This is a genomic window from Mycobacterium sp. BMJ-28 (assembly GCF_054404835.1).
This window is the reverse complement of record NZ_CM136783.1, coordinates 904,964-1,357,277: the sequence shown is the minus strand read 5'-3', so window position 1 is coordinate 1,357,277 and position 452,314 is coordinate 904,964. Positions and strand designations below refer to the sequence as shown.

Here is a 452,314-nt window from a genome sequence, read left to right as displayed (position 1 = left end):
CCGGCGTTCGGTCTTCACCGCGACCAGGTCCGCGATCAGCAGCACCCCGGCCATCGTGGCCTGCCGCAAGGCACTGGCATCAGTGGTGCCCGAGCACCTCGACGTGACCTGAGAGCATCAGCTCAACCGCTGCACCGCAGCGGCGATACGCTCATCGGTGGCAGTCAATGCGATCCGCACATGCTGCGCCCCGGCCGGGCCGTAGAACTCGCCGGGTGCAGCCAGGATGCCGCGCTCGGCGAGCCAGGCCACGGTGTCACGGCACGGTTCCCCGCGGGTGGCCCACAGGTACAGCCCCGCCTCGGAATGATCGATGGTGAAACCGGCCTTGCGGACGGCGGCGGCGAGCGCCTGGCGGCGGCGTGCATAGCGGTCCCGCTGGGCGGCCTCGTGCGCGTCGTCGTCCAGCGCCGCGACCATCGCGGCCTGCACCGGGGTCGGGACGATCATCCCGGCGTGCTTGCGGACCTCGAGCAATTCGGCGACGAGTGCGGGATCGCCGGCGACGAATCCCGCGCGGTAACCCGCCAGCGAGGACGTCTTGGACAGTGAATGCACCGCGAGCAAGCCGGTGTGGTCGCCGCCGGACACCGACGGGTGCAGCACGCTGAGCGGTTCGGCGTCCCAGGCCAGGCCCAGGTAACACTCGTCGGAGGCGACGATCGCGCCGCGTTCCCGCGCCCAGCTCACCACCTTGCGCAGGTGGTCGACGCCGAGCACCCGTCCGGTGGGATTGCTCGGCGAGTTCAGGTACACCAGGGCGGGGTTGAGCGGTCCCAGCTGGGTCAGCGAGTCGGCGGCCAGCACCTGCGCGCCGGCCAGCCGGGCACCGACGTCGTAGGTGGGATAGGCGAGCTCGGGAATGACCACCGTGTCGCCGGCGCCGAGCCCGAGCAGCGTCGGCAACCAGGCGATCAATTCCTTGGTGCCGATCACCGGCAGCACCGCGGACTCGGCCAGATCCGTGATCCCGTACCGGCGCAGCAGCGCCTCGCGTGCGCTGGCGCGCAGTGCGGCGGTACCGGCGGTGGCCGGGTAGCCCGGCGACGCACTGGCCGCCGCGAGCGCATCACGAATTACCGGTGCCACCTCATCCACGGGCGTGCCGACCGACAGGTCGACGATGCCGTCAGGATGCGCGCGGGCCGTCGCCGCGGCGTCCGCCAGGGTGTCCCAGGGGAACACCGGCAGCGCCGCGGACTTCGGTGAGCGAACCGTGCTCACTCGCCTTTGGGTTCGAGATCCTTGACCGACTGCGGGTCGTTGTCGGTCTGGCCGACCTTCGACGCGCCGCCGGGCGACCCGAGTTCAGTGAAGAAGTCCGCGTTGCTCTGCGTGTACCCGCTCCACTGATCGGGCACGTCGTCCTCGTAGTAGATCGCCTCGACCGGGCAGACCGGTTCACAGGCGCCACAGTCGACGCACTCGTCGGGATGGATGTACAGCATGCGTGCACCCTCGTAGATGCAGTCGACAGGGCATTCCTCGATACATGCCTTGTCTTTGAGGTCGACGCAGGGTTCGGCAATGACGTACGTCACTGATGTCTCTCCTGTCCAGTGGGCTGCTGGTCGGGTGTGTCTGTTGGGACTCAATGAGTCTGCGGCAAGTATGCGTTGCCAAGACCTGCACGTGCGTCTCAGTGTGTCCTAACTTTGCGCGCGACCCCTGAGGGGTCGCGCGTGGTTACTGATACTAGACGTTGCACATACACATCGACTAGACACCTGAAGCCGTGTCTGTCACGTCATGCAACTTGTTGCATAGGACCACCGGTACCGCATACGCTGCCGGCATGGCCCTGCAGCACGCGATCCTGGTGGCGCTGTGCGAGCAGGCCGGTTCCGGGTACGAACTGGCCCGCCGCTTCGACCGCTCCATCGGCTACTTCTGGGCGGCCACCCACCAGCAGATCTACCGAACCCTGCGCACCATGGAAGGCGACGGCTGGGTCGCCGTGCGCGTTGTCGAGCAGCACAGCCGGCCGGACAAGAAGGTCTATTCGGTATCGGCCGACGGCCGTGCCGAACTCACCCGCTGGATCGCCGAGCCACTGGCCGGTGGTGGCAGCACCGTGGCCGACAACCGCACCCGCGACCTGGCCATCAAAATTCGCGCCGCCGCCCACGGCGACAGCCGGGCGATCCGGGACCAGGCCCGGGCGTTGCGGGCCGAGCGCGCCGCGTTGCTGGACACCTACCGCGGCTTCCAGAAGCACCAGTTCCCCGACCCGGCCGCCCTGACCGGGACGGCCCTGCATCAATACCTGGTGCTGCGCGGCGGGATGCGCGCCGAAGAAGGCGCGATCGAATGGCTTTCCGAAGTTCTAGAGGCCCTGTAGGCGTTGGAGGCATTGTGAACTTTCCGAACCTGTTGTCGCCGTTGGACCTCGGCTTCGCCACACTGCGAAACCGGGTGGTGATGGGCTCGATGCACACCGGCCTGGAGGACCGGGCCCGCGACACCGACAAGCTGGCAGCGTATTTCGCCGAACGGGCCCGCGGCGGCGTCGGGCTCATCATCACCGGCGGCTACGCGCCCAACCGCACCGGCTGGCTGCTGCCGTTCGCCGCGGAGATGCTGTCCGGCGCAGACGCCCGCCGGCACCGCACCATCACCGGTGCGGTACACGACGAGGGCGGCAAGATCGCCCTTCAGCTTCTGCACGCCGGACGCTATGCGTACCATCCGCTTTCGGTCAGTGCATCGTCGATCAAGGCTCCCATCAACCCGTTCCGGCCGCGCGCGCTGCGTGACGTGAAGGGCACCATCGACGACTTCGTCCGGGCTGCGCTGCTGGCGCGCGACGCCGGATACGACGGCGTGGAGATCATGGGCAGCGAAGGCTATCTGCTCAACCAGTTCCTGGCACCGCGCACCAACAAACGTCGAGATGGCTGGGGCGGCACCCCCGAGAAACGGCGACGCTTCCCGGTCGAGATCGTGCGGCGGGTGCGCGAAGCGGTGGGCACAGACTTCATCATCGTCTACCGGATCTCGCTGGCCGACTACGTCGAGGACGGTCAGACCTGGGACGAGATCGTGGCCCTGGCAACCGAAATCGAGGCAGCGGGGGCCACGATCCTGAACACCGGCATCGGCTGGCACGAGGCCAGGGTTCCCACCATCGTCACGTCGGTTCCCAGCGGTGCCTTCGTCGGGACCAGTAGTGCGCTGGCCGAGCATGTCGACATCCCGGTGGTCGCATCCAACCGGATCAACATGCCGCAGGCCGCCGAGCAGATACTCGCCGACACCCACGTGCAACTGATCTCGATGGCCCGTCCCCTGCTGTCCGACCCGGATTGGGTGCGCAAGGCCGCCGAGAACGCCGCCGACCAGATCAACACCTGCATCGCCTGCAACCAGGCCTGCCTGGACCACGCGTTCGTGCACAAGACGGTGTCCTGCCTGCTCAATCCGCGGGCCGGGCACGAGACCGTGCTCATCCTCGGCCCCACCCGCAGCACCCGATCGGTGGCCGTCGTCGGCGCCGGTCCGGCCGGTTTGTCCACCGCGGTGAATGCCGCCCAGCGCGGGCACCGGGTGACGTTGTTCGAGGCGGCTTCGTCGGTTGGCGGCCAATTCGACTTGGCCCGAAGGGTTCCCGGTAAAGAAGAGTTCAACGAGACCCTGCGGTACTACACCCGGATGTTGGACGTGCATGGCGTGGACGTCCGGCTCGGCGTCCGCGCGTCGGTGGATGACCTGGTCGCGTTCGACGACGTGGTGCTGGCCACCGGAGTCACACCGCGGCTGCCGGACATCCCCGGTATCGATCACCCGATGGTGTTGTCCTACGCCGAAGCCCTCTCGGGTGCACCGATCGGCAAGTCGGTGGCCGTGATCGGGGCCGGCGGAATCGGTTTCGACGTCAGTGAATTCCTGGTGACCGACCAGTCGCCGACCCTGAACGTCAAGGAATGGAAGGCCGAGTGGGGCGCACTCGATCCGCAGGATGCGCCTATGGTCCGCGGTTCGTTGACCGCCCCCATTGTTCTGCCGGCCGCCCGCGAGGTGTACCTGCTCCAGCGCACCGAAGGTGCACAGGGCAAGCGGCTGGGCAAGACGTCGGGCTGGGTGCACCGGGCATCACTGAAAGCCAAAGGCGTGCAGCAGCTTTCCGGTGTGAACTACGAAGGCATCGATGACGGCGGGCTGCACATCAGCTTCGGCCGGGAGCGAACCGGTGCGCGAGTACTGGCCGTGGACAATGTGGTGGTGTGCGCGGGCCAGGACTCCGTGCGCGACCTCGAAGATGGGCTGCGGGCCCGCGGCGTCGAACCGCATGTGATCGGCGGCGCGGCCGTGGCGGCCGAACTCGACGCCAAGCGGGCGATCCGCCAGGGCACCGAGCTGGCCGCCCGGCTTTAGCGGTCCCTCCCGTGAGCGTGCGCGCCTGCACACCGACACGCCGGTGTGCTTGTCATTTCGCGCACGCTCACGGGCGGCGAACGTCTCAGGCCTGCTTGAGCGCCTCGATCTCGAGCGTGATCGTCACCTTGTCGCCGACCACGGCGCCGCCGGTTTCCAGCGGCATGTCGATTTCGATGCCGAAGTCCTTGCGGTTCAATACCACCGACGCCTCGAAGCCGGCGACGGCGCCGTGCCCCATGCCCGGGTTCACGCCATTGAATTCCAGTTTCAGCGACACCGGCTTGGTGACACCTTTGAGGGTGAAGTCGCCGTCGAGCACATAGTCGTCGCCATCGGCCCGCACGGACGTGGAGACGAAGGTGGCCGTCGGGAAGTTCTCGACATCGAAGAAGTCTGCGGCCTTAAGGTGGGCATCGCGCTGCTCGTTGCGGGTGTTGATCGAGTTGACGTCGATCGTCGCAGTCACCGAGGGCGTGCCGTCCTCGCCGACGACGATGGCACCGGTGAAGGCGTCGAAGGTACCGCGCACCTTGCTCACCACGAGGTGGCGTACCGAGAAGTTGACCGAGGAATGCACGGGATCCAGCGCCCAGGTGCCTGCGGTCAGGTCGGTGGCTACTGCTGTGGTCATGGTTTCTCCTAGTTCGATGGGGCCGGCCCTCCCGGCACCCTCACAAGCTAGAAACGGACCATGGTCCGAATTCATTCCGGATCCCGGAGAATCAACCTCCGCCCCACACCGCCCGCGCCCCCGAATCGCCCACCTGGATCACCGCGGCGATGGCCGCCAGCCCGACTACCACGGTCAGGATCGCCACCACCGTAGCCACAGCACGGCCGTGGTCCGACCGCCAGTTCAGGACCGCCAACAACACTGCGACCACGAGCAGCGCCACCGCGATGTAGGGCATCCAATCGCCGCGCTCGGCATGCTCCTGCAGCACCGGAGACGGTTGTGGGAATCCGCCGTACAGCGTCTCCCCGGCCTCGACGGTCAGCGGCGTCAGCATGGTCATCACCGCCGCCAGCGCCACGACCAGCCACACCAGCCGTTCGCGGGCGCCGCGCCAGAGGGCGCACAGGATCTCCAGCACCGCGACAAGCGGAACCAACACGACGATCGCGTGCACCAAAAGCGGGTGCGCGGGCAGGCCTGCGACGGTGTCCATCGCCAGAGGATCCCACGCGAGCGTGCGCAAAATGCCACGAATTGCGGCGAGTCATTGTGCAGACCCGCACGCTCGCGGAACTAGGCGGCCAGCGGGGCGTAGGTAGTGGTGCGCTGCCGGGCCGGCCGGCCGATACCCTCGGCGATGGCGGCCAGTTCCTCGACGGACTTGGACGAGCCGTTCTCCGAGCCGGCCATCCGCGAGATGGTCTCCTCCATCAACGTGCCGCCCAGATCGTTGGCACCTCCGTTGAGCATCACCTGGGTACGTTCCACACCGAGTTTGACCCAGCTGGTCTGGATGTGAGAGATCCTGCCGTGCAACATGATCCGCGCCAGTGCATGCACCGCCCGGTTGTCTCGATGCGTCGGTCCGGGACGCGCCCCACCGGCCAGGTACAGGGGTGAGGACTGGTGCACGAACGGCAGCGGAACGAATTCGGTGAAGCCGCCGGTGCGGTCCTGGATATCGCGCAGCACGTTGAGGTGTCCCACCCAGTGCTTCGGGGTGTCGACGTGCCCGTACATCATCGTCGAGCTGGACCGCAGCCCCACCTCATGCGCGGTGGTGATCACGTCGATCCACTCCGAGGTGGGCAGCTTGCCCTTGGTGAGCACCCAGCGCACCTCGTCGTCGAGGATCTCGGCGGCGGTGCCGGGAATGGATCCCAGTCCGGCTTCGCGCAGACTGGTGAGCCACTCCCGCAGCGAGAGTCCGCTACGGGTGACGCCGTTCGAGATCTCCATCGGGGAGAACGCGTGTACGTGCATCGAGGGCACCCGCGCCTTGACCGCGCGCACCAGGTCGGCGTATCCGGTGACCGGCAGCTCCGGGTCGATCCCGCCCTGCATGCAGACCTCGGTGGCGCCGGCGACGTGTGCCTCCCACGCCCGGTCGGCCACCTCGGTGGTGGACAGCGAGTACGCGTCCGCATCGCCCTTGCGTTGGGCGAAGGCGCAGAACCGGCAGCCGGTGTAGCAGATGTTGGTGAAGTTGATGTTGCGGTTCACCACGAACGTGACGTCATCGCCGACGACGTCGCGTCGCAGCGAATCAGCAAGCGCGGCAACGGCATCCATCGCCGGTCCGTCGGCAGTGGCCAGCGCCAGGTACTCGTCGTCGCTGCATCCGCCGGGGTTGCTTTCGGCCGCGCGCAGCGCCGCCAGCACATCGGTGTCGATGCGTTCGGGGGCCCGCGCGGCGAGCTCGGAAACCTTCGCCCGGATGGACTCCCAGTCCCCGAACGCGCTGCCCAGGTCGCTGCGGGTCTCGGTCAGCCGGCCCTCGGTGTCGATGGCCGAGTGCAGATCTGTACGCCCCAACGATTCTGAGGCCTCATCGGGCTCCTGCCAGGGCCGGCCCACCGGATTCACGTCCAGCGCCCACCCGGTGACGGGATCTGCCAGCGCATCCACATGCCCACGGACCCGCGGATCGATCCACGCCGCCCCAGCCTGCACATAAGTCGGCTGCGCGGTAAGGCGTTGCACCAGCTCATAACCCGCCGCGGCCGTCACCTCCGCCAGGTCATCGAGGGCGGGCCACGGCCGCTCCGGGTTGACGTGATCGGGCGTCAGTGGCGATACGCCGCCCCAGTCGTCCACGCCGGCACCGACCAACGCCAGGCATTCGTCCCGCGACACCAGATTCGGCGGCGCCTGGATGCGCATCTTGGGGCCCAGCACCAGCCGGGTCACGGCGACGGTGGCCAGGAAGTCGTCGATTCCGGCGTCGGGTACCGCTGCCATCGCGGTGTGATCCTTGGCGCGGAAGTTCTGCACGATCACTTCCTGGACGTGACCGAACTCTTTGTGCGAGCGCCGGATCGCATGCATGGTCTCGGCCCGCTCGACCAACGTCTCGCCGATGCCGACCAGCAGACCGGTGGTGAACGGAATGGACAACCGGCCCGCGTCGTCCAGGGTGCGCAGCCGCACCACCGGATCCTTGTCCGGGCTGCCGTAGTGCGCCAGCCCCTTGGTCTCGTACAGCCGCCGCGACGTGGTCTCCAGCATCATGCCCATCGACGGCGCCACCGGCTTGAGCCGCGACAGCTCAGTCCAGCTCATCACGCCCGGGTTCAGGTGCGGCAGCAATCCGGTCTCTTCCAGGACCCGGATCGCCATGGCGCGCACATAGTCCAGCGTGGAGTCATACCCACGTTCATCCAGCCACTGCTTGGCCTCGTCCCAGCGGGCTTCCGGACGATCTCCGAGGGTGAAAAGCGCTTCCTTGCAACCCAACTCCGCACCACGACGGGCCACGTCGAGAATCTCGTCGGGTTCCATGAACATGCCCTTGCCCTGGGCGCGCAGCCGGCCGGGCACGGTGACGAAGGTGCAGTAGTGGCAGGTGTCCCGGCACAGGTGGGTGACGGGTATGAAGACCTTGCGGGAGTAGCTGACCGGCAATCCCCCGCCGGGGCCGCGGCGGCCGGCGGACTCCAGGCCCGCGTCGCGCACCCGGGAGGCACTGGCACACAGGTCCGCCAAATCGTCGCCGCGGGCGGTCATCGCGATCGCGGCTTCCTCCACGTTCAGGGCCACCCCGTCGCGAGCGCGGCGCAGCACACGACGCAACGCGGACGTACTGGGCTTCGGCGGGATCACCGGGCTGGGCAGATCGGAGCCGTGCTGCGGGTTCAGAGCCACTCCTCTGTAACCCGGTCGTCGTCGCGAATCATCCGTGCGTCTCACTATCTGAAACCACTGCCCCTGGCATAGGGGCCACCATAGTCCCAGCCGTCCGGTGCGACGCGTCGCCCCGATGCAACAAACCTGCGTTGACTCTGGCGTAAGTTCACCTGCACAGGCGACCGCAACAACCAGGAGCCACGATGGGTGTGTCCGTCCGTTCGTATCTGGTGGCGGGTGTGAGCGCCCTCGCCGCCGCCGCCATCGCACTGCCGCCGTCGATCGCGCCGCCGGTCGCGGCCCCGGGCCCGGTACATGCCAAGGTGCGACTGACCGCCCAGTCCCTGGCACCCACGCCCAAGCCGGTGATCGCCCTGGTCCCCAAGCCCCGCACGAACGCCACTGGCACCGCCAAGACAGCTGCGGTCGCCCCGCCGGTGACGCCGAAAGCCGCCGTGACCGCGACGGCGGCGCCTCCGACGGCCGCCGCGCTGGCATTGCCCGGATTGAGCAACGCCATCATCGACGGCTACGAATGGGTCATCGGCTGGGTCGACTACGGCGTCGACCTGGCTCAATACGCCGTCGGCTGGATCCCGATCGCCAACATCTTCGCTCCGCAGATCGGCATCTTCTATTACAACCTGATCCGCCCGATCATCACCAGCGCGGTGTACAACACCGCCTATGTGATCGGCGGCAACATCAACCTGATCCAGGGCATCAGCAACGTCATCAACGACAGCATCCAGGCAGGCAGGGGCTTCGTCCAGGCCGAGATCAACTGGGCGCTGAGCTGGCTGCCCCCGTTGCCGCCCCTGCCGTTCGCCGCACCGGCGGCCAAAACCACCGCCGTTACCGCGAAGCCAAACCTGACGGCCGCGGCGGCCGATACCACCAAGGGCGAGACCCCGGCGACGGCCGAGGACGAGACGGCGACCGACGAGCACGTCAAAGACCAGACCAAGCCCGACGAAACCAAGCCGGACACCAAGCCCGAGGCGACCACCAAGGACGGCGACCCTGCCGCCGCGGCTCCGCAGACACCCGCCACCGCGGACCAGCCGGCCGGTGCCACCCCCGCAACGGAACCGGACACCAAGCCGGACACCAAGAAGCCCGACACCACGGAAACCGGCGGCACGACCAAGCCCGACACCAAGCCCGACACTAAGCCCGACACCAAGCCCGACACCAAGCCCGAGGCGCCCAAGGCCGACCACGACAAAGCCGACTCCCCGAAGGCCGACACCGACAAGCCCGCCCCGAAGAACACGGAGCCGAAAAAGAAGAAGCGCGACCACCGCTCGTCGACCCCGAAGGCCGACGCCGACGCGAGCTAACCCGGCCGCGCGTGCCGCCGCAGCACCAGCACCGGCGGCAACACCCCGAGCACGACCAGCAGTAGCAGCAACAGCGCACCGGACGTCGTCATGCCGAATACGATGTCGCTACCCGGGCCGCCGAGGGTCAGCGCGCCGACGGTGGCCAGCCAGCACCACAGCGGCAGAGCGGCCACCCGCGGTGACAGGGTCCACTGCAGCGCCGCCCACACCAGGGCGGCGTTCACCAGACCACTGATCAACACACTCACCGGGGCGGGCGCACCACCGACGCGCCAGGGAAGCAGAAAAGCCGCGAGCACCGCGGACAGCATGCCGTCGAGCGACAGCAACGAAAGCATGACGGGCGGCACCCAGGCCGGCCCGTCGGGTCCGTCGGATGTCAGGTCGGGATGCTGTCGAGCAACGCGACGAGAGAACCGACCACCCACTGAAAGTTGTCGGCGCGGTCTTGCTGGTGCTGCAAATTGGGATCCAAGTCCGGGTCCATGAGGGCAGCCTACCCCGCGGACAATCCGGCCCAGCCGCTATCGGAGATTCAGTCCGGCCAGCAGATCTGTTTCCACCCCGCGCTCATCGCGTTCCCCGGCCGACCCGCCGGCCAGCACGTAATGCTCGGTGCCCCAGAGCGGTAACGCGACCAGGTTCGACAACGCCAGCGAACGTCCGTCCGCAGCCACGGTGACCTGGGTGGCGTGCGCCCGCAGCGCCGCGGCCTTGGCCGGCAGCTGGGCGCCGGCCTCGATGACGGCGTCGACCTTTTCGTCGGGATAGCCGAAGGAGATGTCCCCGGGTTTGATCTGGATCCAATCCGCGGGCGGGTCACCGATATCGGCCAGGCCCTCGGCGATCGCCGACTCGGCCATCACCGACCAGTAGAACTTCGGCACGTCCCACGGCTCACCGGGATGACCGTCACGGCCGGCCGCGTCGACAGCGGCCGTGGTGACCTCGTGCGCACGAATGTGATCGGGATGCCCGTAGCCGCCGTTGGGGTCGTAGGTCACGACGACGTGCGGGCGCAGCTCCCGGATGATCGCCACCAGGGCGGCGACGGGTTCGTCGATATCGGCATCGACGAACCGCTGCCGATGCCGGGCCGGGGTGCCCGGCATGCCGGAGTCCCGCCAGCGCCCCGCCCCGCCGAGGAAGATCGGCTCCCCGGCGCCGAGCGCGGCAAGGGCGGTCGTCAACTCGGCGATCCGGTAGCCACCGAGCTGATCGGCCGCGTCGACGGCGAGCTGTCGCCACTGGTCACCGACCACCTCACCTTCCTCCCCGAGGGTGCAGGTGACCACGCGCACCGTGGCGCCCTGAGCGGCATAGTGCGCGATGGTGGCGCCAGTGCCGAGTGATTCGTCATCGGGGTGGGCATGCACGAAGAGCAGCCGAGGTGTTTGCACTCCCCTAGATTTACCGTGTGGCGGCCGACGATGCGAGAAGCACCGGTGAGCGGCGTCTTCTCGAGTTCGGTTGCGGCGTCCTCGCGGTCGGTCTGCTCGCGGGTGCCGCGGGTGCCGCCACCACCCTGCTGCTGCACTACGTCGAACACCTCACCTACCACTACCACCTCGGCACCCTGCTGACCGGAGTCGGCGCCGCCGGACATGTCCGCAGGGCCACCGGGCCGATGATCGGTGGCGCCCTCGCCGGTCTCGGCTGGTGGCTGCTGCGTCGGCGCACCCGGGTGCCCTCGCTCACCGGCTCCATCACCGAGCACCGTCCGCTGGCGCGGATACCCCTGGCCGTCGACGCCGTGTTGCAGGTGCTGGTGGTCGGATCCGGGGCCTCGCTGGGACGCGAGGGCGCACCGCGTCAGCTGGCGGCGGTCTTCGGCGACACCGCCACCCGCCGGTGGTCGCTGACCGAACGCGACCGCGAGATCTTGTTGGCATCCGCGGCCGGGGCCGGGCTCGGGGCGGTGTACAGCGTGCCGCTGGGTGGCGCCCTGTTCACCATCACCATCCTGCTGCGCAGTTGGCACCCCCGGGTGGTTGGCACGGCGCTGATCACCTCCAGCCTGGCGGTGGCCGTCGCGGCGCCGGTCACCCATCTCGAACATCCGCTGAGCTGGCCGTCGGCCGCGGTGTCCTATCAGTTCGTGCTGCTGGCGTTGGCCATCGCACCATTGGCCGTGGCGGTCGGAATCGCGTTCAATCGGATGATGGCCACCGCCCGCCCGAAGGTGGCGCCGGCCTCCTGGATGCTGATTCCGGGTATCGCGGTGGCCGGGCTGCTGACCGGGATCTGCTCGATCTGGTACCCGGAACTACCCGGCAACGGCCGCAGCATCCTCACCGTCGCCGTCGACAGTTCATTGACGTTGTCGGCGGCCGCGGTGATCCTGCTGCTCAAACCGGCCCTGACGGCGCTGTTCCTGCGCGCCGGCGCGGTGGGCGGGCTGATCACACCCGCGCTTGCCACCGGCGCGGCCGCGGGATCCCTTGTCGCCCTTGCCCTCAACGAGTTCGCCGGCACCAGCCTGAACGTCGCGGCCGTCGCGCTGACCTGTGCTGCCGGCGTCCTGGCGATCACGCAGCAGGCGCCGCTGTTCGCCGCGTTGTTCGCGTGGGAGCTGGCCCGGCCGCCGGAATGGCTGCTGATCGTGTTCGCGATATCCGCATTCACCGCGCACGCGCTCTGGAAGCGCATTCATCCCGAGCGTTAAGGCTGTTTGACCCATTTCCCGGCGTCACCGACGATTCCGACCGGCACGGCCCCCGACAGGCTGACCCCGCGCACCCGCGGCCCGGCCGCGACGATCGTGGTGTCCTGCAGGATCGGTAGCACCGTCGACAGGTTCCACAGCCGCGGTTCCACGGCATCGATCACCTTGGCGATCTCCTCGGTGCCGGCCAGCGCCGCGTCGATGCGCGGCTGGATGCTCCGATCACACACGCCGGTCAGGTTGCTGGGCACCGTCACGAGTTCACCGGTGCCGGTGGGGGGCGGAGCGGTGGCGGTGGGCGTGGGGGTCGCGGTCGGGGTGGGTATGGCGGTCGGTGACGTCGTGGAGTGAGACGGAGCCGTGGTGGCGGTGACGCTCGGCGACGGCGTCGCGGTGGACACCGCTGTCGCCTGCAGCGCGGGGCAGCCGTAACGCGAGGCGAGTGCGGTGGCGAGATCGCCCCCGGCCTGGTGCCACCCGACGATCGCGTCGACGGTGCCGTTGGCCATGGCGTCCCCGTACAGGACGACCGGGTCGAGCGCCGACACCGACGCCGCGATGCCCACGCTGCGCAACTGGTCGGCCGCGGTGTTGGCGACCGCCACCGAGGTGGGGTCGTTGGCGGCCACCCCGACCACGAAGGTCAGCGGCTGACCGTCCTTGGTGATCTGGCCGCGTGAGTCGTCCGGCGGCGGCGTGCCCGGCGTCGATGGCGGGGTGGAGGTCACCGGCTCCACCTGATAGCCGGCGTCGGCCAACAGTTGCAGGGCGGCCTCGCGGGACATCGCCGGCGGCGCGGTGGGTACGTAGCCGGGGTCCGACGGTGAACGCACCTGAGCCTGGGCGAGGGTGACGGTGTTGTCCGATCCGGCGCCCACGGCCGCCAGCAGGTCGACATCGAGCAGACCGAACAGTGCCTTGCGCACATGCGGATCGATGAGCGCCGGTTGCTGCGCCCGCAGCGTCAGTTGCATCACCCGGGGCGTCACGATGCGCGCGGTCCGCACGTCCGGAATCGCCGAGAGCTGCGCGAAAGCCGCCTGACCGCCGTGCACCTGGGCCACCTGGGTGTCGCCGTTGCGAATCGAATCAGCAAGTGCCGCAGCCGCTCCCCCGCGCCGGAAGAGAATCTGGTCGGGGGCAGCGGGCGGACCCCAGTACCGGTCGTTGCGGGCCAGCAGGATCTCGTCGCGCTGCGGATCGATGCTCTCCACCCGGAACTGGCCGCCGGTGACGGGCATGGTGCGCACCAACCCGGCGTCGAATCCACCGGGAACGTCCTTGACGATATGGGCGGGCAGGATGTCGTTGAACAGCTCTCGCCAGGCCGGGTACGGCTGGGAGAAGGTGACGACCGCCGTCTTGCCGCCCTCCACCGATTGCACACCGGTGATCAGGTCGTAGCCCGCCGGGTCGACCACGCCGGGCCGGCTGACCATCTGGCGCCACAGGTACCAGTAGTCGTCCGCGGCAATGGGGGCGTTGTCGGTCCAGGACGCCTCGGGCTTGATCTTGTACGTGACGGTGAAGGGCGCCTCGCTGGTCACCTGCGCCGACACCAGCAGACTGCCGTCGAGCTCCCAGCGCGAGCCGGTCGGCGACGAGGGATCCGGCACCGGCCGAAACGAACTGGGCAGCACCAGTGCGGAGATGGCCGCGTTCACCGGCGATTGATCCGAGAGCAGGTGCGGATTGAAACCGGCGCCGATCGAATCGATGGCCATGATGATCTGCATCGACTTGGGCGGCGGCGGAGGCGTCGACTGACTTGTCTCGGTGCTTTGCGGCGCCGGCGGCGGACTCACCGTGCAACCGGCCAGCACCAACGACACTCCGATCAGGGCGCCGGCGACAGCGCGGAAACGTCGGGGGTTCGTCGGCACGCCCAACAGGGTAACGACAACCGCTACACCCACCTTCCACATGTGCCGAGGGCGGGCGAATCGGCATCATTTCACTAGAGGTCATAGTTTCGGCCGAATGACAACCGCCGAGCCGCTGAATTAGCTGCTCGCGCGTCGAAATCGATTGACAGCAATCGTTCGGCAGCACGTCGATAGCGGCTTCCAACTGGGATTATATGGGAATATTGACGGCACGGAAAAGGCGGCACTGCAAGCGTAAATGCTCGCTGGAATTCACCCCGAATACCTGCCGGCAAACAAGTAGCAGGCACCGACAAATTAAAACTGGAACGTGTTTTACCAAATCGGCGTGCCCTCTCATCGCCAGGACTACGGTCAGCCCCGTCGGAGTGACCGACATCACAGTTGCGTCGAAGGAGATAACGTGCGACTTGCATTGCGCCCCTATGTGACCACCGGCGTCGCGCTGGTGGGTGCCGGCGTCATCGCGGTAACCCCGGTAACTGCGCCGCCACCGGAAATCCACCTGCCCGCAGTGACACTCGCGGCCAATCCGGTGGTCGACGCCTACGCGCAACTACTCCAGCAGACCTGGACCAACGTGCAGACCGTCGGTTCGCAGGCCTGGAACGACGGTCTGCCGATCCTGGACCAGTTCCTGCGCAACACCCGGGCCAACCTCAACATCCTGGCCCAGGTCCCGCCGAATCTCTTCAACAACATCAAGAGCGCGGTGCAGGAGATCCGCCCGACCCTGAACACCGCGGGTACCCAATTGCGCGCCGGCCAGATCAACGACGCGATCAACACGCTGTGGAGCGGCCTGGTGATCAATCCCCTGGTCAGTCTCGCCTTCCCGCTGCTGAACACCCTTGAGATCCCGGTCAACATGGTCAAGACGTTCGCCCGGGTGGTCGAGGCGCTTCCCGCGGCATTCCTGATCGGCGTCGGACTCCCGGTGCTCAGCACGGTGACAGCCGTGGTGAACTCGATAGGGGCAGTGGCACAAGGGCTTTACGACGGCGTCACGACCGGTGACCTGGGTGCCGTGCTGACCACCGTGCTCACCGCACCGGCCACCGTCATCGGCGGCGCGCTCAACGGCGACCCGAACACCGGGACCGTCGGCCTGATCAACGGCATCATTGCCGGCGTCCTCGGTGCGCGTAAGACGATCGCCGACGCGATGGCACCACCGGTCACGCTCGCCGCCGGCACCGGGGCCACGGCATCGACGTCCACCGCGGTCAACCAGGTGCCGGCCGTCACCGCCGACACGGTGACTCTCGACATCAAGACGGCACCGGCCGGCGACACCACGGCGGCGGCCAAGGACACCGACGTGGCGACGGATACCCCTGTCGCAGCGAAGATTCCCGACACCACCAAGACCGAGACCGCCACGGTGGACACCACCAAAGTGGACGACACCAAGGTCGGGGCAGCCAACGGTGCCACCGACCTCAGCGACGGCAACAAGGCGACCCCGGGTCAGAAGGTCAGCGAAAAAGCATCGGACACAAAGGCATCCGAGAAGACGACGGAAAGCGAGCAGAAGGAGACCACGACTGCGGCCACGCCCCCGGCCGCCTCGACGACACCGGACACGACCGCGTCATCATCCGCTGACGACGGCGGCAGCCACGCGAAAGCCGGTGCCGCAGCGTCGGCCGGCAGCCAGTAGCGCCCGTCAGCTCTGCTGCTGTTTGGCGCGTGACTTCGCCCGGGCCCGCAGGCTGGCGGTGAGTTCGAGCTTGCGCACCCGCACGATCTCCGGGGTGACCTCGACACACTCGTCCTCGGCGCAGAACTCCATGGCCTGCTCCAGGCCGAGTTCCAAAGGCCGCGCCAGCGTCTCGAAGACGTCCGCGGTCGAGGACCGCATGTTGGTCAGCTTCTTCTCACGGGTGACGTTGACGTCGAGGTCCTCGGCGCGGGGGTTGATGCCCACCACCTGGCCCTCGTAGGTGTCCTCGCCGGGCTCGACGAAGAACTGGCCGCGATCGGACAGCTGGGTCATGGCGAACGGCGTGATCTTGCCGGTCCGGTCCGACACCAACGAGCCGGTGTGACGGGCACGGATCTCGCCCGCCCAGGGCCGGTAGCCCTCGAAGACCGCGTTGGCGATACCGGTGCCGCGGGTCAGTGTCAGGAAGTCGGTCCGGAAACCGATCAGGCCACGGCTGGGCACGATGAAGTCCATCCGCACCCACCCGGCGGCGTGGTTGGCCATCTCTTCCATGCGGCCCTTGCGGGCGGCCATCAGCTGGGTGACGGCGCCGACGAACTCTTCCGGACAGTCGATGGTCATCGCCTCGAACGGCTCGTGCACTTTGCCGTCCACGATCCGGGTGACCACCTGCGGCTTACCGACGGTCAGCTCGAAACCTTCACGGCGCATCTGCTCGACAAGGATGGCCAGCGCCAGCTCACCACGGCCCTGCACCTCCCACGCGTCGGGCCGGTCGATGTCGACGACCTTGATCGACACATTGCCGACGAGTTCGCTGTCCAGCCGGCTCTTGACCATTCGTGCGGTCAGCTTGTGCCCGGACACCTTGCCCGCCAGCGGCGAGGTGTTGGTGCCGATGGTGACCGAGATGGCCGGCTCGTCCACGGTGATACGCGGCAGCGCGTGCGCATGCTCGATGTCGGCGAGGGTGTCGCCGATCATGATCTCGGGCATGCCGGCGACGGCGACGATGTCACCGGCCACGGCTTCGTCGGTGCTGGTGCGTTCGACACCTTCGGTGGCCAGCAGTTCGGTGATCTTGGCGTTGGTGATGACCGGGTGGCCGTCGACCTCGCGCATCCAGGCGACCTGCTGGCCCTTGCGCATGCGGCCCTTGTAGATGCGCACCAGCGCCAGCCGGCCCAGGAACGCCGATGCGTCGAGGTTGGTGACCAGCGCCTGCAACGGCGCCTCCGGGTCACCCTGCGGCGGCGGGATGTGCTCGAGCAGGACGTCGAAGAGGACGTCGAGGTTTTCCCCGTCCGGGTTCTCGCCGTTGGCGGGTTCGGTGGTGCTGGCGATGCCGGCCCGGCCGGAGGCGTAAAGCGTCGGCAGACCGAGGGCGTCCTCGGCAGCCTTCTGCGCCGCCTCATCCAGGTCGGAGGCCACATCGAGCAGCAGGTCATGGCTCTCGGAGACCACTTCGGCGATGCGGGCGTCCGGGCGGTCGGTCTTGTTGACACACAGGATCACCGGCAGGTGCGCGGACAGCGCCTTGCGCAGCACGAAGCGGGTCTGCGGCAGCGGCCCTTCGGACGCATCGACCAGCAACAGCACGCCGTCGACCATGGACAGGCCGCGCTCCACCTCGCCGCCGAAGTCCGCGTGGCCCGGCGTGTCGATCACGTTGATGACCGTCATGGTGCCGTCGGGGTGATGCCGGTGCACCGCCGTGTTCTTGGCCAGGATGGTGATGCCCTTTTCCTTCTCCAGGTCACCGGAGTCCATCAGGCGTTCGATGGCATCATCGCCACGGTGCGTCAACGCACCGGACTGTCGCAGCATGGCATCGACCAGGGTGGTTTTACCGTGGTCGACGTGCGCGACGATGGCTACGTTGCGAAAGTTTGGGCGAGAATCCACGACGGTGATTGTCGCAGTGTGAGTGCCCGATCACGAAAACGGCCGGCTCCAGGGTGGTAATCGGAAGGCGAGCGTGAAGAAACTGCTGTCGGCGAAGGCGAAGAAGAAGTGCTGCCGGAGCAAGCCGCGTTGTAAGCGGTGTCCGCTGGTGCTGCACAAGGTGCAGAAGGCCGCACACGCCGGCGTCTCTGGCAAGGACCTGGAGAAAGTCTTCAAACATGCCAGAAAGTCGTAATGACCTGCATTTTCGGGGCGGCGCGAGCGTACCTTTGAAGTGTCCGTCACGAAATGGTTGGAGGTGTCGATCATGACGGTTTACGAGGCACTGACCGTGGCGCTGATCGTGGTGCTGGCGCTGGCCACCACCGGGGCGATCTACCTCGGTTTGCTCAACTGGATCGGCGGCGCGTTCGTCGTCCGGTGTGCGGCATGTCACCATCTGACGTTCTCCTCGGCCAACGCGCCGCAGGGGTCGTGCACGCATTGCCGGCATCAGGCGCTGCTGCATCCGATCTACGCCGCGCAGCACCCCGGCGGTGAGGTGCGGGTGGTCGGCGACCACCTCAGGTACTAGCGACGCCGAGCGTCATCGCGATGCCGCGGCCACCCCGTTCGGCGGGTCCGGCCGTTCCCACCTGGGTGGAATGAGGCGGTTCACAGCCGGCGCCGCAGCGTTGCCGCCCGGTCGCGCGTTCACCACGACGGCGGGCGTGTCGACGCCAACGATCGGCCGCAAACCCTGCTGCGGCATAGGCATATTCGGGTGGCGGAGTGCCGTCGCAATCCGAGCCTCTCTCGGTCCACCGCCGATCTGGTTGATTGACAACGCGATTCACTCGCGTCAGACACCGCGGAGCGCGTCCGCCAGGTCTGGCAACCAGGCCCGGTCGGCCGGCACCCACGGCAGGTCATCGAGTTCGGCGGCAGACACCCAGCGCAACGCGCGATGGTCATGGGGTTGCGGGCTGCCGCCGAGGAGTCCGACCCGGTAGGCCCGCAACGTCATGCCGTTGGCCAGCGCCACGTCGGCGCCGATCCGCGCCGCCACGCTCACCCGGATACCGAGTTCCTCGTGCAGTTCCCGGGCCAGGGCCGCGGCGTCGGACTCGCCCGCGCCGACCTTGCCGCCGGGCAGTTCCCACAGCCCGGCCAGCTCAGTCGGCCGGTCACGTTGCGCAACCAGCAGGCCATCATCCGAAATGAGTGCCCCCGCAACGACAATCTGCTCATGCATCGCCGCTGACGGTATACCGTCGTAGACATGGCTGTGTTGACGAACGAGCAAGTGGATGCCGCGCTCGCCGATCTGCCCGGCTGGGACCGGGCCGCGGGCGCGCTGCACCGGTCGGTGAAGTTCCCGGCGTTCCTGGACGGGATCGAGGCGGTGCGGCGGGTGGCCGAATTCGCCGAGCAGGAAGACCATCACCCCGATATCGACATCCGTTGGCGGACGGTCACTTTCGCATTGGTAACCCATTCCGCGGGTGGCATCACGGACAAGGATCTGGCGATGGCGGCCGAGATCGATCGGATCCTCGGCCAGTAGCGGCCATCCACCCCAGGGTGGCCAGCGTGGCCACCGGGTAGATCAACCCGGCCCAGGCCAGGTACCACGGCCTGCCGATCACCCAGATCGTCGGCTGCGCGAAACTCAGCAGCCACGGCAACCCGATCAGCGTGAGCACCAGCCAGCCCCACCCGAGGACTTTGGCGCCGCGCCGCGCGCGCAGCGGTCCGTGCAGCAGCCAGATCATCAGCGGGATCAGCCACACCCAGTGGTGGGTCCACGAGATCGGCGACAGCAGCAGGCCGAACAGTTGCACGATCACGATTCCCGCCAGCCGGTCATCGCCGGCGTCGACCGCCCGCCAGGCCAGCACCGCCAGCACCGCGGCGACCAGCAGGATGGCGACGACGGCCGGTCCATAACCGGCATCGTGCCCCAGGATGCGGGAGATCGCGCCCCGCACCGACTGGTTGAACGAGGTACCGATCGGCCCCACTCGACGCGCGTCGCCGAGCAGGTCGGTGAAGTAGTACCGCCCCTGCCCGCCCACCACGAGAATCGACACGCCGACCGTCGCGGCGAACACCAGCGCCGAGAACGCGACGGCGCCCCAGCGGCGCACGCCGAGGAAGTACAGGCCCGACACCGCCGGGGTCAGCTTCACGCCGGCGGCCAGCCCGACCAATAGGCCCGACACCCACCACCGCGAGCTGTACACCGCGTACAGCCCCGCCAGTACCAGCACGACGTTGATCTGCCCGTAGTCGAAGGTGCTGCGCAGCGGCTCGGTCCAGATCCCGACGGCCGTCCACACCATGGCCATCCGCGCGTCGGCCCGGCCCAGCAGCCGCAGACTCAGCGCCACCACGCCGTACAACGCCGCGACGATGCCGATCTGCCAGCAGAACGCCAACACGCCGAACGGCAGCAGGTGCAGCGGATAGAAGACCACCGCGGCGAACGGCGGGTAGGTGAACGGCAACGGGAAGTCCGGCGTCTGGTCGGCGTAGACGTAGTCGTACAGCGTGCCGGGGTGGTCCAGCGCGCCGGCGCCGCCCACATAGACATGCAGGTCGACGAAGTTCGCCCCGTTGGGCACCAGGTACGTCCAGGCCAGCCGCGCCGCGATGCTGAGTGCGAACACGACGGGCGCAAGCCGGGTCAGCTGCGCGCTGCGGGCGCGCGAAGAGGTGGTGTTTACCGGCTCGACTGTAGCCAGCCCCGGTCCGGATGGGCATTGCGGTCTCTATCGGCACACACCTCCGTAACGGTTGAATAAACGCCACACGTGTCACTTGAGTAACACCAGTAACGGGCTACTTTCGGATTCAGACCCACCGCCAACGAATTGGGGAGAACCATGCCAGCTACCAGAAAACTGTTTGTTACCAGCATGATTGCTGGCGCGGGTGCGGTGACCGCGCTCGCGCTCAGCCCGGTTGCCGGTGCCGACCCGGTGCCGCCGGCCCCGGTCGCACCGGGCGCACCGGCCGCTCCGGCCTTGCCGTTCGCCAATCAGCTCGCCATGGCCCCGCAGCTGATCCAAGGGCTGGCCTCGGCGTTGTCCGGTGGCGGTGCGGCGTCCGCCGTACCTGCCGCGGTCGCGCCGGCAGCCGCTCCTGCGGCCGCACCGGCAGCGAGCGCCAACCTCACCCTGCCGCAGTTGCCTGCCGTCAGTCCGGCCTCGGCGGCCACCGCCGCCGCGCCCCTCGCCGCGGCCACGCCAGCGCCCACCGGCAACGTGCTGTTGCCCCAGGCCGATGTGAATCTGCCGCAGGTGGGCGGGCTTGAACTGCCCAAGCAGTTGGCCTTCCCGGGTGATCTCGCCTCGCTGATGCCCGCCGGCTCGCCGCTGGCCGGCCTGCTGCCCAAGGCTGCGACGGCCGCGACCGCCGCACCGGCCGCACTCGGAGCACCGGCCGCCGCAGCCGCACCCGCGGCCGCGGCCGCATCCGCACTACCCGGCGCTGCCGGACTGGTGCCGATGCTGCTGCCGACCAACGCGCTGTCCGCGTTGCCGTGATCATTCGCTGATCAACCGTCATCACCACGCAACCAGGGGGAGTCATGTCATCGATCCGGACACTGCTGAGCAGTACCGCCGCCACGGCGCTGGTGGTGCTGGGCAGCGGGGTCGCCACAGCGGATCCCGCGGTGCCGGCACCGTTGCCGATCAACAATCTGCAGGCGCCCGGGCTGCCTGCGATGGAGACGCTCGGACCGGCGATCCAGCAAGCTGCCGCCGACCCGCAGGGTGCCGCATCGATGCTCATGGCCGCCGCCGCCGCGTTCGCAGGAAACGCGGCGGCACCTGACGATTCGAAGAATATGGCCACGGCCGTGAACCAGTTCGCCGCCGACCCGGCCGCACATATGCCCGCGGCGGGCGCCGGGCCCGAAGCCCACCTGCCCGCAGGGGTGGATCCGGCGCACGCCGTCGGCCCGCTGCCCGAGGCCGCACCGGCCGCGGTCGCCGCTCCGGCCCCCGATGCCGCACCGCTGGCCGCTCCGGCTCCCGCGCCCGACGCGGTGCCCGCCCCGGCTCCGGCGCCCGCACCGGGCCCCGCGCCGATCCCGGCTCCCGGCGGTGTGCTCAGCCCGGACGCGGCCACCAAGCAGGACTTCATGTATCCGTCGATCAGCAACGGCTGCCTCGGCGACGGCGGCAATGTGCTCGCCACCGCGATCTCGGTGGCCGGTCCGGCGGCGATTCCCACGCCAGGCCCCGGCCCGGGCCAGACCGCCTACGTGTTCACCGCGGTCGGCACCCCCGGCCCCGCCGCCGAGCAGAAGCTGCCGCTGAACGTCACCTGGGTGAACCTGTCCACCGGAAAATCCGGCACCGCGACCCTCAAGCCGCGGGCGGACATGAACCCCGAAGGCCCGACCACGCTGACCGTCATCGCCGACACCGGTTCGGGCAGCATCATGTCGACGATCTTCGGTCAGGTCACCACGACCGAGAAGCAGTGCCAGTTCATGCCCACCATCGGTTCGACGGTGGTGCCGTAACCCGGGCACCGCTCACGACCGCGACGGTGCACACAGATCGCAAATCCGGCCCGATAAGCGATCTGGGTGCACCGTCGTTCGGTTAAGCGGCCCGCTCAGTACGCCATGAACAGGATCATGTCCCGGTCGTACTCGCGCCCGGGATGTGCCTGCGCCAGGTGCTCCTGCGCCTTCTCCACGAGATCGTTCTCGTCGGTACCGGTGATCGCTTCGCCGCAAGGGCAATTCAGATGCGTCTTAGCCATGTGATCACCATCTCATACCGCCGAAACTCAGGCCTGCTTCGCAGCCTTCAACGCCAGATGGCTCAGGCCTGCTTCGCAGCCTTCAACGCCAAACGGCTCAGGCCTGCTTCGCAGCCTTCAACGCCAAACGGCTCAGGCCTGCTTCGCAGCCTTCAACGCCAAACGGCTCAGGCCTGCTTCGCAGCCTTCAACGCCAAACGGCTCAGGCCTGCTTCGCAGCCTTCGCGGCCGCCTTCATCTTCTTCTTGTAGCTGCGGACCTCCTGCAGCGAACCGGCATCCACCACATCCGCCACCGACATGTGCGTGCCCGCCTTGCCGTAGTCCCCCGCCGCCGCGCGCCAGCCCGCCGGCGTCACGCCGTACTGCTTACCCAGCAGCGCCAGGAAGATCTTGGCCTTCTGCTCACCGAAGCCGGGTAGCCGCTTGAGCCGGCGCAGCACCTCGGCACCGTCGGGGTCACCGGCGGTCCACACCGCCGTCACGTCGCCGTCGTAATCGTCGACGATCGCCTGAGCCAGCGCCTGCACCCGCTTGGACATGGATCCCGGAAAGCGATGGATCGCCGGGGTTTGCGAGCACAGCGCCACGAACTCGTCCGGGTTGTATTCGGCGATCTGTCGCGCATCGACGCCCCCGATCCGGTCCGCGATCTTCTTCGGCCCGGCGAACGCCGTCTCCATCGGGATCTGCTGATCGAGCAGCATCCCGACCAGCAGCGCGAACGGGTTGGACTCGAGCAGAGCATCTGCCTCAGGATCTTGGACCAGCTGCAAGGTGGGCATCGGGTCAGTTTAAGGCGAGCGCGGCGGGCATTTCCGAAGTCTGTGTCGGCCCTGTGTGCGAACGTGTACACGACAAACCGGTGGTACACCCGTGGGAGACGAACATGAAACGTGTGGTTGCACCTCTTCTTGCCGCACTGGGCGCAGCGATCGCACTGTCCGCGCCCGCCAACGCCATCCCAGACCAGGGCACGCCGGCGTTCGATGAATACATGCAAGGCCTACAACGCAATGGCTACAACCTGAACCCCGACACCGCGTGGCGCGTCGCGCACCAGGCGTGCATGGGCGGCCTTCCGGGATACATCGGTCTGGAGATGGCTGCCCAGGGGGTCATCGGCCCCGGGGCGCAGGAGCGGGTGATGGACGTGGCCAGGAAGTACGCCTGCCCGGTCCAGTGAGTCCGGTCCTGCCCTAGCAAGATCGAAGGATGTCTGGCCACGTCGCACTCGCGCTGGCCGCCGCATTGCTGCTGGCTGCGGTGGCCGCCGTGCTGATCGTGCGCACCCGCCGCGTGGTGGCCACCCCCACCGAACGGGCCGTGCACACCGCGCTGCACACCGCGTCACTGGCGGCGCATGCGTTGCGCCGCGGCCTGGATACCGAATCGGCCCGGACGGCCGCGCCCTTCCTCCGGGACCTGACCGGGACCGACGGGGTGGCGTTGTTCGACGGCGACGGTGAGCTGCTGGCCCGCGACCCCGCCGACGCCGCGATCTGGCAGCCCGACATCGTCGATGCCTGCACGTCCACCGCCCATGACTCGGTCACCGCCGCGCGCCGCGTACTCGCGGGTGCGGCCACGGCGTCCGTGGTGGCCCAACCATTACTCGCCGAAGGTGGTGACGTGCTCGGCGCACTCGTGGTGGTGGCCAACGGGAATCCCGGGCCGGGCATGCTGGGCGCCATCGGCGAGGTGGCCCGCTACGCGGCCAGCCAACTGGAGCTGGCCGAACTCGACGCGTCCCGGGCCCGCCTCGACCGGGCCGAGGTGCTGGCACTGCGCGCACAGATCAGCCCGCATTTCATCTACAACGCCCTCAACACCATCGCGTCGTTCGTGCGCACCGATCCCGGCCGGGCCCGCGAATTGATCCTGGAATTCGCCGATTTCACCCGCTATTCGTTCCGCGCCGCCGGGCAGTACACCACCCTCACCGAGGAGTTGCGCAACATCGACCGCTACCTGACGCTGGAGCGCGCCCGTTTCGGTGCGAACCTGACGGTCCGGCTGCAGGTCGCGCCCGAGGTGCTCAACGTGGTGGTGCCGTTCCTGGCGCTGCAGCCGTTGGTGGAGAACGCGGTCCGGCACGGGCTGGCCGGGCAGGGCGGCGGCTCCGTGGAGATCATCGCCCGCGATACCGGGACCGACTGCGTCATCACCGTCGAGGACGACGGCGCCGGGATGGATCCGGACACCCTGCGCGCCGGCCAGGGCGACGCCCTGGCCGATGGCACCGACCAGTCCGCGCATGTCGGCCTGACCAATGTGGACCATCGGCTGCGCGCGGCCTTCGGCAACGATTACGGTCTGGTGGTCGAAACGGCGCTCGGGGCGGGCACCAAAGTCATCATGCGGGTCCCGAAGTTCCGGTCCGGTGTGCGGGCCGGCGGAGGTGCTTACACATGAGCGGCAAACTGACGGTGCTCGCCGTCGACGACGAGGCGCCCGCGCTCGACGAACTCGCCTACCTGCTGGGCCGGCATCCCTGCGTCGCAGAGGTTTTCACCGCCGGCGACGCCACGTCGGCGCTGCGGGAACTGAACCGGCACACCATCGACGCGGTATTCCTGGATATCAACATGCCCGGGCTGTCCGGTATCGAACTGGCCGCCGTCCTCACCAATTTCGCGCACCGGCCGGCCGTCGTCTTCGTCACCGCCCACGATGACAAGGCGGTGGCGGCGTTCGACGTCGGCGCCACCGACTATCTGCTCAAGCCAATCCGGGAGGACCGTCTGGACGAGGCCGTCCGCCGCGCGGCCACCGTGCAGGCCAGTTCCGCAGCCGGGGAACAGGACTCCGATGTGGTGCCCGCCGAGCTGGGTGGGGTGACCCAGCTGGTGCCCCGGGACAGCATCGGCTGGGTGGAGGCCGAGGGTGACTACGCCCGGCTGCATGCGGCCACCGGCGCGCATCTGGTCCGGATTCCGCTGTCGGTGCTGGAAACCCGCTGGGCCGACCACGGTTTCCAGCGCATCCACCGGTCCTATCTGGTGTCGCTGCGTCTGGTGACGGGCCTGCGCACCCAGGACGGCGCGGTGCTGGTGCGGCTGCGCACCAACGGCGCCTCCCCCGCCGTCGAACTGCCGGTGAGTCGCCGGCAGGCCCGCGAGCTGCGCGACCGGCTGGTCCGCGATCCGTTGCGCAATCTGAAGCCCGCCGATGAGTGAACGGCCGCAGGGGTCCAATTCGCGGCCCGCCGCGGGGCGGCAACGCGTCGTGCTCGCCCACCGGCGCGGCGCCCGGATGGTGCGCACCCGGGTGGAGGTGCAGGAACAGACCCAGGTCGGCGACGCCCTGGTGCGTGGCCTGGTACGGGCCCAACTCGGGCTGGCGCTGCGACTCGGCGTGGTCGTCATCGCCGCGGTGGGCGCCACGGTCATGCTGGTGCCCCACGTGGGGATGCTGACCGTTTTCGGTATGCGGCTCAACTGGCTGATCCTGGCGGTGCTGTGCTATCCGCTGCTCTACGGTGTGGGCCGGTTGTACGTGCGGCTCGCCGAACAGGCCGAGCGGGATTTCGTCCGAGTCGTCGACGGCGAACCATGACCGGTTCTCCGCTCACCGCGGCCGCACTACTGGTGGCGGCGGTGGCCACGGTGGCGATCGGCGCCTACGGGGTCCGGTTGTCGCGCACCACGTCTGACTTCCTGGTGGCATCGCGCAGCGTCGGGCCGCGCTGGAACGCCGCGGCGATCTCCGGTGAATACCTCTCGGCCGCATCGTTTCTCGGTGTCGCGGGGCTGATCGCCAAGTACGGCGCCGACGCGCTGTGGTATCCGGTCGGGTTCACCGCGGGCTATCTTGGTCTGCTGCTGTTCGTCGCGGCCCCACTGCGCCGCTCAGGTGCCTACACCGTGCCCGACTTCGCCGAATTCCGGTTGGGCTCGGCTCGGCTGCGCAAGGTCGCGATGATCGTCGTGGTGGTGATCTGCGTGTTCTACCTGGCGCCGCAGTATCAGGGCGCCGGCCTGACGCTGAAAACCCTTCTGGGGATGCCGGTATGGATCGGCCCGTTGCTGGTCGGCGCGATCGTGATCAGCAATGTGGTCGGCGGGGGGATGCGTTCGATCACCTTCGTGCAGGCCTTCCAGTACTGGCTGAAGCTGACCGCCATCGCCATCCCCGCACTGGCGTTGCTCGGGTTGTTCTTGCACGACCGTGACGAATTGGGCGGTCCGCTCCCGCCCAGCGTGCAGCATGACACCACCGTCGCCATCGACACCGATGTGGTGGTGCGGGTGGTCGCCCCTGCGGGCATCACCATCACCGGCACCCTGGACGGCCGCCGCGTCGATGCCGCCACCATCGGGGTGGCCGGCGATCACACCCTCGGCGCGGACAGCACGCTCACCCTGGCCGCCGGTGCCGCCACCCCGGTGATCGCGGGCACTCCGAGCACGGGCACCGAGTGGATCTCCTCCGGTGGCGGGCTGGGCGGCGGGCATCCGCTGTATCAGGTGCTGTCCATCATCGTGGCGACCTTCCTGGGCACCATGGGGTTGCCGCATGTGCTGGTGCGCTTCTACACCAATCCCGACGGCCGCGCCGCCCGGCGTACCGCGCTGGCCGTCATCGCGATGCTGTCGGTGTTCTACCTTTTCCCCGTGCTGCTCGGGGTGTTCTCCCGGCTGTATGTGCCGCAATTGCTGATCACCGGAACCGCCGACGCCGCAGTGCTTCTGGCGCCCGGGTCCACCATCGGCGGGGTGGCCGGACAGCTGCTCGCGGCTCTCGTCGCGGCCGGCGCCATCGCGGCGTTCCTGGCGACGTCGTCGGGCCTGCTGGTCAGTATCGCCGGTGCCCTGGCCACCGATGTGTTGCGCGGGCGGGTCCGGGATTTCCGGGTGGCGGCGGTGATCGGCGGGTTGATCCCGATTCCGCTGTCGCTCGTGGTGTCCGGTCTTGAGCTGTCGCGCAGCGTCGGGCTGGCGTTCGCGGTGGCCGCGTCGACGCTGTGTCCGCTTCTGGTACTGGGTATCTGGTGGCGCGGGCTGACCGCGGCCGGGGCGGCCTGCGGACTGATCATCGGCGGAGGCGTGTGTGGCAGCGCCGTCGTGGTGGCCATAGCCGGCTGTGTCGACGACGCTGTGCTGGGCGGCTGGCCCGCAGTGATGGTCGGCTATCCGGCCGCGGTCAGCGTGCCGCTGGCGTTCGCCACCATGATCGTGGTGAGCCGGTTCACCCGCGCCACCACCGATATCGGGCAGATCTTCGCACGCATGCACGTCCCGGAGCGGCTCGGCATGGGCGTCGAGCGCGTCCCGCGGGGTTAGACCTTGGTCCAGTCCTGGTTCAGCGCCTCGACACGATCGATGTTGTCCTCGACCCACGTGCGCAGCTGACCCAGCGGTGCGGAGACACTGATTCCCAGCTCGGTCAAGGTGTACTCGACCCGCGGCGGCACTTGCGCATACACGGTCCGGTGCACCAGCGACGCCGCCTCCAGCCGGCGCAACGTCTGGGTGAGCATCTTGGCTCCCACTCCCGGCAACTGCGCTTGCAGCTCGGAGAACCGCACCGCGCCCCGCTCGTCGAGCAACCCGATGATCAGCGCCGACCACTTGTTCGACAACAGGTCCAGCAGTGCCCGGCAGGGGCAGCTGTCCGAATACACGTCGTGCTTGTCGTGATGCCCCGTCGGGCACGGCCTCGCCATCGAACCCTCCTGAGCTGTATCGGTGTCATATCGAAAGTAACACTGCGCCCTCAAACCCGTTGAACTGCATTGCTTCCCCCCGGGGAAGTAACTGCCCTTGCACGACACCGGGGTGCGCGGTCTAGCGTCGTGCCCATGAGCACCATGCCCGCCATCGGATCCTTCACCGGACTACCCATCGACCACCCCGACGCCTTGCAGGATGTCCAGATCGCGATTCCGGAGTTGCGGCTGCACGACGTGTTGGTCGGCGTGCACGCCGTGTCGGTGAACCCCGTAGACATCAAACGCCGCGGCAGCCTGAGCCCGTCGTCGACACCGGTCGTCCTGGGTTTCGACGCGGCGGGTGTCGTCGAGGCCGTCGGCCCTGCGGTGAGCACACTCGCGGTGGGCGACGAGGTCTGGTACGCCGGTGATATCAGTCGACCCGGCACCAACGCGCAGTTCCACGCCGTCGACGAACGCATCGTGGCGCGCAAGCCGAAAACCCTGTCGTTCAAGGATTCCGCCGCCTTGCCCCTTACCACCATCACCGCGTGGGAAGCCCTGTTCGAGCGGTTCGGCCTCACCGCCGAATCCCGCGGCGACCTGCTGGTGCTGGGTGCGGCCGGCGGGGTCGGATCGGCGATGATCCAGCTCGCGAAGCAACTCACCGGTGTCCGGGTGATCGCCACCGCCAGCCGCGACGACTCCCGGCAGTGGGCTCTGGACCTGGGCGCCGACGCAGTGATCGACCACCACGACCTGGAACGGCAGGCCCGTGAGGCGGCCCCCGATGGCATCGATTACGTGTTCTCGCCGCACTCGGCCGGCAATATCGAGACGTACGCGGCGATCACCCGCCCCTTCGGCCACATCACCGCCATCGATGAACCCGAGGGTCTGGATCTGTTGCCGCTGAAGGCCAAGAGCATCGCCTGGCACTGGGAGCTGATGTTCACCCGGCCGATGTTCGGCTACGACATGATCGCTCAGCAGCGACTGCTCACCGCGGCCGCCGATCTGGTGGACCGGGGTGCACTGCGGACTACCATCACCACGTCGATCGATGATTTCAGCGCGGCCGGACTGCGCGCCGCGCACCGGCTGGTGGAGTCGGGGCGAATGATCGGGAAGGTGGTGGTGCACCGGTGAATGAACGGCAGGTGGATCTGGCGGTCATCGGATTCGGGAAGGGCGGCAAGACCTTGGCCGCCGCGCTGGGCCGGAAGGGCTGGCGTGTCGTCATGATCGAACAGTCCGCCCAGATGTACGGCGGCACCTGTATCAACATCGGCTGCGTCCCCACCAAATCGATGGTGTTCCGGTCCGAGCACCTGGGTAGCGGGGCGCATCCCGAGGACTACCGGCGCTCGGTCAGCGCGACCGGCGAGCTGACGGCCGGGTTGCGCGCGGGCAACTACGCCATGCTGGACACCATCGACACGGTCGAGGTGCTCACCGGACGGGCCCGCTTTGTCGACGCGCACACATTGTCGGTCACCACCGACAGTGGCGAGGTGACGGTGTCCGCGCGCTGGATCGTGATCGGGACCGGCTCGCGCCCAACCCTTCCCGATATTCCCGGGTTGGCCACCTCCCCACGGGTGTACACCAGCACCGATCTGCTGACCGAACAGAACCTGCCGGCCCGGCTCGTCGTGCTCGGCGGCGGATACGTCGGCCTGGAGTTCGCGGCGATGTATGCCGCGTACGGCTCGCAGGTCACCGTGCTCGAACGGCACGCCCAGGTGCTGGCCCGCGAGGACGACGATATCGCCGAGGCTGCGCGGAACATCTTGGCGGACAAGGGTGTCCGCATCGTCACCGAAGCACAGGTCACCGCGGTGGACGACGGCACGGTCAGCTACCTGGCCGGTGGCACGTCGCATTCGGTGCACGCGGACGCCGTGCTGGTGGCGCTGGGCCGCGAACCGGTGACCGCCGAGCTGGATCTGGCCGCCGCGGACGTGCACACCGCACCCTCGGGTGCGGTACTGGTCGATGAACACCTGCGCACCAACCAGTCGCACATCTTTGCCATGGGCGACGTGAACGGTGGACCGCAGTTCACCTACGTCTCCCTCGATGACTACCGGATCGTGCTCGACCAGCTCGTCGGCGACGGCGCCCGCAGCACCGCGGACCGAAAGGCCGTGCCCTACAACCTGTTCATCACGCCGCCACTGGGCCGGGTGGGCCTCACCGAACGTGAGGCCGTGGCGGCCGGACTGGGCATCAAGGTCGCCGCCATGCGGGTCGCCGACATGGCCACCGTGCCCCGGGCCCGAATCGTCGGGGAGCCGCAGGGCCGGATGAAGGTGGTGGTGGACGCCGAGACCGATCTGATCCTCGGGGCGGCGCTGCTGTGCTACGACGCTCACGAGGTGATCAACACCGTGGCACTGGCGATGCGGCACGACATCACCGCCACCGCCCTGCGGGACTCGATCTACACCCACCCTTCCATGACGGAGGCCTTCAACCAGCTGCTCGGAAGCCTGTAGCGCGCCGCTTATCGCCATCGATCGACCGCTGAGCGCAACGCCGCCCGGCTTCGGCGTCAACTCCGCCCGTGTGACCCGCATCTCACCTAGGTTCGACTATCAGCCGGTTCACAGTCGACGTCAAGGAGTCACCCGTGCCCACCACCGACCGCCCGCCTGCGCCCACCGGCGCCGAGTTCCTACAAGCCCAGGACAGCCCCGAGTTCCAGGAGCTGCGCGGCAAGTTGCGCCGGTTCGTCTTCCCGATGACGGCGTTCTTCCTGCTCTGGTACGGCCTGTACGTCGTGCTGGGCGCCTTCGCGCACGATTTCATGGCCACCAAGGTGTTCGGCAACGTCAACGTCGGGTTGCTGCTCGGCCTGGGGCAATTCGTCACCACCTTCCTGATCACCGGCATCTACGTCCGGTTCGCCAACCGCGAACTGGATCCCCGCGCCGCGGCCATCCGCACCGAACTGGAAGGTGCGGCCCAGTGAATATCCTTGCCGCGGCATCGGATTCGGTGGGTAATCCGGTAGCCAACATCGCCATCTTCGGGGTCTTCGTCGCCGTCACCATGTACGTGGTGATCCGTGCCAGCGGTAACAACAAGTCCGCCGACGAGTTCTTCACCGGCGGTCGCGCCTTCTCCGGACCGCAGAACGGCATCGCCATCGCCGGCGACTACCTGTCGGCAGCCAGCTTCCTCGGCATCGCCGGGGCCATCGCCGTGTACGGCTACGACGGCTTCCTGTACTCCATCGGCTTCCTGGTCGCCTGGCTGGTGGCCTTGCTGCTGGTGGCCGAATTGCTGCGCAACACAGGGCGTTTCACCATGGCCGACGTGCTCAGCTTCCGGCTCAAGCAACGCCCGGTACGGCTGGCCGCCGCCACCACAACGTTGACGGTGTCGCTGTTCTACCTGCTGGCGCAGATGGCGGGCGCCGGCGGCCTGGTGGCCTTGCTGCTCAATGTGCACAGCAAGACCGGCCAGTCCCTGGTGATCGCCGTGGTCGGCATCCTGATGATCGTCTACGTCCTGGTCGGCGGTATGAAGGGCACCACCTGGGTGCAGATCATCAAGGCGGTCCTGCTGATCACCGGCGCCGCGCTGATGACGGTGATGGTGCTGGCCAAGTTCGGGCTGAACTTCTCCGAGATCCTCGGCGCGGCACAGTCCGCCGTCTCCGACGCCACCACCAAGGGCGTGGCCAGCCGCGACGTGCTGGCCCCTGGCGCCCAGTACGGCGGGTCGACCACGTCGAAGATCAACTTCCTGTCACTCGGTTTGGCGCTGGTGCTCGGCACCGCGGGCCTGCCGCACGTGTTGATGCGCTTCTACACCGTGCCCACCGCCAAGGAAGCGCGCCGATCGGTGGTGTGGGCCATCGGACTGATCGGTGCCTTCTACCTGTTCACCCTCGTCCTCGGCTACGGCGCCGCCGCCATCGTCGGGCCCGACCGCATCCTGTCGGCGGCCGGTGGGCAGAACTCGGCGGCTCCGCTGCTGGCCCTGGAACTGGGCGGCGTGGTGCTGCTGGGCATCATCTCCGCGGTGGCGTTCGCCACCATCCTGGCCGTGGTGGCCGGCCTGACCATCACCGCGTCGGCGTCCTTCGCCCACGATGTGTACGCCTCGGTGTGGCGAAGTGGCCACGGAAAGAACCCGGTGACCGAAGCCGAACAGGTGCGGGTTTCCCGGATCACCGCGGTGGTCCTGGGCCTGGTCGCCATCGGGCTGGGCATCCTGGCCAACGGTCAGAACATCGCGTTCCTGGTCGCGCTGGCATTCGCGGTGGCGGCGGCGGCCAACCTGCCCACCATCGTCTACTCGCTGTACTGGCGCCGGTTCAACACCCGCGGCGCACTGTGGAGCATGTACGGCGGGCTGATCTCCACGATCGTGCTCATCGTGTTGTCCCCGGCCGTCTCCGGCTCCAAGACCGCGATGATGCCGGGCGTCGACTTCGCCTATTTCCCGCTGGCCAACCCGGGCATCGTGTCCATCCCGCTGGCCTTCCTGCTCGGCATCATCGGTACCCTGACCTCCTCCGATACCGGCGATCGGGTGCTCAACGCCGAGATGGAGGTGCGATCGCTGACCGGCGTGGGTGCCGAGAAGGCGATCGTGCACTGAAAATCGGGCACTGAAATCGGGTATGGATTACCCATGGCGGCGGCGGCGTTGTTCACCCGAGTGAGCACCCGCCGCCGTCTGGCTTTTCCGCTGCTGGCCTTCGCCTTCGCCGCCGTCATGATCGGCACCACTCTGCCGACGCCGATGTATGCGTTGTATGCGGCTCAGATGCATTTCGCGGTGCTCACCACCACCATCGTTGTTCGCGTCCTACGCCGTCGGGGTGTTGGGCGCTCTGCTGCTGTTCGGCGGCTGGTCGGATGCCGTCGGGCGGCGGCCGGTGTTGCTGGGAGGTCTGGCGTTCGCGCTCGCGAGCGCGGTGGTCTTCCTCTACGCCGACAGCGTGGCGGTGCTGCTGGTGGGCCGGCTGCTCTCCGGCCTGTCGGCGGGCATCTTCACCGGAACCGCCACCGCGGCCGTGGTGGAAGCCCTGCCCGCCGCCGCCCGTGAACGCGCCTCGATGGTGGCCACCATCGCCAATATCGGCGGCCTGGGCTTGGGTCCGGTGCTGGCCGGGCTGCTCGTGCAGTACGCGCCGCATCCCCTGGTGGTGCCTTTCGCCGTGCACATCGTGCTGATGCTGCTGGCGGTGGCGGCCGTGTTGATCGCGCCCGAAACCTCCGATCGCACCGGGCGGATCGGGTTTCAGCGGCTGGCGGTGCCTGCCGAGGCGCGTGCGGTGTTCCTGACGGCGGCCACCGCGGCGTTCGCCGGTTTCGCGGTGACGGGCTTGTTCACCTCGGTGGCGCCGGCCTTCGTCGCGAACGTGGTGGGTATCGACAACCACGCCGTGGGCGGGGCGGTGTCGGCATCGATCTTCCTGGCCTCGGCGGTGGCTCAGCTGGTGGGGCGGCGAATCCCGCCGGCCCGCGCGGTGGCCGCGGGCAGCGCCGTCTTGGTGGTCGGGATGGTGATTCTGGTTGCGGCGCTGCATTTCTCGTCGCTGATCGGCATTCTGGTCGCCGCGGTGGTGGCCGGTACCGGGCAGGGCATCAGTTTCAGCCGGGGGCTGGCCGCGATCGTCGAGCAGGTCCCGACGCAGCAGCGCGCGGAGGTCAGTTCGACCTATTTCGTGGTCGCCTATGTGGCCATCTCGCTGCCGGTGGTGGGTGCCGGACTGGCCGCGCAGGCGTGGGGTCTGCGTACCGCCGGTGAGGTGTTCGCGACCGCGGTCGGGGTGTTGGCGCTGGCCTGTCTGGCCGCGATCCTGGTTCAGGAACGCCGCCGCACACCCGTCACACGGTGATTTGAGTGGTTCTACTCAGGTGCCCGGTGCGCCGCTGACTTAGCGTCGAGCCATGGCCGTCACCGCGTTCCCCACCGTCGCCGACGTGGCGCTTGCCACCCCGCCCGATCGGGACCGCGCGATCGACGTCATCCGGATCGTGTCTCTGCTCGGTGTGATCGCGGGCCACACGCTGATGGCCACCAGCGTCATCACCGACGAGGTGTTCCACTGGGACAACCTGCTCACCACCTCGGTCGTCTTCCAGGCCCTGACCTGGGTGTTCCAGATCATGCCGCTGTTCTTCTTCGCCGGTGTCGCCGCCTCGGTCGAAAGCTACCGGGGGGATTGGGGCGGCTGGCTGCTCAGGCGCTGCACCCGGCTGTACCGGCCGGTCTTCTACTACCTGGCGTTCTGGGCCGTCGCATTGATGGTGCTGCACCGCGTGGCGCCGGTACACGTCTATCAGCCGGTCGCCGGGATCTCCACTCAGCTGCTGTGGTTCCTCGGTGCGTATGTGCTTGTGCTGGGCGCCGTTCCGCTGCTCGCCCGGATCACCACCACTGCCCGGCTGGCAGGTGCGGTGGCCCTGGGATACGGGCTCGTCGCGGTGATCGACGCGGTGCGAATCAACGATCCCGCGCTGGGCTGGCTGGGGTACGCGAACCTGTCGGTCTGGCTGCTGCCGGGCATGTTCGGGGTGGCCTACCGCCGCGGTCTGCTGCACCCGTCGGCGGCCGCCGCGCTGGGGATGGCGATGCTGGCCGTCAACGTGGCACTGCTGCGCTTCGGCCCTTACGAGCTCAGCCTGGTCGGCATCGACGGACAACACTTGAAGAACATGACACCGCCGTCGCTGCTGCTGGCTGGGCACGCAATCATGATGTGCGCCTTGGCCATTGCCGCGGCGCCGGCCATCGCGCGCTGGGCCCGCCGGCCACGGGTGTGGTGGCTGACGGTGATCGGCAACAGCGGGGCGATGACGCTGTACCTGTGGCACATGCCGGCCCTGTTGGGCATGCACCTGGCATTCGACCACCTGGGCCTGCCGCGCCATCCCGGGCAGCCGCATCTGCTGGCACTGAGCATCGTGCAGATGGTGGTGATGGCCGTGCTGGTCGCCGTCCTGTTCGTGGCGCTGCGGCCGTTGGAGAACAATCCGCTGCCCTACTGGGACGGCGGCACCGTCAGTGCCACCCGCGGTGCGGCGGTCGGGACACTGCTGTGCATCGCGGGTGCGGCCACCTTGGCCTCGGTGGGCTGGGGCCTGAAGGGTCCGGGCCTGCTGTGTGTCGCGGCGCTGCTCGCCGCGCTGGCGGCCGCCCGAACGCTGGCGCGCTAGCCGCTCTTGCGGCGGAACTCCCGGCGGTTCTCCACCACACCGTGTGCCTTGGATTTCTTGGCCCCGCGGTCGGTGTGGGCCGCCCCGCCGGACGATGTCGCCTTCTTACGTTCCAGCGCCTCCCGGAACTTACGCTTGTTGTCGTCGTCTTCCGGTTTATCGGCCATGCGGCCAGCCTAAACGACTCAGCGCCGGCCGGGTGGCATCCCGTACAGATGTGAGATCGGGATGGTCAGTAGCACCCGGCGATCGTCGACCATCGCGCGGCGGTAGTCGTCCCAGTCGGGGTGCTCACCGGCAATGTTGCGGTACAAGGCAATCAGTGCCTCGACGGTGTCGTCGTGCGGATCGGCTGCCGGCGGCGTGAGCAGGGCGTCCCCCTCGGCCACCGCGTAGGCCCAGCCGTCGTCGGAACTGACGTGCAGCGAGGCCCGAGGGTCCCGGCGCAGGTTGCGGGTTTTGGCGCGTGGTTCGGTGATCGACACCTGGATCACCACCTCGCGCGGGTCGAAGTAGTAGGACACGTTGGACAGCTGCGGGCGCCCGTCCGATTTGATGGTGGCCAGCACCCCCAGCGAGTTGCCGTTGATCAGTGCAAGCAACTTGTCATCGAAAACCAAACGCCCCATGGGACGAGAGTACGTCGATAGGATCGACACGATGACCGCTCTGCCCAGGATTGGCGGCACCACTTTGCAGGGCGTGCCCTGATGACCCGGTATGCCGCCTTTCTGCGCGGCGTCAACGTCGGCGGGGTGAATCTGAAGATGGCCGAGGTCGCCAAGGTCTTCACCGATGCCGGCTTCGACAATGTCAAGACGATCCTGGCGAGCGGAAACGTGCTGCTGGACAGCAACTTCGGGGTGGCGAAGGTGCGGTCCGGCGCGGAGGCGGCGTTACGGCAGGCGTTCGGCTACGACGCCTGGGTGCTGGCCTACGACCTCGCAACCCTGCGCAAGATCGTCCAGGCGTACCCGTTCGAACGCGAGGTACCCGAGCACCACTCCTACGTGACCTTCGTCAGCGACGACGCCATGCTCGACGAAGTGGCGGCGCTGGCCACCGAGGCCGGGGAGACCGCCGCCCGCGGGAACGGCGTCCTGTACTGGCAGGTGGCCCGCTCGGCGACGCTGGATTCCACGATCGGCAAGACGATGGGCAAGAAGCGCTACAAATCGTGTACCACCACCCGTAATCTGCGCACCCTGGACAAAGTGCTGCGCTGACGCGTGCGGGTACATTCGGCACGGTGAGCTCCCCGAAGATCGACGGTTCGGCGCTGACCGGTGTCTCCGAGACCGCCCTGCTCACATTGCAGGTCCGGGCCAACGAGGCCCGCCGGCCCGACGCGATCCTCGACGATCCGGTCGCGGTCGGCCTCGCCGACTCCATCGACTTCGACTTCGCCAAGTTCGGGTCCGCGCGGCGTCAGGACATGGCTCTGCGGTCGCTGACCTTCGATGCGGCCACCCGGGAGTACTTACGCGACCATCCCGGCGCCACCGTGGTCGCCCTGGCCGAAGGGCTGCAGACCAGCTTCTACCGGATCGATGCCGCCGAGGCGCACGAATTCCGGTGGCTCACCGTCGATTTACCACCCATCGTGGCGCTGCGGGAGAAGCTGTTGCCGCCCTCGGACCGGATCGACAGTTGTGCGCAGTCCGCGCTGGACTACAGCTGGATGGACGGCGTGGACGATTCCCGTGGTGTCTTCATCACGGCCGAGGGTCTGCTGATGTATCTGCAACCGGACGAGGCGCTGGGCCTGATCGCCGCCTGCGCGCAACGGTTCCCCGGCGGACAGATGATGTTCGACCTGCCGCCGCACTGGTTCGCGTGGTGGGCCCGCAACGGACTGCTGCGCCCCTCGTTGCGCTACCGGGTGCCGGCCATGCCGTTCAGCATCTCGGTGGCCGGTGCGGCGAACCTGGCCAATACGGTGCCCGGGGTGCGCGCGGTGCACGACGTCCCGCTCGCCCGGGGCCGCGGCCGGGTGCTCAACACCGTGATCTGGGCCGCCCACCGGATCCCGCTGCTGGATCCGCTGCGCGGGGTCACAACCCGACTGGAATTCGGTTAGCCACCGCCACACCGAATCGCAGGTTCGGGTCGGCGACCGGACCGTTCCGCAGCAGTTTCGCGTCGTAGTTGTAGTTCATCGTCATCTGCCACGGTCCGTCGGCGCCCTGCCGGGGCAGCTCGCCAGCGGCGCGCTGCACATAGCCGGCCGCGAAATCCAGCAGCGGCAGGGTGGGCATCGCCGGGTCGCTGAATTCCGGTCGGACGCTGTCGAATCCGTTGGTATCCAGATACGTCAGCAGGCGGCAGAAATGCTCGCACAGCAGCCCGACCTTCAACGTCCATGACGAATTGGTGTAGCCGAAGGCGAACGCGAAGTTCGGCACGCCGGAGAGCATGATGCCCTTGTAGGCGACGGTGTCGGCGAAGTTCACCGGCTCGCCGTCCACGGTGAGGCCGATCCCGCCGAACAGGGCGATGTTCAATCCCGTTGCGGTGACGATGATGTCGGCTTCCAGCTCGCGACCGGACTCCAACAGGATGCCGTTCTCGGTGAAGGTCGCGATCCGGTCGGTGACCACCGAGGCGCTGCCGTTGCCGATCGCCTCGAACAGGTCGGCGTCGGGCACCGCGCACAGCCGCTGGTCCCACGGGTTGTAGGCCGGGCTGAAGTGTTCGTCGACCGGGTAACCCGCGGGCAGCTTGCTGGCGTTGATCCGGCGGATCAGGCTACGTGCGGCGGCGGGGTACTTCTGGCAGAACGTGTACACGGCACGCTGTTTGGCGATGTTCTTGCGCCGCGTCAGGGCATACCCACGACGGTCGCCGAGCACCCGCTTGGCGATGTTGGCGAAGGCGTCCTTGGACGGCACCGGCATGATGTAGGTCGGCGAGCGCTGCAGCATCGTCACGTGTCCGGCGGTCGTCGCCATCGACGGCACCAGCGTGACCGCGGTGGCCCCGCTGCCGATGATCACCACCTTCTTGCCGGCGTAGTCCAGATCCTCGGGCCAGTGCTGCGGATGCACGACCTGCCCGGTGAACCGCTCCCGGCCGTCGAACTGCGGGGTGAAGCCCTGGTCGTAGCGGTAGTACCCGCCCGCGCAGAACAACCAGTTGGCACTTATCTGCAGAAGCTGACCGGTGTCGGTGTTCTCGATGTCGACCAGCCAGCGGGCCGCCGCGCTGTTCCAGGCGGCGCCGAGCACCCGGTGATGGAACCGGATCTGCTTGTCGATGCCGTTCTCGGCGACCGTCTCACGCAGGTAGGCCAGGATCTTGTCGGCGGTGGCGATGGCGTGCTCGTCCCGCCACGGCTTGAACTCGTAGCCGAAGGTGTGCAGGTCGGAGTCCGACCGGATGCCCGGATACCGGAACAGGTCCCAGGTGCCGCCCGTCGCCCCGCGGGCCTCAAGGATCGCGTAGCTGCGCCCCGGGTGCTCCTGCTGCAGGTAATACGCGGCGCCGATACCCGAGATGCCTGCTCCGACGATCAGCACGTCGACCTGTTCGGGGGTGCTCTCCAGATTGGTCACGGCGGCGACTCCTGTCGGTGGCGGATGCGTTGGGTCGATCCTGACGTGCACAGGCCTCGGCCGCTATGGTCAGAATGACCCATATCTGCGATAGATCAGTGCAGAGTGCACCACCGCGTTATGCTGGACCGGTGCCGTGGCAGCCACCATCACCCGAGGTCAAAGCGCTGATCCGGCAGTGCGCACAGATCGTCGTGAACGCCCGGCCGGAATGGCTCGAGGAGCTCGACGATGCCGTGTTGAACGCCAACCCGGCGATCGGCTCGGATCCCGAACTGGCGGCCGCGGTGAGCCGCAGCAATCGGGCCAACCTGTTCTTCTGGGGCACCGCCAACGTTCGCGACCCGGGCGCCCCGGTCCCGCCCAACACCGGCCCCGAGCCGCTGGCCATCGCGCGCGAACTGGTGCGCCGCGGCGTGGACGCGTTCCCGTTGGACGCCTACCGGGTCGGCGAGGGCGTGGCGTGGCGGCGCCTCATGGAGATCGCGTTCGCGCTGACCTCCGATCCGGCCGAACTGCACGAGATGTTGCAGGTGTGTTCACGATCGATCAGTACCTTCATCGACGCCACCCTGACCGGCATCGCCGCCCAGATCGAACTCGAACGCGATGAACTCACCCGGGGCACCCACGCCGAGCGCCGCGAAACCGTCGCGCTCATCCTCGACGGCGCGCCCATCCCGCGCCAGCGCGCCGAGGATCGGCTCGGCTACGCACTGACCGGCACGCACACCGCGGCGGTGATCTGGAGCGAGCGAGTCGGAGGGGACCTGTCCCAGCTGGACCGCGTCGCCGAGGCGTTCGGCCACGCCTGCGGCAGCCCGCGGGTGCTGAGCGTGCCGGCCAGCACCGCGACGCGGTGGGTATGGGCTCCGGGGTCGAGGGCCATCGACTCCGCCGCGCTGCTGTCGTACATCCGGACCGCACCCGATATCCGGGTGGCAGTCGGCTCGACGGCCGACGGGATCGACGGCTTCCGGCGCAGCCATTTCGACGCGATCACCACCCAGCAGATGATGGCCCGGCTGCGTTCGCCGGAACCACTGGCGCTGTTCGCCGATATCGAACTGGTGGCGCTGATCACCGCCGATGCCGACCGGGCGGCGCAATTCGTGCACCGCACGCTCGGCGACTTCGCGGCGGCCAGCCCCGAATTGCAGGCCACCGTGCGGACATTCGTCGACCAGCAGTGCAACGCCTCGCGCGCGGCGGCCCGGCTGTACACCCACCGCAACACCCTGCTGCGCAGGCTGGCCCGCGCCGACGAGCTACTGCCCCGGCCGCTGTCGGAGTGCGGTGTGCACGTCGCCGTGGCGCTTGACGTGCTGCGCTGGAGCGGTCAGTCCAGAACCGTGTCCAGATAACGCAGCGCGTCGGCCTTCGCCACGCCGAGTTTGCGCGCCGTCTCGGCGAACGCGTGCGCCGCGACGGCCATCGCGGCATCGGCTGGGTCCACCCGCGAGACGAATGTGCCGAATCTGCCCCGGGTTTCGAGAATCCCGGCGGCTTCCAGTTCCCGGTACGCACGGGCCACGGTGTTGACCGCCAACCCCACCTGCGCTGCCAGGTCGCGCACCGTCGGCAACCGGGTGCCCGGCTCCAGCCGACCGTCGCGCACACCATCGATGATCTGGGTGCGCAACTGGTCGAACAACGGGCTTGCCGCCTGCGCGTCCAGATGGACCCAATCCCCCAACCCGGCCATGTGCCCAGTATTGCCCACACCGGTTACCTTGGTGGGGTGCAGGTGACGTTGCTCAGTGGAGCGGGCATGTCCGCAGAGAGCGGCGTACCGACGTTTCGCGACGTGGAGACCGGTTTGTGGGCGCACGTCGACCCCTACGAGATTTCCAGCAGTGACGGCTGGCGGCGCCACCCGGAGAAGGTGTGGGCCTGGTACCTGTGGCGGCACTACATGATGGACGCGGTGGCGCCCAACAACGGCCACCGCGCCGTCGCGGCGTGGGAGGACTACGCCGACGTGCACATCGCCACCCAGAACGTGGACAACCTGCACGAACGGGCCGGCAGCAGCCGGGTCCATCACCTGCACGGCAGCCTGTTCGAATTCCGTTGTGATCGCTGCCAATTGCCGTTCACCGGGGCGCTTCCGGCGATGCCCGAACCGGTCGAGGTGGTCCAGCCACCGCGATGCGCGTGCGGCGGCCTGATCCGGCCGAATGTGGTGTGGTTCGGCGAAGGCCTGCCCGACGACGCCTGGAACAGCGCCGTGCAGGCGGTCGCCGGCGCCGACGTGGTGATCGTGGTGGGCACCTCGTCGATCGTCTACCCCGCCGCGGGTTTGCCGGAGGCCGCACTGGCCCACGGGATTCCCGTCATCGAGGTGAATCCGCAGGAGACGCCGTTCTCCGCGGCCGCGACGGCCGTGGTGCGCGAGACCGCGGCGACGGCGCTGCCGGGCCTGCTGCAGCGCCTGCCCGCCCTGCTCGGCCGGTGAGCCCGGCAGGGCTCAAGGCCGCACCGCCTGCCCGATCGCGAACTCGGTGACGGGCAGCGGCACCCACCCGGGCAACGCCATCTCCCGCCGTGCCCTGGATACGGCGAATCCGGCACCGGCGATCGAGGCCTCGGTGTCACGGTGGGTGTGACAGTTCCCGAGCAGGCGCGGCCATACCGTCGCGTCGGCCACCCGCTGCAGCCGGGCCCGCGGTCCGGCGCTGGCGACGTGTTCCAGGTAGCGCAACTGACCGCCGGGTTTGAGCATCGAGAAGATCTGTCGCAGAACATCGTCGGGCTCGCCGACCGAGCAGAGCACCAGTGCGCAGACCACGGCGTCGAACGGTTGCGCCGCGGCGTAGTCCTCGACGGTATCGGTACTGACGGTGACCGGCACCGGAGCCGACCTCGCGACCCGCGCCGCGATGTCGGCCAGCCGCGGTTCCGGCTCGATGGCGACCACCTCGGTGACTCCGGCGGGATAGTGGGCGAAATTGGTGCCGGTACCGGCACCGACCTCGAGCACCCGGCCGGTCAAACCGGCGAGGTTCTCGACCCGCAACCGACGCAGCGACTCGGGCTCGTGGCCGGACATCACGGTCCACAACCGGGCGAAGAACGGGTTCTGCACCGTACTCATCGCAACTCCTGCAACTTCGCGATCGTCTCCTCCGGCGTGGCGTCCGGCCCGACGATGCCGTAGACGATTCGACCGCAGCACACCGCGCTGAGCACCCGGTCGGCGAACTGCTCGGCATCGCCCCACGGCAGGTACGGTTTGGCGATCAGCATGGCCGCGACACCGTGCACCGCAGTCCACAACTCCAGCGCGGCGGCCGTCGAATCCCCTTGCGGATAGACACCTTCGGCCATCAACGCCTCGACCGAGGCGCGCATGTGCACGAACGCCGAGCTGGCCAGGGTGATATCGACGTCACTGGCCGATTCGCGCTCGCCCATGGTGGCGATGCGGTACAGCTCCGGGGTTTGGCGGGCGAACCGCACGTAAGCCAGTCCCTGGGCGCGCAACACCTCGATGGTGGAGGTCTTGCCCACCGCCACCCGCTGCATCTGTTCGTCGAGCTTTTCGAAGTACCGGGCGCACACCGCATCCAGCAGCGCGTCCTTGTCGGCGAAGTGCAGGTAGATCGACGGCGAGGTGACCCCGACACGCTGGGCCACCGCCCTGATCGACACCGCCTTCGCGTGCCCGGTTTCCAGCAGCAGGTCGGTGGTGGCGTCGAGGATCTCCTCGCGCAGCTGGTCACCCGAACCGCGGGCGGCGCGCCGCCGTTTCAGTACGTCAACCACGCTGACCAGTGTCCGCTACTGCGGCGGTCACGGACTCACGCCCGTCCGGCGCGTCACGCTCGCCCCCGGATTCGCTGATGCCGATCCGCTGGTGCAGCCACACCAGGGGTTTGGGCGCCCACCAGTTCCAGCCACCGAGCATGTGCATGAAGGCCGGCACCAGCACCATCCGTACCAGGGTGGCGTCGACGACGACGGCCAGCGTCAACCCGACACCGAACATCCGCATGAACGACACCTGCGCGGCGATCAGGGCGGCGAAGGTGATGGACATGACCAGCGCGGCGGCGGTGATCACCCGGCCGGTGCGGGCCAGGCCCAGAGCCACAGCCTCGTCGTTCAGCGCGCGGGGGGTCGAATCGGAGCCGGTGTTCAGCGACAGCCAGTACTCGCGGATACGCGCTGCAAGGAACACCTCGTAGTCCATCGACAAACCGAACGCGATGCAGAACAGCAGCACCGGCATGTTGGCCACCAGCGTGCCAGTCGGGGTGGTGCCGAGCGCGGACAGGTGCCCGTCCTGGAAGATCCACACCAGCGCACCGAATGCGGCGGTCAGCGAAAGGATGTTGAGCACAAGCGCTTTCAGCGGCAGCACCACACTGCCGGTGAGCAGGAACAGCAGCCCGAAGGTGATCACCGCGATCACCCCCAGCACCCAGGGCAGCCGGGTGGTGATGGCGGTGACGCTGTCGCGGTTGATCTGGGCGATGCCGGCGAAGTCCACGACGCGTCCGCCCGGCCCGGCCACCGCGTGCATGGCATCGAGCTGACGATCGGAGGCGTCCGAGAAAAGCGGAGCGGTGCTGGCGATGGTGAGGAACGCGCTGCCCTCGGCGGCACCGGACTGACCGGCCGGCCCGACCTTGCGGCCTGCCGCGAACGTGCCGGTCGGGCTCGAGACGGAGGTCACCGCGGCGACTTTCGAGAGTTCGGCCGCGTACCGGTCGAAGTCGGCCGGGGTCAAGCCGTCGGCTTGCGGGACCACGGCGGTCACCGCGGTGGCCGAGTTGTCGGTGAAATCGTTGCGCAGTTGGTCACCGACCTCGTGCGCCGAGGCCGAGGCGGGCAGCACCCGGTCGTCGGGGAAGCCCCACTTGACGCCGAGGAACGGGGCGCCCAGCAGCACCAGCAGAGCGGTGACGGCCAGCCCGACCGGGAGGGCGCGGCGCATCACCGCGCCGGTCCAGCGATACCAGAACAGCTGCTCCACCGGTTTGGCGGCAGGAGCCGGCCCACGCCGGAACAACCGGCGCACGTTGAGGGCGTCGAGCCGGTCGCCGAGCAGCCAGATGGCCGCGGGCGCGACCACCACCGCGGCCAGCGCCGCAAAGCCCACGGTCGCCACCCCGGCATAGGCGAAGGATTTGAGGAAGTACATCGGGAACAACAGCATCGCCGCCATGGACAGACCGACCGTCGTCGCCGAGAACAGCACGGTGCGTCCCGCTGTGGCCATCGTCCGCTGCAGGGCACGGTCGCGGGGATGTCCCTCCGCGAGTTCGTCGCGGTAGCGGCTGATGATCAGCAGCGTGTAGTCGATGGCCAGGGCCAGTCCCATCGCGGTGGACAGGTTGAGCGCGAAGATCGACACATCGGTGGAGAACGTGACCAGTCGCAGCACCGACATCGTGCCCACGATGGCCATCCCGCCGACGACCATCGGCAGCGCGGCGGCGACCAACCCGCCGAACACCCAGACCAGCACCAGGAAGCTCAACGGGATGGCGATGGACTCCATGACCAGCAGGTCACGTTCGGTCTGCGCGTTGATCTGGGCATACACCATGGACACGCCACCGGATTTCACCGTGACGCCGTCGCGGTCGTGCACCAGTTGGTCGGACAGTTCCTTGGCGTACTTCTGCGCGTCGTTCTCCCCGCCCGTGATTCCGGCGACGACCAGACCCGCGGTCTTGTCCTTGCTCACCAGTTCGGCGGCGGCCGCCGGCGGCACGGTCCAGGCCGAGGTGACTTGAGCGACGTGCGGCGACTGGCCCAGCGCGGCGGCGATCTGCTTGCCGACGGCGGTGGCGGCCGGGCTGTCGACGCCGTCGGCCGACGCGACCGTGATGATCAGCTGCATATCGCCCTGGTGGAACTTGTCGGTGAGCAACTGGGTCGCGCGGGCCGATTCCGATGTCGGGTCCTGGAATCCGCCTGCGGACAGGCTCTTGGCGACCGGGATGCCGAAGATCGCGGCCGCGACCATGACCAGTGCCGACAACGCGAGTACGCGCCGGGGCGCGGCGATCGCAAGCAGTGCGATTCGGTTCAGCATGCACATTCCTCTTCTGCCCAGCAGCACAATATCAAGGTTAAGTTAACAACGATAAGTAAGGGCGGTCAATCCCTTCGCATTGATCACGGCGGGGCGGCCCGCTCGGTTCAGGGCGATGTTGACGAGAGTGGCAATTTGGGTCGGACCGCCGCGCCCAGGCGTCGCACGATCGTCTTTGACCCCAGTGGCCCCAGAAATCACTTTTGTCACAAACTCTCCTACTGCCGAGTAGAACTCGGAAGTAACGTTTGCTGCACTCGCTTGGCCGGCCGATCGCGGCAGCACACACCGCGGCCCACCGAGAAAACCCAGCGCATCACCCTTATCCGCAGGTCAGAGCCATACTGACTTTTGAGTAACAAGATCAGGCGCGCCGCTCGCGAACTTCCCGAACCTACCCGGCGGTAAGAATTGCCACGATTTTCAGAATCGTGACTCAAAGATTCCTTAAACGAGACCCATACGCTCAGTCACATGTGGATCGACGACACCAGTGCCGATGTCATCAAAGTCGACTTTGACGCCCTGTACCACGGGGATGTCCTCGTCGAGGGTGACACCTCCGAGCAGTTCCCCGACCTCGCTGCCGCGGTCTGACCGCAGCAGTTCCCTCCTAGCGCCACAAACGCCGCTGAGCCTTGCCTCGGCGGCGTTTTGGCGTCCGGGTCCGCTCAGCTCATGAAAAAACCGCGCGACCGGACGTCGTTGTCCGGTCGCGCGGTCCCTGTTCGGCTCTCAGGCCGAAGCCTTTTCTTCCTCGTCGAGGGTGACCATGTCGGCCAGCCGACCGGTGATGATGTCCTCGGCCTCCTCGACGATCCGGGTGATCAGTTCCTCGACGGTCGGGATGTCGTGAATCAGGCCCATCACGGTTCCCGCCGTCCAGATGCCGGCGTCGATATCGCCGTCGTCGAACACCTTGCGGCCGCGCACACCGGCCACCAGATCCTTGACGTCCTCGAACTGGCCGCCACCCTTGAGGATCTCGACGACCTCACGCGAGACCGTGTTGCTCGCGACCCGGGCGGTGTTGTGCAGGCTGCGGAAGATCAGTTCGGTACCACGCTCGTCGGTGGCCACGATGGCCTCCTTGACGTTCTGGTGAATACAGGACTCCACGGTGCACATGAACCGGGTGCCCATGTTGACCCCGTCGGCACCGAGTGCCAGGGCCGCGACCAGACCGCGTGCGTCGCCGAAGCCGCCGGACGCGATCATCGGGATCTCGATCTGTCTGGCCGCCGCCGGGATCAGCACCAGGCCCGGCACATCATCCTCACCGGGATGGCCGGCACATTCGAAACCGTCGATGCTGATGCCGTCCACCCCGAGGCTCTGGGCTTTGACCGCATGCCGCACCGAGGTGCACTTGTGCAACACCTTGATGCCGTTGTCATGGAACATCGGCAGGTGCGGGGCCGGGTTGGAGCCCGCGGTCTCGACGATCTTGATGCCGGCATCGACGATCACCCTGCGGTACTCGTCATAGGGCGGCGGGTTGATCGCCGGCAGGATCGTCAGGTTCACCCCGAACGGCTTGTCGGTCAGATCGCGGGTCTTGGCGATCTCGTTGGCCAGATCGGCCGGGGTCGGCTGCGTCAGCGCGGTGATGAAACCCAGGCCCCCCGCATTGGCCACGGCCGCAACGAGTTCCGCGCGTCCGACCCACTGCATGCCGCCCTGGGCGATCGGGTGCTCGACACCGAAGACCTCAGTGAACTTCGTCGTGATCGTCATCTGTGCTGTCTCCTCTTCGCGCAAGCGCTCATCGGTGCTGTCTCCTCTTCGCGCAAGCGCTCATCGGTGCTGTCTCCTCTTCGCGCAAGCGCTCATCGGTGCTGTCTCCTCTTCGCGCAAGCGCTCATCGGGGTGCCATCCGGATCGCGCCGTCCAGCCGGATGACCTCGCCGTTGAGCATCGGGTTCTCGACGATGTGCACGGCCAGCGCGCCGTACTCGTCGGGGTCGCCCAGCCGGGCCGGGTGCGGCACCTGCTGGCCCAACGACTTCTGTGCCTCTTCGGGCAGCGACCCCAGCAGCGGGGTCTTGAACAGTCCGGGCGCGATCGTGACGACGCGGATCAGGCTGCGCGACAGGTCACGCGCGATCGGCAGCGTCATACCGACGACGCCGCCCTTGGACGCCGAGTAGGCGGCCTGCCCGATCTGGCCGTCGAACGCGGCGACCGAGGCGGTATTGATGATGACGCCGCGCTCCTCACCGACCGGATCGGTCTTCGCGATCCGCTCGGCGGCCAGCCGCAGCACGTTGAAGGTGCCGATCAGGTTGACCTCGACCACCTTTCGGAAACCGTCCAGCGGGAACGGGCCTTCCTTGCCGAGGGTCTTGATCGCGTTGCCGATGCCGGCGCAGTTCACGTTGATGCGCACCGGCCCCAGCGACTCGGCCACATCCAGGGCCTTGCCCACGGCATCCTCGTCGGTGACGTTGGCCGCGACGAACGTGGCGCGCTCGCCCAGCTCGGCGACGGCTTCCTCGCCCTTGAGGTCGATGACCACCACCGAGGCACCGGCATCCAACAGCCGCTTGGTGGTCGCCAGGCCCAGGCCAGAGGCCCCGCCCGTGACGACGGCTACGGCGTCCTTGATCTCCACTTGTGAAATTCCTTCCTCTTGGGGGCGCTACCGGCCCCTACTTCCAGTCGTCGAGAATGGTGTCGTTGTCGGCGCCGACCACCGGGGGCGGTGTCGGCTGCCCCGTCCGGCTGCGGGAGAAGCGCGGGGCCGGCATCGGCTGCAGGCCGCTGCCGGTCTCATAGAAGGTGTCGCGTGCGGCGATATGCGGTTCGGTGAGCACCTCCCCGAAGGCCAGCACCGGGGTGGCACAGGCGTCCGAACCCGAGAAGATCTGCGCCCACTCGTCGCGCGTCTTGGTCTTGAACACCTCGGTGAACGCCGACCGCAGTTCCTCCCAGCGCGCCATGTCGTTCTGGCCGGGCAGCGATGCCGGATCCAAGCCGAGTTTGGCCAGCAACTCGGCGTAGAACTGTGGCTCGATCGCCCCGATCGCGAAGTGCTTTCCGTCGGCGGTCTCATAGGTGTCGTAATAGGGGGCGCCGGTGTCGAGCATGTTGGCGCCGCGCTCATCGGTCCACAAGCCCTGCGCCCGGAACGACCACATCATCTGGATCAGCACGCTGGAGCCGTCGATCATCGCAGCGTCGACCACCTGGCCCTTGCCCGAGCTCTGGCGTTCCCACAGCGCCGACAAGATGCCCAGCAACAGGAACATCGACCCGCCACCGAAATCGCCGGCCAGGTTCAGCGGCGGCACCGGCTTCTCGCCCTTGCGTCCCACCGCGTGCAGCACCCCGTTGAGCGAGATGTAGTTGATGTCATGACCGGCCTGTAGTGCGCGCGGACCGTCCTGGCCCCACCCGGTCATCCGGGCGTACACCAGCTTCTCGTTCACCTTGGCGCAGTCCTCGGGACCGAGGCCCAGACGTTCGGTGACACCGGGCCGGAAACCCTCGATCAGCACATCGGCCTTGGCCACCAGGTCGAGCACGAACTGTTTTCCCTCAGCGGATTTCAGATCGGCGGTGACGCTGCGCCGGTTGCGCAGCATGGCGTCCTTGGCCGGGCTGTTCGAGGCCGTCGGGCGGTCCACCCGCACGACGTCGGCACCCAGATCTCCCAAAATCATCGCCGCGTGCGGGCCGGGGCCGATACCGGCCAATTCGACAACCCGCAGTCCGTGCAGTGGTCCCGTCATACCGACCGCCCTTCGTCATTGAATATCTCGTCGAGTACCGAGTAGTTGACCGCCGACATAGCTTACTTGTATAACCAAGTCGACCGGCCTCGGGCCACCTACCCCCACCGTGAGGGCGCATCCCATGACTTATCCCAGCCTCGATTCCCTGCTCGTGCAGCTCACCGATGGGGTGCTGTCGGTGACCCTGAACAGGCCCGACAGCCTCAATGCGCTGTCGGAGGCCATGCTGACCGGGATCGCCGACACCCTGGAGGCGGCCGCCGCAGATCCTGCGGTGCGTGTCGTCAAGTTGGCCGGCGCCGGACGCGGCTTCAGTTCCGGCGCCGGCATCAGCGCCGAGGACGTCTCGGCCAAATCGGTCAACGGGCCCGAAGTGGTGCTCGACGCCGCCAACCGCGCGGTGCGCGCAATCGTCGCGCTGCCCAAGCCGGTCGTCGCCGTCGTGCACGGACCCGCAGCCGGCGTCGGCGTCTCGCTGGCGTTGTCCGCCGATATCGTATTGGCTTCGGAGAAGGCCTTTTTCATGCTCGCCTTCACCAAGATCGGGCTGATGCCCGACGGTGGCGCGTCGGCGCTCATCGCGGCGGCGATCGGCCGGATCCGGGCCCAGCGGATGGCCCTGCTGGCCGAGCGGATCACCGCGGCCGAGGCCTACGACTGGGGCCTGGTGACGTCCGTACATGCCGCCGACGCCCTCGAGGACGAGGTCGTCAAGGTGATCACCACGTTGTCGGGCGGCCCCGCGGTGGCGCTGCGCAAGACCAAGCAGGCCATCAACGAGGCGACCCTGACCGAACTGGAGGCCGCACTCGAACGCGAGCGCGAGGGCCAACTGATCCTGCTCACCTCCGACGATTTCCGTGAGGGCACCAAGGCGTTCCAGGAACGCAGGCAGGCCAGCTTCACCGACAGCTAGCCAAAAACCAGTGGCTTGCCACGCCGTTGATCGGTCACTATCGGTCGTGTGAGTACACATCTCGAACAACCGGGCTGGCGGGTACTCGCGCCGTTCAAACACCGCGAATACCGCCTGCTGATCGCGGCTGTCACGCTGTCCATTTTCGCCACCGGCATGTGGACGGTGGTGATGGCGCTGCAGGTGATCGCGCTGGACAACGACCCCACCGCACTGTCCCTGGTCGCGACCTGCCTGAGCGCCGGCCTGATCGCCTTCGTCCTGGTCGGCGGCATCGCCGCGGACCGGTTACCGCAGCGCGCCATCATCATCGCCGTCGAATCCGTCAACACCGTGGCGGTGACGGTCGTCGCGGCGCTCGGGCTCACCGGGCAGTTGCGGCTGTGGCACATGGCGGTTGCCGCCACCGCCCTAGGGGTGGGGGCCGCGTTCTTCTTCCCGGCCTACAGCGCCTACCTCCCGCGCCTGCTGCCGGCCGAGCAGCTGTTGGCCGCCAACGGAATCGAAGGCGTGGTACGGCCGACCATGCAACAGGCCGTCGGCCCCGCGGTGGCCGGCGTGCTGATCGGCGCCACCTTTCCGGCCCTGGGCGCCGTGGCGGTCGCCGCCCTGTACGGCACCGGCCTGATCCTGCTCATCGCGACAAGACCGGTGGCCCAACCGGATTCATCCTCCCGCCCGCCGTCGCACCCGCTGACCGACCTGCGTGACGGGTTCCGGTTCATGGTCCGCACGCCGTGGCTGCTGGCGACCCTGTTGTTCGCAAGCGGTTTCGTCTTGCTGGTCATCGGTCCACTGGAGGTGCTGCTGCCCTTCATCACCAATGCCCGGTTCGCACACGGTGAGCGGATCTTCGGCTTCGTGCTGGCCGCTTTCGGCCTCGGTGGAGCCGTCGGCGCCATCGCGGTGTCATCGATCCGGCTGCCCCGCCGCTATCTCACGGTGATGATGGCGTGCTGGGGACTGGGCAACCTGCCGCTGGTGGCGATCGGCTACACGTCGTCGTTCATCGTGATGGCGGTGGCGGCCTTCGTGGTCGGGATGACCAGCAGCGCAGCCACCGTCATCTGGGGCACGCTGCTGCAGCGCAGGGTTCCTCCGGCGATGCTGGGCCGGGTATCCAGCCTGGACTTCTTCGTATCGCTGGTCTTCATGCCGGTGTCCATGGCGCTGGCCGGACCGCTTTCCAAGGTGCTCGAGGTGCACCTCATCTACCTCGCGGCGGGCACGGTCCCGACGGTGCTCGGCCTGGTCGCCTGGCTGGCAGCCCGGATGCCGCACGACGAATCGGCGCACCCACTGACCGATTAGAGGCCGAAGATCGGCGGCAGCGCCAGCACCATCACCAGGCCCCAGAAGAAGTGGGTCAGCATCGGCGCCAGCACCCCGCCGGTCATCCGGCGTTGCAGCGCACACACCGCGCCCAGCAGGATGGCGGCGAAGCCGAGCATCGGGTTGCCCGCCGCCATCACCGCGACGAAGTAGATCGCCGTGGACACCAGCACCGGCCGGTGACCGCCGAGCGCCGAGTACAGCGCGCCGCGGAAGAACAGCTCCTCGGCCATGCCGCTGATCACGGTGATGCACACCACCAGCGGCAACGCGCCGTGGTCGGCGAATTCGAGTACCGCAGTGACGTATTCACGCACCGGCGGGATCAGCCGCGCGATCAGACCACCGATGACGAACACCGCGCCGAGCCCGAGACCCACGCCGATGCCGAGCAGCACCGGGCGGCGCCCGCTGGCTGGGAACCGTCCCAGATGCAGCGGCCCGGACAGCACGGCACCCACCGTCCACACCGCGGCCATCGCCGACGTCAGGTAGTAGAAGGAGTTGTCCCCGGGATGCCTGCTCAGCGAGTAGGCCTGCAACGAGGCACCCACCACCAAAACCGCGACGACGGTGATCCGGCGGCGGCGCACCACGCTGTCCGCTTCGTCGACCGTGCCGGCCACGGCACGCCAGGGCGGCGGAATCATGAGCGGTGCGCCTGTGGGATGAGGTCGGCCAGAAAGTCGAACCCGGTACGCAAGGCGGCCGCGGCCGGCCCCGGCAGCAACGGCAGCAGCACCAGGGCCGGCCGCGCGATCCACGGGGTGAGCGCCCTGATGCGTGCCACATCGCCACCGGCCCAGTCCGGGTCGGTGTCGGCCAGGTGGTGCGGGTCGGCGAGCCGGTCGACCGGCCGGCGGCCCGGCGTCGCCACCGACCGACCGATCGCGTCGTCCACGGTCAGCAGCCCGCCGGGCGGATCCGGCACCAAGCCGCGCAACCCGAGCCCCGCGGCTGTCATCGGATGATCAAGGGAGGCAGTCAAATCCGCGGCCAACCCACCGGGAACGGGCAGTGCCGCCGCCGATACCCGCGATGCCAGCGCGGTCGGTACGCTCGGCGCAGGCAACGCCCAGTGCCAGATCCCGGCCAACCGGGCGTAGGCCGACAACAGACCCCGGTAACTGGTGGTCTGCGGCCCGCTGATGTCATATGCCCCGGCCGGCACCCGCTGCCGATCCGCGGCGGCGACGAGGTAGTACAGCACATCCCGGATCGAGATCGGATCGATCGGATTGGCCAGCCACGGCGGCAGCGGCAACACCGGGAACCGGTCCCCCACATAGCGCATCATCTCGAACGAGGTCGATCCCGCCCCGATGATGACCGCCGCACCCAGCCACACCACCTCGGGGCCCCCGGGCACGGTCAGCGCATGCGCCACCTCGGCCCGGCCGGCCAGATGCTCGGACAGATTGCCCTCTTCGGGCACGAAACCGCCCAGATACACGATGCGGTGCACCCCTGCCCGCGCCGCTGCTTCGGAGACGCGGCGCGCCGCATCGTTGTCCGCGGCCCGGAAGCCGGGCTCCCCGATGCCGTGAATCAGGTAGTAGATCACGTCGATCGGCCCGCAGCGTTCGAAAAGCGTTGCGACGGAATCTGCTTCGCGGGTGTCCAACATCGTCGTGGCGACGTCGCCGTACCACCCGAAACCGGCGAGCCGGTCGGGGTTGCGGCTGCTGACCACCACGTCACGGCCGGCGGCCAGAAGTTCGGGGACCAGACGTGATCCGATATAGCCGGTGGCGCCGGTGACCAGGATGCGCTCGGTCATCCGCGGCCCGCGTATGGGTCCGACGTCCTCATCGCCACCTCAGCCTCCCTGACCACCGGCACCCTACGACCCGGCGGCCGCAGGTGTCCCCGGTTCGACGCGGTGGCCCATACCCGGATCGGCGGGGCACCACACCTCATCGCGTTGCGCGTCACACCGGGCGACGCGGGTGGTGTGGGAAGGCGGACCTGCGCTCAGCGGGTCGAGTGCCGACCGTCCACGTGCGCGGGATCGGTGTCCCGGGCCGTGCGGGGGTGGTCGACCACGACGCGGTCGGGTTGTTCTGCGCCGTCGGTGCCCTTGACCCGCGGGTCGAGCTTGTCGGCGTGCTCACGGCGGGCGTCCAACCGCTCGCGGGTCGCGTCGACCTCGTCGCGGTGGCCGGCCGCCCGGTCCTGCAGGCGTGCCGCTTCGGCGGCTTTGGCTTCCGCCTCGGCCTGGGCGGCGCGGGCCTTGGCCTCGGTCTCCGCGGCCACCGTCTCGCGGGTGTTCAGTCGCCGGCTCTCCTCCTGCACCTCTTCGCGGATGCGTTCGGCCTGCACGGTGCGCCGGCGCCGGGTGGCGTTGCGCACCAGGACCGCGATGAGGGCCAGCACCACGACGGCGACGACCGCGACGATGATCCAGCTGGTGGTGGTCATGAGGACTCCTCTGATCAACGGTGCGCACCAAGAAATTGACGCGCCTGCTTGTTTGCGGATGCCCGCGCGGGCCGTCCTTCAAACTCCGCAGCGCCGGCCACCGTTACGCGATGAACGCGCAGCAGGAACCCGGCTCGACCGAACAGGTTGTCGCCGTTGACCTTCTGCTCAGTCGTTCCGGCGATGGAGCTCGATCAAGCCGCGGTAGGCCTCGGCGTTGAAGCGGTTCCCGGCGATCTCCTCGTCGCTGAGTTCGCGACGCACCTTCCCGGGCACGCCGGCCACCAGGGACCGCGGCGGGATCACCGCGCCCTGGGGCACCACGGCGCCGGCCGCCACCAGGGACCCGGCGCCCAGCACGGCGCCGTTGAGCACGATCGCGCCCATCCCGACCAGGACGTCGTCCTCGATGGTGCAGCCGTGCAGGACCGCGTTGTGGCCCACGGTGACATTGGCGCCGATGCGCGCCGGGAATCCGGGGTCGACGTGCACGGTGACGCCGTCCTGGATGTTGCTGCCCTCGCCGACCTCGATGGGCTCGAACTCGGCGCGCAAGGTGGCGTTGTACCAAACGCTCACCCGTGCGGCCAGCGTGACCGGCCCGATCACGGTGGCGTTGGGCGCCACCCAGGACTCGGCGTGCAACTGCGGGGCGCGGCCCTGGATGGGGATGATCAACGGCTCAGGCATGGCCGTCATCGTAGAGGCGTGCGCCGAGGGTTCCGCACGCCCGCCTCAGGCGCCCTGGTACACCTTGCGGTAGCTCGACGGGGACATCCCGACCCCGCGGCGCAGATGGTGGCGAAGGTTGCCGCCGGTGCCCAGCCCGGACAGCCGCGCCACCTCGTCGACCGGGATATCCCTGGACTCCAGCAACTCCCGGGCGCGGTCAACGCGGCGCTGCCTGATCCAATTGCCCGGGGCCGCCCCGGTCTCCTCCCGGAAGCGCCGGTTGAAGGTGCGCAGACTCATGTGCGCGTGTCCGGCCAGCCGCGCCACGGTGAGTTCCTGATCCAGATGTGCCAAGGCCCACGCCCGGGTGGCCGCCGTCGAGGCCTGATCGCGCACCGGCACCTGCCGGTCGATGAACTGGGCCTGACCACCTTCGCGCCACGGCGGCACGACGCAGTACCGGGCCACGGCATTGGCCACCTGGACGCCGTGGTCGCATCGAATGATGTGCAGGCACAGATCGATTCCGGCGGCCAGACCGGCCGACGTGAGCACGTCCCCGTCGTCGACGAAGAGCACGTTCTCGTCCACCCGCACTGCCGGATACAGCGCGCGCAGCGCATCGGCGAACTTCCAGTGCGTCGTCACGGTCCTACCGTCGAGGCGGCCCGCCGCAGCGAGCACGAAGGCGCCGGTGCAGATCGACAGCAGCCGGGTACCCGGACGGATCCGGGCGAGCGCGGCCGTCACCTCCTCGTCGAGGGTGCCGCCGTCACGGGCAGGCGGGTATCTGGTGCCGGGGATGACGACGGTGTGCGCACGCTCCAGCGCTTCGGGTCCGGCGGTCGGCACCATCGCGAAACCGTTGGTGGAGACCACCGGGCCGGGTTCGACGGCGCACATCGTCACCTCGTACAGCGGTGCGCCGTCGGCCCCGACGGCGGCGCCGAACAGGGTGGGCGCGATGGTGGCGTCGAAACCCACCACCGGCGGCAGCAAAAGGACGGCGACCTGGTGGACATCCGGGTGGTGCACACCGCCAGTCTGGCACGTATTTGATGAATCGTGTCATTTGTGCCACTAGGCGGCCGCGGCGGTTTCCGCGACAGTGGCCCGGTGACACTTCTCGGTACGCGCTCCCGGCTGCACTGGGCATGGGTGGTCGCCGCGGTCAGCTTCGTCGCCATCCTCGGGGCCGCGGCCTTCCGGTCGGTGCCCGGCGTGCTGATGAATCCGCTGCACCACGAATTCGGCTGGAGCCACGGCACCATCGGCGCGGCGATGGCCGTCAACATGACGCTGTACGGCTTGACCGCCCCCTTCGCCGCAGCCCTGATGGACCGGTTCGGGGTACGCCCGGTACTGACCGGCGCACTCGCCCTGATCGCCGCCGGCTCGGCGTGCAGCGCGCTGATGACGGCCAGCTGGCAGCTGGTGTTGCTGTGGGGTGTACTCGTCGGGCTGGGCACCGGCGCGATCTCGATGGGTTTCGTCGCGACCATCGCGACCCGCTGGTTCGAGGCCAGGCGCGGCCTGGTCACCGGTGTGCTGACAGCCGCCAGCGCCACCGGGCAGCTGATCTTCCTGCCCGTGGTCGCCGCGGTGACCACGCATCACGGCTGGCGGTGGGCTTCGGTGATCGTCGCCGCGGCCGCACTCGCGGTGGTCCCTCTGGTGGCGTTGTTCTTGCGCAACTACCCCCAGGACCTCGGGCTGACGGCCTATGGCGGCACCACCACCGAGACCGCGACGTTGCCCACCGGCACGTTCGCCGCCGCCCTCGACGGGCTGCGGATCGGCCTGCGGTCCCGGGCGTTCTGGCTGTTGGCCGGCAGCTTCGCCATCTGCGGGATGACCACCAACGGCCTGATCGGCACCCACTTCATCCCCGCGGCCAACGACCACGGCATGCCGAGCACGCTGGCGGCCGGGCTGCTGGCGACCATCGGGATCTTCGACGTGGCGGGCACGGTGTTCTCCGGCTGGCTCACCGACCGGATCGACCCGCGGATCCTGTTGGTGGTCTATTACCTCGGCCGCGGACTGTCCCTGCTGTTGCTGCCCTCGCTGCTTTCCCCGCACGCCGAACCGAGCACCTGGGTGTTCATCATCTTCTACGGCCTGGACTGGGTGGCCACCGTGCCGCCGACGATCGTGCTGTGCCGGGACTATTTCGGCGCCCGCACCCCCGTGGTGTTCGGCTGGGTGTTCGCCTCCCACCAGCTGGGCGCGGCGATCGCCGCGGCCGGCGCGGGCTGGATCCGTGACCTCCAGGGCAGCTACGACCTGGCCTTTTACCTCGCCGCCGGGTTGTGCGTCATCGCGGCCGGCCTCTGCGGAGCGGTCCGGCGCCCGCGAGGCTGAGCGGCGCGCATTTTGTTCGCCCAGCCGCGGCGAATACCATGCAAACGGCGCCGCGGGGACGCCGAGGCTCGGATACACCGGTCAACCGATGGTGCTCCACCACGTTCCCGCCACATCCGCGCCGCCCAGCTGAGGTAACTGGACTTTGGCACGAGATGGAGGAATTCACGTGCACGCTCGCACCGGCAAGCTCATCGGTGGTGTCGTCGCAACCGCGGCGATCGCCCTTTCAGGAGCGGTGACGGCGCACGCCGACCCCACCACTCCGGTGGCCCCGATCCCCACCCCACAAGGCCCCGGCTGCGACGCCGGGATCAAGTCGGTGGCGTCCGGCCCCGGCTCGCTGACCGGACTGGTCAACGCGCAGTCGTCCGCGGCGCTGGCCAGCATCCCGGAGATCTCCACCTTCAGCCAGGCCGTGTCGGGCCAGCTGAACCCCGCCGTCAACGTGACCAGCGTCCTGGACAACGGCCCGTACGTGGTGTTCGCGCCGAGCAACGACGCGTTCGCCAAGCTGGATCCGGCCGCCTTCGAGGCCATCAAGGCCGATCCGGCCAAGCTGACCGCGCTGGTGTACTACCACATGGTGCTCGGCATCCTCGGCCCCGACGACATCCACGGCACCATGTACAGCCAGCAGGGCAAGCCCGTCGTGGTGAAGGGCAAGGGCGGCGATATCACCGTCAACGACGCCAAGGTCACCTGCGGTGGCATCAAGTCCGCGAACATGCGGGTCTACATCATCGACACCGTGCTGGATCCCGCCGCGGCACCCGAGGGCACGACGCCCACCGCGACCACCACGACGTCCACCTCGTCGGCCGAGACCACCGAGACCACCGCGACCCCGGCTCCGGCCGCCGAAACGCCGGTGACCACCACGAGCGTGGCCCCGCCGCGCCAGTGACGCGCTGACCACACCAAAACGGCGCCCCCACCTACCAAGGTGGGGGCGCCGTTTTGGTGTCCGTCAGAGACCCAGATCGCGGCCGATGATCTCCTTCATGATCTCGGTGGTGCCACCGTAAATGGTCTGGATGCGCACATCGACGTAGTCCTTGGCGACGCGGTACTCGTTCATGTAGCCGTAGCCGCCGTGCAGCTGCAGGCAGGAGTCGACGACCTTCTTGCCCAGCTCGGTGCACCACCATTTGGCCTTGGACGCCTGCACCGCGGTGAGCTCCTTGTCGACGACGGCCTGCAGGCAGCGGTCGATGTACTGCTCGGCGATGTCGAGTTCGGTGTCCAGCTCGGCCATCACGAAGCGGCTGTTCTGGAAGCTGCCGATCGGCTGACCGAACGCCTTGCGGTCCTTCACGTACTGCAGCGTCTCGTTGAAGGTCGCACGGGCACCGGCGACACCGGCGATGGCGATCGAAAGACGTTCGGAGGGAAGGTTTTCCATCAGGTGATAGAAGCCCTTACCTTCGGTGCCGAGCAGGTTGGCGGCCGGGACCCGGACATCCTCGAAGTTCAGCTCGGCGGTGTCGGCGGCGTGCTGGCCCATCTTGTCCAGCTTGCGGCCGCGGGTGAAGCCGGGGGTGTCCCGCTCGACGACCAGCAGCGAGAAGCCTTTGTGCCCGGCCTCGGGGTCGGTACGGGCCACCACGACCACCAGGTCGGAGTTGATGCCCGCCGAGATGAACGTCTTGGCGCCGTTGATGATGAAGTCGTCACCATCGCGTACCGCGGTGGTCTTGATGCCCGCGAGGTCGCTGCCCGCACCCGGCTCGCTCATCGCGATGGCGCCGATCAGCTCGCCGCTGGCGAAGCCGGGCATCCAGCGCTGCAGCTGTTCCTCGGTGGCCAGGTTCTTGAAGTACGGTCCGACGATGTCGTTCTGCAGGCTCACCCCCGGGCAGGCCAGGCCGAACTTGGCGAACTCCTCGACGATGACGGCGTTGAACCGGAAATCGTCGACCCCGCCGCCGCCGTATTCCTCGGGCATGTTGAAGCCGATCAGCCCGTAATTGCCCGCGGCCACATAGGCTTCGCGGTCGACCAGACGATTGGCCTCCCACTTCTCCACGTTGGGCAGACATTCCTTCTCCAGGAACTGCCTGGCGGTGTCCCGGAGCTGCTCGTGCTCGGTTTCCAAAACCAGTCTCTTCATCACTTCGCTTTCCAGACGGGCTCGCGCTTCTGCGCGAAGGCCAGTGGTCCCTCTTGGGCGTCTTCGGTCTTGAGCAGGGTGGCGAACTCGCCGAAGGTCTGTTTCCAGAACGGCTCGTCGGCGCCGACGATGCCGTCCACGGCGCCGTAGGACACCCGCTTGCTGGCCCGAACTGCCAACGGCGCGTTGACCGCGATGCGCTGGGCCAGTTCCAGGGCCGCGTCCACGACGGTGCCGTCGGGAACCACCTTGTTGATCAGGCCCCACTTGAGCGCATCCGCCGAGGACAGCGGCTCGCCGGTGTAGACGAGTTCCAGCGCCAGCTTCTGCGGCAATTGCGCCACGATGCGGAAGACGCCACCGGCGCCGGCGATCAGGCCGCGCTTCACTTCGGGCAGCCCGAATTTCGCGCGTTCCTCGGCGACCACCAGATCACTGGCCAACGCCAGCTCGGTGCCGCCACCCAGCGCGGTGCCGTTGACGGCGGCGATGGTCGGCTTGTCGATGAAATGCCGCACGTAGCCGGCGAAACCCCACTCCGGATGGTCGGGGTGGAACAGGTTTTCCCCGCGCGAGATGGCCTTCAGATCCGCACCGGCGCAGAACGATTTGTCCCCCGCCCCGGTGAGGATGACGACCCGGATCTCCGGATCGTCCTGTGCCGCCTGCAGGGCGTCGCCGACGCCGATGGACACCGCGGCGTTGACGGCATTGCGGGCATCGGGCCGGTTGATCGTGATGATGGAGACGTTTCCCCGGCGTTCCACCAGCGCGCCGGGCTCGGTCACAGCAGTTCCAGGATGGTCGCGTTGGCCTGGCCGCCGCCCTCACACATGGTCTGCAGTCCGTACTGAATGTTGTTGTCCCGCATGTGATACAGCAGGGTGGTCAGGATCCGCGCACCGGAGCCGCCGAGCGGGTGACCCAGCGCGATGGCGCCGCCGTTGGGGTTCAGCTTGGCCTCGTCGGCGCCGATGTCTTTCAGCCACGCCAGCGGCACCGGCGCGAACGCCTCGTTGACCTCGAAAGCGCCGATCGCATCCACGCTGAGGCCGGACTTGGCCAGCGCCTTCTGAGTGGCCGGGATGGGCGCGGTCAGCATGATGACAGGGTCGGCGCCGGCCAGCACCGCGGTGTGCACCTTGGCAAGGGGCTTGAGGCCCAGCTCTTTTGCCTTCTCGGCCGAAGTGATCAGCAGCGCGGCCGAGCCGTCGGAGATCTGGCTGGAGTTACCGGCGTGGATCACCCCGTCCTCCTTGAAGGCGGGCTTGATGCCGGCCATGGACTCGACGGTGCCGCCGCGGCGGATGCCGCCGTCCTCCAAGACGACGTTGCCGTCCTGGTCTTTGATACCGACGATCTGATCCTTGAACGCACCGGAATCCTGCGCGGCGGCGGCCTTCTCATGCGAGCGCAGGGAGAATTCGTCGAGCTGGGTGCGCGACAGGCCCCACTGGTCGGCGATCATCTCCGCGCCGACGCCCTGGTTGGGGGTCTGCTCGTACCGGGCGCGGAATGCCTCGGGGTAGGGATGTCCGCCGTTGGCCAGTGAGGAGCCCATCGGGGTGCGCGACATGGACTCCAAACCGCCGGCGACGACGACGTCGTAATGCCCGGCCACCACTCCGGCGACGGCGAAGTGCAGGGACTGCTGACTCGACCCGCACTGGCGGTCGACCGTCACGCCGGGCACGGTCTCGGGCCAGCCTGCGGTCAGGACGGCGGTGCGGGCGATGTCGAGCGCCTGCTCCCCGGCCTGCATGACGCAGCCCCAGATCACGTCGTCGACGAGGGCGGGGTCGATGCCGGCACGCTGCACCAGGCCGTTGAGCACCTGGGCCGACAATTCCGCCGGGTGCACGCCCGACAGGGCGCCATTGCGCTTCCCGACCGGGGAGCGCACTGCCTCGACGATGACCGCTTCTGCCATGAACTTCTCCTTCGAAGTGCGCGAATAGTCGTGCAACCAGTGGACTTAAAATGCAACCTAGAACAGAAGGTTTACTAGGTCAACCTACTGGTTGGTAGACCTAGGGTTACGACGCGGGTGCGCCATACATGGTTTACTGAGTTCACTAGCTGGTGTAGAACCGGCGCAAGTTTCAGTGCAGGAGGCCTCAGGTGGCGCAGTCCACCCCGTTATCACCGATGATCGGGCCCAACGCCGTGCCCTCGTCGGCGGGCAACCCCATTCGCAGCCCGAAGACCGCCGAACTCGTCGCGGGCACACTACGCCGGATGGTGGTCGACGGTCAGCTCAAGGATGGCGACTTTCTGCCCAATGAGGCCGAACTGATGGCCCACTTCGGTGTCAGCCGCCCCACGCTGCGCGAAGCGGTACGGGTGCTGGAGTCCGAACGCCTGGTCGAGGTGCGTCGCGGTTCGCGTACCGGGGCCCGGGTCCGGGTGCCCGGACCGGAGATCGTGGCCCGCCCGGCGGGGTTGCTGCTGGAGTTGTCCGGAGCCACCATCGCCGATGTGATGACCGCCCGCTCCGGTATCGAGCCGATGGCGGTGCGCCTGCTCACCGAATCCGGGGACACCGCGGCCTTCGACGAACTCGACACCATGCTCGCCGAGTATGTGCCGTCCGGGCGCGAGACCGGCCGGATGGCCGAGACCACCGGCGACTTCCACCGCCGGATGGTCCAGTTGTCGGGCAACTCGACGCTGACCATCATCGCCGGGATGCTGCACGAGATCACGGTGCGGCACACCGCCTTTGCGATGAAGGAAAACCGCCCGATGTCCAAATCGGACTACGAGCTGTTGATGCGGTCCTACAAGCGGTTGATGACGCTGATCCGCTCGGGTGACGGCGAGGCCGCGGAAGCGCACTGGCGCAAGCACCTCGACACCGCGCGCGAGCTGCTGTTGAAGGGGATGGAGACCGTCAAGGTCCGCGATGTGATGGGTTAGGTGTACTGACCCGAGTGGTCAGCCCAGCCAGGTGCGCGCCGCGAGGGTCAGCGCCTGCACCCCGGTGGTCAGCGTCGGCTCCAGCACCGGCGCGAATTCCGGAGAGTGATTGGTCGGCGGCAACTCCCCCTTGGCGAACGCGTCGGTGAAGGTCTGCATCGGCACCCCGCCCCAGAACCAGAACACCGTGGGCACTCCGATGGCATTGCCGAACACCCCGACGTCCTCGCTGGCCGACAGCGGCGGCAACGGCCACACCTTGTCGGCCCCGAAATGGGTGCGCAGCGCGTCGACCGTCTTCTCGGTCGCGGCCGGATCGTTGATCAGCACCGGTGCGCTGATCGTCCACTCCACCTCCGGCTCGCGCGGGGCCGCGGCCGCCGCCGCCTCGGCCGCGACGATCCGCTCGATCGCGGCCTGCACCGCCGCCCTACGGTCAGCCGAGTAGGTACGGATGCTGATCCCGAGTTCGGCGGTGTCCGGGATGATGTTCTCCTTGGTCCCGGCCTGCAGCCGGCCGACCGTGACGACCGCCTGTTCGTGGGACGGCACCTCGCGGGACACGATGGTCTGTAGCCGCATCACCACCGCCGCGGCCATCACCACCGGATCGACGGTGTGCTCCGGTGAGGACCCGTGCCCGCCGCGGCCGTACAGCGTCACCTCGGCCGCGTCGTTGCCCGCCATGATCGCGCCGGTCCCGAAACCGATCACCCCGGCGGGCAGCGGGCCGACGTGCTGGCCCAGGATGATCGACGGTTTGGGGAAACGCTCGAACAACCCGTCGTCGAGCATGGCGCGGGCGCCGCTGACCTGCTCCTCGGCCGGCTGGAAGACCGCGAGCACGGTGCCCGACCAGTCCCGGCGGCTGTCGTCCAGCGCCCGGACCGCACCGACCAGGCATGCGGTGTGCATGTCGTGCCCACACGCGTGGGCCACCGGCACCTGGTGACCGCTGGCATCGGTCACGGTTTTGGTGCTGGCATAAGGCAAACCGGTGTTCTCCAGGACAGGGAGCGCGTCCATGTCGGCGCGCAGCATCACCACCGGCCCGTCACCGTTGCGTAGCACCGCCACCACACCGGTGCCGCCGACGCCGGGGGTCACCTCGGTGTCGGTGCCCTCGAGCGCCGCGACGACTCGCGCCGCGGTGGCATGTTCCTGGTTCGACAATTCCGGGTCGCTGTGCAATTCGCGGTACAGGTCGGCCAGGTTCACGGTGTCCGTCGCCATGAGAGACAGTCTTACCGACTCGGGGGCACCACGTCATAAACCGGCACATCGTCCTGCCAAGGCTGGCGGACCACCATGTCGGCGACCTTGACGTAACCGGACTCGAATTCCCCGGTGGCGGCGTCGACGAGGCGGTACCGCTGGGTCTGCCGGTGGATCGGTTGCGCGTCGAGCATGACGATGCGCACCTCGCCCGGCTCGAAATGACAGCGCGCCTGCAGCGCGGCCACCAATTGTTCGTTGCTCATGTGGCCGTCGCCGAAGTTCCACCCGATCGCAGTGCTGACGATGCGCTCACCGTCGGTCAGGGTGTAGTCGTCCTCGTGGTGTCCGGCCATCGCGCGATGCGCCAGGGTGAACAGCGCCCGGCCGTGAGTGTTGAAGGAGCGGAACGCATATCCCATGTACAGCGGGATCTGCGCGGCCTCCTTGCTGCCGTAGAACCGCTCCAACTGGGCCGCCGGCATGCTCGCGATCGCGACGACACCGTTGGCGATCTTCTCGTCGGCCGACGGTTTGATGCACCACAGCGAGGTGTCCCAGTTACCGGCGTAGTAGCGCATACCGGGCAGGAACGACACCTTGCGGGGAAACATGTTGCCCACGGCCACGGTGCCGGCCACCACCGCGAAAAGCACTATGGGCCATGGGCTGTGCAGGTCACCGAGCCCGACGCCGGCGTGCCCGACGAACAGCGTGAGCACCGAGAACATCATGAAGACGTTCCACTCCAGGGGCACGCCCATCGGGATCGAGCTCAGGATGCCGAAGTGGAAGCACAGCATGACGAATGCGGCGATGTAGGTGGGCCAACCGCCGTGCGAGAAGAACAGCACCAGCGGCACCAGGCCTTCGATGGCGGTGGAGAAATGCGCAAGGAACCGGGACAGCCGGCCCGGGCGCAGGTCGTCGGGGAAGCGTTCGAAGAACATCCGTTTGATCCAGCGCGGCCGGAACACCGGGTTGTTGCTCATCATCGTGGAGATGACGAACGGGAAGTGTTTGTTGAGTTTGGAGGTCGCCGCGCCCAGCCAGATCACCAGGCAGACCAGCTTGGCGGCGATGACGATATCGGCTCCTGCGAACAGGAAGCACACCGCCAGCGAGCCGTACACCTCGCCGCGGGCCGCCAGGAAGATCACCTTGTCCCGCAGCCCCGCCAACGCCAGCAGCCCGATGACGGTCGCGGTCTGCCACGTCGGCAGCACCCCGACGGCCGAGCCGAGATCGGGGATGGGCCCGGTACCGTCGGAGCACAGCGCGACGGTCAATGCCACCAGCAGCGCGCCGTAGAGCACCACATCCACCGGTGTCCTGGTGTCACCGGCGGTCAGCGGGATCCGTCCAGGCCACGGCGGCAGCCGAATCGTCTTGGGCCGCAACCAGTACAGGATCGATCCCATGGGCGGGAAGAACCGGTTGTTCAGCGGCCCGAACCCACAGCCCAGGCCGACCACCTCGAACAGCATCGTGTAGAACACGATCTTCTGGTAGACGATCGGCTCGGCATACCAATGGGATACGTCGGTGAATCCATCGATACCCGTGGTGGAGAGCACCACCAGCCAACCGCCGAGGATGTAGGCCAGGATCTTGACCACGTAGAACAAATGCAGCGCGACCGGGGTGCCGAAGCCGACCTCGGCCCAGTGCCGGGCCATCGGGATGATCTTCTCGGAGCGGGTGCCCTTACTCCACTGCTCGAAGTCGATCTGCGGAGTTTCCTGCTTCAAAAAACCCATGCCAGCAAGATTAGAACGTGTTCTAGTCCGGTGGAATCGGTTCCCTCAGACCGCCGGGTTGCCCTTACCGAGGCCGCCGGCCAGATACTCCGCGCGGGCCGCCTGGCGGGCCAGTTTTCCGCTGGTGGTGCGTGGCACCGCACCCGCGCTGACCAGCCGGACATCGGCGACCGCCAGGCCGTGCCCGCGCGACACCGCCGCGCGGATGTCCGCGATCACCGCGTCGGGGTCGGCCCGTCCGTGACCGGGGGCCCGCTCGGCCACGATGACGAGGCCTTCGCTGGTGCCGCGGGGTATGGCGAACGCCACCACGAATCCGGCGCGCACCGCCGGCGTCGCCTCGGCCACCGTGTGTTCGATGTCCTGCGGGTAGTGGTTGCGACCGTCGACGATGAGCACGTCCTTGACGCGCCCGGTGATGAACAGTTCACCGTCGAGATAGACGCCGAGATCACCGGTGCGCAGCCACAGCGCATCGGGCTCGGCGCCCTCGGCATGGCTGCCTTCCTGCAGCGTGGATTCCAGCTTGTTGCGGAACGTCGCGTCGGTTTCCTGTGGCCGGCGCCAGTAGGCGGCACCCATGTTGTCGCCGTGCAGCCAGACCTCGCCGACCTGTCCGTCGGGCAATTCGGCACCGGTCGCCGCGTCGACGATCGCGGCCCACTGGCTGGGCGCGACATGCCCGCAGGAGACGTGCGTGGTGGCGGTCGGTGCGGTGGGCGTCGTCTTCACCGCGCGGCCGAAGCCGAGTTCGTAGCGATCGAGGTAGATCACCCGCGGAGCGGCGTCCGGGTCGGTGGTGGAGACGAACAGGGTCGCCTCGGCCAGGCCGTACGACGGTTTGACGGCCGTCGGTGACAGTCCGTAGGGGGCGAACGCCGCGTTGAACCGCGCGATGGAGTCGGCGCTGACCGGCTCGGAGCCGTTGATCAGCCCGGCGACATTGCTGAGGTTAAGCGACTCACCTTCCGGGGGCAGGCCGCGGGTGGCCGCGAGATCGAACGCGAAGTTCGGGGCCGCGGCGAAGGTACGCCCGGGTTCGGTGTCGGAGCCGAGTTCCTTGATCCACCGGTAGGGCCTGCGGACGAAGGCGGCAGGCGACATCAGGGTGATGTGCCCGCCGCACAGCGCCGGGAACATGATCATCAGCAGGCCCATGTCGTGGAACAGCGGCAGCCAGCTGACGCTGCGGATGTCGAAGTCCAGTCCGACCGACAGCACCATCTGCAGCACGTTGGTGCACACCGACCGGTGGGTGATCTCGACGCCGGCCGGCTTGCGGGTGGAGCCCGAGGTGTACTGCAGGTAGGCGATGTCGTCCATGCCGATCGGCACCGGCTGCAGCTGGTCTTCCAGCGACTCGGGGACGGCGTCGACGGCCATCATCCGCGGCCGGAACCGGATGGCCCGGCGGCGGAGACAGTCCCGGACGATCTCGGCGGCGCTGGAGGTCGTCAGCACCACGGTGGGTTGGGCGTCACCGATGACGTTGTCCAGGCGTTCGGCCTGCCCGGCCATCTCGGGCGCGAAGAGCGGCACGGCGATACACCCGGCCTTGATCGCGGCGAAGAAGGCCACCACGTAGTCCACGCCTTGGGGCGCCAGGATGGCAACCCGGTCGCCGGGTTGGGTGATCTGCTGTAGTCGCGCACCCACGGCCGACACGCGCGACCGCATCTGTTGCCACGACAATTCGATCCGCCGGACGCTTCGGTCTGGACCGTAGTCCAGGTACCGATACGCGACCGCGGGCGAGGCAGCCTCGAAGTTGCGGTCGAGATACGTACATATCGTCGTATCCGTCGGCAGCTCGATCTGGCCACTCTCGCTGAGGTAGTCCTCAACCTTCAGTGCCACGTCAGCCCGCTCTTCGTATCATTTCCGCCGATACCTTGAGGAGTCTAGAGAGCGCCGGTCCGGATCTCAGGTTGCGACACTGCCCGCTGGGCATTTCCCTCGATCCGCGCCGATGTGCTCTCAGCCACCCCGTGCACACCGTAGCGAATACCACACGGTCGCGGACCTAACCCCTTAAGACTTATCCGGTCTTGGCGGGCGGGCGGAAGAAAATGACCAGCTGGCCGATGCCCCCGGCCAGGCCGAGCACCACCGCGACCGCCAGGCCGCCCCAGCCCTGCAGGTAATCCCACAGCCCGGTGCCGCGGAACAAGGCGTAGTCGAGGCTGTAGCGGCCCGCGCCGGTGCCCGCGATCGCGACGGCCGCGACCGCCAGGATGAGGTTGTACTCCCAGCCCTCCTTGACGATGAAGAAGCCGTTGTGCCGATGCACCGTCCACGCGGCCACCAGCATCAGGGCGACGAACCCGGCGGCCGGGACCGGCGTCAGCAGGCCCAGGGCCAGCCCCAGACCGGCGGCGAGCTCGGTGCTCGCGGCCACCCGGGCGTGGAAAAGGCCGGGCTTCATGCCGATGCTGTCGAACCAGCCGGCGGTGCCCGGGATCCGGCCGCCGCCGAAGAACTTGTTGTAGCCGTGGGCGGCCATCGTCAGGCCGAGAACGACACGCAGGACGAGGATCGCGGTATCGAAAGCAGGGTCAGCCACGTAACAGAATCTAGAACATCTGTTACACCGCCGCCCACCCGCCGTCGACACTGAGCACCGCGCCATGGATGTTCGCGGCGTCGTCACTGGCCAAGAAGACCACCGCGGCGGCCACCTCTTCGGGGGTGCTCATCCGGCGCGATGGGATGCGCGCCAGCACCGGCGCGACATGCTCGGCGGCCTCCAGCGCGCGTTCGGTGGCGATCGGTCCTGGCGCCACGGCGTTCACCCGCACCCCGTGCGGCCCATATTCGGCGGCCCACGATTTGGTCAGCGAGTGCACGGCCGCCTTGGTGGAGCTGTACAGCGCCGATTTGTCGCCGCCGATCAGTCCGGTGATCGAGCCGATGTTCACCACCGCTCCCGCGCCGCGCCGGACCATCGCCGGCGCCAGCGCCCCGGTCAGCAGGAACGGGGCGACGACGTTGGTCCGGTAGGACTCCAGGAGGGTCTCCTCGGTGACCTCCTCGGTGGGCACCGGTGCCGACCAGACCCCGGCGTTGTTCACCAGGATGTCAAGACGGCCGCCCGCGGCGGCGGTGGCGGCCGTGGCCAGGTCTCGCACCGCGGACTCACCGGCGCCCAGATCGGCGGCGACGAATTCGGCCCGTCCGCCGGCCACGCGGATATCGGCGACGACGGATTCGCCCCTGGCCTTGTCGCGCCCGCTGACGATGACGAGTGCGCCCTCGGCGGCCATCGCCTTGGCGATCGCAACGCCCAGACCGCCGGTGGACCCTGTGACAAGTGCTGTGCAGCCCGCAAGCCGGGTAAAGTATGGACTCATGAGTCCACTAATACTGCGATGAAAATGGACCTGCAAGTCCAAAAACTCACCGCCAAGGGCGCGGCCACCCGAGCCAGGATCGTGACCGGCGCGGCCGCCGAGATCCGGGACCGTGGCGTGGCGCTGACGACGCTCGACGACATCCGCGCGCGAACCGGCACCTCGAAGAGTCAGCTGTTCCACTACTTTCCCGGCGGCAAGGAGCAGCTACTGCTCGCGGTGGCCCAGCACGAGGCCGAACAGGTCCTCGCCGATCAGCAGCCGCACCTGGGTGCGCTGACGTCATGGGCGGCGTGGCAGCGCTGGCGCGATGCCGTGGTGCAGCGCTACCGCCGGCAGGGGCAGAGCTGCCCGCTGAGCATGCTGATGTCCGAGATCGGCCGCGCCACCCCCGGGGCCCAGGCCGTCACCACGGCGCTGATGCGCCGCTGGCACGACGAGATCGCCGACGGAATCCGGGACATGCAGGCCCAGGGCAAGATCTCCGCGCGCGTCGCCGCCGAGCGAGACGCGGCGGCGCTGCTGGCCGGCATCCAGGGCGGCGTCGGCATCCTGTTGGCCACCGGCGATCTGTCCTACCTGGAGCACGCCCTCGATGTGGGTATCGAAAACCTGCGCGCCAGTTAGGTTTTCGTTCGTAGGTACCGATCCAATTGGTCACACACCACCGAAAGCCGACTCCAGCCGGCCCATATAGGCATCCACATCCCCGATCGCCGACTCGGCGGCGAACACACTGATCGACACGGTGTCGCCCACGCCGGTCACACAATGGGTCAGCCCCACCATCGGCGACAGCCCGGGAAAGGCCGCGGCCACCCGCACCGGCGCCCCGCCGAACCCGAAATCCGCGGCACCGCAATTCACGCTGGACACCACCGTATTGCCGGTGACCGTCGGCGAGCGCACCGCCGGGTCGAATTGATCTATGCCCCAACGTAACAGCGGTGCCGGCGTGGCGGCAAAAGCTTGTTCGGAGGCGCGCATCGCCGGGTGCGCAGCCCGTTGCCGGCGCGCCTCCAGTTCGGCGGCGATGACCGGGATCCGGTCCGCCACCGGCAGTTCGGGATGCAGGCCGACGCCGACGGTACCGAAATGGTTGTACGCCCGGCGGGCGCCAGCCTTGCCCATCGTCACCTCGGCGCCCAGTGCCGCGGTGCTCTCCCCCAGCTCCGCCAGCTGTCCGGCCAGGGCCGCCGAGATCCCGGCCAGCGCCACCACCGTGACCGTGCCACCGGACAACGATGCCCGCGGCCGGACCAGTGTGCGCATGGCGCGGACGCCGGCCGGCGCGGCGTTGGTCCGCAACGGTTCCCGGCCCGGTGCGGGCGGTGGCAAGGCACCGGATTCGGTGTCCCGGTGCAGTTCTCGGTACGCCCGGGCCGCCTGCACGCTGCGCCAGGGCAGCGCCAGCGGCCCGGTGGACGGCGGCACCACCGCGGGCACCGTGCCCGGGCGGCCGAACATCAGCGCCGCCGGCGCACAGGTCCGGCCGCCGCCACCCAGGGCGTGGGTGATCTGCAGTGCGGCGACGGTTCCGGGACCGTCGACCCCCGGGATGCCGTCGATCCCGGTGAAGATGTGCAACCGCCAGGGCGTCACCCGCGGATCCAGTTGATCGTCCACCAGGGTGCCCACGGCGGACAGGCATCCGGCCCAGTTGCCTTCGCCGGGGGCGTGCACGAGGAACCGGGACCGGTCGGCCGGACACGGCGCCCAACGCGGATAGTGCAGCCACGACGAGTCGTCGATGCACTGCGACAGATCCGGGCTGGTGCGGGCGCGCATGACCAGATCGTCGAGCGCCCGCTCCAGATCGGCAGGCACACCGTCGAACCCGAACACCAGGAAGGTGTCGTTGGGGATCTTGGCCGACATCCAGAACATCTGCGCGTCGGCGGGAGCCAGGCGCAAGCCGGTTACACCGGGTCGAACTTGGCGATCAGCCAGCGGTCGCCGTGCTTTTCCAGCGTCACCCGGACACTGGATGCGGTGTCGGTGGGTGCGTCGGCACCGACCACCACCGTCTGGTTGACGAACACCAGCACCACGGCGTTGTTCGGGTCGGCCGACACCGACGCCGCGGCCGGCACGGTGGCCACCGCGGAGATCTGCTTCTGCTTGGCGCCCGGGATGACCACGTCATGCGTCAGCGAGGTGTAGGACTCCTGGAACTCGCCGGTGAGCAGATCACGCGCGGCGTTGAGCTGCTGTTCGACGGTATCCGGTTTGTACGACAGCAGTGCGATGGTGCTGTCCTTGGCGACCTGGATGGACTCGGCGCGCGCCTTGTCACCGTCGCGCACCGAATTGTCCTGCCACTTGAAGTAACCGGCGGCCAGCGCCAGCACCAGGGCCAGCCCCGGCAGGATGCCGTAGGCGACCACGCGCTTCCAGTCGATGGACCGCTTCGGCTGCGGTTCAGGAGTTTCGGCGGTTTCGGCGCTCTCGGTGCTCTGCTCGACCCCCGACGTCTCGGTGGTCTCGGTGGCCTCCGTGAGCTCGGCGGCCTCGGGACTCTCCTCGAGGTCTTTGGCCCCGGATTCCTGCTTCGGATCGGTCACGGCACGAACTCCACGTTGGACACCTTCACGTCGTCGCCCATTTTCTCCACCGTGATGCGCATCCGCCACAACCGGGGTTGCTGCTCGGCGGCTCCCGCGTTGGAGGTCTTCACCGCCACGGCGACCAGAACCTGGGCTTCCTTGTCGGACTCGGATTCCAGACCGGCCTCGGTCACCGCACCGACCGACTTGGACTTGGCCTGCTTGACCACCTCGACGAATGGGCCGGCCCGCTTCTGGAAATCGTCGTAGAAGGTGCCGGTGGCGGAATCGAGGATGCGCTGCACATCGGCGTCGGCGTGCTCGAAGTCGATGGTGGTGAGGTTCAGTGCCCCTTGCCGGCCGACCTGCAGGAAAACCTTGCGCTGGTCGTCGAGCTGCTTGGATTGGTAGGCGCGGAATCCCAGCCAACCGGTGAGCCCGCCGAGCGCGAGGACCAACACCAGACCGGCGATCAGCGCCAGCGTGACGTGCGAGCGCTCCGGCGCGACAGCCGAACTGGCCTCGCCCGCGTCACCGCTCGCCTCGGACTCGGTGTCCTGGACCTCCGTCAAGTCCTCGGACTCGACGGCCGTGGCCTCGTCTTCTGCCTCCGTCGCCGACTCGCTTACCGCCCCTTCGGGGGTAGCAGCATCGTCTGCCATGTTTGCTCCTCGGTCGCACTGCGGGCCAGATTCGACTGGGTGTACACCTGCCCGTCGGGTCCAACGTACGTGCCGGTGCTGGGATCGTATTCGGCGGCCGCGACGGGCGGGGGCGGCGGGGCCTGCGAAGGCACCGGGGGCACCGCTTGCGCGGGGGGCGTTCCCGGCGGCAGTTGCGGGATGGCCTGCCCGGACAGCGTCGCGTTCGGGTCGCCCTTCCAGTTGTAGCCGTCGTTGAGCGGGATGTAGTTCTCGTTGCTCTCGCACAACTTGACCGTCGGGGCCCGCTTACCGGGCACCGTCTCGCACGGCAGGTTGCGCGCACCGCGCACGTTGCCCGCCGCGTCCTGCGGGACACGGCAGTACAGATCGCCCGCGGGCCGATCCGGGTAGTCCACGTCGGCGGCCACCCGTTGCTGCTGCGGCGGAAGGAATCCGGTGGTGCACGGCGGCGGCAGGTTCAGGTTCAGGTTCAGGTCCAGGTAGGCACCCTTGAAGTTCTGCTTGGTGTTGCGGTTCGCGGTACCGACGGCCTGCGACGTCGCGGTGCCCTGCGGCAGCAGCACCAACAGCTGCTCCAGGGCGGGCTGGTAGGCGATGGCCACCGCGTTGATGTTCACCAGGTTGGCCAGCACCACCGGAAGGGTGGGCTGCAGCCGGTCCAGCAGCGCCCGCACTTCCTCGGCGGCGCCGGGGCCCTGGGTCAGCACCCCACGCACGGCCTGGTCCTGGGTTTGCAGCTGACCGGTGATCGTCGCCAGGTGCGACGCCCAGGCCCGGATCGAACCGGAGGTGTCGGTCTGGGTGTCCAGCACCGGCTTGGACTGGTCGATCAGCGTGGTGATCGGGTCCAGGTTGGCGCGCGCATCGATGGCCAGCGCCGTGGAGCCCTTCACCAGACGGGACAGGTCGGGCCCGAGCCCGCCGACGGCCTGGTAGGCCTCGTCTACGGCGGTCTGCAGGTTGTCCCGCGGGATGGCGTCCAGCCCGCGGTTGGTCGCGTCGAGCAGGGTGTTGACGTCCGGGGGCACGGAGGTGCGGTCGGCGGCGATCACATCGCCGTTGCGCAGGTAGGGCCCCCCGTCGGCGCGCGGCAGCAGCTCTACGAACAGTTCACCGATCGCGGTCTGGCTGTGCACCTGGGCTTCCAGGTCGGCGGGAACCGACACGTCGTCGGTGAGCGACAGGACGGCGTTGACCCCGCCGTGCTCGTCGAGGTTGACGCTTTCCACCCGGCCCACCTGGGTGCCGCGGTAGGTGACATTGCTGCGCGGGTACAGGCCACCGGTTTCGGCCAGCTGCAGCGTCACCTTGTAATGCCCTGCACCCCACAACAGATTGGGCAGCTTCATGTAGCCGAACACCATGATGGAGATCGCGACGGCCGCGATGAAGGTGAACACCGCGAACTGCAGCAGAATACGTCTGGTCAACACCATGGTTACGGCCCCTGATCCCAGTGATACGGCACCACGAGCGGATTCACCGCGGTGTAGGGGCTGGGCAGCTGGCCGATGGTGCGGCCCCACTGCATCTCCAGCTCGGTGAGGTCACCCTCCCAACGGGTTCCGGTGAACACGCCCTGGTCCAACCGGCTCAGGGTCAGGTCGACCACCAGGGTCAGGTTGGCATAGTCACCGCGCATCCAGTTCGCCAGCGTCTCCTTGGGGAACGGGTAGGTGGTGAAGAAGCTCAACGACCGGGTCAGCGCGGGGCCGGCGTTGGCCAGCTGCTCCAGCGTCGGACCGAGTGTCTTCAGCTCGGCGACCAGCGACTCCTTGGTCTGGTTGGCCGAATCAGCCGCCAGCGCACTGAATTTGCCGAGTTGGGTGACCGCTTCGGCCAGCTGGTCGCGCTGATCGGCGAGCACCGCCACCGCGTCGGGCACCGTCTTCAATGCCCGGTCCACCACCGGCTTCTGCGCGGCGACCTGACCCACCAGGTCGTTCAGGCTGGACGCCGCGTTGATGATGTCGTCCTTCTGGTCGTTGGTGTTCGCGATGAAAATGTTCAGCTGATCGATGAGGCTGCGGAGGTCGGCTTCGCGCCCGGTGAAGGCCTGGCTGAATGCCGCGGTGATGTCCTGGACATTGCCCAAGCCACCACCGTTGAGCAGCAACGAGATCGCGGCCAACGTCTGCTCGGTGGTCGGGAAGGCGCCGCTGCTGGCCAGCGGGATCAACGAGCCGTCGTGCAACCGGCCCTGCGCCTCGGCGTCCTTGGGCGGAGAGAGTTCGATGTGCTGGGAACCCAGCAGGCTGGTCTGCCCGATCTTGGCTGTCGCGTTGGCCGGCAACACCACATCGGCATTGAGCTTCATGGTGACCAGTGCATGCCAGCCTTGCCGCTGGATGTCGGTGACGTTGCCGACGGTGACATCGCCGACCCGCACCCGCGAGTTGCGGTCCAGGTTGTCGACATCGGGCATCTCGGCCTTGATCGTGTAGGCGCCCGCGCCCTGCCCCTGCACGCCGGGCAGCGGTACGGAATTGAGCCCCTGCCAGGAGCATCCGCCCAGGACGAAGCAGGCAAGCAGCATCAGGAGACGCTTCATGACCCTCCCCCGCTGTGCACCATCAGCCCGGGCAGGCCGTCGGTCGGATTCGTCGCCGCTGCCGCTTCGGCCGGCAGCGGAGGCGCCGACGGATCCAGCACCGGAGGCGCCAAGATCGCGGGCGCGGGTCCCGGCGGCGGGATGTAGTCCGGCCGCATCCAATCCTCGCTGTAGGTGATCTCGTTGGGGCGCGCCTGCGCGCCGACCAACTGATTCAGCCCGATCGGCAGGAAGTTGTACTGGCGGTTTTTCACGATCGGCGCCAGGTACTGCACGCACAGCTTGGCAGATTGCTCGGCACCCATCCGTGAGGCCGCCTGAATTCCACCGCACAGGAACGAGATCGGGTCGGCGAAGTTGCTCAGTGCCGGCACTGCCGAGACGGCACCCGTGGCCGGTTGGTAGATGTTCACGTAGTTCTGGAAGGCCGACGGCGCGACATGCAGGAATTGCTTGACGTCGTCGAGGCTGTCGTTGAGCGTCTGCGTCACGCCGGCGAGTTTGTCCGACGTGGTGCCGAGGGCTTCCCGGTTGTCCGCGACGAATTTCTGCACCTGCCCGACGGTGTCGGACAGGTCCTTGACGGCGTTGCCCACCTCGTTCGGGCTGTCCGAGAGCAACCCCGTCACCGAGGCCAGGTTCTGATTGAGCTGGCGCATCACCGTGGTGCTGTCCTGCAGCGCCGACACCAGGATCGACAGGTTCTTCACCGTGCTGAAGATGTCGGTGCTGTGATCACCGAGCGCCGAGAATGCCTGGGACAGCTTGGTCAGCGCGTCCCGGATGCTCGAACCCTGCCCGCGCAGGTTGTCGGCGGTGGTGTTGATGAAGGCCCCGAGGGTGCTGACGCCGCCCGGCTCGGTCGGCTGCAGCGTTTCGGTCAAACGCTGCAACTGCTTACGGAAATCGTCGTACTCGACCGGAACCACGGTGCGCTCCCGGGGGATCACCGCGCCGTCTTTGAGCACCGGTCCACCCGAATACGCCGGGGTGAGCTGCACGGCCCGCGACGTCACCAGCATCGGGGACAGGATCGCGGCGTTCACCTCGGCGGGCACCTTGTAGCGGTTGTCGTAGTGCATGGAGATCTTGACGCGTTGCGGTTCGGGTTCGATCTTGTCGATCCGGCCCACCGGCACGCCGAGGATGACGACATCGTCGCCGACGTAGATGCCGTTGCTGTTCTCGAAGTAGGCGACGATGTTGGTCCGGTTGAGCGTGTCACTGGCGCGGGTCACCAGGTAGACACCGGCGACAAGCAGGATCACCAGCGCCACCGCAAGTCCGATCCGCGCGTTGCGCGGGTTGATCGCCGAGTTCATTGGCCGGCCCCCGGTTGTCCCGTCGCTGCGCCCGGCGCGGGTTCACCCGGGGCGGGTACCAGCACCGGACTGGGGAACGGCGTTGGCGTGGAGGCGATCCCGGGCGGGGCGATCGCCGGCGGTCCCGGCGGCGGTCCGCCGGGCGGCCCGGGCGGAATGGGCTCGCGGTACGGGTAGCAGCCGGTGGGCCCGGGCAACGGGAGTCCGGGCGGACCGCAACCCTGGTCGCCGGGGTTGCCGGTGATGGCGTCGGGCAGGTTCATCCGCGGCTCACCGCCTTGACCGGTGCGCGGGAACGGAATGGGCATCGCCGGGGTGCCGGGCTGGCCGAGCTGGGGATCGGTGCGCTGCGAGGGCAGCAGCGTGTTCCGGTCCAGCCCGAGGTCGGAGAACGCCGCGTCGACGAAGGGCTGCACGAACTGGCCCGGCAGCAGGTTGACGATGTAGGTCTTGAAGAACGGGCCCGAGCTCACCGACTCACCGAGCGACATCGCATAGGAGTTCAACAGCGGCAAGGCCTTACGCAGCCGGTCCTTGCGGTTGTCCAGGATGGTCAGCACGCCGTTCAGCTTGTCCAGCGCGGGCCGCAGGGTGGTGTTGTTCTCCGCGATGAAGCCCTGCAGCTGCCGGCTCAACGCCGAGATGTTGCCCGAAAGGCTGTCCAGCGCTGCGCTTTGGCTCTGCAGTTCGGCCAGCAGCGAATTGGTGTTGCGGACCAGGCCGACGATCTGATCGCTGCGTTCGGCCAGCACCGTGGTCGCGGTGTTGGCATTGGTCAGCAGGCCGCGCAGTTGGGCGTCGCGCTCGTTGAGGGTCTGGGAGAACCGGGCCACCCCCTCGACGGCCACCTTGAGTTCCGGCGGGGTGTCGGCGAAGGTCTCCGAGAGCACCCGCAGCGAATCCGAGAGCTGGTCGGTGTTCAGGCCGCTGACGGTCGCGGCCAGGTCGCCCAGCGCGTCCGGCAATTGGTATGCGGGCGTGGTGCGTTCGAGCGGGATGGTGGTGCCCAGGGTGCCCTCGCCGCGCGGCGACACCTCCAGGATCTTGGTGCCCAGCAGGCTCTTGGTCTTGACCGCGGCCTCGCTGCGCTCGCCGATGCGCACACCGTCGTCGATCTTGAACTTCACCAGTACCCGCTGGCCGTCCAGTTCGACGGCCGTGACATGTCCGACCCGCATGCCCGAAACCTGCACGGCGGCACCGTTACGCAGGCCACCGGCTTCGGCGAAGAACGCCGAGTAATTCTTGCCGCGGTCCAGCAACGGCAGCTTGTCGTAGTTCAGCGCGCCCAGCACCAGTGCGGCGATCAGCGCCAGGCCGATGGCGCCGACGATCAGCTGATTGCGTTCGGAGAAGGATTTCATCGCGGGGTGCACCGCCCGCTGTCCTGGCCGGCAGCCTTCACGTACACCGGCTGACCGCCCTTACCGTTGAGCTTGAGGATGATGTCGCACAGATAGAAACTGAAGAAGTCGCCGTAGATGCCTTGCCGCGCCAGGATCTGGTAGGAGTCCGGCAGCGTGTTCAGCAGATTGTCGAAGTAGTCGTGGTCGGCGACGACAATGCCTGCGGCGCGGTCGGTTTCATGCACCGTCTTGACCAGCGGCGGGCGGGCCTGCTCGAGCAGATCGGCGATGCTGCCCGCGGCGGCGCCGGCGTAGGCGACACCGTTGGCGATGTCGGAGCGCCGCTTGGCCAGGACGTCGAGCAGCTGTGCCAGGCCGTCGATGCCCTTGGCGAACTGCTTGTTCTGATCGCCGAGGGAGCCCATCACGGTGTTCAGGTTGACGATCACCTCACCGATCAGCTGGTCGCGGTCGGCCAGCGTGTTGGTCAGCGCCGAGGTCTGGCTCAGGAACGAGCCGATGGTCGCGCCCTGACCCTGCAGCGCACCTATCAGCTGGCCGCTCAAGGCATTCACCTGATTGGGGTCCAGCGCGCGGAACAGCGGACGGAAACCACCGATCAACGCGTCAAGGTCCAGTGCCGGCGAGGTGCGGGCCAGCGGGATGGTGTCACCGGGCTTGAGCTTCTTGGTGTCCCCGGCGCCCTCCTGCAGGGCCAGGTAGCGCCCGCCGATCAGGTCGTCGTAGCGGATCACCGCGCGGCTGCCCTGGGTCAGCACCACCGAGTCGTTGGCGGTGAACTCGGCCAGCACCGTGCCGTCGTCCTGGATCCGCATCGTGCCGACCTTGCCGACCTCGACACCGGCGATCCGCACGAAATCGCCTTCCTCCATGCCCGAGGCATTGGCGAACAACGCCTTGTAGCCATGAGTGGCCTCGCCGAATCGCAGCTGAGCGAAGATCGCGAACAGTCCGAAGACACCCAACAGGCAGACGGCCAGGAATATGGCGAGGCGCCAGATCGCGCCTACCAGATTGTCTTTCATGGCTCGTTCCTTCTAGATGCCTACTGAGATGCGGACTGACGGGAGCTACGGTGCGGGCGCGGCCTCCTCGGGGAGCGGTACCGGTGGCAGCGGTGTCGGCTGCACACCCGGGGCGGCGACGACGAACGGTTCCGAGCCAGGGGTGGCACCGGGATCACGCGGGGCGCCCGGCGGCGGGGCGGGCGGCAGGCCCGGCCACAGCGGGGTGCCGTCCGGTGCGTACAGCGGTGCACCGTAGGCGGGTGCCCCCGGGCCCGGGATCGGGCCGGGCGCCGGGCCACCGAATGTGTTGCGGATGCTCGGCGGTTCGGGCACCGCGCGGGTGACCGGAAGGTAGTTGCCGTACATCGGGAACGCGATACCCGGGTTGGGCCGCCAGTCCAGGCCGGTGCCGAAGCCGGTGTTGGTGATGAGCTGGCGCACCGGCCAGTTCTGGTCGACGATCGGCAGCGAACCGCAGCTCGGCTTACCGCCGGGGCCACCCTTGGCGCCGACGACGGGCAGGTTCTGCGGGTACTTGTACGGATCGTTGCCCGGCCGGATACCGGCGTCCAGGATGAACGACTTGCCGTTACCGCCGGTGGCCTCGTAACCGCCGTGCTCCAGCAGGTATTTCGCTCCGATCAGCATGCAGGTGTACTCGGGGTCGTATTTGGAGAGCAGGTCGGTGGTGGGCCGCAGCGTGTTGATCGCCTTGATCAGGTTGGCCTGGTTGGGCGCCAGCAGCTCGATGCCCTTGTTGGACAACCCGGTGGTGGCCAACAACAGTGCGTCCAGCTGCTGGGCGTGGCTGGAAATGGTGACCGCGGTGGTGCTGGCCGCATTCAGGGTGGACAGGATGTCCTGTGCCGCACCGCTGTAGGCATCGCTGAAGCCTTGCAGCGACTGCCAGTCCGCGCGGATGGTCTCGCTGCGCGGGTTGATCGCCAGCAGTACCTGGTTGGCGTCGGTGGTGGCCTGGCCGATGCGCTCACCCTGGCCGCGCACGCCCTCGGCAAGCGCCGAGAGCACCGCGTTGAGTTTGGCGGTGTCGATCCTGTCCAGCACGCCGACCAGATTCTGGAAGACGGTGTTCACCTCGACGGTGACGTTCTGCGACGTGAGCACCTGCCCGGATTTCAGCCGCGCCGCGCTGGGCTGGTCGGGATACACCAGGTCGACGAATTTGGCACCGAAGATGGTGGTGGCCCGGATCCTGGCCTCCACATTGGCCGGGATGTACCGGATCTGGTCGGGATCGATGTCCAGGCGCAGTGCCACCGGCGCCGCGCTCTCGCTGTCGCCGCCGGTGATGGCCACCACCTTGCCCACCTGCACGCCACGCATCTTCACCTTGGCGTTGGTCTCCATGACCAGACCCGACCGATCCGAGGTCAGGGTGACCGGCACGGAGGATTTCAGGCTGCCGGTGAACAACGAGTAGGACAGCCACACCGAGGCGGCCATGAACAGCACCAGGATCAGCGTCCACCAGCCGGGCGCCAGACCTTTGTCGCGAGAGAAGTGGTCCATGTGCGTCAACCGGCCAGGTTGAAGTTGCCCGATTGCCCGTACACGGCCAGCGAGATCATCACCACGACGAACGCCGAGATGACCAGCGAGGTGCGCACCGCGCGGCCCACCGCCTCGCCGACGCCGGCCGGCCCGCCGCTGGCGGTGAAGCCGTAATAGGTGTGCACCAGCATGATCACGATGGCCATGGCGATCGACTGGACGAACGACCAAATCAGGTCGACGGGGTTGAGGAACGTGTCGAAGTAGTGGTCATAGACGCCGATGGACTGGCCGTAGATGGCGGTGGTGCCGAGTTTGGCGGCCCAGAACGACATCAGCACGCCGACGCAGTACAGCGGGATCACCACCACCACACCGGCGATCACCCGGGTGGACGCCAGGTAGGCGATGCTGCGGATGCCGATGACCTCGAGGGCGTCGATCTCCTCGTTGATGCGCATGGCGCCCAGCTGTGCGGTGGCGCCGGCGCCGATGGTGGCCGACAACGCCACGGCGGTGGTGCCCGGCGCGATGAGTCGGACGTTGAAGAAGGCCGACGCGAAACCGGTCAGCGCCTCGACGCCGATCTCGGCGAACTGGTTGTAGCCCTGCACGGCGACCAGCGCGCCGGTGCTGACGGTGAGGAAGCCGACGATGGCCACGGTGCCGCCGATGATCGCCAATGCACCCGTGCCGAGGCCCATTTGGGCGATAAGCCGGATCAGTTCCTTGGGGTAGTTGATGAAGACATCGGGGATCGAACGCAGGGTGCGGCCGAAGAACTTGGTCTGTATCCCCACCTGGTTCCAGCTGCCGACGACACCGTCGAAAGACCGGCGGACCCGGTGGCCCAACGCGCCACTCACATCGTGGCCTTCACACCGACCGCCGTCGCGACGACATTGATCGCGAACAGCGTCATGAACGTGAACACCACCGTCTCGTTCACCGCGTTGCCGACGCCGGCGGGCCCACCGCCCACCGAAATACCCTTGTAGCAGGCGATCAGGCCGGCCGCGAGCCCGAACAGCGCGGCCTTGGCCAGCGCGATCACCACGTCGGCGGGGCCGGTGACCAGGGTCAGGCCCGCGACGAACGCGCCGGGCGACACGTGCTGGATGTACACGCAGAAGAAGTAGGCACCCGTCAGGCCCACCAGCACCACGGTCGCCGACAGTGCCAGCGATACCGTCGTGGCCGCGAGCACGCGCGGAATCACCAGGGCCTGAATCGGATTGATACCCATGACGCGCAGGGCGTCCAATTCGTCACGGATCGTCCGGGCCCCCAGGTCGGCACACATCGCGGTGGCTCCGGCGCCGGCGATCACCAACACCGTGACGATGGGGCCGATCTGGCTGACGGTGCCCAGCGCCGCGCCGGTCCCGGAGAAGTCGGCCGCGCCGAACTCGGTGAGCAGGATGTTGAACGTGAAGGTCAGCAGCACCGTGTACGGGATGGTGAGCATCAGCGTCGGCAGGATGGACACCCGCGCCACGAACCAGGACTGCAGGATGAATTCCCGCCAGGCAAACGGCGGTCGCCACATCAGGACGAAGACGTCCAGGGTCATCGAGAAGAAGCCGCCGAACGCGCGGACGGGTTTGGCAACGACGGCAGGCACCGCATCGGAGGAGGCCATTAACGAGACCGCCCTGACCTGTACCTCTTCCGCATTACCTGGTATTTCCCTTCCACCACGCCCCGACGATGCCGCTGTCACACGAATCTGACCACAGGCATCACCATGGACGGGCAAGAACGTACATAACGATTTTCCCGCCAGCAACATCTACGCCGGGACGGCGCCGTCCGCACCCGGGTGAAGAAATTCGGTGCACCACGTATCAGAATTTGCCAGCGCCGAGCGCCCTCATCGAGAAACTGACCACTCGCCGCTTGGCGACCTCGATGGCGATCGGGTCGGCAATGGCGGGCCCGGTCAGCTCGCGGCTCACCAACGCACTGATCGCCACCGCGTCACTATCGGGCTCGGCCAGCGGAAACGACCCGTCCTCGACACCTCGCCGGAGGATCTCGGCCAGCGAACGTTCCCGATCGGCACGCGCGAGTTCACGGGCCCGCGGGTAACCTCTGGCCGCCCGCATCTCTTCGGATTCCATCACCGGAAGGTAGCTGGACAGCAGCGGTTCGGAAGCCAGCGCAAACATCTGTTCAATCCACGCCCGGACCTGCTCCGCCGGCGTGCCGGGCCGGCGGGCGATCTCGTCGAGCCATTCGGCCAGCGTCGCCGTCAAGTTCTGCAACATTGCCAGGAACAGGTCGTCCTTGGAGCCGAAATGCCGGTAGAACGCGCGGCTGGACACCCCCGCCCTGGCCAGGATCGCCGCCACCGGAACCGGGCCCTCGTGCGGATCCAACAGGCACTCGTAGGTGGCCCCGATGATGCGGCCGCGTTCGTCGTCCCCACCGGGACGGCGCGGCCCGACATCGCGAGGATCATCGGGCGGCACAACGCGAGATTGTAGGGACGCCGGCACGGCTGGACCGCCGATTTGTCGAATCGGGCCGCTGGGTAACGTGATCGGCGGGGTCGGCGAGAGGATGCCCGTGAGCACAGCAGACAGCACACCACAGACGGTGACCTTCCGCGGCGTCGACGACCTCGCCCTGGTCGGCGACGTTTGGAACAAGGCGATCACCGCCGACCTCGCGCCCGAGATTCCCAGCGTGCTGCTGCTGCACGGCGGCGGCCAGAACCGGCACTCATGGAAGAACACCGGGCAGATCCTGGCCGGTCGCGGCATGCACGTCGTCGCGCTGGACAGCCGCGGCCACGGTGACAGCGACCGCTCCCCCACCGCCAACTACGCCGTCGAGACCCTGTGCGCCGACACCCTGCAGGTGCTGTATCAGATCGGCCGGCCCACGGTGCTGATCGGCGCCAGCATGGGTGGGCTGACCGGCATCCTGGCCGCCCACGAGGCCGGGCCGCAGCTGGTGACCAAGCTGGTGCTGGTCGACGTGGTGCCGCGGTTCGAGAAGGACGGCAGCGCCCGCATCCGCGATTTCATGTTCAACCACGTGCACGGTTTCGACTCACTAGAGCAGGCCGCCGACGCCGTGGCCGAATATCTGCCGCACCGCCCGAAACCGCGCAGCGCCGAAGGACTGAAGAAGAATCTGCGCCTGCGCGACGGCCGGTGGTACTGGCACTGGGACCCGGCGTTTCTCACCAAGCCCGGCGACGACCCGTTCACCCGGGTGGACAAGCTGGAACAGGCCGCGATGAACCTCACCGTGCCGATCCTGCTGATCCGCGGCAGGCTTTCCGACGTGGTGTCCGAGGAAGGCGTGCGCGACTTCCTGGAGAAGGTGCCCGCGGCCGAGTTCGCCGAGTTGTCCCACGCCGGGCACACTGCCGCCGGGGATGACAACGACGCGTTCACCGACGTGGTTGTCGAATTCGTCAGCCGATGAGCGCAACGACCCGGGGCTTCAACTTCCTCGAACAGCCCGCGCTGCCCGGCCCCCAGGTGTCCGCGGCGCAGGCCCAGGAGCTGCTGGGCACCCACTTCGGCGTCCGCGGCCAGGTGAAACTCCTTGGCAGTCAACAAGACTGCAATTTCCTGGTGTACGAGGACGGCGAACCGGTCGCGGTGCTCAAGATCGCCAATCCGGCGTTCTCGGTCGACGAACTGGAAGCCCAGGACGCCGCCGCCGCGCGTATCGCGCAGGCCCATCCCGCCCTGCGGGTCGCCACCCCGATGGCCACGGTGACCGGCCAGAGGTACGCCACCGCAACCGGACTCGGCGACGCGCCGGCCTACGCCCGGCTGCTTCCGTTCCTGGCCGGCGGCGCGCTGGCCGAGTCCGGATATCTGGCGCCGCCGGTGGTCGCGGCGATGGGCGACCTCGCCGGCCGGGTCAGCCTGGCGCTGGCCGGCTTCAGCCACCCCGGCCTGGACCGTGCCCTGCAGTGGGATCCGCGGTTCGGCAATGCCGTGGTGGGCGAACTCGTCTCGCACCTGCCGGCCCACGCGGACCGGATCTCGGCCGTCACGGCCGACGCCTGGGCCAGGATCGAGCCACTGGCCGCCGACCTGCCCCGCCAAGCCGTCCACCTGGACCTGACCGACGCCAATGTGGTGGCCGGCAGCTCAGGCCTGCCGGACGGAGTCATCGATTTCGGCGACCTGTCGGACACCTGGGCGGTGTCCGAGCCTGCCATCGCGCTGTCCTCGGTGCTGGGCCACCCCGGTACCGATCCGGCCTCGATCCTGCCCGGCGTCAAGGCCTTTCACGCGGTCCGCCCGCTGTCGGCAGCCGAGGCGCACGCACTGTGGCCGCTGTTGGTGCTGCGCACCGTGGTACTGCTGGTCAGCGGGGCGCAGCAGGCGGTACTCGACCCGGAGAACGCCTACGTCACCGAACAATCCGACGCCGAATGGCGGATGTTCGAGCAGGCCACCTCGGTGCCACTGGATGTGATGACGGCGTTGATCACCGCGGAGCTCGGGTTGGCCGCCGAACCATCCGAGGTGGCGGTCGAGAACCGGCTGATATCCGACCTGAACCCCGACTTGGTTGTGGCCCTGGATCTTTCGGACACTCGCGAAGACGCCGGCGCGCTGGCCGACACCGCCGTGCGCGACGGCGCGACGCTGGTCGTCACCCGGTTCGGGCAGCCGCAGTGCGCGCTCGCCCCGCTGCTCAGCCACGACAGCCCCGAGGTCATCGAGACCGGGATCGGCCTGTGGCCCGCGGCGGCCACCAGGGTGCTCGCGCCGTGGGACGCCGAAGTGACCGACCGTGCCGACGACCGGATCACGCTGCGCGGGCTGGACTTCGAACTGACCCTGACGGGTGTCGAAGCCGGCGCGGCGCCCGGACACGTGCACGCCGGGGAACATCTCGGTGTGCTCGCTGCCGGGCAGTGGGCCGTGCTGTCGGTACGCCCGGCCGGGGCGCCGGTGGCGCCTCGGTTCGTCCGCGCCGAATTGGCGCCGGGCTGGCTGGCGCTGGCCCGTGATCCCCGCGCAGTGCTGGGGCTGGATCCGCTGCCCGCACCCGAACCGGTGCGGGATCTGCTGGCCCGCCGCGATGGCAGCTTCGCCAAAGTGCAGGAACGGTACTACCGCACACCCCCGCATATCGAACGCGGGCAGCGGCATTACCTGATGTCGACCGCGGGCCGGGTGTACCTGGACATGGTCAACAACGTCACCGTGCTCGGCCACGCGCATCCCCGGGTGGCCGAGGCGGCGGCCAGACAGCTCGGCCGGCTCAACACCAATTCTCGGTTCAACTACCAGGCGGTCGTCGAGTTCAGCGAGCGGATCGCCGCCACCCTGCCCGAATCGCTGGACACCGTCTTCATGGTGAATTCCGGTTCGGAGGCAAGCGATCTGGCGCTCCGCCTGGCGATGGCCGCCACCGGGCGCCGGGACGTGGTGGCCGTTCGCGAGGCGTATCACGGTTGGACCTACGCCACCGACGCGGTGTCGACGTCCACCGCGGACAACCCGAATGCGCTGTCCACCCGCCCGGACTGGGTGCACACGGTGGAGTCGCCCAACAGTTTTCGCGGCAAGTACCGCGGCGCGCAGGCGTCGCGATATGCGGTGGATGCGGTCGCCCAGATCGAGCAGATGACGGCGGCGGGCCGTCCGCCCGCCGGTTTCATCTGCGAGCCGGTCTACGGCAATGCCGGCGGGATGGCGCTACCCGAGGGCTACCTGCGGCAGGTGTACGCGGCGGTGCGCGCCGCCGGCGGGCTGGCCATCGCCGATGAGGTGCAGGTCGGTTACGGCCGGCTCGGCCACTGGTTCTGGGGATTTCACGAGCAGCAGGTGGTGCCCGACATCGTGTCGGTGGCCAAGGCCACCGGTAACGGTTATCCGCTGGGCGTGGTGATCACCAGCCGCGCCGTGGCCGACGCCTTCCGGACCCAGGGTTACTTCTTCTCCTCGACCGGCGGCAGCCCGCTGTCGAGCACCATCGGCATCACCGTGCTGGACGTGCTGCGCGACGAGGGGTTGCAGGACAACGCCCTGCGGGTGGGCACGCATCTGAAGACGCGGCTACTGGGACTGCGCGAAAAGCATCCATTGATCGGCACGGTGCACGGCATGGGCCTGTATCTGGGTGTGGAGATGGTCCGCGATACCGAGACGCTGGAGCCGGCCACCGCCGAAACGATGGCGATCTGCGAGCGCATGCTCGAACTCGGTGTGATCATCCAGCCCACCGGCGACCACCAGAACATCCTCAAGACCAAGCCGCCGCTGTGTATCGATGTCGAGGGAGCCGACTTCTACGTCGACACCCTCGACCGGGTGCTCACCGAAGGCTGGTGACGGTCCCGTTGGCCTCGGCGAGCCGCTGGTGCAGGCGGGCCCGGATATCGTCGGGCGTGTACGCCTTGCGCTTGCGCTGATCGCGCGCCACCAGCACCCCACCGGCCACTACACCGGCGACACCGGCCAACCCGACCCACTTCCAGACGCTTCGCATGCAGTGATTGTGCATAAGCTGCCCGAGTGAACGCACACACGGTGTCGCTGAACCAGGCGCTGCAGGAATCCCGCACCGGCGATATCTGGTTGTTCCGGGGCGACTCCGGCCCCGACCGGGCCATCCAGACACTGACCAACGCGCCGGTGAACCACGTCGGGATGACGGTGGCCATCGACGATCTGCCGCCGCTGATCTGGCACGCCGAACTCGGTCAGAAGCTCCAGGATCTGTGGACCGGAACCCACCACCGCGGGGTGCAGCTGAACGACGCGCGCGAGGTCGTCGAGCAGTGGGTGCACGGCTACGGGCAGCGCTGCTGGTTGCGTCAAATCTCCCCGTACGCGTCGCGGGAGCAGGAGGACCAGATGCTGCGGGTGATCGCCAGGATGAACGGCACCGCGTTTCCGACCACGGCCCGGCTGACCGGACGGTGGCTGCGTGGCCGGCTGCCCATCCTCAGCGATTTCACCAGAGGGTTGCCGTTCGTGCACAAGAAGGTGCGCGAGTCGGCCGAGCGGAGCAAATCGCACCGGCGGGCGGTCGGCGTGGAGACCGCGTACTGCGCCGAGACCGTCGCCATCACCTACGAGGAGATGGGTCTGTTGCGTACCGAGAAGCGCGAGAATTACTTCGACCCGGGCAAGTTCTGGAGCGGGGACACGCTGTCACTGGCTCCCGGCTACGCCCTTGGCGCGGAGATCCGGGTGGCCGTCGACCCGCCGGCATGACCGGTGGCACGGCTCGGGTACCCGCTCAGCGGGCCGGCAGTGTTGCCAGAAATGCCCCGGTGTCCCGCGCGATCTCCGGTGACCGGGTGTGATGCAGGTAGTGGTCGCCGTCCAGGGTGATCACCCGGCCGTTGTCGACGCCGGCTGCCTGTCGCTCGTGCAGTGCGCCCCAGCCGGCCACATCGGTGTCGTTCGACCGGACGAACAGCAGCACCGGCAGATCCCTCGGGAACGTCATGCCGCCGACCGCGGCGAAGTTCGCCGACACGTTGTCCATCTCGTTCACCAGCGTCGGTGCCGCCGCGTTCTTCGCGCTCAGCAGCGCCAGCTGCGCCCTGGTCGACTCGTCATAGGGAAGCCCGGCGTAGGGATCCCCGGCGATCCAGCGGAGCAGGCGGGTGATGCCCAGGTCCCGTAGGGCGACCATGCCCGCGGTGGGTACCGGGTCATTCCAGCCGGGCTGGCCGGGCACACTGCTGTCGATACCGACGAACGCGATGAGCTCGTCGGCGTAGGTGGCGCTGTAGGCCAGCGCGTAGATGCCCGCGATCGAGTGGCCCATCAGCACATAGCGTTCGATGCCCAGGTACCGAAGTGCCTGGTGCACCTCCGCGGTGATGTTCGCGGCGGTGCGCTCGGTGTCGGTCTGGTCGCTGAGGCCGGTGCCGAAGGGTTCGACCGCGACGACGCGATGGTCGGCCGAGAGCGCCTTGATCAGCGGCTGGAAATCCAGCGCGGGCGCGGCCGTGCCCAGCCCGGGCAGCAGCACGATGGTGTCGCGGCCCCCGCCACTGACCACCACGTTCATCAACTTGCCGTCGACCGGCACGAACTGGCCGTACGGGGCGACTTCGGAGGCTTCCGATCTCGTCACGACGGCATTGACGGTGGCGGTCGTCGCCAGCACCAGCACCGGGGTCGCCACCAGGACTGCCACCGCGGTGAGGGCCACGCGGAGCAGCTTCGGCATGGACACCTGTCTCAGATCGGTGGGGTCGGGCTCCCGCGGTGCGGACGCCCCTGGCATAACGGCGCCCATCGATGCGTTACATCAAGCAGACCGGACCGTCGATACTACCCCCCGAGGTCGACGGTTCGGTCTCTGAATTTCGTTGACCACCAAGGCCTTTAAGTAAGGGCCCAGAGTGACCGCGGTCACGACCTGCCGTGCGGCCAGCGCCGGCCGGATAACACTGCACGCATGGCCGGCGATAGAGCATGCGTAACGCGTTCTTGGGATCGGTAGCGGTGTCCGGGGCGCGTACTGGACGCGACAACGCGTCCGGATGCCGGCGCCTCACGGAGGGTACGTTCGATGAACCGACTTGCACGGATGGCGGCCGCGGTGGCCGTGTCCGGCGGACTCGGATTGGCGGGCCTTGCCCTGTCCACCGGTACCGCCCACGCCGACGGACCCAGCTATCAGGGTGGCAATTGCCCCGGCGGGCTCACCTGCACGCACTGGTGCCCGGGCGATCCGCTGATTCCCGGCGCCGAGTTCGGTGTCATCACCTGGGACTGGAACATCTGCCACGACTGGTACTGGAATTCCGAGGGCACGGTGGACATCGCCACCAACACCATCTATCCGTGGCGTGGCACACCGCATCAGGCGGCGCCTGTCCCGCCGGCACCACCGCCCGCCCCACCGGCGCCCCCGCAGCCACTGCCGGCGGATTGCCCGCCGTGGTCACCTTTCCTGGCCCCGTCCCGGTGCGGCGGGCTGTAATTCGACCCTGCTTGTAACGCCGCGGCGAAGAATGTCGATACTCTTCGCCGCTGCGTCATGCCCACGTCAATGGTGTTACGGCTCAGCATGTTTGGCTCCAAGAATCTCTCAAGTCCGCGGTCCTACTTTGAGGTCACCACAACAGCAGCGGACCTCCCGGACCGCGACCATCGAAGGAGCGCACCATGAACACCACCCACACCCTCAAGAAGATCGTCCTCGGCGCCCTGCTTTCGGGCGGCGTCGCCGCGGCCGGACTGGGCCTGACCGCCGGCACCGCTGCCGCGCAACCGCAGGGCCCCGGCGTCGGCGTCGACTACTCCGACGTCGGCCCGCTGGTCACCTGCAACGCCTGCCAGGTCGCCAAGCCCGGCGACGGCTCCGTCCGGGTCAACCCGGGCGCGGGCGTGACCAAGATCGGTGACGGCTCGGTCCGCGTGGCCGTCCCCAGCGCCGGGCACTGAGCACTTCAACAGGCTTCGGCCCGCCACCGGCTCCACCGGCGGCGGGCCGACCATCATGAAAGGACTGACCATGAAAGCGGTCGCATATTCGCTACCCGTCCTGGCGGTCGCCGTACTCGCCGGATGCACGGCCCAGCACTCATCCGCACCGGCTCCGACGGTGACGGTCACGGCGGCACCCACATCCACGATGCCTCCGGCGACGGTGACGGTCTCCGTGACACCGCCGCCAAGCCAACTGCCGCCGCCACCGGCCGAGCTCGGACCCTGCTCCGACGACGATCTCGTGGCCACCACCGGGGCCATGGAGTCTGCCAATACCCAGCGGCGGGTCGTGGTGTCCTTCCGGAACTCGTCCTCGCATGCCTGCACGATGGTCGGCTATCCGGGTGCCGTCCTGGTGACCCCTGCCGGCGGCGTGCTCGTCGACGTTGCGCGCCGGCCGGCCAATGCGGCGCCGCGGCTGACGCTGCAACCCGGCGAGGTCGGCAGCGCCGATGTGCTGACCTACGCCATCGACACGGACACCGGCAATTCCTGTGCCCGCTGGGGTCAGCTGGTGGTGACCCCACCCAACGGCTACGCGGCGCGGAAGCTGCCCATCGATCTGCCGATCTGTGGTGCCAACGTCAGTTCGGTGGGCTGAAACCGAACCGGCACGATGGTTGGACCAGGTGACGTACGTCAGAGGCCGAATTTGGCCCGGGCCTGCTCGGTCACCGGGGTGAACAGGTTGACCAGGTTGCCGTCCGGATCGCGGAACAGCAGCGCCCGGTTACCCCAAGGCATCGTGGTGGGCTCGGTGACGACGTCGCCGAGCTGCCCCCGCAGGCGCGCATACTCGGCGTCCACGTCATCGACGATGAACTCGACGATGACGCTCCGATTGACCCCGGCCTCGGCCGATCCCACACCGAACAGCGGCACCGTCTTGTCGCTGCCGATGGCCAGCGTCCCGCCCGGCGTGGGGATCTCGGCGAACAACTCATTGCCCCACACCGCGCCGATCTGGGTGACCGCCTCGTAGAAAGCGACCAGCCGGCCGACGTCGGCGGTGATGATGCGGGTGGATACGAATCTCATGCCGCGATGCTAGGCAGCGGCACCGACATCTTTGTGGCAGCAGATGGCAGCCGGGCGCACAGACATGGCAGGAATCGCGCGGCATCGTCACGGTATGAGCACCCGCGAATTCGTCGCCGAGTTCACCGACTTCTGGCGTGACCCGTCCCCGCAGCGGCTCCCCGATCTGCTTCATCCCGACGTCGTGCTGGTTCAGCCACTGGCGCCGGCGATGACGGGCATCGAGGCCGCCCAAGCGGAGTTCCGGCGTTTCTGCCACTGCCTGCCCGGACTGAGGGGCGAGGTCGATCGGTGGTGCGCGGGCGGGAGTCTGGTGTTCATCGAGTTCCGGCTGCAGGCGTTCGGCGGGAAACTGGAATGGCCGGTGGTGAACCGGCTGCACATCAGCGACGGTAAAGCCACCGAGCGGGTCACCTACTTCGATGCGCTGGGACTACTGCCCGGCCTGCTGCGCCACCCGTCGATCGGCTGGCGCTGGCTCATGACCAGCCGGCGACTCCGGTAGCTCTGCGCCCGCTCCCGAGCCCACCGAGACGGCGCGCGAGGTGTCCTTGAGCGCCACCCCGGACCGCCCGAGCGCGCGCGCACCGGCCACCAGGCTCGCCACCACCCGGGCCGCCTCCTGGTAGCCCAGCCCGTCGGGCGGATGAATGTTGGAGATGCAGTTGCGATCGGCATCGGTGCAGCCCGGCCGCGGCCGGTGGGTCAGGTAGATGCCCAGGCTGTCCGCGACACTGAGGCCGGGCCGCTCACCGATGATGACCAGCAACGTCCCGTACCCGCCGCGGGCGGCGATATGGTCGCCCAGCGCCACCCGGGCCTGCGTCGCGATGACCGGCGGTGCCAGCGAATATGCCTGTCCCAGTTGCGCTACCAACGCGGCCAGCAGCGGCGCACCGTGATGCATGAGCGCGGTCGGCGACAGGCCGTCGGCAAGTACGACGCCGATATCCGCGGAGCCGGCGGGTACCGCGGACAGGTCGGCCGGGCTGCGGCCCAGGTCCGGCCTGCGCAGGTACTCTCCCCGCGACGCCGCCCGGCTCGTCACCGTGACCGGAGCCCCGATACCGATCTCGGCAACGCTGCCGGCCAACCGCTCGACATCCAGTGGCAGGTGCACGGCGTCGCGGGCGGCGGCATGAGCGGCGTTGAGCTCCAGCACATCTCGGGTCGGCAGACTGTTACCGGCCCGGCCGAGCCCGATTCGGGCTTGGGTGGTGGTCCGTAGTTCATCCCAGAATTTCTGGCGCGCCAGTTCGTCGGAGCTCATGACGTCCCCGCCGCCGTCAGCGAACGCAGCGGAGACTGCGTGACATCGAACGGCGTCAGTCGGCCGGACGGGTCGATCATCCCGATTCGGCGCAGCCAGTCCTCGAATTCGGGTGCCGGCCGCAGTCCGAGCGTCCGCCGCGTGGACAGCACGTCATGGAACGACAGGCTCTGGTAGCCGAGCATGACGTCGTCGGCGCCGGGCACCGTGATGACGAAGGCGACACCGGCCGCGGCGAGCAGCGTGAGCAGATTGTCCATATCGTTCTGGTCGGCCTCGGCATGGTTGGTGTAGCAGACGTCGACGCCCATCGGCAGTCCGAGCAACTTGCCGCAGAAGTGGTCCTCCAGACCGGCGCGGATGATCTGCCGGCCGTCGTACAGATACTCCGGTCCGATGAACCCGACCACCGTGTTGACCAGCAGCGGTTGCAGGTCGCGCGCGACGGCGTATGCGCGCACCTCCAGCGTCTGCTGGTCGACGGGTTTGCCTCCGACCCCGAGATGGGTGTGCGAGCTGAGCGCCGAGCCCTGCCCGGTTTCCAGGTACATCACGTTGTTGCCCACGGTGCCGCGTTGCAGCGACCGGGCCGCCTCGTTGCCTTCCCGCAGCAGCTTGATGTCCACACCGAACGCCGAGTTGGCCCCTTCGGTCCCGGCGATCGACTGGAACACCAGATCGACGGGCACACCCTCCTCGATCAACCCGATGGTGGTGGTGACGTGCGACAGCACACACGACTGGGCCGGAATGTCGTAGCGGGACCGGATGGAGTCCAGCAGGTACAGCAGATCGGCTGTGGCGTGCGGTGAATCGGTGGCCGGGTTGATGCCGATGACCGCGTCACCACAGCCCAGCAGCAGCCCGTCCAGCACGGCGGCGGCGATGCCGCGGGGATCGTCGGTGGGGTGATTGGGTTGCAGCCTGGTGGCCAGCGTGCCGGGGGTGCCCACGGTGGTCCGGAACGCCGCGGTGACGTCGATGCCGGCGGCGACCGCGATCAGATCCTGGTTGCGCATGATCTTGCTGACCGCCGCGGCCATCTCCGGGGTGACCCCCGGGCTGACCGCAGCGATCCGCACCGCACCATCATCACGAGAAGCATTGTCCAGCAGCCAGTCCCGGAATCCACCCACCGTCAGATGCGAGATCGACGCAAAGGCCGCACGGTCGTGGGTGTCGATGATCAGCCGCGTCACCTCATCGTCGTCGTAGGCCACGACTTCCTCGGTGAGAAATGTCTGCAGCGGCAGATCAGCCAAAGTCCATGCCGCAGCTGCCCTCTCGGCATCGGACTCGGCAGCGCAGCCGGCCAGCTGGTCACCCGAGCGTAGCGGGGTGGCCTTGGCCATCACCTCGACGAGGCCGTCGAAGGTATAGCTGGTCCCAGAAACCTGCTGCCGGTAAATCATGTGAGTTCGCTCTCCGCCTTGGCCAGCATCGCGAACTCCTCATCGGGCGAGTTCGCCACCAGCCGGTGCCGGCTGTACACCGCGAAGTATCCCATGAAACCGGCGAACACGACGAGGCAAGACAACGCGGCGACGCTGTCCACCAGGAAGGTCGCGATGACCGCGAACACCGCGATGACGAGTGCGAAACCTGTGGTGACGGCACCACCGGGCGTGCGGTACGGCCGGCGCATCTCGGGTTCACGCCAGCGCAACACGATGTGGCTGACCATCATCAGCACGTAACTCAGCGCGGCGCCGAAGACCGCCATGTTGAGCAGCAGCGCACCCTTACCGGTCAGCGACAGCACGAATCCGATGACACCGGGAACGATCAGCGCGAGGGTGGGCGCCTTGCGAGAGTTGGTGACCGACAGTCGCGTTGGCAGATATCCGGCCCGCGACAGGGCGAACAACTGGCGGGAGTAGGCGTAGATGATGGAGAAGAAGCTGGCGATCAGGCCGGCCAGGCCGATGTAGTTGACCACCTTGGCGGCCGCGCCGCCGCCGAGCGCCTCCACGAGCGGGTTACCCGACGACGACATCTGCTCGGCACCGCCGGCGCCGGTGGTCAGGACCAGCACGGCGGCGCAGCTGACCAGCAGCACCGTGATCGCGGCGATGATGCCGCGCGGGACATTACGCTCGGGATTCGCGGTTTCCTCGGCGGCCAGGGGCACGCCTTCCACCGCCAGGAAGAACCAGATCGCGAAGGGAATCGCGGCCCAGATACCCATATAGCCGTGCGGCAGGAATGCCGATGCACCCGTGGCATCGGTGGGTGCGATGTTGGTCAGATTGGCGGCGTCGAACTGCCCGGCGGCGAAGACGGCGAAGATCACCAGGCCGACCAACGCCACCGCGGTGATCACGAACATCACCTTCAGCGCCTCACCGACGCCCGACAGGTGGATGCCGATGAACAGGACGTAGGCGGCCAGGTAGACCCACCAGCCGTCGGTGATGCCGAACAAACCGAGCGATTCGACGTAGGCGCCGATGAACGTCGCGATGGCGGCGGGCGCGATCGCGTATTCGATGAGAATCGCTGTGCCGGTGGCGAATCCACCCCATGGGCCGAGAGCGCGGCGGGCGAAGGTGTAGCCGCCGCCGGCGGCCGGCAGCGCCGAGGACAGTTCGGCCATACCCAGGACCAGGGCCAGGTACATGGCGGCGATCACCACCGCGGCGATGGCCAATCCACCGAATCCACCTTGCGCCAGGCCGAAATTCCAGCCGGAGTAGTCACCCGAGACCACATAGCTGACGCCCAGCCCGGCCAGCAGAATCCAGCCGGCGCTACCCGATTTGAGCTGCCGCTTCTGCAGATAACCGGCGCTCTCGAGATGCTCCTCCACCGCGCCGTGACTTGTCGTCACTTTCCACTCCCTCGATTGACGTCTGTGCTCACAAGGCCGCGTCGTGGCCGATGCGCGGCGGACGGGCTGGGGTGAGACTGCCCCTTAAGGTTGGTTTTCCAACCTTTAAAATAGTGTGACGGATGCCGTGCTGGTTGTCCAGCGGTACCGCTGGTCACATCCCGATCAGCAGATCAGAATGCGACCAGCGGTCGCCCAATCAGAAGAAGCCCGCGGCACTTTCGCTGTAGCTGACGAGCAGGTTTTTGGTCTGCTGGTAGTGATCGAGCATCATCTTGTGATTCTCCCGGCCGATCCCGGACTGCTTGTACCCACCGAACGCCGCATGCGCGGGATACTGGTGATAACAATTCGTCCACACCCGACCGGCCTTGATATCACGCCCCGCCCGATACGCGGTGTTGCCGTTACGACTCCACACCCCAGCACCCAACCCGTACAAGGTGTCATTGGCAATCGAGATCGCCTCGTCATAATCAGCGAACGACGTCACCGCCACCACCGGCCCGAAAATCTCCTCCTGAAAAATCCGCATATCGTTCCTACCGGTGAAAATCGTTGGCGCCACATAAAACCCACCACCCAGATCCCCACCCAACTCGGCGCGCTCACCACCAGTGATCACCTGCGCACCCTCACCCTTACCAATCTCGATATACGACAGAATCTTCTCCAACTGATCATTGGAAGCCTGCGCACCGATCATCGTCTCGGTATCCAACGGATCCCCCTGGCGCACCGCCTTCGTCCGGATCGCCGCCAACGCCAAAAACTCGTCGTAGATATCGGCCTGGATCAACGACCGCGACGGACACGTACACACCTCACCCTGATTCAGGGCGAACATGGTGAACCCCTCCAACGCCTTATCCTGATACGCGTCATCGGTCGCCAACACATCGCTGAAGAAAATATTGGGGCTCTTGCCACCGAGTTCGAGGGTGACCGGGATCAGGTTCTGCGAGGCGTACTGCATGATCAACCGCCCCGTCGTCGTCTCCCCGGTGAACGCGATCTTGGCGATCCGATTCGACGACGCCAACGGTTTACCTGCCTCCACCCCGAAACCGTTGACAATGTTGACCACACCCGCAGGCAACAAATCCCCGATCACCTCGAACAAAAACAGAATCGACGCCGGAGTCTGCTCAGCCGGCTTGAGCACAATCGCATTACCGGCCGCCAACGCCGGCGCCAACTTCCACACCGCCATCAAAATCGGGAAATTCCACGGAATGATCTGACCCACCACCCCCAACGGCTCATGAAAGTGATAGGCCACCGTGTCCTCATCGATCTGCGACAGCGACCCCTCCTGGGCGCGCAGCACGCCGGCGAAATACCGGAAATGATCCACCGCCAACGGGATGTCCGCGTTCAGCGTCTCCCGGATCGGCTTACCGTTATCCCACGATTCCGCCAGCGCGATCGACTCCAGATTCTCCTCGATCCGGTCGGCGACCTTGTTCAAGATCACTGCCCGCTCCGCCGGGCTGGTCCTACCCCACCCCGGCGCCGCCGCATGCGCAGCATCCAACGCCAACTCCACATCCGCCTCATCCGAACGCGGAATCTCACAAAACACCTGCCCCGTCACCGGCGTCGGATTCTCGAAATACCGACCCCCCACCGGCGCCACCCACTCACCACCAATGAAATTCGCATACCGCGAACGAAACGACATCAACGAACCGTCCGAACCCGGACGCGCGTAAACAGTCACAGTTGATCTCCTGCCCTAAGAATGAATGTGTCGATCGTCACTCAAGGTAGTTTGCAACCCGTTGCAGCACGGTTGGGAAAAATCACAACGTTGGTGCAACGTCAGGACAGCGCGGTGTCCAGCGCGGTGAGATGGCCACGGGTCTGAGCGCGAGTCAGCTCGTCGGCGCCGCGGTGGTCGTGCAACGTCTGCCAGCCGTGGCGGTCGTCGCGCGCCTCGGGAAGGTCCAGCCACCGGCGCAGGACGTGCGAATCGCCGGCCGAACTGGCGGCCAGCACCGCGCCGCGCAGGCTCGCGCTCAACTCGGTGCGCAACCGGGCTACCGCCGGCGAGCCGGACCGGGGCAGCAGCAACCCGCTGTAGCTGTCCAGCGCGGCGCCGACATCGCCGCGGCGCAGCGCGGCGAAGGCCTCACCCATGTCACTGTCCATCGGCCCGAGCAGGCGGTACGGACGCGAGCCGATCATCTCCGGCCCGACGATGCGGCGCAGCCGCGACAGCTCCGCCCGGATGGTGACGGAATCGAGCTCGCGTTCGTCGAGCAGCATCGCCAGGTGATCGCTGCTCAACCCCTCGGAGTGCTGAAGGAGCAGCACCAGGATCTCGGCATGCCGGCCGGACAGCTGCTGCGAGCGTGGCCGGCCGCTGTCGTCGACGGTGTGCCAGCACGGCCGGTCCGCGCCCAGCACGGTGAGACGCCCCACCGTTTCCGCCGCAGCGGCGGGAGTCTTGCTGTAGGCCAAGGCAAGTCGATGTTCGACGGCCACCGCGGTAGCCCGCACCAGGGCCAGCGTCTGCGCGGATGCGATGGCCGATCCCCCGGTGAGGTCGATGCTGCCCACCGGCAGCCCGGTGAGGGGATCGTGCACCGGCACCGCCGTGCATGTCCAGGGCCGGACCAGCCGGGAGAAATGTTCGTGCCCGTCGATCTGGACCTCGCGGTCCAGGGCCAGCGCGGTGCCGGGGGCGTTGGTGCCCGCGCCCTGTTCGCTCCAGTCGGCGCCGGGCACGAAGTTCATCGCGGCCACCTTGCGACACGCCTCGACGTCCCCTTCCACCCACAGCATGGTGCCGTCGGCGGCGGTGACCGCCACGACGACTCCGGAGTCGACGGCATATTCCACCAGCAATTTGCGGATGACCGGCAGCGCGACGGCCAACGGGTGACCGTTGCGCAGTTCCGACAGCCGCGCGGCCTCGGCGGCTTCCCTGGCGCCGCTGTCGGGGTCCACGCCCGTGGCCAGGCTGCGCTGCCAACTCTCCGCGACGAACCGTCGCAACGGTGTCTGACCGGCGACGATCAACTCGTGAGCAGCGCGCGCCGGGACGACCGACGCACTTCGCGACGGCTTCACCGACCTCGTCTTGTCTGCCACGACGTTCACGCTCCTGACGCCAGTGTCAACTACTCGCTGGCCATCGGGCCTTGCGCCGAGAATACCCGCACGTCAGGACGGGCGGAAGCGGTTCGGGATTGCGCCCGAACGGCCCACGCCGTCACGGTGAACGGCATCCCGGAACGGCGCCGGCGCTAGCATCGACCACATGGGTTTTCGCCGTGTGCGCCAGTTAGGCCAGTTGGTCGGTATCGGCGCGCTGGTCGCTTCGACGCTGGCGACCGGCACCACCCCCACCGCCTCCGCCGAACCATGCCCCGATGCCGAGGTTGTGTTTGCCCGCGGCAGCGGCGAGCCGCCCGGCGTCGGCGCCGTCGGGCAGGCCTTCATCGATGCCCTGCGCGCACAGGCCCCGGGCAAAACCATCGGCGTCTACCCGGTGAACTATCCGGCCACCAGCGATTTCAATGATCGGGCGGTCTTTCCGGCCACCATGTTCGACGGTGTGCACGACGCCACCGCACACGTTCAGGCCACGGCCGCGAACTGCCCGAACACCAAGATCCTTCTCGGCGGGTACTCCCAGGGCGCGGCGGTGGCCGCCTATGTCACCACCGCGGACATCCCCGCCGAGGTGCACGACCACGTCGCCGGGTTGGTGCTCTTCGGTCGGCCGACGGCGGCGCTGCTGTCCCAGTACGGTGCTCCGGCCGCGAACATCTCACCGCGCTACACGGGCAAATCGCTGGATCTGTGCGCACCCGCCGACAGCATCTGCGACGGCTCGCCGGCTACGTTGCTCTCCACGCTGGCACATGGCCTCTACACCTTCAACGGCATGGTCACCGGAGCGGCTGCCGCCGCCGCGGGCAGGTTGGCGTAGCGGGCTTCGACTACGTCTGCCCCTCCAACAGGTGGGCATACGGATCAGCCTCGCCACCAACGGATTCCGGCATCGGGTAGTAGGTCTTGATGAGCAGGTTCCCGTCGTCGTCCCACGCGAACGTTTCGATGCTGTGCGCGATTCCCACGTTCGGTTCGGTGCCGAAGTGGTTCTCACAGACCCAAGCCATTTCATTGCCGTTGACCTGAACGGTGATCATGTTGATCTTGAGGATCGACTGGAACATGTCGAAGGCGTCTGATGTCGCGGCGGCGAAACCGTGCTTCTCCTCGGTGCCGACGGGATCGAACATGCGGACCTCGCCAGGGCAGATGGTCCGCCACGAGGCGACCCACTCGTCCTTTTTGCCCGCGTTCCACAATTCGGCGTGCTTGGACGCGTGCGCCAATCGCGCCCGGCGGCTCGGTACCTTGCTCATCTCTGCCCATCTCCGTTCCATCGATGTGATGGTCACGATAGCTGGACACGTGTCCAGCCGGAAGGGCTGCTTCTCCGCCGACCGAGTGTGAGCCCTATGCGCGGCATCCCCGCCGATTGCGCGCACAACCCCCACACTCGGGGCATCCGTCAGACGTTGAAGCGGAACTCCACCACATCCCCGTCGGCCATCACGTAATCCTTGCCTTCCATCCGCACCTTGCCTGCGGCCTTCGCGGCGGCCATCGAGCCGGCCTCGATCAGGTCGTCGAAGGACACGATTTCGGCCTTGATGAAACCCTTCTCGAAATCGGTGTGGATCACCCCGGCCGCCTTGGGGGCGGTGTCGCCACGGTGAATCGTCCACGCCCGCGCCTCTTTCGGCCCGGCGGTCAGGTAGGTCTGCAGGTTCAGCGTGTGAAAACCGGCCCGCGCCAACGCATCCAGGCCACGCTCGGTCTGCCCGATCGACTCCAGCAGCTCGGCGGCCGACTCGTCGTCGAGCTCGATCAGCTCCGATTCGATCTTGGCGTCCAGGAACACCGCATCGGCCGGGGCCACCAGCGCACGCAACTCGGCCTGCTTGGCCTCATCGGTGAGCACCGACTCGTCGGCGTTGAACACGTACAGGAACGGCTTGGTGGTCATCAGGTTCAGCTCGCGCAACAACGACACATCGGTGCCGGCCGAGAAGAGCGTCTTGCCGGTGTCGAGCACCGCCTGCGCGGCCACGGCGGCCTCCAGCACGGCCTTGCGGTCCTTGTTGGTGCGCGCTTCCTTCTCCAGCCGCGGCACGGCCTTCTCCAGCGTCTGCATATCGGCCAGGATCAGCTCGGTCTCGATCACCTCGATGTCCGACCGCGGGTCCACCCGGCCGTCGACGTGCACCACGTCGTCATCGGCGAACGCCCGCACCACCTGGCAGATGGCGTCGCACTCGCGGATGTTGGCCAAGAACTTGTTGCCCAGCCCGGCACCCTCGGAGGCGCCTTTGACGATGCCGGCGATATCGACGAACGTCACCGGCGCCGGCACGGTCTTCTCCGAGCCGAACACCTTGGCCAGCGCATCCAGCCGCGGGTCGGGCAGCGCGACGACCCCTTCATTCGGTTCGATCGTCGCGAACGGGTAGTTGGCGGCCAACACGTCATTGCGGGTCAACGCGTTGAATAGCGTCGACTTGCCGACGTTCGGTAAACCGACGATTCCAAGGTTCAAGCTCACGGACTCCAGAGTCTAGAAGAAGGAAGTTGAGGGGCTTGCCACAGCGTGCTGGCCGCACACCGGCAGCCGAAGCCGGTACGGTCGATGTGTGTCAGGTCAGCCCGCAGAGCAGACGGATGCGGTGATCGACCGCTCCGCTCTCCCCCGTGTTCCGGGGTTGCCGTGGTGGAGCGCCGTGGTGATCGCGGTGATCTTCACCGCCATCGGTTTCGCTTTCGACGCCGGTGCAGGCGACAAGGAGCTCGGCGCGGTGTTCGCGACGTGCTACGTACTGGGCTGCCTGCTGGCGGTGCTGGCGGTCCGCCAGTCGGCGTTGTTCACCGCCGTCATCCAGCCCCCGCTCATCCTGTTCGTCGCGGTGCCCAGCGCCTACTTCCTGTTCCACACCGCCGAGATCGGCGGGGTCAAGGACATCCTGATCAACTGCGGATACCCGCTGATCGAACGCTTCCCGCTGATGTTCTTCACCGCCGCGACGGTGCTGGTCATCGGGATGGTGCGGTGGTACCTCGGCGCGTCGAACCGGCGCCTGTGGCCGGACAAGCCGGCCACCCATGTCACCGCCGCGGCGGCATCGGCCACGCCGGCCAGGCGCGTCGCCCGTCGCTTCGCCCAGACATCGCCCGCCGCCGACGACACCGACGAGGAGCTTGCCGAAGCGCCACCGCACCGGAGCAGCGCCCGCAGGCCCAACCGGTCCGCAGCATCGGCGGCCACCCGCCGCACCGGGCGGGCCGGCGAACCGTCCCGGGCGCGGCACACCAGACCGCCGGAGAATGACATCGCCGCGTCGGCCGAAGCCGTGGACCGCCGCGAACGGATGGCCGCGCGGGAACGTCCGGTCCGCAACCGTCGCGAAACCGAAGCACCGGTCGATCCGGTCCGCCAGCCGCGCCGTCCGCGCCCGTCCAGCAGGGACCCGCGCCGCGGCGCCCCGGCCCCGTACGAGCCGGCCGACTACTACGAGCGGCCACGCCGCCCCGAAGGCCTGGACCCCTACGGTCGCGATCCGCGGTACGACGAGCGTCCGCGTCCCCCGGCCAACCCCAGTCATCACCCGGTTTCCCGGGTTCGGTATCGCAGCAGCGACGACGACCGCTGAAAGCTACGAGCGCGGCGGGCGGATCTCCCGCGGCAGCGTGAACACCAGCGTCTCGTTGGCCGTGGTGACCGGCTGCACGGTGCCGTAGCCGTACTCGGCGAGCCGGTCCAGCACACCCCGCACCAGGATCTCGGGCACCGAAGCACCCGAGGTCACACCGATCGTGGTCACCCCGGAGAACCAGGCCGAGTCGATATCGTCGGCGTAATCGACCAGGTAGGCATGCTGCGAACCGGCGCCCAGCGCGACCTCCACAAGGCGCACCGAGTTCGACGAATTCTTCGACCCGACCACGATCACCAGCTCGCACTCCGGGGCCATGGCTTTCACCGCGACCTGGCGATTCTGGGTGGCGTAGCAGATGTCATCGCTGGGCGGATCCTGCAACGTCGGGAACTTCTCCCGCAGCCGGCGCACCGTCTCCATCGTCTCGTCGACGCTCAGCGTGGTCTGGGACAGCCAGATGACCTTGTTCGGGTCGCGCACGGTCACCTTGTCCACCGCGTCGGGGTTGTCCACCACCTGCACGTGATCGGGGGCCTCACCCGCGGTGCCGACGACCTCCTCGTGGCCTTCGTGGCCGACGAGCAGGATGTCGTAGTCGTCCCGGGCGAACCGCTTGGCCTCGTTGTGCACCTTGGTCACCAGCGGGCACGTCGCGTCGATGGTCTTCAGGTTGCGGGCCGCGGCCTCGACGTGCACGGTCGGCGCGACACCGTGCGCGGAGAACACCACGATGGCGCCTTCGGGCACCTCATCGGTCTGCTCGACGAAAACGGCGCCGGCCTTGGCCAGCGTGTCGACGACGTAGCGGTTGTGCACGATCTCGTGGCGGACGTAGATCGGCGCACCGTGCTTCTCCAGCGCGCGCTCCACCGTCTCGACGGCACGGTCCACGCCGGCGCAGTAACCTCGCGGTTCGGCCAGCAGGACGCGTTTGCCCGCCACACCTGAACTCACCGAGCTCGCAGCGCCCGGAATACCCATGTTCACAGTTGGCGGCATACCTTCCAGGGTACTGACCCGCCCCGGTGCCGGGCCAGCCGTAGGCTGGCACCCATGTCGACAGCACCATACGGAGTCCGACTGCTGGTAGGGGTTGCGGTGACCGCCCTGGATGAGACCCGCAAGCTCCCGCAGACCATCCTCGCCTACCCCATGACGGTGGCCAGCCAGGTCGCGCATCTGGTGATGAAGGTGCAGCAGGATGTCGCCGATCTGGTGATCCGCGGCGACGAGACACTCGAAGAGCTGTTCCCGCCGAAGGACGAGCAGCCCGAGTGGGCGACATTCGACGAGGATGAGCCCGACGATGTCGACGACGGCGCCACCGACATCCCCGTCGCCCGCAGCACCGAAGGCAGGTTCGCCCTGTACAGCGAAGGTGAGCCGGAACGCCCGGCGGACCCCGCCCCGAAGGCGCGCACCAACGGCTCGGCCCCGGCCGTCGTCGCCGACCTCGGCTATGACGCCCTGACGCTGGCGCAGCTGCGCGCCCGGCTGACGTCCCTGAAGGTCGACGAGCTGGAGGCCCTGCTGGCCTATGAGGAGGCCACCAAGGCCCGGGCCCCGTTCCAGACACTGCTCGCCAACAGGATCACCCGCGCGACGGCCAAGTGAGCGATCCCGGCCAGTCACCGGAGAACCCCTGGCCGGTGCGCGCGGTGGCCACCCGGGTGGCCAAATGGATCGATCGCCTTGGCACCGTCTGGGTGGAGGGGCAGATCGCCCAGCTGAGCATGCGCCCCGGCGCCGGGACCGTCTTCATCGTGCTGCGCGACCCGGCCGCGGACATGTCGCTGACCATCACGTGTGCGCGGGATCTGGTGGTGAACGCCCCGGTGAAACTCGCCGAGGGCACCCAGGTGATCGTGTACGGCAAGCCCGCCTTCTACACCGGACGCGGCACGTTCTCCTTGCGCGTCACCGATATTCGCGCCGTCGGCGTCGGTGAGCTGCTGGCCCGGATCGAGCGGCTGCGCCGGCTGCTCGATGCCGAGGGCCTGTTCGACCCACGCCTGAAACGCCCGATTCCGTTCTTGCCCAGCACCATCGGCCTCATCACCGGCCGCGCATCGGCGGCCGAACACGATGTCATCGCCGTCGCGTCCGCACGGTGGCCGGCCGTGCGGTTCGCGGTGCGCAACACCGTGGTTCAAGGACCCAACGCGGTACCCCAGATCGTCGAGGAGCTCAAGGCCCTCGACGCCGATCCCGCGGTCGACGTCATCGTGCTGGCCCGCGGCGGCGGCAGCGTGGAGGATCTGCTGCCGTTCTCCGATGAGACGCTGTGCCGCGCCATCTCGGCGTGCACCACTCCGGTGATCAGCGCGGTCGGCCACGAGCCGGACAATCCGTTGTGCGATCTGGTGGCCGACCTCCGCGCCGCCACGCCGACCGACGCCGCCAAGCGGGTGGTCCCCGATGCGGCCGCAGAACAGGCCCTGGTGCACGATATGCGCCGGCGCGGCGCGCAGTCGCTGCGGCACTGGGTGCAACGCGAACAGCACCGCATCGATGCGTTGCGGACCCGGCCGGTGCTGGCCCAACCGCTGCTGGCGCTGGACGCCCGGGCCGACGAGGTGCAGCGCGCCCGCGCGGCGGCCCGCCGCGATATCAACCGTTTGCTCGCCGCCGAGAGCGACCGGCTGGAGCACCTGACGGCACGGTTGTCGACGTTGGGGCCGGCGGCGACGCTGGCCCGCGGCTACGCCGTCGTCCAGGTACTGAGCGGGCAGGCGCCGGTCCTGCGGTCCATCACCGACGCCCCGGCGGGTACCCGGCTGCGGGTACGCGTTGCCGACGGCGCCATCATCACCACCAGCGAGGGATCCGATGAAGCCCATTAGTCAATTGGGATACGAAGAGGCACGCGACGAACTGGTCGAGGTGGTGCGCACGCTCGAGCAGGGCGGGCTCGACCTCGATGCCTCGCTCAAGCTCTGGGAAAGAGGCGAAGAACTGGCCAAACGGTGTGAAGAACACCTGGCCGGAGCGCGTAAGCGAGTCGAAGACGCGCTGGGGTCGACCCCCACCGAGGAAGATTGACAACGCAACCAGTGTGGGCCGGCGACCCCGGCGGGCTTTAAAACTGGAACACGTTTCATTTATGCTCTCGTCATGGGCGATGCATCACTGACGACTGAATTGGGCCGCGTTCTGGTGACCGGGGGCTCCGGTTTCGTCGGCGCCAACCTGGTGACCACCCTGCTGGAGCGCGGACACCAGGTGCGCTCCTTCGACCGGGTGCCGTCCCCGCTGCCCGACCACCCGAAGCTGCAGACCGTCGTCGGTGACATCACCTCGACCGACGATGTCGGCAAAGCCGTCGACGGCATCGACACCGTTTTCCACACCGCGGCCATCATCGACCTGATGGGCGGCGCCTCGGTCACCGAGGAGTACCGGCAGCGCAGTTTCTCGGTGAACGTCGAGGGCACCAAGAACCTGGTGCGCGCCGGACAGGCCGCGGGTGTCGCGCGCTTCGTGTACACCGCATCCAACAGCGTGGTGATGGGCGGCCAAGACATCGTCAACGGCGATGAAACACTGCCCTACACAACCCGTTTCAACGACCTCTATACCGAAACGAAGGTGGTGGCCGAGAAATTCGTGCTCGCCGAGAACGCCGAGCACGGCATGCTGACCTGTTCCATCCGGCCCAGCGGCATCTGGGGCCGCGGCGACCAGACGATGTTCCGCAAGGTGTTCGAGAATGTGCTCGCCGGACACGTCAAGGTGCTGGTCGGCAACAAGAACATCAAGCTGGACAACTCCTACGTACACAACCTGATTCACGGGTTCATCCTGGCCGCCCAGCACCTGGTGCCCGGCGGCAGCGCGCCCGGGCAGGCCTACTTCATCAACGACGCCGAACCGATCAACATGTTCGAGTTCGCCCGACCGGTGCTCGAGGCCTGCGGACGCCCGCTGCCCACCTTCCGGGTGTCCGGCCGGCTGGTACACAAGGCGATGATGTCCTGGCAGTGGCTGCACTTCAAGTTCGGCATCCCCGAGCCGTTGATCGAACCCCTTGCGGTGGAACGCCTTTACCTCAACAACTACTTCTCGGTGGCCAAGGCGCAGCGCGACCTGGGCTATCGGCCGCTGTTCACCACCGAGCAGGCCACCGCCGAAAGCCTCTCGTACTACACCGACCTGTTCCATCAGATGGCGAGCAAGGCCGGTCAACCCGCGCGCGTGTGAGTCGGCGGTACCGATTCCGACCGCCCGTAGAACTGGACGAGGCCGGCGACGCTGTAGCGTCCCGGCCTCTGGTTTCCCGCGCGGCGTCTACAGAACCGGGGAAACTTGTAGACCAGCTTACGACACGGCACGCGGAACGAGCAAAAGCCGGCTACCGCGGGCGGGCCTGACCGGCCAGGATGGCCCGCAGCATCGGCACGCTGAGCGGGGCGTCCGCGGCTGCGACCGCGGTCAGCACACGGCAGGCGTCCAACTCCGTCGATCCCGGTGGCACGACGTACAGCAACGAGTGCCGGTCGTGGGTCCCCATCAGGTAGACGGTGTCGCGGGCAATCAGCGAATACGCGTCGACCGCCACCGAGGTGGAGCCGCGGATGAGGCGAGCCGGTGCGTTCTCCCACAGGGCCGGGTCATACAGCACGCGCCGCACCGGACCGATCCGCAGCCCGAGCACGGCGACCAGATCCTGCAATCCGGTACCGAGCCGACGATCGGGCGGCCACCAGGCACCGCCCACCGTCCCCTGCACGCCCGGATGGTTGGACAGCGCCAGGCGGGTTGCGAGCCCGGCCCCTGAATCGTCATCGGCCATTGGCCACGTTCCCGTCTAGGGGCAGTGCCATCGCAGATGGTGCCGGAAAATCTCGGCACGCGAGGAACCTGCGATCACCCCACCCTAGCAAAATCGCACCGTCACCCTCGGGCGCAGCGCGCGGAGAGCGTAAAACGCTGTCAGCTAACACGTTTCATCGATCTTCTGCGCATCGACCGCCGTCGTACCAAACATGCCGAAACGCCCGATATGGCGGACCGTTCCCCTAGCATCGAGGGCAAAGACGCCAACCAGAGGAGTCACGATGCCTGACGCCAAACCCAACATCCTGGTCATCTGGGGCGACGATATCGGCATCTCGAATCTGAGCTGCTACAGCCGTGGACTGATGGGCTACTCCACCCCCAATATCGACCGCCTCGCCGACGAGGGCATGTTGTTCACCGATTCCTACGGCGAGCAGAGTTGCACCGCCGGGCGGGCATCGTTCATCACCGGGCAGAGCGTCTACCGGACCGGGATGAGCAAGGTGGGCATGCCCGGTGTCGATATCGGCCTGCAGAAGGAGGACCCGACCATCGCCGAGTTGCTCAAGCCGCTGGGCTACGCCACCGGCCAGTTCGGCAAGAACCACCTGGGCGACCTCAACAAATACCTGCCGACAGCACATGGTTTCGATGAGTTCTTCGGCAACCTCTATCACCTCAACGCCGAGGAAGAGCCGGAGAACGCCGACTACCCCACCGCAGAGGAAGCGCCGATCATGCGTGCGCGCCTGCTGCCACGTGGGGTGATCCACTCCTGGGCGACCGACGAGGACAGCGGTGAGGTGGACGAGCGTTACGGACCCGTGGGCAAGCAGCGGATCGAGGACACCGGGCCGCTGACCAAGCTGCGGATGGAAACCATCGACGACGAAACCACCGGCGCCTGTGTCGATTTCATCAAACGCCAGCACGAGGCGGACACCCCGTTCTTCGTCTGGATGAATATGACGCACATGCATTTCCGGACCCACACCAAGCCCGAAAGCCTCGGTCAGGCCGGCCGTTGGCAGTCGCCGTACCACGACACGATGATCGACCATGACCGCAACGTCGGCACGTTGCTGGACCTCGTCGACGAGCTCGGCATCGCCGAGGACACCATCGTCATCTACTCCACCGACAACGGACCGCACGCCAACAGCTGGCCCGACGGCGCCACCACCCCGTTCCGCAGCGAGAAGGCCACCAACTGGGAGGGCGCCTTCCGCATTCCCGAGTTGATCCGCTGGCCCGGAAAGATCAAACCCCGCTCGGTGTCCAACGAGATTGTGCAGCACCATGATTGGCTGCCCACCTTGCTGGCCGCCGCCGGCGACCCGGACATCGTCGACAAGCTCAAGGCCGGGCACACCATCGGCGACATGACGTACAAGGTGCACATCGACGGCTACGACCTGGTGCCCTATCTGACCGGCGAGGTGGACAAGAGCCCGCGGCGCGGGATGATCTACTTCTCCGACGACTGCGATGTGCTCGGCATCCGCGCCGAGAACTGGAAGGTGGTCTTCCAGGAGCAGCGCCGCCAGGGCACGCTGGAGATCTGGTTCGAACCGTTCACCAAATTGCGCGCCCCCAAGCTGTTCAACCTGCGCACCGACCCGTACGAACGCGCCGACATCACCTCGAACACGTACTGGGACTGGGTGATCGACCGCATCTATCTGGTGCTCTACGGTTCGGCGATCGCGACCCAGTTCCTGCAGACGTTCAAGGAATTCCCGCCGCGCCAGGAGCCCGCGTCGTTCACCATCAACAACGCGGTCGAGGAGCTGGAGAAGTTCCTCGCCACCCGCGGGGGCTGAACGTGACCGATCTGCAGTCCTGGACCGACGGCCCCACCAAGTCGGCGATCATCGACTTCGTGGGCCGCGCCGCGGCCGACATCCCGCCCGAGGAGCGGGTGGCGGTCTTCGACAACGACGGCACGCTGTGGGTGGAGAAGCCCGCCTACGTCCAGCTCGACTTCCTGGTGCGTCGGCTGGCCGAGCAGGCCGCGGCGGATTCGGAGCTGGCCGGCCGACAGCCGTATCGGGCTGCGGTCGCGGGCGACCTGGCCTGGTTCGGCGACGTCGTGACGAAGCATTACAACGGCGATGACTCCGGGCTCAAAGTCCTTGCGGCGGGCATCCTCTCGGCCTACGCCGGCTTTCCTGTCGAGGAGCACGCGCAGCGGGTGAAGGAGTTCTTCGACGCGGCGCGACACCCGACCCTGCAGCGGCCGTACACCGCATGCGGATACGTCCCGATGTTGGAACTGCTGCGTTACCTGGAGGCCAACGGGTTCACCAACTACATTGCCTCCGGCGGTGGCCGCGACTTCATGCGGCCGATCACCACGCAGATGTACGGCATCCCGCCCGAACGGGTGATCGGCAGTTCGGTGGGTCTGGACTTCGTCGACGGTCACCTCAAGACGACGGCGACACCGGAATTCCTCGACGACGGACCGGTCAAACCCGTCCGCATCTGGGGCCGGGTCGGGCGGCGCCCCATCTTCGCGGCGGGCAACTCCAACGGTGACATCGAGATGTTGCAGTACACCAATGGTTTTCGGTTGCTGATCAATCACGACGACGACGAGCGGGAGTTCGCATACACCGCGGGTGCCGAGAAGGCACTGGAACTGGCCGGCGCCGCCGACTGGACGGTGGCCAGCATCCGCACCGACTGGGCACGGGTCTTTGCCTGACATCCCAGGCGACCCCTCGGTGCCCAAACCCACGAATGGGCCAGAAAGTGCGAGCAACTCTCGGCAGAACGTCGATCTCGGCGACGATCTGGTGTGGATCCCGCCCCAGACGACCCTGCTGGGCTCCGATGACCACGAACCCGAGGAAGGCCCGGCCCGCGAGGTCGGAACGGACGGATTCTGGATCCAGCGCCATCAGGTCACCAACGCGCAGTACGCGCAGTTCGTGGCCGAGACCGGGTACGTCACCGTCGCCGAGCGCCCGGTGGACCCCGCCGATTTCCCCGGCGCGCCGCCGGAGAACCTGGTGCCCGGATCCATGGTGTTCCGGCGCACCGACGGTCCGGTCGACCTGCGCCACCTCAACCAGTGGTGGATGTGGACCCCGGGCGCCAGTTGGAACCACCCGCGCGGCCCCCGGTCCTCGTTGACGGGCCGCGAGCAGCATCCGGTGGTGCACGTCGCGTTCGAGGACGCCGCGGCCTACGCCGGCTGGGCCGGCCTGGCGCTACCCACCGAGGCGCAGTGGGAGACCGCGGCTCGTGGTGGGCTGCGCGCAGCCACCTACACCTGGGGTGACGAACCGGAGACCGCCGGCCGGCGGCTGGCCAACTATTGGCACGGCGAGTTCCCCTACCTACCCGAAACCGGTTACGGGACAACGAAGCCGGTCGGCAGTTTCGAGCCCAATGGATACGGGCTCTTCGATATGGCCGGCAATGTCTGGGAGTGGACCACCGACTGGTACGGCCCCGATCGAGACAGCCGGCCGTGCTGCGCATCCGACAGTCGGGACCCGCAGTTCGGCATCCCGCGCCGGGTGATCAAGGGCGGGTCATTTCTGTGTGCCGACAGTTACTGCATGCGTTACCGCCCCGCCGCCCGCCGGCCCCAGATGGTGGACACCGGGATGAGCCACATCGGCTTCCGGTGCGTCACGAACTGAGGGGACGACGGCTTTGTCGGGCGGCGCGGGCACTGCGCCGGCCGCCCGGCCCGGCTGGATCTTCGGATCGGGTGAGCGGGATGTCTCCCGTTCGCTAGGGTTGGAACACGTTCTAAAACCCTCGATGGAGGCTGTATGACCGACACCGTGCTGGTTACCGGCGCCTTCGGACTGGTCGGTTCGGCCACCGTGCACCGCCTCGCCGCCGACGGTCGGCGGGTGGTCGCCACCGACCTCGACACGCCGGGCAACCAGAAGGCCGCCGCGGCGCTGCCGGTCGGCGTCACGGTGCGCTGGGCCGACCTCACCGACCCGTCCGCCGTGGGCGCGCTGGTCGCCGATACCGCGCCGTCGGCGATCATCCACCTCGCCGCGGTCATCCCGCCGTTCATCTATCAGCGCCGCGGGCTGGCCGCGAAGGTCAATGTCGGCGCCACCGCGTCACTGCTGTCCGCCGCCGAAAAGCTTTCCGCACCACCACGTTTTGTCCTCGCTTCCAGTGTCGCGGTGTACGGGTCGCGCAACCCGCACACCGTCGCCGGTGTGCTGACGGGCGACACCCCGGTCAACCCCGCCGATATCTACGGCGACCACAAGGTCAAGGCCGAGGCCCTGGTGCGGTCCAGCACGCTGGACTGGGTGATCCTGCGACTCGGCGGGGTGCTGACCGCCAACCCGGGCTCCTACATGAAGATCGACAACTTCTACTTCGAAGGCATGCTGCCGACCGACGGTCGCCTGCAGACCGTCGACGTGCGAGATGTGGCCTGGGCCTTCGCCGCCGCCACCACCGCCGACGCCATCGGCGAAACCCTGTTGATCGGCGGCGACGACGGCACCCACCGGCTGCGCCAAGGTGATGTGGCGCCCGCCATGGCCGCCGCGCTCGGGCTGGTCGGCGGGCTGCCGACCGGCCTCAAGGGCAACCCCGACGATGACGCGGGCTGGTTCAACACCGACTGGATGGACACCACCCGGTCCCAGGAAGTGCTTGGCTTCCAGCACTATTCGTGGCCGGACATGTTGATCGAGACGGCCGAGAACTCGGGCCTCAAGCGCCCGCTGCTGCGGTTGATCGCACCACTGGCCCGCCAGATTCTGCAACGCCGAACGGCGTATCACGGCACCGGTCAGCGATACGCGGATCCGTGGAAAGCGATCCAAGCCAAATGGGGCGACCCACGACCGGAGGCCGGCGCATGACAGCAACGGCTTCCGGGGCGGCGGGTAAGACGGCCATCGTCATCGGCGGCGCCTCGGGCATCGGGTGGGCCTGCGCCAGGGCACTGGCCGCCGAGGGTTACCGCATCGTCATCGCCGACCGCAACGCCGAGGGAGCCGTGGCCCGCGCCACCGAACTCGGCACACCCCACACCTGCGCTGTCGTCGACGTCGTCGACGAGCCCTCGGTCGCAGCGCTTTTCGAGTCGACGGGGGCGATCGACGCGGTGGTCAACTGCGCCGGATTCTCCAATATCGGTCTGATCGTGGACATGGCGGCCGAGGATTTCCGCGCGGTCATCGACGTCTGCCTGAACGGGTCGTTCATCGTCGCCAAGCACGCCGGCCGGCACCTGGTCGATGGTGGCTCGCTGGTGTCGATATCGTCGCTGAACGGGCGCCAGCCGGCGGCCGGGATGAGCGCATACTGCTCGGCCAAGGCCGGTTTGTCGATGCTGACGCAGGTCGCCGCGCTCGAGATGGCACCGCGCGGAATCCGGGTCAACGCGGTCGCACCGGGGTTCGTGCACACCCCGCTCACCGAGGGCGCGGCACTGGTGCCGGGCGTCGTCGAGGAGTACGTGGAGAACACCCCGCTGGGCCGGGCCGGCACCCCCGAGGACATCGCCGAGGCCGTGGTGTTCCTCACCAAGGCCTCCTGGCTCACCGGCGAGGTGCTCGATCTCAACGGCGGATCCCACATGAAGCGCTACCCCGATCTGCTCGGGCATATCGCCAAGCTCGCGGCACAGTGATCGATCCTGTGAAATAGCTGGCGTGCATACCGAGTTCACCGTCACCCAGAAGCGGGCGCTGGCGATCGCGACCGTGGTCGCCATCGCCTTCGGGGCGTACTTCCTGCGCGGCTACTTCATCCTGATCGTGGTGGCCGCGGTGGTGGCCTACCTGTTCCATCCGATCTACGAACGGTTGGGCAAGAAGTTCGGCAGCGGACTGTCCGCGACGTTCACCTTGCTCGCCGCGCTGGCCATCGTGATCGTGCCGATCGCCGGCGCCGTCGCCATCGGGGTGGTGCAGATCAGCGTCATGGTCCGCAGCGTCGCCGACTGGGTGGGCAAGACGGATCTGAGCTCGCTCGGTGACCGCTCGCTGCGGGCGGTCAACGACCTTCTGGACCGGGTGCCGTTCCTGTCGAGCACGAACATCACCGCGGAGTCGCTGCAGAAGTGGGTGGTCACCTTCGCGCAGCGGGCCGGCCAGTGGGGTCTGGAGTTCCTGCAGGGCGCCGCCGGCGGCCTGTTCGGGGGTTTGACCGCCGCCGTCATTTTTCTCTACGTCTTCATCTCGATACTGGTCAAAGGCGACGAGCTGCGGCTGCTCATCGTCCGGCTCAACCCGCTCGGCGAGGAAGTCACCGACCTGTACCTGGCCAAGATGGCGGCCATGGTCCGTGGCACCGTCCAGGGCCAGTTCGTCATCGCCGTGGCCCAGGGGGTGGCCGGCGCCATCTCCATCTACATCGCCGGATTCCACGACGGGTTCTTCATCTTCGCCATCCTGTTGTCCGCCTTGTCGGTCATCCCGCTCGGCGGCGGCATCGTCACCATCCCCTTCGGCATCGGCATGGCTTTGTTCGGCAACGTCACCGGCGGCATCTTCGTCGTCGTCTTCCACCTGCTGGTGGTGACCAACATCGACAACGTGCTGCGGCCCATCCTGGTCCCGAAGGAGGCCCGGCTGGACTCGGCGCTGATGCTGCTGTCCGTCTTCGCCGGCATCACCATGTTCGGTTTTCTCGGCATCGTCATCGGACCTGTGGTGATGATCGTCATCGTCACCACCATCAGCGTGTACCTGTGGGTCTACCAGGGCGTCCCGATGGACGTCGGAACGGAAAACGACGACGAGCCGAAGCGACCCGGCCGGCTCAAACGGCTGATCGCATACGCCCGGGTGGCCGCCCGCCGGACCAGGCCGGGAATCCCGGCGCCGGCCAGCTCACCGCCGACGGCGGGCGATTAGGCCGGCAGTGGCCTGGCCGTCTGCACCGACCTGGCCAGCACGCGGAACTCGTCGGCGCTGCCGGCGCCGGTGATGGACAGTTGCGCGCCATCCGGCAACCGCGTCGTCCACACCGGCTCACCCTCGCCGGGCTCGTAGACCACCCACTTCACGCCGTCCACATCCTGGGCACCGGTGGGCACCAGGTCGGTGTTGATGGACGAGACGAGCGCGTTCTCGTCGGCGTCGCTCTGGGTGAGCGCCATGTACATGCCGCCCGGCGACAGGTAGCCCACCCGCGAGGTGACCGCACGGGCCTTGCGGCCGGTCGCGGCGTCGACGCGGCCGCCGTCGATTCCGCCCCGGTTCCCGGAGTTCGCCGTCCAGCCCGCCGGCAGCGCCGGCAACCTGATGGGTATCCGCAGCGCCTCGGCGTCGGCCTTCAGGGCGGCCGCGGCGTCGAAGTGCGGCGCGGGGCCCGCGCCGGGCCCGTTCGGCTGGAACGAACACATGCCCAGCACTCCGGCCAGCACGATGCAGACCAGCACGAGTGGGGCCATCGACCAGAACATGTCACGGCCGTCCTGCAGCAGCCGGTTCTTGGCGGGCGCGGGCACCGGCACCATGATCGGTGTGTCGGTCTCGGGTTCCCGCGGGCTGGTCATGACTGCCAGTATCCCAGTTCCCAAACTGAGAGCCGCTAATGGGACAATCTGGCCCATGACGCCATCACGCCGGGAAGCCCCCGACCGGAACCTTGCCCTGGAGTTGGTCCGTGTCACCGAGGCCGGGGCCATGGCCGCCGGTCGCTGGGTCGGTCGCGGCGACAAGGAAGGTGGTGACGGGGCCGCCGTCGACGCCATGCGCGAGCTGGTGAACTCGGTCTCGATGCGCGGTGTGGTGGTCATCGGCGAGGGCGAGAAAGACAACGCCCCGATGCTCTACAACGGGGAAGAGGTCGGCAACGGTGACGGGCCGGAGTGCGACTTCGCCGTCGACCCGGTGGACGGCACCACGCTGATGAGCAAGGGCATGCCGAACGCCATCTCGGTGCTCGCGGTCGCCGAGCGCGGCGCCATGTTCGACCCGTCGGCGGTGTTCTACATGCACAAGATCGCCGTCGGCCCCGATGCCGCCGACGTCATCGACATCACCGCCCCGATCGCCGAGAACATCAAGCGGGTGGCCAAGGTGAAGAACTCCAGCGTCGCCGACCTCACGGTCTGCATCCTGGACCGTCCCCGGCATGCGCAGCTGATGGCCGACGTCCGGGAAGCCGGCGCCCGGATCCGGCTGATCTCCGACGGCGACGTCGCCGGCGCCATCGCCGCCTGCCGCCCGGGTTCGGGCACCGATCTGCTGGTCGGCATCGGCGGTACCCCCGAGGGCATCATCGCCGCCGCGGCGATCCGGTGCATGGGCGGCGCCATCCAGGCCCAGCTGGCCCCGACCGACGACGACGAGCGGCAGAAGGCGCTGGACCGCGGCTACGACCTGGACCGGGTGCTGTTCACCGAGGATCTGGTCTCCGGCGAGAACGTCTTCTTCTCCGCCACCGGCGTCACCGACGGCGACCTGCTCAAGGGCGTGCAGTACTCCGGTGGCGGCTGTACCACCCAGTCGATCGTCATGCGGTCCAAGTCCGGCACCGTCCGGATGATCGAGGCGTACCACCGCCTTGCCAAGCTCAACGAATATTCCGCGGTGGACTTCACCGGGGACCTGTCCGCAGCACACCCTCTCCCCTGACCCCTTCCGAGTAAAGGACACAGATGACCGACAGCGCAGTCGAGAACGAAGTTGAGTACCGGATCGAGCACGACACCATGGGAGAGGTCCGGGTTCCGGCCAAGGCCCTGTGGCGAGCCCAGACCCAGCGTGCGGTGGAGAACTTCCCGATCTCCTTCCGCGGCCTGGAGCGGACCCAGATCCGTGCCCTGGGACTGCTCAAAGGTGCTTGCGCACAGGTGAACAAGGACCTGGGGCTGCTGGCCCCGGAGAAGGCCGACGCGATCATCGCCGCCGCCGGTGAGATCGCCGACGGCCTGCACGACGAGCAGTTCCCCATCGACGTGTTCCAGACCGGCTCGGGCACCAGCTCGAACATGAACGCCAACGAGGTCATCGCGTCGATCGCCGCCGCGGGCGGTGTGACGGTGCATCCCAACGACGACGTGAACATGTCGCAGAGCAGCAACGACACCTTCCCCACCGCGACTCATATCGCCGCCACCGAAGCCGCTGTGCGCCACCTGATCCCGGCGCTGGAGATTCTGCACGAGTCGCTCGCGGTGAAAGCCAAGCAGTGGCGCACCGTGGTGAAGTCCGGCCGCACCCACCTGATGGATGCGGTGCCGGTCACCCTGGGCCAGGAGTTCGGCGGCTATGCCCGCCAGATCGAGGCCGGCATCGAGCGGGTCAAGGCCACCCTGCCCCGCCTCGGTGAGCTGGCCATCGGCGGCACCGCCGTCGGCACCGGCCTCAACGCGCCCGACGGGTTCGGCGCCAAGGTGGTCGAGGTGCTGGTCGCCCAGACCGGGATCGCCGAATTGCAAACCGCCAAGGACTCTTTCGAGGCCCAAGCCGCCCGCGACGGGCTGGTCGAGGCATCCGGGGCACTCAAGACCATCGCCGTGTCGCTGACCAAGATCGCCAACGACGTGCGCTGGATGGGCTCCGGCCCGCTGACCGGTCTGGGCGAGATTGCGCTGCCGGACCTGCAGCCGGGCAGCTCCATCATGCCGGGCAAGGTCAATCCCGTTCTGCCCGAGGCGGTCACCCAGGTGGCAGCGCAGGTGATCGGCAACGACGCCGCAGTCACCGTCGGCGGCCTGTCCGGTGCGTTCGAGCTCAACGTCTACATCCCGGTGATCGCCCGCAACGTGCTGGAGTCGTTCACGCTGCTGGCCAACGTCTCGAAGTTGTTCGCGGCCAAGTGCATTGACGGCCTGGTGGCCAACGAAGCGCACCTGCGCGAGCTCGCCGAGTCGTCGCCGTCCATCGTGACACCGCTCAACTCGGCCATCGGCTACGAGGAAGCCGCCAAGGTCGCCAAGGAAGCCCTCAAGGAGCGCAAGACGATCCGCCAGACGGTGATCGACCGAGGCCTGATCGGTGACAAACTGTCGGAGGCCGAGCTGGACAAGCGCCTCGACGTGCTGGCCATGGCCAAGGTCAAGCCGGGCAACTGACCAACGTCTGCCGAGTGTGAATGTCGCGACGCTTTCTCAAGAATTCCGTCGTGGCATTCACACTCGCGGCTCTGAGGCCAGCCTGTCGGGTGCGACGAACCTGATGCCCGGCCACGTGGTGAGGCTGTGCAGCAGCAGGCTCAGCGTCACGGTGATCACCACCGCTTGAGTGATGGTGGCGGAATTCTGCATCTCGCCGTGCCCGATCACCAGCAGTCCGAGCACCAGGGTGCCGATCCCGCGCGGACCGAACCACCCGATGAACAGGCGGCTGCGCATCGGCACATCGGTGCGTAGCAGCGCCAGCTGCACCGCGATCGGGCGGACCAGTAGCAACGCGACCACACAGAACAACACGGTGCGCCAGTCGGTTTCGCGCCAGCCCAGGAAGATGGCGTAGCCGCCGAAGATAGCGAACACCACCAGCTCGAGCACCTGGCCCACTGCATCGGACACCTGGGTGGGCACCTGCGAATCCGCGTGGCGCGCGACGGCCGCGTAACCCAGGCCGCCGACGAAAGCCGCCACGAAACCGCTGGCATGCACCCGTTCGGCAATCCCGAAACACACCAAAGCCATGGCCACGGTCGCCAATTGGGCCCACGTGTCGTTCATCCAGTTGCGTCGCCGGGACGCCATGATGATCGCCCCGCCGGCCACCCCGATCGCGGCGCCCATGAGCAACGACACCAGCTCGGTGTGCACCAGGAACCAGCCCCAGCGGCTGAGATCCCCGTCCGAGCGCTCCGAGGCCAGCGCCAGCGCCGCGAGCGCCGCCGCGAGCGCGAACCCGTCGTAACACCCGCTCTCCACCGACAGCGCGTGCCGCACCCGTTCGGGGATGCGCTGGTCCTCCAACAGCGCGTCGATCAACGCCACCTCGGTGGGGGCCACCACGGCGGCCAGACATACGGCTTCCCACACCGGCAGCACCGGCAGCAGCACCAGGGCGGTGACCGTGCCCAGTGCCAGCGCCAGCGGGATACCGACGATCAGCAGCCGGAAGGTGGCGTGGCCGCGGCGCACGGCGGCCGCCAGGTCCAGCGACGCCGCCTGGTTGAACAGGATGACGCTGAGCGCCAACTGGGCCACGGTGTTGAAGGTGCGGGTGTCGTCGGCGGCGATCACGTCGAAACCGAAGGGCCCCAGCACCATGCCCATCAGGATGAACACGAGTGCCGGGGCCAGATACCACCTGTTGACCAGACCGGAGATCACGGCGTACATCAGCACCAGCACGGTCAGGGCAAGCGCGGTGCCGGTGTGCATACCGCGAAATCCTATGGGGCGACGCTACCTTTGGCCGGCGAACGCCCGGTGTTTCACCGTTGCGGTCGGGTCGATGGTTCGTCGGGGTGAGCGGTGTGCGCCGCGGTGTTGAAGGCGGTGCCACCGATGCCGGCCGCTGCCGTGGCGATGTCGATCCCGGCGCTGTGCCGCCCGGCCGGGCGCTCCGGGGGTTGCGGGGCGGGTGCGGGCGTGTCGGACAGGTGGTAGTGCCGGGCCAGCCGGTGTTCCTCTTCCGGGGTGATCCCCGCCCGCACCCGCAGGCTGGGCGACTGCTTGACGGTGGCCTTGTCCACGGCCACCCTCACCGCGTTGCGGTCGCAGTGCGCACCCGCGAGCGGGACGAACGCCGATGACATGCCGAACAGACCGTGGTTCACGGTCACCCACTTCGGTTCGCGGGTGGAAGCGTCGACGAAGATCTCGTGGATCTTGCCGATCTTGTGCCCGGATGCGTCGTACGCCGTGGCGCCGACGAAGTGTTGTACCGAACCCGTCATGTTCTTCTCCTCCGTTGCGGGGATCGAGCAGCCTCACAACGGGTAACCGCCTCGCGCCGGCGGCTAAACATCACCAGGTCAGTGCGTCAGGCCCCGTTGTTGGGCCCTCCGGAGTTCGCCCCGGGGATATCGGTGATCGGGAAGTTCGGCATCGGCGCCGGTGACGGCGTGGCCGGCAGCGACGGGATCTCGGCGGCCGGGATATCGGTGAGATCGTTTGCGGGCGCGCCGTTTTCGCGACTGCCGTAGCTGGTGCCCGGTTTTCGTTCACCCAGCATGTGGCTGACCGTGACCAGGTGGTAGCCGTTGGCCTTGAGCACCGGGATGAACTGGTAGACCAGATCCACGGTGGAGGAATAGGTGTCGTGGAACAACACCACCGAATTGGGCTTGACCTGCGTCATCAGCATGTAGCGGGTGGCCGCGGTGTTGGCGTCGTTGTACCAGTCGAACGGGATGACATCCCAGTTGATGTCGGCCAAATCCTGTTTGGCGGCCTCGGCCAGGACGGCGTCGTTGATCAGACCGCCCGCGGTGCGCACCAGTTTCGGGCGCTGGCCGGTGGCCGCCTCGATGGCGGCACTGGCCTTACTGAACTGTGCGGGAATCGCCTGCGGCGGGATGGCCGTCATATTGGGGTGTTCCCAGGTATGGCTACCGATCTCCATCCCGGCCTCGGCGACGCGCTTGGCGCCATCGGGGTTGGCCGCGACCTTGTTGCCGATCAGGAAGAACGTCGCCTTGGAGTCGGTGTCCGCCAGGATCTTCAGCAATCGGTCGGTGTACGGGCCAGGGCCGTCGTCGAAGGTCAGCGCGATGCACTTGACCTCGGCGCAGTTCACCACATCGGGATCGTCGCGGCGGATGTGCCCGGACAGCCCGCCGACGATGAGCACCGCAATGGCGGCGACGACCCCGACGACGGTCCACAGCCAGGCATGTCGCGACACCCAAGCAGCCTACCGGCTGGCGATTTGGGCGCGTTTACCCGCGGTCAGCGCGGGTAAACGCGCCCAAATCACTGCGGTCAGGGCAGGGCTTCCGGGGTGATCTCCTCCAGCATCTCGGTGACCAGCGCGGCGATCGGCGAGCGCTCGCTGCGCATCAGGGTGATGTGGGCGAACAGCGGATGCCCCTTGAGCTTCTCGATCACCGCCGCCACCCCGTCATGCCGGCCCACCCGCAGGTTGTCGCGCTGGGCGACGTCGTGGGTGAGCACCACCCGCGACCCGGCTCCCAGACGGGACAGCACGGTCAGCAGCACATTGCGCTCCAGCGACTGCGCCTCGTCGACGATGACGAATGAGTCGTGCAGCGAACGGCCGCGAATGTGGGTAAGCGGTAACACTTCCAGCATCCCACGGCTGAGCACCTCTTCGAGTACCGCCGGGCTGGCCAGGCCTTCCAGGGTGTCGAAGACCGCCTGGGCCCACGGCCCCATCTTCTCGCTCTCGCTGCCGGGCAGATAGCCCAGGTCCTGGCCGCCGACGGCGTACAGCGGACGGAAGACCACGACCTTGCGCTGGGTGCGGCGCTCCAGCACCGCCTCCAGGCCGGCGCACAGCGCCAGCGCGGACTTGCCGGTGCCGGCCTTCCCGCCCAGGGACACGATGCCGACCGATTCGTCCTGCAGCAGATCGAGGGCGACGCGCTGTTCGGCTGACCTTCCCCGGAGGCCGAACACTTCGCGATCACCGCGCACCAGCTGCACCCGTTTGTCGGCGTTCACCCGGCCCAGCGCCGAGGAGCTACCACCCAGCAGTCGAACGCCGGTGTGGCACGGCAGATCTCGTGCATTGGCCAGGTCGAGCTCACCGTCGGCGAACAGCGCGTCGATATCCTCGGCGCTGACGTCGATCTCGCTCATGCCGGTCCAGCCCGAGGTCACCACGTCCTGGGCGTGGTACTCGTCGGCGGTCAAGCCCACGGCGCCGGCCTTGACCCGCAGCGGGATGTCCTTGCTGACCAGGGTGACGTTCTTCCCCTCGGCGGCCAGGTTGGCCGCGCAGGTCAAGATCCGGGCGTCGTTGGTGTCGGTGCGGAAACCCACCGGCAGGACCGTCGGATCGCTGTGATTGAGCTCGATGTGCAGGCGCCCACCGTGGGTTCCCACCGGGATCGGTTGATCCAGCCGACCGTGTTCCAGGCGTAGATCGTCGAACAGCCGCAACGCTTGTCGGGCGAACCAGCCGAGTTCGTGATGATGCCGTTTGGCTTCCAGTTCACTGATGACCACAAGCGGGACAACCACTTCATGTTCTGCGAAGCGGGTGCACGCCCAAGGATCGGACAGCAACACGGAAGTGTCGAGCACATAAGTCCGGATCGGCGAATCAGTCACGAGGCGCTCCTCAGCCCGCGCGGCCCCGCGAAGGCAATTCGGCGGGCGCTGCGGCACCAGGACCGGGGCCGGTCCCGTTCTTGTTGAAACGTTCGGGTACCGCCCGGACAGCAAAGCAATTCGCTAGCCATCCCTTGCGACGCTACTCCCGGTGCGCACACCGCGCGCGGCAGGCGCGCCGCGCCAACCGGCACAACAGGTTACGCGCGGGTGAACTCTCGTAACTCTGGTTCCTCGGCGAGTCCCCAGCCGCCGATCCGATCGGCGATCACGGTGCGCAGCGCGTCCTCGTCGAAGATGCCCGCGGCCGCGACGGTGGCGACCTTGTCCCCGTACGCGTCGATATCGCTACCGACCACGCCGAGTGCGGCCGCCCGGCTCGCGACGGCCGACACCGTCTCCGCACGCGCAGTCTGCGCCACATGGGCGACCAGGTTGCCGAAGAACACCGCGTGGCGCTCCTCATCGGTGGCGATCTTGCCGAACAGCGCCTTCAGCGTGGGTTCGGTGATCTGGGCTTCCAGATTGCGGCAGAACACCGCATTGGACTGCTCGAAGAACGCGAGGTTGACCAGCGTCTCGATCTGGGTCAGCTGGTCGGCGCGGTAGCCCTTCATCACGTGCTCGACGCGGACGTCCTCATTGGCGCTGGGATCGACCTCGCGGGTGACCACCAGGTAGTTGCGCAGCACGATGGCGTGCAGGTGCTCCTCGGCGGTCCAGCGGCCGATCCAGCGGCCCCACTTCTGGTCCAGGATGAAGTGCTCGACGATCTCGCGATGGTGCGCGGCGAGGTTGTCCTTGGTGATGAGCAGGATCTCGCAGGCATCGGTGACCGACTTGGGCAGCGTCACCTGGGACGGATCCCAGTCCTTACCGCCCAGGAAGGCAAAGTTCTCGCCCTGGTCGAACGGTACGTAGTCGTGCCCGTACCACGGCTCCTCGGTCGCCAGATGGCGAGCCAGGTTCTCGGCGACGACGGGCTCCAACTCGAGGGTCAGCGCATTGGCGACCGGAGGCTCTTTCTGTGCCATGAGGTTACTGTAACCCTCGTACACAGGTTTCTTGAAATTGCCCGACATGTGTCGTTCACCCATGCTCAGAGCGTCAGCCCCGGGTACAGGGGGTTCGCGGCCAGCAACTCGGCGGAGGCGGCCTTGACCCGGTCGGCGGTGTCCCCGGCCAGTCGGTATTTGGCTTTCGACGAACCTTCCGCCGACGTGTTCTTCAGCACCTCGACGACCAACTCGGCGACCTTGTCGAAGTCCGCACTGCCGAACCCGCGGGTGGTCAGCGCCGGCGTGCCGAACCGGATACCGCTGGTGTACCAGGCGCCGTTGGGATCGTCGGGGATGGAGTTGCGGTTGGTCACCACGCCGGCGTCCAGCAGCGCGGATTCGGCCTGCCGCCCGGTCAGTCCGAACGAGGTGACGTCCAGCAGCACCAGATGGTTGTCGGTGCCGCCGGTGACCAGCCGCGCCCCGCGGGTGAGGAACCCGTCGGCCAGCGCCTTGGCGTTGTCGGCGATGCGCTGGGCGTACTCGCGGAACGACGGCTGACGCGCCTCGGCCAGCGCCACCGCCTTGGCCGCCATCACATGGCTCAGCGGTCCGCCGAGCACCATCGGGCAACCCTTGTCGACGGCGGGTGCGTACTCCTCGGTGGCCAGCACCAGACCGCCGCGCGGACCGCGCAGCGATTTGTGCGTCGTGGTCGTGGTGACGTGGGCATGCGGCACCGGGTCCTCGTCTCCGGTGAACACCTTGCCCGCGACCAATCCGGCGAAGTGGGCCATGTCGACCATCAGGGTGGCGCCGACCTCGTCGGCGATCTCGCGCATCTTGGCGAAGTTCACCCGGCGCGGGTAGGCCGAGTAACCGGCGACCAGGATCAGCGGCTTGAACTCGCGGGCGGCGGCGGCGACGGCGGCGTAGTCGATCAGGCCGGTTTCGGCGTCGGTGCCGTAGCTGCGTTGGTGGAACATCTTGCCCGAGATGTTGGGCCGGAAACCGTGGGTGAGGTGCCCACCGGTGTCCAGCGACATGCCCAGCAGGCGCTGGTTGCCCAGCTTGTTGCGCAGCGTCTCCCAGTCCGCCTCGGACAGGTCGTTGACGTGTTTGGCCCCGAGTTCGGCCAGGCCGGGCGCCTCGATGCGGGTGGCCAGGATGGCCCAGAACGCGACCAGGTTGGCGTCGATACCCGAATGCGGCTGGGCGTAGGCGTAGGGCGCGCCGAACAGTTCACGGGCGTGCTCGGCGGCCAGCGCCTCCACGGTGTCGACGTTCTGGCAGGCCGCGTAGAAGCGGTGCCCGACGGTGCCCTCGGCGTACTTGTCGGAGAACCAGGTGCCCATGGTGAGCAGCACCGCCGGGGAGGCGTAGTTCTCGCTGGCGATCAGCTTCAGCGAATCCCGTTGATCGGCAAGCTCTTTGCGGGTGGCCGCGGCGACCCGCGGTTCGACCTGCTCGATGACCTGCAACGCGGCCCGGTAGGCCTCGCTCGCGGTGGCGGCGTAGTCGGCGCCGGGCGCACTGACGGTCGAATCTGCAGTCATGCCCACAGCTTATCGCCCCACCACGACGCCGATTACCCGGTCGTCAGGCCGCCCGCAGGGCGGACGGGATCAGCGGCTCGTCCAGCAGCCGGCCGAACCGCTCGGTCAGCGACACCTCGACCGGGCGGGCGTCCAGCCAGCCGCGCAGCAGCCGGTATCCCTCGACGTAGGTGCTGGTGTAGGCCCGCCACAACGGGGACGACAGGAACTTCAGCATCTGCCGGGCCCGCGTCTCGGTGGTCAGTAGCCACGTCGACAGATAGGCCACCACCTCGTCGACGTCGCGGTGCTCGTCGTGCAGCATCAGCGCCGCGTCCTGGCGCACATCGGCCAGCGCCGCGGAGGCCTCGGAAACGGCTGCGGCGCGCTCCCCGTCGAACCGCAGCCCGAGATCGGCGTAGATCTCGGCGGCCCACGGACCCCATTGCGGGCCGACGGTCGCATACAGCGCCAGGTCGGCCAACCCCTCGGCCATCAGGCACTGCGGGGTGTTGACCAGAAAGATGGTCTGCTCGGCCTGCCCGTCGCGGGCCACCAGGCCGGCCTCCTTCCTGCAGTGTTCGGTGTGGTGGCCGGGGTAGGACTCGTGCGCGACCAACCGCGGCAGATTCGACATCTGCTGCTTGAGGTCGGCGTTGACCGCGACGGTGGACTTGTAATCGCCGAGGTAGTAGTTGAAGCCCGACCAGGGCTTGTCGGTGACCACCTCGTAGGTGATGGTCTCGGCCTCCGGCAGCGGGTAGGTGGCCCGCACCCGGTCACGCAACGCCGAGGAGAAGGCGTGGATGCACTCCTCCAGCCGGGCCGGCGGGATCTCCTCGCCACTGCGGTAGGCATGCATCCGTTCGCCCAGCGACCCGGAGCCGCCGACGACCTCGTCGAGCAGGCGGTGCGCGTCGCGGTACCGCTGCGGATCGCCTTTCACGATGTCGACGTCGAAATACTCGCGCACCTCCTCGACGAACCCGACCTGCTCCCCGGCGAACTTCCGTCCCGCACAGGCCAGTGCCCGCAGATGTGCCGACAGGTAATCCGCGCGCTGCCCGTTCAGTCCGCTGCCGGGCACCTGGGTCAGCAGCCGCTGCGCCTGCCGGGCCAGGTCGGCCGGATCCGGTGCGGGCTCGGCGGCCACCTGACGGCGCAGGTGCGGATCGCCGGTGAAGGAGTCCACATAGCCCTCCTCGACCCGGTCGAAGCGCAGACCGAGAAGCAGATATTCGCGAATCAGGGCCTCTGAATCCGTACCGGCGTCCATGACCACAACCGTAGATGTAAGACTGACCGCATGCCGCGGCCGAGTGAGCCGAGCCCATATGTGGAGTTCGACAGAGCCCAATGGCGCTCACTGCGCATGGCCACCCCACTGGAGCTGTCCGAGCCCGAGTTGCTCGGGCTGCGCGGCCTCGGCGAGCAGATCGACCTGCTGGAGGTCGAAGAGGTCTATCTGCCGCTGGCCCGGCTGATCCACCTGCAGGTCGCCGCCCATCAGCGGCTGTTCGCCGCCACCTCGGAGTTCCTCGGCGAGCAGACCCCCGACACCCCGGTGCCGTTCGTCATCGGGGTGGCAGGCAGTGTCGCGGTGGGCAAGTCGACCACGGCCCGCGTGCTCAAGGCCCTGCTGGCCCGTTGGGAGAACCACCCGCGGGTGGACCTGGTGACCACCGACGGCTTCCTCTACCCCAACTCCGAGCTGGCTCGGCGGAACCTGATGCACCGCAAAGGGTTTCCGGAGAGCTACGACCGCAGGTCACTGATGCGATTCGTCACCGCGGTGAAGTCCGGGGCCGAAGTCGCCGGCGCGCCGGTGTATTCGCACCTGCTCTACGACATCGTGCCCAATGAGCAGCAACTGATCCGCCAGCCCGACATCCTCATCCTCGAGGGCCTCAATGTGCTGCAGACCGGTCCGGCACTGATGGTTTCGGATCTGTTCGATTTCTCGCTGTACGTCGACGCCCGCATCGAGGACATCGAGGGCTGGTACATCTCCCGGTTCCTGTCGATGCGGGCCGGCGCCTTCGCCGACCCGGCCTCGCATTTCCACCATTACTCGACGCTGACCGATGAGCAGGCGGTGTTCGCCGCCCGCGACATCTGGCATTCGATCAACCGGCCGAACCTGATCGACAACATCCTGCCGACCCGGCCGCGGGCAACCCTGGTGCTGCGCAAGGACTCCGACCATTCCATCAACCGATTGCGGCTGCGCAAGCTCTGACGGTTCGGCGCAGTCCCGCGTACTGCACGCTTCCGATGACAGCGGTGTACAGCGCACCACCGAACAACAGCGCGTACCCCCAGGTGGTCAGCGGCCAGACACCGGCTTCGGCCAGACCGACGAACCCGACGGTGAACAGCGCGTTGGCGGTGATGGTGGCGATGGCGCCGGGGCGCACTCGCTGCAGTCCGGCCAGTCGGTACACGACGACGCCGTAGAGCAGGAAAAACACCCCGAGCCCGTACTCGACGGCGACCGGCACGCCGGTCAGCGAGGACAGCCTGCCGGCGGCTGCGACGAACGGGATTCCGGTGATTCCCACCAGCACTGCGTCCAGACGCATGGCGAAGCGGAGCAGCCCGTCCCTGGCGTGGGTGGTGGGGGCGGTGAAAGTGGTCATCGAACGTTCCTTCCTGTTGGGGGGTGAGGAGAAGCCGGTGCGGGGGCATCACGCCAACCTCTAGCGGGACGACCCCGCACCGGTTCCGGCGGGAGTCACGCCAGCCGGCGCACTCCGAGGTATTGCAGTCCCGCGCAGCCGAGGGTGGCCGCGACGACGGCCAGCGTCATCACCACGCCCGCGGTGGTCAGCGGCAGCACGCCGGCCACCAGTACGGCCACCGCCAGCACCGCGAAGGCCACGTTGGCGACGACGACGCCGGTACCGATGAGGCGCAGCCCGGGTGCCGCGGCCAGGACGTAGAGCACAACGCCGTAGAGCACCAGGGCCGCGCCGGCGATCCACTCCGAGGCCGCCGACAACCCCGACAGCCGGGACAGCGGATCGGCGGCGAAGGCGATCAACAGACCGGTGCCGCCACACCCGGTGGCGTCGGCGCGCATGACGAACCGCAGCAGCGAGTCCGAACTGTCGGTCAGTGCCGGCCGGGTGAGGGAGGCGGTCATGTCGGGCTCCTCTTCGTTGAGGGGTGGACATCACCCACACTGCGAGAAACCCGCTGCCAGGTCTGCACCCGTCGCTGCCAGACGCTGCCAACCGCAGGTCAGCCCGTGTGCGCCACCTGTCCGCCGCGCAGGTCCGCGGCGATGACGCGGGCGGCCGCGTTCTGCCAGTTGTGCAGTGAGCGCTGGGGCACCTCGGTGACCAGCCATTGCCAGGCCTGCCGCGCGATCGGATCCAGACCGGAGGCGGTGGCGTTCTGGGCGTACGCGCGCACGCCGGCCACGTACGGGAAGTACAGCGAGTTGTAGTGCCGCCATTGCTCACTGGTGCCGAAGTCACCGGCGTCGCGCGGCTTGAGTGCGGCGATCCGGTCGGCCAGCAGCGCCTTGAGTTCGTTGGCCCGCTCCAGCGGCTGATCCGGGACGCCGCGGGCGGCCAGCCTGGCATCGATCGCCGGTAGCGCGGTGAGCGGGCTGGCCACCAACTTGGACAGGTCGCCGTAGTGGCCCAGCGCGCGGCGGGTCAGCCGCACGAACGTCTCGTCGTCGACGCGGTCCAGCGGACTGTCCGACCGCAGCGGCAGCGCCGCCTCGGTGCGGCGCAGCGCGGCGCGATCGGCACGCAGCTCCGGGGACCGCGAGAACGTCACCCGGTCCAGCACCCCGGCCAGCGGATCGGCGAGCACGTTGATGGTGACGGCGACCGCAACGCTGGTGAACAAAAGCACGGTCAGCGCGGTCAGCGCGGTCGGGCCCGCCACGGCGAGCCCGACCAGCGCCTGGGTGCCGAACGCGACGGCGACCACGGCCGTCGCCGCGAACGACCGCAGCATGTCCGCGCGCAGGGCCTGGCCCTCGTCGAACGCGTCGGACAGCGCGACGGCCACCCCGAGCAGCGCCACGTCGAACCCGGTGGAGGCCAAGGCAAGCCAGCTCGGCACCAGGCCCAGCGGGATGATCAGGATGGCGTTGCCGAGCGCGAAGAACAAGGTGGCCACCACCACGAAGCGCACCACCGGCATCGGCTGGGCCGGCCGCAACGCCGTCGCCGCCACCGCCCCCAGCGAGGACACCGACACGGCCGCGAACATCACCCAGTGCCCGGCCCGCAGCGGTCCGTCGACATTGCCCGCCAGCGCGGCGCCGGTGAACGCCGTCACGGCCACCGCCACCACGACCGCGACCTCCCGGGCCCGGCGGGGTGGATTGTCGGGTGGGCGGGACAACTCCAGCAGCACCGCGAACCAGAACACCCCCGGCAGCACGACGAGGTACACCTCGACCTGGCTGAGCCACGGCGTGTACGCCACCACCCGCACCGCGTCCAGCGCGACGACGACCGCGAAGCTGGTCAGTCCGGCGGCGGCCAGCGCCAGCACCGGCTTGGCGGGATTCCGGGCGAGCAGATACAAGCCGAGCCACCAGCTGAGTGCGAAGACGACCGCCGACAGCCCGGCCATGGTGGTTAGCGGCCGTGGCGCCGGTGGCGCCGGGTGTAGTCGCGCAACGCACGCAGGAAGTCGACCCGGCGGAAGGCCGGCCAGTGCGCCTCGGTGAACCACATCTCCGAATATGCGCTCTGCCACAACAAGAATCCGGAGAGACGTTGCTCACCCGAGGTGCGGATGACCAGATCCGGGTCCGGTTGCCCGGAGGTGTACAGATTCTCCGAGATGGCGTCGACGGTGACGGCCTCGACCAGCTGTTCGGCGCTCGCCCCATTGGCCAGTTCCTTGCCGAGCAGCGCGCGCACGGCGTCGACGATCTCCTGCCGGCCGCCGTACCCGACGGCAACGTTGACGTGGAACGAACCCGCGCCGGTGACCGCTGTGCTCGCCGTGCCCTCGACCGCTTCCCGCAGCCGGCGGGCGGGTTCTTCGCCGAGCAGTTCCAGGTCGCCGACGGTGCGCACACTCCAGCGGTTGGCCGGGGCGCAGATCTCCTCGACGACGTCGGTGATGATCCCGATGAGCGCGGACAGCTCCTCCGGGTCCCGCCCGAGATTCTCGGTGGACAGCAGATAGACGGTGGTGAGTTCGATGCCCGCGGCCTGGCACCAGCGCAGCATCTCGGCGATCTTGGCCGCGCCCTTGCGGTAGCCGTAGCTGACATCGTCGTAACCTGCGTCACGTGCCCAGCGCCGATTCCCGTCGCACAACACGGCAATATGCCGAGGGAGTTCGGATTTCGACCGGAGCAGCTCGTTGCGCAACCGCATCTCGTACAGCCGATAGGCCGGCTCTTTGAGACGCGGGGGAATGATCTCCACGAAAATCAGACTACTGTGGCGACCAAGCTCCCCCATGCCAGTTCAGTGGAGGTGACATGGCGACACCGATGCACACCAACAAGCCGTACCGGTCCGCAGCGGCCGGCACAACTCCCGTCGACGACCCCGGCGACCTGCCCGCAGCGGTGGTCGACGGGGTGGCCCAGTTCCTGGGCAAGCCGCGCGCCCGCGGCTGGATTCACGTCTACTCGGCGATCGTCGCGTTCATCGCGGGCGCGGCGCTGGTGTCGGTGTCGTGGTCGCTGCAGGGCACCCGCGCGGGGCTGTCCACCCTGCTTTACACCTTCACCATCGTGGCGATGTTCACCGTCAGCGGCACCTACCACCGGGTGACGTGGAAATCCCCCGACGCCCGCAAGTGGATGAAGCGGCTCGACCATTCGATGATCTTCATCTTCATCGCGGGCAGCTACACGCCGTTCGCGTTGCTGGCACTGCCCTCGTCGAAGGGCGAGGTGCTGTTCTGGATCGTCTGGGCGGGGGCGGCGGCCGGGGTGCTGCTCAAGATGTTCTGGCCGTCGGCGCCGGCCTGGGTGGGCGTCCCGCTGTACCTGTTGCTCGGCTGGGTTGCCGCGTGGTTCATCGGGCCGATCATGGACGGCGCCGGGGTGGCGGCCGTGGTGCTGCTGATCGTCGGCGGCGCGCTGTACAGCATCGGCGGGGTGCTCTATGGGCTGAAGTGGCCCAACCCGTGGCCGACGACGTTCGGTCACCATGAGTTCTTCCACGCCTGCACCGCGGTCGCGGCGATCTGCCACTACATCGCGATGTGGTTCGCGGTCTTCTCCGGCTGATCAGGAGTTGGTGACGTTCTCCGGGCCCCAGTAGGCCTTCATCGAGGTGATCTTGGCGTCGGCGTCGAAGGTCATCACACTGATGATCTCGATGCTCATGGCGGCCCCGTTGCCGAAATCCAGCGCGAGCTGCCAGTAATAGGCCGCCTCGTGGCCGAGCGCACGCAGGGTGTGGATCTCGGTCTTGCCCTTGACGTTCTCGATGTTCGCGTAGAAGCCGCGGATCGCTTGCCGGCCGATGTGCACCTCACCGCCCACCGGGTCCTCCACGGTGGCGTCGGAGGTGTACAGATCGGCGACTTCGTCGGCTGCGCCGTTGGCGACCAGCTCGAGATAGCGGTGGACGGTGGCGGTGATCTGCTCGGGAGTCGGCATGCGCCGCACGCTACACGGCGCGACTCAGCGCCGCGGCGAGATCCTGCGCCGTCGTCACCGGCAGATCGCATGTCCGGCCGCGGCACACATACGCGGCGTCGCGTCCGGCGATGCGGTCGCGACCGATCAGCAACTCCGAGCTGTCGACGGGGCCGCCGACCACGATGGCACCGCCGGGCGCCAATGCCCGTGCGGCGGTGAGCAGTTCGGAGGCCTGCGAGTCGCAGGCGACGGCGATCTGGATGGGTCCGCGGACCGCGGCCTCGGCGACGGCCAGCCAGTGCCCGCCGGAGCGGGCCGCCTTGTCCAGGATCGGCGTCGCGGCCGCCAGTGACGCCGACGCGGCGCCGCCGTAGCGTTGCGATGAGGTCAGGTGCGCCGCCAGCTGCAGCGCCTCGGCGGCCAACGACGCGCCCGACGGTGTCGCCCCGTCGAGTGGGTCGGCGGGCCGCAGCACCAGCGACTCGGCGTCATCGGCGGTGTCGAACCAGCGCCCGTCCGCGTCGGCGAAATGCTCAAGGGCGGTGTCCAGCAGTGCGGTCGCTTCGGGCAGCCAGCGGCCGGTCAGCTGGTGCAGGGTCAGCAGCCCGGTGGCCAGCGCCGCGTGATCCTCCAGGATGGCCGCGCTGTCCCCGACCACTGCGCCGAGGCTGACCCGGCGCAGTCGGCCGTCCACCACATGCAAGTCGAGCAGTGCGCGCGCACAATCGGTTGCCGCACTGAGATATTCGGGCCGATTCAGGGCCACCGACGCCTCGGCCAGCGCGGTGATGGCCAGCCCGTTCCACGCGGTGACGACCTTGGCGTCGCGACCGGGCTGGACCCGCCCGGCCCGCGCGGCCAGCAACGCGGCGCGCACCCGTGCGAACCGTTCGGGGTCGCCGGGGTCGGAGTGGAGTTGCAGCACCGATGCCCCGTGCTCGAATGTCCCCGCCTGCGTCACACCGAATACCGAAGCGGCCCAAGCTCCGTCGTCGTCGCCGAGAACCTCGCACAGCTGACCGGGCGTCCACACATAGGTGAGACCCTCCACCCCGGCGGAGTCGGCGTCCAGGGAGGAGGTGAACATCGCGCCGTCGCCGAGGCCGTCGATGAGGAACCGCGCCGTTTCGTCGGCGATCCGGTGCGCGAACGCATCACCGGTGCGCCGCGCCACATGCGCGTATACCCGCAGCAACAGCGCGTTGTCGTACAGCATCTTCTCGAAATGCGGTACCACCCAGGCATTGTCGACGCTGTACCGGGAAAAACCACCGGCCAACTGGTCGTAGATGCCGCCGCGGGCCATCGCCTGACAGGTGCGTTCCACCACATCGAGGCCTGACCCGGTGCGCTCATGATGGCGCAGCAGCGCCTCCAGCAGGGCCGACGGCGGGAACTTGGGTGCCCGCCCGAAGCCGCCGTGCACGGTGTCCTCGTCGGCCAGGACGGCGGCCACCGCGCGGTCACACAGCGCTGCCTCCAGGGCGGGCCCGCCGGCCAGCCCGGCGGCCATCGCGCGCAGGTCCCCGGCGATCGCGTCGGACGCGTGTTCCACCTCGTCGCGGCGCTCCCGCCAGGTTTCGTCGACCGCCGAGAGTAATTGCAGGAACGCCTCTTTGGGGTAATACGTGCCGGCGAAGAACGGCCGGCCGTCCGGGGTGAGGAAGCAGGTCATCGGCCAGCCACCCTGGCCGGTCAGCGCGACGGTCGCGTTCATGTAGACCGCGTCGAGATCGGGCCGTTCCTCGCGGTCGACCTTGATGCAGACGAAGTTGGCGTTGGTGACGGCGGCGACATCGGCATCCTCGAAGGACTCGTGCGCCATCACGTGGCACCAATGACATGCCGCGTAACCGATGGACAGCAGGATCGGCACGTCGCGCTCGGCGGCCTCGGCCAGCGCCTCGGGTGACCACTGCTGCCAGTGCACCGGGTTGCCGGCGTGCTGGCGCAGGTACGGGCTGCTGGACCCGCCCAGGGTGTTACCCCTTCGGGTCATCCTTGAACTCACCTGTCGTGCCCTCGTCGATGGCTTGGTCGGGCTCGGGATGCTCCGGGTCGAACGACTCCGGCAGCCTCTTCAGGTGCCGGTTCATCGACCACACCAACGCGAAGGTGCCGATGAGCAGCAGCACGACGACCACGAGGCCCAGGGGGCTCGCCTTGCCGAAGTCGGGTCCGGTGTCGCGGGGCCCGTCTTCGGCCAGCAGGCCGGCGAGCAAGATGAACGTGTCGGTCATGTTCCTATCCCCGTGAACAGGTCGGTCTCGGGCAACTGCACCGGCACGCGGGAGCGTGCGAGTTCGAACTCCTCGGTCGGCCACAACCGTTCCTGCCACTCCATCGGGACGGAGAAGAAGAAGCTCGCCGGGTCGATCTGGGTGGCGTGTGCCCGCAGCGCATCATCGCGCTGGGCGAAGTAGGCGGCGCACTCCACGCTGGTGGTGATCCGGCCGTCCAGCACGTCGAGTTCGGGGTCCCAGTCCTTGAGCCACTTCTCGAAGGGCCCGACCTGACCGTTCTTCGCGAACTCGTCCTGGAACAGCTGCATGCGCTTCCGCAGGAAACCGTGGTTGTAGTACAGCTTGGACGCCGCCCACGGTTCGCCCGCATCCGGGTAGCGGACGTGGTCGGCGGCGGCTTCGTAGGCGGCGACGCTGACCTCGTGGCAGCGGATGTGGTCGGGATGCGGGTAGCCGCCGTTCTCGTCATAGGTGGTGATCACGTGCGGGCGGAACTCCCGTATCAACCGGACCAGTCGCTGCACGGGTTCGTCCAGCGGCACCAAGGCGAAACAGCCCTCGGGCAATGGCGGAAGAGGGTCGCCCTCGGGCAGACCGGAGTCGACGAATCCCAGCCAGTGGTGCTCGACGCCGAGGATCTCGGCGGCTTTGGCCATCTCGTCGCGGCGCACCTCGTGGATCCGGCCGTGCACCTCGGGCAGGTCCATGGCCGGGTTGAGGATGTCGCCGCGCTCGCCGCCGGTCAGCGTCACCACCATGACGCGGGCCCCTTCGGCCGCATAGCGCGCGGTCGTCGCCGCACCCTTGCTGGACTCGTCATCCGGGTGGGCGTGTATCGCCATCAATCGCAGTTCAGTCATCTCGTCTCATCCAACGACGGAGGTCGTCCCTTCATGCCCACCGCCCTATAGTTCCAGTCCTAGGAGAAGCAACCGACCGACGGGCAGCCAAAACCTTGACCATCGACCGTCCCGCCGCCCGCTACGGGCGTCAGCGATTGTCCCGCAGTACCCGACGCCGGGTGGCGATCGGGTTGACCGCACTGATCGTGGTGGCGGGTGTGGCCCTGGCGTTCGTCGCGTTCAACCGGCTCGGCACGGGGGACGTCAAGGGCGAACTCGGCGGCTACCGCCTGGTCGACGACCAGACGGTTTCGGTGACCATCACGGTGACCCGGGCCGACCCGGCGCGGCCGGCGGTCTGCATCGTGCGGGCAAGATCCAAGGACGGTGGCGAGGTGGGCCGCCGCGAAATCCTGGTCCCGCCGTCGACCGAGACGTCGGTGCAGGTCACCACCGAGGTGAAGACCACCAAGGCGCCGGTGGTCGGCGATATCTACGGTTGCGGCACCGTTGTGCCGGCGTATCTGCGGACCCCGTAGCAACCCCCGTCGGGCGTCGGCGCAACCAACGCCGAACAGCGAATTCATGAAAATCAGCTGACCCGGCGGTGCTAGACTGGAGCGATACACGGTTCCGGCTGGAGCCGTGTATTGCTGCTTTAGCGCGCAAGATGCGGCTGCGAACGCGGTACTGAGACACAGCACCCACGCGGCACGAGCGCAGGACAATCGACGACAGGAGCGCGAGGATATGACCGATACTCAGGTCACCTGGCTGACCCAGGAAGCACACGACCGGTTGAAGGTGGAGCTGGACCAGCTGATCGCCAACCGGCCCGTGATCGCCGCCGAGATCAACGACCGCCGCGAAGAGGGCGACCTGCGCGAGAACGGCGGCTACCACGCCGCCCGCGAGCAGCAGGGCCAGGAAGAAGCACGCATCCGGCAGCTGCAGGAACTCCTGAACAGCGCCAAGGTCGGCGAGGCGCCCAAGCAGTCCGGCGTCGCACTGCCCGGTTCCGTGGTGAAGGTGCAGTACGGCGACGACAAGAGCGACACCGAGACCTTCCTGATCGCCACCCGGCAGGAGGGTGTCAGCGACGGCCGGCTCGAGGTCTACTCACCGAAGTCACCGCTGGGCGAGGCATTGCTCGACGCCAAGGTCGGCGATACCCGCAGCTACACGATCCCCAACGGCAACACCGTCACGGTGACGCTGCTCAGCGCGGAGCCGTATCACGCCTGAGGCCGGCTTCTAGCTGATGGCCCAGATCGCCGAGGATCTGTTTCTGTTACTGCTCGACAATTCATCGGCCCTACCGGGTCTGGAGCATCAACGACGCCGGCGGGTGCTCGGCGCGGCCGTGCTGCTGGACCTCGCCCACGCCTGCCTGGTCCGGCCCAGCGCGGACGGCGAACCCGTGGCGCCCGGTCACCTGGTGGCCCTGACGGGTACCGGCCCGCTCGATCCCGTCACCGGTCCCGCCTTCGACCTGTTGCGGCGCCGGCCGCTGCGGCCCGCCACCGCGTTGGCCAAGGTGGGCAAGCACAGTGAGACCGCCTTGGTGGGCTGGCTGGAGCACACCGGCCAGATCCGCAGAACGGATCAGTCGGCGGCGCTGCCCCTGATCAGCCGGGCCCGGGTCGATCCAGCCCGGGCAGCGCTGCTGGCGGCGCTCTTCGACCGGCAACCGCCCCCACCACCGACCGCGGCGATCATCTCGCTGCTGCACGCGGTGGACGGCCTGGGTGCGCTGCTGAGTCTCAACGACCGGGGCTGGCGCTGGGTGCACGCCAGGGCCGGTGAGATCGCGCTGGGCAGTTGGGTCGACGAACAGCCGACCGGGTGGGCGGAGGTCAACCTCGCGGTGACCGCGTCGGCGTTGCGGCCGGCGCTGGCCGGCTGAACGCGGCCGGTCAGCTCAGCGCCTGCTCCAGATCGCCGAGCAGGTCGGCGGCCTCCTCGATGCCCACCGACAGCCGGACCAGATCGTCGGGCACCTCCAGCTGCGAGCCGGCCGTGGACGCGTGCGTCATGGCGCCGGGATGCTCGATCAGCGACTCCACCCCGCCCAAGGATTCGGCAAGAATGAAAATTTCGGTGCGCGAGCATAATTCGTGCGCCGCGGCCCGGCCGCCCTTCAACCGGACCGACACCATGCCGCCGAATCCGGTCATCTGCTGGGCTGCGACGGCGTGCCCGGGATGGCTGGCCAGCCCCGGGTACAACACGGTGGACACGGCCGGATGCTCGGCCAGGAATTCGGCCACCTTCGCACCGTTCTCGCTGTGCCGCTGCATCCGGAGAACCAGGGTCTTGAGGCCCCGCATGGTCAGGTAGGCGTCGAAGGGACCCGGCACCGCACCGGCACCGTTCTGCAGGAACGCGAACGCGGTGTCCAGTTCTTCGTCGTTGGTCAGCAGTGCACCCCCCACCACGTCGGAGTGCCCGCCGATGTACTTGGTGGTGGAATGCAGCACGATGTCGGCGCCGAGGGTGAGCGGCTGCTGCAACGCCGGCGAAGCAAAAGTGTTGTCCACCAACAGCTTTGCTCCGCGCTTGTGAGCCACTGCGGCAAGCGCGGCAATATCGGCGATGTTGAGCAGCGGGTTGGTCGGCGTCTCGACCCAGACCAGCTTGGTCTGCCCGGTGATGGCCGCCGCGACCGCGTCGACATCCGACAGCGCAACCGGGGTATGGGTGACGCCCCACTGCGTGAACACCTTGTCGATCAGCCGGAAGGTGCCGCCGTAGGCGTCATCGGGGATGACGATGTGGTCGCCGGGGCGCAGCACCGCGCGTAGCGCACAGTCGGTGGCCGCCATGCCGGAGCTGAACGCACGCCCGTAGTCGGCCTGCTCGACGGCGGCCAGCGAAGCCTCCAGCGCGGCCCTGGTGGGGTTGCCGGTGCGGGCGTACTCGAAGCCGCCGCGCAACCCGCCCACACCGTCCTGGGCGAAGGTCGAGCTGGCGTAGATGGGCGCATTCACGGCGCCGGTCGCCGGATCCGGCCGGAACCCGGCATGGATCGCCCGGGTCGCCAGACCCTGCCAACGGTGTGCGTCCGAAGCACTGCGCTGCTCGCTCATGACCCTCAGGCTAGTGCTCCCCGTGAAACGCGAACCGGGGTGGACCGCTTGTGGTCCACCCCGGTTCGACTTCGGTTGACTACGGGGTGAGCGGCGCCACCGGTCCGCCGCTGAGCTTGCGGTAGGCGTACACCTGGAACAGCACCGCGACCGGCACCGCCACGATGAGGCCGATACCGCACAGCAGCGAACCGACGAAGGTGATGGCCGCCATGATCACCCAGGCCAGGATGGTCGGGACGATGTTGGCCTTCACGATGTCCACGCTGGCCTTGATGCCGTCGACCGGGGACAGGCCGCGCTCGACAACAATCACGGTGGTGAAAAAGGTGAAGAGCGCGACGGCCAGACCGGGGATGACGCACAGGAAGTACCCGATCGAGGTCAGGATGCCGACCAGAACGGTCGCCAGGATCACCGATCCGAGGTTGCGCGGCTTGAAGAACGAACCGATCTGCACCGGTTGACCGTCGGCGATGTCGAGTACGCCGCCGATGTACGCCGACGCCGCGGCGGCCATCAACACCAGCAGGATGATTCCGCCGAGGCCCAGCACCACGTAGCTGCCTGCGCCCAGGCCCGCGCTGTAGGAGTAGCTGAAGCCGCTGTCATAGGAGTCGTAGCTGGTGACTTCGCTGGGCGCCAAGGCGATCGCGATGCCGTAGACGATGCCGTACACGATGCCGATGACGATGCCGTACACCAGCGTCGGGACGATCAGCGCGGCCGCGTTCTTGCTGAACTTGTTCCACGCCCAGGAGAACGCCTCGCCGACGTTGAAACCCTGGCCCGGGCCGCCACCGAACGCGGGCGCACCCGGATATCCGGGCGGCGGCGGCGCGTACCCACCCTGCGGCGGGGGTGGTGGGGGGTAGCCGCCACCGGCGGGCGGCGGCGGGTAGTTCCCTTGCGGCGGTGGGTAGTTACCGCCGGCGGGGGGCGGCGGGTAGCCGCCCGGTGCGGGCGGCGGCGGGTAACCACCGGGGGCCGGCGGCGGCGGGTAACCACCCGGCGCGGGCGGCGGCGGATAACCACCGGCCGGCGGGACGTTCTCCGGCGGCGGCGGGTATCCACCGGGCGGCGGGTAATTGCCCGGTGGAGGTGGTGGTTGAGTCATGACGCCCTCTCGTGAATCGTTCGTTGCGGTGAAACGCCGGCCTGCGCATCGATGTGGCGGACCGGCGCTTTCATGGAGCCTAGGTCAGAGTGGCAGACATACGGTCGTCATGATCTTGTCGGCGAGTGTTTGACGTTTGGCGTCCCACAACGGAAACAGGTATCCGATGTAGCAGATGATGCCGTCCACGATGTGCGCCAGCTGCCGCACGATGGACAGGCCGAAACCGATTGGCTGACCGGTCTTCTCGCTGATGACCTTGAATTTCAGGATGCCCTTGCCGATGCTGGATCCGGTGGTGCCCTGCCGGTATCCGTAGTTCCACACCAGGTATGCGATGGACAGCGCCCAGGTGATGAAGAACGACACCTGACCCAAAGTCGATGCGCCGCTGGCGCAGAAGTCACCGAGGTCGTACTCGGAAGTGTCGGTGACACAGACGGTTTCCGTGGTGCCGAGCAGCAATCCGTAGCCGATGCCCTCCAGGATCGCGACCGGGATGAAGTCGATCAGCCACGCCAGCACGCGAGTCAGCCACGGCGTGTACGACTCTTTCGGCAGCGCCCCACCCGGGCCACCGGCACCGAAACCTGCTCCAGGAGGCGGCGGAGGCGGAAAACCACCCTGCGGCGGAGGTGGATAACCGCCAGGCGGCGGCGGAGGCGGCGGATAATTCCCAGGCGGAGGTGGCGGAGGAGTGGTCATGGACGCCTTCCAGGTGAGGAAATTAGCTGACTATGAGCGCTGTCACCTTACCTGAGAATGCCACCGAAATGGCTGCCATAGCCATTTCTTCATCGCGCCGATACGAACGTTTCCCGCGCTCGATGATTAGCATCGTTAATTGATTTCGCAATCAGCCAGTGCGCCGAAATAGCGGCACACACGGCACTTAACGACGTAGACCGCCCTCGGACAAAGACCCGAGAAGATCGTGGCGGGTGAGCACGCCAATTGGTTTGCCGTCCTCGACGACCATCAGCGCGTCGTAATCGCGCAATGTCTTGGCCGCGGTACTGAGCAGTTCGCCAGAACCGATTAGCGGTAGCGGCGCACTCATATGCTCGGCAACCGCGTCGACCAGCTTTGCCCGTCCTTCGAAGACGGCGGAAAGCAATTCGCGTTCGGATACGCTGCCGGCCACCTCGCCCGCCATCACCGGCGGCTCCGCGCCCACGACGGGCATCTGCGAAACCCCGTACTCGCGCAGGATGTTGATCGCGTCGCGGACGGTCTCCGACGGGTGCGTGTGCACCAGGTCCGGCAAGGCACCGGACTTGCGGCGCAATACGTCGCCGACGGTGAACTCTTCGATGGACCCGTCCAGGCGGCTACGCAGAAATCCGTAGGACGACATCCATCCGTCGTTGAAAACCTTTGACAGGTAACCGCGTCCACCGTCGGGCAGCAACACCACCACGACGGCGTCGGGTCCCGCACGCTCGGCCACCTTCAGCGCCGCCACGACGGCCATCCCGCACGATCCGCCCACCAGCAGCGCCTCCTCACGGGCCAGCCGGCGCGTCATGTCGAAGGAGTCCGCATCCGATACGGCGATGATCTCGTCGGGCACCGCCGGGTCATAGGCGCTGGGCCAGAAGTCCTCGCCGACACCCTCGACGAGGTACGGGCGCCCGGTGCCACCCGAGTACACCGAGCCCTCCGGGTCGGCGCCGATGATCTGCACCCGGCCCCCGGACACCTCCTTGAGATAGCGGCCGGTGCCGGTGATGGTGCCGCCGGTGCCGACGCCGGCCACGAAATGCGTGACCTTGCCTTCGGTGTCGGCCCAGATCTCCGGGCCGGTGGTCTCGTAATGGGACTCCGGTCCCATCGGGTTGGAGTACTGGTCGGGCTTCCACGCCCCGTCGATCTCCTCGACCAGCCGGTTGGAAACGCTGTAGTAGCTGTCCGGGTCCTCGGGAGCGACCGCCGTCGGGCACACCACGACCTCGGCGCCGTACGCGCGCAACACGTTCTGCTTGTCCTCGCTGACCTTGTCCGGGCAGACGAAGATGCACTTGTAGCCGCGGCGCTGGGCCACCAGCGCCAGGCCGACCCCGGTGTTGCCGGAGGTCGGTTCCACGATGGTGCCGCCCGGCTTCAATGCTCCGCTGGCCTCGGCGGCGTCGATCATCTTGACGGCGATGCGGTCCTTGGAACTGCCGCCCGGGTTCAGGTACTCGATCTTGGCGGCGACCAGTCCGGCGCCCGGGGCCACGACGGAGTTCAGCTGAACCAGCGGGGTATTACCGATGAGGTCACTGATGTGCCTGGCGATGCGCATGCGTCCATCGTGTCAGGCCGCGCAATCGGTCACCAGGCGGGCGTCACCAGGTGGCTTCGCGGATGTAGTCACCGATCTGGCGCAGCGAGCGGGTCGCCTCGTTCACGAACGGTCCACATATCTGGAAGACGTGCATCTGGCCAGGCCAGACGCGCACCTCGACCGGAACGCCCGCGGCGGCCAGCATTCGCGCGGCCTTTCGCGCATCGTTGAGCAGAACCTCCGAACCGGACACGTGGATGAGCGTGCGGGGCAGCCCCGGCTCGATGTGGTCCAGCGGTTCGTACACGTCTTCGTGCTGCTTGTCCGCGGCCCGGTCGATCAGTTCGATCAGTGCGCCGAATGCGTTGGGCGGGAACATCGCGTCCCCGTCCATGTTCGGATGCCGCTCCCGGCTCGCGTTGTCGATCTCGAAGAGCGGGGACAGCGTGACCATGGCGGCCGGCTCCTCACCCTCGGCCAGCAGCCGCTGCGCCAGCGCCAGCGACAGATAGCCGCCGGCCGAATCGCCGGCCAGCACGATGTGCTCGGGCGCGTATCCCGTCAGGCGCAGCCACTTGTAGGCGTCGTAGCAGTCGTCGATGGCCTGGCCGATCGAATGCTTGGGCAGCATCCGGTAGTTCACGACGAACATCGGGCTGTCGGCGAATTTCGACAGGCTCTCCACCAGGCGGCCGTGCGAGTTCACCCCGCACGCCAGGAACGCCCCGCCGTGCAGGTAGAGCACGACGCTGCGGTTACCGTCGGCGGGCAGCACACCCTCGGCCCGGACCAGCTGGGCGGTGCAGTTGGGCAACGCGATGGTGGCCCGCACGGTGCCCGCCGACGGCCGCAGGACGCGCGCGGCGAAGTCGACGATGCCGAACGGCCAGGGCAGCGCAGGGGCGCGGCAACCGATTGCCAGAACTGGCTTGATGGTCATCCGAACGGCCAGGGCGGCCAATCGGCCCGCAATGCTCGGGCCGTCCTCGACCACTTCGGCCGGGGCCCAGTCACCGACCGGGAATCGACGTGCCTGGTGGGCTCTAGCTGCACTGATGGCAGCGCGAGGGGAGCCTGAGACCTTACTTGGTGCCGTCATCGCCACCACTTCCTACGCCGTTGTAGTGCCCCGATAAGTCTGGTTACTTAGCCAACCGGAGTAACTTAGCTTGCCACCGTCAATTTGTTCAACAAATCAAAGAGCCGATTTAGTGCCGCACTCGATACCGCAACGTGACCGTCCCGACAGCTCCGGCTCACTGACATTCGGGTGGCTGACCCTAAAATCGGTGTCGTGGGCACACCGCGTCGGTCAACCATCGCCCTTGCGGCCGCGGCCACCCTCGCGTCGACGGGATCGGCCTATGTGGGGGCTCGCTCACTGCTGAGCGGACAAGCGGCAAAGGCACGGCAGGTCATCCCGAAATCCTGGGATGTGCCGCCGCGCGCCGACGGCGTCTACTCCCCCGGCGGCGGACCCGTCGAGAAGTGGCACCGCGGCGTGCCCTTCGACCTGCACCTGATGATCTTCGGCGACTCGACGGCCACCGGATACGGCTGCACGCTGGCCGAGGAGGTGCCCGGGGTGCTGATCGCGCGCGGCCTGGCCGCGGAGTCGGGTCAGCGCATCCGGCTCAGCACCAAGGCCATCGTCGGCGCCACGTCGAAGGGGCTGTCCGGCCAGATCGACGCGATGTTCGTGGCCGGACCACCACCGGACGCCGCCGTCGTGATGATCGGCGCCAACGACATCACCGCCGTGAACGGGTTGCAGCAGTCCGCCCGCCGACTCGGTGCCGCGGTGGGCAGGCTCCGCGCCAGCGGCGCCGTCGTCGTCGTCGGCACCTGCCCGGACTTCGGGGTCATCACCGCGATACCGCAGCCCCTGCGCCTGGTGGCCCGCACCCTGGGACTGCGGCTGGCCCGCATGCAGGCCGCGGCCGTGCACGGCGCAGGCGGTGTCCCCGTGCCGTTCTCGGACCTGCTCGCTCCCGAGTTCTACAAAGCCCCCGAGGTGCTGTTCTCGTCGGACATGTTCCACCCGTCGGCAGCCGGTTATGCACTGGCGGCCTCCCAGCTGCTCCCGGCGCTGGCGTGCGCGCTGGGCGTGCGGAACGCCGACTCCGAGGTCGAGGAGGCGCTGGAGTCCCGCACGGGTGACGGCACGCTGATCGACAGGCTGGGCAACGTCAGCCGGTTGTGGCGGCGCACGACGGGAGTACCCGCACCGATCGTCGCTCCTGTCACGGGTTAGGTTCAGGGGTAGTTACCGAGTCGACCTTCCGCGAGATCATCCAGGAGCCCTCATGCCCGAAGCCGTCATCGTTGCCACCGCCCGCTCGCCGATCGGCCGCGCCGTCAAGGGCTCGCTGGCCACCATGCGTCCCGACGACCTGGCCGCCCAGATCGTCCGCGCGGTACTGGACAAGGTGCCCTCGCTGGATCCCCGCGACATCGACGACCTGATGATGGGCAGCGCGCAGCCCGCCGGTGAGGCCGGCTACAACATCGCCCGCGCCGTCGCTGTGGAGCTGGGCTACGACTTCCTGCCCGGCACCACGGTCAATCGGTACTGCTCGTCGTCGCTGCAGACCACCCGGATGGCGTTCCACGCGATCAAGGCCGGCGAAGGTGACGTGTTCATCTCCGCGGGTGTGGAGACGGTGTCGCGCTTCGGCGTCGGTGCCGCCGACGGCGCGCCGAACTCGAAGAACCCCCTGTTCGAGGAGGCCCAGGCGCGCACCGTCGCGCAGGCCGAGGGCGACATCAAGTGGCATGACCCGCGCGAAGACGGCCTGATCCCGGACGTCTACATCGCCATGGGCCAGACCGCCGAGAACGTCGCGACCTACACCGGCATCAGCCGGGAAGACCAGGACCACTGGGGTGTCCGCAGCCAGAACCGCGCCGAGGAAGCCATCAAGAGCGGCTTCTTCGAGCGCGAGATCACCCCGGTGACGCTGCCGGACGGCACCGTCGTCTCCACCGATGACGGTCCCCGCGCCGGCACCACCTACGAGAAGATCAGCCAGCTCAAGCCGGTGTTCCGACCCAACGGCACGATCACCGCCGGCAACGCGTGCCCACTGAACGACGGTGCCGCCGCGGTGGTCATCATGAGCGACACCAAGGCCAAGGAACTCGGCCTCACCCCGCTGGCGCGCATCGTGTCCACCGGTGTGTCCGGGCTGTCGCCGGAGATCATGGGTCTGGGCCCGATCGAGGCCATCCGCAAGGCACTCGGGAAGGCCGGCAAGACGATCTCCGATATCGACCTGGTCGAGATCAACGAGGCCTTCGCCGTGCAGGTGATCGGCTCCGCCCGTGAGCTGGGCATCGACGAGGACAAGCTGAACGTGTCCGGCGGCGCCATCGCGCTGGGCCACCCGTTCGGCATGACCGGTGCCCGCATCACGGCCACGCTGCTGAACAACCTGGCGACCTACGACAAGACGTTCGGCATCGAGTCGATGTGTGTCGGCGGCGGCCAGGGCATGGCGATGGTCGTGGAGCGGCTCTCCTGAGTTAGCGGCACATTTGGGACTGCGCTCAGATCGCGATTTCACCAGAACCCGCGATCTGAGCGCAGTGCCGATGCGCTCAGCGCGGATCCGATTGCCGTTGATCGAGCGCGGCACGCACGCGTCCCAGCATCAACACCGATCCCGACACGGCGGGCCGTAGAGGTTGCACTGAGATCGCCGTCTGTGGATGAATCGCGATCTGTGTACACAACCGAATCCCGCAACGCAGCGCCGACCCGCCTATGACCACCCTCGGAACACCGCTGTCCCCGCACGCCACCCGGGTGATGCTGCTCGGCTCCGGTGAGCTGGGCCGCGAAGTGCTGATCGCGTTGGCCCGCCTCGGCGTCGAGACCATCGCCGTCGACCGGTACGACAACGCGCCGGGGCACCAGATCGCCCATCACGCGCGCACCATCGCGATGACCGACCCGGACCAGCTGCGGGCCCTGATCGAGGCCGAGAAGCCCGATCTGGTGGTGCCGGAGATCGAGGCCATCGCCACGCCGGTGCTCGAGGCCCTGGAGGCCGAGGGCGTGGTGACCGTCATCCCGACGGCGCGGGCGGCCCGGCTGACCATGGATCGCGAAGGCATTCGCCGGCTGGCCGCCGAGACTCTGGGACTACCCACCAGTCCGTACCGGTTCTGTGATTCGCTGCAGGAACTCCAGACCGCGGTCGGTGAGATCGGCTACCCGTGTGTGGTCAAACCGGTGATGAGCAGTTCCGGCAAGGGTCAGAGCAAGCTCGATGGGCCGGACGACGTCGGGCCGGCCTGGGAGTACGCCATGTCCGGCAGCCGGGTGAGCAACACCCGGATCATCGTCGAGGGTTTCGTCGATTTCGACTACGAGATCACCCTTTTGACGGTGCGGGCGCGCGGCGGCGACGGCGAGATCCGCACGCAGTTCTGCGAACCCATCGGACACCGACAGGTCAGCGGCGACTATGTCGAGAGCTGGCAACCGCATCCGATGCCCGCATCGGCGCTGGAACGTGCACAACAGATCGCCGGCGCGATCACCGACGATCTCGGCGGCCAGGGCATCTTCGGCGTCGAACTGTTCGTCAAGGGTGCGCAGGTGTGGTTCAGCGAGGTCAGCCCGCGGCCGCACGACACCGGCATGGTGACGATGGTGTCCCAGTGGCAGAACGAGTTCGAGCTGCACGCCAGGGCCATCCTCGGCCTGCCGGTGGACACCACCCTGAAATCACCGGGTGCGAGCGCGGTGATCTACGGCGGTGTCGAGGCGCACGGCGTCGTGTTCGACGGTGTGGACGCGGCTTTGCAGGTGCCGCACACCGACATTCGGCTGTTCGGCAAACCGGAGAGTTTCACCACCCGCCGGATGGGGGTGGCGCTGGCCTTCGATGAGGACGTGGACGTCGCGCGCCGCAACGCGGTCGAGGCGGCGAGCCGGGTCAAGCCGCGGTTGCCTTAGTCGGGCGCCGAGGCTGCACCCGGCACACGAAAAGGGCGCCCACCACTGGTGGGCGCCCTTTCTCGCAATCGAGCTAGTCGTTGTTGAAGTAACTCAACAGCCGCAGGATCTCCAGGTACAGCCACACCAGGGTGACCGTCAGCCCCAGGGCAATGCCCCAGGCGGCCTTCTCCGGAGCGCCGGCGCGGATCATCTGGTCGGCCGAGTCGAAGTCGATCAGGAACATGAACGCCGCCAGACCGATGCAGACCAGCGAGAAGATGATCGCCAGCGGGCCGCCGCTGCGGAGGCCGAAGCCCTCGCCGCCGCCGACGCCGAACAGCGCGAGCACCATGTTGAGCAGCGCGATCGCCATGACGCCGAACAACGCCGCCACCATCATCCGGGTGAACTTGGGGGTAACCCGGATGGCTCCGGTGCGGTAGACCACCAGCATGCCGACGAAGACGCCGACGGTGCCGAAGATGGCCTGCGCGATCATGCCCGGGCCGCCGGTGGAGACCAGGTTCGCGAACAGGAACGACGCGGCGCCGAGGAACACACCCTCCAGCGCGGCATAGCTCAGCACGATGGCCGGGTTGTCCTGCTTGCGACCGAAGGTCGCGATCATGACCAGAGCTAAGCCACCGAGACCGCCGACGAGCACGAACGGCATCATCAAGCCGGGGCTCATGGACACCATGAAGTACGACAGGACGCCGAGAGCCGTCACCACCGCGAGGGTGATGCCCGTCTTGGTGACGACGTCATCGATGGTCAGCGGCCGCGAAACTCCGCGCTGCTGATCCGGGTACTGCGTGATGTACGGGTCTGCATCACGCACCTGCTGGGCACCGAAGCTTGCGGCTCCGGTACCGAACTGCGCGTATCCGCCCTGCTCTTTAGGCAGGGAGCGGAATACCGGGTTGCTGCTCTCGCGCACCGTAGGTCCTCTCCTGTGCTGTGGTCCGAGTTCTTCGAACACATCGTCAACGATCAACTGCCCTGGGCTGGTTCCCGAGATGTCCCGATGTGCTGAGAAAATTCTCAGGAAACGTCCAGGTTGATCTTGGTGCAAACCCTACCCGTCGCCGGAGCGGCCGGAGTGACGAACTAGATTGCAATCGTGACCGAAAACGAGGACATCCTAGTAAGTGTCCGCAATGGTGTCGGGATCCTGACCCTGAACCGGCCCAAGGCGATCAATTCCCTCAACGACGTCATGGTCGCAGGCATGCAGCAGGCGCTCGGCGACTGGGAACACGATGATTCCGTCAAGGCCGTGCTGCTGACCGGAGCCGGCGAGCGGGGCCTGTGCGCCGGCGGCGACGTCGTCGCGCTCTACCACAGCGCCAAGGCCGACGGCGCCTACGCCAGGAAGTTCTGGTGGGACGAGTACCTGCTCAACGCCCACATCGGCCGCTACCCGAAACCGTATGTCGCACTGATGGACGGCATCGTGATGGGAGGCGGCGTCGGGGTCGCGGCCCACGGCAACATCCGCGTCGTCACCGAGAAGACCAAGATGGGCATGCCCGAGGTCGGCATCGGCTTCATCCCCGACGTCGGCGGCACCTACCTGCTGTCGCGGACCCCTGGACTGCTCGGCCTGCACGCCGCACTGACCGGGGCCCCGTTCTCCGGGGCGGACGCCATCGCGCTGGGCTTCGCCGATCACTTCGTCCCGCACGAGCGACTTCGCGACTTCGCCGAGGCCGTCGTCAACGACGGGCACGAGGACGCGCTGAACTCCTACGCCGAGGAGCCACCGCCCAGTGCGCTACTCGCGCAGCGCGATTGGATCGACACCTGCTACGCCGGCGACACCGTCACCGACATCATCGACGATCTGCGCCGCCAGGAAACCGAGCCGGCCGACGCCGCCGCGGACCTGATCGCCACCCGCTCCCCCATCGCGCTGGCCGTCACGCTCACCGCGGTCCGGCGCGCCGCCCACCTGAAAACCCTGGAAGAAGTTCTGCAGCAGGAGTTCCGGGTGTCGGTGGCCTCGGCGAAATCGCATGATTTCGTCGAAGGGATCCGCGCCCAGCTGGTGGACAAGGACCGCAGCCCCAAGTGGTCGCCGGCCACCCTCGCGCTCTGCGACAATGCGGCCATCGACGCCTATTTCGCCTCCGCCGACCCCGATCTCACGTTTCACAAGGAGTGACGCCATGAGCTACGAAACCATCCTGGTGACCCGCGACGGCCGGGTCGGCACCATCACGCTGAATCGCCCCAAGGCGCTGAACGCGCTGAACAGTCAGGTGATGCACGAAGTCACCACGGCTGCGGCGGAATTCGATGCCGATCAGGGTATCGGCGCCATCGTCCTGACCGGCAGCGAGAAGGCCTTCGCGGCCGGAGCCGACATCAAGGAAATGGCCGACCTGTCCTTCGCCGACGTGTTCAGCCAGGACTTCTTCGCGCTGTGGGGCAAGTTCGCCGCCACCCGCACCCCGACCATCGCCGCGGTGGCCGGTTACGCCCTCGGTGGCGGATGCGAACTGGCCATGATGTGCGATCTGCTGATCGCCGCCGACACCGCGAAATTTGGCCAGCCCGAGATCAAACTGGGCGTGCTGCCCGGCATGGGTGGCAGCCAGCGACTCACCCGCGCCATCGGTAAGGCCAAGGCGATGGATCTGATCCTCACCGGCCGCACCATCGACGCGGCGGAGGCCGAGCGCAGCGGCCTGGTCTCGCGAGTGGTGCCCGCCGCCACCCTGCTGGAGGAAACCAACGCCGTCGCCGCCACCATCGCCGGAATGTCGCTGTCGGCAGCGCGGATGGCCAAGGAAGCCGTCAACCGCGCCTACGAATCCACCCTGGCCGAAGGACTGCTCTACGAGCGCCGGCTGTTCCACTCGGCGTTCGCCACCGATGACCAGACCGAGGGCATGAACGCGTTCACCGAGAAGCGCACACCGAACTTCACCCATCGCTAAGGTCTGAGGGTGACCGTAGAGGAAACTGCTGCCACCCGGGACACCGCGCCACCGGCCGCCAAGCCGGCCTGGTGGATTCGCCACTACACATTCTTCGGCACCGCCGTCGGCCTGCTGTTCATCTGGCTGTCGATGACGCCGTCGCTGCTGCCGCGCGGCCCGCTGTTCCAGGGGCTGGTCAGCGGCGCTGCCGGCGCGATCGGCTACCTGCTCGGCGTTTTCGGTGTCTGGCTGGTCCGGTTCATGCGGTCCAAGGAGACCAGTCCGCCCGCGCCCAAGCGGGCCTGGACCGTGCTCATCGTGGTGGGCATCGTCGGCCAGATCGGCGCGATCATCTGGTTCCACGTGTGGCAGGACGACGTCCGTGACCTGTTCGGCGTGCCGCGCCTGACCTTCTGGGACCATCCGCTGACCGCGGTGCTGTCCGTCCTCTTCCTGTTCATGTTCGTCGAAATCGGCCAGCTGGTGGACAGATTGGTGCATTTCCTGGTGCGCCAGCTGGAGCGGGTCGCGCCGCCCCGGGTCTCCGCGGTGGTGGCCGTCGGGCTGCTGCTCGCGTTCAGCATCGCGCTGCTCAACGGCGTGGTGGTGCGCGTCGCGATGTCCACCATCAACAACACCTTCGAGTCGGTCAACGATGAGGCCGACCCCGACAACCCTGCTCCCACAACACCATTGCGATCGGGCGGCCCGCAGTCACTGGTCAGTTGGGAGTCGATGGGCCATCAGGGCCGGATCTTCCTGTCCGGCGGGCCGTCGGTGCAGGATCTGTCGAAGTTCAACGGGGCCAAGGCCGTCGAGCCGATCCGGGCCTACGCGGGGCTCAACTCCGCCGACGGGATCAAGGCCATCGCCAAGCTGGCCGCCCAGGAACTCAAGCGCACCGGCGGCCTGAACCGCAAGATCATCGCGGTGGCCACCACCACCGGAACCGGCTGGATCAACGAGGCCGAAGCTTCGGCGCTGGAGTACATGTACAACGGCGACACCGCGATCGTGTCGATGCAGTACTCGTTCTTGCCCAGCTGGATCTCGTTCCTGGTGGACAAGGAGAACGCACGCCAGGCCGGCCAGGCACTGTTCGAAGAGGTCGACGCGATGGTGCGTGAACTCCCCGAGGACAAACGGCCCAAGCTCGTGGTGTTCGGTGAGAGCCTGGGCTCCTTCGGCGGCGAGGCGCCGTTCCTGGCGCTGAACAACCTCGTCGCCCGCACCGACGGCGCGTTGTTCTCCGGACCGACGTTCAACAACACCATCTGGACCGACCTGACCATCAACCGCGATGCGGGGTCACCGCAGTGGCTGCCGATCTACGACAAGGGCGCCAACGCCCGGTTCGCCGCGCGGCCCGACAACCTGAACCGGCCGCCGGACCCGTGGGGACAGCCGCGCGCGGTCTATCTGCAGCACGCATCCGATCCGATCGCGTGGTGGAATCCCGATCTGCTGTTCGCCAAACCCGACTGGCTGAAAGAGCCTCGTGGCTATGACGTCTCGCCCCGGATGGAGTGGATCCCGGTGGTGACCTTCCTGCAGGTCTCGGCCGATATGGCCGTCGCCGTGGATGTGCCCGACGGGCACGGCCACGTCTATGTGCGCGATGTCGCCAACGCCTGGGCGGCGATCCTGCAACCGCCCGGCTGGACACCGGCCAAGACCGAAGCGCTACGGCCCCTGCTGCGTTCCGACGAGTGAGGCGGACTTGAGCGCCTGATAGCCGCCGATCACATCGGTGGCCCGGTGCAATCCCAGGTCCTGCAGGGCCGCGGCGGCCAGGCTGGAGGTGTAGCCCTCCGAGCACAGCACCACCCATTCGACGTCGTCCCCTTCGGCCTGCGGCAGCCGCGCGTCGCTGGTCGGGTCGGCACGCCACTCCAGGACGTTGCGCTCGATGAGCAGCGCACCGGGCACCTCCCCCTCGGCGGCGCGCTGGGCGGCGGGCCGGATGTCGACGAGCACCGCGCCGCGGGCCAGCGCGTCCGGCAGCTCATGGGCTTCCAGGCGCCGCAACCGCGAACGCGCGGCGGCCAGTACGTCGTCGATCCTGCTCATCGCTATCCCTCGGGTGCGTCGGTCAGTTCGGTCCGGTTGCGCCGCAGCGTGTGCCGGTCGGTGACCTCGTAGTAGGACATCGCCGTCAACGGCGGCGAGTATGCGTGCACGCTGAGCGTCACCGGTGCCGCCGGAACGGGTGTTGGCGCCCACACCACATCGTGCACCCAGCCGAGCGGGAACGCCGCCTGATCACCGGCGCGCAACCGGCGGCGTTTCAGCGCCTGCCCGTCCCACCGGGTTTCGGTCAGCGCACCGGACACCACCGTCAATGCCCCCAGCGAACCGCCGTGATCGTGCAGCTCGGTCGACCGGTCCGGCACCCAGCTGATCAGCCAGATGTCGAGTTCCTCGTCGCCGTGCAGCCGGCGGTACCAACGCTCATCGGTGGGCGCCCCGGCCGCGGGCAGCAATCGGTCGTACCGGCCGGAGAGCACATCGTCGGCGCAGCGATCGGTGGCGTTCAGCAGATCGGGCAGGCGTAACCGGGTGGGTGCGGATACGGCCGGCGGGGCCACGAGCGCAGACGCGGAGGCGGAAACCATGGGGTGACTCCAGAACTGGGGATGGGTGGGTGGTCGCTAGTCAGCGCGACAACAGCCCTGAACTCCGGTCCCCTCGGTCACGATGGCGAGTGTGGCATGGATTTGCGGTACGTCGCCAGCACCCAGGATTAACTTCACCATGAATCTGGAAATGCGCAGCTGAGATCAAGCGCACCCAGATGCCGACCACCTGGATTGGGCGTACCGGGCGGCCGACGCCGGCACGGTCGTTGCATAGATTGGTGGTATGCGCAGCTACCCGATCCTGGTGATCGCCGCGGCGATCACCGCTCTCGCCGGATGTTCGTCGCACACCGAAACTCCGGCCGCATCCAGCCCGGAGAGCCCCTCGTCGATCTCCGAACCACCGCCGCTGCCGCAGGAGTCGCCACTACAGGCCGGAGCGGTCGCGGTCTCTCCCGGCGGGGTCACCACCGTGGTCGACGTCCCGTCGGATGCCACCGAATCCCAGTACGGACAGGCGTGTCACGCCGCCAAACTCTGGCTCGACGAGCAGCACGCCGAACCGCGCACGCTGGTGGAGAACTATCTCAAGACCTTGCAGGCACCCGAGGCCAAGGGCCCGGGCAGTTTCAACACCCCGTGGGCCGAGCTGACCCCGGCCCAACAGGCCGGCGTCATCATGGCGGCCAACGCCGCGGCCAACGGCGAGTGCGGCTGAGGTTCGGTATCAGGGCGCACCGGACGGGCGCTCGGCGATCCAGTCCCGGCCCCGCGCGACAGCGGTGTCCAGCGCCCCGAACACCCGGTCGGTGGCCGGCACGATGCCGTCGGCGCCGATCTCCTCGGTGATCCCGCCGCGCTCCAGGATCCGCTGCGCGCCCGGCGTGACCCCGGCGATGATCAGCCGGCCGTGATGCGCCGCCAGCGCGGCCGCCCAGCGCCGCAGCGCCTTGATCGCCACCGAGGACGGAACATCGGGCAGCGTCCGCATGCTCAGCACGACGACGGCGTTACGGCTGCCCTCGGCCCGCGGCCACATCTCGTCGATGCGGGCGACCTCGGCGAACAACCCCGCTCCGGCATAGTGCAGGACGGTGACATCGTCGCTGGCGCAGCGTTCCGGGACGGGCCGGAAGCGCCAATCACCGTCGCCGGCCGGTTCCAGCGCCATGAGTTGCGCGGACTGAGCCGCCTTGGCGCAGTACAACACCAGTGAGGTGATGACGCCGATCAGGATGGCGGTGTGCAACGGCAACTGCGTGGTCGCGGCGAAGGTGATCAGCATCGCCACCGCCGACAACGGCGCCACCCGCAGCACCAGCTTGATATCGGGCAGCCGGCCGACCACCAATTCGGCACCGATCACCAGGATCAGCCCGCCGATCACCGGCATCGGGATGATCTCGGCCGTCGACCCCGCGATCAGCACCAGCAGGGCCAGCCACACCCCGGCGAAGATCCCGGCCCACCGGGTCTGCGCACCCGCGGACGTGGCCACCCCGGTACGCGACAGCGATCCGCCGGCGGGCAGCGCCCCGAAGAAGCCGCCCGCGACGTTGGCCGCCCCCTGAGCCAGGAAGTCACGGTTCATCTCGGTGCGGCTGCCATCCGGGTTGGGCACCGCCGCCGAGATGCCCGCGGCCTGGGCCAGCGCGACAAGGGCCACCGCCACACCGCCGACGATCAGTTCGGGCATCGCCGCGAAGTTCGGCACGGTCAGCGGCGGAAGCGAATTCGTGATGGAGGCGATATCGCCGACGGTGTCCACCTCGACGCGGGTGACCGCGACGACGCCGGTGACCACCACCAGTGCCAGCAGCGTGGCGAAGGACTCCAGCGGTTTGACGAAGTGGAACACCGCCCATACCGCGACGGTGCCCACCGCCACCGCGACGGCCTGCGGATGCCACCGCCCGACGTGGCCCAACGCGTCGATGAACTTGCCAATGGTGTTGCCGCTCTGCGGTTTATAGCCGGTGGCGTCGCCCAGCACCCCGGCGATGATCTGCAGCGCGATGCCGGTGGAGAAACCCGTCATGACCGCGTTGGAGACGAAGTTCATGATCGAACCGATTTTCAGCAGGCCGAACAACAGCATCACGATGCCGACGACCACCGCCAGCGCCGCCACGTTGGCCGGGTCGGCGGGGTCGAGGCCGGCCTCCTTCAGCACGCTGCGACACGACAAGGCGATGGCACTGGTCAGGGTGGTCACCATCAGCACGGTGCGGGCCAACAACGATCCGACGATGCCGGGGATCACACCCGCGTAGAGACCCGCGACCGGATTGAACTCGCCGATGCTGGCGTAGGCCATCCCTTCGGGGATCGAGAAAAGACCGGTGACCAGACCGGCCAGCGCATCCCGCGGGGTCGGGCGGCCCCACTTCGGTGCCATGGCGCCCAACCCTGCCACCCCGCCGCGCTCGCTGCCGGGATCTGCCGATATACGGCAGGATGGTGGTGTGGATTTCCGTCATCGCACTGCATTGATCACCGGCGCCAGTGGTGGGATCGGCGAGGAATTCGCCCATCAGCTGGCCGGGCTCGGGGCCGACCTGGTGCTTGTCGCCCGCCGGGAGGACAAGCTGGAACAACTGCGCGCCACCCTGCTGGCCAGCACTCCGGGCATCGCCATCGACATCATCGCCGCCGATCTGTCCGTGCCGGGCTCCGGTGAACGGCTGGCCGGCGAGGTTCAGGCATCGGGCCGGCACATCGACGTCCTGATCAACAACGCCGGCGTCGGGTCGCACGGCGACTTCGTCGACCTGGACCCCGGCGCGCTGGCCGCCCAGATCCAGCTGAACTGCGCGACCTTGGTCGACCTGACGGCCAGGTTCCTGCCACCGATGGTCAAGGCGCGCAACGGTTTGGTGATCAACGTCGCATCGACCGCGGCGTTCCAGCCGACCCCGACCATGGCCGTCTACGGCGCGTCCAAGGCCTTCGTGCTGTCCTTCACCGAGGCGCTGTGGCAGGAGACCAAGAGCTCCGGCGTCCGGGTGCTGGCATTGTGCCCGGGGGCCACCGAGACCGAGTTCTTCGCCCGCACCGGCAAGCAGTTCATGACCCGCGGCCGGCAGACCCCCGCACAGGTCGTCGACACCGCGCTGGCCGCCGTGGACAGATCCGGGCCGACCGTCATCTCCGGGCTGGCCAACACCGTGCTGGCGACGGCATCCCGGCTATTGCCCGGCCGGCTGCTGGCCCCGATGGCCCAGCAGATCATGAAGGAGACCTGACCGCGATGCGGGTCGCCCTTGCACTCGGCAGTGGTGGCGCCCGCGGCTATGCGCACATCGGGGTCATCAACGAGTTGCGGGACCGCGGCTATGAGATCGTCGGCGTTGCCGGGTCCTCGATGGGCGCCCTGGTGGGCGGTTTGTACGCCGCCGGCAAGATGGACGAATTCGCCACCTGGGCGGGCTCTTTGACTCAGCGGGCGGTGCTGCGGCTACTGGACCCCTCGCTCAGCTCACCCGGGGTGCTGCGGGCGGAGAAAATCCTGGACGCGGTGCGCGAAATCCTCGGCGACGTCACCATCGAAAGCCTGCCGATCCCCTACACCGCGGTGTCCACCGACCTGATCGCCGGCAAATCGGTGTGGATGCAGCGCGGCCCGCTCGACGACGCGATCCGGGCTTCCATCGCCATCCCGGGGATCTTCACCCCGCATGTGGTGGACGGCCGGTTACTGGCCGACGGGGGCATCCTCGATCCGCTGCCGATGGCGCCGATCGCGGCGGTCAACGCCGACCTGACCATCGCGATCACCCTGTCCGGCGGGGATCCGGCACCCCGGTTGACCGATCCGGAGCCGCGGCCCACCGCCGAGTTCCTGGGCCGGATGTGGCGCAGCACAACGGCTTTGCTGGACACCACGGCCGCGCAACGCGTACTGGACACGCCGGCGGCTCGGTCCATGCTGAGCCGGTTCAGCAGTGCGGTGGACGCCGAAGCCACGGTGCAGGACATCCCCGGTGGCCCGGCGGCGCCGCGGCTGGGCAGTTTCGAGATCATGAACCGCACCATCGACATCGCCCAGGCGGCGCTGGCCCGACACACGCTGGCGGCGTATCCGCCCGACCTGCTGATCGAGGTGCCGCGCACCGCGTGCCGCAGCCTGGAGTTCCACCGCGCCGAGGAGGTCATCGAGATCGGCCAGGAACTGGCCGCGGCCGCACTCAGCGCCCTGGATTGAGTTCCGGCCACATTCCGCCGAAACGGTATTCCAGCAGGAAGAGTGCGAGTACGCACCTGCCGGAATACAGTTTCGGCGCGTCAGGCGGACAGGAAATCGGCGACCGCCACCGCGATTCGGCGGCCCTGCGCCCGGCCCGCAACCGCTGACGGTCGACGGCACTGCGGGTCCAACGGATTGCGCCCGAATGCGGTGACCGCGTCGTCGTCGGCGAATACCGCCAGCGTCCGGCCGGTGAAGGCGGCGATCTCGGCCGCGGCTCCGGCACTGAACGGGGACGGCGCCGACTCGCCCGCGGGGATCAGCACCACCACGGCGTCGCAGTCGGCCGCCGCCGCGGTGTTGACGGCGCTGGCCACGCCGCCGTCCATGTAGCGGCGAGCACCGATGGTCACCGGCGGCCACACGCCGGGCACCGCACAACTGGCCGCGACGGCGTCCACCAGGGACACCCCCGATTCCCGGGTGAACACCACCAGTTCCCCGGAGTCCACCGGCACCGCGGTGATGCGCAGGTCGCGGTCGGACCACTCGGATGCGGGCAGCCGGTGTGCGATGACCTCGAGACGCACCGCCTCGGGCACGGTGTCTGCCGCCAGTGCCAGCGCACCGACGCGGCGCAGCCGGGCCGCGGTATCACCGTCGGCGGTGAGCGCATCGAGGAACAACCCGGCGACCTCATCGATGTCGACACCGGAATCGATTTCGTGCGACTCGTCGGACAGCTGGCGCGCGTAGAGATCGGTCAGCGCGGCGCCACCGGAGATCTGCGCGGCGACGGCGGAACCGGCCGAGGTGCCCAGCAGCACGTCGGCGGCCAGCAGCGCGGCCGCGGTGTCCGGGGACTCGTCGGCGATACCCAGCAGCACGCCGGTCTCCCAGGCGATGCCGGCCAGACCGCCACCGGCCAGGACCAAGCCACGTTTCACGTCGGCACCGAATTCGTCAGCGCACGAACTGATTCGAGAGCTCGGCGAGCGACTGTGCGGCATAGCCCTTCCACAGCCGGCCGAACACCGGCAGCGCGGGTGCCGCCAGTGCGGACCGCGGATGGATGGTCCAGCGCCAGGTGACCTTGGTGCCGGTACCCGCCGGTTCGAACAACCACTCGCCGTCCACGCTGGAAACCAGCGGCGCCAGCGGGCCCTTGACCTCGGTGAGCCGGTAGCCGAACGCCCGCGGCGGATCGTAGGAGGTGAGTTCCTCGCGCATGCTGCCACCGCCGGTGAGCACCACGGTGCGCGACTGTCCCACCGTGTCCCAGGGGCCGGTCTGCCCCCGGGTTTCCTTGATCGGCGGGATGGGCCCGTACCAGCGCCGGAACAATGCCGGCAGCGGCATGGGCACCATGTCCCGGAACAGGTCCTCGGGCACCACAGGAATTGCCCGTGATTGCTCCACCTTCAGCGGCTGCGCCATGATGGCCATGGTAACCGGCACCGACCAGGGGAGTCCCATGTCAGCGACGATGCGTGCGCAGCGATTCTATGCGGACTCGAAAACCATTGCGGTCGAAGATGTTCCGGTACCCGAGCCGGGCCCGGGTGAGGTGCTGGTCAAGGTGGCGTTCTGCGGCATCTGCCATTCGGACCTGAGCTTGATCAACGGCACCTTCCCGGCCCAGATCCCGGTGGTGACGCAGGGCCACGAGGCGTCGGGCACCATCGCCGCCTTCGGCCCCGGGGTGACCGGCTGGTCCGTCGGCGACCGGGTGGTGGTGGCCGCGGGCCGGCCGTGCCTGGGCTGCGCGAACTGCCGGCGTGGCGATCTGAGCAATTGCCTGCGGATCAAGCTGATGGCGTTCGCCTACGACGGGGCGTGGGCGCAGTACACCGTGGCGCAGGCCTTCGGGCTGACCCGGGTGCCCGACAACGTCCCGCTCGAGCAGGCCGCCATCCTCGCCGACGCGGTGTCCACCCCGTTCGGCGCGGTGGTGCGCACGGCGAAGGTGGGCATCGGCGAATCCGTCGGCGTCTGGGGCGTCGGTGGCATCGGCACGCATATCGTGCAGCTGGCCCGGCTGGTCGGCGCGGCGCCCATCATTGCGGTGGACATCAAACCCGCGGTGTTGCAGCGTGCCCTGGAGCTGGGCGCCGACTATGCGTTCGACGCGCGCGATGACGCCTTGCACGACAAGGTGATCGACGTGACCGGGGGCCGAGGGCTGGACGTCGCCTTCGATGCCGTCGGGGTGGCGTCGACGTTCGATCAGGCGCTGGCCGGCCTGACCGTCGGCGGGCGGCTGGTCGGGGTGGGCATGAGCGCCGACGCCCCGACCATCGGGCCGACGTCACTGTTCAACCTCACCAAGCGCCAGGTGCTCGGCCATCTCGGATATCAGAACGCCGATATCGGGACGCTGGCCAATCTGGTCTCCCGCGGCCGGCTGGACCTGCACCGGTCGATCAGCGAGATCGTGCCGCTGGAGGACGTCGCCCTCGGCATCGAGAAGCTGCATCACGCCGACGGCGACCCGATCCGGATCCTGGTGGCGCCCTAACTCAGCTGCGGTGCGGCCCGGCCCGCGATGAGTGGCAGGTCCAGATAGGTGGCGATACCGGGCGTGGCCGCGCACACCGCGGGCACCGAGTTGACGCAGTGCGCGGCGGTGCCGACCACACCGGCCTCGAGCTCGTCGCCGGGCTCGCCCTGGAAGCCACGCACCACCACGGTGAAGTCGGGATTGCCGCGCACGGCCATCTCGTAGCGCTGTCCTTCCGGGCCGAAAGTCCATGCCGGATCGAGGTTTTCCTCGCCCATCAACCAGTTCACGGTGATCCGGACCACCGGTTCGCCCTGCACCTGGGCCTCCCAGTGGAAGCGCCGCGCGGCGACCTGCCCGGGCGCGATGTCGCCGATCGGCGAGGCGATCGGAGCGGTGGCGACGGCCACTTCCTGGGAGGTGACGACGCGCGGGTCGACGCGGAAGCCGAGCTTGTCGGTGCACATCCGGACCGCCTGGATGAACCCGCCGTCCAGCATCTTCTGCATCGGGCCGCTCATCGCCTTGTCGGGGGTGTCCCCGAAGCCCATCACATGCCGCAGCACATCGGGGGCGTCGTACGTGCGCAGATCGGAGAATTCCTCGGCCCGCACGAAGGTCACTCCGGTGGACAGCGCCGAGAGCAGCAGCGGGAACTTCTCGCTGAAGCCGCCGGGCGCGATGCCGGTGCCGTGCAGGGTGACCCCGCCCTCGATGGCCGCCGCCCGCAGCGGTGCGGCTTGTTTCGCACTCGGGTACAGCCAGCCCACGGGGGTCACGACGTTCTTGCCCGAGCGCAGCAGGGCGGCCACCTCGTCGGGGTCGGGCAGCAGCGGAGCGTAGATGACCGCGTCGGCATCGAGGGCGACGATGTCCTCGAGACGGTTGGTCGCGCTGACCCCGAGCGGCCCGGCGCCGATGATGTCGCCGACATCCCGGCCGTTCTTGGCCTCGGAGTGCACCCATGCACCGGCCAGCTCGAGCTCGGGATGTTCCAGCACGCCCTTGATGGCCGCGACACCGACTCCCCCGGTCGCCCACTGCACCACACGCAACGCCATTGTCGCTCCCCTTCCTCGGGCAAGAACTAGAACACGTTCTACCACCTTTGCGGCCGCCGCCCGGCACAATGACCGGTGATGACCAACGGCCTGGACTTCGGTGTGCTCGGTCCGCTGCAGGTGACCGTGGACGGCAGGGCGCTGCCGCTGGGGACGCCGAAGCAACGGGCCGTGCTGGCGTTGCTGGTGATGAGCCGTAACCGCCCGGTCAGCGGCGATTCACTGGTGACCGCGGCGTGGGAGCAGTTCCCTCCGCCCGAACCCAAAGCCAGCCTGCATTCCTACATCTCCAATCTGCGCAAGCTCATCTCCGGCGCCGGTGCGGATGGACGGGCCGTGCTGGCCAGCGCGGCACCGGGTTACCGGCTCGCGGTGGACGACTCGCACTGCGATATCGGCCGGTTCATCGCGGCCAAGGGCGCCGGGGTGCAGGCCGCGGCGGCCGGCCAGTTCGAGCAGGCCAGCAGCCACCTGTCCACGGCGCTCGCGCAGTGGCGTGGACCCGTCCTGGACGACCTGCGCGATTTCGAGTTCGTCGACCCGTTCTCCACCGCTCTGGTCGAGGACAAGGTGGTGACCCACACCGCCCTCGCGGAAGCCGAAATCGCCTGCAACCGTGCGTATACCATCATCGGCGGGCTGGAATCGCTGATCGTCGAGTACCCGTACCGCGAGCCGCTGTGGGCCCAGTTGATCACCGCCTACTACCTCAGCGACCGACAGTCCGACGCGCTGGATGCCTATCAGCGGCTCAAGACGACACTGGCCGACGATCTCGGTATCGACCCCGGGCCCACCCTGCGCACGCTGCATGAGCGCATCCTGCGCCAGGAGCCGCTGAACGTCCGGCAGGCGGCCCGGACCACCGCCGTGCACAAGATCAACAATCTCGACCTGCGCGCGACGACGGGGGTGCAGACAGCCTCGGCGCAGTTGCGCACGCCGTCCGGGCGGATTTACCCGCTGGTGGCCGCGGCCACCCGGCTCGGCCGGCTCCCCGACAACGACATCGTGCTGGACCAGGCCAACGTCAGCCGCCACCACGCCGTCATCATCGACACCGGGACCAGTTTCGTCATCACCGACCTGCGCTCGGCCAACGGCGTGGAGGTGGACGGCCGGCGCATCCGCGGCACCGCCACACTCAACGACGGCGACCGCTTCGCAATCTGCGAGCACGAGTTCCTGTTCGAGCTGATCGTCCGCCCCGGGTAAGCCCGGCCAAGAGGACGCCAAGAATTCGTCAAGATCGCCGGTGGACCCTGATGTCACCCCGGAGCAGCCGGGACCGACCTCACCAGGAGTCCAGACCATGAACACCCGCCCCCGTGTCACCGCCATCGCCCGCACCGCCGTCATCGCGGGTGCGTTCGGGTTCGCGGCGTTCGCCTCGGCCGGGACGGCGAATGCGATCACCTCGCAGACCGACGCCGCATTCCTGCGGGAGATCGCCGACGAGGGCATCTCCTACGACTCCGCCAGCGCCGTGATCGGCAACGCCCGCCAGGTCTGCGCGGAGCTCAAATCCGGCAGCTCGGGCACCGAGGTCGGCATGGACATCCTCGCGCACACCGACCTGACCACCCGGCAGGCCGCGGCCTTCGTCGTCATGTCGATCGATTACTACTGCCCGCAGTACACCGGCGCGTTCGGCGGCTGACAGACACGGGTTATGTTGAGGTCCGACCGCAACGTTGCGAAAGGGACCCACCATGCCGAATCGTGTTTTCGTCGTCGGAGTCGGAATGACGAAGTTCGAGAAGCCGGGCGGCCGCGAAGGCTGGGACTACCCCCAGATGGCCAACGAGTCCGGCACCAAGGCGCTGGCCGACGCCGGGATCGACTACACCGAGGTGCAGCAGGGCTACGTCGGGTACTGCTCGGGTGACTCGACGTCGGGCCAGCGTGCGCTCTACGAACTGGGCATGACCGGCATCCCGATCGTCAACGTCAACAACAACTGTTCCACCGGGTCGACGGCGCTCTACCTTGCCGCGCAATCGATCCGGGGCGGCCTGGCCGACTGCGCGATCGCGCTGGGGTTCGAGAAGATGCAGCCGGGCTCCCTCGGTGGCGGCGCGCAGGATCGCGAGTCGCCGCTGGGCAGGCACGTGAAGGCGCTGGCCGAGATCGACGAATTCGCCTTCCCGGTGGCGCCGTGGATGTTCGGGGCGGCCGGGCGCGAGCACATGAAGAAGTACGGCACCACCGCCGAGCATTTCGCGAAGATCGGCTACAAGAACCACAAGCATTCGGTGAACAACCCGTACGCGCAGTTCCAGCAGGAGTACACCCTCGACGACATCCTGGGCTCGAAGATGATCTCCGATCCGCTGACCAAGTTGCAATGCTCACCCACCTCCGACGGGTCGGGCGCGGCCATCCTGGCCAGCGAGGCGTTCGTCGATTCGCACGGGCTGGCCGGTCAGGCGGTGGAGATCGTCGGGCAGGCGATGACCACCGACTTCGCGTCCACCTTCGACGGCAGCGCGGCGAACGTCATCGGATACGACATGAATGTGCAAGCCGCCCAACAGGTTTACCACCAGTCCGGGCTGGGCCCGGAGGACTTCCAGGTGATCGAGCTGCACGACTGCTTCTCGGCCAACGAGCTGCTGCTGTATGAGGCGCTGGGCCTGTGCGGTGCAGGTGAGGCGCCGTCGCTGATCGACAAGAACGACACCACCTACGGCGGGCGTTGGGTGGTCAACCCGTCGGGCGGGCTGATCTCCAAGGGTCACCCGCTGGGCGCCACCGGCCTGGCCCAGTGCGCCGAGCTGACCTGGCAGTTGCGCGGCACCGCCGACAAGCGGCAGGTCGACGATGTCAGCGCCGCGTTGCAGCACAACATCGGCCTCGGTGGCGCGGCGGTCGTCACCGCATACCAGCGCGCCGAACGCTGAACTTTCGCCGAGATCGACGAACGGCCGGGTGTCACTCGCAGAAAGTGGCCCAATGGTGAGTTTCGGCGGAGATCAAAGGATGACCACGTCGTAAGCCCCGTCGGCGTGCCGGGCCCGGATGGTCTTCTTGTCGTACTTGCCGACGCTGGTGCGCGGCACCTGATCGATGAACGTCCACCGCTCCGGCAGCCACCAGCGCACCACCTTGTCGGCGAGGAACTCCCGCAGCTCGGCCGCATCCGCGGCGGCACCTTCGTCGAGCACCACGACCGCCAGCGGGCGCTCCTGCCACCGCTCGTCGGGCACCCCCACGACGGCGGCCTCCAGCACGGCCGGGTGGGCGATGAGCAGATTTTCCAGCTCCACCGACGAGATCCATTCACCGCCGGATTTGATGACATCCTTGGCCCGGTCGGTCAGCGTGACGTAGCCGTCCGGATCGATGACGCCGACATCGCCGGTCCGCAGCCAGCCGCTGTCGAACTTCTCGGCGTCCTGGCCCAGGTAGTACCCGCCGGTGATCCACGGCCCGCGAACCTCCAACTCGCCCACCGCTTTACCGTCGTCGGGCAGCCGGTTGCCCTCATCGTCGACAATCCGGATCTCCACGCCGCACATGGGCCGGCCCTGGGTGGCGCGCATCTGCCAGTGCCGCTCGTCGGACACCCCGGGCAGCGGTTTGGCCACCGTCGCCAGCGGGGAGGTCTCGGTCATCCCCCAGGCCTGCTGGATGTAGACGCCGTGCCGGTCCTCGAACGTCCGCATCAGCGACTCCGGCACCGCCGATCCACCGCACGCCACCAGGCGCAGGGACGAAACATCGTGTCCCGGAGACCGTTCCAGCGTGTGCATGACGTCGTTCCAGATGGTCGGCACCGCGCCGGCCACTGTCGGGCGGCGGGTTTCGATCAGCTCGATGAGCGACGCGCCGTCCAGGAACCGGTCGGGCATGGCGAGGTCGGCGCCGGCCATCAGGGCCGCGTAGGGCAGACCCCAGGCGTTGGCATGGAACATCGGCACGATGGGCAGCACCACATCGCCGGCGCTGACGTCCAGCGCATTGGCGGTGCAGGTGCTCAGCGCATGCAGGTAGCTCGAACGGTGGCTGTAGACAACACCTTTCGGGTTGCCGGTGGTCCCGCTGGTGTAGCACATGGCGGCAGCGGAGTTCTCGTCCAGCTCGGGCCAGTCGAACTCCGCCGGCTGACCGGCCAGCAGTTCGTCATAGCGGAGCACCGCCGGACCGGTCAGGGCGCCAATGTCGCCCTCGCCGACCACGATGACGGTGTGCACGGTGCTCAGCTGCGGCAGCACCGGTGCCAGCAGTGGCACCAGGGACGCGTCGACGATGATCACCCGGTCCTGCGCCTCATTGGCGATGTAGGCGATCTGCTCGGCCGACAGCCGGATGTTCAGCGTGTGCAGCACCGCCCCCATCGAGGGGACGGCCAGGTAGGCGGTGAGGTGTTCGGCGTTGTTCCACTGGAAGGTGGCCACCCGCTCGTCACCGGTGATGCCCAGCCCGCGCAGGGCATGCGCCAGCCGCGCGGCCTGCTCGCCGATCTCCCGGTAGGTGGTGCCGCGGTGGCCACCGTGGCCGGTGGCGGTGGTGACGACGCGGTCCCCATTGACACCGCACGCATGACGAAGGATCGCGGTGATGGTCAGCGGCCAGTTCTGCATGGTGGAGTACACCGCCGCGATGGTAGTGCCAGCGCGGGCGGCACCTGCAACGAATCCCCGCGCTCCGGCGATGTACTTCACAGCAAGTGTTCACCACATCGACAGGGGGCGCGCCATGCGTCCATACCTCGCCGCCGCGCTGTCCGCGGGGGCGCTACTGCTCACCCCGGCCTGGCCGGCCACGGCCGACCAATCCGCCCAGGACACCATCGGACTGCTGCAAGCGCAGGGTTACACCGTCAATGTCGACCGGGTCGGCAGCGCCCCGCTGAGTCAGTGCGTGGTCACCGGCGTGCGCAACCCGCAGACCGTCACCCGGTTGATCCGCGTCGACAACGGCCGTCGTCGCGATGGCAAACATGACTATGACTACGTCGAAGTGGTCGTCAGCCGGTCGATCTCGGTGTCCCTCGACTGCACCGCAAACCAGCGGCATGCGCCATGATGGACATATGCCCATGAGATGGTTACTGCCCGCCGCGGCGGCATGCGCCGCGATCGTCCTTCCGACGGGCGTCGCCGTCGCCGAGGAAACCGCGCAGGAGACCATCGATCGCCTGCAATCCGAGGGCTACACCGTCAACATCGACCGCACCGGCACGCTGCCGATGAGCCAGTGTGTGGTCACCAATGTGCGCAACCCCAACACCATCAAGCAGTGGGTGCCCTATGTCGGGCCGGGTAGTGACGAGCGGGTGCTGGTGCAGCAGACCGTCAGCCAGTCGATCTCGGTGACGCTGGACTGCAACCGGTCGATCAACGGCAGTTAGACGCCGACCGGCTCCAGCTCGCGCGCCCTGGCGAAGCCCACCGGCTCGAACGGCGAGTAGGTCGGCGAGGGCGGTGTCACCCGGAACGCGGTGATCTGGCCGTCGACGTCGGCGACGTAGAGCCGGTCACCCTGGTTGTTCAGCGCCACGGCCGTCGGCCGTGAACCCACCGTGATGGTCTCCAGCACGTCGTTGGTGACGGTGCACAGCACGGCCACCTGGTCGTAGTCCACGACGTAGGCACGCGAGCCGTCCGCCGACAGTTCCATCTGGATGGGCAGCGAGCCGGCCGCGATGGTGCGGCTGACGGTGAAGCCGGCCAGATCGACCACGGCGATCGCGCCGAGGGCGGTGATGTCCGAGGTCAGCACGTATGCGGCGGTCTTGGTGACGGCGAGGTCGCGGATCGGCGCGCCGATCGACAGCGTCTTGCGGACCCGGGCGGTCTCGGTGTCGATCATCAGCAGACGGCTGCCCGCGACGGTGGTGACGGCCGCGTACAGCGTGTGTCCGGACGGGGCGATGCGAAGGCCGTCGATGGAGGCGCCGACACCGGCGGGGATGTCGATGGTGCCGACCCGCTCGGCGGTGGTGTCGATCACCGCGATGTCGACGTGGTCGTCACCGGTGCGCGCGACGTAGGCGCGCTTTCCGTCGGGGCTGACCTCGATCGCGGTGGCCGTGAAGGCGAGCGGGTAGGTGGCCAGCACGGTGTTGGCGGCGGTGTCCACGACGACGACCGCGTCGACCTCGGCGGTGCTGGTGAGCACGTAGGCACGGTCATCGGCAAGGGCGACGGCGGCGGGCTCACCCTGCACGGCCACCAGGCCGGGGCCGGCGACGGTGTCGGGGCGCACCACGGTGACGGAATCGTCGCAGTGGTTGGCCACCACGATGGTGCTGGAGTTGGCGGCAACGTCCGCGATGGCACCGCGGGCGATCTGCACCGATCCCGCGAAGGCGGTCCGGGAGTCGTTCACCGCGGCATCATTTGCGCGCACAAAAACACTTGCCATTATCTTCGACACCTCCGCCGGTATAAAGGCACCGGCACTAGATTCAGTCGCAATGCGCCGAGGATGGCGCGTTCGCAATCGAGTCTAGCGACGGATGGGGACATCGAACGAAGGTTCGCACGGCACCCCGCGTTGATCTGCCGTCAACCTCTCAGACACCGCTTAGGAAACCATTTGTTATACAGTTGTGACCTATTGTTAGCAACTCGACGGACCACATGTCATCTGCGATGATGCCGATGCGGCAATCGCCCGAAAAGGCCGTCGCCCCACCCGTCACAGCGCGTGCACCCGCCGCCGCCGGGAAAAATGAGCGCCAAATCACAGCGGCCGACCAGCAAACTGCGTGTCACATCGGGGCGATCGCGGCGGCAGGCGAGCGCCCCCATATTGACATTGCTGTCAAATTAGCTGCGCGGTCACGGCAGCAGCACGAAGGACAGACCCTTCTGCGCCTTGACGGTGCGGGCCGACCAGGTGTTCGGGCCACGCCCCGGCCCGCCCATCTCGGTGAGCGTCAGGTAGGTGCCGTCGGAACGTTTGGCCGTCGAGTCCACCCACGCGACGTGGCCTGCCGGCGGAGCATCGAGCTGCCCGCCGGGGATCACGACCAGGGCCCGGGGTTGCGGATCGTCGACCACCGTCCAGCCCGCCGACCTGGCCGAACCTGCCAGATCCGCGGGTGTGGCGGTGACCGCCGGATAGAACCGCTCACCTGAGGTGAAGTACCACTTCTCCAGCGCCGCCCAGGTGTCGGTGCCATCGCGGCCGGGATTCGCCTGCGCCTTGCGGCCGGTGGCCCGCGCCGAGCTGAGCCGCGCCGATTCGGTGGCACACGGTGGGACCACCGGGTCGTTGGAGCCGGTGTCCAGCATCGTGTCGGTGACGAAGCCACCGCTGTCCAGCCGGTTCCACAGGTCGCTGCGCAACTGGTACGGCCCGCCCGAGAACACCGCGCCGCGGGCATAACAGGTGATCACCACGCGCGAATGATCGGCGACGGTGCCGACTTTCTGGCTAGTCGCCGACGGCGCCGACCGGACATTCAGGTCGAAGCTGCCGGTATTGACCGTGACCGTGCGCGCGTCGGCGGTGGATTCGGGCGCCGCCTGCGCCGGGACGGCCATTCCGACGGCTCCCGAGACGACCGCCACGAGCGGAAACGCGAACCATGCACGCACCTTCGTCAAGCCCACAGCAATCCTCCCGGACACCAATTCGCAGAATCATAATTCGCGAATTTGCCATTTGCTGTCGACACGCGATTTCTTTGCCAAGCCGTGACGCTTTTCCGCCACCACAAACATCAGCGCCATTGATAGCGGGTCTTGGGCCGGCCGGCCTTTCCGTAGTCGGTGCCCCGCGTGACGGTCCCGTCGTCTGCGAGCCGTTCCAGGTAGCGCCACGCCGTCACCCGCGACACCCCGACCTGGCCGGCCACCTGGTCGGCGGTCAGGCCCTGCGGACTGTCCCGCACCACCCTGGCGATCTCATCGGTGGTCTGCGGCGCAATCCCCTTGGGAGTGACCGTCTTGTCGGTGGCGACCCGTAGCTCGGCGAAGGCGCGGTCCACCTCGGCCTGGCTGGCCGCCTCGGTGCCTGCGGGCAGGGCGCTGCGGTAGCGGCGGTAGCGCTCCAGCCTGTCCCGGAAGGCGGCGAAGGTGAACGGTTTGAGCAGATACGCCAGCGCCCCGTGCGCGACCGCGGCCCGCACCATCTCCAGGTCCCGCTCGGAGGTGATCACGATGATGTCGGGGGCGGGCGCCAGCCCGGACAGTCCCGAGGCCAGCGCGATACCGCTGGCGTCCGGCAGGCCGAGGTCCAGCAACACCAGGTCGATGGGTGGCTGCGCCTCGGCCGCCGCCCGCATCGCATCGCGTGCGGTGTGCGCCACGGCGACCACCGAAAACCCTTCGAGGCGGCCGAGATACGTGCGGTGCGCCTCGGCGATCAGCGGATCGTCCTCGACGACCAGAACGGTGATCATCGCGGCAGCCGCACGGTGACGACCGAGCCGTAGGTGACCTCGGCGGTCAGCGTGCCGCCGCGGCGCTTGACCACCTGGGCCACCAGCGCCAGGCCGAGCCCGTGGCCGGCCGCATCGCCTTTCGTCGAATACCCGCGCTGCATGGCGCGCTCGAAGGTCTGTGGATCCATCCCGGCCCCGCTGTCGGCGACGCGGATCGTCAGGGCCTCGTCATCCTGGCTCACCGTCACCTCGACCCATGGTTCGTCGCGGTCGCAGGCGTCCAGCGCATTGTCGATGAGATTACCCAGCACCGTGACGATCTCCTGCCCGGTCAACGGGGTATCCGCGGGCAAGTGGGTGTCCTCGGTGATGGTCAGCGCGATTCCCCGCTCGTCGGCTTGGGCCGATTTGCCCAGCAGCAATGCCACCAGGGCCGGTTCCACGACCGACTGTGACAATCGGTCGACGAGGTGCTGCGAGAGCTCCAGCTCCCTGGTCGCCACCGCGACGGCCTCTTGCGGCCGGCCCATCTCCACCATGGTGATGACGGTGTGCAATTTGTTGGCCTGCTCGTGGGCCTGGGCCCGCAGCGAATCGGTGAGCACCTTCAACGAGCTGAGTTCGCCCAGCGCGCCCTGTAATTCGGTGCGGTCCCGGATGGTGACCACCTCGCTGCCCCGCCTGCCCGCCACCCCGGCCCGGTTGACCACCAGCACCCGGTCGTCGGTGACCTGTAACTCGTCGCGCACCCCCGGATCATGACTGCGCAGGAATTCCGGCAGGTCGGCATGGGTCACCGGTCCGTCCGGCAAGCCCAGCAGCCGACGCGCCTCGTCGTTGACCAGGGCCACGCCGCCGCCGTCGAGCACGATCAAGCCCTCCGACACCGAATGCAGCACGGCATCGTGGTGGTCGTACATCACCCTCAGCTCGTCGGGCCGCAGTCCGCGGGTCTGCCGCAGCAACCTGCGCCGGATGGCCCACGCACCGAGCAGCGAAATGCCCAGCGCCGCGGCGGTGACCGCGGCGATGATCGGGATCTGCGACCGCCAGCGCTGCGCCAGCGTCTGCCGGGTGATACCCGCCGACACCATTCCGACGACCCGGCCGTCGGATCCGCGCACCGGGGCGACCGCCCGGATCGACGGGCCCAGGGTGCCGGTGTAGACCTCGGTGAACGATTCACCGCGGCGCGCGGGTTCCAGGGTGCCCAGGTAGTGCCCGCCGATCTGGGAGGGATCGGTATGGGTGAACCGGATCCCGTCTGGCGCCATGATGGTGATGAAGGCGATGCCGGTGGCCCTACGGACCGCCTCGGTCATCGGCTGCAAGATCTTTGTGGCCGAACCGGATTCGATGGCCGACACGGTGGACGGCGCGTCCGCGAGCGCGGTGGCGATACCGATGACCTGCTGACGGGCGGCTTCATCGCCGTCCCGGCGGGCGTCGACCAACGCCAGCCCCGTGCCGGCCAGCACCACCACTGCCACCACCAGGATCTGCAGGGCGATCGCCTGCCCGGCCAGTGACTGGGGCCACCACCTGCGCATCGCGACCCCCTGAACGAAATGAACTAAAACGTGACCCCGGTCACGTCCTCGCCGAACATCCTTACATGACCTCCTCCACGGACACGCCCGCCAAGCGGCGGGACCGCACCCACTGGCTCTACATCGCCGTCATCGCCGCCGTCGTGATCGGCGTCGCTGTCGGCCTCCTCGCCCCCTCTGTCGGCAAGGACGTCGGCATCCTCGGCACCTGGTTCGTCAGCCTGATCAAGATGATGATCGCGCCGGTCATCTTCTGCACCATCGTGCTGGGCATCGGGTCGGTCCGCAAAGCCGCCACGGTCGGCCGGGTCGGCGGCCTGGCGTTCGTCTACTTCCTGGTCATGTCGACCATCGCACTGGGCATCGGGTTGGTCGTCGGCAACCTGCTCAAGCCCGGGTCGGGGATGCACCTGTCGGAGAAGTCGGCCGGCCAGGGCGCCGCGCTGGCGGAGAAGGCACACGAGGCCGGCGGCCTGATGGACTTCGTCACCCATATCATCCCGACCACCTTGCTCTCCTCCCTCACCGAGGGAAATGTGTTGCAGGCCTTGTTCGTTGCGCTGCTGGTCGGGTTTGCACTGCAGGCGATGGGAACCGCGGGTGAGCCGATTCTGCGCGGCATCGAACATCTGCAGAAGCTGGTGTTCAAGGTGCTCACCATGATCCTGTGGCTGGCTCCGATCGGCGCGTTCGGCGCCATCGCCAACGTGGTCGGCCAGACCGGCTGGAGCGCGGTCACCCAACTGTTGGCCCTGATGCTCGGGTTCTACCTCACCTGCATCGTGTTCGTGTTCGGCGTGCTCGGTGTGCTGATGCGGGCCGTGTCGGGTGTGTCGATCTTCAAGCTGGTGCGTTATCTGGCCCGCGAATACCTGCTGATCTTCTCCACCTCGTCCTCGGAGTCGGCGCTGCCGCGGCTGATCGCCAAGATGGAGCACCTGGGTGTGGACCGCAGCACCGTCGGCGTGGTGGTGCCCACCGGGTACTCGTTCAACCTGGACGGCACCGCGATCTACCTGACCATGGCATCCCTGTTCATCGCCGATGCGATGGGCCGGCCGTTGGCCATCGGGGAGCAGCTGTCCCTGCTGCTGTTCATGATCGTCGCCTCCAAGGGTGCGGCGGGCGTCAGCGGTGCGGGCATGGCCACCCTGGCCGGCGGCCTGCAGAGCCACCGCCCCGACCTGCTCGACGGTGTCGGCCTGATCGTCGGTATCGACCGCTTCATGTCTGAGGCGCGCGCGGTCACCAACTTCTCCGGAAACGCCGTCGCCACCGTCCTCGTCGGATCGTGGACCAAGACCATCGACCGGGCCCGGGTCGACGCCGTGCTTCGCGGCGATGCACCGTTCGACGAGCTCACCATGGTCGACGACGCACATGGCGCGCGCGCCGAAGAGCCGGGATCGGAGCGTCTCCCGGTCCCGGCATAGGGCGCGCAACGAGGACCCGGCCGGAGTCACTCCGGCCGGGTTTTCGTTGTGTTTGAACCGTTTCCGCACCGGGGCCGTGTCTTGGGTATGCGTACCATCTTCTTCGCCACGCTGGCCGCCCTCGGCGCGCTGGCCACCGCGGCCCCGGCGGCCGCCGATACACCGGTCGCGACGATCGGGGTCCTGGAGTCCCAGGGTTTCCACGTCAACGTCGACCGGATCGGGAGTGCACCACTGGACCAATGTGTGGTGACCAGTGTCCGAAATCCGCAGGAACAAACCAGACTCGTGCGGGTGGACGGGCACGGCGATCACGACACCTTCATCCCGGTGGTGGTGCGGCGGACGATCACGGTGTCCCTGGACTGCTCCAGGTAGCGCCGAGCCAGGTTTGGGTGTGGGACCATCGGCAGATGAACCCACAGGACGATCCCGAGGCCAGGATCCGGGCGCTGGAGCAGCCGCTCAGCGATATGGCCAGGGCGTCCGAACTGGGCACCGAGCAGCGATACGACGCCTACGGGTACCCGCCTCCGGTTCCGCCCCCACCGACCCAGCAATGGCCGTACGCCGATCAGTATCCGGCCGGGTTCTCCCCTGCCCCACGGCCTTCCGGGCTGCGGCCGTGGATGCTCATCGTGCCGATCGCGGTCCTCTTTCTCGCCGTGGGCAGCGGCATCGTGACGTGGATGATGGTCCGGGACAGCGCGAGAACGGACTCGCCGTGGATCTCCGGTGGCGGCGGACTGATCACCAGCGAGCCACCCAGCCGACGGTCCACGGTGGCCGAGGCGCCCACCGCCGCGCCGCCGGCCGCACCGTCAGAGGCGGTTCCGCAACCCGGCAGCACGGTGACCGTGTCGGGCATCGGCGCCATCAGGACGATCGCCTGCAATGAGAGCGTGGTGGTGATCAGCGGCGCCAACAACCGGATCACCGTCACCGGGCACTGCGTCAGTCTGACCGTGTCCGGATTCGAGAACAACGTCACCGTCGAATCGGCCGAGGCCATCACCGCGTCCGGGTTCAACAACCACGTCGCCTTCCACACCGGTGCACCCACGGTCAGTCATTCGGGCGAAGGCAACATCATCGAGCAGGGCTAATCCGGCGACAGCACCGTAAGGTGCAATGCCGCCGCGGTGGCCGGTCCGACTATCTCGTCCACCCGCAGACCGGGCGTGCGGCGCTGGAATTCACGCACGAAATACTGGGCTTCGGGCCAGTTCTGGCGATGACGAGCCAGCGGTCCAGGGTCGCGTCGACGGCACGACGTGCGCCGCCATCCTGCAGGTGCCGCGGGCCTTCGCGGTGGCGGGTCGGTACCGGGGCGGCTCAACATGCATACGGGCGCAAGGAGTCTCGCCGTCTAGGCAGCACCGCGGGGATGCGATGTCGTACCGACGCCGAACGGGCGGCACCGAAGTGGTGCCGCCCGTTCGGTACAACGGTGCTCGCTCAGCCTTTACCGCTGAGCGCCTTTCCGATGTTCTTGATCAGATTGCCGCCGAACTGGCCGGTGTTCTTTGTCAGGTTGCCGGTGAACGTTCCGCCGTTGATGAGCAGGTTGGTCCCCGTCTTGCCGAGCTGCTGCTGGGCATTCGATCCGACGGTGCCGCTGTTCACCAGCAGATTGGTGCCGAAGACACCCAGGTTGTGCGACAGATTCGTCGTGAACTGTCCGATGGTCTGATTCGGGCTCACTTTGTTGCCCGTGCTGTTGACCACGTTCTGGGACGAATCGGCGAATGCCGTACCGGTCCCCGCCACGCTGCCACCGATTGCGAGAGCCGCGGCCGTACCGGTCACCGCGATGACCCGCACCATTCCCCGTCTTCCAGACCCCACCTTGCGCTCCATTTCTTGCTCCCTCCAGCAAATTCCCAACGGGCCCACTGACGCTAGCACGTAGTTTGTGAGTCAAACCACAATTAAAGTAGCCATGGAGCAGAAGATCGAAACCTGTTCGCCACCAGTAAAATTTGCTGTCGGACCGCCGAGAACATCGGCAATCAATCGCAGATGTGGCGAGCCGGACGCCGATCGTCCGAAGAATGCGCGAGAGCGAAATCCAGCAAGTTTTTACGCTGCCGATAATTTGGTGTGGACCAGCTTTTAGTTCGTACCGCGGGTCGGCTGGCGTTCGGAGGTGACGGCCATCCAGCCAACGCTGCCGAACCATCGCGACTCATTAGCTGCACAACTGGCAAACGACCACGGGGCAGATCACGGTTGGATACCGGCCCGGTGCGTCGCGAGACCGCTCCTTCCGACACGCCAGCAAATGGCGGCCGGACGCACCGTTGTCCGTTCGTCGACGCCCACCCGCGCGAGGGCGCCCGAGCCACCGGATTCCCCCACCCTCCCCACAACGAGCTACCGGCCCACCGCGCAGATGCGCAATGGGCCGGTAGGTCGGGCGCGCGCCGGGCTAGCCGCCGAGTGCGGATCCGATCGCCTTGGCCGCATTCGTGGCCGCGGAACCCAGCTGCTGCTGCGCGCTGCTGCCGGCGGTGCCCAACTGCTGCTGCGCATTACTGGCCGAGGTGCCGCCGTTGATCAACAGGTTGGTGCCGACGGTGCCGAGATTGATCTGGCCGTTCGAGCCGAACGTGCCGCCGTTGACGAGCAGGTTGGTGCCGAACTGACCGAGCCGCTGCGAGAGTGGGGTGGTCTTATTGCCGATCTGGGTCAGCACATTTTGCTGCGAATCCGCGCCCGCGGCCCCCGCCGCAGCGGTGGCCAGGCCCATGGCAATGGTGAACCCGCCACAGGCAACCGCCACCGCAGCTACCGCCTTGCGTCCCAGTCCCTGACGTCGCTCCATGTTCCGTCTCCTTTCAGCAAACGCCTTCGTTGGCATTTGGAAGTTACCACAACGGTTGCTGGCGAATCCATAGTCGTAACCATCCCGCGACCTACCTGTCGAATTCTTCGCCCATTGATGGTTTGCCATGGTCCACCGACGCTGGGTAGTGAACTTCACCCGAGCCCCACACCAGCTCGCAGCCCGCTCATCGCATTGCCGGACATATCGCCACTTCAACGGGTTCAACGCGGTGTTGCGACGCCCGCAACGGCATCGTTTCGCACATTCACATCGGCGCGGAACTGCGGTTGCCATGGCGACGGTTTCAAAGCGCCACACACGGCTGCCCCTGGATATCCCGGCAATGGCGTATCGCTTGCTGATCGATTCACGTGGCTAACTTGCTTCGGGCATGATCGCCGCCGGGCAGAAGGAACCGGGTGCACCCAGTACCCAGGTGCCGGCCCGGTGCATCCCGCGGGCCGGTCAGCTCGCGCGCGGATCAGGGCAAGCGCAGGCTCAGCGTTGCTGGGTGAAGTAGACCTTCGCCCCGACAAACGGGGTCCAGGTGATCGAGCCGTTCTCGAACGTCACCCTCGTGCTGGCACCGGTCCACTTCTCGTCCGACGTCGCCAGGCCCAGTTGGGGAACCCATGCCTTGACGAATTCCCTACTGCCCCAGTGCGCCCCGGTAGCCGGCGAATACCAGATTCGAACGGGTGTACTCCCGGTGAAATCCTGATAGCCGTTCGCGAATGCCGTCGTCGGGATCACCCGCCGCGCCCGGGCCACGTCGCCGACCTGCCCCGGCGACCAGACGAACTGTCCCGGCGTCAGCTCCCATAGTGTGCCGGCCGTGCGCAGCTGCGCCCAGACTTTCGAGGTCGCCGCGAAGACCGGACTGAGCACCTCGCCCAGTGCGGGGTCGGTGATGGCGGCGAACCGCGGGTAGGCGGCGTTGGGACCCGGTGGCGACTGCACAACCTGCTGCGACGGCTTGGCGGTCCAATTCGAGCGATACACCCCGAAGCGGTCGTCGTCGGCCCAGCTCCCGCTGTTCAGATCGCGCGTCGTGTAGAGCATCAGCGGCCCGCCGTAGGGGAGCTGGCGCCAGCTGCTGATCATGTCGGACATCAGAGCCGCTTGGGTGGCTTCGGACACCCGGTTGGTGGGGGCACCGAATTCGGTCACCCAGATGCTCTTCGCGCCCTCATTGTTGGCCAGCATGATCTGGCGCAGCCGCACCAATTGATCGAGCGCGGAATCGCTCTGATACATCCCGTCGGAGAATTTCATGTTGTAGCTGTATGGGTGATAGGACAATGCGTCGAAATACGGGGCCGCGCCAGCGGCATACATTTTTGTCAGAAATGTCACCGGGTTGATCGTCCACGTTCCCCACGATTTACCAGACCCGAGTACGCCACCGATTACCACCGCCGAAGGATCGACGGCCTTTATTTTCGGGTAGGCCGCCTTGAGAAGATCGGTATAACCCGCAGGATCGGGTAAGGGCCGATATCCGATAATGCCATTGGGTTCATTCCAGATTTCGTATGCGGCGATCTTTCCCCGATACCGCTGCGCCACCTGGGCGGTGAAATCGCCGTACGCATCCGGTGACGCCGGCCGGCCATGCGGTGGTATGGAGCCCGCCGCCGCCGCCCACTGCGGACTGGACGTGATGGCGCAGATGATCGATACGTTGGCCGCGGCCGCAGCCGTCACGACGCGGTCGGCCCGGGTCCAGTCGAACGTCCCTTTCTGCGCTTCCACGGCGGCCCACGGAATGCCGATTCGGACGGTGTGAATGTTATTGGCGGTCCATCGCGCAACGGTCTGCGCGACTTGGTCGTCGTTATAGAAAAAGACCTGGGAGTCGGCGAACCCCAACGTCGATGACGACGCCGCCAACGGCGCCACTTGCCCGGATCCGACGGGACGGTGCCGTTGCGATGTCGGCACCACAAAAAGCAGCGACAACGTCAATACAGAGACAATTATCGAGGTGACCGCCCGAGAATATTTACGGGTTGGGTAAATCATCCTTCGGCGCACGCATACCCAATCTCTCTGACCCCCGGCCCTGCCCAGCTGACATTCTGACTTACCGGCCATTCGCAACCTGTATTCCAATTCGGCGTGTCGAACGATCGGCGCCCCCGCCGGGCGGTCCGGCGTAGAACTGACAACGAACCGTGATCAGGAGGAAGGCGAGCCATGCGCATCGGAGTGGTGTTCCCGCAGACGGAACTGGGCGGCGATCCAGGTTCCGTGCGTGCTTACGGCGAGCGGGTCGAGGAACTCGGATATACCCACCTCCTCGCCTATGACCACGTGGTGGGTGCCGATCCGGCCGTGCATCAAGGGTGGGCAGGTCCCTACGACGTGGACACCACCTTCCACGAGCCGCTGGTGATGTTCGGCTATCTCGCAGCGGTCACCCATTCGATCGAATTGGTGACCGGCGTGATCATCCTTCCCCAGCGGCAGACCGCTCTGGTGGCCAAACAGGCCGCCGAGGTCGATCTGCTGAGCGGGGGGCGGTTACGTCTCGGAGTCGGGATCGGCTGGAACGCAGTCGAATACGAGGCACTCGGGGAGAACTTCAACGATCGCGGCAAACGCTCGGCCGAACAGGTCGAGGTGCTCCGCCGCTTGTGGACCGAGCGGTCGGTCACCTTCGAAGGCCGGTATCACCGGGTCACCGGCGCCGGCCTCGCCCCGCTGCCCGTGCAGCGGCCCATCCCGGTGTGGATCGGCTCGGCGTCGGTTGCCGGCTACCGCCGGGCCGGCCGGGTGGCCGATGGCTGGTTCCCGATGATGTCGCCCGGGCCGAAGCTCGTCGAGGCCATGGCCGTGGTCGAGCACGCCGCGATCGAGGCGGGCCGAGATCCATCGGCGATCGGGATGGAGGGGCGCGTGACATGGCGCGGCGACTCCGACGACGTCCTCGCCGAAACCGGCGCGTGGAACGCGGCCGGTGCCTCGCACCTCTCGATCAACACCATGGGCGCCGGACTGCGGACGGTCGACGAGCACCTGGAGGTACTGGCGACGCTGGCCGCCGCGTTGGCTCTGGGCTAGTCGCCGGCCGGGAGTTTCGCCTTGTCCGCCGGCACCCGCTGCTGCCACGGCCACCGGCCGCTGATCTCCACCTCGAGCGAGAAGCTCAGGAAGGTGCGGATCAGCACGATGCCGGCGAGCACCACGACGCTCTGCCAGGTCGGTGTGATCGCGACCGTGCGGATGATGTCGGCCGCCACCAGGAATTCGAGACCGAGCAGGATGGACCGTCCCAACTGCTCGCGGAAGAATCGGTACGGGTCGCCGGCTTTGCCCAGCATCCGGCCGGCGGTGGCGCAGGCTGCCAGCAGAGCTCCGCCGGCGATGACGGCGACCCCGATCCCGTCGATGACCTTGCCGACCGTCTCGATGACTTCGTAGAAGCTCATGGCGCAACGGTAGGTGTTTATCCGGCGGTCCGGAGCGACACGCGTTCATTCAATAGTCGACGACTTTTGGCAAGGTCAGATCGAACAAGATCAACCCATTTATTTGGCAATAGCGCGTGGATTCAGATTGACGGCAAATTCCCGTGCGTTGTGTGCCAATATTCGCCGCTCCCCGGCCGCCAGAATTCGCGCCGGCGCAGACGATGGCTGAATCCGTACACGCCGTTCACAGAAACCACTAAGGTGACTTACGGCGGCGTCATTATCAAACCCGTCGGGGAGCGATCATGTGGGCAGACGTGTTCGGAATGTTCTCGCGGCGGATGATCCCGGTGGCCGTCGCGGTGCTCGGTTTGGCTTTCATCGGCGGCAACGCCGATCCGAAACTGACGGCGGCGCCTCGCGTCACGCTGAGCGCCGCCATCGATGATTCCTCCACCACGGTGGGCCTCGCCGATTCGAACCTGGCGCGGCTGACCACCGAAGGGGAAATCGACAAACAGCTCGACATGATGCAGTCGATCGGGGTGAAGAACGTCCGCATCGGGCTGTCCTGGTTCACCATCGAGCGACAGCAAGGCGTGTACGACTTCACGGCCACCGACTATGTCGTCCAGCAAGCGTACAAACGCGGCATGGGCGTGCTGGCCGTCCTGCACGAAACCCCCAGGTGGGCAGGAAATCCCGTGTTGTCCGGCCAGCCCGATCCGGTGGCCTTCGGCAAGTTCGCCGGTGAGGTGGCCGCGCACTATGCCGGCAAGATCTCGGCAGTCGAGGTCTGGAACGAACCGAATGCGAAGTTCTTCCTCAATCCCGTCGACCCGGCGGGCTACACCGCCCTGCTCAAAGCCGCCTACACCGCGATCAAGAACGTCACCCAAGTGACCGGCGATGACATCACCGTGATCGGCGGTGTGCTGGGCTCGGGCCGCACCCTGGACGGCAACGACGGCACCGTGCAGACCATGAATCCGGTGGAATTCCTTGCCGGGATGTACGCCGCTGGCGCCCACGGCTACTTCGACGCGTTGTCCTTCCACCCGTACAAGTACGACATGAAGTTCTCCGAGCAGGCCGAGCAGATCGCCTCACCGCTGCAACAGCTTTGGCGCATGCGGGACCTGATGAAGGCATTCGGGGACGAGGGTCTGAAGATCTGGGCCAGCGAGTACGGACTGCCCACCGACCCGTACAACCCCAACTTCCCCAATCAGTACATTTCACCCGAGCAGCAAGCCGCGTACATCAAGGACTTCCTGAACAGCTGGAGCCAGCAAGACGGCACCGGGCCGATGTTCATCTACTCGACCCGCGATCTGAACACCGGCACCAGCAGCGACGGCGACAACTTCGGTATCTGGGAAACCGACTGGACCGCGAAGCCCGCGGTCGATGTCATCCGCGAGTTCATCGCCGATCAAAACGGCCGACCGATCATCGATTTCATCCGCAATGCCATCGTCAACCTGGCGAAATTCGCCGGTGCCGTCGTCAAGGGCGCCGTCGATGTCGCGGTCGGCGTGGTGACCGCCCTGGTGGACGCCACCGTGTGGGTGGTCAAGACGGTCGCCAAGGTGGCCGGAGCGGTGGTCCAGGGCATCGTCGACGTGACCAAACGCATCGCCACCGCCATCTGTAATACGGTGCATGCCGTCGTCGACCGCGTCCAGGATGCGTTTGACCGCAACGATTCCGCCCCGGCCGGCACCGCCTTGACCGCGGCCAGGACGCTCTCCACGGCCAAGCTCGCCGACACCGCCGACGAGGTCACCAAAGATGCCGAAACCGGCACTGCGAGTGTGCATTCGAATAAGAGCGGGCACGACGCGAAGACGCCCACCGAGGTTGTACCGGAAAGCACCACCGAGACCACCACGGTGAAGAAGCTCACCCAACCGACCGACGTCTCGGCCAAGGAGACCGAAGAGGCGTCCGGCACCGAGAAGACCGGCACCACCACCGCGGCCACGGCGACGCCCACCAAGTCCGAGGACCCGAAGAAGGACGAGGATCTCAAGAAGGATCTCGAGAAGGACCTCGGCAAGGACCTCAAGAAAGACACGGCTCCCACCCCGAAGACCGAGACCGGCAAGACAGACACCACCGCCGGTGGATCCACGACGAGCGAGGCAGGCAACCCGGGACCGGACTCTTCGGTGGGCGCGGGGGCCAAGACCGTCTCGGCAGGACCGACCGCCGGCGAATAGCCGGGACGTCACCGAGTCACCTGCCAGAATTGCAGGATGGCTGTCGAACTCCCGGACTTTCCCCATAACGCCGCCGAGCGCGGCCGCGTCGAACCGGCCCCGCGGCGGGTGCGCGGTTTCTGCAACGGCGCACTCATCTTCGACACGACCGCGGCACGGTACGTCTGGGAACTGCCGTACTACCCGCAGTACTACATCCCGCTGGCCGATGTTCGCGCTGAGCACCTGGTCGACGAAAACCATCCGCAGCGCAGCCAATTCGGGCCCTTCCGACTGCACGGCCTCGCCGCGGGGGACACCACCGTGCCCTCGGCGGCACGGGTCTTCGACCCGGGCGGCGACGGCCTGCTCCCCGGATTCGTGCGCTTCGAGTGGAACAGCGTTACATGGTTCGAGGAGGACGAGCGAATCGTCGGGCATCCACGCAATCCGTACAGCCGCGTCGATGCGCTGCGCTCACACCGCCACGTCGTGGTGGAGTTCGACGGTACCGTGCTGGCCGACACCCACAGCCCGGTACTGCTGTTCGAAACCGGGCTGCCGACAAGGTATTACATCGACCGCACCGACGTGCATTTCGAGCATCTGGTGCCCAGCGACACCGAGACGCTGTGCCCGTACAAGGGCACCACGACGGGGTACTGGTCGGTCCGCACTGCGGACGCCATCCATCCCGACCTGGCGTGGGCATACGACTATCCGTTGCCCGCGGTGGCGGCCATCACCGGCTTGGTCGCGTTCTACAACGAGAAGGTCGACATCACCGTGGACGGACTACCTCTGCCCCGCCCGGTAACGCACTTCAGTTAGCCTCCGGCGCTCAGGAAATCCCGTTGATACCGGGGTGCTGACCACCGGGAACCGTCGCGGCCGGCGGCGCCACCACCGGCGGGGTGAACAGGTTGCCACCGGTCGGGTTGATCGACTTCTCCGTCGGCGCCACCGACTCCGACGGGGCGGCGGGCGCGCTCGTGGTCGTCGTGGTGGTCGTGGTGGTGGTCGTCGTTGTGCTGCTGGGGCTTTCCTTGCCGCTGTTGCCACAGGCCGCTGTGAAAGCACCCACCGCGACGATCGCCAATGCACTTGCGGCGACCGTCAACCGGCGGGAGTTGTTGCGCGAGATCACGATGCTGATCCTTTCGGCTTACGCCCCGTGGCGGTGGACGCCGGGGGGCTCCGTCGGGGCCGGCGGAGCCAACACGCTCGGCGTGAACAGATTGCCACCATTGGGGTCGATCGACTTCTCGGTGGGGGCCACGGTCGGCGCCGTCGTCACCGAGGTGGTGGTGGTCGTGGTGGTCGTGCTGGGCGTGGTGGAGGGAGCCTCCTTGCCACCCGACCCGCACGCGGCGGTCAATCCGCCCAGCGCGATGAGTGCCGCGCAGCCGGCGGTCATGCCGATACGACGAACGACTATCCGTGAAGTCATGACATCATCCCATCTTTAGATACCGCCATCCTCGCATACCGCAGCAAGCTGCGCGTCGCCGCCGAGTCAGCCGATAGCTTCCTGTGCGACAACTGGATTCATGCTGTCACCGGCTCGGCATCCAGCGACTCCCAGAACCGGTTCAGCGCCGCGGCGCCACGCACCGGATCTTGCACCATCCACCAGTGCCCCAGCCCCTCGAGCACCTCGGTGCGGGCGCCCGCCGCCTCGGCTGCCCGCCGCCGGATCTCCTGCGACCCGGTGTAGTGGTCTTCGGTGGCCAGCAGGCACAACCCTGGTCGGGCCGCCGCCCTGCCGAGCTGCCGGCCGGCCTCGGCGAGCACCGGAGCCGGGACCGAGCGGTACAAGGCGAGGATGGCCCTGCCCATCTGCGGTCCGAGCCCTACGGCGATCTTGGCGGCCACCGGCCCGGTGATGCCCAGCCCGGTCAGACGGTCGGCGCGCTCCTGCACGGTCCCGCCGATCAGGGCGTCGACGAACTGCTCACCGGTGCCTGGGGTCTGCCAGAGCTGCGCGGCCTCGTGCCAGACGTACTCCGGGTCGAACACCCCGATGATGTCGCTGGCCCAGCTGCGCACCAGCTGCGGGCGCTCCATCATCGCGTTGACCACGTGGTTTCCACCCCAATCGTGCCCGACCAGATCGATCGGGCCGTCGATGCGGGCCAGCTCCGCCAGCAGCCAATCGCGGTAGTCCAGATAGGTGGCCGCCCACCCGTCGGGCAGCGGCGCACCGAATCCCGGTGGGGACAACCTGATCACGTCATCGCGGCCGAGCGCCTCGACCAGCGGATCCCACACCGCGTCGGTCTCCGGATTGCCATGCACCAGAACCACCGTCATGAACCCATCCTGACATCGGTGTGACTCAGCGCGGCGGGTCGCCGCGCCAGCTGAAACTGTTGACGTATTTGCCGATATCCATGGCGAGCTGAAGGTTGGCCCCGGACGGGTGCCCGATCCCGAACGACGGGCTGAACTCGTGATAGGGCCCCACCGCGGAGGCCACCAGGGCGAGGTCGTTCTTGACCGCGACCACCACCATGATGCGCAGCCGGGTGTAGGTGCCGGTGGAGTCCTGCGGGTAGTCGTCGGCGAAGATGCCGTAGCCGGGCTGATATCCGACCGCGGCGTTGGGGATCTCGTAGTCGACGGTGGCGTCCGGGTAGCTCCGCGCGATCAGCTCTTCGGCGATCACGCGGGGTGTGCGGCCGCGGGCCGGTTCGCCGAAAAGTTCCAGGGTGCCGGTGTCGCCCGCGACGAAATCCAGAGTCACGCCATCGGGATTGAGGATCGCCTGGTAGGCCGTCCCCGGGCCGGGATAGGACACCGAGAACGAACCGTCACTCGCGGTGAACCGCGGGTTGGTCGCCACCGGGGTGCCCAACGGCGGCCGCCCGCAATCCGGCGGGCACCGGTAATTCGGCAGTACCGGCGTGATCACGATCGACACCGCCGCGGCCACCACCGCCGCGATACCGATGCCCGCACCGACGGGCAGCAGCACGCGGGCCCGCCCGCGGTCGGCCGCCGCCTCGGCGTGCTCGGGTGCCGGGGCGGCCCGCATCACGGTGCGCGCCCCGAGCAACGCCAGTGCCGCCAACGCCAGATGCGCACCCACCTGCAGACTTTGCGGCAGTGGCGCATCCTCGATCAGGCCCAGACCACCGTAAAGCGCCGCCGCGGCAAGCACACTGGCGGCCACGGCCGCGGTGCGGTGCCGCTGGTAGCCCAGCGCCGCGCCGACCGTCCCGCCGACCGCGGCGGCCATCAGCGGCGCCGCGATCCCCTGGATGCCCGCTTCGCCAAGCAGCGCCCACACCGGCCGTTCACGGGTGCTCACCCCCATCGCCAACTGCGGGCTCAGTCGGGTGGCGGTGGTGGCGACGGTGAACGTCGTCGCGCCCAATGCCCCGAACACGTAGCCGCTCAGCGGATTACGTACCAGACCGCGCACCAGCCGGGCCGCCACGGCGGGCAGCAGCATCAGGACGGCGCCGCCGACCGGGATTGCGATTCCCTCCAGCACGGTATGACCGACGGATGTCCCGCTGCCCAGCGCGACATCGTAGGCCTGAGCCACCATCTGCCCCGCCACGATCGCCCAGCCGACGCCGAGCACCGCACCGAACAGGGCGGTCGCCGCGAGCCCGCGCGCCGGGTGATCGCCGGTGCGCACATACATCCCGAACACCAGCGCAAATCCGGCGACGGCGGTGCCGATCATCGGTGCCTGCCAGCGCAGCACCGCGAATGTTGTCAGCGCCGTGACCACCAGCAGCAGCGCCAGCAGAAACGGGGTGCGCCGCGCGCGGGGCAGGCCCGGGAAGACCGCGGTGATCACCGTCTGGTCGCACCCGTCTGCACGGCCAGCAGGTCACGTACCAGGTTGTCGACGTTGGGGCTGCCCAGACCGGTGACCAGGTCGTAGCCCGGTGTCGAGACGTCGACGGCGTTCGCGCCCAGGCTGACATCGCGGAAGCCGGGCAGCCTTGAGCCCGAGGCGATCTGGTAGAGCAGTGGGTTCAGGTCGCCGCCCAGCGCGCGCCCGCCGTGCGCGATCAGGTATTGATTCATCAACACCGTCAACCCCGCCCAGATGGGTGCGGCCTGGGAGGTGCCCGCACCGATCCGTGGCTGCCCGTCCAGCACGATGCGCACCCCGGTGAATGGGTCGGCAACGGCCGCCACATCCGGCACCAGCCGCTGGCTCGCGTCTCGCGCGGCCGCCACGGTGCTCTGAAAGTCCGGCCCTGCGAACAGTTTCGACACCCCTCCGCTGCTCCCCAGCGACATCGGCACGTCGACCCAGGCTTGCTCGGCGAGCCACTGCCCGCGAGCGTCGGTGGACAGGGTGGTGCCGCCGACGGAGGTGATCTCCGGCAGCGAGGCGACGGCGTCGAGGCCGATATCGTCGGCGCCCGGGGGCGAGGACCAGTCGGGGCCGCCCTTGCACTCCAGCCCGCCGTTGTCACCGCTCGCGTCGAATGCCGTGGTGCCGTGGCGTTGCGCGGCGGCCAGCGCCGAACGCACCGGGGCGAGGTCGGCGGCGCCGTGCAGCCGGTCACAACCCCACCCGATCGACAGACTCCACACCGCCCCCGGGAACTGCTGATCCACCGCCTCGAACAACTGGCCGACCTTCTCGTAGCCGCCGTCGCCCTCGACGGTGGGCCGCGCGTTGACCACCACCAACCGGGCATCGGGCGCAATGGCATGTGCGACTTGAAGATCCATCACGGTTTCGCCGCCGGACGGGCCCGGTTGACCGCCGATCAGCACCGGGGTGAACCGCGGCAGCGCCGACATGTCGGAGAAGGCGTCCAGATCACTCTGGTCGTAACCGTCGAATTCGAAGAACACGATGGTGGCGCCGTTGCCGGTGAATCCCGCGGCGGCCAGCGGCTCGGCGTTGTACGCGGTCAGCAGCGCATCCGGGGTGAGCCCCTGGCGCGGCACATCCAACGGCAGCAGATCGGGTCGTGCCATGTGGTGCGGGGTGTAGCCCAGGATGCGGCCGGCCTCGGTCACCGAGCGGTTCAACTCGGTGGGCACACCGGGCTGTCGCGGGGAGGCGTAGAAGACCTGCCCGCGGCGGCCCAGATAGTCGTGCACCGGCACGTCGAAAGCGCGGGACAGGTTGTCGGCCGCTCCCTCGACGATGGCCCACGCATTTCCGGACCGCCAGCGCACGGTCAGTCCGTGGGCGCCCGCCCACCCGATCAGTGCGTCCGGGCGGTGTTCGTCGGCCAGCGTGACGGTCAGTTGCGTCGCACCGGATCTGGACACCCCCAGGTCGGTGGACGCGGCCAGCAGCCGGGCGTACGGACCGGCGATGACGGAATCCGTCGGTGCCGGCCCCGGCCCGAGATCTGCGGCCAGTAGCAGTGCGGCCGCCACCAGCATCCACAGCCGGTGACGTCCGGTCATGCCTGCGTTACCGCACCGATCAGGGGACGCCGTTGATACCGGGGTGCTGTCCGCCCGGGACGGTCGCTGCCGGCGGTGCCACCACCGGCGGGGTGAACAGGTTGCCACCGGTCGGGTCGATCGACTTCTGCGTCGGAGCAACCGATTCCGTAGTTGTCGCGGGCGCGGTCGTCGTCGTGGTGGTCGTCACCGACGTTGTGCTGCTTGGGCTTTCCTTGCTGCTGTTGCCGCAGGCCGCCGTCAGCCCACCCAGCCGATGATCGCCGCCGCGCCGGCCAGGACGCCCAGCCGTCGGCTGAAGAGATGCGAGTCCATGGCCGCCCTCACGCGCCGTGCCGGTGTACGCCGGGGGGCTCGGTCGGCGCCGGCGGAGCCAGCACGCTGGGCGTGAACAGGTTACCGCCGGTCGGGTCGATCGACTTCTGCGTCGGAGACAGCGGCGCGGACGACGTCGCAGGCGCGGTCGTCGTCGTGGTCGTCGTCGTGGTGGTGGTCGTGGACGGCGCCTCTTCCTTGCCGCCCGAACCGCACGCGGCGGTCAGGCCGCCCAGCGCGATCAGGGCCGCGCAGCCGGCGGTCAACCCGAGACGTCGAACAAATATCTGTGTAGCCATGACATCCATCCCATGCGGCGGCGCTGTGGGCAGCACCCGTGCTAACAAGATCACCATCGTCGCACATCAGACGGGGTTGCATCAGCCTTACTGACTATGCAGCCAACTTGTCCGGACGCGCGCCTTCGCTGTCGCGGCCGGCATGGCCGGGGGTGCCTGAAGTGTCCGCGCCGGAGGTGTCCGTGGCGGCGTGTTTGCCGCCCGCCGCCGGTGACACGCCCGGCGCCGCACCGCTGTCGGCCCCCCGGTGCTTTCCGGTGCCCCGCCGCGGTGTGCCCGACGGGGCGTCCACGTCGGTGGAATCCGTTGGCGTCGTGGCGGTCTGATCCGCGCGATGCCTGGGGGTGCCGCGCTTGCGGATGGCGGGTGCGACGTCGGCACCATCGGTGTCCGCGGCCTGAGCACCGGCCGTGACCCCGTCGGAGTCCGGTTCCACGGCCTTGCCGGGCGCCGGCGCGGTCGCCGTCTGGGCCGCCGTCCGGTCCACGGTGCCGGCGCTGGTGTCCGGGTCCGAGGATGCCGTGTCGTCTTTGCCGGTGCCGGTTTTCGCGGTGAGCAGCTGACTGGCCTTGGCTGCCTGAGGCAGCGCGGTCGCCGTCGCCGCGGTGACGGCCGACTGAGCTCCGGTCCCGGTGCCCGGCTTGTCCCAGGACGGGTTGAGCGCATGCTGGATGCCCACCCCCACCGCGCTGAGCAGTTGGCCCGGCAACGCGAGCAGCCGGCCCGGCGTCGGCGACAACGACGCCGGGGTTGCCACACCGGGGTTGATCGACCGGTCATAGCCGAGGTCGACGAGCACCTTCAGCACCGGCCGCACCAGATCCAGCAGTTGCTTGGGCGCCCCGAGCATCTTCAGCGGCACCAACAGCGGCAGCTCGCGGGCCGCCAGCGTCACGTAGGTGATGTTGCTGTTGGGGCCCTGGCGATCCGGGACGGCGCGGGGACCGTCGAGGTCTGCCGGGTAGTAGTTCGAATGCTGAGTGAAGAAGGCCACCAATGAATTCAGATCGGCCACCAGATTGAGCGGGTAGTTGGGAAAATCCGAGATCGGGTCGTACTCCCAGCTGACATCCAAGGTCTTGTACGGCGTATCGGTGGGCGTGGTGCCGTCGAATTTCACGTTGAAGAACGGGACGAACAGGCCCGGAAACCGGTTCGCGATACCACCATTGGGCCGGTTCATGCCGGCGAACAGCACGAAGCTCAGCTGTTCGGTGGCCGGTGCGCCGATCGACTGCAGGTAACGCATCTCCCGCACCACGACGTTGGCCCCCGAGGAGTAGCCCGCCACGGTGACGGGCTCGCCGGATTGCAGGGCCGGCCCCATCAGCGCCTGCACGTTGGCCAGACCCTGCCGCTGCGAATCCTCGAAGCCGCTGGCGCCGTCCCAGGTGCCCGTGAACGGGATCTGCGACGGCCAGCTGACCGGTTGGAAGTTGTAGCCGTAGTACGGCGAATTGGGATTGGCCGGGTCCAGGTAGCCGTGTCCGGCCACCCCGACCGGGAAGCCGGTGGTGTTCGGCGTTCCGGGTGGGAAGGGGTCACCGCCGAGTTCCTGGATCATGCCCGCACTGGTCGGATTGCTGTTGCCGCCGATCGCCACCAGCGTGCCGGCCAGCAGCCGCACACCGACCCCGACACTCGAAAAAAATGCCAAGACGCCGACAACAGCGAATACCAGAACCGATCTGGCAGTAGAAGTGAGCACCCGCGTCGCCGCATGACCGAACATGACAACCTCCCCCGAGATGGTGCCTCTGCCGATGATTTCCGCAGCTAGAGAGCATTCGGGGATGTTTCTACCACGTCAATATGCGGTATGACCAGCGTTGCGACAGATCGGCGCGCACCAGCCACGGCGAGAACAAGCAAATCCTTACTCGTGAGTAAGAAAAGGCGCAGGTGGGCGGGCTTATCTGGCAATGTCGGCGGCGAGGACATCGCCCGGGAGCCGACGAGGCTCAGAGCACCTTGGAGAGGAACTCCTGCAGTCGCGGGTGTTTCGGGTTGTCGAACAACTCGGCGGGCGGGGCGTCCTCCACGATGTTGCCGTCGCACATGAAGATCACCCGGGAGGCGACCTCACGGGCGAAGCCCATTTCGTGGGTGACCACCACCATGGTCATTCCGCCTTCGGCCAGGGCGCGCAGCACCTCGAGCACATCGCCGACCATCTCCGGGTCCAGCGCGCTGGTGGCCTCGTCGAACAGCATGATGGACGGGTTCATCGCCAATGCCCGAGCGATCGCGACGCGCTGCTTCTGGCCGCCCGACAAGGTGGCGGGTTTCACCTGAGCCTTCTCCGCCAGGCCGACCTGGGCCAGCAGTTCCAGCGCCTTCTTCTCGGCCGCCGCCTTGTCCATCTTCTTGGTGAGCAGCGGGGCCAGGGTGACGTTGTCGATCACCGTCATGTGCGGGAAGAGGTTGAAGTGCTGGAATACCATGCCGATTCGCTGGCGGACCTTGTCCAGGTTCACCTTCTTGTCGGTGAGGTCGAACTCGTCGACGACCACCTTGCCGCCGGAGATGTCCTCCAGCTTGTTCAGGCAGCGCAGGAAGGTGGATTTGCCGGAACCCGACGGCCCGATGACGCAGACCACCTCGCCCTGCTTGACGGTGGTGTCGATGCCGTTGAGCACTTCGAGCTCTCCGAAGGACTTCTTCAGGCCCTCGATGCGGATCTTGACGGTGCCCGGCTCCGCGGTGGCGGCTTCGGGAATGAGATCGGTCATTTTACGATGCCCCTATTTCACTAGCCGGTGTTCAAGTCGGTCCGACAGTTTCGTCAGCGCCATGATCACGATGAAGTAGATGATGCCGATGATCAGCCACATGTAGAAGGACTGGAAGTTGCGGGCGATGATGATCCGGCCCGTCTGGGTCAGCTCGGCGATACCGATGACCGAGAGGATGGAGGTGTCCTTCAACGTGATGACGAACTGATTGATGTAGGACGGGATCATCGTGCGGATCGCCTGCGGCAGAATGACTCTGCGCATTGTCGGTAGATAGCCGATTCCGAGGCTACGGGAGGCCTCCATCTGCCCCTTGTCCACGGATTGGATGCCGCCGCGGACGATCTCGGTCATGTAGGCGCCGGCGTTGAGCGACAGCGTGATGATGCCCGCGGTCAGCGCCGACATCTGGAAGTGCAGCGCCGCCGGTATGCCGAAATAGATGAAGAAGGCCTGCACCAGCAGCGGGGTACCGCGGAAGATGTCGACGAAGGTGGTGCCGATGGCCCGCAACCAGATCGAGCGCGACACCCGCGCCAAACCGAAGATGACACCGAGCAGCAGCGCGATCGCAATGGAGATCACCGTCAGGATGACGGTCATCTTCAGGCCTTCCATCAGGATCGGGAAGGTGCTCTTGAGCAGGCCGAGGAACGAATTGTCGTCGCCACTGGCGCCTTCACCGAGATACCCGTCCAGCAGCTCCTGATAGCGGCCGGACGCCTTCAGATTCTTGAGTCCGTCGTTGAACTTCTTGAGCAGCTCGGCGTTGCGGCCCTTGTTGACCGCGAAGCCGTAGCTCGACCCCTTTTCCTTGGGCGTCACGGTCTTCAGACCATTGCCCTGGGTGATGCCGTAGGCGAGCACCGGGTAGTCGTCGAAGACCGCGACCGAGTTGCCGGTCTTCACTTCGTCATACATCGACGACGAGTCGGCGAAGGAGACGGTGGTGAAGCCGTACTTGTCCTTGATCGAATCGGCGAATGTTGCACCCTCGGTGCCGTTCTTGACGGCCACCCGCTTGCCCTTGAGGTCCTCGTAGGACGTGACGTCGTTGTTGTCCTTGAGCACCGCCATCTGCACGCCGGACTCGAAATACGGGTCGGAGAAATCGAATACCTTCTTGCGGGCGTCGGTGATGGACATGCCTGCGATGACGCCGTCCACCTGGTTGGCCTGCACGGCCTGCAGCGCGGCGTCGAAACCGAGCGGTTTGATGTCGACGGTGAAGCCCTGGTCCTTGCCGATCTCGCGGATCAGATCCATGTCGATTCCGACGAAATTGCCTTGGGCGTCCTGGAATTCGAACGGGGCGAAGGTGGTGTCGGTGGCGACGACGTACTTTTCGCCGTCCGCCGAGGCGGTGCCCGCCGTCAGCATCACGCTCAGGGTCCCGATCAGCAGTGCGGCGATCACCAGCGCCGATCGGTGCAGGACCCCTCGTCGCCTACCTGACGAACACTTCATGCTGCGTCTCCCCTCGTCCACGATGCGCGGAGGTTAACGCTAGCGGGCGGTATCGCTTCTCGTCAGAGAACGGGTCGGCGAGTCGTCACGCCCGGGTGCTGACCACGACACGGTTGCCACCGCTTCGTTTGGCCTCGTACATGGCCAGGTCGGCCGCGCAGATGAGTTGCTCGACGAACTCGGCGGGCCGCGGCGCGGCCCGTACGTCCTCCCCGCCGGCGACCGCCACACCGACGCTGGCGGTGACATTGCCGGCCAGCGCCGAAATGGCCTCGCACAGCGGAGTGGTGAAGGAGGCACCGTCGGGGGTTTGCGACGCCGCCGCCATGAGGAATTCCTCGCCTCCGGCGCGGCAGATCGCCGCGTCTTCGGGGGCGTGTTGGCGCAAGATGTCGGCGACGCGCAACAGCACCCGATCGCCTGCCGCGTGGCCGTAGGTGTCGTTGATCCGTTTGAAGTCGTCGAGGTCGATCATGATGACCACGAGGTGGCCACTTGTCATTTCAGCAACGAGTCGGCGTTCGACGGTGTCGGAGAAACCTCGCCGGTTCAGCAGGCCGGTCAACGGGTCCTCATCGGATCGGGCCGCGTACTGACTCATGGCCGTCGACGTGCCTCGGATGGCCAGGGGGACGGTGAGATTGATCAGCCACAACAGCCAGAACGCGGCCAGGGCGGTCGTGAGGTCGGCATGGTGGGCGATCCGGTACGCGGCGTAGGCCGATGCGGTCAGCCCGATGGCGATGTTGAACAAAAGGGCCCGGTTGTTGTGGAAGAAGGCGATGTAGCCGCCGGTGATCGCCGCCGCGGTGCAGGTAAGGGCTGCCAGTGCCGGAGTCGATTGGCTGACGCTGAAGGCCGCGACGCAGAGGGTGCCGATGAGCGTGGAGAAGAGGGACAACCGGCGGGTGGGCCATCGAGTCAGCCAGAAGCAGGTCATGGTGCTTGCGAGGGCCGCCGCGATCCCGCTCACCAGGATGATTCCGGCACTGAGGTTCCGGTAATTGGGGATGAGCAGCGACAGCGCCGCGAACGCCGCCGTCGACGCGACCAACGCCATCAGCACCCGCGCGGAGCCGATCAAACCCCGGTGGTGCAGAACGGCGGTCACGGCGTCGAACTGATCGGGTTCGTTGAGCCACTCCCCGAATCGAGCCATCCCCAATGCCCTCTTGTCCCATGGCTAACTAGACAGTCTTGTGTTCAGACATGCCGAACTTAGCCGAAGCGTAACGCGGACGGTTCTGCGCTGGACTTCTGCCGCCAAATTGGCAACAGAACTTGTTGCCAATGCAAAGAAAAGCCAGATGGGCGGGATCTACAGCTAACTACGCAGGGTGTTGCCGACCGCCTCGACGCCGGCCTCGGCAGCCAGCTCGCGGTGTTGTTCGGTGACCACCGCTCCCCCGGCGCGCAGGATTTCCACGACTCTGACCACCTCAGCGGAGCGATAGGCGTACCAGCGGGCGTTCACCGACCACCACACCAGCAGGGCGTCCAGGGCGCGCGCCGGTTCGGCGCCCAGTTCGAGCAGCGCTCCCACGGTGGCCGGCAGCACCCGTCGCGCCGCCGCCTCGATCGGGCGTTCACCGCCACCGGACTGCGCGTCGACGTCGGCGCCGGCCGCGACCAGCGCCTCGGCGATGCCCGGGTTGAGATGGTCGGATCGGTCGCCGAGCACATGCAGCGGAGTCGCGCCGCCGGAGTCGCGGACCGCGGGGTCGGCGCCGCGGGCCAATGCCCGGGTGAGCGCCACGGTGCGGCCGAGTCCGACGATCTCGTGCAGGATGTTGGTGAATCGTTCACCGCGCGCGGACAATTCGATGCGCCGGGCCGGGTCGGCGCCGGCGCCGATGAGTGCGATGGCCGCCTCCGGTTGCAAGGCGCGCACCGCGTACCACAGCGGCGACGCCCCGCACGGGTCGAGCACGTCGACCTCGACACCGGCAGCCAGCAGATCGGTCACCGAGGCCCAGCCGTTGCCGGCACGGTCGAACAGGTCGAGCACGGTCCGCGGCAGCGGTTGTGTCCAGGCGGGCGGTGCGACGCCGAGCGCATCGAGGACCCGCAGCGCTCCGGCGCGGCGATCGCCGAGGTCATACCACGGCCACGGGCCGTCACCCTTGGCGACGAAATCGTCGACGGCGATCCGCGACTCCGACACGATCGACCGGCCGTTGTCGTCGAAATCCGACCAGAACACCAGCTCATCCCCGCTGCGCGACACGACGACCCGGGCATAGCCCTCCTGGTACTCGACCAGCTGATCCGGCACCGCTACAGCATGCCGCATCCATACGGCATGCTGAAGACGTGTCGGGGACGGATATTGTCGCGCTGTTACTCGGGTTGGTCACCGCCGTCGGTGTCGCTGCGGTTGCCGCCAACATCACGGCATCGCCAGATGATTCGATGCGCTGGGAGGGCGGCGTCGCGCTCGGATTCTCGGCGTTGATCGTGCTCGGTCCGCTCTGGATTGCCCAGGCCGTCTGTACCGTGCTGTCCTCGCTCGACCACCGCGGCATCTCGCCATGGTGGCTGTGGGTGTGGGTGTTCGTCGCACCGGCGCTCGGTGCATCACCCCCGGCCGCCGCGGCGGCTCGCCGAGTGAAGATGCTGCAGCCCAACACATCTGCACCGCCGCGGCCCAATGTGCAGTTTCTGGTCGACCAGGCGTGGGCCGACACCGCCGCCGAGACGGGGTGGGAGCTGCGCCGGACGCCGCCGTTGCCCGACACCTGGCCGCCGGCGCCGGGCGGGTCCGCGCACTGGTTCTGCTACGCCGAACGCGACAGCACTCCGGCCACCATCGAGGTCGCCGCACCGTGGGCCCGGATCGTGCTGGCCGGCGGCGAATCGGCCGTCCTGCGCGTCGAACGCTTGAGTAGCGAAGTTGAATCATTTGGGCCCCAAGGCATCCACCCGTTGCCGCCGGAAATGTTGCGCACCTCCGGCCCGGCCCAGGCCACGCTGATCGACGCGGTGCATCAGGGCGATCCGGGCGGGATCCTGGAGCCGGCACTGCAGAAGTGGCGGGCGTTGAACAGTCGCATCGCAGCCCATCCCGTGGTCGCGCCGCATCTGCCGCCGTATTCGGGCTGACGTAGTGACAGAGTTCGCCAGGAAACGCATGAAGGGTCAACGGTCATCGTGCGGCCGGTCGGCGCTGCCGTGATGGCCCAGGCGATCGGCAAGCCACAGGCAGGACCGGACCAATAGCCGGTCTGGCCTGTGGCCGCAACGACGTGCCTCTTGATATCGCGGGTGCGCTCAGTTGGCGCAGTGGATGTGGAACTTCTCCCAGCCGTTGGCCGCCGTCGCATCGGAATGGATGGTGTCGGTGGTCCGTCCGCCACCACCGACGGCGGTGAGGAAGTGCCCATCGATGGTGCCGATCGAATACACGGTCTGACCCCCCGGATCCGACGGGACCTTGGTGACAGTGAACTTCTCCCACCCCTGCAGCTGCGTGGCGTCGGAGTGGATGACGTCGGTGGTCCGCCCGCCACCGCCGACGGCGGTGAGGTAGTGGCCGTCGAAGGCTTGGATGCCGTAATGCGTTCCGTCACCGGAGTCTACGAGCGTGAAGGTCTCCCATGAGCCGACTCGCACTGCGTCCGTGTGCATGACGTCGAACGACGGTTGGCCGAGTCCGGTCAACCCGCCGCTGTTGACTGCCGTCACATAGTGCCCGTCGGCGGTCTTGAAAGTGCAGTTGGTCTTGGTGGTCGGGGCTGCCGAGGCCACACCGGACAGGCTCACGGAGAGGGCCGCCATGGCGGCCATCGCTGAAACGCCGGCGACGGCGAGTCGTCGCCTGTGCTTACGCACGGACGTCGGTTCCGCCGCCGACGGGACGCTGTCAGTGGACGGCTGGGGGTTGATATCGGTGGTCATGAGGTGCTCCTTCGATGTGGCCGGGGTTCTGGTTGAACCCCTGACATCGGTAGGAGGAGCGAGACCCGCGAAAGGCGACACGTTTTTACGAACTGATTTCTCGAGGGCCCGCAGGCCGCGCAATTCGGCGACCGGACGCCGGAATTCCATGCCGCCACCGGTGACAGCGAAGAAAATCGCTACCTGCGACGATTCCAGTGCCCCCAGTCGGACTCGAACCGACACTGTGCGGATTTTAAGTCCGCTGCCTCTGCCAATTGGGCTATGGGGGCGTTGCAGACGTCGACGTTAGCGTCTGGCCTGGTCACCTATGAAATCACTCCCCCACAACCCGCCGATCAGCGGATAGCGGCCAGGTCACACCGGCCTTACCATCGGTGCATGAACGGCTTCTTCGCCGCACTGGTCGCGATGGGGATCGTCGTGCCCACCGTCGCTCTGATGGTCTGGATCGACCGGCGCAGCTCCAAGAAGCAGTCGGAAAAATACTGGAGCACCCGCGGCGGCACCGCCGGCGGGGCAGCCGCGGGTGGCGGCTTCATTGGCGGCTCAAGTGGATGCGCCGGCGGCTCCCATGGTGGTTCTCATGGCGGCGGCTCCGGCTGCGGCGGCGGGTCCAGTTGTGGTGGGGGCGGCTGCGGTGGCGGCGGTGGGTGCGGCGGCGGAAGCTGACCGATCGGGGTGTTCCCGCGCACAGCACCGCAAGGACTCCGTAAAGGTGCCGGTCACCCCCGTCAAGAAACCGTAAGGGACCAGTTCAGGGCGCCTTCGCAGTCCTAGGTTCAGCGACATGGCTGTTGTCGTGTTCGTCCTGCTGACCATCGCGGTCTTCGCGCTGCTCGGCTTCGTCCAGAAGATGTTCGAGTGATGGGCCTGATCAATGCAATCGGCCTCATCCTGGCCATCGCCATCGCCCTCTTCATGGCCGCTGCCCTGCTGTTCCCGGAAAGGTTCTAGTGTCCACCACCACCGCAGGGATCGTGTTCCTGCTGACGCTGATTCTGGCGTTGGCAGCGGTCCACGTCCCGCTCGGCGACTACATGTACCGGGTCTACACCGGCGAAAAGCACTCGCGCGCCGAGAAACTGATCTACAAGGCCATCGGCGCCGACCCCGACGCCGAACAGGGCTGGGGCGGCTACGCCCGCAGTGTGCTGGCGTTCTCGGCGGTCAGCATCCTGGGCCTGTTCTTCTTCCAACTGCTGCAAGGCAAGCTGCCTCTGCACCTGCACGACCCGGCCACCCCGATGACACCGGCGCTGGCCTGGAACACCGCGGTCAGCTTCGTCACCAACACCAACTGGCAGGCCTACTCGGGTGAGACCACCCAGGGCCACCTGGTGCAGATGGCCGGCTTGAGCGTGCAGAACTTCGTCTCCGCCGCGGTCGGCATGGCCGTGGCGGTCGCGCTGGTCCGCGGTTTCGCCCGCAGGCATGCCGGTGAGCTCGGCAACTTCTGGGTCGACCTGGTGCGCGGCAGCATCCGAATCCTGTTGCCGCTGGCCATCATCGCCGCCATCATCCTGCTCGCCGGTGGCGTCATCCAGAACTTTGCGCTGCACACCCAGGTGGTCGACACCTTGGCCGGCGCGCAACAGACCATCACCGGCGGCCCGGTCGCCAGCCAGGAAGCCATCAAGGAACTCGGCACCAACGGCGGTGGCTTCTACAACGCCAACTCGGCGCACCCGTTCGAGAACCCCACCGCCTGGACCAATTGGGTGGAGATCTTCCTGCTGCTGGTCATCGCCTTCAGCCTGCCGCGCACCTTCGGCCGCATGGTGAACAGCGTCAAGCAGGGCTACGCGATCGTCGCCGTCATGGGCGTCATTGCCACCGCCAGCATTTCGTTGACCATGTTCTTCCAATTGCAGGCGCACGGCACGGTGCCCACCGCCATCGGCGCGGCCACCGAGGGCGTCGAGCAGCGTTTCGGCGTCGCCGATTCGGCCATCTTCGCCGGGGCGACGACGCTGACCTCCACCGGCGCGGTGGACTCCTTCCACGACTCCTACACCAGCCTCGGCGGCATGATGACGATGTTCAACATGCAGCTCGGCGAGATCGCCCCGGGCGGAACGGGTTCGGGCCTCTACGGCATGTTGATCCTCGCGATCATCACGGTGTTCGTCGCCGGCCTGATGGTCGGGCGGACCCCGGAATACCTCGGCAAGAAAATCACCCCGCGCGAGATCAAGCTCGCGGCAAGCTATTTCCTGGTCACCCCGTTGATCGTACTGACCGGAACCGCACTGGCCATGGCGCTGCCCGGGCAGCGCGCCGGCATGCTGAACTCCGGTCCGCACGGCCTGTCCGAGGTGCTCTATGCGTTCAGTTCGGCGGCCAACAACAACGGGTCCGCGTTCGCCGGTATCAGCGTGAACACCGAGTGGTACAACACCGCACTGGGCCTGGCCATGCTGTTCGGCCGCTTCCTGCCCATCGTGCTGGTACTGGCCCTGGCCGGATCCCTTGCCGCCCAGGGCACCACGCCGGCGTCCGTCGGCACGCTGCCCACCCACCGCCCCCAATTCGTCGGCATGGTGACCGGCGTGACGCTGATCCTGGTCGCCCTCACCTTCCTGCCCATGCTGGCGCTCGGCCCCCTCGCTGAAGGAATCCACTAGACATGCTGACCGCCGCACCCAAACGGACGAGCTTGCTCGACCCGAAACTGCTGTGGAGATCCCTGCCCGACGCGCTGCGCAAACTGGACCCGCGCACACTGTGGCGCAACCCGGTGATGTTCATCGTCGAGCTGGGCGCGGTGTGGAGCACCGTCCTGGCCGTCTCCAACTCCAGCTGGTTCGGCTGGCTGATCGTCGGATGGCTCTGGCTCACCGTACTGTTCGCCAACCTCGCCGAGGCGGTCGCCGAAGGCCGCGGCAAGGCGCAGGCCGACAGCCTGCGCAAGACCAAGGCCGACACCATGGCCCGGCGGCTCACCGAATCCGGCGCCGAAGAAGAGGTGCCCGCCCCGCAGTTGCGCCTGGGCGACATCGTCGTGGTGGAAGCCGGCCAGGTCATCCCCGGTGACGGCGATGTACTGGAAGGCATTGCCTCGGTGGACGAATCGGCCATCACCGGTGAATCGGCACCGGTGATCCGGGAGTCCGGCGGCGACCGCTGCGCCGTCACCGGCGGCACCAGCGTGCTCAGCGACCGCATCGTGGTACGCATCACGCAGAAACCCGGCGAGAGCTTCATCGACCGGATGATTGCCCTCGTCGAAGGCGCCAACCGGCAGAAGACCCCCAACGAGATCGCGCTGAACATCCTGCTCGCGGCGCTGACGATCATCTTCGTGTTCGCCGTGGCCACCCTGCAGCCGCTGGCCATCTACGCCAAGGCCAACAACCCCGGCGTCCCGGACAGCCTGGCCCTGGACGGCAACGGCGTGACCGGCATCGTGATGGTGGCCCTGCTCGTGTGCCTCATTCCGACCACCATCGGAGCGCTGCTGTCGGCGATTGGCATCGCCGGCATGGACCGGCTGGTGCAGCGCAATGTACTGGCGATGTCGGGCCGCGCCGTGGAGGCCGCCGGTGACGTCAACACCTTGCTGCTGGACAAGACCGGCACCATCACCCTGGGCAACCGGCAAGCCGGCGCCTTCCTCCCGCTCTCCGGTATCAGCGAGGCCGAACTGGCCGATGCCGCACAGCTTTCCAGCCTGGCCGACGAGACGCCCGAGGGCCGCTCCATCGTGGTGTTCGCCAAGGACCATTACGGGATCCGGGCCCGCACCCCCGGTGAGCTGAACCACGCTCAGTGGGTCGAGTTCACCGCGGCCACCAGGATGTCCGGCGTGGACGTGGACGGGGTGCTGCTCCGCAAGGGTGCGGCCAACTCCGTCGCCGAATGGGTGCGCAGCCACGGCGGCACCGTCCCCACCGCTCTCGACGACATCGTCGCCGAGGTCTCCGGGTCAGGTGGCACGCCCCTGGTCGTCGGGCGCATCGTGGACAGCAAGCCCGATGTGCTGGGGGTCATCCACCTCAAGGACGTCGTCAAGCAGGGCATGCGGGAGCGCTTCGACGAGATGCGCCGGATGGGTATCCGCACGGTGATGATCACCGGCGACAATCCGTTGACCGCCAAGGCGATCGCCGAGGAGGCCGGCGTCGACGACTTCCTCGCCGAAGCCACCCCCGAGGACAAGCTCGCCCTGATCAAACGGGAACAGGCCGGCGGCAAGCTGGTCGCGATGACCGGCGACGGCACCAACGACGCCCCGGCACTCGCCCAGGCCGACGTCGGCGTCGCCATGAACACCGGCACCTCGGCGGCCAAAGAGGCCGGCAACATGGTGGATCTGGATTCCGACCCGACCAAGCTCATCGAGATCGTCGAGATCGGCAAGCAGCTCCTCATCACCCGTGGTGCGCTGACGACCTTCTCCATCGCCAATGACATCGCGAAGTACTTCGCGATCATCCCGGCGCTGTTCGTCACGCTGTTCCCCGGCCTGGACGTGCTGAACATCATGCGGTTGCACAGTCCGCAGTCCGCGATCCTGTCGGCCGTCATCTTCAACGCGATCGTGATCGTCGCGCTGATCCCGCTGGCGCTCAAGGGTGTCCGCTACACGCCGAGCAGCGCCTCGAAGCTGTTGAGCCGCAACCTCTACGTGTACGGCCTCGGCGGCATCATCGCGCCGTTCATCGGCATCAAAGTCATCGATCTCGTCGTCCAACTCCTCCCCGGGATGTCCTGATATGAAGTTCTCCAATATCGTCCGCCAGCACTGGGCCGCGGTGCGCGCGCTGCTGGTGCTCACCGTCATCCTCGGCGGGGCCTACCCGCTGTTGATCTGGACGGTCGCCCAGCTGCCCGGCCTGTCCGGAAAGGCCGACGGTTCCATCGTGCAAGTCAACGGAAAGCCGGTGGGCAGCAGCCTGATCGGGCAGTCGTTCGCCGACGCCGACGGCAAGCCGCTGCCTAGGTATTTCCAGAGCCGGCCAGGTGGTTATGACCCGATGGCCTCCGGGGCGAGCAATCTGGGCCCGGAGAACATCGTCGACCAACCGGACAAACCCAGCCTGCTCACCCAGGTGTGCACCCGCAGCGCCGATATCGCCGCCCTCGACCACGTCGACGGCGCCCGGCCGTTCTGCACCGGCGGCGGGGTGGGCGCCGTGCTGGCCGTGCTGGGCCCGCGTGATGCCCGCGGCGCCGTCACCACGCCGACTCAGGTGATCAGCGTCAACGAGGTGTGCCCGGCCGCTCCGTTCGTCTCGGTGTACGACGGTATCCGGGTGCAGTGTGCCCAGCCCGACGGCGACTACAGCCTGGGCCAGCTGGTGCCGATCCACGGCGCCGCCACCGACCCGCAGGTTCCCGCGGATGCGGTGACCGCCAGCGGCAGTGGCCTGGACCCCGACATCTCACCGGCCTACGCCGAGCTGCAGGTCCCCCGCGTCGCGCGGGCCCGTGGCCTCGCCGAACAGCCCGTGCGTGACCTGGTGGCTGCCAACACCGACGGGCGCGCGCTGGGCTTCCTCGGCGAACCGCGGGTCAATGTGCTCAAGCTCAACCTGGCATTGGATCAACTGGGTGGATGATGGGCATGTGACGTCTGCCAAGCGGGGTGAGCTCCGCATCTATCTGGGCGCCGCACCCGGGGTCGGCAAGACGTTCGCGATGCTGGGTGAGGCGCGCCGACGGCTGGAACGCGGCACCGACCTGGTGGCGGCCGTGGTGGAAACCCACGGCCGCCCCAAAACCGCCGAACTGCTCGACGGTATCGAGATCATCCCGCCCCGCTACCTCGACTACCGGGGTTCGCGGTTCGCCGAGCTCGACGTCGACGCGGTGTTGGCCCGCAAGCCACAGGTGGTGCTGGTCGACGAACTGGCCCACACCAACACCCCGGGCAGCGTCCACCCCAAACGGTGGCAGGACGTGCAGCAGCTACTCGACGCCGGGATCACCGTCATCTCGACGGTCAACGTGCAGCATCTGGAGAGCCTCAACGACGTCGTCGCCCAGATCACCGGGATCGAACAACAGGAGACCGTGCCCGACGAGATCGTCCGGCAGGCCGATCAGATCGAACTGGTCGACATCACCCCGGAAGCGTTGCAGCGCAGACTCTCCCACGGCAACGTCTACGCCCCGGAAAAGGTCGACGCGGCCCTGTCGAATTACTTCCGGCGCGGGAACCTCACCGCATTGCGGGAATTGGCGCTGCTGTGGCTGGCCGATCAGGTCGACGCGGCGCTGGCGAAGTACCGGGCCGAGAACAAGATCACCGACACCTGGGAGGCACGCGAGCGCGTCGTCGTCGCGGTCACCGGCGGCGCGGAGTCGGAAACGCTGGTGCGCCGGGCCTTTCGGATCGCGTCGCGGTCCAGTGCCGAGCTGATGATCGTGCACGTGGTGCGCGGTGACGGCCTGTCCGGGGTCGCCGCACCGCAGATGGGTAAGGTCCGCGAGCTGGCCACCAGCCTGGGCGCCACCCTGCACACCGTTGTCGGCGAAGATGTTCCGTCCGCCCTGCTCGATTTCGCCCGCGAGATGAATGCCACCCAACTGGTGCTCGGCACCTCGCGCCGATCCCGCTGGGCCCGGATCTTCGACGAGGGCATCGGCGCGGCGACCGTGCAGCACTCGGGCAAGATCGACGTCCACATGGTCACCCATGGCGAGACCAAGCACAGCTGGCGCGGCTTCACCCCGCGGGAACGGCGCCTGACATCGTGGCTCGCGGCGGTGGTGGTGCCGTCGGCGATCTGCGCGGTGACCGCCCTGGTGCTGGACCGCTTCCTCGGTATCGCCGGTGAGAGCGCGCTGTTCTTCGTCGGGGTGCTGCTGGTGGCCCTGCTCGGCGGGGTGGCCCCGGCGGCCCTGTCGGCGGTGCTGTCCGGGCTGCTGCTCAACTATTTCCTGGTCGAGCCGCGGTACAGCTTCACCATCGCCCAACCCGACAGTGCCGTCACCATTCTGGTGCTGTTCATGGTCGCCGTGGCGGTGGCCGTCCTGGTCGACGGGGCGGCCAAGCGCACCCGCGAGGCGCGCCGCGCTTCCCGGGAGGCCGAACTGCTCGCACTGTTCGCCGGGTCGGTGCTGCGCGGAGCCGACCTGGATGCGCTGCTGGAGCGGGTCCGCGAAACCTACAGCCAGCGCTCGGTCAGTGTGCTGCGCGGCGAGGACATCGTCGGCTGCGTCGGCGACGACCCGTGCGTCACCGTCGAAACGGCCGACACCGCCATCGAGGTCGGCGACGAAGAATTCTGGATGCTGATGCGCGGACACCGGCTGGCCGCCCGGGATCGCCGGGTGCTGACCGCGGTGGCCACCCAGGCCGCCGGACTGGTGCGCCAACGCGAGCTCACCGAAAACGCCGGCCGCGCCGAGGCGATCGAACGCGCCGACGAGCTGCGCCGGTCCCTGCTGACGGCGGTCAGCCATGATCTGCGCACCCCGCTCGCCGGCGCCAAGGCCGCGGTGTCCAGCCTGCGCGCCGAGGATGTCGACTTCTCCCCCGAGGACACCGCCGAACTGCTGGAAACCATCGAGGAATCGGTCGACCAGCTCACCGCGCTGGTGGGTAACCTGCTGGACTCGTCCCGGCTGGCCGCCGGTGTGGTGCATCCCGCGCTGCGGCAGGTGTACCTGGACGAGGTGGCGCACCGGGCGATCATCGGGACACCCTGGGGGCGTTCCGGATTCGACCGGGTGAAGATCGACGTGGGTGACACCGTGGCGCTGGCCGACCCGGGCCTGCTGGAACGCGTGTTGGCCAATCTGGTGGACAACGCGGTCCGCTACGCCCCCGACAGTGTGGTGCGGGTGAACGCCGGACGCGTCGGGCAGCGGGTGCTGATCAACGTGATCGACGAGGGACCGGGACTGCCCCGCGGCGCCGAGGAGCAACTTTTCGCGCCGTTCCAGCGCCTGGGCGACCGGGACAATTCCACCGGTGTGGGACTGGGCCTTTCGGTGGCACGCGGTTTCGTGGAGGCGATGGGCGGCACCGTCACCGCCACCGACACCCCGGGCGGCGGGCTGACCGTCGTGGTCGAATTGGCGGCGGGCGAGCGATGACCCGGGTGCTGGTGATCGACGACGAAAAGCAGATCCTGCGGGCCCTGCGGATCAACCTGTCGGTGCGCGGGTACGAGGTGTTCACCGCGGCGACCGGCGCCGAGGCGCTGCGCGAGGCGGCCGACCACCGCCCCGATGTGGTGATCCTGGATCTGGGCCTGCCCGACATGTCCGGCATCGAGGTGCTGGAAGGATTGCGTGGCTGGTTGAGCGCACCGGTGATCGTGCTCTCGGCGCGCACCGACTCGCTGGACAAGGTCGAGGCACTGGACGCCGGCGCCGACGATTACGTGACCAAACCGTTCGGCATGGACGAGTTCCTGGCCCGGCTGCGGGCCGCGGTGCGCCGCGGCGCCAAGGTCGAGGTGGACGAGCCGGTGGTCGAAACCGACTCGTTCACCGTGGATCTGGCGGCCAAGAAGGTCACCAAGGATGGCGCCGAGGTGCACCTCACCCCGACCGAATGGGGCATGTTGGAGATGCTGGTGCGCAACCGCGGCAAGCTGGTGGGTCGCGAGGAGTTGCTCAAAGAGGTGTGGGGCCCCGCGTACGCCACCGAAACCCATTATCTGCGGGTGTATCTGGCCCAGTTGCGGCGCAAGTTGGAGGCCAACCCGTCACAGCCCAAGCACCTGCTCACCGAGGCCGGGATGGGTTATCGATTCCAGGTTTGACCGCCTGGATGGTGAACGTGAGTGGCACCCGTTCCGAGCCTTCGGCCAGTACGTACTCTTCGACGAAATCCGGGCTGGGGATCATGGCTTCGCCCAACGCATTCCACGGCACCTCGCGGTGCTCCTCGAGCGCGGTGACGGTGAGCCCCGCGGAGGTGAGCGCGGTGAAGATCTCGCCCAGGCCGTGATTGAAGCTGATCGAGGCCGGGGCGGCGACCTCACCCGATCCGGCGTAACTCTCGGTCTGCACAAACATCAGACCGTCGGTTTCGAAGTACGGAAATTCGACGACCAGGAGGCCGTCCGGACGTGGATCGCAGATGGTGTCGAGCATCGGGTGCCCTTCGCGCATGAACAGTCGTCCGCCGGGGCGCAACAAACCCGCTACCGTCTGCGCCCATCTGCCGATATCGGGCAGCCAGGGCAAGGCGCCGATCCCGGTGTAGACCAGATCGAACTCGCCTTGTGCGTCGTAGACGTCGGATTGGATGAACTCGACTGTCGCCTTTGCCCGCACGGCGAGTTCGCGGGCGGCCTTGAGCGCTCCCGGAGAAAAATCGATCCCGGTCACCGACCGAGCGCCCAGCCGGGCCAGTGACACCGTGTCGGTGCCGATGTGGCACTGCAGGTGCACCACGTCAAGGCCGTCGAGCCGGCCCAGTCGTGGCAGGTCGTAGCGGACGACGCCGGAGAGATGGTCCGGGTCGTCGAACCCGGCGAGGTGGTATCCACCGGGCCCGGTGTGCAGCGGCACCCGGGATTCCCAGTTCGCCAGATTTATTGCGCGCCAGTCATCGGTCACACCTCATTCTCGCACGCGCAGTCTACTCATTTTCCGGCACGAAAGGTGTTGTCCGCGTGGATCTGTGGATGAATCGGCGACTGTGGATAACGTCGGGTTCTGTCGGTGGTCGGGCGTAGTCTTTCGAACATGTCAGCGAGTGCGGTGGTGGATCGGGAGGCAGTCTTGGCTGCGCTGGCCGAGTACCGTGCCGCGTGCGAGAAGCTGACCACCGTTGATTTCACGGCGTTCGATACCGCCGAGTTGCTGAACCTGCAGTCCGAGCGTGAGCACTGCACCCGTATCGGTGCCGGTGTCGATCACCGGATCCTGGCCGCAGTGCAGGCCCGGGCCACCGCTAAGGAGGTCGGCGGCAAGTCCTGGGCCGACATTTTGGCGTTGAGGTTGGGGATCAGTCAGGTCCAAGCCAAAGCGCGGGTCAAAGACGCCGAAGATCTCGGGCCGCGCCACATCATCGGCGGGGAAGTCCTGGAGCCGGTACTGCCGGCCTGCGCCAGGGCGCTGGCCGCCGGGACCATCAACCTCGAACACGTCGCGGCGATCCGCGATGTGCTGCGCAAAGCCCAGAACTACACCACCGCGCCGCAACGCGCGCGGATCGAGCAGCAATTGGTCCCCATCGCGGCGGGCAATCCGCCCGAAACGGTCACAGCCGCCGGGGTGGATCTGCTGTATCTGCTCAACCAGGACGGTCCGGGCCCCGACTACCCCGCCCACCCACCAGGCCTGCGCCTGGGACCTCAAGATGCCGACGGCAACTACCGGGTCAGCGGCCATATCGACGCCGAAACCGCGGCGTATTGGAAGACCATCGAATCGGTGTGGGCCGCTCCAGGGGTCAACAACCCGGCCGATACCGAACCGATCCCTAACCCCACCCCCAATCCGCTGGACCCCGGTGCTGCCGAAGAGCTCGACGCCGAACAACGCCTGGCCCAGGCCGCCGCCCGCGATACCCGGTCACCGGCCCGGCGCAGCCACGACGCCTTCAAAACCCTGTGCCGGGACATCCTGATGTCCAAGAAACTCGGCCAGCACGGCGGGTTGCCGGTCACCGTGGTGATCAGTACGACGCTGGCCGAGCTGGAAGCCCGCGCCGGGGTGGCCCGCACCGGCAGCGGAGTGAAGATTTCGATCCCCGACCTGATCCGGATGGCCGCCCACGCCCACCACTACTTTCTGCTGTTCGCCCATCACCGCGCCGAGCCGCTGTATCTGGGGCGCACCAAACGCCTGGCCTCCACCGCTCAACGGCTGGTGGCGATCGCCCGCGACCGCGGCTGCACCCGCCCGGGCTGCTTCGCCCCCGCCGACCGCTGCCAGGCCCACCACGCCGACCTGGACTGGACCGCCGGCGGCCGCACCAACGCCGACACCATCGTCTTGGGCTGCGGACCCGACAACCGCCTGGCCTACCAAACCGGTTGGCGCACCACCATCAACCCCACCACCGGCCGCGCCCAATGGCACCCACCCCCGCTACTGGACACCGGCCAAGACCGAACCAACCACCACTTCCACCCCGAAGAACTCCTCGGGGACGACGACCCGTGACCGTTCCAATCGGATTCCAACCGCGGCTGATTACGGTGCCCGCCATGACACACTTCACGATCCGTGCTGCCGGGGCTGCGGCCGTCGTCGCGCTGGGCCTGTTCGGCGCCGTCGGCTGCGGTTCCGACACCAAGTCCGCACCGGCCAGCAGCAGCTCATCCAAGAGCACGAGCAGCAGCAGCTCCAAGGCTTCCTCGACACCGAAGACGACGGCGTCCACACCCGAAGCCAACAAGACGATCATGGATTACATCAAGGAGAACGGCATCGTCGAAACGTCGATCAAGCGCGGCGATCCCGGCCCGTCGATCGACCTGCCGGTTCCGGAGGGCTGGGAGCCCACCGACGAGCTGCCCGAAGCTCCGTACGGCGCGATCGTCTACACCGGCAGCAAGGTGCCCGACAACCCGCCGCGCATCCTGGCGTTGCTGTCCAAGCTCACCGGAAACGTCGATCCCAAGGAGATCATCGCGTACGCCCCGGGCGAGCTGGAGAACCTGCCGGGCTGGAAACCACTGAACGAGGGCGCCTCCTCGACCCTCGGCGGGTATGAGGCTTTCCAGCTCGGGGGCAACTACAACGTCGACGGCAAGCAGGGCGTCATCGCCCAGAAGACGGTGGTCATCCCGGCCAACGACGGGCTGTATGTGTTGCAGCTCAACGCTTATGCCGATGAGTCCGAGGCCGACGCACTCGGCGCCGCCACCGACATCATCGACGAGCAGACCACCATCACGGCCTGACGAACACTGCACTGCACGGCCCTCGGTGACACACCGGGGGCCGTGCGGTCGTTCTCGGGCAGACCACCCACAGCTGCCGGTAAGCACCCGTCCACCCGATTGCCGCGAAGCGTTCGTTCGGCGCTCACCCGCTCGTCGCCACTACCGGTACACGCTCTAGCCGTGGACAACTCGCGCGCGTACAACAGTGTCTGGCAGTTCCGCGGCGACGCCTGGTGCCGCCTCGAAGAGGCCGCCGACCGGCTCACCCGGCCCAGCACGACCGGGGATCTCAAGGACGAATACGTGGCCATCTGCCACGACCTGCTGACCAACCTGACCCCACTCGAGCCGTACTGGGCCTTCCCCGGCTCACCCCAGTTCGCCAAGGTCCAGCGGCTATTCAACGGCGGCACCTACGACAAGTTCGCGCACGCGGTCGCCCGCATCAACCGGGCGCTGACCACCGAGTCCTACCGCACCGGCGACGTCGACACCGCCGGCGCCGACGACACCGCCGACCTGTTCCCGGCCGACCCGCGCACCCTGGAGAGCCAGCCCGCCAACCGGCGCGAGCAGCTGTACTTCGAGGTGCTGGTCGTGGAGAAGATGACCGAGGCCCAGGAGCGCGCGCTGCGCAAGGAGGTGCGCAGCTGGCGCCGCCCCGATGACGAGTTCGTCTACGAGCTGGTGGTGGTCGGCAGCGGCGACGAGGCGCTGATCGCCGCGCGGCTCAACGTCAACCTGCAGGCCGTCGTCATCCGCCGCCGCTTCAGCCACCAGTCCACCCGCGACCTGAGCTCACTGTCAGAGTTCATCGACCACAAGCTGTCCCACGATCTCGACGACCACAAATCCCCCGACGAGCGGGCCGCGATCTTGGCCAAGTCGCTGCACGAATTGCGTCCCGAGCTCGACCTGTTCCTGATGACCGAGATCGAGGTGGAGGACATCGCCGGCCGGCTCGGGCAGTCTTTCCGCCGGGTGTTCCACGCCCGCGAGGGTGTGCTGGAACTGCACCTGTCGATCCTGCAGGGCGTCGCGGCCCGTTACCGCACCCCGTTCTTCAGCGCGCTCAAGCAGTACAGTCATCGGCCCACCGGGGTCTTCCACGCGCTGCCGATCAGCCAGGGCAAGTCGATCGTCAACTCACACTGGATCAAGGACATGGTCGGCTTCTACGGGCTGGACGTGTTCATGGCCGAGACGTCGGCGACCTGTGGCGGTCTGGATTCGCTGCTGGAACCCACCGGCCCGCTGCGCGAGTCCCAGCAGCTGGCGGCGCAGGCCTACGGCAGCAAGCACACCTTCTTCGTCACCAACGGCACCTCGACGGCCAACAAGATCGTCACGCAATCCCTGGTCGCCCCCGGCGATATCGTGCTGCTGGACCGCAACTGCCACCAGAGCCACCACTACGGCATGATGATGGCCGGCGCCAACGTGGTCTACCTGGAGGCCTACCCACTGGCCGAGTACACCATGTACGGGGCGGTGCCGCTGCGGGAGATCAAATCAAAGCTGTTGGCGCTCAAGGCCGCCGGCAAGCTGGACCGGGTCAAGATGGTCTCGCTGACCAACTGCACCTTCGACGGCATCGTCTACGACACCGAACGGGTGATGGAGGAATGCCTGGCGATCAAACCCGACCTCGTCTTCCTGTGGGACGAAGCCTGGTTCGCGTTCGCCCGCTTCCATCCCGTGTACCGCAAGCGCACCGCGATGGCGGCCGCCCGCACGCTGCGCGACAAGCTGGCCGACCCCGACTATCGCGCGGCCTACACCGAGCAGCTGACCAACGAAGGCCCGCTGTCCGACGACGATCTGCTGAACCGCCGGCTGCGGCCCGACCCCGCCGAGGCACGAGTCCGGGTGTACGCCACCCAGTCCACCCACAAGACGCTCACCTCGCTGCGGCAGGGCTCGATGATCCACGTCTTCGACCAGGACTTCGAGCAGAAGGTGTCCGAGGCCTTCCACGAGGCCTACATGGCGCACACCTCGACGTCGCCGAACTACCAGATCCTGGCCTCACTGGATCTGGGCCGGCGCCAGGTGGCCCTGGAAGGGGTCGAACTGGTGCAGCGCCAGATCGAGAACGCCATGCAGCTGCGCGACGCCATCGACAACCACCCGCTGCTGCGCAAGTACATGTCCTGCCTGCGCACCTCCGATCTGATCCCGCAGCAGTTCCGGCCCTCCGGCATCGCCCAGCCGCTGCGGTCCGGCCTGAAAAGCATGACGGCGGTGTGGGATTGCGATGAATTCGTGCTGGACCCCTCGCGCATCACGCTGGCCATCGGTCGCACCGGCTACGACGGCGACCATTTCAAACGCGAACAGCTGATGGACCGGCACGGCGTGCAGATCAACAAGACCTCCCGCAACACCGTGCTGTTCATGACCAATATCGGCACCACCCGCAGCTCGGTGGCCTACCTGGTGGAGGTGCTGGTCAAGATCGCGGCCGAACTGGAGGAGTCGGTCTCGGAGATGGGCCTGGGTGAACGGGCCCGGTTCGAGCAGACGGTGCGCCGGTTGACGACGAACGCGGCATCGCTGCCCAACTTCAGCGGTTTCCACCCGGTGTTCCGGGACGGTACGCAGACTCCCGAAGGTGATGTGCGCCGCGCCTTCTACCTGTCCTACGACGACACCAATTGCGAATACCTGGCCACCGACGAGATCTTCGACAAGATCGACGCCGGCGTGCAGGTGGTGTCCGCGACGTTCGTGACGCCGTATCCGCCGGGATTCCCGGTGCTGGTGCCCGGCCAGGTGTTCAGCCAGGAGATCCTGACCTTCCTGCGCGAGCTGGACACCCCCGAGATCCACGGTTACAAGCCAGAACTCGGCTTCCGGGTGTACACCGAGAAGGCGATCGAAGGTCTGCGGCCGGCACACTGGTCGGATCTGCCGCAGCCCAGCTTGGCCGACTAGGCTGGAGCCATGACCGAAGGTATCGATTTCAACGAGATGAACCGTCAAGTCATCGAGGAGTTCCGGGCATCCGGCGGTAAAGCGGGCGGCATCTTCGAAGGCAAACCCCTGGTACTCGTGCACCATGTCGGCGCCAAGTCCGGGACCGAGCGCATCGCGCCGCTGGTGCCGTTGCTCGACGACGACCGCATCTTCATCTTCGCCAGCAAGGGCGGCGCCGACACCAACCCGGATTGGTATCACAACCTGGTCGCCAACCCCGACACCGTGGTGGAACTGGGCACGGATCGGTTTGCCGTCACCGCCCGCGTCCTCGACGGCGCAGAACGCGACGACGTCTACGCCAAGCAGGTCGCGGTGGAGCCCCAGTTCGGCGACTACCAACGCAACACCACCCGGGTGATTCCCGTCATCGAGCTGGTGCGCACCTCCGCCTGAGGCGCCCGTCCGAGTGGGCCCGTAGCCGAATCATTCGCGCTACGGTTCTGCGGTATGTCCGGTTATCGCGAGCTCTTCGAGACCAGCATCTCCGACCCGGCCGCGTTTTGGGCCGACGCCGCCAAAGCGGTCAGCTGGACCCGCGCACCGCGACAGGTCCTCGACGACAGCAATCCGCCGTTCTACCGCTGGTTTCCCGACGGCGAACTCAACACCTGCGCCAACGCCCTGGACCGGCACCTGGACGACCGCGGCGACCAGGCCGCGCTGATCTACGACTCCCCCGTCACCGCCACCGTGCGCACCTACACCTACCGCGAATTGCACGACCTGACAGCGCGATTCGCCGGCGTGCTGCGCGGGCTGGGGGTCGGCAAGGGCGACCGGGTGGTCATCTACCTGCCGATGGTGCCCGAAGCGGTGATCGCCATGCTGGCCTGCGCCCGGCTCGGCGCGGTGCATTCGGTGGTGTTCGGCGGGTTCGCCGCCCATGAGCTGGCCGCCCGGATCGACGACGCCCGGCCGGCCGTGGTGGTGTCGGCGTCCTGCGGGGTCGAGCCGGCGCGCATCGTCGAGTACAAGCCGATGCTGGACGCCGCACTGCAGATGGCCGCCCACGACACTCCCAAATGCGTGATCCTGCAACGTGAACAGTCTCCGTGCACGCTGATGGCCGGCCGCGATGTGGACTGGGCCGAGGCGATGTCCACCGCACAACCGGTCGACCCGGTGCCCGTCGCGGCCACCGATCCGCTCTACGTGCTCTACACCTCGGGCACCACCGGCAAGCCCAAGGGCATCGTCCGCGACAACGGCGGGCACGCGGTCGCACTGTTGTGGTCGATGCGCCACATCTACGACACCCAACCCGGCGATGTGTACTGGGCCGCCTCCGATGTCGGCTGGGTGGTCGGGCACTCCTACATCGTCTACGCGCCCCTGCTGCTGGGCGCCACCACGGTGCTCTACGAAGGCAAGCCGGTCGGCACGCCGGACGCCGGGGCGTACTGGCGGGTGGTGGCCCAGCACGGGGTGAAGGTGCTGTTCACCGCGCCGACGGCGATCCGGGCCATCAAGAAGGAGGACCCCGACGCGCTGCTGCTGGCCGATCACGACGTGTCCGGTCTGCGGTACCTGTTCCAGGCCGGCGAGCGCCTGGATGCGGCCACCTTGCAGTGGGCCACCGAAAAGCTCGGTATCCCCGTCATCGACCACTGGTGGCAGACCGAGACCGGCTGGGCGATCGCCGCCGACCCGGTGGGTATCGAGGCGCTGCCGGTCAAACCCGGCTCGGCGACGGTGCCGATGCCCGGGTTCGATGTCCGGGTGCTGCGCCCGGATAACACCGAATGCGCTGCGGGCGAGGAGGGCTCGATCTGCGTGCGGTTGCCGTTGCCGCCCGGCACGTTGCCCACCCTCTGGGGCGACGACGAGCGCTATGTCTCGTCGTACCTGTCGGCGTTCCCCGGCTATTATCTGACCGGCGACGGCGGCCATATCGATTCCGACGGTTACCTTTTCGTGGTCGGACGCACCGATGACGTGATCAACGTCGCCGGGCACCGATTGTCGACGGGCACGATCGAGGCGGTGCTGGCCGGGCATCCCGCGGTCGCCGAATGCGCGGTGATCGGGGTGGCCGACGAGATCAAGGGACAGGTGCCGCGTGGGCTGGTGGTGCTCAAATCCGGCGCCACGGCCGACGGCCTGGCCGGCGAACTCATCGAGGCCGTCCGGGCGAACATCGGTGCGGTGGCGAGTTTCAAGCTCGTCGACGTGGTGCCGGCGCTGCCGAAAACCCGGTCGGGCAAGATCCTGCGCAAAACCATGCGAGGCATCGCCGACGGCCGCGACGAGCCGGTGCCGTCCACCATCGAGGATCCGGCCGTGCTGGACGCACTGAAATCGATTCTGCGGCAGTAGCGCCGTCAGCTACCGGGCCAGGCTCGCTGACGCAGCAGCCGCAGCCCGTTCAGCGCGACCAGGATGGTCGATCCCTCGTGGCCGGCGACACCGAGCGGTAAAGGCAAGTACCAGAACAGGTCCCAGACCACCAGCACGGTGATGAAGGTCGCGGCGATGGCCAGGTTGGCCACCACCATCCGTCGGGCCCGCCGCGCCAGCGCCACGACCGCGGGGATGGTGCTCAGATCGTCGGCGATGGTGACGGCGTCGGCGGTCTGCAGGGTGAGGTCGGCCCCGCGGACGCCCATGGCGATCGAGGTGTGCGCCGCGGCCATCGCCGGGGCGTCGTTCACCCCGTCACCGACCACCAGCACCCGCCCCGGCAAGCCCCGTACCGCGTCGACCTTGCCCTGCGGTAGCAGATCGGCCTGCACGCTGGTGATGCCGACCTCGGCCGCCAAATGCGCTGCGGCGCGGTGATTGTCACCGGTGAGCAGTACCGGGCTCCGCGAGGTCAGTGCCGTCAGCGCACCGACCGCCGCGGCGGCGCCCGGACGCACGGTGTCGCGCAACCCCAGCACCCCGGCCACCGCATCGTCGACGACGACCACCACCGCGGTGGCGCCGGACTCCTCGAGTCGGTGCACCGCCGGAAGCTCTTCGGGCACCGCGGCCGGACTGAGCACCTGCACCGAGGTCGTCCCGACGTCGGCCCGCACCCCGCGACCGGGGACGGCCCGGAAATTCGCCACCGCGGGCACACCGACACCGCGCGCCCGGGCCGCTGCGGTCACCGCGCGCCCCAGCGGGTGCTCGCTGTACTGCTCGGCGGCGGCGGCCAGGCGCAGCAGCTGTGGCTCGGCGAACGGCCCGATGACCTCGATGCTGCACACCTGCGGCACCCCCGATGTCAGCGTCCCGGTCTTGTCGAAGCCGACGATATCGACGTCGGCCAGATGTTCCATGGCCACAGCCGATTTCACCAGGACCCCGTGCCGGCCGGCATTGGCGATCGCGGACAGCAACGGCGGCATGGTGGCCAGCACCACCGCGCACGGCGACGCGACGATCATGAAGGTCATGGCCCGCAGTAGTGCTGCGCGCAGGTCCTCGCCGAAGGCCAGCGGGACGGTGAACAGTGTCAGGGTGGCCAGCACGACGATCACCGAGTAGCGCTGCTCGACCTTCTCGATGAACAGCTGCGTTCTGGCCTTGGTCGCCGACGCCTCCGCGACCAGGGTGACGATCCGGGCCACCACGCTGTCGGCCGGATCGCGGAGCACCCGGGCCCGCAGTGCGCCCGCGCCGTTGCGGGTGCCTGCGAAGACGTCGGCGCCGGCCAGCTTCGGCACGGGTACCGGTTCCCCGGTGATGGAGGACTGGTCGACATCGGAGGCGCCGTCCACCACCGTCGCATCAGCCGGTATCCGTTCGGACGGCCGGATCAGGATCAGGTCCCCGACGGCCAGCGCTTCGGCCGCAACGACGTGTTCACCGCCCTCGTCGTCGAGCCGTACCGCCCGTTCGGGGGCCAGGTCCAGCAGCGCACGCACCGAGTCCTCGGTACGGCGGGTGGCCAGATCCTCGAGCGCTCCGGAGGTGGCGAAGATGACGATGAGCAGCGCACCGTCGAAGACCTGCCCGATCGCGGCGGCGCCGAGGGCCGCCACGATCATCAGCAGATCGACGTCGAGACGTCGCTGCCCCAGTTCGGCCAGCCCGTTGCGGGTGGGTATCCAGCCGCCAGCCGCATAGCAGGCGAGATAGACTGTCCACCAGATGAATTCGGTCGCACCGAAGAGGTGCGCCAACGCCCCCACGGCGAAGAGGACCAGCGCCAGGCCGGCCCATCGCACCGATGCCACGGTCCATACCGCCGGGCGGCGCCGCCCGGGGCGCACACCCGACCGCGTCATCGTCGTTGCCGTCATCACCCATACATCTAAACATGTACAGATTTAAATATGTCAAGTTCGTCGTAGCGACCGTGCTTGAATGGACCGATGGGACACGGGGTCGACGGGCGCACCGCTCCGGCGGCGTCGCTGGACGCCGCGTCGGCGGTCAAGGTCGCCGAAACACTGCAGGCCCTGGCGTCGCCAAACCGCCTGCTCATCCTCACCCGGCTGCGCCGGTCGCCGTGCACCGTCACCGACCTGTCTGCGGCAGTGGGGATGGAGCAGCCCGCGGTGTCCAACCAATTGCGGCTGCTGCGCACCCTCGGACTGGTCGCCGGTGACCGATCCGGGCGCAACATCGTGTATCGGCTCTACGACGATCACGTCGCCCAGTTGCTCGATGAAGCGGTGTTTCACATCGAGCATCTGCGCCTCGGGGCCCGCGACAGCGCCTAGCCGGGCAGAGCGAAGCGGGATCGGTCCGCCGGTTGACCTCAACACCCGGCCTGACAAGGCAATTCGACAATCGGGACCTTTATTTTCGGGCCGAGCCGAACTATTGTGAAGTCGTCATATGTTGATATTCCACTGAGTCCGACACCGGACATCGAGGAGCTGAGCAGCATGGTCGAGCCCGTCACCCACCGAGCCGGATCCGGATGCAACTGTCATTGCAATGCCTGCGATGGCGGCCACCACTGCGGTAACCCTCCCAACTGCAACATCAGGCGCTGATACCCCCCAAGGCGGCGCCTTCACCGGTCAACAGCCCGGTGAAGGCGCCGTTCTGGTTTGCGAGACCGTGACATCCGCGTCATTGCCGGTCGGTCACGCCGCCGGCCGCCTCGCCGAGTAGTTTGCTGCCGGGACGGTCGCCCAGCCGAAGCCGCTGCGCCACAGCGCCGTTTGAATCCCGCTGATTTCCGCCGCCGGTTCCGCGCGTCCCCAGGGCCTGCTAATTTCGCTCACAGGGCGGTCCCAAGGGGGAGCCGCCGCCAACTCAGGAGTGGAACACGTGAAGTTCACGACCATCACAGCCGGGTTCGCATCGGCAGCCATCGCGGCTGCAGGAGCATTCGCCGCTTTCAGTGCACCCCTCGCGACGGCCGATCCCACCACCTCGCAGCTGGGCAGCCAGGCCACGCTCACCAACGGCGACGTCGTCCAGGGCTGGACGGTCACCGGCCTGAAAGTCAGCACCGACAGCATCCCCTACCAGCCGCACGGCACCCTGTGGGAAGCCACCGCGACCAACGAGGCCCTGCAGGGCAACGTCACGCCCATCGTGTCGAACCTGAACGCCCGCGCCCAGAACGGTGACACCTACCGCGCGCTCTTCGGTGTCGCCACCCCGCAGGGCGTGAACCCGTCCACCCTTTCGCAAGGCGAAAAGACCACGGGCAAGGTCTATTTCGACGTCACGGGCCAGGTCCCCGACAGCGTGGTGTACGCCAACGCCGACGATGAGCTGATCGTCTGGCTCAAGCCGGCGCCGGTGCAGAGCCCCGCCACCGGATCGGCTCCGCATTCTCGCCAGGCCCCGGCCGCCACCACCTCGACGCCGGCCACCTCGACCAGCCCGGCCCCGACCACGTCGGGCGCGACGCCGGCACCCACCACCCCGCCGGCCGCCAGCCCGTCGGCCACGACCGCGGCCACCCCCGCCACCCCGGCCCCCGCCGGTAGCGCCGGCACCCCGCTGCCCGCCGATGCCGTGCCCGCGCAGGTCCCGGCCGGTAGCGCCGGCACCCCGCTGCCGGAAGGGGAAGTGGCACCCGCCCTGGTTCCGGCCGGTACCCAGCCCGCCCCGGCCGTCGCGCCGGAAGCCGGCGCCGCAGCCGTCCCGGCACCGGCTCAGGCCGTCCCGGCCCCCGGCGGCAGCGCAGGCACCCCGCTGCCCGCGGGTGCCTCGCCCACGACGACCGTGGTGATTCCGGCCCCCGCCGGCTGAGTGACTGCCGCAGGGTCGCTCAGGAGTGCGACGTCCACCACGCGTACAGGTGGTCGAGCGTCGGACTTCCTGGGCGGCCCTGCACCACACTGAACAGCTGCTTGTCGATATCGGTCCACCCGAGCATCGGGTTGTCCCCCTGGATGCCGCAGACCAGGGTGCCGCTGACCTCCTGTGGCGAGGCCTTGTGCCGCCACGGTCCCGGCGATCGGATCCGCCCCGGGCAGTCCACCACCGTCGAGGTGTCCGCGAGATCCTTGACGGCCTGCTCCAACGCCGCGGAGTCCACCAACAGGGAGTAGGTGGCCGATACCGGGCCGCCCTGATCGGCATTGGCGGTGCACGCGACGGTGGCCATCGCCCCCTCCAACCGAGCCACCGGGGTGCACGCGCCGGCCGGATAACCCGCCGGCAGCGCCCGCATCAACCGGGATTCCGGGTCGCGGGCCGGTTCGCTGGTGGTGGGCTGCGCCGCTGACGGGACCGCGCTCTGCGATGACGCGGCAGGGCTAGCGGCATCCCCCGACGGCCTGAGCAACACGAAGGCGGCGGCGCCGACCGCCGCGACGACCACCACCGCGCCGACGATGACGCCGGCACCCGGGCCACGCCGAGTGGGTGCCGGCCGCGGAATCACCGGCGGAGGTGCTCCGCCGTTCCAGGACCCGGGCGCACTCACGCCGAAACCTCCCCTGCAGTCACGGACACCAGGCTAAGCCAAATCTGTCCCGCTGCTCGCGTCCGCGCAAGACAGCGCGATCCCGTCCAGGATGTCGTGCTCACTGACCACGAGTTCGTCGATCCCGGCCATCTCGCCGAGCACGGCCGCCAGCTCCTCGACGACGATCGCGCCACCGGCGATGACGTCGGCCCGGCCCTCGTGCATCGGGCCCAGCGCGGCGCGCTCGGCCGCGCTGATCCGGATCAGGTTGTCGCACACCGCCAGCAGGTCACCGAACCCGGTGCGGGACAGGTGAATGACGTCCGGGTCGTAGGTCTGCAAGCCGTGCGCCAGGGCCGCCAGCGTGGTGAAGGTGCCCGCCACTCCCACCCAGGTGCGGGCCCGGGCGACCGGCACCGCGCGCAGGGCCTCCTCGAGGTGTTCGCGCACCGTCGCGCGCGCCTCGCCGATCTCGGCGGCGGTGGGTGGATCCGTATGCAGGCAACGCTCTTTGATCCGCACGCAGCCGATGTCGGCCGAGTAACTGGCGGTCACCTGCGCCGAGCCGAGCACCAGTTCGGTGGAGCCACCGCCCAGATCCACCACCACGAAAGGTGCTGCGGCGGCGTCGAGTTCGCCGACAGCGCCGCGGAACGAGAGCTCGGCCTCCTGGGTGCCGGTGATCACCTCGGCCACCACCCCAGCCACCACCTGGCCCAGCAGACGCGCCGTCATCGCGAAGAACTCGTCCCGGTTGGCGGCGTCGCGGGCGGCCGAGGTGGCCACCATCCGCACCCGTTGGACCCCGTGTTCGCGCATGATCGCCGTGTAATCGGCCAGTGCGGCTTCGGTACGGCTCAGGGCGGCCGGCGCGAATTCCCCAGTGGCATCCACACCTTCGCCGAGCCGCACGATCCGCATCTCCCGGTGCACATCGCGCAGCCGGCCGTCCACCACGTCTGCGATGAGCAGCCGGATGGAGTTCGTCCCGCAGTCGACCGCGCCTACTCTCACGTCCACACCTTCGGGTCCAGGATGCCTGCCATCGCGGGTTCGGCCGCCAGCACCGCCAGCGCTTCGTCACCGAACGGGTTGACGCCCGGCCCCTTGGCCAAGGCGTGCGCCATCACCACGTGCAGGCACTTCACCCGGTCCGGCATCCCGCCGCCGGAGAACGTGGTGCCCAGCGGCTCGATCGCATCGCGTTCGGCCAGAAACGACTCGTGCGCGCGGCGGTAGGCCGCGGCCAGCTCGGGGTCGGCTTCCAGCCGTTCGGTCATCTCCCGCATCAGACCCGAGGACTCCAGCCGGCTCGCCGCGGCGGTCAGGGCGGGATGGGTCAGGTAATACAGCGTGGGAAACGGGGTGCCGTCGGGAAGCCGGGGTGCGGTTTTCACCACCCCGGGTTCACCGTTGGGGCACCGGTAGGCGATTGCCAGGACACCGCGCGGCTCGCGACCGAGCTGGCGCGCGACGGCGTCCAGGTCCGCCGGCTCAACCACCGGCGGGCGGGGTCGCTGGGACATCGGCGGGCGGCGCGGCCGGCGCGTCGGGCACCGGAGTCATCACCGGCGAAATGCCGTGCGGCGCATCGGCGATGGTGTGCCACAGCGAGGTGTACCAGGGATCGGTGGACTTCACCGGCGCGTCCTGCGCGCCGGGAGCGACCGGCTGGACCGCCGACGGCGGCAACTGCACCTGGTACGGGATGTCGCCGGGCATGACGAATCCCAGTCGTTCCCGCGCCTGGGCGGCGATGAACACCGGATCGGCAAGTTTCACCTTCTGCTGCTCAAGATCCTCGATCTGCGAACGTAACTGTGTCTCAGCGGCTTTGAGCTGATTCATCTCGGCCCGCTGACCGAAGTAGGTGCGCACCGGCCCCGCGATGGTGAGCGTCAGCACGCACACCACCACGGCCAGGATGGCCGCCCGCCGGGCGGCCGAACCGAATCGCTGCTCGGACTGATTGTCCAGCGATTCGGTGGCCGCCTTGCGGATCGACTCGGCAACGCTTTCCGGTGCCGGCTCGACGGGCTGCTCGGCGTCGTCGGCGTCCGGCTCCACCGCCCGCGGATCGACGGCCCGCGGATCACGGCGCGACGCGGCACGCGGCCGACCGGCGGCACCCGGCTTGCCCGGCCTGGGAGCCGGGCCGCGCCGCCGCTGATCGGGCCGTTTCGCGTCGGGCATGAGACCGAAGCTACTTGCTTTCCACCGAGAACCGCGGGAACGCCAGGTCACCGGCGTAGCGGGCGGCGTCACCGAGAGTCTCCTCGATACGCAGCAGCTGGTTGTACTTGGCCACCCGCTCGCTGCGGGCCGGCGCGCCGGTCTTGATCTGACCGCTGCCCACCGCGACGGCCAGGTCGGCGATGGTGGTGTCCTCGGTCTCGCCGGACCGGTGGCTCATCATGGTGCGGTAACCGCTGTTGTGCGCCAGGGTGACGGCGTCCAGCGTCTCGGTCAGGGTGCCGATCTGGTTCACCTTCACCAGCAGCGCGTTGCCCGCACCCTTCTCGATGCCCTCTTCCAGGCGCTCCGGGTTGGTGACGAACAGGTCGTCGCCCACCAGCTGCACGCGGTCACCGATGGCGGTGGTCAGCGCCACCCAGCCGTCCCAGTCGTCCTCGGAGAGCGGGTCCTCGATGGACACCAGCGGGTAGGCATCGAGCAGGCCCGCGTAGAACTCGGCCATCTGCGCGGCGGTCCGGGTCTCCTTCTCGAACGCGTAACCCGTACCGTCGGTGTAGAACTCGGTCGCGGCCACATCCAGGGCCAGCGCGATGTCGGTGCCGAGCTGGAAACCGGCGGCCTCGATCGCCGTCCCGATCAGATCCAGCGCGGCCTTGGTGCCGGGCAGGTCGGGCGCGAAACCACCCTCGTCGCCCAGCCCCGTCGACAGGCCCTGCTTCTTGAGCACCGACTTCAGCGAGTGGTACACCTCGGCACCCCAGCGCAGCGCCTCCTTGAACGAGGGCGCACCGATCGGCGCGATCATGAATTCCTGGACGTCCACCCCGGTGTCGGCGTGCGCGCCGCCGTTGATGATGTTCATCATCGGCACGGGCAGCACATGCGCGTTCGGGCCGCCGAGGTAGCGGAACAACGGCAGGCCGGCGGCCTCGGCGGCACCCTTGGCCACGGCCAGGGAGACACCCAGGATGGCGTTGGCGCCCAGCCGCGACTTGTCCGGCGTGCCGTCCAGGTCGAGCAGCGCCTGATCCACCAGCCGCTGGTCGTCGGCGGCCAGGCCGATGACGGCCGGGGCGATCTCGTCGAGCACGGCCTCGACGGCCTTCTCCACGCCCTTGCCGCCGTAACGGGAACCGCCGTCGCGCAGCTCGACCGCCTCGTGTTCTCCGGTGGAGGCGCCCGAGGGCACCGCGGCCCGGGAGATGGTGCCATCGATCAGGGCAATCTCGACCTCAACGGTGGGGTTTCCACGCGAATCGAGGATCTCGCGGGCCCCGACCTGTTCGATGATGGGCACGGGCTTCTCCTTGTACGTTCGGGTTGGACGTGCGCTCGACCAAGAGCCTAGAGGTTCACCAAGCGCGGCGTGCTGCTGGTGGCGGCACTACAGGGGATGCCCGGCGGCGTACGAGGTCGCCCAGTCCCGGACGGTGCGGGCGTACTGGTCGGACAGGTTGTAGGCGCGCAGGGCATCCATCCAGCCGCGCGGGGTGGACAGGTCCTTCCCGCGCCAGCACAGGTACCCGGCCGCCGACAGCGCCGCGTCATCGAAGTTGTCCGGGCTGATCACGCCGTCGTTGTTGGCATCCACGCCGTAGAGCCGCCATGTCTCCGGGATGAACTGCATGGGGCCCATGGCGCGGTCCATGGTGGCATCGCCGTCCAGTTTTCCGCCGTCGGTGTCGGCGATCTTCAGATTGCCCATGGTGCCGTCCAGTTGGACGCCCCGGATCGGCGGCCGCACATCACCATTCGACGCGACCGTGGCGCCTCGATAGGTGCCGTGGTGACTCTCGACCATGCCGATACCGGCCAGTGTGGTCCAGGCCAGATTGCATGTGGGGTTCTCCACCTGGGCGACCCGGGCGGCGTAGGCATATGCCTCCAGCGCCGGAGCGGGGATGCCCAGCGCCGGTGCCCGCGCGGCGGCCCAGGCGTGCAACTGATCGGCGGGGCGCCCGGCGGCGTGGGTGTCGACCTCGGGTACCGGAGCACCGGCCGGCGGCGGTACACCGTCGGGAATCGGGATGCCGGTTTGCCACGAACAGCTCGAGGCCATCAACAGGGCTGTCGCGACGATGACCGCGACAGCCCGCAGCCAACGCACTGGCGACACCGGACTCCTCTAAACCCGCTCTACTTGCTGCCATCGTCCCATGCGCCGACGGTGATGCCGCTCAGTCACACGAGCCGCAACCCCGTCGCTGCGCTCGCCCCAGGACCAGCCCCCCACCGCGACGGCCCCTGATAAGGTACGCCACACCTATCTTTGGCAAGGCAAAGCTGGGTACGGATCGGGTTAGCGAGGACGGCGAGATGACGGCATTGGCGGTGCTTCCGGCCAGCGTTAACGCCGCTGCACCGAATATCACCTCACAGCTTTTCGGCAGCGGCCTCATAGGTCTGCGCGAAGGCCTGGAAACCAGCATCGTCGTCTCGATCCTGATCGCGTTCTTGGTGAAATCCGGACGCCGGGACGCCCTGAAATGGGTGTGGCTGGGTGTCGCCGGGGCCGTTGCCATGACGATCGGGGTGTTCCTCACCATCCAGTTCAGCGCGTACACGGTGTCCGGGCTGGGCGCCGAGGCCATCGCCGGGGTGGCCTCACTGGTGGCCGTCGTCATCGTGACCACCATGGTGCTCTGGATGAAGGCCGCCGCGGCCACCCTCTCCGGCGAGTTGAAGACCGGGATGGCCCGCGCGCTGGAGACCGGCGGCCTGGCCGTCACCGCGCTGGCCTTCCTGGCCGTGGGCCGCGAAGGTGTCGAGACGGCCCTGTTCATGGTCGGCTTCGCCGAAGCGGAGACGCTGTGGCCGCTGGTCGGGCTGGTCGTGGGGGTGTTCATCGCCATCGCCATCGCCTACGCGATGTATGCCGGGGCGATCCGCATCGACCTGGCCAAGTTCTTCAAGTACACGGCCGTGTTCCTCATCCTCGTCGCGGCCGGCATCCTGTCCTACGGGGTCGGCGCGCTGCAGACCGTCGGCTGGCTGCCGGGCCTGGCCGACAAGGCCTTCGACATCAGCTCCTGGTTCAACTGGTCCTCCTGGTACGGCCAGGTGATCCAGGGCGTCTTCAACGTCACACCCACCCCCACCGTGCTGCAGTTCGGCGCGTGGCTGGCGTATCTGGCGATCGTGCTCGCAGTGTTCCTGCGGCCGATCAGAACACCGGCCCGGCCGGCCGATGCGCCGACGCCCGACGACTCCGCTTCTGATGCGGTCCCGGATCCGGAACCGTCCGCCACCTCTGAAAGGTCCACTACGTGAACAACCGCACCGCCCTGACCGCCGCGCTGACGGTGGGTCTCACCGGGCTGTTCGTGGCCGGCTGTACCGCCAAGGAGAACACCACCCCCTCCGGCGATCCGTCCAAGGCCGGGGCCGCCACCGAGGTCACCGTGACGGCCTCCGACGACAAGTGCGAGCTGTCGGGCACCGAGGGCAAGACCGGGCCGACGACGTTCAACATCACCAACAACGGCACCAAGGTGACCGAGTTCTACGTGTACGGCGAAGGCGAGCGGGTGATGGGTGAGGTGGAGAACATCTCCCCCGGCCTGCAGCGCAAGTTGATCGTCCAGTTGGCCGAACCGGGCACCTACCAGACCGCATGCAAGCCGGGCATGATCGGCGACGGCATCCGCGGGGACTTCAAGGTCAGCGGCGACACCGTCCAGGTCGACACCGAGGGCAAGTTCAAGGAAGCCGCCGACAACTACAAGCGGTACGTGAACAGCCAGACCGACGCACTGATCCCGGCCACCCAGCTGTTCGTCGACGCCGTCAAGAAGGGTGACGTGAACGCGGCCAAGGCCCAGTTCCCCATCGCGCGTACCTATTACGAGCGCATCGAGCCGGTCGCCGAGTCGTTCCCCGACGATCTGGACCCGCGCATCGACCTGCGCGAGGCCGACCTGGAGCCGGGTCAGAAGTGGACCGGCTTCCACGCCCTGGAAAAGCAGCTGTGGGTCACCGGGCTGCAGCCCGACGCCAACGCGCTCGCCGACCAGTTGCTCGCCGACGTGAAAGAGCTCGACGCCGGCGTGAAGGCCCCGGGCTGGACCATCGACTCCACCCAGATCGCCGGTGGCGCGCAGGGTCTGCTCGACGAGGTCGGCGCCAGCAAGATCAGCGGTGAAGAGGACATCTTCAGCCACACCGACCTGTGGGATTTCAACGCCAACGTGCAGGGTTCGCAGACGGCGGTGGCCTCAGTGCGGCCGATCGTCGACGAGCGCAACCCCGACCTCGGCAAGCGGGTGGATGAGCAGTTCACGAACGTCGAGGCGCTGCTGGCCAAGTACCGCAAGGGCGACGGCTTCGTGCTCTACGACACGGTGACCGAGCCCCAGCGCCAAGAACTGTCCCGCGCGATCGACGCGCTCTCCAAAGAGGTAAGCCAGGTGCAGGGTGTCATCGCACCCCAGTGACACCGGCTCCGCCGACGAGGGGTCGGCCCCGTCCGCGTCCGCGCGGGCGGGGCTCTCCCGGCGCAAATTGTTCGGCGCCGCCGGTGTGACGGCGGCCGTCGTCGGCGCGGCCGGGGCCGGCGCCCTGGCCGGGCGCGCCTCGGCCACCAGTACCAAGAACTGGGAACCGCACGGTGCGGTGCCGTTCCGCGGTGAGCGGCAGGCCGGCATCATCACCGAGGCCCAGGACCGGATGCATTTCTGCACCTTCGACATCACCACCGACAAGCGCGACGACGTGGTGGCGATGTTGCAGGAGTGGACGGCGATGGCCGAGCGGATGACCAGGGGCGAGGATGCCGTGCAGGACGGCGCGGTGGGCCTCAACCCGTACGCGCCGCCCGCGGACACCGGTGAGGCCCTTGGCCTTCCGCCTTCCCAGCTGACCTTGACCATCGGTTTCGGGCCCACCTTCTTCGTCAAGGACGGCAAGGACCGCTTCGGCATCGCCGACAAACGCCCGGCCGCGCTGGCGGACCTGCCGAAGTTCACCAACGAGAATCTGGACCCGGCCCGGTGCGGCGGCGACATCTGCATCCAGGCCTGCGCCAACGATCCGCAGGTCGCCGTGCACGCGGTGCGCAACTTCGCCCGCGTCGCCTTCGGTACCGCCGCGGTGCGGTATTCGCAGCTGGGCTTCGGGCGTACCTCCTCCACCACGCGGGATCAGTCGACTCCGCGAAACATGTTGGGGTTCAAGGACGGAACCAACAACCTCAAGGCCGAAGACACCGAAAAGCTGAACAACAACGTCTGGGTGGCCGACGGTGACGGACCGGACTGGCACACCGGCGGCACCTATCTGGTGACCCGCCGGATCCGCAACCGGATCGAGGCGTGGGACCGCACCACCCTGATGGAACAGGAGCGGGTGATCGGCCGGATGAAGGGCAGCGGCGCACCCATCGGCCACGACGACGAGTTCGCACCGCTGGACTTCGACGGGAAGAACGCCAAGGGCAAACCGCTGATCGATGAGGACGCCCACGTCCGGCTGGTGCATCCCGATCACAACGGCGGCATCGAACTGCTGCGCCGCGGATACAACTTCACCGACGGGTCCGACGGCTTCGGGCACCTGGACGCCGGCTTGTTCTTCATCGCGTTCACCCGCAACCCGCAGACGCATTTCATCCCGGTCATCTCGAAGATGTCCTCGGACGCGCTCAACGAGTACATCTTCACCAACGGCACAGGCGTCTTCGCGTGCCCGCCCGGACTGAAGGAAGGCGACAAGTCCGACTACTGGGGCTCCGGCATCTTCGCCTGATCCCTCATCGCCCAAACTCACCTTCGGGCCAGTTTGTGCGAGAAGGATCGGGCATTTCGTCGGTCTCGGCACACGCCCGGTAAAGTTTGCACCCGTGACCACGCCGAACACCCGCGCGCACCGGCTGCGCGGTGGGCTGGTCGGCGGCAGTTCGGCGGTGATCGCGACGTCCGCGCACGCCGGTGCCGCGGGCGCCGTCCCGCACGGGGCGGCCCTGGTCGCCGCACTTCTGGTCTGCGCCACCACCGGAGCGGTGGTCGGTGCGGTCAAGCTGTCCGGCCGCTACACCCGGGCGGCAGGCATTTTCGCCGCGCTGGGCGCCGCGCAGTTCCTCAGCCACGTCACGCTGGCGGTCACCGGCGGTCACCACCACGCCGGTGCCGGCATGGGCCTGACCCCTGCGATGATCGCGGCCCACACCGGCGCTGCCGCGGTCCTCGGGCTGTCCATCGCGGTGGTCGAACACCTCTTCGCCATCTGCGGCACCCTGCTGACCTGGCTGCGCCTGTTCACCGTCGGCACCGCCGACACCTCGGGGCCGACGCCGACGCTGGCCCGGCGGCCCGAGCCCGTCATCATCCGCCCGGTGCTGCTGCGCCCGGGGCTGGGCATGCGCGCACCGCCCGCCGGAATCGCCACGACCGCTTAGGCGGTCCCTTCTCCTCACCCACACCGCACGCCCATCGGGGCTGCGGTTGTCCGCGTTGCGCCACATCTGCGCGCATCCCATCTTTCGCAGCGATCCAGAGAGCACGTCCCATGACCATTCCCGAAAAGACGTCCATCCCCGAACCCACCGATCTGCCACCACCGCAACGCCGTTGGCGACCGCTGCTGATGCGGTTGCACTTCTATGCCGGCATCCTGGTGGCCCCGTTCATCGTCGTCGCCGCCGTCACCGGCGGGCTGTATGCGATGGCCCCCACCATCGAACGACTCACCTACGGCGACCTGCTCTCCGTGGACCCGTCCGGCCGGCCGGTCGCGCTGGGCGACCAAGTCGCCGCCGCCCGCACCGCCCATCCGGACCTGGCGATGACGGGGTTGCGCCCGCCCGCGGACGCCAGTGAATCCACCCGCGTCTACTTCGCCGATCCCGCACTCGGCGACGAGTTTCGGCGTGCGGTCTTCGTCGACCCGTACACCGCCCGGGTGCTCGGGGACGAGCCGACCTGGCTCGGGTACCTACCGGTGAGCACCTTCCTCGACGGCCTGCACCGCCATCTGCAGCTCGGCGAGCCAGGCCGGATCTACAGCGAGATCGCCGCTTCGTGGCTGTGGGTGGTGGCACTCGGCGGCCTGTGCCTGTGGCTCGGGCGGCGTGGCCGGATCATGACGGTGCGCCGCGGGCTCAAGGGACGCGCCCGCACGCTGAACTGGCACGGGGCCACCGGTGCGTGGCTGCTGGCCGGTCTGCTGTTCCTGTCCGCCACCGGTATCACCTGGTCCACCTACGCGGGAGCCCATGTCAGCGATATCCGCACCGCGCTGAATTGGCAACGGCCGGTGATGGATACGACGGTCAGCGGCGCCGCCGATCCGGGTGCGGTCGACTACCAGGCCGTCGTCGACGCGGCTGCCCGAGCCGGCGTGGCGGTGCCGGTCGAGGTGGCCCTGCCCACCGAATCCGGCGCCGGGATCAGCGTGACCGAACTCGACAAGCCCTATCGGCTCACCACCAACGCCGCCACCGTCGATCCGGCCACCAACACCGTGACCAGCACGCTGGACTATTGGCGGGATTACTCGGTGGTCGCCATGCTGGCGGACTGGGGCATCCGCGCGCACATGGGTCTGCTGTTCGGGATTGCCAACCAGCTGATCCTGCTCGGCATCGCGGTGGCGTTGGTCGCCGTCATCGCCGGCGGCTACCGGATGTGGTGGCTGCGCCGCCCCACCCGCGGTACGGCATGGGCATTCGGCAGGCCACCGCTGCGCGGCGGGCTACGCCGGCTCTCCCCACCGGCGATCGCCGCCGTGGCGGTCACCGCGGTCGCGGTCGCCTGGTTCCTGCCATTGTTCGGGATTCCGTTGGCGGCCTTCATGATCGCCGACCTCGGGATCGCCGCGGTGAAGCGCGGGAAGGCCGGAACCGATGTGTAAGCGAATGGCACTGGTGGTGCTGGCGCTGCTGGCTGCGGGCTGTACCACCCCGCACCAGGAACAGCCGATGGCCACCGAGGTGAGCATGCGGGACCAGTGGGCCAGCTCGGCGATGACCGGAATGGCGGCCGTGTTCGGGACTTTCGCGAACGCCGGCCACCACGAGGCGCGTATCGTGTCCGGCACGTCGCCGGTCGCGGGGCGGGTCGAGGTGCACGAGGTGACCGCCGACGCCGGCGGCACCAAGTCCATGCATCCCAAGACCGGTGGCCTGGTGATCCCGGCGGGCGGCACGCACGATCTGGTGCCCGGCGGGGACCATCTGATGCTGATGGATCTCAAGGCACCGCTGTCCCCCGGCGCCGATGTCCCGGTGACGGTGACGTTCGCGGACGGCTCCACGATGAGTGTCACCGCACAGATTCGCGATTTCGCCGGCGCGAACGAGAACTACCAACAGCATGGCTGAGATGAACCGGCGGCGCCTCCTCACCGGGGGCGCCGCCGCGCTCGCCACCGGCGCGGCCCTCAGCCAGAGCAGCGCGGCCCAATCAGCCACGCCGCACGACGCTTTCGGCACGGCGATCGAGCCGTTCCACGGTCCGCATCAGGCCGGGGTGGCCACCCCGGCGCAAGCTCACGCGTTGTTCGTCGCGCTCGATCTGTTGCCCGGCGCCGGCCGCCGACAGCTCACCGCCGTGCTCAAGCTGTGGAGCGCCGACGCCGCCCGGCTCACCCAGGGCGTGCCCGCGCTGGCCGACACGGAACCCGAACTGGCATTGCGCCCGGCCCGGCTGACCGTCACCGTCGGTCTCGGGCCGGCGGTGTTCGCACGGGCCGGGCTGACACACCGGTTGCCGGACACGGTGTACGAGATGCCGGCATTCGGTACCGACCGGCTCGACACTCGTTGGTGCGGGGGGGATCTGCTGTTGCAGATCTGTGCCGACGACCCGATCGCATTGGCGCATGCCGCCCGGGTTCTGCTGAAGAACGTCCGCAGCCTGGCCGTGGCACGCTGGCGGCAGAGCGGATTCCGCCATGCCGCGGGCGCGGATGCGTCCGGGGCCACGATGCGCAACCTGATGGGACAGGTCGACGGGACCGCGAACCTGCGCACCGCCGCCGAATTCGACCGGCACGTCTGGGATGACGGCGCACGGCAACCGTGGTTCGCCGGCGGCACCGTGCTGGTGTTGCGCCGGATCCGGGCCGAGATGGATACCTGGGACGAACTGGACCGGGAGAGCAAGGAATTCGCGGTGGGACGCCGACTGGGCAGCGGTGCGCCGTTGACCGGACGGCTGGAATCCGACGAGCCGGATCTGACCGCCGCGGTCGCCGGCATTCCGGTGATCCCGCCCAATGCCCATATCGCGCTGGCCCGGCACCGCACCGAGGACGAGCTGATGCTGCGGCGGCCGTACAACTACGACGATCCGCCGCCGGCGGGGGCCACCACCGACAGCGGGCTGCTGTTCGCGGCCTACCAAAGGGATCCGGGCACAAGCTTCGTGCCGGTTGCGCGCCGACTGGCAGCCGCCGACGCGTTGAACCGGTGGGTCACCACCGTCGGGACGGCGACGTTTGCGATCCTGCCGGGTACCGGCGGCGGCTATCTGGGGCAGTCGTTATTGGACTGACCGCACGCGGTCACTCGGACCGATCGAGCGCCAAGGTGCGCCGAGTGGCCGCCCAGCTGGCGAGAAGTGCGAGTCCGTCGGCGCTGGGGCTGCCGGGTTGCGCGGTGTAGGCGGTCAAGGTCAACCCGTCGTCGGCGGACAACGCCATGGCTTCGAACGCCAAGCTCAGTTCCCCCACCACGGGATGATTGAACCGCTTGGTCCCGGATCGGTGCAGGCGGACATTGTGTGCGGCCCAGCGCGTCCTGAATGCCTCACTGCGCGTTGATAATTCGCCGACGAGATCGGTGAGGCCGCGGTCGTGGGGGTTGCGCCCGGCTTCGGTGCGCAGCAGGGCAACGGCGGTGTTGGCAGCGTTGTCCCAGTCCGGGTAGAAGCCGTGCGAACGGTGGTCCAAGAAGGCGAACCTGGCCAGATTGGCCGGGCGGGCCGGCTCCTCGTACACCGGTGCGTAGAGGGCGTAGCCGAGCCGGCTGGTCGCCAGGATGTCCAGGCGCCCGTTGCGCACGAATGCAGGCACCTCCGTCATGCCGTCGAGGATCCGTTGCACGCCCGCACGAACGTTCAGCGGCGGATTGGCGGGGCGGCGCTTGTGCGGCACAGCGTTGGCGGCTGCCGCCAGATCACGGAGGTGGGCCTCTTCGGCATCGTCGAGCTGCAGCGCCCGGGCGATCGCGTCGAGCACACTGTCGGACACCCCGGACAGGTTGCCGCGTTCCAGTTTCGCGTAGTAGTCGGTACTGACCCCGGCCAGCATCGCGACCTCTTCACGCCGCAGACCCGGCACCCGCCGGCGCCCGTAGGTGGCGAGTCCGGCCTTCTGCGGAGCGATCCGGGCACGGCGGGTCGCGAGGAATTCGCGGATATCGCTTCGGCCGTCCACCAACCCAGGATAAAGCCGTTGCGCCCGGTCCAGGGGTGCTCTGCCAGTACGTGGATAACCAGGCACTGTCGCGCCGGACCGGCGGTCGCCATCGTCGTAGGTGACGCAGAGAGCAAAGGAAGACGATCATGAAGATGCCCGAACCGGCGTACACCGCAGCGGTCGACATCGGTGCGGTCTCCCCGGCGCTTGCCGCCTACCGCGACCGCGTCCTGGAAGGTGACCTGTGGAAGCGGCCCGGACTGTCGGTACGGGACCGCGGCGTCGTGACGGTCGCCGCGGTCATCGCGCGCAACCAGACCGCGGCCATGGACGAGCAGCTGGCCCGTGCCCTGGACAACGGCGTCACGCCGGCCGAGTTGTCGGAGATCATCACGCATCTGGCGTTCTATGCAGGATGGCCCAACGCCCTATCCGCGGTCGCCGTCGCCCAGCGGTTGTTCGCCGCCCGCGGAATCGGCGCCACCGATTTACCGTCCGCCGATGACGCAGCACTACCGCTCGACGAGGCGGGTGAGGCACAACGCCGCCAGACCAACGAGCTGAACTACGGCGCCGTCGCACCCGGCGTCCTGCAGTACACCACCGACGTGCTGTTCACCGACGTGTGGCTGCGACCCGGGCTCGCGCCCCGCGACCGCAGCCTGGTGACGGTGAGCGCACTGGTGGCATCCGGCCAGGTCGCTCAGGTCACCTACCACCTCGGCCGTGCCATGGACAACGGCCTCACCCAGGACCAGACCGCCGAGGCGCTGACCCAGTTGGCCTTCTACACGGGCTGGCCCAACGTGTTCTCCGCGCTGCCGGTCGTCAAGGACGTCTTCGCCAACCGCCATCACTGAACCCCAACAATCACGATTACCCGAGGTTCTCCCGGAAGTAGTCGGCCAGCGTGCGGGGTTCACGGCCCAGAATGGCTTTGAGCACCAGTCCATTTCCGCCCGAAAGGCCGTGTCGGTCGTAATAGGTGAGCATGCGCAACATGCCGTCTCGCATGGGACCGTCGTAGATCTGTGCGGCGTAGGCCTCCCGCGGAATCTGCTCGGCCACCACACGCCGTCCTACCACTGCGCTGACGATCTCGGCGGTTTCATCGCTGTCGAAAACCCCAGGTGCACAGAGCTCGAACGTGCCTCGAGCGAGGTCATCACCTGTCATGGCTGTCGCCACCACCTCGGCTACATCGCGGTAGTCGACCCAACACATCTTCGCGTACACCGAGTACGGGACGGTGATCCTGCACTCTGTGCGGATTTCCGGAATGGACCACCTCAGGTTCTGCATGAACCTGGCCGGCTGCAGAATGGTGAATTCCATGCCGGACTCGCAGAGCGCCTCCTGGACCGGCAGCTTCGACGCGTGGTTGGTGAGCGCGGAGATCTCCGGATGGATCACCCCGGAAAACACGAACTTTCGCACGCCGGCCGCCCGCGCCACCCGAATCAGCGACAGGCCCATATCGGCTTCGCCGGGCACGAACGCGGGCCCGAGGTGAAAGACACCATCCACGCCCACCACCGCCGCACGGAGGCTGGATTCATCGGCGAGATCGCCGATGACCACCTCATCGGCGCCGTTGTCGCGCGCCAGCGCGGCCCGCTGCTCGGTGCGGGCCAGCGCCCGCACCGTCACACCGCGCCGAGCCAGCGCTGCCAACACCAAACCGCCGTGCAGTCCGGTCGCACCGACCATCAGTACTTTCACCGGACCCTCCTCATGGGTTCATCCGACCGAAGAGCGCTTCGCCCTCACGCCGGCTTACTTGCGATTGGCCGACAAGCACTTCCGGGCCGCCCTGCTTCAGCAGGGCCAGGGCGTCGGCCACGAATTCTTCGGGCGTCAGCGCCGATCTCGCCGCAGGATTGCGCTTCGCGCTGGCATCCGATCGCAGCCCCGATGCAACGATCGGCGGTGCCATTTCGATGACCTCGATCCGGCCGGCGCGCAGCTGGTGACGAAGGCTCAACGTGAAGGAGTGCAGCGCCGCTTTGGTGGCGCAGTAGACCGGAAATACCGCCAGCGGCGCGAACGCCAGACCGGAGGTCACGTTGATGATCGCCGCGTGGGGCTGCCGACTCAGTAGCGGCAGCAATGCCTGGATCAGATGTATCGGCGCTGTCAGGTTGGTCGCGATCTCGGCATCCAGGTCCTGGACGGCGGCGGCGCCGAGCGCGGCGAAGTCGCGCGGAATCTGAATTCCCGCGTTGTTGACCAGCACGCTCAGATCGGGATGCTCGTCCGTCAGCCAACTCACCAGTGCAGCCCGGCTTTCCGCGTCGGCTACGTCGCATCGGTATGTGATCAAGCTGGGATCCGCGCTGTGCGCAAGGTCCAGTCGCTCCTGATTGCGCCCACAGATGATGACGCGGTTGCCCTGTCGGGAAAGGGATTTCGCCAACGCAAGGCCGATGCCGGTGGCACCGCCGGTGATGAGCCACGTCCGCCCTGTCAGTTCCATGTCAACGTCACTTCCCAACTTCTATCGGTCACCTGCAAGGCGCGCAGTGCCCTGCCCAGGCGGGAACCGCGACTCGCCGCGATTTCGGATAAGATCAAACATATGGTAACTATCAAATGTTTGTCAACTACCAATGTATTGACTACCGTCGGTACACGACAGGTGCCCGCGCACCAGATTTGGAGAAGACCATGCGCATCATTGCGGTCGAAGAGGCGTTTTCCGTGCCGGGCGCCATCGCCGAGGAGGCTGCCATCCGCCGGCACGGTATCGCGGTCCCGGGCCCGATGGCCGCCGAGTGGTTTCGCCGCCTGGACGATGTGACCGAGCTGCGCCTGGCCGATATGGACGCCAATGGGGTGGACATGCAGGTCCTCTCGCTCAGCGTCCCCGGCCTGGAGGTCATCAAGGATCCCGCCGCGGCGGTCATGGCCGCACGACACGTCAACGACTACGTGGCCAAGGCGGTCACCCAGCATCCCACCCGGTTCGCCGGCTTCGCCGCACTTCCGCTGCAGGACCCTGCCGCTGCCGTCATCGAATTGCGCCGCGCCGTCGAAGAACTCGGCCTCAAGGGCGTGCTGTACAACGACCACGTCCAGCGGCACTATCTGGACGAACCGCAGTTTCGGCCGGTGTGGGCCGAATTGGAGCGGCTGGGGGTGACACTGTATCTGCATCCGGCCGTCATACCGGCCGACAACTGGCGCGTCTTCGACGGCTATCCCGTACTCAGCGGCCCCACTTGGGGATGGACCGCAACGGTCGGCGCCCACGCGCTGCGGATCATCTATGGCGGCGTGTTCGACCAGTATCCAGACGCCTCTTTGACATTGGGTCACATGGGTGAGCTGCTGCCCTTCCAGATGGACCGACTGGACAGCCGCTACGGCCAGGTACCTCCCGAGCACAGGGTGCAACAGCTGCCGTCGTACTACCTGCGCAACAACGTGTACGTCACGACAAGCGGCGTGCACTCCCACGCCGCGCTGATCGGCGCCACCCTCGCCGTCGGCGTCGACCGGGTGCTGTTCGCCATCGATTATCCCTACGAGTCGTCAGCCGAGGCGGTGGGATTCCTGCGGACCGCCCCTTACGCCCCTGCCGATCTCGAACGCATCGCACACGGGAACGCCGAACGCATTCTGCGACTGTGATGTGCGCCGGACGGTACCGAGGACGAATCATTTGAACGGCAACAAATGTTGGATGGGTGTTCGGTGTCGTACTCTCGTCCCGTGAAGGGCGATGACGAGAGCGTGGTCGGGCCCGGTGCACTGGACCGGGTGACGTGGGCCCTGCGGCGGGCCGAAGGGTCCGTTCAGGCGCTCAAGGAGCGACGGCTGCGGACGCTGGGCCTCAACGTGGCGCACTACTCGATGCTGATCTCCGTGCACTCCGACCCCGGCTTGTCCGGCGCCGAGGTGGCCCGCCGCCTGAACGTGACCCCGCAAGCGGTGGCATCGCTGGCCGACCGGCTGGTCAGCCGCGGCCAGCTGGAACGCAGAGCACACCCCCGCCATCGCCACGTGCAGGAGCTGTACCTCACCGAGGAAGGGCGCACGGTGCTGCGCAGTGCCGATGCCGTCGTCGCCGAGGTCGAGGACACCGTCATCCAGCAGCTGGGACCGACGAACGCCACCCGCCTTCGGGCCTTACTGGAGAAGGTGGCCGCCGCCGCGCAGCAGGCCTGACCGGTGAGCAAGGCCGCCGCTATCGCGGCGCGCGGTGAAGTCCGTTGTGCCACTGGTCCACTACCGCGTCGATGAATGCATCGGTGACCTGACCGCGGTCGAGGAAGAGCCGGGCCAGGATGGGTCCGTACAGCATGGTGAACTCGTCGTCGTCGATCCGGACACCGGATGGTTCCAGCAGCGCGTTCAGCGAGGCGTGACGGTCCTCGCCGATGCGGATCAGCGCTTGGGCGCTGTCGGGGTCGTGGTCGGCCTGAGCGCTGACCGCCAGCACCGCCGCCCGCAGGCCGGGGACGGTGACGCCGTCACGCAAGCTCTTCAGCCAGGCGATTGCCACCGCCCGCACGTCGCTGCCCGGTTCGGGGTAGGTGCCGAGGTCGGGACCTTCGAGGATCAGGTCGAAGAGCAACGCGGCGCGGGTGGGCCAATGCCGGTAGAGCGTCTGGCGAGTGATGTCTGCGCGCTCGGCCAGCGCGGCATAGGTCAGCCCGGCCGGTCCGACCTCGGCCAGCAGGTCTCGTGCGACGGCCAGCGCGCGGCTGCGCGTGCGCTGCACCCGCGGATTGTCGGCGGTCGGCTGGCGCCGGTGAACGGCCTGCTCTTGCGTCATCGCCGCGACCCTACCAGGAATCATACGTAGCGTGTGATTGATGACATAGTCCGAATCATACATGTCGTGTGATAGAAAGGAGATCCAATCATACGTAGTGGATGATTGACTGAATCTCTGAAAGGCCGGCGCCCATGCCTCTTCCCCACCTCGCAGCCCCCACCCTGGCCCGTACCCGACTGGGCTCCGGCCCCGGCCTGCTGCTGGCCCATGGCGCCGGCAGCAGCATGACCGGCAGTTATGGCCCCATCCTGGAAGGCCTGGCCGCCCACCACACCGTCGTCGGCATCGACTACCCCGGCAGCGGCGGCAGTCCCCGCTCCACCACCGCACTGTCCATCGACGAACTCGTCGCCGCCGCCGACGCCGAGGGCCTGGATCGCTTCGCGGTGTCCGGCTACTCGCTCGGCGGCCCCATCGCCATCCGCGCGGCCACCCGTCATCCCCAGCGGGTCACCGCTCTGGTGCTGACCGCCGCGTTCGCCTACCGCGACAACCGGCTGGCCCTGGTTTCTTCGACCTGGAGCAAAATCGCCTCCACCCCCGACCGCGGGCTACTGGGCGAATTCCTGCTGATGACGGCGCTGGGCACCGACGCGCTGCAGTCCATGCCGCACGAACAACTGCAACAGATCATCGGCTTCGCCGGCTCCACCGCCGCCGACGGCAGTGCCGAACAGGTCGACCTCGTCGGCCGACTCGACGTCCGCGACGACCTCGCAGCGATCAAAACCCCGACCCTGATCATCTCCACCACCGACGACCGGGTCGTCTCCACCACCCTGCACCGCCAACTCGCCCAGTCCATCGCCAACGCCGAAATCGCCGAAATCGCCACCGGACATCTGCCGATGCTCGAACGCGGCCAGGAATGGCTGGACCTCATCGACGACTTCCTCGCCAAACACCACGCCTGACGCACACGCTGGAGTCCAGCGCCGCGCCGAGACGGTCAGTCCAGCGTCGCCGGCCAGTGCGCGCGCCACTCGTCCTCGGTGATCGGGGCGGGTGGCGCGTCGGCGATGGCGTCCCCCCGGCGGTCGGCGAAAACCGCCCGCTCGACCGCCCGTACGGTGTCGATGAACTCCAGAACCGCTGTGCGCAAATCATTTTCGGGGTCGGCGCCGACATCGATCCGAACCTCGCGCAGAGTGGCCGGCACCAGGTCGTCGGGTAGACCGGCCCCGGCGACCCGCTCCCGGATCTTCTGTGCCAGCGCCAGCGCTGGCTGGCCGGTCGGGACGTCGTCCATGCACGAATTGCGGGCCTTGGAGAGCTTCTCTTGGGCCTTACGCTCTTCCCACTGCGCGAGCTGGTCTTCCAGCGAGATCGACTCGCCGGCAAGGACCCCGAAGGCACGGTTGCCCAGCTTGCGCACCAGGGCGTCGGCGACATCATCGATGCCGAACGGGTGAGCGGGTGCGTCCTCGGCGATGCGGGCGTGAAAGAGCACCTGCAACAACACATCTCCGAGCTCTTCGCGCAACTCGTCGGCATCGCCGCCGCGCACCGCGTCGAACAGTTCGTAGGTTTCTTCGAGCAGGTAGCGGCGCAGCGAGTCGTGGGTCTGTTCGCTCTCCCACGGGCCGTCGGTACGCAGCTTGTCCATCATCGCGACAGCGTCGACCAGTCGCTCGCCGGATTGCGGTGCGGGCGCGGCGATCAGCCGCTCCCCCGCCGCCAACCGGGCCTTGACCGTGGGGTGCTCGGGATCCGAGGACAGCAGTACCGGCGCTGGATCACCGTCATAGGCCGGCCGCGCCGACGGCAGCGACCACGGCACCTTGATCGGCATCTCCTCGGTGTACTGGACATCACCGGCCAGCAGCTCGACGGCATCGACCGGAACCAGCGCGGGCCGGCGCGGATCCACCAGAACGACAGTCATTGCGCACCTCCGGTGCTGGAAGTCATGGTGTCCCACCGCCGAGCACGGCGACATCGACATCGCCGGCCGGGCGCCCGTCCAGCGTGAGCAGCAGACCGGCCACCGCCTTGACCAATTCCACATCGCGGATGCGCGGCGCTCCGACATTGGCGCCGGTCCGCGGAATCGGAATCTGCACCGCCGAGGTCGTCGCGCGGTAGGCCGCGCCCGGGTACACCCGCTTGAGCCGTAGCTGCTGGGAATCCTGCAACGTCAACGGCGCCACCCGCAGCGTCGACTCCGATATCGCCGACACCTCGGTGACTCCGTACTCGCGGCAGAGCAGTCGCAGCCGGGCCACCGCGACCAGCCGCTGGGCCGGCTCGGGCAGCGGCCCGTAGCGGTCGACCAGCTCCTCGATGACGGAGTCGACGGCGGCGGTGTCGGCCGCCGCGGCGAGGCGCCGGTAGCCCTCCAGCCGCAGCCGATCACTGCCGATATAGTCCGGCGGCAGGTGCGCGTCGACGGGCAGATCGATCCGCACGTCCTTCGGTTCTTCCACGCCCACAACGGTTTTGCCGTCCACCGCGGCCCGGTATGCCTCGACGGCCTCACCGACCAGGCGCACGTACAGGTCGAACCCGACCCCGGCCACATGCCCGGACTGTTCGACGCCCAGCACGTTGCCCGCACCGCGGATCTCCAGATCCTTCATCGCCACGGCCATCCCGGCACCCAGTTCGTTGTTCTGTGCGATGGTGGCCAGCCGGTCATGGGCGGTCTCGGTCAGCGGGACCTCGGGCGGGTACAGGAAGTAGGCATAGCCACGCTCCCGGCTACGGCCCACCCGACCGCGCAGCTGATGCAGCTGGGACAAGCCGAAGGTGTCCGCGCGTTCCACGATGAGGGTGTTGGCATTGGAGATGTCCAGACCGGTCTCGACGATGGTGGTACACACCAGGATGTCGTACTCGCGGTTCCAGAACCCTTCGACGGTCTTCTCCAGCGCGTCCTCGTTCATCTGGCCGTGTGCGACGACGACGCGGGCCTCGGGCACCAGCGCCTGCACCCGGGCGGCGGCCTGGTCGATCGACTTCACCCGGTTGTGGATGTAGAACGCCTGCCCGTCGCGCAGCAGCTCACGCCGCAACGCCGCCGCCACCTGCTTCTCGTCATGCGGACCGACGTACGTCAACACCGGGAAACGTTCCTCGGGCGGCGTCAGGATGGTCGACATCTCGCGGATGCCGGCCAGGCTCATCTCCAGCGTCCGGGGAATCGGGGTGGCGCTCATGGTGAGCACATCGACGTGGGTGCGCAGGCTCTTGATGTGTTCCTTGTGTTCGACACCGAAGCGCTGTTCCTCGTCGACGATCACCAGGCCGAGGTCTTTCCAGCGCACCGCGGTCTGCAGCAGCCGGTGTGTGCCGATCACGATATCGACCGAACCGTCGGCCATTCCGTCGATCACGGCCTTGGAGTCGCTGGGGTCGGTGAACCGGGACAATCCCTTCACGGTGACCGGGAAACCGGCCGTACGCGCCGTGAAGGTCTGCAGGTGCTGGTCCGCCAGCAGCGTGGTGGGCACCAGCACCGCGACCTGTTTACCGTCCTGCACGGCCTTGAACGCCGCGCGGACCGCGATCTCGGTCTTGCCGTAGCCGACGTCCCCGCAAATCACCCGGTCCATCGGAACCGGCTTCTCCATATCGGATTTGACCTCGGTGATGGCGGTCAGCTGATCGACGGTCTCGGTGAACCCGAACGCGTCCTCCATCTCGGCCTGCCATGGTGTGTCCGGCCCGAACGCATGCCCGGGCGCGGCCTGGCGCTTGGCGTACAGCGACACCAGCTCACCGGCGATCTCCCGAACCGCCTTGCGCGCCTTGGTCTTGGTGTTGGTCCAGTCGCTGCCGCCGAGCCGGCTCAGGGTGGGCGCCTGCCCGCCGACATACCTGGACAGTTGGTCCAGCGAGTCCATCGGCACGTACAGCCGGTCCGAACCGCCGCCGCGCTTGGCCGAGGCGTACTCCAGCACCAGGTACTCCCGGCGTGCGCCGCCGACCACCCGCTCCGTCATCTCGACGAACTTGCCGATGCCGTGCTGGTCGTGCACCACCAGGTCGCCTGCGGTCAGCGCGAGCGGGTCGACGACGTTACGCCGTTTGGCGGCAAGCCTTTTCCCCTCGTTGGCGGTGACCCGGTTACCGGTCAGATCCGTCTCGGTGATGATGACCAGGTTCGCCCCCGGCAGCACCAGCCCGTCGTGCAGCGGACCCCGGAGCACCCCGACCACGCCGGCGCTCGGCGCCGCGCCGGGCTCCAGACATATTGCGGGGATGTCGGATTCGCCGAGTTGTTCGACAACCCGGTGCGCGGTGCCGGTGCCGGGTGTGACCACGGCGGCGAACCCGCCGGTGGCGACATGGGCGCGCAGCATCGCGAAGATCTCGTCGACGGCGTGCTGGGTGCGGGCCGACGGTGCCGGCCGCAGCTCCAGTGCGGTGGAGTCCTCACCGGTGAGCTGGCTCAGCGTCCACCACGGGTGCCCGCCGGCCCGCGCGGTCGCGCGGACCTCCTCGAATCCTCGGAAACCGGAGCCGCCGAGATCCTCGATGTCGATCGGGGCGTTGCCGCCCATGGCGGCGACCGACCAGGACGCCTCCAGGAACTCCCGGCCGGTCTTGATCAGGTCGGCGGCGCGGGCACGCACCTTCTCCGGGTCGCAGACCAGCACCGGGGTTCCTGCGGGCAGATGGTCGGTCAGCAGCACCAGATCGTCGGGGCGCAGCACCGGCGCCAGGGCTTCCATGCCGTCGACCGTGATGCCCTCGGCGAGTTTGGCCAGCATGTCACCGACACCGCCGGCCATGGTGTTGTCGGTGGCGGGCAGTGCACCCGCGAGCTGGCCGGCACGCTCGCGGACCTCGGCGGTCAGCAGCAGCTCCCGGCACGGCATGGCGATCAGGTTTTCGATGGCGATCTCGGGGATGGAACGCTGGTCGGCGACGGCGAACATGCGCATCTCGCTGACCTCGTCACCCCAGAATTCGATCCGCACCGGGTGCTCGGCGGTGGGCGCGAACACGTCGAGGATGCCGCCACGGACCGCGAACTCGCCGCGTTTGGCGACCATGTCGACCCGGGTGTAGGCCAGGTCGACCAGCCGGGCGACCACGCCTTCGAATTCCGCGTCGGCGCCCACGGTCAGCGTGACCGGTTCCACCTCGGCCAGCTCGGGTGCCATCGGTTGCAGCAGCGACCGGGCGGTGGTGACGACGACGCGCAGCGGTGGACCCAGCCGGTCATCGTCGGGGTGGGCCAGCCGCCGCAGCAACCGCAGCCGGGCGCCGACCGTCTCGACCCCGGGTGAGAGCCGTTCGTGCGGCAGCGTCTCCCAGGACGGGAACAACGCGGCGGCCTCGCCGAACACCGCGCGCAGCTCGGCGGTCAGGTCTTCGGCTTCGCGGCCGGTGGCCGTGACGACGAGCAACGGCCCCGATTGAGCGGCCGCGGCGGCGACGAACGGGCGGGCGCTGGACGGGCCGACGAGGTCGAGTACGTCCGGACATTCGGTCACGGCGCGCAGACCGGGATCGGTCAGCGCCAACTCGATGAGGCCCGCCAGCGGGGTCTCGACAGAAAGGTGCCCCGGTGCGGTCATGATGCCCCTCAGTCTAGTGGCGACCGAACGGCGTCAAGAATTGGTACGCCGGTGTCAATAGGCCGTCAAGATCGTGGCGACCGACCCGCGGGCCCGCGCACCGTGGGGTCATGACACTTCTCGATGCGGTGCACTCGCTTCGCCGGGCAGCCCCTCAGCGGATCGACCCCTCGGTGTGGCCGGTCACCGCGCAGGTCGACGTCGACGGCCGGCTCTGCGTCGGCGGTGTCCCGCTGACCGAGATCGCCGACCAGTTCGGCTCCCCGGTGCTGGTGCTGGACGAGGCCGAATTCCGGTACCGGTTGCGCCGGCACCGGGTGCTGCTGCCGCAGCGGCGCACCGTGTACGCCGGTCGCGCCCTGCTGACCCGCGAGGTGGCCCGGTGGGTGGCCGACGAAGGAGCCGGGCTGGCGGTGCGCACCCCGGCCGAGCTGGCGGTCGGCCTGGCCGGCGGTGTGGATCCGGGCCGCATCGTCGCGCACGGCTGCGCCCAGACCACCGCCGATCTTCGGGCCACGGCCGGGGTGGGCCGCATGGTGATCGGGTCCGGCACCGAGGTCGCGCTGCTGGCCTCCCAACTGAACAGGCCCCAGCCGGTACTGATCGGCTCGGCCGAACTGGTCGGCCGGGTGCTGCATCAGCCGATGCTCCGGCCGGCCGGGCTGTGCTGCGGGGTGGGCGATATCGGGCAGGCCGTGGCAGAGCTGGCCGATATCCGCGGCCGGCACGCCGTCACGCTGTGCGAACTCAACATCGGCGACGAGCCGGCCGAACGCGACCTCACCGAACTCGACGAGATCATCGACATCGCCCTCGACGAGGCGTGCGCGGCGGAACGCTTCCCGCGTCCGGTCGTCGTCGTCGAACCGGGACACGCCATCACCGCCAGGGCCGTGGTGAGCTGCGCGCGGGTGGTGGCGGTGCACGACGGTGTCGTCACGGTGGACGGCACCGGCACCGGGGCCGTGGCAGTGGCCAACCGCCATCCGCTCGGGCCGTCCCGGGCGGTCACGGTGGCCGCCCGGTGCGGCGCGGTGGTCTGTGCACAAGCCACCCTGCCCACCGATCTGCACCCCGGCGATCTACTGGCCGTCAGCGGCACGACCGGCCCCGCCACCGCGGGCGACGCGCTGGTGGCGCGCCCACCGATCGTGGTGGTGCGCGATGGGCGGGCACATCTGTCGGTGCGCCGCGAGACCGTCGCGGACCTGCTGTCCCGCGAGGTGAGCTAGCTAGTCGGCTTCCAGGGCGGGATCGGCCTCCAGATGCGTGAGCCCGTTCCACATCAGGTTGACCAGGTGCGCGGCCACCACTTCCTTACTGGGCTCGCGCACGTCGAGCCACCACTGCGCGGTCATCGACACCGAACCGACCAGCGCCTGGGCGTACAGCGGGGCCAGGTCGGGATCCAGGCCGCGCCGGGAGAAGTCACCGGCCAGGATCGAGGCCACCTGGCTGACGGCGTCGTTGAGCAGCGTGGAGTAGGTGCCCGAGGTGATGGCCGCCGGTGAGTCGCGGATCAGGATGCGGAACCCGTCGGTGCGCTCCTCGACGTAGGTGAGCAGCGCCAGCGCCACCCGCTCCACCCGCACCCGGGAGCGGTTGTTGGTCAGCGACGAGGTGATGCCGTCCAGCAGCGCCGACATCTCGCGGTCGACCACCACCGCGTACAGCCCTTCCTTGCCGCCGAAATGCTCGTACACGACGGGTTTGGAAACGTTGGCGCGCTGAGCGATCTCCTCGATGGAGGTGCCGTCATACCCGCGGTCGGCGAACAACGACTTGGCGATCTCGATGAGTTGCTGACGACGTTCGGTGCCGGTCATCCGGGCACGCGGGATGCGGGCTTCCTTCTCAGGTGCTGCCACAGTGAGCAGACTAGTGCGTTGGACTAGAGTCTCGGGTTGATCGGTCCGTCGTGGTGTAATCGGCAGCACCTCTGATTTTGGTTCAGATAGTTCAGGTTCGAGTCCTGGCGACGGAGCAATCTCATACCGCGCGCGTCCCCGACCAGGCAGCGTTGACGACGTGACACCCCGCATGCTGGGGGTACCTCCCGCTTGCGGGGGAGGTCGCTCGCCGGAGGAGAAGAATCTTGGCCACCACCGAAATCGCCGTCGTCGTCATGGCCGCCGGGGCAGGCACCCGGATGCGGTCGACCACCCCCAAGGTGCTCCATCCGCTGGGCGGACGCAGCCTGCTCGCCCATGCGTTGCTCGCCGTCACCCCGCTGGAACCCAGCCACATCGTGGTCGTCGTGGGCCACGGCCGCGAACCGGTCAGCACCGAGGTCGAACGGATCGCGCAGCGGACCGGCCGGCCGATCGTCACCGCCGTGCAGGAGGAGCAGCTGGGCACCGGCCATGCCGTCGGCGTCGGCCTGTCCGGCCTGCCCGACGATTTCGCCGGCACCGTGCTGGTCACCTCCGGTGACGTACCGCTGCTGGACGGCGCGACACTCACCGCGCTGGTGGACACGCACGACGGCGGCGGCGCGACGATCCTCACCACCACCTTGCCGGACCCGACCGGGTACGGGCGCATCATGCGCGACGATGCGGGCGCCGTTCTCGCGATCGTCGAGCAGGCCGATGCCGACGACCGCCAGCGCGCCATCGGCGAGGTCAACTCGGGGGTGTACGCGTTCGACGCCGCCGCGCTGCGGTCCGCGCTGAGCCGGCTGCGCTCCGACAACGCCCAGCGGGAGCTGTACCTCACCGACGCCATCGCCCTGGTCCGCGGCGACGGCCTGCCGGTGCGGGCACAGCACGTCGCCGACACCGCGCTGGTGGCCGGGGTCAACGACCGCGTGCAACTGGCCGCGCTGGGCGCCGAGCTCAACCGGCGCATCGTGCAACGGCACCAGCGCGCCGGAGTGACCATCACCGACCCGGCCACCACCTGGATCGACACCGACGTGGAGATCGGTCCCGACACCGTCATCGCCCCGGGCACCCAGCTGCTCGGGGTGACCTCGATCGGCGCCAACTGCACCATCGGACCGGACAGCACCCTGACCTCCATGGAGGTGGGCGACGGCGCCTCGGTCATCCGCACCCACGGCGAACTGTCGGTGATCGGCGACGGGGCGACCGTCGGCCCGTTCACCTATCTGCGGCCGGGAACCCGGCTGGGTGCGGCCGGCAAGCTCGGCGCGTTCGTCGAAACCAAGAACGCGGTGATCGGCACCGCCACCAAGGTCCCGCACCTGACCTACGTCGGCGACGCCGACATCGGCGACCACAGCAACATCGGGGCCTCGAGTGTATTCGTGAACTACGACGGCGAGTCCAAACGCCGCACCACCGTCGGCTCGCATGTGCGCACCGGCTCGGACACCATGTTCGTCGCACCGGTCACCGTCGGCGACGGCGCCTATACCGGCGCCGGGACCGTGCTGCGCGAGGATGTGCCACCCGGCGCGCTGGCCGTTTCGGCCGGTCCGCAGCGCAATATCGAGGGCTGGGTGCTGCGCAAGCGGCCCGACTCCGAGGCGGCGGCGGCGGCCCGCGAAGCCGGGGCCGACACCGAGTGATCCGGGCCCTCCCGTTGGCAATCTGGTAACCCGGCCACGACCGTCCGGAAATGCTACGTACGATTGGCGCGTATTCGACCCCGACCGGCGAAGGCACAACAGTGAGCCACGACTGGACCGACAATCCCAAAAACCTGATGCTCTTCTCGGGCCGGGCTCATCCCGAGCTGGCCGAGCAAGTGGCCAAGGAACTCGACGTACCCGTCACCGCGCAGACCGCGCGGGACTTCGCGAACGGCGAGATCTTCGTCCGGTTCGACGAGTCTGTGCGCGGTTGCGACGCCTTCGTCCTGCAGAGCCATCCCGCGCCGCTGAACCAGTGGCTGATGGAACAGCTGATCATGATCGACGCGCTCAAGCGCGGCAGCGCCAAGCGCATCACCGCGATCCTGCCGTTCTATCCGTACGCGCGCCAGGACAAGAAGCACCGCGGCCGCGAGCCCATCTCCGCGCGTTTGGTGGCCGACCTCTACAAGACCGCAGGCGCGGACCGCATCGTGACGGTGGATCTGCACACCGATCAGATCCAGGGCTTCTTCGACGGACCGGTGGACCACATGCGCGGGCAGTCGCTGCTGTGCGGGTACATCGCCGACAAATACCGCGACGCCGACAAGGTGGTCGTCTCGCCCGACTCGGGCCGGGTGCGCGTCGCCGAGAAGTGGGCCGACTCCCTTGGCGGCGTCCCGCTGGCCTTCATCCACAAGACTCGGGACCCGTTGGTGCCCAACCAGGTGAAGTCCAACCGCGTGGTCGGCGAGGTGAGGGGCAAGACCTGCATCCTGACCGACGACATGATCGACACCGGTGGCACCATCGCCGGCGCGGTGCGACTGCTGCTCGAGGACGGCGCCACCGATGTCATCGTGGCCGCCACGCACGGCGTGCTGTCCGACCCCGCCGCACAGCGGCTGGCCGACTCGGGTGCCCGCGAGGTGATCGTCACCAACACGCTGCCGATCACCGAGGACAAGCAGTTCCCGCAGCTGACGGTGCTCTCCATCGCACCGCTGCTGGCCAGCACCATCCGCGCGGTGTTCGAAAACGGTTCGGTGACGGGACTTTTCGACGGGTCCGCGTAATTGTGAGCAAGATCTACCACAACCCGAAGTGCTCGACCTCCCGCAAGACGCTGGAGCTGTTGCGGGAGTCCGGTATCGAACCGGAGATCGTGCTGTATCTGAAGACGCCGCCGACCCGGGCCGAGCTGGTCCGGTTGATCGCCGACGCGGGTATCCCGGTGCGGGAGGCGGCCCGCAAGCGCGAGGCGCTGTACGCCGAGCTCGGGCTGGCCGACGCGACGGACGACGAACTGCTCGATGCTCTCGCCGAACATCCGATCCTGATCGAGCGGCCCCTGGTGGTCACCGACAAGGGCACCCGGTTGGCCCGTCCGATCGATCGCGTTCGCGAAATCTTGTGAGATCGCGCGCTGCGCTGGCGGCCTCCGCCGCCGTGTTGGCCGTCGTGCTGGCCGGCTGCGGCGATGACACCCCGGACTACCAGTCGATCTGGACCACCACGACGACGACCACCTCCGGTGCCGCGTCCGGCCCCGCGCAGAAGCCGGTGCCGATTTCGCAGTATCTGGAAAGTGTCGGCGTCACCGGCGATCCGATCGCGCCGGAGAAGCTGACCGACCTGACGGTGGACCTGCCCAGGCCCGCTGGCTGGCAGGCGTACAGCAATATCAACCTCTCGCCCGGCACCCGGGTGATCGCCAAGGGCGACACCTATCCGACGGCGATGCTGATGGTGTTCAAGCTGGCCGGGAATTTCGACACCGCCGAGGCGCTCAAACACGCCGACGCCGACGCGCAGCTGTCCCAGGGCTTCACCAAGCTCAACGGGTCGGCCGACAATTTCCGCGGTTTCCCGTCGTCGATGGTGGAGGGCACCTATGACCTCAACGGGCGGCGGATGCAGAGCTACAACCGGATTGTGATCGCGACCGGAGGGAGCGGTTCGGCAGGGGCGACCGGAGGGAGCGGTTCGGCAGGGGCGACCGGGCAGCGTTACCTGATCCAGCTGACCATCACCAGCTACGCCGAGGACGCACAGAAGGACGGCAAGGACATCGAGGGCATCATCTCGGGATTCAAGGTCGCGGCCAAGTAGGTAGGTCCGGCCGGCAGGAGCATGATTGGGACCTATGAGCTGGACTGCTGCCGATCTTCCCTCGTTCGCCGGGCGCCGCGTCATCGTCACCGGCGCCAACAGCGGTCTGGGTTTGGTCACTGCCCGTGAGCTGGCCCGCGCCGGGGCATCGGTGACGCTGGCGGTGCGCAACCCGGACAAGGGCAACGCCGCTGCCGCGCAGATGACCGGCGACGTCACCGTCGCCGAGCTGGATCTGCAGAGTCTGGCCTCGGTCCGCGAGTTCGCGGCCGGTGTCGACGGCGTGGACGTGCTGGTGAACAACGCCGGGATCATGGCGGTGCCGTATGCGCTGACCGCCGATGGGTTCGAGAGCCAGATCGGCACCAACCACCTCGGGCACTTCGCGCTGACGAATCTGCTGCTGCCCAAGATCACCGACCGGGTGGTGACGGTCGCCTCGTTGATGCATCTGATCGGGTGGATCAACCTCAAGGACCTGAACTGGAAGTCCCGGCCGTATCTGGCCTGGCCGGCCTACGGTCAGTCCAAGCTGGCCAATCTGTTGTTCACCAGTGCCTTGCAGCGCCGGCTCACCGCGGCCGGTTCGTCGGTGCGGGCGATCGCCGCCCATCCCGGCTACTCGGCCACCAACCTGCAGGGCCAGACCGGCAACGCGGTCGGCACCAAGGTGTGGCTGGCGGCCAACCGAATCGCCACCGACGCGGACTTCGGGGCGCGGCAGACGCTGTTCGCGGCGTCCCAGGATGTGCCGGGGGACAGTTTCATCGGTCCGCGGTTCGGCATGCGGGGCCCGACGGGGCCCGGTCCGCGCAGTCCGCTGGCCCGCTCGGTACGCACCGCCGAGGGTCTGTGGGAGTTGTCTGCGCTGCTCACCGGCACCGAATTTCGGATCTGAGCGCGTTGTCGGCTACTCTTGCTGACGTCACGGCGAGGGTTGGTCTACATCCTGTCAATCAGGGGATCACCGTTATCGACGGGAAACCATTCAGTTGGACCCTGGCCGTGTGTGAACCGGTTACAGGAGAGACGACATATGGCCAAGAACGCCGCCCCCAATAAGCTGACCGCGCAGGTGCGCACCCGCACCGGGAAGGGCGCCTCGCGCCAGGCCCGCCGCGACGGCAACGTGCCCACCGTGCTGTACGGCCACGGCACCGATCCCCAGCACCTCGAGCTCAACGCCCGCGACTTCGCGGCCGTGCTGCGCCACGCGGGCACCAACGCCATCCTGACCCTGGATATCGCGGGCACCGAGCAGCTGGCGCTGACCAAGTCCATCGTCATCCACCCGATCCGCCGCAACATCGTGCACGCCGACCTGCTTGTCGTGCGCCGCGGCGAGAAGGTGACCGTCGACGTGGCCGTCATCGTCGAGGGTGACGCGGTGCCGGGCACCCTGATCGCTCAGGAAGCCAACACCATCCAGATCGAGGCCGAGGCGATGTCGATCCCCGAGCAGCTGACCGTGTCGGTCGAGGGCGCCCAGGCAGGCACCCAGATCACCGCCGGCCAGATCGACCTGCCCGCGGGCGTCAGCCTGATCGTCGACCCCGACACCCTGGTGGTCAACGTGGTGACCGCGCCGACCGCCGAGGATCTCGATTCCGAAGGTGGCGGCGAGGCCGCCCCGGCCGCCGAGGCTGCCGCGCAGCCCACCGAAACCGAAGCTGCCGAATAGTTTTCATGGCCGAGCCGCTTCTGGTGGTTGGGCTCGGCAACCCCGGGCCCAACTACGCCAAGACCCGGCACAACATCGGGTTCCTGGTGGCCGACATCCTGGCCGATCGGCTCGGCTCGGCATTCAAGCTGCACAAGAAGTCCGGAGCTGACGTCGCCACGGGCCGGTTGGGAGACCGGCCCGTGGTGCTGGCCAAGCCCCGGGTGTACATGAACGAGTCCGGTCGCCAGGTCGGGCCGTTGGCCAAGTTCTACTCCGTGCCGCCCGGTGATGTCGTGGTGTTGCACGACGAGCTGGATATCGACTTCGGCCGGATCCGGCTCAAGCTCGGCGGCGGCGAAGGCGGCCACAACGGCCTGCGGTCGGTGGCGGCCGCATTGGGCACCAAGGATTTTCAGCGGGTGCGTATCGGCGTCGGGCGCCCGCCCGGCCGCAAGGACCCCGCGGCCTTCGTGTTGGAGACGTTCAATTCCGTCGAGCGGCCCGAGGTTCCGCTGCTGTGCGAGAACGCCGCCGATGCGACGGAGTTGCTCTTGAAGGTCGGCGTCGAGGCCGCGCAGAACACCGTGCACGCCTGGACCTGATTCCACTCACCCCCGCGAGCGCGCGTGTTTGCACACCGACACGCCGCTTCAGTTGGCATTCCGCGCACGCTCGCGAGCGCTCAGTCCGACGTCCTGCGCGCATACGCCCGCAGCGCGAACGGTGCGATCAGCGCCGTCATCGCCACTGACCACAGCACGGTGGCCAGTACGGGGTGATGCAGCGGCAACTGAGCGTCGGGCGGCGCGGCCGGGCCGTTGCCCCACAGCTCCCGCATCGCCTGCGCCAGCGACGACACCGGGTTCCACTCCGCGGCCACCCGCAGCCAGCGCGGCATCGGCTCGGTGGGCGCGAAGGTGTTGGCCAGGAACGTGATCGGGAACAGCACGGTGAACATCACCCCGTTGACCGCCTCGACCGAGCGCATCAGGGAGCCCACCAGGATGCCGAACCAGATCATCCCGAAGCCGAACACCAGGATCAGCGCGAACGCGAGGACCGCGTCGCCGACGCCGCCGCGGATGCGCCAGCCGATGCACAGCCCGGTGACGGCCATCACCACGATGCCGATCGACGAGTGGATGAGGCTGGCGATGCTGCGCCCGATGAGCACCGAGGACCGCCGGATGGGCAGCGACCGGAACCGGTCGATGACACCCTTCTCGGCGTCGGCAGTGATCCCGGACGCCACCACGAACGCAGTGAACACGATGGTCTGCGCCTGGATGCCCGGCAACAGGAACTCCCGGTAGGACGCCCCGCCTCTGGTCGCGATCGACGCGCCGAACACGAACGCGAACAGCAGCACGAACATGATCGGCTGCACCGTCACGTCGCTGAGCATCTCGGGCATCCGTTTGGTGTGGATCAGGTTGCGTTTGACCATGATCCACGACTGCTGGGCGATATTCGTGGGCCGCACCGCCGGGCGCGCGGTGGTCGTCTCGGATACGGCGGTCATGCCTGCGTCTCCTCGGCGGTCTCGGCGCGGTGCCCGGTCAGTGACAAGAACACATCATCGAGGCTGGGCCGGGACAACCCGATGTCGTCGACCTCGATACCGCTGTCCTGCAGCCAATTCGCCACCCGGGTCAGGTCGGCGATACCGCCTGCCGCAGCGGTGAGCTGGCAGGCGCCGATGTCGACATGAACCTCCACACCCGAACGGGCCAGCAGTTCGCGCGCCGCGGGCACGTCCGCGCCATGCGACACCGTCACCACCAGACTCGCGTTGCCGGCCTGCTGTTTGAGTTGCAGCGGCGTGCCTTCGGCGATGATCCGGCCGTGGTCGATGACGACGATATCGTCGGCGAGCTGGTCGGCCTCTTCCAGATACTGCGTGGTGAGCAGCAACGTGGTGCCGCCGGCGACGAGCTCCCGCAGCACCTCCCACAGCTCGCTGCGGCTGCGCGGGTCCAGTCCGGTGGTCGGCTCGTCCAGGAACAGCACCGGCGGCGCGGCGATCAGGCTGACCGCAAGATCGAGCCGCCGGCGCATCCCGCCGGAGTACGACCGCACCGGACGGTCGCCGGCGGCCACCAGATCGAACTGCTCGAGTAACCGGTCCCCCAGCGTCTTGAGATGCTTGCGCCCGATGCCGTACAGCCCGCCGATCATCCGGATGTTCTCCCGGCCGGTCAGCAGTTCGTCGACGGTGGCGGCTTGGCCGGTGAGTCCCATGTGGCGGCGCACCATGTCGGGCTGGGTCCGCACGTCGTACCCGGCGACCCGTGCGGTGCCGCTGGTGGGTTGCGACAGGGTGGTCATCATTCGCACCGTGGTGGTCTTGCCGGCTCCGTTGGGTCCGAGTAGCCCGAGCACCGCGCCCTGGGGCACCGCGAAACTCACGCCGTCGACCGCTGCGTTGTCCCCGAAATGTTTGACGAGCTCGAGCGCCTCGATGGCCGGTGCGGTCATGGGTCAACCGTAGCGAGGCACCCCGACATGGGGCGAACGCATTTTCGCCGTCAAGATCGACCCGCGGACCGTAAAGATCGCGTACACGACCCGGTCGACGTGCCGTTTCGGGCGTAGACCGGTAGCCATGAGCACCACCGCGCAGAGCACCCGTTGGCACCGGTTGATCGACGGTGACCGCAGCTGGGGATCGCTGATCATCTCGCCCACCCGCTACGGCGTCACCCGTTATCGCCTGGTGGTGTTCCCGCCCGGCTTGTCCACCGGCCAGCGCCGCCTGCTGCGGATCTGGCGGGCCTGGCCGACCTGGGGTCTGGCCCTGTGGTTGGCGCTGGAGGTGACGCTCCTGCCGACGGCCGGAACCGTTGCTGCGCTGATCGTCTCGGGCTTCGCGGCGCTGTCGGCGGGCGCGGTGTCGATGGCGCTGGTCGACCAGTTCCGGCGCGAGGTCCGCACGCTAACGGTGCTGCAGACGGCCGGGACCGACGATCCTCAGAACGCCGAACTGTTCGCGAAGCTGAAATCCCATGCCACCGCTTTGGCGTCGGCCGAGCGTGACCTCACCGGCGCCCAGCACGAGGCCGCGGTGTGGGGTGTCTACGACAATTTGGCCTGAATGACCCCTTGAGCTTCACCCCGGATCAGCCAAAGGCCCAGCGCTATCACCGCGGCCACCTCGAATCCCGCGATGCCGCGCTCGACCAGGCCGAGCGGAATGATCCGCCACCAGGAAGCGCCGGTCACCGCACCCACGGCGATCGCGCCGAACAGCACGCCCAACCACCCGATCGATCCCCAGGCCAGCCAGCGCGCCGTCCTGGCCTGTGCGTCCCGGCCGCGCGCGATCACCAGGATCGCGACCGGCAACGCGACGAACGCCACCAGCGTCGCGACCCGGTGCACGGTACCGCTGGCGCTGGGACCGAGCGCCCAGTTGTGTTTGGGGAACGCGACGACGCCGAGCAGGCCGATCACCCACAACGCCAACAGCACCGAGCCGGCCGACAGCGCCCGCACCCGTCCGGCGTGGATCAGGCCGGCCAGCAGGAGCACCGACCCTGCCGCGAGCGCCAGCACCGCGGTCACGAAAAGCCAGCCACCGGCGGTGAACACATACTCGGAAATGGTGGCGCGCCGCAATGCCCGGCCGCGCAACGGTTCTCCGCCGAGGACGGCGTCCAGTGCCAGTACGGTGATCATGGATAGCGCCGCCCCGCACACCGCGATCCAGCCGAACAACACGTGTAGGCGCCGGTTCATCGAACCAGCCTACCGATCAGCGCCCGCGGATTCCGCTGTCGACGACCTTCACCGTCTTGTGCGGATAACGCTTCTCGGCGTGCGCCTTGGCCGCGGAGTTCGGCAGCACGTAGAGCGTCTCCTTTTTGTCCTGCAGCGGCTTGAGCACCAGATCCATGAAGCCCTTGCGGTTGTCCAGGTAGGGCTCGATCACATCCTCACCCGCGGGGCAGACCGCAAGGCAGTAGGCGGCCTTGTAGTTGGCCTTGAACGACAGGCTCTGCCACATCGACGCGTTCTCCGAATCACTCACCCGGGAACGGAAGTCGTCGGCGTCAGCGCTGTCGGCGATGGTCTGCGCCCAATCCGTGAAACCTCCCATGAACTCGCGGTAGTTGTGCACCGAGCACGCCACGAAGTCGAATTCACCGTCCTTGCCGATCGCCCCGACCGGGCAGGCCGCCACGCACAGCTTGCATTCCAGGCACGGCGAATAATCCAGTGGCTCACCATATTCAGAGATGGGCGCGCCGACCAGCAGGGTGGCCAGGATGATGAAGTTGCCGAACTTCGGGTGAATGACGTTGCGGTGGATGCCCATCACACCGAGGCCCGCGGCCACGGCCACCGGCTTGTGCGCGATCACCCAGATCCGTCCGGGGAACTTGTCCATCTCCATCGGGAACGTCGCCGACGGGTTGATCACCCGGTACCCGGTGTCCTGAAGGGCGCGGGTGACGTGGTGGGCGGCTTCGTTGATGATCTCCCCGCTGCGGTGGAACTCCTGGTTTGCCACGCTGCGCTCGGACGAGCGGACGTTGTCGCGGTTCATCTTGACCACCAGCGAGATATAGCTGCGCACCCCGGGCAGGGCGGTCTCGGCGTGCTCGCGTTCCGACGCCAGCGCCGGATCGTCGAAGGACGCGAACGCGACATCGTCGGCTCCGGCCTCCAGGCAGATCCGGCGCAGCCAGTCGGCGTCGATCACCGGTGGCGCCGACGCGGGGGTGCGGCTGCGGACCGCCCGCACCGTGGGATGGTCGGCCAGGCGCGGGGGCAGTTTGTCCGTCATCGCTCTGAGTATAGAGAACTATACTCAGACGGACAACGCCGGTTTCACACCCGTCCGCCGGCCCTCACCCGAAGGCCGGCCAGGCCGCGTCCCCGCTATCCGCGGTGTTTTCGTGCGGCTGCGCCGAAGAGATCGAGTGCAGTGCGGATCAGCGGTCCTGGATCGTTGGTTCGGGTGTAGGCCCCCACGGTGAGGCTCGGGACGGGATCGGAGAGGCGCAGCACGTCCGCTTCCCCGGATTTCAGTCCGCGGGTGAAGATCCGGGGAACCAGAGCGCACCCCAATCCCGCGATCGCGGTGCGCGCAATATCGTCGATGTGGCCCAGTTCGAAGATGATGTCGCGGTGCAAGCCTGCCTCGCGAAAGGCATTGTCGGTCAGCGTCCGAAGCTGGCTTCCGGCGGCGAATTCGACGAACGGACCGCTCGCTGCGAGTTCGGCCAACGATATGGATTGCTGGCCGACCGTCAAACGGCTGGAGGGCACTATGGCCACGACCGGCTCCGGCGGCGCAAGAGCGCGAAAAACCACGCCGCCGTGCGGTGGTCCAGGTAACCGACTGGTCAGCGCCACATCCACCGTGCCCGCCAACACGGCGTCGATCAGTTCGCTGCTGGGCCCAGCCGTGATGGTGATCCGCACCGCCGGCTGTCGGCGCCGCACCTGGGCCAATACGGCGGGAAGGTCGAGCACCCGGGTTGCCGTCTGCGTCGCCCCCACTCGCAGGGTGCCCTGAGCCACCGCCAGATGGTCAGCGACCAGTTCGCGCAGCCCAGCAGTGTCGACCAGGAGCCGGCGGGCCGCGGGAATGAACAGGCGACCAGCCTCGGTCAGCGACACCTGGCGAGTGGTACGCGCAAAAAGCCGGGTACCCAGTTCGTTTTCGAGCTGCGCGACCTGGGTGCTGAGAGCGGATTGCGATACGTGGCAGCGCCGCGCGGCGGCAGTGAAAGACCCGGCGTCCGCGACGGCGACCGCATAGGTGAGCTGCCGCAATTCCATATCTGAAACAGATTACTTATCACCGATTTATCTATCAATCGGATCAACGAAGTGTGCGAGACTCGGTGCTCGCCGACAACGAGGGAGCCACGAAACAGCCATGACCGAGGTGGGACCGTTCGACCCGACCGCGTATGCCATCGTGCCCGCACGCACCTTTGACGAACTCGAGGTCGGGGAGGTGTTCCGGGCACCGAGTCGGACGTTGACCGACGCGCACGCCGGTGACACGCGCACCTACGCCTTGAAGCGCGACGTATCGTGAGCGGCGACACCCACCACGTTGCCCCTGTCGCGGTCATCGGCGCGACGGGCGGCCAGGGAAGCGCGGTACTCACCGCACTGACAGAACGCCGGCGCAGCGTTCGTGCCGTCACGCGCGACCCGCGGTCACCACGTGCACAAGCCATTGTCGCGGAGAACGTCACCGTCGTGGGCGCGGATCTGGCCGACGAAGAAGCGCTGACCGCTGCATTCGAGGATGTCAGTGGGGTTTTCGCGGTGACGACGCCGTTCGAGGACGGCCCACACGCCGAGGTCGAACAGGGCTTGCACATCATCGCGGCCGCCCAGCGTGCGCGCGTGCCCTACCTGGTGTACTCGTCGGTGGCCGGCGCCGACCAGGACTCCGGTGTTCCGCATTTCCAGAGCAAGGCCGTCATCGAGGCCGCGCTCACGGACACCGGGCTGGCCCACACCGTGGTCGGCCCCACCTACTTCTTCGACAATCTGCTCGGCGGACTGGACGCGCTCCGGGCGGGCATCCTCGACATGCCGTTACCGCCCGATATTCCGTTGCAGCAGCTCGCGCGCCGGGACCTGGGCCGCTTCGTCGCCACCCTCTTCGACCAGCCCGCCGCGTTCACCGGCCTGCGCATCGACCTTGCCTCCGACCAGCTGACACCCACCCAGATGGCACATGCGCTACAGCGGAAGTTCGGTAGACCGATCGAGTTGGTCACCGCCGACCCGGCCACCATCGCCAACGACGATATGCGGGCGATGTTCACCTTTCTCGCCGAGCGCGGGTATGCGGCGAACCCGACATCGTTACACCGGGAGTTCCGTCACGTCGGATGGCAGCGTTTCGACGATTGGCTCGATGAGGCAGTCGCTGTCGAGAATGCCCATGCGGTTCGCTGAACGTGCGCTTGGTCGGGTCGGTCCGATCCTGACCGCCGCGCTCATCACGGTCGCGGCAGGATGCGCCACGACGACCACCACCACCACATCGCCATCGCCGCCGCCGAGCGCTGCCGGCATTCAAAGTGTTGGCACACAATATGATTCAGCGCACGTCTACGTCGATCCCGGCCAGTTCGACGCCTTCGTCCGAAGCTGGACCGCGACGTTCGGCGGGACGACCACGGCAGCCACCACGACGCATGTCACGCCCACGCCCAGCACCACCAGGTCCCAGCTCATTCTCTCTCCGGTCGGCACGCTGTCCGTTTTCGGATACCTCACGCCCATCCCCTACCCGTTCGGCACCGAGCGCGGCGGCTGGCTGATGGCAGACCTCGATGCCGGACTGGCCCAGGCACGCGCCGCAGGAGCCACCGTGGTCGTGGCACCCTTCGCCGATCCGATCGGACGGGACACCGTCGTCCAGTTCCCCGGCGGAGTCAATGTGCAGCTCTACTGGCACACCACGGCGCCGTCCTACCCTCCGCTGCGTACGGTTCCGGACAGCCGGATCTACCTGGGCGCCGACGCGGTGGACCCATTCCTTCATGCGTACCGCCAATTTGGCGGAGCGACAATAGATTCCGATGATCCCGCCGCCGACGGTGCACTTGTCGGGCGGCCGGGAACAACGTTTCGCCGAATCCACCTGAGCGGACAGTCGGGCAACACCACGGTGCTGGTCACCGATGGGCAGCTGCCCTACCCCTACGGCCATGACACCACCGGCTACGGCGTGCCCGACGTCGGCTCGACCATCGCCAAAGCGCAGTCCGCCGGTGCGGTCATGTTGGCGCCGCCGCGCGGCGAATCCCACAGCGCCATTCTGCAGTTCCCCGGCGGCTACGTCGCCGAGATACACAGCGCTTGAACGAATACCGCCTCGATTTGGAACGGGAGGACCATGAGTACAGTCGGCCTGGTCGGCATCGGGGACATGGGTTCTGCCATGCTGCCGCATCTGCTCGACGCCGGATTCGACGTCACCGCCTACGACAGCGACCCGCTGCGGTTGCAGGCCGCGGCAGAGGCCGGCGCTGATCCGGCCGTCTCGGCGGCCGCGGCCGCCGCAGCCGCCGACACCGTCCTGAGCCTGGTGATGTCCGAGGACATTCCCACTGCCCACTACGGCCCGCAGGGAATCCTCGCAGGCCTGCGCCCCGCCGGCCTGCTGGTCATCGGTTCCACCACCACGCCCGAGGTCATCCAGGAACTGCAACGGCGGGCCGGCAGCCGCATCCTGCTTGCCGATGCCCCCATCGTCGGCGGCGTCCGCTACGCACACGACAAGGCGATCACCTTCCTTCTGGGCGGCTCAGCGGAAGCCGTGCGTCGCGCCACACCCCTGCTGTCGGTGCTCGGCCACGTCGAATCGGTCGGCTCATTCGGGTCGGGGGTGATGTACAAACTGATCACCAATGCCTTCGTCATGGCCGCCGAAGTAGGCCTGCGGGAAGCTCTGGATCTCACTGACATCCTGGGCGGCGACTATGCGACCGCATTGCGCCTGTTCCAAGTCGGACCGATGGCCGCGGTGGTGAAGCGGGCTCTCGACACTTCCAATCCGCGGCCGCTGCGCGCCTCGGCCGAGGACTTCGACACCCTCATGTCGGTGGTGGACGATCCTTCGCTGCTGCCGATCTGCGCGGCGGGCCGCGGCAGACTCTGGTCCGCTGTCAACGCCGATGCCGGATACGAGCCGATGTTCGTCGACCTCACCCGGAAGGCAACGGCGACGGCGCCCTACTTCCAGCCAGGCTGAGGCCGGCCGAACAGACACAGAGTCCCGCATTTCCTTCTGGGAATGCGGGACTCTGTGTCTGTTCGCGGAGAAACCTAGCCGGTGACCAGGGCTACCGAGTTGGCCCGGCGCAACTTGCCCGACGGTGTCTTCGGGATGGTGCCGGGGCCCAGCACGACGACGTTGCGCGGGCGGACGTCCACCTCGGTCACCACCTCGTGCGCGACCTGGTGCTCGATCCGGCGCACCTCGACCGGATCCTTGTAGGCGTTGGACTCGACGGCGACGGCGAAGGTCTCGCGGGAGTGCCCGGCGTCCAGGCGCACCGCGACGGCGCAACCGGGCCGCACACCCTCGACGCGCCCGGCGGCACGCTCGATATCCGTCGGGTAGATGTTGCGCCCGGCCATGATGATGACGTCCTTGACACGGCCGCACACCACGATGGTGCCCTCGTCGGTGATGTACCCGAGGTCACCGGTGTCGTACCAGCCCTGCTCATCCTGGGTCGGCAGGAAGCCGGCCATGGTGATGTAGCCCGGGGTCACCGATTCACCGCGCAGCTGGATGACGCCGACACCGCGGGTCGGCAGCACCGCCCCGTCCTCGTCGACCACGCGGGCCTCCAGATCCGTCAGCAGCGGGCCGAGCGAGGCCAACCGGCGGGTGTTGCCCTTGCTGGCGGGCACGGCGCGGCGCAGCGCGGCCAGCAGGTCGGCGTCGACCTCGTCGACGACCAGACCGGCGTTGCACGGCGAGAAGGACACCGCCAGGCAGGTCTCGGCCATGCCGTAGGCCGGCAGGATCGCGCCCGGGTTCAGGCCGAACGGCTTTCCGGCGTCGATCAGATCCTCGACATCGGCAGGTTCGACGGGCTCGGCGCCCGAGAGCGCGAAGCGCAGGGTGGACAGGTCGAACTCACCCGGCTTGGCCTGGCGGCGCAGTCGCTTGGCGAACAGTGCGTACGCGAAGTTCGGGGCAGCCGTCATGGTGCCCTTGTACTTGTCGATCAGGCGCGCCCACAGCAGGGTGTCGCGCAGGAAGTCCATCGGCGTGACCTTGACCAGCTCGGCGCCGAAGTACATCGGGATGGTGAGGAAGCCGACCATGCCCATGTCGTGGAAACAGGGCAGCCAGCTGACCATGACGTCCTTGTCGACGTCGTATTCGGCGCCGATGAACATGGCCTCGGCGTTGGAGAAGATGTTGCGGTGCGTGATCTGCACCGCCTTGGGGGAACCCGTGGAGCCGGACGTCAGCTGCATCAGGGCCAGGTCGTCTTCGTCGGTCTCGACCGGATCGATCGGCTCGGCGGCCAGCAGATCGGCCACCTTGAGCACCTTGATGCCCTTTTCCTCCAGCACCGGGATGGCGACGACGAAGGGCTCGGAGATGATGACGGCCTTCAGCTCGATCATCCCGATGACGGTCATGGTGTCCTCGGCCCAGACGGCGAGGTCGGTGCGCGGGGTGGGCTGGTGCAACATCGTGAGGCTGCCGCCGCGCATCCACACGCCCTGGGCGGTAGGAGCGATCTCGACGGGGAAGCCGGCCAGGACACCGACGGAGTCGCCGGGGCCGATGCCCGCGGCCGCGAGGCCACCGGCGATACGGCGGGCGCGCTCGTGCACTTCACCCCAGGTGTGGCGGACGGGCTCGTAGGGCTCACCGGTCACCATGCCGCGCTTGCTCTCCCGGGCACTGCGGTACATCTTGTCGGTAAATCGGCTCACGGCAACCTCCTGAATGTCTGAGGGCGCGTCGCCGGCGACGTCGACCCCAGTGTCATTGCACGTTTCCCTATATTCCGCCTGCTAGCACGCAGCTTTCGAGAGGCGCGCGCACACAATTGGGAAGCAGTTGTGTCTCAAAACGGTGATGGTCCAGCTAATCCAGTTCCTCCGAACGGCTCTGTCGCGTGAGGAACGACCGGATGGGCGCTAGTTTCCACCGGATGCCATCTTAAGAGACCCTTAAGTAACTGCCAAACTCTCGCGAGAATTGAGGCGGGGGTCACACCTGGCGGTCGCGCCGCATCGGTCGCGCGAAGACCTCATACCTCGGCGATCACCCGGGCACCCGGGACCGGCCCACTGGCCGCCCGCACCGTGCGACAGACCCCGGCACCGGACAATGCGGCACCGATCTCGACGGCCGCGTCCCCCGATTCGCACAGGAACGCGCAGGTCGGACCGGAACCGGAGACGATGCCGGCCAGCGCTCCCGCCTCGGCTCCGGCCCGCAGGGTGCGGCGCAGATCCGGGCGCAGGCTCAGCGCGGCGACCTGTAGGTCGTTGCCCAGCTCCGCCGCAAGTGCGCGCGGGTCGCCGGAAGCCAGCGCTTCCAGTACGGGCTCGACATCGCCGAGCCGGGGCGGCCCGTCCCGGTCCGGGATACCGCGAAGCCGGTCGATCTCACCGAACACCGCGGGCGTCGAAAGCCCCTTGTCGGCAAAGGCCAGCACCCAGTGGAACGTGCTGCGCGCCAGCACCGTGGCCAATTGCTCACCGCGGCCGGTGCCCAGTGCCGTCCCGCCGTGCAACGCGAACGGCACATCGCTGCCCAGCCTCGCGGCCAGCGTGTGCAGATCCCGGCGGGCCACCCCCAGTTCCCAGAGCGTATTCATCGCGACCAGCACCGCGGCCGCGTCGGCGCTGCCACCGGCCATGCCGCCGGCGACCGGGATCGACTTGGCGATCGAGATCGCCACATCGGGCACCCGCCCGACATGATCGGCCAGCAGCTCGGCGGCCCGCCAGGCCAGGTTGCGGTCGTCGGTGGGCAGGCCGGCCACCCCGTCACCCGACATCCGGACCGACAGCGCGTCGGCATTGCGCACCGTCACCTCGTCGAACAGCGACACGGCATGGAACAGGGTGGTCAGCTCGTGGTACCGGTCATCGCGCAGGTCGCCGACGCCCAGGAAGAGGTTCACCTTGCCCGGCACCCGCACGGTCACCGAACCGGTGGCCACCCACTCGGACGCGGTGTTTCCGTCGGATGAGGGCACAGGTCGACATTATTCGCTTCACCGGCAGGAGCGAAGCGACCGGGGGATAGTGGCGGCGGGCAGGAGCGAAGCGACCGGGGGATAGTTACAGCGATGTCCAGTGCACCCGAGCGATACGGCGGCTACGTACTCGACGAGCCCGTCGGCCATGGCGGCTATGCCACCGTCTACCGCGCACATCACCGTGACGGCGGTGGCGCGGTCGCAGTCAAGGTGCTCGACGAGCACACCCACCGGCCACCACATTCGGACCGGCTGGCGCGCGAGTTCACCTTCGCCCGCCGGCTCGACCATCCCAATGTGGTGAAAATGTACGCACTCGGCGACCGGTGGCTGGCCATGGAACTGGCCCGTGGCGGCACGGTGCTTGCGCTGCCCGGCCGGCGGGCACGCCTGCGGGCGCTGACCGAGATCGCCGCCGCGCTTGATCACGCGCACCGCCGCGGCATTGTGCATTGCGATGTGAAACCGTCGAATATCCTTCTCTCTCAGGATGATCCGGCGAGCAGAGTGCTCCTGGTAGATTTCGGCATCGCGCATGCGGTGGCCGAGGATGTGTGGCACCGCCCCGGCCATGCCGATGCCTCACTCGCGTACGCCGCGCCGGAGGTACTCACCGGGCACCCGCCCTCGGCGGCCACCGACGAGTACGCCCTGGCCTGCACCTGCGTCGAGTTACTCACCGGTGCAACACCATTCGTCGCCGATACGGCGTTGGGGATGATCGACCAGCATCTGTTTGCGCCCGTGCCGCGTTATCATCCGCACTCGGACTGGGTACCGCACGCCTTCGACTCGATCCTCGCCAAGGCGATGGCCAAGGACCCCGATGCCCGTTACCCGTCCTGCACGGACTTCATCGCCCTGATCAGCCGGGCGTTGCGCCGATGAACTCACCGGCGATGTCACGACGGCAGACGAAATCGGTCAGCGCCTCACCCGTCATCCCCATCCCGGAGCCCAAACAGACTTTGACATAAGCGGTTTCGGCACGCATCCGGCTGAACGGGATCAGACCCGCCGCCGCGAAACCGGTGACAGACTCGTAAGCGCCGACGTCGTCGGGCACCGGCCCGAGGAACACCGGTACCCCGGCATCGGCGCAGCGTCGTGCGAACGCGATGATGTCGGTCGGTGAATCCGGCGCGGCCACGCACGCCGTGCCGGAGTGATAGGTCTCGTGCACCACCGCATCGAAAGTGCGCGGATCCACGGCGGTGTAGTCCAGTCCCGGGTACGGGTGCAGGTACAGCACCCGCTCGCTGAAGCGGGCCGGACCGCCGATCCCCGACCGCTGCCGCGGCCATACCGGGTGACCGAAGTCCTCGACACCGACCTCGCCGTCACTGTGCACGTAATGCCGCAGCGGTGTCGAGGGCTGCAGCCGCGACGCCAGGTGCACCAGTCGCCGGCCGTCGGGGTTGCGGAAGGTCACGAACACACCACCGCCACGGGCCGCGGCGACGACGTCCAGCGCGTCACGGAAGTTGGTGTGACCGTTGGCATCCGAATGCTCGAGCGGTTTGTTGCTGGCCACTACGACCACCGGCAGGTTCAGCCCGGCAAGCGCGAACGCGAGCGCGGTGGCTCCATAGGACAGGGTGTCGGTGCCGTGCGTGACGATCACACCGGTGTGGTGCGGCCGGACGGCCGAGGTGACCGCGGTCGCGATGGCCGTCCAGTCCGAGGGCCTGGCGTTCTCGCTGAGCAGCGACATCGGCTCGATCACATCGAAGCCGGTGGTATCGCCGAAGTCCTGGAACAACAGCCGGGTCTGGCCGGGGGCCAGTCCGATCACGTCACCGGAGTGCTTCGAGCCGATGGTGCCGCCGGTGAAGACGACCAGTACAGCCCCCGCCGCGTTGATCAGCTGAGCGAAGCCTCGGCGTCGTCGACGGACACCACCGATTCGCGGGCCGGGGCCTCCAACTCACCGGAGCGCTGCAACAGCCGGACGAAATCGGTGATCGACAAGGTCTCGCCGCGCCGGGCCGGATCGATGCTGGCCGCCAGCAGCCGTTCCGCCGATTCGTTGCCGGAACCGGCCCACTCGGCGAACGCGTTGCGGGAGGTCTTGCGGCGCTGCGCAAAACCGATGTCGATGAGTTCGAAGACCTGCTGACGGAACTTCTCGTCGGTCGGCCACGCGGGCGCCTCGTGCCGGTCGATCCGGACCAGTCCCGAATACACCCGCGGGATCGGCCAGAACACCGTCGGCGACACCATGCCGTAGCGGCGCACGTTCCCGAAGAACCGGACCTTGGCACTGGGCACGCCATATTCCTTGCCGCCGGGCTCGGCGGCCAGCCGCTCGGCGACCTCGGCCTGGACCATCACCATCACGGTCTTGATGGACGGGAACTCCGACAGCAGGTGGATGATCGCGGGGACCGCGATGTTGTACGGCAGATTCGCCACGAGTGCGGTGGGTTGCTCATCCAGGTCGTCAGCGGTGATGGTGAGGATGTCGCGGTTCAGCACGGTGAGACGGCTGATCTCGCTGTGCGAATGGTTGGCGATGGTCTTGGGCAGCTGGTGAGCCAGCACCGGATCGATCTCGACGGCAGTGACCCGCGAGCCCCGGTCCAGCAGGCCCAGCGTCAGGGAACCGAGGCCGGGCCCCACTTCCAGGACGCAATCCTGACGATGGATTCCGGATGCCGACACGATGCGCCGCACCGTGTTGGCGTCATGGACAAAGTTCTGTCCGAACGCTTTGCGAGGCCGGAAATCGATCTCCCGCGCCAGATGCCGTATCTCGGTCCGCCCGAGCAGTCGGATGGTCACGATGCACCCACTCTCCCGCTACACACCGGCCAGGCACCCCATCCTTGACGCGCCCTCGTCACTTCAGCAATCGCGATCTGTTCCTCACGGGTCGCCAAATCTGCCCGCTGAGCATACCTCAGACCACCCTGGCGTTCCCATGTGTTCTGATCAAATTGGACGCCACCAAAATATCCATTGCCGCTGTTGATGGCCCAGTTACCTCCGGATTCGCACTGGGCAACCGCGTCCCAGGCCCGGCCGTTGCTCACCGGGGGAACCTCGGTGCCCGGTTTGGCGCCCACCCGCAGCACCGCATCCCGCGCCGGGGAAACGACGACATTGGCTACTGGCAACCTCCCGGTTTCCACGCCGTTCACCTTCGCGACGGCGAATGTCACGTCCTGCAGGCCCGGGGTTCCGGGGTCGACGACGACCTGCCGGCTCATGTTCATCGTGGCGTCGTCGATGCGCTGGCTGGCCGGCGCCAGCGGTAGCTGCTGGGTCACCTTCTCGATCCGGACGCGCGTCACCTGGATCTGCATGCCGTCCACCACGGGCGCGGACGCGGCCGGGATCACGGTGTCTCGTTGTTGCAGCGGGGCGCCGGCGGCATCGAGCAGGCCGGCCACGTTCGGCGCGGCCAGATGCACCGACCGCACGACGCCGCCGTCGTCGATCTGCACGGTTTTGGCACTGACCACGGGTAATGACATTCCGGCCAGCGGCACGCGGGTACCGCGGGAGGCCGCCGCAGGCGCCATATCGGTCATGGCCAGCTGGGCGAGGGCATCCTGCACGGTCGAGGCGGTGGTCCACACTTCTTTGCTGTTCTCACCGTCCAGGGAGATCTGCACCGGACGGCTGCGGCTGAGCACGATGTTGTCCGCGTCGTGCACCGCGGCCCCGGGCGCGGGGTAGAGATCATCGCGGTCGCCGACGGTGAAGCCGTTCTCCCGCACCACATCGATGACTGTGGACTTCATCGTGGTGACCGTGATCGGTGCCCCGTCCACGGTCAGCGTGACGGTCTTGTGCGAAGCCACCGCGAGGCCGCCAGCAAACACCAGCGTCAATAACAACGCGCCCACGAGCAGCCGAAACGCCGGCGAACGTACCTCATGGATCCGATTCAAAACATTCAAGAGTCTGTTGTCCCCGGGTCTCGACCCATGCGGGCCCGCGGAACTCGCGGCCCGGCTGGCCGCCCGCGTTCTATCACAGGAAGGTAACGAAGATCTGCTGCCCGCGCCAATTATCCGGCCGCCAAACGGTAGGTGCGTCGCGCGTTGGCGGTGGTGATCCGGGCCAGATCGGCGGCGGCCCGGCCGGTGAGCTCGGCCAGTGCACGCACCGTGTACGGCAGGCAATAGGGCTCGTTGGGGGCACCCCGGAAGGGGTGCGGGGTCAGAAACGGCGCGTCGGTCTCGACCAGCAGCAGATCATCCGGGATCACCCCGGCGGCCTCCCGCAGCGCGTGCGCGTTGCGGAAGCTGACCGTCCCCGACAGGCTCAGCAGCCAGCCGTTGGCGGCACATGTCGTGGCCATCTCGGCGTCGGAAGAGAAACAGTGGAAGATCACCGTTTCCGGGGCGCCTTCGGCCGCCAGCACGTCGAGCACCTCGGCGTCGGCGTCGCGGTTGTGGATCATCAGCGGCTTGCCGGTGCGCTTGGCCAGGTCGATGTGCCAGGCGAAGGCGTCACGCTGCTGAGCGGGGTCGGCACATCCGTCGAGCCGCCCCGGCCAGTACATGTCCATTCCGGTCTCACCGATCGCCACCACCCGCGGATGCCCCGCCAACGTCTCCAGTTCCGCCTTGGCGGCGTCGTCGAGGGCGTTGGCCCGCGTCGGGTGCAGGGCCACCGCGGCGTAGACGCGGGGATCCCAGCCGGCGGCCTGCGCGGCCCAGCGCGCGGCGTCCAGGTCGTCGGCGATGGTGACGACGGCCTGCACGCCCACGGCACCGGCGCGGTCCAGGATGGCCGCCACGTCCTCGGCCGTCTCGGCACCACAGGCGTCCAGATGGGTGTGCGCATCGATCAGCGGGCCCAGCGGCTCCGGAGCGGGCGGTCTCTGTCTCTTGGAGCTCACGCGATTGCCTCGCAGGCTCGGCTCTCGCGTGCCGGTTCGATGGTTCGCTCGCCAGCTTCGCTCACAACCGACACTTTAAGGTGGGACCAAATGAGTGAGCCCTATTACCTGACCACCGCCATTGCGTACCCCAACGGCGACCCGCATATCGGGCACGCCTACGAGTACATCGCCACCGACGCCATCGCCCGGTTCAAGCGCCTCGACGGTTTCGACGTGCGCTATCTGACCGGCACCGACGTGCACGGCCTGAAGATGGCCGAGACGGCGGCCAAACTGGGTATCACCGCCGCCGAGCTGGCCAAGCGCAACTCCGATGTGTTCGAGCGGATGCAGGAACGCCTCGGCGCCTCCTACGACCGGTTCATCCGGACCTCCGACGCCGACCACTACGAGGCGTCCAAGGAGATCTGGCGGCGGATGTTCGACGCCGGCGACATCTATCTGGGCAGCTATCAGGGCTGGTATTCGGTGCGCGATGAGCGCTTCTTCGCCGAGGACGAGACCGAGGAACGCGAAGGTCTGCGGTTCGCGATCGAGACCGGCACCGAGGTGACCTGGACCGAGGAGCAGACCTATTTCTTCAAGCTGTCGGAGTACGCCGACCGGCTGCTGGCGCACTACGCCGCGCATCCGGAGTTCATCGGACCCGACGTGCGCCGCAACGAGGTGGTCAGCTTCGTCTCCGGCGGGCTGCGCGACCTGTCCATCTCCCGGACCACCTTCGACTGGGGTGTGCCCGTCCCGGACCATCCCGACCATGTGATGTACGTGTGGGTCGACGCGCTGACCAACTACCTGACCGGTGTCGGCTTCCCGGACACCGGCTCGGAGTCCTTTCAGAAGTACTGGCCGGCCGATCTGCACATGATCGGCAAGGACATCATCCGGTTCCACACGGTGTACTGGCCGGCTTTTCTGATGTCGGCCGGGATCGAGCTTCCGCGAAGGGTTTTCGCGCACGGCTTCATCAACGTCAAGGGCGAGAAGATGAGCAAGTCGGTGGGCAACGTGGTCGACCCGCTGGCGCTGGTCGACGAGTTCGGCGTGGATCAGGTGCGCTTCTTCTTCCTGCGCGAGGTGCCGTTCGGCCAGGACGGCAGTTACAGCGAGGAGGCCATCATCGGCCGGGTCAACGCCGACCTGGCCAACGAGCTGGGCAATCTGGCCCAGCGGTCGCTGTCGATGGTGAACAAGAACCTCGACGGCAAGGTGCCGCAGCCCGGCGCGTTCACGGCCGAGGACACCGCCCTGCTGGCCGCCGCCGACGGGCTGCTGGAGCGGGTCCGGCGGCACTACGACGAGCAGGCCATGCACCTGGCGCTGGACGCCATCTGGTCGGTGCTGGCCGCGGCCAACAAGTATTTCTCCGCCCAGGAGCCGTGGGTGCTGCGCAAGGCCGGCACCCCGGAGGCCGACGACCGGTTCGGCACCGTGCTGTACACCACCCTGGAGGCGGTCCGGATCGCGGCGCTGCTGAGCCAGCCGGTGATGCCGGGGTCGATGGCCAAGTTGTTGGATCTGCTCGGCCAGCCTGCCGATCAGCGGGACTTCACCGCCATCGGCACGCGGTTGGCCCCGGGCACCGCGCTGCCCAGGCCCGAAGGCGTGTTCCCCCGGTATCAGGCGGCCGAGGCTTAACTGTCCGCCACGATCCCACGCCTGCGCCTCACCGGTGTAGATATCGACGTGTAAGCAACCGCGTGATCTGGGTCACCGCGTGTCACACTTTCGGGATGGGCGGTGTCTTGAGGGCATGACCGAGAACAACATCGCACAAGTAATCGTCATCGGCGGCGGCTATGCCGGAGTGCTGGCCGCCAACCACCTGCGCCAGCGCCCTGGCACCGAGGTCACGCTGGTCAACGCGCGGCCCGAATTCGTCGAACGCATCCGGCTACACCAGTTGGTCGCGGGGACCCACGACGCCACCGCCGACTATGCCGCGCTGCTCGCCGACGGCGTGCGGCTCGTCATCGACAAGGCCGAGCGCATCGACACCGCCGCGCGCCGGGTGGAGCTGACGTCGGGCCTCACCCTGGGCTACGACTACCTGGTCTATGCCGTCGGCAGCACCAGCGCGGGCGCCCCCGAATTCGGCTATGCCCTGGCCGAATTCGAGGATGCGCAGCGCCTGGGTGCGCGCCTGCAGGACGTTCCGGTGTCGGCGCCCATCGTGGTGGTGGGTGGCGGTCTGACCGGTATCGAGGCGGCATCGGAATTCGCCGAGGCGGGTCGCCCGGTGACCCTGGCCGCCGGCCCGGTACTGGGGCCGTCACTGGGCGCCCAGGCGCGCAGGTCTGCGGCCAAGCAGCTGGCCAAGCTCGGCGTCACGGTGATCGAAGGGCCGAAAGTGGCGGCGGTGCATGCCGATCGGGTCGAGTTGGCCGACGGCAGCGAGCTGCCCAGCGCCGCCACGGTGTGGACCGCCGGGTTCGGGGTACCTGAGCTCGCCGCACGCAGCGGCCTGCGCACCGACGCGTTGGGCCGGTTGCTCACCGACGAGACCCTGGTCAGCATCGACGACGACCGCATCGTCGGCGCCGGTGATGCCGTCGCGCCGTCGGGGATGCCGCTGCGGATGAGCTGCCAAGCCGCGATGCCGCTGGCGGCGCAGGCCGCGCGCACGGTGCTGGCCCGCATCGACGGCCGCACGCCCGAGCCGATCAATCAGGCCTTCGCCGGTCAGTGCGTCAGCATCGGCCGGTCCTTCGGCACCATCCAGATCTCGCATACCGACGACACCCCGCGCCGGGCCTACATCGGTGGCCGCATCGCGGCGTCGATCAAGGAGATGGTGTGCAAGGGCACGGTGTGGCAGCTGCGCCGCGAGGCCGCCAAGCCCGGGTCCTACTTCCTGATCAAGGGCGGTAAGCGGGCCGAGCGGTTGGCGGCGGCCCTGGAGACGGATCCGGTATGAACGAGCACGCCGAACGGTTCACCGCGCTGCGGCCGTTACTGTTCACCATCGCCTACGAAATCCTGGGCTCGGCAACCGAATCCGACGATGTGTTACAGGACAGCTACCTGCGCTGGGCCGACGTCGACCTGGAGACGGTGACCGACACCAAGGCCTACCTGGCGCAGTTGGTGACACGGCAGGCGCTGAACACCTTGCGCGCCACGGCCCGCCGCCGCGAGGAGTACGTTGGGCCGTGGCTGCCCGAACCGGTTCTGGTGCAGGATGCTTCGGCGGATGTGGTGCTGGCCGAGTCGGTGTCGATGGCGATGATGGTGGTACTGGAAACCCTCACTCCCGACGAACGAGCGGTGTTCGTGCTGCGCGAGGTGTTCGGTTTCAGCCACGACGAGATCGCCGCGGCGGTGGGCCGGTCCTCGGCCGCGGTGCGCCAGATGGCGCACCGGGCCAGGGAACACGTGCACGCCCGCCGCAAGCGGTTCGACCATGTGGACGCCGCGACGGGTGAGCAGATCACCACGCAGTTCTTCGCCACCGCGGCCACCGGCGACGTGGCCGCGCTGGTCGAGATGCTGGCACCGGACGTGGTGTGGACGGCCGACAGCGCGGGCAAGGTCAGCGCGGCGCGGCGTCCGGTGGTCGGTGCGGACAGGGTGGCCAGGTTGGTGCTGGGTCTGATACGCGGGGCCGGCGAACGACCCGATGCGCGGATCGACCTCGCGGTCTACAACAACGCACCCGCACTCGTCCTGTACCTGGGCGAGCAATTGGAAGGCGTGATCACCATCGAGATCTGCGGCGGCCGGATCAGCCACTTCTACGCCATGCGCAATCCGGACAAGCTGTCGGCGATCATGGTCCCGCGCGCGATCACCCGGTAGCTTCTGTCAGGCTTGGCCGGTGCGGATCGAGCGACTGGCCGGCCTGGGGGACGCCCCCGAGGTGCTGCGCGCGGTCGCCGACGCCGCGCGCGGCCGCGGCCTGCCACCACCGGCGGCGCTGATCGGCGACTGGTTCGGCTCGCGTGCGCTGATCGCACCGAGCGTGTCGGCCGTGCCGACCGATCGGGTATTCGACACGCCGCCGGGTGATCCCGGGAACCCCGTCGGCGGCGGCTGGTTCGGTTATCTGTCCTATCCCGACGGCGCCGCACGCATCCCGGCCGCCGCAGGCGGGTGGTCGGACTGCGTGCTGCGCCAGGACACCGACGGGCTTTGGTGGTACGAAAGCCTCTCTGGGGCAGAGCTTCCCGACTGGCTGGCCGGTGTCAGCGGCACGCCCGCGCGCCCGTCGGCGATCGACTGGCGCTACCCGGACCGCGCCAGCCACCGCGCCGGGGTGCTGGCCTGCCTGGACGCGATCGGTGCGGGCGAGGTGTACCAGGCGTGTGTCTGCACCCAGTTCACCGGCCGGATCCAGGGCGACCCGGTGGACTTCTTCGTCGACGCCGTGACGCGCACGGCACCCGCCCGGGCCGCCTTCATCGCCGGGGACTGGGGCGCGGTGGCGTCGCTGTCCCCGGAACTGTTCCTGAGCCGGCGGGGCGAACAGGTCACCTCCAGCCCGATCAAAGGCACGCTGCCCCTTGATGAATCGCCGGCGGTGCTGCGCGCCTCGGTCAAGGACGTCGCCGAGAACATCATGATCGTCGACCTGGTGCGAAACGATCTCGGGCGCCTCGCCGTCACCGGCACGGTCACCGTGCCCGAACTGCTGGCGGTGCGCCCGGCGCCCGGCGTCTGGCATCTGGTGTCGACGGTGTCGGCCCGGGTCCCGGTCGACGTGCCGATGACCGCGGTGCTGGACGCCACCTTCCCGCCGGCCTCGGTGACCGGCACGCCGAAGGCCCGGGCCCGCGAACTACTCCTGCAGTGGGAGCCGTCGCGGCGCGGAATTTACTGCGGCACCGTTGGTTTGGCGTCGCCAGTGGCGGGTGTCGAGTTGAACGTGGCAATCCGGACGGTGGAGTTCGACGCGCACGGCAACGCGGTGCTCGGTGTCGGCGGGGGTATCACCGCGGACTCCGACCCGGGCGCCGAATGGGAGGAATGCCTGCACAAGGCCGCCCCGATCATCGGCCGCCCGCACCCAACGGGTTACGCCGGCCGGCCCGGGGCCGAGGGGGTGAGCGCGGCGATCCAGCCGGCGTTGCCGGAGAAGACGTAGAAGCCGACCTCGCCTGCGGTGGTCGCGACGATCAGGTGGGTCTGGCCGCCGACCACCGAACCCTTGAAGACCGCCGCCTCGCGCACACCGGTGATCGCATCGACCGGAACGTCGATCGCGGTGCCGGTCAGCGTCCGGAACACCAGCCGCCGCCGGGTCAGGGCGATCAGACCGGTGTTCTTGACCACCGGATACCCGGGTGCGGTCGCCCCGCGATAGGAACCCTTCTCCGGCGGCCGAACCACGGTCTCACCTTCGAGCTCATCGGCCAGCCGCGCGGCGACGGTACGGCCGCGGCAGCGCAGCCACACGATGATGGGGATCCAGATCAGCGCCAGCAACGCCAGGATCCCGAGCACCAACACGATCACGAACTGGGTCGTATTCACGGGCCCACCCGCACTTTCAGTCGCGTGACTTCAACACCGCATCGTAGAGCGCACGCCGTGCGGGCGCACCGGGATTGGCGGCGATCACCTCGGCACAGGCGTCCTTGACCCGGGCCCCGTCCGCCACCAGCTCCAGCACCAGGGCGACCATCGACGCCATGTCGGCCTTGGGCACCGCACCGGCCAGCACCACGGTGATCTCGCCGAGGACCCCGCCGGCGGCCCAGTCGGCCAACTCGGCGAGGGTGCCGCGCTTGATCTCCTCGTGCGTCTTGGTCAGCTCCCGGCACACCACCGCGCGACGGTCCGTGCCGAGCACGTGCACGGCGTCGCCCAGCGTGTCGGCCAGCCGCCGCGGTGATTCGAAGAACACCGCGGTGCGCTGTTCGGCCGCCAGAGTGCCCAGCCAGGTGCGCCGCGCCGCCTGTTTGCGCGGCGCGAACCCCTCGAAACAGAACTTGTCCGCGCCCAGCCCGGACACCGCCAGCGCCGTCGTGACCGCCGACGGGCCGGGCAGGCAGTGCACGGCCAGCCCGGCCTCGATGCAGGCCGTCACCAGCCGGTAGCCGGGATCGTTGATCAGCGGCATCCCGGCATCGCTGATCAGCACCACCGTCGCACCCCCGCGGATCTCCTCCAGCAGGGCGGGCACCCGGGACGCCTCGTTCTGATCGAACACGCTGAGCAGGCGTCCGGTCGGCGTGACGCCCAGCGCCGCGGCCAGGGTGCGGGCCCTGCGGGTGTCCTCGGCGGCGATCACCTCGGCGTTGGCGAGCGCCTCGACCAGACGGGCCGACGCATCCGCGGGCTGCCCGAGCGGCGTGGCCGCCAGCAGCAGTCGGCCACCTTCCATGACGACAGCCTACGATCGTCGATGATGACCGCTCCCCATACCGTGCAGCCGGAGCGCGCCGTTCCCGTGATCAGCCCCGGCCCACTCGTTCCCGTGCCGGACTTCGGGCCGGTGGATCGCCTGCAGGGCCTGGTGATGACCGTGATCATCGGGGCGCTTGCCGCGCTGACCCGCTTCCTCAATCTCGGTTCGCCGACGGACGCCGGCACCCCCATCTTCGACGAGAAGCACTATGCGCCGCAGGCCTGGCAGATGCTGGGCAATCACGGTGTCGAGGACAACCCCGGTTATGGCCTGGTGGTGCACCCGCCGGTGGCCAAACAGCTGATGGCGATCGGCGAGTGGGTGTTCGGCTACAACGGTCTGGGCTGGCGCTTCTCCGGCGCGGTGTGCGGTGTCGTCATCGTGGTGCTGACGGCGCGGATCGTGCGGCGCATCGCCCGCTCCACCCTGGTCGGCGGGCTCGCCGGGCTGCTGTTGATCGCCGACGGCGTCAGCTTCGTCTCGGCCCGTACCGCGCTGCTGGACGTGTACCTGGTGCTGTTCGTGGTGGCCGCCTTCGGCGCCCTGATCGTCGACCGTGACGAGGTGCGCTCGCGAATGCATGTGGCGCTCATGGAGGGCCGGATCGCCGAGACGCCGTGGGGTCCGCGGCTGGGGGTGCGATGGTGGCGGTTCGGCGCGGGCGTGCTGCTGGGGCTGGCCTGCGCGACGAAATGGTCGGGGCTGTACTTCATCGTCTTCTTCGGGCTGATGACGCTGGCCTTCGACGTCGTCGCGCGCCGCCAGTACCGGGTGCCGCGGCCGTGGCTGGGCACCCTACGCCGCGACGTGGGGCCGTCGGCGTACGTCTTCGGCCTCATCCCGTTCGCGGTGTACCTGGCCAGCTACGCGCCTTGGTTTGCTTCCGAGACCGGCGTGGACCGCCATGAGGAGGGCCGCTCGATCGGCCTGGACGGCTTCCTGCCCAACGCCCTGCGGTCGTTGTGGCACTACACCTATCAGGCCTATCACTTCCATTCCGGGCTGACCAACGCCGCAGGCAACCACCACCCGTGGGAGTCGAAACCCTGGACGTGGCCCATGTCGTTGCGCCCGGTGCTCTATGCGATCGATCAGCAGAATGTGCCCGGTTGCGGGGCGCAATCGTGCGTGAAGGCCGTGATGCTGGTGGGCACCCCGGCGATGTGGTTCGTCGCGGTGCCCGTGCTGGGCTGGGCGCTGTGGCGGGCGTTCGTGCGCCGCGACTGGCGCTATGCGGTGGTGCTGGTGGGCTACGGCGCGGGCTACCTGCCGTGGTTCGCCGATATCGACCGGCAGATGTACTTCTTCTACGCCACCACCATGGCGCCGTTCCTGATCATGGCGATCGCGCTGATCCTCGGCGACATCCTGTACCAGCCGCGGCAGAACGCCGAACGCCGAACGCTGGGCCTGATCGCGGTGAGTTGTTATGTGGCGCTGGTGATCACGAACTTCGCCTGGATGTACCCGATCCTGACCGGGCTGCCGATCTCGCCGGCGACGTGGAACATGCAGATCTGGTTGCCCAGCTGGCGGTGACATTCCCCGGTCAGCGGATCCCCTCGTACCTTCTCAACGCCTCGGCCCGCTCGGCCTTGTGATCGACCATCGGGCCCGGATAATCGGCGCTGCCGAACTCCGGCACCCAGCGCCGCACGTACACCTCGTCCGGATCGAACTTGCGGCCCTGGGTATCCGGATTGAACACCCGGAAGTACGGCGCGGCGTCGGTGCCGCAGCCGGCCGCCCATTGCCAGCCGTGCTGGTTGCTGGCCATGTCCCCGTCCACCAGCTGATCCAGGAACCAGCGCGCCCCCCACTGCCACGGCAGGTGCAGATCCTTGACCAGGAACGACGCCGCGATCATCCGGACCCGGTTGTGCATGAAGCCGGTTTCGGCCAGCTGGCGCATCCCGGCGTCGACGATGGGGAACCCCGTCTTGCCGGCTTTCCAGGCTTCGAGCCGTTGCTTCGCCTCGCCGTCCTCGTCGGTCTCGATGGGATCGAAGTTGCGGTTCCAGTTCCACCACGCGCTGCGCGGCCAATGGTTGAGCACGTCGGCGTAGAAGTCGCGGAAGGCCAACTCCCGCAGGTACGCCTGCGGGCCGGTGCCCTTGCCCAGGTCTGCCGCCATGGTCCGGGGATGGATGGCACCGAACTTCAGGTGCGCGGACATCCGGCTGCTGGCATCGAGATCCGGCCGGTTGCGGTCTTCCTCATAGTTGTCGAGGCCGGCCGAGACGAAGCGCTTCCACGCCTCACGCGCGGCGGTCTCCCCGGCGGGCAGCTCCAATTCGGCGTGACCGGACGGGATTTCGACCCCAGCGTCCAGGCCGGCCGGGTCGATCCAGCCGGCCGACTCGGGGCCGGTCTCGGCCGGCGCCCGCCAGCCGTGGGCCGCCCAGGCCCGGAAGAACGGGGTGAACACCTTGTACGGGGTGCCGTCGCCCTTGGTGACCCGCCCGGGCGCCACCAGGTACGGCGAACCCGCCGCCTCCAGCGGCACGTCACCGAGCGCGTCACCGACGGCGGCGTCCCGGCGCCTGCCGAACGGCGAAAAATCACCGGAGACGTGCACCGAGGTCGCGCCGATCTTCTTGGCCAGCACGGGAATCCGCTTCTCGGGGCGCCCCTCGGTGATCAGCAGCTTGCCGTCGAGTTGGTCCTGCAGGTCCCACAGCGCGTCGTAGAGATACTGCAGCCGCCGGGCACCGGAGGTGGCCCGCAGCCGGGGATCCAGGACGTAGCAGGCCAGCACCTCGCCATCGGGCGCGGCGGCGTCCAGCAGGGGCGGCAGATCGTATAACCGCAGGTCGCGCCGGAACCACAGCAGCGTAGGCATGCCTCGATGTTGCCCTATCGGCGGTGGATCGAAACCTAGAGCGGGTCCCGCGCCGCCGGGCAGGACATGCAGCGCGGACCACCGCGCCCGCTACCGAGCTCGGATGCCGCGATGGTGAGCACCTCGACCCCCGAATCGGCAAGTCGCGCATTGGTTTCGGTGTTGCGTTCGTAGGCGACCACCACGCCGGGAGCCAAGGCCAGCGTGTTGTTGCCGTCGTCCCACTGCTCGCGCTCGGCGGTGACCGGGTCCAGGCCGGTGTCGATCACCCGCAACGTGTCGATCCCCATCGCGGCGGCCGCCGCCGTGACGAACGGCAGCTCGTCGTCGATGTGCACCCCGCCGCCGGGCGTGCCGTGCATGGTGAATGCCGCCAGTGAGTCGACGACGTTCGGGTACATCACCACCGCATCGGTGTCCACCATGGTGCAGACGGTATCCAGATGCATCTGCGCGCGCTGCTGGGCGATCGGCACCGCCAGCACGGTGTGCGCCAACCCGTCCTCGAACAGGCTGCGCGCCAGCGCCTCGGCGCCGGCCGGCGTGGTGCGCTCCCCCACCCCCACGGCCACCACACCCGGGCTCAGCAGCAGGACGTCCCCGCCTTCCACTGGCGCAGAACGTGATTCGTAGGCACGCCGGACACCCAGGAACCGGGGGTGATGGGCGTAGATCAGGTCGGTCAGCGAGGACTCCCGGGCCCGGGCCGGCAGGGCCAGGGAGGTGATCGCCATCCTCGGGCCGATCCAGAAGGACGAATCCCTGGTGAACATCAGGTTCGGCAACGGGTCGATGACGAAGTCGCCGCCGTGATGCATGCGCCGCACCAAGGACAATTCACCGCCCGGGAACGGCAGCTCGGTGAAGGTCATCCCCGCTATCAGCACGTGGGCCAGGGTGGCGGCGTCCAGAGTACGCAGGTAGGACGAAAGTTCTTGAGCCAGAGGGATACCCAGCCGGCGCGCATCGACAGCCGCGGAGATGCCGTGCATCCTGGCCGCGCCGGAGGCAAGGGCCTCGGTGAGCAGATCGGCCAGCAGCAGCACCTCCACACCGCGGGAGGTCAGCACCGCGGCAAAGGCGTCGTGTTCCTCCTGCGCCTTGGCCACCCAGGGCAGTCCGTCGAACAGCAGGCTGTCGTTGTTGCGCGGTGTCAGACGCTGCAACTCGGCTCCCGGTCGGTGCAGGATGGCGACCCGCAGGGTCCCCACTTCCGAATTACAACCCAGCACCGCAGGAGCGTCCACACCGCAAACGTTAACTCAACTATGGTTGAGGTGTATGGAGACACAAGAGCTGACGCCCGGTGAGATGTCACACCGCAGTGGTGTGGCCGTGTCGGCGCTGCATTTCTACGAACGCGAAGGACTCATCGCCTCCCGGCGCACCACGGGAAATCAGCGGCGTTATCCCCGCGAAACGCTGCGGCGGGTGGCGTTCATCCGGATGTCGCAGCGGCTGGGCATCCCACTGGCCCGGATCCGCGAGGCGCTGGCCTCGCTGCCCACCGACCGGGTGCCCACCAGCAAGGACTGGGCCAAACTGTCGGCCGGCTGGCGTCAGGACCTGGACGACCGCATCGTGCACCTGGAACGCCTGCGCGACAATCTGGCCGGCTGTATCGGCTGCGGGTGCCTCAGCCTGAAAACCTGCCTGCTGTCCAATCCCGGGGACATGCTGTCCGAACACGGCCCGGGCGCGGCCAAGCTCTGAAATCGAACGTCTGTGCGATACGCTGGGGTGGTGTCTCTGGCCGTTCAGGGGTCGCTCTTCGACCACTCCGAGCGTCGTCATCTGGGCGACGGCGCCTGGATCGACGTCCGCGCCGGCTGGCTGAACGGGTCCGCCGAAGGCGAGGACACCCTGTTCGACGAACTCCTGACGGCCATCCCGTGGCGGGCCGAACGCAGGCAGATGTACGACCGGGTGCTCGACGTACCGCGGCTGGTGAGCTTTCACGACCTCAGCGCCGAGACCGCCCCGCATCCCGGCATCGCCCGGCTGCGCGTGCGGCTCAACGACATCTACGCCGGCGAACTCGGCGAGCGGTTCACCACGGCGGGGCTGTGCCTCTACCGCGACGGCGACGACAGCGTGGCCTGGCACGGCGACACCATCGGACGCAGCAGCACCGCCGACACCATGGTGGCCATCGTCAGCCTCGGCGCCAGACGGGTGTTCGCCATGCGCCCGCGCAACGGCGGACGGGCCCTACGGTTGCCGCAGGCCCATGGCGACCTGCTGGTGATGGGCGGGTCCTGCCAGCGCACCTGGGAGCACGCGGTGCCCAAGACGGCGCGGCCGGTCGGTCCGCGGATCAGCATCCAGTTCCGCCCCCGCGACGTGCGCTGACATCAGCCCCGCACCGCGGACACCGCCTTGGTGAGCAGGTCACGCGCCCGCTGGGTGTCCACCTGGGCCACCGGCTTGTCCGGCTCGACGAGCGGATTGGCCGTCACCATCACCAGGAAATTGTCGAAACTTGCGACGTAGTTGAACAATTCGCCATTGCGCGGGGACCCGTCGGTCATCAACGTCTGCACCACCCGGTGCGTGCCCAGCACCTGCGCGCCGTCGATCTTCGGGGACTCGACCACCTGGACCTGGCCCAGCAGACCGGTACCGGCGTACTCGACCTTCTGGCAACCCGGTCCCGGATCGTTGAAGCCAAGGGGCTGCGAGGTCTCCACCGCGATGACGATGAACCGGTTGCCGTTCCCCTCGGCCGTGGTGGCCGCCATATTGCCCTTCAACCCCGCCGGGATGGCCAGGCCGTTGGCGAACTTGGCGCAGTCGGGTGGCTCGACCTTGACCCCGGGCGGCATCGGCTGCCCCGACAGCTTCTTCGGATCGATCCCGGCCGGCGCCACGGTGGTGACGTGGAATTCCGGACCGAACGCGGTCTTCAGATCGACGACGCGGGCGATATCGGCCTGCGGGGCGGGCTTGGCACCCGAGCACGCGGTGAGGGCGGCAGCACAGGCCACGAGGGCGGCCGCTCGTGGAGTGAGCATCGCCGCCAATCTACCGGCGTCACCGTGTGACCACCGAGACCACCTGTGCCAGCAGACGTGGCGCGATATCCGACGGCAACGGTTGCAGGGCGGACCCGGGATCGGTGACCGCCGTGACGGAGGCGATGTATCCGCCGGGCAGATACGCGGTGACGGTGTCGCCGTGCAGCCGTGTCTGTGTCCCGCCTTCGACCGTGGTGGTGACCACCGCACTCATCGCGACGGTCGACGTCGCGGCGACCGCGGGGGCCGGTGCCAAGGTCACCGCTGCGGCGGTGTGCCCACCGGTCACCGACCACGCCGCACAGCCCTCGGGGATGCCGGTGTGCGCGCCGGGTCCGGCGACCACGGCGTAGATGATCCCGCCCGAGCCCGACGCCGACCAGCCGCGCACCCGCGTCCCCGCGCCCGGATCGGCCAGCGCGCCGCACTGCTCCGGCGTCGCGGTCCAGCCCGGCGCGAAGCCCCAAAAGGTCACCAGCGCAGCGGTTTCGGCGATATCGGATACCTCATAACCCGCGGGCACAGCACCACGGGCCCGGCCTATCGCGGCCGGGTCGACGCTGCCGGAGGCGGCGGTGCTGGTGGCAGGAGACGGGGGCGCGGTGGTATTGCCCGCCGCTCCGCACCCCGCCACACTCAGCGCCGCGACCAGGCCAACCACCGTCGTGCGCACGCCGCTGTGATACCACATCACCCGGCGACACCCGGGGGTTCTGCTGCGATCAACCCCTATGACGACTGCCGGACCGGTAACGTCACGGACCGATTCACGCCGAGTGACTAGGTTTCCAACAGGATCTTCCCGGTAAGACGGCGACCATCACAGGAGAAGCGATGACAGCACACACCACGGCCCGTGGACTCGCGGTCGCGGCCGCCGTTCTGGGGCTCGCCCTGGCCGGCTGTGGCTCGGACAGCAAGACCGCGACCGCGTCCAAGGAAAGCACCAGCGCATCGGCGACTTCAGAGACCTCGGCGAGCAGCACCACCAAAGCCGCGCCGAGTACCACCGCCAATGCCAGCGGCCCGAACTACACGATCGTCGACTACGTCAAGGACAACCACATCACCGAAACCGCGGTCAAGCGCGGCGATCCGGGTACGCCCACAGTGAACCTGCCGGTTCCGGAGGGCTGGGCGGATGCCGGCGCCAAGGCGCCGGATTGGGCGTGGGGCCAGATCGTGTTCAGCGATCCCGCGGCCGGGCCGGTTCCCCCGACCATCACGGCCGTCATGTCCAAACTCACCGGCGCCGACGCAGCAAAGGTTCTGGAGTACGCCCCCGGCGAGCTGAAGAACCTGCCCGACTACGAGGGCGGCAACGAAGGGCAAACCGGCAAGCTGGGCGGATTCGACGCCGTGCAGGTGGGTGGCACCTACGTCAAGGACGGGCAGAAGCGCATGATCGCGCAGAAAACCGTCATCATCCCTGCCGGCAAGGATCTGTTCGTTCTGCAACTCAACGCCGAGGGCACCGAGGACCAGATCGGCCCGCTGATGGATGCCACGTCAGCCATTGACGAGCAAACTACGATCACCCCATGACACAGCCCGCCCCGCACGAACCACCGCCGCCCCAGCGCGGCCTCACCCGCGATGAACGCGGGCGCGATATCAGCGACGCCCAGGCCGAGGTCGAGGCGCAGACATCCAAGGTCGGCCAGTACCTGCACGCGATGAGCCCGAAGTTCGTCCTGTCGATGGCCGAGGGCTATCCCGTGGTGCTCAAGCAGTTCATCCAGTTCTGTTTGATCATCATCTGGCCGGCGTGGGTGTTCGCCGTATTGGTCGGCGCCGCCTGCCACTTGCTGTTCTACGTGACGGTGTACCCGTTGCTCTGGCTGCTCTTCTGGCCGGTGCGGGCGTACCAGAAGAAGCACCATCCCGAGGAGTACGCCGCGAACAGAGCAAAGTACAAGAAGAAGTAGTGGGCCTGTTCAGCCGATCCGGCGGCGCGAAGGTCACGATCTCGCCGGAAACAGTCACCCCACGCCAAACGGTCCAGGCGACGGTGACCACCGATAAGCCGATCGACAAGGTCCGGTCCGCGCGCCTGGACTGGGGTTACACGAATTTCTACCGCTACCACTGGGCAGGTCGCGTCGACTCCGCCGCGGCGACGGCCAACGACACCATCTGGACGGCCGACCAGGTCGGCACCAGCTACGGCGGTGATCGCGACACCGAGGACTGGGTGAGCGTCATCGTCGAGGACATTCCGATCGCCACCGGGCAGTTCACCGGCGCCGCGTCGACGTTTCGCATCCCGTCCTGGGCGCCGGCGTCGGCATCGGCGATCGCGCGCTGGGAATGCCGGCTCACGGTCGACCGTGAAGGTAAAGATGTCGACACCCGAGGCGAATTCACCGTGCTGATCGGCACCGCGGACGTCGAAGCCTATGTCGAGCCGCAGGAGGTGGTCTCCGGGGCCGCCGAGACGGTCATCGACCTCGCGTTGTCCAAGCCGGTGTACCGGGCCGGGGAGACCATCACCGGCCAGGCCACCCTGACCCCCACGATGGACCTGCCCGACGGTGATTTCGCGGTGTCCTGGCAGCGTGATCGGGAATCGCATCCGCTGACCCGCACGCCCGGTCCGGGCACTCAGCTCGATGGTCGAATCGTGGCGCTGGGCAAGCGAATTCCGCTTCGCGCCGGGGTGCCGGTGGTGCTGCCGTTCGAGATCAGCCTGCCCGACGACGCATCTCCGACCGCGGCCGCGGTGCATTCGTCGATCAACTGGTTCGTCCAGGGCCGGTTGATGTACGCGGGCTTCACCGGGCACATGCTCGAGCGGGTACGACGGCCCATCGTCGTCGTCAACGCACCTTGACAGTCACACGACGTACTTTGCGCCGCAACACATCAGGCGCGTGATACGGCCGAGGCGGCGGCGACCTGTGCCGGTGTCGGACGCACCCCGGTATAGCGTTCGAACTGTTCGGCGGCCTGCAGCGCGATCACCTCGGCACCGGTGATCACCGCGACGCCCGCCGCCCGCGCCGCGGCCACCAGCGGCGTCTCCGAGGGCAGTGCCACCACATCGAACACCGTGCGGGCCTCCGCGATCACGTCATCGTCGAAGGCAAGCTGTGCTTCCTCCGGGCCGCCCGCCATACCGATCGGGGTGACGTTCACCAGGATCGGCGCCCGCAGCGAACCGACCTCGGTGGCGTGGTCGAAGCCCAACCGGTCGGCCAGCGCGCGACCGGTTGCGACGTTCCTCGCGACGATGACGCCTGCACCGAAACCGCTGTCCCGGAACGCACTTGCCACCGCGCTGGCCATGCCGCCGCTGCCCCGGATGATCACGGTGTCGTGGGGATCGAGCCCGTTCTCGTCGATCAGCTGTTGCACCGCAAGGTAATCGGTGTTCGATGCACGCAGCTGGCCGTCGTCGTTGACGATGGTGTTGACCGATTGGATGGCCGTCGCCGACGGTTCGACCTCGTCGACCAGCGCGAGGACATCGGATTTGAAGGGCATCGACACCGAGCAGCCCCGGATTCCCAGTGCCCGCACACCGCCGATGGCCGCGGCGATGTCGGTGGTGGTGAAGGCCTTGTAGATGAAGTCGAGCCCGAGTTCGGCATACAGGTAGTTGTGGAAGCGGGTGCCGATATTGCTCGGCCGAGCGGCCAGCGAGATGCACAGCCGGGTGTCCTTACTCAACTCCGGCCTCCGGCCGGCGCCAGCCATCAGCCCACCGCTCGCATCGCCTTGCGGGCCATCTCGTAGATGGCGCGGTACCGTCGCGGGTTCATCGACACAGCGGGCACGCCGACAACCGTAGTCACCACGTTGAGATCGTCGCGCTCCCAGTGCGCGCCGGCCCGGTCCATGATGGCCCGCATCGGATAGTTCTCCGTCAACACCCGCGCGGTGAACGTGGTGACCCCGCCGGCCCGGGCCGCCACCGCCAGGGCATCCATCAGGAAGGTGCCGACACCGCGGCCCTGGTAGGCGTCGCCCACGATGAACGCGATCTCCGCGGTCGTCGAGTCATGCCCGTCGCGCACGTAACGCGCGTCGGCCACCACCGGCCCGTCCGGGCCGTCGGTGAGCACCCAGACGAAGTGGTCGACATAGTCGACCTCGAACAGGTAGGCCATCAGCGACGCCGTCGGCGCGCGGGTGCTCTGGAACCGGCGGTACAACGTCTCGCTGGAGAACTTCACCGGCCCGTGGATGGTGCGCTCGTTGTCACCGGGCAGCACGGGCCTCAGGTACAGGACGGCGCCGTCGCGCAGCGTCACCGGGAGTGGGGTGAGGAACGCCGCCAGTCGCTGCCGGGCGATCCGCACCATCCGGTTGAGCACCGACTCGACGCCGTCACTGCGCTCGCCCCGGATCGGCAGTTCGAGCATGGTGGCGAATGCTTCGGGGCCACCGACCCATCCGGTCAGTGGCTCGGTGGCCGTCACCGTCGCGGTGCGCGGGATGCCGCGCAGCAGGGCGATCTCCCCGACCACCAGACCGGGATGCAAGGGCACCACCGTCGGCTCGCCGTCCTCACCGATGTGGGTGACTTCGGCGGACCCGGAGCCGATCAGCAGGAAGAACCCCGCGTGCTCGCCCTGGCGCATCAGCACCTCACCGGGTGCCGCGACGAGCGGTTGCAACAGTGCCGCCAGGGGCGTCAAGGTCGGGGCTGGGCAACCCGCGAAGAATTCCAATGCGGCCAGTTCACCGGCGCGCGCATCGGTCACTCCAGACACGTCACGAGGCTACGGCCTGGTCCGGGGAGAAGCCACAACGCGGACGAAACTTTGCTGTGCAGCGACTGAGTATGAGGTGATGAGAGGCATTTCTACGCACGGGTCAGATAAGTGTGGCAAACTCCGCGTATGACTCAAGCGCTGCGCCGCACTCGCGGTCGCCCCCGGGCAGCTAACGGTTCGGAGACTCGTGAGCGAATCATTCGTGCGGCTCGGCAAGTTTTCAGCGAACTTGGCTACGACGCGGCTACCTTTCAGGGCATCGCCGAGCGCGCCGATCTGACCAGACCGGCGATCAATCACTACTTCTCCAACAAGCGGGCGCTGTACCAAGAGGTGCTGACGGCAACCAACGCCGTGTTGATCACCGCGGGTGTCACGGCCGCCGCTACGCAGACCACCCTGGTCGACCGGTTGTCGGCGTTCTTGAGCGGAATGATGCTGGCCCACCGGGAGTACGACTCCGCCGCCGCATTCCTGGTCACCTCGATGCTGGAGTCCCACCGTCATCCCGAACTGAGTCAAGACGCCTACGCCCCGCGCGACGATGTGCGCGCATTCGTGACCACAGCCGTCAATGAGGCATCGGCGCAGGGACACCTCGACGCCGGCACCGATCCGGACACCCTGGTGGAGATGCTGCTGGTGCTGATGTTCGGCATGGGCTTCTACGCCGGATTCGTGGGCACCGACGCCGAGGTGACCGCCGTGGTGGACAAATTGCAGAAGATGTTGTCCAACAACTTGTGGCGACTGCGGGAACCCGCCGCCACCTGATCTCCACCCGCTGATTCGCCTCGAGCAGATGACCTAACCGGGCCTCGCGCTGCCGCCGTCGGAGGCGGTGGGGCAATCTTGGGAGACCGCCCTGACCGATCAGGGCACAAACCCCGGATTCCACCACCGCCATCCGTACGAGAGGACCGGCTGAATGACCCGTGTTGACCCGTTGCCGCCCAAGCAGTGGCCGCCTGCGATGCGCGATGCCCTCGCCGCGATGAACCCGCCGGTGCGCCGGCATGCGCAGATCGCCACCGAAGGCAGGCCCAAGGGGTTGAACGTGCTCGGCGCGCTCGCCTACCACCCGGAACTGGCGCGGGCCTTCTTCACCTTCAACGGTCATCTGTTGTCGGCGACGTCGCTGACCCCGCGGCAACGCGAACTGCTCATCCTGCGCACCGCGGCACTGCGGCAGTCGGAATACGAGTGGGCCCAGCATGTGGTGATCGCCGGGGACGTCGGCATCTCCGGCAGCGAGGTCACCGCCATCGCCTGGGGCCCGGACGCCTCGACGTGGTCGCAGATCGACGCCGCGCTGCTGCGCTGCGCCGACGAGTTGGTTGCCGACGGGATGATCGGCGACGCCACGTGGGCCACGCTGTCGGCCGAGTTGAGCACCGAGCAGATCCTCGATGTCATCTTCACCGTCGGCGCGTACGAGACGCTGGGTTGGATGCTGCGCAGCTTCGGGGTTCAGCTCGACGACGACGTGCGTGAGTACCTGGCGAACCGGGACTAGGGGGCGGGCTCGGTGAGCACCCGGACGGCCTCGTGCAAGGGATCCGGTGAGGTGGCGATGTCACCGAGGAACGGGTGCGCCAGCTCCAGTACCAGGAACAGGTTGGTGGCCACCAGGACTGCGACTACCACCACCATGGGGTAGTGCATCGCGGGTCGCTGGACTCCGTAGATGATGGCGGTGCCCAGCACCATGGCGCTGGTGATGAAGATGACCGCCCACAGCGGCCACGGCGGCCCGTCGTCGTTGCGGGCCTGCAGGATACGCACCGTCCGCGCCTGCCCGATCTTGTCGAAATTACTGAAAGATGTTGCCAAGAACGTCTTTTGGACATCGGTGGTCGGTTCGACCTGCCCGTAGGCGCCGCGGAGCTCGGTCAGCGCCCGGTCGGCGGCCGCCGAGCGCTGGTTGCCCCCACCGGTCCATTCGGCGATCGCCGCATTCTCATAGGTCAGCAGCGCCGCTCTGACCCGGTCCCGGTCGGCCGGCGCGAACACCGTGGCGTCGGCGGCCATCTGCACGGCCGTGGCACCCTCGTTGCGCGCATTCCCGTCGGCGGTGTTGATCGACCCCCACATCGACGACACCACGAAACCGATGAAGAACGCGTAGACGAAACCGATGACGCCGTAGGTGAACCGGGTGACGTCGTTGTGCTCGTCCAAGGTCAGCGCCGGAAAACGGTGGCGTATCACCCGGAGCACCACCACGGCACCGCCCGCCAAGACCGCGATGAGGGTGATCAGCAAAAACCCCGCCGGGACGTTCTCCACCAGCCACGCCGTCACCGAATCCTCCGCTCCGTCGTCTTGGAACCTTAGGCGACAGGCGACGGGCAGCGGTGGAAATCCGGGGGTATTCGCGTGATGTCGGCGCCGGTGCGGTTCCGGGTCGGGCGGGTCACCAATTGGATTGCGAGCGGCTGATTCTCATCACGACCGGCCGTGGGGCTCACTACGCTGTGCGGGTGGATCGATCATCGACAGGACACGCGCCGTGAAGGCGATGGCCCAGCGAACCTGGGCGGCCGGGGCACCGCTGGAGCTGATCGAGCTGCCCACACCCGCACCGCGCAAGCGCGAAGTCCGGGTCAGCGTGCAGTCCATCGGGGTCAACCCAGTGGACTGGAAGATGCGAAGCCACGGTCCGCTGCGTTGGGCGGCGCGGCTGCTGGGCCCGAAACCGCCGGTGATCGTGGGGGTCGACTTCGCAGGGGTGGTGGACGCGATCGGTCCCGGAGTGACACACGTGGCGGTGGGCGATCGGGTGGCAGGCGGTACCAATTTCGCCCGCAGGCAGCACGGGTCCTATGCCGACACCGTGCTGGTGCGTGAAGGCCAGGTGTGCCGGGTGCCCGATTCGGTGGACATCACGGTGGCCGGGGCACTGCCCATCCCCGGGGTCACCGCATGGCGGGCGGTGGTGGAGCTGGGCCGGATCCGCCGGGCGCCGGCCGGCCACCGTCGGGTGCTGGTGCTCGGCGCCTCCGGGGGCGTCGGTCAGCTGGTGGTGCAGATCGCCAAACGGGAAGGCGCCTACGTCGGCGGAGTCTGCTCCAGCGCCAATGCCGAACGGGTCCGCGATCTGGGTGCCGACGTGGTCATCGATTACACCGCCGGCGACCCGCTGGCACAGGCGCGCGCGCACGGACCGTTCACGGTGATCGTCGACTGCGCCGGCGGCTATCCCGGCGCCCGGTGCCGCGCCCTGCTCGCGCCCGGCGGACGGCACATCATGGTGGCCGGCGATGATGCCCGCGCCGCGGTCTCGCAGCTGTTGGCCCCACGGAAATCCAAGGGCATTCTCGGCAGACCGACCGGGGCGCGGCTGCGGCCGTTGATCGCCGCGGTCGCCGACGGAACCCTGCGGGTGCACATCGCCCAAATCCTGCCGCTCACCGATGCCGAGGAGGCGCACCGGCTCAGCCGCACGGGACGGATGACCGGAAAACTTGTGCTGCAACCCTGAGTGCGACCCGGCACAGGTTTCGACCAAGGGCCGGGCGGGGATTAGTAGGCGCAGGCGTGCGAGGTCCAGCCCGGGTGGTCTCTGCGCCAGGTTCCCCCGGTACAGACCGTTGCCGGGGGAACCGCCAGGCAGAAGTGGATGCTCCTCAGGAATAGTCGGCGGTGATCCACCGGTCGGGGCGCACGATGAACAGCACACTGCGGACGTCCTTCATCCCCTCGACGAACGCGCGTCCACCCTCCTCGCCGAGATACCGGATCGCGATCGCTTCCTTGACCTCCAGCGGTGCCGGCTCCAGTGTCTCGACGACACTGCCTTCGACGACCACGTACTGGTACGGGGGCTCTTCTCGCTGCACCACCAGCGTCACCACACCGGCGTCCTTGATGAGCTTGGACTTGCGTGATGCCGCGCCGGTGTTGATCCGGATCAATCCGTCGGGGGTGTAGTCGTACCAGATCGGGACGCTCGCGGGCGGCCGGCCGTCAGATGCCGTCACCGACAGCACCCCGACGTGTTTGGCGGCCAGGAACTCTTCGCGGGCACTCTCTCCGAAAGGTCTACTCATACTGGCGGGCAACATCGCCGCGGGCCGCAGCTATTCCCGCGGCGTCGACGACCGTGCGGTCCGCAGAAAACGCGCGTCGAGTGCATCGAGCATCCGGTTCGCCGCTTCGATGCGTTCGCGTACCACGGCAATCCGGCACGGTGGATCGACGTAGCCCTTCTCCTCGCATCGACGCCGCCAAAGCGCTTCGGCCTTGCCGATCTTCGACTCCATCGTGGCGATCTCGTCGAGGAGGACCTCGACGAAGAGTTCGGCCTGGGCTCGTTCGGCGGGCTTGGTGAGGCGAAGCACCACGGCATCGCCGACCACCGGCGGGGGGACCTGGTTGTCGATCGTCACGTGCCGGCGAACCTATTTGGGGAATGTCAGCGGGTCGTCGATCGGCCAGCCGGCCGCCAGCAGCCGTCGCTCCACCCGCTGCACGTCCTCGTGCGAGGGCATCTCGTCGGTCAGTTTGGTGATCGCCACCCGGACGTCGGTACCCTGTGCCGGCTTGCTGCCGTCGGCGATGAAATTGTTTGTCAGCGTAAGCACTTCGTCGTCGGACAGCCGACGCCGCAGCACCGCGATCAACGGGATGTAATCGGCGGCCGGTACGCCCTCGGGATAGCCGGCGCGAAGGAAAAGCAATATGCGCGCGAGAACATCGGATAACGCCACGTTTCCCCCTCGGCCCCCCGGCCACATATCAGCGGTCCTCTCTTGGTAGTCGGTGCGCGGCGGCGGAGGCAACTCGTTTCACCAGCCAGCCAGACCGCATTCACGGTGAGTTCATCAAATGCGCATGCCAGGGCGGTCAGCATCTAGTGTGGGACAATGCGCACCGCCTTCCAAGAGCAGCTCGACGGGCTCACCCAGACGCTCAGCGAGATGTGCGGCCTGGCCGGGTTGGCGATGGAACGCGCCACCCAGGCGCTGCTTCAGGCCGATCTGGCGACCGCCGAACAGGTCATCACCGACCACGATCACCTCGCCGCGCTGCGCACCCAGGCCGAAGAGGCCGCGTTCGTCCTGCTGGCCTTGCAGTCACCCGTCGCGAGCGATCTGCGACTGGTGGTCGGTTCCATGCAGAACGTCGCGGATTCCGAACGGATGGGCGGACTGGCCCTGCACGTGGCCAAGATCGCCCGTCGTCGTCACCCTACCCACGCGGTACCCGAAGAGGTGGACGGCTACTTCGCCGAAATGGGCCGCATCGCAGTCGAATTGAGCAACTGTGCCCGGGAGGTCGTGTTGTCGCGCGATCCGCAGAAGGCCGCCCAGATCAGTCGCGACGACGACGCCATGGATCATCTGCACAAGCACCTGTTCACCGTGCTGATGGACAAGGAGTGGGAGCACGGCGTGGCCAGCGCGGTGGACATCACGCTGTTGGGCCGGTTCTACGAACGGTATGCCGACCACGCCGTGGAAATCGGCCGCCGCGTCATCTTCCAGGTGACCGGGACCAATCCCGAGAGCTGAATCCGGCGCCTGGCGGCGCGGCCGGACGTTACGCCGGCAACATCGCGGCAAGCAGGGCCTGCATTGGCACGGTGGCGATGCCGATCGCGCCGTCACAGATTCCGTAGGGCAGCACCAGGGTGTCGGCGTGTACCAAGGCCCCACACGAATACACCACGTTGGGCACATACCCGTCCTGCTCATCGTCGGCGGGGCTCAGCAACGGATGCGGCAGCCGCCCGATCATCCGGGCCGGGTCGTCGAGGTCGAGCAGAATCGCTCCGATCGCGTAGGTGCGCATGGGCCCCACCCCGTGCGTCAGAACCAGCCAGCCCGCGTCGGTTTCGATGGGTGCACCGCAATTGCCCAACTGCAGCGCCTCCCAGGCCTCGGTGGGGCGCTGGCAAGCGGCCGTGGTCGTCCACTCCGTGAGTCGATCGGTGAAGGCGACGGTGTTGGACTCCCGGTCGGATCGCGACATCGCCGCAAAGCGCCCATGTATCCGGCGGGGAAACAGTGCCAACCCCTTGTTCGCGGCCGCGCCACCCAGGATCGGTTGCGAGGTGAAAGAGGTGAAATCGCTGGTGGTCAACAGTTGCTGACTGATCCGCGATCCGCTGTAGGCGGTGTAGGTGGCGTGGTAGGTGACCGTCCCGTCGTCGTCCACGAAACGAACGAACCGCGCATCTTCCATCCCTGCGGCCTCGGCCTCGGCGGCCGGCCACAGCACCCGCTCGGAAAGGACGGTATCCGAGGAGAATTCGATGCCGTAGGTGCGGTCGGCGACCTCGGAGATGGACTCGATCGTCTTCGCGGCGTGCAACCGGGTACGCCGGTGCCGGTGCAGACGTTCCAACCGCTCGTCGAGATCGGAACGGGTGAACCTCTCCCCCAGCCCGTCGAGTACATAGTCGGCGGCCTCCCCCGCGTCGTTGATCCTGGCCAGCTCGCTGCGGAACACGGCGGCATCGAGCAGTGCCGGCACGGTAGCCCCGACGGAGGCGAACCGAGCTCCCTCGTCGAGGCTGACCCGATTGGCCGCATCTACGGTGCCCGTTCGAAACCCGATCGAGGACCGATGCCCCTCACCGATACCACGCACGCTCATCACAAACCGCAGAGCGCCCTCGGCCATGCCCGACTGATCAGGGTGGACGACGATGCTCGGATTGCACAGCGCAGCGCCCTCTATGGCGTACTCGCTGGTGAACATGGCGCCCAACAACAAGATTCGCGCCTCGGTGAGTTCCAGACCCGGGCTTAATCGGTCGGCCAACTCCCGTGCGTGACGACGAAACGTCCCGACGAGATCGCGGTGACGCCGGTCGAACCGGATGACCACATCGTCTAGGGTCGCCCGAACGTCGTCCTCGTCCAGAGCAAGGGTGCGTGCCAGTACCGCGCCCGTTCGGGACTCCTGGGTCTCAAAGCCCTCTTGGCCCGGCACGAACAACCGGGCGATCACGCGTGATCGATCGGCCGCCAGCCGCACCGGGGTCCGGGTGGCGAGACCTTCGCCCAACGACGTCACTGCGGCACAGTGGCGAAGTGGCGAGCCTGCTGGAAGGTCGACAGCGCCGCGAGTGTCGACTCGGCGCCCTGATTGACGTTCACGCCGTCGGCGTGCAACCCGTCGTATCCGCCGCCTGTGGCCGGATTCCACATCGGTGTCGCGGCGTCGTTCGCACCCTCGAACCAGGCCGCTGCGGCCCGCACCGTGTCCGGCCAGATCGCGCGGGCATCGACCGTCGCCGCACGTGCGCAGGCATCGGCCAAGGTGGATATCTCGATGGGTTGCTGGTCGAAACCCGGCCGTGGTTCACCGGCCGTCCAACCACCCGCCGGTGTCGGGGACAGATGGTCCCCGTTCGTCTCGCGGTCGATCAACCAGCCGAGCAGGTCCAGCCCGCGTTGACCCAGCACCTGATCATCGATCACATCGGCCGCTGCGATCATGGCCTCCGCGATCACGGCATTGGCGTAGGTGAGCCGAGCCTCGGGCCACGGCCACGCGGGGTCGGCAGTCGGTGCCGGTATGCCGGCGACGTAGTCGTCGATGAGCTTGCGGGCCGCGACATTGGTGGGGTGCACACCGAGTAGTTCCGCGGCGCCGATAGCCGCGAAGGCCATGGCTCGGGGCCACTTCGAGCGGCCATGCGCGGCTCGCTCGAACTGCACCACCGACAAACTGCGAATCAATCCGACACCGCTGTGCGCGGCGGCCGTTCCCAGCCCCCACAAACACCGACCCCAGCTGTCCTCGAAGGCGAAATCGTCAGTCCACCGGCCCGTATGGTCCATTCGGTTTCGGCACCCCCCGGAGTAGGCCTGCGCCTCGTCCAGGAAGCGCACCGCCACCCGGGCCAGCGCGTGCACGGCGCCGTCGGCGCCCGGTTCGCGCGCAGTGACCACCAGGACCCTGGCCATATCGTCGGTGCAGTAGCCGTGCTCGCGACGAGGGGTGGTCCCGCAGGCGTGTTCGAAGGTGCCGTGGCGGTCCGACAGCTGCAGCAGATGGTCGAACTTAGCCACTGTGGGGCTCATGTCAGCTTCGAACGTGTCGCCAGAATCCGTTGCGCCAGAGCTTGATACGAGTTAGCCACCACAGGCCAGGCCATCGCCGGTGCCAGTCGGCGGGCCTCGGCGGCCATTGCACCGGCCAACCTGGGTTCGGTCAGCACTCGTTGCAGGGCCGTCGCCATCGCCATCGGATCATCGTGGCTGACGACGATGCCCGCTCCGGAGCCGAGCAGTTCGACGGCATGCGGGAAAGCGGTGGCGACCACCGGACGTCCGCTGGCGATCGCATCGACCAACACACCCGAGGTGACCTGATCGGTGGAGTCATACGGCAGCACCACCACCGACGCGGACTGCACCAACTCGGCCAGGGACGCCTGGTCGCGGTAGCCGGCGTCGAACTGCACGGCGCCGGCCACTCCGATCCGGCGCGCCTGTTCGGTGCGCGCCTCGCGGTAGGACTCGCCCTCTGCGGCAAGCACCTTCGGATGTGTACGGCCGGCGATCACGTACCGCGGGCTGCCGGTGAGAGTGTGCAGCGCCCCCATCGCATCGATGACGCGCTCGATACCCTTGCCAGGGCCGAGCAAACCCCACGTCAGCACGGTCGGCCGACCACTGCGCTTGGTGTGGACGCCCGCAGGGACTGTTGCCCCGTGTGCGATGGTGGAGATCTTCCGGCGATCGACGTCGTAACCGGCGCACAGACGCACCTTGGCGGACTCCGACATCACCACCACGTGATCGGCCAGCGCCGCCACCGCCTCCAGCACCGAACGTTGATGCCGACTCGGATCCTTGGGTACCGTATGCGCCACAATGATGGACGGAATATCCAGTCCGCCAAGGATACCCACCACTTCGTCACCGTCGGCACCGCCGAAAATGCCGTACTCGTGCTGGATGACGGCGACATCGCTCGCATTGAGCAGGCCCGAGCAGGCGGCGACCGATGCGGCAGATCCGTTGGTCAGCTCGCCCACCACGCGCTTGCTACGGGTCGGCGTACCGTCTGCCACCCGCACCACGTTCACCTGGGATCCGTTGGCGGACAACCCGTCCGCCAGTGCCGCACTGAAGGTCGCCAATCCACACGGCGTCGGCGGATACGTGCTCAGAATCCCGAAGCTGGGAGTGCTGGACGGCATGCGGTCCAGCAACGGCGTGTGCGAAAACTGAAGATCGACAGGAGAATTCAAGGTGATCCAGACAGCGGGACGTCACCGACATGTCCGGCGCGAGCGGCTGCTCGGTGAGATCAACGGCGGACAGCTGACTCATCCCGGACTGGCTGGGTTCCCAACAACTCTCAGACTACACCCCGCGACCGTTCGCGGCCTGGTCAGCCCGGCGCAGTCGGGCACGACGCACGGCATCGTCGACGATCTGCTCGGCCACCTCAGCCAGCTTGCGTTGCTCGGCCTGACTCACCAGCCGCAACTGGTCGAACGCGTCCCCTTCACTTCGGCCGGTGCGAGCCCGGATGATGCCGATCGCCTGATCGATCACCGGTCGCGTCGCCAACGCCGCCTGCAGCTGGCTGGTCAGTGCCAGCGCTTCGGCCAGAATCCACGCGTTGTGCACCGCCACGGCCGCGGGCTTGGCGAAAAGTTCGCCGACGTGTGCCGAATGCTCATCGAAAGCGTCCTTGCCGTGGGCATAAGCGCTGATCGCGCCGACGACCTGATCGGCCAACAGCAGGGGTACCGCCAGTGCGCTGTGCACCCCCAGCCTGCCCACCCGGGGGCCGAACCGCGGCCATAGTTTGTTCCCGCCCAACGAGCCAGAGCGCACGGTGCGCCGCAGTAGTGCCGCGGTGATGCTCGGCCCCTCGCGCAGCGTCTCGTACTGGATGGCATCGATTTCGGCGACGAAGGCCGCGCTCGCGGCCACCGCCACCACCGGATCGTCCTGCCGCTGCGGACGTAGCAGTGTCACGCCGGCACCATCGGCACCCGGTATCGCACGCACCGCCGAGGCGGCCACCTCGGCGAGCACATGGGGCAGATCGAGACTGTCTGCCACCAATCCGGCCAGCCGGGTCAGCCCGGCCTGAAGATCCGCGCGCGCCGTCGTGCCGTCGTCGTCTGCGGGTAAATCCGCCATTGCCGGCACCTGCGCTCATGTCGCCCGCCGGCCGCACCCCGGTGGCGGATACCAGTCAATGCTAGTCGAGCCCGCAGAGCCCGGCGGAATTGCAAACATCGGAAGATTCGGCCAGGTGGCCAACGTGACGTGTGAGCGCACCAAATTGGCACTCAAATAAGCGTTTTGCTGGAAACTGAGTCAGAATCGGTGGGCTCGGGCGGCGGCGGTCGTCAGGCGGTCACGGCCAGCCACACTTTGACCACCGCCAAAGCGCCCCTCGGCATTCAGGCCTCGGGATCGCCACCCGCTGCGGCGTCTCGGGCATCAAGGCTGCGGTGCAGTTCGGAGTTGATGGCATGGGCTTCAGCGAGTTGGTCCTCAAGGATGATGATTCGGCATGCCGCGTCCAGAGCGGTGCCCTGATCGACGAGTTCGCGCGCTCTGGCCGCAATCCGCAATTGATAGCGGGAGTATCGGCGGTGTCCGCCCTCCGAACGCTGCGGCGTGAGGAGTTTCGCCTCATCGAGGCTTCGCAGAAACCCCGGGGTGGTTCCCAGGATTTGCGCGGCGCTGCCCATGCTGTAAGCGGGGTAGTCCTCGTCATCCATCTTGTCGCCCGGATTACGGTCGCCAGACTCGTCCTTCGTGTGTACCACCAACACCTTTCGGGGCGATTTGCTTGCCCATGGAGATAGGGCCGGTGGCCCCGGCATAAGCGCACCGGGGCCACCGGCCCTGAGGAGATTACTACCATCTATCGACACTGCTTGAAAACTGCGGCATCGGCCCGACAATCAACACCGCGGGCGATCCGACGGTAACCCCTCCCTTCTTTCTATTCGCGAGATACTGCACTTGCACGGCGACCTATCACGTTCCGACCGCCGCCGATCATTCCCTTTGACATCACGGGTAGTTCATCTCCCGCGCCATCGCCCTCTTCTCTGCTTACCCCAGACACTCTACCCAAACCGATGGAAAATATCTACCCCGTTCGAATGAGGTTTTCTTCGCCTGGAACGCAGAGTGTTCTACGATCCTGGAATGGCCTCCTATGACTCCGGTGCCGTGGTCGGCAGCGACGCGATCTTGCGGCACATCGATACCGAAGCCGACAAGGTCGGCATCGAAGTGACGCTGTACCTGCCTTGGGGCGTGGCCACCGGGATAACCGTGCCCAACACGTACTTCGGCCACTACGTCGCCAACTTCTTCACCAGGAACGAGGCCGACGATGTCGCCGGCCGCATCGCGGCGCTTGAGGCCGAGCAAGACAGGGTCTTTCTTCATCTACGCAAAGCTCGCTGCTACGTCGCAGGCACCGTGGTCGAACACGAGGCCCTACGGATCCGGCTCTCCGATGTGTCGGCATGGACCGTTACCGGCATCAAGGAACCATCGAACGGGGCGCCGCGCGTCGGCTAACTCTGCGCCGATCCGGTCGCAGAGTGCGCGTCACCCCGAGATTCGTTCTGCGCCAACGCTGAGATCCAACTCGTATTTGATCTCGCAGATGTATTTGCCGCCGATGAAATCGGTTCGTTCGGACCCTTCGATGGTCCAGCCCGCCCGCGCGTAGAAGCGCCGAGCGCGGACATTGGTTGCCAGCACCCAGAGGTGGGCGGAGTCATAGTCGGCCCGGTGCAACTGCCGGCAGGCGGCGGCCAGGAGTGCGCTTCCCACCCCGGATCCCCAGCGCGTCGGATCGACGTAGAGCGACCAGATCTCGCCGGAATCGTGGTGATCGCGTTCTCGTGAGCGACCCAGCGTCACATGCCCGCACACGACACCGTCGTCGACGGCGACCAGGGTATAGGGCCCATTCACCTGGTCCATTCGCTCAAATCGGTAGTGCGTGGCCTTTTCCTCCGGCCGTAGTGCATCGAGATACTTTTGCGAAATGAGCCCGGCGTAGCCCACTTGCCGGGAACGCACGTGCGTTTCCGCCACCGCCAGTGCATCGTCCGGCACCGCGTCTCGCACCTGCATCATGTGCGTCATTATCTATATGAGCCGGCTTTGTGAAGGTGCATTCGGGTAGTCGAGATATTTGCTCATTTGACGACCGCCCACGACAGCGGAAGGTTGGCGTTATGTATCGCCTGAATTCGCTGGCCGGCGCCGATGCAAGCTTCGGGCGCAAGCAGCGGGTGCGGTTGTTGCGAATCTATTTGGCCGGTACCACGTTTCTCTACGGCTACGGCGTCGTGTTCACGCTGTTTCCGGTGCGCACCGACATTGCCTACGGCAACCCGACCGGCGGGATCATCGCCATCGTTCTCGGGCTCGGGGCGCTGCTATACCTGGCTATTGCACCGGACGGCGCCATGTTCGCCACCGCAGCCGCGATTGTCGCCACCCCCGTCGTGATGGCTTTTCACATCACGATGACTGCCGAATATGTCTGCCTGATCGCCCCCATGTTCCTGGCCATGTATTTGCGCGCATTCCACCAACCCCGACAGGCTTGGCTATTGATCGGCGCGCTCACCATCGCATGTGTGGGCGCGGTCGCGATCTCCCCGGCACCGCACGTGGGCGTCATCACGTTTGTCATCATCACCGTCGCGATCACCGCCGCGGCCGAGTCCTTCGGGTTGCTCATCCGGGCCATGTTCACCGCCGCGTGCACCGACCCACTGACCGGTGTGCTCAACAGGGCGGGCTGGGAGATCGCAACCTCGGATCTGCTCAGGCGGTTCCGGACGACGCCCGTCTCGGTGACCGTCGTCGCCCTCGACATCGACGGACTCAAAATCCTGAACGACACCTACGGCCATCACGCCGGCGACCGCCGCATCACCGACTACGCGCGCCAATGGCGCCAAGCCCTCCCTCGACATGCGGCGCTGGCGCGACTAGGGGGCGATGAGTTCGCGGTCTGCATTCTCGGGGAAGGACCCGAGGTCATCGACGGGTTCCTCGCCACCGTCAGGGCGAGGACACCGGCGGTCAGTTTCGGCACGGCCAGTCAGAACTCGCCCGTCGCCAACATCGCGGCGCTCTACGCACAGGCCGATGCCGCGCTGTACCGCAACCGCGGCCGACCCCTGCACGACGCCGACGATGCCGCGGCCCCGTAGCCGCCGGCGTGCGGGCAGTGTCGGGACAAATGAAAAAACCCCAGACCGGCTGGGGTTTTCATGGTGGGGCTAGTGAGTTCTTACTCGAATCATGTTTCCACTGGCCAGGGGCTGTTTGAACTGCTGACCAGCGCGCGATCTGAGGCGAAGCGCTCAGCTCCACGTCCAGTTGTAACACGGCCGGCACCTCGCACCAAGCGCCTGACCAGCGACGAAACCGCTGACCTCTGTCGCCGATACGTGGCTGGTCGAGCTGCCTTCGAACTCGCCAGAGACTTCGGCATCCACCCCACGACCGTCACGGCCACCTTGAAGCGCGAGGGCGTCGAGATCCGCCAGCGTGGCCTCACGGACGAGCAGATCGATGAGGCGGAGAAGCTGTACCGGGACGGACAGTCCTTGGCACGCATCGGTCAGCACTTCCGCGTCGACCACGGCACCGTCTGGTGCCAGCTCAAGAAGCGCGGGGTCAAGATGCGCGATACACACGGCCGCGATACCTAGGCCGCATCCTTATCGCTCTGTTGTTCTCAGCGATCCTTCTCGGCCGACTCCTTCGGCAATGCGAGCAGCACCTGCGCCATTTTGGCGGCGTTCGGCTGCGGATGGGCGACTGACCGAACCGGATCGTTCGATTGGCGCCCATCCTCGCTTCAACGCTCCTGGCGAACTTTCTCACCTTCGGTCAGCGCCACGCAACGGTACTGACCAGCGCGGCCGGCGCCAGGAAACTCTGGAACAACTCATTCATCCCGGCACCGAGGAACTCCGGATAAGGACCTGCGTCGTGCAGCCTCCCTCCACGAGAGTCCGCTTTGATTTAGCGGCTCGCGCGTCTCACTGCGTGCAGGGCGCGTTCCACGTCCCGTATGAAGTAATGGCAGATCGTTCCCGCCGGAATCAGTGATCCATCGGGCACTCTGATGGCGGGTCCGTACCCGACCATTACGTCGAACATGCCGCCGCGCAAGTCGGCTCGTTGCCATGGGAATGCGATCTTGCGCTTGACTGTCACCGTCGCCATGACGGCTCCGTCAGTGAGCACGGTCTGATCCGTCTTGACCTCAACGACTTCCCAATCAGAATGGCGCACTATAAATTCCTCGTTCACCCACCTCACGACGTGCAGGCGGCGGTGCTTGTCGTGGTTGACCAACGTGGTCAAAAGCGCGAGCGGGGCGTGCGGTGGCGGAACTCGACTCTGACTGAACGGCTGAGTCTTCTCGATCGCGGTCAGCACCTTGGCGCTGACGAATGGCGCAAGCTTGTCGCGCTTACTCTCGATCTTCGGAATGTGTGGGGCCGTAGCTGTCGCCGGAACGGCGGGGGCACCGAACCAGTTCTTCGCGTCGATGACGACCGGGTACTGGAGCTGGCTTTCCTGCTTCTCGGTCAGCGTCTGCCTGCTCTCGACGTGCGAGAACAGCGCGTGATCAAGGGCTGCTCTGAGGTTGGTGAGTATGTCGCCGATGATTAGGCACCACGCATCAGGGACCTGACTCTTTACGCGGGCCTTGACCTCATACTCGGCCAGGTTGGGATGGGGTGGTGGCTCGACCTCGTGGAATGTCCAGTCATACGGATTGGCGGCGTCGAACGCCTTGATCTCCTTAGCGAAACGGTCACGGTGCTCCTTGGCGCGACCGAGCTTCGCGAAGGCGCTATCCATGCCTAGATGCTAGGACGGTGCACCGACAGCCCTGCCCCGGCTTTTCTTCGGCTGTCACATACTCGTCAGCACTGGTTGACGTGCGCGATAGCCCGCCCGAGTGAGAAGGCTATCTATACGCGCTCACCCAGCGGGACGAACCGTTCCCGTGACGATTGCAATAAGCAACCGATGGTGCGGGTGCTGCAGTCTTACTGCAATCATCAATCTGAGGCTCAACACCTAGAAAAAGTGGTCGCTGCGGCCGAGAAGAGCAGCCGCCAGCCCCGGACACCACCGCTCCCCCGATCAGCCAAACAGCTCCGACCAGCGGAGATCGAACAGATTCTCGCGGTGTGGCATGAGCTGCACAATGTGGCGGCCGTGGCTCGGCAGCTGGGCTGGGACTACACCACCATCCGGAAGTACCTCCGGGCCGCCGGCATCGACACCGCCTGGCGCTCCGTTCCCGATGACACCACTCGGCACATCATCGATCTACATCTCGAAGGCCGGTCGACCCGCAAAATCGCCGCAGCGGTGGGCTGCGGGCATAACAAGGTCTGGCACGTCATTCGTGAGCACAAAGCGGCTCAAGCGGCGGCCGCAGAGTCTTCATCATGAGGCGAGGACGCCTTCTTCGCCCGATCGGCCTCGGCCATCTCCCGCGCCATCCCGAGCAAGGCTTTCGCCATCCGCTGCATATCTGGCTGCTTATGGGCCAACGACCGGACGGTCAGGATCTGGTTCTTGGACTGCCGCTTCGTCTTGCCTGGCTCCGGCCGCGGCTGGGCTTCCCGAAGCTTTGCCTCGGCGATCTGCACCAGTACTGCTTGTTCCAGCCTCCTCAGCGCCCGTCCCGCCCGCTGCGGCAGCGACGGGTCCAGGGCGGTGATCTTCTGCCGATACTCCCGAAGTTCGTCGTCACTGAAGTCGTACGTCGGTGCGAAGAAGTCATGCAGATCCCACTGCTCATTCGGCAGCAGCCGCGTCAGGGCTGGACGATCGGTCAGCCAGACCTCACGGACGAGACGGTGCTGAGCGCAGTAGGTGTGGTGGGTGAGGCGGGCCATGGACTACACCCAATTTGATGGGTGATCTTCTCCTATTGGAGAAGTTCCTTTTTCATCAGTACTACGTTGGCTACGTGGGTGTATCGGTTCCCATTATCGTCCTCGCTTTCCCATGACTCCTCGGCTTTACCCGCTATTTCATAACCAAGTCTGTCGTACAACTTTTGCGCTCGGGGATTGTTCTCCTCTACTGCAAGTAACACAGAACTTAGTCCGCGGACACGAATCCTCTCCTCGAGCTGACTGACCAAACGCGAACCAACACCGAGTCCCTGCAGCTCTGGCATGGTGGCGAGCTGCGTCAATGTTCCCGCGCCTTCATGCGCCTGGTAGTCGATTGCGCCGATCGAGATTGGCTGGCCACTGGGTGCTCTCACGACCAGATACTCGAGACTCCCTGACTTCCAAGCGGCTTCTACATGTTTAATATGGGTGGGGCTGCCCGACCACGCGATACTGCGAAGATCATCGGCCGCCATGGCAGTGACAGGCAAGCTGTCAGCACCAGATCGCTCGACCTGCGATCGGACTTGTTTTTCAATACCTATCCCATCATTAGACATATCGGCTAAAGACTCAACATTCATAGTAGATTAATTATAAAGCAAAACAACGATCAAACAATAAAATTGAACTGACCGCCCGCTCCGCTACTTATGGTAACGAAGGCTCGTTCTCCACGACTTGGCGGGATCAACGAGGAGGGGCATGGGATCAAAAGCTCTCAGGCCGCCAGCCTTCCAAGTACTTCTTCGCTAGTGCAACGACACTATTCAGCTCTTCGTCGTTATCAGTCGCGAGTGTTTCCACAGATTCTATTGCCCGCTGCAGTCCGCCTGTATCGCCGTAGATGCGTTCGAGCGTTTCCCAATGTAGCCGAGTAGTTATATCTACTGCCCGGTTCCCTACCATCTGTGATGCTACGTGCGATTGAGCTTTCAGAAGAACAGCTTTATGAAGCGGAGGATACGAAAAATCGCTAAGCACCGGACTCTCCCGCAATTCCCAGTAGACAGGCGTACTTAATATTCGAAGCACGTCCCACTCTTTAGCGAGGGTTTCGGCTGAAGCGGCCGATATATCTGCGACAATGGTGCTCTCGAGAGCAGTTTCCGCATCTTCCGGCACCAGCTTGTGCCCAATGCCGTCCCGATGGCCGACCAAGCTGATCAGTAGGAATTTCGAAGACAACGTCGGCAGGTTAGGGAGAATCTGGGCAACAGCGTCTTCCGTCTCTCCAGCAGACTCGAGCTTCTGAAGTAAGCGGTAGACCGTGATTCGAACCCGCGCCTCTGGCTCAAGATGGAAGAATGAACGCCTCGGACCATCAGGCAAGCTATCAATTAAATTCAGAAGTACGGTACTCGCCGGCACGACGCTTGCTTTCGTGAAATCTTGCTCGAAATGCTGAAGCGCTGAGACAACTCGATCAAGAGAACTCACGTCGAGACTTCGTAGAAAAGTGTCGAGCTCATCGTGGCGCTCCAGCATCGAATATGCTTTTTCGGCATCCCAATAATAGGACAGCGCTTCCGGAGCCGTTCGTTCGAAATAGAGGTGCAAAATATCTGCGTGAGCAGCCCGACGCTCGCGCAGCCACGTACTCTCCCAGCCGCTGTCGTACATCGTTCCGCCGACATACCTTGCCGCGTGGGGAAATACTCTCTTGATCAAAGATGTCATGACACTATGAGTAGGTTCGTCACCCTCCACAATGGCTTTGATCTGACCCTCGTACTCTGCCTGCTGTCGCTCACGGTATGTCGTTAATGCATCTTGGGACTGAGCTAGCAGCTCGAACCTGTCCGGAAGAAAGACCCGGACCGCCTCCAGCGCTAGCAAGTCTGCAACTTCCATTGAATCACCGAGGTCGCGAGCAACCGTGCCAAACGACGCTGCGTATCGCCGTACATCACGCATATTTCTGACGAGCGGTGCCACCACTTCTGCGAGTAGATCAGCCCAGGCGTTCTGGTTGAAATGTGTGAACTCTTCGATGTCGCTCGTCGCCTCGCTGAGAGCATCACCCAGCTGTGTTATCAGATCACCTTTGGATACATCGGGCACGCGAACGCCTTGTTGGACGATTTTTTCGAGATATGCGCGGCCTTCAACTCCACTGTCCTTGAGCGCTTCTTCGACGCGTTGGCGGTCAAAGGCCAACACATACACAAGGTTCGGAAAGTTCCCGGTCAGTCGAACGAGCTTGAATAGGTCCTTAATCTCACTGCTACTCAAACGATCAATGTCGTCGATCGTAATAACAATAGGCTGATCAAGCTGTGAGAGCAGCTTTCGAAGCTCATTGCGTTTTGCGTTAACACTGCTGCGATTGCTTTCAGCATATTGTCGCGCCGCTTTCGTGACCTTGAGGAATCGGTCATACCAAGCGCCCACCCACGGCACAAGGCTCAGGGGGCTAAACAGATTCGCATAGGTGTCAATTGTCGAGGCTATGTTGCCGAACTTCTCTCGATTTGACTCCTTGAGCTGGGAAGACAACTCATGAAAGAAGCCTTCCACTAACTGCTCAGTGCCGGAAAACATCCATGGATTGAAGTTCACTACGGTATACGCAGGCTCCGCATTGAGCTCTTCTTGCATCATATTGAGTACCGATGTTTTCCCGGACCCCCACGGACCGATTACACCAAATACATATCCCTCGGAACTGTCTACACGCCTAATTTCTCTAGCTAAAGCAGTTGCAACTGGCGCACGCCGCAGGAGATCGTCATTTTTTGAGTTGATTGGATTGTCGCCAGCCGTCGCCATATTCCAATTATACGACAATGAGCATACGGACTGGTCCAAGGCAATTAAAACAACACCATCGGTACATGTCACCTCAATAGAAGAAGGTGGCAAATAGAGCTCGGAACGTGTACCGACCTTCCGGGACTCGAAACATTCAACAGGGGTCGAATGCTAGGGGCACCCACCGACACGCCGAGTTAGAAACAAAAAGAGGCCGCATCGGTACATGCTGACCTCTTTGAATTTGCAACATCTCTCGAACATACGTGCGACAACTGCTTGAGCTGTTCGCGCTACTGCAACCGTGATTCTGGAGCGTCGCCTCCGCATCTGTCGGGTAGAGAAGCCAATACTATGAGGCCTATGAGTTCGTCCGACGGCCCGTCAGGCCTTCCGACGGTCGCGACCGTCTCGGTCATGATCGTTACTTTTGCCCTCACGATCATGGCTGTGATGTTCGGTCACGCACCGGGCCGGAAAGTACTATTGGTTGGTTTCGCGGTCCTTCTCGGCTGCGTGCTAGGAAAAGTGTTTCCACAACCGCAGGTGCTCGGGCTGGAAAAGGGCAAGTACCTCACAACCACGGCATCGCGTGGCCGGTCATTCGTCTTGACTGCCGCAACCTGGAGCGGCGGAGCAGCGGTATTGGCCGTACTTGTCGCCTTACTGATAGGGCTCTCGAGCACCTCGGATGTGGGTGATCGCGCCGGGTGGGCCGGAACCTGGGGAGGTGTAATCGGTGCAGTCGCGGGAGCTCTGGTGTGGACGGCGCGCCGGGTTGTCCTTGATGTCCAAACTGCACGGCGCTAAATGGGTCGACCGAACCCGGCGAGCTTTCACCTCGAACAAACCTATCTAGTCTCCGCATGAGGGGCTCACACATCCAACGACCCGATGCCATCAGTATCCCTTTCAAGGGCTCGATTAGGATCAATGCCGGTTCGCCGCGACACCAGCTTCTCCCTCGGCCGCGTGGTTGCGCTCGGGTAACTAGGTCTGAACAATCTAAGAGTATGGAGCTCGACTGGTGCAGGCATTGCCTCGTCTACACGCAGATGACGGACGAGCACCTGCCGCCTCGGGCTGCCGATAACTCCTCGCAGGTGACGCTTTACAACGAGCAGGACGGTGCACTTGTCGTCGTTCAGAGCTACCTCGACGGCCACATCATTCCGTCCCTCTGCGCGTCCTGTAACAATCTCGCAAGCCATCGAGGGCTACCTCAGGCATATACAGCGTGGCGAGATGACGTACTAAGCCACCTAAATTTGGCAGCTGCGACATACGAGTACCAGACCGGAGGCGCCAGAACGGACTTGTGGCGGTTGCAGAGGCCCGATGGCAGCGCTTTTCGTTTAGAGGTTGAGCACGGCAAAGATACCCATTCTAAGCAGATGAAGAATCTGCATCCCGGACGAATCGCACGACAAATTCTCGGCATGATTCTTGCAGTCCAGGAAAGCCGCAGCCTTCATGACGACCATCCGCATTTGACTTCTGCCTACCTGTCAGGTGAGCCGACGTCAATCGAACCATTCAGTCTTCATGTCGCCTTTGCAGACGCTGGCTTGAACTACTTCAGCAGTGGTGTGCGAGCGGTTACCTTTGACCTCGGGAAAGGTCCGTCGACTGATATCGATTTCTGGATGGTTAGCTTTCCCCCGTTTCTGATGTGCCTCGTTTACGGACCGAAGGCGCCGATCACTGCCACTCGGATCGATCAATGGCTGGACCAGCCCGTAAGCGCATTCTTCGGCAAGCGGGAGCGCAAGATTTCCTATCCGATCGCGAATCAGAGCGAGCTGCTCGTCGCGACGATGTACGCCGCTTTGGACGGCCGACGTGAGATGCAGGTAGATGAGGCAGCACCTTAGGCGCGCCAGTGGTCAGCTGACCTGGACGCAGAAACTTGTGAGTAATGATCGCTGTCCAAGGAAATCCCTACGTCGGCATGCCCCGGCGGTCGGTCCGCAGCCTCCACTGCCGGCGTGTTAACCACACCGCACTCATTCAGGCCCCCTCGCAACGCGTAGACACAACACCCGCTACCGTTAACCCATGGCGCACGGTGCTCCTGGAGACGTACAGCTGGTAACTGGCGATTGGTCGATGCTTACGATCACCGGTCACTCCGACGTCCAACTAGGGGTCGGCTAAACATTGGTCAATGCACGGGATCAGCCCCTTTTCCAGGCGTTTCCTTTCAATGAAGCTTTTCTAAACCTTCACCGGCATAACGGAGATCGGCGCGCTAAACGCTTAATCATCTTTGTTCACGGCCTCGGCGGCGACGGTTACAGCACTTGGAAACGTTTTCCAAAATTCGTCTTCGACGATCTGTCACGAGACCCGATGGACGTAGCGCTATTTGATTATTTCAGCGGCCACCGTCGTATGGGGTTTGAACGACCAACGGTGCCCGAAGTCGCGGAGATACTGACAGAGCGACTACACGAGTTATCGAGGAAGTACGATGAAATCTACATAGCCGCGCATAGCATGGGCGGACTTATATCAATAGATGCGATCCGCAATTACATAATACAGCGCAGGGAGGAACCCGGACTTCTTGATGTACTGGCCGGGGCTATCTTCATCGCCACGCCCTTCGATGGTTCGCGACTTGCCGAATACCCGATTCTCCGCGAGATCGTGGGCGAGTGCGAACAACTCGCTCCTACTAGCGCATACCAGCAAGATCTCCACCAATTCATCAACGACCATGTCGATACAAAAAGCAATGTCGAACTGAACCCGCGGGAGTATAAAGTCCCTTTGTGGGCAATAGTGGGCGGACTAGATGGGATCGTCGACCGTGCGAGTGCCACCTTCGGTATCCACAGTGACCAAGTTCGAACAGCGGTCAACCGCGGGCACACGAATGTAGTGAAGCCGCAGGACGCAGATAGTGAGGTCATCCGGTGGGTTAGGGACATAGTCGACGACATCGCAACACTTCGAACTGACATTCGCGACGCTGCGAAGAAGGCTCAACGAGCGGCGCTGCTTAGCCCACCCACCGGCCTGGTGCTCGTCGAACTACTCCTGGAGGCCGACGCGGACGACTCCTGGCAACGCATCTACGAAAACGTAGTTGAGTCTGCCGGCTCCCTGCGCGTGCAAGTGGCAGATCGCTTCATTTCCGGTTCTAAATTCCCGCCGAACGTGCTGTTATCTGCACACCGTTCGCACGACCTCATAGCGCGTCGAACGATGACGAGGCTCAAAGTCGAAGAACTTCGACGCCGTTATGACGAAGGCAGCTCGCATGCGAGAGCGATCTCAGTGGGTCACAACCGTGATTTGTCGATGACTGCATTGATGGAGATGGCTCAGATGGAACACGAGGACAGCCAGCCATATCAGCTGACCTTCCGCTTCGCAGACAACGACGAGCAACTTGGCCTTCGTATCAGTGGATTCATTTCGGAGATAGTAAACAGACACAACACCGCACTGTCCCAGGAAGACACCTATCCATCAGCGGGACACCCGCTTCAGATCGCCATCAACAGAGAGGACACCTGAGGTGAATCTTGCATGGCTTATAGCCGTAATTGAACCGGATCTCCTCACGCGGCGCGGGCATGCCGGCGGCAGTCCTTTGTCACCTAGCACCGAGTTGGCCAAAGCTATGCAGGGTCGAATTCACCATAGCCTTTTCGAAGAACCAGTTCAGGATGTATCCATAAGGGCCATTTTTGACGCCCTCGGCGGCGACGACTCCGCTGTAGACGTACTGATTGATAGCCTGGCCACTGATAGCGCTCGGCACGACCTGGCGAAACTGACGGCACTCACCTTGGTTGCATGTGCGCTTCTGAGTGATCGCGACGACGGGCCCACATGCTTCCGTCTCATTGATAACGCACTGGAACTGATCGACGATCACTCCCCATCCGACAACCTGTGCAGGATGCTCATCCTGCAGCAGCGCGCTCTACGTAGCAACGACATAGGTGGGTCCACAGAATCTCACCTGAACGAAGTACGGAGACTGATCGAGCATGTCGAGTTCGACTCGTCGCCTGAGCTCGCCCTCCGCGCCGACGCTGAAGTCACCCCCGACGCTGCAATCGAGAACTTACTCGACGCCCTCAGATCGGCATCTGCTGGTTTCAGTCTCAGCTTGCCATCTTTTGACATGGGCTACCTAACCGACGACCTCGAAGACGACCAATTGGGAGGTTACCGACGGTGGCTGGATAACACCTTCAGGATCAAGATGAGTCGCGCAATACCTACCGACTATGGACCTGACCATTATTTCGAGAATCTACGGCTCGAGGTCCTTGGGCACCGCGAGGTATATCGATCTCGTAGAGAGCTCGCAACAATGCGTCTAGTGAGGTTCATGCCGACGCTGCCTGCCGCGGTTGCAGACGACGGCCTTCGACTCCTTCGCCTGGCAGGGGCCGACGCTGAACTGCGGCTGCTCGTAAACGATCTGACTTTTGCCGGCCCGATAAGTGCTCTCCTAGCGGACGGACGCCGAATCGAATCAACGCGAACGTCCGATCACGCACTTCGAACAGGTGAGATGATCGTTCTCGCAGCAGCTTCGGAAGTCATGGCACCCGCGGAAGCGTTCAAAACGCTCACTAGGGTCCTATCGTTGATTCGTCGAGGCGGTCCAACGACAGCACCGCTTCACTGGCAAGCCGACTTCTCCAAAGACGAAGACGCATGGATTGCAGCCGTTGCGCTAGCGGCCGCAGCAGGAACCGCCGGTGAGCTCGCGAGGGAACTTTTGGAATACGCAACCCCTGATCGACTTGATGACCAGGCTTTCGACTCAGTGATCGCGAAGATCGTTCGCCGCATCGAGTGGTCCGATGTCGATACCGACCTGAAGGACCTCTGGCTTGCTCTGACAACGATACAAACATCAGACGGACGCACGACAGATACCTCGGCGGCCATTCGCAGCGCGTTCGCTGTGGGCACGGATTTAGCGGCAGAAGCCGGCGGCTCGTTGAACGACGTAGCTGAGAACATCAACCACTATCTAAGGACTGAAACGCCACTGCCGGAGTACTTATATGAGACCGCCAAACGTGCTGCACTAGCGGGCCTGGCGCAGGCGGCGAATGAGGCGGCAGCCCACACTTTCGCCGTGCGGACCGTGCAGCCGGCGGAAATCGTAGCAGTGCTCTTGTCTCAATCATCAGACGATGAAGCATGGACAGGCTTACTTGAATTCCTAGTGAATCCTCTCGTGGCGCGGCGCGCAAAGTCACGCGCCTTCGATGTGCTTGTGCGCGAGCTGCCTTTTCTACCAGAGAAACTCGCCTTGAGGTACCGCGATCAATTCGCGTCGCTTATCACTGAGCCCGACCGATGGGCGTTCGACGGTCCTTACAGTGAAGACGTATTTGTTGAGGGTCTCGCCTTCGCCTATGCCTACGAGTTTCTCAGCCACGAGATAGCCGCTCAATATTTTCGAGCGCTTACCTCAAGTCCCGACGCACAGATACGTCGTCAAGCAGGTCGGCATCTGTCCTTGCTCTCCGCGAGCTCACTACCCGACTGGATGTTAGCAATGGTTTTCGCGCTGAGTAGTGATCCAGATCCGAGGGTTCGGTTCGCGATTACCGGTGCCCTAAGCACAAGCTGCCAACGACACGATGCCATCGGCGAAATGGCTATCGAACGCCTCAGTGAATTCCTGCAAAGCGATGGGATTTATGTACCACTGAATACTCTTACGCAACTAGAGCCCGTAGCGTTACGGGCGCCAAAGATCGAACGGGTAGTCAATCAGTTGCGGAACGACAGTCAGTCTTGGAGAGTACGCAAACGCGCTTCTCAGCTCCTCAATTAAAATTACGGCACCCGTATATTGGTGCGAGTCAACCGTCGTTCGCCCTGCTTGTCTGTGTACTCGACTACACATACAGCGGTACTGGGCGACCCGAAGGCTTGCACGAGGGGGAACGTCACAGACTCGTGAGCACCTATCTGATCCGTCCGATTGTGCTTGCCTGAGAGGATGTCAAAGTCCGCTACCAGAGCGCCGTCTGGACTCTCGTAGTGAAAGTCAACATCTAATACTGCGCTATCCGTCTTGTTCTCGATCACCATGAGATTACGGCTCGTCTCAAACCGGCTGCGCTGTTGCCGGCCCAAAGTTGATTCTCCTTTGACAATCTTCGGCACCACGCCGCCATCGCCAGCCCCAGATATACGCTCAGCTTGTCTTTCTTGCTGCGTGCCCCCTCTTACAGTTTCATTCGTGATTAGCGCTTTTTCCGGCAGAGTCAGTCCAATAGTTGCCGTTGATTCCTCCGGCAAATTATTAAGGGCAGAAGTCAATGGTGCCGTCAGAGCTTTGTCAACTGCGTCTGCGAGATTGAACTGTCCACGTAGGAAGGCTGCGAAGAGACGAATAAGCCTCTCAGTCGAAGGCGACATATCTAGTCGTGCATAGGCAGCCGCGGTCAACTCACGCCGATGGACTAACCGTTCGAACAAAATTGCATCTAGCTGGCGAGGCAAGCGAGCGGTTGCAGACGCCTCTGTTGCGAATCTTGAGATCAATTCCAGGAGCGGATCCGCATAGTCAGGTGGAGAGGGAAGAAATGCTCCGAGTGCGTTAGCTTGCATCTCGGGCGGTGCGTTTAGAGAGGCGAGTAGCTTCCCCACGTACTCATCAACTCGATCGGACAGGGCTCGCATCGCATGGAATGGGATGTCGCCCGAAGACAGCTTCGCCATTGCGGTAGCCAAAAACGACTTTGGATCCATCGTGTTTGCTTGGCCAGCAACAATTGCCAGGTTGACCATCGCTATCGAGACTGCTTCGGCCAAGAACCACCGTGCAACTCCATTTGCTTCGACATCCGACTCCGGTGGCCAGATCTTGCTCAGCTGTCGAATCAAGCCCAATGTGCGCTTGAGGGCATCGAAGCAATCCAGAAACCATACTTCGGAGACCAAGAACCAGTAAGCGCGTTCTAGCATCGGATCCGACTTCACGAACGAAGCGACGAACGCCCGTCTTAGGGCGACCGTTTCGCCCTGTGATCCAACGTCTTCGACATCGTTAATCCTTAGGCGTGACTCCCGCAGAGCTAATTCGTCCAGGTGCTGGATAGTTACTCCCAGGCGACGGCAAGCGTCGCGCACCACACTAGTTGCTCGAAACGCTGTTGTGATCTCAGCCGACTCCGCACCGACTACTTCGCGAAGGCCCCTCAACCACAGTGCTCGGTCCAGAGGGCGTGGAGTGCTTTTTGATGAGCCGGATTTGACCTCTCCAATGCTCCGCCGTGGCACGAGAGAGGGATCAAGTGAAATGCCAAGAACATCGAGATCGGTAACCAGAGATACATCCGGCCCGAAGCGATGTTGGAGGTCGATACCTCGTCGCACGTACTGGCCATCCCAGAACCACGTCTGCGCCACTCGAATCTCGGCCTTGGTCCCGGGATCAAGCCCAGGGGTCTTCGCGGCGGGTGGCACGTTGCATCTCCCTTCTGAGCTCGTTGACAGAGGAGACCATGATTTCATTCGAAGCTCCAGTCGTGTCGGACGCTCGCGCGGCCTCCGGATTCACGAACACGGCTGGTTTCTGGGATAGAGTCAGGTCAGCGGTGCCAGTCGGGTCAGTGATCTTTTCGATCCAGCCGAGGCCCGCCTTGGCGATCTCAGGTTTGATCAGTCTGAGGTATGCACGCCCTCCGGTAGGCTCGACCGCAACCACCCCCGCAGCCTCTAGTAAGCGATAGTCGGTTCCGATGTTGGTTGCCGGCCCTACTCGGCCTCTGTTTATCAATGAACTGACTAATACTGATGGGCTGGAAATTCTCCCAAGCCCAGACTGCGACTTCTCGTGGCCGAAGAGAATGTGGGCAACGAACAATTTCCGCATATGAAGTGCCTCGGTTGTTGTACAGAGATCGTCCTCCGCCTCCAGCAGTGGAGAGAAGGCATAGCTTGAATTCGCACCCGTGGCGGTTCTGACCGACGCAACCTGGATCAATCCGGAACTTTGCGCGCTCCGAACTATCGCCTGCGATCCTGCCAATTTGGAAACGTGCAGCCCAGGCGTTGAGAGCACCTGTTCACTCATTCCGAGTAGGGCGTCACGCTCATTCGGAGGCAATCCACGAAGGAACTTTGCAAGTGAAAGCTGCTTAGTGCCCCATACGTAGGGGCTGTAAATCACTAGCTCGTTAAGTTCAGCTGACGGTGCAGTCAGGTTGAGCGCAACCGCACGGGCAAGGCGCAGTGCCAAAGCTGCTTCTTCGTCAGTAAAACCCCGGCCCACGATCTGCTCGAGATGCTGACTCTCTGCAAGTGGAGCGACAGCACCCACTTCAACTGAGTGGAGAAACGCTAAATCAGACCTTCGGGGTGATAACGCTTCGAGAAGATATACTGTTTGCTCAGTCAACGAAGCGCTGACCCCGATATATTCATCTAAATGAACTATTTCGCCGTTGGTGATTTTATAGTCGATCAAGTCAGCCCTTTTTAGCGCCGGCAAAACCGTGTTTGTCAACTCAAGATTGCCCAGCCCTGCGTGTGCAGCATAGCGTCGCACAAGGCCGTCGGTGAGTGTCACAAAAGGCTGATGACCTTTCAGGCGGGCTGCAAAGTCCATAGCCTTGCCGGTCAGGAGTAGAATCTCAACTTCCGCCCGGACAAGGGGATCGGTTATACGGTGATCGTGTTGATGTACAAAGACGACCGCCCGTCCTAGGCGCTTGATGTTCTGACCATTTGAAACTGACAATTTCTGTCCCCGTCGAGCCTTCGACCGGACGCGAACCGCGACCTCCAAACAAAATACACGGTCGATTGATGCGCGCGCCACGAAGCGTATCTCCGCCTTCCCGAGGAGACAGTAACGTGCAGAGTTCTAAGTCCGAGGACCGGTTCGTGGCACGTCGGTCGACCGCCGTCGACAGCTCTCAGTACGCGGGAACACACGCAGGCCCTTCGGGCTTGGACGAGGGCGATCGGACATACTAATCGAATCGAGGGCAGTCGCGTTGTCCCACTTGTTCGACGGGACTGTCACAGTCCAGTAATGGTGCCGTCAATCGTGACGGTATTCATAGTTTGCTCGTCTGCGAACCGCCCAACGGGAATCCATGTCGCGCGTAGTCGGCGACTCCCCTGACGATTCGGGCCCAATGCGAAAGAGTCGACTCGCGCTGCAATTCCGCCGGTGAGTAATCCTTCGCCGAACAGCAGTCGCGCCACGGGTCTCAGAATGCTGTCATCAAGCATCAGCCCTCGCAGGGGCGCGAGGGGATCAGTTGGGTGGGCGAGGAACGACGCCTCTCGAAGCGTGGAAGTGCCAATGAGACCATCGGACAGTGCTCGCCGCGCCACCTCTGCGTGCGGGATGCCATTGATCGAAACTTGCTGCAAGCTCGGTGAATTCTGGTCTCGCACTGTCAGCTTCAGACTCTCATGATGCCCCACCGTCGACACTGTCCTGGTAGAAAGCTCGGCAAACTGCACTGAGTGCGCAACATTAGGTGCACTGAACTGCAGAACTCGGCCGCGGTCGTCGCGCATGCGAACCAGCTCGGCGTGAACGGCATCGCTAAGGATGTCGGCGCTAATGGTGATCGAGTGACCATCAGAAATAATCTCGGTTGCGCGAAACGCAGTTCGGCCAACGCGGACCCACGGGCGAGATCTTCAGCCGCCAACTCCTCGAGACGCCGCCGAACTCGTCGTTCAAGGTCGGCGGGGTAGCTCCACGGGCTAGTGGTGTAAAGGTTCCGGGCGCTGGCAATCAGGTCGCGCTGCGCACCGTCCATCGCGCCGGACTGCTCATCGTGCACATACAGGCAGAGCCGCAGTCCGTTGCGCTCGGCTTCCAGGAACTCGGCATGCGTTGCGGAGTAACCATCGGGCATACGCACGCCATACCGCGGCCCCCACATGCCGACGTAAATCTCTGACCTCCGCACGCCAGAGAGGTATGCCTGTTCGGCTGAGATGTCCTGCGCACCCAGGTCCTCAAACATGACCGCCGTCCCACCGACCGCATTGATTGCCGCCAGACCGCGGCGCGCTCTGCAGGCATATCCGTGATGAGGCTGGAGACGAACACACGCCGACCAGCCATCCAGGCGTGCACATCCCCTGCCCAGATGTCATAAGCGAGGCTGATCGCTGGTCAATCAGTAGCGGTGCAGTCATGTCCCCCAGTGGACCACAGCAGGCCGACAAGGAGGGCTGGTGCTATGGAACCTGCCGACATGGTCGGAGTACGTTGGTGCCAAACATCGCTTCACGGTACGTCTTTCCCCATCACCGCACCTGCATCTCTAGGTGAAATCCCGAAGACAATGCAGTTCGCCTCTGCCTCTGGCGCCAATTCTCAGGCGCCGCCGAAGGCGGTGGCGATGGGATTCAGAAAGCTGCGACGCCGGGTCGATGTTTGGGTTCCACAGCTGCTGCAATAGTGCTTAGTAGTCGGCTCCATCCAACCTGTTTTAGGGCTCGCCAAGCTGGCGCCGCATCCATCACACTTCTTACTGATGATTGGCGCGCCATCGGCCAGTGCGCGCTGGACAGCAAGCAGCCGAAGGTCTCCTTCGTTAATCAGGGACCCGTCGATGACGACAGGCGAAAACGTCTCATCGATCGTCATCTTGCCGTTGAGGTCCCAGGCGTGAACGTGGATTCCTTCCTCCTCCGGACGAGCCATCGTCGAGACAATCGCCGCGTTTGACGGCCACAACGCGATGCCGCTGTAGTCGCTGGTGGAGATCTCAAGCGGCCGGTCCGCTCGCTCCGCCGCAGGCGGCTGAGGAAGGCCAAGTTGCTTGTTGGCGTCAGCGAGCGGATTCGAAATGCTCGGCTCACGGTCAAAGAAGTTGCGACCACACGAATTACAGAGGTGTTTGGCGTGTGGCCGGGTCGCAAACATCAGCTCGTCGATATGCGTCTCTCCGCAGTGAGGGCACTTCAGCGGGGTCACCACTCGGCCAGAGAGTTCGCTCAGGGAATAGGCGACCGCGGCCATGCCCTCGATCACCAGCGTGCTATCGCCGTTGTGCACCGTCACGATGGCGAAAGAGCTATCGATGTCCTTGTCAACCTGCCCAGATGGACGTCGATGTACGTGCACGCGACCCGGCTCGATCTCGGGACTGCCGAACTCAATTGCCGGCGGGACAACGCCCCACACGGCGATCTCGCCGATCGCAGCATCAAGATCGAGGCAGTCGGCGTCAGGGATCGGGTCTAGCCAGGATCCTGGGCAACTCTCGAGTGCGGTGCCGTCGGGCTTGGAGGCGGCCATACCGTGCGTGCGGCACCACCAATTTGGGTGTCCGTTGCGCCGCTTCACTTCCGCCTCCACGCGGCACGGACCAACGCCGCGCCGCGTCTCGCGGACAGGGTGATCACAATGCGCCACTTCGTCCTCTTCTCCTTGGCGGGGAGGCCAGCACCGATCGATTCCGATCCCAATTTATGAGACGACGGGAAATTTTGCAACGCATTTTCGCTCTACACTTAATTTTTGGCCGCCGCTAGGTGTAGCGGTTTAATCTGCTAAGTTCTCCCAGTGCAGGTAGAGGGGGTCGCCGAGCCGTTGCAAGCCGAGTCCGACACCGCCGGGATTCCGCATCCCGCTCGCATCCGAGTAGCCAGAGACCTCAGGGCGCTAACTCAGCAAGAAGCGGTCAAGCGGATGCGTCGGCCTGTCACGCCCGCGGCGCTCAGCCAGATCGAGGCCGGGAAGGTTCGACCAACGGGCGACACCTTGCGCGACCTCGCCGAGGCGCTCGAGGTGCCTATCGACTTCTTCTATGTGGCCTGGAGCAATGCACCAGCCGATGGCGCGTTGGACAATGTGCCCTATTTCCGCGACCTCGCTGCAACGCCGGTGCGGCTCCGACGAAGGGCCGGCGCCCTCGCACTCATTCTCAATGATCTCGTAGCGGCACTCGGCACCCGCGTGCGTCTGCCGGAGGTCTCGATCCCGCGTTTCGATGTATTGCCGTCATCTACTCGCGAGGACATCGAGGACACCGCTGCCGCGGTTCGCGGCGAATGGAACTTGGGCCACGACCCGATACCTCACGTCGTCAGGGAGATTGAGCGTCATGGCGTCCCCGTTGCACGCTTGCTCCTGGATGCGAAATCAGTCGACGCATTTTCGGTGAGATTCTCGCACCGCCCATTGATTCTCCTCACAGACGATAAAAGCAATTATGTACGATCTCGGTTCGATGCCGCGCACGAGTTGGGCCATCTTGTTATGCATTCTCACGCAGATCCAAACGATCGAAGCATCGAGAAACAGGCACACGACTTCGCTGCATCATTCCTGCTGCCGGTGGATGTAGCAGTTGGGGAGCTTCCCAGAAAGATCGATAGTCACGCATGGCAAAAGCTCGCGCGAATGAAGCGAGAGTGGGGCATCTCAATAAGCGCCATGCTCTTTCGCGCGCGGAGCCTCGGCCTGTTAACGCCAAGCGCTTACCAGAACTCGATGAAATATATCTCTGCCCGCGGATGGCGGACAGTTGAACCTGGCGACCGCGAAATGGGTCAACCAGAGTCACCAATACTCGTCGAGCGGGCCATTAAGACAATCGAGCATGAATACGGATTGTCAGCGGAAGAAATCGTGAAATCAGCGCACCTTCCAATAGAAGACACGTTGCGGCTCATCAGGCAAGCGACCGACCAGCGCCCGTCACTCGACTTTTAGTACATCCTCGCGCAGCTAGCCGCCACAGCCTACGACGCGAACAAACGAGAGTAGGTAGTTGCCAGGCTCACCGGACGAGGGGGCAGTAGGCGGAGCCTTCTTGCCTGGAGAACTGAAGGCCGTGGGTTTGGGCTAAGCCGTCATCAAGACTCCGCCCCACCGGCTGTTCGGGATCGGCCCGGTTGCGGAAGGTCCCGCCGTGGCAGACGAATCAGCTTGGCGCGCTGTTCTATCGCTTTATGGTTTTGCCGTCTTCGAACAGCCACCGTTCGACAACGTCATGCCGAGATAGGTGATGCTCATCGACCCAGCGGTCCAGAAGGAGGGCGTAGCGCTCGTATGCGCTCGCCAGCCATGCCCCTTCAATCGGCAGCGTCGCCCAGCTGCACGTGCGGTTGAGCGAGGCTGCGACGTTGCGGTCGAGGATGCAGCTCCGATGGTCACCGCGTCCACCGCCGGCGAAGTACAGGTACTTGGTGAAGAACGCTGGCCCGAGGTCGCTGATCGCGGTCTTGTTTTTCGGGCGGAGCAGGTCGTAGGCGGCGCGGGGATCGGTGCGGCTGAGCCGGGCGGCCTCCTGGAGAAGGGCTGCGGCGGAGTCGGGGTCCGCGGCGATCGAGGCTATCCGGGCCTTGTTGTTGCGCTGACTGTCTCCGCTCCCCCACGCGAGTGAGTTCCATAGCAGCGTCAACGCTGCGGCCGGATCATCGAGGGCCGGCTGTGCAATGTTGAAGAGGTCGCTGCGGCTGATGCTGTCTCCCAGGATCGTGTCATCGAGGCCGTGCTTAGTGAGTTCGACTGTCCACCACTGGCGATTAACCGGGAACCCGTGGCCGTGGATCCAGCGGGTCGGATCTGTCGCCTGGAGTTCGATGACAGCGCTCGCGGGCAAGTGGATATCAGCGAGGTCGGTGGCAGCCATGGATCTGATTGTGCCCGGCCTGTCCGACAGTCAGGCCCTCCGGCAGGAACCCGGAATGTCGGCGGCCGGCTATAGCCTGCACCACCGTCAACCACGACGACGTCGTTGAACCCGGAGACAATGCACTACAGGCACTGCTGGCGCTTGTCGCCGACCACACTGAAGACCGGGAGAAGCGCGACTTCCTCTACGACTTCATCCTGACCTGCCCGCCGCTACACGAATGGCCGGGTCTGCTGCACGACCAGGTGACATCTGAGTTGGCTTGCCCGGGACGGGTGAGCTGGAAGGATGTCAGTGTGCCTAGGCCTTACCCCCGTGAGTTCCGCGACGACGTCGTGCGGGTCGCCCGCAACCGCGACGATGGCGTGACGATCGAGCAGATCGCCACGGATTTCGGTGTGCACCCGATGACGCTGCACAAGTGGATGCGCCAAGCCGATATCGATGAGGGCACCAAGCCCGGCAAGAGCACCGGCGAGTCTGCTGAGCTGCGGGATGCGCGGCGTCGGATCAAGTTGTTGGAGCAGGAAAACGAGGTCCTGCGCCGGGCCACCGCGTATTTGTCGCAGGCCAATCTGCCGGGAAAAGGGTCTACCCGCTCGTGAAGGAGCTCGCCGCCGACGGGATCCCCGTCGCGGTGACGTGCCGGGTCCTCACGCTCGCCCGCCAGCCCTATTACCGCTGGTTGGCTCAGCCGATCACGGGCGCCGAACTCGTCGAGGCCTACCGCGCCAACGCCCTGTTCGACGCCCACCAGGACGATCCGAGTTCGGGTATCGCTACCTGGTCGAAGAGGCCCGCGATGCCGGTGAGCCGATGGCCGAGCGCACCGCCTGGCGAATCTGCACCGACAACAAGTGGTGGAGCGTGTTCGGAAAAAAGCGCGGCAAGAACGGCAAAGTTGGGCCGCCGGTGCACGACGATCTCGTCGAGCGCGACTTCACTGCTGGTGGTCCAAACCAGTTGTGGCTCAGCGATATCACCGAACATCGCACCGACGAAGGCAAGCTCTATCTCTGCGCGATCAAGGACGTGTTCTCCAACCGCATCGTCGGATATTCGATCGACTCCCGGATGAAGTCCCGGTTGGCCACGACCGCGCTCAGTAGTGCGGTGGCACGACGTGGTGGGGTGGCCGGTTGCATTCTGCACAGCGATCGCGGCAGTCAATTTCGAAGCCGAAAGTTCGTTCACGCCTTGGGTCGCTACGACATGGTCGGGTCGATGGGCCGCGTCGGTGCGGCCGGCGACAATGCGGCCATGGAGAGCTTCTTCGCACTGCTGCAGAAGAACGTGCTGGACCGCCGCCGCTGGCGCACACGAGAAGAGCTGAGGATCGCGATCGTCACCTGGATTGAGCGCACTTACCACCGACGCCGACGCCAGGCTGGACTTGGGCGGTTGACCCCGATCGAATTCGAAGCAAGTATGACCACACCGGCCAGTCAGGCTGCGTGACCACAACTGTCACCTGATCGTGCAGCAGACCCGCCGGTGGGCTCACAAGATCGACTAGCCGAAACATGCAACTACGTGATTGGCCTTGCGCGGTCGCTCAGAGGGTGATCGTGCATGGCGTGACTTCGAATGCGTTTCGCTATTCAGGGAGTGGCTTTAAGCGCGAATCCGAGTGTCGTGATGGCTTCACAACCGGCGGAATGCAAGCACATCCAAACCGGTGCCCCGCCCGGCATGCAGCCGCGCAACTCAGTGCCTGCGGCACACCAGCCGCTAGAATCGAATCGTCTGCAGCGGCCATTGGCTCGAAGGGGAGATCGTTTTGGATCCTTTATCTCTAGCTGCCATCTCGACCATGGCCGGAGTCGCCTTGACTGGGGCCGCCACTCAGGCTGGCAAACAGAGCTTTGACGGCCTGGTCGGTCTCGTGAAGCGTCTACGCCGTCCCGGCCAACGCGAACTTGTCAGCCGGGTGGAGTCGCAGCCAGAAACGGTAGACGTCGAAGTGCTGGCGAGGGTACTGCGCGACGAAGCTCAACAAGATCCCGACTTCGCAGCGGAGCTGCAGCAGTGGGTACGCGAACAAGCGAATTTTTCGGGAGCCGTCACCTTCAACAACAATGCGCCAGTCAGCGGTAACGTCACGCAGATCGGCAACGTCTCGGGCCCGCTTACCTTCAACTGAAGCTAAGCCCCCCCCCCCCCCCCCCCCCCCCCCCCCCCCCCCCCCCCCCCCCCCCCCGCAATTTGTTGCGAGATCACCGTGGTTCACGGTCACGCCCGAGCGCAACATCCTGGTGGTGTTACGGACGGCGACGACCGTCAGCTGGTTTGCCGAGCTCTTACCTGACGCTCTCGCCGATCCACGCATCCAACTGTGGTTCACCATCGATCCCGGTTCCCAGTTCCAGCACGGCGTCGCCGAGTACCTCTCGTTGCTTGGCGGTGCTGAGCTCACATGGGAGCTAGCTACCCAGACCACCTTCGATTTGGCCATTGCGGCACACATCAGCGACGGTCTGTCAGAACTCGCCACACCACTTCTGGTCCTGCCGCACGGTCCGGGCTACGCGCGCGCGCTCACACAGCGTCCTGACCCGCAGATACCGGTTCCTCGCACACATACCCGCGCTGACGTCGCCACGGTCGTGGCACTGACATCGGCCGAGGACCGGCACCACTTCAATGAGCAGACACATCCTGGCATCGGCTTTCGCGTGACCGGTGATCCCTGCCTTGACACGCTGCGTGCGTCACGGCCGGCGCGCCAGGGATACCGCCGCGCTCTTGGTGTCGACCAAGGGCAGACGCTCGTCGTCATCTCCTCCACATGGGGCCCATACAGTGCCCTCGGCCAACACCCGCACGTCGTCGACCAGATTCTCGGCGCGCTGCCCACCGACGACTACGTTGTCGCGGCCATCTTGCACGCAAATATCTGGAACCTCCACGGCGACTGGCAATTACGGCTCTGGCTGCGGGACGCTCTCGCAAGTGGGTTACGCCTTATCCCCCATCAAAAGGGATGGCGGCAAGCCCTCGTTGCCGCCGACATCGTCATCGGCGACCATGGGTCGGTCAGCTATTACGCAGCAGCACTCAAAACGCCCGTTATGTTGGCCACCAAGGCCGGAGTCGTCGAGATTAAGCGTGACACCGCAATTGACCGGTTCTTGCGGACCACGCGACAGCTGGACACCAAGGCGCCCGTCGACATGCAAATCCGGGAAATGATCGCCGCCCATACCTGCACCGAAACCAGCGGCGACATGGCGACGCCAACCGACAGTGCAGAGACGATTAGCGCGTTGATCTACGAACTGGTCAACCTCGATCGCAACTCACCCCACAGCGGTCCGCGTATGTGCGACATCCCGACCATTAGCTTCGTATCGCCGACCGCCCACTGGGTCAGCGTGACGATCGATGACACCGATGACAAACATCCCGTCGTGTCCGTGCGCCGCACACCAGCCCACGGCGTCATCGGCGACCACGCACCGATTGACACCGATCATCTCAGTGTGCGCACCGACTGTCCCTCAACACGCTTGCGCGGCCTGGCCGACGTTCTCTACGACACGAGCCAAACTAGCACTGATGGCGTGTTCCCGGTGAATGAGTCCAACCAGTTTTAGAGTCCTGTGGCCCGATGTGGGGCTGGAAGGGACGATGAGAACATGGCTGGTCGGAAGCGGCATTCCGCGGAGGACATCGTGCGCAAGCTGCGCCGAGCTGATGAGTTGGCTGCCGAGGGCAAGACCGGTGAGGAGATCGCTGCCGAGCTCGGGGTGTCGGCGGCGACGTTGTACAACTGGCGCCGCGGCTACGGCGGCATGGACACCGACGCCGCCAAGGAACTCAAGGAGCTGCGCGAGCAGAACGGCCGACTGAAACGGCTGTTGGCTGAGGCCGAACTCGAGAAGGATGCCCTGCGCGAGGTGGCCAAGGGAAAATTCTGAGCCCGGCCGCCAAGCGCCGCGCCGTGGACATGCTCAAGGACACCTTGAGTTTGTCGGAACGGTTGGCGTGCAAAGCGGTTGGGCTTGCCCGTTCCACCTACCGCCGGCTGCCGATCGCGGCGACACCGGCCGATCCCGATGCTGATCTGCGGGCCTGGTTGCGTTCCTACGCCACCAAACACCCGTGCCACGGGTTCCGGCGGGCCTGGGCGGCGTTGCGGCACGACGAGGGCCAGGAGATCAACGTGAAGAAGGTGCACCGACTGTGGTGCCAGGAGGGGCTGCAGCGCCGTGTCCACTCGCCGCGTAAGCGGGCCGGGGTGTCCTCGGCGCCGGAGGTGATCGCCGACGCCCCGAAGGTGGTGTGGGCGATCGACTTCCAGTTCGATTCCACCACTGACGGCAAGGCCATCAAGATCGCGTCGATGGTCGACGAGCACACCCGTGAATCGCTGCTGCATCTGGTGGAGCGCTCGATCACCGCCGAATGCCTCGTTGCCGAGCTCGAGATGGTGTTCGCCGTAGCCGGCGGGCCGCCGATGGTGCTGCGGATGGACAACGGTCCTGAATTGGTTTCTCAAGCGCTGCAACGGTTCTGCGACAAAAAGGTCGGCCTGTCCTACATCCCGCCGGGTACCCCGTGGAACAACGGCTACATCGAATCGTTCAATGGACGGCTACGGAAGGAGTGCCTCAACCGCAACCATTGGAACAACTTGTTCGAGGCCCGGGTGGTGATCGGCGACTTCAAGGACGAGCACAACCACCGACACCGGCATTCGGCCCTGGGCTACCGAACACCGGCCGAGTACGCTGCGGCCTGCAGCCATGACCACTACGCCATGGCCTGCGAGATCAACTGAATCCGAACACGACAACCTGGCTCTAACTCCGGGTGGACTCAGTAACGGGGACTCGCCACTGACACAAACAATCTCAACCGCAAACAGCGGCCACCGACAACCGTCGCCACAGCAACTGCAACGGGGTCGACTGTTAATCAACACGGGCAAGAACCGATCTACCTCAGCCACCGAGATGCCGACCGAGACCTCATCGCATCAGCTGCGTTCGCATTGGCCGCCCGGCAAAGGGAATGGGCAATGCTGACCGTCAGAGCCGGGACACGCGACGCCGTCGCCGTCCGCGCGTAACCCTCACGGGTCGGCAACCTCGGCCAAGCGCCGCGCAATGCCGCTAGCACGGTCACTGCCGCACCGCTCAAATGCCGCGTATGCCGCGCTAAGAGCATCGCGCGCTCCCACACGATCCCCGAGCATCTCCGCTGCCACGGAGATGCACTCGTGCATCTGGCCCAGCAGAAACGGAGCCCCCGAAAACGCCGGCAAGGCGCATAGCGCTGTCAGTTCCGCACGGGCAGACAAGGGTTCGTCCGCCTCGATGAGGCAGCGAGCCCGGAAAATCGCGAATCGGCCCACCGTCAAGCTGTCCCGATGAGGATCGAGCTGCCGTAGCGCATCAGCAACCAATCTGGCCGCTTCAGCATGGCGTTTGCGTTTCGCGGCTAGCTTCGCTAAATGATAATTCTGTATCGCCTCGCCGCGGGCACTCTCAAGCGCACGAAAGTAATCCCGCGACTGCACGAAGGCGGCTTCTGCCTCCCCATGGTCACCTTTGTCGGCGAATAGCTTGCCCGACCACTCCAACAACGAGGCTGCCAACTCGAGCCGCACGCGATCGCCGCCGATAGCCGCCAACCACCGATAGGCCCGATCGAGGCGATCTGAAGCCTCCTCCAATGATCCAGCCGCTATGCACACGAGCGCTGACTGACCCAATAGGCGAGCACTGATAGCTGGGTCGGCAAGCGACTCAGCTACCTCGATTCCTAAGTCGCTGAGCTCCAAGGCAAAGTCGTGTAGGTGACGCGCGTAGGCTGGCGCCCACCACGCTTCACTCATCGCGCAGACTTGCCGCCACTGACCACAATCCCTGGCCAACCGCATGTAACCAAGCGCTGTTGGGTATTGAGCATCGAACCACCGGTTCGCCGCAACAGGATCAGCGAGCGCGGCAATCTCAGGAAAACTATCCATCGCCGCCACCCGTAGACGAGTATGCACCAGTGCCTTATCCATCGATTGTGCGCATGCTGTCATGTAATCCACAACACGACAACGGATCTCGTCCGCCGCCTCCTCACCGACGTAGGCTTCTGCGACATCACGAGCGTGCCACCGGATGAGACCGTGAACCTCAAACAACCCCGAATCCTCAGTAAGGATGCACTTGTCAACGAGCTCAAAAAGTGCGTCGCTCGCGGCTTCCTCAGTCATCGCCAGCATGGCGGCAATATGGCCGGCCGCAAATCGACCGGCAGGCAACACACCCACACCGCGGTAGACGCGAGCCTCAACCGGATCGAGCACCCCATACGTCTCGTCAAGTATCTCCTGCAAGGGGGCCTCGCCCTCTATACGAATTCGCGACAGCGGATGATTACTACGACAAATATCGTCGAACCACTCTGCGAGCCCGCGGCGTCTCCGTCTGCCCGCATACAACGCGCCAAGCATTGCGATCGCCAGTGGCAGCCGCCCGCAAAACCCGTGAACCATCTCAGCGACCACAGCCTCCGTCGCCTCGTCGAGGTCGTCCAAACCGGCGATCTCCTGGAACAGTGCACTGGCAAACGGCTCGGCAAGGACGCCCACCTCATGGAAACGCGCGCCGTGCAAACGCAATGCCTCGACACTAGACGCAGCGGTCACGACAACATCCGCCGACGATGTCACGAACGGAATAACCTGCGCCGCCGTCACCGCATGATCGAGAACGAGCAAGACACGCTTCCCAGCCACCGCCGTGCGGAACCGCTCAATCCGACCATCCAACACGCCGTCAATTTCCTGACGCGGCACGCCCAAACGGGCGAGCACAACGGCGGCCACGTCGGCCGCGGTCACAGCGGCTGACGATATCCCGCCGAGATCAACATAAATCTGACCATCGGGATATCGATCGGCGCGCGAATTCGCCCACCGGCGCACCACAGCGGACTTGCCGACACCACGTGGGCCAGTAAGCACGGCGACTCTCGGGCCAGCATGCTCTGTATCGTCACACAACCGGTCCAAGGCAACCATCACGCCAGCACGATCGGTAAAGAATGGCACCGCCGAGGGAACCTCGCGAGGCGCCGCGCTCGCAGGGCCTGTCAAGAGGATATTCACTGTACCTGCGGCACCAACCTGGAACACCGACCCTGCAACCGGCCCAGCATTATCAAAGCGGATCCCACGATCGGAAGACTCCGTCACCGAACCACCCCGACTCTTAAATGCTCAGCCATCGACAGCAGTGTCCCGCCACGACATTTACCTTAGACGAGCTACCGACGCGCAACATGAGAAGCACACCGAAGGCCTCCGCCGCAGCCACACGCCGAAAACACGGACCAATGGCAACGATGGGATCGATCCGATACCGCAAGGCCGCGCGAACGCGGTTTCGAACCTGTTCCGAAGCCAACGGATAAGCGAGGCGATGACTATCACATTGCCAACTCTTTAAAGTACTCGAAAACCCCGTTATACTAAGCTCGAAGGAGCATTTAAGAAATTTACTATGGCAACAGATCACTTTGAAAAGCACAAATCAGCGAGAGAACGAACGGACTGGAACTTTAACGTTCTCTTCAACGACCAACCCCAGGTAGCGCAGTACGCCGCACAATACGGCCCAATGCTTAACCATCCAGGTCTTTACCAGCCGATCCTCGGAGAGTGGCTCCACGCGACAATCCTAAGAGTTGGCTTCGTTGAAGATTTCAGCGACAAAGAGATGTTCGAAGTAGCCAGAGGAATCGAACTAAAGCTAGCCAAGATTCGCGTACCAGATCTCTTACTCGGACAGTGGTGGATCTGGGGCGGGAACCCATGCGTTCACTTCACACCCGAAGGTCCGCTGCAAGAAATATTCAATATCGTAGTCGGTGAACTTAGAGCCGTTATAGGAAATGATCGCCTTCCATATCCCCTCACTTTCACACCGCACATCAGTCTGGCGTACTCCAAGACATACAACGACGAAGCTGGCCTATTTAGACAACTGGCAACGACACACTTTGACGCCGTTCCGGTGCAGGCGAAGCGGTTATCGCTCGTAAAGCAGCACGTCAGAGACAACTACTACATCTGGGAGGTTGCCAAACATTTGACGTTAGGACAGGGCCTTAGATGACACTGCCCCTGGATTACGACTCGTTTCGCCGCAACCCAGGCCTTGGCAGGACCAACTCCCGCAGCCCCATCCACGACAAAGTCGATCAAGCCGTAAATCTCCGTTGGTAACGCACCCAGGCCCGCCGGTACCTGCGACGATTGTCGACCTGGATGTCGGTCAGCTGTCTTAGGCTCCCATCATGACCAGGCGGATGGCAGACGAGGGATTTCGGCATCATCAGCAGGAGCATCGCCTCGATCCACACATAGCGCCAATCAACCAGTTCGTCGCCGGGCTGCAGGACCCCGCCAACAACCTCTGGCTGCCGGAAGTTGCGCCGATGCACGCCGGCATCGATGCGCTCGTCATGTCAGTGCTTCGAGACCCTGGGCCAAAGACTCAGACGGCTAGTGGATCGGGATTCCTCTGCATCGAGAACGACGACCCGACTGCCGAACGGCAGCTCGATCTGTTTGAGCAGCATGCCATCTCACCGCGCCAGGTGCTGCCGTGGAACGCCTATCCCTGGTACATCAACCGTGCACCGAACGCGGGCGAACTCAACGCCGGAGCCGAGGTGCTCCGTCGGCTGCTGGATCTCACGCCACTATGCCGGGTCGTGCTACTGCAAGGCACTCACGCCGTTGACGTATGGCGCCGCGTACTCAAGCAGTGACCGTCGCTTGCCCAGGACCGAAACCTCGAAGCAGTGGAGAGCATTCATCCCGGGCGCCAAGCACTTTGGACTCCAGATCCTGCGGAACGACAAGCGCGCGTCGATAAGCAAAGGACCGCCTATGCGCGCGTCGCGGCGATAGCCCATGCAGGGTAGGTAGGTCGCGACGCCGCGCGATGAACTGCGATTGCGATTCGCACCGATAATGTGCGGTCAGCACCTATTTCTATCCAGTTCGGAGAAACGATTGGATTCGCATGCACGCCAGGTGACCGTTTGATTTGCCAAACGTCGAGCGTTGACGGATGCCGCGGATGCGCAAACTGAATCTCAGCGCGTCTTGTCCTTCAGCCTACTCAACAAACCCAAACCAGTATCTCTATTTTCGCGCTATATAGCCACTATAATGGCTACGCAGACCCGAGCCGCGAAACTCACTTACATCCGTGAATCCAACGTATTTCAAACTGCCGACAAAATCCTCCGCATTGAATAAAGCAGAATACCGATCAAATCGATGTGCATAGCCACCGATAGACATGTTTACGCTCCAGCGCCGCAATGACTTCGATGGATGAGTGGATATTTCCTCATCGATCAAAATGAGATCGCCACTCTGTGACCGTCCGCTGTGCCTGAGCGCAATAAGAGACTCATCCGGGGCCTGTCCATCATAGTTGGGAATATCGACGAAAAGATACCCTCCGGGCCTCACACTGGCATACATGCCCTCAAGATGGCCGAGAATCGATTGGTTATCTGCTCGACTCACCTCCTGGTCCCAGCTATCCGCATATGCCAAGGAATTTCCGCGGCACATCACCAAATCAAAGATCTCAGGAAAGCACCTACCCAGATCAGCCCACTTCACCTGCAGCGGTTTAACCGCAACACGCTCGCGACTAGCATAGTCGTCAAACTTTTTCAGCATCGCATCACTGCCGTCCGAACAAACGATCTTCACACCACGCTTCAATAACGGAATCGTGCCGAACCCAGTGCCTACAGCACAGTCAAGCACCGGACCTTCCACGCCCAAGAACCTAGTCAGTGACAGAAACTGTTCCACGAAAAACTCTTCGCTTGAGCACACATTAAGATATGAATCAAGGACCTCAGCCGGATGCACTGTTGCGGTCACGATGCCGACACCAGCATCTGATCGGTAAGCAAGAGTTCAACCATTTCCAGCGTTTTGGCTCTGTCTATCTTACTGTTGTGACGTCTGTCTGCTGGAATCAGGCCTTCCAGAGTAATCACCACGGGGCTGGGTATCCCGAGACGTTCGGCCTGTATTTTCAAAACCGCCTTATCTACGACCGCTTGAGTATCCACCGGCAACACATAAAGTAGACGGTCGACCTTTTGCGAATACACGACCGCACTCAATGTAGCTCCTGTCGACATATTCCACATCTGCTCCAGGGCATCGGGATAGACCACACCAAACGGCGTAGATACGACGTCCTTCTTTCGGCAGACAAACCATAGACACCCGGACTCGTCCTTGAAGCCCATATCTCCCGTTCGATGCCATATTCGTTCAGTCAGTACATCACGAAGTTTTGCATGTGCCTCGATTTCAGTGCGTCGGAAGTACCTCTGGGTGGCGCGCGGGCCCGTGACCAGGATCTCACCGATATCGCCGGCCTCCAAGATACAGTCGCGGGCAGAGAATTCCGCGCGATCAAAATCTGTAGGAACAATCTCTACATACATGCCCTCGGATTCCCTTCCGAGTGGTACGCCTCGACCGCTGTAGGCATACAGCCGACTTAAGTAGATGTAGTCCTCTGCCGATATCGAGGTAATCGGCATTAAGACCTCAGTGCTTGCGTATGGAATCCGCATCTGTGTTGCCGGGAATGCAACTTGAAAGCGCTCAATCAGCCGCCCGCTAACCGCCGATCCCGCAGTGGCCGCAATCCCAATATCAATACTGGACTTGTTGTCCGTAGATGTAACGAATTTGATCAGACGATCCCAAAATAGCGGCGATGCAAACACGTAGTCCGAACCGTAATCCGACATCTGTTGTGCGACTGCTGAGATATCTACGAGCTGAGGTTGGAGTGAGGTTACGCATGGAAGCACGGCGGTGCGACCCATTGCGATAGCGACCAGCGCCAGGTGCCCGAATAAACAGAACTCCCGGCTTACCGCATCTCGGGCATACAACTCAATCTGTGAGCTCAGCTCACGGCCGGTCCAGGGCACTCCTTTCGGAATACCCGTGGTCCCACTCGTGTACAGAATCAAAACTGGATCGAGGATGCTCTTCCGGTCAGAGTGGACCTTGTACTCGTAAAGCTCATAGAAGCGTTCCTGGCAGTCTACGGTCGTATACTCACCGACATCACCTGCAGTGCCGCTGGATATCCACAGCGAAGCGGAAAGCTCCTTGACGCACGGGCTGAGCGCATGCGAAGGAGCCGACGCGTCCAACAGAGCGGGAACCATGCCATTCATGAAAGCCCCGAAGCACAGTTGTACGAATAGCTTGCTTAACGGGATAGTCAAGATCACGTTCGTGTTGGGTACTCCTCCGTTGGCCCGCAGCCAATCTGCCGCAGCGGCACTTGTATTAACCAACTCGCGAAAGGTCAGGCGCGAACCGTCGCTCGCATCTATGAGGGCGCATGAATCCGGTTGCGTTTCCGCTAGAAGCAAGAGGTTGTCTAGAAGTACGTTACCTGTCGTCATCTACTGTCCTTATCCGTGTTGTGTTGAGAAATCTGCACATTCAACGTTCGATGCGAAGCTTCTCGACGGCTCGAAGTTCTCCTGAAAACGTTGTAGATCCGTCCGACGCCCTTAGCCGCAGAAGAATTGCGTCTAGGAACAGAGTGGCCGCTCCCGAGTTGAAGCCGAGATTGAGCGACGGTTCACATATATCCATTTCCAACACTTGGGGCCGCCCCCGGTCATCGCGAACTAGATCGACACGGCCATAAAGAAGAGGGCTCGATAACCTAAGGTGGTCGACAGCTGCCGACAGAACCAACTCAGCGACTTTCTTCTCAGCATCCGTTGGAATTGCAGTTTCTCGCATATCGAGTGTCGGGACGTGGACTGTTCCGTCGCTAAGCAGCATAGGACGCTTTGCTATAGCATGACTGTAGCTGCCGTCGAAGTAGATAAGGTTGATTTCACCTAACAGATCAATTGAATCAAGATATGGCTGCATCAAAGCACCAATGCCCGCCGACACTAGCTGCTGCACATACCGCAGTATCTCCTTAGGTTTGTCACTTTCCATGCGTCTAACACCCGCTGAATACGCACCAATGCACGGCTTCACGACAAACGACGTAGAATCGCCGTGTTCAACGATGAAGCTCGACGCGTCACGTGCAGTTTCCGCCGTATACTCCTCCAGGATGAATGTGGGCGGTATGGGAATACCACGATTGCCTAGATCCTTCAAGTATGTTTTGCGCAGACCCCACTCAGCCACGGAGGCAGGATTAACTAGCGTTGTGATGGCTTCTACCGCATGGCACCAGCCGAGGAACTCCGCCAAGTGGTCAATATATGTCCACGGCGATCTGGGTATAACCAAATTATAGACCGACCAGTCGACGCCAGAATCACGCCAACTACATACGTCAGCCGAAACACCCCTCCGCGCACACTCTGCGAGTAATATCGGCATGTCGTGGTCGATGGACAGACTTTTCTCGTCAGTCACGAGCGCAATTTTCACCACAGAATAACCTCCTCTAGTTGCGCAGTTACCAGGCGATCTCTTCCGCCATATGGAGGAAGCGCCCCGACCCGACGGAATCTTCCGAAAGGGCCGTTTCGACGGCAGTACGCGCGCCGTCTCGAGCCTCGAATAGGCCCTTTCCGTCATTCATATCAGTGATCGAATACCCCGGATGAACGGAATTTACTTCTATGCCGGTTTCGCGCAACTCGTACGCTAGGTGGACTGTCCACGAATTCAGCGCGCTCTTGGACGCGCTGTATGCTGGCAGCGACTTGAATTCGTCGTCGTAGATATACGATGACCGATCACCGTGTGTGGAGACGGAACCCAGCAAGCTCGAAACATTCACGATGCGGCCCCGCGGCGAAAGTCGGAGTAGAGGCAGAAGAGCATTCGTGATTCGGACCGTTCCGAAGAGATTGGTTCTAAAAGTATCGAACCAGGCTTCTAGGGGCTGGTCTGATGGAAATTTCCCGTATTCCTCGATTCGAACGCCAGCATTATTTATGAGAATATCCAAACGGCCAAACCGTTGAGTTATATCGGCTACCGCAGACGATACAGAGTCGTCATCTGTGATGTCCAAAAGCACCGTCTCTACCTCGATACCCCGATCACGCAACAGCCGCTTCTTTGAATCAATGTCTGACTGGGCTCTCCCACTCAGAATACTGGTGACACCGCGCCGAGCGAGTTGGGTAGCTGTCTCGAAACCCAAGCCCCGCGTTGAGCCGGTAGTCAACGCAACTAAGTTTGAAGACACTCTTTGACCTCTCGTCGGGCGGAATTCAGAAGTCCCTCGATGTGCGCGCCAAATTGGTCAATAGCAACCAGGAATGCGTCGTGACCGGCGGTCGAGTTGACCGGCACGATGGTGGCGTCGAACCCTTCGGCCGCCAGGACTTGGGCGACCGAGCGCTGTTGTGCCAGAGGGAAGAGCAGATCTGAGTCGACACCCAGGACCAGACATGCCCGCAATACCGAGACTTTTTGTCTTTGCGTCCGCAGGACCTCCAACTTCGACATAAAGTCGAAGTTATCGATCGCCTGGCTCAAACATATATAGGAATTTGGATCAAACCGATTACTGAATTTCTCGGCTTCCGACTGCAAATAGCTTTCTACGACAAATTGATCAGCGTCGTTCCCCATCCGTGCACGGCCGAACTTTCGGTCCCAGTCGTCCGCTGATCGATAGGAAAGTAGGCCAAGCTTGCGAGCCGCCGCCATCCCTGCCTTTGGAGACTCGTTCGTCGTGTAATTCCCGCGACGCCAGAAGGGATCGTTGCGGATCACTTCACGCTGAATCGACCGAATGGCAAGTGACTGCGGACTGGCATGGAGCGCCCCAGATATGTTTACATGTGTCCGCGCGCGATCGGGGTGTGCGGCGAAGAAGGATAGAGCGGTCATTGCGCCCATAGATGTACCGATGACACAGGCAAGTTCGTCGATCTGAAGATCGTCGAGGAGATTGACCGCCGCATCCGCTGTGTCATCCAGGTCGACGGGCGGGAACTCGCGGCCGTAAGGTCGTCCTGTTGCTGGATTTACGGAAGCGGGGCCACTCGATCCAAAGCAACTGCCTATTGTGTTGATGCATATGACGAACCATAGATTCGTATCCACGTAGCGATCCGGCCCGACCATTCGCTCCCACCAGCCGGCTCGGCGATCCTCCGACGTCGATGTCACGTGGGCACTCGGAGATAAGCCGGTGAATACCAGAATGGCGTTCGAGCGGCTCGGGTTCAATCGTCCCGCTGTTTCGAAGGCTAGGCGCGCACCAGGCAGGCTCGCACCACTCTTAGTTTGGTAATCGTCTGGCAGCCAATGGAATTGGGTTCCGGGTCCGAACCACTCGAAATCGCCTTTCGGCAAGCCGGCATTGATCAGGAGATCATGGTCACTTCTGACTGCGAGTTCAGGCGTGTGCATGATCCGGAACCTGTGGTTCTTCGAGGTCGCTCAGCCACTCGTCGTCCGACCCCTCATTCATGCCTTCGGTGAGAAATGTCGATAAGTAGCGCTCCCCCGTGTCCGGCAACATGGCAAGGATTGTTGACCCTCGCGGTGCCTCCCCAGCCACGCGTATCGCAGCGACCGCCGCGGCACCCGCGGACAGGCCGACAAAGATCCCTTCCTCACTCGCGAGCCGCCGCGCCATGTCACGGGCGTCCGTTTCGTCTACGGTCGTCAAAGAATCTATGACAGATTGGTCCAAGATCGTGGGGACAAAGTTGGGCGCTAACCCCTGCAACCTGTGCAGATGCCATGGTTGGCCCTGCAGCACCGCCGCGTTGGCGGGTTCCAACGCAACGACCCGAACGTCAGGCCGGGCCAGCTTCAGCATCTGTCCCACACCGGTAATTGTTCCAGTAGTACCAAACCCGGCAACAAAATAGTCCAGCCTTTTCCCTGCGAAGTCTTGCAAGATTTCGGCAGCAGTCGTCTCTCGGTGGTATGCGGGGTTCGCGAAGTTATCAAACTGGCGAGGACGGAACCACCCGTGCCGCTCCGCCAGTTCGTCTGCGATCGCGTTGCCCCCGCTGGTTCCCTTCTCGCCGGGGAAGAGAAGCACTTTTGCACCGTATGCGCGCATCAGCTTTCGCCGCTCCATGGAATAGCTGTCGGACATGACTGCGACGAATTTGTATCCGCGTGCCGCCGATACCATCGCTAGGGCAATACCTACGTTACCGGAGGTACATTCGACTATCGTGTCGCCCGGCTGAAGATCCCCACGTTTCTCGGCGTCGAGAATTACTGCATAGGCCAATCTGTCTTTTACCGAGCCACCCGGATTGAAAGATTCGATCTTCACGTACAAATTCGCCGACGAAGGGCCGATACGGTGCAGCTTAACAATCGGTGTCCTGCCGATCGTATCGACAATATTCTCGTAGATCGTCATCTAGATGAGCCTTCCTTCGAACACAAACTGAGCGTTACCGATGAGACTGGCTGGCGAACCTGGGCCGTCCCAATTCACTTCTAACTCGCCGCCGTCCATTTGGACATAGACGGGCGACTTCACGCGACCGTTACGCATCATGTATACGGCTGTAGCCACCGCACCCGTTCCGCATGAACGGGTCTCGCCAGCACCGAATTCGTACACGCGCAATCGAAGTTGCGATTCGCTTAAGACCTGCACGAAATTGATTATCACTCCGTACGGCAGCATTTCTAGACTCTGAATAGTCGGTCCGAGAATGTTGACAGGGAGGTCTGCGACGGAATCGTATTCGATGATTACATGCGGGTTACCAACCGATACTGCCCCATATTGAAGTTCTTCGGACACGCCGCCGATGGCAACGGTTGCCGCGTAGTGTTCCTTTTCTGTCGTCTCGCCCCGGAGACCTATCCCGCCTGGCGAGAAATGCGGTTCGCCGAGTGATACCTGATAGCGCGTAGCGCCGAGACGCTGGATTTGGTGAGTTCCAACGGGACTATCTATTGCGAACGACGTCTCTGTGGTCAGACCCCGCCGGACAATCCATGCTGCGACGCACCTAGCTCCGTTGCCGCACTGCGAAGAGTTCTCGCCATCGGCTGTCCAAATCTCGTATTGGGCGACCGCCTCATCAGTTCTCGGGCGACTAACTCCCAATATGAGGTCGCAACCGATCCCTGTCGCTCGATCGGCTATGGCGCGACACTGGTCCCGAGAAGGCGGTTCCTGACTATCAAGATCGAGTACGACAAAGTCGTTCCCCGCACCTTGCATCTTGGTGAAGTTCATATTCAGCCTGCTAACCTGCTTCGGCTGTCACCAGATTTGACCCCAGTGTGATGGGCTCTATAGTTCGCAGAATCGTCTCCAATGCATGCGTCCTGACCGTCTCGTTCGCCGGCGGTAGGAATTCGGCAAGTTCGAGCCCCCGGACTTGTTTCGGTGGTATGCACTCGAGGATCTCCCGCACCTGGACCGGAACTAAACCATTTGGTAGCGCGTACTCAGCCGGGATGTAGCCAGGTTCGAGGACATCCCAATCGATGTGAATCCAAACGTCAGACGAACCCGTCAACTCCCGTATTGCGTCCGGTGTCGCCTCAGCCGGGCCAAGTACCGAGACGCCGGCCGATGCGAGCAGTACTTTCTCAGCTGGGTCGATATCCCGCGCTCCCGCGACGATCACTCGTGACGGAGAGATTCCAGCTCCGTAACCGCTGTCCCAGAGACCACATGCAGCGGCCAACACCATGCCACCGAGGTAGCCCGACTCCGTCGTGTTGGGGGTGTTGAAATCTGCGTGTCCATCGATCCACAGCACCGTGACGTCGGGGATCTGCTGCGCGACAACTGGAAGCGAGGCCAAACTCGTCGGACACGTGCTGGCCACCATCAGTGTGGTTCTGTCAGGGACGCTCAACGATCGTTTGACCTCTTCCTGCACCGCGCTCAGAGTCGTTGCCGCCGCAGGAAGGCTCTTTTCCCAGTCATCCTGCTCAATCTGAGCGTTAACGCCAACGAACCGCGCTTCGACTCCGTATCGCCGCTCGAGCGCCTGCCCAGTCAGTAGCGCTCCCAACCCCAGACCGTCTACGCGGTCAGCAACTCGCCCAGTTGAGACGATTAGATCGATCATGATTTCCCGCCTGTGGAAAGTCGGTCTTTAATTTCGGTTTGCAGTTGCAATGCTGGTTCGAATGGGCACTTTTGACTGATGGAATTATTGTGCTCGTATAGGCCGTACTGTCGCCATTCCAGGCTGTTTGTACCGTATTCGGCTAGATACGGCGAATGCGCGAGATCGTCGTAGCTATGGATCCGCGTCCGGATTCGTCTGCGTGTATTTCGACCACTCGGGTTCTGGCCAGCGAACACGTCAAACCGGTCTCTTGGATTGATGACGAGAAACAGACTGGATCCGAGATTGCGGCTGCGCCGCGCTACGTGCTCGGGACAGCTCATGTTGACAAATAGCGCCATTCCAGAAAAGCACATCGACCACTCTGCGCTATTAGGGTCATGACTCACCTCAGATGGCCACGGGGCAGTGTCAATATCGTGGAGTGCTTGAAGAATCTTCCAGCCGTACCCGTGGTATCCCTCAATCGAAGAGGCCGGCGTGGCGGACGGTGCGACCGCAATTAAGAGGGGATACGCCGTGTCGAGATGCCCCGTCCATTCTTGCGATATCTTCACGTAGCGCTCGACTGCGCCGCCAAGTCTGCGCATATTTTCTGGCATGAGTCCCGATACAAAGATAAAGTATCCCAGTTGCTTCTTCATCGCATTCCTGGCAAAGATGCACGGGAACTCTGGGTTTAGGACTGTTTGCTCGGCGTCCTTCACCGCCCGACCGGGCCACCCCGACACATTTGTGCCAGCGATGTCCCTGTGATGGATTAACGTCTCGTACTCGACCTTGCTCACGAAAAGTGGCCCCCCACATTATCCCCTGTTTGATCGTTGAAGCACTCAGAATGAGTAGTTTCCGGTAGCAAAGACCGGTATTTTAGCCAATTTTTGTAACTTGATCGGTGCCGCTCCGCGCAGGTTGGTCTGGACCGATCAGCGATGCAGTACGTCGCCGCCGGAGAATACGCCGTCGATCGTTGGCCGGCTTTGCGGAGCGCATCCGTATCGCGCTTCCCGCGGACAAGATTACAAATAAACCGGCAGTTACGGTCTGCCAAGTTATCTTTTCGCCTAACAACAACATAGCCCAAGCGATGCTCATGACAGGTTGCAAGAGCTGAACCTGGCTAACGATAGTCATAGGACCAATCGCAAGCCCGCGAAACCACGCAAAGAAGCTAAGAAACATGCTCACTACTGCGAGATACGCAAAAGCCAACCACTGCAATCCTGACCCCTGTGGGACACCGTGACTCATCGATCCTGCCGTAAGCACACACATCAGTGGCGACGCCACAATCAGAGCCCAGGAGACCGTTTGCCAGGCGCCAAGTTCCCGCGCCAACATGCCGCCTTCGGCATAGCCAACTGCAGCGAAACCCACTGCCGCGAACAGCATTAGGTCGGCCTGCCCAAGTCCTGTCCACCCACCGCCTTGTGCGGCGGCGAAACCGATGGCGGCGGCGGTGCCTATACAGACCATCACCCAGAACGACAGAGATGGACGTTCCCTTGCGCGAACTGCCGACGCAACAGCCGTAGCGGCAGGAAGGATGGCAATCACCACCGCGCCGTGACTCGCTGGCGCGATTGTGAGCGCGTAGGAGGTTAGAAGCGGAAAGCCGACAACGACCCCTGCCGCAACGACTGCCAAACGTAGCCACTGACGTCCTGAGGGACGAGTCTGCCTGGTAATCATCAGTACCAGCGCGGCGAGAATTGCCGCCACGACCGCTCGTCCCGAACCGACGAAAAGGGCTGACAGGCCCGAGTTTTGGACTGACACGCGGGTCAAGGGAACTGTCAGGGAGAACGCGGCGACTCCGGTCAATCCCCATGAGAGTCCAGCCCGGTCATACTTGGGAAGCGGTTGACGCAGATTTATGGTAGCGCTACCCTTCGTCGTCATGGCTAACGATAGCAGGGCAACGCAACTTGCGGAATCCCTTCGCGGCTGGATCGCTACTGCACCGCCGGGCGCGAGGCTGCCAACCACGCGGCAGCTTGTATCGGAACATCACGTCAGCTTCGGTACGGTGCAGCAAGCCCTGAAGCAGTTGACACTTGCCGGGCTCATTGAGACACAGAACGGCGTCGGTGCATTCGTGCGCACTTTTCATGCGCCACAGCCAGCAGACTATTCGTGGCAGACTGCTGCGCTAGGCTCTCTTGCTCATCAACTGCCGGTGCTGCCCGCCGCACTCGAATCGGCGACGGGCGACGAAAGTTCGTTCCACAACGGATATCCCAATACTTCACTATTTCCCCACCATCTCTTGCGGTCTGCGTTTGTGCGTGCGGCTCGCACCGATGCGCTCGTAGCACGCCCTCCGACCAGGGGGGTAGCGGAGCTTCGGCAGTGGTTCGCGCAGGAAGCGGCTGCTTCGACCCTCGCCGGATTCTCGCCCCCATCGGCAGCGGACGTAATCATTGTCCCAGGAAGTCAGGGGGCCCTATGCACAGCTTTTCGCGCACTCGTCGGTCCCGACCAGCCGGTGATCGTAGAGTCGCCCACCTACTGGGGTGCAATACTTGCGGTGGCGCAAACTGGTGCTCGTGCAATACCAATACCTACTGGTATTGGGGGCCCGGACCCAGAAGTCCTCGCACGGGCGTTCAAGCAGACTGGCGCGCGAGCTTTCTACGCTCAGCCAAGTTTCGGAAGTCCCACAGGAGCGTTATGGGACACGCAGACCATCGACGCCGTTCTAGAGGTAGTCCGCGCAAATCAAGCGTTCATCGTTGAAGACGACTCGGCCCACGACTTCGGGATCGACGCCGCTCCTCGGTCAGCGCTCTCACGAGATACGAACGGCCACGTAGTGTACGTCCGGTCATTGACGAAGAGTGTGTCGCCGGCAGTCCGTGTTGCGGGTCTGATTGCGCGCGGTCCGGCACGCAAGCGAATCTTGTCAGATCTTCAAGTGGAGTCCATATACGTAAGTAAGGTTCTTCAGCAGGTGGCGATCGATGTTGTGACACAGCCTGGTTGGCAGACGCATATTCGACACCTTCACCGCAATCTGCGCGTTCGCCGAGACCTACTCGTTGATAGCCTCCGTGAGCACGCAGAGAATGTCACGGTGTCCGCAGTACCAAAAGGGGGCCTGAACCTTTGGGCGCAACTTCCCGATGCCGTTAATCTCCGCTCAGTCATTGACGACTGCAAAGCAAACGGAGTGCTCGTGGGACCGGGCACCGAGTACTTTCCAGCTGAGCCCACCGGTCAGTTCATTCGTATGAACTACGCGGGCCCTGATCCAGAGTCCTTTCCTCACGCTGCGAAAGTCATCTCGGAGGCGATAGACCTTTCACTTTGAAGGAACCTTTAGCGGAACACCGAGGAACAACGACGCTATCGTGGGCGCCCGAACTGTTTGAACGGCATGGCATCTCGCCGCGCCAGGTACCCTCCTCAGGCTCGTGTCCCTGGACAGCACCCGCGCTCCGAACGCGAGCGAACTCAAATCCGGAGCCGAGGTGATCCGTAGGCTACTGGATCCCACGCCACACTGCCGAATGCTGCTGCTCGAAGGCACTCACGCAATTGATGTATCGCCTGGCATACTGAAGCAGTCGCCGACGCTTGCGCAGGACCGAGGACCTGAAGCAGGCGAGTGCATTCACCCTGGAAGCCAGACACTTTGGACACCGGATCCGGCGGAACGGCAAGCCCGTGCAGACAGTGCCGTCACGAGTCGAACGACCGACTCCTACCGCCAGGCGTGCCCAGCCGCGCCGAAGTTACGCCCAGGGTACGCTGCCCGCGGGTTCAATCCTTAGATTTGGCGAACCATTTCTAATCCTGCGAAATGGCGATCCATTTCACCGCTTCAGCCGGTAGATAGACCTCGCCGTCTCGATCCCAATAGTCAGCAGACTTCGGCGACCTACCGAGCCCCTCGATCTCCTCTAGGGAATAGTCAGCGACCGGCGATCAGATGTTATTCACCCATCCACCGAAGAATCTGCTCATCAAGATCCGACCACCACTCTTCGATTCGCCGCACCTCTCGCATCGTGCCGGAAAAGTCCTAGTGAGCGGCCTCGAATGCTTCCACGATCTCGGCCTTAATCCGTCCCCGGTCAGACACCTCGTAACCATTGCTACGTGCCCATTCCCTGATCGCAGCGAGCTGCTCCCGGCCGGACGGACCAGTCGCACGAACCGATTTGGCGCGACGGACACCGCGCCCTCGAAGCTTCGAACCAGCCTCAATATAGGGTTTCAGCGCCTTCTCCAACTTGGCGACATTCGCCTTGGAAAGGTCGATTTGATACTCGGTGCCGCGCAGGGAAAACACCACACGCTCACCCGCACCATCTGGAATTTCGGAACCATCGATATCGTCAATTAGTTGACGCACAACTCGCTCAGCCATGACATACTCCTTCGTCCATCATTTGCCGATCGGTAACTGTACCAGCTGGCAGAACTGGCAAACTAAAGGTGACACCGCAGCGTCCCAAGAGACCATACGCTCGTTGTAATATCCTTTGATATCGCGGCGCCTATACCCCGAGGACTCGGTGGACATCGCGCGGATACTCAAAGGTCGTGACTATTTCTGCGGTATCCCAGGGGGTTGAGGATCATTCGCCTGGATGCGCGGTGCGTTTTTCCACATAGGGTCGGTATGTGATCGAATTGAGCTATCGGACGTCAACCGAGCGGGACTATCCCGATGTCGTTGCCGCGCTTGACCGCTGGTGGGACTATCCCGGAGCGAAGGCTCGAAGCTCACAACGGGCAGCGCTTGTGCCCAGATTCTTCTTCCAGCACTTCACTGATACAAGCCTGATCGTACGTGACGAGGACCGATTGGTAGCGTTTCTGATCGGCTTCCTGTCCCAGTCCCGACCCGATGAGGCCTACATCCACTTCATCGGTGTCGACCCTCATCATCGGGGTCGCGGACTCGGCACGGACCTGTACGAGCGGTTCTTCGCCGTCATCCGTGAGCACCGCCGCCGGACGGTTCAGGCGATCACATCCGTGTCGAACACCGGCTCACAGGCGTACCATCGCCGCATGGGATTCACTGTCAGCGACCCGATCACAAACTACGACGGCCGAGGCAGCGTCCACGTGGCGTTCTCGCGGAAAATCTGACAAACGACAGATCCCCGGTCGTGCAGGGAATCTGCCCTCGGAAGGGCATGCCCTTCCCCAGCAACGACGGTAGCTCCGCCACCGGTTAAGGAGATTCAACGGTCATTTCATGAGGTCACATGACTTAGACACGCCGTGCACGGGCGGCCGGCTCACACCAGGCGTGGGTTCGAAATGGCCTTAATTGCCGTGAAGCCGGTGGGCTCGCCGCAGGGCCGGACATACCGGGCGACATCAATGTCCGAGGGCCCGCGAGGTGGGACGGGGTTCGAGTAGACGCACGATCAAGAACCCGCATCATTGGGGGTCGTCCCTCAGGGGTCTGCTCCAACGGTGACAGCCAGTAGCGGACGCGCCAACCGCAGCTCCAGGTTTCTCGATAACCCGCCCGCCTGGAACTAGTTCCCGCCGTGGCGATGCCAGACAACAGGTTCACCTTTCGATTCACTGCAGACCCGCGAGCAACGAGTCACAGCGAGAGTGTCGGCGCTCAGTGTTAGGTTTCACCCAGCACCGATATCTGGAGGGGAAGGCCGGGAATCGTGGGGGTTCTACTGCTGCGCGCGCTTATTGCATTAGGCGTCACGACAGTCATCGCAGTCCTGGCGCCACCAGTCGTGCAGGCGCAGGTGGGGCTCGTACCCGGTACTGAACTCAACATCGGCGCCCACGGCTGCAGTCTCGGCTTCATCGCCACCAACGACAATGGTGACCGGTTAGCCGTCACGGCTGGGCACTGTGCCGACGAGCCAGACCAACGGGTGTACAGCCACGATGGCACCCTCATTGGCACCGTTGCCCATCTCACCCCTGATGATTTCGACAACCGCTCCTACGGAGTCACGCTTATCCTGTTGTCCCGCAACACCTACACACAGGACGCGTATTTCACGAAGTTTGGCAATCCAGAGGTCGGGGACTACGTCAAGAAGTACGGCATCCGAACGAACAAAACCGAAGGCACCATCACCAGCATTGCAACCAATCCTGATTATCCCTGGCGGTCGCGGATGGAGTCGACGCTGGTGGGGCTGCCAGGGGACAGCGGCGCAGCGTGGGTTGGAAACAGCGATGCTGGCCCAAAGCTCTTGGGGCTCAACCTCGGGTTCACAACACGGCCAGACGGCGGTTACGGATTCGCACTGGCATTGCCGATTCGAAGCCTCATCGCCTTAGTCAAGCGAAACTCCCCCAAGTTCGGTCAAGGCTTCATCCCGGTGGGCCCGTAGCCATGGCGGGACGACGTCTTTCCAGCACCGAGGTCCTCGACGCCGGCGCGTATGCGGCCCGTCCGAAGTGTCACAACGACTCTCGGCAGTTTTCGCGCCGTGGTGTGTGACCGCCGGCTGGGCCCTGGACCAGGCGGTCAGGTCATTGTGGATCTGCCCGGAACCGCGGTGGTACGTAGAAGTTCTCGACCGGAATCTGGCGACCCGTCGGCGTGTCGTAGATGGTGATACCGCGTTCATCTCGAACGATCTCAAGATCGGACCCTACCTCGAAATCCCAGATACCGACGAGTGCAGGCTCGATGTAGCAGACGTCGTTGTAATCCACGATCTGCCAGTTAGTGCGCTCGTTCAAATACTCAGAGGTGTCGATCTCGCTCATGATCCGCCAGCCATTGTCGACGCCAGTCTGCGACGGTCGCCTCCACATCCAACGCACCTTGCCCCGGCGCTCCATCACGTTCGTCGTAGCAAGGCATGCACCGGCTTTGGGGATGAACTCGATGTATTCGCGCACTGGGGCTACGCCTGGTCTCGCGAAGCCTCGTACGCCAACACGCGTTCACGCAGAAGCGGCAAGTTCCACGCCGAGTTGAAAATCAAGTCGCGCAAGTAGCGGCTCGTCAGGTCAAGATTCGGTTGCTCAAAGAGAACATCGTAGAAAGGGACACGCTCGCTCTCAGGTGACGGCCCATGCTGGATGAGGACAGCCAACGGTGGGCCGGATCGCTTCGAGAAGAGGTTGATATCCGCTTCCCCTTCAATCAGGCGACGCAGCATCGGCGCCTCGTAAGCGGTGTCATGTGTGCGCTGATCGAACAACACGTGCAGGACGTTAATGCCCTCCGAATTCACTGACGGATCGGCACCGTCGTCGAGAAGCCGCATCGTGATCGCGACACGTGCCTCGACGTCGCGGTTGGACACCGATTTGAAAAGCAGAGGCCGGCCGCCCGACCATAGCCGCGTGGCATCCTCAGGTGTGTATTCCTTGAGGAACTCGTCGTAGGACGCCCTCTGAGCAGCGTATAGGAGACTCAATGTGCACTCCGTCCCATCTTTTTGCTCATGGTCCCTCATCAATATGGGATCGGTTCCTATAAGGGTCCTGCACCCGATAATTGTTCGGATCTCGGTAGATATCTAGGAACTCCTTGTAGGTCAGATCGCCCCTCAGGTAGTCGTCTTTGCTGATACGGTACTCCTCGCCTGGGACGTGACCCATGTCCCACAACCCTTTTCGAGGGTCACCGGGTTGCCACTCGATGAGGCGATGTCCATTCTCAACCGTCCAATCCGCCCCTGTGGGGCCATCTGGATGCAGGAGAACCCACTGCTGATCGGACGCAGGCGTCGGCAGATCGAGCAGACCATCGCCAATTTGCCCCAACTGCTCATTGCGTGAGATATGCCAGGTGTCTTCAACTTGGTTGGGCGCGAAGTCGGGCCTGCCGCCGTTGGCGTACGGTAGGCGGTTTCCGTCGGCGTCATAGCCAAACGATCCAGGGTCACCGTGCGGCGGTAGGTGCCCCGCGGGCGGCGAGTGATCCCCCACGCTCGGCAGGTCATGGCTACCGCCGAGCGGGCTGCCTAGTGGGTGCTCGACTGCAGGCGGCAGGTCAACCACATTTTGCGGAATACCTGGTGTGGCGCCGTGGGTCACTTCCGGGAGCACCCCGTGTTCGGCAGCGCGCAGCTCAGGGAACAGCGCCCGCCCCAGAGCACCTTCACCGCCAAACGGCGCCGTGGCGGCCATCGCCGTCCCGTCGAAAAGCTTCTCTCCGACGTAGTGGCCTGGATTATCGATCGCCTGCGAGAGCTCGCCGGGAACCGCGCCGAACTCTGCAAGCGAGTTCCCCGGGCCGGCCATCGCACGCAACGGATCAGACAACACGCTCTTGGCGTTGTCCTCGAAGACCTGTTTCCACGAGTCCATGACGCCGGGGCGTCCATCTCCCCCGGTCCCGGTCAGATTCTGGGCTGTATGCAGCGTCTGCTCAGCTGAACCGACAGTTTGGTCGAGCCGATCGTAGAAGCCCTCGTGAACCTCATTGGTGAAGTCGTTGAAGGCATCGCCAAGCTGCTCACCAAGCCCGGGTGCCGGTTGTTTGGTAGGCGACCCCGGTTTCGGCGGGGCAGGCAGCGGCTGCTGTGCTCGGGCGAAGACATCGGCGATCCTGGCGTCGATCTGATCTGGCGGCACGCCTTGCTCCTGGAGGAGCTTGCGCATCTGATCGGCAGCAGCCTTGCCTTGCGGGCTAGCAGGATCGAGCGCCGGAGCCGCCACGCCCGCCGGCGGCACACCCCCAGGCCCGGGCTGACTCATCTCATTGCGCAACTGATTCAGGAAGTCAGTGCTTGAGCCAGGTGCGCCTGCGGTCCCAGACTGTTGGTTGACCGGTTGCCCTTGCTGCCCATTGCCGCTTCCCGGCAATCCGTTACCGGCAGTACCCGTTTGCGCTGGGATTGGGTCCTTGCCAATCGCCATGTTGATCGCGTGGGTCAGTTCGGTATCGGCCTTCGCCGCTTCTGCCAAGATGGCGTCCAGCCGTGGCTGGAGCTGTTCGCGTTTGAGCTCGATCTCCATCGGGGGCGCGCCCGCGGCGCCGGGCCCTGCTACGACCGAACTGGTCGCGGAATCGATTGCCATGCCGAGCTTCTCAGCGTCCGCACGGAATGCAGCAAGGTCGTTCTTGACCTGCTCGATGTCCTCGGCAGCTCGCGATGCGGCCTGAGACACTGCTAATGCCTCGTTACCGTGAGCGTCCAGGTCCTTGCGTGTTGCCTCGATCGCGCTCTTGGCGGCATCCGATGCCGTCCCGCCCCATGTCCCAAACGCCGGCAAGGTCGCAATACCGTTGGCCGCTTCGAACGCCGCCTCAGCGCGACTCCGGGTGGCGTGGAACACCTCCCGGACATCACCAGCATCCCACCGATCGATATCGGCAATCGAAACCGTCACAACGATGCCAGGTGGCTAAAGACCTGATTCGGGAATCTGTCTGCCGGCGTTCGTGATGTTGTCGGCGCCAGTCTCGTCGTTCTGGGAGTAGTTCATCGCCCCCATGCGGAGTCCATCGCTGTGGCCCGCCATGTTGCCGTAGAGAACGCCAGTAGCCGCCTGCCACTCGGTTAGCTTCGCACCCAACGCGGCGGCGGCACCTGCAGGGAGGCCGGCCATCGACTCCTCAACACGGCTATCAGCAGTGCCATGCTTAGTCCGCATGTCGTCGGCGTGCATATCCACCGTTGACGCAGACAAATGCAGATCCTCGGGCACTACCCGCAGCGACTCCGACATGAGACCCCCATCCCCCGAGCAAATGACGCTGGAGTGAGCATACTGCGCACTTCACACCCTCCTGCGCAGAAAGTTCCCTCCGCCGAGGTCCGCCTCACTAAATGCGGTGTCGGGATCGTGCATGTAGCCAGACCAGGTTGGCGCCCCGGCAAGACGTCTCGGGTTCACTATGGCCTTCGGTTCACAAGTCTCGGCCTCGGACCGCGGCACAAGTGGCTGGATCAGCGGCATTCATTCGTGAACGCAGTTTCGCGCTCAGCGCCGGTTGGGGGGCACACGGGACACCCGTCGCCGTACTGCGCCAATGGGCAAGACCTGATGTCTCGCCGTCCGCCACTCGCATCAGCATCGTCAGGCGAGCGGTGGCGCCTCTACCTCGAAAACAGCAGCTAGCAACCTCGCTTCGGATTCCGACAACCCTCCGAAGTCGAGCATCCCGGTGGCGTCGCTAGGCAAGAACGTCGACGCCTTGAATTCCATGTCGTAGCGCATCGCGAGCCACGATGCGTCCTTGCTCCCGTTAGCTTTCAGCCGGTCCATTGCAACCTTGACCCGAGCTGGATAGTCCTGTACCAACACATATTGACTGCCGCGGGGCGGGATCAGATTCCTAAAATCAATCGCGAGGAAACTCGTTCCATCAAGCCGGCTAGTCGAGAAATCACAGCCCTTCAGCTTGTTCTCACCCAGACCGGCAGGGCCCTTGTCCGTGATTTTCCGGCCGTCGAAGAAGACTTCGCTGATCACTGCCTCACGGAAGTCGCAGTTCTCGAAGACCGCGGTGAGCATCCGCGTATTTCGCCATTGAGTTCCAACAAATACGCAACCCGTAAATCGGCCGTGATCGGTATTGATATCTCGGAGGTCAGCGCCTGTAAAGTCGCAGTCCTCGTAGACGCCTCCGGAATTCTTCGCACCTTCGGGAGCACCCAACGAGGCTTCTCGCATCAGCGAATCCCGGAATGAGCAACGGGTGAACTTAGCCGAATAGGTCCGCAGGGAGGGTAAGTTCGAGCTTTCGAACAGGCAATCGGTGAAGGAGGACGTCAGCACTCGCCACTCTGGAAGCTGAGAGTGACTGAAATCAACATTTTTGATGGCCGCCTTGTTGAACTCGTAAATCTTCGAGACGCGTTCAAGGTTGTCGTTCACCTTGGATCGCTTCGGGACCTCGATCGTCAGGCCTCGGAGATCAACGCGATTGTCGTAGGTTCCATGCGGCGATGTCGGCCGCCCGCGCATCAACGAGTCTAGGACGAACGTTGTCGTCGCCTCATCCCAACGGCTGCGCAATTCACTACTTTGGCGGGACATACGTCACTCCTCCAGGCGAATTCCAGATAATTCCGCCTCCAGGTCCGCCGTGCGTCGCTTCATATTTAGCGTGCCCGGCCCATTGCTTCATTGTTGTTAAATCGTACCAAGGTGCCTGTCCCGCTTTGGGTGCAGCGTTGACGAAGTCGGGGCCATATTTGAAAAGGCCCGTCGTTGTTAGGTCTCTCAGCGATGCATCCTCGTTCACCAGCTTCTTCACCTGCGCATCGAGAACACTCCCTTTGAACGCATCGTAAAGATTGGGATTGTCCCTCAGCGCTTTCAGCTGCTTTTGGCTAAGGCCGATCGTGCCATTGTCGAAATCATCAAGTGCCTGTTTGGTGTATTTCACCAACGCATCGATGTTTCTGTCGGTGTTCGACCGCGTCACGATGGCGGCCACGGCACTCTTGACCTTCTCGGCGACCTTGGCCACGGCTTCGGCGGCCGCCTTGGCGATGCGGGCCGCGCCGCGGGCGAGTTCAATGAGTTTTTCGATGATGCGAGCGCAGCGCTGAGCGATGACGGCAGCCCGCGCGGCCATCGCGGCGTTGCCCCATATCTCGCCACCGACTTCGAACAGGACCCCGAAGATGACCTCGCCGACCACGAACTCGGCGGCGAACTGTGCGAGTTCATCGATGAGTTGTTGGTGGGCGTCCCTGATGGCTTGGGCGAGGTTGTTGCAGCTGGTTGCCGTGTTGAAGCAGGCGCCCGACAGATCGTCGACCTTGCCTCTGAGGTCTGCCAAATGCTCGGTCGCGGCCGGGATCTCCGGTGACACCTGGCTGCTGAGACCGTTTTTGGCTTGGTCGAGGGGGTCGGCACCGGTCTTGATCGCGTTGCCGGCGGTCGTCCACGCCTGGGCCGCTGCCTCGAGCTTTTCCGGGCTGCCGTTGGGCCAGACGTAGCCCACCATGTCCTGGATGAAGTTCCAGGCCGTGGCGATCGCGCCGGTCGGCTCACTGCCGCCACCACCGTAGGCCGAGGGGATGTTCGGCACCGCGGTAGTGGTCGCGGCAGGTATGGGCACCGATGGAGGCGGTGCGGATCCATCTGCAGACGCCCGGTTGGCCGCCGCGTGGTTGTCGCCGCTGACTTTGATGAGGTCGGCGGCGTTGCCGGTCATATCGCCGAGGCCGGCCAGGACGGTGGCGAGGTCTCTTGCGGCTTGGTCGTATCCGCCGGCAAACTCCTGGCCGGTGTTGTCTGAGCCGGCCATACCTGCCGATCCCGACAGTCCGCTGCTCAAGGTGCTGAGGGCCCCGGCCAGCTGCAGGGCACCAAAGCGTGTCGAGGCGGACGCGGTGAAGTACACCTGCGGGTCCACATCAACCATCGCTGGCCCTCCCCCGAAGCCCCCTACACTGCTGCTAGCAGCCTAAACCACGCTCAATACCATCCGTGCGTGATGTTTGGAGGGGGAATTCGCAAGTGGGGACAAACGGCGGTTCAGATGGTGTGCTCGATGTCCACGTGCCGGGGGTGATCACCTCAGCTCAGGGCATCGATGACGTCAATACCGAGATCAAAGCGGCGTTCGAGCAGCTCAAGGGCGAAGGTGACGAGGTCATCGAAGGGTCATGGACCGGCACCGCGGCGACCAAGCTCGACGAGGGCTGGCAACAGTGGCAGCAAGGCATCCACAAAATCGTCGTCGCACTAGAGCAAGCAACCGGTCTGGTGATGGAATCCGCCAACCGGTTTCAGCGCCAAGACGAAGGCGGACGGTAGTGGTGGCCGGCGGCAGCGACGACGCCTACACCGTCGACCTCGATGCCCTCGACTCACTGATCGACCACATGGCCAGGTTCACCAAAGCCACCGACACCAACGTCGACACCATCGAAGCGTTCGTATCCAACATGCCGTGGCAAGGCCAGACAGAAGAGGCGCACAAGCACTGGCAGGCGCAGTGGCGCTCAGGGGTCGAAGATCTCCAAGAGGGGTTGCGCAAGATCCGTGAAGGCGCCAAGACCGCGCACGAAAACTACAGCAGCGCCATCAAAGCCAACGTGGAAATGTGGAACCGATAGCCGCGGTCTCGTATACGAGTCATCGGTTGCGGCCGAACGGGTCAGCGCTGGGATCCCACTCAGGCTCTTCCCAATCAGGTCCGAGGTTCCGCTCCTTCAGTTCACGTTGAGCAGGCGTCACCGGAGCCCGCAACGTCGCACTCAAGCGCCCGAAATCCCGGTCCACCACGTCAAACAACTCGGCTAGTCCAGGATTCGCCGCAGTGACCTCCTTGATGCGCTCGCGAACCTGCGCCACCGCAGACTCACACGCCTGCACATAGGCCTGCTCGATCCAGACCGCCAACCGATCCGAGCGCAACTCAGATGCCTTCGGTTCCAACTCCAGTCGCACCAGACGCCCCTGGGCCGACACCAACACGCGGCCCACCCCACCCGACACGGCCTGCTCGCCCACCCGAGCCGTCCCCGAAATCTGCTCCAGTGCCTCCGCAAGCCAGCGCCCCACACGCCGCGCACCATCCACGTCTACCGACGAATCAAACTCCACCCCACACCCCCCGAGCTATTCACTTCCCTCACAACGCTATCGCTTTTCGCGAGCCGGACTGCACAGCAGACCCGGGGCCGTCTCAACTGGATGCTGTGGCTACGGCGGCGGATGCGGCGACGCGGAGCGGGGCGTCCACAAGGCTTCAGGTCAGTGCGCGGAATTCGAACCCGTCTTGACCCGGTTGGCTCCCACACTAAGTCGACGGTCTCGCCGTCGAAAAGCTCACAGAAGCCACTGCCGGCCTCTACGAACTCCCCCGGTCCGGCCACAGGCGCCGCCTGGCGCCGAACAGGCGGTAGGGCAGGGCATCATTATCCACCTCGAGCATGGAATTGAATATCGAATCAACCGTTTATGGTGATTGGACCTTGATACTCCCCACCTGGTGTTACCTTTTCGGCGAGCGGCCCGTGCGCATTGAGTTGATACAAAACGTGATCGTCGTGCACTCACGACCGGCGGCCTTTTCGCGGTGGCAACCGCCGCGACGATTTTCGGGGAAATGTGATGGCATCGAAGGACGCAGCGGCCGATCCGCTCGATCTGCATTACGAATTCAATCAGCTCAGCCTCGGGGACCTCCTTCACGCCCGAGACACCTACCACTTCCACTTGATGAACAAGCGAAACGTGGTGGGCACGGCGGTGGGCTACTACTTGATCCGCAAGAGCGATCCCCCACCGGACAGTCACGGCAAGGTGGCCCGCGCCGCAGGGCCCCATGAGCCGCGGACCTTCGGCAATTCCGAGGTGCGGGATTACTCCTGGCCTTGTGTGCTGGTTCTCGTATCGAAGTGGGAAGACGAAGACCAGTTCGGTGGCGGCCGACCCTACGACCCCACCCAGATGGTGCCCAAGACCCTGTTCCTTGCCGACGGGCAGGCGGTCCCCGTATGCGTCGTACTTGCCAGCGACGCCGACCGCCCAGGTGTACATGCGCCTGCCGGAGTGCCTATGCCTCCGGCGTGGAAGCTCGGCGGCGGTGCCCCGATCACTGTCCTCTCACAAGGGATTCAGCGCACGGCGACGGCTGGTTGCTTGGTCAGCGACGGCCACTACACCTACGTCTTGACCGCCGCCCACGTCTGCGGCAAGGCTGGTACTCCGATCTCAAGTCATCTGCGCGGCCGAAGCGTCGAGATCGGGCTCAGCAGCGACAAGACGCTTACCAACCTGCCGTTCTCGGACGCCTACCCCGAATTCCCCAGCCGCCGTTCGTACTCCACCGTTGATGTCGGGCTAATCACCCTTAGCGATATCAATGACTGGACCAGCAACGTCTACGGGCTACCAGCGCTCGGCCCGCTGGAGGATGCCCACGAACGCAACCTGTCGCTGCGGCTCATCGATCGACAGGTCATCGGATTCGGTGCCGCCTCAGGTCTGCTGCGCGGGACCATCAAAGCTCTGTTCTACCGTTACCGTTCCGTTGGCGGATTCGACTACATCGGGGACTATCTCATTGCCCCCGTCGACGGTCCCGCCACTCGGCACGGCGACTCTGGGATGATCTGGAACCTGGACCTCACACCGGACAGTCGCGGTGATCCCGTGCCGCTGGCGCAACGGCAGCTGCGCCCGCTGGCGGTGGAATGGGGCGGGCAGTCCTTCGCCGATGGCGACGCCACACACACCTTCGCGGTCGCGAGCAACTTGAGCACGGTGTGCCGGCTGCTCGATGTGCAACTAGTCAACGATGTCTCCCGCGGTGTATCCGGCTTCTGGGGGCGTGTCGGCCACTACAGCATCGCCGCCTTCGCTGCGGGCCTCGTCGAGAACGCAACGCTGCGCGAATTCCTCACCGACGAGGCAGTATTGAACTTGCTTAGCTTCGATCTCGATGTGATCAAGGGCGGCAAGACGCTCGAAGACACCCTCAGACAGATCGGGCAGGCTGACGGATTCACCCCGCTGGCCGACGTGCCCGACGAGGTGTGGAAAAAGCTGCCGCCCCCGCTGCACCCGACTGATCCTCCGCCGAAAAATCGGCGTCAAGGTGGTCGCGACAAGTGGCTAGGGGGAACCCTCGGGATGAACGGGCCCGAGCATCCCAACCACTACGCAGACATCGACGCACCGTTCTCCGCGGACGGGAAGAGTTGGCGTGATCTGTGTTTGGGTGACTCCAAAAACATCACCGTCAAGGCGTGGCACGACTTCTACGCCACGATGGCGGCCAACGCCGCCGACCCCGACGTCGCCAAACAGTATGCGCAGCCCCTCAAACAAGGTCTTCTGCCCCTTCGGGTGTGGCAGATCTTCTCAGCCATGGTCGAATTCGTCAAAGCTAAGGATGTGACCGGATTCGTTGCCGCCGCAGGCATCCTGGCCCACTATGTCGGCGACGCCTCCCAACCTCTTCACGGCTCCGTGCTCGCGGATGGTGATCCCGCCAACCTCACGGACCGCCTCGATAAGGAGGGTAAGCCAATGAAGTACGGGGAGGGCGTGCATTCCCTTTACGAAAGCGACATGGTCTCGCGCTACGCGGAACCGCTAATTACCGCGATCACCAGCAAGCTTCCCAACGGTCACGGACTCCCGTTGTGTAGCAACGGCAAAGCTGCAGCTAAAGCGACTTTGCAACTCATGGCGGACGCTGCCGGCGTGCTTCCACCCCAACGGATCCTCGACAGCTTCGAAAACCATCTCGTGGACGGACGGCCCCTGGTGGTCACCCAGCAGGGTATGTGGGAGGACCTGCACGACGAAACCGCCGATGTCATGCTGCTCGGCGCCCGCACCCTCGCAATGATGTGGGACGCCGCATGGAAGAAAGGCGCGGGAAAACCAGCCTTGCTCAAACGGCCGCCTGCCCGCGCCGACATCCAGGCGCGCTATCTCGACGCCGACTTTCTCCCCTCATGCGTACTCGATGACGTCGCCGAGTTTCTCGCATGACCCAGTAGAGCGAAGGAGCCGAGATGACGAACGCGTCGAACGCGCCAACTGACGCCGCAGCAGGTGGCGCGGCAGCGCCAGAGATCGCGGCCGGCGTCCGCGACGAACAGAGCAGCGATGAGCAATCCTCCACCGACGGCGCCGAACTAGGTGTACCGAACGCCGCAGTGCTTGCGTTCTTCGAAACTGAACGCCACATCGCTGAAGAGGCTGTGAAGCAGAACCTTGACGGAGTCGCGCGCAGCCGCAAACGCGCTGATTCCTGGGGCAAGGGAGTCCTCGGGGTGGCCACCACGCTGCTGACGGTCCTGGGCATCGGCAAGCTCACTGATTTTCTGCCACAGAGCGGGGCATTCCATCAAATCGCGGCCACCGTAGGGCTGGTCGTCGCGCTAGGTGCAGTCATGTTCGTCGGGTTGCGCCTGTCGCGGGTCAGCCTGCCCATCGTCATGCGCGCCGACATCGAGGACATGAAGAAAAACCGTCAGACCAACCCTGACGGACTTGGACGAAAAGAAGCCGCGCTCGTCGACCAGGTCTACAAACGGTTCGCCGTGCTCAATGGAGTCCAGAGTGTTGCCGACTACGCCACCGTTGCCACCGTCATCGAACGCACGTTTACCATCCTCGCCGACCGGGGGCAGAACCCCGCTGACATCACACCGAACGCACGAGCCGAGGCAGCCGAAACGATAACTGAGGTGCTCTTACGGCCTCCCATTGACGGTGCGACACCCGCGATCACCGATAAGCAGGTTGCCACAACGTACGTCAAGTACACCCTCGAACATCCCGACCTTGCCCGCTCCAAAGCCGCGCTGGTCGCCACCGAACTGAGGTACGTGATGACCAACGCGTTGGCCGACCTCACCAACCGGCGTGCGGTCAACGCAACGACAGACAAGGTGTCGCTGGCGGTCCTCGCGTTAGTACCGATCGGAGTGCTTGCCGCCGTTGCGTTCACGTACTTCGGCAACGCTAGTGACCTCCGCAGAAATCAGCAGTGGCAGGATGCCAAGACGTGCGTTGAGGTCGCGAACACAATCAGGCAAAGCGGCCTGGATATCGGTCTCCCACACTGCGTATTCCCAGCACCTTTCACCACCGAGTCCGCCGCTCCGAAGTCTCCCGAGTCGTAGGCTGTCTCCGACCACCACTGTTCGGACCAGTCGATCGCCGCAGGCGACACCCTCGGCGGTGCAGTCAGGGAGTTGGCTCGTCGAGCAACGACCGTGGGTCGACCTCAAGAAAGTCGGCGATCTTCTCCAACGTGCGCAAGGTGAGATTCCGCTCGCCTCGCTCGACTCCGCCCATGTAGGTGCGGTGCACACCCATAAAGTCAGCGAAAGCCTCTTGGCTGTAGCCGCGCTCCAGACGGTACCGGCGCAAGTTCCGCCCCACGATCCGCTGCAGCTCGCCCTCCATAACGCGCAGTTACGTTTCCGCGTCGCTACTTGAAGGTCTACATACTTATAAGTAGCGTCTTGTCCTGACCTTGTAGGGAAGGAGACACGCATGAGCGGCGGCGAATAGATCCAGCGGAATCAGTCAGGCTGCCTCGCGACGCTCGTCGCGAGGCAGTTCTGAGTTCAGCGTCCACGTGAAAGCAAACCCGGATTTCGACATCAGCCAGCCCGGAGCTTCGACGGAGATCACCTTGCCGGGAACGGAGCTCGGCATTTGAGATATGCGAGGCGGCGCAAGCGCTCCAACGGTGTCGCTGACACGCATGTGCGCAATATCGGTGTTCGTATAGTCGAGCGTAAGCGACGTGTCGCGACCTGGCTGCGGCAATTCGAAAAACAGGCGGTGACCCCACGTCGGCGTCACGGTACGGAACACCTGGCGAATCCGAACGGGCCTACCGGACAGGGCATCTGGGCCGAGGTGAACGGAGTAGGTCTGACCGGTCTTTCGAGCAGTCCGCCGAATCGTCTGCCGCTCACCATCGACGGTGACTTCCAGAAGTTCATAGCAATTCCGGCTGCTCGCATCCATGCCTGGGCGCGGCATCATCAGCCACGTCGAAGTCGCTGGCACGTCCTGCCGTAGGTCGTTGTACTCATCACGATCGGAAACGCACGCGAAACGGCGCACCGGCGCGGAGGGAACGGTCGTGTACTCCCATTCCGCGACAACGTCGAACAGCGGAGTATCCGCGGCGGACTTCTGCGGTGCGGTAGAGAGACGCACTCGAACCTCGACGTCAGACCACCGCTCGACAGCATGAATTACTTGGTCACGGATGTCCCGGTAGATCTCACGGGCGAACTGCTCGTCGCCGAGGCGAAGACTCATGGCGTTAGAGGCGATGTCATCTAAGAGCCCAGGATTCGCGACACGCTTCAGGTCGTCTGGGTGAATCGCAAAGCCTTCGATGACGGCATCTCGCATCGCCGGCGCCTGCTCCTTAATGATGTCCCGGAACTGCTCGACAGTGGCTTCGTCTTGATCCTTACGGAAGCTGTACTCGAACAAGGTTCCAAGTAGCCCGGCCCCTAAAAGAACCCCGCCAAGCTCGCCGAACGGAAATGCCCGCACCCAGCCCCAGTCGCCAAGATCGAGTCCAGCAACCCAGCCATTGACCATAATGAGCAGAAGCCCCAGAAGCGTGAGGGCCGCAGCTAAGAACGCCGCTTTGGTCTTGCGGAGGCGAGAAGCCAGGGATGGTTGTCGCTTTGCTGACATTGTTTGTAGCTATTGTAGCAAAACTGCAGCTCAGCGCCTATACGCAAGCGGTGTGGACTACTCATGCAGCCGACAACAGAGCCCAAACCTGCATATTTTGTCTCGTCCCAGCGTGCAAATAGCGGCCACGCAGAGTTCCCTCGTACTCGAAGCCTAGGCTGCGGAACAGATTAATCGAGGACTCGTTGCCCTCCACGATCCACGCCTCGAGACGCGCTAGGCCCAGGTAGCTGATCGCCCACTCAACCAATTGATCCACCGCAGCATGGCCAATGCCTTGCCGCCGGTCGGTCGGTGACCAGATACACACTCCGACCTGGGCGCAACGGCTACGCCAATCGATTGCGTGAACCGAGCACTCCCCCAACAATTTTCCTGCACCCCTAGCGAGAACGAAGGTGTATTCGGCACCCGGCTGTGGACCTGATGTTGACGCGATCTTGCGGCGTAGTTCAGCAGGGCTGCGTGGCCGCCAGTAGGGCGGACCGTATTGAGACAACTGTTGCCAATCTTCACACGCCGCAAGCACCAAGGGAATATGTTCATCGCTCAGCGCACGAATGACGACTGGTGAGGGCAAGTCCGCCGCCTTGCGCTGCCACGGGATAGCCTGCACCCAACTCATAGGTCATCCATGCTACTCATAAGTATGCACGCCTTCAAGGGCAACGTTGGCACCAGGACAGGATGCGCCTAATTCCCCATCTGCTTTTGGTAGACGCTGGGTGTACTTGCGCGGCGTGTGCTATTAGCAGTCTCTGAAACGATATGGGGGTTGCGTCTTCGGTCCAAGCCAATTCTCTGCTGGTTGGTCGTGAGTAGTTTGCACGTTCAAACACTCATTAACCTGGAAACGATTCTAAAACACTACCCGAACCCTTAAGAGCCCAACGAAACTGATTACCTTAGTTGACAGACTCGTGTAAATTTCTTATTCTTCAATAAGATATATGTCGAGAGAACCAAATACGTCCGAAATTTGCGATTATCTGAACGCGCTTGAACCTGGGAAATTACCGTTGGATGTATTCGTCGCGATTGCACGGCTGTCCGTTACCTCGGTAATCGAAGTAGTGCCAGTGCAGCTTCGTGAGGGCGATGTCCATATACTCCTTACCCAACGCGATCAAAACGATCCGATATGGCCGTCAGCTTGGCATACACCCGGATCCGTTATCCGGCCTTACGATGTCAGCATTAGCGCGGGCGTTGATAGACTGCTAGCGTCTGAATTACCTGGCCAGAAAGTGGTCGGCAGGCCAACCCACGTTGAAAGCCGACTTCACAAAGTACTCCGAGGAACAGAACTGGCGATTGTTCATTGGGTAGAGATTGTGGGAACGCCCACAGTCGGCGAGCTATTTCCAGTAGATAAGATGCCGAAGAACACCGTCGACTCGCAGCGAGAGTTTATTAGGGCTGCGGTCGACCACTACACCAGTGAACGTGAACGAAGGTAGGATCATCACCATATCCTTCTAATCTGGCCGGGCCCCGCGTTGGCCAATACCTTGAGCTTTCTTTTACGTCGGGCTAATTGGTTCGTCGGGGCCAGCTGGGTGAGTTCCGGGCGTCTATCTGTGGCGATCTTTAGACCGGCGGTCCCAAGTATGGTGGCGGCTGAGATGCCGAAGCCCACCCAAGGGGCAAGCATCGTCGTATATCCGCTTAGCCCAAGTGAAGCACTCGCACCAAGGCATACATCTAGGTACTTACTACGAAAATCGATCGACAGCTCTCTAACATCTCTGATCGCGACATCCAAAGCGACGCTATCAGAGTCTTTTGATCGGGTATCAATTGCGCCCGCAGTCACCGCCCTTCGGACGCGGATCACATTTTCTACCCAGGCACTAACCCGGAATTTGGAGCGTTGCTTGTAAGCACTTGCGAGCAATATATTCGCAATATACTTTTCCGTATTCGATACCTCAATCTCTTCTGCTTTCACCATCGACGTTGCTCCAGAAAGAACTGACTCGCGGAACGGGTGATGCATAATTTGCCAGCCCGACCGACGCGCAACGTCGTCGTGAAAGCGACCTCTAATCAACGCCGAGGTAATGTAAGCTCGACGCATTAATAAGAATTCAGGATCCGAGTCCCCAATCTTTCGTCGGCGTATAAGCTCGGCAGGATCGCAACTCAACTTCCAGACTCGATGTAGTTCTTCGACTGAAACATCTAGAACGGACGACAATTGTTTGACGTAGCCAGGGTCAAACAGGCCATTGAGTCGGTTACTATGCTCAAGCCAAACGCGCTCCGTAGACCATTCCAACCACGGAATGAAATTTGCGGTATCTGCCATTAGCGCAGATTCGGCTAGCCGCAGTTCATCGACATGCTTTGCTGCCCACACTTTCGATGTTGTCAAGCCAGTCTTGACCACTTCTCGCTCTGGCTCCGCAATTCCGACGAAGTCACTTAACGGACCTAGAAGCGATCCAAGCGCACCTGACGGCGCACCGTCCCGGGTTGGACTGGGTGGGAACCGGACGTTCTGTGCACCTACTAAGGCACAAGATGCCTCCAGGGCTGTTTGCCAAGCCCAGGGTTGGGTTGATTCTGGGTTGGATTGATCCAATGTTCTCACTATGTCGTGGAGGCACGTGGTGTCGATATAAGCAATCCTCACCCTAGAACTCCCTCGTACGTCTGGAGCTCTACGCTCCAACTTCGATGCGGCCGGTACCGCCACAGAGTACAGTTCATCGATGGATCCGCGCAGCGCGAAATCACACCCTTGGCGATCCGAATCCTCACGCATCGCGTATAGCAATGCGTGGATCTCTGTTATTGAACACAGAGTACATAGGCCGGATGGGACGCATGGTATTTACGGAGTCGTCGCAACGGAATCACGTGCGATCACCATAATCGCCATTCATCGCTTGCGCGCTTGCCTGATTAGAGAATTTAGGTTTCCGATCAATGAATACGTGTGGAGATTTCCGACAGGTGCAATGACTCTCTCCGAGAGTAGTTTACCAGCAGCTGCGAGCCGGGAGCTACTTGAAGAGACTGGATATACTGCCCAAACATGGGAGGTTCTGGGCAGGATCGCTCCGATGAGCGGATTGAGCAATGAGATTGCTAGCGTTTTTCTCGCCAAAGACCTCAATCGCGTAAGCGTACAAGGTGAACGCGATATCTCCGAGGTAACTTTCGCGACACAACGAGAGATAAATCAGATGATCCGCGCTGGAGAAGTCATCGACGGGCAGACGCTTGCCGCGCTGGCGCTGCTATACAGCCAAGGCTCGTGGTGCTTTGAATAGGTGACATCAATTGCAATTGAAGACCTACGTCACAAGATAAGGTACCGATCAACATCGGTGGGATCAAAGACGGTGGAAGTGAACTCGAGCGCGTGTGAAGTTTCAATCGCCTGATAAACGTGTGCACATTCAGGCTGTACCGTAACCAAATCCCCAGCACGAAGTGTATGTGCCTGCTCTACGCCAAGAACGGTATTAACAAAGACCGCCCGCAAAACACCCGAAATGATGTATAGGTGCTCGGTCTTACGGTGGTGGACGTGATTCCCTCTAGGGCGGCCACCGATCACAAACTCTATATATGCCAGAAAACGCATGGCAGGACCATCCAGAATTCGAGCCATTTCGCCGGCGGTATCGCCGAGGATTCGGCCACCGCCATCTGGTATCGGAGGCGCGACAACTGGCAGCGACCGTATTACGAATGTCCCCGGTTCTCCATTTTCAAGCATCTCACGCCTATCCATTTTTTGGCTGCCAAACATCTTTCAACACGCAATCCCAGGGAAACTTGTACTCGTCGCTCGGATCGTATATGTGCGATTGCAAGTTGGTGACAATTACCTCAGGAATCGACAAGCATTTCCATCCATGCAACAGACCGGGCGGAATTCGTAGTAAACCCGGATATGCCTCACCCATAATGAATAAATTTACCTGACCGAAGGAGCCACTTGACTTCCTAACATCCACCAGCGTGACCTGTATTTTGCCGCGCGTCACCGTGAACTGGTCGGTATGGACCTCATGTAGATGCCAGCATTTAACAACACCGTAGTCGGTAGCGCTCTGATAAACGTGAGTGGGAGAAGTAAATCCCTCCCACGGCTCGCTCCACAGCTCAATAACGTCTCCTCTACCGTCTAAGATGGTCTTAAGCGGACGAAATGCAACACCCTCAATAGTGGGACTGTTCAACGGCTGAACTTCATAATTTTGCTTTGAAAGCCATTCAACTGTTACGTGTTGCATTTTTTCGGTCACGGGAATACCTTATCAAATCTGGCTGAGCTGATGAATCTGGGCTACCAATTTTCCGTCAACACCGGCAATAATCGTATATTTGTTGCCCTTCGGTATCTTAATCTCAGCACCCTCCGAAAGTGCGATTCTACGATCCCCCAGCTCCAGAGTTCCGTCTCCGAGGATAATATTTACATAGTCGATATCGTACTGCACAAGAATTCCCGAGTGATCTGCACCAGGCTCTAGACTGATAACCCAAGATCCCTCAAGGCGCTGGTCGGCATCGAACCGTATAACACGGTCATAGGACGGAGACATACCATATTCCCTTCATGGTCTCATGCTGTGACGGATCCGGGTGCGGACGAGATCCTGCGACCGTCAGCGGCGTTCAGTTTTAGGATCAGCTTACGTCGGTCCATCTGACTCGTCGTGTTTAACAGTACTTTGGCTCCACTCGAACCGCAGAGAGCCCCCATCGGTCTCCTCCAGCTACCAGCGCGACAATTCCTCCACACGTAGCAGGGACGAGGTTCGGCTCCCGACATGTGAGCGTTGCGCCGGCGTCGGTCGGATCGCCCGGGATCTTCGTCAACTGACTAGGGATTCGGTGGATGTTGCGATCCAACCTCCGGTTACATCCGCCTGCTTGCGTATTGGTCTGCCGCCCATGGTTACAGGGTCGCTGACCCAACCAAATCGTAGGTAGTCACCCGCCTTATATCGCGGCACCTCCTGTTTGAATTGGAATTTCGTCGGCAACGTTCAGCTTGATTGCTCCGACACAGCGGTGAACCACTGGCGGGTCCGTCGGGTCAGCTCCCAATATTCAGCCAAAGTCAGGTCTGTGATGAGCGCCATGATGTGATCGATTTTCGATCCGTTCGTTGGTCCTTGACTTCGCGCATCGCCGTCAACCCTCAGCAACACGTCCGCGAAATACGCGATCGCATTGTGCTCTGGCCGCTTTCGAAACGTCTCTACCGAGTAATAACCGAGTCGCGCCGCCGCAACCTGTCGAAGCACGGTTGGGGATGCGCCACGCCGTCCGAGTTCCAGGCCGAGTAGGAGTCCGATAGCTGTTCCCTGTGCACCTTCGGCATACGACTGAAACGCGTGGCGGAGCATGCGCTCAATGTCTTCAGCATCCCCGGCTCCCACCGTGGCCGTTGCCAGTTGCGCCAAACACCCAAGGTCATTGATGCGCTCACGGAGCCGATGCAGACCTACCTTGCGCACGATCTTGAGCTCAGCAATCAGCACGTCGCGATCGACCCGTTCCGCCATGACCTAATTCTGCGCAAAAATTGCCCAGTGTGTGACCTGAATCTGTGTCGGCGGAGTTGGCAAGGTCGTGAACAGCGGAAATGGTCTGCTAAGCCCGACCGAAACTTGACCACTTTGGAGGTATCCATGTCTCTCCCCATGATTCGACAATCCAGCGCCGTTGCCGCGGAGGTTCCCGATGGCTTCAGCCGAGCCGAAGGCAAGCAGCTCGCGAGGCTACAGAACGCCGAACTCACCCGTGGCCTTGTCTCTGCAACCCGCGTCCACGCCGCGGCCACGGTCGCAGGCATTGGCCTGCAGGCCACCGGCATGCTGTCCCGGGAAGCAGCATTTCAAGCTGACGGCGATCCGGTAGCGGCCAACCGCCTGAACTTCATTGTCGACCAGTTCGCGAACTACGTCGGCAATGAAGTCGCTCGGTTCGGACGGTAGGCGAGGAAATGACCGCTGACCGCGCCATCAATTCGACGGCACCGGATTGGGTTCCAGCCGGTGATGACAGCGAGGTGACCAGCGCCCTACTTAGTCAAGTCTTGGAGCGGCAATTCGCATTCACTGATGAACTGCGCGTCATCGCCAATCGGCATGTTGACCAAGCACCCGCCAGCTGCCTGCACGTCACTGAGCTGACTGCCATCCTGGCGCGGGCCGTCCTCGACTGGATCCAGGACTGGCCGACATGAGTACCGGTGCGATTGAGTTCCTCCTAGGGACGCTGTTTTGGTTGACCGTGATGACCTCGATCTATGCGGCGGTGCTGTTCGCCGCAGACGCCCTGATGGAGGCCGCACGTCAACGCCGTCACGCTCGGCAGCGTCTACGCGAAGAGCTAGCACGGATCGATCATGAGGCCCAAGCATCAGTACTCCGGATCGCTGGAGCCTTTGAAACTGCCCGACGCGAGCTCAACCGAGCCGGTGCCAACGAGGTGCAACGTTCATAGCGAGTGGCGCCTTCGCTGGTGCTCATCGCTGTGCATTCCACAACGTATGCATCGTTCGTGGACCATTGCCACGGAAGTCCAATTGACCCCCGTAACGCGATGTCCGGTCGCTCGTCCGATCACGCGACCGGTCACCCGATCCGACGATTGAGCCGCACGCCTGCTCATCGTTTAGTCAGAGGCATACCCAGCACTGCACTGCGGCACTACCAATCTCGATTGGTCGGCGCCTGTCCTTGTTGCGCCTAAAACACTGGGAGAAAGGAGCTTTCCTCGATGCACACCATCCAGACCCGACCGGCACCCACCGCAGGTCCGACTCGCTACCGCACCATTCTGGCTGATCCGCCTTGGGACATTCAGCAACACGGTGCACGCGGCGCTTTCCAACACTATCCACTGCTGCCGCTCGACGCCATCAAGTCCATGCCGATCGCGGATCTCGCCGCACCCGACGCGCACTGCTGGTTGTGGGTCACCAATGCCACCCTGCGGGCAGGCTACGACGTGCTCGAAGCCTGGGGATTCGTGCCCCGTTCACCTTTGACATGGGTCAAACCGCGACTGGGGCTTGGCAATTACCTGCGCAATGCCACCGAGCATCTGATCCTGGGCACGCGTGGTCATGCGCCGGTCAAGTTCCGCGCCCAGGCGACGTGGATGTTCGCCCCACTGCAGGACCACTCCCACAAGCCAGAGGAGCAGTACCCGCTCATTGAACGGATCAGCGAGGGACCGTATTTGGAGCTGTTCGCCCGCCGGCGTCAACCCGGCTGGGACGCGTGGGGCAATGAGATCGACTCCGACATCGTGGTGCCCGGCTATCCGGTGCCTTCGGACCTGCGGGACGGTCGGGCAGGGAGGTCACGCACATGAGCAACCACTCCCCCTCGAACAATCCCATTCAGTGGTTCTTTCATGCCTGTCTACTCATTTTGTTCGGCGTCGTCGCACTGTCGGTGGCCGTGCGTCTCCTGCAAGCCATTTGGGCGTGGGTACTCGGCTTTGCGATCCTCGGCGGACTGATTGCGCTTGCAGTCTTCGCGTGGCGAATGTGGAGGCGGCCATGGTGACGAGCCTCCCTCATCCATTCACGCGCGGCGCCCAAAGGGTCTGCGCTGGAGACGATTCCGTTGTGAAATCGACATTTCTGCTTGACACGACTGTGCTTGTGGCGCATAGAGAAAGTAACGCCGCTGCCTCGGGGATGTGTGCCGGTTTAGCAATTCCAACCGTCACGCATCAGAAAGGGGGCATGTAATGGCGCATCAACGACCACGACGCAAGTACCGGAAGAACAGCGACCGCACACTGCGCGTGCGCGGGGTGCGCCACGACCCGCCAGATCCCAAGCGCCTGTCCAAAGCGCTGCTGGCACTTGCGGCCGAACTAGCCGCCGCACAAGCCGAGGCTGACGCTCAGGCCGCAGCCAGAGACGAGGTCACCCACGAGGGCGAGCACGAGAGCGGTGGGCAGGAGGGCTCTGCGTGACGGTACCTACCAATCTCGTATTTCACCGACTGTGGCTGCCGCGACCGCTCGATCCTGCCCGCGTGCTGCTGTTCCTTGAGCGCTTGGCCGCAGACCCGCTCAGTCCACGGCTGATGCTGGAAACCCGGGCCACCACGGCCGGAGTCGTGCATTTGGTGGCCGTCCATGCACCGCAGATTCCGTGGCTTTACCAGACCTTGCACGATCTGCTGCCCGGAGTCACTATCAGCGGCTCAAAAGCCGTGATCGATCGACCGCCATGCCAAGCAGCCGCGGACCTGGCCTTCACCCCCGACGCCGTAGCCCTGCGCACCGACGACCCCGCGGCCATCATCACGAGCACCCTGTCCGCGCTCGCGGTGCGGCTCAATGATGGCGACACGGTGGCAGTGCAGTTCATGCTCGGGCCGCGGCGCGGCGGCCACCATGTGCGCCACGACGCACCGGACCCGCACCAATCACTTTGGAGCCGCCTGTCCAGCGGCTCCAGAGCACTCACGGGCGCCACACGCGGACAAGTCGAGGAACGCGTCGCCCACCACGGCTTCCTGACCTCCATCCGGATCGGCGCCGCGACATCGAATTCAACGAGGCGACGCCAACTCCTCGCCAGCTTGGCCGGCGCCCTGGGGACGGCACGCAGTACCGGAGTCCGTCTGAAGGCGCGCCGTATCAAACCCCGTGTCCTTGACGACGCAGCACCGCCTCGGCGCTGGCGCCAGCGCCTGACCCCGCGCGAGCTTGTGGGCTTGATCGCGTGGCCGATCGGCGACGAGGACCTGCCAGGGGTGCCAGCGATCCATCCGCGCCTGCTGCTCCCCAAAATCACACCCGAGGAAGCGATCCGGACGGTAGGTGTCACGGCGCTGCCGGGCACAGCGCTGCCTGTGGGGATCAGTCCGCGTGACGCGTTGATGCATACGATTGTGCTTGGTCCCACCGGGTCAGGGAAGTCGACAGTGCTGCTACAGCTCATCAAACCCGACGTGGCCGCCAAAAGACCAATGCTGGTCATTGACCCGAAGTGGCAGCTGATTAACGACATCCTCGCCCGCTGCATCCCGCCCGACCGCATCGACGACGTCGTGCTCTTCGATCCGGCGTCGCCCACACCTGCTGGCTATAACCCACTCGACGCGGGCGGCCGTGATCCAGATGTGGTGGTCGATAGCCTGCTCGCAGTCTTCAAAGCCGTCTTCGCTGACGGCTGGGGACCGCGCACCGAGGACATTTTCCTATCCAGCCTGCTGACGCTCGCTAGGGCAGGGCAACATCGCGCCGACCCGTACACCCTGGTCGATCTGCCGCGGCTGCTCACTGACGCCGGCTTCCGCCAGCGGGCCCTCGCGCAGGCCCGTCCCGATGAAGTGCTGGCCGGGTTCTGGGCCGCCTACGACGACATGACCCCGGCCGCCCAGACCGCCATGATCGCCGCCCCCACGAACAAACTGCGCCGCTATCTGCTGCGCCCCGCCGCCCGCAACATCCTCGGGCAGCCCGCACCGCGCTTCCGGCTGCGAGACATCTTCCGCCAGAACAAGATCGTTCTGGTTCCCCTCAACGACGCCCTCATCGGCCCCGTCACGGCAGAACTGCTCGGCAGCCTGATCGTGGCCGAAGCGTGGCAAGCCACCCAGGAGCGCGGCAACGAAACCCACCCCATGGACCGTCCAGGTTTCGTGATCGTCGACGAATGCCAGCGGTTCCTCCACCTGCCGACCTCCTTCGAAGATGCCTTGTCCCAGAGCCGTTCCTATGGCGTTGGTTGGACTTTGGCTCATCAGCAGCGCAGCCAACTTTCCAAAGATTTGGCCGAAGCCATCGACAGCAACGCCCGCAACAAGCTCATCTTCCGGTTAGAAAGCGCCGGTGATGCCACCGCCATGGCAAAGCTCGCCCCCGGTCTGGACGCCGAGGACTTCCAGTCACTGCCTAAACACCACGCCTACGCCCGCGTCGTCGTGGACGGCGAATCCTCGGGCTGGTGCACCATCGCCACCAATCCCCCACCAGAACCCACGGGTCTGGCCGATGTCATCCGCAACCGCAGCCGTGAACTCTACGGAGCAACACCATCCACACCCACAAGCCCCCTCGGTTCCCGCCCGGCAGCTGCCGCAACCGCCGACGAGATACCTGTAGGCAGAAAGAAGCGAACACATCCAGCAACGAAAACCACTGGTGGAGAAGAGGAGTTGAATCAATGACGATTCCTGCTATTCACCTCACCCATCCGGTCACGTCGTTCACGTCTCCGCATTCTCGCAGCACCTTCCGTATAGCTCCCCCTTTCCGGGAGGGGACTGACCGCTGGATCAGCGGTCACACCGAGCCGGCGGCGCGCCGACACGCAACAAGCGGCGAGCGACGGAGGAACCGAGCATGATGCGCCTCATTACCCAGCTTGCTGAAGCGCTCAGCGAGCGCGATATGCGCATCCTGCACGACCTCCAAGAGTTCCGGCTGCTCACCACCCGCCAGATCCAACGACTGCACTTCGCCGACGGCCACGCCACCATCAGCGCCGCCACCCGCGCCTGCACCCGCGTCATGGGACGGCTCAAAGGCCACGGGCTCGTCAGCACATTGACCCGACGTATCGGTGGTGTCCGCCAAGGCAGCGCGGGCCTCACCTGGCAACTCGCCGCTACCGGCGACACCTACTTGCGGGCGGTCCGGGGGGACCCCATGCGCAGGCGCTACAGCGAACCCGGCCCCACCTTCGTCGACCACACCTTGCTGGTCTCTGAGCTCGCCGTTGGGCTGCGCGAGTACGCCCGAACACAACCAGAGTGGGACATCCATCTGGCAGCCGAACGACGCGCCTGGCGGCCTTTCAGCGGCCCGCACGGCGCCAAACAATGGCTACGACCCGACCTGCACCTCATCGCCACCGACCCAGAGTACGAACAACACTGGTTCATCGAAGCCGACCGAGGCCGCGAGCACGCCCCACAGCTGCTCCGAAAATGCCAGACCTATGTGCGCTACATGGCAAGCGGCGCCTACCAAGCCGAACACGACGTCTTCCCGACAGTCCTGTGGGTGGTGCCCGATTTCAAACGCATCCGCGAACTCGACCACATCGTGCACAGCGCCGGCCTGCCACGCCAGCTCTTCCGCTTCCGCACCCTCGATGGCTTCATCGACACCATGACCGCTCACACCGGCCCACAGCCGGTCCCGCTGCCCGGCATCTTCGACCCCCAACCCGACGCCACCTAACTCAAGAAAGGAGGACCCATGAACCCCAACCACCGACCCGATCACATTCGGCCCGAACAGGACCCGCCTGACTGGGATCTACCGATCAGCCTCGCCAACACCGAGGCCCTCGGGCGACGCCTGGAGACTGCCGGCGACTCCGACACGATCATCACCACCCAAGACGCCCAACTGATCGCCCTCTGTCTCAGCGACCGCCTCGGATCCGGCCTGCACAGCGCCATCCGCCAGTTCGCCGACATCGGCTCCATCAACGCCCCATTGCTCCGGGCTGAATGCCTGGACGTCCACACCTCAGGCGACCTACCGCCCGGCCTACAACGCTGGGCAGGTTGGCTGATCACCTACGCTGCGCACGCCCTGCCGCCCGGCGCCGGCGGTTTACAGATCCCCACCAATGGCGATGCCCTCGACGTCTACCTCCGCCTGCCTGACATCGAGGCCACCGGCGACGAGCTTCTCGAGGAGTTCAAGCATGCGTACTGCGGCAACTATGTCGACATCGACGCTGTCCTCGACGGCGTCACCGACGTCCTCGAATGGGAAAGGAAAATCCGCACCCTGGCACGCGAATTAGGCTGCGACGAATTCGTCTTCATCGACCGCGAAGCGATTGAGTGGCACCTACACGAAGGATGGGACGTTGTCCCCAGCCATGGTCGGCTGCACGTGTTCTCCCGATAGGCCGACAACAACTCGGCGGTGTTAAACCTATTGCAGCAGATGTAAATTCCGCATCGCAGCATCTATCGGAGTTCCCGCCAAAGAGAGTTACTCTCAGGACACACAAGAGCAAAACCGCGGGGTACCTTCGTGCCCTTCGACAGCAGAAAGGAGGGCACCCAATGGAATTCGAGCCAGACGCCTCCGCCGCAGCGACCCCAAGCGCCTACCTCGACACAACCACCGTATTTCCGCGGATCGCTACCGCACAACCCACCGCGCGGGAAACGGCGCCACAACAAGGGCCCAGCAACCGCGCCGTCCTCTACCTGCGAGTGTCCTCAGCCGGACAAGTCAAGACCGACTACGACCCCGAAGGCATCTCCATTCCCGCCCAACGGGTGGCCTGCGAACGCAAAGCCAGCCAACTCGGACTTGAGATCATCGGTGAGTACGTCGAGCCCGGCCGCTCCGGCACCGAGATGACCAAACGTATCGCCTTCCAAGAGCTCCTCGACCGGATCCGCCGCACCAAAGACATCGATTACGTCATCGTCTACGAACTGTCCCGCCTGGCGCGCAATCGCATCGACGACGCGATCGTGATGGCCGACCTGCGCAAGCGTGGCGTCACCCTTATTTCCGCCACCGAGAGCGTCGACGACAGCCCCGTCGGACAGCTCATGCACGGCATCCTCGCCGCCTTCAATGAGTACCGCTCCGCCAAAGACGGCGCCGACATCGCCTACAAAATGGGCGAGAAGGCCAAGAAAGGCGGCACCCTCGGTCGGGCAGCCCTGGGCTACCTCAACATCATCGATCGCAGCGAAGGCCGCGAGATCCGCACAGTTGTGGTCGACGATGAGAGGGCCCCGCTGATACGGCTCGCATTCGAGATGTACGCGACTGGCCAAGTCAGCATGGCCGACATCGCCGACGAACTTACCGCCCGCGGCCTCACCACCCGCGGCAGCCACCGCTACCGCGCCAAGCCCGTCGACTGGAAGCAACTGTCCCGCATTCTGCGCAACCCCTACTACTGTGGCTTCGTCACCTACAAAGGGACGCTCATCCGCGGCCGGCATCCGGCCATCCTTGCCCAGGAACTCTTCGAGCGGGTCCAACAAGTTCTCGACGAACGTGGCGTCGCCGGCGAACGCCGACGCACTCACCACCACTACCTCAAAGGATCGCTGTTCTGCGGACACTGCCACACCGAACGCGGAACAGACCGGCGCATGATCCTCACCCAGGCCACCGGTCGTCACGGCACCAAGTACCTGTATTTCTTCTGCCGAGGACTGCAGGACCACACGTGCAACTCATCGCACTGCAACAGCGGCCGGATCGAGGAAGCCATCGAAGAGCACTACAAAACCATCGCCTTCAGCCCGGCTTTTATCACCGCCATGAAGCAGGCACTGACCGCCACCGTCGAAGACAGCCAGAACGCCCAACGGCTCGCCCAACGAGACCTCACCGCTCAGCTGCGCACGCTGGAGCAGCAAGAGGAGCGGCTCATCGACATCGCCGCCGAGGGCACACTGCCACAGCACAAGATCAAGACACGTATCAACACCATCCACCGTCAACGCGTGGAACTGGCCGACCGCCTCGACACCGTCACTGAAGACCTCAGCGCTGCAGCATCGTTCATCGATACATGCCTCGACTTGATGGCCAACCCCTACGAGCTCTACGCCAAAGCCAGCGACGACACCCGCAGAAAACTCAACCAGGCCATCTTCCACCGCCTCTACATCGAGCAGGACGATGTGACCGCCCACCAACTACAGCCCGAACTCGCACAACTGCGAACACTCCAAGACCGGGTTGGCACCGTCCGCGGGAACCCCCAAAACGAAAATGTCACCGCTAGAAGCGGTGACATTCGTCAACAGGAGCCTTCTTTTCATGCCATCGGCATTGAAGACGTGGATGTTTTGAGTAACACCCATATGGTGGAGCTAAGGGGAATCGAACCCCTGACCTTCTCGATGCGAACGAGACGCGCTACCAACTGCGCTATAGCCCCTTGTGCCGGTAGCACGTTACCAGGAACGCCGGCGACGGCAGAAACCGACCGCTACTGGCCCGCCGCACGCGGCAGATCCCAGCTCCGGGCGGCGCGGGTGTACTCCAGATGCTCGAAGATCGGGTCCTCGTCGTCGATATCCAGCACGGCGGCACCGGGCCGGCGCAGCCGCGAAGGGACCACGTCGTACTCCTGGTCGGTGGTGTTCTCCACACCCAGGCGCGAGCGCATCATCCGGTGCGCGCGCCGGCGGCGCAGCTGCTCTTCGATGCGGGTCTGGCGGCGCAGGTAACCCAGGTAGAGCACGGTCACCGCGGCCGCGGTGCCGCACGGCCACCACATGCCGGGCCCCAGCAGGAACGGAAGCGTGGCGGTGGCCGCCAGCAGGACGGCCATCACCAACAGCACGCGCCTGCGGAAGGCATACTTGCGCGCACTGACCGCCTGCGCGGTCTTGGATTCGTAGCGGCTGCGACGCGCGGCCGACAGGGATTCCGCCCCGGCCCGGCCGGTGTCGGCGTCTGGCTCCAGGCCTGACGAATCGTCGACGTACTCGTAGTCGTCCTCGGTGCCGTCGGACAGGTCCACGGCCGGCTGGTCCTCGGCGGCCTCCGGTTCGGCGGGTTCATCCTCGGCGACCGGTTCGGCTTCGGCCTCCGGTTCGGGAGTAGCGTCACCGAAATCCAATGGCAATTCCTCGGTTTGAGGCTTGTCCTGGCCGAACGATTTGCCGATGGGCAGGGCTCCGGAGTCCTCGTCGACGATGTCCACATCGAGGTAATCCGGTTCGGTGCTCTCCGCGACGGCCTCCGCCAGCACCACCGCACGGCGCGCGGGCTGCTCGGCGCGGTCGTCCTCCAGATCGTCGAGGTCTCCGGCGTCCTCGTCCGCGGCCGGGCGCCAATGCGGATCGCTCTGGTGCCCGTCGGCCGGGCGGGTGCGCCGCCGCAGCCTGGCATTGCGGCCCGTGTTGAGCACCCGGGTCGCCAAGGCGACGTCGCTGGTGCGGCGGACGGTGTCCCGGCGACTCACCAGCATCGGCACCAGCACGAAGAGCCAGAGCACGACGAGGGAAATCCACAACAGAGATTGGGGGATGCTTGGCATGACGCCTTTCCTTTCCCCTTAGGCTAGGTCTGTGACCAGCGCATCCGTCCACGGCGCGCCGGTATCAATTACACACCTGTAATTCACAGGAGACAAGCACCATCAGTCACACGCGTCACATTGACCACAATCGTGTCGCCGAGATCGACGAAATGCCGGGGGCCTCTCGCACAAAGCGGCCACAAGGTGAGTTTGGGCGCATGAGGGGTCAGGTCCAGCTGGCCCGGCCGTTGCGCACCAGTTGCGCGGCCACCGAGCCCTGCACTTCCTCGACGGTCATCGCCACCAGAAGATGGTCGCGCCACGCGCCGTCGACATCGAGATAGCGTCGCAGCAGGCCCTCCTCACGGAAACCTGCGCGGGCCAGTACCGCGCGGCTGGCCAGATTCTCCGGGCGCACCGTCGCCTCCACCCGATGCAACATCACCGGGCCGAACGCGTGGTCCAGGCCCAGCGCCAGCGCCGCGGTGGCCACCCCCGCGCCGGTGAACTCCTTGGCCACCCAATATCCGATCCACGCCGAGCGCAGCGCCCCGTGCGTGACGTTGCCGATGGTGATCTGCCCGGCGAACTGACCGTCGAGTTCGATCACGTACGGCAGCATGCGGCCCTTGCGCGCCTCCGCGCGCAGCCCCGAACACACCGCGGGCCACGACGAAAGGGCATGGCGCACTTCCCAACTCACCTCTGCGCTGGGCTCCCAGGGCTCCAGGTGCGCACGGTCGGACAGTCGCATCCTGCTCCACTGGGCACCGTCACGCAGCCGGATGGGCCGCAAGCCCACCAGCCCGGCCCGCACCCGGATGGGCCCGGCCGGCATCGGCCAACCAGGATGCACCGGACTCGTCCGCCAACGGCTCACGTGCGGTCAGCCGCGCTGCGCGAGGAACGCGACATCGACGACCTCGCCGGTGCGAACCTGCTCGGCCTCACTGGGCACGATCACCAGACAGTTCGCCTCGGCAAGGGTGGCCAGCAGGTGCGAGGACGCCCCTGGCGCCCCGCCGAGGGCCTGCACCAGGTATTCGCCGGTGTCCTGGTCACGCATCAACTGCCCGCGCAAAAACCCCTTGCGCCCGGCCACCGAGCTGATCGGCGACAGGGTCCTGGCCTGGATCACCCGGCGCATCGGTTGCCGCTTGCCCAGCGACATCCGGATCAGCGGACGGACCATCACCTCGAAGACCACCAACGCACTGACCGGGTTGGCCGGCAGCAGGAAGACCGGCACGCCGTCGCGGCCCAACTGCCCGAATCCCTGCACCGAACCGGGGTGCATGGCCACCCGCACCACTTCCATCTCCCCGAGCGCGGACAGCACCGAGCGGACGGACTCGGCGGCCGCCCCGCCCACCGCACCCGCGATGACCAGCACCTCGGACCGGCTGATCTGGCCTTCGACCACCTCGCGCAGTTCCGCCGGATCGGCGCTGACGATGCCGACGCGGTTCACCTCGGCGCCGGCGTCGCGACCGGCAGCCGCCAGCGCATAAGAGTTGACGTCGTACACCTGCCCGTTGCCCGGTGTGCGGGACACGTCGACCAGCTCGCCGCCCACACAGAGCACCGACATCCGGGGCCGCGGATGCACCAGCACCCGATCGCGGCCCACCGCCGCCAGCAGACCCACCTGGGCCGCGCCGATGATCGTCCCGGCCCGAACGGCCACATCTCCGGGCTGGACATCATCGCCGGTACGCCGCACGTAGGCGCCGGAGCGCACCCCGCGCAGCACCCGCACCCGAGACTGACCGCCGTCGGTCCAGCGCAGCGGCAGCACGGCGTCGGCAAGGGTCGGCATCGGCGCACCGGTCTGCACCCGGGCCGCCTGCCGCGGCTGCAACCTGCTCGGCGTCCGGGCGCCGGCATCGACATGCCCGACGACCGGCAGGCTGACCTCGCGGTTCACCCCGTCGTCGTCGGTGCCGCCGACGGCCACCACGTCGACACTGCGGACGGCATAGCCATCGATGGCCGCCTGGTCGAACCCCGGCAACGGCCGCTCGGTGACCACCTCTTCGGCGCACATCAGGCCCTGCGATTCGGCAATCGCCACCCGCACCGGCCGTGGCGCCACCGCAGCGGCCGCTACTCGGGCCTGCTGCTCCTCAACCGAACGCACTGCACGCCTTTCTCCTGTCCACAGGCCGGCCGCACAGTTGTTATTTCGCGGCCAGGCCCAACCGCTCGACCAACCAACGCCGCAGCTCTGGTCCGTAGTCGTCGCGCTCCAACGCAAAGTCAACCGCAGCCTTGAGGTAGCCGCCGGGATTTCCCAAGTCGTGTCGGGACCCGCGGTGCACCACCACGTGCACCGGATGACCGTCTTCGATCAGCAGCGCGATGGCATCGGTCAGCTGAATCTCGCCACCGACACCGCGGTCCACCCGGCGCAGCGCGTCGAAGATCGCCCGATCCAACACGTACCGTCCGGCCGCCGCGAACAGCGAGGGCGCGTCCTCGGCCTTGGGCTTCTCCACCATGCCCTTGACGCGCAGCACATTCGGGTTGGCAGCATCCGGGACCACCTCGACGTCGAAAACGCCGTAGGCACTGATCTCGTCCTCGGGTACCTCGATGGCGCACAGCACCGAGCCGCCGCGCTTGGCCCGGACTTTCGACATGGTCTCCAGCACGCCGGTGGGCAACACCAAGTCGTCGGGCAGCAGCACGGCGATGGCGTCCTCGTCGTCCAGCAGACTGGCCTCGACACAGCCCACGGCGTGGCCCAGACCGAGCGGTTCGGCCTGCACCACTGCCTCCACCTTGATCAGGGCGGGTGCGCGGCGCACCTTTTCCAGCATCACGTGCTTGCCGCGGGCTTCCAGCGTGCCCTCCAGAACCAGGTCCTCGACGAAGTGCGCGACGACGCCGTCCTTGCCCTCGGAGGTGATGATGATGAGCCGCTCCGCGCCGGCTTCGGCGGCCTCGGCGGCGACGAGCTCGATCCCCGGGGTGTCCACCACCGGAAGAAGTTCCTTGGGCACCGTCTTGGTGGCCGGAAGAAAACGCGTCCCCAGACCAGCCGCGGGAACAACCGCCGTCCGCGGAATCTTGACCTGTGCCTGTGTCATCGTTGACACACTAATACCCGCGAGTACGAAGGCGAAGGGCTAGCGGCGCAATCGTGGCAATCCTGACAAAACATGCGCTGCGCGAACGCATTCTCGCCGCTCGACGCACAGTGCCGACCCAGATTCGGCAGGCCGAGGCGGCCACTCTGCAAACTCACCTTTCGGCTGTCCTTTGTTCGGGCGACATCATCTGCGGTTACGTTCCGGTGGGGTCCGAGCCCGGTTCGGTGGGCATGCTGGACGCGCTGACCGAGGCCGCGGTGCGCGTGCTGTTGCCGGTGGCCCGCGACGGAGAACCGCTGCGGTGGGGTGACTACCGGCCCGGGCATCTGGTTTCCGCGCCGTTCGGTTTGCGGGAACCGGCGCCGCCCTGGCTGGAACCCGAATCGATAGCGGCCGCGAGCGTGGTGCTGGTGCCCGCGCTGGCCGTCGACCGGCGCGGGGTGCGCCTCGGTCGCGGGGCCGGCTTCTACGACCGCGCGCTGCCGTTGGCCAGTCCGGCCGCCAGGCTGATCGCGGTGGTGCGCGACGACGAGCTGATCGACGACATCCCGGCCGAACCGCACGATGTCCCCATGACACACGTGCTCACCCCCGCAAGGGGCATCGTCGCACTGCGCCGACCGGCGGATTGAGCACACCGCGCAGCGATGCGACGCCATAAGTCGCGTCCCGGCCCGCGGCAGCCTACCGTTCATTCGGGGGCACTGTGATGTGCATCACTTCGGACGGGAAGCCGGTAGAACACATGGGTGAAACACCAAGTCTGCAGAAAGCGCTGAGCCAGCGGCAGCTGACCATGATCGCCATCGGAGGGGTGATCGGCGCAGGTCTGTTCGTCGGATCCGGCGTCGTGATCGGCGATACCGGCCCGGGCGCCTTCATCACCTACGCGTTGGCCGGCGTGCTGATCATCATGGTGATGCGCATGCTCGCCGAGATGGCGGTCGCCAATCCGTCCACCGGGTCGTTCGCCGACTACGCCCGCAACGCCCTCGGCAACTGGGCCGGCTTCTCCGTCGGCTGGCTGTACTGGTACTTCTGGGTCATCGTCGTCGGGTTCGAGGCGATCGCCGGCGCCAAGATCATCCAATACTGGATGCCGTCAGCGCCGATCTGGCTCACCGCGCTGCTGCTGTTGATCGCCATGACCGCGACCAACCTGTTCTCGGTCTCGTCCTTCGGTGAGTTCGAATTCTGGTTCGCCGGTATCAAGGTGGCGGCCATCATCGCGTTCATCGGTCTGGGCACCCTGTACGTGATCGGGCTGTGGCCGCACAAGAGCATGGACTTCTCGAACCTCACCGCGCACGGTGGGTTCTTTCCACTCGGCGCGATGGCCGTGACCGTCGGTGTGGTGACGGTGATCTTCTCGATGGTCGGCGCCGAGATCGCCACCATCGCCGCCGCCGAATCCACCAATCCCGAACGGGCGGTGGCCAAAGCCGCGAACTCGGTGATCCTGCGCATCGCGGTGTTCTTCGTCGGCTCGGCGTTCCTGCTCGTCACCATCCTGCCGTGGAACAGCGACCAGGTTTCGGCCTCGCCGTTCGTGTCGGCGTTCACCCAGATGGGCATCCCGTACGCCGACCACGTGATGAACGCGGTGGTGCTCACCGCGGTGCTGAGCTGCCTGAACTCCGGGATGTACACGGCCTCGCGGATGCTGTTCGTACTGGCCGCCCGCCGCGAGGCGCCGGCCCAGCTGGTCGCGGTCACCCGTCGCGGCGTGCCGGCGGCGGCGATCCTGGCCTCGTCGGTGATCGGGTTCCTGGGTGTCGTCGCGTCGGCGTTCTCCCCCGATTTCATCTTCAAGTTCCTGCTCGATTCCAGCGGCGCGGTCATCCTCTTCGTCTACCTGCTGATCTGCATTTCGCAGATCGTCCTGCGCTACCGCACACCGGACTCGCAGCTGCGGGTGAAGATGTGGCTGTTCCCGGTGCTCTCGATCCTCACCGGGATCGCGATCACCGCGATCCTGGTGCAGATGTTCGTGCAGGGCGGCGGCAACCAGCGGGCCCTGCTGCTGAGCCTGCTGTCGTGGGCCGTCGTGATCGTGCTGTTCCTGCTGAACAAGTCGTTCATGGCCCGGCGGCCGCACGTGGCCGGGGTGTCCCCGACCGCGCGTCCGCACCGCGTGCTGGTGCTGGCCAACCAGACCGTCGAATCCGACGAACTGCTCGACGAGCTGCGCCGCATCGGCGCGGACCAGGACACCGTCTACCACGTGGTGGTGCCGGCCAGTCCGATCGAGACGGGTGTCGCCGCCAGCCACAGCCCGTTGGATGTGTGGGAGGCGACTAAGCGAGTCGCCGCGCAGCGCCTGGAGCAGACCTTGGCGACGCTGCGCTCGGAAAACCTGCACGTCGCAGGAGAACTCGGCGACTACCGGCCGCTGCGGGCGCTTTCCACCGCGGTCGAGGACTTCCGCCCCGACCAGATCGTCATCGCCACCCTGCCGCCCGAGGAGTCGGTGTGGGAACGCTTCGACGTGGTCGACCGCGCCCGGTCCGAACATCAGATCCCCGTCACCCACGTGGTGGCCCGGATGCGGAGCGAGGAACTGACCTAATGACCATCCTGGCCGCATTCAGCGCGACCCGGCATTCGGCCGCGCCCGTCAACCTGGCGGCACAGATCGCCCGCAGCACCGGCGACACCGTCGTGGCTGCGGCCGTCGTCGAACGCCCGTGGCCGCCCAAACAGGATCCCGTCGAGCAGGAATACCTCGATTACGTCACCGCGCAGGCCGCCCGCTCGTTACAACAGGTGCTCGACCAACTCCCCCGGGATGTCGAGATCCCTGCCGTCGTGCACCAATCCACCTCGGTTCCAACGGGTTTGATCGAACTCGCGGTGATCCACCGGGCCAGCCTGGTGGTGATGGGCTCGTCCTCCTCGGGCCTGCTCGGCCGGGTGGCACTCGGCAGCGTCACCGAACGCCTGGTGCACACCGCCGAGGTCCCGGTGGCGATCGCGCCGCGCGGCTACCCCTCGACTCCCGCCCGGATCCGCCGGCTCACCGTGGCCTACGGCGGCGAAGCGGACGTCAACGGACTCATCCCGGCGGCGGCCGACCTGGCCGGGCAGTGGTCGGCACGCCTGCGCATCGTGTCGTTCTCGGTGCGCAATGTGCTCGCGTTCAGCGGATCGATCGAGCGTTCCGCCGAAGACCTAGTGGTTCAGCAGTGGTCGCGCCGCACTTCCGAGGAAATCGTCAAGCAGCTCCACACCGTTCGCAGCGCGATGTCGATGCCCGACGTCGACGTCATCGTCGGCAGCGGTTCGGACTGGAGCTCGGCGGTGGAGAGCGTGCCTTGGGACACCGGAGACATGTTGCTGCTCGGGTCCGGTGCCGCCGCGCAGGCGGCGCGGGTGTTCCTCGGCTCCGCGGCGGCCAAGATCCTGCGGCATTCCCCGGTTCCGGTGATGATCATGCCGCGGCGGGCCCGGGAATGACCTAACCCACGTGGCGGTTCTAGCACTTGGGCCGGTAGAGTGCCAGAAGGTTTGACTGTCTCGGAGGTTTGCGTGCCTACCTATTCCTATGCTTGTACCGAATGCGATAACCGCTTCGATGCCGTGCAGGCGTTCAGCGATGACGCGCTGACCACCTGCCCCAAGTGCTCCGGCCGTCTGCGCAAGCTGTTCGGCAAGGTTGGCGTGGTGTTCAAGGGCAGCGGCTTCTATCGCAACGACAGCCGCGACGCCGCGAAGTCCAGCAGCAGCAGCAGCAGCGCCGCCGCGCCGGCCAAGAGCGAAAGCTCATCGACTTCGTCGTCCTCGGATTCGTCGAGCACCGCCGCTGCGGGGTCGAGCAGTTCCTCGGCGTCGTCCAGCTCCGGCTCGAGCAGCTCTGCCCCGGCCGCAGCCGCGTCCAGCTAGTTATCCACAGGCCCGCCGACACGGGCTGTCCACCCCGCCGGCCGGCCCTTAACGTGGCCTGGTGGGGGAATCACTGAATCCTGCGCTGTGGTCGCGCGTACGCCACGGCCTTCGTCCGGACTGGACCCGAACCGTCGCGGCCCGCCGTATCGCGGCTGGTCTGCTCGTGGTCCTCGCCGCCGCTGCGGCGCTGCGTCCCGACCCCGGAGCCGCCACCCGGCCGGTGCTGGTCGCCACCCGAGATTTGGCGCCCGGCACCACGCTCACGTCCGCCGACGTCAAGATCGAGTCCCGCTCGGCAGCGACCGTCCCCGACGGCGCCCAGACCGATGTGGCGGCCGCGGTGGATGCGACGCTGGCCGGGCCGGCACGCCGCGGCGAGATGCTCACCGACGTTCGCCTGCTCGGCCCCCGGCTCACCGAGGCGACGGCGGGACCGGATGCCCGGATCGTCTCGCTGCACCTGGCAGACGGCGCGCTGGTGGAGTTGATCCGGCCCGGCGACGTGGTCGACGTGCTGGCCGGCGGCAGTACCACCGCAGGCACCGACGCCGAGCCCGAGGTGATCGCCACCGACGCCGTGGTGACCCTGGTGTCGCCGCGCGCGGCCGGCGCAGCGGCGGGCGCGGATCGGGTGGTCCTGGTGGCGCTGCCCCGGATCGCCGCCAATCAGGTCGCCGGCACGGCACTGACCAGGCAGATCACGGTCACATTTCACTGAGGACGACGATCGCCCGTGCTCGGTAGTGTTTGCGTGTTCGAACACCTCATCGCAACTGCCGGAAGGGTCCCCGCATGTTCAAAGGTTTCAAAGAGTTCCTGCTACGCGGCAACATCGTCGATCTCGCGGTGGCCGTCGTCATCGGCACCGCGTTCACCGCGCTGGTCACCAAGTTCACCGAGAGCATCATCTCGCCGCTGATCAACCGCATCGGCGCGGGAGGCGACTCCGACTACGGGATCCTGCGCATCAGCATCGGCGGCGGGCAGACCATCGACCTCAACGTGCTGCTGTCGGCCGGCATCAACTTCGTGTTGGTCGCCGGTGTCGTCTATTTCCTGATCGTGATGCCCTTCAGCCGGTTCCGCAAGGAGAAGGAAGTCGTCGCCGACGCCGAGGTGGTGCTGCTCACCGAGATCCGCGACCTGCTGGCCCATCGCAAAGAGGGAAACCCACTCGATCAGGCGTGAGCGCAAAATCAGCCCCCGACCGGCCATCACGGGCGGGCGGGGGCTGATTTCGTCGGTTCATCGAACCGTCAGTTCGACGAACCGTCAGTTCATGTCCTAGTTCATATTCCAGGGCTCGCCGTAGGTGGTGACCGAGTCACCCTCCTTGGCAATCAACCGAGCGAACGGACGCAGCAGCACACCACCGGCAGCACCGGTCACCGTGCCATGCGCATTCGACACCGCAACCGCACCATTGGCACCCTCCACATCGGTGGAGAAGGTCGCAACCTCCTGGATACCGGGGCCGTTACCCAGGTCCGCGCTGATCGACGCACCGGGGAACAGGTTCGGCGTGATGACCTGCAGCGGGTTCGACGGGCTCGCATCGTCGAGCAGGATGTTCGGCGTGGTGTAGCTGAAGTTGATACCCACACCCAGCGACCACGGGAAGCCGATCTGGTAACCCAGCTCCAACGTGCCGGTGAAGTCATCAGCACCCGGGCCAGAGACGATGTACTTGGCCTTACCCGAATGGAACCACTCACGGGTCAGCCGGTTGCGGTCCAGCGGGAACACGCCGTTGAGGAACGTATCCCACTGCTGAATGGTCAGGGTCCGGTCCTTGCCGTCCACGAGGCTCAGCTCGTTGTCCAGACCTGCGTGAGAGGTGCCCGAGCTGATGAACAGCGTCGCAAGAGCTCCGGCCACTACGGTGACCATCGCAAGCAGCACCCGACTGAATGCCTTCATGTTCTCCCTTTAACTGTGTGTGGTGGGCCCAATACGCAGGTGGTGCCGTCCGGGCCTGAGCCCAGACGGCACCCCCGCGCCGTTTATCGCCGAAAAGTCAGTTCATGTTCCAGGGCTCGCCGTAGGTGGTGACCGAGTCACCCTCCTTGGCGATCAACCGAGCGAACGGACGCAGCAGCACACCACCGGCAGCACCGGTCACCGTGCCATGCGCATTCGACACCGCAACCGCACCATTGGCACCCTCCACATCGGTGGAGAAGGTCGCAACCTCCTGGATACCGGGGCCGTTACCCAGGTCAGCGCTGATCGACGCACCGGGAAACAGGTTCGGCGTGATGACCTGCAGCGGGTTCGACGGGCTCGCATCGTCGAGCAGGATGTTCGGCGTGGTGTAGCTGAAGTTGATACCCACACCCAGCGACCACGGGAAGCCGATCTGGTAACCCAGCTCCAACGTGCCGGTGAAGTCATCAGCACCCGGGCCGGAGACGATGTACTTGGCCTTACCCGAATGGAACCACTCACGGGTCAGCCGGTTGCGGTCCAGCGGGAACACGCCGTTGAGGAACGTATCCCACTGCTGAATGGTCAGGGTCCGGTCCTTGCCGTCCACGAGGCTCAGCTCGTTGTCCAGACCTGCGTGAGAGGTGCCCGAGCCGACGAAAAGTGCGGCAAGTGCCGCGACCATCGCAAGCAGCACCCGACTGAATGCCTTCATGTTCTCCCTAGCTGTGCCGACGGTGTTCTTGCGAGTGCACCGTATCTGTCGATATGTGGCCCGGCCCTAGCGCAACCACACACCTTGCAAGACCTCGATGTGAGCTGAATTAGAAAGCCCACACCTTGCTCTTACTCTTTGCTCATCGTTGACACGAGGAACATAACGGGGAGGCATCCACCCGGCAACGCGAACATGGCGACAACCGACACCGGGGAGCCCCTTACGGAAAGTTTGCTGGCGCGAGCGGATCCAGCATCGATCGGGCGCACCAGCGGTGCCACACCATAGGGATAAGGGATTTGCCTTACCCGCAAGACCGCACAGGCAATACTGCCGAAATCAAAGAGATTCCAGCCGATCAGAACGAAATCACTGCTCAGCCGTGGTGCGGCGGCACGTTGTCACGGAGCCACCGATCCCGATCCGACGCTTCGGCCGACAGATCAGCGTCGCGCTCATCGCCCGTCGTGCCGGGCAGCTCTTCGCCGAAGATGGCGTTAACTACATCCCGCGAAGGCTTGGAGGGGCCGCTCACATCGCCTCCTGGCTGTGACTAAGATCACATTCTACCCAGCTATAGCGTTCACACGACGGTAACGCGGCGGGCCTGGGATTTCTTCCCTCACGTGCGGTAACGAGCATATTTCGGGCCTGACAAAGGGTGCTAAATGTCAAGGCTGGAGAGCTGGCCGATGACCTGGCCCGCGAGCGGCCCGAGGGTCGCCATCCCGTCGCGCACGGCGGCGCGAGAGCCCGCGATGTTCACCACCAGCGTGCTGCCGGAGATCCCGGCCAGGCCCCGCGACACACCGGCATCGATGATGCCCGCCGACAAGCCCGACGAACGCAGCGCCTCCGAGATGCCCAGCAGCTCGCGGTCCAGGATGTCCACGGTGGCCTCTGGTGTGACGTCGCGCGGGCTCACGCCCGTGCCGCCGACCGAGATGACCAGGTCCACCCCGCCGATCACCGCGGTATTCAGGGCGTTACGGATCTCCACCTCATCGGCGGACACCACCACCACACCGTCCACCAGGAACCCGGCCTCCCCGAGCAGCTCGGTGACCAGTGGCCCGCTGTGATCTTCTTCCCCATGCGCTGTCCGGTCGTCGACCACGACGACGAGTGCACGCCCTACCACCGACCCAGGTTGTTCCATGAGAGCAACCGTATATCCGGCCGGGGACAGCGGAGCAGCCGCCAGCCGCGCGTCGCCACGAGTGCGGGTCACTGCGCTGCCTTGCCCAGCGTGACGTCCACGGTGGCCGGCTTGCCCGACGGATCCAGGTAGGTCAGCGTGATCTTGGTACCGGGCGCCTTGGATCGCACCGCGGCCACCAGAGCGTCCGCGCTGCTGATCACCCGGTCGTTGACCTTGGTCACCACCACCCCGCTGGGCAGGCCCGCCGATGAGGCCGCACCACCGGCGGTCACCTCGACGATCTTCGCGCCGTCCACGCCCGCATCGTTTCCGACCTGCACACCCAGCGACGCGTGCGTCGCCGTTCCGTTCTGGACCAGCTCGTCGGCGATCCGCTTGGCTTGATCCACCGGGATGGCGAAGCCGAGACCGATCGAACCGCTCTGGGACTGCCCGGAGTCGCCGCCGAGGGTGGCGATGGCCGAGTTCACGCCCACCAGCTCGCCGTTCATGTTGACCAGCGCACCACCGGAGTTACCCGGGTTGATCGCGGCATCGGTTTGGATGGCGTCGAGCACGGAGTTCTGGTTCCTGGCGTCACCACCCGCGGCCACCGGCCGGTTCAGGGCGCTCACGATACCGGTGGTGACGGTGCCCTCCAGGCCGAGTGGCGACCCGACGGCCACCACGTCCTGGCCCACCCGCAGATTCTCCGATGAACCCAGTGCGATCGGGGCGAGGCCGGACACGCCCTGGGCCCGCACCACCGCGATGTCACTGCTGGGATCGGTGCCCACGATGCTGAACGTCGTGGTGCGGCCGTCGGCGAAGGTCACCTTGGTCTGCGCCGGCGCCCCGGCTCCCGCAGGTGCCCCCGCGGCCGCCGGCGCGGCGGCGGCGACCACGTGGTTGTTGGTGAGAATCAGTCCGTCGGTACTCAGGATGATGCCCGAGCCCTCCTCGGACGCCCTGCCCATATCGGTTTCCAGTTTGACGACGCTGGGCACCACCTTGGCCGCTACCTGCTCGACCGAACCGACCGGCAGGTTGGCTGCGGGCACGCCGGGGGTTGCGCCACCGAAAGACGACGTGACCGGGGCGCGGTCGGGCTGCGCCATCACCGCCACCCCGCCGCCGACACCAGCCGACACCACCGCGATGGCAACCGCCCCGACAACCAAAGCACCTGTGCGCGAACGCTTTTCCGGACGACTGCGGGAAATCGGACCGGGCCCTCCGGCCGGCCGGTACGGGTCGTACTGCGGCTGGACGGGCTGCTGATGGCCGGGCTGCTGGGCGTAACGCCAGTCATAGGGCTGCTGGCCGTGCTGGGTGTGCTGATAGCCGGCCTGAGGAACACCACGTGGAGCGGAATACCCGGGCCCCTGCTCGTACCCGCCGGGGCGCTGCGGGGGCGTGTACCTGGGGTGGTTCGTCATGTGGCTCGGCGCTCTTTCTGTTGTGGACTCACAAACTGGTCATTGCATCCAACTGGTCAACGCATCCATCACCTACACAGTGCCCAGCCGGACTGAGAATCCACTTAGAGAACGTCGTGGACGAGGAAGGGATATCCCCTCACCCGCAAGATCACACCCCGATGCGCCCCAGTGCCCCCAAGCCGAACGTCAATTATTGTCCGCGCCGGTCACCGCGCCGTCCACCGATTTGTTCGAGCGTGTCGCGGACGACACATCGGCGCCGGCCTCGGGCATGGCCCGGCGCCCGGGCAACACGACCCGGATGGACGTCCCCGGCGGGTCGCCGCCCGGCACGGTGTCCTCCACCTGCAGTGTTCCTCCGTGCTTGAACACCACCTGTTTGACGATCGCGAGGCCGAGACCGGACCCGGGCATGGCCCGGGCGGACGTCGACCGGTAGAACCGTTCGAACACCAGGTCGCGCTCCTCCGGCGGGATGCCCGGGCCACGGTCGGCCACCACGAGCTCGGCATGCACGGCATCGCGCTGCTGCAGCCGCACCGAGACCCGGCCGTCGGGCGGGCTCCACTTCGCCGCGTTGTCCAGCAGGTTGAGCACCGCACGGGACAATCCCGCCGCATCGCCATAGACCTGCCATGAGATGACGTCGGCGTCGAACTCGATATCGCTGCGGCGCCGCCGAACTCGCTCAAGGGAGCGCTCCACCACATCGGCGATGTCCACCGTCTCGTGGATCACGGCGCCGGCATCGTCACGGCTCAGGTCCACCAAATCACCTACCAGCGTAGACAATTCGCTGATCTGCGCGATCACGTCGGCCTGCAGGCCGGCCATCTCCTCGTCGGGCAACCGCGGCGCACCGGGCGCCATGGACGCCATCAGCAGCTCGACGTTGGTGCGCAGCGAGGTGAGCGGGGTGCGCAACTCGTGGCCGGCGTCGGTGACCAACCGGGCTTGACGCTCCCTGGATTCGGCCAGCGCCCGTAGCATCATGTTGAACGCCTCGGTCAGCCGGGCCAGCTCGTCGGTGCCCAGCACCGGGATCGGCCGCAGGTCATCGGTGCGGGCCACCCGTTCGGCCGCCTGCGTCAGCCGGCCGACCGGGCGCAGGCCGGCACGGGCCACCATGCCCCCGGAGATGGCGGCCACCGCCATGCCCGCACCGCCGACGATCGCAAGGACCGTGCCCAGCCGTTTGAGCAGCGCCAGCGTCGGCGCCAGACTCTTGGAGATCAGCAGCGAATCGCCGTCGGGCAGGTGTACGGCCAGCACCCGCTGATTGTTGGCGGTGCGCAGCGACATCAGCAGGTCACCCTGCACCACGGACTTCTCCGGCGCGCCGAGCGGCAGGGTCTGCCCTTGCTGGTTGGCGGTGTAGATGTACCGGCCGGGGCTGACCAGCATGGCGTTCACGTCCGAGTAGGCGGTGCCCTCGATGGCCTTACCGGGATCGGCGGCCAGCGACCCGCTCTCGATGAGCAGCTGTGCACGGGTGTGCAACTGGTTGTCGATATCGGCGAACACCGACCGGGACACCACCACGTAGACGGCGACGGCCATCAGCACCACGACCAGCGCCACCATCGACATGGCCAGCAGCATCACCCGCCAGCGCAGCGACACCGAACTGACATTGCGGACCGTGGTGTAGCGGCGGTGCGGCGGTTTCACGGATCTGATCCGGCTGGCCATCAGGGCGGCGTTTCACGCAGCACGTAACCCACCCCGCGCACGGTGTGGATCAGCCGCGGTTCTCCTTCGGCTTCGGTCTTGCGACGCAGATAACCGACGTACACCTCCAGCGCATTGCCGGAGGTCGGGAAGTCGAAACCCCATACCTCTTCCAGGATGCGGCTGCGGGTCAGCACCCGGCGCGGGTTCGCGATCAACATCTCCAGCAGCGAGAACTCGGTACGGGTGAGACTGATGGACCGCTCGCCGCGCGTCACCTCGCGGGTCACCGGGTCCAGGCTCAGATCCGAGAAGGTCAGCGCGCGGGTTTCGTTGTCCTCCGGCGTCCGGCGCCGGAGCAGGGCCCGCATCCGCGCCAGCAGTTCCTCCAGCGCGAACGGCTTGGGCAGGTAATCGTCGGCCCCGGCATCGAGCCCGGCGACCCGTTCGGAGACGGAGTCACGGGCGGTCAAAACCAGGATCGGCAGATCGTCCCCGGTGCTGCGAAGGTGCCGGCAGACTTCCAATCCGTCGAGCCTCGGCATCATGACATCCAGAACCAGGGCGTCCGGACGGTCGCTGGAAATCCGATCCAGCGCCTCGACACCATCCTGGGCCAATTCGACCGAGTATCCGTTGAAGGAAAGCGACCGGCGCAGTGATTCGCGCACCGCGCGATCGTCGTCAACCACAAGAATGCGCACCGCCACAGTGTCACCCGCGTGTCTGAGAGCGGCCTGAGAGGCGCGCCGCGAACCTATTTCAGGCCGACGCGATTACTTGCGGTCGAGATCCACCAGGCCGAGGCGGGCGGCCTTGAGCAGGCGACGCGGGACCTTGTGCTGCTGGCCGGCGACATTGACGCTGACCAGACCGGTGGCCTCAGCCTTCCACTGCGCGCGGCGGCTACGGGTGTTCGAGCGCGACATCCGGCGCTTGGGCACAGCCATGATCGAGATCTCCTCTTGAGGGGGTACCACCGCGCAGAGCACAGCGACGGCAATTGTCCACCAGAATAGCCCGCGCCGCGTGTTGCCTCCAAACCGCTGCGCCGCCGATGGGAACCCGGCGCCCACTTCGTTGCGCAATCGGCCCACCGCGCGGTGCGTGGTCACCGAGACTGAACACCAGGACGCGCCGGAAACGAGATCGGTCCCCACCTTCTTTCCCGGCGTCTCCCGGCGGTACCCACCCCTTGACTCGAGACCGGCGGTACCCGATAACCTACCGGTTGGTTGGTCCGCGACCAGAGGTGTTCAGTTCGAGGGAGACTGCGTGGCGTTTACGGCCGGTATTCGATGAGCGAAGCGAACGGCACCGTCGATCGCGCGGTCCGGATCGGCAACTGTTCGGGCTTCTACGGTGATCGCCTCGCGGCGATGCGCGAGATGCTCACCGGCGGCGAGCTGGACTACCTGACCGGCGACTATCTCGCCGAGCTCACCATGCTCATCCTGGCGCGCGACCGTGCCAAGAATCCCGCCCTCGGCTACGCCAAGACGTTCCTGCGCCAGCTCGAGGAATCGCTGGGTCTGGCCCTGGACAACGGTGTGAAGATCGTCGCCAATGCCGGCGGCCTCAATCCCGCCGCCCTGGCGGCCGCGGTACGCGAGCTCGCCGACCGGCTCGGCCTGGCCGTGACCGTGGCCCATGTCGAGGGCGACGACCTGGTGACCCGGGCGGCCGAGCTGGGCTTCGGCGAGAGCATCTTGTCGGCCAATGCCTACCTGGGGGCATGGGGCATCGTCGACTGCCTGAACTCCGGTGCCGACGTCGTGGTCACCGGGCGGGTGACCGATGCCTCGGTGATCGTCGGGCCGGCCGCCGCCCACCACGGCTGGGACCGCACCGACTACGACGCGCTGGCCGGTGCCGTCGCCGCGGGCCACATCATCGAATGCGGCACCCAGGCCACCGGCGGGAACTTCTCCTTCTTCACCGAGGTGCCCGACCTGCGGCACCCCGGCTTCCCGCTGGCCGAAATCGCGGCCGACGGGACCTCGGTGATCACCAAACACCCCGGCACCGGCGGACTGGTCAGCGTCGACACCGTCACCGCGCAGCTGCTCTACGAGATCACCGGTGCGCACTACGCCAATCCCGACGTGACACTGCGGATGGACTCGGTCGCGCTGGCACAGGACGGATCCGACCGGGTGCGAGTGGAGGGCGTGCGCGGCGAGGCGCCGCCGCCCACCCTGAAGGTGTCGCTGAACAGCATCGGCGGCTTCCGCAACGCGACGTCCTTCGTGCTCACCGGCCTGGACATCGAGGCCAAGGCCGAGCTGCTGAAGGGCCAGCTGGAAGCCGGTCTCACCGTGCGCCCGGCCGAACTGGAATGGACGCTGGCCCGCACCGACCATCCCGATGCCGACACCGAGGAAACCGCCAGCGCGCTGCTGCACTGCGTGGTGCGCGATGCCGATCCCGCCAAGGTGGGGCGCCGGTTCTCCTCCGTCGCAGTCGAACTCGCGCTGGGTAGTTATCCGGGATTCACCTCGACCGCGCCACCGGGCGACGGTCAGGTATACGGCGTGTTCACCCCCGGCTACGTGGCTGCCGGACTGGTGCCGCATACCGCCGTGCACGCCGGCGGCACCCGCGTCGACATCGCGCCGGCCGCCGACACCCTCGCGCTGGCGCCGGCCGGCGAACCGCCGCTACCACCGCCGCCCGCCGATGGACCGACGGTCCGGGCGCCGCTGGGCCGCATCGCCGGTGCGCGCAGCGGGGACAAGGGCGGATCCGCCAACGTCGGGGTATGGGTGCGCAGCGACCCCGAATGGCATTGGCTGGCACATACTTTGACCGTCGATAAGTTGCGCGAATTACTTCCCGAAACGGCAGATCTCGCCGTCACCCGGCACGTGTTGCCGAATCTGCGGGCGGTCAACTTCGTCATCGAGGGCATCCTCGGGCAGGGCGTCGCCTATCAGGCCCGGTTCGACCCGCAGGCCAAAGGCCTCGGCGAATGGTTGCGATCCCGATACCTCGACATACCGGAAAGGCTGTTGTGACCGACATCTGGCACACCCCAGAACGCGAGGAGCTCCGAAAGACGGTGCGCACCTTCGCCGAACGCGAAGTGCTGCCCTACGCCGACGAGTGGGAGCGCGGCGGTGAGCTGCCACGCGAGCTGCACCTGAAGGCCGGCGCGGCCGGCCTACTCGGTGCGGGCATGCCCGAATCGGTGGGCGGTGGAGGCGGTGATGGCGCAGACGCCGTCGTCATCTGCGAGGAGATGCACCAGGCCGGCGCCCCCGGCGGGGTTTTCGCCTCACTGTTCACCTGCGGGATCGCGGTGCCACACATGATCGCCTCCGGCGACCGGCGCCTCATCGACACCTACGTGCGGCCGACGTTGCAGGGCAGCCTGATCGGTTCGCTGGCCATCACCGAGCCCGGCGGTGGCTCCGATGTCGGGCATCTCACGACCAAGGCGGTCCTGGACGGCGACCACTACGTCATCAACGGCGCCAAGACCTACATCACCTCCGGCGTGCGGGCCGACTACGTGGTGACCGCGGCCCGCACCGGCGGACCCGGGGCGGGCGGGGTCTCCCTGATCGTGGTCGACAAAGGCACACCCGGCTTCGAGGTGAGCCGCAAACTGGACAAGATGGGCTGGCGCTCAAGCGATACCGCCGAGTTGTCCTACACCGATGTCCGGGTACCCGTCGCCAACCTGGTGGGTGTGGAGAACACCGGGTTCCTGCAGATCGCCGGCGCCTTCGTCGCCGAGCGGGTGGGGCTGGCCGCTCAGGCCTACTCCAGTGCCCAGCGCTGCCTGGACCTCACCGTCGACTGGTGCCGCAACCGCGAGACCTTCGGCCGGCCGCTGATCACCCGGCAGGCCGTGCAGAACACGCTCGCCGAGATGGCGCGCCGGATCGACGTGGCCCGGGTGTACACCCGGGCACTGGTGCAGCGACAGTTGGCCGGCGACGCCAATCTGATCACCGAGGTGTGCTTCGCCAAGAACACCGCGGTGGAGGCCGGCGAATGGGTGGCCAACCAGGCCGTCCAATTGTTCGGCGGCATGGGCTATATGGCCGAGTCCGAGGTCGAACGGCAATACCGCGACATGCGCATCCTGGGCATCGGCGGCGGTACCACCGAGATCCTCACCTCACTGGCCGCCAAGACGCTGGGGTACCAGTCATGACCACCCTCAAATCGACGCTCGATCCACGCACGCCGGCCTATACCGAAGCGGCCGAGGCGATGGCGACCAAACTCGCCGAACTGGACGCCGAACACGCCAAGGCGCTGGCCGGTGGCGGACCGAAGTATGTCGACCGCCATCACGCCCGCGGCAAGCTCACCCCGCGGGAGCGCGTCGAACTGCTGCTCGACCCGGACTCACCGTTCCTGGAGCTGAGCCCGCTGGCCGCCTGGGGCACCGACTTCGCCGTGGGCGCCAGTGTCGTCACCGGGATCGGCGCCGTCGAGGGGGTGGAGTGCCTGATCGTCGCGAACGACCCGACGGTCAAGGGCGGCACCAGCAATCCCTGGACGTTGAAGAAGATCCTGCGAGCCAACCAGATCGCGCGGGAGAACCGGTTGCCGGTGATCTCGTTGGTGGAATCCGGTGGGGCCGACCTGCCCACCCAGAAGGAGATCTTCATCCCGGGTGGGCAGATGTTCCGCGACCTCACCCGATTGTCGGCGGCAGGCATCCCGACGATCGCTCTGGTCTTCGGCAATTCGACCGCGGGCGGGGCCTACGTGCCCGGCATGTCCGACCATGTGGTGATGATCAAGGAGCGCTCCAAGGTGTTCCTGGCCGGACCGCCGCTGGTGAAGATGGCCACCGGCGAGGAATCCGACGACGAATCCCTGGGCGGCGCCGAAATGCACGCCCGCACTTCCGGTCTCGCCGATTATCTGGCCTCCGATGAACTGGACGCCATCCGGATCGGCCGGCGTATCGTGGCGCGGCTGAACTGGCGCAAGGCCGGCCCGTCCCCCGCCCCGGTGATCGAACCGCGTTTCGATGCCGAGGAACTGATCGGACTGGTCGGGGCCGATCTGCGCATCCCGTTCGATCCGCGCGATGTGATCGCGCGGATCGTGGACGACTCCGATTTCGACGAATTCAAACCGCTCTACGGCTCGTCGCTGGTGACGGGATGGGCGCGCCTGTACGGCTACCCGGTGGGCATCCTGGCCAACGCGCGGGGAGTGTTGTTCAGCGAGGAATCCCAGAAAGCCACCCAGTTCATCCAGTTGGCCAACCGGGCGAACACCCCACTTCTCTTCCTGCACAACACCACCGGCTACATGGTGGGCAAGCAGTACGAGGAGGGCGGCATGATCAAACACGGTTCGATGATGATCAACGCCGTGTCCAACTCGACCGTGCCGCACATCTCGCTGCTGATCGGTGCGTCCTACGGCGCGGGGCACTACGGCATGTGCGGGCGGGCCTACGATCCGCGGTTCCTGTTCGCTTGGCCGAGCGCCAAGTCCGCGGTGATGGGCGGCACCCAACTGGCGGGCGTGCTGTCGATCGTCAGCCGCGCCGCCGCGCAGGCCCGTGGCCAGACGGTCGACGAGGATGCCGACGCCGCACTGCGGGCCGCCGTCGAGGCACAGATCGAAGCCGAATCGCTGCCGGTCTTCCTGTCCGGGCGGCTGTACGACGACGGTGTCATCGACCCCCGCGACACCCGCACCGTGTTGGGAATGTGCCTGTCCGCCATCGCCACCGGCCCGATCGAGGGGACGTCGAACTTCGGCGTCTTCAGGATGTAGTGATGAGCGCTTGCGCAAAGAACAGAAAGCACGGCACATGATCACCAAGATTCTGGTTGCCAACCGCGGTGAGATCGCCCGCCGCGTCTTCAGCACCTGCCGCCGGCTCGGCATCGGCACCGTCGCGGTGTACACCGACCCCGACGCCGGGGCACCGCATGTCGCCGAGGCGGACACCCGGGTGCGGCTGGACGGCCGCAACGGCTATATGGACAGCGCGCAGATGATTGCCGCCGCGCGGGCATCCGGCGCGGACGCGATCCACCCGGGGTACGGATTCCTCTCGGAGAACCCCGACTTCGCGGCCACCGTCGAACAGGCGGGGCTGATCTGGGTCGGGCCGCCGGTGCCTGCGGTGGCGGCCATGGGCTCCAAGATCGAAGCCAAGAAGCTGATGTCGGCAGCCGGGGTGCCCGTACTGGCCGAACTCGATCCGGACACCGTGACCGCCGATCAACTGCCGGTGCTGATCAAGGCGTCGGCCGGTGGTGGTGGCCGCGGCATGCGGGTGGTGCGCGAATTGTCCGCGCTGCCTGCCGAAGTCGCCGCCGCCCAGCGCGAGGCACAATCGGCATTCGGTGATCCCACGGTGTTCTGCGAGCGTTACCTGGCCAGTGGCCACCACATCGAGGTGCAGGTGATGGCCGATGCCCACGGCACGGTGTGGGCCGTCGGGGAACGTGAATGCTCCATCCAGCGCCGCCATCAGAAGGTCATCGAGGAGGCCCCGTCGCCGTTGGTGGAACGCACACCCGGGATGCGGGAGAAACTCTTCGAGGCCGCCCGACTGGCCGCCGGCGCAATCGGTTACACCGGAGCGGGCACCGTCGAATTCATGGCGGACGCCGACGGCGACTTCTTCTTCCTGGAGATGAACACCCGGCTGCAGGTGGAGCATCCGGTCACCGAGGAGACCACCGGGCTGGACCTGGTCGAGCTGCAGATAGCGGTGGCCGACGGTATCGCTCTCGACGGCGCACCCCCGGTGGCGCAGGGACATTCGATCGAGGCGCGGCTGTACGCCGAGGATCCCGCCGAGAACTGGCAACCGCAGGCCGGTCCGGTGTACCGGTTCGACGTCCCGGGCACCCGGGCACATTTCGCCACCCTGGACCGGCGCAGCGGGGTGCGGGTGGACTCCGGCATCGTCGACGGGTCGGTGGTCTCGGTGTTCTACGACCCGATGCTGGCCAAGGTGATCTCCTACGCACCGACCAGGGACCGGGCCGCCGCCATCCTGGCCGATGCCCTGGCCCGCACCCGTTTGCACGGCATCAAGACCAACCGCGACCTGCTGGTCAACGTGTTGCGGCACCAGGCGTTCCGCGACGGCCACACCGACACCGCGTTCTTCGACACCCACGGCCTGGCCGGCTTGGCCGCTCCGCCCGACGGGGTCACCGCCGCGGCCACGGCGGCCGCAGCGCTGGCCGATGCCGCCCACAACCGCGACACCGCAACGGTTTTCCGGCCTGCGCCCAGCGGCTGGCGCAACCTGGCGGCGGGCTACCAGACCCGGTCCTACCGGGACGCCGGTGGCACCGAGCACCTGGTTCGCTACCGGTTCACCAGGGCCGGCGTCGAGCTTCCCGACCATGCCGGGATGTCCGTCGTCGGCGCCACACCGGACCGGGTGGTGCTGTCGGTGAACGACGTGGAGCGAGCGTTCGACGTCGCCCGCTACGGTGACGAGGTCTTCGTCGATTCGCCGCTGGGCGCCACACGGCTGGTCGCCCTGCCGCGGTTCCCGGACCCGGACGCCGCCGTCGCGCACGGCTCGCTACTGGCCCCCATGCCCGGATCGGTGGTGCGGGTCGGAGCCGCCGTCGGTGACACCGTCACCGCGGGCCAGCCGCTGATCTGGCTGGAGGCCATGAAGATGGAACACACCATCGCCAGCCCGCACGCCGGCGTGCTCGGCGAACTCAACGTTGCGGCCGGCCAGCAGGTCGACGTCGGCGCCGTACTCGCCCGTGTAGACACCCCCGAAGGAGAACAACCATGAGCTTCATCGAAACCGAGGAACAACAGGCGCTGCGCCGGGCGGTGGCCGCGATGGCCGCCAACTACGGCCAGGACTACTACCTGGAGAAAGCACGCGCGGGTCAGCACACCAGCGAATTGTGGTCTGAGGCAGGAAAACTCGGCTTCATCGGGGTGAACCTGCCCGAAGAGTACGGTGGCGGTGGGGCTGGCATGTACGAGCTGAGCCTGGTGATGGAAGAGATGTCCGCCGCCGGCTCGGCCCTGCTGATGATGGTCGTCTCCCCCGCCATCAACGGCACCATCATCAGTAAGTTCGGCACCGAGGAACAGAAGAAGCGCTGGATCCCGGGTATCGCCGACGGTTCGATCACGATGGCCTTCGCCATCACCGAACCCGACGCCGGTTCCAACAGCCACCGCATCACCACCACCGCACGCCGCGACGGCAGCGACTGGATCCTGTCGGGGCAGAAGGTCTACATCTCCGGCGTCGACCAGGCGCAGGCCGTGCTGGTGGTGGGACGCACCGAAGACCACAAGACCGGCAACCTGAAACCCGCGCTGTTCGTGGTGCCCATCGACACTCCCGGTCTGCACTGGACCAAGATCGAGATGGAGATCGTCAGCCCCGAGTTCCAGTTCCAGGTGTTCCTCGACGATGTCCGGTTGCCGGCCGACGCGCTGGTGGGCTCCGAGGACGCGGCCATCGCGCAGCTGTTCGCCGGGCTGAATCCCGAGCGGATCATGGGTGCGGCCAGCGCGGTCGGCATGGGCCGCTTCGCGATCAACAAGGCCACCGACTACGTCAAGACCCGGCAGGTGTGGAAGACGCCGATCGGTGCACATCAGGGCATCTCACATCCGTTGGCACAGAACCACATCGAGATCGAGCTGGCCAAGCTGATGATGCAGAAAGCCGCCTCGCTGTACGACAGCGGTGACGATTTCGGGGCCGCGGAGGCGGCGAACATGGCCAAGTACGCCGCGGGCGAGGCGTCGGTGCGCGCGGTCGACCAGGCCGTGCAGTCCCTCGGCGGCAACGGGCTGACCAAGGAGTACGGCATCGCGTCGGTGCTCACCGCCTCGCGGTTGGCCCGCATCGCCCCGGTCAGCCGCGAGATGATCCTCAACTTCATCGCGCAGACGTCGCTCGGCTTGCCCCGGTCCTACTGATGGGTGACACCCTCGTTCGCTATCAGGTCGACGGCGCCGTCGCCCGGCTGACGCTGGACTCGCCGCACAACCACAACGCGCTGTCCACCGCACTGGTGGCCCAGTTGCGCGGCGGACTGGAGCGGGCCGCCGAAGCCGCGGGCATCCGCGCGGTGGTGCTCGGACACACCGGCAGGACATTCTGCGCGGGCGCCGACTTGAGTGAGGCCGCCGGCCGGGACCCCGGTGACCTCGCCGTCGACCGGGCCCGCGAGATGACGGTGGTGCTGCGCTCCATCCTGGAGTTGCCGATTCCGGTCATCGCGGCGGTCGACGGGCATGTCCGCGCCGGCGGGATGGGACTGGTGGGCGCCTGCGATATCGCGGTAGCGGGGCCGGCGAGCACTTTCGCGTTGACCGAGGCCCGGATCGGGGTCGCACCGTCGATCATCTCACTCACCCTGTTGCCGAAGTTGACCGCTCGCGCCGCGGGCCGCTACTTCGTGACGGGTGAGAAGTTCGGCGCCGCCGAGGCCGCCGCGATCGGTCTGATCAGTGTCGCCGCCGAGGACGTCGGCGCCGAAGTGGCGGCGCTGACCGCGGCGATCGTGAAAGGCTCCCCACAAGGTCTGGCCGCCTCGAAAGCACTGACCACGGCGCCGATCCTGGCCGGCTTCGACGCCCGCGCCGATGAGCTCGCGATGCAGTCGGCGGCCCTGTTCGTCTCCGACGAGGCACGCGAGGGCATGCTCGCCTTTCTGCAGAAGCGCAACCCGAGCTGGCTGGCATGAACGCCGCACCGCAGACACAGCAAACAATGATCGGTCCGCGGCGATTTCTTGGGCAGTCTTGCATGTATTGCCATTAGTCGTAGGCTCGTCAGTGATGAGCGCCTGCGCAAAGAACAGATGGCACTGATGAGCACTTCAGCGTCGCGGAGCGGATCGATGCGGGCTGCCGACACCGACCGGATCCAGGTGGCGCAGTTGCTCACGGATGCGGCCGCCCAGGGCCGGCTTTCCCTGGACGAGTACGAGGCCCGGCTGGCCAAGGTCTATGCCGCGCAGACGTGCGCCGATCTGGACCGGCTCAGCGCCGACCTGCCCGGCGGCAGCGCCACCGGCAAGGGAGTATGTCGGCCGGCGCCGTCCACCCTGCTGCTGGCCATCATGAGCGGTTACGAACGCCGCGGCCGCTGGAATGTGCCCAAGAAGCTGACGACCTTCGCCCTCTTCGGCGGCGGCGTGGTGGACCTGCGCTACGCCGACTTCACCACTCCCGACGTGGAGATCCGCAGCTACTCGATCTTCGGTGGGCAGACCATCCTGGTGCCGCCGGAGGTGAACGTCGATATCGGCGGGGTCGGGGTGATGGGCAGCTTCGACCACAGCGTGAAGGGCAGCGGCTCGCCCGGGGCACCGCGCGTGCGGGTGCGGGGCTTCTCGCTGTGGGGCAGCGTCGGGGTCAAACGCAAGAAGCGCCGTCACCCGGGCACCGACGCCGACGCCGACGACTGACCACCGACCTACCGACGCCGTGACTGCATTGGCGTCACCGACGCCGTGACTGCATTGGCGTCACCGACGCCGTGACGTCAGGTAGTCCCCCACCACCGCGGCGCCCAGACCATCCAGATCCGGCACCACCACCCGGCCCTGCACGCGGCGGGCCACTTGATCGATGAACCGGGCCAATCCGGGATCGTCGCCGAGCCGGAAGATGGTCACCTGGGCACCGAGCCGAGCGACCTCGTCGAATCCCTTGACCGTGAATGCGATGGTGCGCGGGTGCGGCGGGTAGTCGAAGAACACCTGTGCTCTGTCGCCGCCGAAGTCCTCGAGGTGCGCGGTCGGTTCACCGTCGGTGACGATGAGGATGACCGGCTGGGCGTTGGGGTGCCGACGCAGATGGCGGGTGGCCAGCGCCAGCGCATGGTGCAGATTGGTGCCCTGCTCGTAGACGCCTTCCAGCCCGGTGAGCTCGGCGGCGCTCAGCGTGCGGGCGTATCGGCCGAACGCGATGATCTGCAGGTCGTCGGACCGGAACCGGGTGCTCACCAGATGGCTCAACGCCAGTGCGGTGCGCTTCATCGGCAGCCACCGGTTCTCCATCACCATCGAAAAGCTGGTGTCCACCAGCAGCGCCACACATGCCTGGGTGCGGGTCTCGGTTTCGGACACCTCGACGTCGTCGACGGTGATGCGCAGGGCGCCCCGCTCCCCGGTGCCGGCATTGCGCAGCACGGCATTGGTCAGCGTCCTGGTCACATTCCAGGGTTCGGTGTCGCCGAACGCCCACGGCCGGGTCGCCCCGGTCAGTTCGCCTGCCGCACCGGCTCGTTGGGTCTGGCGTTCCCCGTTGCGCCCCGACAGCTGGCGCGCGACGTCGCGAAGTGCCGTCTGGCCGAGTTGGCGCATGGCTTTGGGTGAGAGCCGCCATTTCCCGTCCGAACCGCGATCGAGGAAACCCTGGTTCATCAGCGCCCGCTCCAGGTCGGCCAAGGTGCGCGCGTCGACCGCGGCGTCCTCGCCGAGTTGGCGCGCCAGTGCGTCCAGGTCGACATCCTCCATGGTGGCGCCCGCGTAGCTCTGCGACAGCTGCTCGGCCAGCTGTTCCAGCTCGGCGATATCGGCCAGCGCCTGCGCGCCCTCGCCCATGCCCAGCGGGTCGCCGCCGGAGAATTCCTGTGCGCCGCCCCAGTCTTCGCCGGGGCGGGCGGCCTGCAGATGCGAGTCCAGCCGATTCAGCGCATTCATCAGCGACGGCGAGCCGAATGCCTGCTGCGCCAACGCATCCAGCTCGGCACGCTGGTCCGCAGACAGGCTGTTGCGGAAGCGCTGAGCGGCCGCCGCGCGCTGGGCCAGCGAATCGATCAGCTCTTCCACATTGCGCGGGTTCTCCGGGAAATGCTGGCCGTGTTTGGCCATGAAGTCCTGAAAATCCTGTTCGGTGTCCTGCCCATTGGCGTGTTTGTCGAGCAGGTTGTTGAGGTCGTCGAGCATGTCGTTGACGGCCTGGCGATCCTCGTCGGTCGCGTTCTCCAGCGCCTGCTTCATCCCGGCGAAGCGTTGGTCGAGCATCTCCCGGCCCAGCAGATCCCTGATCTGTTCGTACTTCTGACTGGCCTCCGGCGAGCGCCAGTCGTAGTCGGCCAGTTCTTGCACCGCCTTGGCCGGCGACGGCGACAGCGCCTCCATCTGCATCTCACCGAACCGGGCGTCGTCATCCAGCGCGCGCGCCAACTCCTTGCGCTCGGCCAGCACCGCCTCGTCGAGCAGCTTCTTGATGTCCTGCAGGGTGCCGTTGAGATTGTTGCGCTGCAACAATTCCCGGCGTTTGCGGTTGGCCTCGGCGGCGAGCTTGTCCGCACCCGGCATGTTGCGGGTGCCGCGGCGCAGCAACTCCGACAGCGCCCGCCGCGGCGAGCTGCCCTCCATCACGTCCTGCCCGATCTGCTCGAGTGCTTCGCGCAGATCGACCGGTGGCGCCAGCGGGTCCGGCCCGCCGGTGTATCGCGAATACCGCGAAAGATGTTTAGCCATATACTGTTTCGCCCTCACCGGAGGTCTTGTCGATCCGCTTGGCCAAGTACAGCGCTTCCAGCGCCAGCTCCACCGCGGCCGCACGTTCGCCATCGGTGCTCGCGCCGAGGCGCTCGGCGATATCGTCCAGTACCGGAAGGTCTGGCAGGGCGGCCAACACGTCCTTGGCGCTGATCCGCTCGCCGGTGGTCACCGGCGACCCGCCTTCCACCGCCGAGACCAGCGGGCCGACGTCGATGCCGCCGAGTGCCCGGGACGCGGTGTCGGCCGTCGCCCGGCGCAGCAGGTGCTCCAGCACCACCTGTTCGCGGCCCTCCTCGCCGGACTCGAATTCGAGTTTGCCGCGCAGGACGTCGATCACGGTCCCCAGGTCCACTACGCGGGCCACCGGCTCCTGCTCGCCGAGCACCGCCCCGCGGTGCCGCGCCGAGGCGGCAACCGTCTCCGCCGCGGCGATCGCAAAGCGGGCCGACACCCCCGAGCGCTGGTCGATCGCGGTGGACTCACGCAGCGAGCGGGCGAACCGGGCCACGATGTGCAACAGGTAGTCCGGCACCGGCGCGCTCAGGTGCGCCTCCTGCTTGATCACGCCCACTTCCGCTTCGAGCTCAAGTGGATAGTGGGTGCGGATCTCGGCGCCGAACCGGTCCTTGAGCGGGGTGATGATGCGGCCGCGGTTGGTGTAGTCCTCGGGGTTGGCGCTGGCGACGACGAGCACGTCCAGCGGCAGCCGCAGGGTGTAGCCGCGGACCTGGATATCGCGTTCCTCCATCACGTTGAGCATCGAGACCTGGATGCGTTCGGCCAGATCGGGCAACTCGTTGATCGCGACGATGCCGCGGTGCGCGCGCGGGATGAGGCCGAAGGCGATGGTCTCGGGATCACCGAGGCTGCGGCCCTCGGCGACCTTGATGGGGTCGATGTCGCCGACCAGATCGGCGACGCTGGTGTCCGGGGTGGCGAGCTTCTCGGTGTAGCGCTCACTGCGGTGCCGCCACGAGATCGGGAGATCCTCGCCGACGTCGGCGGCCCGCCGGATCGACTCGGGCGTGATCGGGCTGTACGGGTGCTCACCCAGTTCGGAGCCGCTGATGACCGGGGTCCACTCGTCCAGCAGGTTGGCCAGCGAGCGCAGCAGCCGGGTCTTACCCTGCCCGCGTTCACCCAGCAGCACGAAATCGTGCCCGGCGATGAGTGCCCGTTCGACCTGCGGCAGCACGGTGTCCTCGAAACCGAACAGACCGGGCCAGATGTCGGCCCCGTCCGCGAGGCGGGCCAGCAGGCTCTCCCGGATCTCCTGCTTGATCCCGCGCTCGACGTGACCGGAGGAGCGCAGCTCACCGACGGTGCGGGGCAGATTGTTAGGTGATGTCACCACTCCACGCTACGACTGCTCCGGAGTACAGGCACGGTCACCTGAGATTTGTCCGTTATTCGATCCGCGCGGTACCCGGTACCATGGGTACCGTGAATTTGTCTGAATGGCGGGATCGGCCGGCTACCGAGCAGTTCGGCCCGGCGTCGCGACAGTCCCTGTTACTGAATTTGCTGACGGCCGTCTTCCTGCGCCCGGTGCTCGGCGCGCTGACCCTCATCGGCCACGTCGTCAACAAGGCATGGCCGGCCGGATTGCAGCGCGCACATCTGGACGTCATCGATCGGCCCTTACGGGTCATCCGGGCGCTGCCCGGCACCAGCGTGCGGCCGGAGGCGCTGCCACATTGTCGCGCCGAGTGGCTCGTCGCCCCGAACGCGCGAGACTCCGATCGCGTCATCGTCTACTTCCACGGCTCCGCATTGGTCACCCTGGGGCTCAACTCGCACCGGCGGTTCGCCTCCAAGTTGTCCGAGGCCACCGGTTCGCAGGTGCTCAACGTCGGCTATCGGCTGGCCCCACAGGCCAGCATCGAGGAGGCGGTCGAGGATGGGCTGGAGGCCTACCAGCACGTGCTGTCCCTCGGTTTCTCGCCGAATCAGATTGTGCTCGCCGGGGATTCGGCCGGTGGCCTGATGGCCGCCGACACCGCGCTGGCGATCCGCGACGCCGGCCTGCCGGTGCCCGCCGGTCAGGTTTTGCTCTCGGCGCTGACCTCTGGCGACATGCAGATCAAATACGAGGCGCTCAAAGCACACATGGACGTGCTGTTCCCGTTCATGACCGTCAAGTTCATCTACGACGTCTTCGCCACCGTGAACGGCACCAGGCCGGTGCCTGTCATGCCTTCGGAGGCAAACATGACCGGGCTGGGCCCCTTTCTGTTGCAGATCGGCACCAACGAGATGCTGCGCAATGACACCTTCACCCTCGCCGAGCGACTGCGGGCCGACGGTGTTCCGGTGTGGGTTCAGGTGTGGGACAGGGCGATGCACATGTTCCAGCTGTCCTTCGACGTGAATCCGGATGCCCGGCGGGCGATCGAGGAGATCGCGTCGTTCGTGGCGCATGTGACGGCGGCGGCGCGCGACGAGGCCGCTTCTTAGCGCCGAGTGCAACTTCAGGGAGCGGGCACGGCGCCGATCTGCTGCATGATCCCGAGCAGATCAGGCTGGCCCTGCTCACCGACGATCTGGCCGTCGGCGAGATGGTAGAAGTTGAGCGCCTGGACCGATATCTCGTTGCCGGTCGGCGGGATACCGAAGAAATCGCCTCGGTGCGTGCCACGCATGGTAAATCGTGCGGCGACCCGGTCACCTTCGGTGATCGTCTCTTCCAACGTCCATCGGATGTCAGGGAACCCGCTGCGCAAAATGGCGAGCAGTTCCAGGTAGCCCTCGGGTCCACGCAGCGGTTCGGCATGTGTCGGCGCGTGAAACACCGCATCCGAGGCGATGACCTCGCCGGCGAGCTGCTCATCCGCCGTGTTGATGAACTCGACGAATCGCTTCATCACTGCTTCGGGAGATTCCGTAGGCATTTTTGGGACCTGGTTTCTGGTATGCGGTCGGCGGAGAGCAGGCATGTCCGATGCGATGTCAACATCACGAACGATAGCATCGAATCGATGTACACCTCGAATCGATGTCTGGTGGCGGCGTGCTGGAGTTAGCGATACTGGGCTTCCTGAACGAGGGCTCGCTGCCGGGGCACGAGTTGCGCCGCCGAGTGTCCCAGCTGACCGGCTATACGCGGCCCGTCAGCGACGGCAGCCTGTATCCGGCAATCAACCGCCTTGCCAAGGCCGGGCTCCTAGAACGGCGACCGGACACCGACGCAGGACCGGGTCGGTACTTGCTCACCGCGACAAAGGCCGGTCGCGCCGACCTGATCGAGCGGCTGCGTCACCCCGCACAGCACGAAATCACCGACTTCGCCCGATTTTTCGTCGTTCTGACGTTCTTGTCCGCGCTGCCCGAGATCTCCGACCAACACGCCGTGCTGCGCCGGCGGCTGGAGTTCCTGGAGGAGCCGGCGAGCTTCTTCTACGACGGCAACCGCCCGCTGCGGGCCGAGGATGTCACCGATCCGTACAGGCGCGCCATGATGCTCACCGCCCGCACCATCAGCAACGCAGAACGACGTTGGCTACGAGAAGTTCTCGGCGACGACATCGCAGAGAACTACTAGTGTGCGAAGTGTCGTGCCCCGGTCAGGTACAGCGTGATGCCGGCCTTGGCGGCAGCCTCGGTCACCACATCGTCGCGCACCGAACCACCGGGATGCACAATGGCTTTCACGCCGGCGTTGGCCAGCGTCTCCAGGCCATCCGGGAACGGGAAGAAGGCGTCCGACGCCGCGACGGCGCCCTTGACCCGGTCCCCGCCCCGCTCGACTGCGAGCCGAGCGGCATCCACGCGGTTCACCTGTCCCATGCCCACGCCGACGGTGGCACCGTCGGCGGCGACCACGATGGCGTTCGATTTCACCGCACGGCAGGCGCGCCACGCGAACACCAGATCAGCCAGTGTCGCCGGATCGGCCGGCGTGCCGGTCGCCAGCGTCCAATTGGCCGGGTTGTCCCCCTCGGCGTCCAGTGCGTCGCGCTCCTGCAGCAGCAGGCCACCACTGATCTGACGGAACTCGACGCTGGTCTCCTGCGGCTCGGAGGCCACCAGGATGCGGATGTTCTTCTTGCCCGAGAGCACTTCGACGGCCCCCGGCTCGTAGGCCGGCGCGACGATCACCTCGGTGAAGATGTCGGCCACCGTCTGGGCCATCTCGACGCTGACCGTGGTGTTGGTGGCGATGACCCCGCCGAAAGCCGAAAGCGGGTCGCACTCATGGGCTTTGCGGTGCGCATCGGCCACCGACACCGACGAGACCGCGATTCCGCACGGGTTGGCGTGCTTGATGATGGCCACGCAGGTCTGTTCGTGGTCGAACGCGGCCCGCCACGCGGCGTCGGCATCGGTGTAGTTGTTGTAGGACATCTCCTTGCCGTGCAACTGCTCGGCCTGCGCCAGTCCCGGCCAGCCTGCGTCGTTGCGGTACAGCGCCGCACCCTGGTGCGGGTTCTCGCCGTAGCGCAGCACGGCGGCACGACGCCAGGTCGATCCGACCCACTGCGGAGGGGCATCCGGAACCGCGCCCTCTTCGGGTGACAGCACCGAGCCCATCCAGCTGGCCACCGCCACGTCGTATTCGGCGGTGTGCCGGAAAGCCAACGCCGCCAGCCTCTTCCGTTCGGCCAGGGTGAATCCCCCGGCGCGCACCGCTGCCAGCACACCTTCATAACCGAGCGGGTCGACCACCACGGCCACGCTGGGATGGTTCTTGGCGGCCGCCCGCACCATGGACGGGCCGCCGATGTCGATCTGCTCGACGCATTCGTCCGGCCCGGCACCCGAGGCCACCGTCTCGCTGAACGGGTACAGGTTCACCACGACGAGCTCGAAGGTCTCAACGCCGAGCTCGTCGAGCGCGGCGAGGTGCTCTGCCTTGCGGGTGTCGGCCAGCAGCCCGGCATGCACCTTGGGGTGCAGCGTCTTCACCCGGCCGTCGAGCACCTCGGGAAAACCCGTCACGTCCTCGACCGGAGTCACCGGAACACCGGCTTCGGCAATCGTTTTCGCGGTCGAGCCGGTCGACACGATGCTCACGCCGGCTTCGTGCAATCCGCGGGCCAGCGCCCCCAGCCCGGTCTTGTCGTACACGCTGATCAAAGCGCGACGGATCGGTCGCTTTTCACTCATCGCTGCGCCCTCAACATCCGAATGTCGCCTTTCGCCCGTTCCAGGTGAGGCCGCGGGTAGCCACCGCGGCGAGCACGTCCACCAGTAGTCGCCGTTCGACCACCTTGATGCGTTCGTGCAAAGTCTCTGCGTTGTCATCATCGAGCACGGGGACGGCCTGCTGAGCCAGAATCGGCCCGGTGTCCATCCCGGCGTCGACCAGGTGCACCGTAGCGCCCGTCACCCGCACGCCGTAGGCCAGTGCCTCCGCGACGCCGTGCACGCCGGGGAAGGACGGAAGCAGTGCCGGATGGGTGTTGACGACGCGGCCCGCGAATCTCGAAAGAAAGGTCGGTCCAAGGATTTTCATGAAGCCGGCGCTGACGATCAGGTCCGGCTGATAACCGGCGACCGCATCGGTCAGCGCGGCATCCCAGCCGGCCCGGTCGCCGTGGTCGGCCAGCCGCACCGTGAACGAGGGCACCCCGGCCCCGGCGGCGATCTCCAGCGCCGGACAGCCACGATCGGTCCCGACCGCCACCACCTGTGCCGGGAAGTCACCCACGGCGGCCTGCAGCAGCGATTCGAGCAGCGAACCGGTACCCGAAGCCAGCACCACCAGCCGCGACGGTGCGCTCGGGGGCACCCAGATCGGGCCTTGGGGCGTGGGCTGCACGCCCGATAGCCTAGTCGGCCTGTTCGCGCGGCTTTTCGGCCGGATCCCCGTCGGTCAGGAAGTGCTCTTCCGGGTCCAGTGGGGGCTCATCAGGCGGCGCCGGCACGACGATCGGGTCCGGCATCTCGGGCTCGGCGATCGACTGAAGCTCTTCGGGGTCGCCGAACACCACGGTGACGGCTTCATCGGGTTCGGGATCGGGGTCGGGTTCCGGCACGGGCACGGGTTTGACCGGCTTCGGTCGTCGCGCCAACCCTCCCGCCATCGCGACAGTCAGACCACCGATCGACGCGAACCACAGGAAGACCCCCGGACCGAACGTGACCTGATCGACTCCGACGTCACCGAAGTTGCCGAGCCTGCCACCGCCGGCATAGCCGAGTAACGCCATCACCGCCGCGGCCACCGCGGCGGCGACAACGAGCTTGGCCGCGGCGGTCGGCAACGGCAGCGGGCGCCGCGCGCACTGCTGGCCGACTGCCACCGCTGCGGCCGCGGCGACGATCAGCAACGCGACCCAGATGGGTCCCAACGGGGGCGTCGGGACGGCCGCCAGCACCGGCACGGCAGGGATGTCACCGCCCAGCACGGTGAACGAGCTGAAGGTGGCCAGACCGACGTGCGCGCTCGAGCCGACCGCCACCGCCGCGGTGCCGACGATCACGTTCGGAATGTAGAGCACGGACAACAGCGTCAGGCTGAACTGGCCGAACACCGAGTCGGTGATGCCGAACAGGTCGTGCATGGTGCCCCAGTGCAGGACCAGCGATCCGACCGCGACCACGCCCGACAGACCGAGCAGGGCCAGCACGCCGGCACCGGCCGCCCGCAGGGCATCCGGCAGCCAGCGCGGAATCCACGGGACGGTCCGCAACTTGCCGGTGAGCAGGACGCCGATGGCTGCGCCGATGAGGTGCACCACCAGCACGCCGGCAAAGGCCCGCCCGGCGCTGGGCGTCTGCAGTTCGGTGAGCACCGAGGAGGCGTCGTGGATGACGGCCAGGGACAGCGCCGCGATCAGCAGCGGACCGCCCAAGGCGGAAGCCACCACCCAGCGGATGACGAACCACGAGGCGCGCGCCGAGGCCGCGACGGTGGTGCGGGCGGTACCCCACACCATCAACAACACCGGCAACAGCGGCATGACACCGAGCTCGCGTCCGCCGATGGACACCGGCACCTGGTGCACGCCCAGCCACATGCTGGCGATGGCGCCGAAGGCACCCGTCATGTCGCTGTTGGCGATGAGCAGCTGCAGCAGCGTCACCGCCGCGATGATCCCGAGGGCGACCAGCGATGGACCGAACGCGACGCGCAGCAGGTCACGTGCCTGCCGGGTGCCGACTGACCGGTTCTCCACTAGCTGGGTCGCTCCTCGTGCGCTGGGCTCACGCACGCCGTGCCCACATTGCCCGGATGCGCGACGCCCAGACTACGACGGCGGCGGCCCAGCTTGCTGTGAGGACGCGGCCGGGGGTTGCGTCGGGACCGCGGTGGTCGGGTCCGACGAACCGGCAGGCTGTGGCTGACCGAACGCGGGGAAACCGGTGGGCGGAGTCGGCGGGCCGCCCTGCGGGCCGGCCGCGGGGACCGCGGAGAAGCCGCCGGTGTTCTGTCCCTGGTATCCGGCGCCGTACTGCGACGGCGGCGGGTAGCCCGGTCGGCCCTGGCCCTGCTGCGGGGGCGCCTGCGGGGCGCCGTACGGCTGTCCCTGCTGGCCGTAATACGGCTGGGCGTACTGACCGTAAGGCTGCTGCTCGTAGCGCGGCCGCGGTTCCGGCGCCGTGATGATGCCGGCCTCCAGCAGCAGCGCGGCGATGGCGGCACCGGCTTGCAGCACGGTGCTGACGATGACCAGGTACAGCGCCCAGCCGATCGACACACCCTGCGGTGCGTTGATCACCTCGCCGAGCACCAACAGGAAGGACAGCAGCGCGATGGACGCCACCACACCGGCGGACACCTTCTGCTTGGGCAGCAGCCCCACCGCGGCGAGCAGCCCGGCAAGTACCGATGCCGCGACGGCCAGGCCGATGCCGATGGTGCTTCCGCTGGCGCTGCCGAACTGCGGGAAGTCCGAGCTCTTGATGGTCAGCAACGGACCGAAGTTGAACGCGTAGGTCGCCAGTCCGAGGACGGCAACCGCGGCGAACAGATAGATCGGCAGCTTGGACGGCCCGGCCGGATCGGCGAACTTTCCGAACTGCTGGGTCTGCGCGTACTGGTTGCCCTGCTGGGCCGGCGGATATCCGGGACTACCGGGTGGGTAGGTCATGACTCTCCTGTGTCAGCGATCTCGACCACCCACGCTAGCGCACCCGGTTGTGAGCGGCGTCAGGCCGATACGAGCACCGGGGCGTCCGCCGAAGCCTCTTCCGAAGCCTCGATTTCCCGGACGAGTGGCAGCACGTGCTTGCCGAAGTACTCGATTTCCTCCTGGAAGTGGAGGAAGCCACCGAGGATGAGGTCGGCGCCGCGTTTGCGGTAGGCCGCGATTCGTTCGGCGATCTGTTCGGGGGTTCCGATCAACTGGGTGCGGAACCCGTCGTTGTACTGAACGAGATCCTCGAACGACGAATCTGCCCACATGCCCTTCTTGTCACCGGTCGAGTTCCCGGCCTGTTGGACCGCCCCGCGGAAGCCCTCCACGGCCGGCTTGTTGGCCTTGGCGATGATCTCGCGAAGCGTCTCTTTGGCTTCCTTCTCGGTGTCTCTGGCGATGATGAACCCGTTGAGCCCGAACTTGACCTCCCGGTTCGCCTCGCGGGCGTGGTCGCGCACCTCGACGACCTGCTCGGTGAGGCCGTCGAAGTCCTTGCCATTGGAGAAGTACCAGTCCGCGTACCGCCCACCGTTGCGCCGCGCGGCGGTGGAGTTGCCACCCTGGAACAGCTCCGGGTTGGGCCGCTGCGCGGTGTTCAACGGTTTGGGTTTGAGCGTGAAGTCGTGGATCCGGTAGAAATCACCGCGGAAGTCAACGTCGTCCTCGGTCCAGATCTTGCGCAGCACCTGGAGGAATTCCGCGGAGCGGCGGTAGCGCTCGTCGTGCTCGAGCCACGGCTCGCCCAGATGGGTGAACTCGTCCTTGAACCAGCCCGACACCACGTTGACGGCGAACCGGCCGCCCGAGAGGTGATCGGCGGTGGCGCCGAGTTTGGCCAGCACCGCGGGCTGCCACAGCCCGGGATGCACCGCCGCGATCACCTTCAACCGTTCGGTGGCCAGCAACAGCGCCAGGCTGAAACTGGTCGACTCGTGCTGGAACTCCGCGCCGTAGCTGGCCTCGTACCGCACCTGCGACAGCGCGTACTCGAACCCGTTGTTCTCCGCGGTCTGCGCGAGTTTCTTGTTGTACTCGTAGTTCCAGTCGGTGCGCTGCTCGATATCGCTGGTCACCAGGCCACCACTGACATTGGGCACCCAATAGGCGAACTTGATGTGGTCGGCGATGCGTTCGGTGGTCATGGCTGCCATGGCAGCAGCCCGGCCGCCGGGAGTCACCAGTAAAGATCTGACTGAACGGAAGGGCACGCACCCCGGCCTTGCCCTCCAGACTAGAACACGTTCTAATTCTTGCCATGGACTATGGGCTCGTACTCTTCACCAGCGACCGCGGCATCACCCCGGCGGCCGCCGGGAAACTCGCCGACGACCACGGCTTCACCACGTTCTATGTGCCCGAGCACACCCATATCCCGATCAAGCGCGAGGCCGCACACCCGACCACCGGCGACGAGTCACTGCCCGATGACCGCTATATGCGCACCCTGGATCCATGGGTGTCGCTCGGCGGCGTGGCTGCCGTCACCGACCGGGTCCGGCTGTCCACCGCGGTGGCCCTGCCCGTCGAGCACGATCCGATCACCCTGGCCAAGTCGATCGCCACGCTGGATCACCTGTCCGGCGGTCGGGTCAGCCTGGGCGTCGGATTCGGCTGGAACACCGACGAACTCGCCGATCACAAGGTGCCGCCCGGCCGGCGCCGGACGATGCTGCGCGAGTACCTGGAGGCGATGCGGGCGCTCTGGACACAGGAGGAAGCCTCCTACGACGGCGAGTTCGTCAACTTCGGCCCCAGCTGGGCCTGGCCCAAGCCGGTGCAGTCCCATATCCCGGTGCTGGTGGGCGCCGCGGGCACCGAGAAGAACTTCAAGTGGATCGCGAAGTCGGCCGACGGCTGGATCACCACGCCGCGCGATTTCACCATCGACGAGCCGGTGAAGCTCCTGCAGGACACCTGGGCCGCCGCCGGTCGCGACGGGGCGCCGCAGATCGTCGCGCTCGATTTCAAGCCCGACGCCGACAAGTTGGCCCATTGGCGCGAACTCGGCGTCACCGAGGTGCTGTTCGGACTGCCGGACAAGCCCGAGGCGGAGGTCGGTGCCTACGTCGAGCGCCTTGCGGGCAAGCTGGCCGCCCTCGTCTGAGGTTGCTGGACGGGTCCGGAAGGTGATCCTCAGCCGTCTTCCGGGTGGCCTCCGGGTGAACACCAATCGACCTCCGGGTGGCAGAGCACACAGGACATTCACCGGGTTTGGGCCAACGATGCTCGCATGTCAGTCGCCCCGCTCCCGGACGAGTACGAGTTCCGCATTCCGGTCCGGCCGGTTCTCGTCACCGCCCGGAGGTCACACCCCGGCTCGGCCGATGCCGCCCAGGCACGCCTTTTCGCGGCACTGTTGGAGACCGAGATCGCCGAACTCAGCGCCTATGCCGTGGCCGCCGAGGAGAAGTGGAAGCGCAGCCACCCCGCAGATGCCAAACGCCCGGACGGGCTGGCCCGCCAGCACGCCCGTGTCGAGGAGGCCCGCCGCCTGCTGACCGCGCTGCAGGACCGCTTTTACTGACGGGTTGCCCGAATTCGGATCAGCGAGAGCCGAATCCGGCACGGACGCCGAAGTCCGGCGGGCGCTCAGGCGGGCCATGGCCCACGCCGAGTTTGCTGGGCTCAGGCCAGTGTCGCGCGGTTGCCCTGCTCGCCGGTGCGCACCGTAATCCGCGCACCCAGGGGTTCGCCGTCGGACAGCAGGGCCACCAGCGCATCGTCGGTCGTGGTGGCCAGAAACCGCGACCCGTCGGCGTCCAGTCGTCCGACGATCACCCCGGTACGCGGGGTCCAGTCGTAGCGCACCGTGTAGGTCTCGATGGTCCCCGTCCCGTCCGCCGCCTCGGTGACGGCCACGGCCGGGTATCCGGCCACCTCCGACTGCAGTGCCGCGCTGCGGTCCGGCGTCCAGTCCGCGGGCTCGGTGGAGTAGATCCCGACCGAGTACTTGCTCGCGATCCCGCCGTTGGCGCCCACCAGCGCGAACTGCCCTGGCTTGTCCCGCATTTCGTTGACCGCTTCGGCGATGCCGTGCAGCGAGTAGTTGTTCCCGGGGCCGCCGAAGAACGGCAGCCCGCCGGTGAGCGTCAGCCCGCGTTCGTCATCGGTGCGCAGCCCGACGCCGTCGCAGATGTTGAACACCGGGAAGGCGAAGCAGCTGTACAGATCGAAGGCCGCGATATCGTCGACACCGATGCCGGCCACCCGTAGCGCCTCGTTCACCGCGAGCACCGACGCCGGGCTGGCGCCCAGGTCGGCACGCTCCAGCAGCTTCTGCTCCTTCATGTCGGCGTGCCCGCGCAGGTACACCCACTTGTCTTCGGGCACACCGAGTTTGCGCGCCGCGCCGACCGACATGAGCAGCGCCGCGGCGCCCTGGTTGACCTGGTCGCGGGCCACCATCAGGCGCGGGTAGGGATCGCAGATCATCCGGTTGGCGGCCGTGACGGTGGCCAGCTCATCCACCGAGCGTTCGGTGGGCGCCGACGAATACGGGTTCTTGGCGGCGACTTTGGAGAACGGCGCGAACAGTTCGGCCATCGCCTGCCGGTAGTCCACGACGGACAGACCCAGCCGGGACCGCCTGGCGTTGTCCAGCAATCCGTACTGCACCGGGGCGCCGATCAGGCCGTGCTTGACCGTGTACTCGTCGAAGATGCCGTCATAGCCATAGCCGCGATCTTCCAGTTGCCCGCCGACGACCTCGGAATGGTCGGGCTTGTCCTCGCGGTCGGCGAAATACCGGAGACTGGAGGTGTTCTCGGATCCCATCACCAGGACCACATCGGCCTCGCCGGCGGCGATGGCGGCGGCGAACTCGGTGATCAGGTGCTGCGGGCTCTGGCCGCCGATGACCTCGAGGACGGCGCGGGCCGGGTCGGCGCCGACACGGGCGGCCACCGAGCGCGGGTAGTTGTCGGACTTGCCCAACGGCGCCGGTGTACGGCCGGAGATCTCGAACTGGCGGGTTCCGGCGATGATGTCGATGGCCCGCGCGACGGCAGAGACATCGGCACCGGTGTTTTCCAGTGCGGCGTGCGTGGCGGCGGCGGCCAGGTCGACCGAGGACATCCCGCGGTAGTCGGAATCACCGAGGCGTTCGGTGAACTGCCCGACACCGACGATGACGGGAGTACGTGGATCCACCATGACAAACCTCCTGACACGTGTTAATTCGCCAGGCTAACCGATGGTGCAGCGGCGGGCACAATCAGCGCGCGGCAGATATACACCACAGTTGATGTACGTCGTATATGACGTACATCAACTGTGACGTAGACTTGCTGGATGACGTGGCCCGTCCGTGCGATGTCCCTGGTGGTGGGCGGTGTGGTACCGCCGGAGAACGTCGTCGGCCGGGTCCGTGAACAGCAGGAAATCCTGGCCAGCCTGCCCGACGGCGGCGCGGCACTGGTCGGCGACCGCCGGCACGGCAAGACCTCGCTGGCCCGCCTGGTGGCGCACACCGCCAGGCAGAACGGCCTGACCGTGGTCTCGGTCAGTGCCGAACGACAGTCCTATGCCGAATTCATCTCGGCGCTGGCCGGCGAACTCGGTCGGCTGGACACCACGCTGCGCCAGGAAGTCGAACGCTGGAAGATCGCCTTCGGTACCGGCCCGGTGCGGTTCGAGCGGGCCCGCGCCGAGGCGGCCCTCGACGACCTGCTGCAGCGCGCGGTCGGCCGGACCCACGGCGGGCCGCTGGTGCTGTTCATCGACGAGGTCACCGTGCTGGCCCGCAACCTGGAGCGGGAAAAGGCCGGCGGCGGTGACGGTTTCCTGCATCTGCTGCGCCGGCTCCGCCAAGACCACTCCGGCCGGCTGGCCACCGTGCTGTCCGGATCCATCGGGTTCCATCATGTCTCCGGCGAAGCCCTGAGTTCGGTCAACGACATCCGCAAGGTCACCGTCGGACCGATCCGGCACGACCACGCCACCTATCTCGCCGAGTGCCTCCTGCTGGGCGCTCGGGTGAGTGCCACCGATCCGCATTCGGTGGCCGCGGCCATCGCCCGCTCGGCGGAGAACGTGCCGTACTACATCCAGCACCTGGTCGCCGCGGCCGCCCGGTTGGGCGAATCGGTGCGCGCCGAACGCATCCCGCTGCTGCTGAATGCCGCGATCACCGATCCGCACGACCCGTGGGACCTCCGGCACTACCGTGACCGGCTACGCAACTACTACGGCGAGGACGCGCCGGCCATCGCCGGACTGCTCGACATCTATGCCCACGCGCCGGAGCCGCTGGGCGTCGACGCGGTTCTGCACCTGTTGCGCAGCGAGGGTTCCGTCGTGCGCGAACGCGACCACCTGGTGTCGTTCATCGAACGGCTCGAACAGGACCACTATCTGCGCCGGAACGGTGACGACGACGCTTTCGCATCGGGTCTGGTGCAGCGGGCCTGGCGGGCGATGCGGAGATGACGCGATGAGCGCTCCGCTGTACAGCCCGGGCACCGCCGATGCCGCCGACCTCGAAGCGCGCACCGTCGGCCGGGACGCCCTGCTGTCGAGGCTGACCCAGCGCCTCGGTACCGCCGCGAAGGACGGATCCCGCCCGCACACCCTGCTCGTCGGCCCCCGCGGCAGCGGCAAGACCCACACCGCGCGCGTCGTCCTGCACCGCCTGCGGGCCGAACACATGCTGCCCCTGGTCGTTCCGGAAGACGCCCTGGCCATCGGCAGCTACGCCGATCTGCTGGTCGAACTGCTGCGGGCACACGACCGGGAAGCCAAGCACCGGCGCGACGATGTGGTGGCCCTCGAGCGAACCATCCTCGACATCGCCGACGGCGCGATGGTGCTGGCCGTCATCGAGAACCTGGACCGCGTCTTCGCCGCGATCGGCGAGGCGGGCCAGGGCAGTCTGCGGGCTTGGGTCGAAACATCCACCGCGGTAACCATTTTCGCGACCGCGCCGGCTCTGTTTCCCGGCGTCTCGTCGCGCACCCAGCCCTGGTACGGGTCCTTCATCGTCGAGGAGCTGGCCGATCTCGACGCGGCCGACGGCGCCCGGATCATTGCCCGGGCGGCCGCCGACCGCGGGGACGACGAGCTGGCCGGCTATGCGGCGTCCGCCCAGGGGCGCCGCCGCCTTGCCGAGATCCAAGCGTTGACCGGCGGCGCGCCGCGGTTGTGGCGGATGGTGGCCGACGTCGCCGACCGGGACAGCCTGCAGGCCGGCACGCCCGCGTTGGCCGCGCTGCTGGACCGGCTGTCCCCCGTCTATCAGCAGCGGCTGTGGCAGCTCCCGGCCGGCGAGCAGCGCCTGGTCGTCGAGATCGCCCGCGCCGACGGTCCGCGGACCGTAGCCGATCTTGCTGCGGCGGTGGGAATTTCGAACCAGACCGCATCGGCGGCGCTGGGCCGGCTGGTGTCCGCGCGCTGGGTGAGCGCCACCAAGTCCGATACCGGCGACCGGCGGTCCACCTGGTATGACCTCGCCGAACCACTGGTGCGGCACGTGCTGCGCTACCGGGAGGGGCAGCTACCGCCGCTTGACGCACCTGTCACATAGTGCCACAGTGAAGCTGTCACTAAGTGACAGACAAGGGGGTGGTGCAGATCGGCGACAAGCAGGCCCAGGCACGCCTCCAGGTGTCCAGACATGCGGCCGCGCTCTTCTGGGAGCACGGGGTCGCCGGCACCAGCGGTGACGACATCGCCGCTGCGGCAGGGCTTTCCACCCGAACCATCTGGCGGTACTTCCGCACCAAGGAAAGTTGTGTCGAGCCGCTGCTCGCCCAATCGGCCGAGCGGTTCCTGGCATCGGCGCGGCGGTGGCCGCACGAACTGTCCCTCATCGAACACCTCGCCGTGGAAGCCACCTCATACCCGCTGACCCCACAGGACATCCAGGACGAGGTGGCCGCGCTGCGGATCGCCACGCTCACGGGCACCGAACCCGCCTTGCGCACCGCGTATCTCATGGTGCACGACGAGATGGAGCGCGGCCTGATCCCGGTCATCGCCGACCGGCTGGACCTGCCTGCCGACGATCTCACCGTGCGCCTGTGCGCGGCCACGGTCACCGGCGCCTTCCGCGTCATCGACGAGGACGTCGGCCATGCCGTGATCATCGAAGGCAAGAAGGTCGGCCAGGACGAGGTGTACGCACTGATCGACCGGGCCATCCGGGAAGCGACCGATGACCGCGTGGGCGGTCCGGTGAAGCGCTAACCCGCACCGCCGCAACACAACACAACACGAGTCCACACCAAGGTGGGCCCGTCGACTCCGCACGCCCCGAGAAAGGACCAACGTGGCATCCCCGATCATCACCGTCGAAGAGTTCTTCAGCCCGCCCGAGCGCACAGCGGCGACCATCTCGCCGGACGGCACCCGGATTGCCTACCTCGCACCGTGGAAGAACCGGCTCAACGTGTGGGTGCAGGACCTCGACTCCGAGGAATCCACCCGCTGCGTCACAGCCGATGACACCCGCAGCGTGTACATCTATCGGTGGACCCATGATTCGCGGTGGCTACTGTACATGCAGGACAACGGCGGCGACGAACACTGGCACGTCTACCGCGTCGACCCGCAGAACCCCGACGCACCGGCGGTCGACCTGACACCGTTCCCCGGCGCGAGAGCGGATTTCGAGCTGCTCAAGGCGCGCCCCGGCAAGGCCGTCGTCCAGCTCAACACGCGCAACCCCGAATTGTTCGACGCCTATGAGCTCGACATCGCCACCGGCGAGCTGGCCCTGCTCGCGGAGAACCCCGGCAACGTGGTCGGCTGGTTGAGCAGCCAGGCCGGTGACTTGTTCACCTCGACCCTGACCGCCGACGGTGATGTCGAGTTGTCACAATGGGAACCGGCCTCGAAATCGTTGCGCACCATCAGGATTTACGACGGCACCGACTACCCGCTGGGCATCCATCCCATCGCCGTCACACCCGACGGCACCGGTCTGTGGCTGGGATCCAACGAGGGCACCGATCGCACCCGCCTGGTACGCGTCGACGTGGCCACCGGCGCCGAGACCGAGGTGGACAGCCACCCCACCCTCGACCTCGCCGCCCAGATGGTGCTGCCCTCGCCGCTGATCCTCAGTTCCCGCACCGGCGAACTGATCGGCGCCCGGTACTACGGGGAGCGTCAGGTGATCCACGCACTGGACCCCGAGTTCGCCGAGGTGTTGGAGAAACTGTCCGAGCTCTCCGACGGCGATCTGGCGGCGCTGTCCTACGATGCCGAGGGCCGGCGCTGGGTGGTGAACTTCACCCACGATCGCGACCCTTGGGCCACTTACCTTTACGACCACGCGACCGGCGAGAGCCGGCTGCTGTTCCGGCCCTACCCACACCTGGATCCCGACGCGCTGGCGCCGATGACGCCGGTGACCATCACCTCGCGCGACGGGCTGGATCTGCACGGGTACCTCACGCTGCCGGTCGGTGTCGAACCGGCGGGTCTGCCGATGGTCCTGCTGGTGCACGGCGGCCCGTGGGCACGCGACTGCTGGGGCTTCCAGCCCGATGTGCAGTTGCTCGCCAATCGCGGATATGCGGTGCTACAGACCAACTTTCGCGGGTCGACCGGTTACGGCAAGTCCTTCATGCAGGCTGCCATCGGCGAGTTCGCCGGCAAGATGCACGACGACCTGATCGACGCCGTTGACTGGGCTGTGCACCAGGGCATCGCCGATCGCGACCGGGTGGCGATCTTCGGCGGCTCCTACGGTGGCTATGCCGCACTCGTGGGTGTGACCTTCACCCCGGATGTGTTCGCCGCGGCGATCGACTACGTCGGCATCTCCAGCCTGGCCAATTTCATGCGGACGCTGCCGACGGTGGCCCGCCGGTTCCTGGCCGGCAACTGGTACCGCTACGTCGGCGATCCATCCGACCCGGCGCAGGAGGCCGACATGCTGGCCCGCTCGCCCATCACCAAGGTGGACCAGATTCGCACCCCACTGCTGGTGGTGCAGGGCGCCAACGACTCTCGGGTGGTGCAGGCCGAATCCGACAATCTGGTGGCGGCTCTGCGTGACCGTGGTGTCGAGGTGGAATACATGGTCAAGGAGGACGAGGGGCACGGATTCGTCAACCCGGACAACAGCATCGACCTGTACCACGCCGTCGAACTGTTCCTGGCCGAACATCTGGGCGGCCGGGTGTAGCGGATTCGGACACAAGAAAAGCCCCTGCCGTGGCAGGGGCTTTTCTCGGTACGGATTTACAGGCCGGCGAGCAGCTCGCGTGCCTTGGCCGCGGTCTCGGACGGCGTCTTGCCGACCTTGACACCGGCGGCCTCCAGGGCCTCCTGCTTGCCGGCGGCCGTGCCCGCACCGTCGGAGACGATGGCACCGGCGTGGCCCATCGTCTTGCCTTCCGGCGCGGTGAAGCCGGCGACGTAGCCGACGACCGGCTTGGTCACGTTGGCCTTGATGTAGGCGGCGGCCTTCTCCTCGGCGTCGCCACCGATCTCGCCGATCATCACGATCAGCTTGGTCTCGGGATCCTTCTCGAACGCCTCGATGGCGTCGATGTGGGTGGTGCCGATGACCGGGTCGCCGCCGATGCCGATGGCGGTGGAGAAGCCGAGATCGCGCAGCTCGTACATCATCTGGTAGGTCAGGGTGCCGGACTTGGAGACCAGACCAATGGGACCCTTGCCGGTGATGTTGTTCGGCGTGATGCCGACCAGCGACTCACCGGGGGTGATGATGCCGGGACAGTTCGGCCCGATGATCCGGGTCTTCTCGCCCTTTTCCACGTTGTAGGCCCAGGCGTAGGCGCTGTCCTGCACCGGGATGCCCTCGGTGATGACGACCAGCAGCGGGATCTCGGCGTCGATGGCCTCGATGATGGCGTCCTTCGAGAAGGCCGGCGGCACGAACGCGATCGACACGTCGGCGCCGGTCTCCTTGATGGCCTCGGCGACAGTGCCGAACACCGGCAGCTCGATATCGTTGCCGTCTTTATCCACGTGCGACACCGTGGTGCCGGCCTTGCGGGCATTGACACCACCGACCACCTGGGTGCCGGCCTTGAGCATCAGCTTGGTGTGCTTGGTGCCCTCACCGCCGGTGATGCCCTGGACGATGACCTTGCTGTCTTTGTTGAGGAAGATAGACATCTTTGTTCGGCTCCCTTACTTGTTGGCCAGCTCGGCGGCTTTGTCGGCCCCGGCGTCCATGGTCTCGGCCTGGATGACCAGGGGATGGTTGGCCTCGGCCAGGATGCGGCGGCCCTCTTCGACGTTGTTGCCGTCCAGGCGCACCACGAGCGGCTTGTTGGCCTCGTCGCCGAGGATCTCCAGTGCCTTGACGATGCCGTTGGCCACCGCGTCACAGGCGGTGATGCCACCGAACACGTTCACGAACACGCTCTTGACCTGAGAGTCATTGAGGATGACGTCCAGGCCGGCGGCCATCACCTCGGCCGAGGCGCCACCACCGATGTCGAGGAAGTTGGCGGGCTTGACGTTGCCGTGCTTCTCACCGGCGTAGGCGACGACGTCCAGGGTCGACATGACCAGACCGGCGCCGTTACCGATGATGCCGACCTCGCCGTCGAGCTTGACGTAGTTGAGGTCGTTCTCCTTGGCCTTGAGCTCGAGGGGATCGGTGGCGTCCTTGTCCTCGAACTCGGCGTGGCCGGGCTGGCGGAAATCGGCGTTGGCGTCCAGGGTGACCTTGCCGTCCAGGGCCAGGATCTGGTCGTCGGGCGTGCGCACCAGCGGGTTGACCTCGACCAGGGTGGCGTCCTCGCCGACGAAGACCTCCCACAGCTTCTGGATGGTCACCGCGGCGGCGTCCAGCACCTCGGCGGGCAGGTGGCCCTGCTCGGCGATGGAGCGGGCGAAGGCCAGATCGACACCCGTGACGGCGTTAACGGGGACCTTGGCGAGGCGCTCGGGCTTGGTCGCGGCGACCTCTTCGATCTCCATGCCGCCCTCGACCGAGCACATGGCCAGGTAGGTGCGGTTGGAGCGGTCGAGCAGGAAGGAGATGTAGTACTCCTCGGCGATGTCACTGGCCTCGGCGACCAGCAGCTTCTTCACGACGTGGCCCTTGATGTCCAGACCGAGGATGTTCTGCGAGTGGGTGAAGGCGTCCTCGGGGGTGGCCGCGTACTTCACGCCGCCGGCCTTGCCGCGGCCGCCGACCTTGACCTGAGCCTTCACCATGACCGGCTTACCGATCTCCTCGGCGATCGCCTTGGCGTCCTCGGCCGAGTCGGTGACCCGGCCGGGGGTGGTGGGGACGTTGTGCTTGGCGAACAGCTCTTTCGCCTGATATTCGAAGAGATCCATGAGCTCTGAGAAATCCCTGTCTGTCTGCGTTGACGTTTGAATTCACTTCAGCGTTTGGGCCTGACCGGCTCGCTGGGCACTTTATCGACCCTCGGCGCGACCACCGCTATCGCCCACCTGACTTGTGCTAAATCTCACCGCGACCCACCAGTGATACAAGTCACAATCCCCCCTGGAATACCCGCTTGGGTTGCCACCAACATTGGGGTTTGGTTAACGTGCCTACTGGTCCAGATCACGGCAAGGTCACGAAAAGAAGGACATCGCAGGTTGCCTGAGCACAGTTCGCACCGCTCCCCCAAGGGAACAGCGACGAGCGCTCGCACCACGATCACCGCCCCCTCTGCCGCCGAAGTCACCGACATCATCCCGTTCAACGAGTTCGGTGACCTGCACGAACTCGACTTCCGGGACAGCTCCGCGTTCGACAAGGAACAGCGTGTCATCGCCGCTCCCGAACTCGACGATCTGCACGACACCGACGACCTGGTACCCCTGCGGCTGGCCGTCCCCGCCGAATTCGAAGCAGACCCGTCCGACCAGCCGCGGGCCTCGCACCGCGGCTACCGCGACAGCCACACCGACCTGAGTGACGGTCTGGCCAAGACCGATGTGATCGACATCCGCGGTCAGCGACTCGGCGGCGCCCACCGCAAGCAGACCGTCGGCGCGGTCAAGAGCAGGCTGCTGATCGCGGCCATGGCCGCCGGTGCGACGGCCTCGGGTGCCTACACCCTGAGCACGGCCGATACCTCGACGTCCGCCTCGGACACCGTGCTGACCGGCGCACAAACCGGTATCAGCGGCGGCGTCATCACCGGCTCGGCCGATGGCATGCAGATCGTCACCGTGGAGCCGGCCGCCAGTTCGTCGGTGCACGCCGAGGAGATCACCAAGGCCGCCGCCTTCGCCCAGGAACGCGCCGAGCGCGAGGCGCGGCTGTCCCGGCCGCTGTTCGTGATGCCCACCAAGGGTGTGTGGACGTCGGGCTTCGGGTACCGCTGGGGCGTGCTGCACGCCGGCATCGACATCGCCGGACCGATCGGCACGCCGATCGTGGCCGTCAGCGACGGCACCGTCGTCGACGCCGGCCCCACCGCGGGCTACGGCGCATGGGTCAAGATCCGGCACAACGACGGCACCGTCACCCTGTATGGCCACGTCAACACCTGGCTGGTGTCCGTCGGTCAGCGCGTGATGGCCGGCGACCAGATCGCCACCATCGGCAACCGCGGCAACTCCACCGGCCCGCACTGCCACTTCGAAGTTCTGCTGAACGGCTCCAACCGGATCGACCCGGTGCCGTGGCTTGCACAGCGGGGGCTTAGCCCCGGCACCTACGTTGGATGACGTGAGCGCAGAGCCCCCCAACGCCACCAACCCGCACGAGCCGCGCACGAGCATCATCCGCCGGAGCCCGACCGGCTCCTTTCCCGCTCTCTCGGCTGCCCTGGACGATGAGCGCACCACCTTCGTGCGCAGCCCGGCCGAACCCGAACAGACCGGCTACATCCCCCGCCCCACACCGCAGGCCGTCGCGCCGCGCCGGGAAGCCGGTGCGGCCCCGGCGATCGCGGCCGCGGTATTCAGCATCCTGACCGGCTGGGCCACTGCCGTCATCGCCACCGACCTGATCGCGGGGTGGTGGCACACCGACCGATTGTTCTGCGTCGCCATCGGATTCCTCACCGCCATCTCGGCAGCCGCCGGCATCGGGGGCCTGATCACCCTGCTGCTGCGCCGCAGGCTGGGACGGCAGCTGATCGTCGTCGGCGCCAGCATCGGTCTGCTGATCTTCGGCTGCCTGTTCCTCGCCGGGGCCAGGCTGCACCCCGTCGTGTATGCCATGCCGGTGCTGCCGGTCGCGGCGATCGTGCTGGCGCTGGTGCCGGCGACCGGGCGGTGGGCGCGCAGTTAGAGCTTGCTCACCGGCGCGTGGTTGTGCATCAGCTTGACCCGGCCGGCGCTGCCGAAATCGATGAGCGACATGGCCGATTCGCCGACACCGGAGACCTCTTCCACCCGGCCCAGCCCGTATTTGTCGTGGGTGACGCGATCCCCGGGTTCCAGGGTGATCACGGTGCGGTTGCGCGCCTTGGCCGGCGCCGGGCGTGCGCTGTCGGCGAACCGTCCCACGCTGCGTGGGGCGCTCAACACCGAGGCCGGCGTCTCGGTGCGCCGCCAGTTGATCAGCTCCTCCGGGATCTCACGCAGGAAGCGTGATTCCGGGTTGAGCATCGGCTGCCCCCACGACGAGCGCACCTTGGCCCGGCTGAGGTAGAGCCGCTGCCTGGCCCGGGTGATACCCACGTAGGCCAGCCGCCGCTCCTCGGACAACTCCATCGGATCACCGAGGGCGCGCATGTGCGGGAACATGCCGTCCTCCCAGCCGGTGACGAAAACCACCGGGAATTCCAGACCTTTGGCGGTGTGCAGGGTCATCATGGTGACGACTCCCGATCCGTGTTCGGGTATCCCGTCCGCATCGGCGACCAGCGAAACCCGCTCCAGGAACTGGGCCAGCACCCCGGTGTCGGGGATGTCCTCGTCGAGCTCGTCCTCTTCTTCGCGCAGCGCCTTGGCATTGGCCAGATCGATGCTGAATTCGTGTGCGACGCTGACCAATTCATTCAGGTTGTCCAGCCGGGCCAGGTCCTGTGGGTCGCTCGAGGTTTCGAGTTCGCGACGGTAGCCGGTACGGTCCAGTACCGACTCGACCAGGTCGCCGAGTTCGCCGTCGAGTTGGGCCCGCAGCCCGTCGAGCAGCTCGGTGAATCCGGCGATCGCCTTCTCCGAGCGGGTGTTGAGCATCGGGACCTTGCCCTCGGCGGCGGCCTGCAGCGCGTCGTTGAAACTGGATCCGGTGTTCTCCGCGTACACCGCCACACACGCCTCGGCCCGGTCGCCGATCCCGCGGCGCGGGGTGTTGAGGATGCGCCGCATACTCACCGAGTCACCCGGGTTGTCCAGCACCCGAAGGTAGGCGACGATGTCGCGGATCTCCTTGCGCTCGTAGAAGCGCACACCGCCGACGACCTTGTACGGAATGCCGGACCGGATGAACACCTCTTCCAGCGCGCGGGAGGAGTTGTTTGTGCGGTAGAACACCGCGACGTCGTTGTAGGTGATCTCGTTCTGGTCGGCCAGTGCGTCGATCTCACCGGCGACGAACCGTGCCTCGTCGTGCTCGTTGTCGGCGACATAGCCGACGATCAGCTCGCCCTCCCCGGAGTCCGTCCACAGCCGCTTCTCCCGGCGGCCGGCGTTGCGGGAGATGACGGCGTTGGCCGCGTTCAGAATGGTCTGGGTGGAGCGGTAATTCTGTTCCAGCAGAATGGTGGTCGCATCCGGGTAGTCGCGCTCGAAGTCCTCGATGTTGCGGATGGTGGCGCCGCGGAACGCGTAGATGGACTGGTCCGCGTCACCGACCACACACAGCTCACTGGGCGGCACCTGATCCGCGGTGCCGGCGTCGGCGTGCCCCACCAATTCGCGCACCAGCATGTACTGGGCATGGTTGGTGTCCTGGTATTCGTCGACCAGGATGTGCCGGAACCGGCGGCGGTAGTACTGCGCGATCTGGGGGAAGGCCTGCAGCACCCCGACCGTCTCGCCGATCAGGTCGTCGAAGTCCAGCGCATTCGCCGCCCGCAGCCGGCGCTGGTACTCGCCGAACACCGCGGCCACCGTGCGCGACATGTCGTCGGAGGAATCGGTCAGCTCGGCGACGGCGCGCTCGGGGTCGATCAATTCGTTCTTCAGGTTGGAAATGCCGGTGGACAGCATCCGCGGCGAGTACCGCTTGGTGTCCAGGCCCATGTCCTTGGCGATCATCATCAGCAACCGGCGCGAGTCGTCGGCGTCGTAGATGGAGAAGTTGGAGTTCAGTCCCGGCAACAGCGAGGCCTGGTTGCGCAGGATCCGCACGCACATCGAGTGGAACGTCGACACCCACATGTTGCGCGCCCGGGGGCCGACCAGCTCCACCACCCGCTCGCGCATCTCGGCGGCGGCCTTGTTGGTGAACGTGATGGCCAGGATCTGGCCGACACCGACATCGCGGGCGGCCAGCAGATAGGCGACGCGCCGGGTGAGCACCGCGGTCTTACCGGAACCGGCACCGGCCACGATGAGCAGCGGCGAACCTTCGTGCAGCACGGCCTGGCGCTGCTGCGGGTTGAGGCCGTCGAGCAGGTTGTCGGTATCAGCAGCAAGAGTCATATCGCAGTCAAACCTACAACCGTGGGCAGACACTTTGCGCTGGCCCGGCCGTTAGTGGCACACTCGATTTGTGCTCCATCAGCAGGGACGATTTTTTTACGGGTACCGATCCGCGGTGCCCGTGGTCTAGCTGCTTCCCCAGAGCCCCGCGGTCCGCATCGGATCCGGGGCTCGTCTGTTGTGTGAGGCCCGGAACCGGATGAAACCAAAACCCACCAACAGCGAGGAAACCATGAGTACCGAAACCGAAGCCCCGAACATCGACGATCTGCGCGTGGAGATCGACCGGCTGGACGCCGAGATCCTGGCCGCGATCAAGCGCCGCAAAGAGGTCTCCCAGACCATCGGCAAGATCCGGATGGCCTCCGGCGGCACCCGCCTGGTGCACAGCCGTGAGATGAAGGTCATCGAGCGCTACAGCGAACTCGGCCCCGAGGGCAAGGACCTGGCAATGCTGCTGCTGCGCATGGGCCGCGGCAGGCTCGGCCACTAGCTCACGGACTTCCGAAACCGGCCTTGGCGAGCACCTTCCGGCCGGTTTCCCCGGTCACCGTGTCGATGAACTTCTTCGCCAGGTCCGCGTCGGCCGCACCGTTGAGCCTGGCGATCGGATAGGTGTTCACCGCACCGGAACTCTGCGGGAACGCGACGCCCTCGACCTTGCCTGCCGCTCCCGCGACGTCGGTGATGTACACCAGCCCGGCGTCGGCCTGGCCGGTGGAGACCTTGCCGAGCACGTCGGTCACCGAGGACTCCTCGCTGACCGGCGCAAGGGTCACCTTCGTGGCGTCCTCCACCTTCTTGGTGGCCGCACCGCACGGCACCTGCGGCGCACACGTCACCACGGCCAGCCCCGGCCGGGTCAGATCCCGGAACGTCTTGATGCCCTTGGGATTACCGGGCGCCACCGCGATGGTCAGGACGTTCGTCGCGAAGTTCACCGGAGCCCCGGCCAGCAGGCCGGCCCGGGCCGCCTTGTCCATGTTCGAGGTGTCGGCCGAGGCGAACACATCGGCTTTGGCACCCTGCGTCAGCTGCGTCACCAGATCGGCGGAACCGGCGAAGGAGAACTCCACCGTCGCACCGGGATTGTCGGTTTTGAACTGCTCGCCGATCTGGGTGAACGTCTGCTTCAGCGACGCCGCCGCGAACACCACCAGATGCTGGGCCTGCGCCGGCTTGTCCGCACTGCACCCGCCGGCCAGCGCGGCCGCGGCGAGTGCCAGCACCACCATGCGTTTCATAGTTTCTCCTGCGCCGAGATCGACGCAATGCCGAACACCACTGGCACAAAGTGGCCCGAAGGTGAGCTTGGACGGTACCGGGTCACGCGGTGAAGGCGATGTACTTGGTCTCCAGGTACTCCTCGATGCCCTCGGACCCGCCCTCGCGGCCGAACCCGGACTCCTTCACTCCGCCGAACGGCGCGGCCGGATCCGAGATCACGCCGCGGTTCACCCCGACCATGCCCGACTCGATGGCCTCGGCCACCCGCAGCGCGCGGTCCAGCGACTGGGTGTAGATGTAGGACGCCAGGCCGTATTCGGTGTCGTTGGCCGCGGCGATACCTTCTTCCTCGGTGTCGAATCCGGCGATCGGGGCGACGGGTCCGAACACCTCCTCCTTGAGGATCCGGGCGTCGGCGGGCACGCCTGCCAGCACGGTCGCCGGGTAGAAGTTGCCCGGCCCGGCTGGTGCTTCACCGCCGACGGCGACCTCGGCTCCGCGTTCGACGGCGTCGGCCACCAGGGTGTTGACGATGCCCAGCTGCTTGGGCGAGATCAGCGGACCCAGCGTCGACGAGTCATCCAGGCCATTGCCCAGCTGGTACTCGCCCATCCGCTTCACCAGCTTCTCGGTGAACTCCGCACGCACCGAGTTCGCCACATGGAAGCGGTTGGCGGCGGTGCACGCCTCGCCGCCGTTGCGCATCTTGGCCAGCAGCGCACCCTCGACCGCGGCGTCGACATCGGCGTCGTCGAACACCACGAACGGCGCATTGCCGCCGAGTTCCATCGATGTGCGCAGCAGCTTGTCCGACGACTGCTTCACGAGTGCCTTGCCCACGCCGGTGGAGCCGGTGAAGGTCAGCTTGCGTAACCGGCCGTCATCGATCAGCGCGGTGGTCAGCGCACCCGGGTTCGACGTGGGAAGCACGGACAGCACGCCCTTGGGCAATCCGGCCTCGTCGATCAGCTTGCCCAGCAACAGCATGGTCAGCGGGGTCTCCTGCGCCGGCTTGACCAGCATGGTGCAGCCCGCGGCCAGTGCCGGGCCGATCTTGCGGGTGCCCATCGCCAGCGGGAAGTTCCACGGCGTGATCGCGTAGCAGGGCCCGACGGGCATCTTGGTGACCACGATCCGGCCGGTACCGGCCGGGCTGTGCGTGTAGCGGCCGCCGATGCGCACGGCTTCCTCGGAGAACCAGCGGAAGAACTCGGAGCCGTATTTCACCTCGCCGCGGCTCTCGGCGATCACCTTGCCCATCTCCAGCGTCATCAGGGTGGCCACGTCTTCGGCACGGGCGGTGAGGGTTTCGAAGACCGAACGCAGAATTTCGCCACGCTCGCGGGCCGGGGTGGCGGCCCAGTCGGCCTGGACGGCCGCCGCGGCGTCCAGCGCGGCGATACCGTCGGCGGGGGTCGCGTCGGCCACCGAGGTGATCACCTCGTCGGTGGCCGGATTGCGTACCTCGAAGGTCGACGAGCCGGCCCGCTCCTCACCGCCGATCCACAGTCCGGTGGGCACGGATGAAATCAGCTCTTCAATGCGCATACATCCATCATGTACACCCTCGACACGCACACCGCACTAAGGTCTGAAGAATGAGTGCTGACATCACCGCTACGCCCGCATGGCATTCGCTGGCCCGTCATCATGACGCCATCGCGTCGAAGAATCTTCGGGAGGTCTTCGCCGAAGATCCGGGCCGCGGCACCGAGCTGACGCTGACCGTCGGAGACCTCTATGTCGACTACAGCAAGCACCGCGTAACCCGCGAAACACTGGGTTTGCTGGTCGATCTCGCCAAGGCCGCTGACCTGGAGGGCCGTCGCGACGCGATGTTCTCCGGCGTGCACATCAACACCTCCGAGGACCGGGCCGTCCTGCACACCGCCCTGCGGCTGCCGCGCGGAGCGGCCCTCACCGTCGACGGCCAGGACGTGGTGGCCGATGTGCATTCGGTGCTCGACGCGATGGGCGCGTTCACCGACCGGTTGCGCTCCGGCGAGTGGACCGGCGCCACCGGGCAGCGGATCACCACCGTGGTCAACATCGGCATCGGTGGATCGGATCTCGGCCCGGTGATGGTGTACGACGCGCTGCGCCATTACGCCGACGCGGGCATCTCGGCGCGCTTCGTGTCCAATGTCGATCCCGCCGACCTCGTCGCCAAGCTCGACGGACTCGACCCTGCCACAACGCTTTTCATCGTCGCCTCCAAGACGTTCTCCACCCTGGAGACCCTGACCAACGCCACCGCGGCGCGGCGCTGGCTCACCGGCGCCCTCGGCGACGCCGCCGTTTCCAAGCATTTCGTGGCCGTCTCCACCAACAAGCGCCTGGTCGACGAGTTCGGCATCGACACCGCGAACATGTTCGGCTTCTGGGATTGGGTGGGCGGGCGCTACTCGGTGGACTCGGCGATCGGCCTGTCGGTGATGGCGGCCATCGGCAAGGAACGCTTCGCCGAGTTCCTGGCCGGCTTCCATCTGGTCGACGAGCATTTCCGCACCGCACCGCTGGCCGAGAACGCGCCGGCACTGCTGGGCCTGATCGGGCTCTGGTACAACAACTTCTTCGGCGCGCAGTCGCGTGTGGTGCTGCCTTACTCCAACGATCTGGCCCGGTTCGCGGCATACCTGCAGCAGCTGACCATGGAGTCCAACGGCAAGTCGGTACAGGCCGACGGCACACCGGTCACCACCGGTACCGGCGAAATCTATTGGGGCGAACCGGGAACCAACGGCCAGCACGCCTTCTACCAACTGCTGCACCAGGGCACCCGGCTGATTCCGGCCGACTTCATCGGATTCAGTCAGCCCACCGACGATCTGCCCACCGCCGACGGCACCGGCAGCATGCACGACCTGCTGATGAGCAATTTCTTCGCCCAGACCCAGGTGCTGGCCTTCGGCAAGACCGCCCACGAGATCGCGGCAGAAGGCACCCCGGCCGAGGTGGTGGCGCACAAGGTGATGCCGGGCAACCGGCCCACCACGTCGATCCTGGCCACCAAGCTGACACCGTCGGTGGTCGGCCAGCTGATCGCGCTGTATGAGCACCAGGTCTTCACCGAGGGTGTCATCTGGGGAATCGACTCGTTCGACCAGTGGGGTGTGGAGCTGGGCAAGACCCAGGCCAAGGCCTTGCTCTCGGCGCTCACCAGCGACAGCGCGCCGGCCGAGCAGACCGACACCTCGACCGACGCCCTGGTGCGGCGATACCGGACCGAAAGAGGCCGCAGCGCATAGCGATTTCGGCGCGCTCACCCGCGGTCATCGCGGGTGGGCGCGCCGAAATCACTCAATTGATCAGCCGGGGAGCTGGATGGTCCGGCACGGGCCGCCCGGGACGCAGGCCACGCCGCCGCCGGGTCCGGCTTCGGCCCACGGTCCGCCCGGCACACCTGCGGACACGCGACCATCCGCGCCGGCCTGGGCACCGGGACCGCCGGGCACCTCGGCACCGGCACCCTGCGAGCCGGCCGACGGGGTACACGGGGTGCCGTCCGGGTTGTAGCAGCCCGGGGCCGGGGGCGCAGGCGGCATCGGCTCGGCCGTGGCGGCCGGGGCAAACGCGATGGCTCCCGCGGCAGCGACACCTGTGAACAGAAGGGGCATCGTCTTCATCAGTTTCACCATCATGTGGTGTCGACTACCCGGCTACCGCACAGGCTGAAACATGACGATCGCGACGATCAGGCGAAACGTTTGGTGTACTTCGGCGGCAGCAGTCGCATGATCTGGGTCAACGGGGCCCACGGCCAGCTGGGTACCACGGCGCGGCCCTTCTCCTTCTCGATGGCATTGACCATGGCACGCACCCCGGTCTCGTTGTCCACCATCAGCAGCGTCGACGCCGACTTCGCCGTCATCTCGGATTCGATGTATCCGGGTTCGATGACGGTGACGCGGATCGGGCCCTTGTCGTATTCGGCCCGCAGCGACTCGCCCAGCGAGGTCATCCCGGCCTTACTGGCGCAGTAGGCGGCCTTGCCGCCGGGCACTCCGGTGTTACCGAGCACCGACGAGATGAGCACCAGGTGTCCCCCGCCGGATTTCTTGAACATCTCCAGCGCGGTCTCGATCTGCGCCATCCCGGCGATCAGGTTGGTCTCGATGGTGGCCTTGTTGGCCCACGGCTTGCCTTCCCCCAGCGGCCAGCCCTTGCCGATGCCGGCATTCACGATGACCCGGTCGATACCGCCCAGTTCCTCGGAAAGCTCTCCGAAGACCCGCGGGATGGCCTCGTGATCGTTGACGTCCAGCGCCGCCACCGCCACCTTGACGTAGGGATGCCGCTGCGCGATCTCGGCCTTCAGCTCGTCCAGACGGTCGGTCCGACGCGCGCAAAGCGCCAGGTCACGGCCCTGGGCTGCGAAGGCGCGGGCCATCCCGGCCCCCAACCCGGAACTTGCTCCGGTAATCAGGATCTTCTGGCGAGTCATGGCAGCAGAATAACCGAGTTAGACAACTGGTGATGAACCGCTACTTGAGCAGCCGGGACATCCGCCGGTCCGCCAGTTTCTTGCCCCCGGTCTGACACGTCGGGCAGTACTGGAACGACTTGTCGGCGAAGGACACCTCGGCGACGGTGTCCCCGCACACCGGACAGGGCAGCCCGGTGCGTGCGTGCACCCGCAAACCCGATCGCTTCTCGCCCTTCAACGTGGCGGCACCCTGTCCCACCGACCGGGTCACCGCATCGGTGAGGACCGACACGATCGCGTCGTGCAGCGCCCCGAGTTGATCGGCGGTCAGTTTGGCCGCCGTGGCGAACGGTGAAAGCTTTGCCACATGCAGGATTTCGTCGCTGTAGGCGTTGCCGATGCCGGCGATGATCTTCTGGTCGGTGAGGACGGTCTTGATCCGCCCGGTCTGCTTGGCCAGCACCTCGGCCAGCTCGGCGGGCCCCAGGGACAACGCATCGGGGCCCAGCGCGGCGATCTGCGGCACTGCCATCGGATCGGTCACCACCCACACCGCCAGGCGCTTCTGAGTGCCCGCCTCGGTGAGGTCGAACCCCTCGCCGTCCAGATGTACGCGCAGGGCGATCGGCCCTTTCCCTGGTTTCAGCGGGGTGGGTGACAGTTTGTCCGACCAGCGCAGCCACCCGGCCCGGGACAGATGCGTGATCAGGTACAGATCGCCCGCCTGCAGGCCCAGGTACTTGCCCCACCGCGCGGCACCGGTGACGGTCTGCCCGTGCAGGGCGGAGACCGGCGGATCGAACGTCTTGAGCACCGAGAGGGCCGCCACGTCCACTCGGGTGATCTGCCGTCCGACGGCGTGCCGGCGCAGGTGATCGGCGAGTGCCTCGATCTCAGGCAATTCGGGCATGGTTCCAGTGTGTCATCGGGGCGAGCGAAGCGACGGGGGAAAGTATCGGGGCGAGCGCAGCGAGGGGGGAAATAAACCCCGGCGCGAGCGAAGCGAGGGGGGAAATTAGGGGCGGGCGCGGCGATATCGTCGGCAGGTGCCACCGTTCCTGCGCCGCGTGTTCATCCTCAACCCGGCGCCCGGGCGGTGGCGCTTCGCGCTGCGGGCCGGCGTCTGCATGGCGGTGCCGGTGCTGGTGGGCTGGCTGGCCGGCGATACTGCGGCCGGGCTCATCGCGACCATCGGCGGATTCACCGCCCTGTACGGCAGCGGCCGGCCGTACCTCAATCGGGCCGGCTATCTGGCGGTCATCGCGCTGAGCTTCGCCGCGGCGGTGGCCCTCGGCGACTGGGCGGCGCAGATTCCGGCGCTCGGTCTGGTGACCATCACGGTGATCGCGATGGTGGCCGTGCTGGTGTGCCACGCGCTGAGCGTCGGGCCGCCGGGTGCCTACATGTTCATGCTGGGTTGCGCGGCCGGCACCGCGACGGCCGCCACCCACCTGACCCCGTGGCATATCGGCGCGCTGGTGCTGGCAGGCGGGGCGTTCGCCTGGCTGGTGCATATGGTTGCGGCGCTGTGGCGTCCACGCGGGCCCGAGCACGCGGCGGTGGAAGCTGCGCGCGCCGCCGTCGGGCGCTACCTGGACTCCACCGAGAGCACCGACCGTCACCAGGCGGCCCGCGCCCTGCACCAGGCCTGGGTCACGTTGGTCAATTTCGAGCCGGCCCGGCCCAAGCAGGACGGCACACTGCAGCGGTTACGCGCCGAGAACCACCGTCTGCACCGGATTTTCGCGGCGGCGATGGGCGCCGCCGACCGTGGCGAACCGTTACCCGACATCGATGACACGTCGTTCGCCGATCCCGAGCGGGCACGCGAGCTCCCGCTCGGCCGTCCGGGCAATCTCACACTGCTGCGTCACGCGGTCACGCCGGGTTCTGCATCGTCACGGCTCGCGGTGCTGGTCGGTGTCGCCGTCGCACTGGCCGGGGCGGTGGCGGTGGCGCTGTCGATCGATCATGCCTACTGGGCGATGGCGGCCGCGGTACTGATGTTGCATCAGGGCTTCGACTGGCTGCGCACCGTGCAACGCGGGATCGAGCGGCTGGCGGGCACCTGGCTGGGTCTGGGGCTGGCCGGCCTGATCCTGGCCTGGCATCCGCAAGGTGTGTGGCTGGTCGCGGTGATCGCGGTGCTGCAGTTCACCATCGAGATGTTCGTGGTGCGCAACTACGCGATCGCCGTGGTGTTCATCACCCCGATCGCCTTGACGATCGCGGCGGGCGGCCACCCGGTCGCCGATCTGGGCCACCTACTCCTGGCGCGTGGCCTGGACACCGTGATCGGCTGTGCGGCAGCACTTCTGGTGTACCGGATCTCGATCCACCGGCGCGGCCCGGCACCGGTGACCGAGGCCGTCGACGCCACCGTCACGGCGATCGCGGCCACCACGGCGCATCTGCGGGCCGGCGCGGTCGGTACCGCGCCGGCCCGGGCCGACCGGCGCGATCTGCAGATACACGCGATGGCGATGCTGGATGCCTACCAGAGTGCGGTCGGCGGCTCGGCGGCCCAGCGCGACGCCGCCGAACGACTGTGGCCGACGGTCGCCGCCGCCGAGCACGACGCCTACCGCACCCTGTCTGCATGCTGGAGTGCCGAACACGGCTGAGGCGTTTCGGCGCAGCAGCTTCCACGTCAGGAGCGCACCACCAGCGACAGCAGCCAGCTGACCACCGACAGCACGATCGCCGCCCAGATCGCGGTCCACCAGAAGTCGTCGATGAACAGGCCCCAGTGCGTGGTGTGTTCGGTGATCCACGACGTGAGCCACAACATCAGCGCGTTGACGACGACGTGGAACAGGCCCAGCGTGAGAATGTAGAGCGGTATCGAGATGATCTGCACGATCGGCTTGATGACGGCGTTGACCAGCCCGAAGATGACCGCGACGACGAAGATGATGCCGGCGCGCGCCACCGGGCCGTCCCCGCCGATGAAGCTCATCCCCGGCACGACGAGCGTCACCACCCATAGCGCCAGTCCGGTCAGTGCAGCGCGCAGCAGAAACGATCCCATACCGGCGAATCCTGCCAGGGTCAGGCGCGGAGCAGGTAGATGTCCATGATCCAGCCGTGCCGCGTCCTGGCCTCGGCACGGCGCGCGGCGATCCGCTCGCCCACCTCGCCGACGGTGCCGGTTTCCAGCAGCTCGTCCGGTGTGCCCAGGTAGGCGCCCCACCAGATCCGGGTCTCGGGTGGGCACGTCAGGAACGAGCAGTCGCCGTCGAGCATCACCACCGCGTCTCCGGTGAGGCCGTGCTCACGCAGTTGGCGACCGGTGGTGATCAGCACCGGCTCGCCGATGTCGTTGAGCGCGATGCGGTGTCGCGCGGTGAGCGCCTGGATGGCGGTGATCCCCGGGATGACGTCGAAGTCGAACTCGACATGCTCGGCCACCCGCTCCAGGATGCGCAGCGTGCTGTCATACAGCGACGGGTCACCCCAGGCGAGAAACGCGCCCACCCCGTCGGTCCCGAGCTCGGCCTCGATGGCCTGTGCCCACAGCCGGGCGCGCGCGGCGTGCCAGTCGTTCACGTTGTCCCGATAGTCACCGGCCGTCGCCCGCTTGGGGTCGGCCAGCTCGACGAACCGGTAGCCGGGCTCGGTGATGAACCGGTCGCAGATCAGTCTGCGCAGGGCCACCAGGTCGTCCTTGGCCTGCCCTTTGTCCATGGCGAAGAACACCTGGGTGTCGTTCAGCGCCGAGATCGCCTGTCTCGTCACGTAGTCGGGGTCGCCCGCGCCGATACCGATGACATGGATGGTGCGCACGGTGGAAGGCTAGCGGAATCGATTTACCCGGTACCGCGGGTATTGACTAAATGTGCGCCGCGGACGTAGCTTCGAGTTCACCGACGGAAAGGTGCGCGACGATGACGTCTTCGCTGAAATCTCAGACCTCCCGTGCGGAGTTCGCCGAGCGGCTGCTCAAGGGTTCGGTGCGCAAGTCCTATGCACCGATCGTCGACATCGACTGGGATGCGCCACTGGACCCGGACAAGTTCTTCCTGCCGCCCAAGGTGGTGTCGCTGTACGGCACCCCACTCTGGGACGCGATGAACAGGGCCGAGCAGATCGAGTTGTCCCGTCAGGAACTGGTGAACACGCTCTCGGCCGGCATCTGGTTCGAGAACATCCTCAACCAGGCCCTGCTGCGCAAGATGATGCACCAGGACCCGACCGCGGCCACCACCCATTACGAGTTGACCGAGCTGGGCGACGAGACCCGGCACATGGTGATGTTCGGCAAGGCCATCGCGAAGGTCGGCGCCGAACCGGTGCGCCCGCGGCTCTATCAACGCATCATCATCAACGGACTGCCGTTCATCTTCCGGGGTTCGGTGCTGTGGGTGGCCGCGCTGATCGGCGAGGAGATCTTCGACTCGCTGCAGCGGCAGATGATGGACGATCCCGAGCTACAGCCAATGGTGCAGCGGCTCATGCGGATTCATGTCACCGAAGAGGCCCGCCACATCCAGTTCGCCCGGGACGGCTTGCGCAAGCGCACGCCTACGATGTCGCGATGGAAGCGGTTCTGGATCGGCAACCTCAACGGCGCGGGTGGCCTGTTCTTCCGTTTCTTGTTCACCAACAAGGTGCAGTACAGCAGGGTCGGCCTGGACGCCCGCGCCGCCCGCAAGATGGCCCGCAGCTCGGCACACCGGCATGAGACGCAGATCGCCGGGTTCGCCCCGTTGGCCGCGTTCCTCGAAGAGGTCGGCCTACTCGGCCCGATCGCCCGCCGGGTCTGGCGGCGCAGCGGGTTCCTGCCCAACGGCAGGATCGCCGCGCCGATCGATGAGGACGGCGAGTCCGGGACCTTCATCGAGGACGTGTACGACGGACCGGCCACCGTGGACGGCCGCCCGGTGCGGGTCCGGCTCACCGGCCACCTCGACCCGATCGACGGCCGGTTCCATTGGCAGGGCACGGTATTCGACGCGCCGGCCGAGACGCCGCGCGGCGCGGTGTCGGTCGTCATCGACGGCAACGCGGTGACCGGCCGGTGCACCGAGCGCACCCAGCAGGGCGGTTATCAGATCGCCGGCGCGGGTGCGCCACCGTTCCGTTTGGGGTAGCTCCAGGCCAGCAGGGCGATTGCGAACACACCGCCCAGGCAACCGGAGATCAACAGCGGCACAGTGCCGTCGCCGCCCCATGCCAGCCCGGCCCACACCCCGGCGAACAGGATCGCGAATCCGCCGGCGCCCTGGAACACGCCTTGAGCGCTGCTCTGCAGATCCGCACCGACCAGTGTGGAGATCCATGCCTTGCCGACGCCGTCGGTGCAGCCGGTGAACAGCCCGTAGGCGCCGATCAGCAGCCACGCGGCCACCGGATCGGTGGTCAGCCCGAGCCCGGCGTACCCGACGGCGAAGAACACCAGGCCGATGCCGAACACCCGGACCCGGCCGATCCGGTCGGCCAGCACTCCGGCCGGATAGCTGCTCAACGCGTACACGGCGTTGTAGCCGACATAGGCCAAGATCACCTCGACGACCGAGAAGCCGATCTCGTTGAGCCGCAACAACAGCAGCGCGTCGGGGAAGTTGATGATCCCGAACGCCACCAGCACACCGGTGGTGCGCCAGTACCGGCGCGGCAGGTCTTTCACCCGGGCGAAGATCGGGGGTCGCGTCTTCGGAGTCGGACGCTTGCGTTCCCTGGACAGGAACACCAGAGCGACGCTGAGCACGGCCGGCACCGTCGCCACCCACAGCAGCGGGGCGATCTGGTGGTCCAGCATTTCGTACCCGGCCAGCCCGATCAGCGGCCCGACGACCGCACCCAGGGTGTCCATGGCGCGGTGGAAACCGAACACCCGGCCGCGGTGGGCATCGTCGACATCGACGACCAGCAACGCGTCCCGCGGGGCGCCGCGCAGCCCCTTACCCAGTCGGTCCACCACCCGTCCGGCGAGAACGCCTTGCCATGACGCGAAAGCAGCCACCATCACCTTGCCCAGCGCGGCCATGCCGTATCCGGTGGCGATCAGCGGACGGCGGGCGAAGCGGTCACCCAGCGGGCCGGAGGCCAGTTTGGTCAGCGATGCCGCGCCCTCCGCCGCCCCCTCGATGGCCCCGACCATCGCGGGCGGGGCGCCCAGCACGGTGGTGAGGTAGATCGGCAGCAGTGGGTAGAGCAACTCACTTGCGGTGTCCTGCAGGAACGACACCGCGGAGAGCACCCGGACGTTGCGGGTAAGCCAAGCCGGCACGCGCTCATCATGCCCGACCGTTCCGCGCCGCAGAATTAGAACGTGTTCTAGTATCGGCATCATGCGGTTCACGTATGCGGAAGCCATGACAGACCCGAGCTACTACATCCCGTTGGCGAAAGCCGCTGACGAGGCCGGATACCACGCGATGACCATCCCGGACAGCATCGCCTACCCCGAGGTATCGGACTCGAAGTACCTGTACACCGCGGACGGAAACCGGGAGTTTCTGGACGGCAAGTCGTTCATCGAGTCCTTCTCGCTGATCGGTGCGCTCTCGGCCGTCACCACCAAGCTGCACTTCAACATCTTCGTGCTGAAGTTGCCCATCCGGCCGCCGGCGCTGGTCGCCAAACAGGCCGGCTCGCTGGCCGCGCTGTTCGGCAATCGGCTCGGCCTGGGCGTCGGCACCAGCCCGTGGCCCGAGGACTACGACATCATGGGCGTGCCGTTCGCCCGGCGCGGTAAGCGCATGGACGAGTGCATCGACATCATCCGCGGCCTCACCTCGGGCGACTACTTCGAGTATCACGGCGAGTTCTACGACATCCCGAGCATCAAGATGACACCCGCGCCCACCAAGCCGGTGCCCATCCTCGTCGGCGGGCACGCCGACGCCGCGCTCAAGCGCGCCGCCCGCAATGACGGCTGGATGCACGGCGGTGGCGACCCCGAGGAACTCGACCCGCTGCTGAAAAAGCTGCAGCAGTACCGCGAATCCGAGGAGCGGATCGGGCAGGCGGACGAGTTCGCGATCCACGTCATCTCGATCGACGGATTCAGCCTGGACGGGGTGAAGCGACTGGAGGACAAGGGAGTCACCGACGTGATCGTCGGCTTCCGCGTTCCCTACATCATGGGCGAGGACACCGAGCCCCTGGATGCCAAGATCCGCAACCTGGAGTGGTTCGCCGAGAACGTCATCGCGAAGGCGACGTAGCCAGCAGGCCGTCCACCGCCGAAGCGCCGAGCACCTGATCCAGCGCCATGGCGGCGCTGCCCACGGGGGCGGCCTCGCCGCCATGGGCGGAGGCGACCACCTCGAGTTCACGGGTCGCCATCGCTGTGGCGTTGCCGTACAGGGTTTCCCGCAGGCCGGCAACGAAGATGTCGTAGGCACCGGCCATATCGCCGGTGATCACCAGCACCTTGGGATTGAGCAGATTCACCGCGGGAGCGATGCCCTCGCCGACGTGCCGACCGCTGTCGCGGATCATCCGCCGCGTCTCGGGATCGCCGCCGTTGGCCAACTCGACCACGTCCCGCAGATGCCGCACGGAGTAGCCGTGCTGCTGCAGTTCATGCACGATCGCCCAGCCCCCGGCGACGGTCTCCAGGCAGCCGATGTCGCCGCACCGGCACGGACGGCCTTGTGCCGCAGCGATCTTGTTGTGCCCGAACTCCCCCGCCGCACCCGAGGTGCCGCGTTGCAGCGCCCCGCCGGCGATGATGCCGGCGCCCAGCCCGGTGGATGCCTTGACCACCAGCAGATCGCTGTGCCCCTCGAGTTCCCCGCCCCGCTCGGCCAGTGCGATGGCGTTGGCGTCGTTGTCGAGGATCACATCGACATCCGAGAAGCGTTGTGCCTGCGCGAAATAGGGCCGCAGCGGCACGCCGTCCCAGCCCCGCAGGATGGGTGAGTCGCGACTGCAACCGCGTTCGCGGTCCACCGGTCCGGGCAGGCTGAGCCCGATACCGAACACCTTCGCGCCGGCATGGTCGTCCAGCAGGAGGTCCAGACCCTTGACCACATCGGGCATCAGGTCATCGGGCCCCAGGGCCACCTCCTGGTCGATGTCGGACAGGGCCAGGACGGCGCCGGCCAGATCGCACACCGCCAACCGGGTCCGGCTGATACCGACAGCCACCGACAGCACCACGCCCGCACCGGTGTTGAAGCTCACCGGGGTGGCCGGCCGACCACCAGTGGACGGTGCTTGCTCGCATTCGAGCACCAGACCGGCCCCGGAGAGCGCCGCGATCCGGGCCGACACCGCCGTCCGGGACAGCCCGGTCACGGCGGCGATCTCGGTACGGGTGGTTTCGCCGCGTTCCCTGATCAGGGCGAAGACGTCGCCGACGGTGGCCATGATCCGATTGAACACCGAAAGCGTAAGTTCCGCCACTTTGTCACCTTTAAGACAAAAGTCGGTTGGCCATCTGGCGTAAGTGCCCCTAGGGTTGAACGCGTGTCCCGCACCCTCGCCCGGCCCCACCGGCCTCAGTCCGTCGTCGCGCCCGACCCGACGGTGCGCTGGCTGGCGGTGTTGGCCCTGGCCGTGGGCGGTTTCGGGATCGGCACCACCGAGTTCGTCGCGATGGGCCTGCTGCCCGATATCGCGGCGAGCCTGCACGTCTCCGAGCCGACCGCCGGGCACGTCATCTCCGCATACGCCCTGGGAGTGGTGATCGGCGCCCCGCTCATCGCGGCACTGACCGCGCGGATGAATCGCAAGACCCTGGTGCTCGCCCTGATGACACTGTTCACGCTCGGCAACCTGGCCAGCGTATTCGCTCCGACCTACGGCACCTTGATTGCCGCCCGCTTCGTCGCGGGCATTCCGCATGGCGCCTTCTTCGGCATCGCCGCACTGGTCGCCGCGCACCTGATGGGTCCGCAGAACCGTGCCAAGGCCGTCGCCCACGTGCTGACCGGCCTGACCGTCGCGACCGTGGTCGGTGTGCCGGTGGCGTCCGCGCTGGGCCAGCACTTCGGCTGGCGCAGCGCCTTCGGCCTCGTCGTGGCGATCGGGCTGATCACCCTGATCGCCATCTGGTTCTGGGTGCCGAACCTGCGTGCCATGCACGTCAGCAGCCCGCTCACCGAACTGGGCGCCCTGCGCCGGGTGCAGGTGTGGCTGGCTCTGCTGGTCGGCATGGTGGGCTTCGGTGGCATGTTCGCGGTCTACACCTACGTGGCCACCACCATGACCGACGTGGCCGGGCTGCCCCGTGCCCTGGTGCCGCTGGCGTTGATGGCATTCGGCCTCGGCATGGTGATCGGCAACCTCGCCGGCGGCAAGATGGCCGACATCTCGGTGGTGCGCGCGTTGTACCTGTCGATCACCGCGCTCGGCGTGGTGCTGGCCCTGTTCGTGCTGGCCGCGCACAGTCCGTGGACAGCGCTGCCCGGACTGTTTCTGATCGGTGCGGCGGGGTCGGCCATCGGCCCGGCCCTGCAGACCCGGCTGATGGATGTGGCGCACGACGCCCAGTCACTGGCCGCGGCGCTGAACCACTCCGCACTCAACATCGCCAACGCCGCAGGCGCCTGGATCGGCGGTGTGGTGATCGCCGCCGGATACGGCTACACCGCGCCGGCCGCGGCCGGTGCGCTGCTGACGGTCGCGGGCCTGGCCGTGCTCACCGTCTCGGTGCTGCTGCAGCGCTTTCGCCCCTGACCCCTGACCCCACGAGCGCGCGTGTCTGCACAGTGACACGCCGCAATCACTGGCATTCTGCGCACGCTCACCGGCTACGAACGCAGCAATCAGTCGTCGATGACGTGCACGGCCGCCTCCTCGGCCGAGGCCGCGCCGCCGTCGATACCCACATCGGTGCCGATCAGGTCGGCTTCGGCGTCCTCACCGAAACCCGCGTCGGGTGCGACCAGCCGCCCGGATCGGCGCTCGCCCACCTCGTCGTCGCCGGCCTGCTCGTCGGGGACGTACGCCTCGTCCAGTTGCATCGCCGGATCCGGCACTTCGGCGGCCAGAAACTGGTCCAGCGAGTCGTGATCACGCGGTTCTTGCCATTTCTCCGGCGGTGAATAGCCCTCGTCCAGCAGATCGTCGACACCGCGGTCGAGCAGGGTGTCCTCCTGCGTCAGCTGATCATCGTCGTCGACGCTGTACAGGCCTGCGGTCTCTTCGGGGCTGTCTGGACTACTCATGAACACCACGATGGCACCGACGGCGCCGCACTGCCACTCTCATCCCACGACGACCACGCCATGGCCCCGGGACACCTAGCGGTGCCCGCCGCCCGAATGGCTGGCGTCGTTGGGGCCTTCGATGGCGGTGATCTCGTCGAGGCCATTCTGGTCGGGCGCGGACATGTTGGGGCTGGTGAAGTCCGGGCCGGTGGACCCGGGAACGACGTTCTCCGCAGGCAACGACGAAATCTCGGAGGACGATGCGCCGCCTGCCGGGGGTGTCATGTCCGGCACGCCGGCCACCCGAACCCACCCGAGCAGATCGTGGTCGCCGTTGTTGTAGACAACACTGTTGGGCACATCACCCACGACATCGAAATACACCTTGCCCGTGGAACTTTCGCCCGGCAACACCGTCCCGCCGCTGAGGCCCTGCGGGGTGAACACATTGGCGAGCACACGGTAGGTAGCGCCGTTTTCGGCGCGGGCATTGAAAAACGGTACGACAGGGCTGACCGCGCCTCGTACCGCGTCGACGGTCACTGTGGCCTCGTAGAGCTGCCCGGCCACGGGATACGGAATCGCATCCGCACTCGGCCGCAGTCCAGAGACGGTGTAACCGATCGCCGATCCGCCACTGTCGATCGTCTCCTGCTGCCCGAACGGTTTGATGTTGTCGATCGCCGAGGCTGTCCCGACACCCATGGTGCTCAACGAGACTGCCAGTGCGAACACCCCTGCGGCGCGATGCATGAGCTTCATTGTTCTTCCTAGGGTCACCCGGATGAATGACCACACGATATCCGGCCCGCCCTAGCGAAATGGGCGTTCTGCAAATCGCACCTCACCGTTTGTGACAAGGCAACGAGCTGCAGAATCGACGTCATGATCGTCGACGAGATCGAGGTGGCCGATCCACCCGAGGCCTGGGCCCGAGCCGGATTCACCATTGATTCCGACGCCGACGCCGGGGTGTGCCGGATCGGCGAGGTGCGTGTCCGGCTGGCCGGCCGCGCCGGCGGCACCGGCATCACCGGGTGGTCGTTGCGCGGCATCTCCAGCGACGGCCCCGTCGACGGCATTCCGACCACACGGTCGCAGGCGGCGGCCGCCGAACCGGCCACGCACCCGAACGGCGTGACGGCGATCGACCACGTCGTGCTGATGTCACCCGATCTCGGGCGGACGATCGACGCGCTGGCGGCACTGGGTGTGCAACCGCGCCGGGAACGCAACGGTGAACTCGGCGGACGACCGATCCGGCAGATCTTCTTCCGGCTCGGCGGCGTGATCATCGAGGTGGTCGGTGCACCCGATACCGCGGGCGAAGGTCCGTCCACGTTATGGGGGATCACCTACGCGGTAGCCGATATCGACGCGTCGGCCACGTTCTTCGGCGATCACGCCTCCGCGGTGAAGGAGGCCGTTCAGCCCGGGCGGCGGATCACCACGCTGCGCCATCGCGCGCTCGGGATGTCGGTCCCGACGGCTTTGATCTCGGGACTTAAACTCACCGGATGACCGACCCCGTGATCATCCACACCGACGGCGGGTGCCGGCCCAACCCGGGCCCCGGCGGGTGGGGTGCGGTACTGCGGCACCGCGAGCACGTCCGGGAGATGTGCGGCGGTGAGCCCAGCGAGACGAGCAACAACCGGATGGAGTTGACGGCGCCGATCATGGCGCTGGAGGCGCTGACCCGGCCGGTGCTGGTGCACCTGTACACCGACAGCACGTATGTGCGCAACGGCATCACCAAGTGGGTGTTGGGCTGGGAGCGCAACGGCTGGATGACCGCGGCGAAGCAGCCGGTGAAGAACGTCGACCTGTGGCAGCGTCTGCAGGCCGCCTGCGCGCGGCACCAGGTTGAATGGTTCTGGGTGAAGGGGCATTCCGGTGTCGGCGACAACGAGTTGGCCGACGAGTTGGCCACCCGCGGCATGCAGGAAGCCATCACCTCATCCCGCTGACCGGTCCGTCGGCGCCGGCTCGGTCATCAGCGAAACGGCCCGGACAGCGGTGCCTGCCACTGCCCGAGCCGTTCGTCGTACTACTTCGAAGAGCCTTGCGAACCAGCATCTTTCGCTGGCTGGTCGGCCTCGGGGTTCGACGCGTTCTCCGGCTTGGTGGCCCCCGCCGTGGACTTCTTGAGCGTCGGCAACTTCAGCGTCGGCAACTTGAACGTCGGCAGCTTCAGCTTCGGCAGCTTGACGGCGGGCTTTTTCACCGTGCCGGCATCGGCGGCAGGGGTGTCCGGTTTCCCGGTATCGCCGGCGGCGTCGACAGAGCCGTTCGGGTCATCCAGCGGGGCGGCTTCGCCGGCTTCCGCCGTCTTCTGCTTGCGCAGCGGCTTCGGTGCGATGTCGGTCTGCGCCGTCGACAACGTCACCGTCGGGGTCGAGGTGGCGATGGCCGGCGACCCGACGTCCTGGATTGTTGACTCGGCCCCAGCGGATTTGGCCGTCAGAGAAGGCACGCCCAACAGCGCCTTCTCGGCGGCGACGAAACCGTCGATGGCGTTCTTGACGCTGTTGATCAGGAAGTTCAGCGCCTGCACCGGGGTGAACTGGCCGTAGATGTAGGTTCCGCCCAGCAATCCGGAGAGCGCTATCTGCGCCCCGGTGGCAATCGGGAACACCAGTGAATGGGTCAATACCGTCGGTTGCTGGGCCAGCCTCTTGTCGATATTGAGGTTGGTGAGCAGCTGCGTCGTACCCTTCACCACGTTGTCCACCGCCAGGGTCACCACATAGAGCGGCACCGTCACCAGTACTCCACCCGCGCCGGCCGGCATCGCGTAATACGGTGCGAAGAAGTTGACGCCGCTGGTCAGCTGCACGGGAAGGGATTTCACCTCCCGCACCACCGCGGGCACCGCTTTCTCGGCGGCAAGTTGCGCCGGCGGTGAGCTCACCACCGTCGCCGTGGCGATCGCCACCGCACCGGTCAGCGCCACCATCGGCGCCAGACGCACACGGGTTCCACTCAGAGCGTCCACCGCTCCCCCCTTCGGTTGGAATCAGAGTTAAGCCATGCCAGCTTGAGTTTGCTGCGTGAGTAGCAAACCACGCTCGCCAGCAAATTTCCAGCATTTTGCGCAGCTTGGCTTACTTTCGAGCGGATTCGGCTGATCAGAGGGAGTTATTTCCCCGGACAACTGGCGGAAATGCCAGGGCCCGGCTTCACGCGAGGTGAGGAAATGCTGCTGGATGACACGTCGGCGACGACGAGTCGTCATCCGCGCGCTAATTATTCTGCAAATACCGAACTTTGACCGCGATCTTGAAGATAAGTGTCTTCAGCGCTCCGAAGTCCCCTCGCCCGCCGATGTACAGCCGTTTGGTGTCGTAGCCAGCCACGTCCTTCATGTTCTCGCCACCAAAGCGTGCAGGTGCCTCGCCGTCGACGACGGTGACGTCGGCGCCCAGCAGACCGTGACGGATCTCGATCCGCTCGTCGCCGGCCGCAGTGGCCACGACCTCGCCAATGGTCCGATCCCCGCCGCTGCCGGGGACGGCCGCACACGTCACGGACTGCTCATCCAGGTAGCGATTGATCTGATCCACGGTGGCCTCGGCGCCGACGACCAGGCTCAGATTGCCGAGGTTGACGGTGATGTCGGTGTCGCCCCCTGTCGTGAGAGCTTTGACGGGCAGCGACTTCGGGCCCCCGCGAAGTGTGTCGTGAACGGCGAGGCCGAACGTACTCACGTCCGGCTCGTCAGACGAGAGATCGGGCAGCATGATGCCGGGATTGAGCAAACCGGCCGGGTCGAAGGCTGTCTTGATGGCGCGTTGCGCGGCGATCTCCACCGGCGTGAAGCGCTTGGTCATGAACTGTCGCTTCTCGGTGCCGACTCCGTGCTCGCCGGTGATCGTGCCCCCCAAGTTGATTGCAGCTTCGATGATCTCGTTGTTCGCCGCCTCCAGCGCCGACGCTGCCTTAGGGTTGTCCCGATCGAAGAACGTGGTGGGGTGAAGGTCACCGTCGCCGGCGTGCCCGGTCACCGCGATGAAGAGAAGTCCGTCGGTGTGCCGGGCCGCCGCGGCTTGGATTGCTTCCTGCATTTCGGGAATGTGTTGTCGGGGAACGGTGACGTCGCCGATGAAGAATCCCTTGCCGCTCTGCTTCACCGAATTGGGTGCGTTCAGTCGGCCGTACCAGAGGGCGGTGCGGGACTTCTCGTCCTCGGCGATACGGACCTCAGTCGCCCGCTGCCGCAACACCTTCTCCACGATCGGCTGGTCTCGCTCGACCTCGGCGCCGGTGCCGTCGATGTCGATCAGCACGATCGCGTCGGCGTCCAGCGGGTAACCGGTGTCGTAGAACTGCTGCAGCCCGGCGATGCCCTGTCGGTCCAGCCATTCCACTGCGGCGGGGACGACCCCGGACGCAATGACTGCGGCAACGGTGTCCGCCGCAGCGCGGGCGGAGGCGAACGCTCCCATCAGGCTGTGCGTCACCTCCGGGAGGGGGCGCAACGCAACTGTCGCTTCAACGACGATCCCGAGGGTGCCTTCGGATCCGATGAGCACGCCAAGGAGATCTGGCCCTTCGTCATCGGCAGCAAGAGTGATAGCGGACCCGTCGGCGAGAACGACGTCCACGGACAAAATGTGGTTGTAGGTCACGCCGTACTTCAACGCGTGAGGGCCACCTGCATTTTCGATGATGTTGCCCGCCACTGTCGCTAGATGCGCCGACACGGGGTCCGGCGAGAAGCACAACCCGTGCGGCGCCAGCGCGTCTTGCAGATCGGAGTTGATGACGCCCGGTTCGACTCGAGCGCGCCGCTTGTCGACGTCGATCTCGAGAATCCGGTCGAGCCCGGAGAGGTCCAGCAGAACTCGGTCGGCGGCAGGCATCATCCCGGCCGAGCAGTTCGATGCCCCACCCCTGGGGACCACCGCAACGTGGTGTTCGTTGGCGACCCGCATGATGGCGGCGATCTCGTCGCGGCCGGCGGGGCGTAACAGCAGACCGGCGGTCCCGCCGAAGCCCCAGAAGTCGTGGCCGCGCTCGATCAGGACCGCTTCGTCGGTGACGAGCTCCGCACGACCGGCCACTGCCCTGCTGAACGAGTCGATGAGTGAAGTGTCGGCTGTAACGGCGTTTCCTGTGGTGTCAGTGCTCATTTCGGCAATGCCCTTCTAGGCGTCGACCGGTGTCGTGGCGACGTTGATCAGGGTGGGTCGGTCGCGGTCGGCGATTCCGGCGTTGAGGAGTTCGGCCACATCGTCGGTGGTCTTGGCTTCGTGTGCGTCGACGCCGTAGCTGCGGGCGGTGGCCACGATGTCGAGACCTGGCAGATCGAGTCCGGGGACGCCCGAGGTGTGTTCGATGACGCCGAATTCCTTGAGGATTCCGTATTCGGAGTTGGATGCCACGACGATGGTCAGCGGGATGCCGTAGTGCGCGGCGGTCCACAGCGATGTGATGGCGTAGTGCATCGAACCGTCGCCCATGGCCGCCACCACCGGCCTGTCGGGTGCAGCCAGCTGCGCTCCGACCGCGGCAGGCAGACCGAAGCCGAGGCCTCCGCCTGCGGCGGTGAGATGGGAGAACGGATGTCCCGGCCGCACACACGCACCGATCGGGAACTCGTTGCTACCTGCCTCGGTCACCAACAGGGTGTCCGCGGGCAGCCGCAGCCCGACGGTGGACCACAGCACCTCGGGTGACAACGGCGCGGTCACGCTGCCCGGGTCGGTGACCGGATCGCGCGGATCGGGCGCAGTCCTGGTCGAGCGATCGACATGCGCTAGCAAGGCTTCTGCGGCAGCGCGCAGGTCGGCGACGATCGCGTCACCGACCGGTGCGCGGGCGGCTTCGTCGGGGTCGTTGGTGAGGTGGATCAGGCTGGTGCCCACGGGCAGGTAGGGGCCCGCGATCTTGGGGTAATAGCGGAATACCGGCGCACCGATCACGAGAACCAGGTCCCGGCCCGTCAAGGCCTTCGAAATCCAACCTGCGCCCGGCGGAAGGCTGCCGTGGTAGAGCGGGTGATTCTCGGGGAAGCCGGACAGTCCGGTCAGCGGCGCGGTCAACACGATCGACTGGGTGCGTTCGGCCAAGGCGATCACTGCGTCCCAGGCGCCGTAGCGTTCGACGTCACCGCCCACGATGATCGCAGGCGACTTCGCCTTGCCGAGGCGGGCGGCGACGGCGGCTGCCACCTCGTCGGGAAAGCCGCCCGCGTGAGTGACAGTCCGGGTGCGGACCACATCGATGTCCGACGACTGTTTGTCGGTGAGTTCAACGGCCATGTCGTCCATGGGAAGTGACACGAACACCGGCCCGCGGGGAGCGGTGTTTGCGATGTGGATGGCGCGGGCCAGTACCGCGGGGACTTCACTGGCGATAGCCGGCTCGGCAGACCATTTCACGAACGGTTTGGGCACGTTGGTGGCGTCGACGTTGGTCAGCAGGCACATCTGGTTCTGCAGGTCGCGGCGCTGATTGCCGGCCGTGACGATCAGGGGCGTCTTGTTGATGTAGGCGTTGTAGAGGGCGCCCTGGGCGTTGCCCAGACCCGGTGCGGTGTGCAGGTTGACGATGGCCGGACGGCCGGTGATCTGCGCGTAGGCATCTGCCATCCCGACGGGCACCATCTCCTGCAGACCGAGCACGTAGCGAAAGTCCGAGGGAAAGTCTTCGAGAAGCGTCAGCTCAGATGATCCGGGGTTGCCAAACCACGTCGTCAGACCATGGCTACGAAGAAGGTCGATGGTGGCCTCCCGAACAGTGACACTCTGCTTGCCGATGCCGCCGTTGAGTGCTGTCATGCGCGTTCCTCACTGTTGTGATCTCCATCGAGTCGAGTGAAACACCGGCCTGCACCGACCCACCCCGGGAAAACCCCTGGGGTTTTCGTCGCCGCCGCGGTGCATGGTGTTCTGTGCGGCTCTTGACTTCGTGCCACCATGACTGCCATGCGCGTGGCCGTACCGGGTGGCGTCTTGCTGGGTCGTAGACCCGAGCAGGAACACCTCGCCGGACTGTTGAGTGGGGCACGAGGTGGCCGCAGCGGCGTGTTGGTCGTGCGTGGAGAAGCCGGAATCGGTAAGACCGCGCTGATCGATGCGGTGCTGAGTCACGCGTCGCAACTCCAGGTGATCCGCAGCCACGGCGCCGAATCCGAGATGGAGTTGGCCTACGCCGGCCTCCAGCAGGTGTGCGCCCCGCTCGTCGGCCTCCTGGAACGCTTACCCGGGCCGCAACGCAAGGCTTTGCAGGTCGCGCTGGGCCTCGCCGACGGCGTCGGGGCCCCGGACCAATTGCTCGTCGGGCTCGCGGTGCTCACCTTGTTGGCGGAGGCCGGCGCGCGACAGACCACGGTCTGCGTCATCGACGACGCTCATTGGATCGACCGAGCGTCCATGGGTGCGTTGACATTTGCGGCGCGTCGCCTCCTGGCGGATCGGGTTGTCATGGTGTTCGGATCACGACGCCCCCTCGACCTGATGGCAGGCCTGCCCGAGCTGGTGTTGCACGGCTTGACTATCTCCGACGCGCGCGCCCTGCTGAGCGCAGTGGTGCCTGGGCGACTCACCGACCGTGCTCGGGACAGCATCATCGCCGAGTCAGGCGGAAACCCGCTCGCCATCCTCGAGTTGCATCGCGCACTGACCCCTGGCGAGTTGGCAGGCGGATACGGGCTCGCCCGTGCGAGATCGATATCCGGGCGCATCGAAGAGACCTTCCTCCAACAGTTCCGGACGCTGCCGATATCCACTCGGACGCTGCTGTTGATCGCCGCTGCCGAGCCGACCGGGGAATCGTCGTGGCTCTGGGAAGCTGCACGCGGTTTGGGAATCGACATGGACGCGGCAGAGCCCGCCGAAGCTGCCGGGCTGGTGTCCCTGGACGGCCACATCCGATTTCGGCATCCGCTGGTCCGCTCGGCCATCTACGGCAACGCCACGCTTGTCCAGCGCAGGCGGGTACACGATGCCCTGGCCCGAGCGATTGGCGATCCGCGCGCCGCCGATCACCGCGCATGGCATCGTGCGCATGCCGCCGGCACCGCTGACGAGCACCTCGCCGCCGACTTGGAACTGGCCGCCGAGCAGGCACGATCGCGCGGCGGCACCGCGGCGGCCGCCGCGTTCCTTGTACAAGCCGTCGAAGCGACGCCGGATCCCGGCCAGCGGGCCCGCCGTGCCCTGCGTGCGGCGCAGGCCGAGCTCGACGCGGGCGCATTGGATGCGACAGCACGTCTGCTGGAACACGCTTCCGAACTGGCGGACGGCGAATTCATCAGCGCGCATGTCGATCTCATGCGTGCGAAAATGGCCTTCGCCGCGCGACGCGGACGCGACGGACCCCCATTGCTCCTCGCCGCTGCCCGACGGCTATCAACACTCGACGCCGGGTTGGCGCGGGAGACCTACCTCGAGGCATTCATGTACTCGATGATCGTGGGCCGGTCCTCCGGCGCCGAACCATCCTGGCCGGCCAACGTGGCGCGCGAGGCGCAATTCGCACCGCCTTCCGTCGGGCCACCTACCGCAATGGATCTTCTCCTGGACGGACTCATCGTTCGATACACCGACGGGTACGTCGCGGCCGCACCCTTGCTCAAGCGTGCGATCGCAGAGTTCTTACTCGAGGACGACGACGTCGTTGACCCCAGATGGCACAACATCACCAACCGGGTGTGTCTGGACCTCTTCGATCAGGACGCGTACAACCTGCTGACCGCCCGGCAGCTGGACAAGCTGCGCGCAGCAGGTGAGTTGACGATGCTCCCGATCGCCCTGTGGACGTATGCCGGACTCTGTGTCGGCACCGGCCACATCGCGACTGTCGCAGCGACTTTGGAAGAGGCGGAAGCGATTACGACCGCCACCGGCGCCGCCCCGCAAACATCACTCGAACCGTATATCGCGGCGTACCGCGGCCAGGAGAAACTGTGCCTCCAGTCCGCGAAGGCGACCATAGCCGGCGCGTCATCTCGAGGTGAGGGCAACGAGGTCACCGTGACGCACTACGCCGTGGCCATCCTGCACAACGGGTTGGGCAACTACTCAAAAGCCGTACAGGCAAGCCTGTCTGGTCTCGAAGACGACGACTTCGGCCTGGTCGGCTACCTGTTGCCCGAATTGATCGAAGGCGCCACGCGCTGCGGCGAGAACGTGATTGCCAAGGACGCGCTGGCGCGACTGGTCGAGCGGACAGACGCGAGCGGTACCCCGACCGCCCTCGGCGTGGCAGCCCGCTCCAGGGCTCTGGTCAACGACGGAGAGAGCGCCAACGACGACTTCCTTGAGGCCATCGTGCACTTGCAGAAGAGCCCAGTCGCCGTGTTCTTGGCGCGCGCCCATCTTGTGTATGGCGAATGGCTACGGCGGGGCAATCGCAGAGCCGAGGCCCGCACCCAACTACGCACCGCCTACGACCTGTTCGTCGAGATGGGCATCGACGGCTTCGCGTCGAGGACGAGTCGTGAACTCGCCGCGGCCGGCGTGACGGTGAACCAGCCCGTGAAAGGCGCTGCCATCACGTTGACAACGCAGGAAAGACACATCACCCGACTGGTGCGCGAAGGCCACACCAACTCGGAGATCGCTGCCCGGTTGTTCATCAGTCCCCGTACCGTCGAGTGGCACCTGAGTCACATCTTCGCCAAGCTCGATGTCAGATCTCGCCGGGAAATACGCTCCGTTGCAATCGATCTGTCGTAGGCCGACAACTCCGTCGCGACTACTCCCACACCACCTCCCCGGGCGACTTGTCCGGCCGCAGCCCACGCCAACTCGGCTGGCGCAACCGGCCGTCGGAGGTGCGTTCGCTGTAGCGCACTTCGCCCACCAACTCCGGGCGCACATAGGTGACGCCGCGCCGGTCTATGGTGGAAAGCGGTGCAATGAAAGAAGACTCATCGGTTTCCAACGGTTTCAGCGTCTTGCGCAGGTCACCGAGCATCTTGTCGGTGAAACCGGTGCCGACCCGGCCGGCGAACTGCAGGCCGCCCTCGGCCGGAATGCCGACCAGCAGCGCACCGATCCCGCTGGTGCGCCCGCCCTCCCCGGCACGCCAGCCGCCGATCACCACCTCTTGGGTATTCCAGAACTTGTCCTTGATCCACGACGCGGACCGCCGCCCGGGCTGATAGGTGGAGTCCCGCTTCTTGGCGACCACCCCTTCCCACCCACGGGATTCCGCGTACGCCAGCGCCTCGGATCCTTCGCCGGGCAGCTGTTCTGGCACGGTCAACCCGCCCGCCTCGGCGAGCGCCTCGAGCAGGCGCCGGCGATCGGAGTACTTGGCCCGCAACAATGATCGGCCGTCGAGGTACAAGATGTCGAAGGCCCAGAATTCCACCCGGGCGGAACGGGCCCGGTTCTGCATCTCGCCAAAGCTGGGCACCCCGGACTCGTCGAGCGCGACCACTTCACCGTCGAGGATGACGTGGTGATCGGCGAGATCGGCGGCCAACGCCTCCAGTTGCGGGTACTCGTGGGTGACGTCGCGACCGCTGCGCGAACGCAGTTGCAGCCCACCATGATCGGCGTCGACGAGTAGTCGGTAACCATCCCACTTGCCCTCGAACGCCCATTGCGTCGCCTTGAGTTTCGCCACCGACCCATGTGTGGTGAGCATCGGCGCGAGATCCGCCGGCGTCGGACTGGCCTGCTCCTTCATCCGATGCGCCAACCAGTTCTTGCCACCGGTCTGGATCAGCGCGTAGCGGCCTTGGATCTTCGACCCGCGCAAGGTGACGATCACCTCGCCCTTCTTGCCGTCGACGCTCTCCCCGGCCACGCCGGGATCCCGGAACTTCTCCGCCTCGTAGGTACCTGAATCCCAGACGATCACCTCACCACCGCCGTACTCGCCCTTGGGAATCGAACCCTCGAACGTGGCGTACTCCAACGGGTGGTCCTCGGTGTGCACCGCCAGGTGGTTCACCGACGTCGTTTCGGGCAGGTTCTTGGGGACCGCCCAGGACACCAGCACACCGTTGCGTTCCAGCCGGAAGTCGTAGTGCAGACGGCGGGCGTGATGCTCCTGGATGACGAAGGTGTTGTCCTTCCCGGTTGCCGGAGGCGTTCGGGGCACCGGCTCGGGCGTCTTGGCGGCGTCGCGCATGCTGCGATAGGTGCTCAGCTTGTCGGCCTGCGGCAGTGGACCGTCCAGGCCGGACAGCAGATCGCCGTCACGCTCGACGCGCTCGAGCACCTCGTCGAAGCGCAGGTGCCGCAGATCGGAGCTCTCGATCTCCTCCCAAGTCCGGGGGGCGGCGACCATCGGTTCGTCGCGGCCGCGCATGGAGTACGGCGCGATGGTGGTCTTCGCGGCGCTGTTCTGGCTCCAATCCACGAAGACCTTGCCGTCGCGCACGCTCTTGGTCATGGTCGCGGTGACCTGTTTGGGCATGCTCTTCTCCAGTGCCAGCGCGATCCGCTTGGCCAGCACCGAGGCGCCCTGCGAGCTGATCGGCTCGGCGAGCGGCACATAGAGGTGCACGCCCTTGCTGCCGCTGGTCAGTGGATAGGCGGTCAGCCCGATGTCTTCGACATATCCCTTCACCTCATGGGCGACCTCGCACAGCTGCCGGAACGTCACGTCCGCACCGGGATCGAGGTCGAACACGATCCGGGTGGCCGGCCCGGGCGTCCCGTCCGTGCCGAACCGCCACTGCGGCACATGCACTTCCAGCGACGCCTGCTGAGCGATCCACGCCAGCCCTTCCCTGGTGTCGATGACCGGGTAGGTGGTGGTGCCGGACCTGTGGGTCACCGAGCCGCGCTGCAGCCAATCCGGCGCCGACGACGCGAGCTGCTTTTCGAAGAATTCGGGTTGGTCGACGCCGTTGGGCCAGCGCTTGCGGGTGACCGGACGCCCGGCGATATGCGGCAACATGGCCTCGGCGACGGCCAGGTAGTACTCGAAGACCTCGGCTTTGGTGGTCCCTGTCGCGGGATAGAGCACCTTGTCGGGATTGGTCAGTTTGACGCGGCCGTAGCGCTGCACCCGCTCGAGACTATTACTCGCTGTTACCTTGGGGTAGTGAGGCGATACAGCGTGGCGTGCCTGTTGGCCGCGGCCGCGATCGCCGGGGCCCCGGCCGCCGGCGCAGATCCGGCCGATCTGGTGCCCTACTGCTCGGGAGACCAGACCCCGATGGACAGCAACTGCCGGGTGGCACCGTCGCAGGTCTTCACCCACGACCACTCCGGCGCCAACCCGCAGACACCCCTGGGCACCGACCCGGGCCAGGAACCGGCGGTGTAGACCATGAGGTCGATCTGGAAGGGTTCGATCGCCTTTGGACTGGTGAACGTCCCGGTCAAGGTGTACAGCGCCACCGAGGACCATGACATCAAGTTCCATCAGGTGCACGGCAAGGACAACGGCCGCATCCGCTACAAGCGGACCTGCGAAGTGTGCGGTGAAGTGGTCGAGTACCGCGATATCGCCCGGGCCTACGAATCCGATGACGGCCAGACCGTGGTGATCACCGACGAGGACATCGCCACCCTGCCCGAGGAACGCAGCCGCGAGATCGAGGTCGTCGAGTTCATCCCGGCCGAGCAGCTGGACCCGCTCATGTACGACAAGAGCTACTTCCTGGAACCGGACTCGAAGTCGTCGAAATCCTATGTGCTGCTTGCCCAGACGCTGGCCTCGACGGACCGGGTCGCCATCGTGCACTTCGCCCTGCGCAACAAGACCCGGCTGGCGGCGCTGCGGGTCAAGGACTTCAGCAAGCGCCAGGTGATGGTGGTGCACACGCTGCTCTGGCCCGACGAGATCCGCGACCCCGATTTCCCGGTGCTGGACAAGGAAGTCGAGATCAAGCCCGCAGAGTTGAAGATGGCCGGGCAGGTCGTCGAGTCGATGACAGACGACTTCCACCCCGAGCAGTTCCACGACACCTATCAGGACGAGTTGCGCGAACTGGTGGCAGCCAAGCTCGAAGGCGGCGAGGCGTTCACCACCGAGGAGCAGCCGGCCAACCTCGATGAGACCGAGGATGTATCGGATCTGTTGGCCAAGCTGGAGGCGAGTGTGAAGGCCCGCCAGGGTGACGGCGACAAGGCACCGGCCAAGAAGGCCCCCGCGAAGAAGGCGCCCGCCAAGAAGGCCCCGGCCAAAAAAGCCGCCGCGAAGAAGTAGCGGCTGCGGTCGTTGCGCACCTCGACGGATCGGTGTCGCCAGACCGATGACCGGCGGGCCGAAACGACGTCTCCGACAAAAACTAGAACATGTTCCAGAAAGCCGCCACGGCGGTCACCTTGCCTTGCTACGGTGACGCCTGAGAAGAAACGAGGCAGGCATGATTCTGGACAGATTCCGGCTCGACGATCAGGTCGCGGTGGTCACCGGCGCGGGCCGCGGACTGGGTGCGGCCATCGCCGTCGCATTCGCGGAAGCCGGTGCGGACGTGGTGATCGCGGCGCGCACGCAGGCCCAGCTCGAAGAGGTCGCGGCACAGATCACCGCCGTCGGCCGCAGGGCGCATATCGTGGTCGCCGACCTCGCTCATCCCGAGGCCACCGCGGAGCTCGCGAGCCAGGCCGTCAGCGCGTTCGGGAAACTAGACATCGTCGTGAACAACGTCGGCGGCACCATGCCCAGCCCCCTGCTGAACACCTCCACCAAAGACCTCAAGGACGCGTTCACGTTCAATGTCGGCACCGCGCACGCGCTGACCGCGGCCGCGGTACCGCTGATGCTGGAGCATTCCGGCGGCGGCTCGATCATCAACATCACCTCCACCATGGGCCGGCTGGCCGGCCGGGCGTTCGTCGCCTACGGCACCGCCAAGGCGGCGCTGGCGCACTACACCCGGCTGGCCGCGCTCGATCTGTGCCCCCGCATCCGGGTCAACGCCATCGCCCCCGGCTCGATCCTGACCTCGGCGCTGGACGTGGTGGCCTCCAACGAGTCCCTGCGCGGCCCGATGGAGAAGGTCACCCCGATGCGGCGACTCGGCGATCCGGCCGATATCGCCGCGGCGGCCGTCTACCTGGCCTCACCAGCCGGCGGCTACCTGACCGGTAAGACCCTGGAGGTCGACGGTGGCCTCACCTACCCGAACCTCGACCTGCCCATCCCGGACCTGTAAGGACGTTCATGACCATCAAAGTCGCCGCGATCGGCACCGGAAACGTCGGTCGGCATGCGCTGAGCCAGTTGATCACCGACCCGGCCTACGAACTCACCGCGGTCTGGGTGTCCTCGGCAGCCAAGGCCGGACAGGACGCCGGAGTGCTTGCCGGCCTTGATATCTCGACCGGAATTCTGGCGACCAACGACCTCAGTGAGGTGCTGGCCACCAAGCCCGACTGCGCCGTCTACACCGCGATGGCCGACAACCGGCTGCCCGAAGCGCTGGAGGACTACCGCAGAATCCTGGCTGCCGGTGTGAACGTGGTGGGCAGCGCGGCGGTCTTCCTGCAGTACCCCTGGCAGGTGCTGCCCGCCGAGTTGGTCACCCCGATCGAGGATGCGGCACGAGAAGGATCGTCGTCGATTTTCATCAACGGGATCGACCCCGGGTTCGCCAATGACCTTCTGCCCCTTGCCCTTGCCGGCACCTGTCAGAGCGTCGAGCAGATCCGCTGCATGGAGATCGTGGACTACGCCACCTACGACAGCGCCACGGTGATGTTCGACGTGATGGGCTTCGGCAAATCGCTCGACGAATTGCCGATGCTGCTGCAGCCCGGGGTACTGAGCCTGGCCTGGGGCTCGGTGGTGCGCCAGCTCGCAGCGGGCCTTGGCATCGAGCTCGACGAGGTCACCGAGACCCACGTGCGCGAATCAGCGCCGGAGGACTTCGAGATCGCCTCGGGTCATATCGCCAAGGGCAGCACCGCGGCGATCCGGTTCGAGGTGCGCGGCATGGTCAAGGGCCACCCCGCCGTCGTCCTCGAACATGTCACCCGGCTGCGGGCCGACCTGTGCCCGGAGTGGCCTCAGCCCGCCCAGGAGGGCGGGTCGTACCGGGTGGAAGTGACCGGCGAACCGTCCTACGCGCTGGACCTCTGCCTGAGCAGCCGCAAGGGCGACCACAATCACGCGGGCCTGGTCGCCACCGCGGCCCGCGTCGTCAACGCCATCCCCGCCGTCGTGGCGGCCGCACCCGGCATCACCACCACGCTGGACCTGCCTCTCATCACCGGGAAAGGCCTGTACGCTGGCGTTTGACGCTCAGGTCCGACGATAGGGGGCCGCCCATGCGGTCGATGCTCACACTCGCTGCTCTGCTTTTTGCGGCCGGTCTGGCCCTCGCACCCGGTGCCGGCGCCGACCCGGACTCCAACCTGCCGTCGTGCACCAGCGTCGGTGGCACCGAAATGGGCGGCGCGGCAACCGAATGCGCGACACCCGGCAACGTCCAGCTGAACGCCTCACCCCCGGCCGAGCCCACCTATCCCTACCCGTGGGACGACGAGTTCTACGGGCCCGCGCTGATCATCGGCGGCGAGGGCAACGGTGGCTTCCACGGCGGCGGCGGCCACCGTTAGGAGGCGACATGCGCCTCGTCCTGATACCCGCCCTACTCGCCGTGGCGGTGCTCTGCGCACCGGTCGCCTCGGCCGCACCGCAGTGCGTCCAGACCGGCCCGACGACAACGCAGTGCTCGTCGTCCGGGCACACCCAGATCGTCACGTCCCCCCGCGCCAACAACAACGGGCCCTTCTACGGCTGGCCCTACGGTGGCGGCGGGATCATCCTCGGCCTCGGTTGAACCCCGGCCGACTGTTGACCACCGCAGGGTTTCGGCTAACCTAACTTTTCTATTCGCGATACCGGATAGAGGAGAGGGTAGCGGTGCTGCAGGATTCGCCGACGCGGGCGCGGCCGGGCTGGTATCTGCTCGGACCGGCTTTCGTCGCTGCCATCGCGTATGTCGACCCCGGCAACGTGGCCGCCAATGTCAGCGCCGGAGCCCAGTTCGGCTTCCTGCTGGTGTGGGTCATCCTGGTGGCCAACATCATGGCCGGGCTGGTGCAATACCTGTCGGCCAAGCTCGGCCTGGTCACCGGCCGGTCGCTGCCGGAGGCGGTCGCCGACCACACCCGTACCCCCACCCGGATCGCCTACTGGCTACAGGCCGAGACGGTCGCGATGGCCACCGACCTGGCCGAGGTGGTCGGCGGCGCCATCGCCCTGCACCTGCTGTTCGACCTGCCGTTGCTGCTGGGTGGCGTCATCACCGGGGTGGTCTCGATGCTGCTTCTCGCCGTGCAGAACCGGCGTGGCCAGCAGGTGTTCGAGCGGGTGATCACCGGACTGTTGCTGGTCATCGCCGTCGGATTCCTCACCAGCCTGTTCGTCGAACCGCCCGCGCCCTCCGACATCGCCGCCGGCCTGGTGCCGCGGTTCGACGGTCCGGAAAGCGTGCTGCTCGCGGCCGCCATGCTGGGCGCCACCGTGATGCCGCACGCGGTGTACCTGCATTCGGGCCTGGCCCGGGACCGGCACGGGCACCCCGAGGCCGGTGCGCCCAGGCGGCGCCTGCTGCGCATCACCCGCATCGATGTGGGGATCGCGATGCTGGTAGCCGGCGCGGTGAACCTGGCCATGCTGCTCGTCGCGGCGATCAACCTGCAGGGAATGGACGACACCGACTCTATCGAAGGGGCGCACGCCGCGGTGGGCGAAACCCTTGGCCCGGTGGTGGCGCTGTTCTTCGCGATCGGGCTGCTGGCCTCCGGCCTGGCCTCGACATCGGTCGGCGCGTACGCCGGGGCGATGGTCATGTCCGGGCTGCTGCGCCGCAGCTACCCGCTGCTGGTACGCCGACTGGTCACCCTGATTCCCGCGCTGGTGATCCTGGCCGTCGGGGTCGACCCCAGCCGCGCGCTGGTGATCTCCCAGGTGGTGCTGTCGTTCGGGATTCCGTTCGCGCTCATCCCGCTGGTCCGGCTGACCAGCAACGCGACGCTGATGGGCGCCGACGTGAACCACCGGATCACGACCGGACTGGGCTGGCTGGTGGCCGGCATCATCACCGTGCTCAACATCGTGTTGATCTACCTTACTGTGGCCCACTAGCCAGAATTGCCACTTTAGCTGCGATTTCCGGAGTATCCAGTAAGTCTGACCGCGACCCACGACGCTGTATGTCAAGATATTCATATGTCGAATACGACGCCGGACCTGGCCGCACTCCTGCCCTCCTGGCAGCTCGCACTACGCGCCGAACGCAAGTCACCGGCAACGGTGAAGACCTATACCGAGGGCATTGCGGCGTTCCTGCGATGGTCCGCCGCGACCGGCACCCCCGCCGCTCTGGACAGGACCACCGTGCAGGAATTCGTGGTGTACATCCTGGACAGCGGGCAGACCGCCAAGACAGCCAGCACCCGGCTCCTACCGCTTAAACGGTTCTCCGCGTGGTTGGTCGAAGAGGGCGAACTCGATACCGACGAACTTGTCGGCGTCAAGCAACCCAAGCTCGACCGCAAGGTTGTCAACGGTCTCACCGAGGTCCAGCTCCGTGCTTTGGTCGCTGCGTGCAAGGGCAAAGGGTTCACACACCGCCGCGATGAGGCGATTGTGCGCCTGCTGGCCGAAACGGGTATGCGGGCCGGTGAATTACTGGCTCTGCATGTTGATGACGTGGACCACCACCGGGGCATCGTCACCATTCACCGGGGCAAGGGCGGCAAAGGCAGGATTGTGCCGTTCGGTGCGCAGACCGGGCAGGCCATTGACAGGTATCTGCGGATGCGGCGCACCCACAAGTTGGCCCACACCCCCACCCTCTGGTTGGGTGCCGATGACTGGCGTGTCTTTAACTACTTCGGGTTGCGGCACACACTTAGGGCCCGCGCGGAATCCGCTGGCATCAAAGACTTTCACCCACATTTGATGCGTCACACTGCCGCCACCAGGTGGCTGGCAGCTGGCGGGTCAGAGGGCGGTTTGATGGCGGTCGCCGGTTGGTCTAACCGCGCGATGCTCGACCGGTACACCGCCGCGACGGCCTCCGAGCGTGCCGCCACCGAGGCGCGTGGGCTCGCCCTCGGTGACATCTAGGATCTGCGCCGCCGTGCCTGCGCGGACTTCAGCGCCAGCCGCCGGAAATACGCCTTCCGCGCCCACATAGCCCGCCGGGCGCGCTCCTCCGGCGTGAGCACACCATCTGGGTCTACTTCGCGTTCGAACCGGTCTAGGAATGCTTTTCGCCCGTTCGCGGTGCGGGCAGCGCGGTCCTCGGTGCGCGCCCACGATTCATATGCGTGAATCTGGCCGATCAGTGATCGTTCGTCGGGCACCACAAAGCCACCTTGTTCTCGGTAGCGGGCGCTAGTCGCTGGAGTGCGACTCCGATCACAAGTCTATGTCGGTGCGTTCACCCCGGCGACGATGCGGAACACCCACCGCCACAACACATACGCAAAAACAATCTCCTAGAAAATCCTCCGTAGCGAACCGTCCTATGCTGATCCACCTGCCCTTAGCCGCGCAATGGCAACCGGATAGATGGGCCCGAGTGCCACAAGTTCCGCCTACTAGATGTTTCTCTGACGGCTAAATTGCATCGTCAGGACGGCCCTGCGCCACACCGGGATCAACAAACGGGGAGCGCAGACTCGCCTCCCCGAGGCGGACCAACAGTCGGTGGTTGAGTGCCGAAACCCCTTGCCGCCGTTGTGAAACAATCCCACTACGCTTATTAAGCGCATCTAACGATAAGCGATCTGCGACACGCCGAGAGTCCACCGCAACCGTTGGCCAGATCGGCGTGATACTCGTGTTCGGATACCGGAACGGGCACCCGCCGCCATCTGGTCAACAGCGAGTTCCTGCTGACAGCGGCGCGGTGTACACGGAGAGACACAACCGGCAACGGTTGTGAGTTCCGCCATCCCAAACCCGTTTTTTCCCAACGGGTTACCTCTCGATGGCCGGAATACCTCTCAAGAAAGAGAACAACCCCATGCCCTACGGCACCCCACCGACGGTTACCCCGCACCCGGGTAACCGTTACCACAGCACCAAGAACACCCCTGGTCAGAGGGTTACCGGTGACGCAACCCCTAGTGTTGTGAACGGCGGTAACGCACGATGAGAAAGGACATGTACGTAGACGTTGCCGCGCACTTGGACGGCACCTCACCCGAACCAGACCTACTGCCGGTGGGTGATGACTTCAGCCTGTTCTACCCCGGGGAGTTCAACCTGGTCTATGGCGACACTGAGAGCGGCAAGACGTGGTTGTGTCTGGCCGCCGTAGTGGACGTTCTGACTGACGACGGGACCGCCGTCATCATCGACGTGGACCACAACGGTGCACTCAGCATTGTGAAACGACTGCAACAGCTTGGACTAGACCGAGACATCCTCACGGACCGCGAACGGTTCCGGCTGGCCGAACCTGCAACACATGCAGAACTCAAGAGCCTGGTTGACAGCGAGACCGCGATGAAACCCACCGTCGTGACACTCGACTCCCTCGGTGAAGTGCTCCCCCTGTTCCGCGCAAACAGCAACAACGCCGATGATTTCACCATGGTGCACACCGAGGTCATCAAACAACTGGCATGTGCCGGGTCCGCTGTGCTTGTGGTGGATCACCTTGCAAAAAACGCGGATTCACGCGAAAGAGGACCGACAGGGAGCCACGCGAAGACAAGAGCAGTAGGTGGCTTGTCCGTTCGGGTGACCGCTACACGCCCATTCCGACCCGGTGAAGGTGGAACCGCTGAACTGGAACTGAACAAGGACCGCCACGGCGGTATCCGCCGTCACTTCGCATCACCCAAACCCATCATTGGCACCTTTGAGCTTGTGGCCAAGGGTGATTCACTCGAATATCAGGTAACCCCTGGTCCGTCAAAAACAAAAGTGGACGACACCGCAGTAATGGACAACTACGTGAAACGCCTGCGCGCAACCTACAAAGAAGAAACACCGTCAGTTCGTGGTGCACGAGAATTGCTGAAGTGCTCCATGGCGCGGGCAAGCAAAGCGGTCAAGCTTGCGTACCCCGTTACTGCGGGTTGACAACCGTAGGGGTTGCACCGGCGGTAACATTCTGACCTGCGCGTTTCTCTATCGCGGGCGGGTGTTACCGCGCCACCCCGGTAACACCGGATACCAAAACCCACTGCACAACAGCGGCATCCAAAACCTGATTTGATATGCTAGTTAGTGAAGGCACTTCATTTGTGCATCTTTTCTCGCGCGTCCGCAAGGCGGATTCCCTTATGACTGAACACGGTTGGTACCGGTGCCCGGGATGCCTAACACCCGTCAGCCCATGGACGGTGCGATTGTGCAACCCATGCCGACACCGCGAAGAACTTGAACAACTCAGAGATTGGTGTGCGGACAATGGATGATGTCGTGAGGTTGCTCCAGCCGTTGCCGTCATCCCTCGGTGTCGCGCTACATCCACATGTCAACGGAGACGTGATCAGCATCGCCCTGGTGGACGCCGCCACGGGCACCCGGCACCTGGTGGTGATTGACCCCGCCACCGCCCACCAATTGGGCGCGGACCTGACCGAGGCCACCACGTCCCCAGCGGTACAAGCCCAAGCGGATGCGATCCGTGGCTCTCGCGGGCATCTGGACGGCAATACCGGGCCATCGTGACTATCGGCTACCGCCTCTGGGAACACGACGACCGCGGACAGCTACTGTCCCCGTTCACCCACGAAGCACTCCCACACGACGGCCTACACACAGCGGTGTGCAACCGACCTCACCAACCACCACACCCCGCCTGCCGCTGTGGCATCTCGTTCTATCGCGATCGTGCCGACGCCGAGACCGTCATCACGATGCTGCCCGAGCCCGACCACTACGCCATCACCTCCGGGCTGGTCATCGGGTCCGTACTCCCCGACAACCACATGTCCCCGTACCGAGTCGGTGCCGGGTGGCGCGGACTACCAACCTCATTCCGCTCCGCCGCCTACCAAGTCACCGACATCTACACCACCGCCGACGCACTCGTGTATAACGTCCCCACACACCCACGAGATGACATCACTACCTAGACCGTGCCTGGTCTGCAGTGAACCCGGACCCGAATCACGTTGCCCCGCACACAAACTCAAGCGCCGACCACGCCAACGCCCGTCAGCTACCCGACGCGGATACGACAAGGCGTGGCAACGACTCTCGGCGCGCGCCCGCAAGTTGCAACCATTCTGCGCAGACGCACACCTCGGCGGATGCCGAGGACAACTAGAAGCTGACCATACACCAGAGTCATGGCGACGCAAGGAACGCGGGCTACCAATCAGGTTGCAGGACATAACCGTTCGATGCCATCTCCACAATGTTCAAGCCGGTGCAGCTCGCGGCAGTCTCGTGACACGCACCGACTGACACGTTAAATCGTTGCAGGACAACGGCTTTGGCTTTGAATCACGCTGTGCCGCAACACATCTCGACACACCCGGGGGATAGGGGTTGACGGCCCCACCAGGGACGCCACGCTCTTAGGCAAAGTTTGAGAGACAAATGGCCCCATTGGAGTGCCGATGCTGCGCAATCGCCTGTGGCGGTGCGCATTTCGGATGTGCGTTGTTCCGTTATCTCTATATATACCAACATGATTGAGGGTCGTTGAAGTCTGGCGCGAAGGGTAGCGTCACCGCTGAACCATTGGTGTTCAAAGGGTGGCCGCTGGACCGCGCCCGTCGTCGTGAGCGGTTCATCCGTGAGTTTCTGGTGGTCCCGCGTGGTCAGGGGGCGGGCAAGCCGTTTCGCTTGCGGGACTTTCAACTGGATATTGTGCGCGGTTCGTTCGGCAAAGGTGTTCGTACATCGCTTATTTCGATCCCGCGTGCGAATGGCAAGACTATGTTGGCGGCGGCGTTGGCGTTGGCGGAGTTGTTTGTGGGTCCGCCGTCCGCCGAGGTGCTGACTGTCGCGTCGGATGCGCGTCAGGCCGCTATCACGTTGAAGTATGCCCGCCGGATGGTGGAGCTGAACCCGATGTTGTCGGAGCGGGTGCAGGTGTATGCCGACCGGCTGTACCTGCCGGAGAACGATGCGACGCTGTTGCCGTTGCCTGCGGAGCCGGGTGCATTGCACGGACATGACCCGTCGCTGTTGATCGTGGACGAATTGCACGTCGTCACCGAGGCGGTATGGGAGGCCGTCACCAGTGTGTCGGGGAAGCGGCCTGAGTCGTTGACATTGGCTATCTCGACACCGGCCAGCACACCCGACTCTGTGATGTGGCGATTGGTGGAGCATGGCCGGCGCAACGATGACCCGTCGTTTTTCTTCCGTGAGTTCGCCGCTCCGGAGGGGTGTGCGCCGGATGACCGGGAGGCGTGGCGGGTAGCGAACCCGGCTCTGTCGTGCCGTGACCCGTTCCTGGCCGAGGATGGTCTAGCCGCCGCCTACCGGACGATTCGGCTGCCGGTGTTCCAGCAGTTGCGCCTCGGGATGTGGGTGTCCTCGGTGGGTGCGTGGCTGCCGTGGGGTGCCTGGGACGCGTGTGCGGCCGAGAGGCCCATCACAGGCCGGGTGGTGTTCGGGTTCGACGGGTCCGCTTCTGGTGACTCCACGGCCCTGGTGGGCTGCACGATGGACGGCCACGTATGGCTTGAGGGCCTGTGGGAGAACCCTGGTGACCCTGATTGGCGGGTGCCGCGCGGTGAGGTGGACGCCGCCATTGCCCGCGCGTTCGACCGGTACGACGTGGCGATGCTGTGTTGCGACCCGTGGGGGTGGCGGTCAGAGATTGAGCAGTGGGCGCAACGCCACGGTGAGAAACGGGTCATGGAGTGGAACACCGCCGAACCCAAACGGATGGCTCCTGCCACCGACCGGATGTATCAGGCGGTGACCGCCGGGGTGTTGACCCACGACGGGGACCCCTGCCTGGCCGCGCATGTCGCACACGCCGTTGTCCGATCCACCCCGAACGGTGACGTGATCGTCAAAGACAAACGCGGTTCTCCGCGCAAGATCGACGCCTGCATTGCGGCCATCGTGTCCCACGACTATGCGACCTACCTATCGTCGCGAAAACCTAAGAGATACAGAGTGATTACCCGATGAGTAATGAACTGTTGCGCGAACTGTTGCAGATCCTGGACGCACCGCAGGGGTACTACGCACAGTTGCAGCGCTACGCCCTCGGGCGGCAGCCGTTGGCGTTCCTGTCCGAAGCTTCCCGGAGAGCGTTGGACAACAGACTGGTTCGCATGTCGGTGAATGTTCCGGCGTTGGCGGTGTCGGCACTGACCGAACGCCTGCGGGTGACCGGGTTCAGCGACCCCCACGTGTTCGACCTATTCACCGCCGCCGATCTGGACCAGCTGGTGGGCGAGGTCCACACCGACGCCCTCACCTATTCGCAGGGGTTTGTGCTGGTATGGGTCAAGAATGGCCGCCCGGTGGCGTCGGTGGAGTCACCGTTTCAGTGCGCGGTGTTGCGGGACCCGGCGGACCGCTCGGTGATCGCTGGCGTTAAACGGTTTTCCGACAAGGATTCCACCCACGCCTACGTCTACACCGCTGAGACCGTCGACCATTACCGCGCACCGCAGACCGGCGCGGCGGTATCTGGTTTCGTGCTGGTCGATTCGGTGGAGCACCACCTCGGGGCGGTGCCGCTGGTGTGTTTCGACAACCACCGCAGCGAGATTGACGATCTGCGCGACCTGACCGACGCACTGGTCAAAGTCACGTTGGACATGGTGTGCGCGAGTCACGCGTCAGGGCTGGGTAAGCGGTGGGTGGTCGGCGCGACGCTCGACGAGACGCCGGTTCTCGATGAGAACGGCGACCCGGTTATCGGTGGTGACGGCGAACCCGTCACGACAGTAACGACACCGTTCGATGAATCGGCCACCACGTGGGCCATCGCCGAGAATCCCGATACCAAGTTCGGCAGCTTTCCTGAGGCTCAACTCTCCGGATTTGAAACCGCTGTGCGGGTGTTGGTTTCGCAGATTCAGGCTGTCTCTGCGTTGCCTAGCCACTACTTGGGTGTGTTGCAGTCGCAACCCACATCGGCGGATGCCCTGCGGGCCAGTGAGGCGTCTTTGACCGCCCGCGCCGAGTCTAAGCAACTCCTGTTTGGGCGGTCGTGGGAACAGGTGGGCCGCCTGCTGGTCGGGGTGCAGACGAACACCGATACCGCCGACATGGCGTTGCGGGTGCAGTGGGCCGACGCCGCGACCCGTTCCACCGCGCAGGAGGTTGACGCCGCGGTGAAGTTGGTTCAGGCCGGGTTGCCGTGGTCGTGGGTGTTGAAGCGGTTGAACTACAGCGCCGATGAGATCACGGAGATTCGCGCCGCGATGCGTGCCGAGGCCCTCGACAAGCAAGGGGTGGGCCTCGACCTGGGTGAGGGTATCGAGTGACCCAAGCGGACACGTTTCAGGCCGAACTAGAGAAGCTGGCCGACGACACCGCCGCCCGCGCCGCCCGCATTGCCGGGGCGCACCGATCCAAGGCTGAACGGGTGGCCCGCCTGGTGTCTCTGCTGCAACGGTCCAACGCCACCGCGACCGCCCTGGGAGATGCGTTCACCAGCCGCCAACTAGAGGCCCTGACAGGCCACCCAACGCCTACCACGGGTGTGCTGCCCGGGGATGACTCCGAACGCCTGTTGAAGGCCGCCAGGACCGCCCTGGAGGACCGTTCCACGTCCCCGGAGAGGGTAGAGCGGTTGGCCCGGTCGGAGCCGTTGCAGACGGCACAGCAGGCCGTCACCGAGGCGATGACCGGTAAGCGGGTGGGCCGGGGCGGATACCTCGGGTGGGTGCGGCAGACGAACACCGGGGCCTGCGAATTATGTGAGCACTGGGCGCGGGGCGGACGGGTGTTCCCACCGGACCACGGCATGGCCCGACACCCCAACTGTGCGTGCGTGCAACGCCTTGTCATCTCCACCAACCGACCCAAGCAAGTGAGGAAACGTAAGTGAGCGACACCGACATCACCGACGACACCGAGGACCGGGCCGACGACACAGCAGTGCTGGACCCCGCGACGGCCGAGAAGCTAGACAAGCTCCGCCGGGAGGCCCGCAATCTCCGTGACCGTGCGCAGGCTGCCGAGGCCCGCGTGACAGAACTGGAGACGGTTCAGTCCCGCGCCGACGAGCTTGCCCGCGCCCTGTTCACCGCCCGCGTGGCCGCCACCGGCAAGGTGCAGAATCCCGCCGAAGTGCCTTTTGATGCTGATCTAGTTGACGACAGCGACGCTCTGGCCGCCGCTATCGACGCCGCGATCACTGAACGCCCATACATCAAAGCCCGCAATCTATCCGGTGACGCCGGTCAGGGTGAACGCGGCAATACTACTGGCCCTAAAGACTTTTCAGGTCTGTTCAGATAACCCATCTGTTATAATTAGTGTAGCTAAACAACCCTGGTGGTTGTTGCTGCACCTGTAGGCCCTGGTGGCCACCCCAACCTGTCCGCCCTGGTGGCGAATTCGTATTCGCTTATCAGGCAAGGACATTTCACGTGGCAGTAACCAATGCTGGCCTCCAGACCGCATTCACACCAGAAGACTACGGCGCACTGATTGACACCGTCATCGCCGAAAAATCTATCGCTTTCCAGGCCGGAACCGTCATCTCTACCGGCTCCGAAACCATCCGGTTCCCGAAGATCACCGCCGACCCCGCCGTCGGGTGGTACGCGGAGAACACACAGATCAGCTTGACCGACCCGACAACCAACGAACTGGTGGTCACACCGAAGAAGGTGGCGGGCCTCACCCAAATCTCGAATGAGGCTGCCGACGACAGTAATCCGGCGGTAGCCGAGCAGGTTGGGCGGACGCTGGCCCGGTCCATCGCGAAGAAGATCGACGCAGCATTCTTCGGCAACACAGTGACGAACGGACCGGCGGGCCTGTTGTCCCTCACGGTCAACGAAATCGACACCGACACTCTGCCCTTCACTACATTAGACCCGTTCCACACGGCGAAGGCGAACGCTCTAGCCAACGGTGCCAACATCACCCATTTCATCCTGGCCCCGGACGTAGCCCTGACGCTTTCGACTACCAAGGAACTGACCACCGGATCTAACAAGGGTCTGTTGGATTCCGTGGGTGACGGTGTGACCCTGGCCGGTGTCCCTGTCCTGGTGTCCACCGATGTGGGTGCCGGGAATGCGTGGGGTGTGGATGCATCCCAAATCTTCGTGGTCCAGCGCACCGGCACCACCGTGACCCGGTCCACCGAGGCGGCATTTGATTACGATGCAATCCAGCTTCGCGCTACTGCCCGCGTTTCATGGGGATTCGCCAACGCTGCTGGCATCGTTCGGATTTACGACACCCCCTAATGCCGACACCCGCTGAACTGTCCGCATATACCGGGCGGACCGTCACCGTTGAGCAGGCCACCGCCGTGCTGAGCGTGGTCCGGGCGATGGTGTCCGCCCACACCCGTGGGGTCGGTTTCACAAACGGTGAGCCGAACGCGGAACTGTCCGCCGTGATCCTGTCCAGCGCTGCCCGCCTGTTGATGAACACCGGCGGGTTAGAGAGTGAGCAGATGGCGGCGTTCGTGGTCCGGTACGGCGCCGAGGCATTCGGATTCACATTGCCTGAACTGGTGGTGCTCAATCGCTACCGCGTGAAAGCGAAGTAGCGCAACAATATAAGCTCCCCGCCCCGCCGTCGTCTGGTCAGTTGGCAACCATCCTTCCGGCGGCGGGCGCAGGGGATTTAGTCTCCCGGTGTTGTGAGCCGGAGATACGGGTGCCCTGACACCCGGTTGCATGTCAATGCAAAGCAGGGCCCCGGCGGTGATCCCGCCGGGGCCTTGTCGATTTTCACGCGTCCGGGTTGTCGCCCCACCCCTTCGGCACCTTGAGCAATTGCATGCTGATGCTCTGGTTGTCGGGATGCTCGGGATCGGCCGAAGCCCAGAATTTTCTTACGAAGCCGTCGCCTGCTGATAGCGGCGCTTCCTGTTTCCACTGCCAACCGTTGCGGTCTAAAAACCCGAAGCTCGTTCCGGTGGCGGGTATGTCCGAGCCACCGAGATTCGATGTCGCTGCCGGTCCTCCTGGTGGGTTCTGCTTGCGCGGTATGTGGACCACCAGTGCGTCGGGTCCCACCGTCTTGTCCTTCTTCGCCACATCCCGCTGGATACCGACCATGACGCGAACCGCCGAGTTCACACCGTCGCCCTTCTTCAGAGCTTGCCTCGCGTTCCTGACGAGCAACTTGCTCTGCTGTTCATTCATGGGAGCGCCAACAGAGTGGACACCGGCTGATTGGCCCGGCGCGATTGCGAATTTCCAGATTTCAAAATTGATCGGGTCGGCTGATCTGTAGGTCTGCATGTCCATGTTGGTCACACATGCAACGAGGGGACCGTTGTGGAATTCGTCAAAACCGGCAAGAACAATCGCGAGGCGTCTGTCGAAGTTCTTGGGGAGCTTTTTGATCTTCGGGGTTAACGCCGCGTGGAGTGCCAGCACGCCGTGCTCGAAGAGCGCATAGTCGGACAGCAGTTCGGCAATCCACTGTGCCGTTGACTCTTTCTTCTGCTGGCGGTCAAGCCGTGCAATACCGGTGAAGCCAACCGTGTAACGCTCATTCCACAGGACCCACTTGGTGTAGAAGTCATCGACCAACTCCCCTTTGCCCTTGGTCAACCGGCGGTCTGAAACCTGGATCACCCGGTCGTTGCTGAAAACCGTCTGGATGAGTGTCATCCGTAAACGCTAGATGACGAGTACGACAGTTCCGCCGTCAGCGCTGTCCGTTGATCGGCTTAATATCTCCGGGCCGTGAAAGTACACACCCACACCGAGACTCTGAGAGCCACGGAGAGCGGCGAACGCGACCAACCTGGTGTACTGGAATGGTGGGCACGATGAAACCGACAGACGACCAGGCGGTCACCTTAAAGATAGTGACCCCCACAACGCACATGTCCGACCACGTATTAGCAGGTCAACCCATAGCGCTGGGCAAGCCATAGTGTTGATCTATCTGACCGTGCGGGGCTGAATGGGCTTGTCGCACATCTATTTCGCGTACGGGTCAAACCTGTGCGTGGATCAGATGGCGCGGCGCTGCCCCGATGCCACCGACCCCCGCCCGGCGACCCTCGCCGACCACGACTGGCTGATCAACGAACGCGGCGTCGCCACCGTCGAGCCACTGGACGGCGCGCTGGTACACGGTGTGCTGTGGCAGGTCAGCGGCCGAGACCTGAACACCCTGGACAGCGCCGAGGGCGTGCCGGTGCGGTATCGGCGCGACCGTCTGGTGGTCCACACCGCGGACGGCCCGCGCGATGCCTGGGTCTATATCGATCCCCGGGTCGAGCCAGGGCCACCGCGGCCCGGCTATCTGGACCGAATCGTCAACGGCGCGCTGCATCACGGCCTGC

General features: G+C 66.3%; 444 protein-coding genes, 3 tRNA genes and 5 pseudogenes (2 of these 452 cut by a window edge). 217 read left to right on the top strand and 235 right to left on the bottom strand.

All coding sequences use genetic code 11. The features are described from left to right. Positions 1–112: the 3' end of a LysR family transcriptional regulator gene (locus tag ACXPWS_RS06780; protein ID WP_458711713.1), read on the top strand. The gene continues 812 nt to the left of window position 1, outside the view; 112 of the gene's 924 nt are visible here — the last part of the coding sequence; its start codon lies off the left edge, out of view; its stop codon occupies positions 110–112. Between the two features lie 5 nt (positions 113–117). Here ACXPWS_RS06780 and dapC read toward each other — a convergent pair whose 3' ends face one another. Both dapC and fdxA read right to left on the bottom strand, forming a co-directional pair. Continuing rightward, positions 118–1,224, bottom strand: coding sequence for a succinyldiaminopimelate transaminase (gene dapC, locus ACXPWS_RS06775; protein WP_458711712.1), 1,107 nt, complete (start codon positions 1,222–1,224; stop codon positions 118–120). Next, positions 1,221–1,541 (bottom strand): ferredoxin, encoded by a 321-nt coding sequence (fdxA, locus tag ACXPWS_RS06770; protein ID WP_458711711.1) that lies wholly within the window; start codon positions 1,539–1,541, stop codon positions 1,221–1,223. The genes dapC and fdxA overlap by 4 nt, the downstream gene beginning before the upstream one ends. A 254-nt stretch (positions 1,542–1,795) precedes the next feature. On the opposite strand from fdxA, the gene ACXPWS_RS06765 reads away from it, so the two are divergent. Together ACXPWS_RS06765 and ACXPWS_RS06760 are read left to right on the top strand one after the other, a co-directional pair. Continuing rightward, the gene (locus ACXPWS_RS06765) at positions 1,796–2,341 is read left to right on the top strand and encodes a PadR family transcriptional regulator (RefSeq protein ID WP_458711710.1); all 546 of its coding nucleotides are present in this window, start codon (positions 1,796–1,798) and stop codon (positions 2,339–2,341) included. A gap of 14 nt (positions 2,342–2,355) precedes the next feature. Beyond that, on the top strand, positions 2,356–4,374 hold the full coding sequence (locus tag ACXPWS_RS06760; protein ID WP_458711709.1) for a 2,4-dienoyl-CoA reductase FMN-binding domain-containing protein: 2,019 nt from the start codon (positions 2,356–2,358) through the stop codon (positions 4,372–4,374). 85 nt (positions 4,375–4,459) lie between these two features. Here the strand turns inward: ACXPWS_RS06760 and ACXPWS_RS06755 are convergent, their stop codons facing one another. The 3 genes from ACXPWS_RS06755 to ACXPWS_RS06745 all read right to left on the bottom strand — a co-directional run bounded on the left by ACXPWS_RS06755 (position 4,460) and on the right by ACXPWS_RS06745 (position 8,197). Beyond that, a complete protein-coding gene (locus ACXPWS_RS06755) occupies positions 4,460–5,008 on the bottom strand; it encodes a YceI family protein (protein ID WP_458711708.1) in 549 nt (182 codons plus the stop codon). Between the two features lie 91 nt (positions 5,009–5,099). After that, positions 5,100–5,546 (bottom strand): DUF2231 domain-containing protein, encoded by a 447-nt coding sequence (locus ACXPWS_RS06750; protein ID WP_458711707.1) that lies wholly within the window; start codon positions 5,544–5,546, stop codon positions 5,100–5,102. 80 nt (positions 5,547–5,626) lie between these two features. Further along, positions 5,627–8,197 carry a bifunctional FO biosynthesis protein CofGH gene (locus ACXPWS_RS06745; protein ID WP_458711706.1) on the bottom strand — a complete coding sequence of 857 codons (2,571 nt, stop codon included), beginning with the start codon at positions 8,195–8,197 and terminating at the stop codon, positions 5,627–5,629. A 185-nt stretch (positions 8,198–8,382) separates the two neighbouring features. Between ACXPWS_RS06745 and ACXPWS_RS06740 the strand changes: the two genes are divergently transcribed. Beyond that, positions 8,383–9,522, top strand: a complete 1,140-nt coding sequence (locus ACXPWS_RS06740) for a hypothetical protein (RefSeq protein WP_458711705.1) — start codon at positions 8,383–8,385, stop codon at positions 9,520–9,522. Here ACXPWS_RS06740 and ACXPWS_RS06735 read toward each other — a convergent pair. Together ACXPWS_RS06735 and mshB are read right to left on the bottom strand one after the other, a co-directional pair. Next, entirely contained in the window at positions 9,519–9,953 is a 435-nt protein-coding gene (locus tag ACXPWS_RS06735; RefSeq protein ID WP_458711704.1) for a hypothetical protein, read from the bottom strand. The genes ACXPWS_RS06740 and ACXPWS_RS06735 overlap by 4 nt on opposite strands. A 96-nt stretch (positions 9,954–10,049) precedes the next feature. Continuing rightward, the gene (gene mshB / locus ACXPWS_RS06730) at positions 10,050–10,925 is read right to left on the bottom strand and encodes an N-acetyl-1-D-myo-inositol-2-amino-2-deoxy-alpha-D-glucopyranoside deacetylase (RefSeq protein WP_458711703.1); all 876 of its coding nucleotides are present in this window, start codon (positions 10,923–10,925) and stop codon (positions 10,050–10,052) included. Positions 10,926–10,942: 17 nt separating this feature from the next. Here mshB and ACXPWS_RS06725 point away from each other — a divergent pair, with 17 nt between their 5' ends. Continuing rightward, positions 10,943–12,190: a chloride channel protein gene (locus ACXPWS_RS06725; protein WP_458711702.1), complete on the top strand. Its 1,248-nt coding sequence runs from the start codon at positions 10,943–10,945 to the stop codon at positions 12,188–12,190. Here the strand turns inward: ACXPWS_RS06725 and ACXPWS_RS06720 are convergent. After that, a complete protein-coding gene (locus ACXPWS_RS06720) occupies positions 12,187–14,079 on the bottom strand; it encodes an ABC transporter family substrate-binding protein (RefSeq protein ID WP_458711701.1) in 1,893 nt (630 codons plus the stop codon). The two genes, ACXPWS_RS06725 and ACXPWS_RS06720, sit on opposite strands and share 4 nt — an antisense overlap. A gap of 400 nt (positions 14,080–14,479) precedes the next feature. On the opposite strand from ACXPWS_RS06720, the gene ACXPWS_RS06715 reads away from it, so the two are divergent. Then, positions 14,480–15,739, top strand: coding sequence for a hypothetical protein (locus tag ACXPWS_RS06715; protein ID WP_458711700.1), 1,260 nt, complete (start codon positions 14,480–14,482; stop codon positions 15,737–15,739). A gap of 6 nt (positions 15,740–15,745) precedes the next feature. Here the strand turns inward: ACXPWS_RS06715 and typA are convergent, their stop codons facing one another. Next, complete coding sequence (gene typA, locus ACXPWS_RS06710) at positions 15,746–17,650, bottom strand: translational GTPase TypA (protein ID WP_458711699.1); 1,905 nt, start codon at positions 17,648–17,650, stop codon at positions 15,746–15,748. A 73-nt stretch (positions 17,651–17,723) separates the two neighbouring features. On the opposite strand from typA, the gene ACXPWS_RS06705 reads away from it, so the two are divergent. Next, positions 17,724–17,885, top strand: a complete 162-nt coding sequence (locus ACXPWS_RS06705; protein WP_458711698.1) for a hypothetical protein — start codon at positions 17,724–17,726, stop codon at positions 17,883–17,885. A 72-nt stretch (positions 17,886–17,957) separates the two neighbouring features. After that, the gene (locus tag ACXPWS_RS06700) at positions 17,958–18,224 is read left to right on the top strand and encodes a hypothetical protein (protein ID WP_458711697.1); all 267 of its coding nucleotides are present in this window, start codon (positions 17,958–17,960) and stop codon (positions 18,222–18,224) included. 267 nt (positions 18,225–18,491) lie between these two features. On the opposite strand, the gene ACXPWS_RS06695 is transcribed toward ACXPWS_RS06700, so the two are convergent. Next, on the bottom strand, positions 18,492–18,884 hold the full coding sequence (locus tag ACXPWS_RS06695; RefSeq protein ID WP_458711696.1) for a (deoxy)nucleoside triphosphate pyrophosphohydrolase: 393 nt from the start codon (positions 18,882–18,884) through the stop codon (positions 18,492–18,494). Between the two features lie 27 nt (positions 18,885–18,911). Between ACXPWS_RS06695 and ACXPWS_RS06690 the strand changes: the two genes are divergently transcribed. After that, a complete protein-coding gene (locus ACXPWS_RS06690) occupies positions 18,912–19,196 on the top strand; it encodes a 4a-hydroxytetrahydrobiopterin dehydratase (RefSeq protein ID WP_458711695.1) in 285 nt (94 codons plus the stop codon). On the opposite strand, the gene ACXPWS_RS06685 is transcribed toward ACXPWS_RS06690, so the two are convergent. Next, the gene (locus tag ACXPWS_RS06685) at positions 19,141–20,376 is read right to left on the bottom strand and encodes a mannosyltransferase (RefSeq protein ID WP_458713431.1); all 1,236 of its coding nucleotides are present in this window, start codon (positions 20,374–20,376) and stop codon (positions 19,141–19,143) included. The two genes, ACXPWS_RS06690 and ACXPWS_RS06685, sit on opposite strands and share 56 nt — an antisense overlap. Before the next feature lie 174 nt (positions 20,377–20,550). On the opposite strand from ACXPWS_RS06685, the gene ACXPWS_RS06680 reads away from it, so the two are divergent. Then, positions 20,551–21,180, top strand: a complete 630-nt coding sequence (locus tag ACXPWS_RS06680) for a hypothetical protein (RefSeq protein ID WP_458711694.1) — start codon at positions 20,551–20,553, stop codon at positions 21,178–21,180. Between the two features lie 44 nt (positions 21,181–21,224). Then, a complete protein-coding gene (locus ACXPWS_RS06675; protein WP_458711693.1) occupies positions 21,225–22,169 on the top strand; it encodes an Rv1157c family protein in 945 nt (314 codons plus the stop codon). A 95-nt stretch (positions 22,170–22,264) separates the two neighbouring features. Here ACXPWS_RS06675 and ACXPWS_RS06670 read toward each other — a convergent pair whose 3' ends face one another. Together ACXPWS_RS06670 and ACXPWS_RS06665 are read right to left on the bottom strand one after the other, a co-directional pair. Continuing rightward, on the bottom strand, positions 22,265–22,414 hold the full coding sequence (locus ACXPWS_RS06670) for a DUF1059 domain-containing protein (RefSeq protein ID WP_090363493.1): 150 nt from the start codon (positions 22,412–22,414) through the stop codon (positions 22,265–22,267). A gap of 202 nt (positions 22,415–22,616) precedes the next feature. Next, positions 22,617–23,198 (bottom strand): HhH-GPD-type base excision DNA repair protein, encoded by a 582-nt coding sequence (locus ACXPWS_RS06665; protein WP_458711692.1) that lies wholly within the window; start codon positions 23,196–23,198, stop codon positions 22,617–22,619. A 104-nt stretch (positions 23,199–23,302) separates the two neighbouring features. Between ACXPWS_RS06665 and ACXPWS_RS06660 the strand changes: the two genes are divergently transcribed. From ACXPWS_RS06660 to ACXPWS_RS06640, 5 genes are read left to right on the top strand one after another with little or no spacing between them, the layout of a single operon-like run. After that, positions 23,303–23,599: a DUF732 domain-containing protein gene (locus tag ACXPWS_RS06660; protein ID WP_458711691.1), complete on the top strand. Its 297-nt coding sequence runs from the start codon at positions 23,303–23,305 to the stop codon at positions 23,597–23,599. A gap of 29 nt (positions 23,600–23,628) precedes the next feature. Further along, entirely contained in the window at positions 23,629–24,828 is a 1,200-nt protein-coding gene (locus tag ACXPWS_RS06655) for a sensor histidine kinase (RefSeq protein WP_458711690.1), read from the top strand. Further along, positions 24,825–25,592: a LytR/AlgR family response regulator transcription factor gene (locus tag ACXPWS_RS06650; RefSeq protein WP_458711689.1), complete on the top strand. Its 768-nt coding sequence runs from the start codon at positions 24,825–24,827 to the stop codon at positions 25,590–25,592. The genes ACXPWS_RS06655 and ACXPWS_RS06650 overlap by 4 nt, the downstream gene beginning before the upstream one ends. Further along, complete coding sequence (locus ACXPWS_RS06645; protein WP_458711688.1) at positions 25,585–25,971, top strand: hypothetical protein; 387 nt, start codon at positions 25,585–25,587, stop codon at positions 25,969–25,971. Before ACXPWS_RS06650 ends, ACXPWS_RS06645 begins: the two co-directional genes overlap by 8 nt. After that, positions 25,968–27,698: a sodium/solute symporter gene (locus tag ACXPWS_RS06640; protein ID WP_458711687.1), complete on the top strand. Its 1,731-nt coding sequence runs from the start codon at positions 25,968–25,970 to the stop codon at positions 27,696–27,698. Before ACXPWS_RS06645 ends, ACXPWS_RS06640 begins: the two co-directional genes overlap by 4 nt. Here the strand turns inward: ACXPWS_RS06640 and ACXPWS_RS06635 are convergent. After that, entirely contained in the window at positions 27,695–28,081 is a 387-nt protein-coding gene (locus tag ACXPWS_RS06635) for a winged helix-turn-helix transcriptional regulator (protein WP_458711686.1), read from the bottom strand. The two genes, ACXPWS_RS06640 and ACXPWS_RS06635, sit on opposite strands and share 4 nt — an antisense overlap. 135 nt (positions 28,082–28,216) lie before the next feature. Here ACXPWS_RS06635 and ACXPWS_RS06630 point away from each other — a divergent pair, with 135 nt between their 5' ends. From ACXPWS_RS06630 to ACXPWS_RS06605, 6 genes and pseudogenes are all read left to right on the top strand, one after another. Then, complete coding sequence (locus tag ACXPWS_RS06630) at positions 28,217–29,215, top strand: zinc-binding alcohol dehydrogenase family protein (protein WP_458711685.1); 999 nt, start codon at positions 28,217–28,219, stop codon at positions 29,213–29,215. Beyond that, complete coding sequence (locus ACXPWS_RS06625; protein ID WP_458711684.1) at positions 29,212–30,567, top strand: FAD-dependent oxidoreductase; 1,356 nt, start codon at positions 29,212–29,214, stop codon at positions 30,565–30,567. Before ACXPWS_RS06630 ends, ACXPWS_RS06625 begins: the two co-directional genes overlap by 4 nt. Before the next feature lie 134 nt (positions 30,568–30,701). After that, a complete protein-coding gene (locus ACXPWS_RS06620; RefSeq protein WP_458711683.1) occupies positions 30,702–31,043 on the top strand; it encodes a DUF485 domain-containing protein in 342 nt (113 codons plus the stop codon). Next, positions 31,040–32,683, top strand: a complete 1,644-nt coding sequence (locus tag ACXPWS_RS06615; protein ID WP_458711682.1) for a solute symporter family protein — start codon at positions 31,040–31,042, stop codon at positions 32,681–32,683. Before ACXPWS_RS06620 ends, ACXPWS_RS06615 begins: the two co-directional genes overlap by 4 nt. Positions 32,684–32,716: 33 nt before the next feature. Next, a pseudogene (locus ACXPWS_RS06610) lies at positions 32,717–33,929 on the top strand (MFS transporter). A 52-nt stretch (positions 33,930–33,981) separates the two neighbouring features. After that, on the top strand, positions 33,982–35,250 hold the full coding sequence (locus tag ACXPWS_RS06605) for an acyltransferase family protein (RefSeq protein WP_458711681.1): 1,269 nt from the start codon (positions 33,982–33,984) through the stop codon (positions 35,248–35,250). Here the strand turns inward: ACXPWS_RS06605 and ACXPWS_RS06600 are convergent. Together ACXPWS_RS06600 and ACXPWS_RS06595 are read right to left on the bottom strand one after the other, a co-directional pair. Continuing rightward, positions 35,247–35,417 carry a DUF5302 domain-containing protein gene (locus ACXPWS_RS06600; protein WP_458711680.1) on the bottom strand — a complete coding sequence of 57 codons (171 nt, stop codon included), beginning with the start codon at positions 35,415–35,417 and terminating at the stop codon, positions 35,247–35,249. The genes ACXPWS_RS06605 and ACXPWS_RS06600 overlap by 4 nt on opposite strands. An 18-nt stretch (positions 35,418–35,435) precedes the next feature. Next, on the bottom strand, positions 35,436–35,879 hold the full coding sequence (locus tag ACXPWS_RS06595; protein WP_458711679.1) for a PPOX class F420-dependent oxidoreductase: 444 nt from the start codon (positions 35,877–35,879) through the stop codon (positions 35,436–35,438). Positions 35,880–35,960: 81 nt separating this feature from the next. Here ACXPWS_RS06595 and ACXPWS_RS06590 point away from each other — a divergent pair, with 81 nt between their 5' ends. Continuing rightward, positions 35,961–36,476 (top strand): DUF1697 domain-containing protein, encoded by a 516-nt coding sequence (locus tag ACXPWS_RS06590; protein WP_458711678.1) that lies wholly within the window; start codon positions 35,961–35,963, stop codon positions 36,474–36,476. Positions 36,477–36,499: 23 nt separating this feature from the next. Continuing rightward, on the top strand, positions 36,500–37,330 hold the full coding sequence (locus ACXPWS_RS06585; protein WP_458711677.1) for a class I SAM-dependent methyltransferase: 831 nt from the start codon (positions 36,500–36,502) through the stop codon (positions 37,328–37,330). Here the strand turns inward: ACXPWS_RS06585 and ACXPWS_RS06580 are convergent. Continuing rightward, on the bottom strand, positions 37,305–38,804 hold the full coding sequence (locus ACXPWS_RS06580) for a flavin-containing monooxygenase (RefSeq protein ID WP_458711676.1): 1,500 nt from the start codon (positions 38,802–38,804) through the stop codon (positions 37,305–37,307). The two genes, ACXPWS_RS06585 and ACXPWS_RS06580, sit on opposite strands and share 26 nt — an antisense overlap. Before the next feature lie 131 nt (positions 38,805–38,935). On the opposite strand from ACXPWS_RS06580, the gene ACXPWS_RS06575 reads away from it, so the two are divergent. Next, on the top strand, positions 38,936–40,168 hold the full coding sequence (locus ACXPWS_RS06575; RefSeq protein ID WP_458711675.1) for an Rv1453 family transcriptional regulator: 1,233 nt from the start codon (positions 38,936–38,938) through the stop codon (positions 40,166–40,168). Here ACXPWS_RS06575 and ACXPWS_RS06570 read toward each other — a convergent pair. Next, positions 40,144–40,509: a GntR family transcriptional regulator gene (locus tag ACXPWS_RS06570; protein ID WP_458711674.1), complete on the bottom strand. Its 366-nt coding sequence runs from the start codon at positions 40,507–40,509 to the stop codon at positions 40,144–40,146. The genes ACXPWS_RS06575 and ACXPWS_RS06570 overlap by 25 nt on opposite strands. 36 nt (positions 40,510–40,545) lie before the next feature. On the opposite strand from ACXPWS_RS06570, the gene ACXPWS_RS06565 reads away from it, so the two are divergent. Beyond that, positions 40,546–41,262 carry an NAD-dependent deacylase gene (locus ACXPWS_RS06565; protein ID WP_458713430.1) on the top strand — a complete coding sequence of 239 codons (717 nt, stop codon included), beginning with the start codon at positions 40,546–40,548 and terminating at the stop codon, positions 41,260–41,262. Between the two features lie 12 nt (positions 41,263–41,274). Here the strand turns inward: ACXPWS_RS06565 and ACXPWS_RS06560 are convergent, their stop codons facing one another. The 3 genes from ACXPWS_RS06560 to ACXPWS_RS06550 are packed head-to-tail and all read right to left on the bottom strand — an operon-like array spanning position 41,275 to position 44,853. Beyond that, positions 41,275–41,901 carry a class I SAM-dependent methyltransferase gene (locus ACXPWS_RS06560; RefSeq protein WP_458711673.1) on the bottom strand — a complete coding sequence of 209 codons (627 nt, stop codon included), beginning with the start codon at positions 41,899–41,901 and terminating at the stop codon, positions 41,275–41,277. After that, a complete protein-coding gene (locus ACXPWS_RS06555) occupies positions 41,898–42,572 on the bottom strand; it encodes a TetR/AcrR family transcriptional regulator (protein ID WP_458711672.1) in 675 nt (224 codons plus the stop codon). The genes ACXPWS_RS06560 and ACXPWS_RS06555 overlap by 4 nt, the downstream gene beginning before the upstream one ends. After that, positions 42,565–44,853 carry an MMPL family transporter gene (locus ACXPWS_RS06550; protein ID WP_458711671.1) on the bottom strand — a complete coding sequence of 763 codons (2,289 nt, stop codon included), beginning with the start codon at positions 44,851–44,853 and terminating at the stop codon, positions 42,565–42,567. Before ACXPWS_RS06550 ends, ACXPWS_RS06555 begins: the two co-directional genes overlap by 8 nt. Before the next feature lie 474 nt (positions 44,854–45,327). Here ACXPWS_RS06550 and ACXPWS_RS06545 point away from each other — a divergent pair, with 474 nt between their 5' ends. Beyond that, positions 45,328–45,450 carry a hypothetical protein gene (locus tag ACXPWS_RS06545; protein ID WP_090363461.1) on the top strand — a complete coding sequence of 41 codons (123 nt, stop codon included), beginning with the start codon at positions 45,328–45,330 and terminating at the stop codon, positions 45,448–45,450. A gap of 138 nt (positions 45,451–45,588) precedes the next feature. On the opposite strand, the gene ACXPWS_RS06540 is transcribed toward ACXPWS_RS06545, so the two are convergent. From ACXPWS_RS06540 to ACXPWS_RS06530, 3 genes are all read right to left on the bottom strand, one after another. Next, on the bottom strand, positions 45,589–46,590 hold the full coding sequence (locus ACXPWS_RS06540) for an NAD(P)H-dependent flavin oxidoreductase (RefSeq protein WP_458711670.1): 1,002 nt from the start codon (positions 46,588–46,590) through the stop codon (positions 45,589–45,591). A gap of 124 nt (positions 46,591–46,714) precedes the next feature. Next, positions 46,715–47,467 carry a 3-hydroxyacyl-CoA dehydrogenase gene (locus tag ACXPWS_RS06535; RefSeq protein ID WP_458711669.1) on the bottom strand — a complete coding sequence of 251 codons (753 nt, stop codon included), beginning with the start codon at positions 47,465–47,467 and terminating at the stop codon, positions 46,715–46,717. Positions 47,468–47,504: 37 nt separating this feature from the next. Continuing rightward, positions 47,505–48,587 (bottom strand): CaiB/BaiF CoA transferase family protein, encoded by a 1,083-nt coding sequence (locus tag ACXPWS_RS06530; protein ID WP_458711668.1) that lies wholly within the window; start codon positions 48,585–48,587, stop codon positions 47,505–47,507. A 124-nt stretch (positions 48,588–48,711) separates the two neighbouring features. Between ACXPWS_RS06530 and ACXPWS_RS06525 the strand changes: the two genes are divergently transcribed. Together ACXPWS_RS06525 and tet(V) are read left to right on the top strand one after the other, a co-directional pair. Continuing rightward, positions 48,712–49,506, top strand: a complete 795-nt coding sequence (locus tag ACXPWS_RS06525) for an enoyl-CoA hydratase (protein WP_458711667.1) — start codon at positions 48,712–48,714, stop codon at positions 49,504–49,506. Positions 49,507–49,554: 48 nt separating this feature from the next. Beyond that, the gene (gene tet(V) / locus ACXPWS_RS06520) at positions 49,555–50,817 is read left to right on the top strand and encodes a tetracycline efflux MFS transporter Tet(V) (RefSeq protein ID WP_458711666.1); all 1,263 of its coding nucleotides are present in this window, start codon (positions 49,555–49,557) and stop codon (positions 50,815–50,817) included. Here the strand turns inward: tet(V) and ACXPWS_RS06515 are convergent. From ACXPWS_RS06515 to ACXPWS_RS06495, 5 genes are all read right to left on the bottom strand, one after another. Next, positions 50,814–51,488 (bottom strand): lysostaphin resistance A-like protein, encoded by a 675-nt coding sequence (locus ACXPWS_RS06515; protein ID WP_458711665.1) that lies wholly within the window; start codon positions 51,486–51,488, stop codon positions 50,814–50,816. The two genes, tet(V) and ACXPWS_RS06515, sit on opposite strands and share 4 nt — an antisense overlap. Then, entirely contained in the window at positions 51,485–52,618 is a 1,134-nt protein-coding gene (locus ACXPWS_RS06510; protein ID WP_458711664.1) for an NAD(P)H-binding protein, read from the bottom strand. Before ACXPWS_RS06510 ends, ACXPWS_RS06515 begins: the two co-directional genes overlap by 4 nt. A gap of 194 nt (positions 52,619–52,812) precedes the next feature. Next, on the bottom strand, positions 52,813–53,259 hold the full coding sequence (locus ACXPWS_RS06505) for a hypothetical protein (protein WP_458711663.1): 447 nt from the start codon (positions 53,257–53,259) through the stop codon (positions 52,813–52,815). 168 nt (positions 53,260–53,427) lie between these two features. Continuing rightward, on the bottom strand, positions 53,428–53,949 hold the full coding sequence (locus tag ACXPWS_RS06500; protein WP_458711662.1) for a gamma carbonic anhydrase family protein: 522 nt from the start codon (positions 53,947–53,949) through the stop codon (positions 53,428–53,430). A 45-nt stretch (positions 53,950–53,994) separates the two neighbouring features. After that, entirely contained in the window at positions 53,995–54,966 is a 972-nt protein-coding gene (locus tag ACXPWS_RS06495; RefSeq protein WP_458711661.1) for a GlxA family transcriptional regulator, read from the bottom strand. Positions 54,967–55,047: 81 nt separating this feature from the next. Between ACXPWS_RS06495 and ACXPWS_RS06490 the strand changes: the two genes are divergently transcribed. Both ACXPWS_RS06490 and ACXPWS_RS06485 read left to right on the top strand, forming a co-directional pair. Continuing rightward, positions 55,048–56,295, top strand: coding sequence for an MFS transporter (locus ACXPWS_RS06490; RefSeq protein ID WP_458711660.1), 1,248 nt, complete (start codon positions 55,048–55,050; stop codon positions 56,293–56,295). Between the two features lie 169 nt (positions 56,296–56,464). Further along, positions 56,465–57,202: a fasciclin domain-containing protein gene (locus ACXPWS_RS06485; RefSeq protein ID WP_458711659.1), complete on the top strand. Its 738-nt coding sequence runs from the start codon at positions 56,465–56,467 to the stop codon at positions 57,200–57,202. Between the two features lie 63 nt (positions 57,203–57,265). Here ACXPWS_RS06485 and ACXPWS_RS06480 read toward each other — a convergent pair whose 3' ends face one another. Genes ACXPWS_RS06480 through ACXPWS_RS06470 form a run of 3 tightly spaced genes read right to left on the bottom strand, consistent with a single transcriptional unit; the run spans position 57,266 to position 60,338 of the window. Then, positions 57,266–58,408 (bottom strand): acyl-CoA dehydrogenase family protein, encoded by a 1,143-nt coding sequence (locus ACXPWS_RS06480; protein ID WP_458711658.1) that lies wholly within the window; start codon positions 58,406–58,408, stop codon positions 57,266–57,268. Next, positions 58,408–59,196, bottom strand: a complete 789-nt coding sequence (locus tag ACXPWS_RS06475; RefSeq protein WP_458711657.1) for a crotonase/enoyl-CoA hydratase family protein — start codon at positions 59,194–59,196, stop codon at positions 58,408–58,410. The genes ACXPWS_RS06480 and ACXPWS_RS06475 overlap by 1 nt, the downstream gene beginning before the upstream one ends. After that, the gene (locus ACXPWS_RS06470; RefSeq protein WP_458711656.1) at positions 59,193–60,338 is read right to left on the bottom strand and encodes a thiolase family protein; all 1,146 of its coding nucleotides are present in this window, start codon (positions 60,336–60,338) and stop codon (positions 59,193–59,195) included. The genes ACXPWS_RS06475 and ACXPWS_RS06470 overlap by 4 nt, the downstream gene beginning before the upstream one ends. 191 nt (positions 60,339–60,529) lie before the next feature. Between ACXPWS_RS06470 and ACXPWS_RS06465 the strand changes: the two genes are divergently transcribed. Further along, on the top strand, positions 60,530–61,327 hold the full coding sequence (locus tag ACXPWS_RS06465) for a FadR/GntR family transcriptional regulator (RefSeq protein ID WP_458711655.1): 798 nt from the start codon (positions 60,530–60,532) through the stop codon (positions 61,325–61,327). 18 nt (positions 61,328–61,345) lie between these two features. Here ACXPWS_RS06465 and ACXPWS_RS06460 read toward each other — a convergent pair whose 3' ends face one another. From ACXPWS_RS06460 to ACXPWS_RS06440, 5 genes are all read right to left on the bottom strand, one after another. Continuing rightward, the gene (locus tag ACXPWS_RS06460) at positions 61,346–62,560 is read right to left on the bottom strand and encodes an amidohydrolase (RefSeq protein WP_458711654.1); all 1,215 of its coding nucleotides are present in this window, start codon (positions 62,558–62,560) and stop codon (positions 61,346–61,348) included. An 11-nt stretch (positions 62,561–62,571) separates the two neighbouring features. Beyond that, on the bottom strand, positions 62,572–64,302 hold the full coding sequence (locus tag ACXPWS_RS06455) for a DUF3556 domain-containing protein (RefSeq protein ID WP_458711653.1): 1,731 nt from the start codon (positions 64,300–64,302) through the stop codon (positions 62,572–62,574). Between the two features lie 45 nt (positions 64,303–64,347). Beyond that, a complete protein-coding gene (locus ACXPWS_RS06450) occupies positions 64,348–66,159 on the bottom strand; it encodes a fatty acyl-AMP ligase (protein WP_458711652.1) in 1,812 nt (603 codons plus the stop codon). A gap of 181 nt (positions 66,160–66,340) precedes the next feature. Beyond that, complete coding sequence (locus ACXPWS_RS06445; protein ID WP_458713429.1) at positions 66,341–66,805, bottom strand: DoxX family protein; 465 nt, start codon at positions 66,803–66,805, stop codon at positions 66,341–66,343. A gap of 82 nt (positions 66,806–66,887) precedes the next feature. Beyond that, positions 66,888–67,652 (bottom strand): SDR family NAD(P)-dependent oxidoreductase, encoded by a 765-nt coding sequence (locus ACXPWS_RS06440; protein WP_458711651.1) that lies wholly within the window; start codon positions 67,650–67,652, stop codon positions 66,888–66,890. 24 nt (positions 67,653–67,676) lie between these two features. Between ACXPWS_RS06440 and ACXPWS_RS06435 the strand changes: the two genes are divergently transcribed. After that, positions 67,677–68,279 carry a TetR/AcrR family transcriptional regulator gene (locus ACXPWS_RS06435; RefSeq protein WP_458711650.1) on the top strand — a complete coding sequence of 201 codons (603 nt, stop codon included), beginning with the start codon at positions 67,677–67,679 and terminating at the stop codon, positions 68,277–68,279. Positions 68,280–68,309: 30 nt separating this feature from the next. Here the strand turns inward: ACXPWS_RS06435 and ACXPWS_RS06430 are convergent, their stop codons facing one another. From ACXPWS_RS06430 to ACXPWS_RS06375, 12 genes are all read right to left on the bottom strand, one after another. Then, complete coding sequence (locus ACXPWS_RS06430) at positions 68,310–69,539, bottom strand: WS/DGAT domain-containing protein (protein ID WP_458713428.1); 1,230 nt, start codon at positions 69,537–69,539, stop codon at positions 68,310–68,312. A 32-nt stretch (positions 69,540–69,571) separates the two neighbouring features. Continuing rightward, complete coding sequence (locus ACXPWS_RS06425; RefSeq protein ID WP_458711649.1) at positions 69,572–70,216, bottom strand: hypothetical protein; 645 nt, start codon at positions 70,214–70,216, stop codon at positions 69,572–69,574. After that, positions 70,213–70,860, bottom strand: coding sequence for an Mce protein (locus ACXPWS_RS06420; RefSeq protein ID WP_458711648.1), 648 nt, complete (start codon positions 70,858–70,860; stop codon positions 70,213–70,215). Before ACXPWS_RS06420 ends, ACXPWS_RS06425 begins: the two co-directional genes overlap by 4 nt. Then, positions 70,824–72,299: an MCE family protein gene (locus tag ACXPWS_RS06415; protein ID WP_458711647.1), complete on the bottom strand. Its 1,476-nt coding sequence runs from the start codon at positions 72,297–72,299 to the stop codon at positions 70,824–70,826. The genes ACXPWS_RS06420 and ACXPWS_RS06415 overlap by 37 nt, the downstream gene beginning before the upstream one ends. A gap of 2 nt (positions 72,300–72,301) precedes the next feature. Beyond that, a complete protein-coding gene (locus tag ACXPWS_RS06410) occupies positions 72,302–73,414 on the bottom strand; it encodes an MCE family protein (protein WP_458711646.1) in 1,113 nt (370 codons plus the stop codon). Beyond that, positions 73,411–74,736 carry an MCE family protein gene (locus ACXPWS_RS06405; protein WP_458711645.1) on the bottom strand — a complete coding sequence of 442 codons (1,326 nt, stop codon included), beginning with the start codon at positions 74,734–74,736 and terminating at the stop codon, positions 73,411–73,413. The genes ACXPWS_RS06410 and ACXPWS_RS06405 overlap by 4 nt, the downstream gene beginning before the upstream one ends. Then, the gene (locus ACXPWS_RS06400; protein ID WP_458711644.1) at positions 74,733–76,100 is read right to left on the bottom strand and encodes an MCE family protein; all 1,368 of its coding nucleotides are present in this window, start codon (positions 76,098–76,100) and stop codon (positions 74,733–74,735) included. Before ACXPWS_RS06400 ends, ACXPWS_RS06405 begins: the two co-directional genes overlap by 4 nt. Then, on the bottom strand, positions 76,097–77,128 hold the full coding sequence (locus ACXPWS_RS06395; RefSeq protein WP_458711643.1) for an MCE family protein: 1,032 nt from the start codon (positions 77,126–77,128) through the stop codon (positions 76,097–76,099). The genes ACXPWS_RS06400 and ACXPWS_RS06395 overlap by 4 nt, the downstream gene beginning before the upstream one ends. A gap of 45 nt (positions 77,129–77,173) precedes the next feature. Beyond that, positions 77,174–78,640, bottom strand: coding sequence for an MCE family protein (locus tag ACXPWS_RS06390; protein WP_458711642.1), 1,467 nt, complete (start codon positions 78,638–78,640; stop codon positions 77,174–77,176). Between the two features lie 5 nt (positions 78,641–78,645). Further along, the gene (locus ACXPWS_RS06385; protein ID WP_458711641.1) at positions 78,646–79,488 is read right to left on the bottom strand and encodes an ABC transporter permease; all 843 of its coding nucleotides are present in this window, start codon (positions 79,486–79,488) and stop codon (positions 78,646–78,648) included. Next, positions 79,485–80,264, bottom strand: a complete 780-nt coding sequence (locus ACXPWS_RS06380; protein ID WP_458711640.1) for an MlaE family ABC transporter permease — start codon at positions 80,262–80,264, stop codon at positions 79,485–79,487. Before ACXPWS_RS06380 ends, ACXPWS_RS06385 begins: the two co-directional genes overlap by 4 nt. Positions 80,265–80,469: 205 nt before the next feature. Further along, positions 80,470–81,096, bottom strand: a complete 627-nt coding sequence (locus ACXPWS_RS06375; RefSeq protein WP_458711639.1) for a TetR/AcrR family transcriptional regulator — start codon at positions 81,094–81,096, stop codon at positions 80,470–80,472. Positions 81,097–81,193: 97 nt separating this feature from the next. Here ACXPWS_RS06375 and ACXPWS_RS06370 point away from each other — a divergent pair, with 97 nt between their 5' ends. Both ACXPWS_RS06370 and ACXPWS_RS06365 read left to right on the top strand, forming a co-directional pair. Next, a complete protein-coding gene (locus ACXPWS_RS06370; RefSeq protein WP_458711638.1) occupies positions 81,194–82,063 on the top strand; it encodes an alpha/beta fold hydrolase in 870 nt (289 codons plus the stop codon). Then, a complete protein-coding gene (locus tag ACXPWS_RS06365; protein ID WP_458711637.1) occupies positions 82,060–84,942 on the top strand; it encodes an aminotransferase in 2,883 nt (960 codons plus the stop codon). The genes ACXPWS_RS06370 and ACXPWS_RS06365 overlap by 4 nt, the downstream gene beginning before the upstream one ends. Here ACXPWS_RS06365 and ACXPWS_RS06360 read toward each other — a convergent pair. Next, complete coding sequence (locus tag ACXPWS_RS06360; protein WP_458711636.1) at positions 84,926–85,099, bottom strand: hypothetical protein; 174 nt, start codon at positions 85,097–85,099, stop codon at positions 84,926–84,928. The two genes, ACXPWS_RS06365 and ACXPWS_RS06360, sit on opposite strands and share 17 nt — an antisense overlap. Before the next feature lie 26 nt (positions 85,100–85,125). Between ACXPWS_RS06360 and ACXPWS_RS06355 the strand changes: the two genes are divergently transcribed. Beyond that, positions 85,126–85,830 carry a guanylate cyclase gene (locus ACXPWS_RS06355; protein ID WP_458711635.1) on the top strand — a complete coding sequence of 235 codons (705 nt, stop codon included), beginning with the start codon at positions 85,126–85,128 and terminating at the stop codon, positions 85,828–85,830. A 25-nt stretch (positions 85,831–85,855) separates the two neighbouring features. Here the strand turns inward: ACXPWS_RS06355 and ACXPWS_RS06350 are convergent, their stop codons facing one another. Beyond that, the gene (locus ACXPWS_RS06350) at positions 85,856–86,800 is read right to left on the bottom strand and encodes an alpha/beta fold hydrolase (protein WP_458711634.1); all 945 of its coding nucleotides are present in this window, start codon (positions 86,798–86,800) and stop codon (positions 85,856–85,858) included. Positions 86,801–87,145: 345 nt separating this feature from the next. Between ACXPWS_RS06350 and ACXPWS_RS06345 the strand changes: the two genes are divergently transcribed. The 3 genes from ACXPWS_RS06345 to ACXPWS_RS06335 all read left to right on the top strand — a co-directional run bounded on the left by ACXPWS_RS06345 (position 87,146) and on the right by ACXPWS_RS06335 (position 88,669). After that, positions 87,146–87,559, top strand: a complete 414-nt coding sequence (locus ACXPWS_RS06345; protein WP_458711633.1) for a hypothetical protein — start codon at positions 87,146–87,148, stop codon at positions 87,557–87,559. A gap of 185 nt (positions 87,560–87,744) precedes the next feature. Continuing rightward, positions 87,745–88,023 (top strand): hypothetical protein, encoded by a 279-nt coding sequence (locus tag ACXPWS_RS06340; RefSeq protein WP_458711632.1) that lies wholly within the window; start codon positions 87,745–87,747, stop codon positions 88,021–88,023. 70 nt (positions 88,024–88,093) lie between these two features. Then, the gene (locus tag ACXPWS_RS06335; protein ID WP_458711631.1) at positions 88,094–88,669 is read left to right on the top strand and encodes a DUF4232 domain-containing protein; all 576 of its coding nucleotides are present in this window, start codon (positions 88,094–88,096) and stop codon (positions 88,667–88,669) included. A gap of 38 nt (positions 88,670–88,707) precedes the next feature. On the opposite strand, the gene ACXPWS_RS06330 is transcribed toward ACXPWS_RS06335, so the two are convergent. Continuing rightward, positions 88,708–89,106, bottom strand: a complete 399-nt coding sequence (locus ACXPWS_RS06330; RefSeq protein ID WP_458711630.1) for a VOC family protein — start codon at positions 89,104–89,106, stop codon at positions 88,708–88,710. Positions 89,107–89,200: 94 nt separating this feature from the next. Between ACXPWS_RS06330 and ACXPWS_RS06325 the strand changes: the two genes are divergently transcribed. Then, a complete protein-coding gene (locus ACXPWS_RS06325; RefSeq protein WP_458711629.1) occupies positions 89,201–89,611 on the top strand; it encodes a nuclear transport factor 2 family protein in 411 nt (136 codons plus the stop codon). On the opposite strand, the gene eutC is transcribed toward ACXPWS_RS06325, so the two are convergent. The 5 genes from eutC to ACXPWS_RS06300 all read right to left on the bottom strand — a co-directional run bounded on the left by eutC (position 89,540) and on the right by ACXPWS_RS06300 (position 96,233). Further along, entirely contained in the window at positions 89,540–90,376 is an 837-nt protein-coding gene (eutC, locus tag ACXPWS_RS06320; protein ID WP_458711628.1) for an ethanolamine ammonia-lyase subunit EutC, read from the bottom strand. The two genes, ACXPWS_RS06325 and eutC, sit on opposite strands and share 72 nt — an antisense overlap. After that, positions 90,373–91,788, bottom strand: a complete 1,416-nt coding sequence (locus tag ACXPWS_RS06315) for an ethanolamine ammonia-lyase subunit EutB (RefSeq protein WP_458711627.1) — start codon at positions 91,786–91,788, stop codon at positions 90,373–90,375. Before ACXPWS_RS06315 ends, eutC begins: the two co-directional genes overlap by 4 nt. Continuing rightward, positions 91,785–93,206 (bottom strand): ethanolamine permease, encoded by a 1,422-nt coding sequence (eat, locus tag ACXPWS_RS06310; RefSeq protein WP_458711626.1) that lies wholly within the window; start codon positions 93,204–93,206, stop codon positions 91,785–91,787. The genes ACXPWS_RS06315 and eat overlap by 4 nt, the downstream gene beginning before the upstream one ends. 199 nt (positions 93,207–93,405) lie before the next feature. Next, a complete protein-coding gene (adh, locus tag ACXPWS_RS06305) occupies positions 93,406–94,929 on the bottom strand; it encodes an aldehyde dehydrogenase (protein ID WP_458711625.1) in 1,524 nt (507 codons plus the stop codon). 101 nt (positions 94,930–95,030) lie between these two features. Beyond that, positions 95,031–96,233: a sigma-54-dependent transcriptional regulator family protein gene (locus ACXPWS_RS06300; RefSeq protein ID WP_458713427.1), complete on the bottom strand. Its 1,203-nt coding sequence runs from the start codon at positions 96,231–96,233 to the stop codon at positions 95,031–95,033. Positions 96,234–96,474: 241 nt separating this feature from the next. On the opposite strand from ACXPWS_RS06300, the gene ACXPWS_RS06295 reads away from it, so the two are divergent. Next, complete coding sequence (locus ACXPWS_RS06295) at positions 96,475–97,149, top strand: cutinase family protein (RefSeq protein ID WP_458711624.1); 675 nt, start codon at positions 96,475–96,477, stop codon at positions 97,147–97,149. Positions 97,150–97,159: 10 nt separating this feature from the next. Here ACXPWS_RS06295 and ACXPWS_RS06290 read toward each other — a convergent pair whose 3' ends face one another. Together ACXPWS_RS06290 and ychF are read right to left on the bottom strand one after the other, a co-directional pair. After that, on the bottom strand, positions 97,160–97,588 hold the full coding sequence (locus ACXPWS_RS06290) for a hypothetical protein (RefSeq protein WP_458711623.1): 429 nt from the start codon (positions 97,586–97,588) through the stop codon (positions 97,160–97,162). Between the two features lie 149 nt (positions 97,589–97,737). Beyond that, positions 97,738–98,811: a redox-regulated ATPase YchF gene (gene ychF, locus ACXPWS_RS06285; protein WP_458711622.1), complete on the bottom strand. Its 1,074-nt coding sequence runs from the start codon at positions 98,809–98,811 to the stop codon at positions 97,738–97,740. A gap of 88 nt (positions 98,812–98,899) precedes the next feature. Here ychF and ACXPWS_RS06280 point away from each other — a divergent pair, with 88 nt between their 5' ends. Next, a complete protein-coding gene (locus ACXPWS_RS06280) occupies positions 98,900–99,913 on the top strand; it encodes a DUF6542 domain-containing protein (protein WP_458711621.1) in 1,014 nt (337 codons plus the stop codon). 3 nt (positions 99,914–99,916) lie between these two features. Here ACXPWS_RS06280 and ACXPWS_RS06275 read toward each other — a convergent pair whose 3' ends face one another. After that, positions 99,917–100,918, bottom strand: a complete 1,002-nt coding sequence (locus ACXPWS_RS06275; RefSeq protein WP_458711620.1) for a 4-hydroxy-3-methylbut-2-enyl diphosphate reductase — start codon at positions 100,916–100,918, stop codon at positions 99,917–99,919. Between the two features lie 54 nt (positions 100,919–100,972). On the opposite strand from ACXPWS_RS06275, the gene ACXPWS_RS06270 reads away from it, so the two are divergent. The 4 genes from ACXPWS_RS06270 to ACXPWS_RS06255 all read left to right on the top strand — a co-directional run bounded on the left by ACXPWS_RS06270 (position 100,973) and on the right by ACXPWS_RS06255 (position 104,119). After that, a complete protein-coding gene (locus ACXPWS_RS06270) occupies positions 100,973–101,533 on the top strand; it encodes a lipid droplet-associated protein (protein WP_458711619.1) in 561 nt (186 codons plus the stop codon). After that, entirely contained in the window at positions 101,530–102,762 is a 1,233-nt protein-coding gene (xseA, locus tag ACXPWS_RS06265) for an exodeoxyribonuclease VII large subunit (protein ID WP_458711618.1), read from the top strand. Before ACXPWS_RS06270 ends, xseA begins: the two co-directional genes overlap by 4 nt. Continuing rightward, positions 102,749–102,961 carry an exodeoxyribonuclease VII small subunit gene (locus ACXPWS_RS06260; RefSeq protein WP_458711617.1) on the top strand — a complete coding sequence of 71 codons (213 nt, stop codon included), beginning with the start codon at positions 102,749–102,751 and terminating at the stop codon, positions 102,959–102,961. Before xseA ends, ACXPWS_RS06260 begins: the two co-directional genes overlap by 14 nt. Before the next feature lie 72 nt (positions 102,962–103,033). Then, the gene (locus ACXPWS_RS06255; RefSeq protein ID WP_458711616.1) at positions 103,034–104,119 is read left to right on the top strand and encodes a 3-beta-hydroxysteroid dehydrogenase; all 1,086 of its coding nucleotides are present in this window, start codon (positions 103,034–103,036) and stop codon (positions 104,117–104,119) included. A 151-nt stretch (positions 104,120–104,270) separates the two neighbouring features. Here ACXPWS_RS06255 and ACXPWS_RS06250 read toward each other — a convergent pair whose 3' ends face one another. After that, positions 104,271–104,711, bottom strand: coding sequence for a DUF5994 family protein (locus ACXPWS_RS06250; protein WP_458711615.1), 441 nt, complete (start codon positions 104,709–104,711; stop codon positions 104,271–104,273). 265 nt (positions 104,712–104,976) lie between these two features. Here ACXPWS_RS06250 and ACXPWS_RS06245 point away from each other — a divergent pair, with 265 nt between their 5' ends. The 6 genes from ACXPWS_RS06245 to ACXPWS_RS06220 all read left to right on the top strand — a co-directional run bounded on the left by ACXPWS_RS06245 (position 104,977) and on the right by ACXPWS_RS06220 (position 111,558). Then, positions 104,977–106,521, top strand: a complete 1,545-nt coding sequence (locus ACXPWS_RS06245; protein WP_458711614.1) for an arylsulfatase — start codon at positions 104,977–104,979, stop codon at positions 106,519–106,521. Between the two features lie 2 nt (positions 106,522–106,523). Beyond that, on the top strand, positions 106,524–107,408 hold the full coding sequence (locus ACXPWS_RS06240) for an HAD family hydrolase (protein ID WP_458711613.1): 885 nt from the start codon (positions 106,524–106,526) through the stop codon (positions 107,406–107,408). A gap of 88 nt (positions 107,409–107,496) precedes the next feature. Further along, positions 107,497–108,354: a formylglycine-generating enzyme family protein gene (locus tag ACXPWS_RS06235; RefSeq protein WP_458713426.1), complete on the top strand. Its 858-nt coding sequence runs from the start codon at positions 107,497–107,499 to the stop codon at positions 108,352–108,354. A 135-nt stretch (positions 108,355–108,489) separates the two neighbouring features. Further along, positions 108,490–109,557 carry an NAD-dependent epimerase/dehydratase family protein gene (locus ACXPWS_RS06230; RefSeq protein WP_458711612.1) on the top strand — a complete coding sequence of 356 codons (1,068 nt, stop codon included), beginning with the start codon at positions 108,490–108,492 and terminating at the stop codon, positions 109,555–109,557. Next, entirely contained in the window at positions 109,554–110,330 is a 777-nt protein-coding gene (locus ACXPWS_RS06225; RefSeq protein WP_458711611.1) for an SDR family NAD(P)-dependent oxidoreductase, read from the top strand. The genes ACXPWS_RS06230 and ACXPWS_RS06225 overlap by 4 nt, the downstream gene beginning before the upstream one ends. 22 nt (positions 110,331–110,352) lie before the next feature. Next, positions 110,353–111,558 (top strand): AI-2E family transporter, encoded by a 1,206-nt coding sequence (locus tag ACXPWS_RS06220; RefSeq protein ID WP_458711610.1) that lies wholly within the window; start codon positions 110,353–110,355, stop codon positions 111,556–111,558. Here ACXPWS_RS06220 and ACXPWS_RS06215 read toward each other — a convergent pair. Continuing rightward, complete coding sequence (locus tag ACXPWS_RS06215) at positions 111,555–112,202, bottom strand: DUF4245 domain-containing protein (protein ID WP_458711609.1); 648 nt, start codon at positions 112,200–112,202, stop codon at positions 111,555–111,557. The genes ACXPWS_RS06220 and ACXPWS_RS06215 overlap by 4 nt on opposite strands. Before the next feature lie 55 nt (positions 112,203–112,257). On the opposite strand from ACXPWS_RS06215, the gene glpX reads away from it, so the two are divergent. Beyond that, entirely contained in the window at positions 112,258–113,286 is a 1,029-nt protein-coding gene (gene glpX / locus ACXPWS_RS06210; RefSeq protein ID WP_458711608.1) for a class II fructose-bisphosphatase, read from the top strand. A gap of 23 nt (positions 113,287–113,309) precedes the next feature. Further along, positions 113,310–114,728, top strand: coding sequence for a class II fumarate hydratase (locus ACXPWS_RS06205; RefSeq protein WP_458711607.1), 1,419 nt, complete (start codon positions 113,310–113,312; stop codon positions 114,726–114,728). A gap of 57 nt (positions 114,729–114,785) precedes the next feature. Here the strand turns inward: ACXPWS_RS06205 and ACXPWS_RS06200 are convergent, their stop codons facing one another. From ACXPWS_RS06200 to ACXPWS_RS06170, 7 genes are all read right to left on the bottom strand, one after another. Next, positions 114,786–115,997 carry a cation:proton antiporter domain-containing protein gene (locus ACXPWS_RS06200; RefSeq protein WP_458711606.1) on the bottom strand — a complete coding sequence of 404 codons (1,212 nt, stop codon included), beginning with the start codon at positions 115,995–115,997 and terminating at the stop codon, positions 114,786–114,788. A gap of 53 nt (positions 115,998–116,050) precedes the next feature. Beyond that, positions 116,051–116,515 (bottom strand): PRC-barrel domain-containing protein, encoded by a 465-nt coding sequence (locus ACXPWS_RS06195; protein ID WP_458711605.1) that lies wholly within the window; start codon positions 116,513–116,515, stop codon positions 116,051–116,053. An 86-nt stretch (positions 116,516–116,601) separates the two neighbouring features. Beyond that, a complete protein-coding gene (locus ACXPWS_RS06190) occupies positions 116,602–117,465 on the bottom strand; it encodes a polysaccharide deacetylase family protein (protein ID WP_458711604.1) in 864 nt (287 codons plus the stop codon). Positions 117,466–117,542: 77 nt separating this feature from the next. Further along, entirely contained in the window at positions 117,543–118,856 is a 1,314-nt protein-coding gene (locus ACXPWS_RS06185; RefSeq protein ID WP_458711603.1) for a PhoH family protein, read from the bottom strand. A gap of 200 nt (positions 118,857–119,056) precedes the next feature. Continuing rightward, positions 119,057–119,890, bottom strand: a complete 834-nt coding sequence (locus tag ACXPWS_RS06180) for an acyl-ACP desaturase (RefSeq protein ID WP_458711602.1) — start codon at positions 119,888–119,890, stop codon at positions 119,057–119,059. 65 nt (positions 119,891–119,955) lie between these two features. Then, positions 119,956–121,410 (bottom strand): glycine hydroxymethyltransferase, encoded by a 1,455-nt coding sequence (locus ACXPWS_RS06175; RefSeq protein ID WP_458711601.1) that lies wholly within the window; start codon positions 121,408–121,410, stop codon positions 119,956–119,958. A gap of 43 nt (positions 121,411–121,453) precedes the next feature. Beyond that, positions 121,454–122,665, bottom strand: a complete 1,212-nt coding sequence (locus ACXPWS_RS06170) for a DUF885 domain-containing protein (protein WP_458711600.1) — start codon at positions 122,663–122,665, stop codon at positions 121,454–121,456. A gap of 30 nt (positions 122,666–122,695) precedes the next feature. On the opposite strand from ACXPWS_RS06170, the gene coaA reads away from it, so the two are divergent. Beyond that, a complete protein-coding gene (gene coaA, locus ACXPWS_RS06165) occupies positions 122,696–123,628 on the top strand; it encodes a type I pantothenate kinase (protein ID WP_458711599.1) in 933 nt (310 codons plus the stop codon). Here coaA and ACXPWS_RS06160 read toward each other — a convergent pair. The 4 genes from ACXPWS_RS06160 to ACXPWS_RS06145 form a co-directional block, all read right to left on the bottom strand. After that, positions 123,600–124,028 carry a hypothetical protein gene (locus ACXPWS_RS06160; protein WP_458711598.1) on the bottom strand — a complete coding sequence of 143 codons (429 nt, stop codon included), beginning with the start codon at positions 124,026–124,028 and terminating at the stop codon, positions 123,600–123,602. The two genes, coaA and ACXPWS_RS06160, sit on opposite strands and share 29 nt — an antisense overlap. A 95-nt stretch (positions 124,029–124,123) precedes the next feature. After that, positions 124,124–124,534, bottom strand: a complete 411-nt coding sequence (locus tag ACXPWS_RS06155; RefSeq protein ID WP_458711597.1) for a hypothetical protein — start codon at positions 124,532–124,534, stop codon at positions 124,124–124,126. A 98-nt stretch (positions 124,535–124,632) separates the two neighbouring features. Then, entirely contained in the window at positions 124,633–125,991 is a 1,359-nt protein-coding gene (locus ACXPWS_RS06150) for a hypothetical protein (protein WP_458711596.1), read from the bottom strand. A gap of 5 nt (positions 125,992–125,996) precedes the next feature. After that, positions 125,997–126,800: a (2Z,6E)-farnesyl diphosphate synthase gene (locus ACXPWS_RS06145; protein ID WP_458711595.1), complete on the bottom strand. Its 804-nt coding sequence runs from the start codon at positions 126,798–126,800 to the stop codon at positions 125,997–125,999. Between the two features lie 68 nt (positions 126,801–126,868). Here ACXPWS_RS06145 and trhA point away from each other — a divergent pair, with 68 nt between their 5' ends. Further along, on the top strand, positions 126,869–127,615 hold the full coding sequence (gene trhA, locus ACXPWS_RS06140) for a PAQR family membrane homeostasis protein TrhA (RefSeq protein ID WP_458713425.1): 747 nt from the start codon (positions 126,869–126,871) through the stop codon (positions 127,613–127,615). On the opposite strand, the gene ACXPWS_RS06135 is transcribed toward trhA, so the two are convergent. The 4 genes from ACXPWS_RS06135 to mca are packed head-to-tail and all read right to left on the bottom strand — an operon-like array spanning position 127,616 to position 131,075. Next, complete coding sequence (locus tag ACXPWS_RS06135) at positions 127,616–127,990, bottom strand: nuclear transport factor 2 family protein (protein ID WP_458711594.1); 375 nt, start codon at positions 127,988–127,990, stop codon at positions 127,616–127,618. A gap of 10 nt (positions 127,991–128,000) precedes the next feature. Further along, entirely contained in the window at positions 128,001–129,971 is a 1,971-nt protein-coding gene (locus ACXPWS_RS06130; RefSeq protein WP_458711593.1) for a thioredoxin domain-containing protein, read from the bottom strand. Continuing rightward, entirely contained in the window at positions 129,955–130,212 is a 258-nt protein-coding gene (locus ACXPWS_RS06125) for a hypothetical protein (RefSeq protein WP_458711592.1), read from the bottom strand. Before ACXPWS_RS06125 ends, ACXPWS_RS06130 begins: the two co-directional genes overlap by 17 nt. Continuing rightward, positions 130,209–131,075 carry a mycothiol conjugate amidase Mca gene (mca, locus tag ACXPWS_RS06120; RefSeq protein ID WP_458711591.1) on the bottom strand — a complete coding sequence of 289 codons (867 nt, stop codon included), beginning with the start codon at positions 131,073–131,075 and terminating at the stop codon, positions 130,209–130,211. Before mca ends, ACXPWS_RS06125 begins: the two co-directional genes overlap by 4 nt. A 95-nt stretch (positions 131,076–131,170) precedes the next feature. Here mca and ACXPWS_RS06115 point away from each other — a divergent pair, with 95 nt between their 5' ends. From ACXPWS_RS06115 to ACXPWS_RS06105, 3 genes are all read left to right on the top strand, one after another. After that, complete coding sequence (locus ACXPWS_RS06115) at positions 131,171–131,596, top strand: DUF4307 domain-containing protein (RefSeq protein WP_458711590.1); 426 nt, start codon at positions 131,171–131,173, stop codon at positions 131,594–131,596. A 211-nt stretch (positions 131,597–131,807) separates the two neighbouring features. After that, positions 131,808–132,302 carry a transcription elongation factor GreA gene (greA, locus tag ACXPWS_RS06110; protein ID WP_458711589.1) on the top strand — a complete coding sequence of 165 codons (495 nt, stop codon included), beginning with the start codon at positions 131,808–131,810 and terminating at the stop codon, positions 132,300–132,302. Between the two features lie 16 nt (positions 132,303–132,318). Beyond that, positions 132,319–132,963 carry a GOLPH3/VPS74 family protein gene (locus ACXPWS_RS06105; RefSeq protein ID WP_458711588.1) on the top strand — a complete coding sequence of 215 codons (645 nt, stop codon included), beginning with the start codon at positions 132,319–132,321 and terminating at the stop codon, positions 132,961–132,963. 10 nt (positions 132,964–132,973) lie between these two features. On the opposite strand, the gene ACXPWS_RS06100 is transcribed toward ACXPWS_RS06105, so the two are convergent. The 5 genes from ACXPWS_RS06100 to ACXPWS_RS06080 all read right to left on the bottom strand — a co-directional run bounded on the left by ACXPWS_RS06100 (position 132,974) and on the right by ACXPWS_RS06080 (position 138,631). Further along, positions 132,974–134,146, bottom strand: coding sequence for a cystathionine gamma-synthase (locus ACXPWS_RS06100; RefSeq protein WP_458711587.1), 1,173 nt, complete (start codon positions 134,144–134,146; stop codon positions 132,974–132,976). A 79-nt stretch (positions 134,147–134,225) separates the two neighbouring features. After that, positions 134,226–135,263, bottom strand: a complete 1,038-nt coding sequence (locus ACXPWS_RS06095) for a DUF7847 domain-containing protein (protein WP_458711586.1) — start codon at positions 135,261–135,263, stop codon at positions 134,226–134,228. Positions 135,264–135,347: 84 nt separating this feature from the next. Continuing rightward, positions 135,348–135,968, bottom strand: coding sequence for an RDD family protein (locus tag ACXPWS_RS06090; protein ID WP_458711585.1), 621 nt, complete (start codon positions 135,966–135,968; stop codon positions 135,348–135,350). A 187-nt stretch (positions 135,969–136,155) separates the two neighbouring features. Next, entirely contained in the window at positions 136,156–137,550 is a 1,395-nt protein-coding gene (locus ACXPWS_RS06085; RefSeq protein WP_458711584.1) for a cystathionine beta-synthase, read from the bottom strand. 43 nt (positions 137,551–137,593) lie between these two features. Beyond that, a complete protein-coding gene (locus ACXPWS_RS06080; protein ID WP_458711583.1) occupies positions 137,594–138,631 on the bottom strand; it encodes an alpha/beta hydrolase in 1,038 nt (345 codons plus the stop codon). Between the two features lie 195 nt (positions 138,632–138,826). Between ACXPWS_RS06080 and ACXPWS_RS06075 the strand changes: the two genes are divergently transcribed. The 3 genes from ACXPWS_RS06075 to purT all read left to right on the top strand — a co-directional run bounded on the left by ACXPWS_RS06075 (position 138,827) and on the right by purT (position 142,498). Next, positions 138,827–139,786, top strand: a complete 960-nt coding sequence (locus ACXPWS_RS06075; protein WP_458711582.1) for an SGNH/GDSL hydrolase family protein — start codon at positions 138,827–138,829, stop codon at positions 139,784–139,786. 52 nt (positions 139,787–139,838) lie between these two features. Then, on the top strand, positions 139,839–141,056 hold the full coding sequence (locus tag ACXPWS_RS06070) for an acetyl-CoA C-acetyltransferase (protein WP_458711581.1): 1,218 nt from the start codon (positions 139,839–139,841) through the stop codon (positions 141,054–141,056). A gap of 242 nt (positions 141,057–141,298) precedes the next feature. Further along, positions 141,299–142,498, top strand: a complete 1,200-nt coding sequence (purT, locus tag ACXPWS_RS06065; protein WP_458711580.1) for a formate-dependent phosphoribosylglycinamide formyltransferase — start codon at positions 141,299–141,301, stop codon at positions 142,496–142,498. A 73-nt stretch (positions 142,499–142,571) separates the two neighbouring features. Here purT and ACXPWS_RS06060 read toward each other — a convergent pair whose 3' ends face one another. Then, the gene (locus ACXPWS_RS06060; protein ID WP_458711579.1) at positions 142,572–143,420 is read right to left on the bottom strand and encodes a Bax inhibitor-1/YccA family protein; all 849 of its coding nucleotides are present in this window, start codon (positions 143,418–143,420) and stop codon (positions 142,572–142,574) included. 183 nt (positions 143,421–143,603) lie between these two features. Between ACXPWS_RS06060 and ACXPWS_RS06055 the strand changes: the two genes are divergently transcribed. From ACXPWS_RS06055 to ACXPWS_RS06045, 3 genes are read left to right on the top strand one after another with little or no spacing between them, the layout of a single operon-like run. After that, positions 143,604–144,647, top strand: coding sequence for an enoyl-CoA hydratase/isomerase family protein (locus ACXPWS_RS06055; protein WP_458711578.1), 1,044 nt, complete (start codon positions 143,604–143,606; stop codon positions 144,645–144,647). Between the two features lie 4 nt (positions 144,648–144,651). Then, entirely contained in the window at positions 144,652–145,425 is a 774-nt protein-coding gene (locus ACXPWS_RS06050; RefSeq protein ID WP_458711577.1) for an enoyl-CoA hydratase, read from the top strand. A gap of 9 nt (positions 145,426–145,434) precedes the next feature. Further along, on the top strand, positions 145,435–147,120 hold the full coding sequence (locus tag ACXPWS_RS06045; RefSeq protein WP_458711576.1) for an alpha/beta hydrolase: 1,686 nt from the start codon (positions 145,435–145,437) through the stop codon (positions 147,118–147,120). Here ACXPWS_RS06045 and ACXPWS_RS06040 read toward each other — a convergent pair. Then, the gene (locus ACXPWS_RS06040) at positions 147,091–147,477 is read right to left on the bottom strand and encodes a rhodanese-like domain-containing protein (protein WP_458711575.1); all 387 of its coding nucleotides are present in this window, start codon (positions 147,475–147,477) and stop codon (positions 147,091–147,093) included. The genes ACXPWS_RS06045 and ACXPWS_RS06040 overlap by 30 nt on opposite strands. 2 nt (positions 147,478–147,479) lie before the next feature. Next, on the bottom strand, positions 147,480–148,022 hold the full coding sequence (locus ACXPWS_RS06035; RefSeq protein WP_458711574.1) for a cysteine dioxygenase: 543 nt from the start codon (positions 148,020–148,022) through the stop codon (positions 147,480–147,482). 247 nt (positions 148,023–148,269) lie between these two features. Between ACXPWS_RS06035 and ACXPWS_RS06030 the strand changes: the two genes are divergently transcribed. Further along, a complete protein-coding gene (locus ACXPWS_RS06030) occupies positions 148,270–148,704 on the top strand; it encodes a lipoprotein LpqV (protein WP_458711573.1) in 435 nt (144 codons plus the stop codon). Positions 148,705–148,713: 9 nt separating this feature from the next. Here the strand turns inward: ACXPWS_RS06030 and ACXPWS_RS06025 are convergent, their stop codons facing one another. Beyond that, the gene (locus ACXPWS_RS06025; protein ID WP_458711572.1) at positions 148,714–150,384 is read right to left on the bottom strand and encodes a SulP family inorganic anion transporter; all 1,671 of its coding nucleotides are present in this window, start codon (positions 150,382–150,384) and stop codon (positions 148,714–148,716) included. Positions 150,385–150,451: 67 nt separating this feature from the next. On the opposite strand from ACXPWS_RS06025, the gene ACXPWS_RS06020 reads away from it, so the two are divergent. Both ACXPWS_RS06020 and ACXPWS_RS06015 read left to right on the top strand, forming a co-directional pair. Next, a complete protein-coding gene (locus ACXPWS_RS06020) occupies positions 150,452–151,231 on the top strand; it encodes an SDR family NAD(P)-dependent oxidoreductase (RefSeq protein WP_458711571.1) in 780 nt (259 codons plus the stop codon). Between the two features lie 5 nt (positions 151,232–151,236). Beyond that, positions 151,237–152,190: a patatin-like phospholipase family protein gene (locus ACXPWS_RS06015; protein ID WP_458711570.1), complete on the top strand. Its 954-nt coding sequence runs from the start codon at positions 151,237–151,239 to the stop codon at positions 152,188–152,190. Between the two features lie 80 nt (positions 152,191–152,270). Here ACXPWS_RS06015 and ACXPWS_RS06010 read toward each other — a convergent pair whose 3' ends face one another. Beyond that, on the bottom strand, positions 152,271–153,119 hold the full coding sequence (locus ACXPWS_RS06010) for a patatin-like phospholipase family protein (RefSeq protein WP_458711569.1): 849 nt from the start codon (positions 153,117–153,119) through the stop codon (positions 152,271–152,273). Positions 153,120–153,135: 16 nt separating this feature from the next. Next, positions 153,136–153,609 carry an SRPBCC family protein gene (locus ACXPWS_RS06005; RefSeq protein WP_458711568.1) on the bottom strand — a complete coding sequence of 158 codons (474 nt, stop codon included), beginning with the start codon at positions 153,607–153,609 and terminating at the stop codon, positions 153,136–153,138. Between the two features lie 37 nt (positions 153,610–153,646). Here ACXPWS_RS06005 and ACXPWS_RS06000 point away from each other — a divergent pair, with 37 nt between their 5' ends. After that, complete coding sequence (locus ACXPWS_RS06000; RefSeq protein WP_458711567.1) at positions 153,647–154,690, top strand: zinc-binding dehydrogenase; 1,044 nt, start codon at positions 153,647–153,649, stop codon at positions 154,688–154,690. Here ACXPWS_RS06000 and ACXPWS_RS05995 read toward each other — a convergent pair. Beyond that, positions 154,687–155,733: an NAD(P)H-dependent amine dehydrogenase family protein gene (locus ACXPWS_RS05995; RefSeq protein ID WP_458711566.1), complete on the bottom strand. Its 1,047-nt coding sequence runs from the start codon at positions 155,731–155,733 to the stop codon at positions 154,687–154,689. The two genes, ACXPWS_RS06000 and ACXPWS_RS05995, sit on opposite strands and share 4 nt — an antisense overlap. Positions 155,734–155,811: 78 nt before the next feature. On the opposite strand from ACXPWS_RS05995, the gene ACXPWS_RS05990 reads away from it, so the two are divergent. The 3 genes from ACXPWS_RS05990 (at position 155,812) to ACXPWS_RS05980 (ending at position 158,636) form a co-directional block, all read left to right on the top strand. Next, positions 155,812–156,948 (top strand): BTAD domain-containing putative transcriptional regulator, encoded by a 1,137-nt coding sequence (locus tag ACXPWS_RS05990; RefSeq protein ID WP_458711565.1) that lies wholly within the window; start codon positions 155,812–155,814, stop codon positions 156,946–156,948. Positions 156,949–157,045: 97 nt separating this feature from the next. Further along, on the top strand, positions 157,046–157,393 hold the full coding sequence (locus ACXPWS_RS05985) for a DUF732 domain-containing protein (protein ID WP_458711564.1): 348 nt from the start codon (positions 157,046–157,048) through the stop codon (positions 157,391–157,393). 52 nt (positions 157,394–157,445) lie between these two features. Beyond that, the gene (locus ACXPWS_RS05980; RefSeq protein ID WP_458711563.1) at positions 157,446–158,636 is read left to right on the top strand and encodes a lipid-transfer protein; all 1,191 of its coding nucleotides are present in this window, start codon (positions 157,446–157,448) and stop codon (positions 158,634–158,636) included. 72 nt (positions 158,637–158,708) lie between these two features. On the opposite strand, the gene ACXPWS_RS05975 is transcribed toward ACXPWS_RS05980, so the two are convergent. Beyond that, complete coding sequence (locus ACXPWS_RS05975; RefSeq protein WP_458711562.1) at positions 158,709–160,331, bottom strand: fatty acid--CoA ligase; 1,623 nt, start codon at positions 160,329–160,331, stop codon at positions 158,709–158,711. A gap of 103 nt (positions 160,332–160,434) precedes the next feature. Between ACXPWS_RS05975 and ACXPWS_RS05970 the strand changes: the two genes are divergently transcribed. Both ACXPWS_RS05970 and ACXPWS_RS05965 read left to right on the top strand, forming a co-directional pair. After that, positions 160,435–160,764 (top strand): hypothetical protein, encoded by a 330-nt coding sequence (locus ACXPWS_RS05970; protein WP_458711561.1) that lies wholly within the window; start codon positions 160,435–160,437, stop codon positions 160,762–160,764. Between the two features lie 13 nt (positions 160,765–160,777). After that, complete coding sequence (locus ACXPWS_RS05965; protein ID WP_458711560.1) at positions 160,778–161,089, top strand: hypothetical protein; 312 nt, start codon at positions 160,778–160,780, stop codon at positions 161,087–161,089. Here the strand turns inward: ACXPWS_RS05965 and ACXPWS_RS05960 are convergent. The 4 genes from ACXPWS_RS05960 to ACXPWS_RS05945 all read right to left on the bottom strand — a co-directional run bounded on the left by ACXPWS_RS05960 (position 161,086) and on the right by ACXPWS_RS05945 (position 165,624). Then, positions 161,086–162,069, bottom strand: a complete 984-nt coding sequence (locus ACXPWS_RS05960; protein ID WP_458711559.1) for a YncE family protein — start codon at positions 162,067–162,069, stop codon at positions 161,086–161,088. The genes ACXPWS_RS05965 and ACXPWS_RS05960 overlap by 4 nt on opposite strands. Before the next feature lie 455 nt (positions 162,070–162,524). Continuing rightward, positions 162,525–163,259, bottom strand: a complete 735-nt coding sequence (locus ACXPWS_RS05955) for an amidase (protein WP_458711558.1) — start codon at positions 163,257–163,259, stop codon at positions 162,525–162,527. Between the two features lie 152 nt (positions 163,260–163,411). Next, entirely contained in the window at positions 163,412–164,092 is a 681-nt protein-coding gene (locus tag ACXPWS_RS05950) for a response regulator (protein ID WP_458711557.1), read from the bottom strand. Beyond that, complete coding sequence (locus ACXPWS_RS05945) at positions 164,089–165,624, bottom strand: sensor histidine kinase (protein ID WP_458711556.1); 1,536 nt, start codon at positions 165,622–165,624, stop codon at positions 164,089–164,091. Before ACXPWS_RS05945 ends, ACXPWS_RS05950 begins: the two co-directional genes overlap by 4 nt. Before the next feature lie 65 nt (positions 165,625–165,689). Between ACXPWS_RS05945 and ACXPWS_RS05940 the strand changes: the two genes are divergently transcribed. The 3 genes from ACXPWS_RS05940 (at position 165,690) to ACXPWS_RS05930 (ending at position 168,163) form a co-directional block, all read left to right on the top strand. Next, positions 165,690–167,057 carry a cation:dicarboxylate symporter family transporter gene (locus tag ACXPWS_RS05940; RefSeq protein WP_458711555.1) on the top strand — a complete coding sequence of 456 codons (1,368 nt, stop codon included), beginning with the start codon at positions 165,690–165,692 and terminating at the stop codon, positions 167,055–167,057. 87 nt (positions 167,058–167,144) lie between these two features. Then, positions 167,145–167,435 (top strand): hypothetical protein, encoded by a 291-nt coding sequence (locus ACXPWS_RS05935; RefSeq protein ID WP_458711554.1) that lies wholly within the window; start codon positions 167,145–167,147, stop codon positions 167,433–167,435. Positions 167,436–167,470: 35 nt separating this feature from the next. After that, positions 167,471–168,163 carry a DUF3060 domain-containing protein gene (locus tag ACXPWS_RS05930; RefSeq protein ID WP_458711553.1) on the top strand — a complete coding sequence of 231 codons (693 nt, stop codon included), beginning with the start codon at positions 167,471–167,473 and terminating at the stop codon, positions 168,161–168,163. Here ACXPWS_RS05930 and ACXPWS_RS05925 read toward each other — a convergent pair. From ACXPWS_RS05925 to ACXPWS_RS05910, 4 genes and pseudogenes are all read right to left on the bottom strand, one after another. After that, a pseudogene (locus ACXPWS_RS05925) lies at positions 168,160–168,264 on the bottom strand (peptidoglycan-binding domain-containing protein); the annotation flags it as partial. The gene ACXPWS_RS05930 and the pseudogene ACXPWS_RS05925 overlap by 4 nt on opposite strands. Positions 168,265–168,515: 251 nt before the next feature. Next, positions 168,516–168,917, bottom strand: a complete 402-nt coding sequence (locus ACXPWS_RS05920; protein ID WP_458711552.1) for a hypothetical protein — start codon at positions 168,915–168,917, stop codon at positions 168,516–168,518. A gap of 571 nt (positions 168,918–169,488) precedes the next feature. Next, entirely contained in the window at positions 169,489–169,884 is a 396-nt protein-coding gene (locus tag ACXPWS_RS05915) for a hypothetical protein (protein WP_458711551.1), read from the bottom strand. A 501-nt stretch (positions 169,885–170,385) separates the two neighbouring features. Further along, positions 170,386–171,984, bottom strand: coding sequence for a cellulase family glycosylhydrolase (locus ACXPWS_RS05910; protein ID WP_458713424.1), 1,599 nt, complete (start codon positions 171,982–171,984; stop codon positions 170,386–170,388). Positions 171,985–172,086: 102 nt separating this feature from the next. On the opposite strand from ACXPWS_RS05910, the gene ACXPWS_RS05905 reads away from it, so the two are divergent. Then, positions 172,087–172,953 carry an LLM class F420-dependent oxidoreductase gene (locus ACXPWS_RS05905; protein WP_458711550.1) on the top strand — a complete coding sequence of 289 codons (867 nt, stop codon included), beginning with the start codon at positions 172,087–172,089 and terminating at the stop codon, positions 172,951–172,953. Here the strand turns inward: ACXPWS_RS05905 and ACXPWS_RS05900 are convergent. Then, positions 172,950–173,321, bottom strand: a complete 372-nt coding sequence (locus ACXPWS_RS05900) for a DUF1622 domain-containing protein (RefSeq protein WP_458711549.1) — start codon at positions 173,319–173,321, stop codon at positions 172,950–172,952. The genes ACXPWS_RS05905 and ACXPWS_RS05900 overlap by 4 nt on opposite strands. A gap of 287 nt (positions 173,322–173,608) precedes the next feature. Here ACXPWS_RS05900 and ACXPWS_RS05895 point away from each other — a divergent pair, with 287 nt between their 5' ends. The 3 genes from ACXPWS_RS05895 (at position 173,609) to ACXPWS_RS05885 (ending at position 176,976) form a co-directional block, all read left to right on the top strand. Next, the gene (locus ACXPWS_RS05895; RefSeq protein ID WP_458711548.1) at positions 173,609–175,528 is read left to right on the top strand and encodes a cellulase family glycosylhydrolase; all 1,920 of its coding nucleotides are present in this window, start codon (positions 173,609–173,611) and stop codon (positions 175,526–175,528) included. A 36-nt stretch (positions 175,529–175,564) separates the two neighbouring features. Next, a complete protein-coding gene (locus ACXPWS_RS05890) occupies positions 175,565–176,338 on the top strand; it encodes a DUF427 domain-containing protein (RefSeq protein WP_458711547.1) in 774 nt (257 codons plus the stop codon). Positions 176,339–176,445: 107 nt separating this feature from the next. Continuing rightward, positions 176,446–176,976, top strand: a complete 531-nt coding sequence (locus tag ACXPWS_RS05885; protein WP_458711546.1) for a hypothetical protein — start codon at positions 176,446–176,448, stop codon at positions 176,974–176,976. A 79-nt stretch (positions 176,977–177,055) separates the two neighbouring features. Here ACXPWS_RS05885 and ACXPWS_RS05880 read toward each other — a convergent pair whose 3' ends face one another. From ACXPWS_RS05880 to ACXPWS_RS05835, 10 genes are all read right to left on the bottom strand, one after another. Further along, positions 177,056–177,820, bottom strand: a complete 765-nt coding sequence (locus ACXPWS_RS05880; RefSeq protein ID WP_458711545.1) for an alpha/beta fold hydrolase — start codon at positions 177,818–177,820, stop codon at positions 177,056–177,058. Positions 177,821–177,845: 25 nt separating this feature from the next. After that, complete coding sequence (locus ACXPWS_RS05875) at positions 177,846–179,321, bottom strand: zinc ribbon domain-containing protein (RefSeq protein WP_458711544.1); 1,476 nt, start codon at positions 179,319–179,321, stop codon at positions 177,846–177,848. Continuing rightward, positions 179,318–180,907: a S53 family peptidase gene (locus ACXPWS_RS05870; protein WP_458711543.1), complete on the bottom strand. Its 1,590-nt coding sequence runs from the start codon at positions 180,905–180,907 to the stop codon at positions 179,318–179,320. The genes ACXPWS_RS05875 and ACXPWS_RS05870 overlap by 4 nt, the downstream gene beginning before the upstream one ends. 19 nt (positions 180,908–180,926) lie before the next feature. Then, entirely contained in the window at positions 180,927–181,097 is a 171-nt protein-coding gene (locus ACXPWS_RS05865; protein WP_458711542.1) for a hypothetical protein, read from the bottom strand. Positions 181,098–181,230: 133 nt separating this feature from the next. Then, positions 181,231–181,521, bottom strand: coding sequence for a hypothetical protein (locus ACXPWS_RS05860; RefSeq protein ID WP_458711541.1), 291 nt, complete (start codon positions 181,519–181,521; stop codon positions 181,231–181,233). Between the two features lie 94 nt (positions 181,522–181,615). Then, a complete protein-coding gene (locus tag ACXPWS_RS05855; protein ID WP_458711540.1) occupies positions 181,616–183,178 on the bottom strand; it encodes a PE-PPE domain-containing protein in 1,563 nt (520 codons plus the stop codon). 304 nt (positions 183,179–183,482) lie between these two features. Further along, positions 183,483–184,253: an amino acid ABC transporter ATP-binding protein gene (locus tag ACXPWS_RS05850; RefSeq protein ID WP_458711539.1), complete on the bottom strand. Its 771-nt coding sequence runs from the start codon at positions 184,251–184,253 to the stop codon at positions 183,483–183,485. 12 nt (positions 184,254–184,265) lie between these two features. Next, entirely contained in the window at positions 184,266–185,723 is a 1,458-nt protein-coding gene (locus tag ACXPWS_RS05845) for an amino acid ABC transporter substrate-binding protein/permease (protein WP_458711538.1), read from the bottom strand. A gap of 85 nt (positions 185,724–185,808) precedes the next feature. After that, positions 185,809–186,882, bottom strand: coding sequence for a GGDEF domain-containing protein (locus ACXPWS_RS05840; protein WP_458711537.1), 1,074 nt, complete (start codon positions 186,880–186,882; stop codon positions 185,809–185,811). A 165-nt stretch (positions 186,883–187,047) separates the two neighbouring features. Beyond that, positions 187,048–187,998: an ankyrin repeat domain-containing protein gene (locus tag ACXPWS_RS05835; protein ID WP_458711536.1), complete on the bottom strand. Its 951-nt coding sequence runs from the start codon at positions 187,996–187,998 to the stop codon at positions 187,048–187,050. A 38-nt stretch (positions 187,999–188,036) separates the two neighbouring features. Between ACXPWS_RS05835 and ACXPWS_RS05830 the strand changes: the two genes are divergently transcribed. Beyond that, entirely contained in the window at positions 188,037–188,825 is a 789-nt protein-coding gene (locus ACXPWS_RS05830) for a hypothetical protein (protein ID WP_458711535.1), read from the top strand. A gap of 168 nt (positions 188,826–188,993) precedes the next feature. On the opposite strand, the gene ACXPWS_RS05825 is transcribed toward ACXPWS_RS05830, so the two are convergent. Together ACXPWS_RS05825 and ACXPWS_RS05820 are read right to left on the bottom strand one after the other, a co-directional pair. Further along, positions 188,994–189,620 (bottom strand): fascin domain-containing protein, encoded by a 627-nt coding sequence (locus tag ACXPWS_RS05825; RefSeq protein ID WP_458711534.1) that lies wholly within the window; start codon positions 189,618–189,620, stop codon positions 188,994–188,996. A gap of 198 nt (positions 189,621–189,818) precedes the next feature. Then, positions 189,819–189,892 (bottom strand) — tRNA-Leu (locus tag ACXPWS_RS05820). 109 nt (positions 189,893–190,001) lie between these two features. On the opposite strand from ACXPWS_RS05820, the gene ACXPWS_RS05815 reads away from it, so the two are divergent. From ACXPWS_RS05815 to ACXPWS_RS05785, 7 genes are all read left to right on the top strand, one after another. Continuing rightward, the gene (locus ACXPWS_RS05815) at positions 190,002–190,292 is read left to right on the top strand and encodes a hypothetical protein (protein WP_458711533.1); all 291 of its coding nucleotides are present in this window, start codon (positions 190,002–190,004) and stop codon (positions 190,290–190,292) included. A 195-nt stretch (positions 190,293–190,487) separates the two neighbouring features. After that, positions 190,488–190,577: a potassium-transporting ATPase subunit F gene (locus ACXPWS_RS05810; RefSeq protein WP_458711532.1), complete on the top strand. Its 90-nt coding sequence runs from the start codon at positions 190,488–190,490 to the stop codon at positions 190,575–190,577. Beyond that, positions 190,577–192,247, top strand: a complete 1,671-nt coding sequence (gene kdpA, locus ACXPWS_RS05805) for a potassium-transporting ATPase subunit KdpA (protein ID WP_458711531.1) — start codon at positions 190,577–190,579, stop codon at positions 192,245–192,247. Before ACXPWS_RS05810 ends, kdpA begins: the two co-directional genes overlap by 1 nt. Before the next feature lie 2 nt (positions 192,248–192,249). Then, a complete protein-coding gene (gene kdpB / locus ACXPWS_RS05800; protein ID WP_458711530.1) occupies positions 192,250–194,337 on the top strand; it encodes a potassium-transporting ATPase subunit KdpB in 2,088 nt (695 codons plus the stop codon). A 1-nt stretch (position 194,338) separates the two neighbouring features. Beyond that, a complete protein-coding gene (locus tag ACXPWS_RS05795) occupies positions 194,339–195,184 on the top strand; it encodes a potassium-transporting ATPase subunit C (protein ID WP_458711529.1) in 846 nt (281 codons plus the stop codon). Then, the gene (locus ACXPWS_RS05790; protein WP_458711528.1) at positions 195,141–197,669 is read left to right on the top strand and encodes a DUF4118 domain-containing protein; all 2,529 of its coding nucleotides are present in this window, start codon (positions 195,141–195,143) and stop codon (positions 197,667–197,669) included. Before ACXPWS_RS05795 ends, ACXPWS_RS05790 begins: the two co-directional genes overlap by 44 nt. Beyond that, positions 197,666–198,343 carry a response regulator gene (locus ACXPWS_RS05785; protein ID WP_458711527.1) on the top strand — a complete coding sequence of 226 codons (678 nt, stop codon included), beginning with the start codon at positions 197,666–197,668 and terminating at the stop codon, positions 198,341–198,343. The genes ACXPWS_RS05790 and ACXPWS_RS05785 overlap by 4 nt, the downstream gene beginning before the upstream one ends. Here ACXPWS_RS05785 and ACXPWS_RS05780 read toward each other — a convergent pair. Next, positions 198,306–199,145 (bottom strand): class I SAM-dependent methyltransferase, encoded by an 840-nt coding sequence (locus tag ACXPWS_RS05780; protein ID WP_458711526.1) that lies wholly within the window; start codon positions 199,143–199,145, stop codon positions 198,306–198,308. The genes ACXPWS_RS05785 and ACXPWS_RS05780 overlap by 38 nt on opposite strands. Positions 199,146–199,274: 129 nt before the next feature. Here ACXPWS_RS05780 and ACXPWS_RS05775 point away from each other — a divergent pair, with 129 nt between their 5' ends. The 5 genes from ACXPWS_RS05775 to ACXPWS_RS05755 all read left to right on the top strand — a co-directional run bounded on the left by ACXPWS_RS05775 (position 199,275) and on the right by ACXPWS_RS05755 (position 206,722). Beyond that, positions 199,275–200,699 carry an HNH endonuclease signature motif containing protein gene (locus ACXPWS_RS05775; protein ID WP_458711525.1) on the top strand — a complete coding sequence of 475 codons (1,425 nt, stop codon included), beginning with the start codon at positions 199,275–199,277 and terminating at the stop codon, positions 200,697–200,699. 44 nt (positions 200,700–200,743) lie between these two features. Beyond that, the gene (gene lpqN / locus ACXPWS_RS05770) at positions 200,744–201,442 is read left to right on the top strand and encodes an envelope biogenesis lipoprotein LpqN (protein ID WP_458711524.1); all 699 of its coding nucleotides are present in this window, start codon (positions 200,744–200,746) and stop codon (positions 201,440–201,442) included. A 162-nt stretch (positions 201,443–201,604) separates the two neighbouring features. Then, positions 201,605–204,361, top strand: a complete 2,757-nt coding sequence (locus ACXPWS_RS05765; RefSeq protein ID WP_458711523.1) for an aminotransferase class I/II-fold pyridoxal phosphate-dependent enzyme — start codon at positions 201,605–201,607, stop codon at positions 204,359–204,361. A 9-nt stretch (positions 204,362–204,370) separates the two neighbouring features. Beyond that, on the top strand, positions 204,371–204,799 hold the full coding sequence (locus ACXPWS_RS05760; protein ID WP_458711522.1) for a nitroreductase family deazaflavin-dependent oxidoreductase: 429 nt from the start codon (positions 204,371–204,373) through the stop codon (positions 204,797–204,799). Between the two features lie 54 nt (positions 204,800–204,853). Beyond that, the gene (locus ACXPWS_RS05755) at positions 204,854–206,722 is read left to right on the top strand and encodes a propionyl-CoA synthetase (RefSeq protein WP_458711521.1); all 1,869 of its coding nucleotides are present in this window, start codon (positions 204,854–204,856) and stop codon (positions 206,720–206,722) included. A 5-nt stretch (positions 206,723–206,727) separates the two neighbouring features. Here ACXPWS_RS05755 and ACXPWS_RS05750 read toward each other — a convergent pair whose 3' ends face one another. Next, on the bottom strand, positions 206,728–208,635 hold the full coding sequence (locus tag ACXPWS_RS05750; RefSeq protein ID WP_458711520.1) for a heavy metal translocating P-type ATPase: 1,908 nt from the start codon (positions 208,633–208,635) through the stop codon (positions 206,728–206,730). Between the two features lie 72 nt (positions 208,636–208,707). On the opposite strand from ACXPWS_RS05750, the gene ACXPWS_RS05745 reads away from it, so the two are divergent. Then, complete coding sequence (locus tag ACXPWS_RS05745) at positions 208,708–209,058, top strand: ArsR/SmtB family transcription factor (protein ID WP_458711519.1); 351 nt, start codon at positions 208,708–208,710, stop codon at positions 209,056–209,058. Positions 209,059–209,617: 559 nt separating this feature from the next. Continuing rightward, positions 209,618–210,553, top strand: a complete 936-nt coding sequence (locus tag ACXPWS_RS05740; RefSeq protein ID WP_458711518.1) for an MPT63 family protein — start codon at positions 209,618–209,620, stop codon at positions 210,551–210,553. 19 nt (positions 210,554–210,572) lie between these two features. On the opposite strand, the gene ACXPWS_RS05735 is transcribed toward ACXPWS_RS05740, so the two are convergent. The 6 genes from ACXPWS_RS05735 to ACXPWS_RS05710 all read right to left on the bottom strand — a co-directional run bounded on the left by ACXPWS_RS05735 (position 210,573) and on the right by ACXPWS_RS05710 (position 215,526). After that, the gene (locus ACXPWS_RS05735; protein WP_458711517.1) at positions 210,573–211,232 is read right to left on the bottom strand and encodes a hypothetical protein; all 660 of its coding nucleotides are present in this window, start codon (positions 211,230–211,232) and stop codon (positions 210,573–210,575) included. 33 nt (positions 211,233–211,265) lie between these two features. Continuing rightward, a complete protein-coding gene (locus tag ACXPWS_RS05730; protein WP_458711516.1) occupies positions 211,266–212,234 on the bottom strand; it encodes a Ppx/GppA phosphatase family protein in 969 nt (322 codons plus the stop codon). Then, positions 212,225–212,716, bottom strand: coding sequence for a DUF501 domain-containing protein (locus ACXPWS_RS05725; protein WP_458711515.1), 492 nt, complete (start codon positions 212,714–212,716; stop codon positions 212,225–212,227). Before ACXPWS_RS05725 ends, ACXPWS_RS05730 begins: the two co-directional genes overlap by 10 nt. Beyond that, positions 212,709–213,407, bottom strand: a complete 699-nt coding sequence (locus ACXPWS_RS05720) for an FtsB family cell division protein (RefSeq protein ID WP_458711514.1) — start codon at positions 213,405–213,407, stop codon at positions 212,709–212,711. The genes ACXPWS_RS05725 and ACXPWS_RS05720 overlap by 8 nt, the downstream gene beginning before the upstream one ends. 10 nt (positions 213,408–213,417) lie before the next feature. Continuing rightward, complete coding sequence (eno, locus tag ACXPWS_RS05715; RefSeq protein ID WP_458711513.1) at positions 213,418–214,707, bottom strand: phosphopyruvate hydratase; 1,290 nt, start codon at positions 214,705–214,707, stop codon at positions 213,418–213,420. 87 nt (positions 214,708–214,794) lie between these two features. Further along, on the bottom strand, positions 214,795–215,526 hold the full coding sequence (locus tag ACXPWS_RS05710) for a lytic transglycosylase domain-containing protein (RefSeq protein WP_458711512.1): 732 nt from the start codon (positions 215,524–215,526) through the stop codon (positions 214,795–214,797). A 200-nt stretch (positions 215,527–215,726) separates the two neighbouring features. Here ACXPWS_RS05710 and efeU point away from each other — a divergent pair, with 200 nt between their 5' ends. The 7 genes from efeU to ACXPWS_RS05675 all read left to right on the top strand — a co-directional run bounded on the left by efeU (position 215,727) and on the right by ACXPWS_RS05675 (position 222,898). Beyond that, positions 215,727–216,680, top strand: a complete 954-nt coding sequence (efeU, locus tag ACXPWS_RS05705; RefSeq protein ID WP_458711511.1) for an iron uptake transporter permease EfeU — start codon at positions 215,727–215,729, stop codon at positions 216,678–216,680. Between the two features lie 14 nt (positions 216,681–216,694). Then, complete coding sequence (efeO, locus tag ACXPWS_RS05700) at positions 216,695–217,843, top strand: iron uptake system protein EfeO (RefSeq protein ID WP_458713423.1); 1,149 nt, start codon at positions 216,695–216,697, stop codon at positions 217,841–217,843. Then, positions 217,824–219,152 (top strand): iron uptake transporter deferrochelatase/peroxidase subunit, encoded by a 1,329-nt coding sequence (gene efeB, locus ACXPWS_RS05695; protein WP_458711510.1) that lies wholly within the window; start codon positions 217,824–217,826, stop codon positions 219,150–219,152. The genes efeO and efeB overlap by 20 nt, the downstream gene beginning before the upstream one ends. Positions 219,153–219,246: 94 nt before the next feature. Continuing rightward, positions 219,247–219,801, top strand: a complete 555-nt coding sequence (locus ACXPWS_RS05690; RefSeq protein WP_458711509.1) for a hypothetical protein — start codon at positions 219,247–219,249, stop codon at positions 219,799–219,801. Positions 219,802–219,911: 110 nt separating this feature from the next. Further along, positions 219,912–221,255 (top strand): PepSY-associated TM helix domain-containing protein, encoded by a 1,344-nt coding sequence (locus ACXPWS_RS05685; RefSeq protein WP_458711508.1) that lies wholly within the window; start codon positions 219,912–219,914, stop codon positions 221,253–221,255. Beyond that, positions 221,248–221,724 (top strand): copper chaperone PCu(A)C, encoded by a 477-nt coding sequence (locus ACXPWS_RS05680; protein ID WP_458711507.1) that lies wholly within the window; start codon positions 221,248–221,250, stop codon positions 221,722–221,724. The genes ACXPWS_RS05685 and ACXPWS_RS05680 overlap by 8 nt, the downstream gene beginning before the upstream one ends. Next, positions 221,717–222,898 carry a Dyp-type peroxidase gene (locus ACXPWS_RS05675; protein WP_458711506.1) on the top strand — a complete coding sequence of 394 codons (1,182 nt, stop codon included), beginning with the start codon at positions 221,717–221,719 and terminating at the stop codon, positions 222,896–222,898. Before ACXPWS_RS05680 ends, ACXPWS_RS05675 begins: the two co-directional genes overlap by 8 nt. Positions 222,899–222,908: 10 nt before the next feature. Here the strand turns inward: ACXPWS_RS05675 and ACXPWS_RS05670 are convergent, their stop codons facing one another. Next, positions 222,909–223,781 (bottom strand): helix-turn-helix domain-containing protein, encoded by an 873-nt coding sequence (locus tag ACXPWS_RS05670; protein ID WP_458711505.1) that lies wholly within the window; start codon positions 223,779–223,781, stop codon positions 222,909–222,911. A 128-nt stretch (positions 223,782–223,909) separates the two neighbouring features. On the opposite strand from ACXPWS_RS05670, the gene ACXPWS_RS05665 reads away from it, so the two are divergent. Beyond that, positions 223,910–224,623: a carboxymuconolactone decarboxylase family protein gene (locus ACXPWS_RS05665; protein WP_458711504.1), complete on the top strand. Its 714-nt coding sequence runs from the start codon at positions 223,910–223,912 to the stop codon at positions 224,621–224,623. A 16-nt stretch (positions 224,624–224,639) separates the two neighbouring features. Here ACXPWS_RS05665 and ACXPWS_RS05660 read toward each other — a convergent pair whose 3' ends face one another. Both ACXPWS_RS05660 and ACXPWS_RS05655 read right to left on the bottom strand, forming a co-directional pair. Further along, entirely contained in the window at positions 224,640–225,485 is an 846-nt protein-coding gene (locus ACXPWS_RS05660; RefSeq protein WP_458711503.1) for an SDR family oxidoreductase, read from the bottom strand. A 10-nt stretch (positions 225,486–225,495) separates the two neighbouring features. Beyond that, entirely contained in the window at positions 225,496–226,239 is a 744-nt protein-coding gene (locus tag ACXPWS_RS05655; protein WP_458711502.1) for an SDR family oxidoreductase, read from the bottom strand. Positions 226,240–226,430: 191 nt separating this feature from the next. Between ACXPWS_RS05655 and ACXPWS_RS05650 the strand changes: the two genes are divergently transcribed. Beyond that, positions 226,431–227,396 carry an amidohydrolase family protein gene (locus ACXPWS_RS05650; RefSeq protein WP_458711501.1) on the top strand — a complete coding sequence of 322 codons (966 nt, stop codon included), beginning with the start codon at positions 226,431–226,433 and terminating at the stop codon, positions 227,394–227,396. 81 nt (positions 227,397–227,477) lie between these two features. After that, complete coding sequence (locus ACXPWS_RS05645; RefSeq protein ID WP_458711500.1) at positions 227,478–227,933, top strand: MarR family winged helix-turn-helix transcriptional regulator; 456 nt, start codon at positions 227,478–227,480, stop codon at positions 227,931–227,933. A gap of 19 nt (positions 227,934–227,952) precedes the next feature. Here the strand turns inward: ACXPWS_RS05645 and ACXPWS_RS05640 are convergent, their stop codons facing one another. Continuing rightward, positions 227,953–228,543, bottom strand: a complete 591-nt coding sequence (locus tag ACXPWS_RS05640) for a TetR/AcrR family transcriptional regulator (RefSeq protein ID WP_458711499.1) — start codon at positions 228,541–228,543, stop codon at positions 227,953–227,955. Between the two features lie 134 nt (positions 228,544–228,677). Between ACXPWS_RS05640 and ACXPWS_RS05635 the strand changes: the two genes are divergently transcribed. Further along, positions 228,678–229,460: an alpha/beta fold hydrolase gene (locus ACXPWS_RS05635; protein WP_458711498.1), complete on the top strand. Its 783-nt coding sequence runs from the start codon at positions 228,678–228,680 to the stop codon at positions 229,458–229,460. A 35-nt stretch (positions 229,461–229,495) separates the two neighbouring features. Here the strand turns inward: ACXPWS_RS05635 and ACXPWS_RS05630 are convergent, their stop codons facing one another. Beyond that, positions 229,496–230,431, bottom strand: a complete 936-nt coding sequence (locus ACXPWS_RS05630) for a nucleoside triphosphate pyrophosphohydrolase (RefSeq protein ID WP_458711497.1) — start codon at positions 230,429–230,431, stop codon at positions 229,496–229,498. Between the two features lie 22 nt (positions 230,432–230,453). Next, positions 230,454–234,074, bottom strand: a complete 3,621-nt coding sequence (mfd, locus tag ACXPWS_RS05625) for a transcription-repair coupling factor (protein ID WP_458711496.1) — start codon at positions 234,072–234,074, stop codon at positions 230,454–230,456. A gap of 110 nt (positions 234,075–234,184) precedes the next feature. Here mfd and ACXPWS_RS05620 point away from each other — a divergent pair, with 110 nt between their 5' ends. Continuing rightward, a complete protein-coding gene (locus tag ACXPWS_RS05620; protein ID WP_458711495.1) occupies positions 234,185–235,306 on the top strand; it encodes a diaminopimelate decarboxylase family protein in 1,122 nt (373 codons plus the stop codon). Here the strand turns inward: ACXPWS_RS05620 and ACXPWS_RS05615 are convergent, their stop codons facing one another. Further along, a complete protein-coding gene (locus ACXPWS_RS05615) occupies positions 235,307–235,900 on the bottom strand; it encodes a TetR/AcrR family transcriptional regulator (protein WP_458713422.1) in 594 nt (197 codons plus the stop codon). It lies immediately after the preceding gene. 86 nt (positions 235,901–235,986) lie between these two features. On the opposite strand from ACXPWS_RS05615, the gene ACXPWS_RS05610 reads away from it, so the two are divergent. The 8 genes from ACXPWS_RS05610 to pth all read left to right on the top strand — a co-directional run bounded on the left by ACXPWS_RS05610 (position 235,987) and on the right by pth (position 241,992). Further along, positions 235,987–236,058 (top strand) — tRNA-Gln (locus ACXPWS_RS05610). Positions 236,059–236,199: 141 nt separating this feature from the next. Beyond that, positions 236,200–237,609, top strand: coding sequence for a bifunctional UDP-N-acetylglucosamine diphosphorylase/glucosamine-1-phosphate N-acetyltransferase GlmU (glmU, locus tag ACXPWS_RS05605; protein WP_458713421.1), 1,410 nt, complete (start codon positions 236,200–236,202; stop codon positions 237,607–237,609). A gap of 101 nt (positions 237,610–237,710) precedes the next feature. Further along, the gene (locus ACXPWS_RS05600; protein ID WP_458711494.1) at positions 237,711–238,691 is read left to right on the top strand and encodes a ribose-phosphate diphosphokinase; all 981 of its coding nucleotides are present in this window, start codon (positions 237,711–237,713) and stop codon (positions 238,689–238,691) included. Then, complete coding sequence (arsC, locus tag ACXPWS_RS05595) at positions 238,691–239,032, top strand: arsenate reductase (glutaredoxin) (protein WP_458713420.1); 342 nt, start codon at positions 238,691–238,693, stop codon at positions 239,030–239,032. The genes ACXPWS_RS05600 and arsC overlap by 1 nt, the downstream gene beginning before the upstream one ends. Beyond that, positions 239,029–239,727 (top strand): LpqN/LpqT family lipoprotein, encoded by a 699-nt coding sequence (locus ACXPWS_RS05590; RefSeq protein ID WP_458711493.1) that lies wholly within the window; start codon positions 239,029–239,031, stop codon positions 239,725–239,727. The genes arsC and ACXPWS_RS05590 overlap by 4 nt, the downstream gene beginning before the upstream one ends. Positions 239,728–239,761: 34 nt before the next feature. Next, positions 239,762–240,625 (top strand): oxidoreductase, encoded by an 864-nt coding sequence (locus tag ACXPWS_RS05585; RefSeq protein WP_458711492.1) that lies wholly within the window; start codon positions 239,762–239,764, stop codon positions 240,623–240,625. Between the two features lie 138 nt (positions 240,626–240,763). Continuing rightward, positions 240,764–241,408: a 50S ribosomal protein L25/general stress protein Ctc gene (locus ACXPWS_RS05580; protein WP_458711491.1), complete on the top strand. Its 645-nt coding sequence runs from the start codon at positions 240,764–240,766 to the stop codon at positions 241,406–241,408. Positions 241,409–241,413: 5 nt separating this feature from the next. Continuing rightward, positions 241,414–241,992, top strand: a complete 579-nt coding sequence (pth, locus tag ACXPWS_RS05575) for an aminoacyl-tRNA hydrolase (RefSeq protein WP_458711490.1) — start codon at positions 241,414–241,416, stop codon at positions 241,990–241,992. Between the two features lie 80 nt (positions 241,993–242,072). Here the strand turns inward: pth and ACXPWS_RS05570 are convergent, their stop codons facing one another. Both ACXPWS_RS05570 and ACXPWS_RS05565 read right to left on the bottom strand, forming a co-directional pair. Further along, positions 242,073–242,912 carry an ABC transporter permease gene (locus ACXPWS_RS05570; RefSeq protein WP_458711489.1) on the bottom strand — a complete coding sequence of 280 codons (840 nt, stop codon included), beginning with the start codon at positions 242,910–242,912 and terminating at the stop codon, positions 242,073–242,075. Continuing rightward, complete coding sequence (locus ACXPWS_RS05565; RefSeq protein WP_458711488.1) at positions 242,909–243,868, bottom strand: ATP-binding cassette domain-containing protein; 960 nt, start codon at positions 243,866–243,868, stop codon at positions 242,909–242,911. The genes ACXPWS_RS05570 and ACXPWS_RS05565 overlap by 4 nt, the downstream gene beginning before the upstream one ends. A 127-nt stretch (positions 243,869–243,995) precedes the next feature. Here ACXPWS_RS05565 and ACXPWS_RS05560 point away from each other — a divergent pair, with 127 nt between their 5' ends. Then, positions 243,996–244,484 carry a DUF6611 family protein gene (locus ACXPWS_RS05560; protein ID WP_458711487.1) on the top strand — a complete coding sequence of 163 codons (489 nt, stop codon included), beginning with the start codon at positions 243,996–243,998 and terminating at the stop codon, positions 244,482–244,484. Here ACXPWS_RS05560 and ACXPWS_RS05555 read toward each other — a convergent pair. The 3 genes from ACXPWS_RS05555 to ACXPWS_RS05545 form a co-directional block, all read right to left on the bottom strand. After that, on the bottom strand, positions 244,466–245,128 hold the full coding sequence (locus ACXPWS_RS05555) for a DUF998 domain-containing protein (protein WP_458711486.1): 663 nt from the start codon (positions 245,126–245,128) through the stop codon (positions 244,466–244,468). The two genes, ACXPWS_RS05560 and ACXPWS_RS05555, sit on opposite strands and share 19 nt — an antisense overlap. A gap of 16 nt (positions 245,129–245,144) precedes the next feature. Further along, entirely contained in the window at positions 245,145–246,179 is a 1,035-nt protein-coding gene (locus tag ACXPWS_RS05550) for a 4Fe-4S binding protein (protein WP_458711485.1), read from the bottom strand. 95 nt (positions 246,180–246,274) lie between these two features. After that, positions 246,275–247,174, bottom strand: a complete 900-nt coding sequence (locus ACXPWS_RS05545) for a LysR family transcriptional regulator (RefSeq protein WP_458711484.1) — start codon at positions 247,172–247,174, stop codon at positions 246,275–246,277. Between the two features lie 106 nt (positions 247,175–247,280). Between ACXPWS_RS05545 and ACXPWS_RS05540 the strand changes: the two genes are divergently transcribed. Genes ACXPWS_RS05540 through ACXPWS_RS05525 form a run of 4 tightly spaced genes read left to right on the top strand, consistent with a single transcriptional unit; the run spans position 247,281 to position 250,127 of the window. Next, positions 247,281–247,445 (top strand): hypothetical protein, encoded by a 165-nt coding sequence (locus ACXPWS_RS05540; protein ID WP_458711483.1) that lies wholly within the window; start codon positions 247,281–247,283, stop codon positions 247,443–247,445. Then, on the top strand, positions 247,442–248,323 hold the full coding sequence (locus tag ACXPWS_RS05535) for an NmrA/HSCARG family protein (RefSeq protein ID WP_458711482.1): 882 nt from the start codon (positions 247,442–247,444) through the stop codon (positions 248,321–248,323). The genes ACXPWS_RS05540 and ACXPWS_RS05535 overlap by 4 nt, the downstream gene beginning before the upstream one ends. Continuing rightward, positions 248,310–249,236, top strand: a complete 927-nt coding sequence (locus ACXPWS_RS05530) for a VOC family protein (RefSeq protein WP_458711481.1) — start codon at positions 248,310–248,312, stop codon at positions 249,234–249,236. Before ACXPWS_RS05535 ends, ACXPWS_RS05530 begins: the two co-directional genes overlap by 14 nt. A 33-nt stretch (positions 249,237–249,269) precedes the next feature. Then, positions 249,270–250,127 carry an NAD(P)-binding domain-containing protein gene (locus ACXPWS_RS05525; protein WP_458711480.1) on the top strand — a complete coding sequence of 286 codons (858 nt, stop codon included), beginning with the start codon at positions 249,270–249,272 and terminating at the stop codon, positions 250,125–250,127. A 74-nt stretch (positions 250,128–250,201) separates the two neighbouring features. Here the strand turns inward: ACXPWS_RS05525 and ACXPWS_RS05520 are convergent, their stop codons facing one another. Together ACXPWS_RS05520 and ACXPWS_RS05515 are read right to left on the bottom strand one after the other, a co-directional pair. Next, complete coding sequence (locus ACXPWS_RS05520) at positions 250,202–251,839, bottom strand: fatty acyl-AMP ligase (protein WP_458711479.1); 1,638 nt, start codon at positions 251,837–251,839, stop codon at positions 250,202–250,204. 320 nt (positions 251,840–252,159) lie between these two features. Then, positions 252,160–253,116, bottom strand: coding sequence for a 4-(cytidine 5'-diphospho)-2-C-methyl-D-erythritol kinase (locus ACXPWS_RS05515; RefSeq protein ID WP_458711478.1), 957 nt, complete (start codon positions 253,114–253,116; stop codon positions 252,160–252,162). Between the two features lie 93 nt (positions 253,117–253,209). Here ACXPWS_RS05515 and ACXPWS_RS05510 point away from each other — a divergent pair, with 93 nt between their 5' ends. Continuing rightward, the gene (locus tag ACXPWS_RS05510) at positions 253,210–254,007 is read left to right on the top strand and encodes a serine/threonine-protein kinase (protein WP_458711477.1); all 798 of its coding nucleotides are present in this window, start codon (positions 253,210–253,212) and stop codon (positions 254,005–254,007) included. Here the strand turns inward: ACXPWS_RS05510 and ACXPWS_RS05505 are convergent. The 4 genes from ACXPWS_RS05505 to ACXPWS_RS05490 form a co-directional block, all read right to left on the bottom strand. Beyond that, positions 253,985–254,914 carry an asparaginase gene (locus ACXPWS_RS05505; protein ID WP_458711476.1) on the bottom strand — a complete coding sequence of 310 codons (930 nt, stop codon included), beginning with the start codon at positions 254,912–254,914 and terminating at the stop codon, positions 253,985–253,987. The two genes, ACXPWS_RS05510 and ACXPWS_RS05505, sit on opposite strands and share 23 nt — an antisense overlap. A gap of 68 nt (positions 254,915–254,982) precedes the next feature. After that, a complete protein-coding gene (rsmA, locus tag ACXPWS_RS05500) occupies positions 254,983–255,903 on the bottom strand; it encodes a 16S rRNA (adenine(1518)-N(6)/adenine(1519)-N(6))-dimethyltransferase RsmA (RefSeq protein WP_458711475.1) in 921 nt (306 codons plus the stop codon). Continuing rightward, complete coding sequence (locus ACXPWS_RS05495) at positions 255,900–257,027, bottom strand: transglycosylase family protein (protein WP_458711474.1); 1,128 nt, start codon at positions 257,025–257,027, stop codon at positions 255,900–255,902. The genes rsmA and ACXPWS_RS05495 overlap by 4 nt, the downstream gene beginning before the upstream one ends. 110 nt (positions 257,028–257,137) lie before the next feature. After that, positions 257,138–257,974 carry a TatD family hydrolase gene (locus tag ACXPWS_RS05490; RefSeq protein WP_458711473.1) on the bottom strand — a complete coding sequence of 279 codons (837 nt, stop codon included), beginning with the start codon at positions 257,972–257,974 and terminating at the stop codon, positions 257,138–257,140. Between the two features lie 90 nt (positions 257,975–258,064). On the opposite strand from ACXPWS_RS05490, the gene metG reads away from it, so the two are divergent. The 4 genes from metG to ACXPWS_RS05470 all read left to right on the top strand — a co-directional run bounded on the left by metG (position 258,065) and on the right by ACXPWS_RS05470 (position 263,060). Beyond that, the gene (metG, locus tag ACXPWS_RS05485) at positions 258,065–259,615 is read left to right on the top strand and encodes a methionine--tRNA ligase (RefSeq protein WP_458711472.1); all 1,551 of its coding nucleotides are present in this window, start codon (positions 258,065–258,067) and stop codon (positions 259,613–259,615) included. Between the two features lie 115 nt (positions 259,616–259,730). Then, the gene (locus ACXPWS_RS05480; protein WP_458711471.1) at positions 259,731–260,894 is read left to right on the top strand and encodes an NAD(P)/FAD-dependent oxidoreductase; all 1,164 of its coding nucleotides are present in this window, start codon (positions 259,731–259,733) and stop codon (positions 260,892–260,894) included. Continuing rightward, the gene (locus ACXPWS_RS05475; protein WP_458711470.1) at positions 260,891–261,775 is read left to right on the top strand and encodes an RNA polymerase sigma-70 factor; all 885 of its coding nucleotides are present in this window, start codon (positions 260,891–260,893) and stop codon (positions 261,773–261,775) included. The genes ACXPWS_RS05480 and ACXPWS_RS05475 overlap by 4 nt, the downstream gene beginning before the upstream one ends. A gap of 19 nt (positions 261,776–261,794) precedes the next feature. Beyond that, positions 261,795–263,060 (top strand): aminodeoxychorismate synthase component I, encoded by a 1,266-nt coding sequence (locus tag ACXPWS_RS05470; protein ID WP_458711469.1) that lies wholly within the window; start codon positions 261,795–261,797, stop codon positions 263,058–263,060. Here the strand turns inward: ACXPWS_RS05470 and ACXPWS_RS05465 are convergent. Next, entirely contained in the window at positions 262,991–263,449 is a 459-nt protein-coding gene (locus tag ACXPWS_RS05465) for a hypothetical protein (RefSeq protein ID WP_458711468.1), read from the bottom strand. The two genes, ACXPWS_RS05470 and ACXPWS_RS05465, sit on opposite strands and share 70 nt — an antisense overlap. 16 nt (positions 263,450–263,465) lie before the next feature. Further along, on the bottom strand, positions 263,466–264,302 hold the full coding sequence (gene rsmI / locus ACXPWS_RS05460) for a 16S rRNA (cytidine(1402)-2'-O)-methyltransferase (RefSeq protein WP_458711467.1): 837 nt from the start codon (positions 264,300–264,302) through the stop codon (positions 263,466–263,468). 24 nt (positions 264,303–264,326) lie between these two features. Here rsmI and ACXPWS_RS05455 point away from each other — a divergent pair, with 24 nt between their 5' ends. After that, positions 264,327–265,865 carry a dolichyl-phosphate-mannose--protein mannosyltransferase gene (locus tag ACXPWS_RS05455; RefSeq protein ID WP_458711466.1) on the top strand — a complete coding sequence of 513 codons (1,539 nt, stop codon included), beginning with the start codon at positions 264,327–264,329 and terminating at the stop codon, positions 265,863–265,865. Between the two features lie 10 nt (positions 265,866–265,875). Here the strand turns inward: ACXPWS_RS05455 and ACXPWS_RS05450 are convergent, their stop codons facing one another. Together ACXPWS_RS05450 and arcA are read right to left on the bottom strand one after the other, a co-directional pair. Further along, entirely contained in the window at positions 265,876–267,168 is a 1,293-nt protein-coding gene (locus tag ACXPWS_RS05450) for a cryptochrome/photolyase family protein (protein ID WP_458711465.1), read from the bottom strand. 35 nt (positions 267,169–267,203) lie between these two features. Beyond that, positions 267,204–268,400: an arginine deiminase gene (arcA, locus tag ACXPWS_RS05445; protein ID WP_458713419.1), complete on the bottom strand. Its 1,197-nt coding sequence runs from the start codon at positions 268,398–268,400 to the stop codon at positions 267,204–267,206. 49 nt (positions 268,401–268,449) lie between these two features. Here arcA and soxR point away from each other — a divergent pair, with 49 nt between their 5' ends. Together soxR and ACXPWS_RS05435 are read left to right on the top strand one after the other, a co-directional pair. After that, positions 268,450–268,881: a redox-sensitive transcriptional activator SoxR gene (gene soxR / locus ACXPWS_RS05440; RefSeq protein ID WP_458711464.1), complete on the top strand. Its 432-nt coding sequence runs from the start codon at positions 268,450–268,452 to the stop codon at positions 268,879–268,881. Positions 268,882–268,911: 30 nt separating this feature from the next. Next, positions 268,912–269,520: an alpha-ketoglutarate-dependent dioxygenase AlkB gene (locus ACXPWS_RS05435; protein ID WP_458711463.1), complete on the top strand. Its 609-nt coding sequence runs from the start codon at positions 268,912–268,914 to the stop codon at positions 269,518–269,520. A 2-nt stretch (positions 269,521–269,522) separates the two neighbouring features. Here the strand turns inward: ACXPWS_RS05435 and ACXPWS_RS05430 are convergent, their stop codons facing one another. Both ACXPWS_RS05430 and ACXPWS_RS05425 read right to left on the bottom strand, forming a co-directional pair. After that, positions 269,523–270,182, bottom strand: a complete 660-nt coding sequence (locus ACXPWS_RS05430) for a DUF5642 family protein (protein WP_458711462.1) — start codon at positions 270,180–270,182, stop codon at positions 269,523–269,525. 19 nt (positions 270,183–270,201) lie between these two features. Beyond that, complete coding sequence (locus tag ACXPWS_RS05425; protein ID WP_458711461.1) at positions 270,202–270,858, bottom strand: DUF5642 family protein; 657 nt, start codon at positions 270,856–270,858, stop codon at positions 270,202–270,204. A gap of 161 nt (positions 270,859–271,019) precedes the next feature. Between ACXPWS_RS05425 and lpqN (ACXPWS_RS05420) the strand changes: the two genes are divergently transcribed. From lpqN (ACXPWS_RS05420) to ACXPWS_RS05410, 3 genes are all read left to right on the top strand, one after another. Continuing rightward, positions 271,020–271,730 (top strand): envelope biogenesis lipoprotein LpqN, encoded by a 711-nt coding sequence (gene lpqN / locus ACXPWS_RS05420; RefSeq protein WP_458711460.1) that lies wholly within the window; start codon positions 271,020–271,022, stop codon positions 271,728–271,730. After that, positions 271,727–272,113 carry a hypothetical protein gene (locus ACXPWS_RS05415; RefSeq protein WP_458711459.1) on the top strand — a complete coding sequence of 129 codons (387 nt, stop codon included), beginning with the start codon at positions 271,727–271,729 and terminating at the stop codon, positions 272,111–272,113. Before lpqN (ACXPWS_RS05420) ends, ACXPWS_RS05415 begins: the two co-directional genes overlap by 4 nt. Before the next feature lie 83 nt (positions 272,114–272,196). Further along, entirely contained in the window at positions 272,197–273,018 is an 822-nt protein-coding gene (locus ACXPWS_RS05410; RefSeq protein WP_458711458.1) for a vacuolar protein sorting-associated family 26 protein, read from the top strand. Positions 273,019–273,050: 32 nt separating this feature from the next. Here the strand turns inward: ACXPWS_RS05410 and ACXPWS_RS05405 are convergent, their stop codons facing one another. Both ACXPWS_RS05405 and ACXPWS_RS05400 read right to left on the bottom strand, forming a co-directional pair. After that, positions 273,051–273,884 carry a shikimate 5-dehydrogenase gene (locus ACXPWS_RS05405; protein WP_458711457.1) on the bottom strand — a complete coding sequence of 278 codons (834 nt, stop codon included), beginning with the start codon at positions 273,882–273,884 and terminating at the stop codon, positions 273,051–273,053. Then, positions 273,884–274,903, bottom strand: coding sequence for a GNAT family N-acetyltransferase (locus ACXPWS_RS05400; RefSeq protein ID WP_458711456.1), 1,020 nt, complete (start codon positions 274,901–274,903; stop codon positions 273,884–273,886). Before ACXPWS_RS05400 ends, ACXPWS_RS05405 begins: the two co-directional genes overlap by 1 nt. A 129-nt stretch (positions 274,904–275,032) precedes the next feature. Between ACXPWS_RS05400 and ACXPWS_RS05395 the strand changes: the two genes are divergently transcribed. Continuing rightward, positions 275,033–275,680 (top strand): TetR/AcrR family transcriptional regulator, encoded by a 648-nt coding sequence (locus tag ACXPWS_RS05395; RefSeq protein ID WP_458711455.1) that lies wholly within the window; start codon positions 275,033–275,035, stop codon positions 275,678–275,680. Between the two features lie 154 nt (positions 275,681–275,834). Continuing rightward, a complete protein-coding gene (locus tag ACXPWS_RS05390; RefSeq protein ID WP_458711454.1) occupies positions 275,835–276,422 on the top strand; it encodes a carboxymuconolactone decarboxylase family protein in 588 nt (195 codons plus the stop codon). Here ACXPWS_RS05390 and ACXPWS_RS05385 read toward each other — a convergent pair. After that, positions 276,419–277,210: a bestrophin-like domain gene (locus ACXPWS_RS05385; protein ID WP_458711453.1), complete on the bottom strand. Its 792-nt coding sequence runs from the start codon at positions 277,208–277,210 to the stop codon at positions 276,419–276,421. The two genes, ACXPWS_RS05390 and ACXPWS_RS05385, sit on opposite strands and share 4 nt — an antisense overlap. Positions 277,211–277,427: 217 nt before the next feature. Here ACXPWS_RS05385 and ACXPWS_RS05380 point away from each other — a divergent pair, with 217 nt between their 5' ends. Further along, positions 277,428–278,390: an NAD(P)-dependent alcohol dehydrogenase gene (locus tag ACXPWS_RS05380; protein ID WP_458711452.1), complete on the top strand. Its 963-nt coding sequence runs from the start codon at positions 277,428–277,430 to the stop codon at positions 278,388–278,390. A 145-nt stretch (positions 278,391–278,535) separates the two neighbouring features. Here ACXPWS_RS05380 and ACXPWS_RS05375 read toward each other — a convergent pair whose 3' ends face one another. Genes ACXPWS_RS05375 through ACXPWS_RS05365 form a run of 3 tightly spaced genes read right to left on the bottom strand, consistent with a single transcriptional unit; the run spans position 278,536 to position 279,618 of the window. Beyond that, positions 278,536–278,958: a pyridoxamine 5'-phosphate oxidase family protein gene (locus tag ACXPWS_RS05375; protein WP_458711451.1), complete on the bottom strand. Its 423-nt coding sequence runs from the start codon at positions 278,956–278,958 to the stop codon at positions 278,536–278,538. A 30-nt stretch (positions 278,959–278,988) separates the two neighbouring features. Then, the gene (locus tag ACXPWS_RS05370; RefSeq protein ID WP_458711450.1) at positions 278,989–279,297 is read right to left on the bottom strand and encodes a hypothetical protein; all 309 of its coding nucleotides are present in this window, start codon (positions 279,295–279,297) and stop codon (positions 278,989–278,991) included. Between the two features lie 12 nt (positions 279,298–279,309). Further along, positions 279,310–279,618 carry a DUF3349 domain-containing protein gene (locus ACXPWS_RS05365; protein WP_458711449.1) on the bottom strand — a complete coding sequence of 103 codons (309 nt, stop codon included), beginning with the start codon at positions 279,616–279,618 and terminating at the stop codon, positions 279,310–279,312. A 156-nt stretch (positions 279,619–279,774) separates the two neighbouring features. Here ACXPWS_RS05365 and phoU point away from each other — a divergent pair, with 156 nt between their 5' ends. Beyond that, positions 279,775–280,422, top strand: a complete 648-nt coding sequence (gene phoU, locus ACXPWS_RS05360; protein ID WP_458711448.1) for a phosphate signaling complex protein PhoU — start codon at positions 279,775–279,777, stop codon at positions 280,420–280,422. A gap of 28 nt (positions 280,423–280,450) precedes the next feature. Here the strand turns inward: phoU and ACXPWS_RS05355 are convergent, their stop codons facing one another. The 5 genes from ACXPWS_RS05355 to ACXPWS_RS05335 all read right to left on the bottom strand — a co-directional run bounded on the left by ACXPWS_RS05355 (position 280,451) and on the right by ACXPWS_RS05335 (position 285,617). Next, positions 280,451–281,932 (bottom strand): glycoside hydrolase family 130 protein, encoded by a 1,482-nt coding sequence (locus tag ACXPWS_RS05355; RefSeq protein ID WP_458711447.1) that lies wholly within the window; start codon positions 281,930–281,932, stop codon positions 280,451–280,453. Beyond that, positions 281,929–282,945 (bottom strand): glycosyltransferase, encoded by a 1,017-nt coding sequence (locus ACXPWS_RS05350; RefSeq protein ID WP_458711446.1) that lies wholly within the window; start codon positions 282,943–282,945, stop codon positions 281,929–281,931. Before ACXPWS_RS05350 ends, ACXPWS_RS05355 begins: the two co-directional genes overlap by 4 nt. Further along, a complete protein-coding gene (locus ACXPWS_RS05345; protein ID WP_458711445.1) occupies positions 282,942–284,069 on the bottom strand; it encodes a glycosyltransferase in 1,128 nt (375 codons plus the stop codon). The genes ACXPWS_RS05350 and ACXPWS_RS05345 overlap by 4 nt, the downstream gene beginning before the upstream one ends. A gap of 166 nt (positions 284,070–284,235) precedes the next feature. Continuing rightward, positions 284,236–285,027, bottom strand: a complete 792-nt coding sequence (locus tag ACXPWS_RS05340; RefSeq protein ID WP_458711444.1) for a GAF and ANTAR domain-containing protein — start codon at positions 285,025–285,027, stop codon at positions 284,236–284,238. A gap of 266 nt (positions 285,028–285,293) precedes the next feature. Next, positions 285,294–285,617, bottom strand: a complete 324-nt coding sequence (locus ACXPWS_RS05335; protein WP_458711443.1) for a helix-turn-helix domain-containing protein — start codon at positions 285,615–285,617, stop codon at positions 285,294–285,296. A gap of 436 nt (positions 285,618–286,053) precedes the next feature. On the opposite strand from ACXPWS_RS05335, the gene ACXPWS_RS05330 reads away from it, so the two are divergent. After that, a complete protein-coding gene (locus tag ACXPWS_RS05330) occupies positions 286,054–286,434 on the top strand; it encodes a hypothetical protein (protein ID WP_458711442.1) in 381 nt (126 codons plus the stop codon). Between the two features lie 30 nt (positions 286,435–286,464). Here ACXPWS_RS05330 and ACXPWS_RS05325 read toward each other — a convergent pair whose 3' ends face one another. Next, positions 286,465–287,010, bottom strand: coding sequence for an N-acetyltransferase family protein (locus ACXPWS_RS05325; protein WP_458711441.1), 546 nt, complete (start codon positions 287,008–287,010; stop codon positions 286,465–286,467). A 101-nt stretch (positions 287,011–287,111) separates the two neighbouring features. Here ACXPWS_RS05325 and ACXPWS_RS05320 point away from each other — a divergent pair, with 101 nt between their 5' ends. Next, entirely contained in the window at positions 287,112–288,092 is a 981-nt protein-coding gene (locus tag ACXPWS_RS05320; RefSeq protein WP_458713418.1) for a GGDEF domain-containing protein, read from the top strand. Positions 288,093–288,164: 72 nt separating this feature from the next. Continuing rightward, positions 288,165–288,596, top strand: a complete 432-nt coding sequence (locus tag ACXPWS_RS05315; protein ID WP_458711440.1) for a hypothetical protein — start codon at positions 288,165–288,167, stop codon at positions 288,594–288,596. A gap of 316 nt (positions 288,597–288,912) precedes the next feature. Here the strand turns inward: ACXPWS_RS05315 and ACXPWS_RS05310 are convergent, their stop codons facing one another. Then, positions 288,913–289,761 (bottom strand): hypothetical protein, encoded by an 849-nt coding sequence (locus tag ACXPWS_RS05310; RefSeq protein WP_458711439.1) that lies wholly within the window; start codon positions 289,759–289,761, stop codon positions 288,913–288,915. A 171-nt stretch (positions 289,762–289,932) separates the two neighbouring features. Here ACXPWS_RS05310 and ACXPWS_RS05305 point away from each other — a divergent pair, with 171 nt between their 5' ends. Further along, positions 289,933–290,364, top strand: coding sequence for a hypothetical protein (locus ACXPWS_RS05305; protein WP_458711438.1), 432 nt, complete (start codon positions 289,933–289,935; stop codon positions 290,362–290,364). Here the strand turns inward: ACXPWS_RS05305 and ACXPWS_RS05300 are convergent. The 3 genes from ACXPWS_RS05300 to ACXPWS_RS05290 all read right to left on the bottom strand — a co-directional run bounded on the left by ACXPWS_RS05300 (position 290,334) and on the right by ACXPWS_RS05290 (position 293,588). Further along, entirely contained in the window at positions 290,334–290,813 is a 480-nt protein-coding gene (locus ACXPWS_RS05300; protein WP_458711437.1) for a hypothetical protein, read from the bottom strand. The two genes, ACXPWS_RS05305 and ACXPWS_RS05300, sit on opposite strands and share 31 nt — an antisense overlap. A 32-nt stretch (positions 290,814–290,845) precedes the next feature. Then, a complete protein-coding gene (locus ACXPWS_RS05295; RefSeq protein ID WP_458711436.1) occupies positions 290,846–291,400 on the bottom strand; it encodes a GNAT family N-acetyltransferase in 555 nt (184 codons plus the stop codon). A gap of 127 nt (positions 291,401–291,527) precedes the next feature. Then, complete coding sequence (locus ACXPWS_RS05290; RefSeq protein ID WP_458711435.1) at positions 291,528–293,588, bottom strand: KAP family P-loop NTPase fold protein; 2,061 nt, start codon at positions 293,586–293,588, stop codon at positions 291,528–291,530. A 345-nt stretch (positions 293,589–293,933) separates the two neighbouring features. On the opposite strand from ACXPWS_RS05290, the gene ACXPWS_RS05285 reads away from it, so the two are divergent. The 4 genes from ACXPWS_RS05285 (at position 293,934) to ACXPWS_RS05270 (ending at position 299,394) form a co-directional block, all read left to right on the top strand. Then, a complete protein-coding gene (locus ACXPWS_RS05285) occupies positions 293,934–294,380 on the top strand; it encodes a hypothetical protein (RefSeq protein WP_458711434.1) in 447 nt (148 codons plus the stop codon). Between the two features lie 203 nt (positions 294,381–294,583). Next, positions 294,584–295,444, top strand: a complete 861-nt coding sequence (locus ACXPWS_RS05280; RefSeq protein WP_458711433.1) for a hypothetical protein — start codon at positions 294,584–294,586, stop codon at positions 295,442–295,444. Between the two features lie 286 nt (positions 295,445–295,730). Then, positions 295,731–297,098, top strand: coding sequence for an esterase/lipase family protein (locus ACXPWS_RS05275; RefSeq protein WP_458711432.1), 1,368 nt, complete (start codon positions 295,731–295,733; stop codon positions 297,096–297,098). A gap of 1 nt (position 297,099) precedes the next feature. Beyond that, a complete protein-coding gene (locus ACXPWS_RS05270; protein ID WP_458711431.1) occupies positions 297,100–299,394 on the top strand; it encodes a hypothetical protein in 2,295 nt (764 codons plus the stop codon). Positions 299,395–299,396: 2 nt separating this feature from the next. On the opposite strand, the gene ACXPWS_RS05265 is transcribed toward ACXPWS_RS05270, so the two are convergent. The 4 genes from ACXPWS_RS05265 to ACXPWS_RS05250 all read right to left on the bottom strand — a co-directional run bounded on the left by ACXPWS_RS05265 (position 299,397) and on the right by ACXPWS_RS05250 (position 304,845). Continuing rightward, a complete protein-coding gene (locus ACXPWS_RS05265; RefSeq protein ID WP_458711430.1) occupies positions 299,397–301,034 on the bottom strand; it encodes a hypothetical protein in 1,638 nt (545 codons plus the stop codon). Then, on the bottom strand, positions 301,003–302,391 hold the full coding sequence (locus tag ACXPWS_RS05260) for a hypothetical protein (RefSeq protein ID WP_458711429.1): 1,389 nt from the start codon (positions 302,389–302,391) through the stop codon (positions 301,003–301,005). The genes ACXPWS_RS05265 and ACXPWS_RS05260 overlap by 32 nt, the downstream gene beginning before the upstream one ends. Before the next feature lie 595 nt (positions 302,392–302,986). Further along, positions 302,987–303,562 (bottom strand): DUF4062 domain-containing protein, encoded by a 576-nt coding sequence (locus ACXPWS_RS05255; RefSeq protein ID WP_458711428.1) that lies wholly within the window; start codon positions 303,560–303,562, stop codon positions 302,987–302,989. 356 nt (positions 303,563–303,918) lie between these two features. After that, positions 303,919–304,845, bottom strand: a complete 927-nt coding sequence (locus tag ACXPWS_RS05250; RefSeq protein ID WP_458711427.1) for a hypothetical protein — start codon at positions 304,843–304,845, stop codon at positions 303,919–303,921. Positions 304,846–305,112: 267 nt separating this feature from the next. Between ACXPWS_RS05250 and ACXPWS_RS05245 the strand changes: the two genes are divergently transcribed. Beyond that, the gene (locus tag ACXPWS_RS05245) at positions 305,113–306,264 is read left to right on the top strand and encodes an ImmA/IrrE family metallo-endopeptidase (protein WP_458711426.1); all 1,152 of its coding nucleotides are present in this window, start codon (positions 305,113–305,115) and stop codon (positions 306,262–306,264) included. A gap of 229 nt (positions 306,265–306,493) precedes the next feature. Here ACXPWS_RS05245 and ACXPWS_RS05240 read toward each other — a convergent pair whose 3' ends face one another. Next, complete coding sequence (locus ACXPWS_RS05240; protein WP_458711425.1) at positions 306,494–307,186, bottom strand: 8-oxoguanine DNA glycosylase OGG fold protein; 693 nt, start codon at positions 307,184–307,186, stop codon at positions 306,494–306,496. 299 nt (positions 307,187–307,485) lie between these two features. Between ACXPWS_RS05240 and ACXPWS_RS05235 the strand changes: the two are divergent. The 4 genes and pseudogenes from ACXPWS_RS05235 to ACXPWS_RS05220 all read left to right on the top strand — a co-directional run bounded on the left by ACXPWS_RS05235 (position 307,486) and on the right by ACXPWS_RS05220 (position 311,972). Further along, positions 307,486–308,647, top strand: a pseudogene (locus ACXPWS_RS05235) (IS3 family transposase). A 355-nt stretch (positions 308,648–309,002) separates the two neighbouring features. Further along, a complete protein-coding gene (locus tag ACXPWS_RS05230) occupies positions 309,003–309,332 on the top strand; it encodes a hypothetical protein (RefSeq protein WP_458711424.1) in 330 nt (109 codons plus the stop codon). A gap of 112 nt (positions 309,333–309,444) precedes the next feature. After that, complete coding sequence (locus tag ACXPWS_RS05225) at positions 309,445–310,785, top strand: hypothetical protein (RefSeq protein ID WP_458711423.1); 1,341 nt, start codon at positions 309,445–309,447, stop codon at positions 310,783–310,785. 42 nt (positions 310,786–310,827) lie between these two features. After that, a protein-coding gene (locus tag ACXPWS_RS05220; protein ID WP_458711422.1) for an IS3 family transposase occupies positions 310,828–311,972 on the top strand; the annotation gives its coding sequence in 2 pieces (ribosomal slippage) (positions 310,828–311,095 and positions 311,095–311,972; 1,146 coding nt in all). A 294-nt stretch (positions 311,973–312,266) separates the two neighbouring features. Here ACXPWS_RS05220 and ACXPWS_RS05215 read toward each other — a convergent pair. Beyond that, positions 312,267–314,390, bottom strand: a complete 2,124-nt coding sequence (locus ACXPWS_RS05215; RefSeq protein ID WP_458711421.1) for an NB-ARC domain-containing protein — start codon at positions 314,388–314,390, stop codon at positions 312,267–312,269. 307 nt (positions 314,391–314,697) lie between these two features. On the opposite strand from ACXPWS_RS05215, the gene ACXPWS_RS05210 reads away from it, so the two are divergent. Both ACXPWS_RS05210 and ACXPWS_RS05205 read left to right on the top strand, forming a co-directional pair. Further along, positions 314,698–315,312: a hypothetical protein gene (locus tag ACXPWS_RS05210; RefSeq protein ID WP_458711420.1), complete on the top strand. Its 615-nt coding sequence runs from the start codon at positions 314,698–314,700 to the stop codon at positions 315,310–315,312. Between the two features lie 181 nt (positions 315,313–315,493). After that, positions 315,494–315,970 (top strand): uracil-DNA glycosylase, encoded by a 477-nt coding sequence (locus tag ACXPWS_RS05205; RefSeq protein ID WP_458711419.1) that lies wholly within the window; start codon positions 315,494–315,496, stop codon positions 315,968–315,970. Between the two features lie 379 nt (positions 315,971–316,349). Here the strand turns inward: ACXPWS_RS05205 and ACXPWS_RS05200 are convergent, their stop codons facing one another. The 10 genes from ACXPWS_RS05200 to ACXPWS_RS05155 all read right to left on the bottom strand — a co-directional run bounded on the left by ACXPWS_RS05200 (position 316,350) and on the right by ACXPWS_RS05155 (position 326,182). Next, complete coding sequence (locus tag ACXPWS_RS05200) at positions 316,350–317,111, bottom strand: class I SAM-dependent methyltransferase (RefSeq protein WP_458711418.1); 762 nt, start codon at positions 317,109–317,111, stop codon at positions 316,350–316,352. Then, the gene (locus ACXPWS_RS05195) at positions 317,108–318,673 is read right to left on the bottom strand and encodes an AMP-binding protein (protein WP_458711417.1); all 1,566 of its coding nucleotides are present in this window, start codon (positions 318,671–318,673) and stop codon (positions 317,108–317,110) included. Before ACXPWS_RS05195 ends, ACXPWS_RS05200 begins: the two co-directional genes overlap by 4 nt. A gap of 40 nt (positions 318,674–318,713) precedes the next feature. Continuing rightward, a complete protein-coding gene (locus ACXPWS_RS05190; RefSeq protein ID WP_458711416.1) occupies positions 318,714–319,676 on the bottom strand; it encodes an ATP-grasp domain-containing protein in 963 nt (320 codons plus the stop codon). Positions 319,677–319,704: 28 nt separating this feature from the next. Beyond that, positions 319,705–320,445 (bottom strand): SDR family NAD(P)-dependent oxidoreductase, encoded by a 741-nt coding sequence (locus ACXPWS_RS05185; protein WP_458711415.1) that lies wholly within the window; start codon positions 320,443–320,445, stop codon positions 319,705–319,707. Then, on the bottom strand, positions 320,430–321,620 hold the full coding sequence (gene metX, locus ACXPWS_RS05180) for a homoserine O-acetyltransferase MetX (RefSeq protein WP_458711414.1): 1,191 nt from the start codon (positions 321,618–321,620) through the stop codon (positions 320,430–320,432). The genes ACXPWS_RS05185 and metX overlap by 16 nt, the downstream gene beginning before the upstream one ends. Then, on the bottom strand, positions 321,607–322,596 hold the full coding sequence (cysK, locus tag ACXPWS_RS05175) for a cysteine synthase A (RefSeq protein ID WP_458711413.1): 990 nt from the start codon (positions 322,594–322,596) through the stop codon (positions 321,607–321,609). The genes metX and cysK overlap by 14 nt, the downstream gene beginning before the upstream one ends. Further along, the gene (gene dapF, locus ACXPWS_RS05170) at positions 322,597–323,430 is read right to left on the bottom strand and encodes a diaminopimelate epimerase (protein WP_458711412.1); all 834 of its coding nucleotides are present in this window, start codon (positions 323,428–323,430) and stop codon (positions 322,597–322,599) included. Between the two features lie 10 nt (positions 323,431–323,440). Beyond that, complete coding sequence (locus ACXPWS_RS05165) at positions 323,441–324,277, bottom strand: arginase family protein (RefSeq protein ID WP_458711411.1); 837 nt, start codon at positions 324,275–324,277, stop codon at positions 323,441–323,443. After that, complete coding sequence (locus ACXPWS_RS05160; RefSeq protein ID WP_458711410.1) at positions 324,274–325,068, bottom strand: YqcI/YcgG family protein; 795 nt, start codon at positions 325,066–325,068, stop codon at positions 324,274–324,276. Before ACXPWS_RS05160 ends, ACXPWS_RS05165 begins: the two co-directional genes overlap by 4 nt. 82 nt (positions 325,069–325,150) lie before the next feature. After that, entirely contained in the window at positions 325,151–326,182 is a 1,032-nt protein-coding gene (locus ACXPWS_RS05155; protein WP_458711409.1) for a DMT family transporter, read from the bottom strand. Between ACXPWS_RS05155 and ACXPWS_RS05150 the strand changes: the two genes are divergently transcribed. Beyond that, on the top strand, positions 326,157–327,593 hold the full coding sequence (locus ACXPWS_RS05150) for an aminotransferase-like domain-containing protein (protein ID WP_458711408.1): 1,437 nt from the start codon (positions 326,157–326,159) through the stop codon (positions 327,591–327,593). The two genes, ACXPWS_RS05155 and ACXPWS_RS05150, sit on opposite strands and share 26 nt — an antisense overlap. A 714-nt stretch (positions 327,594–328,307) precedes the next feature. On the opposite strand, the gene ACXPWS_RS05145 is transcribed toward ACXPWS_RS05150, so the two are convergent. After that, complete coding sequence (locus ACXPWS_RS05145; RefSeq protein ID WP_458711407.1) at positions 328,308–328,655, bottom strand: histone-like nucleoid-structuring protein Lsr2; 348 nt, start codon at positions 328,653–328,655, stop codon at positions 328,308–328,310. Between the two features lie 257 nt (positions 328,656–328,912). On the opposite strand from ACXPWS_RS05145, the gene ACXPWS_RS05140 reads away from it, so the two are divergent. Both ACXPWS_RS05140 and ACXPWS_RS05135 read left to right on the top strand, forming a co-directional pair. Beyond that, a complete protein-coding gene (locus ACXPWS_RS05140) occupies positions 328,913–329,386 on the top strand; it encodes a GNAT family N-acetyltransferase (RefSeq protein WP_458711406.1) in 474 nt (157 codons plus the stop codon). Positions 329,387–329,928: 542 nt separating this feature from the next. Then, positions 329,929–330,615, top strand: coding sequence for a chymotrypsin family serine protease (locus tag ACXPWS_RS05135; protein ID WP_458711405.1), 687 nt, complete (start codon positions 329,929–329,931; stop codon positions 330,613–330,615). A gap of 142 nt (positions 330,616–330,757) precedes the next feature. Here ACXPWS_RS05135 and ACXPWS_RS05130 read toward each other — a convergent pair whose 3' ends face one another. The 6 genes from ACXPWS_RS05130 to ACXPWS_RS05105 form a co-directional block, all read right to left on the bottom strand. Beyond that, positions 330,758–331,132: an immunity protein Imm33 domain-containing protein gene (locus tag ACXPWS_RS05130; RefSeq protein ID WP_458711404.1), complete on the bottom strand. Its 375-nt coding sequence runs from the start codon at positions 331,130–331,132 to the stop codon at positions 330,758–330,760. A 5-nt stretch (positions 331,133–331,137) separates the two neighbouring features. Continuing rightward, entirely contained in the window at positions 331,138–331,542 is a 405-nt protein-coding gene (locus ACXPWS_RS05125) for a hypothetical protein (protein ID WP_458711403.1), read from the bottom strand. 139 nt (positions 331,543–331,681) lie between these two features. Then, the gene (locus ACXPWS_RS05120) at positions 331,682–333,577 is read right to left on the bottom strand and encodes an HNH/ENDO VII family nuclease (protein WP_458711402.1); all 1,896 of its coding nucleotides are present in this window, start codon (positions 333,575–333,577) and stop codon (positions 331,682–331,684) included. Positions 333,578–333,592: 15 nt separating this feature from the next. Further along, entirely contained in the window at positions 333,593–333,916 is a 324-nt protein-coding gene (locus tag ACXPWS_RS05115; protein WP_458711401.1) for a WXG100 family type VII secretion target, read from the bottom strand. 351 nt (positions 333,917–334,267) lie between these two features. Continuing rightward, positions 334,268–335,230, bottom strand: a complete 963-nt coding sequence (locus ACXPWS_RS05110; protein WP_458711400.1) for a pentapeptide repeat-containing protein — start codon at positions 335,228–335,230, stop codon at positions 334,268–334,270. Beyond that, positions 335,214–336,569: a WXG100-like domain-containing protein gene (locus ACXPWS_RS05105; RefSeq protein ID WP_458711399.1), complete on the bottom strand. Its 1,356-nt coding sequence runs from the start codon at positions 336,567–336,569 to the stop codon at positions 335,214–335,216. Before ACXPWS_RS05105 ends, ACXPWS_RS05110 begins: the two co-directional genes overlap by 17 nt. Positions 336,570–336,634: 65 nt before the next feature. Here ACXPWS_RS05105 and ACXPWS_RS05100 point away from each other — a divergent pair, with 65 nt between their 5' ends. Beyond that, positions 336,635–336,964, top strand: coding sequence for a WXG100 family type VII secretion target (locus ACXPWS_RS05100; protein WP_458711398.1), 330 nt, complete (start codon positions 336,635–336,637; stop codon positions 336,962–336,964). Continuing rightward, positions 336,964–337,266 (top strand): WXG100 family type VII secretion target, encoded by a 303-nt coding sequence (locus ACXPWS_RS05095; RefSeq protein ID WP_458711397.1) that lies wholly within the window; start codon positions 336,964–336,966, stop codon positions 337,264–337,266. Before ACXPWS_RS05100 ends, ACXPWS_RS05095 begins: the two co-directional genes overlap by 1 nt. 19 nt (positions 337,267–337,285) lie before the next feature. Here the strand turns inward: ACXPWS_RS05095 and ACXPWS_RS05090 are convergent, their stop codons facing one another. Then, positions 337,286–337,756 (bottom strand): YbaB/EbfC family nucleoid-associated protein, encoded by a 471-nt coding sequence (locus ACXPWS_RS05090; RefSeq protein WP_458711396.1) that lies wholly within the window; start codon positions 337,754–337,756, stop codon positions 337,286–337,288. Positions 337,757–338,266: 510 nt separating this feature from the next. On the opposite strand from ACXPWS_RS05090, the gene ACXPWS_RS05085 reads away from it, so the two are divergent. Both ACXPWS_RS05085 and ACXPWS_RS05080 read left to right on the top strand, forming a co-directional pair. Continuing rightward, positions 338,267–340,660: a hypothetical protein gene (locus ACXPWS_RS05085; RefSeq protein ID WP_458711395.1), complete on the top strand. Its 2,394-nt coding sequence runs from the start codon at positions 338,267–338,269 to the stop codon at positions 340,658–340,660. A gap of 23 nt (positions 340,661–340,683) precedes the next feature. Next, positions 340,684–341,799, top strand: a complete 1,116-nt coding sequence (locus ACXPWS_RS05080) for a hypothetical protein (RefSeq protein ID WP_458711394.1) — start codon at positions 340,684–340,686, stop codon at positions 341,797–341,799. Positions 341,800–341,863: 64 nt separating this feature from the next. Here the strand turns inward: ACXPWS_RS05080 and ACXPWS_RS05075 are convergent, their stop codons facing one another. From ACXPWS_RS05075 to ACXPWS_RS05060, 4 genes are all read right to left on the bottom strand, one after another. Next, positions 341,864–342,085, bottom strand: coding sequence for a helix-turn-helix domain-containing protein (locus ACXPWS_RS05075; protein ID WP_458711393.1), 222 nt, complete (start codon positions 342,083–342,085; stop codon positions 341,864–341,866). 123 nt (positions 342,086–342,208) lie between these two features. Next, positions 342,209–343,348: a hypothetical protein gene (locus tag ACXPWS_RS05070; RefSeq protein ID WP_458711392.1), complete on the bottom strand. Its 1,140-nt coding sequence runs from the start codon at positions 343,346–343,348 to the stop codon at positions 342,209–342,211. 61 nt (positions 343,349–343,409) lie between these two features. Continuing rightward, a complete protein-coding gene (locus ACXPWS_RS05065; RefSeq protein ID WP_458711391.1) occupies positions 343,410–343,973 on the bottom strand; it encodes a GNAT family N-acetyltransferase in 564 nt (187 codons plus the stop codon). An 840-nt stretch (positions 343,974–344,813) separates the two neighbouring features. Next, positions 344,814–345,659: a hypothetical protein gene (locus tag ACXPWS_RS05060; protein WP_458711390.1), complete on the bottom strand. Its 846-nt coding sequence runs from the start codon at positions 345,657–345,659 to the stop codon at positions 344,814–344,816. A 406-nt stretch (positions 345,660–346,065) separates the two neighbouring features. Between ACXPWS_RS05060 and ACXPWS_RS05055 the strand changes: the two genes are divergently transcribed. Beyond that, positions 346,066–346,629: an NUDIX domain-containing protein gene (locus ACXPWS_RS05055; protein WP_458711389.1), complete on the top strand. Its 564-nt coding sequence runs from the start codon at positions 346,066–346,068 to the stop codon at positions 346,627–346,629. Between the two features lie 29 nt (positions 346,630–346,658). Here ACXPWS_RS05055 and ACXPWS_RS05050 read toward each other — a convergent pair whose 3' ends face one another. From ACXPWS_RS05050 to ACXPWS_RS05035, 4 genes are all read right to left on the bottom strand, one after another. Further along, entirely contained in the window at positions 346,659–347,114 is a 456-nt protein-coding gene (locus tag ACXPWS_RS05050) for a cupin domain-containing protein (protein ID WP_458711388.1), read from the bottom strand. Next, entirely contained in the window at positions 347,089–347,613 is a 525-nt protein-coding gene (locus ACXPWS_RS05045) for a dTDP-4-dehydrorhamnose 3,5-epimerase family protein (RefSeq protein WP_458711387.1), read from the bottom strand. Before ACXPWS_RS05045 ends, ACXPWS_RS05050 begins: the two co-directional genes overlap by 26 nt. Before the next feature lie 12 nt (positions 347,614–347,625). Next, positions 347,626–347,913 carry a hypothetical protein gene (locus ACXPWS_RS05040; RefSeq protein WP_458711386.1) on the bottom strand — a complete coding sequence of 96 codons (288 nt, stop codon included), beginning with the start codon at positions 347,911–347,913 and terminating at the stop codon, positions 347,626–347,628. A gap of 447 nt (positions 347,914–348,360) precedes the next feature. Continuing rightward, positions 348,361–348,882 (bottom strand): hypothetical protein, encoded by a 522-nt coding sequence (locus ACXPWS_RS05035; RefSeq protein ID WP_458711385.1) that lies wholly within the window; start codon positions 348,880–348,882, stop codon positions 348,361–348,363. A 126-nt stretch (positions 348,883–349,008) separates the two neighbouring features. Between ACXPWS_RS05035 and ACXPWS_RS05030 the strand changes: the two genes are divergently transcribed. The 9 genes and pseudogenes from ACXPWS_RS05030 to ACXPWS_RS04990 all read left to right on the top strand — a co-directional run. Next, the gene (locus ACXPWS_RS05030; protein WP_458711384.1) at positions 349,009–349,314 is read left to right on the top strand and encodes a hypothetical protein; all 306 of its coding nucleotides are present in this window, start codon (positions 349,009–349,011) and stop codon (positions 349,312–349,314) included. Between the two features lie 8 nt (positions 349,315–349,322). Further along, on the top strand, positions 349,323–349,565 hold the full coding sequence (locus ACXPWS_RS05025; protein ID WP_458711383.1) for a hypothetical protein: 243 nt from the start codon (positions 349,323–349,325) through the stop codon (positions 349,563–349,565). Then, positions 349,562–349,825: a hypothetical protein gene (locus ACXPWS_RS05020; RefSeq protein WP_458711382.1), complete on the top strand. Its 264-nt coding sequence runs from the start codon at positions 349,562–349,564 to the stop codon at positions 349,823–349,825. Before ACXPWS_RS05025 ends, ACXPWS_RS05020 begins: the two co-directional genes overlap by 4 nt. A gap of 276 nt (positions 349,826–350,101) precedes the next feature. Continuing rightward, positions 350,102–350,701 carry an MT-A70 family methyltransferase gene (locus ACXPWS_RS05015; RefSeq protein WP_458711381.1) on the top strand — a complete coding sequence of 200 codons (600 nt, stop codon included), beginning with the start codon at positions 350,102–350,104 and terminating at the stop codon, positions 350,699–350,701. A 384-nt stretch (positions 350,702–351,085) separates the two neighbouring features. Next, the gene (locus ACXPWS_RS05010) at positions 351,086–351,316 is read left to right on the top strand and encodes a hypothetical protein (RefSeq protein WP_458711380.1); all 231 of its coding nucleotides are present in this window, start codon (positions 351,086–351,088) and stop codon (positions 351,314–351,316) included. Next, positions 351,313–353,523: a type IV secretory system conjugative DNA transfer family protein gene (locus tag ACXPWS_RS05005; protein WP_458711379.1), complete on the top strand. Its 2,211-nt coding sequence runs from the start codon at positions 351,313–351,315 to the stop codon at positions 353,521–353,523. Before ACXPWS_RS05010 ends, ACXPWS_RS05005 begins: the two co-directional genes overlap by 4 nt. A gap of 175 nt (positions 353,524–353,698) precedes the next feature. Continuing rightward, positions 353,699–354,541 (top strand): replication-relaxation family protein, encoded by an 843-nt coding sequence (locus tag ACXPWS_RS05000; protein ID WP_458711378.1) that lies wholly within the window; start codon positions 353,699–353,701, stop codon positions 354,539–354,541. 18 nt (positions 354,542–354,559) lie between these two features. Further along, positions 354,560–355,225 (top strand): hypothetical protein, encoded by a 666-nt coding sequence (locus ACXPWS_RS04995; protein WP_458711377.1) that lies wholly within the window; start codon positions 354,560–354,562, stop codon positions 355,223–355,225. Beyond that, positions 355,177–356,286: pseudogene (locus tag ACXPWS_RS04990) on the top strand (recombinase family protein); the annotation flags it as partial. The gene ACXPWS_RS04995 and the pseudogene ACXPWS_RS04990, both read left to right, overlap by 49 nt. A 240-nt stretch (positions 356,287–356,526) precedes the next feature. Here ACXPWS_RS04990 and ACXPWS_RS04985 read toward each other — a convergent pair. The 6 genes from ACXPWS_RS04985 to ACXPWS_RS04960 all read right to left on the bottom strand — a co-directional run bounded on the left by ACXPWS_RS04985 (position 356,527) and on the right by ACXPWS_RS04960 (position 361,420). Further along, complete coding sequence (locus ACXPWS_RS04985) at positions 356,527–356,991, bottom strand: hypothetical protein (protein WP_458711376.1); 465 nt, start codon at positions 356,989–356,991, stop codon at positions 356,527–356,529. A 172-nt stretch (positions 356,992–357,163) separates the two neighbouring features. Further along, positions 357,164–357,239, bottom strand: a tRNA-Ala gene (locus tag ACXPWS_RS04980). A gap of 51 nt (positions 357,240–357,290) precedes the next feature. After that, positions 357,291–358,346: a divisome protein SepX/GlpR gene (gene sepX / locus ACXPWS_RS04975; RefSeq protein WP_458711375.1), complete on the bottom strand. Its 1,056-nt coding sequence runs from the start codon at positions 358,344–358,346 to the stop codon at positions 357,291–357,293. A gap of 208 nt (positions 358,347–358,554) precedes the next feature. Continuing rightward, positions 358,555–359,166, bottom strand: a complete 612-nt coding sequence (locus ACXPWS_RS04970) for a GNAT family N-acetyltransferase (protein ID WP_458711374.1) — start codon at positions 359,164–359,166, stop codon at positions 358,555–358,557. A gap of 48 nt (positions 359,167–359,214) precedes the next feature. Beyond that, on the bottom strand, positions 359,215–360,468 hold the full coding sequence (gene glp / locus ACXPWS_RS04965) for a molybdotransferase-like divisome protein Glp (protein ID WP_458711373.1): 1,254 nt from the start codon (positions 360,466–360,468) through the stop codon (positions 359,215–359,217). Between the two features lie 40 nt (positions 360,469–360,508). After that, a complete protein-coding gene (locus ACXPWS_RS04960) occupies positions 360,509–361,420 on the bottom strand; it encodes a UTP--glucose-1-phosphate uridylyltransferase (protein WP_458711372.1) in 912 nt (303 codons plus the stop codon). A 53-nt stretch (positions 361,421–361,473) separates the two neighbouring features. Between ACXPWS_RS04960 and ACXPWS_RS04955 the strand changes: the two genes are divergently transcribed. From ACXPWS_RS04955 to mscL, 6 genes are all read left to right on the top strand, one after another. Further along, positions 361,474–362,055 carry a 5-formyltetrahydrofolate cyclo-ligase gene (locus ACXPWS_RS04955; protein ID WP_458711371.1) on the top strand — a complete coding sequence of 194 codons (582 nt, stop codon included), beginning with the start codon at positions 361,474–361,476 and terminating at the stop codon, positions 362,053–362,055. 113 nt (positions 362,056–362,168) lie between these two features. Further along, positions 362,169–363,992: an amino acid permease gene (locus ACXPWS_RS04950; RefSeq protein ID WP_458711370.1), complete on the top strand. Its 1,824-nt coding sequence runs from the start codon at positions 362,169–362,171 to the stop codon at positions 363,990–363,992. Then, on the top strand, positions 363,992–364,879 hold the full coding sequence (locus tag ACXPWS_RS04945) for a universal stress protein (RefSeq protein ID WP_458711369.1): 888 nt from the start codon (positions 363,992–363,994) through the stop codon (positions 364,877–364,879). Before ACXPWS_RS04950 ends, ACXPWS_RS04945 begins: the two co-directional genes overlap by 1 nt. A 72-nt stretch (positions 364,880–364,951) precedes the next feature. Continuing rightward, complete coding sequence (locus ACXPWS_RS04940) at positions 364,952–365,305, top strand: FmdB family zinc ribbon protein (RefSeq protein WP_458711368.1); 354 nt, start codon at positions 364,952–364,954, stop codon at positions 365,303–365,305. 61 nt (positions 365,306–365,366) lie between these two features. After that, complete coding sequence (locus ACXPWS_RS04935; RefSeq protein ID WP_458711367.1) at positions 365,367–366,026, top strand: SAF domain-containing protein; 660 nt, start codon at positions 365,367–365,369, stop codon at positions 366,024–366,026. A gap of 74 nt (positions 366,027–366,100) precedes the next feature. Further along, positions 366,101–366,496 (top strand): large-conductance mechanosensitive channel protein MscL, encoded by a 396-nt coding sequence (mscL, locus tag ACXPWS_RS04930; protein WP_458711366.1) that lies wholly within the window; start codon positions 366,101–366,103, stop codon positions 366,494–366,496. Between the two features lie 96 nt (positions 366,497–366,592). Here mscL and ACXPWS_RS04925 read toward each other — a convergent pair whose 3' ends face one another. The 8 genes from ACXPWS_RS04925 to rpmF all read right to left on the bottom strand — a co-directional run bounded on the left by ACXPWS_RS04925 (position 366,593) and on the right by rpmF (position 373,156). Beyond that, positions 366,593–367,228, bottom strand: coding sequence for an MspA family porin (locus ACXPWS_RS04925; RefSeq protein WP_458711365.1), 636 nt, complete (start codon positions 367,226–367,228; stop codon positions 366,593–366,595). A gap of 97 nt (positions 367,229–367,325) precedes the next feature. Continuing rightward, on the bottom strand, positions 367,326–367,949 hold the full coding sequence (locus ACXPWS_RS04920; protein WP_458711364.1) for an MspA family porin: 624 nt from the start codon (positions 367,947–367,949) through the stop codon (positions 367,326–367,328). A gap of 379 nt (positions 367,950–368,328) precedes the next feature. Next, positions 368,329–368,487 (bottom strand): hypothetical protein, encoded by a 159-nt coding sequence (locus tag ACXPWS_RS04915; RefSeq protein WP_458711363.1) that lies wholly within the window; start codon positions 368,485–368,487, stop codon positions 368,329–368,331. 129 nt (positions 368,488–368,616) lie between these two features. Then, positions 368,617–369,111, bottom strand: a complete 495-nt coding sequence (locus ACXPWS_RS04910) for a MogA/MoaB family molybdenum cofactor biosynthesis protein (RefSeq protein ID WP_458711362.1) — start codon at positions 369,109–369,111, stop codon at positions 368,617–368,619. A 68-nt stretch (positions 369,112–369,179) separates the two neighbouring features. Then, positions 369,180–370,532 carry a trypsin-like peptidase domain-containing protein gene (locus ACXPWS_RS04905; RefSeq protein WP_458711361.1) on the bottom strand — a complete coding sequence of 451 codons (1,353 nt, stop codon included), beginning with the start codon at positions 370,530–370,532 and terminating at the stop codon, positions 369,180–369,182. Positions 370,533–370,721: 189 nt separating this feature from the next. Further along, a complete protein-coding gene (locus ACXPWS_RS04900) occupies positions 370,722–372,227 on the bottom strand; it encodes a HAMP domain-containing sensor histidine kinase (RefSeq protein WP_458711360.1) in 1,506 nt (501 codons plus the stop codon). Further along, on the bottom strand, positions 372,227–372,910 hold the full coding sequence (locus ACXPWS_RS04895; RefSeq protein ID WP_458711359.1) for a response regulator transcription factor: 684 nt from the start codon (positions 372,908–372,910) through the stop codon (positions 372,227–372,229). Before ACXPWS_RS04895 ends, ACXPWS_RS04900 begins: the two co-directional genes overlap by 1 nt. A 72-nt stretch (positions 372,911–372,982) precedes the next feature. Continuing rightward, positions 372,983–373,156 (bottom strand): 50S ribosomal protein L32, encoded by a 174-nt coding sequence (gene rpmF / locus ACXPWS_RS04890; RefSeq protein WP_458711358.1) that lies wholly within the window; start codon positions 373,154–373,156, stop codon positions 372,983–372,985. Between the two features lie 348 nt (positions 373,157–373,504). Here rpmF and ACXPWS_RS04885 point away from each other — a divergent pair, with 348 nt between their 5' ends. The 7 genes from ACXPWS_RS04885 (at position 373,505) to ACXPWS_RS04855 (ending at position 382,618) form a co-directional block, all read left to right on the top strand. Then, on the top strand, positions 373,505–375,223 hold the full coding sequence (locus tag ACXPWS_RS04885) for an acyclic terpene utilization AtuA family protein (RefSeq protein WP_458711357.1): 1,719 nt from the start codon (positions 373,505–373,507) through the stop codon (positions 375,221–375,223). Then, on the top strand, positions 375,220–376,371 hold the full coding sequence (locus tag ACXPWS_RS04880; protein WP_458711356.1) for an acyl-CoA dehydrogenase family protein: 1,152 nt from the start codon (positions 375,220–375,222) through the stop codon (positions 376,369–376,371). The genes ACXPWS_RS04885 and ACXPWS_RS04880 overlap by 4 nt, the downstream gene beginning before the upstream one ends. Then, a complete protein-coding gene (locus ACXPWS_RS04875; protein ID WP_458711355.1) occupies positions 376,368–377,963 on the top strand; it encodes an acyl-CoA carboxylase subunit beta in 1,596 nt (531 codons plus the stop codon). Before ACXPWS_RS04880 ends, ACXPWS_RS04875 begins: the two co-directional genes overlap by 4 nt. Positions 377,964–378,000: 37 nt before the next feature. Next, the gene (locus tag ACXPWS_RS04870) at positions 378,001–379,968 is read left to right on the top strand and encodes an acetyl/propionyl/methylcrotonyl-CoA carboxylase subunit alpha (RefSeq protein ID WP_458711354.1); all 1,968 of its coding nucleotides are present in this window, start codon (positions 378,001–378,003) and stop codon (positions 379,966–379,968) included. Further along, positions 379,965–381,122, top strand: coding sequence for an acyl-CoA dehydrogenase family protein (locus tag ACXPWS_RS04865; protein ID WP_458711353.1), 1,158 nt, complete (start codon positions 379,965–379,967; stop codon positions 381,120–381,122). Before ACXPWS_RS04870 ends, ACXPWS_RS04865 begins: the two co-directional genes overlap by 4 nt. After that, entirely contained in the window at positions 381,122–381,892 is a 771-nt protein-coding gene (locus tag ACXPWS_RS04860; RefSeq protein ID WP_458711352.1) for an enoyl-CoA hydratase family protein, read from the top strand. Before ACXPWS_RS04865 ends, ACXPWS_RS04860 begins: the two co-directional genes overlap by 1 nt. Before the next feature lie 126 nt (positions 381,893–382,018). Then, entirely contained in the window at positions 382,019–382,618 is a 600-nt protein-coding gene (locus ACXPWS_RS04855) for a DUF1707 SHOCT-like domain-containing protein (RefSeq protein WP_458711351.1), read from the top strand. A 60-nt stretch (positions 382,619–382,678) separates the two neighbouring features. Here the strand turns inward: ACXPWS_RS04855 and ACXPWS_RS04850 are convergent, their stop codons facing one another. Together ACXPWS_RS04850 and ACXPWS_RS04845 are read right to left on the bottom strand one after the other, a co-directional pair. Continuing rightward, complete coding sequence (locus tag ACXPWS_RS04850; protein WP_458711350.1) at positions 382,679–384,643, bottom strand: vWA domain-containing protein; 1,965 nt, start codon at positions 384,641–384,643, stop codon at positions 382,679–382,681. Further along, positions 384,636–386,018: a sigma 54-interacting transcriptional regulator gene (locus ACXPWS_RS04845; protein WP_458711349.1), complete on the bottom strand. Its 1,383-nt coding sequence runs from the start codon at positions 386,016–386,018 to the stop codon at positions 384,636–384,638. Before ACXPWS_RS04845 ends, ACXPWS_RS04850 begins: the two co-directional genes overlap by 8 nt. 83 nt (positions 386,019–386,101) lie before the next feature. On the opposite strand from ACXPWS_RS04845, the gene ACXPWS_RS04840 reads away from it, so the two are divergent. Then, on the top strand, positions 386,102–387,124 hold the full coding sequence (locus tag ACXPWS_RS04840; protein ID WP_458711348.1) for an alpha/beta hydrolase: 1,023 nt from the start codon (positions 386,102–386,104) through the stop codon (positions 387,122–387,124). 14 nt (positions 387,125–387,138) lie between these two features. Here ACXPWS_RS04840 and ACXPWS_RS04835 read toward each other — a convergent pair whose 3' ends face one another. Continuing rightward, positions 387,139–387,531 (bottom strand): ester cyclase, encoded by a 393-nt coding sequence (locus ACXPWS_RS04835; protein WP_458711347.1) that lies wholly within the window; start codon positions 387,529–387,531, stop codon positions 387,139–387,141. A gap of 131 nt (positions 387,532–387,662) precedes the next feature. On the opposite strand from ACXPWS_RS04835, the gene ACXPWS_RS04830 reads away from it, so the two are divergent. Further along, on the top strand, positions 387,663–388,208 hold the full coding sequence (locus ACXPWS_RS04830; RefSeq protein ID WP_458711346.1) for a PadR family transcriptional regulator: 546 nt from the start codon (positions 387,663–387,665) through the stop codon (positions 388,206–388,208). On the opposite strand, the gene purH is transcribed toward ACXPWS_RS04830, so the two are convergent. From purH to sfnG, 5 genes are all read right to left on the bottom strand, one after another. Beyond that, positions 388,205–389,773, bottom strand: coding sequence for a bifunctional phosphoribosylaminoimidazolecarboxamide formyltransferase/IMP cyclohydrolase (gene purH, locus ACXPWS_RS04825; RefSeq protein WP_458711345.1), 1,569 nt, complete (start codon positions 389,771–389,773; stop codon positions 388,205–388,207). The genes ACXPWS_RS04830 and purH overlap by 4 nt on opposite strands. A 10-nt stretch (positions 389,774–389,783) precedes the next feature. Further along, positions 389,784–390,428 carry a phosphoribosylglycinamide formyltransferase gene (purN, locus tag ACXPWS_RS04820; RefSeq protein ID WP_458711344.1) on the bottom strand — a complete coding sequence of 215 codons (645 nt, stop codon included), beginning with the start codon at positions 390,426–390,428 and terminating at the stop codon, positions 389,784–389,786. A 10-nt stretch (positions 390,429–390,438) separates the two neighbouring features. Further along, entirely contained in the window at positions 390,439–391,788 is a 1,350-nt protein-coding gene (locus ACXPWS_RS04815) for a cell division protein PerM (RefSeq protein ID WP_458711343.1), read from the bottom strand. A 72-nt stretch (positions 391,789–391,860) separates the two neighbouring features. After that, entirely contained in the window at positions 391,861–392,703 is an 843-nt protein-coding gene (locus ACXPWS_RS04810; protein WP_458711342.1) for a DUF5336 domain-containing protein, read from the bottom strand. 59 nt (positions 392,704–392,762) lie between these two features. Continuing rightward, positions 392,763–393,893, bottom strand: a complete 1,131-nt coding sequence (sfnG, locus tag ACXPWS_RS04805; protein ID WP_458711341.1) for a dimethylsulfone monooxygenase SfnG — start codon at positions 393,891–393,893, stop codon at positions 392,763–392,765. Positions 393,894–394,006: 113 nt separating this feature from the next. Here sfnG and ACXPWS_RS04800 point away from each other — a divergent pair, with 113 nt between their 5' ends. Continuing rightward, positions 394,007–394,855 (top strand): LLM class F420-dependent oxidoreductase, encoded by an 849-nt coding sequence (locus ACXPWS_RS04800; protein WP_458711340.1) that lies wholly within the window; start codon positions 394,007–394,009, stop codon positions 394,853–394,855. A 126-nt stretch (positions 394,856–394,981) separates the two neighbouring features. Beyond that, the gene (locus ACXPWS_RS04795) at positions 394,982–395,275 is read left to right on the top strand and encodes a hypothetical protein (RefSeq protein ID WP_458711339.1); all 294 of its coding nucleotides are present in this window, start codon (positions 394,982–394,984) and stop codon (positions 395,273–395,275) included. 101 nt (positions 395,276–395,376) lie between these two features. On the opposite strand, the gene ACXPWS_RS04790 is transcribed toward ACXPWS_RS04795, so the two are convergent. Further along, positions 395,377–396,903: an acetyl-CoA acetyltransferase gene (locus tag ACXPWS_RS04790; RefSeq protein ID WP_458711338.1), complete on the bottom strand. Its 1,527-nt coding sequence runs from the start codon at positions 396,901–396,903 to the stop codon at positions 395,377–395,379. Positions 396,904–397,062: 159 nt separating this feature from the next. Between ACXPWS_RS04790 and ACXPWS_RS04785 the strand changes: the two genes are divergently transcribed. The 4 genes from ACXPWS_RS04785 (at position 397,063) to ACXPWS_RS04770 (ending at position 401,881) form a co-directional block, all read left to right on the top strand. Next, positions 397,063–398,178: an ATP-binding protein gene (locus ACXPWS_RS04785; RefSeq protein ID WP_458713417.1), complete on the top strand. Its 1,116-nt coding sequence runs from the start codon at positions 397,063–397,065 to the stop codon at positions 398,176–398,178. 4 nt (positions 398,179–398,182) lie between these two features. Beyond that, entirely contained in the window at positions 398,183–399,271 is a 1,089-nt protein-coding gene (locus tag ACXPWS_RS04780) for an AAA family ATPase (RefSeq protein WP_458711337.1), read from the top strand. Positions 399,272–399,294: 23 nt separating this feature from the next. Further along, positions 399,295–399,933: a TetR/AcrR family transcriptional regulator gene (locus tag ACXPWS_RS04775; protein WP_458711336.1), complete on the top strand. Its 639-nt coding sequence runs from the start codon at positions 399,295–399,297 to the stop codon at positions 399,931–399,933. 82 nt (positions 399,934–400,015) lie between these two features. Next, on the top strand, positions 400,016–401,881 hold the full coding sequence (locus ACXPWS_RS04770; RefSeq protein ID WP_458711335.1) for a S9 family peptidase: 1,866 nt from the start codon (positions 400,016–400,018) through the stop codon (positions 401,879–401,881). A gap of 56 nt (positions 401,882–401,937) precedes the next feature. On the opposite strand, the gene sucD is transcribed toward ACXPWS_RS04770, so the two are convergent. Next, complete coding sequence (gene sucD / locus ACXPWS_RS04765) at positions 401,938–402,840, bottom strand: succinate--CoA ligase subunit alpha (protein WP_458711334.1); 903 nt, start codon at positions 402,838–402,840, stop codon at positions 401,938–401,940. Positions 402,841–402,855: 15 nt separating this feature from the next. Beyond that, on the bottom strand, positions 402,856–404,019 hold the full coding sequence (gene sucC, locus ACXPWS_RS04760) for an ADP-forming succinate--CoA ligase subunit beta (RefSeq protein ID WP_458711333.1): 1,164 nt from the start codon (positions 404,017–404,019) through the stop codon (positions 402,856–402,858). A gap of 270 nt (positions 404,020–404,289) precedes the next feature. Between sucC and ACXPWS_RS04755 the strand changes: the two genes are divergently transcribed. Continuing rightward, positions 404,290–405,369 carry a M23 family metallopeptidase gene (locus ACXPWS_RS04755; protein WP_458711332.1) on the top strand — a complete coding sequence of 360 codons (1,080 nt, stop codon included), beginning with the start codon at positions 404,290–404,292 and terminating at the stop codon, positions 405,367–405,369. Further along, positions 405,362–405,937 carry a hypothetical protein gene (locus tag ACXPWS_RS04750; protein ID WP_458711331.1) on the top strand — a complete coding sequence of 192 codons (576 nt, stop codon included), beginning with the start codon at positions 405,362–405,364 and terminating at the stop codon, positions 405,935–405,937. Before ACXPWS_RS04755 ends, ACXPWS_RS04750 begins: the two co-directional genes overlap by 8 nt. On the opposite strand, the gene pcrA is transcribed toward ACXPWS_RS04750, so the two are convergent. Further along, a complete protein-coding gene (gene pcrA / locus ACXPWS_RS04745; protein ID WP_458711330.1) occupies positions 405,934–408,240 on the bottom strand; it encodes a DNA helicase PcrA in 2,307 nt (768 codons plus the stop codon). The two genes, ACXPWS_RS04750 and pcrA, sit on opposite strands and share 4 nt — an antisense overlap. 232 nt (positions 408,241–408,472) lie before the next feature. On the opposite strand from pcrA, the gene ACXPWS_RS04740 reads away from it, so the two are divergent. Further along, the gene (locus ACXPWS_RS04740; protein WP_458711329.1) at positions 408,473–408,733 is read left to right on the top strand and encodes a chorismate mutase; all 261 of its coding nucleotides are present in this window, start codon (positions 408,473–408,475) and stop codon (positions 408,731–408,733) included. Between the two features lies 1 nt (position 408,734). On the opposite strand, the gene modA is transcribed toward ACXPWS_RS04740, so the two are convergent. After that, positions 408,735–409,484 carry a molybdate ABC transporter substrate-binding protein gene (gene modA, locus ACXPWS_RS04735; protein WP_458711328.1) on the bottom strand — a complete coding sequence of 250 codons (750 nt, stop codon included), beginning with the start codon at positions 409,482–409,484 and terminating at the stop codon, positions 408,735–408,737. 82 nt (positions 409,485–409,566) lie between these two features. Further along, positions 409,567–411,015, bottom strand: a complete 1,449-nt coding sequence (locus ACXPWS_RS04730; RefSeq protein ID WP_458711327.1) for an NAD-dependent succinate-semialdehyde dehydrogenase — start codon at positions 411,013–411,015, stop codon at positions 409,567–409,569. A 50-nt stretch (positions 411,016–411,065) separates the two neighbouring features. Between ACXPWS_RS04730 and pgi the strand changes: the two genes are divergently transcribed. Beyond that, entirely contained in the window at positions 411,066–412,715 is a 1,650-nt protein-coding gene (gene pgi / locus ACXPWS_RS04725) for a glucose-6-phosphate isomerase (protein ID WP_458711326.1), read from the top strand. A 60-nt stretch (positions 412,716–412,775) separates the two neighbouring features. Here pgi and ACXPWS_RS04720 read toward each other — a convergent pair whose 3' ends face one another. The 4 genes and pseudogenes from ACXPWS_RS04720 to ACXPWS_RS04705 all read right to left on the bottom strand — a co-directional run. Beyond that, positions 412,776–413,093 (bottom strand): hypothetical protein, encoded by a 318-nt coding sequence (locus tag ACXPWS_RS04720; protein ID WP_458711325.1) that lies wholly within the window; start codon positions 413,091–413,093, stop codon positions 412,776–412,778. A gap of 68 nt (positions 413,094–413,161) precedes the next feature. Further along, a complete protein-coding gene (locus tag ACXPWS_RS04715; RefSeq protein ID WP_458711324.1) occupies positions 413,162–413,911 on the bottom strand; it encodes an SDR family oxidoreductase in 750 nt (249 codons plus the stop codon). 40 nt (positions 413,912–413,951) lie between these two features. Next, positions 413,952–414,425, bottom strand: coding sequence for a zinc finger domain-containing protein (locus ACXPWS_RS04710; protein ID WP_458713416.1), 474 nt, complete (start codon positions 414,423–414,425; stop codon positions 413,952–413,954). Positions 414,426–414,554: 129 nt separating this feature from the next. After that, positions 414,555–414,803 (bottom strand): annotated as a pseudogene (locus ACXPWS_RS04705) (DNA-formamidopyrimidine glycosylase family protein); the annotation flags it as partial. Positions 414,804–415,020: 217 nt separating this feature from the next. Between ACXPWS_RS04705 and ACXPWS_RS04700 the strand changes: the two are divergent. Continuing rightward, positions 415,021–416,517: an FUSC family protein gene (locus ACXPWS_RS04700; protein WP_458713415.1), complete on the top strand. Its 1,497-nt coding sequence runs from the start codon at positions 415,021–415,023 to the stop codon at positions 416,515–416,517. Between the two features lie 26 nt (positions 416,518–416,543). Here ACXPWS_RS04700 and ACXPWS_RS04695 read toward each other — a convergent pair whose 3' ends face one another. Together ACXPWS_RS04695 and cobF are read right to left on the bottom strand one after the other, a co-directional pair. Beyond that, the gene (locus tag ACXPWS_RS04695; RefSeq protein ID WP_458711323.1) at positions 416,544–416,924 is read right to left on the bottom strand and encodes a phage holin family protein; all 381 of its coding nucleotides are present in this window, start codon (positions 416,922–416,924) and stop codon (positions 416,544–416,546) included. A 20-nt stretch (positions 416,925–416,944) separates the two neighbouring features. Then, on the bottom strand, positions 416,945–417,679 hold the full coding sequence (gene cobF / locus ACXPWS_RS04690; protein WP_458711322.1) for a precorrin-6A synthase (deacetylating): 735 nt from the start codon (positions 417,677–417,679) through the stop codon (positions 416,945–416,947). A 101-nt stretch (positions 417,680–417,780) separates the two neighbouring features. Here cobF and ACXPWS_RS04685 point away from each other — a divergent pair, with 101 nt between their 5' ends. Beyond that, positions 417,781–418,986 (top strand): diiron oxygenase, encoded by a 1,206-nt coding sequence (locus ACXPWS_RS04685; protein ID WP_458711321.1) that lies wholly within the window; start codon positions 417,781–417,783, stop codon positions 418,984–418,986. Here ACXPWS_RS04685 and ACXPWS_RS04680 read toward each other — a convergent pair. Beyond that, on the bottom strand, positions 418,944–420,125 hold the full coding sequence (locus ACXPWS_RS04680) for an MFS transporter (RefSeq protein WP_458711320.1): 1,182 nt from the start codon (positions 420,123–420,125) through the stop codon (positions 418,944–418,946). The two genes, ACXPWS_RS04685 and ACXPWS_RS04680, sit on opposite strands and share 43 nt — an antisense overlap. Positions 420,126–420,186: 61 nt before the next feature. Here ACXPWS_RS04680 and ACXPWS_RS04675 point away from each other — a divergent pair, with 61 nt between their 5' ends. Next, positions 420,187–421,065 (top strand): LLM class flavin-dependent oxidoreductase, encoded by an 879-nt coding sequence (locus ACXPWS_RS04675; protein ID WP_458711319.1) that lies wholly within the window; start codon positions 420,187–420,189, stop codon positions 421,063–421,065. On the opposite strand, the gene ACXPWS_RS04670 is transcribed toward ACXPWS_RS04675, so the two are convergent. Continuing rightward, positions 421,046–422,215 (bottom strand): ROK family protein, encoded by a 1,170-nt coding sequence (locus ACXPWS_RS04670; RefSeq protein WP_458713414.1) that lies wholly within the window; start codon positions 422,213–422,215, stop codon positions 421,046–421,048. The two genes, ACXPWS_RS04675 and ACXPWS_RS04670, sit on opposite strands and share 20 nt — an antisense overlap. Before the next feature lie 99 nt (positions 422,216–422,314). On the opposite strand from ACXPWS_RS04670, the gene ACXPWS_RS04665 reads away from it, so the two are divergent. Beyond that, complete coding sequence (locus ACXPWS_RS04665; protein ID WP_458711318.1) at positions 422,315–423,526, top strand: MFS transporter; 1,212 nt, start codon at positions 422,315–422,317, stop codon at positions 423,524–423,526. An 89-nt stretch (positions 423,527–423,615) separates the two neighbouring features. On the opposite strand, the gene ACXPWS_RS04660 is transcribed toward ACXPWS_RS04665, so the two are convergent. Together ACXPWS_RS04660 and ACXPWS_RS04655 are read right to left on the bottom strand one after the other, a co-directional pair. Then, the gene (locus tag ACXPWS_RS04660) at positions 423,616–424,017 is read right to left on the bottom strand and encodes a DUF5709 domain-containing protein (RefSeq protein WP_458711317.1); all 402 of its coding nucleotides are present in this window, start codon (positions 424,015–424,017) and stop codon (positions 423,616–423,618) included. A 75-nt stretch (positions 424,018–424,092) separates the two neighbouring features. Beyond that, entirely contained in the window at positions 424,093–424,761 is a 669-nt protein-coding gene (locus ACXPWS_RS04655; protein ID WP_458711316.1) for an MPT63 family protein, read from the bottom strand. 123 nt (positions 424,762–424,884) lie between these two features. On the opposite strand from ACXPWS_RS04655, the gene ACXPWS_RS04650 reads away from it, so the two are divergent. Further along, complete coding sequence (locus tag ACXPWS_RS04650) at positions 424,885–425,520, top strand: VOC family protein (RefSeq protein ID WP_458711315.1); 636 nt, start codon at positions 424,885–424,887, stop codon at positions 425,518–425,520. Next, complete coding sequence (rnhA, locus tag ACXPWS_RS04645) at positions 425,517–425,969, top strand: ribonuclease HI (RefSeq protein ID WP_458711314.1); 453 nt, start codon at positions 425,517–425,519, stop codon at positions 425,967–425,969. The genes ACXPWS_RS04650 and rnhA overlap by 4 nt, the downstream gene beginning before the upstream one ends. An 80-nt stretch (positions 425,970–426,049) precedes the next feature. On the opposite strand, the gene ACXPWS_RS04640 is transcribed toward rnhA, so the two are convergent. The 3 genes from ACXPWS_RS04640 to mdlC all read right to left on the bottom strand — a co-directional run bounded on the left by ACXPWS_RS04640 (position 426,050) and on the right by mdlC (position 430,784). Then, a complete protein-coding gene (locus ACXPWS_RS04640) occupies positions 426,050–426,997 on the bottom strand; it encodes a hypothetical protein (protein ID WP_458711313.1) in 948 nt (315 codons plus the stop codon). 247 nt (positions 426,998–427,244) lie between these two features. Further along, positions 427,245–429,134, bottom strand: coding sequence for an FAD-binding oxidoreductase (locus ACXPWS_RS04635; protein ID WP_458711312.1), 1,890 nt, complete (start codon positions 429,132–429,134; stop codon positions 427,245–427,247). A 15-nt stretch (positions 429,135–429,149) separates the two neighbouring features. Next, positions 429,150–430,784, bottom strand: a complete 1,635-nt coding sequence (mdlC, locus tag ACXPWS_RS04630; protein ID WP_458711311.1) for a benzoylformate decarboxylase — start codon at positions 430,782–430,784, stop codon at positions 429,150–429,152. Positions 430,785–430,922: 138 nt separating this feature from the next. Between mdlC and ACXPWS_RS04625 the strand changes: the two genes are divergently transcribed. Next, complete coding sequence (locus tag ACXPWS_RS04625; protein WP_458711310.1) at positions 430,923–433,685, top strand: helix-turn-helix transcriptional regulator; 2,763 nt, start codon at positions 430,923–430,925, stop codon at positions 433,683–433,685. A gap of 19 nt (positions 433,686–433,704) precedes the next feature. On the opposite strand, the gene ACXPWS_RS04620 is transcribed toward ACXPWS_RS04625, so the two are convergent. After that, complete coding sequence (locus ACXPWS_RS04620; protein WP_458711309.1) at positions 433,705–435,978, bottom strand: ATP-dependent DNA ligase; 2,274 nt, start codon at positions 435,976–435,978, stop codon at positions 433,705–433,707. A gap of 36 nt (positions 435,979–436,014) precedes the next feature. Between ACXPWS_RS04620 and ACXPWS_RS04615 the strand changes: the two genes are divergently transcribed. From ACXPWS_RS04615 to ACXPWS_RS04580, 8 genes are all read left to right on the top strand, one after another. Then, on the top strand, positions 436,015–436,239 hold the full coding sequence (locus ACXPWS_RS04615; RefSeq protein WP_458711308.1) for a hypothetical protein: 225 nt from the start codon (positions 436,015–436,017) through the stop codon (positions 436,237–436,239). 3 nt (positions 436,240–436,242) lie between these two features. Further along, the gene (gene ku / locus ACXPWS_RS04610; protein WP_458711307.1) at positions 436,243–437,124 is read left to right on the top strand and encodes a non-homologous end joining protein Ku; all 882 of its coding nucleotides are present in this window, start codon (positions 436,243–436,245) and stop codon (positions 437,122–437,124) included. Between the two features lie 160 nt (positions 437,125–437,284). Next, positions 437,285–438,076, top strand: coding sequence for an SDR family oxidoreductase (locus tag ACXPWS_RS04605; protein WP_458711306.1), 792 nt, complete (start codon positions 437,285–437,287; stop codon positions 438,074–438,076). An 8-nt stretch (positions 438,077–438,084) separates the two neighbouring features. After that, positions 438,085–439,161, top strand: coding sequence for an NAD(P)H-dependent amine dehydrogenase family protein (locus ACXPWS_RS04600; RefSeq protein WP_458711305.1), 1,077 nt, complete (start codon positions 438,085–438,087; stop codon positions 439,159–439,161). 38 nt (positions 439,162–439,199) lie between these two features. Continuing rightward, entirely contained in the window at positions 439,200–439,481 is a 282-nt protein-coding gene (locus ACXPWS_RS04595) for a hypothetical protein (RefSeq protein ID WP_458711304.1), read from the top strand. 8 nt (positions 439,482–439,489) lie between these two features. Beyond that, positions 439,490–439,705 (top strand): hypothetical protein, encoded by a 216-nt coding sequence (locus ACXPWS_RS04590; protein WP_458711303.1) that lies wholly within the window; start codon positions 439,490–439,492, stop codon positions 439,703–439,705. An 83-nt stretch (positions 439,706–439,788) separates the two neighbouring features. Continuing rightward, positions 439,789–441,015 carry an Nramp family divalent metal transporter gene (locus ACXPWS_RS04585; protein WP_458711302.1) on the top strand — a complete coding sequence of 409 codons (1,227 nt, stop codon included), beginning with the start codon at positions 439,789–439,791 and terminating at the stop codon, positions 441,013–441,015. Positions 441,016–441,099: 84 nt separating this feature from the next. Beyond that, positions 441,100–442,002, top strand: coding sequence for a tyrosine-type recombinase/integrase (locus ACXPWS_RS04580; protein ID WP_458711301.1), 903 nt, complete (start codon positions 441,100–441,102; stop codon positions 442,000–442,002). Here the strand turns inward: ACXPWS_RS04580 and ACXPWS_RS04575 are convergent. Then, positions 441,999–442,241: a hypothetical protein gene (locus ACXPWS_RS04575; RefSeq protein WP_458711300.1), complete on the bottom strand. Its 243-nt coding sequence runs from the start codon at positions 442,239–442,241 to the stop codon at positions 441,999–442,001. The two genes, ACXPWS_RS04580 and ACXPWS_RS04575, sit on opposite strands and share 4 nt — an antisense overlap. 793 nt (positions 442,242–443,034) lie before the next feature. On the opposite strand from ACXPWS_RS04575, the gene ACXPWS_RS04570 reads away from it, so the two are divergent. From ACXPWS_RS04570 to ACXPWS_RS04535, 8 genes are all read left to right on the top strand, one after another. After that, positions 443,035–443,973: an AAA family ATPase gene (locus ACXPWS_RS04570; protein WP_458711299.1), complete on the top strand. Its 939-nt coding sequence runs from the start codon at positions 443,035–443,037 to the stop codon at positions 443,971–443,973. Positions 443,974–444,315: 342 nt separating this feature from the next. After that, entirely contained in the window at positions 444,316–444,567 is a 252-nt protein-coding gene (locus tag ACXPWS_RS04565; RefSeq protein WP_458711298.1) for a hypothetical protein, read from the top strand. 1,023 nt (positions 444,568–445,590) lie between these two features. Next, positions 445,591–446,997 carry a terminase large subunit domain-containing protein gene (locus tag ACXPWS_RS04560; protein WP_458713413.1) on the top strand — a complete coding sequence of 469 codons (1,407 nt, stop codon included), beginning with the start codon at positions 445,591–445,593 and terminating at the stop codon, positions 446,995–446,997. Next, the gene (locus ACXPWS_RS04555; RefSeq protein ID WP_458711297.1) at positions 446,994–448,307 is read left to right on the top strand and encodes a phage portal protein; all 1,314 of its coding nucleotides are present in this window, start codon (positions 446,994–446,996) and stop codon (positions 448,305–448,307) included. Before ACXPWS_RS04560 ends, ACXPWS_RS04555 begins: the two co-directional genes overlap by 4 nt. Next, the gene (locus tag ACXPWS_RS04550) at positions 448,304–448,873 is read left to right on the top strand and encodes a hypothetical protein (protein WP_458711296.1); all 570 of its coding nucleotides are present in this window, start codon (positions 448,304–448,306) and stop codon (positions 448,871–448,873) included. Before ACXPWS_RS04555 ends, ACXPWS_RS04550 begins: the two co-directional genes overlap by 4 nt. After that, on the top strand, positions 448,870–449,286 hold the full coding sequence (locus tag ACXPWS_RS04545) for a hypothetical protein (RefSeq protein WP_458711295.1): 417 nt from the start codon (positions 448,870–448,872) through the stop codon (positions 449,284–449,286). The genes ACXPWS_RS04550 and ACXPWS_RS04545 overlap by 4 nt, the downstream gene beginning before the upstream one ends. 131 nt (positions 449,287–449,417) lie before the next feature. Then, on the top strand, positions 449,418–450,248 hold the full coding sequence (locus ACXPWS_RS04540) for a phage major capsid protein (RefSeq protein WP_458711294.1): 831 nt from the start codon (positions 449,418–449,420) through the stop codon (positions 450,246–450,248). After that, positions 450,248–450,556 (top strand): hypothetical protein, encoded by a 309-nt coding sequence (locus ACXPWS_RS04535; protein ID WP_458711293.1) that lies wholly within the window; start codon positions 450,248–450,250, stop codon positions 450,554–450,556. Before ACXPWS_RS04540 ends, ACXPWS_RS04535 begins: the two co-directional genes overlap by 1 nt. A 184-nt stretch (positions 450,557–450,740) precedes the next feature. On the opposite strand, the gene ACXPWS_RS04530 is transcribed toward ACXPWS_RS04535, so the two are convergent. Then, positions 450,741–451,631, bottom strand: a complete 891-nt coding sequence (locus tag ACXPWS_RS04530; protein ID WP_458711292.1) for a hypothetical protein — start codon at positions 451,629–451,631, stop codon at positions 450,741–450,743. A gap of 298 nt (positions 451,632–451,929) precedes the next feature. On the opposite strand from ACXPWS_RS04530, the gene ACXPWS_RS04525 reads away from it, so the two are divergent. Further along, on the top strand, positions 451,930–452,314 hold the start of the coding sequence (locus tag ACXPWS_RS04525; RefSeq protein WP_458711291.1) for a poly-gamma-glutamate hydrolase family protein. 683 nt of this gene lie beyond the right edge of the window; the window shows 385 of its 1,068 coding nt (coding positions 1–385); its start codon is at positions 451,930–451,932; the stop codon falls past the right edge of the window.

Bases quoted from the DNA above. Each gene is read 5' to 3' on its own strand.
- ACXPWS_RS05920 (WP_458711552.1), bottom strand. From the start codon at position 168,917: ATGGAGCGCAAGGTGGGGTCTGGAAGACGGGGAATGGTGCGGGTCATC.
- greA (WP_458711589.1), top strand. From the start codon at position 131,808: ATGACCGATACTCAGGTCACCTGGCTGACCCAGGAAGCACACGACCGG.
- ACXPWS_RS04650 (WP_458711315.1), top strand. From the start codon at position 424,885: ATGATCGTCGACGAGATCGAGGTGGCCGATCCACCCGAGGCCTGGGCC.
- ACXPWS_RS05585 (WP_458711492.1), top strand. From the start codon at position 239,762: ATGAGCTGGACTGCTGCCGATCTTCCCTCGTTCGCCGGGCGCCGCGTC.
- ACXPWS_RS05985 (WP_458711564.1), top strand. From the start codon at position 157,046: ATGAACACCCGCCCCCGTGTCACCGCCATCGCCCGCACCGCCGTCATC.
- ACXPWS_RS04810 (WP_458711342.1), bottom strand. From the start codon at position 392,703: ATGACCTACCCACCCGGTAGTCCCGGATATCCGCCGGCCCAGCAGGGC.
- mscL (WP_458711366.1), top strand. From the start codon at position 366,101: ATGTTCAAAGGTTTCAAAGAGTTCCTGCTACGCGGCAACATCGTCGAT.
- ACXPWS_RS05405 (WP_458711457.1), bottom strand. From the start codon at position 273,884: ATGGCTGGCGCCGGCCGGAGGCCGGAGTTGAGTAAGGACACCCGGCTG.
- ACXPWS_RS06095 (WP_458711586.1), bottom strand. From the start codon at position 135,263: ATGACTCAACCACCACCTCCACCGGGCAATTACCCGCCGCCCGGTGGA.
- ACXPWS_RS04555 (WP_458711297.1), top strand. From the start codon at position 446,994: ATGAGTAATGAACTGTTGCGCGAACTGTTGCAGATCCTGGACGCACCG.
- ACXPWS_RS04840 (WP_458711348.1), top strand. From the start codon at position 386,102: ATGGGTACCGTGAATTTGTCTGAATGGCGGGATCGGCCGGCTACCGAG.
- ACXPWS_RS05990 (WP_458711565.1), top strand. From the start codon at position 155,812: ATGACCAACGGCCTGGACTTCGGTGTGCTCGGTCCGCTGCAGGTGACC.
- ACXPWS_RS04710 (WP_458713416.1), bottom strand. From the start codon at position 414,425: ATGGCAGTGCCGCAGATCGCCGCGCTGGGCCCCGATGCGTTGTCCCTG.
- ACXPWS_RS05295 (WP_458711436.1), bottom strand. From the start codon at position 291,400: ATGAATGTTGAGTCTTTAGCCGATATGTCTAATGATGGGATAGGTATT.
- ACXPWS_RS05290 (WP_458711435.1), bottom strand. From the start codon at position 293,588: ATGGCGACGGCTGGCGACAATCCAATCAACTCAAAAAATGACGATCTC.
- ACXPWS_RS05025 (WP_458711383.1), top strand. From the start codon at position 349,323: ATGACCGCTGACCGCGCCATCAATTCGACGGCACCGGATTGGGTTCCA.
- ACXPWS_RS04885 (WP_458711357.1), top strand. From the start codon at position 373,505: ATGAGCGAAGCGAACGGCACCGTCGATCGCGCGGTCCGGATCGGCAAC.
- ACXPWS_RS06000 (WP_458711567.1), top strand. From the start codon at position 153,647: ATGTCAGCGACGATGCGTGCGCAGCGATTCTATGCGGACTCGAAAACC.
- ACXPWS_RS04685 (WP_458711321.1), top strand. From the start codon at position 417,781: ATGACGTCTTCGCTGAAATCTCAGACCTCCCGTGCGGAGTTCGCCGAG.
- ACXPWS_RS04595 (WP_458711304.1), top strand. From the start codon at position 439,200: ATGCTCACACTCGCTGCTCTGCTTTTTGCGGCCGGTCTGGCCCTCGCA.
- soxR (WP_458711464.1), top strand. From the start codon at position 268,450: ATGGAGACACAAGAGCTGACGCCCGGTGAGATGTCACACCGCAGTGGT.
- ACXPWS_RS06325 (WP_458711629.1), top strand. From the start codon at position 89,201: ATGAGCACCCGCGAATTCGTCGCCGAGTTCACCGACTTCTGGCGTGAC.
- pgi (WP_458711326.1), top strand. From the start codon at position 411,066: ATGAGTGCTGACATCACCGCTACGCCCGCATGGCATTCGCTGGCCCGT.
- ACXPWS_RS06365 (WP_458711637.1), top strand. From the start codon at position 82,060: ATGAGCGCAACGACCCGGGGCTTCAACTTCCTCGAACAGCCCGCGCTG.
- ACXPWS_RS05860 (WP_458711541.1), bottom strand. From the start codon at position 181,521: ATGGCTACACAGATATTTGTTCGACGTCTCGGGTTGACCGCCGGCTGC.
- ACXPWS_RS06195 (WP_458711605.1), bottom strand. From the start codon at position 116,515: ATGACGGGTTCGGTACAACACTTCGTCGGCGCCACGGCGTACGACGCA.
- ACXPWS_RS05335 (WP_458711443.1), bottom strand. From the start codon at position 285,617: ATGGATGACGAGGACTACCCCGCTTACAGCATGGGCAGCGCCGCGCAA.
- ACXPWS_RS06640 (WP_458711687.1), top strand. From the start codon at position 25,968: ATGACCGGTTCTCCGCTCACCGCGGCCGCACTACTGGTGGCGGCGGTG.
- ACXPWS_RS05655 (WP_458711502.1), bottom strand. From the start codon at position 226,239: ATGGAACTGACAGGGCGGACGTGGCTCATCACCGGCGGTGCCACCGGC.
- ACXPWS_RS06100 (WP_458711587.1), bottom strand. From the start codon at position 134,146: ATGAGCGAGCAGCGCAGTGCTTCGGACGCACACCGTTGGCAGGGTCTG.
- ACXPWS_RS05910 (WP_458713424.1), bottom strand. From the start codon at position 171,984: ATGGCCGGTAAGTCAGAATGTCAGCTGGGCAGGGCCGGGGGTCAGAGA.
- ACXPWS_RS04655 (WP_458711316.1), bottom strand. From the start codon at position 424,761: ATGAAGCTCATGCATCGCGCCGCAGGGGTGTTCGCACTGGCAGTCTCG.
- ACXPWS_RS06420 (WP_458711648.1), bottom strand. From the start codon at position 70,860: ATGGCAGACGATGCTGCTACCCCCGAAGGGGCGGTAAGCGAGTCGGCG.
- ACXPWS_RS05255 (WP_458711428.1), bottom strand. From the start codon at position 303,562: ATGTTTGAGGACCTGGGTGCGCAGGACATCTCAGCCGAACAGGCATAC.
- ACXPWS_RS05870 (WP_458711543.1), bottom strand. From the start codon at position 180,907: ATGACCGGACGTCACCGGCTGTGGATGCTGGTGGCGGCCGCACTGCTA.
- ACXPWS_RS06695 (WP_458711696.1), bottom strand. From the start codon at position 18,884: ATGCATGAGCAGATTGTCGTTGCGGGGGCACTCATTTCGGATGATGGC.
- ACXPWS_RS05040 (WP_458711386.1), bottom strand. From the start codon at position 347,913: ATGTCTCCGTCCTATGACCGTGTTATACGGTTCGATGCCGACCAGCGC.
- ACXPWS_RS05480 (WP_458711471.1), top strand. From the start codon at position 259,731: ATGACCGAGAACAACATCGCACAAGTAATCGTCATCGGCGGCGGCTAT.
- ACXPWS_RS04580 (WP_458711301.1), top strand. From the start codon at position 441,100: ATGTCGAATACGACGCCGGACCTGGCCGCACTCCTGCCCTCCTGGCAG.
- ACXPWS_RS04600 (WP_458711305.1), top strand. From the start codon at position 438,085: ATGACCATCAAAGTCGCCGCGATCGGCACCGGAAACGTCGGTCGGCAT.
- ACXPWS_RS05015 (WP_458711381.1), top strand. From the start codon at position 350,102: ATGCACACCATCCAGACCCGACCGGCACCCACCGCAGGTCCGACTCGC.
- trhA (WP_458713425.1), top strand. From the start codon at position 126,869: ATGCACACCAACAAGCCGTACCGGTCCGCAGCGGCCGGCACAACTCCC.
- ACXPWS_RS06085 (WP_458711584.1), bottom strand. From the start codon at position 137,550: ATGCGCATCGCCAGGCACATCAGTGACCTCATCGGTAATACCCCGCTG.
- ACXPWS_RS05145 (WP_458711407.1), bottom strand. From the start codon at position 328,655: ATGGCTGAGCGAGTTGTGCGTCAACTAATTGACGATATCGATGGTTCC.
- ACXPWS_RS05475 (WP_458711470.1), top strand. From the start codon at position 260,891: ATGAACGAGCACGCCGAACGGTTCACCGCGCTGCGGCCGTTACTGTTC.
- lpqN (WP_458711460.1), top strand. From the start codon at position 271,020: ATGACAGCACACACCACGGCCCGTGGACTCGCGGTCGCGGCCGCCGTT.
- ACXPWS_RS04785 (WP_458713417.1), top strand. From the start codon at position 397,063: ATGTCCCTGGTGGTGGGCGGTGTGGTACCGCCGGAGAACGTCGTCGGC.
- ACXPWS_RS06015 (WP_458711570.1), top strand. From the start codon at position 151,237: ATGCGGGTCGCCCTTGCACTCGGCAGTGGTGGCGCCCGCGGCTATGCG.
- ACXPWS_RS06540 (WP_458711670.1), bottom strand. From the start codon at position 46,590: ATGACGATCACGACGAAGTTCACTGAGGTCTTCGGTGTCGAGCACCCG.
- ACXPWS_RS05630 (WP_458711497.1), bottom strand. From the start codon at position 230,431: ATGACTGTCGTTCTGGTGGATCCGCGCCGGCCCGCGCTGGTTCCGGTC.
- ACXPWS_RS06290 (WP_458711623.1), bottom strand. From the start codon at position 97,588: ATGAGCAAGGTACCGAGCCGCCGGGCGCGATTGGCGCACGCGTCCAAG.
- ACXPWS_RS06590 (WP_458711678.1), top strand. From the start codon at position 35,961: ATGACCCGGTATGCCGCCTTTCTGCGCGGCGTCAACGTCGGCGGGGTG.
- ACXPWS_RS04830 (WP_458711346.1), top strand. From the start codon at position 387,663: ATGTCTGGTGGCGGCGTGCTGGAGTTAGCGATACTGGGCTTCCTGAAC.
- coaA (WP_458711599.1), top strand. From the start codon at position 122,696: ATGCCGCGGCCGAGTGAGCCGAGCCCATATGTGGAGTTCGACAGAGCC.
- ACXPWS_RS04670 (WP_458713414.1), bottom strand. From the start codon at position 422,215: ATGGCCACCGTCGGCGACGTCTTCGCCCTGATCAGGGAACGCGGCGAA.
- ACXPWS_RS06740 (WP_458711705.1), top strand. From the start codon at position 8,383: ATGGGTGTGTCCGTCCGTTCGTATCTGGTGGCGGGTGTGAGCGCCCTC.
- ACXPWS_RS05205 (WP_458711419.1), top strand. From the start codon at position 315,494: ATGACCAGGCGGATGGCAGACGAGGGATTTCGGCATCATCAGCAGGAG.
- ACXPWS_RS06500 (WP_458711662.1), bottom strand. From the start codon at position 53,949: ATGCCTGAGCCGTTGATCATCCCCATCCAGGGCCGCGCCCCGCAGTTG.
- ACXPWS_RS05250 (WP_458711427.1), bottom strand. From the start codon at position 304,845: ATGGCCGCCTCCAAGCCCGACGGCACCGCACTCGAGAGTTGCCCAGGA.
- ACXPWS_RS06515 (WP_458711665.1), bottom strand. From the start codon at position 51,488: ATGATTCCGCCGCCCTGGCGTGCCGTGGCCGGCACGGTCGACGAAGCG.
- ACXPWS_RS05795 (WP_458711529.1), top strand. From the start codon at position 194,339: ATGAAGTTCTCCAATATCGTCCGCCAGCACTGGGCCGCGGTGCGCGCG.
- ACXPWS_RS04870 (WP_458711354.1), top strand. From the start codon at position 378,001: ATGATCACCAAGATTCTGGTTGCCAACCGCGGTGAGATCGCCCGCCGC.
- ACXPWS_RS04960 (WP_458711372.1), bottom strand. From the start codon at position 361,420: ATGACACAGGCACAGGTCAAGATTCCGCGGACGGCGGTTGTTCCCGCG.
- ACXPWS_RS06125 (WP_458711592.1), bottom strand. From the start codon at position 130,212: ATGACCGACACGTTCATCTTGCTCGCCGGCCTGCTGGCCGAAGACGGG.
- metG (WP_458711472.1), top strand. From the start codon at position 258,065: ATGAGTGAGCCCTATTACCTGACCACCGCCATTGCGTACCCCAACGGC.
- ACXPWS_RS04970 (WP_458711374.1), bottom strand. From the start codon at position 359,166: ATGCCGGCCGGGCCCATCCGGGTGCGGGCCGGGCTGGTGGGCTTGCGG.
- ACXPWS_RS05970 (WP_458711561.1), top strand. From the start codon at position 160,435: ATGCGTCCATACCTCGCCGCCGCGCTGTCCGCGGGGGCGCTACTGCTC.
- ACXPWS_RS04920 (WP_458711364.1), bottom strand. From the start codon at position 367,949: ATGAAGGCATTCAGTCGGGTGCTGCTTGCGATGGTCGCGGCACTTGCC.
- ACXPWS_RS05905 (WP_458711550.1), top strand. From the start codon at position 172,087: ATGCGCATCGGAGTGGTGTTCCCGCAGACGGAACTGGGCGGCGATCCA.
- ACXPWS_RS06170 (WP_458711600.1), bottom strand. From the start codon at position 122,665: ATGGACGCCGGTACGGATTCAGAGGCCCTGATTCGCGAATATCTGCTT.
- ACXPWS_RS06430 (WP_458713428.1), bottom strand. From the start codon at position 69,539: ATGTTCTGGATGTCGGCCAAGATCCCCAACGACACCTTCCTGGTGTTC.
- ACXPWS_RS05510 (WP_458711477.1), top strand. From the start codon at position 253,210: ATGTCCAGTGCACCCGAGCGATACGGCGGCTACGTACTCGACGAGCCC.
- ACXPWS_RS06360 (WP_458711636.1), bottom strand. From the start codon at position 85,099: ATGCGAAGCGTCTGGAAGTGGGTCGGGTTGGCCGGTGTCGCCGGTGTA.
- ACXPWS_RS05540 (WP_458711483.1), top strand. From the start codon at position 247,281: ATGACCGAGGTGGGACCGTTCGACCCGACCGCGTATGCCATCGTGCCC.
- ACXPWS_RS06630 (WP_458711685.1), top strand. From the start codon at position 28,217: ATGAGCACCATGCCCGCCATCGGATCCTTCACCGGACTACCCATCGAC.
- ACXPWS_RS04740 (WP_458711329.1), top strand. From the start codon at position 408,473: ATGAGTACCGAAACCGAAGCCCCGAACATCGACGATCTGCGCGTGGAG.
- ACXPWS_RS05620 (WP_458711495.1), top strand. From the start codon at position 234,185: ATGACACTTCTCGATGCGGTGCACTCGCTTCGCCGGGCAGCCCCTCAG.
- ACXPWS_RS04835 (WP_458711347.1), bottom strand. From the start codon at position 387,531: ATGAAGCGATTCGTCGAGTTCATCAACACGGCGGATGAGCAGCTCGCC.
- ACXPWS_RS05890 (WP_458711547.1), top strand. From the start codon at position 175,565: ATGGCTGTCGAACTCCCGGACTTTCCCCATAACGCCGCCGAGCGCGGC.
- ACXPWS_RS06070 (WP_458711581.1), top strand. From the start codon at position 139,839: ATGCCCGAAGCCGTCATCGTTGCCACCGCCCGCTCGCCGATCGGCCGC.
- ACXPWS_RS04700 (WP_458713415.1), top strand. From the start codon at position 415,021: ATGGCGGTGCCGGTGCTGGTGGGCTGGCTGGCCGGCGATACTGCGGCC.
- ACXPWS_RS05530 (WP_458711481.1), top strand. From the start codon at position 248,310: ATGCGGTTCGCTGAACGTGCGCTTGGTCGGGTCGGTCCGATCCTGACC.
- ACXPWS_RS06410 (WP_458711646.1), bottom strand. From the start codon at position 73,414: ATGAAGCGTCTCCTGATGCTGCTTGCCTGCTTCGTCCTGGGCGGATGC.
- ACXPWS_RS04790 (WP_458711338.1), bottom strand. From the start codon at position 396,903: ATGGTGGATCCACGTACTCCCGTCATCGTCGGTGTCGGGCAGTTCACC.
- ACXPWS_RS05755 (WP_458711521.1), top strand. From the start codon at position 204,854: ATGTCCGGTTATCGCGAGCTCTTCGAGACCAGCATCTCCGACCCGGCC.
- ACXPWS_RS05550 (WP_458711485.1), bottom strand. From the start codon at position 246,179: ATGACGGACAAACTGCCCCCGCGCCTGGCCGACCATCCCACGGTGCGG.
- glmU (WP_458713421.1), top strand. From the start codon at position 236,200: ATGGCCGCCGGGGCAGGCACCCGGATGCGGTCGACCACCCCCAAGGTG.
- ACXPWS_RS06215 (WP_458711609.1), bottom strand. From the start codon at position 112,202: ATGACCAGCCCGCGGGAACCCGAGACCGACACACCGATCATGGTGCCG.
- ACXPWS_RS04530 (WP_458711292.1), bottom strand. From the start codon at position 451,631: ATGACACTCATCCAGACGGTTTTCAGCAACGACCGGGTGATCCAGGTT.
- ACXPWS_RS06405 (WP_458711645.1), bottom strand. From the start codon at position 74,736: ATGAACTCGGCGATCAACCCGCGCAACGCGCGGATCGGACTTGCGGTG.
- ACXPWS_RS06390 (WP_458711642.1), bottom strand. From the start codon at position 78,640: ATGGACCACTTCTCTCGCGACAAAGGTCTGGCGCCCGGCTGGTGGACG.
- ACXPWS_RS05080 (WP_458711394.1), top strand. From the start codon at position 340,684: ATGACGAACGCGTCGAACGCGCCAACTGACGCCGCAGCAGGTGGCGCG.
- ACXPWS_RS06400 (WP_458711644.1), bottom strand. From the start codon at position 76,100: ATGAAATCCTTCTCCGAACGCAATCAGCTGATCGTCGGCGCCATCGGC.
- ACXPWS_RS06665 (WP_458711692.1), bottom strand. From the start codon at position 23,198: ATGCCCACCTTGCAGCTGGTCCAAGATCCTGAGGCAGATGCTCTGCTC.
- ACXPWS_RS06150 (WP_458711596.1), bottom strand. From the start codon at position 125,991: ATGGCCGGGCTGTCGGCGGTCGTCTTCGCACTCAGCTGGTGGCTCGGC.
- ACXPWS_RS05195 (WP_458711417.1), bottom strand. From the start codon at position 318,673: ATGACGACAGGTAACGTACTTCTAGACAACCTCTTGCTTCTAGCGGAA.
- ACXPWS_RS05895 (WP_458711548.1), top strand. From the start codon at position 173,609: ATGTGGGCAGACGTGTTCGGAATGTTCTCGCGGCGGATGATCCCGGTG.
- modA (WP_458711328.1), bottom strand. From the start codon at position 409,484: ATGAAACGCATGGTGGTGCTGGCACTCGCCGCGGCCGCGCTGGCCGGC.
- ACXPWS_RS05450 (WP_458711465.1), bottom strand. From the start codon at position 267,168: ATGCCTACGCTGCTGTGGTTCCGGCGCGACCTGCGGTTATACGATCTG.
- ACXPWS_RS04850 (WP_458711350.1), bottom strand. From the start codon at position 384,643: ATGGCTAAACATCTTTCGCGGTATTCGCGATACACCGGCGGGCCGGAC.
- ACXPWS_RS06765 (WP_458711710.1), top strand. From the start codon at position 1,796: ATGGCCCTGCAGCACGCGATCCTGGTGGCGCTGTGCGAGCAGGCCGGT.
- ACXPWS_RS06690 (WP_458711695.1), top strand. From the start codon at position 18,912: ATGGCTGTGTTGACGAACGAGCAAGTGGATGCCGCGCTCGCCGATCTG.
- ACXPWS_RS05075 (WP_458711393.1), bottom strand. From the start codon at position 342,085: ATGGAGGGCGAGCTGCAGCGGATCGTGGGGCGGAACTTGCGCCGGTAC.
- ACXPWS_RS06655 (WP_458711690.1), top strand. From the start codon at position 23,629: ATGTCTGGCCACGTCGCACTCGCGCTGGCCGCCGCATTGCTGCTGGCT.
- ACXPWS_RS04910 (WP_458711362.1), bottom strand. From the start codon at position 369,111: ATGGAACAACCTGGGTCGGTGGTAGGGCGTGCACTCGTCGTCGTGGTC.
- ACXPWS_RS04635 (WP_458711312.1), bottom strand. From the start codon at position 429,134: ATGAGCACTGACACCACAGGAAACGCCGTTACAGCCGACACTTCACTC.
- ACXPWS_RS05555 (WP_458711486.1), bottom strand. From the start codon at position 245,128: ATGAACCGGCGCCTACACGTGTTGTTCGGCTGGATCGCGGTGTGCGGG.
- ACXPWS_RS06205 (WP_458711607.1), top strand. From the start codon at position 113,310: ATGACCGACAGCGCAGTCGAGAACGAAGTTGAGTACCGGATCGAGCAC.
- ACXPWS_RS04995 (WP_458711377.1), top strand. From the start codon at position 354,560: ATGAACCCCAACCACCGACCCGATCACATTCGGCCCGAACAGGACCCG.
- ACXPWS_RS06570 (WP_458711674.1), bottom strand. From the start codon at position 40,509: ATGGCCGGGTTGGGGGATTGGGTCCATCTGGACGCGCAGGCGGCAAGC.
- ACXPWS_RS05580 (WP_458711491.1), top strand. From the start codon at position 240,764: ATGGCCAAGAACGCCGCCCCCAATAAGCTGACCGCGCAGGTGCGCACC.
- ACXPWS_RS05010 (WP_458711380.1), top strand. From the start codon at position 351,086: ATGGCGCATCAACGACCACGACGCAAGTACCGGAAGAACAGCGACCGC.
- ACXPWS_RS04730 (WP_458711327.1), bottom strand. From the start codon at position 411,015: ATGCGCATTGAAGAGCTGATTTCATCCGTGCCCACCGGACTGTGGATC.
- ku (WP_458711307.1), top strand. From the start codon at position 436,243: ATGAGGTCGATCTGGAAGGGTTCGATCGCCTTTGGACTGGTGAACGTC.
- ACXPWS_RS05350 (WP_458711446.1), bottom strand. From the start codon at position 282,945: ATGAGCCCCACAGTGGCTAAGTTCGACCATCTGCTGCAGCTGTCGGAC.
- ACXPWS_RS04905 (WP_458711361.1), bottom strand. From the start codon at position 370,532: ATGACGAACCACCCCAGGTACACGCCCCCGCAGCGCCCCGGCGGGTAC.
- ACXPWS_RS06040 (WP_458711575.1), bottom strand. From the start codon at position 147,477: ATGAGCAGGATCGACGACGTACTGGCCGCCGCGCGTTCGCGGTTGCGG.
- ACXPWS_RS04675 (WP_458711319.1), top strand. From the start codon at position 420,187: ATGCGGTTCACGTATGCGGAAGCCATGACAGACCCGAGCTACTACATC.
- dapF (WP_458711412.1), bottom strand. From the start codon at position 323,430: ATGAACTTCACCAAGATGCAAGGTGCGGGGAACGACTTTGTCGTACTC.
- eutC (WP_458711628.1), bottom strand. From the start codon at position 90,376: ATGAGCTCCGACGAACTGGCGCGCCAGAAATTCTGGGATGAACTACGG.
- ACXPWS_RS06645 (WP_458711688.1), top strand. From the start codon at position 25,585: ATGAGTGAACGGCCGCAGGGGTCCAATTCGCGGCCCGCCGCGGGGCGG.
- ACXPWS_RS05635 (WP_458711498.1), top strand. From the start codon at position 228,678: ATGCCTCTTCCCCACCTCGCAGCCCCCACCCTGGCCCGTACCCGACTG.
- ACXPWS_RS06440 (WP_458711651.1), bottom strand. From the start codon at position 67,652: ATGAGTCCATACTTTACCCGGCTTGCGGGCTGCACAGCACTTGTCACA.
- ACXPWS_RS05325 (WP_458711441.1), bottom strand. From the start codon at position 287,010: ATGACGCACATGATGCAGGTGCGAGACGCGGTGCCGGACGATGCACTG.
- metX (WP_458711414.1), bottom strand. From the start codon at position 321,620: ATGCACACGCCTGAACTCGCAGTCAGAAGTGACCATGATCTCCTGATC.
- ACXPWS_RS06135 (WP_458711594.1), bottom strand. From the start codon at position 127,990: ATGCCGACTCCCGAGCAGATCACCGCCACCGTCCACCGCTATCTCGAG.
- ACXPWS_RS06595 (WP_458711679.1), bottom strand. From the start codon at position 35,879: ATGGGGCGTTTGGTTTTCGATGACAAGTTGCTTGCACTGATCAACGGC.
- ACXPWS_RS06480 (WP_458711658.1), bottom strand. From the start codon at position 58,408: ATGAAGAGACTGGTTTTGGAAACCGAGCACGAGCAGCTCCGGGACACC.
- ACXPWS_RS06160 (WP_458711598.1), bottom strand. From the start codon at position 124,028: ATGACCACTTTCACCGCCCCCACCACCCACGCCAGGGACGGGCTGCTC.
- ACXPWS_RS05650 (WP_458711501.1), top strand. From the start codon at position 226,431: ATGCGCATCATTGCGGTCGAAGAGGCGTTTTCCGTGCCGGGCGCCATC.
- ACXPWS_RS06255 (WP_458711616.1), top strand. From the start codon at position 103,034: ATGGGCGATGCATCACTGACGACTGAATTGGGCCGCGTTCTGGTGACC.
- ACXPWS_RS06395 (WP_458711643.1), bottom strand. From the start codon at position 77,128: ATGAAAGACAATCTGGTAGGCGCGATCTGGCGCCTCGCCATATTCCTG.
- ACXPWS_RS05085 (WP_458711395.1), top strand. From the start codon at position 338,267: ATGGCATCGAAGGACGCAGCGGCCGATCCGCTCGATCTGCATTACGAA.
- ACXPWS_RS05305 (WP_458711438.1), top strand. From the start codon at position 289,933: ATGGTGCGGGTGCTGCAGTCTTACTGCAATCATCAATCTGAGGCTCAA.
- ACXPWS_RS06415 (WP_458711647.1), bottom strand. From the start codon at position 72,299: ATGGTGTTGACCAGACGTATTCTGCTGCAGTTCGCGGTGTTCACCTTC.
- ACXPWS_RS05720 (WP_458711514.1), bottom strand. From the start codon at position 213,407: ATGCCCGACGCGAAACGGCCCGATCAGCGGCGGCGCGGCCCGGCTCCC.
- ACXPWS_RS04875 (WP_458711355.1), top strand. From the start codon at position 376,368: ATGACCACCCTCAAATCGACGCTCGATCCACGCACGCCGGCCTATACC.
- ACXPWS_RS05815 (WP_458711533.1), top strand. From the start codon at position 190,002: ATGAACGGCTTCTTCGCCGCACTGGTCGCGATGGGGATCGTCGTGCCC.
- ACXPWS_RS05900 (WP_458711549.1), bottom strand. From the start codon at position 173,321: ATGAGCTTCTACGAAGTCATCGAGACGGTCGGCAAGGTCATCGACGGG.
- ACXPWS_RS05615 (WP_458713422.1), bottom strand. From the start codon at position 235,900: ATGACCGGCACCGAACGTCGTCAGCAACTCATCGAGATCGCCAAGTCG.
- ACXPWS_RS05685 (WP_458711508.1), top strand. From the start codon at position 219,912: ATGACCATTCCCGAAAAGACGTCCATCCCCGAACCCACCGATCTGCCA.
- sucD (WP_458711334.1), bottom strand. From the start codon at position 402,840: ATGTCTATCTTCCTCAACAAAGACAGCAAGGTCATCGTCCAGGGCATC.
- ACXPWS_RS05165 (WP_458711411.1), bottom strand. From the start codon at position 324,277: ATGATCGATCTAATCGTCTCAACTGGGCGAGTTGCTGACCGCGTAGAC.
- phoU (WP_458711448.1), top strand. From the start codon at position 279,775: ATGCGCACCGCCTTCCAAGAGCAGCTCGACGGGCTCACCCAGACGCTC.
- kdpB (WP_458711530.1), top strand. From the start codon at position 192,250: ATGCTGACCGCCGCACCCAAACGGACGAGCTTGCTCGACCCGAAACTG.
- ACXPWS_RS05060 (WP_458711390.1), bottom strand. From the start codon at position 345,659: ATGGCAGATACCGCAAATTTCATTCCGTGGTTGGAATGGTCTACGGAG.
- ACXPWS_RS04925 (WP_458711365.1), bottom strand. From the start codon at position 367,228: ATGAAGGCATTCAGTCGGGTGCTGCTTGCGATGGTCACCGTAGTGGCC.
- ACXPWS_RS06550 (WP_458711671.1), bottom strand. From the start codon at position 44,853: ATGCTGAACCGAATCGCACTGCTTGCGATCGCCGCGCCCCGGCGCGTA.
- purH (WP_458711345.1), bottom strand. From the start codon at position 389,773: ATGAGTGAAAAGCGACCGATCCGTCGCGCTTTGATCAGCGTGTACGAC.
- ACXPWS_RS05790 (WP_458711528.1), top strand. From the start codon at position 195,141: ATGTGCTCAAGCTCAACCTGGCATTGGATCAACTGGGTGGATGATGGG.
- ACXPWS_RS05665 (WP_458711504.1), top strand. From the start codon at position 223,910: ATGAAGATGCCCGAACCGGCGTACACCGCAGCGGTCGACATCGGTGCG.
- ACXPWS_RS04780 (WP_458711337.1), top strand. From the start codon at position 398,183: ATGAGCGCTCCGCTGTACAGCCCGGGCACCGCCGATGCCGCCGACCTC.
- ACXPWS_RS04660 (WP_458711317.1), bottom strand. From the start codon at position 424,017: ATGAGTAGTCCAGACAGCCCCGAAGAGACCGCAGGCCTGTACAGCGTC.
- ACXPWS_RS04950 (WP_458711370.1), top strand. From the start codon at position 362,169: ATGGGTGAAACACCAAGTCTGCAGAAAGCGCTGAGCCAGCGGCAGCTG.
- mca (WP_458711591.1), bottom strand. From the start codon at position 131,075: ATGACTGAACTGCGATTGATGGCGATACACGCCCACCCGGATGACGAG.
- ACXPWS_RS05035 (WP_458711385.1), bottom strand. From the start codon at position 348,882: ATGGCGGAACGGGTCGATCGCGACGTGCTGATTGCTGAGCTCAAGATC.
- ACXPWS_RS06260 (WP_458711617.1), top strand. From the start codon at position 102,749: ATGAAGCCCATTAGTCAATTGGGATACGAAGAGGCACGCGACGAACTG.
- ACXPWS_RS05340 (WP_458711444.1), bottom strand. From the start codon at position 285,027: ATGGCGGATTTACCCGCAGACGACGACGGCACGACGGCGCGCGCGGAT.
- ACXPWS_RS05745 (WP_458711519.1), top strand. From the start codon at position 208,708: ATGGGACACGGGGTCGACGGGCGCACCGCTCCGGCGGCGTCGCTGGAC.
- ACXPWS_RS05055 (WP_458711389.1), top strand. From the start codon at position 346,066: ATGGATCCGCGCAGCGCGAAATCACACCCTTGGCGATCCGAATCCTCA.
- ACXPWS_RS05640 (WP_458711499.1), bottom strand. From the start codon at position 228,543: ATGACGCAAGAGCAGGCCGTTCACCGGCGCCAGCCGACCGCCGACAAT.
- ACXPWS_RS06250 (WP_458711615.1), bottom strand. From the start codon at position 104,711: ATGGCCGATGACGATTCAGGGGCCGGGCTCGCAACCCGCCTGGCGCTG.
- ACXPWS_RS05050 (WP_458711388.1), bottom strand. From the start codon at position 347,114: ATGTTTGGCAGCCAAAAAATGGATAGGCGTGAGATGCTTGAAAATGGA.
- rpmF (WP_458711358.1), bottom strand. From the start codon at position 373,156: ATGGCTGTGCCCAAGCGCCGGATGTCGCGCTCGAACACCCGTAGCCGC.
- ACXPWS_RS05825 (WP_458711534.1), bottom strand. From the start codon at position 189,620: ATGACCACCGATATCAACCCCCAGCCGTCCACTGACAGCGTCCCGTCG.
- efeU (WP_458711511.1), top strand. From the start codon at position 215,727: ATGACGGCATTGGCGGTGCTTCCGGCCAGCGTTAACGCCGCTGCACCG.
- mdlC (WP_458711311.1), bottom strand. From the start codon at position 430,784: ATGACAGCACTCAACGGCGGCATCGGCAAGCAGAGTGTCACTGTTCGG.
- mfd (WP_458711496.1), bottom strand. From the start codon at position 234,074: ATGACCGCACCGGGGCACCTTTCTGTCGAGACCCCGCTGGCGGGCCTC.
- ACXPWS_RS06340 (WP_458711632.1), top strand. From the start codon at position 87,745: ATGAACACCACCCACACCCTCAAGAAGATCGTCCTCGGCGCCCTGCTT.
- ACXPWS_RS06270 (WP_458711619.1), top strand. From the start codon at position 100,973: ATGTCGACAGCACCATACGGAGTCCGACTGCTGGTAGGGGTTGCGGTG.
- ACXPWS_RS05300 (WP_458711437.1), bottom strand. From the start codon at position 290,813: ATGGCCCGCCTCACCCACCACACCTACTGCGCTCAGCACCGTCTCGTC.
- ACXPWS_RS05230 (WP_458711424.1), top strand. From the start codon at position 309,003: ATGGCCGGAGTCGCCTTGACTGGGGCCGCCACTCAGGCTGGCAAACAG.
- ACXPWS_RS06525 (WP_458711667.1), top strand. From the start codon at position 48,712: ATGACTTATCCCAGCCTCGATTCCCTGCTCGTGCAGCTCACCGATGGG.
- ACXPWS_RS06330 (WP_458711630.1), bottom strand. From the start codon at position 89,106: ATGAGATTCGTATCCACCCGCATCATCACCGCCGACGTCGGCCGGCTG.
- ACXPWS_RS06650 (WP_458711689.1), top strand. From the start codon at position 24,825: ATGAGCGGCAAACTGACGGTGCTCGCCGTCGACGACGAGGCGCCCGCG.
- ACXPWS_RS04855 (WP_458711351.1), top strand. From the start codon at position 382,019: ATGAGCACTTCAGCGTCGCGGAGCGGATCGATGCGGGCTGCCGACACC.
- ACXPWS_RS06750 (WP_458711707.1), bottom strand. From the start codon at position 5,546: ATGGACACCGTCGCAGGCCTGCCCGCGCACCCGCTTTTGGTGCACGCG.
- ACXPWS_RS04945 (WP_458711369.1), top strand. From the start codon at position 363,992: ATGACCATCCTGGCCGCATTCAGCGCGACCCGGCATTCGGCCGCGCCC.
- ACXPWS_RS06545 (WP_090363461.1), top strand. From the start codon at position 45,328: ATGTGGATCGACGACACCAGTGCCGATGTCATCAAAGTCGACTTTGAC.
- glpX (WP_458711608.1), top strand. From the start codon at position 112,258: ATGACGCCATCACGCCGGGAAGCCCCCGACCGGAACCTTGCCCTGGAG.
- ACXPWS_RS05850 (WP_458711539.1), bottom strand. From the start codon at position 184,253: ATGACCGATCTCATTCCCGAAGCCGCCACCGCGGAGCCGGGCACCGTC.
- ACXPWS_RS05455 (WP_458711466.1), top strand. From the start codon at position 264,327: ATGACCGCTCCCCATACCGTGCAGCCGGAGCGCGCCGTTCCCGTGATC.
- ACXPWS_RS05020 (WP_458711382.1), top strand. From the start codon at position 349,562: ATGAGTACCGGTGCGATTGAGTTCCTCCTAGGGACGCTGTTTTGGTTG.
- ACXPWS_RS05285 (WP_458711434.1), top strand. From the start codon at position 293,934: ATGAGTTCGTCCGACGGCCCGTCAGGCCTTCCGACGGTCGCGACCGTC.
- ACXPWS_RS04695 (WP_458711323.1), bottom strand. From the start codon at position 416,924: ATGGGATCGTTTCTGCTGCGCGCTGCACTGACCGGACTGGCGCTATGG.
- ACXPWS_RS05560 (WP_458711487.1), top strand. From the start codon at position 243,996: ATGAGCACCACCGCGCAGAGCACCCGTTGGCACCGGTTGATCGACGGT.
- ACXPWS_RS05525 (WP_458711480.1), top strand. From the start codon at position 249,270: ATGAGTACAGTCGGCCTGGTCGGCATCGGGGACATGGGTTCTGCCATG.
- rsmI (WP_458711467.1), bottom strand. From the start codon at position 264,302: ATGGAAGGTGGCCGACTGCTGCTGGCGGCCACGCCGCTCGGGCAGCCC.
- ACXPWS_RS05880 (WP_458711545.1), bottom strand. From the start codon at position 177,820: ATGACGGTGGTTCTGGTGCATGGCAATCCGGAGACCGACGCGGTGTGG.
- ACXPWS_RS05750 (WP_458711520.1), bottom strand. From the start codon at position 208,635: ATGACGGCAACGACGATGACGCGGTCGGGTGTGCGCCCCGGGCGGCGC.
- ACXPWS_RS05565 (WP_458711488.1), bottom strand. From the start codon at position 243,868: ATGACCGCACCGGCCATCGAGGCGCTCGAGCTCGTCAAACATTTCGGG.
- ACXPWS_RS06230 (WP_458711612.1), top strand. From the start codon at position 108,490: ATGACCGACACCGTGCTGGTTACCGGCGCCTTCGGACTGGTCGGTTCG.
- ACXPWS_RS05935 (WP_458711554.1), top strand. From the start codon at position 167,145: ATGCGTACCATCTTCTTCGCCACGCTGGCCGCCCTCGGCGCGCTGGCC.
- ACXPWS_RS06335 (WP_458711631.1), top strand. From the start codon at position 88,094: ATGAAAGCGGTCGCATATTCGCTACCCGTCCTGGCGGTCGCCGTACTC.
- ACXPWS_RS06380 (WP_458711640.1), bottom strand. From the start codon at position 80,264: ATGGCCTCCTCCGATGCGGTGCCTGCCGTCGTTGCCAAACCCGTCCGC.
- ACXPWS_RS06680 (WP_458711694.1), top strand. From the start codon at position 20,551: ATGATTGCTGGCGCGGGTGCGGTGACCGCGCTCGCGCTCAGCCCGGTT.
- ACXPWS_RS06505 (WP_458711663.1), bottom strand. From the start codon at position 53,259: ATGACCACCACCAGCTGGATCATCGTCGCGGTCGTCGCCGTCGTGGTG.
- ACXPWS_RS05940 (WP_458711555.1), top strand. From the start codon at position 165,690: ATGACCTCCTCCACGGACACGCCCGCCAAGCGGCGGGACCGCACCCAC.
- ACXPWS_RS06225 (WP_458711611.1), top strand. From the start codon at position 109,554: ATGACAGCAACGGCTTCCGGGGCGGCGGGTAAGACGGCCATCGTCATC.
- ACXPWS_RS06090 (WP_458711585.1), bottom strand. From the start codon at position 135,968: ATGACCACTCCTCCGCCACCTCCGCCTGGGAATTATCCGCCGCCTCCG.
- ACXPWS_RS05395 (WP_458711455.1), top strand. From the start codon at position 275,033: ATGACTCAAGCGCTGCGCCGCACTCGCGGTCGCCCCCGGGCAGCTAAC.
- ACXPWS_RS06510 (WP_458711664.1), bottom strand. From the start codon at position 52,618: ATGACCGAGCGCATCCTGGTCACCGGCGCCACCGGCTATATCGGATCA.
- ACXPWS_RS05155 (WP_458711409.1), bottom strand. From the start codon at position 326,182: ATGACGACGAAGGGTAGCGCTACCATAAATCTGCGTCAACCGCTTCCC.
- ACXPWS_RS05845 (WP_458711538.1), bottom strand. From the start codon at position 185,723: ATGAAGTGTTCGTCAGGTAGGCGACGAGGGGTCCTGCACCGATCGGCG.
- ACXPWS_RS04625 (WP_458711310.1), top strand. From the start codon at position 430,923: ATGACTGCCATGCGCGTGGCCGTACCGGGTGGCGTCTTGCTGGGTCGT.
- ACXPWS_RS06200 (WP_458711606.1), bottom strand. From the start codon at position 115,997: ATGCACACCGGCACCGCGCTTGCCCTGACCGTGCTGGTGCTGATGTAC.
- ACXPWS_RS06275 (WP_458711620.1), bottom strand. From the start codon at position 100,918: ATGCCGCCAACTGTGAACATGGGTATTCCGGGCGCTGCGAGCTCGGTG.
- rnhA (WP_458711314.1), top strand. From the start codon at position 425,517: ATGACCGACCCCGTGATCATCCACACCGACGGCGGGTGCCGGCCCAAC.
- ACXPWS_RS04570 (WP_458711299.1), top strand. From the start codon at position 443,035: ATGAGAAAGGACATGTACGTAGACGTTGCCGCGCACTTGGACGGCACC.
- ACXPWS_RS06350 (WP_458711634.1), bottom strand. From the start codon at position 86,800: ATGCCGAAGCTGCTCCGCGTGGCCCTCACCGCGGTGGCAGTCCTGGTG.
- ACXPWS_RS06030 (WP_458711573.1), top strand. From the start codon at position 148,270: ATGCGCAGCTACCCGATCCTGGTGATCGCCGCGGCGATCACCGCTCTC.
- ACXPWS_RS04715 (WP_458711324.1), bottom strand. From the start codon at position 413,911: ATGACTCGCCAGAAGATCCTGATTACCGGAGCAAGTTCCGGGTTGGGG.
- ACXPWS_RS05930 (WP_458711553.1), top strand. From the start codon at position 167,471: ATGAACCCACAGGACGATCCCGAGGCCAGGATCCGGGCGCTGGAGCAG.
- ACXPWS_RS05810 (WP_458711532.1), top strand. From the start codon at position 190,488: ATGGGCCTGATCAATGCAATCGGCCTCATCCTGGCCATCGCCATCGCC.
- ACXPWS_RS05000 (WP_458711378.1), top strand. From the start codon at position 353,699: ATGATGCGCCTCATTACCCAGCTTGCTGAAGCGCTCAGCGAGCGCGAT.
- lpqN (WP_458711524.1), top strand. From the start codon at position 200,744: ATGACACACTTCACGATCCGTGCTGCCGGGGCTGCGGCCGTCGTCGCG.
- ACXPWS_RS05380 (WP_458711452.1), top strand. From the start codon at position 277,428: ATGGCCCAGCGAACCTGGGCGGCCGGGGCACCGCTGGAGCTGATCGAG.
- sepX (WP_458711375.1), bottom strand. From the start codon at position 358,346: ATGCCAAGCATCCCCCAATCTCTGTTGTGGATTTCCCTCGTCGTGCTC.
- ACXPWS_RS06245 (WP_458711614.1), top strand. From the start codon at position 104,977: ATGCCTGACGCCAAACCCAACATCCTGGTCATCTGGGGCGACGATATC.
- ACXPWS_RS05310 (WP_458711439.1), bottom strand. From the start codon at position 289,761: ATGGATAGCGCCTTCGCGAAGCTCGGTCGCGCCAAGGAGCACCGTGAC.
- sfnG (WP_458711341.1), bottom strand. From the start codon at position 393,893: ATGACCACCGAACGCATCGCCGACCACATCAAGTTCGCCTATTGGGTG.
- sucC (WP_458711333.1), bottom strand. From the start codon at position 404,019: ATGGATCTCTTCGAATATCAGGCGAAAGAGCTGTTCGCCAAGCACAAC.
- ACXPWS_RS05150 (WP_458711408.1), top strand. From the start codon at position 326,157: ATGGTAGCGCTACCCTTCGTCGTCATGGCTAACGATAGCAGGGCAACG.
- ACXPWS_RS06295 (WP_458711624.1), top strand. From the start codon at position 96,475: ATGGGTTTTCGCCGTGTGCGCCAGTTAGGCCAGTTGGTCGGTATCGGC.
- ACXPWS_RS05210 (WP_458711420.1), top strand. From the start codon at position 314,698: ATGGCAACAGATCACTTTGAAAAGCACAAATCAGCGAGAGAACGAACG.
- ACXPWS_RS06460 (WP_458711654.1), bottom strand. From the start codon at position 62,560: ATGGCGACGGACACCGTGAACCTGGCCGACCTGTACCGCGAATTGCAC.
- ACXPWS_RS06670 (WP_090363493.1), bottom strand. From the start codon at position 22,414: ATGGCTAAGACGCATCTGAATTGCCCTTGCGGCGAAGCGATCACCGGT.
- ACXPWS_RS06700 (WP_458711697.1), top strand. From the start codon at position 17,958: ATGACGGTTTACGAGGCACTGACCGTGGCGCTGATCGTGGTGCTGGCG.
- ACXPWS_RS05995 (WP_458711566.1), bottom strand. From the start codon at position 155,733: ATGGCGTTGCGTGTGGTGCAGTGGGCGACCGGGGGAGTCGGTGTCGCG.
- pth (WP_458711490.1), top strand. From the start codon at position 241,414: ATGGCCGAGCCGCTTCTGGTGGTTGGGCTCGGCAACCCCGGGCCCAAC.
- ACXPWS_RS06025 (WP_458711572.1), bottom strand. From the start codon at position 150,384: ATGGCACCGAAGTGGGGCCGCCCGACCCCGCGGGATGCGCTGGCCGGT.
- ACXPWS_RS06455 (WP_458711653.1), bottom strand. From the start codon at position 64,302: ATGGGTTTTTTGAAGCAGGAAACTCCGCAGATCGACTTCGAGCAGTGG.
- ACXPWS_RS06435 (WP_458711650.1), top strand. From the start codon at position 67,677: ATGGACCTGCAAGTCCAAAAACTCACCGCCAAGGGCGCGGCCACCCGA.
- ACXPWS_RS06635 (WP_458711686.1), bottom strand. From the start codon at position 28,081: ATGGCGAGGCCGTGCCCGACGGGGCATCACGACAAGCACGACGTGTAT.
- ACXPWS_RS05030 (WP_458711384.1), top strand. From the start codon at position 349,009: ATGTCTCTCCCCATGATTCGACAATCCAGCGCCGTTGCCGCGGAGGTT.
- ACXPWS_RS06035 (WP_458711574.1), bottom strand. From the start codon at position 148,022: ATGGTTTCCGCCTCCGCGTCTGCGCTCGTGGCCCCGCCGGCCGTATCC.
- ACXPWS_RS04900 (WP_458711360.1), bottom strand. From the start codon at position 372,227: ATGGCCAGCCGGATCAGATCCGTGAAACCGCCGCACCGCCGCTACACC.
- ACXPWS_RS06130 (WP_458711593.1), bottom strand. From the start codon at position 129,971: ATGACCCGAAGGGGTAACACCCTGGGCGGGTCCAGCAGCCCGTACCTG.
- ACXPWS_RS04865 (WP_458711353.1), top strand. From the start codon at position 379,965: ATGAGCTTCATCGAAACCGAGGAACAACAGGCGCTGCGCCGGGCGGTG.
- ACXPWS_RS05105 (WP_458711399.1), bottom strand. From the start codon at position 336,569: ATGGTTGATGTGGACCCGCAGGTGTACTTCACCGCGTCCGCCTCGACA.
- ACXPWS_RS05415 (WP_458711459.1), top strand. From the start codon at position 271,727: ATGACACAGCCCGCCCCGCACGAACCACCGCCGCCCCAGCGCGGCCTC.
- ACXPWS_RS06530 (WP_458711668.1), bottom strand. From the start codon at position 48,587: ATGACGGGACCACTGCACGGACTGCGGGTTGTCGAATTGGCCGGTATC.
- ACXPWS_RS05375 (WP_458711451.1), bottom strand. From the start codon at position 278,958: ATGAGTAGACCTTTCGGAGAGAGTGCCCGCGAAGAGTTCCTGGCCGCC.
- ACXPWS_RS04795 (WP_458711339.1), top strand. From the start codon at position 394,982: ATGTCAGTCGCCCCGCTCCCGGACGAGTACGAGTTCCGCATTCCGGTC.
- ACXPWS_RS05345 (WP_458711445.1), bottom strand. From the start codon at position 284,069: ATGCCGTCCAGCACTCCCAGCTTCGGGATTCTGAGCACGTATCCGCCG.
- ACXPWS_RS04590 (WP_458711303.1), top strand. From the start codon at position 439,490: ATGCGCCTCGTCCTGATACCCGCCCTACTCGCCGTGGCGGTGCTCTGC.
- pcrA (WP_458711330.1), bottom strand. From the start codon at position 408,240: ATGACTCTTGCTGCTGATACCGACAACCTGCTCGACGGCCTCAACCCG.
- ACXPWS_RS05950 (WP_458711557.1), bottom strand. From the start codon at position 164,092: ATGATCACCGTTCTGGTCGTCGAGGACGATCCGCTGATCGCCGAGGCG.
- ACXPWS_RS05760 (WP_458711522.1), top strand. From the start codon at position 204,371: ATGACCGAAGGTATCGATTTCAACGAGATGAACCGTCAAGTCATCGAG.
- ACXPWS_RS05980 (WP_458711563.1), top strand. From the start codon at position 157,446: ATGCCGAATCGTGTTTTCGTCGTCGGAGTCGGAATGACGAAGTTCGAG.
- ACXPWS_RS06345 (WP_458711633.1), top strand. From the start codon at position 87,146: ATGAACCGACTTGCACGGATGGCGGCCGCGGTGGCCGTGTCCGGCGGA.
- purT (WP_458711580.1), top strand. From the start codon at position 141,299: ATGACCACCCTCGGAACACCGCTGTCCCCGCACGCCACCCGGGTGATG.
- ACXPWS_RS05680 (WP_458711507.1), top strand. From the start codon at position 221,248: ATGTGTAAGCGAATGGCACTGGTGGTGCTGGCGCTGCTGGCTGCGGGC.
- ACXPWS_RS04860 (WP_458711352.1), top strand. From the start codon at position 381,122: ATGGGTGACACCCTCGTTCGCTATCAGGTCGACGGCGCCGTCGCCCGG.
- ACXPWS_RS05965 (WP_458711560.1), top strand. From the start codon at position 160,778: ATGAGATGGTTACTGCCCGCCGCGGCGGCATGCGCCGCGATCGTCCTT.
- ACXPWS_RS05280 (WP_458711433.1), top strand. From the start codon at position 294,584: ATGGAGCTCGACTGGTGCAGGCATTGCCTCGTCTACACGCAGATGACG.
- ACXPWS_RS04720 (WP_458711325.1), bottom strand. From the start codon at position 413,093: ATGAAGACGATGCCCCTTCTGTTCACAGGTGTCGCTGCCGCGGGAGCC.
- ACXPWS_RS05915 (WP_458711551.1), bottom strand. From the start codon at position 169,884: ATGGAGCGACGTCAGGGACTGGGACGCAAGGCGGTAGCTGCGGTGGCG.
- ACXPWS_RS06755 (WP_458711708.1), bottom strand. From the start codon at position 5,008: ATGACCACAGCAGTAGCCACCGACCTGACCGCAGGCACCTGGGCGCTG.
- ACXPWS_RS04800 (WP_458711340.1), top strand. From the start codon at position 394,007: ATGGACTATGGGCTCGTACTCTTCACCAGCGACCGCGGCATCACCCCG.
- ACXPWS_RS06660 (WP_458711691.1), top strand. From the start codon at position 23,303: ATGAAACGTGTGGTTGCACCTCTTCTTGCCGCACTGGGCGCAGCGATC.
- ACXPWS_RS05775 (WP_458711525.1), top strand. From the start codon at position 199,275: ATGTCAGCGAGTGCGGTGGTGGATCGGGAGGCAGTCTTGGCTGCGCTG.
- ACXPWS_RS06470 (WP_458711656.1), bottom strand. From the start codon at position 60,338: ATGGCAGAAGCGGTCATCGTCGAGGCAGTGCGCTCCCCGGTCGGGAAG.
- ACXPWS_RS06050 (WP_458711577.1), top strand. From the start codon at position 144,652: ATGAGCTACGAAACCATCCTGGTGACCCGCGACGGCCGGGTCGGCACC.
- ACXPWS_RS06675 (WP_458711693.1), top strand. From the start codon at position 21,225: ATGTCATCGATCCGGACACTGCTGAGCAGTACCGCCGCCACGGCGCTG.
- ACXPWS_RS06005 (WP_458711568.1), bottom strand. From the start codon at position 153,609: ATGGCGCAGCCGCTGAAGGTGGAGCAATCACGGGCAATTCCTGTGGTG.
- ACXPWS_RS06315 (WP_458711627.1), bottom strand. From the start codon at position 91,788: ATGATTTACCGGCAGCAGGTTTCTGGGACCAGCTATACCTTCGACGGC.
- ACXPWS_RS05115 (WP_458711401.1), bottom strand. From the start codon at position 333,916: ATGTCGGAGTCGCTGCGGGTAGTGCCCGAGGATCTGCATTTGTCTGCG.
- ACXPWS_RS06180 (WP_458711602.1), bottom strand. From the start codon at position 119,890: ATGGCACAGAAAGAGCCTCCGGTCGCCAATGCGCTGACCCTCGAGTTG.
- ACXPWS_RS06175 (WP_458711601.1), bottom strand. From the start codon at position 121,410: ATGACTGCAGATTCGACCGTCAGTGCGCCCGGCGCCGACTACGCCGCC.
- ACXPWS_RS04605 (WP_458711306.1), top strand. From the start codon at position 437,285: ATGATTCTGGACAGATTCCGGCTCGACGATCAGGTCGCGGTGGTCACC.
- ACXPWS_RS05065 (WP_458711391.1), bottom strand. From the start codon at position 343,973: ATGAGTTGGGTGCAGGCTATCCCGTGGCAGCGCAAGGCGGCGGACTTG.
- cysK (WP_458711413.1), bottom strand. From the start codon at position 322,596: ATGACGATCTACGAGAATATTGTCGATACGATCGGCAGGACACCGATT.
- ACXPWS_RS05240 (WP_458711425.1), bottom strand. From the start codon at position 307,186: ATGGCTGCCACCGACCTCGCTGATATCCACTTGCCCGCGAGCGCTGTC.
- ACXPWS_RS05430 (WP_458711462.1), bottom strand. From the start codon at position 270,182: ATGCTCACTCCACGAGCGGCCGCCCTCGTGGCCTGTGCTGCCGCCCTC.
- ACXPWS_RS05330 (WP_458711442.1), top strand. From the start codon at position 286,054: ATGGCCTCCTATGACTCCGGTGCCGTGGTCGGCAGCGACGCGATCTTG.
- ACXPWS_RS06155 (WP_458711597.1), bottom strand. From the start codon at position 124,534: ATGACCGCCTCCCTCACCCGGCCGGCACTGACCGACAGTTCGGACTCG.
- ACXPWS_RS06445 (WP_458713429.1), bottom strand. From the start codon at position 66,805: ATGGCCGCCCACGGCTACAACAAGTTCTTCGGCGGCGGCCGGATCCCG.
- ACXPWS_RS05110 (WP_458711400.1), bottom strand. From the start codon at position 335,230: ATGTCCCGCCAAAGTAGTGAATTGCGCAGCCGTTGGGATGAGGCGACG.
- ACXPWS_RS06080 (WP_458711583.1), bottom strand. From the start codon at position 138,631: ATGACGGCACCAAGTAAGGTCTCAGGCTCCCCTCGCGCTGCCATCAGT.
- ACXPWS_RS05785 (WP_458711527.1), top strand. From the start codon at position 197,666: ATGACCCGGGTGCTGGTGATCGACGACGAAAAGCAGATCCTGCGGGCC.
- ACXPWS_RS05070 (WP_458711392.1), bottom strand. From the start codon at position 343,348: ATGTCAGCAAAGCGACAACCATCCCTGGCTTCTCGCCTCCGCAAGACC.
- ACXPWS_RS05570 (WP_458711489.1), bottom strand. From the start codon at position 242,912: ATGACCGCCGTATCCGAGACGACCACCGCGCGCCCGGCGGTGCGGCCC.
- ACXPWS_RS06605 (WP_458711681.1), top strand. From the start codon at position 33,982: ATGGCCGTCACCGCGTTCCCCACCGTCGCCGACGTGGCGCTTGCCACC.
- ACXPWS_RS04535 (WP_458711293.1), top strand. From the start codon at position 450,248: ATGCCGACACCCGCTGAACTGTCCGCATATACCGGGCGGACCGTCACC.
- ACXPWS_RS05840 (WP_458711537.1), bottom strand. From the start codon at position 186,882: ATGGCTCGATTCGGGGAGTGGCTCAACGAACCCGATCAGTTCGACGCC.
- ACXPWS_RS06105 (WP_458711588.1), top strand. From the start codon at position 132,319: ATGGCCCAGATCGCCGAGGATCTGTTTCTGTTACTGCTCGACAATTCA.
- ACXPWS_RS06560 (WP_458711673.1), bottom strand. From the start codon at position 41,901: ATGAGTACGGTGCAGAACCCGTTCTTCGCCCGGTTGTGGACCGTGATG.
- ACXPWS_RS06600 (WP_458711680.1), bottom strand. From the start codon at position 35,417: ATGGCCGATAAACCGGAAGACGACGACAACAAGCGTAAGTTCCGGGAG.
- ACXPWS_RS05675 (WP_458711506.1), top strand. From the start codon at position 221,717: ATGGCTGAGATGAACCGGCGGCGCCTCCTCACCGGGGGCGCCGCCGCG.
- ACXPWS_RS05390 (WP_458711454.1), top strand. From the start codon at position 275,835: ATGACCCGTGTTGACCCGTTGCCGCCCAAGCAGTGGCCGCCTGCGATG.
- ACXPWS_RS05945 (WP_458711556.1), bottom strand. From the start codon at position 165,624: ATGCGCAGGTGGTGGCCCCAGTCACTGGCCGGGCAGGCGATCGCCCTG.